375 protein-coding genes, 3 tRNA genes and 4 pseudogenes are annotated in these 396,525 nt (G+C 69.3%); 190 read left to right on the top strand and 192 right to left on the bottom strand.

Going from position 1 to position 396,525, the window contains the following annotated elements:
- Window positions 1-370 (top strand): amidohydrolase family protein (locus tag G5B46_RS12040; RefSeq protein WP_165258934.1); only part of this gene is annotated, 370 nt, incomplete at its 5' end.
- Here G5B46_RS12040 and G5B46_RS12035 read toward each other — a convergent pair.
- Complete coding sequence (locus G5B46_RS12035; RefSeq protein ID WP_165258933.1) at window positions 367-846, bottom strand: Lrp/AsnC family transcriptional regulator; 480 nt, start codon at window positions 844-846, stop codon at window positions 367-369. The genes G5B46_RS12040 and G5B46_RS12035 overlap by 4 nt on opposite strands.
- A gap of 107 nt (window positions 847-953) precedes the next feature.
- On the opposite strand from G5B46_RS12035, the gene G5B46_RS12030 reads away from it, so the two are divergent.
- The 5 genes from G5B46_RS12030 (at window position 954) to G5B46_RS12010 (ending at window position 8,028) form a co-directional block, all read left to right on the top strand.
- Entirely contained in the window at window positions 954-1,202 is a 249-nt protein-coding gene (locus G5B46_RS12030; RefSeq protein WP_165258932.1) for a DUF6356 family protein, read from the top strand.
- Between the two features lie 157 nt (window positions 1,203-1,359).
- Entirely contained in the window at window positions 1,360-2,781 is a 1,422-nt protein-coding gene (locus G5B46_RS12025) for an amino acid permease (RefSeq protein ID WP_165258931.1), read from the top strand.
- Between the two features lie 33 nt (window positions 2,782-2,814).
- Window positions 2,815-5,094: a S8 family peptidase gene (locus G5B46_RS12020; RefSeq protein ID WP_165258929.1), complete on the top strand. Its 2,280-nt coding sequence runs from the start codon at window positions 2,815-2,817 to the stop codon at window positions 5,092-5,094.
- A gap of 84 nt (window positions 5,095-5,178) precedes the next feature.
- Window positions 5,179-6,327, top strand: coding sequence for an acyl-CoA dehydrogenase family protein (locus tag G5B46_RS12015; protein ID WP_165258927.1), 1,149 nt, complete (start codon window positions 5,179-5,181; stop codon window positions 6,325-6,327).
- Window positions 6,328-6,447: 120 nt separating this feature from the next.
- Window positions 6,448-8,028 carry a globin-coupled sensor protein gene (locus G5B46_RS12010; RefSeq protein ID WP_165258925.1) on the top strand — a complete coding sequence of 527 codons (1,581 nt, stop codon included), beginning with the start codon at window positions 6,448-6,450 and terminating at the stop codon, window positions 8,026-8,028.
- A 256-nt stretch (window positions 8,029-8,284) separates the two neighbouring features.
- On the opposite strand, the gene G5B46_RS12005 is transcribed toward G5B46_RS12010, so the two are convergent.
- Window positions 8,285-8,596, bottom strand: coding sequence for a hypothetical protein (locus G5B46_RS12005; RefSeq protein WP_058347358.1), 312 nt, complete (start codon window positions 8,594-8,596; stop codon window positions 8,285-8,287).
- Window positions 8,597-8,886: 290 nt separating this feature from the next.
- Between G5B46_RS12005 and G5B46_RS12000 the strand changes: the two are divergent.
- The 13 genes and pseudogenes from G5B46_RS12000 (at window position 8,887) to G5B46_RS11940 (ending at window position 21,838) form a co-directional block, all read left to right on the top strand.
- A pseudogene (locus G5B46_RS12000) lies at window positions 8,887-10,900 on the top strand (methyl-accepting chemotaxis protein).
- Window positions 10,897-11,184 carry an STAS domain-containing protein gene (locus G5B46_RS11995; protein ID WP_101720634.1) on the top strand — a complete coding sequence of 96 codons (288 nt, stop codon included), beginning with the start codon at window positions 10,897-10,899 and terminating at the stop codon, window positions 11,182-11,184. The pseudogene G5B46_RS12000 and the gene G5B46_RS11995 overlap by 4 nt, the downstream one beginning before the upstream one ends.
- Window positions 11,181-11,546 carry a response regulator gene (locus G5B46_RS11990; RefSeq protein ID WP_058347355.1) on the top strand — a complete coding sequence of 122 codons (366 nt, stop codon included), beginning with the start codon at window positions 11,181-11,183 and terminating at the stop codon, window positions 11,544-11,546. The genes G5B46_RS11995 and G5B46_RS11990 overlap by 4 nt, the downstream gene beginning before the upstream one ends.
- Before the next feature lie 56 nt (window positions 11,547-11,602).
- A complete protein-coding gene (locus tag G5B46_RS11985) occupies window positions 11,603-13,915 on the top strand; it encodes a chemotaxis protein CheA (protein WP_165258921.1) in 2,313 nt (770 codons plus the stop codon).
- Between the two features lie 4 nt (window positions 13,916-13,919).
- Window positions 13,920-14,387 (top strand): chemotaxis protein CheW, encoded by a 468-nt coding sequence (locus G5B46_RS11980; RefSeq protein ID WP_165258920.1) that lies wholly within the window; start codon window positions 13,920-13,922, stop codon window positions 14,385-14,387.
- On the top strand, window positions 14,387-15,265 hold the full coding sequence (locus G5B46_RS11975; protein ID WP_165258918.1) for a protein-glutamate O-methyltransferase CheR: 879 nt from the start codon (window positions 14,387-14,389) through the stop codon (window positions 15,263-15,265). The genes G5B46_RS11980 and G5B46_RS11975 overlap by 1 nt, the downstream gene beginning before the upstream one ends.
- A 2-nt stretch (window positions 15,266-15,267) precedes the next feature.
- Window positions 15,268-16,296 carry a chemotaxis response regulator protein-glutamate methylesterase gene (locus G5B46_RS11970; RefSeq protein ID WP_116569535.1) on the top strand — a complete coding sequence of 343 codons (1,029 nt, stop codon included), beginning with the start codon at window positions 15,268-15,270 and terminating at the stop codon, window positions 16,294-16,296.
- A gap of 4 nt (window positions 16,297-16,300) precedes the next feature.
- Window positions 16,301-16,690: a response regulator gene (locus tag G5B46_RS11965; protein WP_058347350.1), complete on the top strand. Its 390-nt coding sequence runs from the start codon at window positions 16,301-16,303 to the stop codon at window positions 16,688-16,690.
- Entirely contained in the window at window positions 16,687-17,262 is a 576-nt protein-coding gene (locus G5B46_RS11960) for a chemotaxis protein CheD (protein WP_058347349.1), read from the top strand. Before G5B46_RS11965 ends, G5B46_RS11960 begins: the two co-directional genes overlap by 4 nt.
- A 5-nt stretch (window positions 17,263-17,267) precedes the next feature.
- On the top strand, window positions 17,268-17,657 hold the full coding sequence (locus G5B46_RS11955; RefSeq protein ID WP_165258916.1) for a chemotaxis protein CheU: 390 nt from the start codon (window positions 17,268-17,270) through the stop codon (window positions 17,655-17,657).
- Window positions 17,658-17,664: 7 nt separating this feature from the next.
- On the top strand, window positions 17,665-18,267 hold the full coding sequence (locus G5B46_RS11950) for a response regulator (RefSeq protein ID WP_165258914.1): 603 nt from the start codon (window positions 17,665-17,667) through the stop codon (window positions 18,265-18,267).
- Window positions 18,264-18,719 (top strand): chemotaxis protein CheE, encoded by a 456-nt coding sequence (locus tag G5B46_RS11945; protein WP_165258913.1) that lies wholly within the window; start codon window positions 18,264-18,266, stop codon window positions 18,717-18,719. The genes G5B46_RS11950 and G5B46_RS11945 overlap by 4 nt, the downstream gene beginning before the upstream one ends.
- A gap of 257 nt (window positions 18,720-18,976) precedes the next feature.
- Complete coding sequence (locus G5B46_RS11940) at window positions 18,977-21,838, top strand: TonB-dependent receptor (RefSeq protein ID WP_165258911.1); 2,862 nt, start codon at window positions 18,977-18,979, stop codon at window positions 21,836-21,838.
- Between the two features lie 131 nt (window positions 21,839-21,969).
- Here the strand turns inward: G5B46_RS11940 and G5B46_RS11935 are convergent, their stop codons facing one another.
- Complete coding sequence (locus G5B46_RS11935; protein ID WP_101720668.1) at window positions 21,970-22,599, bottom strand: TetR/AcrR family transcriptional regulator; 630 nt, start codon at window positions 22,597-22,599, stop codon at window positions 21,970-21,972.
- 319 nt (window positions 22,600-22,918) lie between these two features.
- Here G5B46_RS11935 and G5B46_RS11930 point away from each other — a divergent pair, with 319 nt between their 5' ends.
- Together G5B46_RS11930 and G5B46_RS11925 are read left to right on the top strand one after the other, a co-directional pair.
- Window positions 22,919-23,743 carry a UDP-2,3-diacylglucosamine diphosphatase gene (locus tag G5B46_RS11930; protein WP_101720624.1) on the top strand — a complete coding sequence of 275 codons (825 nt, stop codon included), beginning with the start codon at window positions 22,919-22,921 and terminating at the stop codon, window positions 23,741-23,743.
- A complete protein-coding gene (locus G5B46_RS11925; protein ID WP_165258909.1) occupies window positions 23,743-24,834 on the top strand; it encodes a glycosyltransferase family 1 protein in 1,092 nt (363 codons plus the stop codon). Before G5B46_RS11930 ends, G5B46_RS11925 begins: the two co-directional genes overlap by 1 nt.
- Window positions 24,835-24,837: 3 nt before the next feature.
- Here G5B46_RS11925 and G5B46_RS24420 read toward each other — a convergent pair.
- The 9 genes and pseudogenes from G5B46_RS24420 to phnC all read right to left on the bottom strand — a co-directional run.
- Window positions 24,838-24,974, bottom strand: a pseudogene (locus G5B46_RS24420) (hypothetical protein); the annotation flags it as partial.
- Window positions 24,975-24,985: 11 nt separating this feature from the next.
- Window positions 24,986-25,753 carry a TIGR02281 family clan AA aspartic protease gene (locus G5B46_RS11920; RefSeq protein ID WP_165258908.1) on the bottom strand — a complete coding sequence of 256 codons (768 nt, stop codon included), beginning with the start codon at window positions 25,751-25,753 and terminating at the stop codon, window positions 24,986-24,988.
- Between the two features lie 21 nt (window positions 25,754-25,774).
- Window positions 25,775-27,082 (bottom strand): hemolysin family protein, encoded by a 1,308-nt coding sequence (locus tag G5B46_RS11915; protein WP_165258906.1) that lies wholly within the window; start codon window positions 27,080-27,082, stop codon window positions 25,775-25,777.
- Between the two features lie 169 nt (window positions 27,083-27,251).
- Window positions 27,252-28,295 (bottom strand): substrate-binding domain-containing protein, encoded by a 1,044-nt coding sequence (locus G5B46_RS11910; protein WP_116569529.1) that lies wholly within the window; start codon window positions 28,293-28,295, stop codon window positions 27,252-27,254.
- 69 nt (window positions 28,296-28,364) lie between these two features.
- Window positions 28,365-29,621: a porin gene (locus G5B46_RS11905; RefSeq protein WP_165258904.1), complete on the bottom strand. Its 1,257-nt coding sequence runs from the start codon at window positions 29,619-29,621 to the stop codon at window positions 28,365-28,367.
- A 340-nt stretch (window positions 29,622-29,961) separates the two neighbouring features.
- Window positions 29,962-32,382, bottom strand: a complete 2,421-nt coding sequence (locus G5B46_RS11900; protein WP_165258902.1) for a TonB-dependent receptor — start codon at window positions 32,380-32,382, stop codon at window positions 29,962-29,964.
- A 414-nt stretch (window positions 32,383-32,796) separates the two neighbouring features.
- On the bottom strand, window positions 32,797-33,615 hold the full coding sequence (gene phnE, locus G5B46_RS11895; RefSeq protein WP_165258900.1) for a phosphonate ABC transporter, permease protein PhnE: 819 nt from the start codon (window positions 33,613-33,615) through the stop codon (window positions 32,797-32,799).
- Between the two features lie 2 nt (window positions 33,616-33,617).
- Window positions 33,618-34,625 (bottom strand): phosphate/phosphite/phosphonate ABC transporter substrate-binding protein, encoded by a 1,008-nt coding sequence (gene phnD / locus G5B46_RS11890; RefSeq protein WP_165258899.1) that lies wholly within the window; start codon window positions 34,623-34,625, stop codon window positions 33,618-33,620.
- Entirely contained in the window at window positions 34,622-35,434 is an 813-nt protein-coding gene (gene phnC, locus G5B46_RS11885) for a phosphonate ABC transporter ATP-binding protein (RefSeq protein ID WP_165258898.1), read from the bottom strand. The genes phnD and phnC overlap by 4 nt, the downstream gene beginning before the upstream one ends.
- Window positions 35,435-35,672: 238 nt before the next feature.
- On the opposite strand from phnC, the gene G5B46_RS11880 reads away from it, so the two are divergent.
- The 7 genes from G5B46_RS11880 (at window position 35,673) to G5B46_RS11850 (ending at window position 41,977) form a co-directional block, all read left to right on the top strand.
- Window positions 35,673-36,932 (top strand): type III PLP-dependent enzyme, encoded by a 1,260-nt coding sequence (locus G5B46_RS11880; RefSeq protein ID WP_165258897.1) that lies wholly within the window; start codon window positions 35,673-35,675, stop codon window positions 36,930-36,932.
- A 250-nt stretch (window positions 36,933-37,182) separates the two neighbouring features.
- Window positions 37,183-38,277: a deoxyhypusine synthase gene (locus G5B46_RS11875; RefSeq protein WP_165258896.1), complete on the top strand. Its 1,095-nt coding sequence runs from the start codon at window positions 37,183-37,185 to the stop codon at window positions 38,275-38,277.
- A gap of 62 nt (window positions 38,278-38,339) precedes the next feature.
- Entirely contained in the window at window positions 38,340-39,110 is a 771-nt protein-coding gene (locus tag G5B46_RS11870) for a phosphatase PAP2 family protein (RefSeq protein ID WP_165258895.1), read from the top strand.
- Between the two features lie 36 nt (window positions 39,111-39,146).
- Window positions 39,147-39,629, top strand: a complete 483-nt coding sequence (locus G5B46_RS11865) for a Fur family transcriptional regulator (protein ID WP_165258894.1) — start codon at window positions 39,147-39,149, stop codon at window positions 39,627-39,629.
- Between the two features lie 70 nt (window positions 39,630-39,699).
- Complete coding sequence (locus G5B46_RS11860; RefSeq protein ID WP_165258893.1) at window positions 39,700-40,647, top strand: thioesterase family protein; 948 nt, start codon at window positions 39,700-39,702, stop codon at window positions 40,645-40,647.
- A gap of 2 nt (window positions 40,648-40,649) precedes the next feature.
- Complete coding sequence (locus G5B46_RS11855) at window positions 40,650-41,000, top strand: hypothetical protein (protein ID WP_165258892.1); 351 nt, start codon at window positions 40,650-40,652, stop codon at window positions 40,998-41,000.
- Window positions 41,001-41,047: 47 nt separating this feature from the next.
- Entirely contained in the window at window positions 41,048-41,977 is a 930-nt protein-coding gene (locus G5B46_RS11850; RefSeq protein ID WP_165258891.1) for a helix-turn-helix domain-containing GNAT family N-acetyltransferase, read from the top strand.
- A gap of 527 nt (window positions 41,978-42,504) precedes the next feature.
- Here G5B46_RS11850 and hisG read toward each other — a convergent pair.
- From hisG to G5B46_RS11830, 4 genes are all read right to left on the bottom strand, one after another.
- Complete coding sequence (hisG, locus tag G5B46_RS11845; protein ID WP_165258889.1) at window positions 42,505-43,467, bottom strand: ATP phosphoribosyltransferase; 963 nt, start codon at window positions 43,465-43,467, stop codon at window positions 42,505-42,507.
- Entirely contained in the window at window positions 43,464-44,645 is a 1,182-nt protein-coding gene (locus tag G5B46_RS11840; RefSeq protein WP_165258888.1) for an ATP phosphoribosyltransferase regulatory subunit, read from the bottom strand. The genes hisG and G5B46_RS11840 overlap by 4 nt, the downstream gene beginning before the upstream one ends.
- Window positions 44,602-46,089, bottom strand: a complete 1,488-nt coding sequence (gene hisS / locus G5B46_RS11835; protein ID WP_165258887.1) for a histidine--tRNA ligase — start codon at window positions 46,087-46,089, stop codon at window positions 44,602-44,604. The genes G5B46_RS11840 and hisS overlap by 44 nt, the downstream gene beginning before the upstream one ends.
- 91 nt (window positions 46,090-46,180) lie before the next feature.
- The gene (locus G5B46_RS11830; RefSeq protein ID WP_165258885.1) at window positions 46,181-46,330 is read right to left on the bottom strand and encodes a hypothetical protein; all 150 of its coding nucleotides are present in this window, start codon (window positions 46,328-46,330) and stop codon (window positions 46,181-46,183) included.
- A gap of 59 nt (window positions 46,331-46,389) precedes the next feature.
- Between G5B46_RS11830 and G5B46_RS11825 the strand changes: the two genes are divergently transcribed.
- Both G5B46_RS11825 and G5B46_RS11820 read left to right on the top strand, forming a co-directional pair.
- On the top strand, window positions 46,390-49,431 hold the full coding sequence (locus tag G5B46_RS11825) for a DUF4982 domain-containing protein (RefSeq protein WP_165258884.1): 3,042 nt from the start codon (window positions 46,390-46,392) through the stop codon (window positions 49,429-49,431).
- A gap of 259 nt (window positions 49,432-49,690) precedes the next feature.
- Entirely contained in the window at window positions 49,691-51,763 is a 2,073-nt protein-coding gene (locus tag G5B46_RS11820; protein ID WP_165258882.1) for a TonB-dependent receptor, read from the top strand.
- Window positions 51,764-51,889: 126 nt separating this feature from the next.
- On the opposite strand, the gene pgi is transcribed toward G5B46_RS11820, so the two are convergent.
- On the bottom strand, window positions 51,890-53,509 hold the full coding sequence (gene pgi, locus G5B46_RS11815; protein WP_165258881.1) for a glucose-6-phosphate isomerase: 1,620 nt from the start codon (window positions 53,507-53,509) through the stop codon (window positions 51,890-51,892).
- Between the two features lie 159 nt (window positions 53,510-53,668).
- On the opposite strand from pgi, the gene G5B46_RS11810 reads away from it, so the two are divergent.
- Window positions 53,669-54,160: a hypothetical protein gene (locus G5B46_RS11810; RefSeq protein WP_165258880.1), complete on the top strand. Its 492-nt coding sequence runs from the start codon at window positions 53,669-53,671 to the stop codon at window positions 54,158-54,160.
- Between the two features lie 111 nt (window positions 54,161-54,271).
- Here G5B46_RS11810 and G5B46_RS11805 read toward each other — a convergent pair whose 3' ends face one another.
- Window positions 54,272-54,874 carry a redoxin domain-containing protein gene (locus tag G5B46_RS11805; protein WP_165258878.1) on the bottom strand — a complete coding sequence of 201 codons (603 nt, stop codon included), beginning with the start codon at window positions 54,872-54,874 and terminating at the stop codon, window positions 54,272-54,274.
- A 238-nt stretch (window positions 54,875-55,112) separates the two neighbouring features.
- Between G5B46_RS11805 and G5B46_RS11800 the strand changes: the two genes are divergently transcribed.
- Window positions 55,113-55,799 carry a DUF1353 domain-containing protein gene (locus G5B46_RS11800; protein WP_240903453.1) on the top strand — a complete coding sequence of 229 codons (687 nt, stop codon included), beginning with the start codon at window positions 55,113-55,115 and terminating at the stop codon, window positions 55,797-55,799.
- A 3-nt stretch (window positions 55,800-55,802) separates the two neighbouring features.
- Here G5B46_RS11800 and G5B46_RS11795 read toward each other — a convergent pair whose 3' ends face one another.
- Together G5B46_RS11795 and G5B46_RS11790 are read right to left on the bottom strand one after the other, a co-directional pair.
- Window positions 55,803-56,432 (bottom strand): LysE family translocator, encoded by a 630-nt coding sequence (locus G5B46_RS11795; RefSeq protein ID WP_165258875.1) that lies wholly within the window; start codon window positions 56,430-56,432, stop codon window positions 55,803-55,805.
- 73 nt (window positions 56,433-56,505) lie between these two features.
- A complete protein-coding gene (locus tag G5B46_RS11790; protein WP_165258874.1) occupies window positions 56,506-58,695 on the bottom strand; it encodes a thioredoxin family protein in 2,190 nt (729 codons plus the stop codon).
- 110 nt (window positions 58,696-58,805) lie between these two features.
- Here G5B46_RS11790 and G5B46_RS11785 point away from each other — a divergent pair, with 110 nt between their 5' ends.
- Window positions 58,806-59,198 (top strand): acyl dehydratase, encoded by a 393-nt coding sequence (locus G5B46_RS11785; RefSeq protein ID WP_165258872.1) that lies wholly within the window; start codon window positions 58,806-58,808, stop codon window positions 59,196-59,198.
- A gap of 116 nt (window positions 59,199-59,314) precedes the next feature.
- On the opposite strand, the gene ptsN is transcribed toward G5B46_RS11785, so the two are convergent.
- The 9 genes from ptsN to G5B46_RS11740 form a co-directional block, all read right to left on the bottom strand.
- Window positions 59,315-59,782, bottom strand: coding sequence for a PTS IIA-like nitrogen regulatory protein PtsN (ptsN, locus tag G5B46_RS11780; RefSeq protein WP_165258971.1), 468 nt, complete (start codon window positions 59,780-59,782; stop codon window positions 59,315-59,317).
- 85 nt (window positions 59,783-59,867) lie between these two features.
- Window positions 59,868-60,497, bottom strand: a complete 630-nt coding sequence (gene raiA / locus G5B46_RS11775; RefSeq protein ID WP_165258871.1) for a ribosome-associated translation inhibitor RaiA — start codon at window positions 60,495-60,497, stop codon at window positions 59,868-59,870.
- Between the two features lie 52 nt (window positions 60,498-60,549).
- Entirely contained in the window at window positions 60,550-61,161 is a 612-nt protein-coding gene (locus G5B46_RS11770) for an exopolysaccharide biosynthesis protein (RefSeq protein WP_165258870.1), read from the bottom strand.
- Between the two features lie 90 nt (window positions 61,162-61,251).
- Window positions 61,252-62,751 carry an RNA polymerase factor sigma-54 gene (gene rpoN, locus G5B46_RS11765; protein ID WP_165258868.1) on the bottom strand — a complete coding sequence of 500 codons (1,500 nt, stop codon included), beginning with the start codon at window positions 62,749-62,751 and terminating at the stop codon, window positions 61,252-61,254.
- Window positions 62,752-62,945: 194 nt separating this feature from the next.
- Entirely contained in the window at window positions 62,946-63,707 is a 762-nt protein-coding gene (lptB, locus tag G5B46_RS11760; protein ID WP_165258867.1) for an LPS export ABC transporter ATP-binding protein, read from the bottom strand.
- Between the two features lie 8 nt (window positions 63,708-63,715).
- The gene (locus G5B46_RS11755) at window positions 63,716-64,246 is read right to left on the bottom strand and encodes an LptA/OstA family protein (protein WP_240903439.1); all 531 of its coding nucleotides are present in this window, start codon (window positions 64,244-64,246) and stop codon (window positions 63,716-63,718) included.
- A gap of 42 nt (window positions 64,247-64,288) precedes the next feature.
- A complete protein-coding gene (gene lptC, locus G5B46_RS11750; protein WP_346764907.1) occupies window positions 64,289-64,918 on the bottom strand; it encodes an LPS export ABC transporter periplasmic protein LptC in 630 nt (209 codons plus the stop codon).
- A gap of 12 nt (window positions 64,919-64,930) precedes the next feature.
- Complete coding sequence (locus tag G5B46_RS11745) at window positions 64,931-65,548, bottom strand: ribonuclease D (protein ID WP_101720588.1); 618 nt, start codon at window positions 65,546-65,548, stop codon at window positions 64,931-64,933.
- Between the two features lie 150 nt (window positions 65,549-65,698).
- Window positions 65,699-65,785 (bottom strand) — tRNA-Leu (locus G5B46_RS11740).
- 142 nt (window positions 65,786-65,927) lie between these two features.
- Here G5B46_RS11740 and G5B46_RS11735 point away from each other — a divergent pair.
- Window positions 65,928-66,899, top strand: coding sequence for a complex I NDUFA9 subunit family protein (locus G5B46_RS11735; RefSeq protein ID WP_165258863.1), 972 nt, complete (start codon window positions 65,928-65,930; stop codon window positions 66,897-66,899).
- A gap of 87 nt (window positions 66,900-66,986) precedes the next feature.
- Here G5B46_RS11735 and G5B46_RS11730 read toward each other — a convergent pair whose 3' ends face one another.
- Window positions 66,987-67,325, bottom strand: a complete 339-nt coding sequence (locus G5B46_RS11730) for a hypothetical protein (protein ID WP_165258861.1) — start codon at window positions 67,323-67,325, stop codon at window positions 66,987-66,989.
- Window positions 67,325-68,125 carry an undecaprenyl-diphosphate phosphatase gene (locus G5B46_RS11725; RefSeq protein WP_165258860.1) on the bottom strand — a complete coding sequence of 267 codons (801 nt, stop codon included), beginning with the start codon at window positions 68,123-68,125 and terminating at the stop codon, window positions 67,325-67,327. Before G5B46_RS11725 ends, G5B46_RS11730 begins: the two co-directional genes overlap by 1 nt.
- 245 nt (window positions 68,126-68,370) lie before the next feature.
- Between G5B46_RS11725 and G5B46_RS11720 the strand changes: the two genes are divergently transcribed.
- The 3 genes from G5B46_RS11720 to G5B46_RS11710 all read left to right on the top strand — a co-directional run bounded on the left by G5B46_RS11720 (window position 68,371) and on the right by G5B46_RS11710 (window position 75,584).
- Complete coding sequence (locus tag G5B46_RS11720) at window positions 68,371-69,819, top strand: NAD(P)-dependent oxidoreductase (RefSeq protein WP_165258858.1); 1,449 nt, start codon at window positions 68,371-68,373, stop codon at window positions 69,817-69,819.
- Between the two features lie 18 nt (window positions 69,820-69,837).
- The gene (gltB, locus tag G5B46_RS11715) at window positions 69,838-74,361 is read left to right on the top strand and encodes a glutamate synthase large subunit (protein ID WP_165258856.1); all 4,524 of its coding nucleotides are present in this window, start codon (window positions 69,838-69,840) and stop codon (window positions 74,359-74,361) included.
- Between the two features lie 191 nt (window positions 74,362-74,552).
- Window positions 74,553-75,584, top strand: coding sequence for a nucleoside hydrolase (locus tag G5B46_RS11710; protein WP_205691619.1), 1,032 nt, complete (start codon window positions 74,553-74,555; stop codon window positions 75,582-75,584).
- 94 nt (window positions 75,585-75,678) lie between these two features.
- Here G5B46_RS11710 and G5B46_RS11705 read toward each other — a convergent pair whose 3' ends face one another.
- Window positions 75,679-76,866 (bottom strand): citrate synthase family protein, encoded by a 1,188-nt coding sequence (locus tag G5B46_RS11705; protein ID WP_165258853.1) that lies wholly within the window; start codon window positions 76,864-76,866, stop codon window positions 75,679-75,681.
- A 77-nt stretch (window positions 76,867-76,943) separates the two neighbouring features.
- Between G5B46_RS11705 and G5B46_RS11700 the strand changes: the two genes are divergently transcribed.
- The gene (locus G5B46_RS11700; RefSeq protein ID WP_165258851.1) at window positions 76,944-78,038 is read left to right on the top strand and encodes a citrate synthase/methylcitrate synthase; all 1,095 of its coding nucleotides are present in this window, start codon (window positions 76,944-76,946) and stop codon (window positions 78,036-78,038) included.
- A 171-nt stretch (window positions 78,039-78,209) separates the two neighbouring features.
- Window positions 78,210-81,071, top strand: coding sequence for a TonB-dependent receptor (locus tag G5B46_RS11695; protein WP_165258849.1), 2,862 nt, complete (start codon window positions 78,210-78,212; stop codon window positions 81,069-81,071).
- Between the two features lie 45 nt (window positions 81,072-81,116).
- Here the strand turns inward: G5B46_RS11695 and G5B46_RS11690 are convergent, their stop codons facing one another.
- The gene (locus G5B46_RS11690) at window positions 81,117-81,932 is read right to left on the bottom strand and encodes a hypothetical protein (RefSeq protein ID WP_165258847.1); all 816 of its coding nucleotides are present in this window, start codon (window positions 81,930-81,932) and stop codon (window positions 81,117-81,119) included.
- Between the two features lie 106 nt (window positions 81,933-82,038).
- Between G5B46_RS11690 and G5B46_RS11685 the strand changes: the two genes are divergently transcribed.
- The 4 genes from G5B46_RS11685 to queG all read left to right on the top strand — a co-directional run bounded on the left by G5B46_RS11685 (window position 82,039) and on the right by queG (window position 86,440).
- Complete coding sequence (locus G5B46_RS11685; RefSeq protein WP_165258845.1) at window positions 82,039-82,947, top strand: cation diffusion facilitator family transporter; 909 nt, start codon at window positions 82,039-82,041, stop codon at window positions 82,945-82,947.
- 74 nt (window positions 82,948-83,021) lie between these two features.
- A complete protein-coding gene (gene rfaE1 / locus G5B46_RS11680; protein WP_165258844.1) occupies window positions 83,022-84,473 on the top strand; it encodes a D-glycero-beta-D-manno-heptose-7-phosphate kinase in 1,452 nt (483 codons plus the stop codon).
- Between the two features lie 238 nt (window positions 84,474-84,711).
- On the top strand, window positions 84,712-85,398 hold the full coding sequence (locus G5B46_RS11670) for a glutathione S-transferase family protein (RefSeq protein ID WP_165258842.1): 687 nt from the start codon (window positions 84,712-84,714) through the stop codon (window positions 85,396-85,398).
- On the top strand, window positions 85,379-86,440 hold the full coding sequence (gene queG / locus G5B46_RS11665) for a tRNA epoxyqueuosine(34) reductase QueG (protein ID WP_165258840.1): 1,062 nt from the start codon (window positions 85,379-85,381) through the stop codon (window positions 86,438-86,440). The genes G5B46_RS11670 and queG overlap by 20 nt, the downstream gene beginning before the upstream one ends.
- Here the strand turns inward: queG and rfbC are convergent.
- Window positions 86,437-87,003: a dTDP-4-dehydrorhamnose 3,5-epimerase gene (rfbC, locus tag G5B46_RS11660; RefSeq protein ID WP_165258839.1), complete on the bottom strand. Its 567-nt coding sequence runs from the start codon at window positions 87,001-87,003 to the stop codon at window positions 86,437-86,439. The two genes, queG and rfbC, sit on opposite strands and share 4 nt — an antisense overlap.
- The gene (locus G5B46_RS24845) at window positions 87,000-88,232 is read right to left on the bottom strand and encodes a glycosyltransferase (protein WP_165258837.1); all 1,233 of its coding nucleotides are present in this window, start codon (window positions 88,230-88,232) and stop codon (window positions 87,000-87,002) included. The genes rfbC and G5B46_RS24845 overlap by 4 nt, the downstream gene beginning before the upstream one ends.
- 69 nt (window positions 88,233-88,301) lie before the next feature.
- Between G5B46_RS24845 and G5B46_RS11650 the strand changes: the two genes are divergently transcribed.
- The gene (locus G5B46_RS11650; RefSeq protein WP_165258835.1) at window positions 88,302-89,324 is read left to right on the top strand and encodes a glycosyltransferase family 2 protein; all 1,023 of its coding nucleotides are present in this window, start codon (window positions 88,302-88,304) and stop codon (window positions 89,322-89,324) included.
- On the opposite strand, the gene argE is transcribed toward G5B46_RS11650, so the two are convergent.
- On the bottom strand, window positions 89,287-90,465 hold the full coding sequence (argE, locus tag G5B46_RS11645) for an acetylornithine deacetylase (protein ID WP_165258834.1): 1,179 nt from the start codon (window positions 90,463-90,465) through the stop codon (window positions 89,287-89,289). The two genes, G5B46_RS11650 and argE, sit on opposite strands and share 38 nt — an antisense overlap.
- A gap of 158 nt (window positions 90,466-90,623) precedes the next feature.
- On the opposite strand from argE, the gene purU reads away from it, so the two are divergent.
- Complete coding sequence (purU, locus tag G5B46_RS11640) at window positions 90,624-91,466, top strand: formyltetrahydrofolate deformylase (RefSeq protein WP_165258832.1); 843 nt, start codon at window positions 90,624-90,626, stop codon at window positions 91,464-91,466.
- A 76-nt stretch (window positions 91,467-91,542) separates the two neighbouring features.
- Here the strand turns inward: purU and G5B46_RS11635 are convergent, their stop codons facing one another.
- Together G5B46_RS11635 and G5B46_RS11630 are read right to left on the bottom strand one after the other, a co-directional pair.
- The gene (locus G5B46_RS11635; protein WP_165258830.1) at window positions 91,543-93,678 is read right to left on the bottom strand and encodes a TonB-dependent receptor; all 2,136 of its coding nucleotides are present in this window, start codon (window positions 93,676-93,678) and stop codon (window positions 91,543-91,545) included.
- 156 nt (window positions 93,679-93,834) lie between these two features.
- Window positions 93,835-94,356 carry an FKBP-type peptidyl-prolyl cis-trans isomerase gene (locus G5B46_RS11630; RefSeq protein ID WP_205691618.1) on the bottom strand — a complete coding sequence of 174 codons (522 nt, stop codon included), beginning with the start codon at window positions 94,354-94,356 and terminating at the stop codon, window positions 93,835-93,837.
- Window positions 94,357-94,527: 171 nt separating this feature from the next.
- Here G5B46_RS11630 and galU point away from each other — a divergent pair, with 171 nt between their 5' ends.
- Window positions 94,528-95,397 carry a UTP--glucose-1-phosphate uridylyltransferase GalU gene (galU, locus tag G5B46_RS11625; protein ID WP_165258826.1) on the top strand — a complete coding sequence of 290 codons (870 nt, stop codon included), beginning with the start codon at window positions 94,528-94,530 and terminating at the stop codon, window positions 95,395-95,397.
- A 237-nt stretch (window positions 95,398-95,634) separates the two neighbouring features.
- On the opposite strand, the gene G5B46_RS11620 is transcribed toward galU, so the two are convergent.
- The 17 genes from G5B46_RS11620 to tkt all read right to left on the bottom strand — a co-directional run bounded on the left by G5B46_RS11620 (window position 95,635) and on the right by tkt (window position 114,749).
- The gene (locus G5B46_RS11620; RefSeq protein WP_165258825.1) at window positions 95,635-96,837 is read right to left on the bottom strand and encodes a threonine ammonia-lyase; all 1,203 of its coding nucleotides are present in this window, start codon (window positions 96,835-96,837) and stop codon (window positions 95,635-95,637) included.
- A gap of 136 nt (window positions 96,838-96,973) precedes the next feature.
- Window positions 96,974-98,467 (bottom strand): sulfotransferase, encoded by a 1,494-nt coding sequence (locus tag G5B46_RS11615; RefSeq protein WP_240903438.1) that lies wholly within the window; start codon window positions 98,465-98,467, stop codon window positions 96,974-96,976.
- A 183-nt stretch (window positions 98,468-98,650) separates the two neighbouring features.
- A complete protein-coding gene (locus tag G5B46_RS11610; RefSeq protein ID WP_165258822.1) occupies window positions 98,651-99,151 on the bottom strand; it encodes a hypothetical protein in 501 nt (166 codons plus the stop codon).
- A 4-nt stretch (window positions 99,152-99,155) separates the two neighbouring features.
- On the bottom strand, window positions 99,156-100,145 hold the full coding sequence (locus G5B46_RS11605; RefSeq protein ID WP_165258820.1) for a hypothetical protein: 990 nt from the start codon (window positions 100,143-100,145) through the stop codon (window positions 99,156-99,158).
- Between the two features lie 13 nt (window positions 100,146-100,158).
- Complete coding sequence (locus tag G5B46_RS11600) at window positions 100,159-101,532, bottom strand: hypothetical protein (RefSeq protein ID WP_165258819.1); 1,374 nt, start codon at window positions 101,530-101,532, stop codon at window positions 100,159-100,161.
- A gap of 2 nt (window positions 101,533-101,534) precedes the next feature.
- Window positions 101,535-102,032 (bottom strand): DUF4214 domain-containing protein, encoded by a 498-nt coding sequence (locus G5B46_RS24840; protein ID WP_165258817.1) that lies wholly within the window; start codon window positions 102,030-102,032, stop codon window positions 101,535-101,537.
- Window positions 102,029-104,395, bottom strand: coding sequence for a glycosyltransferase (locus tag G5B46_RS11590; protein ID WP_165258816.1), 2,367 nt, complete (start codon window positions 104,393-104,395; stop codon window positions 102,029-102,031). Before G5B46_RS11590 ends, G5B46_RS24840 begins: the two co-directional genes overlap by 4 nt.
- Before the next feature lies 1 nt (window position 104,396).
- Window positions 104,397-105,530, bottom strand: coding sequence for a glycosyltransferase family 4 protein (locus G5B46_RS24835; RefSeq protein WP_165258814.1), 1,134 nt, complete (start codon window positions 105,528-105,530; stop codon window positions 104,397-104,399).
- A 59-nt stretch (window positions 105,531-105,589) separates the two neighbouring features.
- Window positions 105,590-106,231 carry a hypothetical protein gene (locus G5B46_RS11580; protein WP_165258813.1) on the bottom strand — a complete coding sequence of 214 codons (642 nt, stop codon included), beginning with the start codon at window positions 106,229-106,231 and terminating at the stop codon, window positions 105,590-105,592.
- 15 nt (window positions 106,232-106,246) lie between these two features.
- Window positions 106,247-106,936 carry a hypothetical protein gene (locus G5B46_RS11575; RefSeq protein ID WP_165258811.1) on the bottom strand — a complete coding sequence of 230 codons (690 nt, stop codon included), beginning with the start codon at window positions 106,934-106,936 and terminating at the stop codon, window positions 106,247-106,249.
- Window positions 106,933-108,414, bottom strand: a complete 1,482-nt coding sequence (locus G5B46_RS11570; RefSeq protein ID WP_165258809.1) for a glycosyltransferase family 2 protein — start codon at window positions 108,412-108,414, stop codon at window positions 106,933-106,935. The genes G5B46_RS11575 and G5B46_RS11570 overlap by 4 nt, the downstream gene beginning before the upstream one ends.
- Window positions 108,411-109,043 carry an HAD family phosphatase gene (locus G5B46_RS11565; RefSeq protein ID WP_165258807.1) on the bottom strand — a complete coding sequence of 211 codons (633 nt, stop codon included), beginning with the start codon at window positions 109,041-109,043 and terminating at the stop codon, window positions 108,411-108,413. Before G5B46_RS11565 ends, G5B46_RS11570 begins: the two co-directional genes overlap by 4 nt.
- Before the next feature lie 31 nt (window positions 109,044-109,074).
- Window positions 109,075-109,854, bottom strand: a complete 780-nt coding sequence (locus G5B46_RS11560; RefSeq protein ID WP_165258805.1) for an ATP-binding cassette domain-containing protein — start codon at window positions 109,852-109,854, stop codon at window positions 109,075-109,077.
- A gap of 2 nt (window positions 109,855-109,856) precedes the next feature.
- Window positions 109,857-110,582 (bottom strand): ABC transporter permease, encoded by a 726-nt coding sequence (locus tag G5B46_RS11555; protein ID WP_165258803.1) that lies wholly within the window; start codon window positions 110,580-110,582, stop codon window positions 109,857-109,859.
- Between the two features lie 129 nt (window positions 110,583-110,711).
- Window positions 110,712-111,626, bottom strand: coding sequence for an NAD-dependent epimerase/dehydratase family protein (locus G5B46_RS11550; RefSeq protein ID WP_165258801.1), 915 nt, complete (start codon window positions 111,624-111,626; stop codon window positions 110,712-110,714).
- Window positions 111,610-112,644 carry a GDP-mannose 4,6-dehydratase gene (gene gmd / locus G5B46_RS11545; protein ID WP_165258799.1) on the bottom strand — a complete coding sequence of 345 codons (1,035 nt, stop codon included), beginning with the start codon at window positions 112,642-112,644 and terminating at the stop codon, window positions 111,610-111,612. The genes G5B46_RS11550 and gmd overlap by 17 nt, the downstream gene beginning before the upstream one ends.
- A gap of 137 nt (window positions 112,645-112,781) precedes the next feature.
- Entirely contained in the window at window positions 112,782-114,749 is a 1,968-nt protein-coding gene (gene tkt / locus G5B46_RS11540; protein ID WP_165258797.1) for a transketolase, read from the bottom strand.
- Window positions 114,750-114,949: 200 nt separating this feature from the next.
- Between tkt and G5B46_RS11535 the strand changes: the two genes are divergently transcribed.
- Window positions 114,950-116,977 carry an NAD(+) synthase gene (locus tag G5B46_RS11535; RefSeq protein WP_165258795.1) on the top strand — a complete coding sequence of 676 codons (2,028 nt, stop codon included), beginning with the start codon at window positions 114,950-114,952 and terminating at the stop codon, window positions 116,975-116,977.
- A 112-nt stretch (window positions 116,978-117,089) separates the two neighbouring features.
- Window positions 117,090-118,406 carry a mannose-1-phosphate guanylyltransferase/mannose-6-phosphate isomerase gene (locus G5B46_RS11530; protein ID WP_165258793.1) on the top strand — a complete coding sequence of 439 codons (1,317 nt, stop codon included), beginning with the start codon at window positions 117,090-117,092 and terminating at the stop codon, window positions 118,404-118,406.
- Here the strand turns inward: G5B46_RS11530 and G5B46_RS11525 are convergent.
- Complete coding sequence (locus G5B46_RS11525; RefSeq protein ID WP_165258791.1) at window positions 118,390-119,544, bottom strand: AGE family epimerase/isomerase; 1,155 nt, start codon at window positions 119,542-119,544, stop codon at window positions 118,390-118,392. The two genes, G5B46_RS11530 and G5B46_RS11525, sit on opposite strands and share 17 nt — an antisense overlap.
- Window positions 119,545-119,639: 95 nt before the next feature.
- On the opposite strand from G5B46_RS11525, the gene G5B46_RS11520 reads away from it, so the two are divergent.
- From G5B46_RS11520 to G5B46_RS11475, 10 genes are all read left to right on the top strand, one after another.
- Window positions 119,640-120,188: an HAD family hydrolase gene (locus tag G5B46_RS11520; protein WP_165258789.1), complete on the top strand. Its 549-nt coding sequence runs from the start codon at window positions 119,640-119,642 to the stop codon at window positions 120,186-120,188.
- Window positions 120,185-121,234 (top strand): dTDP-glucose 4,6-dehydratase, encoded by a 1,050-nt coding sequence (gene rfbB, locus G5B46_RS11515; protein WP_165258787.1) that lies wholly within the window; start codon window positions 120,185-120,187, stop codon window positions 121,232-121,234. The genes G5B46_RS11520 and rfbB overlap by 4 nt, the downstream gene beginning before the upstream one ends.
- On the top strand, window positions 121,231-122,115 hold the full coding sequence (rfbD, locus tag G5B46_RS11510; protein ID WP_346764906.1) for a dTDP-4-dehydrorhamnose reductase: 885 nt from the start codon (window positions 121,231-121,233) through the stop codon (window positions 122,113-122,115). The genes rfbB and rfbD overlap by 4 nt, the downstream gene beginning before the upstream one ends.
- Window positions 122,112-122,987, top strand: a complete 876-nt coding sequence (gene rfbA, locus G5B46_RS11505) for a glucose-1-phosphate thymidylyltransferase RfbA (RefSeq protein ID WP_165258783.1) — start codon at window positions 122,112-122,114, stop codon at window positions 122,985-122,987. The genes rfbD and rfbA overlap by 4 nt, the downstream gene beginning before the upstream one ends.
- Window positions 122,988-123,060: 73 nt before the next feature.
- Window positions 123,061-123,714, top strand: a complete 654-nt coding sequence (fsa, locus tag G5B46_RS11500; protein ID WP_165258781.1) for a fructose-6-phosphate aldolase — start codon at window positions 123,061-123,063, stop codon at window positions 123,712-123,714.
- A gap of 157 nt (window positions 123,715-123,871) precedes the next feature.
- Window positions 123,872-124,105, top strand: a complete 234-nt coding sequence (locus tag G5B46_RS11495; RefSeq protein ID WP_165258779.1) for a hypothetical protein — start codon at window positions 123,872-123,874, stop codon at window positions 124,103-124,105.
- 86 nt (window positions 124,106-124,191) lie between these two features.
- Window positions 124,192-125,592 carry a cystathionine beta-synthase gene (locus G5B46_RS11490; RefSeq protein WP_165258777.1) on the top strand — a complete coding sequence of 467 codons (1,401 nt, stop codon included), beginning with the start codon at window positions 124,192-124,194 and terminating at the stop codon, window positions 125,590-125,592.
- Window positions 125,593-125,650: 58 nt separating this feature from the next.
- A complete protein-coding gene (locus tag G5B46_RS11485; RefSeq protein ID WP_165258775.1) occupies window positions 125,651-125,926 on the top strand; it encodes a type II toxin-antitoxin system ParD family antitoxin in 276 nt (91 codons plus the stop codon).
- Window positions 125,923-126,255 carry a type II toxin-antitoxin system RelE/ParE family toxin gene (locus G5B46_RS11480; RefSeq protein ID WP_346764905.1) on the top strand — a complete coding sequence of 111 codons (333 nt, stop codon included), beginning with the start codon at window positions 125,923-125,925 and terminating at the stop codon, window positions 126,253-126,255. Before G5B46_RS11485 ends, G5B46_RS11480 begins: the two co-directional genes overlap by 4 nt.
- Window positions 126,252-127,427, top strand: coding sequence for a PLP-dependent aspartate aminotransferase family protein (locus tag G5B46_RS11475; protein ID WP_165258771.1), 1,176 nt, complete (start codon window positions 126,252-126,254; stop codon window positions 127,425-127,427). The genes G5B46_RS11480 and G5B46_RS11475 overlap by 4 nt, the downstream gene beginning before the upstream one ends.
- On the opposite strand, the gene G5B46_RS11470 is transcribed toward G5B46_RS11475, so the two are convergent.
- Window positions 127,354-128,337 (bottom strand): mechanosensitive ion channel family protein, encoded by a 984-nt coding sequence (locus G5B46_RS11470; RefSeq protein WP_165258769.1) that lies wholly within the window; start codon window positions 128,335-128,337, stop codon window positions 127,354-127,356. The two genes, G5B46_RS11475 and G5B46_RS11470, sit on opposite strands and share 74 nt — an antisense overlap.
- A gap of 347 nt (window positions 128,338-128,684) precedes the next feature.
- On the opposite strand from G5B46_RS11470, the gene G5B46_RS11465 reads away from it, so the two are divergent.
- From G5B46_RS11465 to G5B46_RS11450, 4 genes are all read left to right on the top strand, one after another.
- Entirely contained in the window at window positions 128,685-129,845 is a 1,161-nt protein-coding gene (locus G5B46_RS11465; protein WP_165258768.1) for a DegT/DnrJ/EryC1/StrS aminotransferase family protein, read from the top strand.
- Between the two features lie 67 nt (window positions 129,846-129,912).
- Window positions 129,913-130,680, top strand: coding sequence for a hypothetical protein (locus G5B46_RS11460; protein WP_165258767.1), 768 nt, complete (start codon window positions 129,913-129,915; stop codon window positions 130,678-130,680).
- The gene (locus G5B46_RS11455) at window positions 130,680-131,561 is read left to right on the top strand and encodes a hypothetical protein (protein ID WP_165258766.1); all 882 of its coding nucleotides are present in this window, start codon (window positions 130,680-130,682) and stop codon (window positions 131,559-131,561) included. Before G5B46_RS11460 ends, G5B46_RS11455 begins: the two co-directional genes overlap by 1 nt.
- 160 nt (window positions 131,562-131,721) lie before the next feature.
- Window positions 131,722-132,939, top strand: coding sequence for a multidrug effflux MFS transporter (locus tag G5B46_RS11450; RefSeq protein WP_165258968.1), 1,218 nt, complete (start codon window positions 131,722-131,724; stop codon window positions 132,937-132,939).
- Window positions 132,940-132,951: 12 nt separating this feature from the next.
- Here the strand turns inward: G5B46_RS11450 and G5B46_RS11445 are convergent, their stop codons facing one another.
- Window positions 132,952-134,556: a cisplatin damage response ATP-dependent DNA ligase gene (locus tag G5B46_RS11445; RefSeq protein ID WP_165258765.1), complete on the bottom strand. Its 1,605-nt coding sequence runs from the start codon at window positions 134,554-134,556 to the stop codon at window positions 132,952-132,954.
- 94 nt (window positions 134,557-134,650) lie between these two features.
- Here G5B46_RS11445 and G5B46_RS11440 point away from each other — a divergent pair, with 94 nt between their 5' ends.
- A complete protein-coding gene (locus G5B46_RS11440) occupies window positions 134,651-135,067 on the top strand; it encodes a PaaI family thioesterase (protein WP_165258764.1) in 417 nt (138 codons plus the stop codon).
- Between the two features lie 4 nt (window positions 135,068-135,071).
- Here G5B46_RS11440 and G5B46_RS11435 read toward each other — a convergent pair whose 3' ends face one another.
- Complete coding sequence (locus G5B46_RS11435; protein ID WP_165258763.1) at window positions 135,072-136,106, bottom strand: ligase-associated DNA damage response exonuclease; 1,035 nt, start codon at window positions 136,104-136,106, stop codon at window positions 135,072-135,074.
- Window positions 136,107-136,132: 26 nt separating this feature from the next.
- Between G5B46_RS11435 and G5B46_RS11430 the strand changes: the two genes are divergently transcribed.
- The 4 genes from G5B46_RS11430 to G5B46_RS11420 all read left to right on the top strand — a co-directional run bounded on the left by G5B46_RS11430 (window position 136,133) and on the right by G5B46_RS11420 (window position 140,125).
- Window positions 136,133-136,648, top strand: coding sequence for a PaaI family thioesterase (locus tag G5B46_RS11430; RefSeq protein WP_165258762.1), 516 nt, complete (start codon window positions 136,133-136,135; stop codon window positions 136,646-136,648).
- Complete coding sequence (locus G5B46_RS11425) at window positions 136,645-137,064, top strand: PaaI family thioesterase (RefSeq protein WP_058347561.1); 420 nt, start codon at window positions 136,645-136,647, stop codon at window positions 137,062-137,064. Before G5B46_RS11430 ends, G5B46_RS11425 begins: the two co-directional genes overlap by 4 nt.
- A gap of 248 nt (window positions 137,065-137,312) precedes the next feature.
- The gene (locus G5B46_RS24400; protein WP_240903437.1) at window positions 137,313-137,411 is read left to right on the top strand and encodes a hypothetical protein; all 99 of its coding nucleotides are present in this window, start codon (window positions 137,313-137,315) and stop codon (window positions 137,409-137,411) included.
- A 284-nt stretch (window positions 137,412-137,695) separates the two neighbouring features.
- The gene (locus G5B46_RS11420; RefSeq protein ID WP_165258761.1) at window positions 137,696-140,125 is read left to right on the top strand and encodes a TonB-dependent receptor; all 2,430 of its coding nucleotides are present in this window, start codon (window positions 137,696-137,698) and stop codon (window positions 140,123-140,125) included.
- Window positions 140,126-140,134: 9 nt separating this feature from the next.
- Here G5B46_RS11420 and G5B46_RS11415 read toward each other — a convergent pair whose 3' ends face one another.
- The gene (locus G5B46_RS11415; RefSeq protein ID WP_165258760.1) at window positions 140,135-141,085 is read right to left on the bottom strand and encodes a histone deacetylase; all 951 of its coding nucleotides are present in this window, start codon (window positions 141,083-141,085) and stop codon (window positions 140,135-140,137) included.
- Between the two features lie 92 nt (window positions 141,086-141,177).
- On the opposite strand from G5B46_RS11415, the gene G5B46_RS11410 reads away from it, so the two are divergent.
- Complete coding sequence (locus G5B46_RS11410) at window positions 141,178-142,032, top strand: acyl-CoA thioesterase II (protein WP_165258759.1); 855 nt, start codon at window positions 141,178-141,180, stop codon at window positions 142,030-142,032.
- Between the two features lie 166 nt (window positions 142,033-142,198).
- On the opposite strand, the gene G5B46_RS11405 is transcribed toward G5B46_RS11410, so the two are convergent.
- The gene (locus G5B46_RS11405; RefSeq protein WP_346764904.1) at window positions 142,199-144,034 is read right to left on the bottom strand and encodes an HWE histidine kinase domain-containing protein; all 1,836 of its coding nucleotides are present in this window, start codon (window positions 144,032-144,034) and stop codon (window positions 142,199-142,201) included.
- Between the two features lie 231 nt (window positions 144,035-144,265).
- Between G5B46_RS11405 and G5B46_RS11400 the strand changes: the two genes are divergently transcribed.
- From G5B46_RS11400 to G5B46_RS11390, 3 genes are all read left to right on the top strand, one after another.
- Window positions 144,266-144,616: a hypothetical protein gene (locus G5B46_RS11400; RefSeq protein WP_165258757.1), complete on the top strand. Its 351-nt coding sequence runs from the start codon at window positions 144,266-144,268 to the stop codon at window positions 144,614-144,616.
- Window positions 144,617-144,633: 17 nt separating this feature from the next.
- Window positions 144,634-145,011 (top strand): hypothetical protein, encoded by a 378-nt coding sequence (locus G5B46_RS11395; protein ID WP_205691617.1) that lies wholly within the window; start codon window positions 144,634-144,636, stop codon window positions 145,009-145,011.
- 76 nt (window positions 145,012-145,087) lie between these two features.
- Window positions 145,088-145,699, top strand: coding sequence for a superoxide dismutase (locus G5B46_RS11390; protein ID WP_116569421.1), 612 nt, complete (start codon window positions 145,088-145,090; stop codon window positions 145,697-145,699).
- A 258-nt stretch (window positions 145,700-145,957) separates the two neighbouring features.
- On the opposite strand, the gene G5B46_RS11385 is transcribed toward G5B46_RS11390, so the two are convergent.
- Window positions 145,958-146,779, bottom strand: coding sequence for a metallophosphoesterase (locus G5B46_RS11385; protein WP_346764903.1), 822 nt, complete (start codon window positions 146,777-146,779; stop codon window positions 145,958-145,960).
- Entirely contained in the window at window positions 146,776-147,633 is an 858-nt protein-coding gene (locus tag G5B46_RS11380) for a diacylglycerol kinase family protein (RefSeq protein WP_165258755.1), read from the bottom strand. The genes G5B46_RS11385 and G5B46_RS11380 overlap by 4 nt, the downstream gene beginning before the upstream one ends.
- A gap of 145 nt (window positions 147,634-147,778) precedes the next feature.
- Here G5B46_RS11380 and G5B46_RS11375 point away from each other — a divergent pair, with 145 nt between their 5' ends.
- The 4 genes from G5B46_RS11375 (at window position 147,779) to G5B46_RS11360 (ending at window position 149,483) form a co-directional block, all read left to right on the top strand.
- Complete coding sequence (locus G5B46_RS11375) at window positions 147,779-148,120, top strand: YMGG-like glycine zipper-containing protein (RefSeq protein WP_058348995.1); 342 nt, start codon at window positions 147,779-147,781, stop codon at window positions 148,118-148,120.
- A 102-nt stretch (window positions 148,121-148,222) separates the two neighbouring features.
- Window positions 148,223-148,693 carry an OmpA family protein gene (locus tag G5B46_RS11370; protein WP_165258754.1) on the top strand — a complete coding sequence of 157 codons (471 nt, stop codon included), beginning with the start codon at window positions 148,223-148,225 and terminating at the stop codon, window positions 148,691-148,693.
- A gap of 307 nt (window positions 148,694-149,000) precedes the next feature.
- Entirely contained in the window at window positions 149,001-149,201 is a 201-nt protein-coding gene (locus tag G5B46_RS11365) for a hypothetical protein (RefSeq protein WP_165258753.1), read from the top strand.
- Between the two features lie 9 nt (window positions 149,202-149,210).
- Window positions 149,211-149,483 carry a hypothetical protein gene (locus G5B46_RS11360; RefSeq protein ID WP_165258752.1) on the top strand — a complete coding sequence of 91 codons (273 nt, stop codon included), beginning with the start codon at window positions 149,211-149,213 and terminating at the stop codon, window positions 149,481-149,483.
- A gap of 114 nt (window positions 149,484-149,597) precedes the next feature.
- On the opposite strand, the gene G5B46_RS11355 is transcribed toward G5B46_RS11360, so the two are convergent.
- A complete protein-coding gene (locus G5B46_RS11355) occupies window positions 149,598-150,389 on the bottom strand; it encodes a response regulator (RefSeq protein WP_109101193.1) in 792 nt (263 codons plus the stop codon).
- A gap of 231 nt (window positions 150,390-150,620) precedes the next feature.
- On the opposite strand from G5B46_RS11355, the gene G5B46_RS11350 reads away from it, so the two are divergent.
- The 5 genes from G5B46_RS11350 (at window position 150,621) to G5B46_RS11330 (ending at window position 154,642) form a co-directional block, all read left to right on the top strand.
- Entirely contained in the window at window positions 150,621-150,806 is a 186-nt protein-coding gene (locus tag G5B46_RS11350) for a NepR family anti-sigma factor (RefSeq protein ID WP_101720661.1), read from the top strand.
- A gap of 2 nt (window positions 150,807-150,808) precedes the next feature.
- Window positions 150,809-151,414: a sigma-70 family RNA polymerase sigma factor gene (locus G5B46_RS11345; protein ID WP_165258750.1), complete on the top strand. Its 606-nt coding sequence runs from the start codon at window positions 150,809-150,811 to the stop codon at window positions 151,412-151,414.
- Window positions 151,411-153,126: a sensor histidine kinase gene (locus G5B46_RS11340; RefSeq protein WP_346764902.1), complete on the top strand. Its 1,716-nt coding sequence runs from the start codon at window positions 151,411-151,413 to the stop codon at window positions 153,124-153,126. The genes G5B46_RS11345 and G5B46_RS11340 overlap by 4 nt, the downstream gene beginning before the upstream one ends.
- A gap of 66 nt (window positions 153,127-153,192) precedes the next feature.
- Window positions 153,193-153,330: an entericidin A/B family lipoprotein gene (locus G5B46_RS11335; RefSeq protein WP_116489159.1), complete on the top strand. Its 138-nt coding sequence runs from the start codon at window positions 153,193-153,195 to the stop codon at window positions 153,328-153,330.
- A gap of 208 nt (window positions 153,331-153,538) precedes the next feature.
- Entirely contained in the window at window positions 153,539-154,642 is a 1,104-nt protein-coding gene (locus G5B46_RS11330; protein WP_205691616.1) for a hypothetical protein, read from the top strand.
- Here the strand turns inward: G5B46_RS11330 and G5B46_RS11325 are convergent.
- From G5B46_RS11325 to chpT, 3 genes are all read right to left on the bottom strand, one after another.
- A complete protein-coding gene (locus G5B46_RS11325; protein ID WP_165258749.1) occupies window positions 154,639-155,469 on the bottom strand; it encodes a protein-glutamate O-methyltransferase CheR in 831 nt (276 codons plus the stop codon). The genes G5B46_RS11330 and G5B46_RS11325 overlap by 4 nt on opposite strands.
- On the bottom strand, window positions 155,466-155,843 hold the full coding sequence (locus G5B46_RS11320) for a response regulator (RefSeq protein WP_165258748.1): 378 nt from the start codon (window positions 155,841-155,843) through the stop codon (window positions 155,466-155,468). The genes G5B46_RS11325 and G5B46_RS11320 overlap by 4 nt, the downstream gene beginning before the upstream one ends.
- Window positions 155,844-155,909: 66 nt before the next feature.
- A complete protein-coding gene (gene chpT / locus G5B46_RS11315; protein WP_165258746.1) occupies window positions 155,910-156,593 on the bottom strand; it encodes a histidine phosphotransferase ChpT in 684 nt (227 codons plus the stop codon).
- Window positions 156,594-156,731: 138 nt separating this feature from the next.
- On the opposite strand from chpT, the gene G5B46_RS11310 reads away from it, so the two are divergent.
- The 3 genes from G5B46_RS11310 (at window position 156,732) to G5B46_RS11300 (ending at window position 160,265) form a co-directional block, all read left to right on the top strand.
- Window positions 156,732-156,923: a DUF3553 domain-containing protein gene (locus G5B46_RS11310; RefSeq protein WP_101711171.1), complete on the top strand. Its 192-nt coding sequence runs from the start codon at window positions 156,732-156,734 to the stop codon at window positions 156,921-156,923.
- Window positions 156,920-157,699 (top strand): 3'(2'),5'-bisphosphate nucleotidase CysQ, encoded by a 780-nt coding sequence (gene cysQ, locus G5B46_RS11305; protein WP_165258745.1) that lies wholly within the window; start codon window positions 156,920-156,922, stop codon window positions 157,697-157,699. Before G5B46_RS11310 ends, cysQ begins: the two co-directional genes overlap by 4 nt.
- A 175-nt stretch (window positions 157,700-157,874) precedes the next feature.
- Window positions 157,875-160,265, top strand: a complete 2,391-nt coding sequence (locus G5B46_RS11300; protein ID WP_165258744.1) for a TonB-dependent siderophore receptor — start codon at window positions 157,875-157,877, stop codon at window positions 160,263-160,265.
- 21 nt (window positions 160,266-160,286) lie between these two features.
- Here the strand turns inward: G5B46_RS11300 and G5B46_RS11295 are convergent, their stop codons facing one another.
- A complete protein-coding gene (locus tag G5B46_RS11295; protein ID WP_165258742.1) occupies window positions 160,287-160,823 on the bottom strand; it encodes a hypothetical protein in 537 nt (178 codons plus the stop codon).
- 116 nt (window positions 160,824-160,939) lie between these two features.
- On the opposite strand from G5B46_RS11295, the gene G5B46_RS11290 reads away from it, so the two are divergent.
- Entirely contained in the window at window positions 160,940-163,609 is a 2,670-nt protein-coding gene (locus G5B46_RS11290; protein ID WP_165258740.1) for a PAS domain S-box protein, read from the top strand.
- A 75-nt stretch (window positions 163,610-163,684) separates the two neighbouring features.
- Window positions 163,685-165,352, top strand: coding sequence for an MFS transporter (locus G5B46_RS11285; RefSeq protein ID WP_165258738.1), 1,668 nt, complete (start codon window positions 163,685-163,687; stop codon window positions 165,350-165,352).
- Between the two features lie 35 nt (window positions 165,353-165,387).
- Here G5B46_RS11285 and G5B46_RS11280 read toward each other — a convergent pair whose 3' ends face one another.
- Genes G5B46_RS11280 through G5B46_RS11270 form a run of 3 tightly spaced genes read right to left on the bottom strand, consistent with a single transcriptional unit; the run spans window position 165,388 to window position 169,136 of the window.
- The gene (locus G5B46_RS11280) at window positions 165,388-167,124 is read right to left on the bottom strand and encodes a heparinase II/III family protein (protein ID WP_165258736.1); all 1,737 of its coding nucleotides are present in this window, start codon (window positions 167,122-167,124) and stop codon (window positions 165,388-165,390) included.
- 9 nt (window positions 167,125-167,133) lie between these two features.
- Entirely contained in the window at window positions 167,134-167,793 is a 660-nt protein-coding gene (rpe, locus tag G5B46_RS11275; protein ID WP_165258734.1) for a ribulose-phosphate 3-epimerase, read from the bottom strand.
- Between the two features lie 59 nt (window positions 167,794-167,852).
- Complete coding sequence (locus G5B46_RS11270) at window positions 167,853-169,136, bottom strand: RsmB/NOP family class I SAM-dependent RNA methyltransferase (RefSeq protein WP_165258732.1); 1,284 nt, start codon at window positions 169,134-169,136, stop codon at window positions 167,853-167,855.
- Window positions 169,137-169,214: 78 nt separating this feature from the next.
- On the opposite strand from G5B46_RS11270, the gene G5B46_RS11265 reads away from it, so the two are divergent.
- On the top strand, window positions 169,215-169,451 hold the full coding sequence (locus G5B46_RS11265; protein ID WP_165258730.1) for a DUF1674 domain-containing protein: 237 nt from the start codon (window positions 169,215-169,217) through the stop codon (window positions 169,449-169,451).
- 254 nt (window positions 169,452-169,705) lie between these two features.
- On the opposite strand, the pseudogene mscL reads toward G5B46_RS11265, so the two are convergent.
- The 6 genes and pseudogenes from mscL to aroA form a co-directional block, all read right to left on the bottom strand.
- Window positions 169,706-170,116: pseudogene (gene mscL / locus G5B46_RS11260) on the bottom strand (large-conductance mechanosensitive channel protein MscL); the annotation flags it as partial.
- Window positions 170,117-170,197: 81 nt separating this feature from the next.
- On the bottom strand, window positions 170,198-170,479 hold the full coding sequence (locus tag G5B46_RS11255; RefSeq protein WP_058348974.1) for an integration host factor subunit beta: 282 nt from the start codon (window positions 170,477-170,479) through the stop codon (window positions 170,198-170,200).
- 87 nt (window positions 170,480-170,566) lie between these two features.
- A complete protein-coding gene (locus G5B46_RS11250; RefSeq protein WP_165258727.1) occupies window positions 170,567-172,531 on the bottom strand; it encodes a DUF3857 domain-containing protein in 1,965 nt (654 codons plus the stop codon).
- A 141-nt stretch (window positions 172,532-172,672) separates the two neighbouring features.
- Window positions 172,673-174,382 (bottom strand): 30S ribosomal protein S1, encoded by a 1,710-nt coding sequence (gene rpsA / locus G5B46_RS11245; RefSeq protein WP_116489146.1) that lies wholly within the window; start codon window positions 174,380-174,382, stop codon window positions 172,673-172,675.
- A 150-nt stretch (window positions 174,383-174,532) separates the two neighbouring features.
- Entirely contained in the window at window positions 174,533-175,165 is a 633-nt protein-coding gene (gene cmk / locus G5B46_RS11240; RefSeq protein WP_165258725.1) for a (d)CMP kinase, read from the bottom strand.
- 3 nt (window positions 175,166-175,168) lie between these two features.
- Window positions 175,169-176,497 (bottom strand): 3-phosphoshikimate 1-carboxyvinyltransferase, encoded by a 1,329-nt coding sequence (aroA, locus tag G5B46_RS11235; protein ID WP_165258723.1) that lies wholly within the window; start codon window positions 176,495-176,497, stop codon window positions 175,169-175,171.
- Window positions 176,498-176,614: 117 nt separating this feature from the next.
- On the opposite strand from aroA, the gene G5B46_RS11230 reads away from it, so the two are divergent.
- The 3 genes from G5B46_RS11230 to G5B46_RS11220 all read left to right on the top strand — a co-directional run bounded on the left by G5B46_RS11230 (window position 176,615) and on the right by G5B46_RS11220 (window position 177,617).
- Window positions 176,615-177,085: a TIGR02300 family protein gene (locus tag G5B46_RS11230; protein ID WP_165258721.1), complete on the top strand. Its 471-nt coding sequence runs from the start codon at window positions 176,615-176,617 to the stop codon at window positions 177,083-177,085.
- 211 nt (window positions 177,086-177,296) lie between these two features.
- Window positions 177,297-177,372 (top strand) — tRNA-Ala (locus G5B46_RS11225).
- Between the two features lie 169 nt (window positions 177,373-177,541).
- Window positions 177,542-177,617: transfer RNA gene (locus G5B46_RS11220), tRNA-Ala, on the top strand.
- A 61-nt stretch (window positions 177,618-177,678) separates the two neighbouring features.
- Here G5B46_RS11220 and G5B46_RS11215 read toward each other — a convergent pair.
- The 11 genes from G5B46_RS11215 to rimP form a co-directional block, all read right to left on the bottom strand.
- Window positions 177,679-178,464, bottom strand: coding sequence for a hypothetical protein (locus tag G5B46_RS11215; RefSeq protein ID WP_165258719.1), 786 nt, complete (start codon window positions 178,462-178,464; stop codon window positions 177,679-177,681).
- A 134-nt stretch (window positions 178,465-178,598) separates the two neighbouring features.
- A complete protein-coding gene (locus G5B46_RS11210) occupies window positions 178,599-181,586 on the bottom strand; it encodes a TonB-dependent receptor (RefSeq protein ID WP_240903436.1) in 2,988 nt (995 codons plus the stop codon).
- Window positions 181,587-181,841: 255 nt separating this feature from the next.
- Window positions 181,842-182,252, bottom strand: a complete 411-nt coding sequence (locus tag G5B46_RS11205; protein WP_165258716.1) for a hypothetical protein — start codon at window positions 182,250-182,252, stop codon at window positions 181,842-181,844.
- A 17-nt stretch (window positions 182,253-182,269) separates the two neighbouring features.
- Entirely contained in the window at window positions 182,270-183,517 is a 1,248-nt protein-coding gene (locus G5B46_RS11200; protein ID WP_165258714.1) for a PLP-dependent aminotransferase family protein, read from the bottom strand.
- 272 nt (window positions 183,518-183,789) lie between these two features.
- The gene (locus G5B46_RS11195) at window positions 183,790-184,350 is read right to left on the bottom strand and encodes a hypothetical protein (protein WP_165258713.1); all 561 of its coding nucleotides are present in this window, start codon (window positions 184,348-184,350) and stop codon (window positions 183,790-183,792) included.
- Window positions 184,347-184,859 (bottom strand): DUF2939 domain-containing protein, encoded by a 513-nt coding sequence (locus tag G5B46_RS11190; RefSeq protein WP_165258711.1) that lies wholly within the window; start codon window positions 184,857-184,859, stop codon window positions 184,347-184,349. The genes G5B46_RS11195 and G5B46_RS11190 overlap by 4 nt, the downstream gene beginning before the upstream one ends.
- A 52-nt stretch (window positions 184,860-184,911) precedes the next feature.
- Window positions 184,912-185,463: a YcxB family protein gene (locus G5B46_RS11185; protein WP_165258709.1), complete on the bottom strand. Its 552-nt coding sequence runs from the start codon at window positions 185,461-185,463 to the stop codon at window positions 184,912-184,914.
- Window positions 185,464-185,540: 77 nt separating this feature from the next.
- A complete protein-coding gene (gene infB / locus G5B46_RS11180) occupies window positions 185,541-188,618 on the bottom strand; it encodes a translation initiation factor IF-2 (RefSeq protein ID WP_165258707.1) in 3,078 nt (1,025 codons plus the stop codon).
- A gap of 206 nt (window positions 188,619-188,824) precedes the next feature.
- Entirely contained in the window at window positions 188,825-189,475 is a 651-nt protein-coding gene (locus G5B46_RS11175) for an RNA-binding protein (RefSeq protein ID WP_165258705.1), read from the bottom strand.
- A gap of 51 nt (window positions 189,476-189,526) precedes the next feature.
- Window positions 189,527-191,194 carry a transcription termination factor NusA gene (gene nusA, locus G5B46_RS11170; RefSeq protein WP_165258704.1) on the bottom strand — a complete coding sequence of 556 codons (1,668 nt, stop codon included), beginning with the start codon at window positions 191,192-191,194 and terminating at the stop codon, window positions 189,527-189,529.
- A 2-nt stretch (window positions 191,195-191,196) separates the two neighbouring features.
- Window positions 191,197-191,826 carry a ribosome maturation factor RimP gene (rimP, locus tag G5B46_RS11165; RefSeq protein ID WP_165258962.1) on the bottom strand — a complete coding sequence of 210 codons (630 nt, stop codon included), beginning with the start codon at window positions 191,824-191,826 and terminating at the stop codon, window positions 191,197-191,199.
- Window positions 191,827-192,181: 355 nt separating this feature from the next.
- Between rimP and ppa the strand changes: the two genes are divergently transcribed.
- The 10 genes from ppa to trmB all read left to right on the top strand — a co-directional run bounded on the left by ppa (window position 192,182) and on the right by trmB (window position 201,225).
- On the top strand, window positions 192,182-192,715 hold the full coding sequence (ppa, locus tag G5B46_RS11160; protein ID WP_058347149.1) for an inorganic diphosphatase: 534 nt from the start codon (window positions 192,182-192,184) through the stop codon (window positions 192,713-192,715).
- A gap of 126 nt (window positions 192,716-192,841) precedes the next feature.
- Window positions 192,842-194,194, top strand: coding sequence for a tRNA (N6-isopentenyl adenosine(37)-C2)-methylthiotransferase MiaB (gene miaB, locus G5B46_RS11155; protein WP_165258703.1), 1,353 nt, complete (start codon window positions 192,842-192,844; stop codon window positions 194,192-194,194).
- On the top strand, window positions 194,191-195,138 hold the full coding sequence (locus G5B46_RS11150; RefSeq protein ID WP_101720481.1) for a PhoH family protein: 948 nt from the start codon (window positions 194,191-194,193) through the stop codon (window positions 195,136-195,138). Before miaB ends, G5B46_RS11150 begins: the two co-directional genes overlap by 4 nt.
- Window positions 195,139-195,149: 11 nt before the next feature.
- Window positions 195,150-195,608, top strand: a complete 459-nt coding sequence (gene ybeY, locus G5B46_RS11145; protein ID WP_165258961.1) for an rRNA maturation RNase YbeY — start codon at window positions 195,150-195,152, stop codon at window positions 195,606-195,608.
- Between the two features lie 12 nt (window positions 195,609-195,620).
- A complete protein-coding gene (locus G5B46_RS11140; protein WP_165258701.1) occupies window positions 195,621-196,523 on the top strand; it encodes a hemolysin family protein in 903 nt (300 codons plus the stop codon).
- The gene (gene lnt / locus G5B46_RS11135) at window positions 196,520-198,118 is read left to right on the top strand and encodes an apolipoprotein N-acyltransferase (protein WP_165258700.1); all 1,599 of its coding nucleotides are present in this window, start codon (window positions 196,520-196,522) and stop codon (window positions 198,116-198,118) included. Before G5B46_RS11140 ends, lnt begins: the two co-directional genes overlap by 4 nt.
- A gap of 33 nt (window positions 198,119-198,151) precedes the next feature.
- Window positions 198,152-198,577 carry a helix-turn-helix transcriptional regulator gene (locus G5B46_RS11130; RefSeq protein ID WP_165258699.1) on the top strand — a complete coding sequence of 142 codons (426 nt, stop codon included), beginning with the start codon at window positions 198,152-198,154 and terminating at the stop codon, window positions 198,575-198,577.
- A 164-nt stretch (window positions 198,578-198,741) separates the two neighbouring features.
- Window positions 198,742-199,965, top strand: coding sequence for a methionine adenosyltransferase (gene metK, locus G5B46_RS11125; protein WP_165258697.1), 1,224 nt, complete (start codon window positions 198,742-198,744; stop codon window positions 199,963-199,965).
- A gap of 2 nt (window positions 199,966-199,967) precedes the next feature.
- Window positions 199,968-200,510, top strand: a complete 543-nt coding sequence (locus tag G5B46_RS11120; protein ID WP_165258695.1) for an SMI1/KNR4 family protein — start codon at window positions 199,968-199,970, stop codon at window positions 200,508-200,510.
- 34 nt (window positions 200,511-200,544) lie between these two features.
- A complete protein-coding gene (trmB, locus tag G5B46_RS11115) occupies window positions 200,545-201,225 on the top strand; it encodes a tRNA (guanosine(46)-N7)-methyltransferase TrmB (protein WP_165258693.1) in 681 nt (226 codons plus the stop codon).
- A 73-nt stretch (window positions 201,226-201,298) separates the two neighbouring features.
- On the opposite strand, the gene G5B46_RS11110 is transcribed toward trmB, so the two are convergent.
- From G5B46_RS11110 to G5B46_RS11055, 12 genes are all read right to left on the bottom strand, one after another.
- Window positions 201,299-201,706 (bottom strand): Fur family transcriptional regulator, encoded by a 408-nt coding sequence (locus tag G5B46_RS11110; RefSeq protein WP_101720476.1) that lies wholly within the window; start codon window positions 201,704-201,706, stop codon window positions 201,299-201,301.
- A 47-nt stretch (window positions 201,707-201,753) separates the two neighbouring features.
- The gene (locus G5B46_RS11105) at window positions 201,754-202,206 is read right to left on the bottom strand and encodes a GNAT family N-acetyltransferase (RefSeq protein ID WP_165258691.1); all 453 of its coding nucleotides are present in this window, start codon (window positions 202,204-202,206) and stop codon (window positions 201,754-201,756) included.
- The gene (tsaB, locus tag G5B46_RS11100; RefSeq protein WP_165258689.1) at window positions 202,203-202,847 is read right to left on the bottom strand and encodes a tRNA (adenosine(37)-N6)-threonylcarbamoyltransferase complex dimerization subunit type 1 TsaB; all 645 of its coding nucleotides are present in this window, start codon (window positions 202,845-202,847) and stop codon (window positions 202,203-202,205) included. The genes G5B46_RS11105 and tsaB overlap by 4 nt, the downstream gene beginning before the upstream one ends.
- A gap of 2 nt (window positions 202,848-202,849) precedes the next feature.
- Window positions 202,850-203,512: a DUF1131 family protein gene (locus tag G5B46_RS11095; protein WP_165258687.1), complete on the bottom strand. Its 663-nt coding sequence runs from the start codon at window positions 203,510-203,512 to the stop codon at window positions 202,850-202,852.
- A 72-nt stretch (window positions 203,513-203,584) separates the two neighbouring features.
- Entirely contained in the window at window positions 203,585-204,172 is a 588-nt protein-coding gene (locus tag G5B46_RS11090; protein ID WP_165258685.1) for a malonic semialdehyde reductase, read from the bottom strand.
- A 111-nt stretch (window positions 204,173-204,283) separates the two neighbouring features.
- Complete coding sequence (locus G5B46_RS11085) at window positions 204,284-204,856, bottom strand: NifU family protein (protein WP_165258959.1); 573 nt, start codon at window positions 204,854-204,856, stop codon at window positions 204,284-204,286.
- A 214-nt stretch (window positions 204,857-205,070) separates the two neighbouring features.
- Window positions 205,071-206,114: a tryptophan--tRNA ligase gene (gene trpS, locus G5B46_RS11080; protein WP_165258683.1), complete on the bottom strand. Its 1,044-nt coding sequence runs from the start codon at window positions 206,112-206,114 to the stop codon at window positions 205,071-205,073.
- A 173-nt stretch (window positions 206,115-206,287) separates the two neighbouring features.
- Window positions 206,288-207,925: a murein biosynthesis integral membrane protein MurJ gene (gene murJ / locus G5B46_RS11075; RefSeq protein WP_346764900.1), complete on the bottom strand. Its 1,638-nt coding sequence runs from the start codon at window positions 207,923-207,925 to the stop codon at window positions 206,288-206,290.
- Between the two features lie 199 nt (window positions 207,926-208,124).
- The gene (holA, locus tag G5B46_RS11070; RefSeq protein ID WP_165258956.1) at window positions 208,125-209,174 is read right to left on the bottom strand and encodes a DNA polymerase III subunit delta; all 1,050 of its coding nucleotides are present in this window, start codon (window positions 209,172-209,174) and stop codon (window positions 208,125-208,127) included.
- Window positions 209,175-209,184: 10 nt separating this feature from the next.
- Window positions 209,185-209,679, bottom strand: coding sequence for an LPS assembly lipoprotein LptE (lptE, locus tag G5B46_RS11065; RefSeq protein WP_165258682.1), 495 nt, complete (start codon window positions 209,677-209,679; stop codon window positions 209,185-209,187).
- 3 nt (window positions 209,680-209,682) lie between these two features.
- Complete coding sequence (leuS, locus tag G5B46_RS11060; protein ID WP_165258681.1) at window positions 209,683-212,274, bottom strand: leucine--tRNA ligase; 2,592 nt, start codon at window positions 212,272-212,274, stop codon at window positions 209,683-209,685.
- Between the two features lie 218 nt (window positions 212,275-212,492).
- Window positions 212,493-213,020 (bottom strand): DUF3576 domain-containing protein, encoded by a 528-nt coding sequence (locus G5B46_RS11055; RefSeq protein ID WP_165258680.1) that lies wholly within the window; start codon window positions 213,018-213,020, stop codon window positions 212,493-212,495.
- A gap of 252 nt (window positions 213,021-213,272) precedes the next feature.
- Between G5B46_RS11055 and G5B46_RS11050 the strand changes: the two genes are divergently transcribed.
- Window positions 213,273-213,695, top strand: a complete 423-nt coding sequence (locus tag G5B46_RS11050; RefSeq protein ID WP_346764899.1) for an NtrZ family periplasmic regulatory protein — start codon at window positions 213,273-213,275, stop codon at window positions 213,693-213,695.
- A 10-nt stretch (window positions 213,696-213,705) separates the two neighbouring features.
- Here G5B46_RS11050 and G5B46_RS11045 read toward each other — a convergent pair whose 3' ends face one another.
- A complete protein-coding gene (locus tag G5B46_RS11045) occupies window positions 213,706-214,332 on the bottom strand; it encodes a thiamine phosphate synthase (protein ID WP_165258678.1) in 627 nt (208 codons plus the stop codon).
- Here G5B46_RS11045 and G5B46_RS11040 point away from each other — a divergent pair.
- Window positions 214,331-214,975, top strand: coding sequence for a YggS family pyridoxal phosphate-dependent enzyme (locus G5B46_RS11040; protein ID WP_165258677.1), 645 nt, complete (start codon window positions 214,331-214,333; stop codon window positions 214,973-214,975). The two genes, G5B46_RS11045 and G5B46_RS11040, sit on opposite strands and share 2 nt — an antisense overlap.
- A gap of 107 nt (window positions 214,976-215,082) precedes the next feature.
- Here the strand turns inward: G5B46_RS11040 and G5B46_RS11035 are convergent, their stop codons facing one another.
- A complete protein-coding gene (locus tag G5B46_RS11035; RefSeq protein ID WP_165258955.1) occupies window positions 215,083-215,604 on the bottom strand; it encodes a L,D-transpeptidase family protein in 522 nt (173 codons plus the stop codon).
- A 67-nt stretch (window positions 215,605-215,671) separates the two neighbouring features.
- On the opposite strand from G5B46_RS11035, the gene G5B46_RS11030 reads away from it, so the two are divergent.
- Window positions 215,672-216,358 (top strand): response regulator transcription factor, encoded by a 687-nt coding sequence (locus G5B46_RS11030; RefSeq protein ID WP_058347127.1) that lies wholly within the window; start codon window positions 215,672-215,674, stop codon window positions 216,356-216,358.
- Between the two features lie 80 nt (window positions 216,359-216,438).
- Here G5B46_RS11030 and secB read toward each other — a convergent pair whose 3' ends face one another.
- Window positions 216,439-216,933, bottom strand: a complete 495-nt coding sequence (secB, locus tag G5B46_RS11025; RefSeq protein ID WP_165258676.1) for a protein-export chaperone SecB — start codon at window positions 216,931-216,933, stop codon at window positions 216,439-216,441.
- A gap of 165 nt (window positions 216,934-217,098) precedes the next feature.
- Between secB and timA the strand changes: the two genes are divergently transcribed.
- Genes timA through G5B46_RS11010 form a run of 3 tightly spaced genes read left to right on the top strand, consistent with a single transcriptional unit; the run spans window position 217,099 to window position 219,438 of the window.
- Window positions 217,099-217,701, top strand: coding sequence for a TIM44-related membrane protein TimA (gene timA / locus G5B46_RS11020; protein WP_165258675.1), 603 nt, complete (start codon window positions 217,099-217,101; stop codon window positions 217,699-217,701).
- Window positions 217,701-218,858: an MltA domain-containing protein gene (locus G5B46_RS11015; RefSeq protein WP_165258673.1), complete on the top strand. Its 1,158-nt coding sequence runs from the start codon at window positions 217,701-217,703 to the stop codon at window positions 218,856-218,858. The genes timA and G5B46_RS11015 overlap by 1 nt, the downstream gene beginning before the upstream one ends.
- Before the next feature lie 4 nt (window positions 218,859-218,862).
- Entirely contained in the window at window positions 218,863-219,438 is a 576-nt protein-coding gene (locus G5B46_RS11010) for a Smr/MutS family protein (RefSeq protein ID WP_165258671.1), read from the top strand.
- A 22-nt stretch (window positions 219,439-219,460) separates the two neighbouring features.
- Here the strand turns inward: G5B46_RS11010 and G5B46_RS24395 are convergent.
- The 7 genes and pseudogenes from G5B46_RS24395 to G5B46_RS10980 all read right to left on the bottom strand — a co-directional run.
- Window positions 219,461-219,590 (bottom strand): annotated as a pseudogene (locus G5B46_RS24395) (hypothetical protein); the annotation flags it as partial.
- Window positions 219,591-219,643: 53 nt separating this feature from the next.
- On the bottom strand, window positions 219,644-219,967 hold the full coding sequence (locus G5B46_RS11005) for a phosphoribosyl-ATP diphosphatase (protein WP_165258669.1): 324 nt from the start codon (window positions 219,965-219,967) through the stop codon (window positions 219,644-219,646).
- The gene (hisF, locus tag G5B46_RS11000) at window positions 219,964-220,746 is read right to left on the bottom strand and encodes an imidazole glycerol phosphate synthase subunit HisF (RefSeq protein WP_165258667.1); all 783 of its coding nucleotides are present in this window, start codon (window positions 220,744-220,746) and stop codon (window positions 219,964-219,966) included. Before hisF ends, G5B46_RS11005 begins: the two co-directional genes overlap by 4 nt.
- On the bottom strand, window positions 220,746-221,480 hold the full coding sequence (hisA, locus tag G5B46_RS10995) for a 1-(5-phosphoribosyl)-5-[(5-phosphoribosylamino)methylideneamino]imidazole-4-carboxamide isomerase (protein WP_165258665.1): 735 nt from the start codon (window positions 221,478-221,480) through the stop codon (window positions 220,746-220,748). The genes hisF and hisA overlap by 1 nt, the downstream gene beginning before the upstream one ends.
- Complete coding sequence (hisH, locus tag G5B46_RS10990; protein ID WP_165258663.1) at window positions 221,468-222,109, bottom strand: imidazole glycerol phosphate synthase subunit HisH; 642 nt, start codon at window positions 222,107-222,109, stop codon at window positions 221,468-221,470. The genes hisA and hisH overlap by 13 nt, the downstream gene beginning before the upstream one ends.
- Window positions 222,110-222,114: 5 nt before the next feature.
- The gene (gene hisB, locus G5B46_RS10985) at window positions 222,115-222,705 is read right to left on the bottom strand and encodes an imidazoleglycerol-phosphate dehydratase HisB (RefSeq protein WP_101713144.1); all 591 of its coding nucleotides are present in this window, start codon (window positions 222,703-222,705) and stop codon (window positions 222,115-222,117) included.
- A 36-nt stretch (window positions 222,706-222,741) separates the two neighbouring features.
- Entirely contained in the window at window positions 222,742-223,731 is a 990-nt protein-coding gene (locus G5B46_RS10980; RefSeq protein WP_165258661.1) for an adenosine kinase, read from the bottom strand.
- 105 nt (window positions 223,732-223,836) lie between these two features.
- Between G5B46_RS10980 and G5B46_RS10975 the strand changes: the two genes are divergently transcribed.
- The 5 genes from G5B46_RS10975 to G5B46_RS10955 all read left to right on the top strand — a co-directional run bounded on the left by G5B46_RS10975 (window position 223,837) and on the right by G5B46_RS10955 (window position 227,381).
- A complete protein-coding gene (locus tag G5B46_RS10975) occupies window positions 223,837-224,703 on the top strand; it encodes a transporter (protein WP_205691613.1) in 867 nt (288 codons plus the stop codon).
- A gap of 144 nt (window positions 224,704-224,847) precedes the next feature.
- Window positions 224,848-225,744: a hydrogen peroxide-inducible genes activator gene (locus G5B46_RS10970; RefSeq protein ID WP_165258659.1), complete on the top strand. Its 897-nt coding sequence runs from the start codon at window positions 224,848-224,850 to the stop codon at window positions 225,742-225,744.
- 93 nt (window positions 225,745-225,837) lie between these two features.
- Window positions 225,838-226,338 (top strand): hypothetical protein, encoded by a 501-nt coding sequence (locus G5B46_RS10965; RefSeq protein WP_165258657.1) that lies wholly within the window; start codon window positions 225,838-225,840, stop codon window positions 226,336-226,338.
- Window positions 226,339-226,427: 89 nt separating this feature from the next.
- Window positions 226,428-227,012: a PadR family transcriptional regulator gene (locus G5B46_RS10960; protein ID WP_165258655.1), complete on the top strand. Its 585-nt coding sequence runs from the start codon at window positions 226,428-226,430 to the stop codon at window positions 227,010-227,012.
- 27 nt (window positions 227,013-227,039) lie between these two features.
- Window positions 227,040-227,381 (top strand): DUF2218 domain-containing protein, encoded by a 342-nt coding sequence (locus G5B46_RS10955; RefSeq protein WP_165258653.1) that lies wholly within the window; start codon window positions 227,040-227,042, stop codon window positions 227,379-227,381.
- Window positions 227,382-227,506: 125 nt separating this feature from the next.
- On the opposite strand, the gene G5B46_RS10950 is transcribed toward G5B46_RS10955, so the two are convergent.
- Window positions 227,507-228,019, bottom strand: a complete 513-nt coding sequence (locus tag G5B46_RS10950; protein WP_240903435.1) for a MarR family transcriptional regulator — start codon at window positions 228,017-228,019, stop codon at window positions 227,507-227,509.
- Between the two features lie 43 nt (window positions 228,020-228,062).
- Between G5B46_RS10950 and G5B46_RS10945 the strand changes: the two genes are divergently transcribed.
- Window positions 228,063-229,283 (top strand): MFS transporter, encoded by a 1,221-nt coding sequence (locus tag G5B46_RS10945; RefSeq protein WP_346764898.1) that lies wholly within the window; start codon window positions 228,063-228,065, stop codon window positions 229,281-229,283.
- Between the two features lie 4 nt (window positions 229,284-229,287).
- Here the strand turns inward: G5B46_RS10945 and nth are convergent, their stop codons facing one another.
- Window positions 229,288-229,974 (bottom strand): endonuclease III, encoded by a 687-nt coding sequence (gene nth, locus G5B46_RS10940; RefSeq protein ID WP_165258651.1) that lies wholly within the window; start codon window positions 229,972-229,974, stop codon window positions 229,288-229,290.
- A 65-nt stretch (window positions 229,975-230,039) separates the two neighbouring features.
- On the opposite strand from nth, the gene G5B46_RS10935 reads away from it, so the two are divergent.
- Complete coding sequence (locus tag G5B46_RS10935; protein WP_165258649.1) at window positions 230,040-230,516, top strand: DUF2244 domain-containing protein; 477 nt, start codon at window positions 230,040-230,042, stop codon at window positions 230,514-230,516.
- 46 nt (window positions 230,517-230,562) lie between these two features.
- Window positions 230,563-231,453 carry a bifunctional helix-turn-helix domain-containing protein/methylated-DNA--[protein]-cysteine S-methyltransferase gene (locus G5B46_RS10930; protein ID WP_165258648.1) on the top strand — a complete coding sequence of 297 codons (891 nt, stop codon included), beginning with the start codon at window positions 230,563-230,565 and terminating at the stop codon, window positions 231,451-231,453.
- Here the strand turns inward: G5B46_RS10930 and G5B46_RS10925 are convergent.
- The 3 genes from G5B46_RS10925 to G5B46_RS10915 form a co-directional block, all read right to left on the bottom strand.
- Window positions 231,384-232,175: a hypothetical protein gene (locus G5B46_RS10925; RefSeq protein WP_165258646.1), complete on the bottom strand. Its 792-nt coding sequence runs from the start codon at window positions 232,173-232,175 to the stop codon at window positions 231,384-231,386. The genes G5B46_RS10930 and G5B46_RS10925 overlap by 70 nt on opposite strands.
- A gap of 361 nt (window positions 232,176-232,536) precedes the next feature.
- The gene (locus G5B46_RS10920) at window positions 232,537-233,043 is read right to left on the bottom strand and encodes a DUF1993 family protein (RefSeq protein ID WP_165258644.1); all 507 of its coding nucleotides are present in this window, start codon (window positions 233,041-233,043) and stop codon (window positions 232,537-232,539) included.
- Window positions 233,044-233,222: 179 nt separating this feature from the next.
- Window positions 233,223-233,654: a helix-turn-helix domain-containing protein gene (locus G5B46_RS10915; protein WP_240903434.1), complete on the bottom strand. Its 432-nt coding sequence runs from the start codon at window positions 233,652-233,654 to the stop codon at window positions 233,223-233,225.
- Between the two features lie 114 nt (window positions 233,655-233,768).
- On the opposite strand from G5B46_RS10915, the gene G5B46_RS10910 reads away from it, so the two are divergent.
- Together G5B46_RS10910 and G5B46_RS10905 are read left to right on the top strand one after the other, a co-directional pair.
- Window positions 233,769-234,659 (top strand): NAD(P)H-binding protein, encoded by an 891-nt coding sequence (locus G5B46_RS10910; RefSeq protein WP_165258643.1) that lies wholly within the window; start codon window positions 233,769-233,771, stop codon window positions 234,657-234,659.
- 191 nt (window positions 234,660-234,850) lie between these two features.
- Window positions 234,851-235,279, top strand: coding sequence for a CBS domain-containing protein (locus tag G5B46_RS10905; protein WP_165258641.1), 429 nt, complete (start codon window positions 234,851-234,853; stop codon window positions 235,277-235,279).
- Between the two features lie 215 nt (window positions 235,280-235,494).
- Here G5B46_RS10905 and mdh read toward each other — a convergent pair whose 3' ends face one another.
- Window positions 235,495-236,457 carry a malate dehydrogenase gene (gene mdh / locus G5B46_RS10900; RefSeq protein ID WP_165258640.1) on the bottom strand — a complete coding sequence of 321 codons (963 nt, stop codon included), beginning with the start codon at window positions 236,455-236,457 and terminating at the stop codon, window positions 235,495-235,497.
- A gap of 132 nt (window positions 236,458-236,589) precedes the next feature.
- Here mdh and G5B46_RS10895 point away from each other — a divergent pair, with 132 nt between their 5' ends.
- Both G5B46_RS10895 and G5B46_RS10890 read left to right on the top strand, forming a co-directional pair.
- Window positions 236,590-237,636 carry a MaoC family dehydratase gene (locus tag G5B46_RS10895; protein ID WP_165258638.1) on the top strand — a complete coding sequence of 349 codons (1,047 nt, stop codon included), beginning with the start codon at window positions 236,590-236,592 and terminating at the stop codon, window positions 237,634-237,636.
- The gene (locus G5B46_RS10890) at window positions 237,629-238,054 is read left to right on the top strand and encodes an HIT domain-containing protein (RefSeq protein ID WP_165258636.1); all 426 of its coding nucleotides are present in this window, start codon (window positions 237,629-237,631) and stop codon (window positions 238,052-238,054) included. Before G5B46_RS10895 ends, G5B46_RS10890 begins: the two co-directional genes overlap by 8 nt.
- On the opposite strand, the gene ubiB is transcribed toward G5B46_RS10890, so the two are convergent.
- Window positions 238,051-239,565: a 2-polyprenylphenol 6-hydroxylase gene (gene ubiB / locus G5B46_RS10885; protein WP_165258635.1), complete on the bottom strand. Its 1,515-nt coding sequence runs from the start codon at window positions 239,563-239,565 to the stop codon at window positions 238,051-238,053. The two genes, G5B46_RS10890 and ubiB, sit on opposite strands and share 4 nt — an antisense overlap.
- A 182-nt stretch (window positions 239,566-239,747) precedes the next feature.
- Between ubiB and G5B46_RS10880 the strand changes: the two genes are divergently transcribed.
- On the top strand, window positions 239,748-240,476 hold the full coding sequence (locus G5B46_RS10880) for a DUF695 domain-containing protein (RefSeq protein ID WP_165258633.1): 729 nt from the start codon (window positions 239,748-239,750) through the stop codon (window positions 240,474-240,476).
- A 9-nt stretch (window positions 240,477-240,485) separates the two neighbouring features.
- On the opposite strand, the gene G5B46_RS10875 is transcribed toward G5B46_RS10880, so the two are convergent.
- Complete coding sequence (locus G5B46_RS10875) at window positions 240,486-241,244, bottom strand: class I SAM-dependent methyltransferase (RefSeq protein ID WP_110118383.1); 759 nt, start codon at window positions 241,242-241,244, stop codon at window positions 240,486-240,488.
- Window positions 241,245-241,327: 83 nt separating this feature from the next.
- Here G5B46_RS10875 and mutM point away from each other — a divergent pair, with 83 nt between their 5' ends.
- From mutM to dnaA, 5 genes are all read left to right on the top strand, one after another.
- On the top strand, window positions 241,328-242,191 hold the full coding sequence (gene mutM / locus G5B46_RS10870) for a bifunctional DNA-formamidopyrimidine glycosylase/DNA-(apurinic or apyrimidinic site) lyase (RefSeq protein WP_165258631.1): 864 nt from the start codon (window positions 241,328-241,330) through the stop codon (window positions 242,189-242,191).
- A 49-nt stretch (window positions 242,192-242,240) separates the two neighbouring features.
- Window positions 242,241-243,116, top strand: coding sequence for a TraB/GumN family protein (locus G5B46_RS10865; RefSeq protein ID WP_165258629.1), 876 nt, complete (start codon window positions 242,241-242,243; stop codon window positions 243,114-243,116).
- A gap of 32 nt (window positions 243,117-243,148) precedes the next feature.
- Complete coding sequence (locus tag G5B46_RS10860; protein ID WP_165258627.1) at window positions 243,149-243,934, top strand: enoyl-CoA hydratase; 786 nt, start codon at window positions 243,149-243,151, stop codon at window positions 243,932-243,934.
- A 137-nt stretch (window positions 243,935-244,071) separates the two neighbouring features.
- Window positions 244,072-244,347, top strand: coding sequence for a 30S ribosomal protein S20 (rpsT, locus tag G5B46_RS10855; protein ID WP_165258625.1), 276 nt, complete (start codon window positions 244,072-244,074; stop codon window positions 244,345-244,347).
- Between the two features lie 428 nt (window positions 244,348-244,775).
- The gene (gene dnaA, locus G5B46_RS10850; protein WP_165258623.1) at window positions 244,776-246,263 is read left to right on the top strand and encodes a chromosomal replication initiator protein DnaA; all 1,488 of its coding nucleotides are present in this window, start codon (window positions 244,776-244,778) and stop codon (window positions 246,261-246,263) included.
- Window positions 246,264-246,348: 85 nt separating this feature from the next.
- Here dnaA and G5B46_RS10845 read toward each other — a convergent pair whose 3' ends face one another.
- A complete protein-coding gene (locus G5B46_RS10845) occupies window positions 246,349-246,966 on the bottom strand; it encodes an alpha-ketoglutarate-dependent dioxygenase AlkB (protein ID WP_165258621.1) in 618 nt (205 codons plus the stop codon).
- 93 nt (window positions 246,967-247,059) lie between these two features.
- Between G5B46_RS10845 and G5B46_RS10840 the strand changes: the two genes are divergently transcribed.
- The 6 genes from G5B46_RS10840 to G5B46_RS10815 all read left to right on the top strand — a co-directional run bounded on the left by G5B46_RS10840 (window position 247,060) and on the right by G5B46_RS10815 (window position 260,175).
- The gene (locus G5B46_RS10840; protein ID WP_165258619.1) at window positions 247,060-249,699 is read left to right on the top strand and encodes a M1 family metallopeptidase; all 2,640 of its coding nucleotides are present in this window, start codon (window positions 247,060-247,062) and stop codon (window positions 249,697-249,699) included.
- Window positions 249,700-250,013: 314 nt separating this feature from the next.
- The gene (gene dnaK / locus G5B46_RS10835; RefSeq protein WP_165258617.1) at window positions 250,014-251,921 is read left to right on the top strand and encodes a molecular chaperone DnaK; all 1,908 of its coding nucleotides are present in this window, start codon (window positions 250,014-250,016) and stop codon (window positions 251,919-251,921) included.
- Between the two features lie 158 nt (window positions 251,922-252,079).
- On the top strand, window positions 252,080-253,234 hold the full coding sequence (dnaJ, locus tag G5B46_RS10830) for a molecular chaperone DnaJ (protein ID WP_165258615.1): 1,155 nt from the start codon (window positions 252,080-252,082) through the stop codon (window positions 253,232-253,234).
- Window positions 253,235-253,380: 146 nt separating this feature from the next.
- Window positions 253,381-254,292 carry a cobalamin biosynthesis protein CobT gene (locus tag G5B46_RS10825; RefSeq protein ID WP_165258613.1) on the top strand — a complete coding sequence of 304 codons (912 nt, stop codon included), beginning with the start codon at window positions 253,381-253,383 and terminating at the stop codon, window positions 254,290-254,292.
- A 279-nt stretch (window positions 254,293-254,571) separates the two neighbouring features.
- Window positions 254,572-257,274, top strand: coding sequence for a DNA mismatch repair protein MutS (mutS, locus tag G5B46_RS10820; protein WP_165258611.1), 2,703 nt, complete (start codon window positions 254,572-254,574; stop codon window positions 257,272-257,274).
- A gap of 78 nt (window positions 257,275-257,352) precedes the next feature.
- A complete protein-coding gene (locus tag G5B46_RS10815; protein ID WP_165258609.1) occupies window positions 257,353-260,175 on the top strand; it encodes a [protein-PII] uridylyltransferase in 2,823 nt (940 codons plus the stop codon).
- Between the two features lie 360 nt (window positions 260,176-260,535).
- Here G5B46_RS10815 and G5B46_RS10810 read toward each other — a convergent pair whose 3' ends face one another.
- The 6 genes from G5B46_RS10810 to G5B46_RS10785 all read right to left on the bottom strand — a co-directional run bounded on the left by G5B46_RS10810 (window position 260,536) and on the right by G5B46_RS10785 (window position 266,616).
- Window positions 260,536-261,438 carry a ParB/RepB/Spo0J family partition protein gene (locus G5B46_RS10810; RefSeq protein ID WP_165258947.1) on the bottom strand — a complete coding sequence of 301 codons (903 nt, stop codon included), beginning with the start codon at window positions 261,436-261,438 and terminating at the stop codon, window positions 260,536-260,538.
- Window positions 261,439-261,538: 100 nt separating this feature from the next.
- Window positions 261,539-262,345, bottom strand: a complete 807-nt coding sequence (locus tag G5B46_RS10805; RefSeq protein ID WP_165258607.1) for a ParA family protein — start codon at window positions 262,343-262,345, stop codon at window positions 261,539-261,541.
- The gene (rsmG, locus tag G5B46_RS10800) at window positions 262,329-262,988 is read right to left on the bottom strand and encodes a 16S rRNA (guanine(527)-N(7))-methyltransferase RsmG (protein WP_165258605.1); all 660 of its coding nucleotides are present in this window, start codon (window positions 262,986-262,988) and stop codon (window positions 262,329-262,331) included. The genes G5B46_RS10805 and rsmG overlap by 17 nt, the downstream gene beginning before the upstream one ends.
- Window positions 262,988-264,856 (bottom strand): tRNA uridine-5-carboxymethylaminomethyl(34) synthesis enzyme MnmG, encoded by a 1,869-nt coding sequence (gene mnmG, locus G5B46_RS10795; protein WP_165258603.1) that lies wholly within the window; start codon window positions 264,854-264,856, stop codon window positions 262,988-262,990. Before mnmG ends, rsmG begins: the two co-directional genes overlap by 1 nt.
- A 172-nt stretch (window positions 264,857-265,028) precedes the next feature.
- Entirely contained in the window at window positions 265,029-266,366 is a 1,338-nt protein-coding gene (gene mnmE / locus G5B46_RS10790) for a tRNA uridine-5-carboxymethylaminomethyl(34) synthesis GTPase MnmE (RefSeq protein ID WP_165258601.1), read from the bottom strand.
- Between the two features lie 4 nt (window positions 266,367-266,370).
- Window positions 266,371-266,616, bottom strand: coding sequence for a DUF6489 family protein (locus G5B46_RS10785; RefSeq protein ID WP_058347082.1), 246 nt, complete (start codon window positions 266,614-266,616; stop codon window positions 266,371-266,373).
- A 115-nt stretch (window positions 266,617-266,731) separates the two neighbouring features.
- Between G5B46_RS10785 and G5B46_RS10780 the strand changes: the two genes are divergently transcribed.
- On the top strand, window positions 266,732-267,424 hold the full coding sequence (locus G5B46_RS10780; RefSeq protein ID WP_165258599.1) for a dienelactone hydrolase family protein: 693 nt from the start codon (window positions 266,732-266,734) through the stop codon (window positions 267,422-267,424).
- Window positions 267,424-268,389 (top strand): quinone oxidoreductase, encoded by a 966-nt coding sequence (locus G5B46_RS10775; RefSeq protein WP_165258597.1) that lies wholly within the window; start codon window positions 267,424-267,426, stop codon window positions 268,387-268,389. The genes G5B46_RS10780 and G5B46_RS10775 overlap by 1 nt, the downstream gene beginning before the upstream one ends.
- Before the next feature lie 183 nt (window positions 268,390-268,572).
- Here the strand turns inward: G5B46_RS10775 and rho are convergent, their stop codons facing one another.
- The 4 genes from rho to hemE form a co-directional block, all read right to left on the bottom strand.
- Entirely contained in the window at window positions 268,573-270,021 is a 1,449-nt protein-coding gene (gene rho, locus G5B46_RS10770; protein WP_165258595.1) for a transcription termination factor Rho, read from the bottom strand.
- 306 nt (window positions 270,022-270,327) lie between these two features.
- A complete protein-coding gene (locus tag G5B46_RS10765; RefSeq protein ID WP_205691636.1) occupies window positions 270,328-270,840 on the bottom strand; it encodes a CopD family protein in 513 nt (170 codons plus the stop codon).
- On the bottom strand, window positions 270,789-271,844 hold the full coding sequence (hemH, locus tag G5B46_RS10760; RefSeq protein ID WP_165258946.1) for a ferrochelatase: 1,056 nt from the start codon (window positions 271,842-271,844) through the stop codon (window positions 270,789-270,791). Before hemH ends, G5B46_RS10765 begins: the two co-directional genes overlap by 52 nt.
- Window positions 271,845-271,849: 5 nt before the next feature.
- Window positions 271,850-272,878 carry a uroporphyrinogen decarboxylase gene (gene hemE / locus G5B46_RS10755; protein WP_165258591.1) on the bottom strand — a complete coding sequence of 343 codons (1,029 nt, stop codon included), beginning with the start codon at window positions 272,876-272,878 and terminating at the stop codon, window positions 271,850-271,852.
- A gap of 447 nt (window positions 272,879-273,325) precedes the next feature.
- Between hemE and G5B46_RS10750 the strand changes: the two genes are divergently transcribed.
- From G5B46_RS10750 to dnaQ, 5 genes are read left to right on the top strand one after another with little or no spacing between them, the layout of a single operon-like run.
- Entirely contained in the window at window positions 273,326-274,228 is a 903-nt protein-coding gene (locus tag G5B46_RS10750; protein WP_165258589.1) for a pyruvate, water dikinase regulatory protein, read from the top strand.
- Window positions 274,225-274,833 (top strand): Maf family protein, encoded by a 609-nt coding sequence (locus G5B46_RS10745; protein WP_165258587.1) that lies wholly within the window; start codon window positions 274,225-274,227, stop codon window positions 274,831-274,833. Before G5B46_RS10750 ends, G5B46_RS10745 begins: the two co-directional genes overlap by 4 nt.
- Window positions 274,830-275,693, top strand: a complete 864-nt coding sequence (gene aroE / locus G5B46_RS10740; RefSeq protein WP_165258585.1) for a shikimate dehydrogenase — start codon at window positions 274,830-274,832, stop codon at window positions 275,691-275,693. The genes G5B46_RS10745 and aroE overlap by 4 nt, the downstream gene beginning before the upstream one ends.
- A complete protein-coding gene (coaE, locus tag G5B46_RS10735; protein ID WP_165258583.1) occupies window positions 275,690-276,289 on the top strand; it encodes a dephospho-CoA kinase in 600 nt (199 codons plus the stop codon). The genes aroE and coaE overlap by 4 nt, the downstream gene beginning before the upstream one ends.
- Before the next feature lie 31 nt (window positions 276,290-276,320).
- Window positions 276,321-277,043: a DNA polymerase III subunit epsilon gene (dnaQ, locus tag G5B46_RS10730; protein ID WP_165258581.1), complete on the top strand. Its 723-nt coding sequence runs from the start codon at window positions 276,321-276,323 to the stop codon at window positions 277,041-277,043.
- Between the two features lie 191 nt (window positions 277,044-277,234).
- Here the strand turns inward: dnaQ and G5B46_RS10725 are convergent, their stop codons facing one another.
- The 5 genes from G5B46_RS10725 to ftsY all read right to left on the bottom strand — a co-directional run bounded on the left by G5B46_RS10725 (window position 277,235) and on the right by ftsY (window position 281,382).
- The gene (locus tag G5B46_RS10725) at window positions 277,235-278,041 is read right to left on the bottom strand and encodes an exodeoxyribonuclease III (RefSeq protein ID WP_165258579.1); all 807 of its coding nucleotides are present in this window, start codon (window positions 278,039-278,041) and stop codon (window positions 277,235-277,237) included.
- Between the two features lie 250 nt (window positions 278,042-278,291).
- Window positions 278,292-278,885 carry an outer-membrane lipoprotein carrier protein LolA gene (locus G5B46_RS10720; RefSeq protein WP_240903444.1) on the bottom strand — a complete coding sequence of 198 codons (594 nt, stop codon included), beginning with the start codon at window positions 278,883-278,885 and terminating at the stop codon, window positions 278,292-278,294.
- Between the two features lie 205 nt (window positions 278,886-279,090).
- A complete protein-coding gene (locus G5B46_RS10715; protein WP_165258575.1) occupies window positions 279,091-279,660 on the bottom strand; it encodes a MarR family transcriptional regulator in 570 nt (189 codons plus the stop codon).
- 176 nt (window positions 279,661-279,836) lie between these two features.
- Entirely contained in the window at window positions 279,837-280,436 is a 600-nt protein-coding gene (locus G5B46_RS10710) for an inner membrane-spanning protein YciB (RefSeq protein WP_165258573.1), read from the bottom strand.
- A gap of 4 nt (window positions 280,437-280,440) precedes the next feature.
- On the bottom strand, window positions 280,441-281,382 hold the full coding sequence (gene ftsY, locus G5B46_RS10705) for a signal recognition particle-docking protein FtsY (protein ID WP_165258571.1): 942 nt from the start codon (window positions 281,380-281,382) through the stop codon (window positions 280,441-280,443).
- Between the two features lie 115 nt (window positions 281,383-281,497).
- Between ftsY and G5B46_RS10700 the strand changes: the two genes are divergently transcribed.
- A complete protein-coding gene (locus G5B46_RS10700) occupies window positions 281,498-282,130 on the top strand; it encodes a trimeric intracellular cation channel family protein (RefSeq protein WP_165258569.1) in 633 nt (210 codons plus the stop codon).
- Between the two features lie 76 nt (window positions 282,131-282,206).
- Here the strand turns inward: G5B46_RS10700 and G5B46_RS10695 are convergent, their stop codons facing one another.
- A complete protein-coding gene (locus tag G5B46_RS10695; protein ID WP_165258567.1) occupies window positions 282,207-282,641 on the bottom strand; it encodes a GFA family protein in 435 nt (144 codons plus the stop codon).
- Between the two features lie 167 nt (window positions 282,642-282,808).
- On the opposite strand from G5B46_RS10695, the gene G5B46_RS10690 reads away from it, so the two are divergent.
- Window positions 282,809-283,219, top strand: coding sequence for a nuclease (locus G5B46_RS10690; protein WP_165258565.1), 411 nt, complete (start codon window positions 282,809-282,811; stop codon window positions 283,217-283,219).
- Between the two features lie 3 nt (window positions 283,220-283,222).
- Here the strand turns inward: G5B46_RS10690 and G5B46_RS10685 are convergent, their stop codons facing one another.
- From G5B46_RS10685 to dapF, 4 genes are read right to left on the bottom strand one after another with little or no spacing between them, the layout of a single operon-like run.
- Window positions 283,223-284,209, bottom strand: a complete 987-nt coding sequence (locus G5B46_RS10685) for an endonuclease/exonuclease/phosphatase family protein (RefSeq protein ID WP_165258563.1) — start codon at window positions 284,207-284,209, stop codon at window positions 283,223-283,225.
- Window positions 284,206-285,537 carry a tRNA (N(6)-L-threonylcarbamoyladenosine(37)-C(2))-methylthiotransferase MtaB gene (gene mtaB / locus G5B46_RS10680; protein WP_165258561.1) on the bottom strand — a complete coding sequence of 444 codons (1,332 nt, stop codon included), beginning with the start codon at window positions 285,535-285,537 and terminating at the stop codon, window positions 284,206-284,208. Before mtaB ends, G5B46_RS10685 begins: the two co-directional genes overlap by 4 nt.
- Window positions 285,534-286,445, bottom strand: a complete 912-nt coding sequence (locus G5B46_RS10675) for an SDR family NAD(P)-dependent oxidoreductase (RefSeq protein WP_165258559.1) — start codon at window positions 286,443-286,445, stop codon at window positions 285,534-285,536. Before G5B46_RS10675 ends, mtaB begins: the two co-directional genes overlap by 4 nt.
- Window positions 286,358-287,212, bottom strand: coding sequence for a diaminopimelate epimerase (gene dapF / locus G5B46_RS10670; RefSeq protein WP_165258557.1), 855 nt, complete (start codon window positions 287,210-287,212; stop codon window positions 286,358-286,360). Before dapF ends, G5B46_RS10675 begins: the two co-directional genes overlap by 88 nt.
- Window positions 287,213-287,279: 67 nt before the next feature.
- Here dapF and G5B46_RS10665 point away from each other — a divergent pair, with 67 nt between their 5' ends.
- The gene (locus tag G5B46_RS10665; protein WP_165258555.1) at window positions 287,280-287,732 is read left to right on the top strand and encodes a hypothetical protein; all 453 of its coding nucleotides are present in this window, start codon (window positions 287,280-287,282) and stop codon (window positions 287,730-287,732) included.
- Window positions 287,729-288,505 carry a potassium channel family protein gene (locus G5B46_RS10660; RefSeq protein ID WP_205691611.1) on the top strand — a complete coding sequence of 259 codons (777 nt, stop codon included), beginning with the start codon at window positions 287,729-287,731 and terminating at the stop codon, window positions 288,503-288,505. The genes G5B46_RS10665 and G5B46_RS10660 overlap by 4 nt, the downstream gene beginning before the upstream one ends.
- 3 nt (window positions 288,506-288,508) lie before the next feature.
- Here G5B46_RS10660 and G5B46_RS10655 read toward each other — a convergent pair whose 3' ends face one another.
- Window positions 288,509-288,886, bottom strand: coding sequence for a hypothetical protein (locus G5B46_RS10655; protein WP_165258551.1), 378 nt, complete (start codon window positions 288,884-288,886; stop codon window positions 288,509-288,511).
- A gap of 112 nt (window positions 288,887-288,998) precedes the next feature.
- Between G5B46_RS10655 and G5B46_RS10650 the strand changes: the two genes are divergently transcribed.
- The 4 genes from G5B46_RS10650 to G5B46_RS10635 all read left to right on the top strand — a co-directional run bounded on the left by G5B46_RS10650 (window position 288,999) and on the right by G5B46_RS10635 (window position 294,910).
- A complete protein-coding gene (locus G5B46_RS10650) occupies window positions 288,999-291,155 on the top strand; it encodes a prolyl oligopeptidase family serine peptidase (RefSeq protein ID WP_165258549.1) in 2,157 nt (718 codons plus the stop codon).
- Complete coding sequence (locus G5B46_RS10645; RefSeq protein ID WP_165258547.1) at window positions 291,156-293,306, top strand: prolyl oligopeptidase family serine peptidase; 2,151 nt, start codon at window positions 291,156-291,158, stop codon at window positions 293,304-293,306.
- 94 nt (window positions 293,307-293,400) lie between these two features.
- Entirely contained in the window at window positions 293,401-294,486 is a 1,086-nt protein-coding gene (locus G5B46_RS10640; protein ID WP_165258545.1) for a GNAT family N-acetyltransferase, read from the top strand.
- Between the two features lie 55 nt (window positions 294,487-294,541).
- Window positions 294,542-294,910, top strand: coding sequence for a hypothetical protein (locus tag G5B46_RS10635; protein ID WP_165258543.1), 369 nt, complete (start codon window positions 294,542-294,544; stop codon window positions 294,908-294,910).
- Between the two features lie 4 nt (window positions 294,911-294,914).
- Here the strand turns inward: G5B46_RS10635 and G5B46_RS10630 are convergent, their stop codons facing one another.
- The 3 genes from G5B46_RS10630 to G5B46_RS10620 all read right to left on the bottom strand — a co-directional run bounded on the left by G5B46_RS10630 (window position 294,915) and on the right by G5B46_RS10620 (window position 297,000).
- Window positions 294,915-295,448 (bottom strand): SRPBCC family protein, encoded by a 534-nt coding sequence (locus G5B46_RS10630; RefSeq protein WP_165258541.1) that lies wholly within the window; start codon window positions 295,446-295,448, stop codon window positions 294,915-294,917.
- Window positions 295,449-295,644: 196 nt separating this feature from the next.
- On the bottom strand, window positions 295,645-296,031 hold the full coding sequence (locus G5B46_RS10625) for a type II toxin-antitoxin system PemK/MazF family toxin (protein WP_205691631.1): 387 nt from the start codon (window positions 296,029-296,031) through the stop codon (window positions 295,645-295,647).
- A 117-nt stretch (window positions 296,032-296,148) separates the two neighbouring features.
- Entirely contained in the window at window positions 296,149-297,000 is an 852-nt protein-coding gene (locus G5B46_RS10620; protein ID WP_165258537.1) for an aspartate/glutamate racemase family protein, read from the bottom strand.
- 133 nt (window positions 297,001-297,133) lie between these two features.
- Between G5B46_RS10620 and G5B46_RS10615 the strand changes: the two genes are divergently transcribed.
- Window positions 297,134-299,260 carry a M3 family metallopeptidase gene (locus G5B46_RS10615; protein ID WP_165258535.1) on the top strand — a complete coding sequence of 709 codons (2,127 nt, stop codon included), beginning with the start codon at window positions 297,134-297,136 and terminating at the stop codon, window positions 299,258-299,260.
- Window positions 299,261-299,478: 218 nt separating this feature from the next.
- On the opposite strand, the gene G5B46_RS10610 is transcribed toward G5B46_RS10615, so the two are convergent.
- Window positions 299,479-301,275, bottom strand: coding sequence for a methyl-accepting chemotaxis protein (locus G5B46_RS10610; protein WP_165258533.1), 1,797 nt, complete (start codon window positions 301,273-301,275; stop codon window positions 299,479-299,481).
- 381 nt (window positions 301,276-301,656) lie between these two features.
- Here G5B46_RS10610 and G5B46_RS24390 point away from each other — a divergent pair, with 381 nt between their 5' ends.
- Complete coding sequence (locus tag G5B46_RS24390; protein ID WP_240903433.1) at window positions 301,657-301,767, top strand: hypothetical protein; 111 nt, start codon at window positions 301,657-301,659, stop codon at window positions 301,765-301,767.
- Window positions 301,768-301,777: 10 nt separating this feature from the next.
- Here the strand turns inward: G5B46_RS24390 and G5B46_RS10605 are convergent, their stop codons facing one another.
- From G5B46_RS10605 to coaBC, 3 genes are read right to left on the bottom strand one after another with little or no spacing between them, the layout of a single operon-like run.
- Window positions 301,778-302,227 (bottom strand): hypothetical protein, encoded by a 450-nt coding sequence (locus tag G5B46_RS10605; protein ID WP_165258531.1) that lies wholly within the window; start codon window positions 302,225-302,227, stop codon window positions 301,778-301,780.
- A gap of 44 nt (window positions 302,228-302,271) precedes the next feature.
- Complete coding sequence (gene dut / locus G5B46_RS10600) at window positions 302,272-302,733, bottom strand: dUTP diphosphatase (protein WP_165258529.1); 462 nt, start codon at window positions 302,731-302,733, stop codon at window positions 302,272-302,274.
- Window positions 302,734-303,933, bottom strand: a complete 1,200-nt coding sequence (gene coaBC, locus G5B46_RS10595; RefSeq protein ID WP_165258944.1) for a bifunctional phosphopantothenoylcysteine decarboxylase/phosphopantothenate--cysteine ligase CoaBC — start codon at window positions 303,931-303,933, stop codon at window positions 302,734-302,736.
- A gap of 187 nt (window positions 303,934-304,120) precedes the next feature.
- Between coaBC and G5B46_RS10590 the strand changes: the two genes are divergently transcribed.
- The 4 genes from G5B46_RS10590 to G5B46_RS10575 all read left to right on the top strand — a co-directional run bounded on the left by G5B46_RS10590 (window position 304,121) and on the right by G5B46_RS10575 (window position 306,686).
- On the top strand, window positions 304,121-304,696 hold the full coding sequence (locus tag G5B46_RS10590; RefSeq protein ID WP_165258527.1) for a hypothetical protein: 576 nt from the start codon (window positions 304,121-304,123) through the stop codon (window positions 304,694-304,696).
- Between the two features lie 27 nt (window positions 304,697-304,723).
- Window positions 304,724-305,068 (top strand): DUF5076 domain-containing protein, encoded by a 345-nt coding sequence (locus G5B46_RS10585; protein ID WP_165258525.1) that lies wholly within the window; start codon window positions 304,724-304,726, stop codon window positions 305,066-305,068.
- 193 nt (window positions 305,069-305,261) lie between these two features.
- Window positions 305,262-306,308: a proline iminopeptidase-family hydrolase gene (locus G5B46_RS10580; RefSeq protein ID WP_205691610.1), complete on the top strand. Its 1,047-nt coding sequence runs from the start codon at window positions 305,262-305,264 to the stop codon at window positions 306,306-306,308.
- Window positions 306,309-306,338: 30 nt separating this feature from the next.
- Window positions 306,339-306,686: a hypothetical protein gene (locus tag G5B46_RS10575; RefSeq protein ID WP_165258523.1), complete on the top strand. Its 348-nt coding sequence runs from the start codon at window positions 306,339-306,341 to the stop codon at window positions 306,684-306,686.
- A 402-nt stretch (window positions 306,687-307,088) separates the two neighbouring features.
- On the opposite strand, the gene G5B46_RS10570 is transcribed toward G5B46_RS10575, so the two are convergent.
- On the bottom strand, window positions 307,089-308,150 hold the full coding sequence (locus tag G5B46_RS10570) for a hypothetical protein (RefSeq protein ID WP_165258521.1): 1,062 nt from the start codon (window positions 308,148-308,150) through the stop codon (window positions 307,089-307,091).
- An 11-nt stretch (window positions 308,151-308,161) separates the two neighbouring features.
- Window positions 308,162-309,040 carry a CoA ester lyase gene (locus tag G5B46_RS10565; RefSeq protein ID WP_165258519.1) on the bottom strand — a complete coding sequence of 293 codons (879 nt, stop codon included), beginning with the start codon at window positions 309,038-309,040 and terminating at the stop codon, window positions 308,162-308,164.
- A gap of 123 nt (window positions 309,041-309,163) precedes the next feature.
- Here G5B46_RS10565 and G5B46_RS10560 point away from each other — a divergent pair, with 123 nt between their 5' ends.
- Together G5B46_RS10560 and G5B46_RS10555 are read left to right on the top strand one after the other, a co-directional pair.
- Window positions 309,164-309,559 (top strand): DUF2237 domain-containing protein, encoded by a 396-nt coding sequence (locus G5B46_RS10560; protein WP_165258517.1) that lies wholly within the window; start codon window positions 309,164-309,166, stop codon window positions 309,557-309,559.
- A gap of 26 nt (window positions 309,560-309,585) precedes the next feature.
- Window positions 309,586-310,947 (top strand): HAMP domain-containing sensor histidine kinase, encoded by a 1,362-nt coding sequence (locus G5B46_RS10555; protein ID WP_165258515.1) that lies wholly within the window; start codon window positions 309,586-309,588, stop codon window positions 310,945-310,947.
- Here G5B46_RS10555 and G5B46_RS10550 read toward each other — a convergent pair.
- Window positions 310,919-311,839 (bottom strand): LysR family transcriptional regulator, encoded by a 921-nt coding sequence (locus G5B46_RS10550; RefSeq protein WP_346764897.1) that lies wholly within the window; start codon window positions 311,837-311,839, stop codon window positions 310,919-310,921. The two genes, G5B46_RS10555 and G5B46_RS10550, sit on opposite strands and share 29 nt — an antisense overlap.
- Window positions 311,840-311,918: 79 nt before the next feature.
- Between G5B46_RS10550 and bla the strand changes: the two genes are divergently transcribed.
- Window positions 311,919-312,827, top strand: a complete 909-nt coding sequence (bla, locus tag G5B46_RS10545; protein ID WP_165258513.1) for a subclass B3 metallo-beta-lactamase — start codon at window positions 311,919-311,921, stop codon at window positions 312,825-312,827.
- 40 nt (window positions 312,828-312,867) lie between these two features.
- Here the strand turns inward: bla and G5B46_RS10540 are convergent, their stop codons facing one another.
- The 3 genes from G5B46_RS10540 to thpR all read right to left on the bottom strand — a co-directional run bounded on the left by G5B46_RS10540 (window position 312,868) and on the right by thpR (window position 315,360).
- Window positions 312,868-314,256, bottom strand: a complete 1,389-nt coding sequence (locus tag G5B46_RS10540) for an FAD-containing oxidoreductase (protein WP_165258940.1) — start codon at window positions 314,254-314,256, stop codon at window positions 312,868-312,870.
- A gap of 2 nt (window positions 314,257-314,258) precedes the next feature.
- The gene (locus G5B46_RS10535) at window positions 314,259-314,723 is read right to left on the bottom strand and encodes a DUF4126 family protein (protein ID WP_165258511.1); all 465 of its coding nucleotides are present in this window, start codon (window positions 314,721-314,723) and stop codon (window positions 314,259-314,261) included.
- Window positions 314,724-314,820: 97 nt separating this feature from the next.
- Window positions 314,821-315,360: an RNA 2',3'-cyclic phosphodiesterase gene (thpR, locus tag G5B46_RS10530; RefSeq protein WP_165258509.1), complete on the bottom strand. Its 540-nt coding sequence runs from the start codon at window positions 315,358-315,360 to the stop codon at window positions 314,821-314,823.
- 133 nt (window positions 315,361-315,493) lie between these two features.
- Between thpR and G5B46_RS10525 the strand changes: the two genes are divergently transcribed.
- Together G5B46_RS10525 and G5B46_RS10520 are read left to right on the top strand one after the other, a co-directional pair.
- The gene (locus tag G5B46_RS10525) at window positions 315,494-316,846 is read left to right on the top strand and encodes a glycoside hydrolase family 27 protein (RefSeq protein ID WP_165258507.1); all 1,353 of its coding nucleotides are present in this window, start codon (window positions 315,494-315,496) and stop codon (window positions 316,844-316,846) included.
- 50 nt (window positions 316,847-316,896) lie between these two features.
- Complete coding sequence (locus G5B46_RS10520) at window positions 316,897-317,736, top strand: energy transducer TonB (protein WP_165258505.1); 840 nt, start codon at window positions 316,897-316,899, stop codon at window positions 317,734-317,736.
- On the opposite strand, the gene rimM is transcribed toward G5B46_RS10520, so the two are convergent.
- The 3 genes from rimM to ffh form a co-directional block, all read right to left on the bottom strand.
- Entirely contained in the window at window positions 317,733-318,284 is a 552-nt protein-coding gene (rimM, locus tag G5B46_RS10515) for a ribosome maturation factor RimM (RefSeq protein ID WP_165258503.1), read from the bottom strand. The genes G5B46_RS10520 and rimM overlap by 4 nt on opposite strands.
- Before the next feature lie 86 nt (window positions 318,285-318,370).
- Window positions 318,371-318,850, bottom strand: coding sequence for a 30S ribosomal protein S16 (gene rpsP, locus G5B46_RS10510; protein ID WP_165258501.1), 480 nt, complete (start codon window positions 318,848-318,850; stop codon window positions 318,371-318,373).
- A 25-nt stretch (window positions 318,851-318,875) separates the two neighbouring features.
- Complete coding sequence (gene ffh, locus G5B46_RS10505) at window positions 318,876-320,399, bottom strand: signal recognition particle protein (RefSeq protein ID WP_165258499.1); 1,524 nt, start codon at window positions 320,397-320,399, stop codon at window positions 318,876-318,878.
- A 360-nt stretch (window positions 320,400-320,759) separates the two neighbouring features.
- On the opposite strand from ffh, the gene G5B46_RS10500 reads away from it, so the two are divergent.
- Both G5B46_RS10500 and G5B46_RS10495 read left to right on the top strand, forming a co-directional pair.
- Complete coding sequence (locus G5B46_RS10500; protein ID WP_165258489.1) at window positions 320,760-321,560, top strand: MipA/OmpV family protein; 801 nt, start codon at window positions 320,760-320,762, stop codon at window positions 321,558-321,560.
- Window positions 321,561-321,696: 136 nt separating this feature from the next.
- Entirely contained in the window at window positions 321,697-322,470 is a 774-nt protein-coding gene (locus G5B46_RS10495; protein ID WP_165258487.1) for a hypothetical protein, read from the top strand.
- 87 nt (window positions 322,471-322,557) lie between these two features.
- Here G5B46_RS10495 and G5B46_RS10490 read toward each other — a convergent pair whose 3' ends face one another.
- Window positions 322,558-323,538 (bottom strand): TraB/GumN family protein, encoded by a 981-nt coding sequence (locus G5B46_RS10490; protein WP_165258485.1) that lies wholly within the window; start codon window positions 323,536-323,538, stop codon window positions 322,558-322,560.
- Window positions 323,539-323,667: 129 nt separating this feature from the next.
- On the opposite strand from G5B46_RS10490, the gene G5B46_RS10485 reads away from it, so the two are divergent.
- The 5 genes from G5B46_RS10485 (at window position 323,668) to G5B46_RS10465 (ending at window position 329,529) form a co-directional block, all read left to right on the top strand.
- Window positions 323,668-325,467 (top strand): DUF885 domain-containing protein, encoded by a 1,800-nt coding sequence (locus G5B46_RS10485; protein WP_240903432.1) that lies wholly within the window; start codon window positions 323,668-323,670, stop codon window positions 325,465-325,467.
- Window positions 325,467-326,024 (top strand): hypothetical protein, encoded by a 558-nt coding sequence (locus G5B46_RS10480; RefSeq protein WP_165258483.1) that lies wholly within the window; start codon window positions 325,467-325,469, stop codon window positions 326,022-326,024. The genes G5B46_RS10485 and G5B46_RS10480 overlap by 1 nt, the downstream gene beginning before the upstream one ends.
- 158 nt (window positions 326,025-326,182) lie before the next feature.
- Entirely contained in the window at window positions 326,183-327,295 is a 1,113-nt protein-coding gene (locus G5B46_RS10475) for an HlyD family secretion protein (RefSeq protein WP_165258481.1), read from the top strand.
- Window positions 327,296-327,307: 12 nt separating this feature from the next.
- Window positions 327,308-328,921 carry a DHA2 family efflux MFS transporter permease subunit gene (locus tag G5B46_RS10470; RefSeq protein WP_165258479.1) on the top strand — a complete coding sequence of 538 codons (1,614 nt, stop codon included), beginning with the start codon at window positions 327,308-327,310 and terminating at the stop codon, window positions 328,919-328,921.
- Window positions 328,921-329,529: a TetR/AcrR family transcriptional regulator gene (locus tag G5B46_RS10465; RefSeq protein ID WP_165258477.1), complete on the top strand. Its 609-nt coding sequence runs from the start codon at window positions 328,921-328,923 to the stop codon at window positions 329,527-329,529. Before G5B46_RS10470 ends, G5B46_RS10465 begins: the two co-directional genes overlap by 1 nt.
- A 20-nt stretch (window positions 329,530-329,549) precedes the next feature.
- Here G5B46_RS10465 and G5B46_RS10460 read toward each other — a convergent pair whose 3' ends face one another.
- From G5B46_RS10460 to G5B46_RS10440, 5 genes are all read right to left on the bottom strand, one after another.
- The gene (locus G5B46_RS10460) at window positions 329,550-329,783 is read right to left on the bottom strand and encodes a type II toxin-antitoxin system ParD family antitoxin (RefSeq protein WP_165258475.1); all 234 of its coding nucleotides are present in this window, start codon (window positions 329,781-329,783) and stop codon (window positions 329,550-329,552) included.
- A gap of 89 nt (window positions 329,784-329,872) precedes the next feature.
- On the bottom strand, window positions 329,873-330,688 hold the full coding sequence (locus tag G5B46_RS10455) for an enoyl-ACP reductase (RefSeq protein ID WP_165258473.1): 816 nt from the start codon (window positions 330,686-330,688) through the stop codon (window positions 329,873-329,875).
- A gap of 86 nt (window positions 330,689-330,774) precedes the next feature.
- Window positions 330,775-331,989, bottom strand: coding sequence for a beta-ketoacyl-ACP synthase I (gene fabB / locus G5B46_RS10450; protein WP_165258471.1), 1,215 nt, complete (start codon window positions 331,987-331,989; stop codon window positions 330,775-330,777).
- Window positions 331,990-332,058: 69 nt separating this feature from the next.
- Window positions 332,059-332,574: a 3-hydroxyacyl-[acyl-carrier-protein] dehydratase FabA gene (gene fabA, locus G5B46_RS10445; RefSeq protein WP_165258469.1), complete on the bottom strand. Its 516-nt coding sequence runs from the start codon at window positions 332,572-332,574 to the stop codon at window positions 332,059-332,061.
- A gap of 86 nt (window positions 332,575-332,660) precedes the next feature.
- On the bottom strand, window positions 332,661-333,200 hold the full coding sequence (locus G5B46_RS10440) for an SH3 domain-containing protein (protein ID WP_165258467.1): 540 nt from the start codon (window positions 333,198-333,200) through the stop codon (window positions 332,661-332,663).
- Between the two features lie 73 nt (window positions 333,201-333,273).
- On the opposite strand from G5B46_RS10440, the gene G5B46_RS10435 reads away from it, so the two are divergent.
- Both G5B46_RS10435 and G5B46_RS10430 read left to right on the top strand, forming a co-directional pair.
- Window positions 333,274-334,260, top strand: coding sequence for a D-glycerate dehydrogenase (locus G5B46_RS10435; protein WP_165258465.1), 987 nt, complete (start codon window positions 333,274-333,276; stop codon window positions 334,258-334,260).
- A 96-nt stretch (window positions 334,261-334,356) separates the two neighbouring features.
- The gene (locus G5B46_RS10430; protein ID WP_165258463.1) at window positions 334,357-336,372 is read left to right on the top strand and encodes a S9 family peptidase; all 2,016 of its coding nucleotides are present in this window, start codon (window positions 334,357-334,359) and stop codon (window positions 336,370-336,372) included.
- 18 nt (window positions 336,373-336,390) lie between these two features.
- Here the strand turns inward: G5B46_RS10430 and G5B46_RS10425 are convergent, their stop codons facing one another.
- Together G5B46_RS10425 and moeB are read right to left on the bottom strand one after the other, a co-directional pair.
- On the bottom strand, window positions 336,391-337,905 hold the full coding sequence (locus G5B46_RS10425; RefSeq protein ID WP_165258461.1) for an acetyl-CoA hydrolase/transferase family protein: 1,515 nt from the start codon (window positions 337,903-337,905) through the stop codon (window positions 336,391-336,393).
- 131 nt (window positions 337,906-338,036) lie between these two features.
- Complete coding sequence (gene moeB, locus G5B46_RS10420; RefSeq protein ID WP_165258459.1) at window positions 338,037-338,774, bottom strand: molybdopterin-synthase adenylyltransferase MoeB; 738 nt, start codon at window positions 338,772-338,774, stop codon at window positions 338,037-338,039.
- 5 nt (window positions 338,775-338,779) lie between these two features.
- On the opposite strand from moeB, the gene hslV reads away from it, so the two are divergent.
- The 4 genes from hslV to G5B46_RS10400 all read left to right on the top strand — a co-directional run bounded on the left by hslV (window position 338,780) and on the right by G5B46_RS10400 (window position 345,076).
- A complete protein-coding gene (hslV, locus tag G5B46_RS10415; RefSeq protein WP_165258457.1) occupies window positions 338,780-339,379 on the top strand; it encodes an ATP-dependent protease subunit HslV in 600 nt (199 codons plus the stop codon).
- A 99-nt stretch (window positions 339,380-339,478) separates the two neighbouring features.
- The gene (locus G5B46_RS10410) at window positions 339,479-340,318 is read left to right on the top strand and encodes a DUF4440 domain-containing protein (protein WP_165258455.1); all 840 of its coding nucleotides are present in this window, start codon (window positions 339,479-339,481) and stop codon (window positions 340,316-340,318) included.
- Entirely contained in the window at window positions 340,315-341,610 is a 1,296-nt protein-coding gene (hslU, locus tag G5B46_RS10405) for an ATP-dependent protease ATPase subunit HslU (RefSeq protein WP_165258453.1), read from the top strand. The genes G5B46_RS10410 and hslU overlap by 4 nt, the downstream gene beginning before the upstream one ends.
- A gap of 952 nt (window positions 341,611-342,562) precedes the next feature.
- The gene (locus G5B46_RS10400) at window positions 342,563-345,076 is read left to right on the top strand and encodes a DNA translocase FtsK 4TM domain-containing protein (RefSeq protein WP_165258451.1); all 2,514 of its coding nucleotides are present in this window, start codon (window positions 342,563-342,565) and stop codon (window positions 345,074-345,076) included.
- Window positions 345,077-345,341: 265 nt separating this feature from the next.
- Here the strand turns inward: G5B46_RS10400 and G5B46_RS10395 are convergent, their stop codons facing one another.
- The 4 genes from G5B46_RS10395 to ccmC all read right to left on the bottom strand — a co-directional run bounded on the left by G5B46_RS10395 (window position 345,342) and on the right by ccmC (window position 347,141).
- Window positions 345,342-345,620 carry a hypothetical protein gene (locus tag G5B46_RS10395; RefSeq protein ID WP_165258449.1) on the bottom strand — a complete coding sequence of 93 codons (279 nt, stop codon included), beginning with the start codon at window positions 345,618-345,620 and terminating at the stop codon, window positions 345,342-345,344.
- 78 nt (window positions 345,621-345,698) lie between these two features.
- Entirely contained in the window at window positions 345,699-346,211 is a 513-nt protein-coding gene (locus G5B46_RS10390) for a DsbE family thiol:disulfide interchange protein (protein WP_165258447.1), read from the bottom strand.
- The gene (gene ccmD, locus G5B46_RS10385) at window positions 346,208-346,390 is read right to left on the bottom strand and encodes a heme exporter protein CcmD (RefSeq protein WP_165258445.1); all 183 of its coding nucleotides are present in this window, start codon (window positions 346,388-346,390) and stop codon (window positions 346,208-346,210) included. The genes G5B46_RS10390 and ccmD overlap by 4 nt, the downstream gene beginning before the upstream one ends.
- Before the next feature lie 4 nt (window positions 346,391-346,394).
- Window positions 346,395-347,141 (bottom strand): heme ABC transporter permease CcmC, encoded by a 747-nt coding sequence (gene ccmC / locus G5B46_RS10380; protein WP_165258443.1) that lies wholly within the window; start codon window positions 347,139-347,141, stop codon window positions 346,395-346,397.
- Between the two features lie 85 nt (window positions 347,142-347,226).
- On the opposite strand from ccmC, the gene G5B46_RS10375 reads away from it, so the two are divergent.
- Window positions 347,227-348,351 (top strand): aspartyl protease family protein, encoded by a 1,125-nt coding sequence (locus tag G5B46_RS10375; protein ID WP_165258441.1) that lies wholly within the window; start codon window positions 347,227-347,229, stop codon window positions 348,349-348,351.
- 43 nt (window positions 348,352-348,394) lie between these two features.
- On the opposite strand, the gene G5B46_RS10370 is transcribed toward G5B46_RS10375, so the two are convergent.
- A complete protein-coding gene (locus G5B46_RS10370; RefSeq protein ID WP_165258439.1) occupies window positions 348,395-349,021 on the bottom strand; it encodes a Spy/CpxP family protein refolding chaperone in 627 nt (208 codons plus the stop codon).
- A gap of 297 nt (window positions 349,022-349,318) precedes the next feature.
- Between G5B46_RS10370 and G5B46_RS10365 the strand changes: the two genes are divergently transcribed.
- Window positions 349,319-350,212, top strand: coding sequence for a DMT family transporter (locus G5B46_RS10365; RefSeq protein WP_165258437.1), 894 nt, complete (start codon window positions 349,319-349,321; stop codon window positions 350,210-350,212).
- Here G5B46_RS10365 and G5B46_RS10360 read toward each other — a convergent pair.
- Together G5B46_RS10360 and G5B46_RS10355 are read right to left on the bottom strand one after the other, a co-directional pair.
- On the bottom strand, window positions 350,209-350,637 hold the full coding sequence (locus G5B46_RS10360; protein ID WP_165258435.1) for a DUF2007 domain-containing protein: 429 nt from the start codon (window positions 350,635-350,637) through the stop codon (window positions 350,209-350,211). The two genes, G5B46_RS10365 and G5B46_RS10360, sit on opposite strands and share 4 nt — an antisense overlap.
- A gap of 17 nt (window positions 350,638-350,654) precedes the next feature.
- Entirely contained in the window at window positions 350,655-351,110 is a 456-nt protein-coding gene (locus G5B46_RS10355; protein WP_165258433.1) for a hypothetical protein, read from the bottom strand.
- Between the two features lie 97 nt (window positions 351,111-351,207).
- On the opposite strand from G5B46_RS10355, the gene G5B46_RS10350 reads away from it, so the two are divergent.
- On the top strand, window positions 351,208-351,705 hold the full coding sequence (locus G5B46_RS10350) for a surface-adhesin E family protein (RefSeq protein WP_165258431.1): 498 nt from the start codon (window positions 351,208-351,210) through the stop codon (window positions 351,703-351,705).
- On the opposite strand, the gene ccmB is transcribed toward G5B46_RS10350, so the two are convergent.
- Window positions 351,702-352,367 (bottom strand): heme exporter protein CcmB, encoded by a 666-nt coding sequence (ccmB, locus tag G5B46_RS10345; RefSeq protein ID WP_165258429.1) that lies wholly within the window; start codon window positions 352,365-352,367, stop codon window positions 351,702-351,704. The two genes, G5B46_RS10350 and ccmB, sit on opposite strands and share 4 nt — an antisense overlap.
- Window positions 352,364-352,981, bottom strand: coding sequence for a heme ABC exporter ATP-binding protein CcmA (gene ccmA, locus G5B46_RS10340; RefSeq protein ID WP_165258427.1), 618 nt, complete (start codon window positions 352,979-352,981; stop codon window positions 352,364-352,366). Before ccmA ends, ccmB begins: the two co-directional genes overlap by 4 nt.
- A 181-nt stretch (window positions 352,982-353,162) precedes the next feature.
- On the opposite strand from ccmA, the gene acnA reads away from it, so the two are divergent.
- Both acnA and G5B46_RS10330 read left to right on the top strand, forming a co-directional pair.
- Window positions 353,163-355,850, top strand: coding sequence for an aconitate hydratase AcnA (acnA, locus tag G5B46_RS10335; protein ID WP_165258425.1), 2,688 nt, complete (start codon window positions 353,163-353,165; stop codon window positions 355,848-355,850).
- A gap of 185 nt (window positions 355,851-356,035) precedes the next feature.
- Complete coding sequence (locus G5B46_RS10330; RefSeq protein WP_165258423.1) at window positions 356,036-356,746, top strand: DUF1223 domain-containing protein; 711 nt, start codon at window positions 356,036-356,038, stop codon at window positions 356,744-356,746.
- 12 nt (window positions 356,747-356,758) lie between these two features.
- Here the strand turns inward: G5B46_RS10330 and G5B46_RS10325 are convergent, their stop codons facing one another.
- Window positions 356,759-357,415: a hypothetical protein gene (locus G5B46_RS10325; RefSeq protein WP_165258421.1), complete on the bottom strand. Its 657-nt coding sequence runs from the start codon at window positions 357,413-357,415 to the stop codon at window positions 356,759-356,761.
- A gap of 654 nt (window positions 357,416-358,069) precedes the next feature.
- Here G5B46_RS10325 and G5B46_RS10320 point away from each other — a divergent pair.
- Window positions 358,070-358,399, top strand: a complete 330-nt coding sequence (locus tag G5B46_RS10320; protein ID WP_165258419.1) for a DUF2794 domain-containing protein — start codon at window positions 358,070-358,072, stop codon at window positions 358,397-358,399.
- A gap of 75 nt (window positions 358,400-358,474) precedes the next feature.
- Here G5B46_RS10320 and G5B46_RS10315 read toward each other — a convergent pair whose 3' ends face one another.
- The gene (locus G5B46_RS10315) at window positions 358,475-359,221 is read right to left on the bottom strand and encodes a Bax inhibitor-1/YccA family protein (RefSeq protein ID WP_165258417.1); all 747 of its coding nucleotides are present in this window, start codon (window positions 359,219-359,221) and stop codon (window positions 358,475-358,477) included.
- 196 nt (window positions 359,222-359,417) lie between these two features.
- Here G5B46_RS10315 and G5B46_RS10310 point away from each other — a divergent pair, with 196 nt between their 5' ends.
- Window positions 359,418-360,470: an aldo/keto reductase gene (locus G5B46_RS10310; protein ID WP_165258415.1), complete on the top strand. Its 1,053-nt coding sequence runs from the start codon at window positions 359,418-359,420 to the stop codon at window positions 360,468-360,470.
- Window positions 360,471-360,612: 142 nt separating this feature from the next.
- Here G5B46_RS10310 and G5B46_RS10305 read toward each other — a convergent pair whose 3' ends face one another.
- Window positions 360,613-361,809 (bottom strand): CaiB/BaiF CoA-transferase family protein, encoded by a 1,197-nt coding sequence (locus tag G5B46_RS10305; protein WP_165258413.1) that lies wholly within the window; start codon window positions 361,807-361,809, stop codon window positions 360,613-360,615.
- Window positions 361,810-361,927: 118 nt separating this feature from the next.
- Here G5B46_RS10305 and G5B46_RS10300 point away from each other — a divergent pair, with 118 nt between their 5' ends.
- The gene (locus G5B46_RS10300) at window positions 361,928-362,524 is read left to right on the top strand and encodes a DUF4142 domain-containing protein (protein WP_165258412.1); all 597 of its coding nucleotides are present in this window, start codon (window positions 361,928-361,930) and stop codon (window positions 362,522-362,524) included.
- A 103-nt stretch (window positions 362,525-362,627) separates the two neighbouring features.
- Here G5B46_RS10300 and G5B46_RS10295 read toward each other — a convergent pair whose 3' ends face one another.
- Complete coding sequence (locus G5B46_RS10295; protein ID WP_165258411.1) at window positions 362,628-366,230, bottom strand: M1 family aminopeptidase; 3,603 nt, start codon at window positions 366,228-366,230, stop codon at window positions 362,628-362,630.
- A 12-nt stretch (window positions 366,231-366,242) separates the two neighbouring features.
- Window positions 366,243-367,121 (bottom strand): ABC transporter ATP-binding protein, encoded by an 879-nt coding sequence (locus G5B46_RS10290; RefSeq protein WP_165258410.1) that lies wholly within the window; start codon window positions 367,119-367,121, stop codon window positions 366,243-366,245.
- A gap of 169 nt (window positions 367,122-367,290) precedes the next feature.
- Here G5B46_RS10290 and G5B46_RS10285 point away from each other — a divergent pair, with 169 nt between their 5' ends.
- The 5 genes from G5B46_RS10285 (at window position 367,291) to G5B46_RS10265 (ending at window position 370,413) form a co-directional block, all read left to right on the top strand.
- On the top strand, window positions 367,291-367,971 hold the full coding sequence (locus G5B46_RS10285) for a fumarylacetoacetate hydrolase family protein (protein WP_165258409.1): 681 nt from the start codon (window positions 367,291-367,293) through the stop codon (window positions 367,969-367,971).
- Between the two features lie 15 nt (window positions 367,972-367,986).
- On the top strand, window positions 367,987-368,631 hold the full coding sequence (gene maiA, locus G5B46_RS10280; RefSeq protein WP_346764896.1) for a maleylacetoacetate isomerase: 645 nt from the start codon (window positions 367,987-367,989) through the stop codon (window positions 368,629-368,631).
- A complete protein-coding gene (locus G5B46_RS10275; RefSeq protein ID WP_165258408.1) occupies window positions 368,624-369,250 on the top strand; it encodes a carbonic anhydrase in 627 nt (208 codons plus the stop codon). Before maiA ends, G5B46_RS10275 begins: the two co-directional genes overlap by 8 nt.
- A 5-nt stretch (window positions 369,251-369,255) precedes the next feature.
- The gene (locus G5B46_RS10270; RefSeq protein WP_165258407.1) at window positions 369,256-369,711 is read left to right on the top strand and encodes a hypothetical protein; all 456 of its coding nucleotides are present in this window, start codon (window positions 369,256-369,258) and stop codon (window positions 369,709-369,711) included.
- Window positions 369,712-369,795: 84 nt separating this feature from the next.
- Window positions 369,796-370,413 carry a DedA family protein gene (locus G5B46_RS10265; protein ID WP_165258405.1) on the top strand — a complete coding sequence of 206 codons (618 nt, stop codon included), beginning with the start codon at window positions 369,796-369,798 and terminating at the stop codon, window positions 370,411-370,413.
- On the opposite strand, the gene pbpC is transcribed toward G5B46_RS10265, so the two are convergent.
- From pbpC to G5B46_RS10245, 4 genes are all read right to left on the bottom strand, one after another.
- On the bottom strand, window positions 370,410-372,494 hold the full coding sequence (gene pbpC, locus G5B46_RS10260) for a penicillin-binding protein 1C (RefSeq protein ID WP_165258403.1): 2,085 nt from the start codon (window positions 372,492-372,494) through the stop codon (window positions 370,410-370,412). The genes G5B46_RS10265 and pbpC overlap by 4 nt on opposite strands.
- Window positions 372,491-377,524: an alpha-2-macroglobulin gene (locus tag G5B46_RS10255; RefSeq protein ID WP_165258401.1), complete on the bottom strand. Its 5,034-nt coding sequence runs from the start codon at window positions 377,522-377,524 to the stop codon at window positions 372,491-372,493. The genes pbpC and G5B46_RS10255 overlap by 4 nt, the downstream gene beginning before the upstream one ends.
- A gap of 122 nt (window positions 377,525-377,646) precedes the next feature.
- Window positions 377,647-378,507 carry a carbonic anhydrase gene (locus G5B46_RS10250; RefSeq protein ID WP_165258399.1) on the bottom strand — a complete coding sequence of 287 codons (861 nt, stop codon included), beginning with the start codon at window positions 378,505-378,507 and terminating at the stop codon, window positions 377,647-377,649.
- A gap of 69 nt (window positions 378,508-378,576) precedes the next feature.
- The gene (locus G5B46_RS10245; RefSeq protein ID WP_165258397.1) at window positions 378,577-379,050 is read right to left on the bottom strand and encodes an Lrp/AsnC family transcriptional regulator; all 474 of its coding nucleotides are present in this window, start codon (window positions 379,048-379,050) and stop codon (window positions 378,577-378,579) included.
- Window positions 379,051-379,170: 120 nt separating this feature from the next.
- On the opposite strand from G5B46_RS10245, the gene ald reads away from it, so the two are divergent.
- Window positions 379,171-380,295, top strand: coding sequence for an alanine dehydrogenase (gene ald / locus G5B46_RS10240; RefSeq protein ID WP_165258395.1), 1,125 nt, complete (start codon window positions 379,171-379,173; stop codon window positions 380,293-380,295).
- Window positions 380,296-380,359: 64 nt separating this feature from the next.
- Here ald and pyrF read toward each other — a convergent pair whose 3' ends face one another.
- On the bottom strand, window positions 380,360-381,049 hold the full coding sequence (gene pyrF / locus G5B46_RS10235; protein ID WP_165258393.1) for an orotidine-5'-phosphate decarboxylase: 690 nt from the start codon (window positions 381,047-381,049) through the stop codon (window positions 380,360-380,362).
- A gap of 88 nt (window positions 381,050-381,137) precedes the next feature.
- On the opposite strand from pyrF, the gene G5B46_RS10230 reads away from it, so the two are divergent.
- Window positions 381,138-381,836 (top strand): MarC family protein, encoded by a 699-nt coding sequence (locus G5B46_RS10230; protein WP_165258391.1) that lies wholly within the window; start codon window positions 381,138-381,140, stop codon window positions 381,834-381,836.
- A gap of 21 nt (window positions 381,837-381,857) precedes the next feature.
- The gene (locus G5B46_RS10225; protein ID WP_165258389.1) at window positions 381,858-382,190 is read left to right on the top strand and encodes a hypothetical protein; all 333 of its coding nucleotides are present in this window, start codon (window positions 381,858-381,860) and stop codon (window positions 382,188-382,190) included.
- On the opposite strand, the gene G5B46_RS10220 is transcribed toward G5B46_RS10225, so the two are convergent.
- From G5B46_RS10220 to G5B46_RS10210, 3 genes are all read right to left on the bottom strand, one after another.
- Window positions 382,187-382,987 carry an SDR family oxidoreductase gene (locus G5B46_RS10220; RefSeq protein ID WP_165258387.1) on the bottom strand — a complete coding sequence of 267 codons (801 nt, stop codon included), beginning with the start codon at window positions 382,985-382,987 and terminating at the stop codon, window positions 382,187-382,189. The two genes, G5B46_RS10225 and G5B46_RS10220, sit on opposite strands and share 4 nt — an antisense overlap.
- 161 nt (window positions 382,988-383,148) lie before the next feature.
- Window positions 383,149-383,757 (bottom strand): flavodoxin family protein, encoded by a 609-nt coding sequence (locus G5B46_RS10215; protein WP_165258385.1) that lies wholly within the window; start codon window positions 383,755-383,757, stop codon window positions 383,149-383,151.
- A gap of 243 nt (window positions 383,758-384,000) precedes the next feature.
- Window positions 384,001-384,450 (bottom strand): Rrf2 family transcriptional regulator, encoded by a 450-nt coding sequence (locus G5B46_RS10210; protein WP_101720319.1) that lies wholly within the window; start codon window positions 384,448-384,450, stop codon window positions 384,001-384,003.
- Between the two features lie 175 nt (window positions 384,451-384,625).
- On the opposite strand from G5B46_RS10210, the gene G5B46_RS10205 reads away from it, so the two are divergent.
- The 4 genes from G5B46_RS10205 to G5B46_RS10190 all read left to right on the top strand — a co-directional run bounded on the left by G5B46_RS10205 (window position 384,626) and on the right by G5B46_RS10190 (window position 389,913).
- A complete protein-coding gene (locus G5B46_RS10205; protein ID WP_165258383.1) occupies window positions 384,626-386,617 on the top strand; it encodes a potassium transporter Kup in 1,992 nt (663 codons plus the stop codon).
- A 14-nt stretch (window positions 386,618-386,631) separates the two neighbouring features.
- Window positions 386,632-386,994: a hypothetical protein gene (locus G5B46_RS10200; RefSeq protein ID WP_165258381.1), complete on the top strand. Its 363-nt coding sequence runs from the start codon at window positions 386,632-386,634 to the stop codon at window positions 386,992-386,994.
- Window positions 386,995-387,083: 89 nt separating this feature from the next.
- Entirely contained in the window at window positions 387,084-388,511 is a 1,428-nt protein-coding gene (locus G5B46_RS10195) for a serine hydrolase domain-containing protein (protein ID WP_165258379.1), read from the top strand.
- 175 nt (window positions 388,512-388,686) lie between these two features.
- A complete protein-coding gene (locus tag G5B46_RS10190; protein WP_165258377.1) occupies window positions 388,687-389,913 on the top strand; it encodes an argininosuccinate synthase in 1,227 nt (408 codons plus the stop codon).
- Window positions 389,914-389,977: 64 nt separating this feature from the next.
- On the opposite strand, the gene G5B46_RS10185 is transcribed toward G5B46_RS10190, so the two are convergent.
- From G5B46_RS10185 to G5B46_RS10170, 4 genes are all read right to left on the bottom strand, one after another.
- The gene (locus G5B46_RS10185; protein ID WP_165258375.1) at window positions 389,978-390,427 is read right to left on the bottom strand and encodes a hypothetical protein; all 450 of its coding nucleotides are present in this window, start codon (window positions 390,425-390,427) and stop codon (window positions 389,978-389,980) included.
- 10 nt (window positions 390,428-390,437) lie between these two features.
- On the bottom strand, window positions 390,438-390,830 hold the full coding sequence (locus G5B46_RS10180) for a hypothetical protein (RefSeq protein WP_165258373.1): 393 nt from the start codon (window positions 390,828-390,830) through the stop codon (window positions 390,438-390,440).
- Window positions 390,831-390,843: 13 nt separating this feature from the next.
- On the bottom strand, window positions 390,844-391,287 hold the full coding sequence (locus G5B46_RS10175) for a hypothetical protein (protein ID WP_165258371.1): 444 nt from the start codon (window positions 391,285-391,287) through the stop codon (window positions 390,844-390,846).
- A gap of 92 nt (window positions 391,288-391,379) precedes the next feature.
- Window positions 391,380-392,192 (bottom strand): phosphatase PAP2 family protein, encoded by an 813-nt coding sequence (locus G5B46_RS10170; RefSeq protein ID WP_240903431.1) that lies wholly within the window; start codon window positions 392,190-392,192, stop codon window positions 391,380-391,382.
- A gap of 149 nt (window positions 392,193-392,341) precedes the next feature.
- On the opposite strand from G5B46_RS10170, the gene G5B46_RS10165 reads away from it, so the two are divergent.
- Both G5B46_RS10165 and G5B46_RS10160 read left to right on the top strand, forming a co-directional pair.
- Window positions 392,342-394,384: a TonB-dependent receptor gene (locus G5B46_RS10165; RefSeq protein ID WP_165258935.1), complete on the top strand. Its 2,043-nt coding sequence runs from the start codon at window positions 392,342-392,344 to the stop codon at window positions 394,382-394,384.
- A gap of 170 nt (window positions 394,385-394,554) precedes the next feature.
- Window positions 394,555-395,346, top strand: coding sequence for a SapC family protein (locus G5B46_RS10160; RefSeq protein WP_165258369.1), 792 nt, complete (start codon window positions 394,555-394,557; stop codon window positions 395,344-395,346).
- Window positions 395,347-395,446: 100 nt separating this feature from the next.
- Here the strand turns inward: G5B46_RS10160 and G5B46_RS10155 are convergent, their stop codons facing one another.
- The gene (locus G5B46_RS10155) at window positions 395,447-395,713 is read right to left on the bottom strand and encodes a DUF1150 family protein (protein ID WP_110122192.1); all 267 of its coding nucleotides are present in this window, start codon (window positions 395,711-395,713) and stop codon (window positions 395,447-395,449) included.
- A gap of 78 nt (window positions 395,714-395,791) precedes the next feature.
- Window positions 395,792-396,214 (bottom strand): Hsp20 family protein, encoded by a 423-nt coding sequence (locus tag G5B46_RS10150; protein ID WP_165258368.1) that lies wholly within the window; start codon window positions 396,212-396,214, stop codon window positions 395,792-395,794.
- Window positions 396,215-396,525 lie beyond the last annotated feature (311 nt).

Below are 396,525 nucleotides of genomic sequence, written 5' to 3'. Positions count from 1 at the left end.
GAGGATCGCCCTGCGCACCCGACCGCTCGACCGCTTCATGCTGGTCACCGACGCCATGCCCACCGTCGGCATGGCCGACAAGCGCTTCACCCTGCAGGGCCAGGCCATCACCGTGCAGGACGGCGTGTGCGTGGGCCCCGGCGGCACCTTGGCCGGCTCGGACCTCGACATGATCGGCGCCGTCCGCAACGCCGTCGACATGCTGGGCCTGTCGCTGGACGAGGCCGTCATGACCGCCTCCAGCGCCCCCGCCGCCTTCCTCGGCCTTGCCGCCCAGCGCGGAACCATCGCCCCCGGCATGGCCGCCGACCTCGTCCTCCTCGACGACCAACGCAACGTCGTCCGCACCTGGATCGACGGGCGGAGCTAGGTCGGGATCGGCAGGGCCGTCGTGAACTTGATCTGCTCCATCGCGAAGCTGGACGACACGTCGGTCAGCGGCGCGGTGGCGATCAGGCGCTTGTAGAAGCGGTCGTAGGCGGCGATGTCCTTGACCACCACCTTCAGCAGGTAGTCGACCTCGCCGGCCATCCGGTAGAACTCGACCACCTCGGGAAGGGCGCCCGCGCCCTTGGCGAAGGTCGCGAGCCAGTCCTCGTCGTGACGGCCGGTCTTGACGGCGACGAACACGGTCAGCGGCAGGTCCAGGGCCTCGCGGTCGAGCAGGGCGACGCGGGCGGTGATGACGCCGGTGTCCTGCAGGCGCTTGAGCCGCTTCCAGCACGGGGTCTGCGACAGCCCCACCCGCTCGGCCAGTTCGGCGATCGAGGCGGTGGCGTCCTCCTGGAGGATGGCGAGCAGGCGGCGGTCGATGGAATCGAGATCGATCATCTCGCTTCTTCGCATATCGGAGATGGGAATTCTCCCAACCTGCCGCGCGCCGCCAAGATCGACAATGTCTTTCTCGCCGACGCGGCGCATCCTCGCAGGTCTCGATCGAGGAGGGACCCGCGATGCTCGAGCTCTTCACCCGTCACCCCCGGCAGGTGGGCGAAACCTATGGCGAGCACTTCGCCATGGCCTGGAGCTTCGGCCTGCCGATGCTGGCCGCGGGCCTGGCCTGCCTGGTCCACGGAATCCTGCCCTTCCTGTTCGAGCGCACCGGCAGCAATTGCGTCAAGGCGCTGCACGCCCGCATGAAGGGCCGCGGCGCCCCGGCGCCCGCGCCGATCAGCTTCCAGGCCTTCGACGCGGCGATCTGAACCGACGATCCTTCGGCCCAAGGCCGCCCAAACCGGCGTTTCGTCCGTGGAGGGCCCATTTTCGGGCCCGCGCCGAATATCCGTCGTCTTTGCGCCCTGCCCCCTTGGCGGTGCGCCGATCCCCGGCCATGGTCCCCCGGCAGTCGGGAGGACAAGCATGAGTTTCTGGATGCGCCGCAAGGCGATCGACGGGGCGAGCGGCGGCCATGAGGGCCACCAGCTCAAGAAGACCCTGAGCTGGCCCCACCTGGTGGCCCTGGGCGTCGGGGCCATCGTCGGCACCGGCATCTACACCCTGACCGGCGTCGGCGCAGGCCTGGCCGGCCCCGGCGTGATCCTGTCCTTCCTGATCGCCGGCGCGGTCTGCGCCTGCGCGGCCCTGTGCTACGCCGAACTGTCGACGATGATCCCGGCCTCGGGCAGCGCCTACACCTACAGCTACGTCGCCATGGGCGAGCCGGTGGCCTGGGTGATCGGCTGGAGCCTGATCCTCGAGTACACCCTGGTCTGCGCGGCCGTGGCGGTGGGCTGGTCGGCCCACGCCCAGGGGCTGTTCAAGATGATCGGCACGCCCGACTTCCTGCTGGCCGGCCCGCACGCCGGCGGCATCATCAACCTGCCGGCCGTGATCATCTCGATGGCCGTGGCCGGCCTGCTGGCCCTGGGCACCCGCGAGAGCGCCACGGTCAACATGGTGCTGGTGGTGATCAAGATCGCGGCCCTGGCCGTGTTCGTCGCCCTCTGCCTGCCGGCCTTCGACGCCAGCCACTTCACGCCGTTCATGCCCAAGGGCTTCGCCGCCAACCCGGGCCCCGACGGCCTGAAGGTCGGCGTCATGGCCGCCGCCAGCCTGATCTTCTTCGCCTTCTACGGCTTCGACGCGGTGTCGACCGCCGCCGAGGAGACCAAGAACCCCAAGCGCGACCTGACCATCGGCATCGTCGGCTCGATGGCCGCCTGCACGGCCATCTACATGATCGTCGCCGCCGTCTCGATCGGCGCCTCGCGCACCGAGGTGTTCTCGGCCAGCGAAGCGCCGCTGGTGTTCATCCTGGAAACCCTCAAGCACCCGAAGGTCGCCGCCGGCGTGGCCCTGGCCGCCGTCATCGCCCTGCCGACCGTGATCCTGGCCTTCATGTACGGCCAGAGCCGGATCTTCTTCGTCATGGCCCGCGACGGCCTGCTGCCCCGCGCCCTGTCGCGGGTGAACGCCAAGACCGGCACGCCGGTGCTGATGACCGTGCTGACCGGCGTGCTGGCGGCCTTCCTGTCGGGGCTGCTGCCGCTGAAGGAGATCGCCGAGCTGGCCAACGCCGGCACCCTGGCCGCCTTCATCGCCGTCGGCGCCTCGGTGATCGTGCTGCGCCTGCGCGAACCGGAACGTCCCCGCGTGTTCTCGACCCCCGCCTGGCCGGTCGTGGCCGCCGGCGCGATCCTGGGCTGCCTGTACCTGTTCATCAGCCTACCGGCCAAGACGCAACACTACTTCTTCTACGCCCAGTTGATCGGCCTCGCGATATACTTCCTTTACGGCGTGCGACGCAGTGTCCTCGCGAAAGGCTCGTCTCCCGCGAAGTAAGGTGAGCGCAGGGGCGGGCCGGAGGGGTTTTCGATGACCAATCTCGACCGCGCCCTGCGCATCTGGCCCGCCGCGCTCGTCGTCGGCGCGGCCCTGCTGGTGACCGGCTGCGGAGGCGGCGGAGGCGGGGGCGGCCCCTCGACGGGCGTGACCACGCCGCCGCCACCGCCGCCTCCTCCCCCTCCACCACCGCCTCCTCCGCCCCCTCCGCCGCCGCCCCCTCCAAGCGTGACGAGCACGGAGTACCAGCGCAGCTGGGGCCTGGCGGCCATCCACGCCAATGTCGCCTATGACGCCGGCTACACCGGCGCCGGGGTGACCGTCGCCGTCGTCGACACCGGCGTCGACCCGGCCCAGCCCGACCTGGCCGGCCGCCTGTCGGCCGCCTCGACCGACATCGTCGCCGGCCGCAACACCCCGTTCGACACCGACCGCCACGGCACCCGCTCGGCCGGGATCATCGCCTCCAACTTCAACGGCACGGGCACGATCGGCGTGGCCTACGGCTCGACCATCCTGTCGATCCGCGCCGATACGGCCTCGACCAATCCCAGCTGCGAAGACTGCATCTTCGGCTCGACCAACCTGGCGCGCGCCATCGACTACGCCGTGGCCAACGGGGCCAAGGTGATCAACTTGTCGCTGGGCGGCGAGGACCCGCTGGGCGCGACCTTCGAGGCGGCCCTGTCGCGCGCCGCGGCGGCCGGGGTGGTGGTCGCCGCCTCGGCGGGCAACGAGGGCCTGGCCGATCCGGGCTGGCCGGCCCGCTACGCCGTCGATCCGCGCTACGCCGGCGCCGTGCTGGCCGTCGGCTCAATCTCGCGCACCGGGACCCTCTCCAGCTTCTCCAATCGCGCCGGCGTCGCCGCCGAGGGCTATATCGTCGCGCCCGGCGAGGACGTGATCACCGATTGCGACGGCACGAGCTGCTGGCGGATCTCGGGCACGTCGTTCGCCGCGCCGCACGTCTCGGGCGCGCTGGCCCTGCTGCTGCAGGCCTTCCCCAACATCTCCGGCCGCGACGCGGTCTCGATCCTGCTGCGCACGGCCGCGGACGTGGGCGCGACCGGCACGGACTCGACCTACGGCCGGGGATCGCTGGACCTGACGCGGGCCTTCCAGCCGGTCGGGACCAGCAGCCTGGCCACCGGCGCCGGCGTCGCCGTCACGCTCGACGGCGGCGCGGCCCCGGGCACCAACATGGCCGGCGCCTTCGGCAACGCCCTGGCGCGCACCACCGCCCTGACCACCGTCCTGACCGACGACTACCACCGCCGCTTCGTGGTCGACCTGGCCGGCAGCGTGCCCTCGGCCTCGCGCCGGGGCGTCGGCGACCTGCCCCCCGCGGCGGCGTCCAGCGCCGTCGTCCTGGGCGGCCCGGCGCTGGCCGGCGCCCAGCTGGCCTTCAGCGCCGAAGCCCCGCTGTTCGAGGACATGCCCAACGCCAGCACGCCCGACCTGCTGCTGGCGCCCCAGCCCATGCGCTCGGCGCGCATGCAGGCGGCCTTCGGACGCTTCAGCTTCTCGACCTGGACGGGCGAGGGCGGCGCGCCCGCCCCGGCCGGGCCCGAGGGGCGCGACGCCTTCCGCATGGTCGCCCGCCCCGACCAGACCGTTCAGGCCGCCGTACGCCTGGGCCGCTTCGCCTTCAGCGCCGAGCAGGGCGAGGCCGAGCGCCGCCTGCCGCTGCGGACCAGCCAGATCAAGGCCTCGCGCTATGTCTCGGCCACCGGCCAGACGGCCATCGCCGGCGGCGTGCTCAGCCTGACGGCCGGAACCCTGGAGGAGCCGCTGGGTCCGCTGGGCTCGTTCCTGGCGCCCGGCTCGACCTTCGCCCTGCCCTCCACCACCCGCTTCACGGCGGCGGCCTTCGACCTGTCGCCCCGGCCGGGCGTCAGCCTGCGGGCCGAGGCCTCGATGGGGCGGATGGACGCCCAGGGCGGCCTGCTGGCCCTCGACGGCGCGGTCAGCGGCGCCTGGCGCCTGGCGGCGGCGGCCGACTGCGGCCTCATCGGCTGGTCCTGCGCCCAGCTGACCTTCGAGGTCAGCCAGCCCCTGCGCATCGAGGCCGGCCGCTTCACCACCACCCTGGCCGACGCCCCGCTGTCCTACGAGGACCCGCTGACCTACTCCACCCGGCGGTTCAGCGCCTCGCCCGACGGGCGCGAGATCGACCTGCGCCTGGGGCTGGAGAAGGCGCTGAGCGGCGAGCGGCGTCTGACCTTCCGCGGCGGCGTGGCCCTGCAGCCCGGCCACGACGCCTCGGCCGATCCGGAGCTCAACCTGTCGGCCACCTACCGCGCCCGCTTCTGACGGGCCTTCCATTCCGCCGCGCGCCGGCTAAAGTCGGCGAATAAAACGATCGTTTGACGCGACGGAAAACAGGAAGGAACCGCCATGGCCCTCGACCGCGAGACCCGCGACCAGCTGCTCGACATGGTCGCCCGCTTCGTGGCCGAACGCCTGCGGCCGATCGAGGCGGAGGTGGCCGAGAACGACGCCGTGCCCGAAACCGTGATCGCCGAGATGCGCGACCTTGGCCTCTTTGGCCTGTCGATCCCCGAGGAGCACGGGGGCCTGGGCCTTTCGATGGAGGACGAGACGCTGGTCGCCATCGAGCTGGGCCGCGCCTCGCCGGCCTTCCGCTCGGTGTTCGGCACCAATGTCGGCATCGGCAGCCAGGGCCTCGTCATGTTCGGCACCGACGCCCAGAAGGCCAAGTGGCTGCCCGGTATCGCCTCGGGCGAGACCGTCACCTCCTTCGCCCTGACCGAGCCGGAGGCCGGATCCGACAGCGCCTCGGTGCAGACCAGGGCCGTGCGCGACGGCGACGACTACGTGCTGACCGGCTCCAAGCGGTTCATCACCAACGCCGGCAAGGCTTCGCTGTTCACGGTGATGGCCCGTACCGACCCTGACGCCAAGGGCGGCGCGGGCGTCTCGGCCTTCCTGGTGCCCGCCGGCCTGCCAGGCCTGCACGTGGGCAAGGCCGAGAAGAAGATGGGCCAGCAGGGCGCCCACATCCACGACGTCACCTTCGACGGCGTGCGGGTGCCGGCCGAAAACCGCCTGGGGGCCGAGGGCGAGGGCTTCAAGGTGGCCATGCAGGTGCTCGACCGCGGCCGCCTGCACATCGCCGCCGTCTGCGTGGGCGTGGCCGAACGGCTGATCGCCGACTGCGTGGCCTATGCCAGCGAGCGCAAGCAGTTCGGCCAGCCGATCGCCAGCTTCCAGCTGATCCAGGCGATGCTGGCCGACAGCAAGACCGAGGCCCTGGCCGCACGCGCCCTGGTGCTGGAGACCGCCCGCAAGCGCGACGCCGACCAGAGCGTCACCCTGGAGGCGGCGGCCGCCAAGCTGTTCGCCTCGGAGATGGTCGGCCGCGTCGCCGACCGGGCCGTGCAGATCTTCGGCGGGGCCGGCTACGTGGCCGACTACGGCATCGAGCGCCTGTATCGCGATGTCCGTATTTTCCGGATTTACGAAGGCACCAGCCAGATCCAACAACTGGTCATCGCCCGAGAAACACTTCGTCGCGGCGGATAGCCGCAAGCATATCTCGGTAGAGTGCGACGTCCTGACGCGCTCAAAACGGGAAAAGTTGTTGGCGCATTAACCATCGACCGCGAGAGTGACCACCGATATCTCAATCGGGGAAGCGGCCAGATGAGCCAGGACTATGCACTGAGTGACCGCGTTGCGTTCATGGGTCTCGACACTCGAGCCCGTGCGGCCCTGCGGGCTCTGCGTCCGCTCATCGAGCGGGAAATCGGTCCCGCGCTGAAGGGCTTCTACGACCGCGTCAAGGCCACGCCCGAGACCCGCAAGTTCTTCGGCGACGAGCGCCACATGGACGCGGCCGGCAATCGCCAGAAGTCGCACTGGTCGGTGATCGCCGAGGCCGATTTCAGCGACACCTACGTCAAGGCCGTGCGCGCCATCGGCGAGACCCACGCCCGCATCGGCCTGGAGCCGCGCTGGTACATCGGCGGCTACGCCCTGGTCAGCGAGCACCTGATGCGCTCGGCGATCCGCGAGGTCTGGCCCAAGGGTTTCATGGCCAAGGCCGACGGCGCCGAAAAGGCCGGCGACGCGGTCTCGGCCCTGATGAAGGCGGTCATGCTCGACATGGACTTCGCCATCTCCATCTACCTGGAGACCATCGAGGCCGAACGCCAGCGCCTGGAAGAAGTGCGCCTGGCCAACGAACGCAGCCAGACCGCCGTGGTCCAGGCGCTCGGCGAGGCCCTGTCGCGGCTGGCCAGCGGCGACCTCGCCTCGCGCCTCGACATCGAGGTCACGCCCGACTTCCAGAAGCTGAAGGGCGACTTCAACGCCGCCGTGGCGACGCTGGAAGAGGCCATGGCCGCCGTGACCCAGGCCACCGACGGCATCCGCATGGGCGCCGACGAGATCGGCGTCGCCGCCGACGACCTGTCGCGCCGCACCGAACAGCAGGCCGCCAGCCTGGAAGAGACCGCCGCGGCCCTCGACGAGATCACCGCCACGGTCAAGCGCGCCGCCACCGGCGCCCGCCAGGCCTCCGACGTGGTGGCCGGGGCCAAGACCGACGCCGAGCGCTCGGGCGTGGTCGTCACCGACGCCGTCGCCGCCATGGGCGAGATCGAGACCAGCTCGCGCGAGATCAGCAACATCATCGGGGTGATCGACGAGATCGCCTTCCAGACCAACCTCCTGGCCCTCAACGCCGGGGTCGAGGCCGCCCGCGCCGGCGACGCCGGCAAGGGTTTCGCGGTCGTCGCCTCGGAAGTGCGGGCTCTCGCCCAGCGCTCGGCCGAGGCGGCCAAGGAGATCAAGAGCCTGATCGGCGCCTCGTCCAAGCAGGTCGAGGCCGGCGTGGCCCTGGTCGGCCAGACCGGCGAGGCCCTGCGCAGCATCGTCGTCAAGGTGGCCGAGATCGACGCCCTGGTCGGCGAGATCTCGTCCTCGGCCCAGGAACAGTCGAGCGGCCTCGCCCAGGTCAACATCGCCGTCAATCAGATGGACCAGGTCACCCAGCAGAACGCCGCCATGGTCGAGCAGACCACCGCCGCGACCCATTCGCTGAAGGGCCAGTCCAGCGAACTGACCCGCCTCGTCGGCGGTTTCAAGACCTCTCGCCAGGCGGTGACGGCCCCCGTCGCCCGCCCTGCGCCCCGTCCTGCCGCGCCTCGCGTGGCCTCGCGTCCCGGCGCCGCCCGCGGCTCGGCCGCCGTCGCCATCGACCAGGACTGGGAAGAGTACTGAATTTCGTGAGGCCGGGGCGCGGCGTAGCGTAACGCGTCCCGGTCGGTTTCTTCGCGCGTCTCCTCAACTGGCCCGCCGCAAGGCGGGCTTTTTCTTGGAGAACGCATTGCTTGAAAAGTATTCGGCGTTACTTGGCCACGCCGCTGTCCAGACAGCAAAACGCCCCCGCCGATCCGGCCTTGGCGCGTCCCCTGCGGGATGCGCCGGCCTGGACCAGCGGAGGCGCTTGGACCCCCTCTGGGAAGGCGCGTAAGTCTTACGCGCCGCCCGGGAAGCGGAACGGAACCTTCACGGTGCCGGTCTTCGAGCCCATCGGCAGCTTCTCGGCGATGCACATGGCCGCCTTGTCGAAGCCCTTGCCGGCCGCGCTGTTGTCCACGACCTTGCAGGCCGAGAGCTTGCCGGCGTCGGCGGTGCACTCAAGCATCACCTGGGCGGCGTCCTTGGTGTTGGCGAACTGCTGAAGGCAGCGGCCCATTTGGTCTTCGAAACCGCCGGCGGCCGAAGCGGCCTGAGCGACGAAAAAGCTGCCGGCGATTCCCGCGGCAATAGCGATCGGATATTTCATCCCGCTGCTCCTAGTATTTTTTCTTCGTCCGTTGGACGTTGCGCCAACCGGACGCCTGCACCTTTTCGCAGCCGCAAGTTAAGATAGTCTGAGTCACCGAAGAATAATCGATATTTACTTATCGATAACCATAATGACTTGTGAAGGGCGCCAGGTCGCCACAATCGCCCCTCTCTAGACTCAAATACGCGTGCGTATGCGCATATCGATACGGGGTGCGACAGGGTGCGGCCATCATCCTTAACCAAAGTCAGGAACTATTAGGAATCTATCGTGATGATCGCCCCACATTGCGGACGGTCCGTGGGCACGGCCGTCTCTTGGAGGGGATTTGTCATGAAGCGCTTTCGACTCGTCGATCTGCCGTTGATCATAAAAATCGGCTTCGCGCCGGCCTTCGCACTGCTGATGCTGGCGGCCATGGCCGTGGGGTCCATCGTGGTGCAGAAGAGCCAGTCGGCGGCGCTGCAGCAGGTCGTCGAGACCGACATGCGCACCAACAGCGAAATCCAGTCGCTGTCGCGCCGCATCACCGACGCTCACGGCAAGCTCTACCAGATCCTGGCCTCCAAGGCCGACCCGATGGCCGCTCCCGCCGGTCCGCGCATCACCGAGCTGCTCGCCGAGTTCGACACCCTGGGCAAGGAAATGAAGGGCCTCTCCGCCCGCCTGCCGGTCTCGGAACGTCCGAAGATCGACGCCCTGGTCAAGGCGCTGGCCGAGTGCCGCAGCGCCGTCGACACCGTCAGCGGCATGGTCGACGTCGACGCGGGCATGGCGATGAGCTTCGCCGGCAGCTTCGAAGACCAGTACGTCAAGATGGCCGCGCAGCTGCAGAAGGTGGTCGACGACGCCGCCAACCGCGCCAAGACGCAGGCCGCCAAGCGCCAGGCCGAGGCCGCCGCCTCGATCAGCATCACCATCGTTCTCTCGCTCATCACCCTGGCCGCCGTCGGCGCCCTGGCGTTCATGACCGTGATGACGACCCGCAAGTCGATCGGCGACATCGCCGGCGCGACCGAGAAGCTCTCCAAGGGCGACAACGGCATCGATCTGGAACGCCTGACTCGTGGGGACGAGCTGGGCGCCATCGTGCGTTCGCTGAAGGTGTTCCGCGACAACCAGCTGCACCTTGAGCAGCTGCGCGCCGAGCAGGAGAAGTCGGCCGCCCTGACCGCCGACGAGCGTCGCGCCAAGGAAGCCGCCGCCGCCGCCGCCGCCCGCGAGAGCGCCCTGGTGGTCAGCTCGCTGGCCGAGGGCCTGGAGCGCCTGGCCCAGGGCGACCTGACCTTCCGCGTCACCGCCGCCTTCCCGGGCGAGTACGCCAAGCTGAAGGACGACTTCAACGGCGCCATCGCCCAGCTGCAGGACACCGTGAAGGTGATCGCCGCCTCCACCGACGGCCTGCGCACCGGCGCCGACGAAATCGCCCACGCTTCGGACGACCTGTCGCGCCGCACCGAGCAGCAGGCCGCCAGCCTGGAAGAAACCGCCGCCGCCCTGGACGAGCTGACCGCCACCGTGCGCCGCACGGCCTCGGGCGCCCGCCAGGCCTCGGACGTGGTCTCGACCACCCGTGGCGAAGCGACGCATTCCGGCCAAGTCGTCCATCAGGCAGTGTCCGCGATGGGCGAAATCGAAAATTCCTCCAAGCAGATCAGCCAGATCATCGGCGTGATCGACGAGATCGCCTTCCAGACCAACCTCCTGGCCCTCAACGCCGGGGTGGAGGCCGCCCGGGCGGGCGAAGCGGGACGTGGTTTCGCGGTCGTCGCCCAGGAAGTCCGCGCGCTCGCCCAGCGCTCGGCCGAGGCCGCCAAGGAGATCAAGACCCTGATCTCGTCGTCGACCCAGCAGGTCTCGGCGGGGGTGAGCCTGGTCGGCCAGACCGGCGAGGCCCTGCAGCGGATCGTGGCGAAGGTCGGCGAGATCGACGCCCTGGTCACCGAAATCGCCGCCTCGGCGGCCGAGCAGGCGACCGGCCTCAACGAAGTCAACACCGCCGTCAACCAGATGGATCAGGTGACCCAACAGAACGCCGCCATGGTCGAGCAATCGACCGCCGCGACCCACTCGCTGAAGGGCGAGACCGGCGAGCTGGTGCGCCTGATCGGTCGCTTCCGCGTGGGTGAAGGCGCGGCCCAACGTTTTGAACGCCCGCGCGAAGCCGACGCCCATGTCGACTCGCCGGCCCGCAACCCCGTCGCCGAGCAACGCGCCCGGCTCGGCGCCTTCGCCCGGCCTGGCCGTGGCGGCGCCGCCGCAGCGGCCGCCCCGGCCAGCGACGGCTGGGAGGAGTTTTGATGACTGTGCTTTCGCTGCCCGAAACGCTTGATCTGAAGGCGTCGGGTCCCCTCAAGGCGGCGTTCCTGGAACGCCGCGGCGATGCGGTCGAGGTCGACGCCGGCAACGTCCGTCGCCTCGGCGGCCTGTGCCTGCAAGTGCTCCTGGCGGCCAAGACCGCCTGGGCGGCGGACGGCAAGTCCTTCTCTATCCGGGCCCCTTCGGAGGCCTTTGTCGAAACCACCCGTCTGTTCGGCGCCGAAGGGGCGCTTCTTTCGGCGGATATCCATGGAGTTCAATCGTGACGCGGACGGTCCTCACGGTCGATGATTCCCGAACGATGCGGGACATGCTGCGCATGGCCCTCGCCGGCGCCGGGTTCAACGTCGTCGAAGCGGTCGACGGCGAGCACGGGCTGGAAGTTCTTTCGGCCCATCGCCCCGACGTGATCATCACCGACATCAACATGCCCAAGCTGGACGGCTTCGGCTTCATCGAGGCGGTGCGGGTCGACGACGACTATCGCGCCATCCCGATCCTGGTGCTGACCACGGAAAGCGACCCGGCCAAGAAGGACCGCGCGCGCCGCGCCGGCGCCACGGGCTGGATCGTCAAGCCGTTCAACCCGGAAAAGCTGGTCGACGCCATCCGCCGCGTCGCGGCCTGACGTCGTTTCCCCCTGCCCGGGGGCACTGAAGACTCTCTCGTTTTAGGAACGTTGGAATGGACGAGTTAGAGGCCATCAAGGTCACCTTCTTCCAGGAGTGCGAGGAACTGCTCGCCGACCTCGAAGGCGGGCTCCTGGCCATGCAGGACGGCAACGACGACGGCGACACCGTCAACGCCGTGTTCCGCGCCGTCCACTCGATCAAGGGCGGCGCCGGCGCCTTCGGCCTCGAGCCGCTGGTGCGCTTCGCCCACGTGTTCGAGACCCTGCTCGACGCCGTTCGTTCCAACGAAGTGCCTGCGACCCCGGACCTGGTGGTGACCCTGCTGCGCGCCTCGGACGTGCTGGCCGACCACGTCAGCTCGGCCCGCGGGCTGGGCGTCGTGGACGAAGCCGTCTCGGCCGCCATGGCCGCCGAACTGAAGGCCTGCACCGACCCGAACGCCGCGCCGGCTCCCGCCGCCGTGGTCGAGGCGCCGGTGTTCGAAGCCGCGCCCGTCGCCGCGCCGGCCGAAGCGCTGATCGGGGCCGACGACGCCCTGGACGACGACGACCTCGGTTTCGACTTCCAGCCGATGACGATCACCATCGACGAGCAGGCGGCTGACGTCGCCGCCGCCGCGGGCAACGTCTGGACGGTGTCGATCCGTCCCAAGTCGGACCTCTACCGCAAGGCCAACGAGACCGCCCTGCTGCTGCGTGAACTGGCGCGCCTGGGCCCGATCGAAGCCACCCTGGACGCCAGCGCCATCCCGCCGCTGGACATGCTGGACGCCGAAGCCGCCTACGCCACCTGGACGGTGCGCCTGGAGACCGAGGAAGACGAGACCGCCATCCGCGAGGTCTTCGAATTCGTCGACGGCGACTGCGACCTGGAAATCACCCGCGGCGAGGGCCTGACCCCCGACGCCGCCCTGGCCGCCCTGCTGGCAGGCGATGCGCCCGCCGCCGTCGAAGCCGCTCCGGCGGTCGTCGCCGAGGCGCCGGCTCCGGTGGTGGTGGTGGAAGCCGCCCCCGAACCCGTCGCCGTCGCGCCGGTCGTCGAGGCCGCCCCGGCGCCCGTCGCCGCGCCGATCGCTCCGGCCGCTCCTGTCGCCGCCTCGGCCCCGGCCGCCGCGCCCGCCGCCAAGGCCCAGCAGATCGACGTCCCGGGTCCGGGCCAGTCGGTGATCCGCGTCGATCCCGAGCGCATCGATCGCCTGATCGACCTGGTCGGCGAGCTGGTCATCAACCAGGCCATGCTGGCGCAGCGCGTCGGCGAATACGGCATCGCCCCCTCCTCCAACCTGGCCATGGGCCTCGACGAGCTGGAACAGCTGACGCGCGAGATCCAGGACAGCGTCATGGCCATCCGCGCCCAGCCGGTGAAGTCGGTGTTCCAGCGCATGCCGCGCCTGGTCCGCGAAGTCGCCAGCATGACGGGCAAGCAGGCCCGCCTGGTGATGGACGGCGAGAACACCGAGGTCGACAAGACGGTCATCGAGCGTCTGTCCGACCCGATCACCCACATGCTGCGCAACGCCATCGACCACGGGCTGGAAAGCCCCGAGGAGCGCAAGGCGGCCGGCAAGAATCCGGAAGGCGTCGTGAAGCTGGCCGCCCTGCACCGCAGCGGCCGGATCGTCATCGAGGTCTCCGACGACGGCAAGGGCATCAACCGCGAGCGCGTCCACTCGATCGCGATCAAGAAGGGCCTGATCTCGCCGGAACTGCAGCTGACAGACGAGGAGATCGACAACCTGATCTTCCTCCCGGGCTTCTCGACCGCCGACAAGATCTCGGACGTCTCGGGCCGCGGCGTCGGCATGGACGTGGTCAAGCGCTCGGTGCAGGCGCTGGGCGGCCGCATCTCGATCACCTCGCGTCCGGGCCAGGGCTCGACCTTCACGCTGAGCCTGCCGCTGACCCTGGCCGTCCTCGACGGCATGGTGGTCGACGTCGCCGGCGAGACCCTGGTCGTGCCGCTGGCCGCCATCGTCGAGAGCCTGCGTCCGAAGCCGGAAGAGGTTCGCCCGCTGGGCCCGGTCGGTTCGGTGCTGGCCGTCCGCGACAGCTTCGTGCCGCTGATCGACGTCGGCCTGACCCTGGGCTACCGCGAGGCCTCGCCGCCGCCGACCGAAGGCGTCGTGCTGCTGGTCGAGGGCGAGGACGGTTCGCGCGCCGCCCTGGTGGCCGACGCCATCCACGGCCAGCGCCAGGTGGTCATCAAGTCGCTGGAGCAGAACTACCAGCAGGTCGACGGCGTCGCCGCCGCGACGATCCTGGGCGACGGCCGCGTGGCCCTGATCCTCGACGTCGATGCGGTGATCAGCCTGCGTCGCCGCGAGCCGCCCCGTCCCGTCGAACCCACCCTGATCGCCGCGGAATAAGCCGATGTCAGAAGAAATCATCACCACCGGCGCCGAACGCCGCGAGCTGATCTCCTTCCGCGTCGGCGACCAGGAATACTGCGTGGACATCATGGCCGTCCGCGAGATCCGCGGCTGGAGCCCGGCCACGACGCTTCCGCAGTCGCCCGGCTACATGCGCGGCGTCATCAACCTGCGCGGCGCAGTTCTGCCGATCATGGACCTGGCCTGCCGTCTGGGCATGCCGATGGTCGAGCCGACCGTCCGCAGCGTGTTCATCGTGGTCAAGGCGGGCGACCGCATGATCGGCATGCTGGTCGACGCCGTGTCGGACATCCTGTCGATCACCGACGACCTGGTTCAGCCGACCCCGGACGTGGCCTGCGACGCCGTTCGCAGCTTCATCCGCGGCATCATTTCCATCGACGGCCGGATGATCAGCGAGATCTCGCTCGATCGCCTGCTGCCCGAACGCGAGGCCCTGGCCGCCTGATGACCTTCGCTTCCGCCCCAACGGATCGCCGCGAAGCCATCGTCGATGGCGAGTTCGCGTTCACGACCCAGGACTTCAAGCGCATCGCCGAAATCCTGTACGGCATGGCCGGCATCAGCCTGCCCGACACCAAGGCCACGCTGGTCTATTCGCGCCTGGCCAAGCGCCTGCGCGCGCTGGGCATGCGCTCGTTCAAGGAATACTGCGCCTTCGTGACCAGCGACCCGGGTCGCGACGAGAGCCAGGAAATGCTGCGGGCCCTGACGACCAACGTCACCCGCTTCTTCCGCGAGCCGCACCACTTCGACGACCTGCGCGCCAACATCCTGGAGCCGATCGCCGACCAGGTGCGCGCCGGCCGCCGCCTGCGTCTGTGGTCGGCCGCCAGCTCGTCGGGCCAGGAGCCCTATTCGATGGCCTTCACGGTGCTGTCGGTTTGGCCCAATGCGGCCGAACTGGACATCCGCATCCTGGGCACCGACATCGACACCAACGTCCTGGCCACCGGCCGGGCCGCCGTCTATGACGAGCACCTGCTGGAAGGCGTGTCGCAATCGATGCGCGGCCAGTATTTCGAGCGTGATCCGAGCGACCGCCGCGCCTGGCGTGTCTGCGAGGCCGCGCGCAGCCTCGTCGCCTTCCGCGAGCTGAACCTCAACGGTCCGTCGTGGCCGATGAAGGGTCCGTTCGACGCCATTTTCTGCCGGAATGTCGTGATCTATTTCGATGAACCGACCCAGGAGCGGGTCTGGAGCCGTTTCGCGCCGCTGCTGGCGCCGGGCGGCAAGCTCTATGTCGGCCACTCCGAACGCGTCGGCGCCAACGTGCGCGGCTTCGAGAGCTGCGGCCTGACCGCCTATCGCAAGACGGGGGTCTGACCATGGCCAAGATTCGCACCCTCGTCGTCGACGACTCGGCGACCATGCGCGGCCTGATCACGGCCGCCCTCAACCGCGATCCCGAGATCGAGGTGGTCGGCGCCGCCGGCGACCCGTTCGAGGCCCGCGGCATGATCAAGGCCCTGAACCCCGACGTCGTGACCCTCGACATCGAGATGCCGAACATGAACGGCATCGAGTTCCTCGAGAAGATCATGCGCCTGCGGCCGATGCCGGTGGTCATGGTCTCGAGCCTGACCCAGGCCGGGGCCGAGATGACCCTGCGCGCGCTGGAACTGGGCGCGGTCGACTGCGTGGGCAAGCCCACCACCGCCACCGGCACCGCCGAAGCCCTGGCCGAAGTCGCCGAAAAGGTGAAGACCGCGGCCCGCGCCTCGGTCCGCACCAAGGCCGACGCGCCCGCCGCTCCGGCCCGCCGCGGCGCCTATCTGCCCTCGGGCGACGTGGTGGCGATCGGCTCGTCGACCGGCGGGGTCGAAGCCCTGCTGACGATCCTGTCGCAGTTCCCCGAGACCTGCCCGCCGACCGTCATCACCCAGCACATGCCGGCCACCTTCACCGCCAGCTTCGCCGCGCGCCTCGACCGCGCCAGCGGGGCCAAGGTGCAGGAAGCCACCGACGGCGCGCTGCTGGAAGTCGGCAAGGTCTATGTGGCCCCCGGCGGCGCCACGCACCTGGAAGTCGTCCGCTCGGCCGGCCTGCGCTGCCGCCTGGTCGCCGGCGACCCGGTCAGCGGCCACCGCCCCTCGGTCGACGTGCTGTTCCGCTCGGTGGCCCAGGCCGTCGGCGACAAGGCCGTCGGCGCGATCCTGACCGGCATGGGCCGCGACGGCGCGCAGGGCCTGCTGCAGATGCGCCAGGCCGGCGCCCGCACGGTGGGCCAGGACGAAGCCAGCTGCGTCGTCTACGGCATGCCGCGCGCCGCCCAAGAAATCGGGGCCGTGGAGAAGCAGGTTTCCCTGTCCTCCATCGGCCAATCCATCCTCGATCTGGCCTCCGCGAGGCGATAGTCCCATGCCCCAAGCAAGCTCCATTTCCGTTCTCGTCGTCGACGATCAGCTGACCATGCGCGCGCTGATCCGCAACGCGCTGCAGCAGATCGGCTTCAAGGACATCCGCGAGGCGCCCGACGGCGAGGAGGCCCTCAAGAACCTCCTGGCCAAGCCGGCCAACCTGGTGATCTCGGACTTCAACATGCCGAAGATGGACGGCCTGGCCCTGCTGCGCGCCGTGCGCTCGCACCCGCCGATCCGCCAGACCGCCTTCGTCATGCTGACCGGCCGCGCCGACCGCGAGCTGGTGCAGCGCGCCGTGCAGTTCGGCGTGAACAACTACTGCGTCAAGCCGTTCACCGTGCAGGGCCTGCGCGACAAGATCGAGCAAGTGTTCGGACAGCTGACATGATCGGCAGGGATTATTCTCACGACGACGAGCTGCGCGCGACCAAGGTCCACGTGACCCAGGGCGAGAGCCATGTCTCGACCGACCCCAACGTGGTGATGACCACGGTGCTGGGCTCGTGCATCGCCGCCTGCATCCGCGACCCCCAGGCGGGCGTCGGCGGCATGAACCACTTCCTGCTGCCCGACGCCGGCGACGGCCGGGGCGGCAGCGGCGGCGACGCGGTGCGCTACGGCGCCTACGCCATGGAACTGCTGATCAACGGCCTCTTGAAGAAGGGCGCCCGCCGCGAGCGGCTGGAAGCCAAGATCTTCGGCGGCGGCAAGCTGTTCGACAGCCTGTCGGACGTCGGCGCCAGCAACGCGGCCTTCGCCGAGCGCTTCCTGCGCGACGAAGGCATCCCGATCGTCTCGTCCAGCGTCGGCGGCGTCTCGGCCCGCCGGGTCGAGTTCTGGCCGGTCACCGGCCGGGTGCGCCAGCGCCTCGTGGCCGTCGACAACGCGCCGCAGGAAGTGCGTCGTCCCGCCCCCATTCCCCAGCCCGCGTCCAACGCCGGCGACCTGGAGCTGTTCTAGTCCTCATGACCGCCCCGTCGACCGCCGCCGCCGATATCCTCGTCTCGCCGGATCACCAGCTTCCGGTGGGCGAGCTGTCGCGCCGGTTGGCGGCCGAACTGGCGGCCGCGGCGACGATCTGCCGCGAGTGCGAGCACGTGGCGGGCGAGCTGGCCACGGGCGGCGCGGCGCTGGAGAACATCACCCGCCTGCAGGCCCTGGACGAGCTGAGCCAACGGCTGCACGGCCTGTCGGACGTGCTGGCCCGCATCAGCCAGCACGCTTCCGGCGAATGGAGCCTGTCGGTCGACCCGCTGCTCGAAGGCCTGGGCCTGGCCGACCTCGTCGTGCGCCTGCGTTCGGACCAGGAGCATTCCGGCTGGGGCGCCGAGGCCGGCGAACTCGACTTCTTCTGAGGCTTCGATGCCCGAGCCGCTCAATCCATCGACGCGGATAAATCTCGAGCGCGCCACCGTGCTGGTGCTCGACGACAACGGCGCGTCCCTCGACATCCTGTCGGGCGTCGTCTCCGGCTTCGGCGTACGCACCCTGCACCGCGCGGAGTCCGTCAGGGACGCCCAGGCGCTGGTGAAGATCCACACCTTCGACCTGATCATCAGCGACGTGCAGATGCCCGAGGTCGACGGCTACGAGTTCATCCAGTGGCTGCGGCGCGAGGCGCCCGAGCAGAACCGCTACGTCCCGGTGATCCTGGTCACCGGCCACACCCGCATCTCGCAGGTGTTCAAGAACCGGGACGCGGGATCCAACTTCACCGTCGCCAAGCCGATCACGCCCAAGATTCTGTTGGAGCGGATCTTCTGGGTGGCGCGCGAGGAGCGAGCCTTCATCGAGTGCGATACGTACATCGGGCCCGATCGACGGTTCAAACACGAGGGGCCGCCGCCGGGGACGGACGGCCGACGCAAGGACGACCTTCAGGGGGAGGTTGGGGATGCCCAGGAGCCCAACATGTCCCAAGAGGAAATCAACAATCTGATGAAGGTCGCGAAGGTGCAGATATGACCGTTCGCAAGTTCCGTCCCCCCAACCGCCTGGCCTCGATGATCAAGGACCGCGGCGGCATCCTGGCCAAGGACGCCCTGGCGGCCGCCGAGGCCAATGTCGAAACCCTGCGCGAAAGCTCGCTGGCGGCCCTGGACGCTGCGCTGGAAGCCATCGAGGCCCGCTTCGGCCCCGGCGCGCCCGACCGTGCGAGCGAGGAGTTCGAGACCCTCTACACCATGACCCTGAAGGTCGTGGACGTGTCCGGCTTCGCGGCCGACGCCGGGGTCGACGAGGCGGCCGTCTCGCTGTGCGCCCTGGTCGACGCCTGCGCAGAAGCGCAGGCTTGGCGCTGGGACGCGGTCGACGTCCACCTGTCGGCCCTGCGCCTGCTGCGCAACGTCGGCGCCAGCCTGCCGGCGGAGCATCGCCGGGGCATGCTCGACGGCCTGCACAAGGTCGTTCAGCGCTGAAATCCACGCTTTCGTAGCGCCGGCGCCACGCTCGCGCCGGTCGTTACAACTGTTACCGGTCCCATCACTTGATGCGTCCTCCGGTGTTTGTTACGCGTTCGTTGCTACCGGTGTCAGAGAACTCCACCAAGGAGTGACACCGGTTTCCAGAATGACGGCCGAGAACGGTCGCGTGGGAAGGACGCGGGACTGTTTCGAAGGCCACGGCGAGGTTTCTCCAAGACCGCGCCGCAACGAAACGAACGGGAGGAGGACAAATGTCTTACGGACATCAAGCGCGCCTGCGCGCTCTGAAGATCAGCGTCTCGGCCGGCGCCGTCGCCATGGCCCTGGCGGCCGCGGGCTCGGCCATGGCCCAGGAAGCCCAGGCCACCACCGAAAGCGACGCCGTCGAGGCCGTTGTGGTCACCGGCTTCCGCAACAGCCTGGCCAAGGCCCTCAACGTCAAGCGCGAGGAAGCCGGGGCCGTCGACTCGATCCTGGCCGAGGACATCGGCAAGTTCCCCGACCTCAACCTGTCGGAATCCATCCAGCGCATCCCGGGCGTCGCCCTGGCCCGCGACGGCGGCGAAGGCCGCCAAATCTCGGTGCGCGGCCTTGGTCCCCAGTTCACCCGCGTGCGCATCAACGGCATGGAAGCCCTGACCACGGCGGGCAGCGCCGACTCGTCGGGCGGCACCAACCGCGGCCGCGCGTTCGACTTCAACATCTTCGCCTCGGACCTGTTCAACTCGATCACGGTCCGCAAGACCGCCGAGGCCACGACGGAAGAAGGCTCGCTGGGCGCCACGGTCGACCTGCGCACCGCCCGCCCGTTCGACTACAACGGCTTTGCGATGTCGGCCTCGGCCCAGGCCGGCTTCAACGACCTGTCGGAGAAGACGACGCCCCGCGGTGCCTTCATGATCTCCAACACCTGGGCCGACGGTAAGCTCGGGGCGCTGTTCTCGATCGCCTACACCAAGCGCAAGACCGTCGAGGAAGGCCACAGCACCGTGCGCTGGGCCACCGGCAACGCCTTCTCGCCGGGCTTCGACGCCCTGCCCCAGACCAGCGGCGCCAATGCCGGCACGCCGGGCCTGGTCAACACCTCGGCCTCGGCCGTGGCCAACAACGCCGCCCTGCACCCGCGCTTTCCGCGCGTCGACCGCTTCCAGAACGACCAGGAACGCCTGGGCGCCACCCTCGCCCTGCAGTTCCAGCCGTTCGAGGGCACGACGATCTCGTTCGACGCCCTCTACGCCGACCTGAAGGGCACGCGCGAGGAATCCTACCTGGAGGCCCCGTCCTTCAGCACCGGCGGCGCCTGCACGGCCGCCAACGCCGCCACCAGCTGCGGCATCGCCGACACCAACGTGGTCTCCTCGACCATCCAGGACGGCGTGATGGTCAAGGGCGTGTTCGACGACGTCGACCTGGCCGTCGAGAACCGCTTCGACAAGCTGCGCACCAAGTTCACGCAGTTCTCGCTGACCGGCGAACACCAGATCAGCGACAACTTCACGATCAACGGCTTCGTGGGCCACTCGGAGTCGGACCACACCAACCCGATCCAGACGACGCTGCGCTTCGACTACTTCAACGTCGACGGCTACGGCTACGACTACACCGACAGCCGCAATCCGAAGTTCAACTACGGCAACGCCACGCTGACCGACCCGACCAAGTGGCGCCTGACCCAGATCCGCCTGCGCCCGCAGACGGCCCTGAACACCTATGACGCCGCCCAGGCCTGGGGCGTCTACAAGCTGAACGACACCTGGACGATCAACGCCGGCCTGAACTTCAAGCAGTACGACTTCGAGACCACCGAGATGCGCCGGACGGTGGGCACGACCACCAACCAGGAAACGGTGATCCCGGCGGCCATCGCGGCCATGTCGCTGGCCAACTTCTCGACCCTGGCCACCCTGGGCGGCACCCAGACCATCATCCCGAGCATCGCCAAGGCGGTCTCGGCGCTCAGCCTCTACGACCAGACCGCCTACGGCGGCGCCTTCCGCCTGGGCTCGGAGCCCTCGCTGGGCAACAACCGCAGCGTCGCCGAAGAGAACCGCGGCGGCTACGCCCAGGCCGACTTCCGCACGGAAGTGGGCGACTGGGGCCTGCGCGGCAATTTCGGCGTCCGCTACGTGAAGACCAAGCAGTACGCCACCGGCTACACCTATGTCGGCGGCGCGCCCGTCGCCATCTCGTCGGGCCGCGAGTACGACGACACCCTGCCGTCGATGAACCTGGTGCTGGAGCCCAGCGAGAACTTCCTGATCCGCTTCGGCGCGGCCAAGGTCATGTCGCGTCCGGACCTCGGCAGCCTGACCCCGGGCTCGACGGTCAGCGTCTCGGGCACCGCCCGCAGCGTCACCGCCGGCAACCCGAACCTGGATCCGTTCCGCGCCAAGACCTTCGACCTGGCGTTCGAATGGTACTTCCAGAGCCAGGCCCTGCTGTCGGTCGCCCTGTTCCAGAAGAACATCGACAGCCTGGTGCAGACGGTCACCACCTCGACCACCTTCACCGGCAACCCGTTCGGCATTCCCGACAGCGTCGCCATCGCCGCCTGCGGCACGACGGTGGGCTGCAGCCCCTCGGCGCAATGGAACTTCTCGACCCCGGTCAACACCGACGGCGGCAAGGTCAAGGGCTTCGAGGTCAACTACCAGCAGCCGTTCAAGTTCCTGCCCAGCTTCCTGGCCAACACCGGCGTGCTGCTGAACTACACCTACGTGAAGTCGGACGTGAAGTACGTGAACTCGGCCGGCGCCGTCGTGGCCTCGACCGACCTGACCGGCCTGTCGCGCAACGGCTACAACGCCACGCTCTACTACGAGGACGCCAAGTGGAGCGCCCGCGTCTCGGCCTCGTACCGCGACCGCTACCTGACCCGCGTGCTGGGCCAGGAGAACACCACGGCCGCGCCGATCCCCTATGACGGCACCAACGAGACCTTCAACGTCGACGCCTCGGTGCAGTACACCCTGAACGACCAGTTCAAGATCACCCTGGAAGGGGTGAACCTGACCGACGAATACCAGGACCAGTTCACCGGCACCCAGAACATGCCGGTGGTCTACCACCACACGGGTCGCGAGATCCTGCTGGGCCTGCGCTACAAGTTCTGATCCGGACTTAGGAAGCGCCCCGCCTTCGGGGGGAGGCGGCGGGAAGGGGCGTCGGCGCAAGCCGGCGCCCTTTTTCGTTGGTCCCATGCGCTCCCCCTGAAGGGGGAGCTGTCGCGGAGCGACTGAGGGGGTCAGTCCGGCCAGAGATCCTGGATGTCGCCCTTGCGGTTGAGCATGTGGGTGGCGCGCTTGATCAGCATCAGCAGGCGCTCGCGCCGGCCTTCGCCGTCATAGGTGAGCGTCGTGCGGGCCAGGCCCTCGAGCATGAAGCGGGCGAGGTCGCGGCTGGCCTGGAAGCGCGGGCCGGCGCCGGCGTGCAGGATCTTCAGGAAGTGGTCGCCGGCCTGGGCGCGGTCGAATTCGGCCTGGGCCGGCGCCAGCAGGGCCTGGATGGCCGGGTCGGTGCGACCGGCGGCCTCCAGCTCGGCGAAGGCCAGGAAGGGCTCGCTCTGCAGGAGGTCCCAGTAGCTGTCGATGGCGTGCTCGGTGACGTCGGCCCCGGCCGGGATGCTGTCGGCGGCGGCGCGGAACAGGGCCGAGCGGGCGGCCTGGACGTGGGCCACCCCGGCCTCGACCAGGGCTTCGCGGGTCGGAAAATGATAGAGCATCGCCCCGCGCGTCAGGCCCGCGGCGTCGGCGATCACCGGGTTGGTGGCCGCGTGGTAGCCGATCTCGGCGAACAGCCGCATGGCGCAGTCGAGGATGCGCGCGCGCGTCTTCAGCGACTTGGGTGTGTCCTTGGCGAGGCGGGCGGCGTCCATCGGGGTCATCTAGTGCGGACGATGCTGCGCTGCAACAGTCGTTTTCCCAATCAATGCAAGGGATCGCGGCGGTTTCAAGTCGTCGCCTGAGCGCCCGCCGCAACGGCGCCGAGTGATCGAAAGTCGAGCTTACCCAACGGCGCCCCGCCCACCAACCCGCCGACCGACCCGCCACTGGCCGCGGCGCCCTGCCGCTCCCGGCGCCGAACCCGGACGGTTTCATCAAAGCGACATGCAATCAGCTTATCCGGCTGGCTGTTCTCGCTTGGGGAAAGACGGTCGTCGCGGGGGCGGCCCGTCACAGCGCTGGGGAGCCGTCATGGCCGCCGACACCGAGATCCGCCGCTATCGCAGCATCTTCATCAGCGACATCCACCTGGGCACGCGCGGCTGCCAGGCCGAGCTGCTGCTGGACTTCATCCGCCACGTGGAATGCGACAAGCTCTACCTCGTCGGCGACATCGTCGACGGCTGGAAGCTGCGCAGCGGCTGGTACTGGCCCCAGAGCCACAACGACGTGGTGCAGAAGATCCTGCGCCTGGCCCGCAAGGGCGTCGAGGTGATCTACGTCCCCGGCAACCACGACGACCGCGTGCGCGACTTCTGCGGCACCCACTTCGGCGGCGTGGTGGTGGCCCGCGACGTGATCCACGAGGCCGCCGACGGCAAGCGCTACCTGGTGGTCCACGGCGACGAGTTCGACGGCGTCGTGCAGCACGCCAAGTGGCTCGCCTTCCTCGGGGATTGGTCCTATAGAACCATCCTCATGCTGAACACCTTGCTCAACCGCGCGCGGCGGAGGATGGGGTTCGGCTACTGGAGCCTCTCGGCCTACCTGAAGGTCAAGGTGAAGAACGCGTTGCAGTTCATCGAGAACTTCGAAGCCGCCGTCGCCGACGAAGCCCGTCGCCGCGGCGTCGACGGCGTCATCTGCGGCCATATCCACAAGGCCGAGATGCGAGAGATCGACGGTATTCTTTACGTCAACGACGGTGACTGGGTTGAAAGCTGCACCGCTCTGGTGGAGCATATGGACGGCCAGCTCGAAATCCTCGAATGGTCCAAGATGAGGTCCTGGTCGGTGATCGACCGGGCCCGGGCGCTCGCCGTCGAGCCCCCGTTGCCGGAGCCTGCCGCCGCCTGATGCGGATACTTCTCGCCACCGACGCATGGGAACCGCAGGTCAACGGCGTGGTTCGGACCCTCACCAAGGTGATGGCCGAGCTTCGCGCCATGGGCCATGAGGTGGACGTGGTCAGCCCTGACCAGTTCCCCACCTTCCCGCTGCCCACCTATCCCGAGATCAAGCTCGCGATCGGCGCCTACGAGCCGGTGCAGGAGCGCTTCAAGTCGTTCGAGCCCGAGGCGATCCACATCGCCACCGAGGGTCCGATCGGCCTGGCCGCGCGCCGCATCTGCCTGGAATGGAAGCTGCCGTTCACGACCAGCTACCACACGCGCTTTCCCGAGTACGTCTCGGCCCGCCTGCCGCTGCCGCTGGCGGCCGGCTACACCTACATGCGCTGGTTCCACAAGCCGTCGGGCCGCCTGATGGTGGCCACGCCCACCATGCGCGACGAGCTGGTGCGCCACGGCTTCCGCAACATCTCGCCCTGGTCGCGCGGCGTCGACACAGACGTCTTCAAGCCGCGCGCCGAAGGCGAACCGGACCTGTTCGAGGGCCTGGCCCGGCCGATCTTCCTCAATGTCGGCCGCGTGGCCGTGGAGAAGAACATCGAGGCCTTCGCCAGCCTCGACCTGCCGGGCACCAAGGTCGTCATCGGCGATGGTCCCCAGCGCGAGGAACTGGCCGAGAAGTATCCCGAGGTGAAGTTCCTGGGCGCCAAGTTCGGCGACGAGCTGGCCCGCCACTTCGCCTGCGCCGACGTCTTCTGCTTCCCGTCCCTGACCGACACCTTCGGCCTGGTGATCCTGGAGGCCATGGCCGCCGGCGTGCCGGTGGCGGCGTTCTCGGCTCCCGGCCCGATCGACATCATCCCCGGCTCCGGCGCCGGCGTGCTGGCTCCCGGCCAGACCGACGGCCTGCGCGAGGCGTGCCTGGCATGCCTGGACATCGACCACGCCGCGGTGCGCAAGTTCGCCGAGGGCTTCTCGTGGCGCGCCTGCGCCGAGGAGTTCTTCAAGAACCTGCAGCCCTACCCCGAACCGGAAAAGACCCGCTTCTGGCGGCGCCTGCGCCGCCTGGCGCGGATCCGGCGCAAGACGGCGGCCTGAACCCCCAATCCTCCCCCTGAAGGGGGAGGTGTCGGCGAAGCCGACGGAGGGGGAAGCAGCCTGTGAGCCAGCGCCCCCTCGTCGTCAGCAGGAACTTCCCCCTCCGGCCCTTCGGGCCACCTCCCCCTTCGGGGAGAGGGTCCAGAGTCCCCTACTCCTTCCACCGCAGGATCAGCTGCCCGCCGCGGACCTCGTAGGAGTCCAGGGTGTTGAGGAAGCTCATGCCCAGCAGCGAGGCGCTCATCGGGGCCTGGTTGACGTCCATGGGGAAGCGGTCGCGGCGGATCGGGCCGATCTCCAGCCGGTCGGCGGTCCACGACGCGCCGTAGCCCAGGCCGTTGGCGGTCTCGCTGGTCTGGTCGTAGCGCAGTCCGGCCATGTCGATCCCCACCCGCTGGGCGTCGGCGGGGCTGAGCACGGTGTTGGTGGCGCCGGTGTCGACCAGGAACAGCACCCGCTGGCCGTTGACCAGGCCGACCACGACGAAGGCGCCGCTGGCGTCCTGAGCCACGCGCAGCTCGCGCTCGCCCGTGGCCACGGCCGAACCGGGGGCCAAAGCCAGGCGCAGGCGCTGGGGCGCCTGGGCCAGTTCGGCGCGATAGAGATAACCAGTGGCCAGCACGACGACGATCGCCGCCCACAGCGCCGCATAGCCCAGGCCGTGCAGCGCCTGGCGGCGGGTGGCCCGCATCAGGCCGGTGGACAGCGCCAGCGCCAGGACGACGCCCCACACCAGATAGAAGCGGTCGTCGCCCCGGCTGACCGACCAGGGCGAGGCGCGCAGCAGGACCAGCAGCAGGGCCAGCCCCGCTCCGACCACGACCAGCCAGACCAGCCAGCGACGCCATGAGGCGCGCGCGGACGGCGGCGACTGCGGTTCGGGCGGCGGCTCGCCGCCCCAGGGCCCCGGATGGCTCAACGCCCTACCCTCGCGACGCCGTCAGTCGTCGTCGCCCTCGCGGCCCTTGCCAGCCTTGAGGATGACCTTGTCGATGCGCGAGCCGTCCATGTCGACGATCTCGACGTCGAAGGCGCCCAGGTGCAGGATCTCGCCCTCGGCCGGGATGCGGCCCAGGCGGTCGAGGATCAGGCCGGCCACGGTGTGATAGCCGCCCTCGGCCTCGAAGTTCTCGCCCAGGGCGTCGTTGAGCTCCTGGATGTCGAGGCGGGCGTCGACCAGCCAGCTGCCGTCCTCGCGGCGCAGGATCCGGCGCTCGCCCTCGTCGTGATCCTCGGGGAAGTCGCCGGCGATCATCTCCAGGAGGTCGATCGGGGTGATGACGCCCTGCACCGAGCCGAACTCGTCGACCACCAGAGCCACGTGCAGCGAGGTCTGCTTGAAGACGGCCATGGCGCGCAGCAGCGACATGGTCTCGGGGATGGCGATCGGCTGCTGGATGTGGGCGCGCAGGTCCAGCGGCTCGCCGCCGAGGCAGGCGTCCAGCAGGTCCTTCTTCAGCACCACGCCGATCTCGCCGTCGAGGTCGCCTTCCAGGGCCACGACGATGCGCGAATAGGGGCACTCGCGCACCTCGGCCAGGACGGCCTCGGGCTCGTCGGACAGCGAGATCCAGTAGAGGTCGCGGCGCGGGGTCATGGCCACGCGCACCGGCCGGTCGCCCAGGCGCAGCACTTCCTGGATCATCGAGCGCTCTTCCGGCTCGATCAGGCCCGCGTCGGCGCCTTCGGCCAGCACGGTCTCGACCTCCTCGGAGGTGATGCCGCTGTTGCGCTCGTCGCGCACGCCCATCAGCTTGAGGATGGCGGCGGTCGACACCGTCAGCAGGGTCACGAACGGGCGCAGCACAGTGGCCACCAGGGCCAGGAACGGGGCCATGGCGCGGGCGATGGTGTCGGGGAAGATCAGGGCCAGGCGCTTGGGCACCAGCTCGCCCAGGATCACCGAGACGTAGGTCAGGCCCACGACGACGATGGTGGTGGCGATGATCTCCGAATGCGGGCCGATCACCGGCTGCGGCTCCAGCCACTTGTCCAGAGCGCCGGCGATGGTGGCCTGGCCGTAGGCGCCGGCCAGGATGCCGATCAGGGTGATGCCCACCTGCACGGCCGAGAGGAAGCGGGTCGGGTGCTCGGCCAGGGACAGGGCGATCTTGGCCCCGCGGTCCCCTCTGTCGGCCTGGCTCTGTAGTCTGGCCCGGCGCGCGGAGACCACCGCGAGTTCGGACATGGCGAAAACCCCGTTCAGCAGAACGAGGAACAGAACGACGGCGAGCGCGAGGAGTATCATTGTCCCTAGGGGCAAGTGACGCGGCGCCGGACGGCGGCCACGGCCCAGACTTTCATTACGCGGCGCGGGCGGACCAGGGCGCACTATACAAAAGAAAACGCCACGGCCCATAGGACCGCGACGCAATCTTCGGTCGCGGAGCGAAAACCGCTCCGAAAAGCGCCCCTTTCTACGAGGCCGGACGAGCCATCGCGGTCTTCTTGGCCACCACGTCCTTCTGGGCCTGGTGCTGGCCGGGCGGCAGCGGGATCAGGCCGCGGCCCTGCAGGTAGCCGCCGCGACCGGTGGCGGCGTCGGAGGTGAACTCCTTGAGGAAGTCCTCAAGGCCCGGCGTGACGCCGATGTTGGACTTCTTGACGTAGATGAACAGCGAGCGCGACAGCGGGTAGGAACCGTCGGCGATGGTCTGGGCCGAGGGACGCACGCCGTTGATCGAGGCGCCCTTGATCTTGTCCATGTTCTCTTCGAGGTAGGACCAGCCGAAGACGCCCAGCGCGCCGGGGGTCTTGGTCAGGGTGCCGACCAGGGCGTTGTCGTTCTCGCCGGCGTCGATCCAGCCGTCGTTGCGCAGCGGGTCGACCTTGGCCTTGAACAGCTTCTCGTTGTCCGAGCGGATGGCGTCGATCGACGGGAACTTGCGGGCGCCGGCCTCGATGGCCAGCTCGACGAAGGCGTCGCGGGTGCCCGAGGTCGGGGGCGGGCCGTAGACCAGGATCTTGTTGCCCGGCAGACCGCCGCCGACGTCGTCCCAGCTGTTGGTGGTGTTCTTCACCCACTGGCCGCCCTTGTAGACGTTGGCCGCCAGGCCCAGGAACAGCTGCTCGGTCTTGAAGTTGTAGTCGGCGCCGTCCTTGTCGGTGGCGACCACGATGCCGTCGAAGCCGATCTTGATCTGGATGATGTCCTTGACGCCCTTGGCGGCGCAGGCGTCGAACTCGCTCTTCTTCATCGGACGCGAGGCGTTGGCGATATCGGGGAAGCCCTCGCCCGCGCCGCCGCAGAACAGCTTGATGCCGCCGCCGGTGCCCAGGCTCTCGACCTTGGGGGCCTTCTTGCCGGACTTCTTGGCGAAGTTCTCGGCGGTGCGGGTGGCGAACGGAAACACGGTCGAGGAGCCGGCGGCCCAGACATAGTCGCGGGCGGCGTGGGCGGGAACGGCGGCCAGGCCCGACAGGGCGACGGCGGCGGCCGCGCAGGACAGGAGCTTCTTCATCTTGGATTTCCTGACAGGGAAAGGATGGAGCCGGGCGCGCGCGTCTGGCTCGCCCGGCGAGACGCGGTCCTAGAAGTCCAGCTGAGCGCGCAGCTGGAACTGCTTGATGCTGTAGTCCTGGTTGGCGCCGAAGTTGTCGACGTCGCCGTCGGTGTAGTTGGCCTGGAAGCGCACGTACGAGGTCGGATAGTAGTTCAGGCCGAAGGTGACGCCCTTGTACTCGCCGGCCTGCGAGGTGGCAGGCTTGGTCTTCAGGGTCTCGTAGGCCTCGGTGGTGTCGGCGATGTCGTAGCGCAGGGCCAGTTCGACGCCGCCCCAGCCGCCGGCGGTGACCGGGTTGAGGATCTTGGGGCGTTTGAACTCGCCGGCCATGGCGTCGTAGTTGCGCATCTCGCCCGTCGGCCAGAAGGTCACGTAGGCGTAGCCGACCTTGATCTTCGGATCGCCGCCGACGGCCGCGCCGCCCAGGCGGGTGACGTCGATCGAGGCGTACTCGCCCTGCACCGAGAACGGCCCGTGCACATAGGCGCCCTCGAAGGCCAGGGTGTTGTCGCGATTGCCGATGCCGCCCGAGGTGTAGAAGGTGGCGTTGCTGTAGGCGGTGTTGGTGCGGCCGCTGTAGACAAAGGCCCCTTCGTCGCCGCGATTGCGGTAGCGGTAGGACAGCGCCAGGTGCAGCTTGTCGAGGTCGCCATTGACCGGCGCCCAGTGGGCGCGGGTGGTCAGGGTCAGGCGTTCCTTGGAGTCGGCGTTGGCGTTGGCCAGGTCGACGGTGTTGATCGGCGCGCCCTGCACCGCGCCCGTCAGGCTGTAGTTCAGGCCCTGATACTTGGCCACCACGCCCAGCAGGTAGGAATCGACGCCGAAGTCGCCGTAGGGACCACGGTCCATGAAGGTTATGAAGCGGGTCGAGGTCAGGTTCTCGAGGCCGGCGGCCTTGATGTTGCCGAACAGCAGCGAGACCGGCTCGCTTGGCTTGTACTCGATGACGACGTCGTCCCAGGCCCAGGCGCCGCCGTTCACGGCGCCGCCCTCGGCCTTGTAGGCGAAGTAGTTGTTCAGCTTGCCCTCGACGCCGAGGAAGACCTGGCGGCCGCGCACGTTGCGGGTGTCGAAGTCGCCGCCCGGGCCGTCGCGCTCGACGTCCTGGAACACGGCGTCCAGCAGGATCCGACCACGGACCTTGAAGGCCACATCGTCATTGGAGAATTGCGGAGATCCGCTCCACTTGACGCCCAGGTCCTGGGCTTGGGCGGCGGCGGCGAGGCCCAGGGCGAGCGAAAAGCCCAGCGCCGAGCGGGAAAGCAAAGAGGCACTGACACTCATTACGAGACACCCCCCTCTAGGTTTTGCGCCTGTTTTCCCGAGCCCCTCGCGGGCGGGATAACGACGTTCTGGGGCTTTAACGGGGGCTCGTGACGGTTCGGACACCGATTTAAGACAAGTCGGCGACAACTGATTTTTGTTCGATGAACTGTGATATCGCCAACGCGAACGGGGCGCCGGCGGCGCGGCGAAACCTCCGCTCACAGACGGACCGGTCCCTCCTGGAGGCTCTGGCCGGGCGCCGGAAAAGCAGAAGGGCGGCCCGTCGCCGGGCCGCCCTCGCCTTGTCTCGAAACCTTGCGTTCCGCCCCCGGAAGACCCGGGGGCGGACCATCCGGTCCTAGTACTTCACGCGCAGTTCCAGCCCGTAGGTGCGGGGCGGGTTGAAGTTGGCGTAGTCGCCGATCGTACCGCGGTTGGCGGCCGAGATGCGGTAGATGTGCTCTTCGTTGAGCAGGTTGCGCGACCACAGCGACAGGCTGGCCGAGGCGGCGCCGTCAGCCATGCTGATGTCGGCCAGGGTCAGGTTGCCGTTGACGATGAAGCTGCTGTCGGTCTTCACCGCCACGTATTCGGTCCGCGAAGCGGTCGCCGAGGTGTCGGCGAACTCGGTCTGGAACGAGTACTGGGCGTCGGCGTAGTTGGCGTCCAGGTGGGCGCGGAAGGTCATCGAACCGACCGGCTTCTTGTAGTCGATATAGGCCGAGGCGGCGTTCGGCGGCGTGTAGACCACGTTGACCGGGAACGGCGTGCCCTGCGGAACCACCGAGTTGCCGGTGAAGGGGAACGGCGCGTCCGGCACCTTCACGTCGGTGTAGGCGTACGAGAAGCCGACCAGGATGTCGTCGGTCAGCTTGGCCGTGATGTCGGCCTCGAAGCCGCGGATCTTCGAGGTGCCCGGCGCATTGCGGGTTTCCTCGGTGTGCGCGCCCTGGGTCGGGCTGCCGGGGGTGGTGTCGACGTTGTCGAAGTCGATCTGGGTGTCCTTGCGGTCCATGGCGTAGGCGGCCAGGTTCACGCGCAGACGGTTGTCCAGCAGGTCCATCTTGGCGCCGACTTCATACGACTTCACCGTTTCCGGATCGAAGGCCTGGAAGTTCGACGAACGGGCGTTGGCGCCGCCGGCGCGGTAGCCGGTCGAGAACTTGGCGTAGAGGTTGATGTTCTCGGCGGCGTCGTAGGCGACGTTGATCATCGGGTCGAAGCGACCCTTGTCGTAGTCGAACTTGAAGTTCGTGGCCTTGCCGTTGACGATGTAGAGCGTGCCGTCGCGGGTGTCCTTGGTGTAGCGGCCGCCGAGCGTCAGGTGCAGGGCGTCCATCGACGGCGGGGTGTAGGTGCCCTGGCCGTAGACCGCGTAGCTCTCGGCGTCGGCTTCCGAAGCGCGGGTGATGAAGCGCGTGCCGCGCTGCCAGCCGGCGGTGCCCGCCGCGGCCTTCGAGGTGCCGTAGGCCGAGCGGATCGTGTAGGCGGTGCCGTCGGCGTTCCACTGGTTGGTGAACGGCGTGGCGGCCGATTCCTTCACGTGTTCCTTGAAGTAGTAGAGACCGCCGACATAGGTGAAGTTGTCACCGAAGTCGCCGACCAGCTGGAACTCCTGGCTGAACTGGCGCTGATAAAGGTCCGACAGGCTGTAGCGGCCGAAGTTGGCGTTCGGCGCGAAGACGTTGCGCGACTCGATGCCCGAGTTGTCCCACTGGTTGGTGGCGACGGCGCGGGCGGCGGTGATCGAGCGCAGTTCGAGGTTCGGCGCGAAGCGGTACTTCAGGTTGGCCATCAGGCCGCCCGTCTCGTCTACGCTGGGCTGCTGGATCGTGCCGATGTCCGAGACCGACTGGCGGTCGGTGCGGACCTTCACCAGCGGCGACAGCGGGTTGATCGTGCCGGCCGGAGCGCTGGCGGCGGCCAGCATCTCGGCCTGGGTGCGGACGCGCTTGCCGTAGGGGTTGTAGCTGACCAGCTGGCTGAAGAACGGCGTGTTCTCGTCCTTGGCGTAGTCGAAGGCGACCAGGGCGCTGAACTTGTCGTTCGGGCGGTACAGACCGCTGATGCGGCCGCCCTTGCGGTCGTACTGGTTCCAGCCGGCCTGGCCTTCCAGCGGGTTCTTGGTGGTCGGGTCTTGGTGCTGGAGCAGCGCGTCGACCTTCACCGACAGGTTGGCGAACTCCTGGAAGTCCTGGTGCAGTTCACCGGTGTAGGAGCCGTAGTTGCCGAAGCCGGCGACGACGCGGCCGCCGAACTCGCCCGTCGGGGCCTTGGTGACGATGCTGAGCGCGCCGCCCTCGGTGTTGCGGCCGAACAGCGTGCCTTGCGGGCCGCGCAGCACCTCGATGCGCTCCAGGTCAAGCAGGGCGGCGTTCAGGCCCTGCTGGCGGCCCAGATAGACGCCGTCGATATAGACGCCGACGCCCTGGTCGCGGGCGGTCTGGTTGGCGTCGAACGGCACGATGCCGCGGATGCCGATGGTCAGGGCCGACTGGCGGGCCTCGAAGGTGGCGACGCGCAGCGACGGGATGGCGCCGTCCTGCAGGCTGATCAGGCTTTCGGCGTGGCGGTCGGCCATGGCCGTGGCGCTCAGCACCGAGATGGCGATCGGCGTGTTCTGGAGGTTGGTTTCGCGCTTGGTGGCGGTGACGACGACGTTGTCCAGCGCGGTGGCGTCATCGGCAGGCGCGGCGGGCGCGACATCGGCGGCGTACGCAACTTGCGCCGTGGCGAGCATGAGGACGGCGATGGCCGCGCCTTCGAAATACTTACGCATGAATGTGTACCCCTTCTTGGTGGGGCGGGGGATAAAACGCCAGCGATGACGCTTCGGCGACACCAATATGTATGTTTCAAGACGTGATAAATTTGCGCCACAGCCGATACAGGCCGCCGCACTCATGCATAAATTGTAGATAACAACGTTCGTTTTTGACGGACGATACTAGATCTGAAACCGCCGGTTCGCCCTAGAGACCTTCGCCCGCCGCCCATGGCGGATTCGCCGACTTAAAAGCCCCGGATGGCGCGGCGATATACTTGAGGACACGGGCAGTCATGCTCGCGAAATCTTCGCCGCGAGATGGGCGCGAGCGCTCCGTCCCCGCCAAAGCCGCCGGACGGCGCGCGGGCTTGGCGGGTGACACAAAACCGTCGCTGGAAATTTCAAAGGCGAAGCGGCGCGCGACGCCTACAGCAGGCGCGAACGGATCGCCTGCGACAGCAGGTCGATCATCGACACCGCCACCACGATGACCAGGACGATGCAGCCGGTCTGGTCGAACTGGAAGGCGTTGATCGAGTCGATGAGGATCTGGCCGATGCCGCCGGCCCCGATCAGGCCCAGCACGGTGGCCGAGCGGGCGCTGCTTTCGAAGCGATAGAGAGCGTAGCTGGTCCACAGCGGGGCCACCTGCGGGATCACGCCCCAGACGATCTCCTGCAGCTTGACCGCGCCGGTGGCGCGCACGCCCTCGACCGGCCCCTTGTCGATCGACTCCACGGCCTCGGCGAACAGCTTGGCCAGCACGCCGCCGGTGTTGAACATGATCGCCATGACGCCGGCGAACGGCCCCAGGCCCACGGCGGTGATGAAGATCAGCGCCACCACCAGGTCGGGGATCGAGCGGATCAGGTCGAGCAGGCGGCGCACCGGCTGCTGGATCCACCAGGGCGTGATGTTGCGGGCGCCGAGAATGCCCAGCGGCACGGCGACGAGCACGGCCAGCGCCGTGCCCCACAACGCCATCTGGATCGTCTCCCACATCTTGGCGACGAACAGCGACCAGTCCATCGCCAGGAAGGCGTCCAGATCGGTGAAGGCCGAGAAGAAGCCGCGCGCGAACTCGCGCATGCGCTCCGAACCGGCGAACAGCTCGGGGAACTTGTCGATCTCGGCCGGCTTGAAGCTGATGATCAGCAGCAGCGCCACGCCGCCCCACAACAGGACGTCGAAGGCGAGCGCCGAGGTCGAACGCTTCGGCGGGGCCGGGATCGGAGCGTCGCTCATCGTCAGTTGGCGGGCAGGCCGGCCTTGGCCTCGGCGGCCAGGCGTTCGGCGCGGATGCCGTCCAGCTTCTTCTGGGCGTCGGCGATCTTGGCCGCGTCGCCGCCTTCCTTGGCCAGGCCGAAGTTCTCCAGCGCCTCCATCTCGCGCACGGTCAGCAGATGGGAATCGTCGGCCGGCTTGAAGCCCCCGATCGACAGGCGCTTGAGGTTCTCGCGCTGCTTGGCGGCCTCGGGCGTGTCGCCCTGGGCGTAGGTCAGGAAGAACTGGCGCAGCTTTTCCTTCACGACCGGGTCGAGGTCCTTGCGCCAGATGATCGGGTCTTCCGGCAGGGTCGGCGACTCCCAGATCACCTTGACCTTCTCGGACTGGCCGTCCTTGCGCTCGGCGTTCAGGCGCAGGCTGGTGGAATTGTTGGTGGCCGCGTCCAGCTTGCCGTTGGCCACGGCGAACAGGTTGCTCTGGTGGTTGCCGGTCAGCACCTGCTTGAAGCAGGTCTCGGGCTTCTTGCCGGCCGGGATGAACACATAGGTCATCGGCGCCAGGGTGCCCGAGGTCGATTTCTTGTCGCCGATGCCGAAGTTCAGCGACTTGTCGCACTTCAGAAGCTGCTCGAGGGTCAGCTTGCTGTCCTTGGGGACGATGATCACCGACTTGTAGCCATCAACGCCCGAGGGGTCGAAGGTGCGGGCGAAGACCTCGCCGTTCGAGCGGCGCACGGCCTCCAGGCCCGACTGGTTGGAGAACCAGCCCAGGTCGGTCTGCTTGGCGCCCATGGCCACGATCAGCGAGGAATAGTTGGTCGAGAAGAACGGCTTCACCTTGAGGCCGGTCTGCTTTTCCATGTCCTCCAGGATGGGCTTCCAGTAGCTCTCCATGTTCTGGGCGGACTCGGTCGACAGGATCGAGAAGCTGACCGTGTCCTTGGCTGCGGGCGCCTCGGACGGGCCCGAGCAGGCGGCGAGGGCCAGGCCGGACAGCATCAGGCCGGCGATCAGGCTGCGGCGGATCATTGCGGGGCTCCTTCCCAGAACACGTCCTCGAATTCCGGGCCGTAGATTTCGATGAGCTTGTCACGGTCCAGCGCGTCGGCCGGGCCGTCATAGACCTTCTGCCCCGCCTTCAGGGCCACGACCCGGTCGCAGTAGCGCAGGGCGTAGTCCACCTGGTGCAGGGTGACGATGACGGTCAGGCCGTCGCTGGCGTTCAGGTCGCGGAGGATCTCCATGACCTTGCGCGCCGACACGGGGTCGAGCGAGGCGACCGGTTCGTCGGCGAGGATGATCTTGGCCCTCTGGACGAGGGCGCGGGCGATGGCGCCGCGCTGCTGCTGGCCGCCCGAAAGTGTGTTGGCGCGCTGGCCCGCATAGTCAGAGATGCCCACGCGGTGCAGGGCCGCCATGGCCGCCTCGCGGGTCTCTCTGGGCCAGGCGCCGAACAGGCCGCGCACCAGCGGGATGCGGCCCAGCGATCCCAGCGCCACGTTGCTGAACAACGACAGCCGGCCGACGAGGTTGAACTGCTGGGCGATGAAGCCGATGCGGATGCGCGCCTTGCGCACCTGGTCCGAAACGCGGCCCTTGGCCTGGACGGGACCGCCGAAGGCGGTGATCACGCCCTCGCCCCCATTTTCTTCACTTGGAGGGTCGATGGTCTGCAGGCCGTCGATCGAGCGCAGCAGGGTCGACTTGCCCGAGCCCGAAGGACCGATGAGCGCAATCATCTCGCCCCGCGCCACGTCGAGCGAAACGGCGTTGAGGGCCTTCCGCGACCCGAAGGTCTTGGATACGGCGCGGATCGAGAGAACAGGGTCCGACGTCATGGTCGGGACGAATCCTTAACGTGGTTTCCAGCGCGGGCAAATCCGTTCCCTGCTTTGCTGCGTGCACGCAACGGATTTGTGACGCCCGGTGGATCAATTCGTCTCGGCGGTCTCGTTCAAAAGGGACTTTACATCCCCGGAAATCGCCCCTATTTCGCACGGCTCCGGCGGACCCGAAGTCCTCTAAAGCGCTGCTAACGCCGGCCTGGGTTTAACTTCCAACAGGGGGTTACGTGCATTGTCCACGTACCACACGCCCCTGGACCTGGTCCGTGAGCGGTCACCGGAACGTCCTGTCGCACTCGTGCGACCGGACGCGGTGTCGGTAGCGGCGCGCTGGTTCCAGTCTGAATTCAAAGGCGACGTTTTCTACGCGGTGAAGGCCAATCCTTCCCCGTGGGTGATCCGCGAGCTGGCCAGCGCCGGCGTGCGGTCGTTCGACGTCGCGTCCGTGGCCGAGATCGAGCTCGTGGCCGAGCACGCTCCCGGCTCGCGCATGGCCTTCATGCACCCGGTCAAGAGCCGGCGCGCCATTTCGGCCGCCTATTTCGACCACGGCGTGCGCACCTTCTCGTTCGACACGCACGAGGAGCTGGCCAAGATCATCGACAGCACCGGCCAGGCCAAGGACCTGAACCTGATCGTCCGCATGGGCGTGCAGGCCGAAGGCGCGGCCTATTCGCTGTCGGGCAAGTTCGGCGTCGATCTGCACAACGCCCCGGCCCTGCTGCTGGCGGCGCGCCGCTCGACGCAGGACCTGATGGGCGTGAGCTTCCACGTCGGCAGCCAGTGCATGCGCCCCACCGCCTACCAGGCGGCGATGGCCCAGGCCTCGCGGGCGCTGGTTCGCGCCGGCGTGCTGGCCGACGTCGTCGACGTGGGCGGCGGTTTCCCGTCGATCTATCCGGGCATGGTCCCGCCGGATCTGTCGGAATACCTGGCGGCCATCGACCGCGGCTTCGCCGAGATGATGGTCCACGAGACCACCGAGCTGTGGTGCGAGCCGGGCCGCGCCCTGTGCGCCGAGGCCTCGTCGCTGCTGGTCAAGGTCGAGCTTAAGAAGGGCGACGCGCTCTATCTGAACGACGGGTCGTACGGCTCGCTGTTCGACGCCGCGCACATGAAGTGGCCCTTCCCGGTGAAGCTGTACCGCAAGAACGGCGAAGTGGTGGAAGAGGGCCTCAAGCCCTTCCGCTTCTACGGCCCCACCTGCGACAGCGTCGACCACATGCCCGGCCCGTTCTGGCTGCCGGAAAGCGTGGACGAAGGCGACTACATCGAGATCGGCATGCTGGGCGCCTATGGCGTTGCGATGTCGACCCGCTTCAACGGCTTTGGCGAGACCGACACCGTCGAGGTGCAGGACGCGCCGATGGCCTCGATGTACGGCCTGGCCAAGCGTTCGATCCCGGTGGTCCGCACCGAGGCCGAGGAACGCAAGGTCGTGCGCTTCTCGCGTCCCAAGGGCGCGGCCGGCAAGCGCAAGCGCCGTCGCTGATTTGAGTGTCGACCACCGTGCGTCCTTCGAGGCTCGCCGGTGGCTCGCACCTCAGGATGAGGACCTCCTTGCACTGACTTCCTCATCCTGAGGCGCCCGCGCAGCGGGCCTCGAAGGACGCACGACGCGAAATCGTCACTAAGCACTTTGAAGTTTCTGAGTTAAACCGCGCGCCGCGCTCGACGTTATGACGACGTCGAGTGCGGTTCGCATTTTCCACCTGCCGGTCGCTCCGTCCCGGCAGATGGCCTTGTTCCAACGACGGGCGTCCAAAGTCAGGGAAACCGAAGCGATGAACGCTCCCGTTCCGAACAACCAGAAGGCCGAGCTGCTCCAGAACGTCGTCGAGCACGTCGACATCACGAGCTACGACGCCCGTCCGATCATCGACTCCATGCGCAAGATGTCGTTCAGCTCGCGCGACACCGCCCGCGCCGCCGATATCTTCAACATGGCCCTGGCCGACAAGGGCTGCTCGACCTGGCTGATCCTGGCCGGTTCGACCTCGGCCGGCGGCTGCATGCACGTGTACCGCGACATGGTGAAGAACGGCATGATCGACGCCGTGGTCGCCACCGGCGCCAGCATCGTCGACATGGACTTCTTCGAAGCCCTCGGCTTCAAGCACTATCAGGCCGCCGGCCCGGTGGACGACAACGTCCTGCGCGACAACTACATCGACCGCATCTACGACACCTACATCGACGAAGAAGAGCTGCAGGCCTGCGACCACACGATCCTCGAGATCTGCAACCGCCTGGAGCCGCGCGGCTATTCCTCGCGCGAGTTCATCTGGGAGATGGGCAAGTGGCTGTCGGAAGGCAACGCCAAGAAGGAAGGCAGCCTGATCCAGACCGCCTACGAAGAAGGCGTGCCGATCTTCTGCCCGGCCTTCGTCGACAGCTCGGCCGGCTTCGGCCTGGTCAAGCACCAGAAGGAAAAGATCGCCGAGAAGGCGCCCTACCTGATGATCGACGCCGTGGCCGACTTCCGTGAACTGACGGACGTCAAGATCGCCGCCGGCACCACCGGCCTGTTCATGGTCGGCGGCGGCGTTCCGAAGAACTTCGCCCAGGACACCGTCGTCTGCGCCGAGATCCTCGGCGTCGAAGCCGACATGCACAAGTACGCCATCCAGATCACGGTGGCCGACGTGCGCGACGGCGCCTGCTCGTCCTCGACCCTCAAGGAAGCCGCCTCGTGGGGCAAGGTCTCGACCACCTACGAACAGATGGTCTTCGCCGAAGCCACCACCGTGGTTCCGCTGATCGCCAGCGACGCCTACCACCGCGAAGCCTGGAAGGGCCGCGAGAAGCCGCGCTGGAACAAGCTGTTCGGCAAGTAAGCTTGATCGGCCAAGGCTGAGATTGCAGGGTCCCGGAAAGCCGTTTCCGGGACCCTTTTTCTATGCGCCTGCCCACCGTCGCCGTCGCCGCGCTCGCCCTCGCCAGCTGCGCCGCCCTGCCCGGCGACGACGACGACCGCTATCTGCACCCGCGCGCCTTCGACGCCCGCGACCACCTGCCCCCGCCGCCGAAGGAGGGCACGCCGGCCGAGCGCCGCGACCGCGAGATCTTCCGCGCCACCCGCCCGCTGAAGGACGGACCCCGCTGGTCGCTGGCCCAGGCCGACGCCGACAAGAGCCGCATCCTCGACGGCTACGCCTGCGCGCTCGGAGCCAGCATCACGCCACAGACCAACCCGAAGCTGGCGGCGATGATGGAGCGCATGCGCGGCGACGTGCGCGCCGCCGTGGCCGGCCCCAAGTGGAAGCACCTGCGCCCCCGCCCCTACCTGTTCGAGGACGCCCCGATCTGCCTGCCCAAGACGGTGGGCCTGGCCGTGTCGCCCGACTATCCGTCCGGCCACTCGACCTGGGGCTGGAGCGTCGGGCTGCTGCTGGCCGAGGCCGCCCCCGACCGCGCCCCGGCGATCCTGGCCAGGGCCCAGGGGTTCGGCGAGAGCCGGGTGGTCTGCGGGGTGCACAACATGAGCTCGGTCGAGGCCGGTCGCCGTAACGCCCGCAACCTGCACAAGGCGCTGAAGACCTCGCGCGCCTTCAAGGCCGACCTGGCGGCCGTGCGCGCCGAAATGACCGCCGTGCGCCGCACCGCAGCGGCGCCGGACAAGCTGCGGTGCGACGCCGAGAGCGCCCTGGTGGCCCGGCCGCTGCTGTAGCTTGCGCAGGGCCCTCCCGACCTCTACCTGTGGCCCATGGCCCACATTGCGTGCGATCACGACCATCACCACCACGGCGTCGCCGGGGACGCGCTCGCCGCCGAACTGGCGGCGGCCGAGGCTCGCTGCTCGGCGGCCGACCAGCGCCTGACCGCCCCGCGTCGCCGGGTGCTGGAACTGCTGCTGGAAGCCGGCCAGCCGGTGAAGGCCTACGACCTGATCTCGACCTTCGCCGTCGACGGTCCGCCGGCCAAGCCGCCGACCGTCTATCGCGCGCTGGAGTTCCTGGAGAAGCAGGGCTTCGCCCACCGCATCGAAAGCCTCAACGCCTACGTCGCCTGCCGGCGCGAGGCCGACGGCCACGCCGCCGCGTTCCTGATCTGCGACTGCTGCGGCGCGACCCGCGAGTTCGAGCCCGAAGCCACCGCCGACATCATCGCCGCGGGCCAGGCGGCCGGCTACGCCCTGACCGGCGTGACCATCGAGGCCCACGGCCGCTGCGCCGACTGCAAGGAATAGGCGCCGGCGCCCCGCGATTGCGGCGGCGCGGAAAAGCCGTCTAGGCTGACCTCGAAACGAGGAAGCCCACATGACCCCCATACCGGAACTGCCCGGCGTCGAGATCTGGCGCGGCGGGGTCAACACCTGGGACTGCGACGAGATGGGGCACATGAACGTGCGCTTCTACGTCGTCCGGGCGATGGAGGGGCTGGTCGGGCTGGCCGCCGAGATGGGCCTGCCCCACGCCTTCACCCCGCACGCCAACGCCACCCTGGTGGTCCGCGAACACCACATCCGGTTCCTGAAGGAAGCCCACGCCGGCGCGCCGCTGCACATGCTGGGCGGGGTGATCGAGATCGGCGAGACCGAGGCCAGGCTGCTGCAGCTGCTGGTCCATTCGGCCACCGGCGAACTGGCGGCGACCTTCCAGACCACCGTGGCCCACGTGACCCCGCGCGAGGGCGAGGCCTTCCCCTGGCCCACGATCGTCCGTGAACGCGCCGAGACGCTGAAGGTCGAGGTTCCCGAGCGCGCCCAGGCCCGCAGCGTCGACCTTTCGCCCGCCGTCCCCCAGGCCTCGCTGGCCCGGGCCGACGATCTTGGCCTGACCCGCATCAGCCTGGGCGCGCTGTCGACCGGCGAGTGCGACGCCTTCGGACGGATGCGGGCCGAACAGTTCATCGGCCGGGTGTCCGACGGCATCGGCGCCTTCATCGCCCCCTTGCGCGACATCGTCGCCGAGACGGCCGAGCCGCCGCCCGGTCGGGTGGGCGGGGCCGTGCTGGAGTACCGGATCGTCTATCTGGCCTGGCCGCGCCTGGGCGACCGGCTGGAAGTGCGCTCGGGCCTGATCGGCAGCGAAGGCCGGGTCATGCGCTGCGCCCACTGGCTGCTGAACCCCGACACCGGCCAGCCCTTCGGAACCTCCACCGTCAGCGCCATCACCTTCGACCTCGACGCCCGCAAGGCCGTGGCCATCAGCCCGGCCGCGGCCGCGAAGCTGGCGGAACGATCGGTCGAGGGTCTGGGGCTTTAGCCATGCGGCCGCAAGGTGAAGACGCCCGCCTACGCCTCTGGGCGTTCACACTCGGCGCCCCGCTGCTGTCGGCCGCGATCATCTTCGCCCTGTGGCGCTGGCGGCCGATCTTCGAGCCGGCCACCCGTCTGCTGGAAGAGATCGTCCTCCACCGGAAAAGCCACGGCCACACCCACAATCCGGCGCTCTACTGGATCTATCCGGCCTTGGCGGGCCTCGTCGGCCTGGTCCTGTCGCTCTGCGGCGTCCTGGCGCTGCGCGACAGGGAAGGTTCAGCAAGGCGGCTCGACGCCTATCTGGACCGCAGGCAAGCGCTTGGCGACACGAAGCCCGCCGCGCCACCGGATTATTGACTCAGTCAACACTAAGGAATATTGACTCCATCAACATTGGAGTCGCCATGACCAGCCAGCACGACCAGGACGTCGCCGCCCTGCGGGCCTTCAACCGCACCTACACCCGCCGGCTGGGCCTGCTGGACACCAGCTACGACGGCAGCCCCTTCACGCTGAGCGAGGCCCGCGTGCTGTACGAGCTGGCCACCCGCACCGACCCCGTCGCCGCGGAGATCGTCCGGGCCCTGGGCCTGGATCCCGCCCAGGTCAGCCGCACCCTCAAGCGCTTCGCCGAGCGCGGCCTAGTCACCACGCGCGAGAACCCCGCCCACGGCCGCCACCAGCTGCTGTCGCTGACCGACGAGGGCGCCTCGGCCTTCGCGACCCTGGAGGCCAACACCAAGGCCAGCGTCGGCGGCCTGATCGACGGCCTGCATCCGCTGCGCCGCGCCCGCCTGCTGGCGGCGGCGCGCGACATCACCGCGGTGTTCGAGGACGACGCCCCGCCGGTGGCGAGGCTGCGCGGCCTGGAGCCCGGCGACCTGGGCATGGTCGTCGCCCGCCAGGGGCTGCTCTATGCCAAAGAGTACGGCTGGGGCCGCGACCACGAGGCCCTGATCGCCGAGATCGTCGCCAGGTTCCACCAAGGCTTCGATCCGGCCAAGGACGACGCCTGGATCGCCCAGGCCGACGGCGCGATGGTCGGCTCGATCTTCCTCGTGCGCGGCGAGACGCCCGGCGCCGCCAAGCTGCGGCTGCTCTATGTGGAGCCCGACGCCCGCGGCATGGGCGTGGGCCGGATGCTGGTCGAGGCCTGCGTCGCTCGCGCCCGGGCGCTGGGCTACCAGCGGCTGGACCTGTGGACCGTCAAGACCCTGAGCGCCGCCCGCAGGCTCTATCAGCAGGCCGGCTTCCAGGTGATCGAGGAGGCGCCCTGCCGGCGGTTCGGCCAGGACCTGGTCGACCAGATCTGGTCGCTGGACCTGGGCGCGTAGTCGCCCTCCGCGTCATCCCGGCCGTAGCGCAGCGAAGAGCCGAGACGCAGGGGCGTCGGCCACGGCTTGGAAGGATGGTTCAAGCGTCGCGCCCAGTCCCCTGGGTCCCGGGTCTACGCTACGCGGCCCTCCGCCCGGGATGACGAACGAGATGCAGACACGGCGAACCAACAACGGTCGCGCTTAAACGCGCGTTCGTCATTTTTGACTCTTTTGTCGAAAAGAGAAACCAGGGCCCAGATACACCAAGACCCGCTGCGGGGGATAAACGCAGCGGGTCTGGCTATTTCTCGATCATTCGATCTAGGCGGGCGTTTCCTCCCCGAAACGCCGAAGAGAGGGGGTTCTCTGTGGACCCGTTTCTCTCTTGCCCAGTCAGAAAACGGCAAAACCGAGATCGTGTCAACGGCAACGATCTAGATTCCATAAGGGGTTCGACGTTTTTTTGACATCAAGCCCGTAGTTTGGACGCCTAAGTCAAACTAATCACCGTTTGGTTCGGTAATTTTTGACATACTTGTCAAATATCAGCCCTTCAGACGGCCCTTGAGCGCCTCCAGCACCGCCGAGCGGGATTCGAACACGTAGTCGGGACGCGAGACCGTGACCGGCTCGACTCCCGCTTGCGCCAGGGCCGCGGCGGCGGCGAACAGGTCGCCGGTCGCCAGCAGGGCGCCGTTGGCCCGGCGCGAACCCCCGGCCTCGACGAACGGCGCGACCGCGGCCTGGCCGGCGGCATCCTGTTCGGCCGGCCAGACCAGGGTGGCCAGGGTGCGCGCCCGGCCCTTGGCCTCGACCACCGACAGCAGGCGAGCCAGGCAATCCAGCTGCCCCTCCGTCCACGGCGTGACCAGCGAAGCGGTCAGCTGGGCCTGGCTCTTGAGGATGACGCCGTCGGACAGCACCTTCAGGCCGTTGGCGGCCAGGGTGGCGCCGGTGGTGGTGATGTCGACCACCAGTTCGGCCGCGCCCGCGGCCGGCGCCCCCTCGGTGGCCCCGCTGCTCTCGACGATGCGATAGTCGGCGACGCCGTGCTTGGCGAAGAAGGCGCGGGTCTGGGTGACGTACTTGGTGGCCACCCGCAGGCGGCGGCCGGTCTTGGCCAAGTGCAGGTGCCCGACCTCGTCGATGTCGGCCATGGTGTCGACGTCGAGCCAGCTCTTGGGCGCGGTCACCACCAGGTCGGCGCGGCCAAAGCCCAGGGCGCGCAGCAGCATCACCCGGCTATCCATGTCGTCGCCGCGCTCGCGCAGCAGATCCTCGCCGGTGACGCCCAGGTGCAGGTCGCCGCTGTCGAGACCCGCGGCGATGTCGCCCGCCGACAGCAGACGCACCGACACGCCGGGCAGGCCCGACAGCTCGGCCGAATAGCCGCGCGCGCCGCCGGTCATCTCGACGCGGAAACCGCATTCGGCCAGCCAGGCCTCGACCTGTTCCTTCAGGCGACCCTTGGAGGGGATGGCGAAGATCATGGGGGTCTGCGCGGTCATTCGCCGCCTCCGGCATAGGCGCGGGCCGGGCGCACCATGCAGCCCACGGCCCCGGTCTTGGTCTCGCTGCCCAGGCGGGCGGGCAGACCGTCGTAGCGGCCGCCGGCGGCGACCGGGCGTTCCTCGCCGAGGGCGGCGCTTCGCACCTCGAAGAGATAGCCGTCGTAATAGCCGAAGGCGCGCCCGAAGGCGGCGTTCAGTCTCATTCGGTCGGCGGGCGCCCCGCGCGCCACCATGCCGGCCAGGCGCTTGCGCCAGCCCTCGATGGCCGCGTCGAGCGGGGCGCGATTGGGACCGGCCAGGGCCGCGATGGCGTCGAGCGCGGCGCCCGGCGCATCGCCGACGGCCAGGAAGGCGCGAACCTTGTCGGCCTGATCCGCCGACAGACGGCCGGCCTTCACCACCTCGGCCTTCTCGACCAGGCGATGGGCGATCTCGGCCGGACGGCGGCCGCCGACCGGCTCGATGCCGGCCAGGGACCACAGCTCCTGCAGCACGGCTGCGGCCTCGGCTTCGGGCAGGCCGGCCAGCAGGGCGGCGATGCGGCTGCGCTCGCTGGAGACCACCGGAGCGGCCTCGCCCTCGAGCTCGGCCTTCAGCTGGCGCGGACGCGAGAAGGTGCGCTTCAGCCGCGCGCCCAGCGGCGGGGTCAGGTCCAGGCTGTCGACGAAAGCGGCGAACAAGCCGACGTCGCCCAGCAGCAGGGTCAGGTCGTCGCGGCCGCCGGCCGCGGCGCCGGCCCAGGCCAGGGCGGCGATCTCGGCGTCGGCGGCCACCGGATCGGCGGCCTCGAAGGCCTCGACGCCGATCTGCAGGAACTCCTCGGCCCGGTCGCTGCCGCGGGGGGCCACGCGGAAGGCCTTGCCTTCATAGAGATAGCGGCCGGCCGCAGCGCCCGAGGACAGGTGCTGGCGGGCCACGGCGACGGTGAAGTCGGGACGCAGGCAGGCCTCATCGCCGCCGTCGCCGGAGACGACGAACAGCCGCGAGCGCATGGCCTCGCCGGCGAGATCCAGCAGCAGGCCCAGCGGCTGCAGCACCGGGGCGTCAGTCGGGACGGCCCCGGCGAGAAGGAACGGAGCGCGGATGGCGTCGAGCGCCTCCGCCGGGATGGAACGCTCTAGCCTCAACGGATCAGCCCCCGATGATCTTCTTGACGGCGGCGACGAGGTCGCCACGCGGAATGGTCTGCTGGCCGGGACGCTCGGCCTTCCAGGCGGCGTTGTCGGCGACGCCCGAGGCCAGCTCGCGACCCAGGTCCAGGTCCTTGATCGTCACCGTGCCAGCGGCGATCTCGTCGCCGCCCAGCATGATGGCGGCCGGCGACAGGCGGCGGTCGGCGTACTTCATCTGCGGGCGCATGCCCGAGGTTCCCAGATAGACCTCGGCCGGGATGCCCGCCGCGCGCAGCTGGCCGGCGACGGCGAAGTACTCGCCCATGTGGGCCTGGTCGAAATTGATGATCACGACGGGACCACGCGCGGCCGAAGCCGGCTCGCGGCCGGCCGCACGCAGGGCCGCCGCCAGGCGCGAGACGCCGAACGAGAAGCCCGTGGCCGGCACCGGCTGGCCGGTGAAGCGGGCCACCAGATCGTCGTAGCGGCCGCCGCCGCCGATCGAGCCGAAAGTGACCTTGTTACCCTTCTCGTCGGTGGTGCTGAGCAGGAGTTCGGCCTCGAACACCGCGCCGGTGTAGTATTCCAGGCCGCGCACGATCGACGGATCGATAATCGCCTGGTCGTCGGCGACGCCCAGGCTGGTCAGGGCCGCGTCGATCTTGGCCAGCTCTTCCAGGCCCTCGTCGCCCTCGGCCGAACCGGCCACGACCTTGGCGATGTTGTTCAGGGTGGCCGAACGGCCGCCGACGCCCGCCTGGACGAAGTCGAGCACCGAGTCGATGGCCTTGCCGGCCAGGCCCGCGCCCTTGGTGAAGTCGCCGCTGTCGTCCAGGCGGCCCTCGCCCAGCAGCAGGCGCACGCCGTCGACGCCCAGGCGGTCCAGCTTGTCGACCGCGCGCAGCACGGCCAGCTTCTGGCCTTCGCTGGTGGCGCCGGCCTGGGTGAGCAGGCCGTTGAGGAGCTTGCGGTTGTTGATCTTCAGCACCGCCGCGCCGCGCGGCAGGCCGGCGGCCTCCAGGCCCTCGACGGCCATGGCGATGATCTCGGCGTCGGCTTCCGGGCGGGCCGAGCCGACGGTGTCGGCGTCGCACTGGATGAACTGGCGGAAGCGGCCCGGGCCGGGCTTCTCGTTGCGCCACACCGGACCGAAGGCGTAGCGGCGGAAGGGCTTGGGCAGGGTTTCCCAGTTCTGGGCGGCGAAGCGGGCCAGCGGCGCGGTCAGGTCGTAGCGCAGGGCCATCCACTGGTCGTCGTCGTCCTGCAAAGCAAAGACGCCTTCGTTCGGGCGATCGCTGTCGGGCAGGAACTTGCCCAGCGCGTCGGCATATTCGAAGGCCCCGGTGTCGAGCGCCTCGAAGCCGTAGCGCTCATAGACGGCCGAGACGGCCTCGAGGATCGACTTCTCGGCGCGCAGGTCGCGGGCGCGCTTGTCGGCGAAGCCGCGCGGGGCGCGGGCCTCGGGGCGGAAGTCCTGGTTCTTGGTGTCGTCGGAAGCGTCGGTCATCGTCGGTCCTTAGAGATCTCTAGGCTTCGACGGATGGCGCTTGCACTTAAGCCCCATCCGCTAGGCGGGGCTCTGGCTGGGTCGCTCGGCTTTAGAGCGTGCGGACCCGGCCGATCCCGCGAGGCGAGGTCGGATGGTGGTGGTGGCCGTGGTGGTGCGGCGTGCGGGTCATCGCGGCGGCGTATAGCGCAGGCGCGGCGGTGACGCCACCCACAACGCGCATCGACTTGACAGCACGCATCGGTCAAGCCACATCTCCGCCCAACGATAAATTGGCCTGACCAATATAGGGAGAGGTCCATGCGACGCCCGCTGACCCGTTCGCTGACGCTTTTGGGGGCCGCCAGCCTGCTGGCCCTGGCCGCCGGCCCGTCCCTGGCGGGCGAGACCCCGTTCAACGACGGCTGGCGCATGGCCACCGGCGAACTATTGGGCGCCGAAGCCGCCGCCTTCGACGACGCCGCCTGGAAGCCGGTCACCCTGCCCCGCGCCTTCAACGAGGACGAGGCGTTCTCGCGCGACATCCACGAGCACTCGACCGGGATCACCTGGTACCGCAAGCGCTTCGTGCTGCCGGCGGATCAAGGCCCGGCGGTGGGCGGCCGCGCCATTCTCGACTTCGAGGGCGTGCGCCAGGCCGGCGACGTCTATGTCAACGGCGTGCGGGCCGGCGGCCACGAGAACGGCGCCACGGCCTTCGGGGTGGATGCGACCAAGCTTTTGAAGCCCGCCCCGTTCGTCAACGTCATCGCCGTGCGGGTCGACAACGACTGGAAGTACAAGGAGCGCGCCACCGGCAGCGGCTTCCAGTGGAACAACAACAACTTCAATGTGAACTACGGCGGGATCCACCGCGCGGTGCGGCTGCACCTGACCGGCGACCTGCACCAGACCCTGCCGCTCTACACCAGCCTGGGCACCACCGGCGTCTATGTCTGGGCCGACCAGTTCGACATCAAGGGCCGCAAGGCCACGATCCACGCCGAGAGCCAGGTGAGGAACGATGGGGCGAGGCCCCGCACCTTCGCCTACCGGGTCACGCTGAAGGACGTCGACGGCAAGCCGGCCGGCCAATTCACCGCCCCGGCCGTGACCATCGCGCCGGGCGAAACCAAGACGGTGTCGGCCAGCCAGCGGCTGTCTGACCTGCACTTCTGGAGCTGGGGCTACGGCTATCTCTATGCGGTGACCACCGAGCTGGTGGAGGATGGCAAGGTCGTCGACAGCGCCCTGACCCGCACCGGCTTCCGCAAGACCGAGTTCAAGAACGGGACCATCTTCCTGAACGACCGCGCCATCCAGGTGCACGGCTACGCCCAGCGCACCAGCAACGAATGGCCGGCGCTCGGGACCAACATCCCGCCGTGGATCAGCGACTTCTCCAACGGCCTGATGGTCGAGAGCGGCGGCAACCTGGTGCGCTGGATGCACATCGCTCCGGCCCGCCAGGACGTGGAGAGTTCCGATCGCGTGGGCCTGATGCAGGCCATGCCAGCCGGCGACGCCGAAAGCGACGTTTCCGGGCGCCGCTGGGACCAGCGGGTCGAGGCCATGGCCGACGCCATCGTCGCCTTCCGCAACAATCCGTCGATCATCTTCTACGAGGGCGGCAACGAGAACATCAGCGAGGACCACATGGCCCAGCTGAAGGCGGTGCGCGACCAGCTGGACCCGCACGGCGGCCGCGCCATCGGCTCGCGCGAGATGCTCGACAGCAAGGTCGCCGAGTACGGCGGCGAGATGCTCTACATCAACAAGAGCGCCGGCAAGCCGATGTGGGCCATGGAGTATTCGCGCGACGAGTCCGCGCGGAAGTTCCAGGACGCCTTCACCCCGCCGTTCCACGCCGACAGCCCCGACTACAACCGCAACCAGGACAGCATGGTCGCCGAGACCGTGCGCCGCTGGTTCGACTATTGGCGCGAGCGCCCTGGCGGCGGCGATCGGGTCAGCGCCGGCGGGGTCAACATCATCTTCTCCGACAGCAACACCCACTTCCGCGGCGACAACAACTATCGCCGCAGCGGCGAGGTGGACGCCATGCGCATCAGGAAGGAGGGCTTCTTCGCCCACCAGGTGATGTGGGACGGCTGGGTCGACGTCGAAAAGCCGCGCGCCCACATCGTCGGCCACTGGAACTATGCGCCGGGCGTGGTGAAGGACGTACAGGTGGTCTCCAGCGCCGACAGCGTCGAGCTGGTGCTGAACGGCAGGTCGCTGGGCAAGGGCGCGAAGTCGGACGGCTTCCTGTTCACCTTCAAGGGCGTGGCCTACGCCCCCGGGACGCTGGTCGCCATCGCCCGCGACGCCAAGGGCAAGGAAACGGCCCGCGACGAGCGGGTCACCACCGGTCCGGCGGTCGCCCTTCGCCTGACCCCGCGCACCGGTCCGGGCGGCTGGAAGGCCGACGCGGCCGACATCGCCCTCGTGGACGTCGAAGCCGTCGACGCACAGGGCCGGCGCGTGCCGACGGCGCTGGACACGGTCAGCTTCGACGTGGCCGGGCCGGCCGAATGGCGCGGCGGCATCGCCCAGGGCGACTCCAGGAGCAGCGCCAAGCCGACCGACACGCCGGTCTCGGCCTCGGGCGAGCCGGTGACCAAGGGCCCGGCCGGCGTCGACGCGGTGACCCAGTACGCCGGCTCCAACCGCAAGGACGACAACTACATCCTGGCCAAGGCCCTGCCGGTGGAGGGCGGGATCAACCGCGTTGCCCTGCGCTCGACCCTGGCGGCCGGTCAGGTGATCGTCACCGCCAAGGCCGAGGGCCTGAAGCCCGCCACGCTGACCCTGGACGCCGTGGCCGCTCCCGGCGAGGCGCCGCTCCTGCCCGTCAGCCTGGCGCGCGGCCCCACGCCCTCGACCCCGGCCTTCAAGGTCCGTCGCGACACGCTCAAGGCCGTGGAGATCACCGCGGGCTCGAACGCCGACAAGGCCGGCGCCACCGTCGACGACGACGAGGCCACCCACTGGGCCAGCGACGGCAAGCTGGAGAACGCCTGGATCGAGTACCGCCTGGCCAAGGCCCAGACGGTCGACGAGGTCACGCTGAAACTGATCGGCTGGCGTCTGCGCTCCTATCCGCTGCGCATCACCCTGGACGGCAAGGTGGTCTACGAGGGCGAGGCCCCCAAGAGCCTGGGCTACGTGACCCTGCCGCTGAAGGCCGCCAAGGGCTCGCGCCTGCGCATCGCCCTGACCGGCGCCACCGCCGACCGCGACGGCTTCGGCAAGATCGTCGAGATCACCGGCGCCAAGGCCGGCTTCGACACCGGCGCCGAGAAGGTCAAGGCCGGCGGCGCGCTGGGGATCATCGAGGCGGAGCTCTATCGCAAGCGGTAGGGCTAGCATCTCGGCGGAAAGATGCTCCCCCTCTGGGGGAGCTGTCGCGAAGCGACTGAGGGGGTAGATCCGCCTACGCCGCGCTATCCCCCTCCGGCCCTCTGCCCCCCCAGAGGGGGAGGATCTATCGGCGAGAACGAAGAAGCTCAATCTGAACTTCCAGTAATGATTTCGGATATTTAATCCACATTTCCTGCGTTTAATTTGAGGTCGCGGGCGACCACCGGCAAGACCTTCCCCGGGATTGAGGGGAAAGTTCATGTCCAAGTCCGTGTTGTTCGCCACCGCCGCCTTCGTGTTGCTCGCCGCCGGCGCGGCCCAGGCCGCCGACAGCGCGCAAGCCGCCCAGACGCCGGTTCCGACCGGCCCGACCAGCGAAGCGCCGCTGGACGACGCGACCCAGAAGGGCGTGCTGATCTTCGTGCCGGACTTCTTCGCCAGCCTGCGCCCCAACACCGCGCTGGACATGGTCAACCGCCTGCCCGGCTTCGTGCTCAACGACGGCGCCGGCACGCGCGGCTTCGAGGGCGCGGTCGGCAACGTGCTGGTCAACAACAACCGCCCCGCCTCCAAGGCCGAGACCGGCTCCAACGTCCTGCAGCGCACGCCGGCCAGCCAGGTCGAGCGCATCGAGCTTATCCGCGGCGGCGCGCCCGGCATCGATATGCAGGGCTATGGCGTGGTGGCCAACGTGATACTCAAGAAGGGCGCGACCCGCCAGTCGATCCTGACCCTCAACAGCCAGATCTTCGACGGCGGCCACGACGTGTGGGGCGGCTCCTACCAGTTCACCGCCCGCGACGGCGACAAGAGCTGGGGCGTCACCCTGTCGGACGGCACCAGCAGCAGCGACTCCAACGGCGCGGGCCGCTCGGTGCGCCGCGACGGCAGCGGCGCAGTGCTGCGCGACGAGGCCTTCCTGAACGACGGCTACGGCGGCGGTCGCTCGATCCGCGGCAACTACGCCGGCCCGCTGGCCGGCGGCAAGATCGACGCCACCGCCCGCTACGGCGTCAACGACTGGCAGGACTGGCAGGAACTGACCTCGCCGACCTCCAAGCGCCGCACCGCCTATGAGGAAGACACCCGCTCGGGGGAGCTCGGCCTGACCTACAGCCGCCCCCTGGCCCCGCGCTGGAACCTCGAAACCCGGGTGATGCACGAGTTCGAGAAGTTCGACAGCGAGGCCACCAGCGACGCCACGCTCAGCGGCGCGGTCAGCCCGCAGGAACTGTTCGGCGCCGAGGGCGACTCCTCGGAGTCCATCCTGCGCGCCACCGTCCGCCACGAGCGCCGGCCCGGCCTGACCTTCGAGTTCGGCGGCGAGGTCGCCTACAACATGCTCGACGTGAAGCAGGCCTATTCGGTGGGCGGCGCGGCGGTCCCCCTGCCCTCGGCCTCGGTCAAGGTCGAGGAGACGCGCGGCGAGGCGTTCCTGAAGACCACCTGGCGGGTGAACCCCAAGCTGACCCTGGAGGGCGGCCTGCGGCTGGAGACCTCGACGATCAGCCAGGCCGGCGACGCCGACCAGGAGAAGAGCTTCTTCTACGCCAAGCCCCGCTTCCAGGCGACCTGGACGCCCAAGGCCGACCACCAGCTGCGCTTCCGCTTCGAGCGCGAACTGGGCCAGCTGGACTTCGGCGACTTCGCCGCCTCGGCCGAGTTCGGCGACGGCACGGTCTATGGCGGCAATGTCGACCTGGAGCCCGAGCAGCGCTGGATCTCGGAACTGACCTACGAGCGCCGCTTCTGGGGCGAGGGCGTGGTGTCGATCGGCTGGCGCCACGACGAGATCATCGGCGTCATCGACCGCCTGCCCCTGCCTGGCGGCCTGTCGGCGACCGGCAACATCGGCGACGGCACGCTCGACAAGCTGTCTCTCAACATCGTCGTGCCCACCGACAAGCTGGGCGTGAAGGGCGGCCGCCTGACCTTCAAGAACGACTGGAACGAGACCCACGTCACCGACCCGACCGACCACAAGGACCGTCCGATCTCGCAGGTGCGCCCGACCCAGGCCAACATCGGCTTCCAGCAGGACCTGATGCGCGGCCAGGTGCAGTGGGGGATCAACTGGCTGCCGCTGCTGGGCCAGGGCACCTACGACCCCGACCAGACCAACAAGTGGCGCGGCGCGGCCTATTACGAGGCCTTCGCCGAGTACAAGCCGACCAACACCCTGGCCATCCGCGCCCAGCTGAACGTCTGGGACGACTTCGTCGTCACCCGCACAGTCTATGCCGACCGCGTCACCCGTCCGGTACGCTACCAGGAAGTCCGCGACATCGATCCCAGGACCTTCGTCAGCCTGAGGGTGCGCAAGACGTTCTAAGGCCGCTGCGCGGCCCCCTCCGGCCCTTCGGGCCACCTCCCCCAGAGGGGGAGGATCTACCGCCGCAGATGCTCCCCCTCTGGGGGAGCTGTCGCGGAGCGACTGAGGGGGGCCGCCGGCAGGCGGCTACTTCTTCAACCGCTCGATCAGCGCGGCCGTCGACGGATCATGCTGGCCGACCGCGCCGGCTTCCAGTTCCGGCAGGATGCGGTTCGCCATCACCTTGCCCAGCTCCACGCCCCACTGGTCGAAGCTGTTGATCCCCCAGATCACGCCTTCGACGAAGGTCTTGTGCTCGTAGAGGGCGATTAGGGCCCCGAAGGTCTGGGGCGTCAGGCGGTCGAGCAGCACCAGCGTCGAGGGGCGGTTGCCGGCGAAGGTGCGCTGCGGGGCAAGCGTGGCGATCTCGGCTTCCGACACGCCCTTGGCCTGCAGCTCGGCGACCACATCCTCGGTGGTGCGGCCCACCATGAAGGCTTCGGCCTGGGCCAGGAGGTTCGACAGCAGCTTCTCGTGCATGCCGGCGGGGCCTTCATCCGACTTGGCCAGGCCGATCAGCTCCATCGGCGTGATGTCGCTGCCCTGGTGCATGCACTGGAAGTAGGCGTGCTGGACGTTGGTGCCCTCGTCGCCGAACACGACGGTGGCGGTGCCGCGCTGGGCGGGCTTGCCGTCCGGACCGACCGACTTGCCGTTGCTCTCCATCTCCAGCTGCTGGAGGAACGAGGCCAGGCGGCGCAGGCGGTGCGAGTACGGAACGACCGAGCGGGCGCGGCGGTCCAGGCCGTTGCGGTTGAAGATCTGGGCCAGGGCCACCAGCACCGGAGCGTTCTTCTCCAGCGGCGCGCTGGCGAAGTGGGCGTCCATCTCGGCCGCGCCGTCGAGGAAGCCCTGGAACACGTCCCAGCCGGCGGCGACGGCCACCGACAGGCTGACCGCCGACCACAGCGAGTAACGGCCGCCGACCCAGTCCCAGAAGCCGAACACCCGCTCGTCGGCCACCCCGAAGGCCGAGGTCTTGTCGAGCGCGGTCGACACGGCGGCCAGGTGGGCGTTGGCCCCCTCTTCACCGAGCGCCGCGACCAGCCAGGCGCGGGCGGCGGCGGCGTTGGACATGGTCTCCTGGGTGGTGAAGGTCTTGGAGACCACCACCACCAGGGTCTCTTCCGGATCGAGATCGGCCGTGGTCAGCAGGAACTCGGCGCCGTCGACATTGGCCACGAAGCGCAGGTCGATTTCGGGCTTCACCGGACGCAGGGCGTCCCACAGCAGGCGGGGACCAAGATCGCTGCCGCCGATGCCGATGTGCAGGATCGCCTTGAAGGGCTTGCCCGTGGCGCCCTTGATCTCGCCCGAGCGGACGGCGTCGGCGAAGGCCTTCATCCGGCTGCGGACGGCCTCCACATCGGCCATCACCGGAACGCCTTGGGCCTTGATGTCGGCGTTGCTTTTGGCGCGCAGCGCCACGTGCAGCACGGCGCGGCCTTCGGAGCTGTTGATCGCCTCGCCGCCCAGCATGCGGGCGCGGGCGGCCTCGACGCCGGCGGCGTGGGCCAGATCGAGCGCGGCCTCCAGGCCGGCCTCGTCCCAGGCCTGCTTGGAAAGGTCCAGATGCAGGCCGGCGACGTCGAGCGTCAGGGTTTCCAGGCGCTGGGGCTCGGTGTCGAAGAACTCGACGATGCGCTTCTCCCCGGCGGCCTTGGCGGCGGTTTCCAGGCGGGTCCAGGCGGCGTCGAGATCGGACACTAGCGTCTCCATGTCTTGTTTGGCGCGTGGCGGCCGCCGAAACCGGCGTCCACTTTCGACTGCCACGCTTGTAGTAAAACGGCGTTTACGGCCCCGGGATTACCAAAGGTCAGTCTCGGCGTCATGAATACCAATGACGTTTTTCGCGAGGAGTTTGCGATGTCCTGCGACGCGGTCGCCTTTTCCGCCATGCTGTGGCTGGCCTCGACCGGTTCGGCGGCGCCGGTGAACCAGGCCCCCGCGGTCGTGCAGCCCGGCCATGCCCCGCCGTCGGTGGCCGGCGAGCCGCTGTTCATCGACATCGTCAAGCGCGCCGGCGCCCTGAAGACCCGCGTCGAGGGCTATCGCGAGGCCCTGCCCAAGGATCCCGCCGCCCCGGCCGTGGCCCTGCCGGGCTTTACCGCCTTCAAGGCCGAGATCGAGGCGCTGTCGGCGCTGGACATGAAGGGCCACGTCACCCTCAAGGAGCGCGGCGCGGTCGACGACCTGAAATGCATCCTGCGCGGCATCAGCCAGGACCTGCCCGAGAAGCTGACGGCCATGGCCGACGCCAAGACCGTCAAGACCCAGGACCAGGCCCTGCGCGACATGGTCTATCTGCTGAACGACAACGTCGAGGTGATCACGGCCCCGCCGCAGCCGGCGGCGTAGTGCGTCCTTCGAGGCTCGCCGGCGGCTCGCACCTCAGGATGAGGGTCTCACTGCACTGAATTCTTCATCCTGAGGCGCCCGCGCAGCGGGCCTCGAAGGACGCAAGGCGCCTCAAGCGTCCTTATACTTCACCGCGCAGCCGTAGGGCTGGCTGGCCGGCACGGCGACCTTGCGGCCGGCCTTGAGATCCGACAGCGCGGCGGCGACGTAGTTCTTGGCCGTGGCGATGTCCTCGGGCTTGCTGGACGGCTTGTCGTCGATGGCGCCCTGGTAGACCAGCTGGCCGGCTGGATCGATGACGTACATGTGCGGGGTGGTCTTGGCCTTGTAGGCGGTGGCCACCACGCCCTCGGGGTCGAGCAGCAGGGTGGTCGGCTTGGCGCCCTTGGCGGTCATCCAGGTCTTGGCCTGGGCGCCGTCGGCGAAGTAGCCCTGCTTGCCGGGGGCCGACGAGGCGACGCTGAGCCAGACCACGCCGTCGGCCGTGGCGGCCTGCTGCAGGCCCTGCATGTTGCCCGAGTAGTGCTTCTTCACATAGGGGCAGCCCTCGTTGACCCATTCGAGCACGACGGTCTTGCCCTTGAACTCGGCCAGCGAGCGGGTCTTGCCGTCGATGTCCCTGGCGGTGAAGGCGGGCGCGGGCGCGGCGAGCGCCAGGCTGGGAGCAAGCACGACCAGCGGGGCGCTGGCGACGATCAGGCGACGGGTGATCATGGGAACCTCCGGAAGCGGGATGGCCGGTGTTGCGAGATGCTCTCACGGATCGCCCTGCGGTGGAACAGCGCAGCGGACGCGCAATCCTTTGTCTTACGACCGCAAGCTTGGCCTTGAAGGCTTGATCCGCCGCATTTCGGCCGCCAGAAGACGGCATCGCTTCGCCGCTTTCCTCCCGCCCCGCACGATCATGACGCTCGCCTCCAAGCTTTCGCTCGCCGCCGCCCTCGCCCTGGGCATGTTCCTGGCCGCGTGCACGACGACCAAGGAGACGACCGTCTTCGTGCCGGTGGTCGCCCCGACCCCGCCCAGCTCGCTGACGCCGCAGCCGGTGATGCTGTTCAACCAGTCCAAGGAGGGCCGCAAGCTCTTCACCCTGGAGGCGGAGTTCCCCTACTGCGACGTCGAGACGGGCAAGGTGATCGTCGTGCCGCGCTGGTACGTCACCGACTTCGCCAGCGTGCCGTGGTACGGCCAGGGCTTCATCGACCCGCAGGGCCCGACGGCGCGCGCCGCCATCGTCCACGACTGGCTCTATGCGGTGGGCGAGCCGGGCAAGCGGGCCGAGGCCGACGCCATCTTCCTGCGCGCCATGCTGCGCTACGGGGTCAAGCCGTTCCAGGCCAACCTGGCCTACCAGGCGGTGAAGACCGGCGGCGAGAAGGGCTACGGCCTGCCGGGCGACTGGCGGTTCATCGATCCGCGCCGCCAGGCCGTCAACCAGCCCCCGCCCTTCGCCAAGCCCAGGACCGGCGCGATCAAGGTCATGCCGCGCTGCCAGGGCTTCGAGGCCCTGATCCAGACCGGCTGGCGGGCCTATCCCCTGCCCAAGCCGGTCGTCGCCGCCCCGCCGCCGGTAACCACCACCCGCACGCCGATGGACGGCGTGAAGGAACGCCTGCCCTGGGGCGGCAAGAAGAAGTAGGGCTCAGGCCTTCTCGGCCGCCAGCCGCAGGCCCAGGCCGACGAACAGCACGCCCATGGCCCGCTGCAGCCACAGCGCCACCCCGGCGTTGCGGCGCAGGCCCGCCGTCAGCCGCGCGGCCAGCACGACCAGGACGAGGTTGATGAGGATCGCCAGCACGTTGCTGGTCACGCCCAGCAGGATCAGCTGCGCGGTCGGATGGCCGGCGGCCGGCTCGATGAACTGCGGCAGCAGGGCGACGTAGAACACCGCCACCTTGGGATTGAGCACGTCGCTCCAGAACCCTTGCCAGAAAACGGCCCGCAGGCTGCGCCCGCGCAGCTCGCCGCCGGCCAGCTCGCTCGTCGCCGTCCGGCTGAACAGGGCGCGCACGCCGAGATAGACGAGATAGGCGGCGCCGGCCCATTTGACGACCAGGAACGCCGTGGCCGACGCCAACAGCAGCGCCGACAGTCCCGCCACCGCCGCGGCCAGGTGCACATAGGCGCCGGCGTTGATCCCCAGCGCGGCCATGACGCCCGCGCGCCGCCCCTGGGCAAGGGTGCGGGTCAGCATGTAGGCCATGTCGGGTCCGGGCACGAGCACCAGGACGATGCTGGCGGCCACGAACAGCAGGTAGGCGTGCGGGCTCATGCCCTCACGATCGCCTACCCGTCTCGCATTGCAATCGAAGATCGCACGGCGCCGCCGGGCGAGCGTCGACTGCTCAGCCCTTGGCCGCCTTTTCCACCGCCTCGATCACCAGGCCCTCGGTCAGAAGCTGGGGCAGGATCACCGGCGCGCCGGCGCCCTTGGGATAGACGAGATACAGCGGCACGCCCGCGCGGCCGTGCTCGGCCAGAGCCGCGGCGATGGTCGCGTCGCGCTTGGTCCAGTCGGCCTTCAGCAGCACGGCGTTCTGGGCCTTGAAGGCGTCGGCCAGGCGCGGGCCGGCCAGGGCGGTCTTCTCGTTGACCTTGCAGGTCACGCACCAGTCGGCGGTGAAGTCGACCATCACCACCTTGCCTTCGGCCTGCAGCGCGGCGACGCGCTCGGGGCTCCAGGGCTCGGCGGCGAGGCCAGGTCCCGCGACCTCGGCCGCCTGCGGACCGGCGGCCGGAACGGGCGCCTTCAAGGCGCCGACCGTCAGGGCGACGCCGCCGGCGAGACCCGCAAGCGCGAAGCCGAAGGCGACCAGCGGGGCCTTGCCGGCGAACCTGCGGGCCTCGCCCAGGCCATAGGCCCAGGCGGCGAAGGCGACCAGCACGGCGGCCGCCAGCAGCAGGGCCAGGGCGACGCCGCCGGCCTGCTGGCTGAACACCCAGACCAGCCACGCGGCCGCGCCGTACATCGGAAAGGCCAGGGCGTGCTTGAGCACGTCCATCCAGGCGCCAGGCCTGGGCAGCTTCTTCAGCAGGCCCGGCGCGAAGGCCAGGATCACGAAGGGCGCGGCGAAGCCGATCGCCAGGGCCAGGAACACCAGGAGGGCGAAGGCCGGCGGCTGGGTCAGGGCGAAGCCGAGGGCGCCGGCCATGAACGGCGCCGTGCAGGGGGCGGCGACGATCACCGCCAGGGCGCCGGTCAGGAAGGCCCCAGCCAGGCCCGAGCCGGCTGAGACGCCGCCGGCCGCGCCCTGGACGGCCGCGCCGACCTCGAACACGCCCGACAGGTTCAGCGCCACCAGCAGCATCAGCAGCGACAGCACGGCGACCACCGCCGGCGACTGCAGCTGAAAGCCCCAGCCCACGGCCTCGCCGCCGGCGCGCACCGCGATCAGCAGGCCGGCCAGGGCCAGGAACGTGGCCACGACGCCGAAGAGGAACGCCAGGCCCTGGGCGCGGGTCTTGCCGGCGTCATGGGCGTGGGCGGCGAGGCTGGCGGCCTTCATCGACAGCACCGGGAAGACGCACGGCATCAGGTTGAGGATCAGACCGCCGAGAAAGGCGAACAGCAGGGCGACCGGCAGGCCGCCGACGCCCGAAGCATCGGCCGCCGCGCCGCCGGAGGCCTGCGAGCCGCCGGTCGAACCGGCGCCGGCCGCGGGAAGCGAGCCTAGCCCTACAGAGCCTGCTGGCCTCTCGCCCGGCGTGGCGGTGATCTCGTAGGAGCCGCCCTTGAGGGCCAGCACGCCCGACAGCTCGGTCGGCGCCTCCGTCGCCTCGGGGCCGAAATCGAAGCCGGCGGTCAGCGACAGGGTCAGGCCTTCGGGTCCGCGCTCGATCGCCTGGGGCGCGGCGTGGTCGATGGCCTTGCCCGAATAGGGGAAGAAATAGGCCTCGGCGAAATCGGCGTCCTTGAGGGCCGCGCCGGTCACCGACAGCTTCAGGGTCTCGCCGTCCTTCTTCCAGGTGGCCTTCAGGCCGGCGGGCTTGGGGGCGGCGGCCAGCACCTTGCCGACCGTCTCGCCCCACTTGGGGTCGGGCTTGGCCGGGCCGGCGACGACCGGCAGCGACAGGGTCACCACCGCGTCCTCGGGCACGCAGATCTCTTCGCAGACCAGGAACGCGGCGGCCGCCTGCAGGGTCACGGTCTGGCCCGGCTTGGCCGAGGCCGGCACGGTGATCGGCACGGGCAGCAGCACCTCGCCGCTGTAGGCGTAGTCCTGCAGCGGCCCCACCCGCACGCGCTCGGGCGTCGGCCAGACGATGTCGCCGGCGGTCCAGCCCGCGGGCAGGGTCCAGACGATCTTGGTGGCGTCGCCGGCGTCGCCGGGATTGCGCCAGTAGGTGTGCCAGTGGGGCTGGATCTTCTGGCGCAGGGCCACGAACACCGTCGAGCCGGGCACGGCGGCGGCTTCCTGCGAAACCAGCTCGACCTCGATGTGGCCGGTCTTGACCACCTCGGCGCCCGCGGGGAGCGCGGCGGCGAGAAGGGCCAGCGGGGCCAGGACGGCGGCGAACAACCTGCGCAACAGCATCGGCGACCTTGCAAAGAAACTTCGCGATGACACATGGCCCGTGCGCGCGCTCTCGACAACCTTCAAGGCGCCGTGGTCAGGTCGTCACCTGCTTCGACAGGAGAGCACGCGTGCCCGCATCGTTCGACGAGATCCAGATCGGCCAGGTGGTGACGCTGGGTGCGACGGTGGTGGACGAGAAGGCGCTGGACGTCTTCATCGCCGCCTTCCAGCCCGGCTGGGACCCGTCGCTGGGCGCGCCGGACGCCATGGTCTTCGCGATCTGGACCCGCCTGGACGCCGAGGCCAGCGCCGACTGGCCGCAGACCAAGCGGGTGGGCGTCGACGCCCTGCGCTGGCTGCGTAACCCGCCGGCCGGCGAACTGCTGCGCGGGCGCATGACGGTGATGGGCAAGGATCCGGTCGGCGAGGGCAAGGGCATCGTCATCGCCCAGCAGGACCTGCTCGACGAAGCCGGGCGCCTGGTCTTCTCGTGCCTGACGCGGAGCATCTTCGCGAGATAGCGCGGGGCCTCCTCGCCACCCCTGATCTTGTCATCCCGGCCGCAGCGAAGCGGAGCGCCGGGATGACACGCGTTTTGAAGCGCTTTTGATTTTCGACCGAAGGGCCGGAGGGGGCCTTAAGCCGCCGTCGGGGTCGCGGTCTCGCGGGCCAGCAGCACGTGCACGGCGTCGGCCGAGCGGGCCTGGCGCAGCTGCTCGCGCAGTTCGGGCTGGCGCAGCATGCGCGAGACGCGGGCCAGCGCCCGCAGGTGCTGGGTATTGGCCTCGGGCGGGGCGAACAGGGCCAGGAACAGGTCGACCGGCTTGTCGTCCAGCGCGTCAAAGGCCACGGGGGTCTCCAGGCGCACGAAGACGGCGCGCACCCGATCCAGGCCCGGCACGCGGGCGTGCGGCAGGGCCACGCCCTGGCCGACGCCGGTCGAACCGGCCGCCTCACGCTCGATCAGCCCATCGAGGGCGATGTCGGAATCGATGCCGAGCACGCGGCCGGCGAAGTCGGCGATGACGCCGAGAACCTGGCGCTTGTCCTTGGCGCTGACGCGCAGCGTCACCGCCCCGTGGTCCAGAAGATCGCCGATAGTCATGGACTTCAACTAGCTCGCTCTATACCGGCCGCCGAAAGCTCGGCCGCCGCGGTCCCGAAACGCGCCGGGACCGCTTAGGCTCCAGCTAGCTCAAGGTCGAGCCGTTTCCGTTCAGCGACTTGGTGCGCTCGGGGTCGATCCAGCCGATATTTCCGTCCGGCCGGCGGTAGACCACCGACAATCCGCCGTGGGCGGCGTTCCTAAACACGATTGCCTGGGACTCGGTCAAGTCCAGTTCCATGACAGCCATGGAAACGGTCATCGTCTTCAGCGAGGCCTGGGTTTCGGCGATCACCATGGCCGACGGGGCGCCGGCGGGGTGGTTCTCCTCGATCGACCAGTCCTCGTCCTCGTGGTCGTCCTCGGGCGCGCGCAGCACGTAGAAGGCGGCGTTCTCGGCCTGCTTAGCGGTCGCCGCCTCGGTATGGCTCTTCAGGCGTCGCTTGTAGCGCCTTATGCGCGTCTCGATCTTGGCCAGGGCCTGGTCGAACGCCATGTGGGCGTCGCCGCCGGAGCCGTGGCTCAGAAGCTGCTGGCCCGAAGCCAGCTTTACCGAACAATCGACACGGAAGGCGTAGCCCTCCTTGCTGATCACGACGTCGGCGTCACCGCCTCGGTCGAAATACTTGCCGATGCTCAGGGCGATTTCGTCGGCGACTCGCGCTCGCAGAGCCTCACCAACGTCGACATGCTTGCCGGAGATTTGGACTTGCATGCCCTATCAACGCGCCGGTCTGGGGGCGGTGTCAAGCGGGAGCAAAAGGGCCTCAGAAGAGTCCCGAAAAGACCCCGATCAGCCTCTTGACGGCGGCGGTCACGACACCGGCGCTGAGGAACAGCAGCGCGGCGCTGGCGGTCGCCATCAGGTAGCCGAGCAGGGCCAGCAGGCCGTCGCGCTGCAGCAGGGCCAGGGCCAGAACCGCCACGGTCGCGCCAGGGGCCAGATTCCCAAGGGGAATCGGCAGCACCAGCACCAGCGCCAGCAGGGTGCAGACCACGCCGATGAAGCGCTCGCCGCCGGCCGCGAACAGAAAGCCCAGCCTTGGCCGCGTCACCACTTCCAGGCGGCGCAGAACCGGCGTGATGCGCCGGAAAAGCCCCCTTAGGTCGTCGCGCTTAAGGGGTTTTTCCAGCACGCCGCGCGGCAGCCACGGCGCATTGGCGCCCCAGGCGATCTGCGGCGCCAGCAGCAGAATCGGCAGCGACAGGAGCGTCGACGAGCCCGGCGGCAGCGGCAGGCAGTTGAGCAGGCCGAACACCAGGAGCGTGGCGCCGAAGGCGCGGCTATCGAAGGCGTCCAGCATCTGGCGGACGGTCAGCACCGGGCGCGGGTCCTCGCCGAACCCCTCGATCACGTCTGACAGCTTCTCGTCGCTCATTCCCGGCCCTGTTTCGACAGGGAGGTATAACGCAGGACGAGACGAATCCGCTTGCGCGAAAACGTCGCTGTTCGACGGTGCGCGCGCCGCCTAGGCGGTTTCCTTGATCAGGCGGCGGCGCTCGACCGACGAGGGGATGCGCATGGCCTCGCGGTACTTGGCGACCGTGCGACGGGCGATGTCGACGCCCGCGGCCTTGAGGATCTCGACGATGCGGTCGTCGGAATGGACGTCGCCTTCGGTCTTCTCGGCGTCGACCAGGCCCTTGATCTTGTGGCGCACGCTGGCGGCCGAGTGGGCCTCGCCGCCCTCCGACGACTGGATGGCCGAGGTGAAGAAGAACTTCAGCTCGAACACCCCGCGCGGGGTGGACACGTACTTGTTGGAGGTGACCCGGCTGACCGTGCTCTCGTGCATGCCGATCGCGTCGGCGACGGTCTTCAGGTTCAGCGGCCGCAGGTGCTCGACGCCATAGGCCAGGAAGCCGTCCTGCTGGCGCACGATCTCGCTGGCCACCTTGAGGATGGTCTTGGCGCGCTGGTCGAGGCTTTTGACCAGCCAGTTGGCGCTGGCGAAGCTGTCGGAGACGAAGGTCTTTTCCTGGTCGCTGCGCGCGCCCTTGGAGACGCGGGCGTGATAGCGCTGATCGACCAGCACGCGCGGCAGGGTGTCGGTGTTCAGCTCGACATGCCACATGCCTCCCAGGCCCTCGCGGACATGGACGTCCGGCACCAGGGTCTGGGGCGGATCGCTGTGGAAGGCCGCGCCCGGACGGGGCGTCAGGCCGCGGACCTCGGCGATCATCTCGCGCAGGTCCTCGTCGTCGACGCCGCAGATCTTGCGCAGGGCGGCAAGGTCGCGGCGCGCCAGCAGGTCGAGATTGTCGAGCAGGGCGGCGATGGCCGGATCGTAGCGGTTGGCGTCGCGCAGCTGCAGTTCCAGGCACTCGCGCACGTCGCGGGCGGCCACGCCGCAGGGCTCGAAGCCCTGGACGACCTTGAGCACGGCCTCGACGCGGTCGAACCCGCAGCCCAGGCGCTCGGCGATCTCCCAGAGATCGGCGCGCAGATAGCCGGCGGCGTCGACGGCGTCGATCAGGATGGCGGCGATGGCCTCGTCGGCGGACGACAGGCCGGCCAGCAGCAGTTGGCCGTTCAGGTGCTCGGCCAGGGTCTCGGGACGGTTCAGGGCCCCTTCGAAATTGTCGTCGCCCTCGAAGCTGCCGCCGCCGCCGGCGCGCGACCAGTCGATCTGGCCGCCAGCGTGCTCGGCGCTAAAGCCTTCGCCGTCGCCGGTGGCGCGCTCGCCGGGCGAGACGTCGTCGCCGGGCGCATCCATCTCGCGATTGGCCGAGGCGTCCGAGACGCTCTCCATGCCCAGGTTCTCGACGGCGCGGTCGGGCTCGCCGTCGCGCTCGACCTCGCGGTCGCTGTCGTCGCGCTGCAGCAGCGGATTACGTTCAAGCTCGGCCTCGACGAAGGCTTCCAGCTCGATGTTCGACAGCTGCAGAAGCTTGATCGCCTGCTGCAGTTGCGGAGTGATGACAAGGCCCTGGCCCTGCCGGATATCGAGTCTGGGGCTGAGCGCCAACGCGCCCTCCTGGCAAATCGAACGGAAGTTACGATCGCCATTGAAAGGCCGGTCTGGTTAACGGGGCGCGAACGCCTGCAAATATCGGGCCGGTGCGACCATCCGTCCGCGAAAAAAGAAAAAGGCCTTGCTGGGCAAGGCCTTTCTCGAGGTCGGCGTGCGCCTGGACGGCGCCGCAATCCTGTCCGAACCGTTTAAGACCGGTCGGCGAAGCTGTCGCCCAGGTAAACCCGGCGCACTTCGGGGTTGTCGACGATCTCCTTGGGAGAGCCTTCGAACAGCACCTCGCCGGCGGCGATGATCGAGGCCCGGTCCACCATGTCCAGCGTCTCGCGGACGTTGTGGTCGGTGATCAGGATGCCGATGCCGCGGTTCTTGAGGTAGTTCACGACCTCGCGGATGTCGGAGATCGCCAGCGGGTCGATGCCGGCGAACGGCTCGTCCAGCAGCATGAACGACGGCTCGCTGGCCAGGGCGCGGGCGATTTCGACGCGGCGACGCTCGCCGCCCGACAGGGCCACGGCCGGCGACTTGCGGATGTGGGTGATCCGCAGCTCCTCGAGGATGTTGGTCACCGTCTCGCGGGCCACGCGCTGGTTCTTCTGGCGCATCTCGACCACGGCCATGACGTTCTGCTCGACCGTCATGCCGCGGAAGATCGAGGCTTCCTGCGGCAGGTAGCCGACGCCGAGGCGGGCGCGCTGGAACATCGGCTGGGCCGTGATGTCCTCGCCGTCGAGATAGATCGCGCCGTAGTCGGCGGCGATCAGGCCGGTGACCATGTAGAAGGTCGTGGTCTTGCCCGCGCCGTTGGGGCCCAGCAGGCCGACCACCTCGCCGCGCTTGAGGCGCAGCGAGACGTTCTTGACCACCGGCCGGTCGCCGAAGGTCTTGCCGACGCCGTCGACATAGAGACCGTCCTCGGTCGCGCCGCCGCCCAGAGTGTTGAACTGCATCAGGGCTCTCAGGGCTTGGGCTTGTTGGCGTCGTCCGAGGTGCTCGGATAGACCACGGCGCGCACGCGGTTCTTCTTGCCCGCGCCCTTGGTGGTGGATTCCATCCGCACGTCGTTGGTCTTGGTGTTGACCACCATGCGATCGCCGCGGGCCACGTCCTGGCCCTGGATGGCGATGACGTTGCCGGTCACCACGATGGTGTTGGAGGCGTAGTCGTAGGTCGCCCGGTCGCCGCGCACGGTCTGCTTGGGCGTGACGTAGAACACCTCGCCCTCGGCCTCGACCCGGTCGACGTTGCCGCAGCCGCTGCCGTCGCCGGTCTTGGCCTTCTTCTGATTGTAGAGGGTCATCTTGGCGGCGCGCAGGCGCGAGGTCTCCTGCAGCACCTCGACGGCGCCGCGGAAGATCGTCTTGCACTGGCTGGAGATGGTCTCCTGCTCGTCGGCCGAGATGTCGACCGGGGCGCTGGAGCTGTTCTGCGCCAGGGCCGGAGCGGCCGTCAGGCCGCCCAGGAGGCTCGCGGCGATAGCGACCGCCATTGCTCGTTTCATCGACCTCGCCCTCATCTGTCGCATCGTCCTCTAGTTCCCGTCGCCGTCGACGCGGTCCAGGCGCGTTTTCACGCCGCCCCGGAAAACGATGCGGTCGCCCTTGTCATATACGGAATAAGCGTTGGATTTCACCTGTCCTGTGGGGCCTTCGCCCTGCAGCAGGGTTTCACCGGTGATCACGCCGGTCTTGGTGTCGACGAAAGCCTCGTCCGACGCGAAGCGATAGCCGCCGCCGTCGTCCATGCGCACGTCGCCGCGCAGCACGAGCTTGAGGTTGTCCTCGCGATAGACGCCGTTCTTGGCGGTGACCCGCGTGGGCTTGGGCTCGTCGGTGCCCAGGGTCAGGGTCGGATCGTCCAGCAGCACGCGCTTGAGGTCGGCGTCGTCGCGGACCGCCGAACGGGCGGTGATCAGGAAGGCGCGGCCTTCGCTCGACTGGCCGTAGAAGCGCGGATTGAGCATGCGGATCTGGGCCTGGGGCCGTTCGGGACCACGCTCGGCGGCGGTCACGGTGCGCCAGATCACCTGGCCGGTCGCGGCGCCCAGCAGGCCGACGATGGCCACCGGCAGCAGCAGGCGCGCGCTGCGGACCACGCGCGAACGACGGCGCCAGCGCCGCAGATCGCGCTTGAAGCCGCCCCTCATCGCCACGTCCGCCACCGATCTTCTCCCTTAAGCGTGCGCGAAGATGTCGACGTCTTCCCAGCCGGCCAGGTCGAGCGCGGCGCGGTGGGGCAGATAGTCGAAGGCGGCCTGGGCCAGGGCCATGCGGCCCTCGCGCACCAGCATGGCGTTCAAACGCTCGCGCAGGCCATGCAGATGCAGCACGTCCGAGGCGGCGTAGGCCACCTGCTCGGGGCTCAGCGAATCAGCGCCCCAGTCCGAGCTCTGCTGGGCCTTGGACAGCTCCACGCCCATCAGTTCGCGCGTCACGTCCTTGAGGCCGTGGCGGTCGGTATAGGTGCGGGCGAGCTTGGAGGCGATCTTCGTGCAGTACACGGGGGCCGTCATGACGCCCAGATGCAGCAGGAACATGGCGATGTCGAAGCGGCCGAAGTGGAAAAGCTTCAGCACGGCCGGATCGGCCAGCAGCTTCTTCAGGTTCGGCGCGTGATAGGTCGAGCGGTCCAGGCGAACCACGTGGGCGTCGCCGTCGCCGGACGACAGCTGCACGACGCACAGCGGATCGCGCCCGAGGCGCAGGCCCATGGTTTCCGAATCGATGGCGATCGCGGTCGCCCCGGCGAACACGCCGTCGGGCAGATCGCCTTCATGAACAAAGCTGGCCAAGTGTCTCTCGTCTCCACGCGTCGGCGTCGTCGCGACCGGCGCCGCTCCGACGTCTTATAGTGGAGCGTCGGCGATGCACGCCAGATGAACGGAGTATCTATTGTAAGGAAAGCTTGGCGCCACCCGCTCTTCGCATGCTTGCGAGAGGGGTGGTGCCCAGGAGAGGACTCGAACCTCCACGACCTTTCGGTCACTGGCACCTGAAGCCAGCGCGTCTACCAATTCCGCCACCTGGGCCCGCGGCGCAACCCGTTGGGCCGCTGCGAGGGCCGGACGTTTATGCAATGGTTCCGGCGGCGTCAATCGCATTTCTCACTTTTCTTGCGAACATCCCCAGGCTCGTCTAATCCCCCCTTCATCGCAGCGACGAGGAATGAAGATGCAGGGTCTGGTCACGGTGTTCGGCGGCTCGGGCTTCGTAGGAAGCCAGGTGGTGCGCGCCCTCGCCAAGTCGGGCTATCGCGTGCGCGTGGCCGTGCGTCAGCCCAATCTCGCCTATCGCATGCGCATGCTGGGCGATGTCGGCCAGATCGAAGTGATCCAGGCCAACGTCCGCAACGCCGCCTCGGTGGCCCGCGCGCTCGAAGGCGCCGAAGCGGCCGTCAACCTGGTGGGCGTGCTGTGGGAAAGCGGCCGCCAGCAATTCCAGAGCCTGCACGCCATGGGCGCCAAGACCGTGGCCGAACAGGCGACCGCCGCCGGCGTGAAGCGCCTGGTGCAGGTCTCGGCCATCGGCGCCGACGCCGATTCGGCCGCCAAGTACGCCCGCACCAAGGCCGAGGGCGAAGCGGCCGTCCGCGCCGCCTTCCCGACCGCCACCATCGTGCGCCCGTCGGTCGTGTTCGGCCAGGAAGACAAGTTCTTCAACAAGTTCGGCCAGCTGGCCGCCAGCGCCCCGGCCCTGCCGCTGGTCGGCGGCGGCGCCACCAAGTTCCAGCCGGTGTTCGTCGGCGACGTCGCCGCGGCGATCGCCAAGATCATCGCGACCCCGGGCGCTGAGGGCCAGACCTTCGAACTGGGCGGCCCGGCCGTCTACACGTTCAAGGAACTGCTCGAGCTCGTCCTGACCGAGACCGGCCGCGCCCGCGTCCTGGCGCCCCTGCCCTGGCCGATCGCCGGCCTGGTGGGCAAGCTGGGCGACATCCAGGCCTCGATCCTGCCGCTGGCCCCGCCGCTGACCACCGACCAGGTCGCCCTGCTGAAGGCCGGCGACAACGTCGTCGCGCCGGGCGCCAAGGGCCTGGCCGACCTCGGCATCGTCCCGACCGCCGTCGAGGCCGTCGTGCCGTCCTACCTCTACCGCTACCGCAAGGGCGGCCAGTACGCCCCGACCCCGGCCGGCGCCTTCTAGGCGTCCAGCCAGGACCGAAACGACAAACCCCGCGCCGGTCGCCCGGCGCGGGGTTTTTCTTTCTCGGGCCGGCTTCTGGCCGGGCCGTCAGGCCATCGACGGCCGGGTCACGGTCAGCAGCGCCACGAAGTCGGGATCGACGACCACCGCCTCCTCGTCGGCCAGCTGGTACTCGCCAGGCTCGCCCACCTCGACGGCCTCCAGCATCGGGGCCATGACGAAGGCCTCATCCAGGCCCGGCGCGTCGATGACGATGCCGTCCTCGGGATCGCACGACACCACCCGGCCGAACACCTGGCGACGCCCCAGCAGCCTCTGCTCGCCGTCGAGATAGGTCAGCCCGACCAGCAGGGTCGAGCCGACCAGGTCGCCGGCCAGCTCCTCATCCCAGTCGCCGCCGCCGGAGCTTTCGAAAAGGCCGGCCATCAGCGCGGGATGTACAGCAGCGCCAGGCCGACGACGCCGACGGCGATCCGCCAGTAGGCGAAGGGCGCAAAGCCGTGGCGGGTGATGAAGTTCAGCACCGTCTTGACCACGAACACGCCCGAGATCAGCGCGGCGACGAAGCCCAGGCCGATCATGCCCATGTCCTTGGTGCTGAGCTGGTCGATGTTCTTGTAGAGGTCGTAGGCGAAGGCGCCGGCCATGGTCGGCATCGCCAGGAAGAAGCTGAACTCGGCGGCCGAGCGCTTGTCGCACTTCAGCAGCAGGGCGCCGGCGATGGTCGCCCCAGAGCGCGAGACGCCGGGCACCAGGGCCAGGCACTGGAAGAGGCCGATGATGAAGGCGGTCTTCAGCGGATAGTCGGCCACGTCGGTGTGCTTGGGCTCGAACTTCATGCGGTCCAGGCCCAGCAGGATGAAGCCGCCGATGATCAGTGTCGTGCACACCAGGGCCGGGCTCTCGTAGAGCACGGTCTTGATGAAGTCGTGGGCCAGGACGCCGACGAACACCGCCGGCAGGAAGGCCAGCAGGATGCCGATGACGAACCGGCGCGAGCCCGGATTGGTCGGCAGGGTGGTCAGAAGCCCCCACAGCCGCCCGAAATAGACGCTGGTGATCGCCAGGATGGCGCCCAGCTGGATCAGCACCTGGAAGGTGTTGCCCGGGCTGTGGAAGCCCAGGAAATGGCCGACCAGCAAGAGGTGCCCGGTCGACGAGACGGGAATGAACTCGGTCAGGCCCTCGATCAGGCCCAACACGATCGCGATCAGCCAATCCGGCATGTCATCCCCTTGTGAAACAAGCGCTTGAGGGTGGAAGCGGGCGTGCGCCCGACACGGTAAAGAAAGGGTTTATCCAAAAAGTGGACCAATTTAGGGCATAACTGCGAGTCGCTCGCAATGACCCTGGCGTCATCGCGGATATATTCGTCCAATATTTTTACCACCGCATTCTTATTGCCCTGAAGAGTCCGTATGAGACCCTCGCAAGCAAATTTTTCCCCGGCAATGGGGGCGAGGGAAGGCGCATGGCCGAGCGCATGTTGAAATTCACGACCGTCGCGCGTCGCACGCCTGAAAAGCGGGCGGCCGAAGAGCGTAACGGCGACTTTCACGAGATCTACGCCGACTTCATCGACGCCAAGGCCAACGAGCAGGCCTCGCGCTGCTCGCAGTGCGGCGTGCCCTACTGCCAAACCCACTGCCCGCTGCACAACAACATCCCCGACTGGCTGCGGATGACCGCCGAAGGCCGGCTGGAGGAAGCCTACGCCCTGTCGCAGGCCACCAACTCGATGCCGGAAGTCTGCGGCCGCATCTGCCCGCAGGACCGTCTCTGCGAAGGCAACTGCGTCATAGAGCAGTCGGGTCACGGCACCGTGACGATCGGCTCGGTCGAACGCTACCTGACCGACAAGGCCTGGGAGATGGGCTGGGTGAAGCCCCTCGTCGCCGCCGCCGATCGCGGCCAGTCGATCGGCGTCGTCGGCGCGGGTCCCGCGGGCCTGGCCGCCGCCGAGAAGCTGCGCGAGCAGGGCTACGCCGTCACCGTCTATGACCGCCACGACCGCGCCGGCGGCCTGCTGATCTACGGCATCCCCGGCTTCAAGCTGGAGAAGGACGTCGTCGAGCGCCGCACCCAGCGCCTGGCCGACGGCGGCGTCGAGTTCAAGCTCGGCTTCGAGGTCGGCAAGGACGCCACCCTGGAAGACCTGCGCGCCAAGCACGACGCGGTGCTGATCGCCGTCGGCGTCTACGCCGCCCGCGACCTGGCCGTGCCCGGCGGCGGCGACAAAGGCGTGGTGCCCGCGCTCGACTACCTGATCGCCTCCAACAAGAAGACCCTCGGCGACGACGTCCCGGCCTATGACAGCGGCGAACTCAATGCCGAGGGCAAGGACGTGGTCGTGGTCGGCGGCGGCGACACCGCCATGGACTGCGTGCGCACGGCCATCCGCCAGGGCGCGACCTCGGTCACCTGCCTCTATCGCCGCGACAAGGCCAACATGCCGGGCTCCCTGCGCGAAGTGGCCAACGCCGAGGAAGAAGGCGTCACCTTCGAATGGCTGGCCGCCCCGCGCGCCCTGTCGGGCGACGCCGAGGCCGTCACCGGCGTGAAGGCCATCCGCATGCGCCTGGGCGCTCCGGACGCCTCGGGCCGCCGCAGCCCCGAAGAGATCCCCGGCGGCGACTTCGACCGTCCGGCCCAGCTGGTGGTCAAGGCGCTGGGCTTCGAGCCCGAGAACCTGCCGCAGGCCTGGTCGGCGCCCGACCTGAAGACCACCCGCTGGGGCACGGTGAAGGCCGACGTCCGCAACCAGATGACCAATCTCGACGGCGTCTTCGCCGCCGGCGACATCGTCCGCGGCGCCTCGCTGGTGGTGTGGGCGATCAAGGACGGCCGCGACGCCGCCGACGCCATCCATCGCTACCTGAAGGCCAAGGCCGGCGCTCCCGCGCTGATCGCGGCGGAATAAGGAAAGAGAGATCAGACCATGAGCCAGATCGACCTCTATCTGAAGAACCGCCAGGCCCTCATCGACGGCCACGCCTACGACCCGACCACCGAGCGCGACGCCTGCGGCGTGGGCCTGGTCTGCGCCATCGACGGCCAGCCGCGCCGCGAAGTCGTCGAACTGGCGATCAAGGCGCTGAAGGCCCTGTGGCACCGCGGCGCGGTGGACGCCGACGGCAAGACCGGCGACGGCGCCGGCGTGCTGGTCTCGGTCCCGCAGGACTTCTTCATCGACCAGGTGCGCCGCACGGGCCACGCCCTGCGTCCCGGCCCCATCGCCGTCGGCCAGGTGTTCCTGCCGCGCACCGACCTGGGCGCCCAGGAAGCCTGCCGCACGATCGTCGAGGCCGAGGCCCTGCGCTTTGGCTTCTACATCTACGGCTGGCGCCAGGTGCCCGTCGACACCTCGGTGATCGGCGAGAAGGCCAACGCCACGCGTCCGGAAATCGAGCAGATCATGCTGGCCCCGCCGGCCGGCCTGGAGGGCGAGGCGCTGGAACGCGCCCTGTTCCTGTGCCGCAAGCGCATCGAAAAGCGCGTGCACGCCCAGAACATCAGCGACTTCTACATCTGCTCGTTCTCGGCCCGCTCGCTGATCTACAAGGGCATGTTCCTGGCCGAGTCGATCGACGAGTTCTATCCGGACCTGAAGGACGAGCGCTTCGCCGCCGCCGTGGCGATCTTCCACCAGCGCTACTCGACCAACACCTTCCCGCAGTGGCGCCTGGCCCAGCCCTTCCGGATGCTCGCCCACAACGGCGAGATCAACACGATCAAGGGCAACATCAACTGGATGAAGTCCCACGAGATCAAGATGGCGGCCGACGCCTTCGGTGAGTTCGGGGACGACGTGAAGCCGGTGATCCAGCCGGGCGGCTCTGACTCGGCCAGCCTGGACAACACCTTCGAGGTGCTGGTCCGCGCCGGCCGCGACGCGCCGATGGCCAAGGCCCTGCTGGTGCCCGAGGCCTCCAACCCCAACATGAGCGACGAGCACAAGGCGCTCTATTCCTACTGCAACGCCGTGATGGAGCCGTGGGACGGTCCGGCCGCCCTGTGCGCCACCGACGGCCGCTGGGTCGTGGCCGGCAAGGACCGCTCGGGCCTGCGTCCGCTGCGCGTGGCCTATACCGACGACGGCCTGGTCATCATGGGCTCGGAAGCCGGCATGTGCGGCGTCGAGGAAAGCCGCATCACCCGCAAGCTGGCCATCGCGCCGGGCCGGATGATCGCCATCGACCTGGGCGAGGGCAAGCTCTACGGCGAGGACGAGATCGTCGACGAACTGGCCGGCCGCCACCCCTACACCGAGTGGCTGGGCAACATGGTCGATCTCGAAAAGGAGATCGCGCCGGGTCCGGAACCGCGCAGCTACGGCCGCGAGGAGCTGACCCGCCGCCAGGCCGCCGCCGGCTACAGCCTCGAAGACCTGGAAATGATCCTCGCCCCGATGGTCGAGGACGGCAAGGAAGCCGTCGGCTCGATGGGCGACGACACGCCGCTGGCGGTGCTGTCGGAGAAGTACCGGCCGCTGAGCCACTACTTCCGCCAGAACTTCAGCCAGGTGACCAACCCGCCGATCGACCCCCTGCGGGAGACCGGCGTCATGAGCCTGAAGACCCGCTTCAAGAACCTGGGCAACATCCTGGCCCAGGACGCCGCTCAGGCCGACGTGTACGTGCTGGAAAGCCCCGTGCTGACCACCGGCATGTACATCCGCATTCGCGAGCTGCTGGGCGAGAAGAACGTCGCGGTCATCGACTGCACCATGCCGCTGCCGGCGGCCGAGGCCCGCGCCGGCGACGCCCTGCGCGCCAACCTCGACCGCATCCGCGCCGAGGCCGAGGACGCCGTCCTGCGCGGCTGCGGCGCCATCGTCCTGACCGACGAGGCCACCGACGCCAGCCGCGTGGCCCTGCCGATGATCCTGGCCACCGGCGGCGTGCACGCCCACCTCGTGGCCAAGGGCCTGCGCTCCTACGTCTCGCTGGTCGTGCGTTCGGCCGAGTGCCTCGACACGCACTATTTCGCGGTGCTGGTCGGCGTCGGCGCCACGGCGGTCAACGCCTACCTGGCGCAGGAAAGCTTCCAGGACCGCCTGGAGCGGGGCCTGGTGGGCGACAAGTCGCTGCGCGACGTGTGCCTGAACTTCAAGGGCGCCATCGAGGGCGGCCTGCTGAAGATCATCTCCAAGATGGGCATCAGCGTCATCTCCTCGTACCGCGGCGGCTACAACTTCGAAGCCGTCGGCCTGTCGCGCGCCCTGGCCGCCGAGTTCTTCCCCGGCATGCCCTCGCGCATCTCGGGCATCGGCCTGGCCGGCATCGAGACCAAGACGGTCGAGCTGCACCGCAAGGCCTGGGAGCTGTCGGCGGTGACCCTGCCGGTCGGCGGCCTCTACAAGTCGCGCCGCTCGGGCGAGGCCCACGCCTTCGAAGCCCGGCTCATGCACACCCTGCAGAGCGCCTGCGACACCGGCGACTATGAGCTTTATCGCCGCTGGTCCTCGGGCCTGCGCACGCAAAAGCCGATCCAGCTGCGCGACCTGCTCGACTGGCGCTCGGACCGCAACCCGATCTCGACCGACGACGTCGAGAGCGTCAACGAGATCCGCAAGCGCTTCGTCACGCCGGGCATGAGCCTGGGCGCCCTGTCGCCTGAGGCCCACGGCGCGCTGAACATCGCCATGAACCGCATCGGCGCCCGCTCGGTGTCGGGCGAAGGCGGCGAGGACTCGGCCCGCTACAAGCCGCTGCCGAACGGCGACAACCCCAACAGCGCCATCAAGCAGGTGGCCTCGGGCCGCTTCGGCGTCACCGCCGAGTACCTGAACCAGTGCGTCGAGCTGGAGATCAAGGTCGCCCAGGGCGCCAAGCCGGGTGAAGGCGGGCAACTTCCTGGCTTCAAAGTCACGGAGATGATCGCCCGCCTCCGTCACTCGACGCCGGGCGTGATGCTGATCAGCCCGCCGCCGCACCACGACATCTACTCGATCGAGGACCTGGCCCAGCTCATCTACGACCTGAAGCAGATCAACCCGATCGCCCGGGTCACGGTGAAGCTGGTCGCGGCCACTGGCATCGGCGCCATCGCCGCCGGCGTTGCGAAAGCTAAGGCCGACGTGATCCTGGTCGCCGGCGGCGTCGGCGGCACGGGCGCCTCGCCCCAGACCTCGGTGAAGTACGCCGGCGGTCCGTGGGAGATGGGCCTGTCGGAAGCCAACCAGGTGCTGACGCTGAACAACCTGCGCCACTCCGTCGTCCTGCGGGCCGACGGCGGCATGCGCACGGGCCGCGACGTGGTCATCGCCGCGATGATGGGCGCCGAGGAGTTCGGCATCGGCACCGCCTCGCTGGTGGCGATGGGCTGCATCATGGTGCGCCAGTGCCACTCCAACACCTGCCCGGTCGGCGTCTGCACCCAGGACGAGGCGCTGCGCGCCAAGTTCACCGGCACGCCGGACAAGGTCGTGAACCTCTTCACCTTCGTGGCCGAGGAAGTGCGCGAGATCCTGGCGGGCCTGGGCTTCAAGAGCCTGCAGGAGATCGTCGGCCGCACCGACCTGCTGGCGCAGGTTTCGCGCGGCGGCGAGCACCTCGACGACCTCGACCTGAACCCGCTGCTGGTTCGCGCCGACCCCGGCCAGAACAAGCCGTACAACACGGTCGAGGGCCGCAACGCGGTGCCGGACACGCTGGACGCCCAGATCGTCCGCGACGCCGCGCCGCTGCTGGAGCGCGGCGAGAAGATGCAGCTGACCTACACGGTCCGCAGCACGGCGCGCACCATCGGCACCCGCACCTCGAGCCACATCGTCCGCAAGTTCGGCATGAAGGGCCTGCCCGCCGGCCACCTGACGGTCCAGCTGAAGGGCTCGGCCGGCCAGAGCCTGGGCGCCTTCGCCGTGCAGGGCCTGCGCATCGAGCTGACCGGCGAGGCCAACGACTATGTCGGCAAGGGCCTGTCGGGCGCGACGATCACCATCAAGCCGCCGCGCGGCCTGGCGGCGCCGGAGACCAACACCCTGATCGGCAACACCGTGCTGTTCGGGGCCACCTCGGGCCGCCTGTTCGCGGCCGGCCAGGCCGGCGAGCGCTTCGCCGTCCGCAACTCGGGCGCCACCACGGTGGTCGAGGGCTGCGGAACCAACGGCTGCGAGTACATGACCGGCGGCCAGGTGGTGATCCTGGGCCCGACGGGCGGCAACTTCGGCGCGGGCATGACCGGCGGCATGGCCTTCGTGCTCGACCAGCACGACCGGTTCTCGACCAACTACAATCCCGAGAGCATCGTCGTGCAGCGCCTGGCCTCGCCCTACTGGGAAGGCGTGCTGCGCTCGCTGATCGCCGAACACGCCCGCGAGACGGACTCGGCCTTCGCCGAGAGCCTGCTGCGTGACTGGGACCGCGCCCGCGATCTCTTCTGGCAGGTCTGCCCGAAGGAAATGATCAGCCGCCTGCCCCAGCCGCTAGCGGCCGAGGAAGCGGTTCACGAGCGGGCCTGACGGCCCGCCCGCAACGAGATCCGTCGCCTTCTTCCGGGGCGACGGCCGCGCGGCGCGCCTCCCAGCCCGCCGCACGACGAGGGGAGCGCTCCGGCCCGAGCGCTCCCCTTTGTTGTGTCAGGACGCTTGCCCGGCGCGACGCGGAAATGCTGATCTGCCGCCGTCGATTTCCTGCGTCGGGGGATGTTCCAGTGAGCTTCGAGACCAAGACCACCACCCCCTCGCGGCGCGGACTGATCGCTGGCGGCGCAGCACTGCTCGGCCTGGCGGCGACCTCCGGCGAGGCTCTTGCCCTGACCGCCCGCCCCCGCCTGCGGGTGATCCTCGACAACGACTTCTCGGGCGATCCGGACGGCCTGTTCCAGCTGGCCCACCACCTGGCCTCGCCATCGGTGGAGATCCCGCTGGTCGTCGGCTCGCATATCCACGTGAACGACTTCCTCGACGGCTCGACCACCCAGGCCGACAACGCGGTCGCCCAGGTCAAGGCGATCTGTGCACGGATGAAGCTGGTCCGGCAGCCGCCGGTGATCGCCGGCCGCAACGCCGCTCCGGCGCCGGGCGCGCCGCCCGAAGCCACCCCGGCCGCCAAGGCGATCATCGCCGAGGCCCTGCGCGACGACACCAGGCTGCCGCTGTTCTACTGCGCCGGCGCGGGCCTGACGGATCTGGCCGAAGCCCTGCGGCTGGAGCCGAAGATCGCCGGCCGCATGAAGCTGGTCTGGATCGGCGGGCACGAGCACGACGACCTGCTGCCCGGCGTCCCCCGTCGCCAGGACGCCGAGTACAACGCCACCATCGACCTGGCCGCCGTGCAGACGGTGTTCAACGACTCCGCCATCGAGATCTGGCAGATCCCGCGCAACGCCTATCGCCAGCTGATGATCAGCCACGCCGAGCTCGAAGCCGGCCTCAAGCCGGCGGGAAGCCTGGGGACCTACCTGCTGGAACAGCTGGAGCGCGTGGTCTCCACGCCCAAGATCAGCCTGGGCGAGACCTATATCCTCGGCGACAGCCCGCTGGTGACGCTGACGGCCCTGCAGTCGTCGTTCGAGCCCGACAGCGCGTCCAGCGCCTATGTCGTGCGGCCGACGCCCCGCGTCGTCGCGCGGGCCCAGTACGAGGCCAATCCGAACGGCCGGCCGATGCGGGTCTACACCGGCATCGACACCCGCCTGACCTTCGCCGACATGTTCGCCAAGTTCGCCGCGGCGGGGTGGTAGGCGGCCACCCCCACCCATTCTCCGAGCATCCCCGCGCAGGCGGGGATCCAAGCCGAGCCCGCAGGCGATCCACGGCCCCAGCTCATACCGAACGTCAGCTTGGGTCCCCGCCTGCGCGGGGAAGGCCGGGTGTGGGGTTGGAAGACCCCTCCGGCCCCACATAACGCGCCCGGGGACGGATCAGCCTTCCCGTCTTTCCCTGCTCCAGCGCATGGGCCAGCCAGCCCGCCGTGCGCCCCACGGCGAACAGGGCGAAGGGGGCGTCGTCGGGCAGCTTCAGGGTCTGGGCCAGGGCGACCAGGGCGAAGTCGATATTGGCCGCCTGGCCGGTGGCGGCGACCACCGCCTCGTGCAGCGCGGCCATCTCCGCCGACGGCGCGAAGGCCGCCAGCAGCGCCGCCGCGCGCGGGTCGCCGTCGGGATAGAGCGGATGGCCAAAGCCCGGCAGCGGCGCGCCCTGGTCGAGGCGCACGGCGACGGCCCGCCCCGGATCTTCCCGCCTGGCCTCGCGGGCCAAGGCCTCGACCCGGGCGGCCATGCCGCCGTGCAGCGGTCCCGACAGCGCCGACAGGCCGGCCAGGGCCGAAGCCGCCAGCGACGCGCCGGTCGAGGCCGCCACCCGGGCGGCGAAGGTCGAGGCGTTGAGTTCGTGGTCGGCCAGCAGCACCAGCGCCCGCCGCACCAGGTCGCCGCCGGTCGCGTCCAGGCCCCAGGCGGCCGCCAGCCGCTGGTGGATCAGCCCCTCGCCCGCCCGTCCCGCGACGGCGTCGGCGACCAGGTCCAGCAGGCCCGCCGCCTCCTGGGCCAGCATCAGCGGCGCGCGGCCCCGGGCCGGCCGATCCTCGCCCGCGCGGGCGGCCAGGTCGGCGAACAGCCGGGCGCGGATGGTCGGGGCGGCGCTGGGCGCGCCGGCGGCCAGGGCGGCCTGCGCCGTGTCGTCGCGCAGCAGCCGGCCGACCGCCTCGAAGCTTTCGGTCCTGGCCAGGTCGACGGCGTCGCGACCGCGGTACCAGAGGCGACCGGCCCGCACGGTGGTGATGGCCGAGGCCAACACCGGCTCGCCCCAGGCGATGGCCTCGGCGGCGACGTCGGCGGCCTTTCGCCCCCTGGCCTTGCGCTTGGCCAGCGCCGCCACGTCGGAGGCCCGATAGAGGCTGCGGCGCGGATCCTCAGGATGAGCGTGGGCCTCGATCCGGCCCCGGCTGACATAGGCGTACAGCGTCTGGGCCCGCACGCCGAGCCGCGCCATCGCCTGGTCCGCATCGAGCCAATCGTCCGCCATATATACATTGATTACATTGATCAAGATTGACGATCAACCGGCGGGAGCCAAGATCAGGGGCGAAAGGAGACCTCCCCATGGTCCAAGTTTCCGCCGGCCTCGAAGGCGTGATCGCCGCCGCCACCGTGCTGTCCGACGTCGACGGCCAGGCCGGCCGCCTGACCATCCGCGGCTGGGCGGTCGAGGACCTGGCCGGCCGCGCCCGCTTCGAGGACGCCGTCCACCTGCTGCTGGACGGCTTCTTCGACGACCTGCCGGCCGACCTGGCCCCGGCCCTGGGCCAGGCGCGCGTGCGGGCCTTCGCCGAGGTCGCCGCCCTGGACGCGGCGCTGGTCGCCCGCGAGCCCTACGACGCCATGCGCGCCCTGCTGGCCCGGCTGCCCGACGGCGATGGCGTGCACGACGCCCTGGCGCTGGCCGCCGCCCCGGCGGTGTTCACCGCCGCGGTCCTGCGCCGCCAAAACGGGCTGGAGGCGGTCGCGCCCGACCCCGCCCTGCCCCACGCCGCCGATTTCCTGCGGATGGTCAGGGGCGCCAACGCGACGCAAGGCGAAGCCCGCGCGCTGGACGCCTATCTGGTCACGGTCTGCGACCACGGCCTCAACGCCTCGACCTTCGCCGCCAGGGTGGCGGCCTCGACGCGGGCGGGGCTGGGCTCGGCCGTGCTGGCGGGGCTGTCGACGCTGAAGGGTCCGCTGCACGGCGGCGCGCCGGGGCCGGTGATCGACATGCTCGACGCCATCGGAACGGCCGACAACGCCGTCCCCTGGCTGGAAGCCGCGCTCGACGCCGGCGAGCGGCTGATGGGTTTCGGCCATCGCATCTATCGCGTTCGCGACCCCCGCGCCGACGCCCTGAAGGCCGCTCTTTCGCGACTGTCGAAAGGCGCCGGCGCCCTGCCCGGCCGCCTGGCCCTGGCCGAGGCCGTGGAGCGCGCGGCCCTCGACATCCTGCGCCGGCGCAAGCCCGACCGGCCGCTGGAGACCAATGTCGAGTTCTACACCGCGCTGTTGCTGGAAGCGCTGGACCTGCCGCCGGAGGCCTTCACCTGCGTGTTCGCCGCCGGGCGCACGGCCGGCTGGATCGCCCACGCCCGCGAGCAGCAGGCCAGCGGCAAGCTCATTCGTCCGCAGTCGGTCTATGTCGGGCCCCGGCCCAGGGCGGCGGCCTGACGGCCGCTGCTTTCCTGCTGCGCAAATTTGTTGCGAAAGACACACATGAGGGCGAAAGCACATATCGAAGTTCGCTGAACTTGACACATTTTTGACCGCCGATTCACCTTCAGCGCGAGCGAATCCGTAGTTCAACCTTGACCATACGGATGTCGCAGCAAGAGGGACGGCATGAACCGCATCGGCCAAGGACTCCTTTCGCTCTTTCTGACCACCGTCGCGGCCGCGCCGCTGGCGGCCCACGCCCAGACACCCGCCGAAACCGACGTCGAGGGCGTCGTGGTCACCGGCTCGCGCATCCGCGTCAGCCCGCTCGACAAGACCCAGACCGTCTTCCAGATCGACCAGGAGGCGATCGCCAAGACCGGCCTGACCTCGATCGTCGACGTGCTGCAGCGCGTGCCGGCCGCCGGCGGCGGCCTCAATTCCAAGTTCAACAACTCGGGCAACTTCGGCAATCCGCCCGACGGCGGCGGCGTGGGCGCCGGCTCGGCCGAGATCGACCTGCGCTACCTGGGCTCGCGCCGGGCGCTGGTGCTGGTCGACGGCCAGCGCTGGGTCAGCGGGGCCTCGGCCTCGGGCGTGCCGGGGGCCGTGGACCTCAACACCATTCCCAGCGCCATGATCCGCAACGTCGAGATCCTGCAGGAGGGCGCCTCGCCCATCTACGGCTCGGACGCCATCGCCGGGGTCATCAACATCATCACCCGCGAGCGCCAGCAGGGCCTGGAACTGTCGGCCCAGGTGGGCGGCTACGGCGAGGGCGACGGCTTCTCGCAGGACTACAACGTCTCGTGGGGCGCCTCGGAGGACAAGACCAGCATCGTCGTCGGCGGCGGCTACTTCAAGCAGAAGAGCGTCATGTCGGCCGACCGCGACATCTCGCTCTATCCCAGCCCCTATGGAACCTCGTGCCTTTCCGGCGGCTGCTCGTCGGGCACGCCGCTGGGCCGGTTCATCGTCAGCGACCCCAACACCGGCAACGACATGGACCTGACCCTGAAGGCGGCCCTGGCCGCCGGGGTGCGGCCGACCTACACGCCCCTGGATCCCACCGGCGCAGGCAGCAGCTTCCGCAACTTCGCCGGCGACGCCGACCGCTTCAACTTCCAGCCCTACAACTACATCGTCACCCCGTCCGAGCGGGTCAGCCTGTTCGGCGCGGTCACCCACGACTTCACCGACAGCATCAAGCTGAAGGTGCGCGCCAGCTACGTGCAGCGCAAATCGGCCAACCAGGCCGCGCCCATCCCGCTGTTCGTCGGCCCCGACGCCGGCAACGGCAACCTGCTCGACACCATCTCGATCGACGCCACCAACCCCTACAACCCGTTCGGCTTCACCCTGACCAGCGGCACCTACGCCTTCGTCGGCCGGCGGATGATCGAGGCCGGACCGCGCCACTACGCCCAGAGCGTCGACACCTGGAACGTCAACGCCACCCTGTCGGGCGACTGGGCCGTGGGGTCGCGCCGCTGGTACTGGGACGTCGGCTACACCGCCTCGCGCAACCACGCCGAACAGAGCTTCACCGGCAACATCAACGCCCAGCGCGTGCAGCAGGCCCTGGGCCCGGTCTCGGGCTGCACCGGCTCGTGCGTGCCGCTGAACATCTTCGGCGGCGTCGGCTCGATCACCCCGGAGATGCTGAGCTTCATCGGCTTCACCCAGCAGGACGTCTCGCAGCAGGAACTGCACGACTTCACCGCCAACCTGACCGGCGACCTCTTCGAGCTGCCCGCCGGCCCGCTGGCCTTCGCCGCCGGCTACGAGCACCGCGAAACCAAGGGCTACTTCCAGCCCGACGCCATCGTCGCGGCGGGCCTGTCGTCGGACATTCCCGCCCAGCCGGCCAAGGGCGAGATCAAGGTCGACGAGGCCTATCTGGAACTGCGCGCGCCGCTGCTGGCCGACCTGCCGCTGATCCACCGGCTGGAGATCTCGGGCGCCGGCCGCTGGTTCGACTATTCCACCTCGGGTTCGGACTCGATCTACAAGGCCGGCCTCAACTGGCGGCCGACGGAAGACGTTCTGGTGCGCGCCTCCTGGGGCCAGGGCTTCCGCGCCCCGTCGATCGGCGAGCTCTACGGCGCGGCCTCGCGCTTCGACCAGGAGATCACCGATCCCTGCTCGGACATGCTGGGCCTGTCGGGCGGAACGCCCGCGACGGCCACCGTCCGCACCAACTGCATCGCCGCCGGCGTGCCGGCCAGCGGCTCTTACGTGCAGCTCAATCCGCAGCTGTCGGTGATCACCAGCGGCAACGACACGCTCAAGCCCGAGACCAGCGAGAGCAAGAACTTCAGCATCGTCTGGGAGCCCAAGGCGCTAAAGGAGGCCAGCTGGGCCAGCGGCGGCTCGATCGAACTGGCCTATTCCGACATCGAGCTCGACTCGGCCATCCAGGCGCTGTCGGGGGAAAGCCTGCTGTCGCGCTGCGCCGAGCTGGCCGACGCCCTGGCCTGCTCGACCATCACCCGCACGGCCTCGGGCCAGGTGGCGGCGATCACCAACCCGCTGATCAACATCGGCGGCATCCAGACCCGGGCCATCGACCTGAACCTGCTGTGGTCCTCGCCGGACTACAGCTTCGGCCGCCTGGCGGTGCGGTCGTATTCGACCTTCCTGCTGGAGTTCACCGAGATCGTGCCGACGGCCACCGGCTTCACCGAGATCCCGCGCGAAGGCACCGAGCGCGGCAGTCCCGACCAGGCCTATCCCAAGACCAAGTCGACCTTCACCGTCGACTGGGACTGGAAGAACTGGGGCGCCAGCGCCTCAGCCCGCTACCTGTCGTCGGTCAAGGAGACGCAGGCGGCCGACGCCAAGCTGGCTTCGCGCACCTATTTCGACGCCCAGCTGCGCTGGAAGCCCGATTTCCTGGGCGAGACCACCGCGGTGGCCTTCGGGGTCAACAACCTGTTCGACAAGGACCCGCCGGGCTGCATCAGCTGCGGCCTCAACAACTTCGACCCCAACGCCTATGACGCGCCGGGGCGCTACTTCTACTTCCGCCTGACCTACCGGCAGTAGGGATAGGGCCGGGAGGGGCTCAGCCCTTCCCGGCCGCCAACGCCGTCATTCGACCGGGCGCGGCGGACGATGGATCTCCAGCTCGCGGAGCCGCCAGCGGAAGGGATCGGCGTCGAATGCGGCCGTCACGGTAACGTGGACGTCGAGGCTGCCGCGCGTTTGCGTGCCGCGAATGGAAAAGGTGGTGCAGGTCTCGTCGGCCGCCCTTGTGTGTCCGTTCAGATCGGAACAGGACGACGCCCAGGCGACGGAACGGGCCGTCAGGCTTCGCACCAGAGCCTCGCAGCCCTCCTCCAGCAGGCAGTTGACCTTGTCGGCGGGCAGGCTGGCGAAATCGCGCCTGACCGTCTGGGCCAGGGACGCCGCCTGCCAGGCCATGTTCTGGTCGCTCGCCTCAAGCAGTTCGTCTGGCGTTTCGATCTCCGCGCAGCGCGCCTCGGTGATCGGATCCACCGCCGCCCCCTCGCCGATGCGCAAGCCGACCTCATCGACCACGCGATACGCGCGCTCCACGGTCAAATCCCGAAAGGCCGTCCGGGGCGGACGCTCCCCGCCTTCCTCTTCGAACAGGACGTCCCAGAAGGGAACCACGCACAGCCCCGGCATGCTCGCGGCCGCGCGCGGCCGCAGCATGAACCTGATCCGCCGCCGTACCGGCTCGGACGGGAAGATGAACACCACGCGCGGCTCTTTCCGGTCCACATGCACGATGTCGGCGCCGATCTGGGCCATGGTCCGGGCCACGATCTCGGCGTCGGGCAGGGTCGCCAGGTCGTCGAGCGACACCGCAGAAGGCTGCGCCATCGCCTCGCCCGCCGTCGCCGCGATCACCAGAGCCAGTCCGGCCGCCCAACGCGTCATGCACGCCCCCCCTTTTTCTACAGCCGTAATCAGACGACGATTTCAAAGGCGCCGCTAGACCCTCGCGTGGATTTTCTCAGGCCTCGCCCGCTGGTAGACAGAGCCCATGACCGCGCCCGCCGCCTCCGCCGCCGAGCACCAGGCCCTCACCCGCCGGATCACCACCCTGTCGGTGGGGACGGCCGCCGTCCTGATCGTCATCAAGGGCGCGGCGTGGATCGCCAGCGGCTCGCTGGCCATGCTGGCCTCGCTGGCGGACTCGGGCCTCGATCTCGTCGCCTCGCTGATCACCTTCTTCGCTGTGCGCTACGCGGCCGAGCCGCCCGACGCCGAGCACCGTTTCGGCCACGGCAAGGCCGAGGCCTTCTCCAGCCTGATCCAGGCGGGCCTGGTTTTCGCCTCGGCGGCCCTGATCGGGCGCGAGGCGATCGGCGGCCTGCTGCATCCCAAGCCGGTGGAGAACAGCGTCTGGGGCGTCGGGGTGATGATCGTCTCGATCGTCCTGACCCTGGCCCTGATCCGGGCCCAGGCCGCGGTGATGGCCAAGACCCGTTCGGTGGCCGTGGCCGGCGACCACGCCCACTACGCCGCCGACCTGGCGTCCAACGCCGTGACCTTGCTTGGCCTGGCCGCCGTCGCCCTGCTGGGCTGGACCTGGGTGGACGCCGCCGCCGGCCTGGTGGTCGCCGCCTGGTTGCTGTGGGGCGCGGTCGGGGTGCTGCGCCAAGCCGCCGACCAACTGATGGACCACGAGCTGCCGGTCGAGGAGCGCGAGCAGATCCTGGCCCTGCTGACCGCCGACGCCCGCGTCGGCGGCGTGCACCAGCTGCGCACCCGCGCGGCCGGCCCGCACATCCACGTCCAGGGCCACATGGACCTGGCCGCCGGCCAGAGCCTGGCCGAAGCCCACGCGATCATGAACGCGGCCGAGGCCCGGGTGAAAGCGGCCTTCCCGACGGCCGACGTGCTGCTGCACCCCGATCCGAGGGGCCATTCGGAAAGACCCTCCCCCTGAAGGGGGAGGGTCTTGCTCTCCGGCCGCTATGCGCCCAATTAGCGGCCTTCCCTGATCGACGAGCGCTATCCCCGATGGACGACACCCTGGCCCGCCTGCCCGACGCCTTTTCCGGCAAGACCGTGCTGGTGCTGGGCGACGTCATGCTCGACCGGTTCGTCTACGGCGCGGTCGACCGCATCTCGCCCGAGGCTCCGGTGGCGGTGATCGCCATCGAGCGCGAGACCACCATGCTGGGCGGGGCGGGCAACGTGGCCCGCAACGTCGCAGCCCTGGGCGGCAAGGCCGTGCTGGCCGGGCTGGTCGGCGACGACGACGCGGGCAAGGCCGTCCGGGCGCTGGTCGAGCGCGAGCCGGGCCTGGAAAGCGCCCTGGCCGTCGATCCCTCGCGCCGCACCACCGAAAAGACCCGCTACGTCGCCGCCTCGCACCAGATGCTGCGCGCCGACCGCGAGGACCGCCATCCGGCCGACCAGGCCCTGGTGCTGGCCGCCTTCGAAAAGGCCCTGCCCGCCGCCGACGTCGTGGTGCTGTCGGACTACGCCAAGGGCGTTCTCACCCCCGAAGTCCTGGCCGCCGCCATCGCCGCCGCCCGCGCCGCCGGCAAGCCGGTGATCGTCGATCCCAAGAGCCGCGACCTTTCCCGCTACGACGGCGCGACGGTGATCAAGCCCAACCGTCGCGAGGCCGCCGAGGCCACCGGCGTGACGGGCGCCGGCGACGAGGCCGCCGAGGCCGCTGGCGAGGCGATCCTTTCCGCCGCTCCCAACCTTTCGGCCGCCCTGGTCACCCGCGGCGCGGCCGGCATGACCCTGTCGCAGCGCGGCGCGGCTCACGTGCACCTGCCGGCCAGCGCGCTGGAGGTGTTCGACGTCTCGGGCGCGGGCGACACCGTCGCGGCCACCCTGGCCCTGTCGCTGGCGGCCGGGGCGGACCTGCCCGCCGCCGCGCGCCTGGCCAACGCCGCCGCCGGTCTGGTCGTGGCCAAGCTGGGCACCGACGTCGTCACCGCCGCCGAGCTCAAGGCCGTGCTGGCCGGCGCCCACGGCGATCCGGGCCAGGAGAAGATCGCCGGCCGCGAGCGGATGCTGGAGATCGTCGCCGGCTGGCGCGCGCGCGGCCTGAAGGTTGGCTTCACCAACGGCTGCTTTGATTTGCTGCACCCCGGCCACGTCTCGCTGCTCGCCCAGGCCAAGGCCGCCTGCGACCGCCTGGTGCTGGGCCTCAACACCGACGCCTCGGTCCAGCGCCTGAAGGGTCCGACCCGTCCGGTGCAGAAGGAGGACGCCCGCGCCGCGGTGCTGGCCTCGCTGTCGGCCGTCGACCTCGTCACCCTGTTCGACGAGGACACCCCGCTGGAGCTGATCACCGCCATCAAGCCCGAGGTGCTGGTCAAGGGCGCCGACTACACGGTCGAGACTGTCGTGGGCTCTGACGTCGTGCTGGCCAACGGCGGCCGCGTCGTTCTGGCCGACCTGAAGGCCGGCCAGAGCACCACGGCGCTGATCGCGCGGGCCAATAGCTGATCCCTTCTCCCCTTGCGGGAGAAGGTGTCGACGAAGTCGACGGATGAGGGGTCGCACGGCCCAGTTCTGAGAGACCCCTCACCCGACCTGCTTCGCAGGCCACCCTCTCCCGCAAGGGGAGAGGGATTGCGGTCCCCGCCCCAAAAACGCTCATTCCTCGGAATAGCCCTGCCCCGGCAACATCTTGTTAAGCAAAGCGGCGCATCGATCAGACGATGCAGCCTGAACGCATGTGGGCATGAGCGTCGAACGCACTCTTCACCATTTCCCGTTGGACCCGGCCTCGCGCCAGGTGCGCCTCGCCTTGGGCGAAAAGCGGGTCGCGTTCTCCGAGGTACAGGTGCGCTACTGGGAGTCGCCGCCGGAGTTCACGGCGCTGAACCCCTCGGGCCTGACGCCGGTGCTGGTCGAGACCCGCCACCAGCGCACCGCCGTGATCTGCGAAAGCCGCGCCATCCTCGAGCACATCGAGGAACAGGAGCCCGAACCCGCCCTGCTGGGCCGCGAAGCCGGCGAGCGCGCCGAGGCGCGCCGCCTGATGCAGTGGTTCGACCGCAAGTTCGACAACGAGGTCAACGGCTTCCTGCTGCACGAGAAGATGGAAAAGCGCCTGCTGCGCATGGGCGCGCCCGACCTGGGCGCCCTGCGGCAGGGCCGCGACGCCCTGCGCAATCACATGGGCTACATGGAAAGCCTGCTGCAGCAGCGTGATTGGCTGGCCGGCCGCCGCATGAGTCTCGGCGACTTCGCCGGCGCGGCGCACCTTTCGGTCATCGACTATTTCGGCGACGTGCCGTGGAAGGACTTCCCCGCGGTCCGCACCTGGTACATGAAGCTGAAATCGAGACCGTGCTTCCGGCCCATCCTGGCCGACCGCTGGCCCGGCCTCGCGCCGGCCGCGCACTATGACGACCTCGACTTCTGAACCGACGCCTCAAGCTATCCGGGACGAGATCCGCCGCGAAGCCCTCGCGCTGGGCTTCGACGCCTGCGGTTTCGCCTCGGCGGCCGACGCCTGGCCCAACGGCGAATGGCTGCGCCAGTTCGTGGCCGAAGGCCTGCACGGCGCCATGGGCTGGATGGAAGAGACGCTGGAGCGCCGCAGCCACCCCACCGCCATGTGGACGGACGCCAGGAGCGCGGTGGTGTTGGGCGTCAACTACGGCCCCGACATCGACCCGCTGACCCAGCTGGAGCATCGGGACCGCGCCGCCATCAGCGTCTACGCCCAGGGCGACGACTATCACGACGTGGTCAAGAAGCGCCTCAAGCAGCTGGCCGGCTGGATGCACCGCCGCTGGGGCAATGAGGTCAAGGTGTTCGTCGACACCGCGCCGCTGATGGAAAAGCCGCTGGCCCAGCGCGCGGGCCTGGGCTGGCAGGGCAAGCACACCAACCTCGTCTCGCGCCAGTTCGGCTCGTGGCTGTTCCTGGGCAGCGTGCTCACCACGCTGGACCTGCCGCCGGACCCGGCCGAGTACGACCGCTGCGGCTCGTGCCGGGCGTGCCTGGACATCTGCCCGACGGGCGCCTTTCCCGCGCCGCACCGGCTGGATGCGCGGCGCTGCATCTCGTACCTGACCATCGAGCTGGCCGGTCCGATCCCGGACGAGTTTCGCCCCATGCTCGGCAACCGCATCTACGGCTGCGACGACTGCCTGGCCGCCTGCCCGTGGAACAAGTTCGCCAGCCTGTCGGCCGAGGCCAAGTTCCACGCCCGCGAGACCCTGAAGACCCCGCCGTTGGCGGAGCTGGCCGTGCTGGACGACCCGTCGTTCCGGGCGCTGTTCAGCAAAAGCCCGATCAAGCGCATCGGCCGCGACCGCTTCGTGCGCAACGTGCTCTACGCCATCGGCAACAGCGGCGACGCGGGCCTGATGGCCGTGGTCGAGCCACTGCGCGACGATCCCGACGAGACCGTGCGCGACGCCGCCGACTGGGCGGCGGCGCGGCTGGCTAGGGCTTAGGCCTCGTAGACGTAGGGGCTGGCGAGGTCGGCCAGCAGCGGCGCGGCGGCGTCGCGGGCGTTGGCCGACAGCTCGGTCCCGGGGATCGTCCAGTCGATGGCGAGCGCCGGGTCGTTGAAGCGCAGCGTCCCCTCGGCCTGCGGCGCATAGTAGCCCGTGACCTTGTAGAGCACCTCGCACTCGTCGGTCAGGGTGCAGTAGCCGTGGGCGAAGCCCTCGGGAACCAGCAGCTGCAGGGCGTTGTCGGCCGACAGCTCGGCGCCGACCCACTGGCCGTAGGTGGGCGAGCCGACGCGGATGTCCACCGCCACGTCGAAGATCGCGCCCCGCGCACAGCGCAGCAGCTTGGCCTGGCCCAGCGGCGGCCTTTGGAAGTGCAGGCCACGGACGATCCCGCGCGTGGTCGAGCGCACGTGGTTGTCCTGCACGAAGACGCCGCCCTTGAAGCCGGCCTCGTCCAGCGCCGACTGCCGGAAGGTCTCGGAGAACCAGCCGCGCTCGTCGCCGTGGCGCACCGGCGCGATCAGCAGGACGTCGGGGATGGCCAGGGGGGTGATCTTCATTGGACGTGTCCGGAAAGGGCGGCGACGGCGCTCTCGCCGACAGTGGATTGCGACAGCAGGCCGGCGACCGCGGCCCGGCCCCGCGCGCCGAGCGCGGCGCGGGCGGCGGGATCGCCGATCAGGTCGGCCAGCAGTTGGGCGGCGACGTCGAGGTCGGGCTCGGCCCAGACATCGTCCGCATACATCCCCTGGGCGTCGTCGACCGGAACCAGCCGTGCGGGCGCGAGCGCGGCGGCGCCGTCGCCCATGAAATCCAGGTTGCCCGACCAGCCCGTGGCCACCACCGGCTTGCCGGCGGCCATGGCCTCTGCGGGCAGCAGGCCGAAACCCTCGGCGCGGTGCAGCGACAGCAGGATGTCGCAGGAGGCCAGCAGGGCGTCGCGGTCCTGCGCGCTCATCGACGCGGTCAGCAGCCGCACGTCGTCGGCCGCGCCGATCGCCGCCCGCACGGTCGCCGCCGCCTCGGGCGCGTCGTCGGCGCCGACGGTCTTGAGCACCAGCAGGGTCCGCACGTCGCAGCGCGCGGCGGCCCCGCGATAGGCCTCCAGCGCGCCCAGCGGGTTCTTGCGGGCGATCGAGGAGCGGAAATCGAAGGCGCAGAGCACGATCACAGCGTCCTGCGGCAGGTCGAAGAGGGTCCGGTCGGCGCGTGCGTCCGACAGCGGAACCGGATGGGGCATGACCCGCACGACCAGGCCGCGCGGCGCGGCCGCGCGCACGGCGTCGGCGGTGAAGCGCGACGGCGTCCAGACCTCGTCGACATAGCGGAAGGCCGCCCGCCAGGCCCGGGGGATGCGAGGCAGCTCCCAGGCCCAGTAGCCGATCGTCCGGCGGCCCCGGAAGGGCGCGCCGCGCGTCTGGGCGACCAGATGTATCAGCTCGGTCGGGTTCATGTGGGCGATCAGCACGGCGGGGCCGGCCGTCGGCTCTGCCGGATCGCCGTCAGGCAGCCGGCGGGCATGGCCAAGGCGCTCGGATACGTCCCAGTCGACGACCTGCCGCCCCTGCGCCCGCAGGGCCTTCGCCAGGCCGCGGGCCGCCTCGCCAAGGCCCAGGACCGCGCCGTGGAAGCCCGCGACGATCACCGGCGCATCGGCCGGCGCCGAAGCCGGGCGGCGGCGGTTCCAGCCGTAGTCGAGCCAGGCGCGGACGGTGGGCAGGCGAACCGAGACGGCGTGCGCCGCCCCCGGCAGGGCGCGCCAGACCAGACGCTTGAGCTGCTTGATCACCTTCGCCGTACCTTTGCCCGGGCCCCTGTGTTAGCGAGTGTCGCGCCGCGTTCAACCAAGCATTTGGGCATGCCGACCGTTTCTCCCGCCTTCAGCGTCATCGTCGTCGCCTACCAGAGCGGCCCCACCCTGGGCCGGTGCCTGGCCGGGCTCGCCGCCCAGACCTTCCGTGATTTCGAGGTGCTGCTGGTCGACAACGCCTCCAGCGACGGCGCGCCGCAGGCCGCCGCGGCGGCCGATCCGTCGATCCGCCTGATCGAACCGGGCGCCAACACCGGCTTCGCGGCCGGCAACAACATCGCCGCCCGCCAGGCCAGGGGCCGCTGGCTGGTGCTGCTGAACCCCGACGCCTATCCCCACCCCGACTGGCTGGCCAGGCTGGCCGCCGCCGCCGGGCGCCATCCGGACGTGATGAGCTTCGCTTCGCTGCAGCTGGTCGCCGACGAGCCGGGCCTGATGGACGGCGCGGGCGACGTCATGACCTCGGCCGGCATCCCGTTCCGCGGCGGCTATCGCCGCAGGGAGTCGGCCAAGGTGTTCGAGGGCGAGGTGTTCTCGGCCTGCGGCGCGGCGATGATGCTGGACCGCGAGCTGTTCCTGCGCCTGGGCGGCTTCGACGAGCGGTTCTTCTGCTACTGCGAGGACGTCGACCTGGGCTACCGGCTGCGGCTGGAAGGCGAGCCGACCCTGCTGGTTCCCGACGCCAAGGTTGAGCACGTCGGCTCGGCGACGCTGGGCGTGCGCTCCGACTTCGCCCTGTTCCACGGCACCCGCAACCGGGTCTGGACCTTCCTGAAGAACACGCCCGCGCCGATGCTGTGGTGGAGCGCGCCGCTGCACTTCGCGGTCACCGCCGGCCTCTTCCTGCTGCATGTGCGCCGGCGCGACGCCGGGCCGGTGTGGAAAGGCTTCAAGGCCGCCTTCGTGAAGGCCGACCTCGATCCGATCCTGGCCTCGCGCCGGCAGATCCAGGCCGCCCGCAAGGCGCCGGCGATCGACATCCTGCGGGCCATGGCCCTGGACCCGGTGGCCTTCTTCGGCCGCCGGATCGTCATCAGGCAGTGGCGAGGTCGTCGATCAGACGCCGCATGAACTGGGCGCCGCGCTCCATCTGGGCGATCTCGACATACTCGTCGGGCTGGTGGGCCTGGTCGATCGAGCCCGGACCGCAGATGACGGTGGAGAAGCCCGCGCCCTGGAACTGCCCGGCCTCGGCCGCATAGGGCGCGACGCGGGCCGGACCGTTGTCGCCGGCCATGCGGCGGGCGAAGGCCTCGGCCGCGCCGTTCGGCTCCGGCGCGAACGACGGCGTCAGCGAGCGCACCTCGACCTTGACCCCGCCCTCGGGCGCCCTGGCCCTGACCTCGGCGTCCAGCGACGCGGCCAGGGCGAAGAAGTCGGCCAGGATGGCGGCAGGATCCAGCCCCGGCGGCGTGCGCAGGTCGAACACGAACACGCACTGGCGCGCCAGGATGTTCACCGCCGTGCCGCCGTTGACCTGGCCGATGGTCAGGGTCGCGCCCTTGGGCATGAACGGCGAGGCGGGATCGGCCTCGCGCTCCAGCCGCTCGGACAGCGCCACCAGATGGCTCATCAGCTTGACGGCGACCATGTTGGCCGAGACGCCCAGGTGGGTGAGGCTGGAATGGGCCTCGCGCCCCGTCACCGTCACCCAGTAGCTGGCGATGCCCTTGTGGGCCTGGACGGCGACCATGTCGGTGGGCTCACCCACCACCACCAGGGCGGGTCGGGGCAGGTCGCGGGCGATGACCGCGATCATGTCGGGCGCGCCCAGGCAGCCGACCTCCTCGTCATAGGAGAAGGCCAGGTGCACGGGACGCTTGAGATCGCTGGCGACCAGGTCGGGCGCGGCCGCCAGGGCCAGGGCCAGAAACCCCTTCATGTCGCAGGTTCCGCGCCCATAGAGGCGGCCGTCGCGCTCGGTCAGGGTCCAGGGGTCGCTCGACCAGGGCTGGCCGTCGACGGGGACCACGTCGGTGTGGCCCGACAGCACGACCCCGCCCGGGGTCGCAGGCCCGATGCTGGCCATCAGGTTGGACTTGGTCCCGTCGACGTTGGGCACGCGCCGCGAGGCCACGCCCAGGTCGGACAGATAGGCCTCGACCCATTCGATCAGGGCCAGGTTGGAGCCGCGCGAGGTGGTGTCGAAGGCGACCAGCTTGGCCAGGATGTCGACGGCGCGGGCGGAAAGCGCTTCGGGAGAGGAAACCATCCGCCAAGCCTAGGCCGCGCCGCCCCGGGCCGCCAAGCCCGCCCGGCGCACCCCGGGCAGGTTCGTGCGAACACCTGAGAAAAGCTCACGGCGCGCGCAAGAAACGTGCTCGCTCACGGCTTTTCTTCATCCGAGCCAAGCTTTAGAGGAAACGGACCATGATCCTGACCCTCTCCTGCCCCGACCAGCCCGGCATCGTCGCCAAGGTCTCGACCTTCCTGTTCGAGCGCGGCTGCAACATTCTCGACGCCCAGCAATTCGACGACCAGGAGACGGGCGACTTCTTCATGCGCGTCGTCTTCGATCCCGACGGCGCCGACCGCCAGGCCCTGCGCGCCGAGTTCGAGGCCCTGGCCAAGGGCTTTTCCATGCGCTGGAGCCTGCGCGACCCGGCCGAGCGCTATCGCGTCATGATCCTGGCCAGCAAGTTCGACCACTGCCTGGCCGACCTCGTTTATCGCTGGCGCATCGGCGAGCTGCCGATGGACGTCACCGCGATCGTCGCCAATCACCCCGCCGAGACCTACACCCACGTCGACCTGTCGGGCCTGCCCTTCCATCACCTGCCGGTGACCAAGGAGACCAAGTTCGAGCAGGAGGCCGCGCTCTGGAAGCTGATCCAGGAGACGCAGACCGACATCGTCGTGCTCGCCCGCTACATGCAGGTGCTGTCGGACGGCCTGGCGGCTAAGCTCTCGGGCCGCTGCATCAACATCCACCACTCGTTCCTGCCGGGCTTCAAGGGCGCCAAGCCCTATCACCAGGCCCACGCCCGCGGCGTGAAGGTGATCGGCGCTTCCGCCCACTACGTGACTGGCGACCTCGACGAGGGTCCGATCATCGAGCAGGACGTCGAGCGCATCAGCCACCGCGACACCCCCGAGGACCTGGTCCGCAAGGGCCGCGACATCGAGCGCCGCGTCCTGGCCCGCGCCCTGCGCTGGCGCCTGGAGGACCGCGTGCTGCTGAACGGCCGCAAGACGGTGGTGTTCACCGACTGACGGCCTTGAAGCCTTCAAACGAAAGGGGGCGGCCCGACGGGCCGCCCCTTCTGCGTTCTGCGCGCGATCGCGACGCCTAGAAGTCCACCTGCACCGAGACCCACAGACGGCGGGGCTCCTGGTTGTTGGTGTACTCGGGCGCGTAGGCCACGGGCGCGCCATAGGGCAGCTGGCGCACGAAGTCCTTGTTGAACAGGTTGTAGATCGTGGCGTTCAGCGTGACGGCTTCGGTCGCCTTGAACGAGCCGCCCAGGTGGAACAGGCTGTAGGCCTTGTAGTCGCCCAGGGCGACGCGGGCCGGGCCTTCGCCGCGATAGCGCTCGCTGCGGTACTCGCCGCGCACCCAGGCGTTCACCCGGTCGGTCACCCGCCAGCGCAGGTTGCCGTTGACCATGTGCTCGGGCGTGTCGGTCAGCTTGCGGCCGGCCTCGGCCCCGCTCTTCTGCTCGCTGTCGGTGAAGGTGTAGTTCAGGCCCAGCGTCCAGTCGTCGGCGAAATGCCAGCGCGCGGCGGCCTCGACCCCTTGCGTCACCGCCTCGTCGATATTGATGCTCTGACCGAAGGTGGCGGCGTTGGGGAAGAAGCCCACATCGACGCAGCCGGCGGGGCGGCCCGTGCCGGCGTTGTACTGCGCCTGGGTCAGGCCGAAGGCGCAGTTGGTCACCGGCGGGCCCGAGGCGATCTTGTCCTCGAACTTGTTGTGGAAGACCGTGACGTTGGCCGTGAAGCCGTTCTGATTGTCGTAGTAGGCGCCGGCCTCGGTGCTGGTGCTGGTTTCCGGCTGCAGGCCCGGCGAGCCCAGCAGCGGCAGGCGGCCCTGCTGGCCAAAGCCGTTGATGCCGGGGGCCAGCTGCTCCAGGCGCGGGGTCTTGAAGCCCTGGCTGACGCCGCCCTTGAAGGTCCAGTTGTCGTTGGCGTTCCAGACCAGATAGGCGCGCGGGCTGAAGTGGCCGCCGAACACGCTGTGGTCGTCGTGGCGGGCGCCCAGCGTCAGGGCCAGCCCCTCGGTGAAGCGCCACTCGTCCTCGGCGAACACCGCCCACTGCTCGTGCACGAACGGCTGCGGCGCGACGCCGTCCTTCATCTCGGCGTCCCAGTACTGGCCGCCGATCGTGAAGGTGTGGTTCTTCCAGCGCGAATAGAGCTTGGTGTCGAAGATGGTGTTGGTCGATTCCAGGTCGCGGGCGCCGCCGGCCCCGGCCACGCCGTTGGGGATGATCCGGCCGATGGTCTCGGTCTTGGCCTGCGAGAGGTTGCTCTCGATCTGGCCGAACGGCAGGCGCCAGTTGTGGGCCAGGGCGATCTGGCGGCGGTTGAACTCCAGGGCGTTGGCGTAGCCGCCGGCCGTGGTGTTGGTGCCCATCTGACCCTGCGAGTTGTCGTACCACTGGGTGGACTCGTCGATGTCCAGCCACAGGTCGTGGTCGGCGTGCGGCGTCAGGGTCAGGCGCGCGCCGATCGTGCGCAGCTCGCTCTTGGTGGCGCTGCGGCCAAAGCCGGTGATCGGGGTGTCGACGCCGCCGACGTTCTCGTAGGTCAGCTTGGAGGCTTCGCGGTTCAGGAAGCTGCCGCGCACGGCCAGGCCCAGCAGGTCACGGACGATCGGCCCGTTGGCGTAGAGGTTGCCGCCGTAGAGATTGCCGAACTCGTCGTCGCCCTGCAGCGTGCCGTCGAGGCTGGCCGTGCCGCTCCACTTGGTCCCGACCTTGCGGGTGATGATGTTGACGACGCCGCCCATGGCGTCCGACCCGTAGAGGGTCGAAACCGGACCGCGCACCACCTCGATGCGCTCGATGGCGGCCACCGGCGGCAGGAAGCTGGTCGAGGTTTCGCCAAAGCCGTTGGGCGTGACGCTGCCGGCGGTGTTCTGGCGGCGGCCGTCGATCAGGATCAGCGTGTAGTCGCTGCCCATGCCGCGGATGTTGATGTTGAGGCCGCCGGTCTTGCCCACGGCCGAGCCGACGTCGACGCCTTCGACATTGGTCAGCACTTCGGCCAGGCTGGCCGCGCGCATCTCCTGCAGCTCTTCGCGCGGCACGACGGTGACGCTGGCCGGGGCGTTGACCAGCTTCTGCTCGAAGCCGGCGGCGGTGACGACGACGCCGTCCAGGTCGGCCGCGTCCGGCGCGGGTTCGGCGGCCATGGCCGCGCCCGACAGGGCCAGGGCCGCGGCGGACCCCATCAGAACGGAAGCAAACGTGACGCGCGACATCCCCAACTCCAGCCAAGCTTCTTGCGAGTGAGTGTCGCTATCAGCCCGACAAGCCGGAGAACCAAGTGCTTTGACCGCGCCGCAACGATTTGAAACCGGCCAGAAACGTGGGCGCAAGGAACGCGCCCACGCTCGGCCCATCCGTCAGGCCACGGATCAGCTCTTGGGAGCCTGCAGCTTGCTGCGCAGCACGTCGATCAGCTCGATCTTGAAGACCAGGGTGCTGCCCGGCGGGATGTCGGCCCCGGCCTGGTTGTCGCCATAGGCCAGGTCGGCGGGCACGTAGAGCATCCACTCGTCGCCCGGGCGCATCAGCTGCATGGCCTCGACCCAGCCGGGGATCAGGCCGCGCAGCGGGAACGAGGCGGGCACGCCGCGCTCGTAGGAGCTGTCGAACACGAACCCGTCGAGGCGCTTGCCCTCGTAGTGGACCTTGACCTCGTCGATCGGGCGCGGGTGCAGGCCGGTTTCCGGACCCGAGCGGATCACCTTGTACTGCAGGCCGCTGGGCAGGGTGACGACGCCCGGCTCCTTGGCGTTCTTGGCCAGGAAGTCGGACCCGGCGGTCTTGGCCGCCGACATCGCCGCCTGCCGCGCGGCCAGATCCTCCTTGGAAGGACCACATCCCGCCAGCGACAGGCCGGCCAGGGCGGCGAGAAGAAGGAACCGAGCGCGCATGAAGGTGTTTCCGATGGCCATATCCGCATCCTGAGCTAGCAGGCTTGGCGCGAACATCAATCATTCCGTGCTTGGAACGCATTGCAGACATCGTTGTCACGCAACGGTGGTGGCGTGGTCGGCGGCCACACTCTAGAACCCTGTCATCCGAGACACAGATACGAGGTGCTCATGAAACCCGTCCGCAAGGCCGTCCTTCCCGTCGCCGGCCTGGGCACCCGCGTGCTGCCCGGGACGAAGTCGACGCCGAAGGAACTTCTCAACGTCGTGGACCGGCCGATCCTGTCCTACATCGTCGAGGAAGGCCGCGCCGCCGGCATCGAGCACTTCATCTTCGTCACCGGCCGCGGCAAGGGCGCGATCGAGGACTATTTCGACCACCAGGTCGAGCTGGAGATGCAGCTCGAGGCCAAGGGCAAGCTCGACATCCTCAAGCAGCTGCGCGACGAGCTGCCCAAGCCGGGCGAAATGAGCTTCGTGCGCCAGATGGCCCCGCTTGGCCTGGGCCACGCGGTGTGGTGCGCCCGCGACATCATCGGCGACGAGCCGTTCGCCGTGCTGCTGCCCGACGTCATCGTCGACGCGCCCAAGTCGGCGCTGGCTCAGCTGATCGAGGTCTATGACCAGGTCGGCGGCGGCAACGTCATCGGCGTCGAGGAAGTGCCCGAAAGCGAGACCCACAAGTACGGCGTCGTCGCGCCCAGCAAGGTCGAGGGCCGCCTGGCCACCATGAGCGGCATGGTCGAGAAGCCCCCCAAGGGCACGGCCCCCTCGAACTGGGCCATCGCCGGCCGCTACATCCTGCAGCCCGAGATCTTCGACCTGCTGGCCAGCCAGGAAAAGGGCGCCGGCAACGAGATCCAGCTGACCGACTCGATGGCCAAGCTGATGCAGGACCAGGCCTTCCACGCCTATGTCTACGAAGGCGACACCCACGACTGCGGCGACAAGATCGGCCTGCTGAAGGCCAACGTCGCCCTGGCGCTGAAGCGTCCGGACCTGGGCGAAGCGGCCCGCGCGGCGATCTCGGCGCTGCTCTAGGCGGCGCTATCATAGCGAAAAAGAAAGGCCCCTCATCGCGCGATGAGGGGCCTTTTTCTTGTCCGCTCCCCATTCGTCATCCCGGCCGGAGCGAAGCGGAGAGCCGGGCCCCAGGGGACTAGGCTCGGTGCAACGACTTAGCGCCGCAGTGGTGGCGACCGCTGTGCGGCTGCCCCTGGGTCCCGGATAAGCCCTACGGGCTTTCCGGGATGACGAACTTTGGGGATCCTAAGCCGACTACACCGTCCGCGGCGGGTAGCCGTGCTCGCGCAGGGCGTCGATGACTTCCTGGGTGTGCTGGGCGTCGCGGGTCTCGATGGTGATGTCGAACTCCGCGCCCTTGGCCGGCACGTCCAGCGCCAGACGGTTGTGGTTCACCTCGATGATGTTGGCGCCCATGGCGCCGATCACGTGCGAGACGGTCGACAGCAGGCCCGGGCGGTCGTCGCCGACGATGCGCAGGGACACCAGCCGCTGGGCGCGCACCAGTTCGCGGGTGAGCACCGAGGCCAGGAGGCGGGTGTCGATGTTGCCGCCGCACAGGATCAGGCCGCACTTCTTGCCGCGGAAGCGTTCCGGATAAGCCAGCAGCGCCGCCAACGAGGCCGCGCCCGCGCCCTCGGCAATGGTCTTCTCGACGTTGCAGTACAGCGAGACGGCCTGCTCAAGGTGCGGCTCTTCCAGCAGCAGCACGTCGTCGATCAGCGGGCGGGCGACGCCGTAGGTCAGCTCGCCGACCTGCTTGACCGCGACGCCTTCGGCGATGGTCTGGCCGCCGCAATGGGCCTGCACGCCGCGCATCTTGGCGGTGAAGGACGGATACATGGCCGGCTCGCAGCCGACGATGCGGATGTCGGGATTGACCGCCTTGGCCGCCGTGGCCACGCCGCTGATCAGGCCGCCGCCGCCGATCGGCACGGGCAGGATCTCCAGGTCCGGCGCATCCTCCAGCATCTCCAGGGCGATGGTGCCCTGGCCGGCCATGATGTCGTAGTCGTCAAACGGGTGGACGAAGGTCAGGCCCTGCTCGTCGCGCAGCTTGCGGGCGTGGGCGTTGGCGTCGTCATAGGTCTCGCCCTCGATGACCACGGTCGCGCCGAAGTCGCGGGTGTGCTGCACCTTCACGAAGGGCGTGGTCTTGGGCATGACGATGGTGGCCGGCACGCCGAGGCGGGCGGCGTGATAGGCCAGGCCCTGGGCGTGGTTGCCGGCGCTGGCGGCGATGACCCCGCGCTGCTTCTCGACGTCCGACAGCAGGAGCAGCTTGTTCAGCGCCCCGCGCTCCTTGTAGGCGGCCGTGAACTGCAGGTTCTCGAACTTCACCCACACCTCGGCGCCGGTAATCTTCGAGAGCGTGCGCGAATAGCGGCACGGGGTGCGCTCGATATGACCGGAAAGACGCTCAGCGGCGGCGCGGATGGCGGTGATGTCGAGGGTCATGAAGTTCGGTTTCTTCGTCCTGGAGCGATAGGCCGCGCGCACGGGGCGGCGGCCCGCCGTCCTTACCCCAAGGCGGGCGTCCGTGGGGCTAAAATCTGGCCCTCGGAACGCCGGCCGGACGGGCAGCGGGGGCCGTCTACAGCAGCTTCACCTGGATCGAGCGCATGGCCAGGCCCAGCTCGCGCGTGTCCTCGACGGGCTCGTCCTGCGGGCGCTTTCGCACCGGCAGCAGCAGCTCCAGGTCGACCACGCCGTTCTCCAGCCGCGTGGTGAAGGCGTAGCGGGCGGGCATGGGTTCATCGGCCCGCACCCTGTGGTGCATTTCCTTGCCGTCGGGCGTGCGGATGATGAACGGCACGTGCGCCTGGGCGGCGAAGCTTGGAATGAACTCCAGGTCGATCCAGGCCTCGGCCGACGGCGGCGCATCCTGGATCCGGAACTGAACCCGCGCCCGGTCGGCGACCGTCCAGCACCATTCGGGCTCGGGATCGCCGAAGCCCGCCGAACCGATCGCGCGCTCGTCGGCCCGGCCGAAAAGAACCTTGCTGCCGTCGGCCACGACGCGATGCACGCGGCCCAGGTCGAACAGCTCCGACAGGCTCTTGCCGTCCCAGGCGTCGACCACCGGATGGAAGGCACCGCGCAGGCTCGCCAGCTCTTCCGACGCCAGGCCGTAGAACCGGGCGTGCTCGGGCAGCGGCGCCATCAGGTTCTCGAAGCGGTTCTCGACGCCGAGGAACGCGGCGATGCGGCCGGCCTCTTCCTCGAAGTTGTTGGCCAGGCTCTCGTACTTGACGAACAGGTGGTCGGGATCGTCGCGATGCGCCAGGGCGTAGTCCCAGTTGCGCAGCCATTCCTCGATCGCCTGGCCGATGTCCTCGACATGCCAGATGTCAGCCTTCAGCTTGGCCATCTTGGCCCGGTGCATCGACGAGCTGACCACGTCGAGCGGATTGCGGATGACCACCACGACCTTGGTCGACAGGCCGTACTGGGTCTTCAGCGCCTCGCGTTCCTTGAGGTCGAGGTTCGGCATCTTGTCGCCGAAGGCCTGCAGGTCGCCCTTGCCGGACGTCGCGCGATAGACGGCCTCCAGGATGTCGAAGAACGATTCACGACGCGGCACCGGCAAGAGGTCGACGATGTCGTTCGACGGACGCTTGTTGTCGCGCGCGGTGTGGTGGGCCAGGGCCGCGCCGAGCGGATCTTCCTTCTTCTTCTTGGCGACGGCCTTGCGGGGCTTTTCCGCCACCGGGTCGGCGACGACCTCCTGGGCGACGATCTCCTGCGCGGCGGGCGGGGGCGTATCGATGGACGAGGCCACCGCCTCGACCGGAGCCTCGACCTTGGGCGGCGCGGCCGAGGCGGCCGCCAGCTGCAGGGCGACCTTCGGCTTCACCACGGAGGAGAATTCGCGCTGGCTGCGATCGGCGTCGAACAGGCGGTCGGCGATGTCGAACAGGCTCTTGAGGCCGTACTCGTGCATGCACCCGACATGCGGATGGGTGTTCAGGATCTGCTGGAGCACCGTTGTGCCGCTACGCGTGCCACCCGTGAGGAAAAACCACACTTTGTCCGTAGTCACCAAGTTAGACGCGGCATTACCCACAACGCAGACCCATCGATACATTTCAGCGATATCGAGACAGGGCCATCGCGGGTAAACGTTCGCAAACGCTACCTTAGAGGGAAAACAACGCCTCCCCTTGACCAACCCCACCTCAGATAGTGGCCGACACTATGTGATCACGCACGCTTGCTCAACACCCTAAGCCGGGTAGCCGACGAAGGGCGCGCGGCGGGGCCGGCGATCCTAGATCTGGATCCGCCCCAGCGAGCAGGCGGCGTCGGCCTGGTCGACCAGGCCGTAGGCCGTGACCTCGCCGGAAACCGTGGTCGCATAGCCGCGCCAGCCCACCGTCTCGGACGTCACCGCGGGCATGGCCTTGGGCACGTCGGGGCGCGGACGGCCGCCGTCGGCGGCGCCGGTGATCACGCCCTTGTCGTCGACCAGCAGAACCTTGAGCGTCCCGCGCTTGCCGGTCGCGTCCCAGCCCCAGCCCTCGACGGCCACGCCGGACTTTCCGTCCCCGTAGCGGGCGGTGACGATGTCGACATAGCCCTCGCAGTCGGCCTTGGCGGGGAACTTGGCCAGCATCTTCTGGCCCAGGTACGGCTTGGCCCAGTCGGCGATGGCCGGCAGCTGATCGGCGACCAGCGGCGCGTTGGACCGGGCGCTGGAGCCGCCGGACAGGTCGCACGCGGCCAGGCCCAGCGTGGCGGCGATGATCAGGGAAGCGCGGAAAGCTTGCATGGCGTCACCTTCGGGAAAGATCGTCAAAACGCGACGAGGCGCGGGCGTAGATCGCGGCGTCGTGCTGGGTCAGTCGCTCCAGGAGATCGTCCGCGCGCGGATCGACGCCCTCGAACGGCTCCCAGTCGTACCGGCCCTGATAGACCACGTCGTCGTGGCGCTCCCGCAAGGGATCGCCGACGTCGCAGCCCAGGGCCTGGGCGAAAACGCGCCGCGCGCCGGGCAGGTCCTCGAACACCCCCACGACGGCCTCGTCGACCAGGGCGCCGGCGGCCTCGACCGCGGTCGCCGGATCCAGCGGCGCGACCTCGCCGCGGGCGGCTTCCCAGCGGCCCTTGGGCAACGGACCGGCCAGGGCCCGGGCATAGCCGTTGTCGAGCACGGTGGGCGCGACCTGCGCCCCCTCGGCCAGGAAATCGGCCAGGTCCAGGCGCTTGGCCAGCCGGCACAGCTCGAAATCCATCCGCTCGACCAGCGCCTCGTCATAGGCGCGCAGGTGGCGATAGACCCGCACCAGCCGCGCCTTGGGCTCGGCCAGCATCAGCAGCACCTGGCGCCGGCCCGGGATCAGGCGCAGGCTTGGACGATCGAAGAAGCCCGCGAACGCCCCGTAGGCCGCCAGGTCGACGGCCGACCGGAACAGCAGGCCGTTGTGCTCCTCAGGGCAGCGCACCTCCTGCGCGGTCCCGTCGGAAAACAGCCGCATCACCTGATCCGAACCGACCTGAGGCAGCCGCAGGAAGATCCGCCTCGCATGGTCCTCGGGCAAAGCGTCTTCCACGCCGTGGCGATAGCCCTCGACGCGGTCGAACAGCCCCGCCCGCTCGGCCATGAACAGGAATTCGGGCCCGTCGAGCAGCCGCTGCCGGAAGCCCTCCAGGCTGAGCCCCGCCGAAAGGTGGGACTGCACGGCCTGGTCGCTTTCGGCCTCCCGCCCGAGAAGCCATCGATATCCTTCACGGACGTGCGCCTCGGTCAGCGGGGTGCTGCTCATGACGGCGCCCTCCTCAGCGCACGACGTTGATCGGGATCGCGACCTCCTGCGCGGCCCAACCGACGGTCTCGATCACAATGCGGGCCCGCAGCTCGTAGGATCCTGGCTTGGCCGGGACCGGCACCAGAAGATCGACCTCGCCGGCCGGCCGGTCGACGGCGCCGATGTCCATCCAGTCGCTGGAGAGTTCCGAGGAGCCCTTGCGCAGCCAGGTGAAGGCCACGCGCGGGAAGGCTTCCTTGCTGGCCATCAGGGCGTTGCGGTTGCGCCAGCCGACGCTGACCCAGACGCCGCCGCGGGCCATCGCCGTGGACGCGTGCGAGGCGATGCCGAAGTCCAAGCCCTCAAGATAGGCGCGTTCGGTCGGCGGCGCGGGCCGTTCGGTCGGCGCGGCGTGCGTCACCCGGGGCTCAGGCCACAACACGCTGCCCACCGTCAGCAGGTCGCGTTCCAGCTGCTCCTGATCGACCAGGCCGTCCTGCAGGTGGCTGGGATCGCGCTCCAGCTCGGCCAGACGCTCGGCATAGGCCGGCCGATGCCGGTGGTTGTCGATGATCCACGGCAGGACCTTGTCGTCGGCCGGCCGCGGCTCGGGCGAATTGGCGTAGTCGTCCGGCTTCAGCACGTCCGGCGGCACCCCGATCAGGCAGGAGCGGCCGAGGATGTAGTGATAGGTCGCCAGCATCCGCTGCAGGTCGGCGTTGCGCTCGAAGAGCTGGCCGAAGATCTCGCCCCGCGAGCCCGGGCCCTGACCCTGCCGGGCCGCCCAGTTGACGCGCAGCATGTCGCGCGCCGAACGGTAGCGGTCGACGAACGGGCGGGCGTACCAGCGCACCTCGGCGATCGCCGCGCCGCGGTGGGCGAAGTGATCGTAGTCGATCGAGGTCGTCGCCAGCATCAGCAGGTCGGAGACCTTGCCGCCCATGTAGCGGTCTTCCAGCCAGAACGGGTGGATCGAGTTGAAGGCGCCCGTGAAGATCCGGCCGCTCAGGCCGCCCAGCGGATCGGCCGGCGCCGGGACGGCCTCGGCCAGATAGGTCAGCAGGCCGTCGAGATTGACCCGGTGCGGAAACACGATGTCGGGGCGGATGCGCAGCACCACCTGATCGGGGTGCAGCCGCTCCAGCGCCCGCCGGAAGGTGGCGGTCTGCAGGTAGACGTGGCCGGGCCCGGCATAGCCGGTCGGCTGCGGCGCCTCGATGAGGATCGCGCCGATATCGGCCAGGTCCCGGCGCAGACCTTCATAGAGGTCGATCTCGCCGATCCAGGTCGAATAGTAGATGTCGTTGACCAGCCCCTGCCGGCGGTACTCGCCCAGGGACTTCAGGATCGGCCGAAAGAGATCCGGCCGGCGCACGAGTCCGCAGATTACGACAGTGACGGACATGGCTACTTGAGCATCCGGATGAGCGCGCGCCGATACTCGACGGGGCGCATGAACTTCAGCACCAGTCGCCAGAACAGCAGGTTCTCGATCTGGACGTTGCGGGCGCGACCCTCGTCGGAGAAGCGCACCGCGATGATGACGCCCAGACGGTGATAGCGGCTGGCGAGCGCCCCGCTGCTGTAATAGGCCGCGCCGCCCGGATCGGGCTCGCGCCGCAGCAGACCGGCATAGATCGCCGCGACGAACTTGTGCTGCTCGACGCCCAGGAAGTCCTGCACGCGGAAGCGCCGGTTGGCCATGAAGTAGTAGAGCTCGGGATCCACCGGCGCGGCCACGTGCACTGGGGCCGGAGCCGCCGCCGGGGGCGGCGGGGGTGCCTGGTCGGCGACCTGGGCTTCGTTGAACCGACGTCCCGCCGGAACGCGAGCGGCCCGCTTCAGCTGCGCCATGAGGGCCGAAAGATCGACGTCGCGGTGATGCTGCTCGGAAGGAATGCTCACTTCACGTTCTCCATCACGGCGGTGAACAGACGCTCGGCGTACTGGGGGAAGCTGCAGAAGTTGCGGGCGTAGGCCAGGCCGTTGCGGCTCAGCTGCTCGCGGGCGCCCGGGTTCTTGAACAGGTGGGTCAGCATCTGGACGAGCTCCTCGGCCTCGTGCTCGCCCACGTCGGCCTTCCAGGTCAGATCGTCGGCGTGTTCAGCGAACTGGCCAACATCGCTGACGAGGCAGGCCTTGCCGAACGCGAACGCCCGGTGAAGGCTCCCGGAGGATTCACCCAGGGTCGGATAGCGCAGGTTCAGCACGACGTCGCAGCGCTCGAGGCAGGCGTCGAACGTCATGTCCGAACACGACCCCGTCGCGATGATGTGGTCGGCCAGCCCCTGCTCCTCGATCATCGCCTTGCGGTCGATGCTGGGATCGTTGACCTCGCCCACCACCAGCAGGACGGCGTCGAAGCCCATCTCGCGCACGCGGGCCAGGGCGTTCAGGACGCTGGGCAGGCGCTTGAGGCGGTTGATGTGGCCGAAGGCGCCGATGACGAACCGGCCCTCCAGCTTGGCCAGCAGCCCAACGATGTCGGCGTCGAGCTCGTCGGAGCGATAGACCGGACGGCGGGTCGCCAGGGCGTAGGTGTCGATCGGCACGTTGGGAACCACGCCCCGCAGCGCCTCGGCCGCCGCACGGCTGTGCAGCACCACGCGGTGCGAGCGCTCGGCCACCAGGGCGTTGAGCGGATGCTCGAAGACGTCGACGCCCGTGAAGTCGGTGCTGTCGGCGTGGCTCAGCACCTCCGGCGTCACGTACTTGCCAAGGGCCTCCAGGTAGACGGCCCGCTCGCCCGGCTTGCTCGAACGGCCGAAGGCGTCCAGCACGAACGGGTGGATGTTCGGGTCGTGGATGATGATCGTCGACGGGTGCTCGATCGCGTACTGATAGAACTGCTTGTGGAACGGCGTGTTGTTGCCGATCTGCACGACCGCGCCGTCGAACGACTTCTTGCGGCGCAGGAACTTGGCCATCGGAATGATCTCGACGCCTTCCAGGGGCGTCGGGTCGAGCACGTCGTCGGTGTGGACCACCGTCAGCACGCAGCGCTCGCGCAGTTCCATGGCCAGGTGATAGGCGTCGTTGGCCACGCTGCTCGCCTGGGGCGGCCACGGGGTCAGAAGAGCGATCTTGCGGGCCTTGTTGGCCTCGATCGCCGGCGGCTGCGGGTGGAAGCCGCGCGAATAGAGCGCCGCGGAGTTCATCCACTCGAAACCGCGGGCGTGGCGCACCGCGCCCTGGTGGTCGAAGCGACCAGCCTCGGTCTCGGCCACCATGGTCTTCAGCGCCTGGGCCACGCCCTTGGCGTCGTTCGGCTTGAAGTAGACGGCGTAGTCGCCGCACACCTCGCGCGAGGTCGGGATGTCGGCGGCCGCGACGGGCGCGCCGCAGGCCAGGGCCTCGAGCAGCGGCAGGCCGAAGCCTTCCAGCAGCGAGTCGAACACCACGCCGTAGGCGGTGCGGGTCAGGTGCGCGACCTGGGCGTCGGTGACGAAGCCCAGGATCTCGACCCGATCCGACAGGCCATGCTCGGCGGCGATGGCCGTCAGCCGGGCCCGCGTCTGCTCGCTGACGCCGCAGACCACCTTGAACGTCAGGTCGCCCAGATCACCGGCCGCCGCGGCCAGGCAGAAGCCCTCGACCACCTGCGGCAGGCCCTTGCGCGGGTCGTCGCCGGAAACGGTCAGGATGTGTCCCGGACGGTCCTTGCGCGTGATCCGGCCGGCGATCGGCCAGAACCGGCGGAAGTCGACGGCGTTGGAGGCCGCGTCGAGGCGGCCGCGCGGCTCGCCGCAATAGTCCCGCACCTGGGCGACGGCGCCCGCCGACACGCAAGGCAGGTAGTCGGGCCAGGTCTTCAGGCTTTCGACGCGGCGCAGGTACTCTTCGCGGTCCGCGGCCGTCCAGTTGTCGAGATAGATGTGCGGCAGCAGGGCCGGGATCAGGTCGTGAACCGTCAGCGCCACCTTGAGGCCGGGCAGCTCCGCCGGGAGCGCCACGTTCATCATCAGGGGGTTGGGGTTCCAGTACCAGTCGGCGCCGACCCGGCGGGCCAGGTCGCTCACGCGCTCGCCGTAGAGACGGGTGCGCTCGCCCCAGTCGCCGGCGGGCGGCAGCTGGATGGTCTCCAGCTTCAGGACGCGCAGGACGTCGTCGGCGAAGACGTCGAGATCGGCTCCGGCCGGCATGGCCAGCACCCATTCGTGACTGATGTCGTAGCGCGCCAGCGCCGACACCAGTTCGATGAACACCCGACCGATGCCGCGGCCGACTTCAGGCGTGGCCAGGGTCTGGCCGTCGATGAGAATCCGCATGTCAGCCCAGCAGAGTGATCAGATTGTCGAGGAAGGCGTCCTCGCCGCAGGTGCTTTCGACGTACTCGAACCCCTTCCGGCCCTTGCGGGTGCGGACCGACGGCTCGGAGAGCTCCAGGCAGGCGCGCTCGAAATCGTCGTAGGACCAGACCGCAGCGCCGCCATTGGAGCGCTCGATGTGGCCCTTCAGCACCTCGCAGGCGCCGTTGACGATCACCGGGCAGCCCTGGGCCCAGGCTTCCATCACCACGTACGAGAAGCTTTCGTTGCCGCTGAGGTTCACCAGGGCGGACGACTGACGCAGGATGTCGGCCTTCTCGGCCTCGCTGACGAACCCGCGATAATCGACATCGTAGCCTTCGAGAAGCGAACGCTCTCCGTCGCCCGTGATCGTCAAGCGGAAAGGCTCCTGCCCAGCGGAAAGCAACCTGTGATTTAGAAGCCTATGCCAATCCAGGAGCACCGGCAAACCCTTGCCGCGATCCAGGCGGCCCACGTAGAGCAGCTGCCGCTGACGGCCCTCGTAGGCCGGCGGCTGGTCGGGCGTGCCGACCGGCAGGCTGGTCACCGGCGCCTCGACGTCGCGACGGCTCATGGCGTCGCCGTGGGCGCTCAGGGTGAGGTCCTTTTCCTCTTCGGTGAGGAACATCATCGCGCGCGCGCCGGTGATCAGGCGCTTGACCGGCTCCCAGTAGAACGGCGCTTCGTCGTGGAACGCCGACATGACGACGGCCCGTCCGGGCGCTGCGGCCACCACGCCATGGGCCAGGGCCTGGTAGTACGGACCGCAGATCACCAGCACGTCTTCGTCGAGCGCCTTGACGGCGGCGTACAGCGCGTCGCTGGCCAGGCCCAAGCGGAAGAAGGCGTCCTTGTCGGCTTCCGAAAGCACGCCGCCCGAATAGAGGCGGTGATTGATGGCGTGGTACTCGTCCATGCCCTCGGCGTTCACCGCGAAGCGACGCACGGGCAGCCCGTCCAGGCTGTCGACGTCAGGCAGGTCCTGATGCTTGGCCCAGTCCTTGAAGGGACTTTCCGACTTGGTGGTGAAGATCGTGACGTCCCACCCGCAGGCGCTCAGCAGCCGCGCGGTGTCGAGCAGCGCGCGCGCAGCCCCCCCGGCGAACGTCCCCACCCAAGGCACGCACACGACGGCGCGCGGCGAAGCCTTGTCTTTTCGAGCCCCGTTCAAGTTCAGTCTCCACTCAGCCCAAAAACCCGCGCCGCCTTGTCGGGGAAGTCGGTGCACAACATCAGACGATCGCTGGCCAGCGACGCCGTCTCGCGCCATTGCGCCCAGACGTCGTCTTCGGGGCGCTTGTGCAGTTCGGGAGAGACCAGCGCGACCTCCTTGCCCTTGGCCAGCCAGCCCTCGATGTCGGACGGCGCGATCCAGTCCGATACGAACGCGTCCATCCAGATGCCGACCGCCTGGGCTTCGAAGCTCGGCTCCGGCTCGTATTCGGAAACGCGCGAGTAGCAGTCGAGGTCGTGGCGCATGTAGCCGACGGCGTCGGCCACCGACATGTCGAACACGAAGTAGCGGTCGACGCCATGGCGGGCCAGGGCCTCGGCCAGCGGCTTCTGCAGGCCGTCGGCCTTGATGTTCAGCGCCAGGCGTCCGGGCTGGCCGGCGGCGGCGTACCAGGCCAGCAGGTCGTCCAGGCCAATGTGGTCCTGCCCGGTCGGCGGGTCGTGGCTGACCACCACCCGGCCCTCGTGGTCTCGCAGGTCGGTCTCGACGCCATAGCCGGCGTCGAAAGCCCGCCGGATGGCGAGTTCGCTATTCTTCTCTTCGGGAGACCGCCACCAACCGCGGTGCGCCAACAGCAACAAGACAGCCTCGCTCGTTCAGTGGAAAAGTTTGCCGACAGGCTGGACCTGGGAGACGGCGGCGGCGTGCACGCGACGCCCCTCGGCGATCACCCCGTTCATCATCGGGCAGACGAACAGCGCGCCCTTGAAGGCCAGGCGATCGGCATGGGCCATCGAGTGGGCCGCGGCCCGCAGGAACAGACCGGAATTCTCGAAGAAGTAGGTGCCGGCCGAGGCTTCGCGCGAGATCACGCGCTTCTCGGCGGCCTCGACCACCTGGCCGTTCTCGCGGCGCAGATAGCTGTAGGCGGGATCCTCGGAGTCGAAGACCGGCACCAGGCCGCCCTCGGCGATCAGCGGCCGGGCCGCGGCCCAGTCGTCCCACTGATAGAGGATGTCGACCAGATCCACGCACAGCGGCTGGTGCGGATCGGCCAGCGCCGCGCCGGCCAGGACGCTGTACATCGCCCCGGCCGTCAGCTGCGACAGGGTCACCTGCCGCGCGCCCGCATAGCGGCCGTTCAGGAACCCGGCCAGTTCGTCCCGTCCCCCGCCCTCGCGCAGGATGAAGATGATGTCCTGCGCCGTGGTCTCGCCGGAGCGGAACCACGGGCGCCCCTCGAGCGCGGCCGCCACCAGGGGCTGGCCGCCCACGTCGTAGAGCGCCCGCACGCCATGGCGCGGATGGACCACGTCGGGCCCGGCCAGCGGGACGATGATCTTCACGAGGTCTTCAGCGCCAGGTAGGCGTCGAGATCGGCCGGCGTGCCGATCCCGTGCATGGCCGCGGCCGGAACCTCGTAGACGCCGATACGGGCGCCGTTGCGGATCGCGTAGTTGTAGACCGGGCAGACGTAGAACTCGTTGTTCACCCGGTCGTTGCGGGCGATCATGTCGACCGCCGCCTTCACGAAGTCGCGCCCGCGCGCGAAGTAGTAGAGGCCCACGGTCGCCAGGTCGGAGATCGCGACCTTCTCCTTGACCTCGGTCACCAGGCCGTTGTCGTCGACCTTGGCGAACGACCACTTCGGATCACGGTCGGCGTCGCGGAAGCACAGGATCGAGCCGTCGAGGCCGCGCGTCTTGCAGTCGTCGATGAAGGCGGCGCAGTCGAAGTCGATGATCTGGTCGCAGTTGGCGATCAGGATCGGCCGATCAAGGTCGATCTGCTCGCGCGCCAGCAGCACCGTGCAGGCGGCGCCTTCGGTCAGGCGGTCGACGACGGCGAACTGGGTGTCGCCGCGGGCTTCCAGCAACTGCACGGTCGAGGGCTCGGCCTCCAGGTGCTCGCCGCGCGCCAGTAGCAGGTAGTCGGCGTGCGGCGTCGACAGGTTCTCCATGACCTGCTCGATCATCGGACGGCCCAGGACGTCGATGAACGGCTTGGGCTTGGTGTAGCCGGCCTGGGCGAAACGGCTGCCCTGCCCCGCCATCGGGATCACGACCAGCGGGCCTTGAGCGCTGCGCTCAGTGCGGTTCATCGCCATCCGGGCCTCGTAGTGTTCGATGCGTTGCGGAGAGTAGAAGCTGACGTAGCGGTCGTCTTCCATCGTGATCGCGCCGACCTGGGCCCCGTCGAGGATCGCCTCGTTGAGCGTCGGCGCGACGTAGAAGGCGCCATTCACCGAGCGGCCGGCCTCGATCGAGCGCATGGCGTAGCGCACGAAGTCGCCGCCATCGCGGAAATAGTAGAAGCCGGCGACCGCGTTGCGGCTGATCGGACGCTTCTCGGCCGCCTCGATGACGCGCGAGCCTTCGGTGCGGACGTAGGACCAGCGCGGGTGCACGGAATCGAACGTCAGGACGCCGGCGTCGTCGCCGCGGGCCTCGAAGGTGCGGACGGCGCCGCGCAGGTCGAAGTCGAGGATCTGGTCGCCGTTGGCGATCACCAGCGGGCCTTCGTCGATATAGTCGACCGCCATCAGCGCCGAACAGGCCGCGCCGTCGGTCGGGCGGTCCAGGATGACGATGTCGGCGTTGCCGTCGGTGGCCAGCAGCGCGACCTGGTCGAGGTTGAACGCACGGCAGTCCTCGGCCCGCAGGACGAAGACGAAGCGGGCGTCGGGGCTCAGACCGCGCAGGTTCTCGACCACGCGCTCGATCATCGGCCGGCCGGCGACCTCGACCAACGGCTTGGGGAAGTGGAAGTTGGCCGGGTCGAAGAACGCGTCGTTGGGCGCGGCCAGGGGAACGAGGATTTTCATCGAGCCGACTCGGCCTCCCTGATCGCCTTGGCGATACGCTCGTAATTGACGTCGTACACGGTGCCGACGACCAGCACGTGGGCGCCGGAGGCCCGCGCGGCGGCGATGCCGTGGTCGTTGTCCTCGACGATCAGGCACTCATGCGGCTCGAGACCGAGCCGCTTGATGGCCGCGTCGTAGATGTCCGGCGCCGGCTTGGGCTTGGGCACATCCTCGTTCGAGAGGGTGAAGTCGAGATACTCCGACAGCTTCGACAGTTCCATCATCAACTCCACCGTGCGGCGGATGGAGTTGGAACAGACCGCCAGCTTGTAGCCGTCGCGCTTGAGTTGCGAGAGCGCCATCTGGTGATGGAACATCGGCCGGCAGCGCTCGGTCGTCAGGGCGACCGTGTACTGCTGCTTCAGGTCGTTCAGGAAGCCATGCAGCTTCTGGGGCAACCGGCGCGCACGCGTGAGGATCTCCAGCTTCTTCCGGGTGGGAAGACCGTCGTAGATGCTCAGATGTTCGTCGCGGCTGATCTCCATGCCGAAATGGCGAAGAGCCGAATTGAGCGCCTCGTAATGCCAATCCTTGGCATCGATGAGCACGCCGTCCATGTCGAACAGGACTGCTTTAATCTCGGACATTGAAACTCACCATTGAGTCGCGGACAGCCGACTATCGAGCGGCGGATATACCCTCAGGGAAGCGCGGCGCCAGATCGGCGTAGCGCGCCCAGACCTCGCGCGGCTCGCCGTAGTCGACGATCCGCCCGCGATCCATCCAGATCGCCTGGTTGCAGTATTCGGCCAGCGCCTCGCCCGAGTGGGTGGCCATGGCGAACACCTTGGCCGTCGAGAAGGCGGCCCGCGTATGCTCCACGGCCTTCCGCTGGAAGACCGCGTCGCCCGCGCCGATCACTTCGTCGACGATCAGGATTTCCCCCGGCAGGGCCAGCGCCAGGCCGTAGCTGAGGCGCAGCAGCATGCCCGACGAGTAGGTCCGGGTCGGCAGGTTGATGTACTCGCCCAGTTCGGCGAACTCGATCACCCGCTCGCGCAGGGCCGGAACGTCGCGGGCCGGGATGTCGAACAGCCGGCACAGGAAGTTGATGTTCTGCACGCCGGTCTTTTCGCCGTCGAGGCCGGCGCCCAGCGCGATGATCGACGAGATCCGGCCTTGAACGACGCGACGGCCTTCCTGCGGCCAGTTGATGCCGGCCAGCGTCTTCAGCAGCGTCGACTTGCCCGAGCCGTTGCGGCCGATGATGCCCAGGCGGTCGCCGTCGCGCAGGCTCAGGCTGACGCCGCGCAGGGCGTGGACATAGGTCGCCGCGCCGCCGCGGGTGAGGACGCCGAAGGTGGCGCGACGCGCCACGGCCGTGAACAGCGATTGCTGACTGCCCGCCGAGAAGACCGGGTAGCGCACGTGGACGGAGTTGAGTTCCAGCAGGGCCACGGTCAGATCCAATAGCTGAGGTTTTTGCGGCTGACGACGAACGACACGCAGCCGATCACGATGGAGGCCAGCGCCGAGGCGATCGAGCCCACCCAGGTGGTCATGGTCGGGATCTGACCGAGCATGGGAGCGCGGATGACTTCGACCAGGTGGTAGAAGGGGTTCAGGTTGAAGAACCACACGGCCGAGCCCAGGGCCGACTTTTCCCAGAAGATCGGGGTCAGCATGAACAGCACGCCCACGAAGGCCGTCACGGCCGGCGAGACGTCGCGGAACCGCGTGCCCAGTACGCCCAGCGTGAAGGTCCAGCCCAGGGCCGCCGTCAGCACGATCACCAGGCCCGGAATGAGGTACAGCGTGTTGGCGTTGGCGACGTTCTTCACCAGGATCAGCGCCGCGACGTAGACGATCATGTTGTGCAGGAAGGTCAGGAACTGGCCTGCGACCGCGCGGAACACGTGGCTCGACGCCGGCAGGTCGTAGGACAGCAGCAGACCCTGGGCCCGCATGAACGCGACCGGCCCCTCGCCCAGCGAGTTGGCGATCAGGTTCCAGCAGGTCATGCCGGCGGCGAGATAGACGAAGAACTCGTCCAGAGGCCGCTTGAAGATCTTGGCGAACATGAAGGCCAGGCCGCAGATCGTCGCGGCATGGCTGATGGTGATCCAGAAGGGACCGATCGTCGTACGGCGATACCGGCTGACAAGGTCATCCCAGGCGAAAACCATCCAGATATGGACCGACGTCAGCCCGGCGCGGAGATCTTGGATAGATCTGCTCGAATTGTCTGTAGACATAAGGCTCCAGGAGCATTCAGTGTGTTATCGCGCCCTGCGACCGAAGGCGTGAAAAGCTGTTTACGTAAGGGCGGCGTTGCTCACGGCTGAGCGGTACATTCTTTCCAGAAGGGATTCTATCGTTTGAAGATCCCAGCCCCCGATCGAGGCCTCGAGCCGTCGGCGATCACCAGTGATACTCTTGGGCTCTCCCGACCGAATTAAGGCCTGGTCGCGGACCACGGCCATGTCGCGCCCTGAGATCTTCTTGAGGATCTCGACCAGGCTGGCCAGGTGCACGCGCCGTCCCGAGCAGATGTTGAGCGGCTCGGAAGGTTCGGCCTTCATGATCAGGCGGACATAGGCCTCGCACGTGTCGTCGACCGACGAGATGTCGCGATAGAGGTCCAGTTCGCCCAGCGTGATGCTGGTCGCGCCGCGCGCGAAGGCGCCCACGATCTTCGGCGTCAGGAAACGCTCGTCCTGGCCCGGACCGGTGTAGTTGAACGGCCGGACCACCTGGATCGGCAGCGTCCGGCCCGCCACGCGGCACATGTGCTCGACGCCCGCCTTGCTGGCGGCGTAGTGGTTGCCCGGAGCGACCGGGTGGTCTTCGCCCACCACGGCGCCGTCCTGGGCCGGGGCGTAGATCGAGGCGCTGCTGGGAATGATCGTCAACCGGGGCGGACGATCCTCCAGCGCCTGCAGGAGGTTGGCCACCCCCACGACGTTCGCGGCGTAGACGGCGGGGTAGTCGCGCCCGCCGGCGAAGCTGTAGCCCGCCAGGTTCACGACCACGTCCGGACGCGCGATCTCGACGGCCCGGGCCAGCGACGCGGGATCGAGCAGATCCGCGGCGATGGCGCCGTCCTCCCCGCTACGCGAGGAGACAAAGGTTTCGACGCCTAGGGCGCGGAGACGCCCCACCAGCACGCGGCCGGTGAAACTCTCTCCGCCGACGACGAGAACCGAGCCCGGATCAGAACGAGAAGCCACGCTCGTTCCTCTGCAGGTCGGCGGTCACCATCATCTTGCAGAGCTGTTCCACAGTGGTTTCCGGACGCCAGCCGAGTTCGTCGTGGGCCTTCTGGTACGAGCCCAGCAGCAGGTCCACTTCCGCCGGGCGGAAGAAGCGTTCGTCGATCTCGACCAGCACCTTGCCGGTCTTGTCGTCCACGCCCTTTTCGTCGACGCCGGCGCCGGTCCAGCCGATGGTCACGCCGACGGCCTCGAAGGCGATCTCGACGAAGCGACGCACGGTCGTCGTCTTGTTGGTCGACAGGACGAAGGTGTCCGGGGTGTGGTGGTCGAGGATGCGGCACATGCCGTCGACGAACTCGTCGGCGTAGCCCCAGTCGCGCTGGGCGTCGAGGTTGCCCAGACGCAGCACGCTTTCCTTGCCCTGCGAGATGCGGGCGACGGTGTTGGTGATCTTGCGGGTCACGAACTCCTGCCCGCGCAGGGGGGACTCGTGATTGAACAGGATGCCGCTGGTGGCGAACATGCCGTAGGATTCACGGTAGTTCACGGTCAGCCAGTGGGCGAACAGCTTGGCGGCGGCGTACGGGCTGCGCGGATAGAACGGCGTGTTCTCGTCCTGCGGCACCGCCTGGACCAGGCCGAACATCTCCGAGCTCGAGGCCTGGTAGAAGCGGATGGTCTTGTCGACGCCCCGGATGGCCTCGAGCAGGTTCAGCGGGCCCACGCCGGTCATCTGGGCCGTGGCCACCGGCTGGTCGAACGACACGCCCACGAAGCTCTGGGCCGCCAGGTTGAAGACGTGCGTCGGCTCGGACCGCTCGATCAGGCGATAGGCGGCGCCGATATCAAGAAGATCATACTCCGCCAGCGAGAGTTTAGGGTGCTGAAGCAGACCGAGATCATCGAGTCGCCAAAAGTTCACCGAGCTCCCACGACGGTAGGTGCCAATGACTTCAAATCCATCCTGGATCAAGCGGCGGCAAAGATAAGCGCCATCCTGACCGGTAACGCCGGTAACAACTGCTCGCTTCATAGATTGGCTACTCTTCCCCAGCGCCCAGGGGCGCGCTTATTCGATACAGGCTCCCGGCGAACCCGCCAACCCAAAAGGGTGAACGGCGAACCGTTCACCCTCGTGGGTTATGGGTGCGGCGTGTAGCAACCCACGCTTTATCGTTCAACAGCATCAACCACCGCCTCAGCGGTGATGCCGAACTCTTTATAAAGACGCTCGAACGGGGCCGAAGCGCCGAAGCCCGTCATGCCGACGAACTTGCCGTCCTCGCCGATGAAGCGCTCCCAGCCCTGGCGGATGCCGGCCTCGACGGCCACGCGCACCGGGGCCGAACCGATCGTCGCCTTGCGGTAGGCGGCCGGCTGCTGGTCGAACAGCTCCCAGCACGGAACCGAGACCACGCGGGTCGGCTTGCCCTTCGACTGCAGCACTTCGCGGGCGGCGACGGCCAGGCCGACCTCGGTGCCGGTGGCGAAGATCGTCACGGCCGCTTCACCGCCTTCGGCGGCCAGCAGCTCGTAGGCGCCCTTGGCCACCTGGTTCTCGCCGGCCGAGGTGCGGACGTGCGGGGTCTTCTGGCGCGACAGGCACATCACCGACGGGGTGGTGTTCTGCTGCAGGGCCACCTGCCAGGCCTCGGCGGCCTCGACGGCGTCGGCCGGACGGAAGACCAGCAGGTTGGGGATGGCGCGCAAGGACGCCACGTGCTCGACCGGCTGGTGGGTCGGGCCGTCCTCGCCCAGGCCGATGGAGTCGTGGGTCATCACGTGGATGACCTTGGCCTGCATCAGCGCACCCAGGCGGATGGCCGCGCGGCTATAGTCGGCGAAGGCCAGGAAGGTGCCCGAGTACGGGATGACGCCGCCGTGCAGCGCCATGCCGTTCATGGCCGCGGCCATGCCGAACTCGCGCACGCCGTAGTGGACGTAGCGGCCGGCGTAGTCGGGCGTGTCATAGGCGCCCATGCCCTTGACCAGGGTGTTGTTCGAGCCGGTCAGGTCGGCCGAGCCGCCGATCATTTCCGGGATGACCGGGATCAGCTGGTCCAGCGCCGAGCCCGAGTGCACGCGGGTGGCGTTGACGGGCTTGTTCTCGACGGCGGCGGCGATGTGGGCCTCGAGCTTGTCGAAGGCGCCGGCCGGCAGCTGGCCCTTGACCACCGCGCGGGTGAACTCGGCGCCCTTGTCCGAGGCGGCGACGGCGGCTTCCCAGCCCTTGCGGACGCGGGCGCCGCGGCGGCCGACGCTCTTCCAGGCCTTGGCGATGTCGTCCGGCACGGTGAACGGCGCGGCGTCCCAGCCCATGGCGGCGCGGGCGGCGACGATCTCGCTGTCGAACAGGGTATAGCCGTGGCTGTGGGGGTCGCCTTCTTTCGGACCCGCGCCCTTCGAGATCAGCGTCTTGCACGCGATCATGGTCGGGCGGTCCTGCTTGGTCGCCCAGCGCAGGGCGGCGGCGATCTTGCCGTGGTCGTGGCCGTCGACGACCTTCACGGCCCAGCCGGCGGCCTTGAAGCGGGCGACCTGATCACCCGTCTCGGCGATCGTGGCCACGCCGTCGATGGTGGTGTTGTTGTCGTCGAACAGCACGGTCAGCTTCGACAGCTTCAGGCGGCCGGCCAGGCTGATGGCTTCATGGCTGACGCCTTCCATCAGGCAGCCGTCGCCGGCGATCACCCAGGTGCGGTGATCGACGAGGTCCTTGCCGTAGACGGCGGCGAGGTGAGCCTCGGCCATCGCCATGCCGACCGAGGTGGCCAGGCCCTGGCCCAGCGGACCGGTGGTGGTCTCCACGCCCGGGGTGTGGTGCACTTCGGGGTGGCCGGGGGTCAGCGAACCCCACTGACGGAAGTTCTCGATCTCCTTCATCGTCACGGCCTTGTAGCCGGTCAGGTGAAGCAGCGAATAAAGCAGCATCGAGCCGTGGCCGGCCGACAGCACGAAGCGGTCGCGGTCGGCCCAGTCGGGCTTGGAGGCGTCGAACTTCAGGAACTTGCTGAACAGCACGGTGGCCACGTCGGCCATGCCCATCGGCATGCCCTGGTGACCCGACTTGGCCTTGTGCACGGCCTCCATCGAAAGGACGCGGATGGCGTCGGCCATCTTGATCGGCGAGACGGGCATGGGCTCTGGCTCTTCGGCTTTTATGTCTGTGGACGGCGGGGGCGCCTGCGCGGCCCGCACGTGACATGCGCGGCCTCCAGGGTCAAGCAACCGGGGCACAAGCCCCGCAGGCTGAGGCCGCTATGCAACGGCGCGCGGACCGGATATAGCTGGACCCCGACTTATGCTCAATTTCAGCATAACCTCGAAAGGTCGACCGCGTGGGCAGCCCGTCGTTCTTCTCTCCCTACCGTCACGGCTTCGTCCGGGTCGCTGCGGCCGTTCCGAAGGTCAAGCTGGCCGATCCGGCCCACAACGCCGACCGCGTGCTCGACCTCGTCCGCCAGGGCCACGACCAGGGCGTGGCGGTGATGGTGTTCCCGGAGCTGGGTCTCACAGGCTACTCGATCGACGACCTGCTGCAGCAGGACGTGCTGCTGGACGCCGTCGAGGCGGCGATCGCGACCCTGGCGCGGGAAAGCGCGCGCCTCTCGCCGATGTTCGTGGTCGGCGCGCCGCTGCGCGACGGCGGGCGGCTCTATAACACCGCCGTGGCCATCCACGCCGGCCGGGTGCTGGGCGTCACGCCCAAGAGCTTCCTGCCCAACTATCGCGAGTTCTACGAGCGCCGCTGGTTCACGCCCGGCGCCGGGGTGACGGGCAAAGCCCTGCGCCTGGCCGGCCAGGACGTTCCGTTCGGGACCGACATCCTGTTCCGCGCCGACGGCTTCACCGTCGGCGTCGAGATCTGCGAGGACGTCTGGACGCCGAACCCGCCCAGCACCGCCCAGGCGCTGGCCGGGGCCGAGATCCTGCTGAACCTGTCGGCCAGCAACATCACCATCGGCAAGTCCGAGACCCGCCGCCTGCTGTGCGCCAGCCAGTCGTCGCGCGCCGTGGCGGCCTATGTCTATTCGGCGGCCGGCGCGGGAGAGAGCTCGACCGACGTCGCCTGGGACGGCCACCTCGACATCCACGAGATGGGCGCCCTGCTGGCCGAGACCGAGCGCTTCTCGACCGGCCCGACCTGGACCTATGCCGACGTCGACGTCGAGCGGCTGCGCCAGGAGCGCATGCGCGTGGGCAGCTTCGGCGACGCCATGGCCCTGGCGCCGCCGGCGGTTCCGTTCCGCATCGCTTCGTTCGACTTCGTCCCGCCGGCCGGCGACCTGCCCCTGGCCCGGGCGGTCGAGCGCTTTCCGTTCACGCCGTCGGATCCGGCCAAGCTGCGCGAGAACTGCTACGAGGCCTACAACATCCAGGTCCAGGGCCTGGCCCGGCGCCTGGAGGCCTCGGGCCTTACGAAGCTGGTCATCGGCATCTCCGGCGGCCTCGACTCCACCCAGGCCCTGCTGGTGGCGGCCAAGGCCATGGACCAGCTTGGCCTGCCGCGCGCGAACATCCTGGCCTACACCCTGCCCGGCTTCGCCACCTCGGACCGCACCAAGGACAACGCCTGGGGCCTGATGCGCGCCGTCGGCACGACCCCCGCCGAGCTCGACATTCGCCCGGCCGCGACCCAGATGCTGAAGGACCTCGGCCACCCGTTCGGGCGCGGCGAGCCGGTCTACGACGTCACCTTCGAGAACGTGCAGGCGGGCCTGCGCACCGACTACCTGTTCCGCCTGGCCAACCACAACGCCGCGCTGGTGGTCGGCACCGGCGACCTGTCTGAGCTGGCGCTGGGCTGGTGCACCTACGGCGTCGGCGACCACATGAGCCACTACAACCCCAATTGCGGGGCGGCCAAGACGCTGATCCAGCACCTGATCCGGTTCGTGGCCCATTCGGGCGACGTCGACGCGGCGACCACCGCCCTGCTGGAAGACATCCTGGCCACCGAGATCTCGCCCGAGCTGGTTCCGGGCGAGCAGGTGCAGGCCACCGAGAGCTTCGTGGGCCCCTACGCCCTGCAGGACTTCAATCTCTTCTATATGACGCGCTACGGCATGGCGCCGTCGAAGATCGCCTTCCTGGCCTGGAGCGCTTGGCACGACGCGGCCAAGGGCGGCTGGCCCGCGGGCCTGCCGGAGACGGCGCGCCGCGCCTACGACCTGGCCGAAATCCGCAAATGGCTGGAGCTCTTCCTCAAGCGCTTCTTCGCCAACCAGTTCAAGCGCTCGGCCGTGCCCAACGGCCCGAAGATCTCGTCGGGCGGCGCCCTTTCGCCCCGCGGCGACTGGCGAATGCCCTCGGATGCCGCGGCTGATGCATGGCTGGCCGAGCTTTCCGGGAACACGCCCAGATAGAGCGCTTGGCGGTCGACACCAATGAATATGACCGTCCGGCGGGTGGACCCGGCCGGATTTGTCCTATAGTCCGCACCCCCATAGGCATCTTGGAAAGCTGGGGGTTTTTTCGGTGGACGCCATCTATCCGGTCATCCTGTGCGGCGGGTCAGGCACGCGCCTCTGGCCGTCGTCGCGGGCCGACCGCCCGAAGCAATTCCTCAAGCTGATCGGTGACCGCTCGAGCTTCCAGGAAACCATCCTGCGCGTGATGGACCTGCCCGGCGCCCGAGAAATCGTCGTCGTGACCGGCCGCCAGATGGCCGAGCTGGTCGAGCGCCAGGCCCGCGAGATCGGCGCCAATCTGGTGGTGATCATCGAGCCCGAGGCCCGCGATTCCGCGCCCGCCATCGCCGCCGCGGCCGCCTATGTCCGCGCCAAGACGCCCGACGGCGTGGTGCTGATGCTCGCCGCCGACCATCACATCGCCGAGGTCGACGTCTTCCGCGACGCCGCCCTGACGGCCGTGTCCGCCGCCCGCAACGGCCTGATCGTCACCTTCGGCGTCCAGCCGACCGGCCCGGCCACGGGCTTCGGCTACATCAAGCCCGGCCAGCCGCTGCCCAGCGGGGTCAAGGCCATCGAGGCCTTCGTCGAGAAGCCCGACCTGGAGACCGCCAAGCGCTACCTGGCCGAAGGCTACTACTGGAACAGCGGCAACTTCGCCTTCTCCGCCAAGACGCTGCTGGAAGAGCTGGACGCCTACGAGCCGGCGATCAGCACCGGCGCGGTCCAGGCCGTCGACAAGGCCGCCCGCAACGGCATCACCCTGCACCTCGACCCGGAATCCTTCTCGACCACCACCAAGAAGTCGCTCGACTACGCGGTGATGGAGCGCACCTCGAAGGCCGCGGTGGCCCCGGCCGCCTTCACCTGGTCGGACCTGGGCGCGTGGGACGCGATCTGGGAAGCCTCGATCCGCGACCCCTCGGGCAACACCGCCAACGGCGACGTGCACCTGATCAACACCAAGGGCGTCCTGGCCCGCTCCAACGGTCCGTTCGTCGGCGCCATCGGCGTCGAGGACCTGCTGATCGTGGCCGAGAACGACGCGGTGCTGGTCTGTCGCCGCGACGACGCCCAGGCGGTCAAGACGCTGGTCGACGTGCTGAAGGCCAGCGGTCGCGACATCGCCCACCGCCACGCCATCGCCTTCTCCGGCGGCATCGAGCGCCAGCCGGTGACCCGCTCGGCCGCCGCCGAGGTCTCGCTCTGGCGCTTCGAGGCGGGGGCCATGACCAGCCTGCCCGCCAGCTCCATCCAGGTCCTGGACGGCGCCCTGGAAGCCGAGGTCGAGACCTACGCCCAGGGCGCGCGCGCCGACCTGCACTCGCCGGTCATGGTGCGCGCCGCCGAGGCCAGCACCGCCCTGATCACGATCTGGCGCTGACGACCCGGTCCAGCTCCAGGATGGCGCAGACGATGTGATAGAAGGAGCTGGCCGGCGCCGGCTCCTCCACGAACGTCCCGTCGGCCTGGAGCTTGTCGCGCCACAGGCCCGGCACGGCCACGTCGAGATACTTCAGCAGCGCCTCGGCGCCGTCGGCCGCCACGTCCATCCACGCCGCGTCGCCGGTGACCTGGGCCGCCAGCACGCCGGCCTTCACCCACTCGGTCTGGGCCCACAGGCGGGCGACGCCGTCGTGCACGCTCATGTCGTCGAGCAGGGCGAAGATCGCCACGCCGCGCGCGGGATCCACGCCCGGCCCCTTGCCGATCTCGATCATGCGCAGGGCCGCGGCCTTGGCGTCGTCGCGTCCGGACAGCTGGCTCCAGCGCAGCAGCAGCCAGGCCCACTCGAACTGGTGGCCCGGCTCGACGATGCGCCCGGCCACGCCGGGGGCGGGGTTCCAGTCGCCGTCATAGTATTCGCGCAGGCCGCCGCTCTTGGGATCGATGAACTTGGCCAGCGCCAGTTCGGCGATCTCGTCGGCCATTTCGCGCCAGCGCGCGTCGCCCCCTGCCTCGATCCAGGCCAGGCTGGCCTCGAAAAGATGCATATGCGGGTTCGACAGCAGCGGCAGGATGCGCGGGACGCTTTCCTCGAAACCGGCGACCGGGTGCTTCAGCGAGCCGTAGAGGGCGTCGCGCAGCTCGACGGCGATCTGCGGCAGGTCCTCGCGCTCGGGCAGGGCCTGGCTGGCCATGGCCAGGCCGAACAGGCCGAAAGCTTGGTCGTAGAGGTCCACCTTGTCGTCCAGCGGCGCGCCGTCCGAGCCCACCAGGGTGCGGAAGAAGCCGTCCGGGCGGCGGTAGCGCGCCAGGTAGAACGCCAGGCCGTGGGCCAGCGCCTCGCGCCAGGGGCCTTCCCAGCCCAGCATGCCCGCCACGGCGTAGGAATAGATCTGGCGCGGCTGCACCCGCGCCCGGCGCGGCGCCTCGACCGGGCTGCCGTCGAGGTCGATCTTCTCGAAGAAGCCGCCGTTCACGCGGTCGGCCCCCACCGTCCACCAGAGCGGGAAGGCGTCGTTCAGGGCCCATGTCTTGAGCTGATCCCGCAAGCGGACGATACGGGCGGCGTCGGTCATGGAAGTCTCCTCAAGGAGAGCCGTTTCTAGCCCGCTCCGTTCGAGGCGCAACCCTCTGCTTGTGGCGGTGCAGGGGCTCGCGTAATGGCTAGCGGATGTCCAGCGAAGCGCCGCTCAAGGCCGTTTTCTTCGATCGCGACGGCGTGTTGAACGCGGACCACGGCTATGTCCACGACCCCGCGCGCCTGGAATGGATCCCCGGCGCCAGGGAAGCCGTCGCGGCCCTGACCCGGGCGGGCGTCCGCTGCATCGTGGTCACCAACCAGTCTGGCGTCGCGCGCGGCTACTTCCCCGAGACGGCCGTGCACGCCCTGCATGCCTTCATGCGCGAGGAACTGGCGCGTACCGGCGGCGAGATCGCCGCGTTCTATCACGCCCCCTTCCACAAGGACGCCGTGATTGAGGCCTATCGCCACGACGACCACCCCGACCGCAAACCCAACCCCGGCATGATCCTGCGCGGCCTGGCCGAGCACGGCCTCTCGCCCGAGACCTGCGTGCTGGTCGGCGACAACGACAGCGACGTCGAAGCCGCCCGCCGGGCGGGCGTCGAGGGCTTCCTGTTCGAGGGCGGCGACCTGCTGAACTTCCTCGAGCGCAAACTGGGGCGGCGTTTTCCGGCCGCGCCTGGAGATCCGGCTTGAAACTCCTCATCACCGGCGGCGCCGGCTTCATCGGCTCGACCCTGGTCCGCAGCGCCCTGGCCGCCGGCCACGCCGTCGTCAATGTCGACGCCCTGACCTATGCCGGCGATCTGGCCAACCTGACCGAGGTCGAGGCCCATCCGGCCTATGCCTTCGAGCAGGCCGACATCGCCGACGCCGAGGCCATGGCGGCCCTCTTCGCGCGCCACGACCCCGACGCCGTGCTGCACCTGGCGGCGGAGTCGCACGTCGACCGCTCGATCGACGGCCCGCTGGCCTTCGTGCGGACCAACGTCATGGGCACGGCCGTGCTGCTCGAGGCCGCCCGAGCCCATCATGGCCGACTGCCCTCCGAACGCGCCGCGCGCTTCCGCTTCGTCCACGTCTCGACCGACGAGGTCTATGGCGCGCTGGGCCCCGACGACGCGCCGTTCGACGAGCGCTCGCCGATCGACCCGACCTCGCCCTACTCGTCCAGCAAGGCCGCCTCTGACCTGCTGGCCCGCGCCTGGGGCCGCACCTACGGCCTGCCGGTGATCGTCACCTCGTGCTCGAACAACTACGGGCCGCGCCAGCATCCGGAAAAGCTGATCCCGACGGTGATCTTCAACGCCCTGGCCGGCCGCCCCATCCCGGTCTACGGCGACGGGCGGCAGGTCCGCGACTGGCTGCACGTCGAGGACCACGCCGCCGCGCTGCTGCGGGTGCTGGAGGCCGGCGTCCCGGGCGAGACCTACCTGATCGGCGGCGACGCCGAGCGCGCCAACATCGACCTGGTTCGCACCATCTGCGCGGCCCTCGACCGCATCCGCCCGGGCAACACCCCGCGCGAGGACCTGATCACCCACGTCACCGACCGTCCGGCCCACGACCGCCGCTACGCCATCGACGCGGGCAAGCTGCAGCGCGACCTCGGCTGGTCGCCGGCCATGACGGTCGAAGAGGGCCTGGAGCGGACCGTGCGCTGGTATCTCGACAACGACGGCTGGTGGGACGCGCTGCGCGCCAAGGGCTTCGCCGGCCAGCGACTGGGCGTCAGCGCGTGATCCGGATCCTCCAGTTCGGGGCCACCGGCCAGGTGTCACGGGCGATGATCGCCGCCGCCCCGGGACGGGCCGCCCTTGCGCCCCTGTCGCGCGCCCAGGTCGACCTGGCCGACACCGCCGCGATCGAGGCGGCGATCGCCGGGGCCGACTGCGACCTGGTGATCAACTGCGCCGCCTTCACCCTGGTCGACAAGGCCGAGGCCGAGCCCGAGGCGACCCGCGCCGCCAACGCCCTGGCCCCGGCGGCCATGGCCCAGGCCTGCGCCGCCCGCGGCCTGCCGCTGGTGCATCTGTCGACCGACTGCGTGTTCGACGGAACCCTCGACCGCGCCTATCGCGAAGATGACGCGCCCAACCCGCTGTCGGTCTACGGCGCCACCAAGCTGGAGGGCGAGACCGCCGTCCTGGCCTGGGAGAAGGGCGTCGTGCTGCGGGTCTCCTGGGTGTTCTCGCGCTTTGGCCGCAACTTCATCCGCACGATGCTGGAGCTCGGGCGGACGCGGGACGAACTGCGCGTGGTGGCCGACCAGTACGGCTGCCCGACCGACGCCGTCGCCCTGGCCGACTTCCTGCTGGGCGCCGCCCCGCGCTGGGCCAGCGCCGCGCCCGGCGATCCGGCCTTCGGCCTGTTCCACTTCACCAACGCCGGCGCGACCTCGCGCCACGACCTGGCCGCCGCGGCCCTGCGGCGCGACCCCCTGACGCGGGCGCGGCTTTCGCCGATCGCCAAGCGCGACTTTCCCGAACCCGCTGCGCGGCCGCTCAACGGCGCGCTCGATAGCAGCCGGGTTTCCGCCGTGTTCGGCTGGCAGGCCGAGCCATGGGCGAGCGCCGTCGCGCGCGCCGCCGACCAGATCATCGCCGAAGGATTGGACACATGAGGCGCGGGATCATCCTCGCCGGCGGCTCGGGCAGCCGGCTGGCCCCCCTGACCCTGGCCGTCAGCAAGCAACTGCTGCCGGTCTACGACAAGCCGATGATCTACTACTCGCTGACCACCCTGATGCTGGCCGGGGTGCGCGAGGTGCTGATCGTCACCAACCCGCATGACGAGACCGCCTTCCGGCGCCTGTTGGGCGACGGCTCGCAGCTGGGCCTGCGCATCGAGTACATGCCCCAGGCCTCGCCCGACGGCATCGCCCAGGCGCTGATCCTGGGCGAGGCGTTCCTCGACGGGGCCGACAGCGTCGTCGTGCTAGGCGACAACATCTTCTTCGGCGCCGGCTTCGCCGACGTGCTGCAGAGAGCCGCCGCCCGCCCCGCCGGCGCCACCGTGTTCGGCTATGCCGTGGTCGATCCCCAGCGCTACGGCGTCGTCGAGATCGGACCCGACGGCGGCGCCCTCAGCATCGAGGAAAAGCCCGCCAAGCCGCGTTCGCGCCACGCCGTGACCGGCCTCTACTTCTATGACGGCAAGGCGCCGGCCATCGCCCGCGGCCTCAAGCCCTCGGCCCGCGGCGAGCTGGAGATCACCGACGTCAACCGCGCCTATCTCGACGCCGGCGACCTGACCGTCGAGCGCCTGGGCCGCGGCTACGCCTGGTTCGACACCGGCACCCACGACTCCCTGATGGAGGCCTCCGAGTACGTCCGCGCCATCGAGCTGCGGCAGGGCTTCCGCATCGGCTGCGTCGAGGAAGTCGCCTTCCAGATGGGCTTCATCGACGCCGATCAGCTGCGCGCCCTGGCCGGCCCGGCCCCCAAGACCGGCTATCACCGCTATCTGCGCCAACTGGCCGACGGCGAGATCTGAAATCCTGGCGCGGCCGGCCCCGAGGGGCTAAACCCGCTGTAAATTCTCCACAACAAGGCCCCCGCGCAGAGCCATGCAGATCTTCCTCGACAGCACCGACACCAAGGTCATCGCCGACTTCGCCGCGACCGGCCTGATCGACGGCGTCACCACCAACCCGACCCTGATCGCCAAGTCGGGCCGCCCGATGCTGGAAGTGATCGCCGAGATCTGCGACCTCGTCCCCGGCCCGATCAGCGCCGAAGTCGCCGCCACCACCGCCGACGCCATGATCGCCGAAGGCGCCAAGCTGGCGCAGATCGCCCCCAACGTCGTGATCAAGCTGCCGCTGACCCGCGACGGCCTGATCGCCTGCGGCCACTTCGCCAACGAAGGCGTCAAGACCAACGTCACCCTGTGCTTCTCGCCGAGCCAGGCCCTGCTGGCCGCCAAGGCCGGCGCCACCTACGTCTCGCCGTTCATCGGCCGCCTGGACGACTACGGCTTCGACGGCATGGACCTGATCCGCGACATCCGCGCGATCTACGACAACTACGGCTACGAGACCGAAATCCTGGCCGCCTCGGTGCGCAACACCGCCCACGTCAAGGAAGCCGCCATCGTCGGCGCCGACGTGGTCACCATCCCGCCGGCGGTGTTCGGCGACATGTTCAAGCATCCGCTGACCGACAAGGGCCTGGAGCAGTTCCTGAAGGACTGGGCCGGCACCGGCCAGTCCATCCTGTAGTCGGCCGGGCGATTTTCCAGTCGCCGCAAACCGTTGCACCACAAGGCGCGGCCCCGGATTCGTCCGGGGCCGTTTCTTTTTGCGACTGCGAAGGTGGTTCGCAAATGCGAATTCGCGCGTTAGGGTCGGGAAACCTCAAGTTCTGAGGAGCGCGCCCATGAAAGCCGCCGACATCGCCATCGACATCTGCCTGGCCTCCGCCGAGGAAGCCGTGCGGTTCTCGCGCTTCGTGCAGAGCTTCCTGGCCAGCAACGGCTTTCCGTTCGTGATGATCCACAACACGCCCGAACTGGGCGCCGAGCGCCGCAAGGTGGTGTTCGAGGACGTCGGCGTCGGCCACAAGTTCGCCCGCGAATGGCGGATGGACCGGCTGGCCGCCGCTGGGGCCTGACGGCCAAGCTTGAATAACGGCGTTTCCCGTTTCCGGTTTTGGGCGTTACACAGGGTGATCGTTTCGCCCTGACCCGGAGTCGCGCCATGAACGACCCCAGATCCGCCCTTCCGCCGGTCGCCGGTTCCGCGCTCGACCTGATCGGCCGCACGCCGATGCTGGAGGTCCGCAACCTCGACACCGGCCCGTGCCGCCTGTTCCTGAAGCTGGAAAGCCAGAACCCCGGCGGCTCGATCAAGGACCGCGTGGCCCGCTCGATGATCGAGGCGGCCGAGGCCGACGGCAGCCTGAAGCCGGGCGAGACCATCATCGAGGCCACCGCCGGCAACACCGGCCTTGGCCTGGCGCAGGTGGCCAGCCTGAAGGGCTACAAGCTGATCCTGATCGTCCCCGACAAGATGGCGCGCGAGAAGATCCTGCACCTGCGGGCCATGGGCGTCGACGTGCGCCTGACCCGCAGCGACGTCGGCAAGGGCCACCCCGAATACTACCAGGACATGGCCCAGGCCCTGGCCCAGTCGATCCCCGGCGCGATCTACGTCAACCAGTTCGCCAACCCGGCCAATCCGCTGGCCCACGAGACCGGCACCGGCCCTGAGATCCTCGAGCAGATGGGCGGCGACGTCGACGCCGTCGTGGTGGGCGTCGGCTCGGGCGGCACCCTGACGGGCGTCGGCCGCTACATGGCCAAGCATTCCCCCAAGACGAAGATGGTGCTGGCCGACCCGGTCGGCTCGATCCTCTGCGACTACGTGGCCACCGGAACCTACGGCGAGGCCGGCTCGTGGATCGTCGAGGGCATCGGCGAGGACTTCATCCCCGACAACGCCCAGATGGACCTGGTCTCCAAGGCCTATTCGATCAGCGACCGCGAGAGCGTCGACACCGCCCGCGAGCTGCTGCGCAAGGAGGGCGTGCTGGCCGGCTCGTCCTCGGGCTGCCTGCTGGCCGCCGCCCTGAAGTACTGCCGCGAGCAGACGCAGGCCAAGCGGGTCGTCACGCTGGTCTGCGACACCGGCGCCAAGTACCTGACCAAGATGTTCAACGACATGTGGCTGGCCGCCCACGGCTTCGACCAGCGCGAGCTGCACGGCGACCTGCGCGACCTGATCGCCAAGCGCTACGCCGACGGCGGCGTCATCGCCATCGGGCCGGGCGACACCCTGCTGACGGCCTACAACCGCATGCGCTCGTCCGACATCAGCCAGCTGCCGGTGGTCGATCACGGCAAGCTGGTGGGCATCCTCGACGAGAGCGACATCCTGGCCGCCGTAGAGGGCGGCGACGAACATCGTGGGGCGCGCTTCAAGACCGCCGTCGCACAGGCCATGACGCGCGAGATCAACACCCTGCAGGCCCACCAGGGCGTCGAGGCCCTGCCCGAAGTGTTCGATCGCGACGAGGTGGCCCTGGTGGTCGACGGCGACGAGTTCGTCGGCGTCATCACCCGCGTCGACCTGCTCAACCACCTGCGGCTGGAGGCGTGATGGTTGCGGTTTTGTTCCCGCGGAGTCATGCTGCGATCGAAATCGACACGAGGGTCGCATGACCATCCAGGTGAAACTGACGCCCGCCTTGGAGAAGTTCGCCGAGGACCTCGTGGCCGAGGGGCGCTACGCCGACATCGACGCCGTCGTGCGATCCAGCCTGACCCTGCTGCAAAGCCGTGAGGCCGAACGCCTGGCGCTTCGGCGCTCGATCGACGAGGCCATCGCGGAGTCCGAGCGCGACGGCTATGTCACGCTCGATGAACTGATGGTCGAGCTGGACGCCATCATCGAGGCCGCCGAAGCCGAACAAGCCGCCGCAGCGCACGGGTGAAACCCGCGCAACTCACACGGCGCGCCCAGCGAGACGTCGCGGCGGCGATGTTGAGGATCGCCGCCGACAGTCCGCGGGCGGCAAGGCGGTTTCAGGCTCTGGTGCGCGAACTCGCCGTGCGGCTGGGCGAGTATCCTGAAAGCGGTTTCGAGCGCCCGCAGATCATCGGCCCGCCCTTCCGACTGGCCGCGGTTCGCGATCATCCCTATCTCGCGATCTATGACGCCAGCGCCCAGCCGGTGTTGATCGCTCGCGTTCTGCATGGCGCACAAGATCTTCCGAACTTGTTGCGCGACCTTCCATCGCCACAACGCCCAGAGACTTCATGACCGACATCCCCGGCAAGAACCGCCTGGCCTTCGCCACCCGCGCGATCCACGGCGGCCAGTTTCCCGATCCGACCACCGGCGCGGTGATGGTGCCGATCTACGCCACCTCGACCTACGTCCAGTCGAGCCCGGGCGAGCACAAGGGCTTCGAGTACAGCCGCAGCCAGAACCCCACCCGCTTCGCCTTCGAGCGCGCTATCGCCGACCTGGAGAGCGGGACCGCCGGCTTCGCCTTCGCCTCGGGCCTGGCGGCGGCCTCGACGATCCTGGAGATCCTCGACAGCGGCGCCCACGTGATCGCCAGCGACGACCTCTACGGCGGCTCGTTCCGGCTGTTCGACAAGGTGCGCAAGCGCTCGGCCGGCCTGACCTTCAGCTTCGTCGACATGGGCGACGTCTCGGCGATCGAGGCGGCCATCCGCCCCGAGACCAAGATGATCTGGGTCGAGACCCCGACCAACCCGATGCTGCGCCTGGCCGACCTTGAGGCCATCGCGGCCCTGGCCAGGCGGCGCGGCCTGATCACCGTCGCCGACAACACCTTCGCCAGCCCCTTCGTCCAGCGGCCGCTGGAGCTGGGCTTCGACATCGTCATGCACTCGGCCACCAAGTACCTGAACGGCCACTCCGACGTGGTCGCGGGCGTGGCCGTGGTCGGCGACAATCCCGAGCTGATCGACAAGCTGAAGTTCCTGCAGAACGCCGTCGGCGCGGTGCTGGGGCCGTTCGACAGCTTCCTCGCCCTGCGCGGGGTCAAGACCCTGGCGCTGCGCATGCAGCGGGCCTGCGACAGCGCGCTGGAGATCGCCCGGTGGCTGGCCACCCGCAAGGACGTCGAACGGGTGATCTATCCGGGCCTGGAGACCCATCCCCAACACGACCTGGCCCGTCGCCAGATGCACGGCGGCTTCGGCGGGATCATCTCGGTCGAGCTGAAGGGCGACGAGGCGACCGCGCGGCGGATGCTGGAGCGCACGCGCCTGTTCACGCTGGCCGAAAGCCTGGGCGGGGTCGAGAGCCTGATCGAGCATCCGGCGATCATGACCCACGCCTCGATCCCCGCCGATCAGCGCAAGGCGCTGGGGATCAGCGACACCCTCATCCGGCTTTCGGTGGGGATTGAGGACTGCTCGGACCTGATTTCCGACCTTTCCTCGGCGCTCGCAACTTGAACAGGTGATGGTCCTTGTCGCCGGGCATGGCCGGCGACGGGTCCGGGGCCTTCGAGGCCCGGGGCGGCGGCAGTTCGCGGTTCGGGTCCTCGGCCCACAGGTGGGCGGCCAGCATCAGGTCGGTCCTGACCGGGCCGTGGTCCTCCTTGGCGGTCCAGACGCGGATGGCGGCCTGGGCGAACACCTCCGACAGGTCGGTGACCTCGATCATCGGGGCCGGGTCCTTGCGCACCCGCGGATCGTTCTCGGCCCGCTCGCGCATCTTCTGCAGCACCAGGACGAGGTCGGTCTTCAGCGGCACCTTGAACAGCACGTCGGCGCGGCGGGTGCGGTGGGTCGAGTAGTTGAGGATGACGTCGCCGAACACCTTGCTGTTGGGGATCATCACCTTGACGTTGTCGGGCGTGGCGATCTCGGTGAACAGCAGGTCAAGCGACTTCACCGTGCCCTGGCGGGTGGCCGTCTCGATGACGTCGCCGACGCGGTAGGGGCGAAACAGCAGGATCATCACCCCGGCCGCCACGTTCGACAGCGCCCCCTGCAGGGCCAGGCCGATGGCCAGCGAGGCCGCGCCCAGCACGGCGATGATCGAGGTGGCCTGCACGCCCAGCTGCTGCAGCACCGCCACCAGGCCGATGGCGACGATGGCGTAGCGCACCAGCGAGGAGACGAAGCTTTCCAACGTCGGGTCGGGATTGGTGCGATGCACGCGGCCCAGCGCTCGCCTGGCCACCCCCGCCAGCCAGCCGGCCGCCCAGAAGGTGACGATCAGGATGATCGCGGCGACCACCAGGTTGACGGCGATCTTGCCCAGCCAATCCAGGAAATGCCCGAACATGGTCTCGTCGGCCTTGATGTTGGCGATGGACGGCAGGGAAAGGTCTTGCGGTACGACGGTCGGCTTGCTCATGAAACTCTCGATGGCGCCCCCGCGCCGGCCGGTCAACGACGCCCGGCCAAGGTTCGTTCCGTCCCGGTGGATCCATCCTCCTCCACAGGGGGAGGTCCGCCGCCAAAGACCCTCCCCCTAAAGGGGGAGGTGGCCCGGAGGGCCGGAGGGGGAAGTTCCTGATGAGCCTAAGCCGTACGCCGACGTGGGAAGTTCCTTCCCCCTCAGTCGGCTTCGCCGACAGCTCCCCCTTCAGGGGGAGCATCTTGGACGGAGGGTCGGAGGGGGCTTCCGACAGACAGCGGAGAAACAGTCGGTTACATCAATTGGCTCGAAACCGCCGCCTTTGAACTCTAAGAGCCGCGCCCATGAGCATGCCCTTCATCGACCTCGCCGCGCAGCAGCGCCGGATCCGCGACAAGATCGACGCGGCGATCGCCGCCGTGCTGGACAGCGGCGCCTATGTCATGGGTCCGCAGGTCCGCACGTTCGAGAGCCAGCTGGCCGCCTTCGGCCAGGCCAAGCTCGCCCTGTCCTGCGCCAACGGCACCGACGCCATCGCCCTGCCGCTGATGGCCTGGGGGATCGGCGCGGGCGACGCGGTGTTCTGCCCCTCCTTCACCTTCGCCGCGACGCCTGAGGTCGTGCCGTGGACGGGCGCCACGCCGGTGTTCGTCGACGTGCTGGAGGGCACCTACAATCTCGACCCGGCCAAGCTGGAAGCCGCCATCGCCGGCGTGAAGGCCAAGGGCGAACTGACCCCCAAGGTCGTCATCGCCGTCGACCTGTTCGGCCAGCCCGCCGACTATCCGGCCATCAAGGCCATCTGCGACCGCGAAGGCCTCAAGCTGATCGCCGACAGCGCCCAGGGCTTCGGCTGCACCCTGGACGGCAAGCATCCGCTGCACTGGGCCGACGTCGCCACCACCAGCTTCTTCCCGGCCAAGCCACTGGGCTGCTACGGCGACGGCGGCGCGGTGCTGACCAACGACGCCGTGCTCTGGGACCTGATGGACAGCTACCGCGTCCACGGCAAGGCCGTCGGCCCCGACCTAGCCGGCAAGACCTTCGACCACGACCCCAAGTACCTCAACACCCGCATCGGCATGAACTCGCGCCTCGACACCATCCAGGCGGCGATCCTGATCGAGAAGCTGGCGATCTTCGCCGAGGAGATCGAGCTGCGCCAGGCGGTCGCCGACCGCTATGCGCAAGGCCTGGCCGGCGCCGTGCTGGCCACGCCCAAGGTGATCGACGGCGGCGTCTCGGTCTGGGCCCAGTACGTCATCGAGCACGAGAACCGCGACGGCCTGGCCGCCCACCTCAAGGCCAAGGGCGTGCCGACCGCCGTCTACTATCCGGTGCCCATGCACGTGCAGGCGCCGTACGCGGCCTTCCCCCGCGGCGAAGGCGGCCTGCCGGTCACCGAGGCCAAGGCCGAGACGGTGCTGGCCCTGCCGATGCACCCCTACCTGGCGGCCGACGACCAGGCGGTGATCATCGACGCCATCCGGGGCTTCAACGGCTGAGCTTCGCCTCATTGAAGCCTCAACTTCTGGCATTGTGCGCCGCGCCAGTCCCTGCCAGAAGGCCCGCATGCACGATCCGGTCACCAGCTTCGTCGTTTCGGTCTTCAGCGCGCCCAGCGCGGCTCTGATCATGGCGGGCGCCATCCTGGCGCTGGCCATTGGACTGATCTTCCACTCGGGCCACTTCGAGTTCGGGCCGCTGAAGGACGACCTTCAGCGGCGCGCCGACCTGCTGGCCGAACTGCGCGGCTCCGACCCGCAGCAGGCCTTCGCCGAGGCCTTCCCGACTCTCGACAAGCGCCTGGGCGGCGCGGCCTATCCCACCCTGGAGCTGGGCTGGGCCACCTATCGCGGCCAGCTGGCCGAGACCGCCGACGGACGGCTGGCCTCGTCGATCCACGCCGCCGACGCCTTCGAGCATGCCGACGGACCGGCCCGCACCCTGGAATGGTGGGCCAACCTGCTGGTCGCCATCGGCCTGGTCATCACCTTCATGGGCATCGTCGCGGCCCTGACCGAGGCGGTCGACGCCATGCAGCGCCAGGGCGGCGCGGGCATGCAGACCGCGCTGATGGGCCTGCTGGCCGTGGCCGCCACCAAGTTCTGGACCTCGATCGCCGGCGTGCTGGGCTCGATCGTCCTGCGCCTCGTGGCGCGCCGCCGCCGCAAGGCGATCGAGGCCTACGAGGCCCATTTCTTCGCCCTGCTCGACGGCTGCGTGCGTTTCGCCCCGCCTGAAAAGGTGATGCTGGAGCAGCTGGCGGTGCTGGCGCGCATCGAAGCGGCCCTGGCGAGCGCCCCCAAGGTCCAGCCCGCCGCGCCGGGCCTGGCCTGATGGCCCTGGCCCGCGCCCGCCGGCGCCGCACGCCCGACCTCGAGGAAGGCGAAAGCTACTACGTCTCGATGACCGACATGATGGTGGGGGTGATCTTCATCTTCATCATCATGCTGAGCTACTTCGCGCTGCAGTTCCGGCAGTCGACCAAGGCGCTGACCGAGGCCAAGCACCCCGCGACCGCCGCGCTGCTGCAGACCGCCACGGCCCTGACCCCGCGCGACGCCACCGTCGAGGTCGACGAGAAGGCCCGGGTGCTGTGCGTGCCCGAAACCGTGATCGGCGGGACCGGAAGCGATCGCCGCTGCTTCTCCTATGCGCCGCCGACCAAGGCCTCGGGCCTGGCGATCGCCGCCAGCGACGCCCATAAGACCCTGATGGGCTTCCTGGACGCCGACCTGCGCGACGCCGGCGCCCCGCTGGCGGGCGACACCTCGGGCGGCGCCCTGTCGTTCTCGGCCGACGTCCTGTTCGAGCCGGGCACGTCGACCCTGTCGGCCGGCGGCCGCAAGATCGCCGGCGACGTCGCCGCCTCGCTGGCCAAGCGCCTGCCCTGCCTGTCGTACGGCGGCTCGACCTCGACCACCTGCCCGGAAGGCGAGGCCAGGCTGGCCCTGGTCAACGTGGTCAGCCAGACCAATCTCGACGCCTTCACCGCCGAGGGCCAGAAGGCCGCCGCCCTGGCCCTGGCCCGCTCGGCCGCCTTCCACCAGGCCCTGACCGGGGCCCAGCCGGTGCTCGGCGCCCTGCGCAACGCCCCGGCCAACCAGCCCGGCTCGCAGCCCCTGCTGCGCGTGGCCAGCGTCGGCCAGTCGCAGGAAGGCGCCTCGCAGGTCGGCGAGGGGCAGACGGTGAGCATCCAGTTCCAGATGGCCCAGTAAGCGGCCCCGCGCGGTTGGCGCGCGGGTCCCATCGGCCTATATGCCGCGCGTAGCGTTTCGCGCCGGCCGGCGCCTCGCGCGTCCACGGCCGGAGAAGGAACGCGTCATGCCCCGGGACACCCAGCAGACCACGTCGCCGCAGACCTCGCCCCATCCGGGCATGGGCTTTGCTCAGTTCGTGGCCCTGATCGCGGCGATGATGGCCACCAACGCCCTGGCCATCGACTCCATGCTGCCGGCTCTGCCGCAGATCAGCGCCAGCCTCGGCCTCACCGCCGACAACCAGCGCCAATGGGTGATCACCGCCTATCTGCTGGGCTTCGGCGCGGCCCAGATCGCCTACGGCTCGCTGGCCGACCGCTATGGCCGCAAGCCGGTGCTGCTGGCGGGCCTGGCCCTCTACGTGCTGTTCAGCCTGGCCTGCGCCCTGACCACCTCGTTCGAGATGCTGCTGGTCGCCCGCGCCCTGACCGGAGTCGGCGCCGCCGCCACCCGGGTGCTGTCGGTCTCGATCGTCCGCGACTGCTATTCGGGCCGGCGCATGGCCCAGGTGATGTCGCTGTCGTTCATCGTCTTCCTGGCCGTGCCCATCGTCGCCCCGTCGATCGGCCAGGCCATCGTGCTGGTCGCCCCGTGGCGCTGGATCTTCGGCGTCATGGCCGTGTTCGGCGCGGCCGTGATCGCCTGGACGGCGCTGAAGCTGCCCGAGACCCTGCATCCGGAAGACCGCACGCCGATCTCGCCCGGGGCCATCCTGGGCGCCTTCCGCACCGCCCTCACCGACCGCGTCGCCATGGGCTACACCATCGCCGCCACCCTGGTGCTGGCGGGCCTGTTCGGCTTCATCAACTCGGCCCAGCAGGTCTTCGTCGACGCCCTGGGCGCGGGCGAGTGGTTCACGATCATCTTCGCCGGGATCGCCGGCGGCATCGCCCTGGCCTCGCTGGTCAACGCCCGCATCGTCGAACGCCTGGGCATGCGCAAGGTCTCGCACGCGGCGCTGCTGGGCTTCATCGCCTTCGCCGGGGTGCATGCGATCGTCGCCCACACCCAGCACGAGACGGTGTGGACCTTCGCCCTGCTGCAGGGCGGCATGATGTTCTGCTTTGGCCTGGTCATGTCGAACTTCGGAGCCATCGCCATGGAGCCGCTGGGTCACATCGCCGGCGCGGCGGCCTCGCTGCAAGGCTTCATCACCACGATCGGCGGCGCCCTGGGCGGCTTCCTGATCGGGCAGCTGTTCGACGGCACCGTCGGCCCGCTGACCCTGGGCTTCTTCGGCTTCGGTCTGGCCGGCCTGATCGCCGTGCTGGTCACCGAGAAGGGCAGGCTGTTCCAGACCGGCCACGGCGGCGGCGCGCCGGACATGGCCCACTGACCTTCTGAGCCGCTAGTCCAGCATCCGCTCCAGGGTCGACAGCTCGTCGGCCTCGCGGGCGGGCTTGTCCCAGCGGATGCGGTTGATGCGGGGAAAGCGCATGGCCACGCCCGACTTGTGCCGGGTGGAGCGCTGCAGGCCCTCGAAGGCCACCTCGAAGACGAGGCCGAACTCCAGGTCCGCCCGCACCGACCGCACCGGCCCGAACCGCTCGACGGTGTTGTCGCGGACGAACTTGTCGATCTGCTTCAATTCCTCGTCGGTGAAGCCGAAATAGGCCTTGCCGACGGGGGTCAGCCTGCGCTCGCCGGCCTCGTCCTCGCGCCAGACGCCGAACGTGTAGTCCGAATAGAAGCTCGACCGCTTGCCGTGCCCGCGCTGGGCGTACATCAGGACCGCGTCGACCAGATGCGGATCGCGCTTCCACTTGAACCACGGCCCCTTGGGACGGCCGGGCTCGTAGGCGCTGTCCCAGCGCTTGAGCATCAGGCCCTCGGCGACGGCCGGATCGCCCGCCGGCGGCGCGGCGCGCAGGGCGGCCAGCGCTTCCCAAGAGGCGAACGGCTGCAGGGGCGACAGGTCGATGCGCGCCGTCGACAGCCGCCCGACGAAGGCCTCCAGCCGCTCGCGACGCGCGGCGAAGGGCAGGCTCCGAAGATCCTCCAATCCGTCGAGCAGCAGGTCATAGGCCCGGATCCCCGCCGGATGAGCGGCCATCAGCTTGCCATCCACCGTCTTGCGGTTCAGCCGCTGCTGCAGGTCGCCGAAGCTGGCGATCGCCCCGTCCCGCATCACCAGCAGTTCGCCGTCCAGAGCGCCCTCGAAGTCCAGCGCTTCGAGCACGTCGGGAAAGGTCGCCGAGATGTCGTCGCCGGTGCGGGTGTAGAGCCGCCGCTCGCCGCGCTCGCTGACGGCCTGGACGCGGATGCCGTCCCACTTCCATTCGGCGGCGTAGTCGGCGGGATCGAGCTTTTCGAAGTCCACGGTCTCGTCGATGGCCTGGGCCAGCATCACCGGCCGGAAGCGGCCCGGAGCGTCGGGCGAGGGTCGGGCCGACCGCCCCTCCAGCCAGGCGAAGAGATCGCCGTAGGGCGGCTCGATCGCATGCCAGACCTCCTCGATCTCGCCGATCGGCACGCCGCCCAGGTTGGCGCAGGCCTGCTTGGTCAGGCGCGAGGAGACGCCGACCCGCAAGCCCCCGGTCATCAGCTTGAGCAGCGCCCATCGGCCGTCGGCGTCCAGCGCGTCGAGCCAGCCCTCGATCAGCGCCTGCGCCTGGGCGCGAGAGGTCGCCTTCAGCGCCTCGACCACCTCCGAAAGCTCCGGCTCGCGATTGGCGCCGGGCCGCGCGGGCCAGACCAGGGCGACGGTTTCGGCCAGGTCGCCGACATAGTCGTAGGACCAGGCGAAAAGCTGCGCGTCCATCCGCGCCTCGACCGCCTTCCTGATGAAGGCCGGCTTGGCCGCGTCGAACGACAGGGCGCCGGTCAGGGCCGCCAGGGCGTAGCCACGGTCGGGGTCCGGGGTTCTGCGCAGGAAATCCTCGATCAGGGTCAGCTTGGCGTTGCGCGAAGCCGTCAGCGACAGGCGATCGAGAAGAAGGGCGAAGGCGCGCATGGCTAGAGAATGTCGCGCGGAGGCGCAGGTTCAAGCGGCGAGGCTTGCCCACACTTCAAACAATTGTTTAAATCATGCCCGAAGGAGACGACCGATGACCTTCCAGCCGCCCGAGCCCTTCGCGCCCCACACCCGCACGAGCCCGCTGACCGCGCCCTGGGAGCCGATCTACGCCGACGTGCGCGAGGACCGCTGGGTGCTGGGGCTGGAGGCGCGCGAGGCGCACGCCAACTCGCGCGGCGGACCGCACGGCGGCCTGATCGCCGCCCTGGCCGACAACGCCATGGGCCTTTCCTGCGGGGTGCGGATGCGGCGCGAGGGCCTGGCCTTCAACGGCTTCGTCACCGTTTCACTGGGCGTCGACTACCTGGCCGCCCCAGCTCTCGGCCAATGGCTGGAGTTCGACACCGACTTCATCAAGCCGGGCAAGAGCCTGTGCTACGCCGAGGCCACCGTCCGCGCCGACGGCAAGCCGGTGGCGAGGGCCAGGGGAACGTACAAGGTCGTCTGAGCGGCTACTCGCCGTCATCCTCGTCGTAGCCGACCAGGCGCAGGGCGCGGGCGGGGATGCCCTCCAGTTCGCACCACCGCTCCAGCGCCTCCTCGCGGCCATGGGTGATCCACACCTCGCCCGGGCGCAGTTCCGACAGCGTGTCGGTCAGTTCGTCCCAGTCGGCGTGATCGGAGATGATCAGCGGCAGCTCGACGCCGCGCTGGCGGGCTCTGGCCCGCACCCGCATCCAGCCGCTGGCGAAGCAGTCGACAGGATCGGGAAAGCGGCGGCTCCAGCGGTCGGCCAGGGCCGAGGGCGGAGCCACGATGATCGACCCGGCGAAATCGCCGGCCTTGCCGCGCTCGATCGTCGCCGGCGCCAGCGGGCCAAGGTCGACGCCGTGGGCCTCATAGAGCCGGTTCAGCCGCTCCATGGCGCCGTGCACGTGGATCGTCCTGTCCCAGCCGGCTTCGCGCAGCAGCTTGATCACCCGCTGGGCCTTGCCCAGGGCGTAGGCCCCGACGATGTGGGCGCGCTCGGGAAACTGCTCGACCGACTTCAGCAAGGCGGCGATCTCGCCCGCGTCGTCGGGATGGCGGAACACCGGCAGGCCGAAGGTCGCCTCGGTGACGAAGACGTCGCACGGCACGGGCTCGAAGCGCGCGCAGGTGGGGTCGCGACGGCGCTTGTAGTCGCCGGAGACGACGATGGTCATCCCCTTCCAGCGCACCACCGCCTGGGCCGACCCCAGCACGTGGCCGGCCGGGACCAGCGAGACCTCGACATCATTGATCGTGACGCTCTCGCCATAGGCCAGCGGCTGGCGGCCGACGACGGCGAAGTCCTCGCCGTAGCGCTCGGCCATGATCGCCAGCGTCTCGGGCGTGGCCAGCACGGTGCTGTGCCCCGCGCGGGCGTGGTCGGAATGGCCGTGGGTGATCACCGCCCGGTCCACGGGACCGACCGGGTCGATGTAGAAGTCGCCGGGCGGGCAATAAAGACCGCCGGGCTTCGGACAGAGAAGATCCTGGGGCTTGATCACGGCTGGATAAGACAACGCGCGATCCTGTAAGCCTATCCCTCATGAGCGAAACGGACATCGGCGAGCAGCACCGCCTCATCGCCAAGGCGATGAACGAGGGCAGCCCACAGGCCAAGGCCCTGGGCTTTTCCACCCTGGAGATCGGCGACGGCGTCGCCATCCTGAAAGCGCCCTACCGCACCGAACTGGTCGGCGATCCGGAGACGGGGGTGATCGCAGGCGGCGTCGTCACCACCCTGCTCGACCACGCCAGCGGCCAGGCGGTGCACGCGGCCATGAGCCACTGGACCTCGATCGCCACGCTCGACCTGCGCATCGACTACATGCGACCGGCCGAGCCGGGTAAGGACATCCTGGCCCGCGCCCATTGCTACAAGCTGACCCGCTCGGTCGCCTTCGTGCGGGCCGTGGCCTACGAGACCGACCCGGAAAACCCGATCGCCGCCGCCCAGGCCGCCTTCATGCTGGATTCCAGCGCCGGCAAGAAGGCCGGCGCCAACCTCAGGCCGCCAGGCTCCAGCAAGCCGGATACGACCAACAAGGAGGGCGGCCAATGAGCGAAGCTCAAGATCGACTGGTCGCCGTGCTCGGCGCCATCCCCTACGCCCGCTTCATCGGCATGAAGGCCGAGCTGGCCGGCGACGAGATGACCGCCATCCTGCCGTTCTCGCCCGAGATCGTCGGCAACCCGATGCTGCCGGCCATCCATGGCGGCGTGCTGGGCGCCTTCATGGAGATGACGGCCCTGGCCCAGCTGTCGATCGCCGAGACGCTGAAGCGCCAGCCGCGCACCATCGACGTCTCGATCGAGTACCTGCGCTCGGGTCGGCCGCTGACCACCTATGCCCGCGCCCAGATCAAGAAGGTCGGCCGGCGCATCGCCAACGTCCACGTCGAGGCCTGGCAGGAACAGCGCGCGGCGCCGATCGCGGCCCTGCGCGGCCACTTCCTGCTGACCGGGGCCGAGGACTGATCCTCCCCCGGTTGCGGCGGCGGGGCGCAAGACGGCGCCGCGCCGCCGAAGCCCAAGATGGAATAATTTCTCGAGAAACTTTCCATCAGCGCTCACATTAATCCACTGTAATGCACATTACAGGCGAGATAGTTTCTTAAAACGGCGTCATGACGCAAAGGTAACGGGTGTTCGTCCCTCGCCCGACCTATACCTCTTTTCACCGGACGCGGACGTCGCGCCGGGCAAACAACTCAGGGACTAGACCAATGACCTTCTCGAACAACGCTTTCGCTTCGCTCGCCAGCCTGGTGCTCGCCGTCCTTCCTCTCGTCGTCGTCGCCGGTTTCATCTCGCCGAGCCTGTAAGTGATCGCCGCGTAGCTCCGCCGACCCGATCTCGGCGGAGCATGGCGCCTGACGAAATCATTCACCCAAGAATAGATCGGAAAGAATTCGAAACTTACTTGTTTCCATAAATATCAGAACGTTGCCTTTGCAGCGAACTTGCAGCGATATCGTCGATTTCCAACCCCATAATCGCTCCAATATCGTCATCAAACATAGAATTACGATCTCTAGAAATCCAACTTCCGCAGCATTTTACTTCGCATATCGGCGGAGTTGTTGCGAGCAAGGGGATAATCTTAGAGATGAACAGAACCAAGCTGGCCTGCCTGGCCACGACGGCGCTGTTCGGCGGCCTGCTTTCGGCCACCGGCGCCTTCGCCCAATCGACCGCCACCACCGAACTCGACACCGTCGTCGTCACCGCCGCCTCGGGCCCCAAGACGATGGACGGGACCATGGTCGCCGAGACGGCGCCGAAGGGTAAGTACACCGTCACCAACGAGTTCCTGAACCGTCAGGCCGACGGCCAGACCGTGCTGCAGTCGCTGAACCTGGTGCCGGGCCTGGTGTTCACCAACAGCGATCCCTACGGCTCTTCGGGCGGCAGCATCCGCCTCCACGGCCAGGACGGCGCCCACATCGGCTTCCTGGTCGACGGCGTGCCGCTGAACGACGGCGGCAACTACGCGATCTATTCCAACCAGCAGGTCGACGCCGAGCTGATCCAGCAGGCCAACGTCAACACCGGTTCGACCGACGCCGACTCCGTCACCGCCTCGTCGACCGCCGGCGTGATCAACTACACCACCCTGCGCGCCACCAAGGACTTCGGCGTCGTCACCAAGGCCGGCGTCGGCACCGACAACTTCCGCCGCGCCTTCGCCCTGCTGCAGACCGGCGAGTTCGGCCCGCTGGGCACGCGCGCCTGGATCGCCGGCAGCTGGCAGAAGTACGACAAGTTCAAGGGCCCGGGCACGCTTGAAAAGAAGCAGGTCAACGCCCGCATCGAGCAGGACCTGGCCAAGCCCGGCGACTTCCTGGCGCTGAACTTCAACTACAACGAAAACCGCAACAACAGCTACTACGCGCCCTACCTGACCAATGCCGACGCCTCGGTGGCCGGCGACGTGGAGACCTACGGCGAGGATTACGACTTCAGCACCACGCCGGGGACCTCGAACTACTACGGCCTGCGCCTGAACCCGTCGAACACCGGCACGGTCCGCGGCCAGTCGCGCTTCACCCTGCTGCCGAACCTTAAGCTGACGGTCGATCCGTCGTTCAACTACACCATGGCCAACGGCGGCGGCTCGACCAGCCTGTCGGAAACCTCGATCCAGCTGAAGAACAGCGCCGGCGTGGGCGTCGACCTCAACGGCGACGGCGACACCGGCGACACGGTGCTGGTCTACTCGCCCAGCAACACCAACAGCCGCCGCTGGGGCCTGAACACCTCGCTGATCTGGGACGTGGCCGACCACCACCGCGTGCGCTTCGCCTATGCCTGGGACGAGGCCCACACCCGCCAGACCGGCGAGTACAGCGTGCTGAACAGCAACGGCGACCCGACCGACGTGTTCAGCGGCAAGGACGGCTACGGCGTGGCCGTCAAGACCGCCGCGGGCGACATCGCCCAGAAGCGCAACCGCAGCTCGGTGGCCACCTTCAACCAGTTCAGCGTCGAGTATCGCGGCGAATTCCTGGACGAGAAGCTGATCGCCAACATCGGCGTGCGCCTGCCCACGCTCGACCGCGAACTGAACCAGTACTGCTACTCGCGCGCCGGTTCGACCACCTACTACTGCTCGTCGATGACCCCGACGGCGACGGCCGCCAAGGCCGACGGCGCGGTGGCCTCGGTGGTCACCGTCAACGGCGCGACCTACTTCTCGCCGTTCTCGGCCAAGAAGAGCTATGACGACGTGCTGCCGAACGTGGGCCTGTCGTACCGCTTCGGCGAGAACCACTCGGTCTACGGCAGCTATTCGGAGCAGATGTCGGCGCCCAAGGTCGACAACCTCTACACCCTGACCAGCACCGGGGCCCTGGGCAATGTCGAGCCCGAAACCGGCCAGACGGTGGAAGTCGGCTACCGTTTCCGCACGCCGACGGTCATGGCCTCGGCCAGCGTCTACCACACCAACATCCAGAACCGGATCGTCACGACGGTCGACCAGAACGACGGCACCTACATCGACCGCAACGTCGGCGACGTCGAGATCCAGGGCTTCGACGCCCAGGCCCAATGGCGCCTGGACGACAGCCTGACGATCTACGGCTCGATGGCCTACACCGACGCCAAGCTGCAGGACGACCTGGCCGTCAGCTACAGCTCGACCACGGGCCTGGCCACCTATGCCGACACCGCCGGCAAGCAGGTGGCGGAGACCCCGAAGTGGACCTTCGCCGGCCGCCTGACCTACGACATCGGCAAGTTCCAGATCGGCGTGCAGGGCAAGTTCATCGGCGAGCGGTACATGACCGACGTCAACGACCAGAAGCTGCCGCACTACACCGTGTGGGACGCCGACGTCCGCTACGACCTGGGCGGCGACGGCTGGAAGAAGTCGTACCTCCAGCTCAACGTCACCAACATCTTCGACAAGTTCTACTACGGCAACCTGTCGGGAACCCAGACCAGCGCCACCCCGGGCTCGCCCGGCTATGGCCGCACCTACGCCTATGTGGGCGCCCCGCGCGCGGCGGTGCTCAGCCTGCGGACGGCCTTCTAAGGCCGCGTCTCAGATCGCGTGAGGAAGGGGCGGCTCGGCGACGGGCCGCCCCTTTTTCGTGGGCGCGAGGGCGGCCGCGGTGCGGTGCAGGATGGCGTGCCGGTCGGCCAGGCGGTCGATGTCGGGGTCATAGCCGCCGCCGATCACGCCGACGACGGGGATCTCGCGTTGCAGACAGGCGCCCAGCACCCGCGCCTCGCGGGCGGCGATGCCGGCGTTGGTCAGGGCAAGCCGCCCCAGCTTGTCGTCCGCATGCGGATCGACGCCGGCGTTGAAGAACACGATGTCGGGATCCACCCGCGCGACCAGGTCCGGCAGGATCGCGTCGAGGCGGGCCAGATAGGCGCCGTCGTCGGTTCCGTCCTCCAGTTCGACATCGAGGTCGGAGGCGGCCTTGCGGTGCGGGAAGTTCTTCGCCGCGTGCATCGAGAAGGTGAAGACGCTGCGATCGCCCTCGAAGATCCGCGCCGTGCCGTCGCCCTGGTGGACGTCGAGATCGACGACCAGCACCTGCGAGACACGCCCCTCGGCCAGCAGCAGCCGGGCGGCGACCGCCACGTCGTTGAACACGCAGAAGCCCGCGCCCGAACCGGCCTCGGCGTGATGGCTGCCGCCGGCGGTGTTGCAGGCCATGCCGTGCTCCAGCGCCAGACGGGCGGCCAGGATCGTGCCGCCGGTGGCCGCGCGGGCCCGGGTCGCGACGCTGTCGCTGTTGGGCATGCCGATGCGGCGCACCACGTCGGGCGGCAGCGAAAGCTCCACGACGCCGCGCACGTAATCGTCGGTATGGGCTAGGCGCAGCACCTCCAGCGGCGCGAACTCCGGCCTGTGGAACCCCTCCGGCCCCGGCAGTCCCTCGGCCTCCAGCAGGCTGGCCAGGCGCGAGAACTTGTCCATCGGGAAGCGGTGCCCGGCCGGCATCTCGGCTCGGAAGGCAGGGTGATGGACGATCGGCGGCATGGCCAAAGCATGGGCGCCGCGACCATGCGGCGCAAGGCTGACGTTATGGTCAGCCTTGCTCTGGTCGTCCGTGAAGCTTATCGCAGCGCACCATGCAGACGCCCGAGAACCTCGCCGAGATCCTGACCCTCGAACCGATCGAGGTGAACCTGTTCCGGGGCATCAGCCCCAACGACGGCTTTCCGCGCATCTTCGGCGGACTGGTCATCGCCCAGGCCCTGACCGCGGCCTACCAGACCGTGCCCGACCGGATCTGCCACTCGCTGCACGCCTATTTCATCCGCCCCGGCGACGTGAACGCCCCGGTGCTCTACGAGGTCGAGCGCGCCCGCGACGGCGGCACCTTCACCACCCGCCGGGTGGCCGCCATCCAGCACGGCGAGCAGATCTTCAACCTGGCCGCCTCGTTCCAGACGCCGGAAGTGGGTTTGGAGCACCAGTTCGAGGCGCCGAACGTCCCCGCGCCCGAAACCCTGCCGACCGAGGCCGAGTACCTGCGCAGCCTGGGCGACCAGATCCATCCCAAGATGCTGGCCTTCATGGAGCGCCCCCGCCCCGTCGACCTGCGCTGGATCGATCCGCAGAACCCGGTCGCCCCGGAAAAGAAGTCGGGCGAGAAGCAGGTGTGGATGCGCGCCGTCGCCCCGCTGGGCGAGGACATTCGCATGCAGCAGGCCGCCCTGGCCTACGCGTCCGACATGGCCTTCATGGAAAGCGCCCTGCGTCCGCACGGCCTGATCTGGACGACGCCGGGCCTGCAGGCCGCCAGCCTCGACCACGCCATGTGGTTCCACCACCCCTTCGACTTCAACGACTGGACCCTGTTCGCGCAGGACAGCCCCAGCGCCTCGCAGGGCCGGGGCCTCGTGCGCGGCCAGATGTTCAGCCGCGACGGCAAGCTGGTGGCCTCGGTCGCGCAGGAATGCCTGATGCGGATCCGGAAGTAGCTCAAGATCCCTCTCCCCTTGTGGGAGAGGGTGGCCCGCGAAGCGGGTCGGGTGAGGGGTGGAAAGCCCTGTCCGCCGCGACAATAGCGCGGCGTTCAGCTTTTGAGAGACCCCTCATCCGTCGACTACGTCGACACCTTCTCCCGCAAGGGGAGAAGGATTCCCCTCACCCCCGCCCCGTCACCGAGGCCAGGGCCTTGGCGATCTGGTGGACGTTGTAGGGCTTGCGCACGATCGGGGCGTCGAAGCCCATGGGCGCGGCCTTGTCGGCATAGCCGGTGGCGAACACGAACGGCCGGCCTTCCTTGCGCAGCACCTCGGCGACCGGCGCCACCGACTGGCCGTTGAGGTCGGCGTCGAGCACGGCCGCGTCGAAGGTCTGCTCCAGCATCGACAGGGCCTCGCCCAACTCGGCCGCGCAGCCGACCACCTCGACGCCGCTGTCCTCCAGGCCCGCCTCCAGCTCCATGGCCAGCAGCAGCGAGTCCTCGACGATCAGCACCTTGAGGCCGGCGATGGCCCCGGCGCGGAAGTTGTCGTCGCCGCCGCCGATGGTCTCGACGATGCGCTCGGGCTCGGCCGGCGCCGGTTCGGGCTCGGGAGCGTCGGCCAGGGCCGAGGCGGCCGCATGGATCATCGCCGTGACGCCGCTGCGCCGATAATCGATCTTGGCCTCGCCGCCGAGCTCGCGCCCGACCACGTCCTCGACCAGCGTCGCGCCGAAGCCGCGCGTGGTCGGCTCGCTGGTCAGCGGGCCGCCGGTCTCCAGCCATTCCAGGCTGAAGCCGCCGTCGGGCGAACGGCGCCAGACGATCTCGACCCGGCCGGTCTCGGTCGACAGCGAGCCGTACTTCACCGCATTGACCGCCAGTTCGTGCAGGGCCAGCGACAGGGCGGCCGCCGCGCGCGGGGTCAGGAACAGCTCCGGCCCGTCCCAGCGGGTCTGGTTGGGGGCCAGACCGCCCAGTTCGGCCGCGGCGATCCGGCCCAGGGTCGCCCCGCGCCAGCGCGCCGCGCTGATCAGGTCGTGGGCCGAGCTCATCGACTTCAGCCGCGCGGCGAAGGTCTTGAGAAAGGCGTCCAGCGACGAGCTCTTGCGCGCCGACTGGGCGGCGACCGACTGCACCACCGCCAGGATGTTCTTGATGCGGTGGTCCAGCTCGGCCACCAGGTTGTCGCGCCGCTCGTCGGCCTCGCGCTGGTCGGTGATGTCCTGCACCACGCCCATCAGCAGGTCGGGCTGGCCCTCGTCATCCAGCACCATGACCCCGCAGCCTCGGCTCCACTGCTCGTGGCCGTCGACGCCCTGGGCGCGGCGATACTCGACCTCGTAGCGGCCGGTGTCGCGCAGCTGGGCCCGCAGGTCCTCGCGGGTGATCTCGCGGTCTTCGGGATGGATATAGGGCCAGACGGCCTTGCCCTCTTCGGCCGGAACCTCGCCAGCGGGAATGCCGCTGATCCGGGCCATGCGCTCGCTGATCCGCAGGCGGTCGGTCTTGACGTTCCACTCGAACTCGCCAAGCCGCGCCGCGCTCAGGGCCAGGGCCAGGCGTTCGGCGTCCAGCAGCCGCTCGGCCGCCGCGCGGGCCTGGTCGGCGCCGCGGATCAGCTCCTCGATGGCGAGGTCCGCCAGTTCGCCCAAGGTTTCCAGCTGGCCGGGCGTGATCCCGTCACGAGGCCGGTCGTCCTCGACCGCCAGCACGCCGACCACCAGGCCGCGCGGATCGCGCAGGGGCGCGCAGGCGAAGAAGGCCGTCCCGGAGACGTCGGCGTGCAGCGCCGAGCGGCTGCAGCGCAGGACGAGATCAGCCAGCGGTGCCTCGCGGGAAAGAGATTCGGCGGCGTAGCCGACCCGGCCGACCAGGCGAACACGGTCGGGCTCGATCAGCATGAGGGCGGCGCGGGGCGCCTCGAACAGGCGCGCGGCCAGCCGCGTCAGGCGGGACAGGCGCGGGTCGTCGGCGTCCTTCCACGCTCCGGCCAGAGCCGTCGCCGCCCGCAATCTGCGGGCCTCCTGGTCCGATGCCCGTTCTGCATCCGCGTCCGCCATGATTCGAACATAGACCGGCTTCTCGCGTGGCGCGAGCGGGGATCGGATGCTCCAGCGCGATCTCCTGTGGTGAAGCTTTTCCGGTCGCGCTAAGGTGGGAACTGGCCGTGCGGGCTCCGCGTTGACGGGGCGCAGCTTCAGCTGCACTTCCCGTAAAGCCCCGCTGCGAACCGGAGACGAGACATGCCCGCGAACGCCTTGAACACCGCTCAGAAGGAAGCCGACAAGGCGACGGCCGCCGCTGGCGCGGCCGCCGAGCATGCCGAGCGCTCCTTCGCCGAGGCCGCCAGCGCCGCCAAGGCCAGCTTCGCCGACGCCGCCAAGCGCCTGGAAAAGAACCTGGTCGACAGCTTCGACACCCTGCGCGCCCAGAGCCGCACCTACACCGACACCGCCGGCCAGCAGCTGGAAGACGCCCAGAAGTACGTCTCCGAGCGCGTCCGCGAGCGTCCGATCACCGCCACCCTGGCCGGCCTCGGCGTCGGCGTCCTTCTGGGCCTCCTGCTCGCCGGCAGCCGCAGCCACAACAAGTGATCTTCGAAAAGACCCTGATGACGCTGGCAGCGGCCGCGGCGATCGCCGCGGCCGCTGCCGTGAGCGTGTTCGCCGCCGCCTTCGCGCTGTACGCGGTGCTGGCCCCGGTCCTGACCTCGGCCGGAGCGGCCGCGGTGGTGGCCGCCGTGGCCGCCTTCGTCGTCGCGGTGGCCGGGCTGATCGCCGCCAACCGGGCCGAGGCCGGCCGCGCGCGCCACGCGCCGCCGCCCGAGGTGAACGGCTTCGCCGAGCGCATCGTCGACATCGTCAAGGATCGCCCGATCCTGTCGATCGGCGCGGCCCTGGCCGCCGGCGTCTTCGCGCTCAAGAACCCGACCTTTACGGCGGCCGTCGCCCAGGCCTTCATGGCTTCGAGGACTCCGCCCAAGCGCTGAAATTTTTTCAGCGCGAATGTCTAGCTTTCAACCGCCCCCGGCCCATCTTCCGGGGGCGTTTCGCCATGGAGTGACCATGTTCAAGCTGCCCGACCTGCCCTACGCCTACGAGGCGCTCCAGCCGACCATCTCGGCCAACACCCTCCACTTCCACCACGACAAGCACCACGCGGCGTACGTCAACGCGCTGAACGGCCTGCTGCCGGAAGACGACAGCCGCTCGCTGGAAGCCGTCATCGCCGACGCCGGCCCGGGCAAGGTGTTCAACAACGCCGCCCAGGCGTGGAACCACGCCTTCTTCTGGGAATGCATGGCTCCGGCCAGCGCCGGCCCGGGCGAAGCCCTGGCCAAGGCCATCGACGAAACCTTCGGCGGCCTGGCCGGCCTGAAGGAAAAGTTCGTCGCCGAGGGCGTCGGCCACTTCGGTTCGGGCTGGGCCTGGCTGGTCGCCGAAGGCGCCAAGCTGTCGCTCATCTCGACCCACGACGCCGACGGCGCCATGACCAAGCCGGGCGTGACCCCGCTGCTGGTCTGCGACGTGTGGGAGCACGCCTACTACCTCGACCACCAGAACAACCGTAAGGGCTTCCTGGAAGCCTGGTTCGACGCGCTGCCCAACTGGGCGTTCGCCGACGCCCAGTACGCCGCGGCTCAGGGCCAGGGCGAAGCCTGGACCTACCCGGTCTAAGCGACCAACCGAGGGCCGACCTCGAGAAGGGCGGGATCGCAAGGTCCCGCCCTTCTTGCGTTCAGGGGTTCGTCCCTGGACAGATCGACACTCACCCGAGAACCTCCCCACGAAACCGTCTTCCCCGCGAATGCGGGGATCCAAGCTGGCTTTCAGGAGGTCGCGCGGCCGTGGATCATCTTCGGGTTCGGCTTGGTTCCCCGCCTTCGCGGGGATGTTCGGATGAAAAATGGCGTGGATGCCGAGAGTAGATCGCTCCTAGGAGACGACCTTGCAGTTGGGCCGGCGGTTCACCGCCCAGGTGCGCCAGACGACGAAGCCGGTGCGCTCGAAGGCCATGGCGGTGATGCGCATCTCGCTCTCGTCGGCCTCGATGATGTTGAAGCTGGGCGGCACGCCGCGTTCGCGCACCGACAGGGTGCCCGACCCCACCGCCTGGGTGCAGCCGCCGGCATAGGGATAGGCGTGCACGAACGGCGCGTGGATGTGGCCGGTCAGCACGAGATCGGCGCCGGCGTTGGCGAAGGCCAGGGCCGCGGCCTGTCCGCCCCGCACCTTGGCGGTCATCGGCCCGCCCATCATCTCGATCAATGGGTGGTGGCAGACCACCACCTTCAGCCGCCCGGGCGGCTCTGCGGCCAGGCGCTTGGCCACGGCCTTGGTCTGCGAACGCGACACCGCCCCCTTCGACCAGTTCCAGCGGATCTGCGCGCCACGGGCGGAGTTGAGGGTGAACACCGCCGCCCGCTCATCGCGGTACGACAGGCCGTCCGGCTCGCCGAACCGCGCCTCGTAGCGCCGCCAGGGAACCGCCAGCCGCTCAAGGATCTCCACCGGCCCCTTGAACGGCGTGTCGTGATTGCCCGGCGCCAGCAGCTGCGGCGACGGCAGGCGCGCGAACCAGGCGCGCGCGGCATCGAACTCGACCTGGGCGCCGTCCTTGGTCAGGTCGCCGGCCCCGATGACCAGGTCCGGGCGCGCGGCGTGGATGCACTCCACCGCCGCTTCCACCGCCTCTGGATGCTCGCCCCCGAAATGGATGTCGGAGACCTGAACCATCTTGAAGACGGCTCCGGTCACGGCGCGTCGTCCCTGAGGGCCAGGGCGCGGAAGGCCTTGGGCCGGAAGCGGATCGAGACGTGGTCGTCCAGCCGCACCGGCTCGCCGTCCAGGATGGCCGGGATGCGCCCGCCGGCCCAGGCCCGCCCCACCCGGCAGCGGCCGACGCTGACCGACGGGTCGTCGCGCCAGGCGCCGGTGACGGTCTTCACCCCCAGGCGGAAGATGTCGAGGGCGTTGGAGGGATCCAGGGCCGCGGCCTCCAGGGCCCGCTCGTCGGCGTCCAGGGCCGTGGAGACCAGCGGGCACATCAGGGTCAGGGCCTCGGTCTTCTCCTTGGGCCGACCGTCCAGCACGTAGCGCAGGCGGCTGGAGAAGGCCCGGCGCAGGGCGCGCTGGGCGCGCATGATGGCCAGGTCCGCGCGGCCCTGCCGGGCGGCCTCGCGCGCCTCGGCCCACAGGGCCGGGCTGCCGAGGATCGCGGCGACGAAGAACAGTCGGCCGGCCACCTCGCCGCCCGAGATCATCCGCTCCTCGCCGTGGGTCAGGCAGGCCTTCAGCGCCTCGGGCCAGGCCCGCTCGCCATAGAGCGCGCGAGGCAGCATGTTCATGGTGCCGCCTGGCAGCGGCGCGACCAGCGGGCCGTCGGGACCGGCCATCTCGGCCGCGGCCCGGGCGGTGCCGTCGCCGGCCAGCACGAACAGCGCGTCGGGCTTTCGCGACAGCGCCTGCGAGAGACAGGCCTCCAGCTCGCCGCCGGCCGGTGCATGGACGGTCGCCTCGACGCCATGCTCGGCCAGGATCGCCTCGGCCCTCTCGGGACCATCCCGTCCCACCGATCCCGAAGCGACGTTGGCGACCAGTTCGACGCGCATGCAAACTCCCCTCGGCGCGGCCCAAAGCGGCCCCCGTCCGGAGCAAACGGCGGCGCTTGGCGGGGGTTCCCAGGCGCGCGGGCCGGAACTTCCCTCGGCCATGTTCCGTTTGAGTGACCGGGACACGCTCGAACGGAGAGCCAAGATGAAGACCACCGTGATCGCCGTGGCGGCCGCCGGCCTGCTGGCCACCGCCTGTACCGCCACCGGCAACACCGAACGCAACGCCGCCGGCGGCGCGGCCCTCGGCGCCCTCGCCGGCGCCGTGATCGGCAACAATGTCGGCGCGGGCGACGCAGGGACCGGGGCGGCCATCGGCGCGGCCATCGGCGGCACCGCGGGCGCCATCAAGGGCTGCCGCGAAGACGGCGGCTGCGGCGCCACCAACGTGAATCGTCGCCAGTACTATGACGAGCGCGCTGGACGGTATTACTACTACGACTCGCGCAGCGGTCGTTATTTCTGGGAGGACGGCAGCCCCCGCTAAGGCGGCCTCGTCCGAACAGGATCTCGAAGGCGGTCGGCGCGCGTCGGCCGCCTTTGGCATGTCCGGAGGGGCGATTTGGTGGGTGCAACAAGAGGGCGACGAATGAGCAAGGCGGGCGTTTGGATCGCTATGGCGGCGATCGGTGTTGCGGCGGCCGGTTGCGCGAGCAGCCCATGGCCGAAATCGCGGTCGCAGATCGAGGCCCTTCCGGCGGCCTGCGAAGACTTCTCCGTCTCCATCTATTTCGAGCGGGATTCGGCGGCGGTGACCCGCGAGGCCCGCCAGGTGCTGCGCGGCGCGGCCGACATGGCCAAGGGCTGCACGGCCAAGAACGTGCACGTGGTGGGCCTGGCCGACGCCGTGGGCGCGCCCGACGCCAACCTGGCCCTTTCGGAAAAGCGGGCCGCCGCCGTGACCGGCGCCCTGGCCCGGGTCGGCTTCCGGCAGGTCTCGTTCGAGGTTACGGCGGCCGGCGACGCCGGCGCCGTCACCCGCGACGGCGAGGCCCGCCCGCTGCGCCGTCGCGCCGACGTGCGCATCGACCTGGAAGGTCCCCCCAAGCCCAAGTCCTGAGCCTTACCCCCCGCGAGAGCGGACACAGAAAAGGCGGGTCGGGGTTCCGATCCGCCTGAAGGCTCTACAGAAAGGGGGTTGCGGAGACGGCAGGCTGACTATCGCCAGCCTCAAGTCGGGGGGGCGTCGCCGCCTCCGCAGACATAGAACGACCTCCCCCGGTCGGCGTTCCCGGAACTTCGAAAAATATTTCGCGCCATTGGCGAAAGACCGGGCCGCGCTTGTGCGGCGACGGCGGAACGGCGCCGTGCGCGAAACGTTGTTCTCCTGATCCCGCGACATCGCGGGGCGAATGGGGAGCGACGTGATGATCCGCGCCTATCAAGCCGCGCATGGCGGACTGGTCTTCGAAACCCAGCGTCGCCGCAGGCAAGCCCGGAGTTCACGCCTGCTCGCCGCGGCGACCGTGCTGGGCATGGCGCTGGCGGTCGGCACCGTCCAGCATTTCGCCGCCGCCCAGCTCGACGCCGGCCGCACGGCTCCGGCCGCGTGGAGCGACACGAAATAGGAGGCGCCCATGGCGACCGACATCAACACCGACCACTCGCCCACTCTGAAGGCCACCCCCGCGCGCCAAGGCCGCTGGGGCCGGCACATCTTCTGGGTGCTGGTGATCTCGATCGTGCTGGCCGCCGTCGCGCTGTTCGGCAGCTGGGGCATGCGCTCGGGCGAACTGGCCTCGGTCGAGAGCAACAAGGGCGCCAATACGCCGGCCGAAGCCCAGCAGGGCACCACCGAACTCACCGCGCCCAAGCAGACGCCGCAGGAACAGACCGCGCCGGCCCACTAGCCGCGCGGGACTGAGGAAGGGCCCGGCAGAGGCCCGAGATGGAAACGCACCAAAGAGAAGGCCCCGGCGATCGCTCGCCGGGGCCTTCGTCGTTCTGGATATCCGATCCGGCCGTCAGGCGGCCTGGCGGGTCCGGCGCGGATGGAAGAACAGCGCCTGGCCGATCGCCGCCTTCACCGTTTCCGGCTGGAAGGGCTTGGTGATCAGGAAGGTCGGTTCCGGGCGCTCGCCGGTCAGCAGGCGCTCGGGGAAGGCGGTGATGAAGATCACCGGCACGTCGAGGCGCGCCAGGATGTCCTTCACCGCGTCGATGCCCGACGAGCCGTCGGCCAGCTGGATGTCGGCCAGGACCAGGCCCGGCGTCTTGCGGGCGACGGCGTCGACCGCCTCGCCGCGGGTGGCGGCGATGTCGATCACGTCGTGGCCCAGCTCACGCACCAGCGCCTCGATGTCGGCGGCAATGACCGGCTCGTCCTCGATGATCAGCACCTCGGTGGCCAGTTCCGCGTCGATCTCGGCCTGGGCGTCGGCGATCAGTCGCTCGACCTCGCCGAAGTCGCAGTCCAGGATCTGGGCGGCCTCGGTCGGCGTGAAGCCTTCCAGGGCGGTCAGCAGGAACGCCTGACGCGAACGCGGGGCGATGCGCAGGAGCCGCTGCGAGGCGTCGTCGGAGACGTCGTCGCGACGGGCTTCCAGCTGGGCGCCCGATGTCAGCCAGATGGCGTGGAAAACGCGATAGAGCGCCACGCGCGGCGACAGCGCCGCGTCGAGCGAACGCTCGCCGGCGGCCAGCGCCTCCAGCGCCACCCGCACATAATGATCGCCGGTCGTCTGGTCGCCGGTCAGGGCGCGGGCGTAACGGCGAACGTAGGGCAGGTGCGGCGCCAGTCGGGCAAGAAGACTCATGACCCCTCCCGTAGAGTGTCTTCGAAACAAAAAAGGCCTTCTGTCACGGCAAAGCTATGCCGTTCAGTCGAGTGCATAACGTGCCCTGCGCGAGGGCGGTTCCGCACCGAACCGAATTTTGGCAGTCTATGCTCAAGCTTATGGAACCCGATGCGGAATGTGGCGTTGACCTCCAGCATTTACACATTCGGCCGCAGGGGGCGGACGCTGCGCACAACCGGCGTCGAGGACATGATCGAACACGTACCCATGGAAGATCAACGCAAGGGAGCCGCCTCGCTCGACGAGGCGCGGCTTCGGCAGCAGGCCATCGGCGTCAAGCTTCGGCAGATGTTCGATGAGGTGGTCAACGAGCCGGTCCCGGACGAATTCCTCGACATCCTGCGCAAGGCTGACAAGCCTTCGGGAGAGCGTTGAGCATGAGCGAAGCGCAAGTCGGCCGATCGCCCATCGATCCGGCCCGTGACGGGGTCTTCAAGAAAGAACTCGTCACCCTCATCCCGCACCTGCGGGCCTTCGCGCGCACCCTCACCGGTGACCCGACGGCCGCTGACGATCTGGCGCAGGACGCCATGATGAAGGCCTGGGACGCCCGGGCCAGCTTCCAGCTGGGCACCAACATGAAGGCCTGGACCTTCATGATCCTGCGTAACCAGTTCTACTCGGAGAAGCGTCGCTCCTGGCGCCAGAGCCAGCTCGACCAGGAGGCCGCCGAGCGGACCCTGGTGGCGGTGGACGATCCGGAAGCTCCGGTCGCCCTGGACGAACTGCGCATGAGCCTGGCCATGCTGCCGCCCGAACAGCGCGAAGCCCTGATCCTTGTCGGAGCCGGCGGCTTCGCCTACGAGGAAGCGGCCGACATCTGCGGCTGCGCGGTGGGCACGGTGAAAAGCCGGGTCAGCCGGGCGCGCCGCGCCCTCCAGGCCATCCTCGAGTCGGGCGGCTATGATCGCGACGGCGGCGCCGCCGGCGACGCGATGCACGCCATCCTGGCCGATGCGGAGCGCCTGAGCACCCAGCGGTGAAGCGCGTGTACGGCCGTGCGGCCGAGGTTGTCGGCACGATCCGGGTCAGGCTCGGCCTGGCCCTGACGGTCGCGCTGCTGCCCGTCCTGATGGCCGGCGTCCTGCAGTCGTACCTCGCCTTCCGCACCGAGGGCGACGCACGGCGGCAGAGCCTCGAGCTCGCCGCCGGCCACAGCGCCGCCACCGCCCGGGCCCGCATCGAGGCGGCCGGCGTGCTGCTCCAGACCCTGGGCCCCGGCTCGGTGGGTCTGGAGTGCGCCCGGCGGCTGGACGCGGTGAAGTCGCGCCTGCCCGGCTACGCCAACCTGATCCGCTTCGACGCCTACGGCCGCGTGGCCTGCGCGGCCGGCACGACGCCGCGCGACCCCGAGCGCGCCCAGCGCCCCTGGTTCCTCGACCTGGCGGCCGGCGCGCACCTGGCCGTCGCGCCGGCTCCGGGAGCGGTCTACGCCGGCGAGCCGTCGGTGCTGACCGCCGTCCGCGCCGAAGACAGCGCCGGCGTGTTCGACGGGGCCATGGCGGCCGTGCTCACCCTGTCGAGCCTCAAGCCCCAGACCGCCAACCGCTTCCTGCCCGACGGAGCCGAGATCGGCCTGGCAGACGCGCGGGGCAACGTGTTCTCGGCCACCGATCCAAAGGCCTTCGGCCCCGCCAACACCCAACTGCGCGAGGAAACCGAGGCCGGCCGGAAGACCATCCTGTGGTCGGGCAAGGACGCGCAGGGCCGCCGCCGGCTGTTCTCCGCCGCCCCGCTGGTCGAGGACGACGTGTTCGTCATGCTGTCGGCCCCCGCCCCGGGCATCATGTCCTGGGCGACCCTGACGCCGATCTCGCGCCTGCTGCTGCCGCTGCTGGCCTTCGCCCTGGCGCTGGCCGCGGTGTTCTGGGCCACCGAGCGGGAAGTGATCCGCTGGATCGTCTATCTGCGCCGGGTCGCGGCGATCTACGCCAAGGGCCGCTTCACGGTCCGCCCGCTGCAGGCCGAGCGCGCGCCGCCGGAAATCCGCGAGCTGGCCGAGACCCTCGACCAGATGGCGGCCGGCATCGTCACCCGCGACGCCTCGCTACGCGACAGCCTGGCCGAGAAGGACTCGCTGATGCGCGAGATCCATCACCGGGTGAAGAACAACCTGCAGATCATCACCTCGCTGCTGAACATGCAGCAGCGCGCCCTGACCGATCCGGCGGCGCGCACGGCGATGAACGACACCCGCCAGCGGATCACCGCCCTGGCCCAGATCTATCGCGCCCTCTACCAGGGGCCGGACCTCAAGCGGGTCGACCTGCGGCCCTTCCTTGAGGAGCTGACCGCCCTGCTGCTGGCCGGCGACGTCAACGGCCAGGGCTCGGTGCGCACCGAGGTGCACGCCGACCCGCTGGTCATCGACCCCGACCGGCTGGCGCCGCTGGCGCTGTTCGCCGTCGAGGCCATCACCAACGCCCAGAAGCACGCGCTGGCCGAGCGCGGCGGCGTGCTGACCGTCGACTTCTTCGTGCGCGGGGAAGAGGCCGAGCTGGCGATCGGCGACGATGGTCCCGGCGCCCCGGCCGGCCCGGGCGAAGGGGTGGGCCGCACCTTGATGACGGCCTTCGCCCGCCAGCTGCGCGGCACGGTCAAGTTCGACGCCAGCCCCATGGGCGGCCTCCTTGTGCGCCTTGTGTTTCCGACGCCCCAGGCGCTGCCGCCGGCCCAGCATCAGGCCGGAACCTAGGCCTGTCGGCCACGTTTGCTCTGGGCAATCTCAAGCGCCCGTCAGGGCCAGCACCGGAGAACTCTCATGCGCAAGTTCGTCATCCTGGCCGCCCTCGCCGCCAGCCTCAGCGTCGCCGCCTGCAACACCGTCGAAGGCGCCGGCAAGGACGTGTCGTCGGCCGGCAAGGCCGTCACCGACACCGCTCGCGACGCCAAGAACTAAGACGGGCCTCCCAGCCCGACCGCAGGGCCCGCCCCCGACCAGGGGCGGGCCTTTTGCCGTTCGGAAGCATCGTGTTGCGGCGACGGCGCCGATCGGGCGCCGCCGCGTCTCGCTTGCGCATCAACCATTGCGGCGTCGACAAGAACGCCCCGGTTTTCCTGTCGCCCGGGAGATAAGCCGGACAAGCTGACCCCCGATCCTGGGGGTCATGACGGTCCCGGTCGCCCTCCCCGATCCCGCCCTGTCGCCGGTCTTCGTGCACAGCGGCTGGCGTTGCTCGAGCACCTACGTGTGGAGCCGCTTTCGCGCCCTGCCCGGCGTGCGGGCCTATTACGAGCCCTGGCACGAGCAGCTGGCCGGCCTGACCCCCGAGCGCATCGCCCGCGAGACCCCTCGCGCCAGCGGCCTGCGGCATCCGGGCGACGATGTTCCCTACCTGGCCGAGTTCGCCGACCTGCTGGCGCCGGGCGGCGGCGTCGCCGGCTACCAGCAGCGCTTCGCCCTCGACGACTACTTCATGCCCGAGGGCCGCCAGGACGCCGCCCAGACGGCCTATGTGGCGGGACTGGTCAGCCACGCCCAGGCCGCGGGCCAGACCCCGGTGCTCGCCTGCTGCCGCACCCTGGGACGGATCGGCTGGCTGCGCCGGCGGTTCGGGGGCTTCCACGTGGTGCTGATCCGCGATCCGCTGCAGCAGTGGTTGTCGTTCCACTCGCTGCGCAAGCGGCCGCGCCCGACCTATTTCGAGCTTTGCCAGTACGTGCTGCTGTCCGAGGCGTCCGGCGCCGAGCCCCTGGCCCGGCGTCTGGGCCTGCCCGCGCCCAAGGGCGGCGCCCTCGCCCAGCGCATCGCCGCCGCCCGCCGGCGGCTGAAGCGCGCTCCGGCGAAGACCTCGTTCACGGCCTTCCTGGCGATCTACCTGCTGTCGTACCTGAAGGCCCTGCCGCAGGCCGACCTGGTCATCGACGTCGACCGCCTGGGCCAAGATCCCGACTACGCCGCCCGGATCGGCCAGGCCCTGCGCGTCGGATGCGGCCTTGCGCCGGACTTTTCCGATTGCCGCACGCCCGCGGCCCATGCCGAGGTTCCGGCGGCCGCCTATCGGCGGATCTCGCGGCAGGTGATCGACGCCCTGGAGGCGCGCCCGGCCCTGGCCGCGCCGGGCCCTGCGGCCCTGCTGTTCGCCAAGCTGTCGAAGGCCATGGCCGACGCGCCCGAACCGCCGACGTCGCTGCGGCGCCGGCTGGCCGACCGGATCTGGGAAACGCTCGAAGCCCTGGCCCCGCGCCGTCGGCGCCGGGCCCGGATCTAGGCCGCCGCGGCCCGGAAGGCCGGATCGCGCGCGAACAGGCCAGGACGACCCGGCAGCGGCCGCAAGGCCTCGGTCACGCCCGCCAAGCTCTCGTTCTCGCCCAGCACCAGAAGGCCGTCCTCGGTCAGACGGGCGGCCATGTGCTCGACCAGCCGCGCGCGCACCGACGGGTCCAGGCCCGGCAGCACGTTGCGCAGCATGACGAGGTCGAAGACCCCCATGCCCGACAGGTCGGACATCAGGTTGATCCGCCGCCAGCGCACCGCCTGGCGGATGCGCGGCGAAATCGCCCAGGTCTCGTCCTGGTTCTCGAAATGTTTGATCAGCAGCCGGATCGGCAGGCCGCGCTGAACCTCGAACTGGGTGTAGAGCCCGCTCTGGGCCTTCTCCAGGCAGCGCTCGGAGAGGTCGGAAGCGAAGAACTCGAACCGCACGCCCGGCTCCAGGCCGCGCGCCTCGTCGGCGGCGATGGCCAGAGAATAGATCTCCTGGCCGGTCGAGCACGCCGCGCTCCAGATCCGCACCGAACCGTCCTTGCGACGGCGCGACAGCTCCGGCATCGCCACGTCACGCAGGAAGGCGAAGGTGTCGCGGTCGCGGAAGAAGGCCGTCTCGTTGACAGTCAGGGCCTCGACCACCGCCCAGATCAGCCGCTCCTCGCGCTTGGCGCGCAGGGCCGCCACCAGGGCCTCGATCGACGGATAGCCTTCGCGGCGGGCCAGCGGCGCAAGGCGGCTCTCGACCACGTAGTGCTTGTCGGTCTCGACCTTCAGGCCGGCGCGGGCGCGGCCCAGGGCCGCCAGCAGATCCATGTCCTCGGGGGTCATAGCAGGCCCGCCTCGGCGAACTTGGCGGCGATGATCTCGCCGTCGAAGGGTTTCATGATGTACTCGTCGGCGCCGTGGTCGAGCGCCAGACGGATGTTGTCGACCTTGTTCTCGACCGTGCAGAACACCACCACCGGCGCGTCGCCGCCCGGCTCCTGGCGCAGGCGCTGCAGGAACTCCAGGCCGTTCATCACCGGCATGTTCCAGTCGAGCAGGACGGCATCGGGCATGGCCGCGCGACACCAGGCCAGCGCCTCCATGCCGTCGGCGGCCTCGGCGATCTCGAAGCCGATGTCCTCCAACGCACGGCGGGCCACCTTGCGGATCACCCGGCTGTCGTCGACGACGAGGCAGGTCTTCACGGCGCGCTCCAAATCCTAGAAAGGCAGGATGGCGCGATCCGGGTTAAGGAGCGGTGACGGCGCGGAAAAACGTACGCTTCAGTCGGCGGGCGTCCAGGCGGCGATGCTGACGCGCTCCTCAGCGATCTCGACGCCGATCTGGCCGCCGGCCGCGCGGACCACCGAATACAGATAGGCCGCCTGCACCCACGGACCGCCCAGGCCCTCGCCCAGAGGCTCGCCCTTCAGGCCGGCCAGCACTTCGGGACGCAGGCGGGCGCGGGGACCGACCGCGTCGGCGGTGATCGCGGTGCGCCCGTCGGCGACCACCGCGCGCAGGGTGGCCGCGCCACCGGCCGGCAGGGCGCTGGCGGCGATCTGGGCGATGTTGAGCAGGGCGCGCGAGGCGGCCTTGTTCAGCGGCTGCGGCGCGATGTCCCAGGTCAGGTTCGGCCGCACGTGGGCGAAGACGCCCTGCTGGGCCAGCTTTTCCAGCTCACGGGAGTCGAAGGTCTCGGCCGACGCCGAGGCGCCGAAGGCCACGCGGGTGAACTGCAGGAGGTCGGCCAGCTTGCGGGCCGAGCTGCTGATCAGGCTCATGGCGTCGTCGCGCATGTCCTGGGCGCTGGGATCCTCCAGCAGGTCCAGCCCCGAGACGATGGCGCTGGCCGGGCTGATGAAGTCGTGACACAGGCGCGCGGCCACCAGGGCGGCGAAATCCGGGCCGTTGACGTCCAGCGAAGGGGCGGGCGCAGGCGAGGCGGGGGCGGCGGTGTCGGTCATGGCCGCGATCTTTGGCGTGATTTGGAGCTTTGGCAAACGTCGCCGCGAAATCGGTTTCAACCAGGCCGCGCACAAATCGGCGCCGGCCGACACCTAAAAGCGCTCACACTTTGGCGCGCCACGCACTATCAGGGAGCCGTGATGGATCCGTTTCTCGAACCCGGCGTGCTGGTGCGCCATCCGGGCCAGCCCGACTGGGGCCTTGGCCAGGTGCAGTCCGTGACCGGCCATCGCGTCACCGTGAATTTCGAAGAGGCCGGCAAGCAGACGATCGACGCCCGCGTCGTGAGACTGGTCTTCGTCGGCGACGACCCCCGAGGACAAGCATGAGCTCCGCCCCCCTCCCGGCCGACATCGGTCGCGACCTGGCCAGGATCGTCGAGGCCGCCGCCGAGGTGATCCTGCCGTTCTGGCGGACCGAGCTCGACGTCGTGCGCAAGGCCGACGAAAGCCCGGTGACCGAGGCCGACAAGGCCGGCGAGAAGGTGATCCTGGCGCTGCTGGCCGAACGCTATCCCGACATCCCCGCGATCTCGGAAGAGCACGCCTGCGAATACGGCACGCCCGACCAGATCGGCCCGCGCTTCTTCCTCGTCGACCCGGTGGACGGCACCAAGGCCTTCGTCCGCGGCGACCCCAACTTCACCGTCAACATCGGCCTGATCGACAACGGCGCCCCCGTGGCCGGCGCGGTCTGCGCACCCGCCACCGGCGAGGTGTGGTTCACGGCCGACGGCGGCGTGGTCAAGCGCGAGGGGCCGGACGGCGCCGAGACGCCGGTGCGGGCGCGCGCCTGGCCCGAAGGCCAGGCCCTGGCCCTGGTCAGCCACACCATGAAGGAAGACAAGGCCACCGCCCTGGCCGACCAGTACGGCTTCAGCCTGCGGGCGCCGATGGACTCGTCGATCAAGCTGGCCCGCATCGCCGAGGGCGCTGCCGACATCTATCCGCGCCACGGGCCGACCATGGAGTGGGACACCGCGGCCGGTCACGCCCTGATCGTCGCCGCCGGCGGCCGCTTCACCACGCCGGAGGGCGAGCCGTTCCTGTACGGCAAGGCCGACCAGGGCTTCCGCAACGGCTGGTTCGTCGCCCGCGGCGCCTGATACGAAGCCGATACGTTGCATAATGGTCACGGTTGTCGCGCGCAGCGGCGACCGTGCTCCTCCTGCGACTGATTATTATTGCACCCCGGCAATTGCGTAAATAAGAACGCCTCGCAATTTCAGGACAGGGGCCGCGGATCCTCCCCCGCGACCCGAGCTGGGGTCTCTCGACAAGATGCATAAGCCTTCCTCGCCCGCCGCTGGCGTTCGCAGCCAAGCTCGCCGCGCCCTGGGCGCCGCCGCCGTCGCCGGCGTCGCCGGTCTCGCCCTGGCGCCCGCCGCCTTCGCCGCCAACGCCGACGCCGACGCGCCGGTCGCCACCGCGCCGGGCTCGGCCGACGTGCAGGAAGTCTCCGGCATCGCCGTCGACGCCCGCAAGGCCACCGACATGCAGTCGGGCAAGTACACCGCCCCGCTGGTCGACACCCCGCGCTCGATCACGGTGATCTCCAGCCAGATCATCGAGCAGACCGCCGCCACCTCGCTGCAGGACATCCTGCGCACCTCGCCGGGCATCACCTTCGGCGCCGGCGAAGGCGGCCAGCCGCTGGCCGACCGTCCGTTCATCCGCGGCCAGTCCTCGGGCAACAACATCTTCGTCGACGGCATCCGCGACACCGGCGGCCAGACCCGCGAAGTCTTCAACCTGGAACAGGTCGAGGTCATCAAGGGTCCGGACTCGGTCTACAGCGGCCGCGGCTCGGGCGGCGGCAGCATCAACCTGTCGAGCAAGTCGCCCAAGGCCCGCAACTTCGCCAGCGGCTCGGCCGCGGTCGGCACCGACAACTACTACCGCGTCACGGCTGACGGTAACTACAGCTTCGCCGAAAACGCCGCCTTCCGCCTGAACCTGATGACGACCAAGGGCGACACGCCCGGTCGCGACAGCGTCGACTTCAAGCGCTGGGGCCTCGCGCCGTCGCTGGCCTTCGGCATCGACACCGCCACCCAGCTGACCTTCAGCTACTATCACCTGGATACCGACCAGGATCCCGACTACGGCATCCCGCTGGCCAGCAAGCGCACCTGGGGCGTGGCCGGCACCGACAGCCGCACCCGTCCGGCCAGCGGCATCCTCGACGTCTCGCGCGACGCCTATTACGGCCTCGACCGCGACTGGATGAAGACCAAGGCCGACATCGGCACCATCGCCGTGCGCCACGAGATCAACGACAACTTCTCGGTCCGCCAGGCCTTCCGCTATGGCAAGACGCTCAACGACTACTTCGTCACCAACCCCGGCGACGGCGGCGCGGCCCAGTTCGTGGCCGGCGAGTGGTGGATGAAGCGCGGCACCAAGTCGCGCTGGAACGAGACCAAGACCATCGCCTTCGTCAGCGACGTCAGCGGCAAGTTCAACCTCGGCTCGATCGAAAACAGCTTCAACGCCGGCTTCGAGCTCGGCCGCGAGCAGAACGACAACGCCACCTACACCTTCTACACCGCCAGCGGCTCGTCCTGCCCGGTCGGCTTCACCGGCGCCGGCACCGGCGACTGCACGCGCCTCTACGCGCCGAACCCGAGCGACGCCTGGAGCGGCACGATCAACCGCGGCCCGGCTTCGCAATCGAAGACCAAGACCGCCGCGCTCTACGCCTTCGACACCGTGAAGCTGACCGACAAGCTGCTGCTGAACGTCGGCGTCCGCTACGACGACTACTCGACGCAGGGCTACAACGCCGCCTCGACCAACACCAACGGCGTCATCACCTCGGTCACCTACACCAACGTGCCCAAGACCAGCTGGGACTTCGTCAACTACCAGATCGGCCTGAACTACAAGCCGACCCCGTCGAGCAGCATCTACGGCTCGTTCGCCACGTCCTCGACGCCGCCGACCATCGCGGCCGGCGACCAGAACGGTTCGGGCGGCATGGGCTCGGGCGACCTGGCGACCAAGGTCCTCGATCCGGAAGACACCACCAGCTACGAGCTGGGCGCGAAGTGGAACCTGTTCGGCGACCAGCTGGCCCTGTCGGGCGCGCTGTTCCGCACCGAGCGCCAGAACGCCCAGATCCTGGTCGGCCCGGAACCGACCAACTACGAGCAGGTCGGTGAAACCCGCGTCCAAGGCATCGAACTGGGCGTTTCCGGCAAGATCACGCCCAAGTGGCAGGTCTTCGGCGGCTACACCTACATGGACAGCAAGCTGGTCCGCGGCGCCGTCACCGTCACCAACACCGGGACCACCGCCAATCCCGTCTACACCGTGACGCCGCACCTCAACACCGGTGACCCGCTGGCCAACACGCCGAAGAACACCTTCAGCCTGTTCACGACCTACCGCGTGCTGCGTCCGCTGACGATCGGCGGCGGCGCCTACTACGTGTCGAAGACCTTCGGCGGCAACCAGGGCGGCGCCGGCGGCGGCACCAACGGCATCTACATCCCGTCCTACACCCGCTACGACGCCTTCGCCTCGTACCGGGTCAACGACAAGGTCGACCTGCAGCTGAACGTCCAGAACCTGACGGACGAACGCTACATCCTGCGCACCAACGGCGTGCACCACGCCGACCCGGCGCCGGCCCGCCAGACCATGCTGACGCTGAACGTCCGCTACTGATCCCTTCGCTCCGGCGAACGATCACCTCGAAGGCCCCGCCCGGAGCGATCCGGGCGGGGTTTTTCGTTCGTCGGCGAGCCTGGCCCGCGCCTGCAGGATCGACAGGCTGCGGCGCGCCGCCGGCCCGACCTCGCTCCAGAGACGCGACTGCCCGCAGCCGTAGTTCACGTCGAGCGCGCCCTTGGCCTGGGACGGCAGCGCCACGGTCGGCTCGAACCGTTTCAGGAACAGCAGATACTCCCCGCCCAGGTCCGGACCCGCGTCGCCGTCGAGATAGAAGCCGCCGCTGTCTCGGAAGCTGAACAGGCTGAACGCCCTTGGCGGCGCGCCCTTGAAGACGTCCTGCGCCGACAGGCGGTAGAGCACCCAGCTGTCGCCCTCGTCGCTGGAGACGTTGACGGCCGACAGCACCTTGGCCCGAACCACATAGCGGGCGTCGGCGAACTCCTGCTCCAGCGTGGTCTTGGCGTAGAGTTCACCCTTGTACATGCAGAAGGCGGCGGCGGGGCTCGCCCCCGCCAGGGCGGCGATTGCAACCAGGATCGACGCGAGCTTCATGGCTTCTCCCCGCCCCACGCGGCCGGGTGGAATCTTTCTCCCCAACTCGCCGCCACGCCAACCTTAAGTTTACCCTTGGGCGTGACAATCCGCCTCACCTTCCGCCGGGAGCTGGGATGTCCTCGCCGTCCTCGCCAGATACGCCGCCCGCGCCTCTGAGCCAGGCCGAGAGCGCGCAGTGGTTCTTCGAGAACGCCCACGACCTGTTCGCAGTCGTGGCCGAGGGCCGTTTCGCCACCGTCAATCCGGCCTGGACCCGCCTGACCGGCTGGACCGCCGCCGACCTGATCGGCCAGTCGCCCCTGCAGTTCGTCGATCCCGCCGATCACCAGGAACTGCTGGAGTCCGGCAAGGTGATCCGCGGCATGGGCGGAGCGGTGATGCGGGTGCGCATGGTCTGCAAGGACGGCCGCCGCGTCTGGCTCGAGGCCCACGCGCGCCTGGGCCCCGCCGGCGAGATCGTCGGCACCCTGCGCGACGTCTCCGCCGAAGTGGCCCGCAAGGCCGAGCAGGCCGTTTCACGCCGCACGCGCGAGATGCTGGCCTCGGCCGCCGGGGTCGGCGTCTGGAGCTTCGACCCCGTCGCCGACCGCATCGAGTGGTCCAGCGACATCCTCAGCCTCACCGGCCTGCGCCCCGAGGAGGTGTCGACGCCCGAGGCTTTCTACGCCCGGCTGGACGAACCCGAGCGCGGCCGCGTGCGGGCGACCTTCGCCCGCGCCGTGCGCACGGGCCAGGGCGGGACGATCGAACACCACATGCGCGGCGCCACCGGCCAGAAGTTCGCCTTCCGCGCCACCTTCCAGACCGAGCCGCGCCCCGGCGGCGTGTTCGCCCTGCGCGGCATTTCGCAGAACATCACCGACGTCGCCCGCGATCGCGACCTGGCCCGCTGGGGCGAGGAGAAGGCCCGCAAGCTGGTCGAGGGCGCGCCCTTCGCCGTGGCCCTCTACGACCGCGAACTGCGCCTGACCGTGGTCAGCCCGCGCTTCCTGGAGATCTTCCAGGCCACCGAGGCCGAGGTCATCGGCAAGTCGCTGCACGACCTGACCTACGGGGCGCGCAAGCGCTTCGTCGCCGCTGTCGAGCGGGCGCTGACCGGCCAGACCGTCGTGCGCCGCGAGGACAGCCTGACCGACGGCCATGGCCGCGAGCACCGCTTGCGCTGGGAGGCCCGGCCCTGGCGCGACGCCAGCGGCGCCATCGCCGGCGTGATCACCTACATGGACGACGTCACCGCCCTGGCCGACGCCCGCCGCGAGGCGCGGGCCAACGCCCGGCGACTGAAGACCGCCCTCGGCGCGGCCCAGGCCGGCGTCTACGAGATCGACCACGCCGAGAAGAGTTTCTGGGGTTCGCCGGAATTCCACCGGATCCTGGGCCAGCGCATCACCTTCGACGACGTGCGCCAGGCGATCTGGCCGATGATCCGCTCCGAGGACGTGGCAGCGGTCTACGCCGCCGGCGCCGTCGGTCGCTGGGGCGAGCGGGCCTTCGACGCCCGCGTGGTCCGCCCCAACGGCGAGGAGCGCTGGATCCGCCTGTTCCACGAAATCCGCCGCGACGCCTCGGGCCGGGTCAGCAAGGCCTATGGCCTGGTGCTCGACATCGACGAGCAGAAGCGCGCCGAACTGGCCCTGGTGGAGGCCGAACGCGCCGCCCAGGCGGCCAACGAGGCCAAGGCCCAGTTCCTGGCCAACATGAGCCACGAGATCCGCACGCCGATGAACGGGGTGCTGGGGGTCATCCACCTGCTCAAGCGCCAGGGGCTGTCGGCGGAAGCCGACCACCTGCTGGGCGAGGCCCTGGCCTGCGGTCGCATGCTGTCGACCCTGCTGGACGACATCATCGACTTCTCGCGCATCGAGGCCGGACGCCTGGACGTCGCGCCCGAGCCGATCGACCCGGCCGACCTCGTCCACAGCGTCGCGCGCCTGCTGCGCGCCCAGGCCGAGCACAAGGGCCTGGCCCTGGTGGTCGACGCGCCCGACCAGGGCATCGTGCTGGCCGACCCCACCCGCCTGCGCCAGGCCCTGTTCAACCTGGTCGGCAACGCGGTGAAGTTCACCCTGTCGGGCTCGGTGTCGCTGCGCCTGCGTCGGGCCGGCGCCGACAGGCTGGTGTTCGAGGTTTCCGACACCGGCGTAGGCATCCCGCAGGAGGCGCAGCAGCGCCTGTTCCAGCGCTTCCAGCAGGCCGACGCCAGCACCACCCGGCGGTTCGGGGGTTCGGGCCTGGGCCTGGCCATCACCCGGCGCCTGGCCCAGATGATGGGCGGCGAGGTCGAGTTCAGCTCGGTCGAGGGCGAGGGCTCGACCTTCAGCCTGTCGATCAGCGCGCCGCCGGTGCAGACCGCGCCCCGCGACGAGGCCGACGGCGAGAAGATGCTGGAGGGCCTGAAGATCCTCGTGGTCGAGGACAACGCCACCAACCGCATGGTCGCCCGCCGGATCCTGGAGATGCTCGGCGCCGACGTCGAGACGGCCGAGGACGGCCTGTCGGGCGTGGAGGCGGCGATGCGCGGCTTCGACCTGATCCTGATGGACGTGCAGATGCCCGGCGTCGACGGCCTGGAGGCGGCCCGCCGCATCCGCGCCCTGCCCGGCCCGGTCGGCGCCACCCCGATCGTGGCCCTGACCGCCAACGTCCTGGCCCACCAGCGGGCCACCTATCTGGCCGCCGGCATGAACGGCGTGGCGGCCAAGCCGATCTCACCCACCGCCCTTCTGGCCGAGATCGTCAGGGTGGCCGAGGCCGCCGGCGCGGCCGAGACGGCCGCCGCCTGACGACGTCACGCGATCGGCGCCCTTTTCAGCGACCGGCGTTACGGTCTAATCCTCCTGCCAATTAGGGGGATCCGCATGACGGACACGACAGCCGGCGCCGCGAAGGAAAAGGGCGCGTCGATGCGCACGGTGGTGGCGGCCTCGTCGGCCGGCACGGCCTTCGAGTGGTACGACTTCTTCATCTTCGGCAGCCTGGCCCAGGTCATTTCCAAGACCTTCTTCACGGGCCTGTCGGACACCGCCGGCTACGTGGCGGCCCTGGCCCTGTTCGGGGTGGGCTTCGCCTTCCGGCCACTCGGCGCCCTCGTCTTCGGCAAGATCGGCGACCAGGCCGGCCGCAAGGGCGCGTTCCTGGCCACCGTGCTCCTGATGGGCGGCGCGACCTTCGCCATCGCCCTTCTGCCCACCTTCCAGCAGGCGGGGATCATCGCCCCGATCCTGCTGATCATCCTGCGCTGCGTGCAGGGCTTCGCGCTGGGCGGCGAGTACGGCGGGGCCGCCATCTACGTGGCCGAACACTCCCCGCCCGGACAGCGCGGCCGGGCGACCTCGTGGGTGCAGAGCTCGGCCTCGCTGGGCCTGTTCGCGGCGCTGCTCGTCATCCTGGCGACCCGCTGGGCGCTGGGCGCGCTCGTCGGACCCGAGGCCTTCGACGCCTGGGGCTGGCGCATCCCGTTCGCCGTCTCGATCGGCCTGCTGGCAGTCTCGGTGTGGATGCGGCTGAAGCTCAGCGAAAGCCCGACCTTCGCCCGCATGAAGGAGGAGGGCGCGGCGTCCAAGGCCCCCTATGCCGAGGCCTTCGGCCAGTGGAAGAACCTCAAGCTCGTTTTGCTGGCCTTCTTCGCCGTCATGTCGGCCCAGGGGGCGGTCTGGTACACCACCTTCTTCTACATCCAGACCTTCATGGAGAAGTTCCTCAAGGTCGCGCCCGGCACGATCAACGCCCTGATGATGGCCGCCGCGGCGGTCAGCGCGGTGCTCTACGTCGTGTTCGGCGCCCTGTCGGACAGGATCGGCCGCAAGCCGGTGATGCTGGCCGGCATGACCCTGGCCCTGGCCTTCTACTTCCCCGGCTTCCACCTGCTGGAAAAGGCCGCCAACCCGGCCCTGGCCGAGGCCTCGGCCAAGGCGCCGGTCAGCGTCACCGCCGATCCCGCCGACTGCGCCCTGCAGTTCGACCCCATCGGCAAGGCCGCCTTCGTCTCGTCCTGCGACATCGCCAAGGGCGCCCTGGCCAATGCGGGCGTCTCCTACGCCAACCACGCCGGTCCGGCCGGTTCGCAGGCTATCGTCCAGGTGGGCGAGACGCGCATCGTCTCCAAGAGCGCCAAGGGCCTGCCGGCCGCCGAGGCCAAGGCGGTGAAGACCGCCGGCGAGGCCGCGATCAAGGCCGCCCTGGCCAAGGCCGGCTATCCGACCACCGCCGATCCCGAGCGGATGAACCTGCTAGGCGTGTTCGGCGTGCTGCTGGTGTTCGTGGTCGGCGCCACGGCCCTCTACGGCCCCCTGGCGGCGGCCCTGGTCGAGCTCTTCCCGACCAAGGTGCGCTACACGGCCCTGTCGCTGCCCTATCATATCGGCACCGGCTGGATCGGCGGCTTCGTGCCCTTCAGCGCCTTCGCCATCGTCGCGGCGGTGGGGGATATCTACGCCGGGCTCTGGTACCCGGTGCTCTTCACCCTGATCAGCGTGCTGGTGACGGCGTTCCTGCTGCCGGAGACGAAGGACAGGTCGCTGGATTGATCATGAAAACCTCTCCCGTGGGGAGAGGGAGATTTCTAGTGATCCGTCGCCCGGGCCAGTTTCCAGCGAATCTTGGCGCCCTTCTCGGCGCGGACCTGGCTTTTCAGCACGATCACCCCGGCCTGGCGGGCATGGCCGTGGTCGAAGTGGGGTGCGGCCAGGACGGCGACATCGGGCGCGTCGTTGCGCAGCCACCAGCCGACGTTGGACGGGCCCTTGATCAGCACGCTCTTGCCGTCGCGCGCCAGCGAGGCGCGGGCGTTGGGGTGCAGGTGGAAGCTGATCTTGAACGGGTGATAGCGGCGCGGACCGTCGGCCTTGGCCTCGGCCATCGGGATCAGGCTGTCCTCGCCGCGCAACTCGTCGGCCGCCAGGTCGAGAAACAGGCGACGGGCGTGCTTGAGGCCCAGCCGGCGCCAACCGTCGTGGACGATGTCGAGCCAGACGCCCTGCTCGCCGTCGTGGCGGCGGGATTCGACACTGGTGGCGCCGTCGACCAGCCAGGGACCCAGCGCCGCGGCGCGGAAGCCCGACAGCGGCCGTCCGGCGGATCCCTCGCCCACCGACACCGTCGAGGCCGCGTCGGATAGGCGGAAAGCCTGGGCGTTGGCGGCCTCGGGGCTCCAGCCGCTGGAGGTGATCAGCCGGTCCTTGCCGCAGACGATCTCCAGCGCCGCCGGCTGGGCGCAGGCCGAACGGCTGAGCGCGCCGACCGGGGGCGCGCCGGCGTCGGCCAGCACTTGGATCGCACCGCCCTGCATCTTCTGGAAGCCGGCGTGCGGCATGTCCATCGGCGGGCGCGGTCCATGGTCGTCATGGGCCAGGGCGGCGGCGATGCGGGCCGGTTCGACCGTCTCGCCGCCATGGAAGGCCGCCAGCTTGCCGTCGGCCAGGGTGAAGAAGCGCGCGCCCGACGACAGGCGGTCGATGGCCCGGCTGATCGCCTCGGGCGTCGGCCGGCCGCGCTGGCCCAGGGCGTCGTCGAGGGTGAGCAGGTCGAACAAAAGCTCCAGCCCGGCCTCGGGCGAGCGCGAGGCGTGGCCGCCGTCGGCCAGGACGATGGCGTCGATGTCGCGGGCGATGCGGCGCAGGCCTTCGGCCATCAGCCGGTCGGCCGCCTTGCCCACCAGGGCCGTACCGGCCACGGCCACCACCACCGCCCGCTCAAGCGCGCGGTCGGGGGCGTCGGAGGCCTTCATCAGCTGGCGCGCGCCGCGGGCCACGTCCAGCGCCAGGGCGGCGGTCTCGGCGTCGGAGGCGCCCGGCGACAGGGTCTTGGCGGCGCAGGCCAGATGGAACGTGCGGCGCTCCAGGCACTCGCCCGACCACGAGAAGGCGTTCCAGGTCCCGAACACTCGGCGCCAGTCCTGGATCAGGCGCAGCGCCCGGCGCGCCCCCTCGGGCCCCTGGGCCAGAAGGCCCGGCAGCCAGTCGAAGCGATGCAGGGCCACGGCGAAGGCGCGCGAGGGACTGGGGGTGTCGAAGGGGTCGCCCTCGGCCCCGACCTTCAGGCTCTCGTCATGCAGGGTCAGCACGCCGTCCAGCAGCTGGCGGCCGCGCTGGATGTCGACGGGACGAGGGTCGTGCGGGCGCGCCGACAGGCCGACAGGACGTGGGGCGGTGATCAGGGCCCGATGCGGCGGCGAGCCGAACCATTCGCGCTCGACGGCCGAGCGGGCCGAGGCCGAGACCGATCGCGCCAACACGACTCCGCGCCGCAGGGGACGCCCGGCGGGCTTGGATGCGGAGGGCGTGGCGGGCGCGCCGGTCATGCCGTGGCGTCAGCCCCCTTTGAGCGCGCTGATGTTGGCGGCGTAGGCGTCCGGACCGCCCTTGAACACCGCCGAACCGGCCACCAGGGCCGTGGCGCCGGCAGAGACGCACTGGGGCGCGGTGACCGGGGTCACGCCGCCGTCGACTTCCAGGATGATGTCCAGGCCCTGGGCGTCGATCATCTTGCGCAGGGCCTCGACCTTGCGCAGCTGGCCCGGGATGAAGCTCTGGCCGCCGAAGCCGGGGTTCACCGACATCACGAGCACCAGGTCGACGTCCTCGAGGATCCATTCGACGTGGTCGAGGCTGGTCGAGGGATTGAACACCACGCCCGCCTTGGCGCCCAGCTGGCGGATGCGCTTGAGCGAGCGGTGCAGGTGCGGGCCGGCTTCCGGGTGGATGCTGATGATGTCGGCGCCGGCCTCGCGGAAGGCCTCCAGGTACGGGTCGGCCGGGCTGATCATCAGGTGCACGTCGAACGGGATCTTGGCGTGCGGCCGGATCGCTTTGACGATGTCGGGACCGAGCGTGATGTTCGGCACGAAATGGCCGTCCATGACGTCGACATGCACCCAGTCGGCGCCGGCCGCCTCGATGGCGGCCACTTCGGCGCCCAACTTGGCGAAGTCGGAGGCGAGGATCGACGGAGCGATGATCGGCGCGGTCATGGTGTTCTTGGCTTACCGGGCAAAGGCTCGCGCTACAAGCGAGCGGTTGAGTTCCAGCCTTACGCGGCCTTGACGAAACGGGCCGCGAAGAAGCCGTCCTGGCCCCCTTCGCGATGGTGGGGCAGCAGGCGCAGCGTCCCGCGGGCGGTCAGGCTGCCCTCGGGGGCGCCGCCCTCGCCGGCGCCGATCGGCGACAGCGAGAACTCCGGATGCCGGGCCAGGAAGGCCTCGACCTGGGCCTCGCCCTCCTCCGGCTCCAGCGAGCAGACGCAATAGACCAGCCGGCCGCCCGGCGCGGTGCGCCTGGCGGCGCTGTCCAGCAGGGCCGACTGCACGGTCGCCAGGCTGGCCACGTCGCCGGGGCGCGCGGCCCACAGCACGTCGGGGTGGCGGCGGAAGGTGCCGGTGGCCGAGCACGGGGCGTCCAGCAGCACGGCGTCGAAGGTGCGCGCGTCGTCCCAGGTCGAGGCGTCGGCGGCCACGACCTCGGCTTCCAGGCCGATGCGGGCGAGGTTTTCGGTCACGCGCTTCAGACGGGCCGCCGAACGGTCGACGGCCACGACCTTGGCCCCCGTAGCGGCCAGCTGCAGGGTCTTGCCGCCCGGCGCGGCGCAGAGGTCGACGGCGGTCTCGCCCGGCTTCACGTCCAGCAGGCGGGCCGGAATAGCGGCGGCGGCGTCCTGCACCCACCAGGTCCCGGCCTCGAAGTCGGGCCAGCCGGCGACGTCGCCGCGGCGGCGCGTGCGCAGGGTGTCGCCGGGCAGGACCTCGGCCTCGATGGCCTCGGCCAGGGCGGCCACGTCGGTCCCGGGCTTGAGGGAAAGGTCGGTGGCCGGCTCCTCGGCCACCACGGCCGCCAGGGCGCGGGCGTCGTCCTGGCCCCAAGCGCCGGCCCAGCGGGCGAACAGCCACGGCGGCACCAGGGTCGAGGGGTCGTCGGGCGGAGCGCCGTCGCGCAGCAAGCCGCGCAGCACGGCGTTGACCAGGCCCTTGAACGGACGGCTGGCTTTGTTGGCCCCGGCCAGTTCGACGCTGGTGGCCACCGCCGCGAAGGCGGGCACGTCGAGGAAGAAAGCCTGGGTCGCGCCGAGCCGCAGCAGGTTGCGCACGCGCGGCGGCGGCTCCTTGCTGAGCTTGGCGGCGAGAGCCCGATCGACGGGCCCCAGACGGCGCAGGGCGGCCATGGCGAGCGCGCGCGCGAAGGCGCGCTCACGCGGCTCCAGGGCGCGGAAAGCGTTGGTCGTCGCGGCCTCGTCGAGGCCGCCGCGGCGCGAAAGGGCCGCGTCGAGTAGGGCGAGGGCCGCTTCCCGGGCGGGAAGGCCGTCGTTCAGTTCCTGAGTCACCGCCCCGCCGTGCCCCGCAATGCGCCAAAGCGCAAGCCCCTTGGATGCTCCATCGACGCTTGCGTGCTATGAAACACCATGTCCGACGATCTTTCTCCCCCGTTTTCCGAGGTTCAGGACCCTGAACTGGCCCGCCTGGGCGCCGCGCCCGGCAAGGATCTGAGCCCCGCCGCCCGCCGCGCGCTGGAAGAGGCCGCCGCTCGCCGCGAGGCCGAAGCGGCCAGCGCCCTGCCCGCCGAGAAGGGCGGCCGCGACGGCCCCGAACCCACGCGGTTCGGCGACTGGGAGCGCAAGGGCGTGGCGGTGGATTTCTGAGATCCGATGCTCCCCCTGAGGGGGGAGCTGTCGCAGAGCGACTGAGGGGGAAATTGCAGCGGCTTGTCAGCAGCCGCTTCCCCCCTTCGGCCCTTCGGGCCACCTCCCCCTTCAGGAGGAGGATCTACAGATCACCCCTTCGGCTTGCGCGGAGCGGCCGGCTTCTTGGCGGGCGCTGCTTTCGGCGCGGCGGCGGCCTTCGCGGCCGGCGCGGGCTTTTCAGCGGCGGCCGGGACGACGGCGGCGACGGCCGGCTTGGCCAGCAGGTCGCGGATCTCGGTCAGCAGCTTTTCTTCCGGGGTCGGCGCGGCCGGCGCCTCGGGAGCCGGTTCGACGGCGTCGGCGCGACGGATCTGGTTGACCAGCTTGACCAGCAGGAACACCACCGCCGCGACGATGAAGAACTGGATCAGGGTGTTGATGAAGGCGCCGTATTGGATGGCGACCTTCTCGATCGCCTCGGTGGCGGGATCCTCGGCCCGCAGCACCCATTCCAGCTTGGAGAAGTCCAGCCCGCCGGTCAGCAGGCCGATCGGCGGCATGATCACCTGGTCGACCAGGCTCTTGACGATGCCGTTGAAGGCCGCGCCGATGATCACGCCGACGGCCAGGTCGATGACGTTGCCGCGGGCGATGAACTCGCGGAATTCCTTGACGATGCTCATGCGCAAATCCCCTCGTGGCTAACCGGAACGCCGAAAGGCTGAGCCGGTTCGCCGCCAGGGGCAAGAGAGTCGGCCGGTCGACTACTCGGCGTTCAGGCGGGCGCGCAGTTCCTTGCCGCTCTTGAAGAACGGCACGTGCTTGGCGCGGACGTCGACGGTTTCCCCCGTGCGCGGGTTGCGACCGGCGCGGGCCGGGCGCGAGCGCACCGACAGGGCCCCGAAGCCGCGCAGCTCGACACGACCGCCGGCCTCCAGGGCGTTGATCATCCGCTCCAGGATGACGCCCACCACACGCTCGACATCCTTCTGCGTCAGGTGCGGATTTTCGTTCGCGAGCCTGGCGATGAGTTCAGACTTGATCATCGATATCCCCTGCGCCGAGGGAGCGGCGCGCCGCGACCTTTGCCCAAGCAGGCCGGAATCTTCAAGGAAAAGGTTGCGAGCCGTTATCTAAAGGCCCTTCGGCGCCCGGACGATGCGAACGTCGTAGGCGGCCTTGCGGATGGCGGCGTTGGCTGCGTCGACCTGGGCGAACGGCAGTTCCCTGGCCTCGCCGCGGGTCTCGGTCTCGAAGCGGGCGACGCCGTCGACCACCTTGGCCGACTTGGCCACGCGGTAGCCGGTGGCGGCGTCCTCGCCGTTGACGCCCTTGACGCTGAAGCCCTCGCCCTTGCCCGGCAGCACCACCTCGATCGAGCTGCGGGTGAAGATGGGATAGCGCAGGGCGAAGGGCGCGGTGTCGTTGGGGCCCGGCTGGCGGCGCGGGAAGGCCGCGCCGGAACCCTCGCCCTCGTCGAGCTTGAGTTCGCGCACGCCCAGGTCGTCGTTCAGACGCCATTCCGGCGCGCCCGTCCCGGTCATCGTGATGGAGAGGTCGCCGCTTTCGGCCTGCTTCCACTCAACCGTCTCCAGCGTGATCCAGCTCATCGACTTGGACAGGGTCTGCTTGAGCCCGCGCTCGACGTCGGCCTTGGGCGCGGTTTCCAGCGATCGCGAGAAGCCCCGCGCCATGTCGCCGCGCATCAGGATGTCGACCCGCACCTGCGCCGGCTTGTCGAGGCCCGCGGAGGCGTCGATGTGCAGCCGGTTGTCGTTCTGGGCCTCGGTCAGCGGCGGCTGCTCGACCGGCTCCAGGCTCGCCCCCTTGGCGCGCACCGGCAGGGCCCAGCGGAAGCCTGGCGGACGCAGGCGGTCGAGGCCGCCCTTGTCGCCCGCGCGCGTGCCGTCCAGCCAGTAGCTCTTCCCGTCGATGCGGGCGCGCACGATGATGTGGTTGAACTGACCGGCGGCGGCCACGCGCTCGTCCATGCCATCGCCGCCGCTGGTCGAGACGATGGCCGGCTCGGCGCCGACGCCCAGGCCGCGCAGCAGGGCCAGCAGCAGCACCGTCTTGCCCTTGCAGTCGCCGAAGCGGCGGGCCCAGGTCTCGTCGGCCGGGGCCGGCCGGTAGCCGCCGTCGCCCATGCTGAGCGCCAGGTAGCGGGTCTTGTCCTCGACCAGCTGCAGGGCCGCGAAGGCGCGCTCCTTGGGGTCCTTGGTCTGGGCGGCGATGCGGGCGATCTCGGCCCGCACGGGCGAGTCCGGCGCCAACTGCGCGGCCTTGTCGTAGAGGGGGTACATGCGCCGCGAGATCTCGGCCCAGTCGGCATAGGTCGAGGCCTGCAGCTCGCCCACCCGCAGGAAGCGCAGCGGCGCGCCGGCCGGGGCCTTGGGCGCCTCGGCGTCGGTCAGATCCACGTTCAGGCGGGTGAAGCCGTCGACCTTGGCGACGGCCGGCTGCGGGAAGCCGGTCGAGGCCTTCCAGATCACCGGATTGTCCTGCGGCCACTCGATGCGCACCCGGTAGCGGCCGATCTTGCCGGCCCAGCCCATGCGCTCGAAGGTCTGGCCGCGATTGTCGAGCAGCGGCTCGGTGCGATGGACGGTGTAGGCCCAGTCGACCACGTCGCCGACCTGAAGGTCCTTGATCTGGATGCTGGCGGTCAGGCGGCCGTCGAGCATGGCGCGTTCGAGATTGGTCTCGCGGCGGATGACCAGCACGTCCTTGCCGCCTTGCAGCAGGTCGATGACCTGGTCGCCGCGGCGGATGGCCAGGGTGTGCAGGGTGACCGTCTCGGCGGTCGGGTTCCACGACACCGAGCGTGAGCCGGAGCCCGACAGCCCCTCGGTCTTCACGATGCGGACGACGCGGCGGCTGTAGAAGGTCCCTCCCGAGCGCTCGAGCCTGGTCTGGCTGTCGTCGAGCAGCACTTGGGTGGCGGGGGTCTCGGGTCCGGCCTGGACGGCGGGGATCGGCGCGACGTCCACCCAGGCCACGGGCGCGGCGTAGACGGGCTTGTCGGCGGCGGCGGCGTGACCAGTCCACATCGCGGCGACGGCGGCGGCCGGAAGGGCCAGCGCGGAAGATTTGAACATGGAGGGTCCCTGCCAACTACTCAGACAAGCGGGACCATACAATTCCAGGCAGCACGGCCAAGAGTTCGCGCAAAAGAAAAACGGCGGTCGGATTGCTCCGACCGCCGCCTGTCTTCAGCTTAAACCCGTGAGGGCGAAAGCTTAGTCCTTCGTGGCGCGCTCACGCAGAGCGGCGCCCAGGATGTCGCCCAGCGAAGCGCCGGAGTCCGACGAGCCGAACTGCTCGATGGCTTCCTTCTCTTCGGCCATTTCCAGCGACTTGATCGACAGCGAGACGCGGCGAGCGGCCTTGTCCACGTTGGTGATCTGAGCGTCGACGCGGTCACCCACGGCGAAGCGCTCGGGGCGCTGTTCCTGACGATCGCGCGACAGGTCCGACTTGCGGATGAAGGCGGTCATCGGGGCGTCGTCTTCACCGAAGCGGACTTCGATGCCGCCCGAGGTGACTTCCGTCACGGTGACGGTGACGGTCTGGTTCTTGCGGAAGGTGTCGCCCGACATCGGGTCGCCGGCCAGCTGCTTGATGCCCAGCGAGATGCGTTCCTTCTCGATGTCGACATCGAGAACCTTCGCCTTGACCACGTCGCCCTTCTTGTAGCGAGCCATGGCTTCTTCGCCGGCGACGCTCCAGTCGATGTCCGACAGGTGCACCATGCCGTCGATGTCGTTGTCGAGGCCGATGAACAGACCGAATTCGGTCGCGTTCTTGACTTCGCCTTCGACGGTCGAACCGATCGGGTGAGCCTCGACGAAGGCTTCCCACGGGTTGGCCAGGGCTTGCTTCAGGCCCAGCGAGACGCGGCGCTTGGACGGATCGACGTCCAGGACCACGACGTCGACTTCCTGCGAGGTCGACACGATCTTGCCGGGGTGGACGTTCTTCTTGGTCCACGACATTTCCGACACGTGCACCAGGCCTTCAACGCCGGCTTCCAGCTCCACGAAGGCGCCGTAGTCGGTGATGTTGGTGATGCGGCCGGTGAACTTGGCGCCGACCGGGTACTTGGCTTCAACGCCGTCCCACGGATCCGACTGCAGCTGCTTCATGCCGAGCGAGATGCGCTGGGTGTCCGGGTTGATCTTGACGATCTGGACCTTCACGGTGTCGCCCACGGCGAGCACTTGGCTCGGGTGGTTGACGCGCTTCCAGCTCATGTCGGTGACGTGCAGCAGGCCGTCGATGCCGCCCAGGTCGACGAACGCACCGTAGTCGGTGATGTTCTTGACGACGCCTTCGCGGATTTCACCCTCTTGCAGCTGCGACACCAGTTCGGTGCGCTGCTCGGCGCGGGCTTCTTCCAGGATGGCGCGACGCGAGACGACGATGTTGCCGCGCGGACGGTCCATCTTCAGGATGGCGAAGGGCTGTTCCTTGCCCATCAGCGGGCCGACGTCGCGGACCGGACGGATGTCGACTTGCGAGCCCGGCAGGAAGGCCGAGGCGCCGCCGAGGTCGACGGTGAAGCCGCCCTTCACGCGGCCGACGATGGCGCCCATCACCGGCTCGTTCTTGGCGTAGACGCCTTCCAGACGGGTCCAGGCTTCTTCGCGCTTGGCCTTTTCGCGGCTGATCACCGCTTCGCCCATGGCGTTCTCGAGGCGCTCGAGGAAGACTTCGACGGTGTCGCCGACCTTGATGGTCGCCTTGCCGGCTTCGTCGACGCCGAATTCCTTCAGCTGGACGCGGCCTTCGGTCTTCAGACCGACGTCGATGATCGCGAAGTCCTTCTCGATCCCAACGACCTTGCCCTTGACCACGGAGCCTTCCGCGAAGTCGCGGCCGCCCATGGAATCGTTGAGGAGCGCTTCGAAATCGTCGCGCGTGGGGTTGAAGCTCATATCGTCAGCCATGCTGATCTAAGATCTCTGGGTTGTGGGAAGCCCTGGGATGAGCGCCGTCGGATGACGGTTCTCGGGATTCCGGGTGAAGTGATTTTTGATGCGATCCGGCGCTTCCAAAGCGGCGGCGAGGCGGGCGTTAGATTGGCCCTTGGAGTTTCCTCACCGGGCGCGCGCCGTCTCGACGATGCGGAGAGCCGCATCGAAGGCCTGGGATATAGTCATTTCCGACGTATCAAGCAAGATAGCGTCCACAGCCTGGGTCATGGGCGCGTCCTTGCGGCCGCCGTCGCGCTCGTCGCGCTTTCTGATGTCGGCCAGGATCTCGTCGAAGGTGACGCTCTCGCCCTGCCCGGTCAGCTGCTTCCAGCGGCGGTCGGCGCGGACCTCGGCGCTGGCGGTGACATAGAGCTTGGCCGGCGCCTCCGGGGCGATGACCGTGCCGATGTCGCGGCCGTCGAGCACCGCGCCCGGCTCCTGGGCGGCGAACGCGCGCTGCAGGTCGAACAGCGCCGAGCGCACGCCGGGGTGCACGGCCACGCGGCTGGCGGCCTCGCCGGCGGCGCGGGTGCGCACTTCGGGACGCTCCAGTTCGGCCAGGTCCAGACCCCGGGCCGCGGCCTCGGCCGCAGCGGCGTCGTCGAGGTCGCCGCCGACGTCCAGCAGACGGACGCCGACCGCGCGATACAGCAGGCCGGTGTCGAGCATCGGCAGGCCGTAGTGGGCCGCCAGGCGCGAGGCGATGGTGCCCTTGCCTGAGGCGGCGGGGCCGTCGACGGCGATCACGAAGCCCATGGATCAGGCCTCGACGATCGAGCCGCCCAGGCCCGTCATCAGCGACACGAAGCCGGGGAAGCTGGTGGCGATCATGCCCGGCTCGTCGATCTCGACGGGCTCCTGGGCGGCCAGGCCCAGGATCAGGTGGCTCATGGCGATGCGGTGATCGCCATGGGTGATCACCCGGCCGCCGCCGCGCACCGGGTGGTTGCCGCCCTTCGTGCCGACCACGGTCATGCCTTCGGGCTCTTCCTCGACCGTGACGCCGCAGGCCTGCAGGCCCGCCGCCGTCAGGGCGATGCGATCGCTTTCCTTGACCCGCATCTCGCCGATGCCGCGCATGACGGTCGGCCCGTCGGCGAAGGCGGCGGCGACGGCCAGGATCGGATATTCGTCAATCATCGCCGGAGCGCGCTCGGGCGGCACGACGACGCCCTTGAGCTGCGAATGGCGGGCGGTGATGTCGCCGACGTCCTCGCCGCTCTCGACGCGGACGTTCGAGATGGTCAGGTCCGCGCCCATCTCCTGCAGGGTGGTGAAGAGGCCGGTGCGCAGCACGTTGAGCATCACGCCCTCGACCGTCACTTCCGAGCCGGGGACGATCAGGGCCGCGACCAGCGGGAAGGCGGCCGACGACGGATCGCCCGGCACCTGCACGTGCGTGCCCTTCAGCTTCTGGCCTTCGGGCAGGCGCACGTGGCGCACGCCGTTCTTGTCTTCGACCAGCACCTCGGCGCCGAAGGCGCGCAACATGCGCTCGGTGTGGTCGCGGGTGGCTTCCGGCTCGATCACCTCGACGCCGCCCTCGGCGTGCAGGCCGGCCAGCAGCACGGCCGACTTCACCTGGGCCGAGGCCATCGGCAGGGTGTAGACGAGGCCGCGCAGGGAGCCGCCCTTCAGGGTCAGCGGCAGGCGGCCCTTGTCGCGGCCGAACCAGGTGGCGCCCATGCGGGCCAGCGGATCGAGCACGCGGCCCATCGGACGCCCGCGCAGGCTGGCGTCGCCGGTGAAGGTGGCGCACATGGCAAAGCCGGCGGCCGCGCCCATGATCAGGCGAACGCCGGTGCCGGCGTTGCCGCAATCGATGACGTCGGAGGGCTCTTCGAAGCCGCCCTTGCCCTCGACCCGCCAGCGGCCGACGCCTTCCTTCTCGACCCGCGCGCCGAAGGCCTGCATGGCCCGCGCGGTCGCCAGGACGTCGTCGCCTTCCAGCAGCCCCTCGATGGTGGTGGTGCCGCTCGCAAGCGCGCCGAGGATCATCGAACGGTGCGAAATGGACTTGTCGCCAGGCGCCCGAACCGTACCGCGAAGGCTCCCGCCCGGGGCGCTCTTCAATCCAGCCGTGGTCATGCCGAAACCGGCTCCTTGCAACATAGGTGTTTCGCGAAGGGGTTTGCTTTTGACAGCGGCCTCCCGTCATGGCAAGTCAGCCGCCGCTTTTCCCATCAGGATCAAAGGGTCGCCGCCTTGGCTAATCCCGACTTGGGCGCAAAACAAATCTGCCCCAACTGCCAATCGAAGTTCTACGACCTCAACCGTCGTCCGGCCGTTTGCCCCAAGTGCGGCGAGCAGTTCGACCCGGAAGAGGCCCTGAAGTCGCGCCGCGTCCGCGCTCGCGCCGTCACGCCGGACTACGACGCCGACGACGAGAAGGAAGCCCCGGCTCCCAAGGAGCAGGACGGCTACGAGGACGAAGTCGACGAGACTCCGGAAATCGACGAGGCCGCCGAGGCTGACGTCGCCGAAACCGACGACGAGGACGGTGATCCGACCTCCGAACCGGCCCCGGGCGGCGACGACCTGGGCGTCGACTTCGCCGAGGACGAGGATCTCGGCGACGAGGACAGCGACGACGTCCCGTTCCTCGAGGACGAGGACGAAGACGACCTCGGCGACGAGATCGAAGGCCTGCCGGACGGCGAGGACGACGACCGCTAAGTGACGAATTCCGGGGTCGGAGCCATCCGACCCCGGATTTTCGGGTTCTCCACAAGGCTTTGGCCGGACCCCGAAAAAAAGTTCGCCGAGGGGGTTGATCCCGGAAAAACCTCGGCATAGGTTCCGCGCCTCTTCGGGGGACAGCCACTCGGAACCGCCGGAGAGACTAAGGAATTCGAAAGGAAGTCTTCACGATTTCCAGACGGTCCTTGGGGCTATAGCTCAGCTGGTAGAGCGCTTGAATGGCATTCAAGAGGTCAGCGGTTCGACTCCGCTTAGCTCCACCAAGACGGCCGCTTCCCTAAAGGGAGCGGCCGTTTCCATTTTCGGATCCTGCCGAAGACTTGCCGGAAAACTTGGGCCTCACCTGATGGAGGGGCTTGATCCCGGAAAGGCCTCGACATAGTTTCCGCGCCTTCCCGGCCACCATCCGGGAGACCAAGGCTTTCGAGCCTCGGGGCTATAGCTCAGCTGGTAGAGCGCTTGAATGGCATTCAAGAGGTCAGCGGTTCGACTCCGCTTAGCTCCACCAAAACGGCCGCTTCCCTAAAGGGAGCGGCCGTTTCCATTTCCAGATCAGGCCCAATCCCGGATCAGGCGTAGCCCAGCAGGGCCCGCAGGCCGGGCACGTGGTAGTCGACGACGCGCTTGTGGACGTCCGACAGCACCTTGGGCACCTCGGCCGTCACCTTCAGGTTCTCGCTGGCCGTACGGCTCTCCCGGCGGTCGGCGCCGGCCTCGACGCGCTCGCGCCAGTCGGCGGGCAGCTCGAGGCCGCAATCGGCAAGCAGGCGGCCGAAGAAGGCCTCGGCGCGCCGCGAGCCGAGATCCTTGAGGTTCTCGACGATGTCCTCGTAGCGGACGATCACGGCCCGCGAGCCCATCCAGGCGACCGCGTTCATGCTGAACACGTCGCGCAGGTCGGGCACCGCGCCATGCGCGCCCAGGATCATCATCATGATGACGTCCTCGATCGCCGCCCCGCCGTCCTTGATGTGGTTCAGGCGACCCTGGAACTCGTCGGACAGGTAGAAGCGCGTCCGAGCCAGGACCCAGTCATAGGGATCGCGCACCAGCACGATGTGGCGCACGTCGCGCAGGGCCACGGCCGACTCGTCGGAGAACAGCATGTGGCCCCAGCTGATCATCGGCTTGTCAGGGCGGAAGGCCTCGCGGCTGCGGGCCAGCAGGGCGTGCTGGATGTACTCGCCCGGCCAGTGCTGATCGCGGGCGACGAACATCCGCATGATGTTGCGGATCAGGTGGGTGCCGGCCTTGGGCACGCTGTTGAGGAAGACCGGCTGGGCCAGCCGCGCCCGGTCGAAGCGCTCGCCGATGGCGTCGAGATTGTCGGGCTTGCCGCGGATGATGGCGTTCACGAAGGACCCCGATGCGGCCGTGTGGGGCCGCTGCTTACAAAAGAACGGGCGGCGGATCGCTCCGCCGCCCGACGATAGACGAAAAGGCCCGGGACGGGGAAACGCCTCGCAGCGCCCCCGCCCCTCGCCGATCCCTAGAACTTGGCCTGCATGCTCAGGAACACGCGGCGGCCGATGTAGTCGTATTGCGACGACAGCACCGAACGACCGACCATGTTGTAGTCGCCCTGGGCCATGGTGACCTGCGGCGGCAGTTCGTTGAACAGGTTGGCCACGCCGCCGACCACCGACCAGTCCTCGAAGCGCTTCTGCAGCGAGAGGCTGTGGTAGGCGGTGAACTCGGTGTGGATCTTGTAGAACGTGGTGCCGGCCGCGTTGCGGTCGTCGAAGAACTCGGCGTCCGAAGCCTTGCCGACCATGTCGACGCCCCAGAAGCCGGTCCAGTCGCCGCGCGAGAAGCGGAAGTTCAGCTGGCCGGTCCAGTCGGGATCGCCGACACGACCGTTGTTGTCTTCCACGAAGTCGGCGAACAGCGCCTTCTTGTCTTCCAGCTGCCAGGTCGACTGCAGGTCGATGGTCATCCGGATGTCGGCCGGCAGGTCGTGGCTGTAGTTGACCGTCAGGTCGATGCCGCGGTTCTTCTGCGTCGAGATGTTCAGGTAGTTGTCGGTGACCGTCGTGATCAGGTTCGACGGGCCGCGATCGAACAGCGAGCACAGCGGATCGGTCGGGAAGTTCAGCGAGCGATAGCAGCCGCTGATGATGTTGGCCGCGCCCAGCTGGTCGATCTCGTTCTTCACCTCGATGTCGAAGTAGTCGAGCGCGACCTGCAGGTCGGCGAACTTCGGCGTCCAGATCACGCCGTAGGTCGTGGCCTTGGAGGTTTCGGCCTCCAGTTCGCCCGCGCCGCCGCCCGAGGTGATGGTCGCCGAGGCGCCGGCGCCGGTGTAGGTCCCCGGAATGCCGTCGGCCGCGCAGTTGTTGGCGACGTACTGCGGCAGGGTGCCGGCCGTCAGCGCCGCCTGCCAGCGGATGCAGGGGTCGAGGCTGCGCTGGCTGAGGAACGAGGTCTCGGCGTTCTTGTACAGCTCGAACAGCGCCGGGGCGCGGAACGAGGTGCCGTGGGTGGCGCGCAGGCGCACCGACGGGATGATCCGCCAGTTGACGCCGACCTTGTAGGTGGTGTCGCTGCCGTACGAATTGACGTCGGTGTAGCGGCCCGACAGGGACAGATCCAGCGACTGGGCCAGCATCATGTCCTTGAGGATCGGAATGCTCAGTTCGCCGTAGACATCCTTGGTGTTGTCCTTGCCGGCGGTGATGCCCGAGACCGAGGAGCCCCAGATGTTGCCGGCGCGGGTGATCTCGCCGGGGGTGTCGTTGATCTCGTCACGACGATACGAGGCGCCCAGCGCCACGCCCACCGGACCGGCCGGCAGCGTGAATAGGTTGCCCGACACCGAGCCTTCGATCGCGAACTGCTTGTAGATCGTGCGACCGGTCTCGGTGTCGAACAGGAAGGCTTCTTCCTCCGGCGTGTACTTGCCGGCCAGGAAGTCGGCCGACATCCAGTTCACGTCCACGCAGCTGCGGTTCGAGATCGGGGTTTTGTAGCCGACGCACGAGGCGGTCGGACGCGGGATCGAGTTGGCCTGGCCAAGACCGCCGGTGCCGAAGTCGCTGCGGCCGTCGGCGCTGTTGACGGCGTCGGCCAGGATCACGTCCTGCGAGTACTGGCCCTTGTTGTGGCTGTACTGGGCGAAGATGTCCCAGTCCCAGCCCTTCAGGAAGTCGATGCCGGTGAAGTCGCCGCGCAGGCCGCCGACATAGCGCTGGTAGTCGACCTTCTGGCCCGAGCGGTTGCGCGGGGTGACCGGGGTCGGGCTAAGCACGAAGTCGCCGGTGAAGCCGGCGCTGAAGGGGTCGCCGTAGTCCTCGGTGTAGAGGTAGGTCCAGAACTGGCGGTAGCCGTTGGTCTTGGTGGCGCGACGGTTCAGCAGCACCTCGGCATAGGCCTCGATGTTGTCGGTGACGTCGAAGGTCGCCTGGGCGTAGACCGTGTTGCGCTCGGTGCGCGGGGTCAGCGAGCTGGCCAGGTTGTAGGGGCTGTTGTAGTCGAGCACGCCCATGTCCGGGTTGGCCGGATCCAGGCTGTCGCCGACGATGAAGAAGCCCGGCGGCAGGCCCGGATAGGCGCCGCCGGCGTTCGAACCGCCCGGATACTGCGGGATGAACTGGCCCAGGTTGCCGCTGTAGTCGTACTGGATTTTGCCGTTCGTGCCCGAGAAATCGGGGATCGTGTAGAGCCAGACCTGATCGTACAGCAGGTCGCGGCACTGGGTCTTGCCCGTGCGCGGGTCGATCGTGTCCTTACGCTTGCCGTTGGCGTCGAAGATGTATTGCTGGCCGCAGTTGGTGTAGCTGCGCTGGCCGTTGGTCTGCTCGGCCTTCTTGGCGTAGTCGTAGGTGATGTTGAAGGTGCCGCGGTCGAAGGTCTTGCCCCAGCCGATGCTGCCGCGGAACTCTTCGCCGCCCTTCTTCTGCGGCTGAGTGGCGAAGGCGTCGATCGAGAAGCCGTCGGCGCCGCGCTTGGTGATGATGTTGACCACGCCGGCGACGGCGTCCGAGCCGTAGATCGACGAAGCGCCGTCCTTGAGGATCTCGACGCGGTCGATGGCGGCCATCGGCAGCACGTTGAGGTCGAAGGCGGACACGCCGCCGCGCACGCCGGCCGGGCCGGCGCGACGGCCGTTCAGCAGCACCAGGGTGCGGTTGGCCCCCAGGCCCCGCAGCGAGATGGTTTCCGAACCCGGGCCGCCGTCGGTGACGAAGGCGCTGGAGATGGCCGAGGTGATCTGCGGCGAGCCAGACGCGATCGTCGACGACTGCAGCAGCTGGGCCGTGCTGCCCACGCCCTTGAGCAGGCCCTGCTCGGCGGTGACCACCTGGACGGGGTCGGAGCTGTTGAATTCGTTGCGCTTGATGCGCGAGCCAGTGACGACGACGGCTTCGACTTCCGAAGCCGAAGCGCTGTCACTGGTGGCCTGAGCCATGGCGGGCAGAGCCGCGCCAGCCGCCAGCCCCGCGATGATCGTCGAGGCTAGAAGGTGTCTACGATGCATGAACATTGAGGATTTTCGCCCTTGATTGCGGACACGACGGCACGTCCCCCCACCAAGTCCCCCTTGGCGCGCGACGAACCTCCCGCGGGCGCTAGTCAATCGCCTCAACTGCGTCGCTGCAATCTAGGCGACGCTAAAACGTCGCATTTTGGACAAACTGTGACCTGGAGCGCGCACTTGGTAATCAGGTTGGGCGCTTTGGGGCAGGCCGTCAGGAAGCGCTTCCAGCGCCCGCCACCCGGCCTGCGGGGTCCGTTATGAAGCGCGCCAGGTCCCTTCCGCGATCGTGGCGACGGCCTCCCAGCCCTTTTCGGTCAACTTCAGGTACTTCTTGCGCCGGTCATCGGGATCCAGCTCCTGGGTGACCCAACCCAGCCCGTCCGGGTTCTGCCTGGTCGGCTCCATGAACAGGCCGAACGTCCGCTCGATGGAGCGCCCGAGAATGGCCTTGCCGTCGCCGTCGTCGCCGCCCGCCGTCATGAGATCGGCCAGGTTGATGGACTCGTTGCGGATGTTGGCCATGGCGACGATGCAGAAGGCCAGCATCTGCCGGGCCGAGGCGCGGGGCGGCGTGATCGAGGTCATCGCCAGAAGGAAACCCGCGAAGCTTTCGAGCGTCGTGGCGGCCCCCGGCGACGACCACGACCGCATTGTTGATCCCGTCATGGTGAACTCCCTCCCCGTCAACCTGCGATCAGCCCGGCCAGGCGGCGGACGCCTTCCTCGATCTGCTCGGGCGGCAGCAGGGAGTAGCTGAGACGCAGGGTGTTGGCGGCCGGAGCCTCGGCGAAGAAGGGGGCGCCGGGCACGAAGGCCACGCGGATGTCGGTCAGGGCGCGGGCCAGCAGGTCCTTGCCGTCGACGCCCGGCGGCAGGGTCAGCCAGACGAACATGCCGCCCTCGGGCGAGATCCACGAGACGCTTTTGGGCATGTGCCGCTCCAGCGCCGCCAGCATGGCGCGGGCCTGGCCGCCATAGGCGCCCCGCAGCCGGCCCAGGTGCTGGTCGTAGCCTTCGGACACCACGCGATGGGCGACCATCTGGTTGATGGTCGAGACGTGCAGGTCGCCGCCCTGCTTGAGCAGGACCAGCTTCTCGATCGCCGCCCGCGGACCGCAGATCCAGCCGATGCGCAGGGCCGGCGACAGGGTCTTGGACAAGGTGCCGCAGAACAGGGTGCGAGCGGCCTCGATCGACCCGTTGCGGGCGATGTCGAGGGACAGCAGCGAGGGGATGGCCTCGCCGCCGAAGCGCAGCTCGCGATAGGCGCCGTCCTCGACCAGAGGGAAGTCGAGGTCCTCGGCCAGGTCGAGCAGCGCCTCGCGTTCGGCCAGGGTCAGGCTGACGCCGGTGGGATTGGCGAAGTCGGGGACGAAGTAGCCCAGGCGGGGTTTGCGGGCCTCCACGGCCTTCCGCGCGGCCGGGTCGCCGGCCAGCGCCCCCTCGGGCAGGTCGAGATAGGCCGGCTGATAGGCGTTGAACGCCTGCAGCGCGCCCAGATAGGTGGGCCGGGCGACCATGACGCCGGCGCCCGGATCGAGGAACAGCTTGCCCAGCAGGTCGAGCGCCTGCTGCGAGCCGGCGGTCAGCAGCACGTTCTCCGGCTCGCACGGCATGCCGTCGCGGGTCATCCGCTCGGCGATCCAGCGGCGCAGCGGGCCGTGGCCCTCGCTGACGGTGTACTGCAGGGCCTGGGCGGCCTGGGCGCCGTCGGCCAGGATCTCGGCATAGGCCTCGCGGATCATCTGGGCCGGGAACAGGGCGGGATCGGGGATGCCGCCGGCGAACGACAGGATGTCGGGCTGCTCGAGCAGCTTCAGCAGTTCGCGGATCTCGCTGGCGCGGATGCCGGCCATGCGCGCGGAATAGCGCGCGGCCCAGTCGTGCTTGGCCCCGTCTTGATCGGCCAAGGCTTGGGTGTCGATGGTCATGAGGTCTTCTTCGTCGGGACAATCGTGCGGCCGCCTGCGGGCCGCTCGTCTTTTCGTCATTCGGCGGCTCGAGGCCGCCTATCGTCTGGGCGCACCAAGGCGCCGCGCCTGATCCCTAGCGGTCAGGCGCTGCGTACGAGTCCGTTGGTGCCCAGGGAGCGACGGCGCTGAAAGCGCCGGTTCCCGCGTTCGCTCGCGATCATGGGCGCGACCCTAGCGTCGCGGATCGAGGAAGGAAACCCGGCTTTTCCTAGAAGGGCCGACCGACACCCTCAGCGCGGGCCGGTGAGGTTGTCGGTCCAGTCCTCGTTGGGATCGGGCGGACCGCCGGTCGGCAGGCGCCATTCGCCGCGATAGGAGAAGTCCAGCGTGCCGCACAGTCGGGCCTGGCCGGCCGCCTTGGGATCGTCGCCGAAGGCCTGGATGCGCAGGTCGTGGCGCAGAGCGATGCGGCTGAAGCTGAGCCACAGGCGCTTGGAGCCGGGGCAGAAGGCTCGGACATAGACCTTGCCCTGCTCGGCCGTTCCGTCGACCTCATAGAGGGCCGCGTCGGCGTCGACGCCCGACATCGCCGAAAGACCGCCCTTGCCGAGGTCCTTCTGGCTGCCCTTGCGCAACAGGGCCTGGGCGGGCACGCCGGTGGCCAGCACCTTGATCGGCCGGGCGCCGAGCAGGCCCTGCTCGAACAGCACCGTCACTCCCGCCCCGGTCAGGCGCCGCGCGTCGGGCGAGATCGGGTCGTAGGAGAACATCCGCCGCTCGGCCGCCGCGGGTCCGGCCAGAGCGCTCAACACGGCCGTGGCGGCCAGGAACAGGGGCAGGCTGGGCTTCATCGCTTGAGCTGCAGGTTCACGGCCTGGGCGTCGAAGCCCGACAGCCGCCAGCTGCCGCCCTCGCGGGTGAAGGTCAGCATGCAGGGGCCGTCCTTCTTGGCGGCGCAGACGCGGCCGTCGCCGACCGGACGCAGGGCCGAGGCGATGGCGATGCGGCCGGGGATCGGCTTGTCGGGCGTGTAGCCGTAGTAGTTGGCGGCGGCGCGGAACACCTCGGGGCGGATCAGAGCCGCGCCGGCGACGTCGGCGGCCGGACCGGCCAGGGCGATCATCGCCGCCTGCCATCCGCCCTTGAGACCCGAACGGCGGGCCTCGTCGACCAGGCGGGCCTCGACCGCGCCGGTCAGGGCCCGGTGATCGACCAGGCTGTCGAACGTGGCCCGGTCGTTGTTCCGGATCGCCGTCAGCAGGGCGTGGACGTCGCCGGCGGCGTCGTAGCGGTCGGCCGTGGCGCAGGCGCTCAGCGAGGCGGCGACGGCGGTCAGGGCGAGAAGAGCTTTGATGCGCATGGACAAGGGCTAACGCTCAATTCCGGCGAATTCCAGTCGCTCGCGCCAGGCCTCAGGCCTGGCTCGTGGCGAGACGTGCGGCGAGATCCTTGCTCCGCGCCTGGGCGACCGGATCGAGGTGGTCGTAGCAGGCCTTGAGGAAGGCGGTCTCGGCCGCGGCGTCGGCGAAGAAGCGCACCGGCAGGAAGAAGGCCTGACCCGGCCCGATGAACAGCCACGACTTGTGGCCAGGCGCGATCTGGGAAACGCCGGCCCAGGCCAGGCGGGTCTCATAGTGGGGCCAGACGATCGTCAGTCCCGCCTCGTCGGCGCGATAGGTGGTGGCCACCTGCATCGGCACGCCGCGCGCCATCCAGGCCTTGGGCGCCATCCGGCCGCAGATCCGCCGCCACAGCAGCACGGCCGGGATCGCAACGGCCAGCAGCCCCAGCAGGCCGGTCCCGGGAGCCAGCCAGTCGGCGAGCGACGACGCCGCCAGCAGCGCCGCCATGTAGACCAGCAGCATCAGCCAGGGCAGGAAGCGTTTGGCGCCGAACAGATGCCTGCGCAGCGGCCCGCAGGCCTTCTGGCTCTCGAAGATCCCGATATCCCCGACGACTTCCATCGACGCACACCCCCGAACGCAAGAAAGGCGCGAACCGAAGTCCGCGCCTTCCTCTAAGCTGAGTTCAGGTCAAACGCCTAGTCGAGCTGGCGCTTGATCTCCTCGACGGTGAAGCACTCGATGGTGTCGCCGACCTTGATGTCCTGGAAGCCCGCGAACATCATGCCGCACTCCTGACCGACGGGGACTTCGTTGACCTCGTCCTTGAAGCGCTTGAGCGTCTGCAGGGTGCCCAGTTCGAGCACGACGATGTCCTGACGGATGATCCGGACCTTCGCGCCCTTGCGGACCACGCCTTCGGTGACCTTACAGCCAGCGACCTTGCCGATCTTCGTGATGTCGAAGGCCTGCAGGACCTCGGCGTTGCCGAGGAAGGTTTCGCGCTGGATCGGGGCCAGCATGCCCGAGAGCACGCCTTTGATGTCGTCCAGCAGGTCGTAGATGATCGCGTAGTAGCGGATCTCGACGCCTTCGCGTTCGGCCAGGGCTCGCGCCTGGGCCGAGGCCCGGACGTTGAAGCCGATGACCGGCGCGCCAGCGCCCTTGGCCAGCATGACGTCGCTTTCGCTGATCGCGCCGGCGCCCGACAGGATGATCCGCGCGCGGACCTCGTCGGTGGCCATCTTGTCCAGCGAACCGATGATCGCCTCGGCCGAACCTTGCACGTCGGCCTTGATGATCAGCGGAAGCTCTTTCAGCTTCTTGTCCTGCAGCTTGGCCATCATGTCGGCCATCGAAGCGCCGGCGCCCACCGGGGCCAGCGTCTTCTCGCGCTTCTGGCGGATGCGGTACTCGGTCAGCTCGCGAGCGCGGGCTTCGTTCTCCACGACGGCGAAGGCTTCGCCGGGCGAGGGAACGCCGTCCAGGCCCAGGATCTCGACAGGCGTGGCCGGACCAGCCTCGGTCAGCTGCTCGTTGCGCTCGTTCAGCAGCGCGCGAACGCGGCCGAACTGGCTGCCGGCGACGACGATGTCGCCGCGCTTGAGCGTGCCGCGGTTGACCAGCACGGTGGAGACCGCGCCACGACCCTTGTCCAGCTTGGCCTCGATCACGACGCCGTCGGCGGTGCGGTCGGGGTTGGCCTTCAGGTCGAGCACTTCGGCCTGCAGCAGGATGGCGTCGAGCAGGTCGTCCAGACCCGTGCGAGCCTTGGCCGAGACCTCGATAATCTGGGTGTCGCCACCCAGGCTTTCGACGACGATCTCGTGCTGCAGCAGCTCGTTGACCACGCGGGTCGGATCCGAGCCCGGCTTGTCCATCTTGTTGACGGCGACGATGATCGGCACGCCAGCGGCCTTGGCGTGTTTGATCGCCTCGACCGTCTGCGGCATCACGCCGTCGTCGCCGGCCACCACCAGCACGACGATGTCGGTGATGTTGGCGCCGCGGGCGCGCATGGCCGAGAAGGCGGCGTGGCCGGGCGTGTCGAGGAACGTCACGCGCTGGCCGTCCTTCAGGCGAACCTGATAGGCGCCGATGTGCTGGGTGATCCCGCCGTGTTCGCCGGCGGCCACGTCGGTGGCGCGCAGGGCGTCGAGCAGCGAGGTCTTGCCGTGGTCGACGTGGCCCATGATGGTCACGACCGGAGGACGGGCCTCCAGGTGATCGTCGTGGTCCTCGGCGCCGATGAAGCCTTCTTCGACGTCGGCTTCCGACACGCGCTTGACGGTGTGGCCGAACTCGGTAGCCACCAGCTCGGCGGTGTCGTTGTCGATGACGTCGTTGATCTTCAGCATCACGCCCTGACGCATCAGGAACTTGATGATCTCGACGCCGCGCACGGCCATCCGGTTGGACAGCTCCTGAACGGTGATGACGTCGGGGATCACGACCTCGCGGGCGACACGCGCCTGCTCGACCGCGCCGCCACGGCGCTTTTCCTTTTCGCGTTCACGGGCCCGGCGAACCGAGGCCAGCGAGCGCATGCGGTCGGCGGACTCCCCATCACCGGCCACGGCCTGGATGGTCAGACGGCCTTCACGGCGCTGCGGAGCGCCCTTGGCGCGCGAAACGGCCTTGTTCGGCGCGTTGTTGGCCTTGCGGCGATCGTCATCCTCGTCCGGACGGCGATCGGTCAGGCCGCCGCCGGGCCGCGGGGCCGAGCGGGTGGCGCGCTGGATTTCCGGCGTGGCCGGAGCCGAGGCCGGAACGCCCGGACGCGGACCGCGCGGACCACCGGGGCCGCCAGGACCACGGCCGGCGCCCGGCGCCGGGCGCGGGGCCAGGGCAGAATAGCGGACGGTCTGCTGCGGACGGTCGCCTTGCGGACGATCACCCTGCGGGCGGTCGCCGCCCGAGCGGTAGCCGCCGCCGGCGCCTTCCGGACGCGGGCCGCGCGGACGGTCGCCGTCCGGACGCGGAGCGCGCTGGTTGTAGGGGCCGTCCTGACGGGGCGCACGCTGGTTGTACGGCCCGTCCTGGCGCGGAGCGCGCTGGTTGAACGGACGGTCGCCCTGCGGGCGGTCGCCTTGGGGACGATCGCCTTGCGGGCGCTCGCCGCCCGGCGTCGGCCGGTAGGTCGTGGTCGTCGGACGATCGTCGCGGCGCTCACGGCTGGGTTCGTAGGTGCGGGTCTGGCCCGGAGCGCTGTGGCGCGGAGCCTCGGCGCGGGGCGCTTCGACGCGCGGCGCGGCCGGAGCCGGAGCGGGCGTCGGCGCGGGCGCGACCGGAGCAGCGGCGGCCGGGGTCGGCGCGGCCGGAGCCGGCTTGGCGGCGGCGGCTTCAGCGGCGGCCTTCGCGGCAGCGGCCTTGGCGGCGGCTTCGCGAGCCGCGGCGGCCTCGGCGGCGGCGCGGGCGTCGGCGGCGCGACGTTCGGCGGCCTGGCGTTCCTGGGCTTCGCGAGCGGCCTCGATGGCGCGCTGGCGAGCGCGCATCTCGTCCTGCGACAAGCCGCCGGCCGACGAACCGCCGCCTTGCCCTTGCGGACGCGGCGCGTCGTGGCGACGCTCGGCCTGGGACGGCGCGGCGAGGTTGCCGGAAGCCGGCGCATGCGGACGCGTGCGCTTCGTCTCGACAACCACCGTCTTGGTCCTGCCGTGGCTGAAGCTCTGCTTCACAACGCCGGCGCTCACCGAGCCCTGGCGGGGCTTCAGGGTGATGGGCGCGCGCCCACCGGGGTTGGAACCAGGCCGACCGTTATCGTTCTCGTCGCTCATGCGCTCGCTTGTACTTCCGCCGGGCGGGTTCCCGGCCCAAAAAACCGATCAATCCATACGAGAAAGGGGCCTGGACGTACCTCCAATAGGAAGCGCGTTTCCCGGCCCTTCGCTCAAGAGCGCGACGCCTGCGGCGGCTTGCTCCAACATTCAGGTTCTAGGCTCTTTTCGTCGCCGGATGAAGCCATCCAAGGACGTATAGAAGCCTAGGGCTCCTCGTTCTGACGCACCACCCAGTCCGGCGGCGTGAAAGGACGGAAGCCTGATAACCGCTCGACGTCCAAAGTCCAGCGATCCGTGCCTCGCCCCGCGAGGAGCGCCGTGTGTATCACATTCTCCCCGCCCAAGGCCAAACCCAATTCGTCGGATGTGAACATCCCGAGGATTCTTGGGGCGTTCGGCGCTTTGCGAGCGGCTGAAAAGACCTTGCGGCGGCCATCTTCGGCGCCGTCGGCGGCTTCGATCAGCCAGGCGGTCTTGCCCGAGGCCAGGGCCGCCAGAACCTTTTCGAAGCCGGAGATAATGCTCCCCGAGCGCCGCGCAAGGCCCAGGCCGTCGAGAACCCGCTTGGCCAGAAGCCGTTCCACCTGGTCGGCCAGGTCGGCCGGGGCGAACAGCTTGGCCTTGGCCGAGCGCGAGAAGGCGTTCTTCTTGACGGCCGCGGCGATCGACTCGCGGTCGGCCGCCACCCACATGCCGCGCCCGGGCAGCTTGCGGGCCACGTCGGGGATCACGACGCCGTCGGGACCGGCCACGAACCGCACCAGGCGCGCCTCGTCGACCGCCTCGCCCAGGACGATGTCCTTGCGGGCGCGGCTGGCTTCGGCGTGGGTTTTCGGTGCGGCCTGGTCGATCATGCGTCTTCAAAGGAAGCGGCCCTTCCGAGGATCGGAAGGGCCGGCTGTCTCTTACTGCTCCTCGGCGGCTTCTTCGGCGGCGGGGGCTTCCTCGCCTTCGACTTCAGCGGCCTCGGCCTCTTCGATCTCTTCGACTTCCTCGTATTCCGGCTCCGGCGGGGCCTCGACCCAGCCCATGGCGATACGGGCGCGCATGATCAGGGCTTCGGCGTCGTCAGGCGACAGGTTGAAGCTTTCGAGGATGCCCGGCTCGCGCACGCGCTCGCCGTTCTTGCTCTCGAACCAGCCGCGCATGTCGTCGGGGACGAGGCCGGCCAGGTCTTCGATGGTCTTCACGTCGCCTTCGCCCAGGGCCACGGCCATGGCCAGGGTCACGCCCTCCACGCCCAGCAGTTCGTCCTGGACGCCCAGCTCGACGCGCTTGGCGTCCAGGGCGGCGGCTTCCTTCTCGAGGAATTCGCGGGCGCGGGCCTGCAGTTCCTCGGCGGTCTCGTCGTCGAAGCCTTCGATCGAACCGATCTCGTGGGTGTCGACATAGGCGACGTCTTCCACGGCGGCGAAGCCTTCGGTGACCAGCAGCTGGGCGATGACCTCGTCGACGTCCAGGGCTTCCTGGAACAGGGCCGTGCGCTCGGTGAACTCGCGCTGACGGCGCTCGCTCTCCTGGCTTTCGGTCATGATGTCGATCTGCCAGCCGGTCAGCTGCGAGGCGAGGCGGACGTTCTGGCCGCGGCGGCCGATGGCCAGCGACAGCTGCTCGTCGGGCACCACCACTTCGACGCGCTCGTCTTCCTCGTCCATGACGACCTTGGAGACTTCGGCGGGGGCCAGGGCGTTGACGATGAAGGTGGCTTCGTCTTCCGACCACTGGATGATGTCGATCTTCTCGCCCTGCAGCTCGGCGACCACCGCCTGCACGCGCGAACCACGCATGCCGACGCAGGCGCCGACCGGGTCGATCGAGCTGTCGTTGGAGATCACGGCCATCTTGGCGCGCGAGCCCGGGTCGCGGGCCACGGCGCGGATCTCGATGACGCCGTCGTAGACTTCCGGCACTTCCTGCGCGAACAGCTTGGCCATGAAGCCGCCGTGGGCGCGCGACAGCATGATCTGCGGGCCCTTGGTCTCGCGACGGACGTCGTAGATGTAGGCGCGGATGCGGTCGCCGACGTTGAAGTTCTCGCGCGGGATCGACTGGTCGCGGCGCATGATGCCTTCGCCGCGGCCCAGGTCGACGATGACGTTGCCGTATTCGACGCGCTTGACGCTGCCGTTGACGATCTCGCCCGAGCGGTCCTTGTACTCTTCGTACTGGCGCTCGCGCTCGGCTTCGCGAACCTTGTGCATGACGACCTGGCGAGCCATCTGGGTCTGCACGCGGCCGATCTCGAACGGCGGCAGGGCTTCTTCGTAGATCTTGCCGATCTCGGCGTCGCGCCAGGTGCGCTTGGCCGAGGTCAGGTGGACCTTGCCGATCTCGCCTTCCAGGTCGGCGTCGTCGGCGACGATCTCGATCACGCGCTTCTGCGTCGTCTCGCCCGTGCGCGGGTCGATCTTGACGCGGATGTCGTGCTCGGCGCCGTAGCGGGCGCGGGCGGCCTTCTGCAGGGCGTCCTCGATGGCCTCGATGACGACTTCCTTCTCGATGCCCTTCTCGCGGGCGACCGCGTCGGCGATCTGGAGCAGTTCAAGCCGGTTGGCGGCGATGCCGATGGCCATGGTCAGTCCTCTTCACTTTCGGACAAATCGTTGTCGTTCTCGGCGTCCACGCGGGCGGCGCGCGCATCGGCGCCCCGCTTCATCAGCTCGTCGGTGAGAACGAGCTTGGCGTCGACGATCCAGGCGAACGGGAAATAGACGGTGACGTCGTCCTCGCCCTCGATATTGAGGCCGATCTGGTCGTCCTCGACACCGGCGAGCTCGCCCTTGAAGCGCTTGCGGCCCTCGGCCACGCGATCGAGCTCGATGCGCACCTCGAGACCGGCGTAGGTCTCGAAGTCCTTCAGGCGGGTCAGCGGGCGGTCGACGCCCGGGCTGGAGACTTCCAGGGTGTATTCGCCGGCGATCGGGTCGGCGGCGTCCATCACCTCGGAGATGGCGCGCGACAGCTTGGCGCAGTCCTCGACGTTCATGTCGCCGCCGCTGCCGTCTTCCAGAAGCGGACGCTCGGCCATGATCTGCAGGCGGCGCTGCTCGGCCCCGCCCATCAGGCGCAGGCGGACGATCTCGTAGCCGGTCGCCTCGGCGACGGGGTCGAGCATCTCGATCAGGTCCAGGTCTTCTCGCGTCTTGCCGCGCACGGTTCTCTTCTCAACTTCGCGGGCCGTCCGCCGGGAGCCTCGAAGGCCCAGCTGGCGAGCGACCAAAGAAAAAGCGGCAGCCTTTCGGGCCGCCGCTCGAAAGCGCCAATCAGCGCTAACGGACGATGTGGGAGCTATATAGCGCGATAGGCGAGCGGGTGGAAGCCCCCTCCTGGCCAGCCCTCGCGCGACACGCGAGGCCGGCTTCGCAGGCCCCGCAAGCCAAGCGCCGAAAGCTGTTCTGGCGGTCACTCGACAAGCTGGACCACAGATCGAAGATGCTTTTGCAGGCCCAAGTCGAGGGCCGGACACGCCCCCTCTTTCGCATCGCAACACTTGTGGCCTATACAGGCGGCCGCTTGAGGCCCGCCTCCCCGCGGGAGCCTTCCCACAACGAAGAGTCACTATGGACCTCTCCAAGATCGCCGTGGGCGTGAACCCGCCCTACGACCTGAACGCCGTCATCGAAATTCCGCAGGGCGGCGAGCCGGTGAAGTACGAGATCGACAAGGAAAGCGGCGCCCTGATGGTGGACCGTTTCCTGCACACGGCGATGTTCTACCCGGCCAACTACGGCTTCATCCCGCACACCCTGGCCGACGACGGCGACCCCGCCGACATCATGGTCGTGGGCCCGACCCCGGTGGTGCCCGGCGCGATCATCCGCTGCCGCCCGATCGGCGCCCTGATGATGGTCGACGAGGCCGGGTCGGACGAAAAGATCCTGGCCGTGCCGGTCGACAAGCTGCACCCCTTCTACACGGGCGTGAACAGCTGGCGCGACCTGCCGACCATCCTGACCGAGCAGATCGCCCACTTCTTCCAGCACTACAAGGACCTGGAAAAGGGCAAGTCGACCAAGATCACCGGCTGGGCCGATCCGGACGAGACCGCCGAGCTGATCCGCGCGGCGATCAAGCGTCACGACGAGAACTACTGATCCTTCCAAGGATCGAGATGCGGCGCCGGGGACCTCTCCGGCGCCGTTTTCTTTTGCGGTTTCAAGCCCCGGGTGTGACCTTCGCGACCTTGCGCGCGGGGCCGCTCGACCCCATAACCTCGCCGGATGAGCGAGACCCCGCAAAAGCGCCTCTACATCAAGACCTACGGCTGTCAGATGAACGTCTACGACAGCGAGCGCATGACCGACGTCCTGCGCCCGCTGGGCTATGGCGTGGTCGATGATCCCGAGGGCGCGGATCTCGTGGTGCTCAACACCTGCCACATCCGCGAGAAGGCCACCGAGAAGGTCTATTCCGAGCTTGGCCTGATCAAGCAGATGAAGGACCGCAAGGCACAGACCGGCGGCAAGATGACCATCGCCGTGGCCGGTTGCGTGGCCCAGGCCGAGGGCCAGGAGATCATGAACCGCCAGCGGGCGGTTGACCTGGTCGTGGGCCCGCAGGCCTATCACCAGCTGCCCGAGCTGATCGCCCGCGCCCACCGGGCCAGCGGCGAGCGGCTGGCCGCCGACTTCGCCGCCGACGAGAAGTTCGACGCCCTGCCGGCCGAGCGTCACGTCACCGGCGTCACCGCCTTCCTGACCGTGCAGGAGGGCTGCGACAAGTTCTGCACCTTCTGCGTGGTGCCCTATACGCGCGGCGGCGAGTGGTCGCGCCCGGTGAACGACATCGTCGAGGAAGCCAAGCGCCTGGCCGGCGCGGGCGTGCGCGAGGTCACCCTGCTGGGCCAGAACGTCAACGCCTATGACGGCGACGGCTCGACCCTGGCCAAGCTGGTGCGCAAGCTGGCCACGATCGATGGCCTGGACCGCATCCGCTACACAACCAGCCACCCCCGCGACATGGGCGAGGACCTGATCGAGGCCCACGGCGAGCTGCCGCAGCTGATGCCGTACCTGCACCTGCCGGTGCAGGCGGGCAGCGACAAGATCCTCAAGGCCATGAACCGCGACCACACGGCCGAAAGCTATGTGAAGCTGATCGAGCGCATCCGCGCGGCCCGGCCCGACATCGCCATGAGCGGCGACTTCATCGTCGGCTTCCCCGGCGAGCGCGACGGCGATTTCGAAAAGACGCTGGAGCTGGTGCGCGAGGTCGGCTTCGCCAGCGCCTTCTCGTTCAAGTATTCGCGCCGCCCCGGCACGCCGGCCTCGGCCATGCCCGGCCAGGTCGACGAGGCCGTTAAATCCGAGCGCCTGGATCGCCTGAACCAGCTGCTCGACGAGCAGCAGCGGGCCTTCAACGCCAGCCAGGCGGGCAAGACCCTGCCGGTGCTGTTCGAGAAGGCCGGCCGCCACCCCGGCCAGATCGTCGGCCGCAGCCCCTATCTGCAAGCCGTCCACGTTTCGGGCGGCGAGCACCTGATCGGGACGATCGTTCCCGTCCGCATCGAGAGCGCCGCCAAGATGAGCCTGGCCGGCGTGCTCGCCAACGAACCCGCTTTGGAGACCGCGTGAGCCGCACGCCCGAGTTCCTGCCGCTTTCCGACGACGCCGTCGTCGCCGTCACCGGCCCGTCCGGCCGCCATGCCGCCCTGATCGAGGACGCCTTCAAGGTCCTGCTCGAGACGCCCGGCGGCGGCGTCAAGATCACTGGCGACGTCAAGGGCCGCTCGGCGGCCAAGCGCGCGCTGCTGGCCCTGGCCGAGCGCGCCGACGCCGGCCATGAGGTGGTCGAGGCCGATATCCGCGTGGCCGTGGGCGAAGCTCACAGCGCCGGCGGCCAGGCCTCTCCGCGCGCCGTGCGCCGCGGCGCCGTCTCGCCCAAGACCAAGAACCAGGCCGCCTACATGGAGCAGATGGCCCGCCATCCGCTGGTGTTCGGCCTGGGCCCCGCCGGCACCGGCAAGACCTTCCTGGCCGTGGCCCAGGGCGCTGGCATGCTGCTGCGCGGCGAGGTCGACCGCCTGATCGTCACCCGCCCCGCCGTCGAGGCCGGCGAGAAGCTCGGCTTCCTTCCGGGCGACCTGAACGAGAAGGTCGACCCCTACATGGCCCCGGTCTGGGAGGCCCTGACCGACATCATGGGCGCCGAGCAGCTGCGCCGCCGCCGCGACAAGGGCGAGATCGAGGTCGCCCCGATCGCCTTCATGCGCGGCCGCACCCTGGCCCACGCCTTCGTCATCGTCGACGAGGCCCAGAACTGCTCGCGCCTGCAGATGAAGATGGTGCTGACGCGCCTGGGCGAAGGCGCGCGCATGGTGGTCACCGGCGACCCGACCCAGATCGACCTGCTGAACCCCCGCGACTCCGGCCTGGCCCACGCCGTCTCGATCCTCGACGGCGTCGAGGGCGTGGCCGTGGCCCGCTTCACCTCGACCGACGTCGTGCGCCACCCGCTGGTGGAGCGCATCGTCAAGGCCTACGACGCCGACGCGGCCCTGGTGGCGACTCCCCGATGATCACCGTAGATATCGAAATCGAAGACGAGGCCTGGACCAAGGCCGAGCCCGAAGCCGAGGCCCTGGTCTGGCGCGCCGCCCAGGCCGTGCTGGACGCCCACGAGGACGTCGAGGGCCAGGGCATCGTCATCCTGCTGGCCGACGACGACAGCGTCCAGGCGCTGAACCGCGACTTCCGGCAGAAGAACTACGCCACCAACGTCCTGTCCTTCCCGTCGCCGCAAGACCCAGCGGCCAACCCGGAAGGCCAGATCGGCGACATCGCCCTGGCCTACGGCGTCTGCGCCCGCGAGGCCGAGCAGCAGGGCAAGCCCCTGGCCCACCACCTGCAACATCTTGTGGCGCATGGGGTGCTGCATCTCTTAGGATACGACCACGAGGGCGACGACGAGGCCGAGGCCATGGAAGCGCTCGAACGCGAGATCCTGGCGGGACTGGACGTTCCCGATCCCTACGCCGACGAGAGGTGAAAGCCCAAAGGCATGCCTGACGACGACCAGAGTTCCACGCCCGCCGGTCCGGCTCGCTTCAGCCGGGGCCTGCGGGCGTTCTTTCGTGAGCTGCGGCGGGCCGCGCCGGTCAAGCGTTCGCGCCCGGCCGATCCCGACCACGTCGCCGCCCCCGACCTCGTCGACCAGGCCGAGGCGTTTAAGACGCTGAAGGTCGGCGACGTGATGACCCCCCGCCCCGACGTCGTCGCCGTCGAGGTCGAAACCCCCTTCGCCGTGGTCGTGGCCCAGTTCGTCGAGGCCGGCCATTCGCGCATGCCGATCTATCGCGAGGCCCTGGACCAGCCGATCGGCGTGATCCACGTCAAGGACGTCTTCCGCCTGCTGGCCGACGACGCCCTGCGCCCCGAGCCCGAGGCCCGCGTCCTCGAGCAACTGCGCCGCGACATGCTGCTGGTGCCCGCCTCGATGCGCGCCGCCGACCTCCTGCTGCGCATGCGCACCAAGCGCATCCACATGGCCATGGTCATCGACGAGTTCGGCGGGGTCGATGGCCTGGTGACCATGGAAGACCTGATCGAGAGCGTGGTCGGCGACATCGACGACGAGCACGACGACGCCCAGGTCGCCACCGTCACGGCCCGGCCGGACGGCGCCTTCGAGACCGACGGCCGCACGCCCCTGGAAGACCTGGAGGCCGCGGTCGGCGAGACCCTGGCCCCGCCCGAGCACGAGGAGGAGGTCGACACCGTCGGCGGCCTCGTCGCGGCCCTGGCCGGCCAGGTACCCGAACAGGGCCAGGTCGTTCGCCACCCGGCCGGCTTCGAGCTGGAGGTTCTGGAGGCCGACTCCCGCCGCGTGCTGCGGGTGCGGGTGCGCCGGGCGCCGGAACCGGCGCAGGTCGAGACCTCGTTCGATCCCGTGGACGCCCCTTGAACCTGCGCGCCCTGACCGCCGCTTCCCCCTGGCGAGACCGCGGGCTGGCGCTCGCCTCGGGCCTCGCCGCCGCCCTGGCCCATCCGCCGTTCGGGATCCTGCCGGGCCTGCTGGGCTACGCCCTGCTGCTATGGCTGCTGGACGCCATCGACGGACCCCGGCCCCTGCGGAGCGCCTTCCTGCGGGGCTGGCTGGCGGGTCTGGCCTATTTCGGCCTGGGCACCTGGTGGATCGGCGAGGCCTTCATGGTCGACGCCGCCAACCAGGGCTGGATGGCCCCGTTCGCGGTGACCGCCATGGCCGCCGGCCTGGCGCTGTTCTGGGGCCTGGCCGCCGTTCTCTACCGCCGCCTGCGGCCCGCGGGCGCCGTTCGAGTGCTGGCCTTCGCCGCCGCCCTTTCGGCGCTGGAGTGGGTGCGCGGCCACGTGCTGACCGGCTTTCCGTGGAACCTGCCGGGCGAGACCTGGAAGGCCGGCTCGGCGCCGTCCCAGGCCGCCGCCCTCGTCGGCGCCTACGGCCTGACCTTCATCACCCTCGCCATCGCCGCCGCCCCGGCCGTGTGGCGGCAAGGCCGTTCGGGCCGGATCGCCGTCGGCGCGGCAGGCCTCGCCCTGGCCGGCCTCTATGCCGGCGGCGCCCTGGCGCTGAAGGCCGCGCCGCACCCGACGGCGCCGGACGCGCCCCTGGTGCGCATTGTCCAGGCCAACGTCCAGCAGTCGGCCAAGTGGGACGCCGCCAGCTTCCAGGCGATCGTCAACGACTATGTCTCGCTGACCGCCCAGCCCTACGCCGGCGACAAGCCGGCCGACATCGTGGTCTGGCCGGAAGGCGCCCTGCCCGCCGCGATCAACGACTATCTGGCCCCCGGAACCTGGGTGCGCCAGGCGATCATGGACGCCCTGCGGCCGGGCCAGTTGCTGCTGATCGGCGGCTATCGCTACGAAGGCTCGGCGCAGGCGCCGGTCTACTACAACAGCCTGGTGGCCCTGCGCCGCGAGCCGGGCGACCTGGTCATGGTCGGGGTCTACGACAAGCACCGGCTGGTGCCGTTCGGCGAGTACCTGCCGGCCGACGGCCTGCTGACCGCCATCGGCTTCAAGAGCATGGCCCACCTGGGCGACGGCTTCGCCACGGGGCCGCGCCCCGGTCCGCTGACCGTCGCGCCCGGCCTGAAGGTGCAGCCGCTGATCTGCTACGAGAGCCTGTTCCCGGGCCTGGCCCGGAGCGATCCCGACGCGCGGGCGCTGGTCAACGTCTCCAACGACGCCTGGTTCGGGGTCACCTCGGGACCGCTGCAGCACCTGAACCTGGCCAGCTATCGCGCCATCGAGGCGGGCCGGCCGATGATCCGCGCCACCCCCACCGGCGTCTCGGCCATGGTCGACGCCCAGGGCCGCGTGGTGGCCGGCCAGCGCCTGGACCTGGGCGCCCGGGGGGTCATCGACGCCCCCCTCCCCGCCGTCGGCAGGGCGACGCCGGCCTCGGGCCTGGGCGACTGGCCGCTGGTGATCCTGCTTCTCGCATCGGTAGCGGCCTGTATCGCCACTTCGCGTATCGCGGGTCACAAGTTTGCCGCCATGAAAGATATGGGCTGAACTAAAACCGTAATCTCAGGTCTATGCGTAAGCATGACCGTCTCTATCGAATCCCCCGCCGACATCGAGCGTTCGCCCAACCCCGTCGACCTGCACGTCGGCGCCCGTATCCGCATGCGCCGCAAGATCCTGGGCGTCAGCCAGGAGAAGCTGGCCGAGAGCCTGGGCCTGACCTTCCAGCAGGTGCAGAAGTACGAGCGCGGCGCCAACCGCGTCAGCGCCAGCAAGCTCTACGAGATCGCCCGCAGCCTGCAGGCGCCCGTCGCCTACTTCTTCGAAGGCCTGGCCGATCCGTCCGAGCCGGCCGACGGCCAGCCGCGCAACGACCACCAGGTGCACGAGTTCCTGATGACGCCCGAGGGCCTGGAGCTGGCCTCGCTGTTCCCGCGCCTGAACCGCGCCCCGGTGCGCCGCCGGATCCTCGACCTGGTGCGCTCGATGGCCGAAGAAGAGGTCTAGCGACCTTTCCGACCCCGGCCCTCGGGCCGGGGCTCGCCGCCCGCGCGGTCGCCCGAAAGGCGAACGGCCGCCTTGCGGACATAAACTTATCTTTATATGGTTCTCGCTATGCTCGCGGGGCCGGTCGCCGCGTGGGCGCTGGACTCTAAGCCGGAGCCGTCCACTTGAGCCGTTCGTCCTACATCTTCACCAGCGAAAGCGTCTCCGAGGGCCACCCCGACAAGGTCGCCGACCGCATCAGCGACACCGTCGTCGACGCCTTCCTGACCGCCGACCCCGAAGCGCGGGTGGCGTGCGAGACGCTGGTCACGACCAACCGCATCGTGCTGGCGGGCGAAGTGCGGGCCGGCAAGCCGGGCGGCGACAAGAAGGCCAACAAGGAGCTGACCAAGGACATCATCAAGTCCCTGGAGCCCAAGGTCCGCGCGGCCATCAAGGACATCGGCTACGCCCAGAAGGGCTTCCACTGGGAAAAGGCCAAGTACGCCTGCTACCTGCACGGCCAGTCGGCCCACATCGCCCAGGGCGTCGATGCGACCGACAAGAAGGACGAAGGCGCCGGCGACCAGGGCATCATGTTCGGCTACGCCAGCACCGAGACCCCGGAGCTGATGCCGGCCACGCTGCAGTACAGCCACAACATCCTCAAGCGCCTGGCCGAACTGCGCCACTCTGGCGAGCTCTCCGAGTTGGAGCCCGACGCCAAGAGCCAGGTGACCCTGGAGTACGACGGCAACGGCGTGCCCCAGCGCGTGGTCTCGATCGTGGTCTCGCACCAGCACAAGAAGAAGATCGACGGCAAGACCCCGACCTCCAAGCGCGTGCTGGACCTGATCAAGCCGCACATCCTGCCGATCTTCCCCGAAGGCCTGATCACCAAGAAGACCCAGTGGCTGATCAACCCGACCGGCCGCTTCGAGATCGGCGGCCCTGACGGCGACGCCGGCATCACCGGCCGCAAGATCATCGTCGACACCTACGGCGGCGCGGCCCCGCACGGCGGCGGCGCCTTCTCGGGCAAGGATCCGACCAAGGTCGACCGCTCGGCCGCCTATGCCTGCCGCTACCTGGCCAAGAACGTGGTGGCCGCGGGCCTGGCCGACCGCTGCACGATCCAGATCGCCTACGCCATCGGCGTGGCCAAGCCGGTCTCGTTCCACGTCGACCTGCACGGCACGGGCAAGGTCGATCCGGCCGCCCTGGAAAAGCTCCTGCCCGAACTGATCGGCGGCGCCACGCCGCGCGGCATCCGCGAGCACCTGCAGCTGAACCGCCCGATCTACGCCCGCACCGCCGCCTACGGCCACTTCGGCCGCACGCCGGACAACGAAGGCGGCTTCTCGTGGGAGAAGACCGACCTGGTGTCGGAGCTGAAGGGCCTGGCCTGAACATGCGCGCCGCCCCGGAGACGATCTGGGGCGCGCCCTATACGGAAGCCGAACTCGACGCCGCACAGGCGCGGTTCGGCTTTTTGTTTCCGCCCGACCTGCGGGCGCTTCTGCTCGAACACCGCCTGGCCGGGGCCCTGGACTGGACCCGCGATCACGAGGCGATCGCCGAGGCCTTCGCCTGGCCCTATGAAGGCCTGCTGTTCGACGTCGGGAACAACGGCCTGTGGTGGCCGGAATGGGGACCGCGTCCCGATCGGGCGGACGAACGCGCCGCCGCGCTCCGCCGGGCAGTCGACGCCGCGCCGAGACTGATCCCGGTTCTTGGCCATCGCTACATGCCCGAAACGCCGGGCGAGGCCGGAAATCCACTCTTCTCGGTCCATCAGGCCGACGTCATCGTCTACGGGATCGACCTGTCGCACTATCTACAGGTCGAGTTCGGCGGCGATGCGGCCCCCTTCGACGTGAACCGCGGCCGATTGAAGACGATTCCGTTCTGGTCGGAGCTGGTCGAACGGGAAGGCGGCTCGACGCGTCCCTAGCCCGGACGGCGCGCAGGCGCTAAAGACCCGCCCCATGACCAATCCTCAACAGCCCCACGGCCCGCTGCGCTCGTTCGGCCGCCTGAAGTCGCGGCCCGTGAAGCCGCGCCAGCAGGCCCTGCTCGACACCCTGCTGCCGACCATCGCCGTGCCGCACGAGGCCTTCCAGCCGCTCGACCTGATGCCGCAGGCCAAGGAGACCTGGCTGGAGATCGGCTTCGGCGGCGGCGAGCACATGGCCGCCCAGGCCGGCCGCCGGCCCGACGTGCTGGTGATCGGGGCCGAGCCCTTCGTCAACGGCGTGGCCAGCGCCGTGCGTCACGTCGAGGAACAGGCCCTGTCGAACGTCCGCATCCACGAGGGCGACGCCCGCGACGTGGTCGGCTGGCTGCCCGACGCCTCGATCGACCGTCTCTTCGTGATGTTCCCCGACCCCTGGCACAAGGCCCGGCACAACAAGCGCCGGATCATCCAGCCGGAGTTCGTGGCCGACCTGGCCCGCGTGCTGAAGCCCGGCGCGGCCTTCCGCTTCGCCACCGACTGGGCCGACTACGCCGAGTGGACGATCGAGCGGGTGCTGGCCAGCCCCGACTTCCGCTTCGCCGAGGAGGGGATCGACCGCCAGGCCATCCCGGCCGACCACGTGACCACCCGCTACGAGGAAAAGAAGCTGGGCGACTGCGCCCCGGTGTTCCTCGACTTCGTGCGGGCCTGAGCTCCCCGGGAGTTCGGACCAAAGAAAAAAGGGCGCGGGATGATCCCGCGCCCTTTGTCTTGATCCAGGTCAATCACTCTTCGATCGGCACGCCGTAGAGTTCGAGGCGGTGATCGATCAGCTTGTAGCCGAGCTTCTTGGCGATCGCGTGCTGCAGAGCCTCGATCTCCTCGTCCACGAACTCGACGACCTTGCCGGTCTTCATGTCGATCAGGTGGTCGTGGTGATGGGTCGGCGTCTCTTCGTAGCGCGAACGGCCGTCACGGAAGTCGTGACGCTCGATGATGCCGCTCTCCTCGAACAGGCGAACGGTGCGGTAGACCGTGGCGATCGAGATGTGCGGGTCGATGGCGTGGGCCCGACGGTGCAGCTCCTCGACGTCCGGGTGGTCGTCGGCCGACGACAGTACGCGCGCGATGACCCGACGCTGGTCGGTCATGCGCATGCCTTTTTCGATGCAGAGCTTTTCGAGGCGGTCCAAGGCGGCGTCTCCGTCGGGGATTCGCGGGCACAATAGGCAATCGGTTCCTAAGTGTTAAGCGCCCGCCGCATGACGACGGCGTCCTTCGCGCCGTCGGGGTGGGGATAATAGCCCTTCCTGAGACCCACTTGCGAAAAGCCCGTGGCGCCGTAGAGGCCGATGGCCGCGGCGTTGTCGGCCGCGACCTCCAGGAAGAGGTCGAAGGCCCCCGTCTCGGTCGCGATCCCGGCCGCCATCTCGACCAGGGCCGCGCCCCAGCCGCGCCGGCGAGCGGCCGGGTCTACGGCGATGGTCAGGATCTCGGCCTCGCCGGCGATGGCGCGGCACAGGATGAAGCCGCGCGGCGCCTCCGGCTCGCCCGAAGAGCCGAGCACGGCGAACACGCCGGGCGAGTTCAGCAGGGCCTCGAACTCGGTCGGGGCCCAGGGCCGGTCGAAGGCCTTCTCGTGCAGGTCGGCCAGGTCCCAGCACGCTTCCAATCCGACGGGACGCAGGTTCATGCGGCCGGCATCGTGGCGTAGGGCGCGCGCAGATAAAGCGGCCGGGGCGAATGGGTCGGAGCCGGACGCGCGGCCGCCAGGCGGGCGATGGCCGCAGGGTCGGCGACGGCCAGGTCGAGGCGCGCGGCGTCGGGCAGCACGCCGTCCAGCAGGGTCGCGCCGGTACCCACAAGGGTGGCCGGCCCGCCGGAATAAAGCTCGGCCAGGCGGGCGGTCGCCGAGCCGATGTCGAGGGCGTCGGGGGCCATCAGGGCGGTCCCGCCGTCGAAGACCTGCAGGTAGACCTGGCCCATCTTGGCGTCGAGGGCGGCGGCGACGAAGCCGGACGCCCCCGAGGAGGCCGCCAGGGCCTCCAGGCTGTTGATCCCGACGCAGGGGATGCCAAGGGCCTGCGCCAGGCCCTTGGCGAAGGACAGGCCCACGCGCAGGCCGGTGAACGAGCCGGGGCCGACGGTGACGGCGATGCGGTCGAGATCGGCGAAGGCGATCCCGGCCTCGGCGGCGATCTCCTTGGCCAGGGGCGCGATGCGCTCCTGGTGGCCGCGGGTCATGGGTTCGCTGCGGGCGGCCAGGACGCGGCCGTCCTCGATCACGGCGACCGACGAGGCCGCCAGGCAGGTGTCGACGGAAAGAACGCGCAAGATCAGGCGGCCCCGACCTGGGCGGTCTCGGCCGGACGCCAGACGAATTCGTTGAGCTGGGCCTTGGCCTTCAGCGTCGCCTCGTCGGGCACGCCGCCCTTGGTCCAGCCGGGCACGCCGAAGACGTAGGAGACCGTCGGGGCCTCGGGGCGCACGCAAACGGTTTGGTTGACGGTGCGGCCCTCGCCGGCCCGGCACTGGCCCGTGGTGAAGCCCAGGGCGGCCCACTTGGCCAGCAGGCTCTCGCCCTTGGGACCGCGCACGTCGCCAGCGGCCAGGCGGATCTCGGCGATGCCGCCGTCGGCGCCCTTGCCGATCTCCAGCAGCGGGACGTTGTCCTGCTCGACGGTGATGATCGGCCCGGGCGGGCCGTCGCCGACGTGGATGAAGGCGCTCTTGACCACGGCCTTGGGGAACAGGGCCTGGATCGTCGCCTGGTCGAAGGCGGTGGCGGCGGTGATGGGGCCCACGCCCGCGGCGCCCACCTGCAGCGGGCCGCCCGTATAGGGGGTGATCCTGATCACGGCCTGGCCGTCGGCCGGCTTGGCCGCTTGCGGCGCGGCCGCGTCGGGCTTGCCCGAGGACTGGGCGGGGGTCTTTTCGGCGGGGCCGCAGGCGGCCAGCAGGGCCAGCGGCGCGGCGATGAGCGCGAGACGGAGGGTCATGCCGTGGTTCTAGCGCGCCCTCCCCTCGCCGTCATCGCCCGGCTTCACGGGCGATGACCAGAAGGCCCCGGATCAGAGGATCTGGGCGGCTTCCTCGAAGTCCAGGCGCGGGTTGCGCGGGAACAGGCCCTCGTCGGTGCCGTAGCCGATCGAGGCGATGAAGTTGCTCTTGATGTTGGTGCCCTCGAAGAAGGCCGCGTCGACGCCGGCGTTGTCGAAGCCCGACATCGGACCGACGTCCAGGCCAAGCGCCCGAGCCGCCAGGATGAAGTAGCCGCCCTGCAGCGAGCTGTTGCGCAGCGCGCCCCATTCCTTGGCGACCGGATCGCTGAACCAGTTCTTGGCGCCCGGGGCGTGCGGGAACAGCTTGTCGAGGGTCTCGGGGAAATCGAGGTCGTAGCCGACGATGACGGTGACCGGCGCGGCCAGGATCTTCGGGGCGTTGGAGCCCGACGACAGGGCGGCCAGCTTTTCCTTGGCTTCCGGGCTGGTCACGAAGATGAAACGGGCCGGGGTGGCGTTGGCGGCGGTCGGGCCGAACTTCACCAGGTGGTACAGTTCGCGCAGCACCGCTTCCGGCACGGGGTCGGACTTCCAGCCGTTGCGCGTGCGCGCCTCGGTGAACAGCTGGGCGAGAGCGGCGGTGTCGAGCTTGGACATCAGCGATCCTTATAGGAAACCATAATCGCAACTTATGTAGTTACAGTATGGGGATCCCGACGGATCGCGCAAGGCGCCCGGGGCCGAAAAGCAGCCCCGGGACCGGGAAGATCAGAGCGTCTGCTCGACCCGGGTCACTTCCGGCACGTAGTGCTTGAGCATGTTCTCGACCCCCGACTTCAGCGTCGCCGACGACGAGGGGCAGCCCGAGCAGGCGCCGCGCATGTGCAGCCAGACGACGCCGGTGGCCGGCTCGAAGCGGCTGAAGACGATGTCGCCGCCGTCCTGGGCCACGGCCGGACGGATGCGGGTGTCGAGCAGTTCCTTGATCTCGGAGACGATCTGGGCGGCTTCGTCGTCGTAGACGCCGTCCTCGTCGTGGCCGCCGGCGGCCTCCTCGCTCACCAGCAGCGGGCGGCCGCTGGTGAAGTGATCCATGATCGCCGCCAGGATCGGGGCCTTCAGGTGCGGCCACTGGGCGTCCTCGCCCTTGGTCACCGTCAGGAAGTCCGGACCGAAGAACACCCGCGTCACGTCGCCGAGGCGGAACAGGGCGTCGGCCAGCGGCGAGGCCTCGCCCTCCTCGGGGGTGCGGAATTCCCGCGCGCCGTCCACCAGGACCTCGCGGCCGGGGAGGAACTTCAGCACGTCGGGATTGGGCGTGGTTTCGGTCTGGATGAACATGCCGGACATGTGGCCCTTGCGAGGGCGGAGAGCAAGACCCGCCTTGTTTCACCTTCTCCCAGAGGGAGAAGGAGGGGCCCGCCGCGCAGCGGTGGGAGGATGAGGGGTTACGAAGCTGACCGGCGTGCCGGCACGACGTCAGACGCCGTCACCCCTCACCCTCCCAGGCTATCGCCTGGGCCCCGCCCTCTCCCCTCCGGGAGAGGGATATTCCTTACGCGCCCCAGAAGCCGACCAGCTTCTTGGTCTCGGCCACGACCGGATCGGCCACGGCGCGGGCGCGCTCGGCGCCGTCCTTGAGGATGGCGTCGATCTGGGCCGGGTCGCCGGTCAGCTCGCGCATGCGCGCGCCGATCGGGCTCATGACCTCGACCGCCAGCTCGGCCAGGGCCGGCTTGAACGTGCCGAAGCCCTTGCCGCCGAACTCCTCGATGACCTTGGCGCGGGTGGTGCTCGACAGGGCCGCGTAGATGTCCACGAGGTTGCGGGCTTCCGGACGCTCGGCCAGGCCTTCGACGGTTTCCGGCAGCGGCTCGGGATCGGTCTTGGCCTTGCGGATCTTGGCGGCGATGGCGTCGGCGTCGTCCATCAGGTTGATGCGCGAGGCGTCCGACGGGTCGGACTTGCTCATCTTGGCCGTGCCGTCGCGCAGGCTCATGACGCGGGTGGCGGGACCCTCGATCACCGGCTCGGTGACCGGGAAGAAGGCCGGCTGGCCGCCCGGGGCGCCGAAGTCGTTGTTGAACTTCTGGGCGATGTCGCGGGTCAGTTCCAGGTGCTGCTTCTGGTCCTCGCCCACCGGCACGTGGGTGGCCTTGTAGAGCAGGATGTCGGCGGCCTGCAGCACCGGGTAGGTGTAGAGGCCTACCGAGCTGCGCTCCTTGTGCTTGCCGCTCTTTTCCTTGAACTGGGTCATGCGGTCGAGCCAGCCCAGGCGCGCCACGCAGTTGAAGATCCAGGCGAGTTCCGCGTGGGCCGGCACGGCCGACTGCGGGAAGATCGTCGCCTTCTTGGGGTCCAGGCCCGCGGCGATGTAGGCGCAGGCGATCTCGCGGGTCTGCTGGGCCAACACCGCCGGGTCCTGCCAGACGGTGATGGCGTGCATGTCGGCGACGAAGATGAAGGGCTCTTCGTCCTGGATGTCGACGAAGCGCTTGAGGGCGCCGAGATAGTTGCCCAGGTGCAGGGCCCCGGAGGCCTGGATCCCGGACAGGATGCGCTTGGGACCCGCGTAGGCGACGGGAGCTTGGTCGGTCATGGCTTCAGCCTTGGATGTCGGAAACGGTCGGAATGGCGGCGCGCACGAGGGCGCGGGCCGCGTCCGCAGACGCGGCGATCGGGTTCAGCGGAAGCTGCGCCATCGCGGCGCGAGGGAACCGATCAAAGCCATGGGCATGCTCGTTACCGTCCCCGCGCCCTTGCGACAAGGCTCTAGGTCGCCTTGCCGCGCCGCAGGGCGGCCTTCAGCTCGCTCGGCTTGACCCCGCCGAACAGGAACAGCAGCGGGAAATAGAGGCCGCCGCCGACAAGGACGGTCAGGACGAGGGCGACTTCCTTGGCGCCGATCACATGGCCGCGCAGGCCCAGCGCCTCCAGTGGCGCCTCGATCAGCGGCCGCCAGTGCGAGGCCGCCGCCAGGACGAGGCCCATGCCGACGCTGGCCAGCAGGATGCGGGTCACCCGCGACCAGGTCTGGCCCGACGGGCCGTAGTGGCCCTTGCGCCAGAGGGTGAAGGCCATCTGACCGACATTGAGCCACGAGGCAATGGCGGTCGCTGCGGCGATGCCCTTCACGCCCACCAGATTGAACAGCACGATGCCGAAGGCGATGTTCACCGCCACCGAGATCAGGGCGAACCGCATCGGCGTCTTGGTGTCGCCGCGCGCGAAGAAGGCCCGCGAATAGAGCTGCTGCAGCACGAAGGCCGGGGTGCCCAGGCCGTAGAAGAATAGCGCCGACGCCGTCTGGCTGGCGTCGAAGGCGGTGAACTCGCCGCGGGTGTAGAGACCGTCCGACAGGAAGCCGGGCATGGCCACCAGTGCCGCGGCGGCCGGCAGGGTGAAGGCCAGTGCGAGCGCGATGGCCTGATCCATGGCGCTCTGGGCGTCATCGCCGTCGCCGGTGTTCACGGCGCGCGCCAGGCGCGGCAGCAGGGCCACGCCGATGGCCACGCCCACCAGGCCCAGCGGCAGCTGATAGAGCCGGTCGGCCGTCGCCAGCCAGGTGCGGCCGCCGGGGACGTGGCTGGCCAGGTTGCCGGAGATGAAGATGTTGACCTGGGTCGCGCTGGCCGCCAGGGCGCCGGGAATGGCCTTGCCGATCAGGGCCTTCACCTCGGGCGTCAGGCGCGGCAGCCGCCAGTGGACCTTGGCGCCGGACTTGTTGACGCCCCAGACCAGCAGGGCCGCCTGGGCGACGCCGGCGACGATCACGCCCACCGAGCCCCAGGTGGCGGCCGAGACGGCGTTGGTCTGCGGCAGGATGAAGATCAGGGTGGCGATGTTCAGCAGCACCGGCGCGCCGGCCGACAGGATGAACTTGTCGCGGGCGTTCAGCACGCCCGACAGGTGCGCCACGATGGCCATGCACGGCAGGTAGGGCATGGTGATCTGGGTCAGCACCACGGCCAGCTTGTACTTGGCCGGGTCGGCGGCGAAGCCGGGGCTGATCAGCATCATCAGCCAGGGCATGGCCAGCTGACAGATCACGGTGATGATGATGGTGGCGGCCGCCAGGGTGGCCATGGCGTCGGCGGCCAGGATGTCGGCCTTCTCCTCGCCGTCCTCCTGCAGCGACTTGGCGTAGGCCGGCACGAAGGCGGCCGCGAAGGCGCCCTCGGCGAAGAAGCGGCGGAAGAGGTTGGGGAAGGCCAGCGCCGTGTTGAACGCGTCGGCGGCCGGCGTGGCGCTGGCCCCCATGCGGTAGGAAATCGCGAGATCGCGCACGAAGCCCATCAGCCGGCTGACCAGGGTCAGGCCGGAATAGATCATCGACGACTTGAGCAGGCCTCCACCCTTCTTGGCGGGCGGGGCGGACGTCGGTTCGGGCGCGGCGGAGGTGTCGGTCACGTCCGGCTTCTGGGCGCTGCGCGTGAGGGCGTCAAGCAGGCGCGCGCGCCTGCATCGAGGTTTGACGGAAAGTGCATGCCTCGCCTACGGCGAGCCCCCTCCGGTCCTCCGAGCCACCTCCCCGGAGGGAGAGGATCTGAGGCGCAGGATGCTCCCCCTCTGGGGGAGCTGTCGCGTAGCGACTGAGGGGGGCCTTCGCCTACAGCCCCAGCCGTCGCGCCCGTCCGGCGATCTGCAGGGCCAGGCGTTCGGCGATCAGCTGGTCAGGAGACCCCGAGGTCTTGCAGGCCTTGTCGGCGACCAGGATGTCCTGCTGCACGGTCAGAAGATGTTCGAGCGTCCAGGCCCGGGCCTGGCGCAGGAACTCGCGTTCGGTCTTCCAGAACACGCCCGAGGCCTTGGCGGCCGCGCCCAGGTCGACGCCGTTCTTGTGCAGGGTCAGGGTGCGGCGCAGGCGGCCCAGATAGTAGCCCATGGCCCGCACGGCGGCCGGACCGCCCTCGCCTTCCTGGGCGGCGCGACGCAGGCCCGCCTGGGCCGCGCCGATCTTGCCGCCGAAGGCGTCAGCGGCGGCGTCGCTGAGCGAGGCCTCGGGCTCGACGCCGAGGAAGTCGGTCAGGTCGGCGGGCGTGGCGACCACGCCGCTGTTGGGACCCAGATAGAGGGCCAGCCGCTCGATCTCGGCGCGGGCGACGCCGCGCTCCTTGGGCAGGCGGTTGACGAACAGGTCCAGCGCCTCGCCGTTCAGGCTGACGCCGTCGCGCGAAAGCGCGTCGCGGGTCAGGCGCGCCATGTCGCCGACCTCGTCCTCGTAACAGGGAATGACGTAGCAGCCGTTGGCCTTCTCGCCCGTCTTGCGCAGGGCGGAGTCGCGGCCCAGGGCCCCGGCCTCGACCAGGAAGAAGGCCTCGGGGTTCAGCCGGCCTTCGACATGGGCGGTAAGCGCCTCGGCGGCCTGCTTGTCGGGACCGGCCTTCTCGCCCATCAGCCGCAGGCGCACGAGCCGCTTGCCGCCCATCATCGACAGGGCGGCGAGCTCGTCTTCAAGACGGCCGGGCTGGCTGTCGAGGTCGCCCTCGGTCAGCAAGGCGGTGTCGAAGGGGTCGTCGGGCCGCTCGACCACCTTGTGGGCGAGCTGGGTGGCGCGGTCGCGCACCACGCCGCGGTCCTTGCCGTAGATGACGACGGCGCGGACGTCGGGGGTCGGGTCCTTCAGGAACCGCTCGACGTCCTGCCGCTTGGAAAGGATGGCCACGTGATCAGGCGGGCGCCTTGCCGGCCAGCCAGGCGGCCAGGTCCAGCTGGATCTTGCGGGCGACCTCGGCGGCGGCGCGCTCCTGGCCGTCCTGCTGGGCGGCGATGGCGGCGTAGGGCTGGTCGGCGGAGTCGTAGGTGACCACCGCCGTCGCGACGCCCTTGCGCACTTCCGAGCCCGTCGTCGTGTCGGTGAGCTTCCACTCGACCTTCATGTTGAGCTCGTAGCGGTTGGCCACGTTGTCGACGCGCACGCCGCGGGCGAAGCGCTTCTCCTCGACCTTGTAGGTCAGGCGGTGCGAGGCCAGCACGTTGGGATCACGCGCCAGGGCGTCGTCCAGCTGCTCGCGCAGCAGGTAGCCGGCGCGGCCGTCGGCCGCCACCACCTCGATCGCGCCCAGGCCGCCGGTGACGCCGTGCTGGCCATAGAGCGGGGTGAAGCCGCAGGCCGACAGGGCGAGGGTCGAAAGCAGGGCGGCGGCCGCCAGGAGACGCTTCATGGATCAGTTCGCCACGATGTTGACGATGCGGTCTTTGACCACGATCACCTTGCGGACCGTGACGCCCTCAAGGTGGGCCATGACGGCAGGATCCGCCAGAGCGATTTTCTGCACCTCGTCATCCGGGGCGCCGGCCTTGACCTTGATCTCGCCGCGGCGCTTGCCGTTGATCTGGATCGGCAGCACGCGCTCGTCGTCGGCGGCCAGGGCCGGATCGGCCTTGGGCCACGGGGCGTCGACCACCATGCCGTCACGACCCAGGCGCACCCAGGCCTCCTCGGCCAGGTGGGGGGTGAACGGCGCGACCAGGCGGGCCAGGATGTCCAGCGCCTCGGCGCGGGCGGCCAGCACGGCGTTCGAACCGCCTTCGGCCGGGGCGACCTTCAGGGCGTTCAGGAACTCGTACAGGCGCGCCACGCCGCTGTTGAAGCGGAAGCCCTCGATGCTGTCGGTGACGAAGCCGATCAGCTTATGGGCCGCCTTGCGCAGGGCCAGGGCCGTCTCGTCGGCGTCGTCGTGGGCGAAGTCGCCGGCCGGCTGGCTGTCGAACTCGTTCCACAGGCGGTGGGTGAAGCGCCACGAGCCCTCGACGCCCGAATTGCTCCACTGAACGTCGCGCTCGGGCGGGCTGTCGCTCATCACGAACAGGCGCGCGGCGTCGACGCCGTAGGCCTCGAAGATGTCTTCCGGCGCGACGACGTTCTTCTTGGACTTCGACATCTTCTCGATGTCGCCGATGACGATCGGCGCGCCGGTCTTGGCGTGCTTGGCCGTGCGGACATTGCCCTCGGCGGTGATCACCACGTCCGACGGCTCGACCCAGTCGCCGGCCTCGTCCTTGTAGGCCTCGTGGGTGACCATGCCCTGCGTGAACAGGCCGGCGAACGGCTCGTCCACCGACAGCAGGCCCTCGTCCTTCAGCGCCTTGGTGATGAAGCGGGCGTACAGCAGGTGCAGCACGGCGTGCTCGACGCCGCCGATGTACTGGTCGACCGGCATCCAGTGGTCGGCGCAGGTCTTGTCGATCGGCTCGGCGGCGGTCGGGTCGGTGAAGCGGGCGAAGTACCAGCTGCTGTCGACGAAGGTGTCCAGCGTGTCGGTCTCGCGCTCGGCCGGGGCGCCGCACGACGGACAGTTGACGTGCTTCCAGGTCGGGTGCCGCACCAGCGGGTTGCCCGGCTTGTTGGGATCGAAGGTGACGTCCTCGGGCAACACGACCGGCAGCTGGTCTTCCGGCACGGCGACGGGGCCGCAGGCCTGGCAGTGGATCACCGGGATCGGGCAGCCCCAGTAGCGCTGGCGCGAGACGCCCCAGTCGCGCAGGCGATAGACGGTCGCGCCCTGGCCCTGGCCGGCGGCCTCGATGCGGGCGACGGCCTCGGTCTTGGCGGCCTCGACCTCCATCCCGTCCAGGAACTCGGAGTTGAAGATCTTGCCGGGGCCGACATAGGCCTCCTTGCCGACCGTGAACTCGGCCGGATCCGCGCCCGGCGGCAGCACCACCGGCAGCACCGGCAGGTCGTACTTGCGGGCGAAGTCCAGGTCGCGCTGGTCGTGGGCCGGGCAGGCGAAGATCGCGCCGGTGCCGTAGTCCATCAGGATGAAGTTGGCGATCCACACCGGCAGGGTGATCGACGGGTCCAGCGGGTGCTTCACCCGCAGGCCGGTGTCGCGGCCCAGCTTCTCGGCGCCCTCGATGTCGGCCTCCGAGGTGCCGCCCTTGCGGCACTCGGCGATGAAGGCCTGCAGGTCGGGGTTCTCGACCGCCAGCTGCTCGGCCAGCGGGTGCTCTGGGGCGATGCCCACGAAGCTGGCGCCGAACAGGGTGTCGGGACGGGTGGTGTAGACTTCCAGGCCCTCGGCCAGGCCGTCGGGCGCTTCGCCCTCAAACTGGAACTTGAAGCGCAGGCCCGTGGACCGGCCGATCCAGTTCTCCTGCATGATGCGGACCTTCTCGGGCCAGCGATCCAGGGTCTTCAGGCCGTCGATCAGGGCGTCGGCGTAGTCGGTGATGCGCAGGAACCACTGGGTCAGCTTGCGCTTCTCGACGGTCGCGCCCGAACGCCAGCCCTTGCCGTCGATCACCTGCTCGTTGGCCAGCACGGTCATGTCGACCGGGTCCCAGTTGACCGAGGCTTCCTTGCGGTAGACCAGGCCGCGCTTCAGCAGGCGCAGGAACCAGGCCTGCTGCTTGCCGTAATATTCCGGGTCGCAGGTGGCGAACTCGCGCGACCAGTCGACCGACAGGCCCAGAGCCTTCAGCTGTTCGCGCATCGAGGCGATGTTGTCGTAGGTCCAGCCCTTGGGGTGGACGCCGCGCTCCATGGCCGCGTTCTCGGCGGGCATGCCGAAGGCGTCCCAGCCCATCGGGTGCAGCACGTTGAAGCCCTGGGCGCGCTTGTAGCGGGCCACGACGTCGCCCATGGCGTAGTTGCGCACATGGCCCATGTGGATGCGCCCCGACGGATAGGGGAACATCTCGAGCACGTAGTACTTCGGACGCGCGTCGGGAGCGATCGGCGTCAGGAAGGTGTTGGCGTTCGCCCAGGCGGCGCGCCACTTCGGCTCGGTGTCTTTGGGATTGTAGCGGGCCATGGAAACCAGAAGAGCTAGCGGACAGGGCGCGTAGGGCGCGCCAGGGTTAAGTGTGAGCGGTTAACCCGCTCGGGCGCGCTCCAACGCTTAACAAGAGACGCGTTCCGCAATGCTCATAAGCGGTTTCGCGGCCGGGGCGCGCCTAAATATGCGAACGGGAGCCCCTTGTCGCCAGACGAGGGGCTCCCGCGCGGATCCTTCGGGACTTTAAAGGGCCCCTAGTTCCGGATGTTCGAGAGGCGAAGCTGACGCGCGCGGGTCAGGATGGCGTTCTCGATGTCGGTCGCCGTCTGGTCGGAGGCGGCCGTGTCGACCCAGGCGCCCGAGGCGTCCTTGGCCTGCTTGAAGATCGTGACGTTCAGGCCGTCGGCGCGCAGGCGCGTGTCCAGGATGTAGACGGTGGCCTTGAAGCGCTCGTCCGGCTTTTCCGGATTGATGTACCAGTCGGTGACGATCACGCCGCCGTACGGGTCGGCCGAGGCCAGCGGCATGAAGGCCAGGGTGTCCAGCGACGCGCGCCACAGGAAACCGTTGACGCCGATCGAGCCTTCGCTCGTGGCGGCCTTCGGGCTCTTCTTGAACAGGCCGAAGGGCTGGAAACCGGGCTCTTCGCTCTGGCTGGTGAAGGTCTTGGGCGGCTTGTTGCTGCTGCACGCGCCCACGCCGAGAACCGACAGAGCCAGCACGCCGGCGGCGACGCCGCGCAACATGGACCCACGCTCAAACGCCATAGTACCTCGCTCCAAAAATCTGCCGGCGCGTGCGCGCAGCCCAGGCGCGCCCCCGCAGCCGGAACGGCTCTATAGCATGGCCGCGCTGCGTCAAAACAGGAATCGCGTGACATGGCCGCCACAGGCGCCGCTTGAATCGTAACCTGCGACGATCAGCGTGATCCAAGCCCTGTTGACCGCGTTGTACCAAGGCCTTTATTCGGCTTTCAGGGTGTCCGTACCTATATAGGGTTCGGGCAGGGGTTATTTTTGGGGAATGGGTGTCGAGTGACGAAGGTCGCGACGCAATTCGTATTGGCGGGCGCCGCCGCGCTGATCCTGACCGGATCGGCTTCGCTGGCTCATGCCCAGACCAAGACCCGCACGGCTCCGGCCACCGCCGACTTCACGGTGAAGAACGACTTCACCGGGGCGCAAGGCGCGCCGTTCAGCCCGCAGAACCCCAAGAAGACCCTCGAATTCGACGCCCGCAAGGGCAAGTGGGGCCTCAAGCTCGACCTCGACCAGCCGGTCGGCCGCGAGATGGAGCTCAAGGACGTCCAGGCCGGGGCCTACTACAAGGTCACCCCGTCGATCCGCGTCGGCGGCGCCGTGGCCCTGGGCGAGAACAACCCCGTGGCCGCCGCTCGCAAGAACGAAACCCGCGAGCCCACGCCGCGCGTGAAGCTGGAAACGGCGTTCAAGTTCTGATCCTCGGCGCTCAGGCGCCGAACCCTTCGATCCCCGCCAGGCCATAGACGCCCGCGCCGACCAGCGCGTCGGCGGTTTTCGCGTTGACGCCGCCCAGGGCGTAGACCGGCAGGGCCGCGTCCGCCGCGATGGCCGCCAGCCCCGCCGCGCCCAGCGGCTTTCCGGCCGACGGACTGTTGCTGGGGAATACCGGCGAGACCACCACCGCCTCGACCCCGCCGCGCCGCGCCGCGCCCACGGCCGCGGCATCATGCGCCGCCGCCGTGATCCGCCAGGCGGGATGCGCCAGACGGATCTCCGGCGCGCTCTGCGCCAGGCGCTGTGGCAGGTGGACGCCGTGCGCCCCGATCGCCTCGGCCAGGGCCGGATCGGCGCCGGCCAGCAGCAGCAGGCCCCGCGCCCGGGCGATTGCGGCCAGGCGGAGGCCGCACTCGATCGCGTCGGGCGTCTCGAAGGGCCGGTAGACGATCCCGGCGCCCGCCGGCAGACGCTCGGCGACGGCCTCCGGGTCTGGAACCCGCAAGGGATCGGTGAAAAACAGCAGACGCGGCAGGGGATCGCCCGGCCAGACCCATGGGCGAAGCCGCGCGGCCGTTCTAGAGAGGGTCTCCAGACTGCCTGTTTCCTGGTCCGACATGTCGCAAGCCCTGAACGCCATCCGATCCCGCATCGCCGCCGCCGCCCTCGCGGCCGGCCGCGCCGCCGACGCCGTCCAGCTGGTGGCGGTGTCGAAGCTGCAGCCCTGGGAGCATATCGCCCCTGTGTTCGACGCAGGCCAGCGGGTTTTCGGCGAGAACCGCGTGCAGGAGGCCAAGGAACGCTGGACGCCGCTGCGCGACCAGATCGAGCTGCGCCTGATCGGTCCGCTACAGACCAACAAGGCCCGCGACGCCGTGGCCTTCTTCGACGTGATCGAGACCCTGGACCGGGAAAAGCTGGCCCGGGTGCTGGCCGACGAGGTCCAGGCGCAGGGGAGGGCCCCGCGCCTCCATGTCCAGGTCAACACCGGGCAGGAACCGCAGAAGGCCGGCGTGACGCCCGCCGAAGCCGACGCCTTCATCGCCGCCTGTCGGGGCCCCTACGGCCTGACGATCGAGGGCCTGATGTGCATCCCGCCCGCCGACGAGGACCCGGCGCCGCATTTCCGGATGCTGGCCGACATCGCCGCGCGCAACGGGCTGGACAAGCTGTCGATGGGCATGAGCGACGACTTCGAGACCGCCGTCGCCTACGGCGCGACCTCGGTGCGGGTGGGCTCGGCGCTGTTCGGGACGCGGTAAGCGCCCCCCCTCAGTCGGCTTCGCCGACAGCTCCCCCAGAGGGGGAGCATCTGCGTGGATAGATCCTCCCCCTCTGGGGGAGGTGGCCCGGAGGGCCGGAGGGGGTCCTACCCCTCCGAAATCCCGATCGCATCGCCCGGCTGGGCCTTTTCCAGCAGCGCCTCGATATCCGTCCGCGCCAGGGCCACGCAGCCTTCGGTGCCGGGATAGCCCTCGCGCGCCAGGTGCAGGAAGATCGCCGAGCCCATCCCTGGAACCGGCGGGTCGTCGTTGTGGGCCAGGATCCCCACCAGGTCGTAGACGCCGTCGTCGCGCCACATGCGCTCGGCGCTTGCGGGATAGGGCAGCTTGACCGGGCGGTTGTAGTTCGGGTCGCCGGGCGCGTCGCACCAGCCGTCGTCGGGGGCGATCGGCGCGACGGGCAGGGCCGTCCTGGGGCCGTCGGGATAGACGTCGGGACGGTAGAGCACCTGGCGGATGGCCCAGGCTCCCAGCGGGCTCCTGTTGTCGCCCTCGCGCTTTTCGGCGGCGGCGATGACGCCGGCCTTGCCCAGCGCGCAGCGCACGATGCGGCCGTCGCCGAGGTCGATGACAGCCCCGTTTTGGGCCGAACGCGCCTGGAAGATCATCGCAAACCCTGCTCCCGCAAGCCCGCGCCCCTTGGCGCCGGGCCTCGTAGCGGTCATGTTCCGCCTCATGGCGCAACGCAAGACCCTGCTTCTCATCGACGACGACGACGACCTGCGCGGCGCTTTGGCCGAGCAGCTGGCCCTGCACGAGGAGTTCGCCGTGGCCGAGTGCCCGACCGCCGGCGAAGGCGTGCGGCAGGCCCGCGAGATCAAGCCGGACCTGATCCTGCTCGACGTCGACCTGCCCGACATGGACGGCCGCGAGGCCTGCCGGCTGATGCGCAAGAACGGCGTCACCGCGCCGGTGATCATGCTCACCGCCGCCGCCAGCGACAGCGACACCATCCTGGGCCTGGAATCGGGCGCCAACGACTACGTCACCAAGCCCTTCCGCTTCGGCGTGCTGCTGGCCCGCATCCGCGCCCAGCTGCGCAGCTACGAGGCCTCGGAAGACGCGCTGTTCCGCATCGGTCCCTACGAGTTCCGCCCCTCGGCCAAGCTGCTCGTCGACGACAAGCAGAAGAAGGTGCGGCTGACCGAGAAGGAAACCAACATCCTGAAGTACCTCTACCGCGCCGGCTCCAAGCCGGTGTCGCGCGAGGAGTTGCTGACCGAGGTCTGGGGCTACAACGCCGGCGTCACCACCCACACGCTGGAAACCCACGTCTATCGCCTGCGCCAGAAGATCGAGCCCGATCCGGCCACGGCGCGGATCCTGATCACCGAGGCGGGCGGCTACCGGCTGCAGCCGTAGCCCCCGAGGGGATCCAAAAAGAAAGGCCCGGAGCATCGCTGCTCCGGGCCTTCTTCGTTTTCGGGCGGATCAGCCTGAAATCAGGCGTTGCCGACCTGGCCGGCGTCGGCCTGGGCCTTGCGCGCGGCGTAGACGCCGGCGAAGTCGATCGGGTCGATCAGGAAGGGCGGGAAGCCGCCTTCGCTGGTGACGTCGGCGATCAGGCGACGGGCGAACGGGAACAGGAAGCGCGGGCACTCGATCAGCAGGACCTGCTCGAGGGCTTCTTCCGGCACGCCGGCGATCTGGAACAGGCCGCCGTAGACGACTTCGACGTGGAACACCGCCTGGCCGTCGCGCTCGGCGCGGGCCGACAGCTTCAGGTCGACTTCGAACAGGCCGTCGGCGCGACCGCGCGCGTTCATCTCGACGCCCATGTCGATGGCCGGCTGGCTGGCCGAGGCGCGGAGCGAGTCCGGCGCGAGCGGGTTTTCGAACGAGAGGTCGCGAACAAACTGGGCGACGATGCGGATGCCGGCGGCGGCCGCTTCGTTGTCGTCCTGGGCGGCGGGCGGAGCGCCGTTGGTATCGGTCATGAAGGGTTTTTCCATACTCGGCGCGGCATATCGGCCGTTAGGCGTGAGCGGCGCTGCTAACATGCGGGAGAACGCCGTGCAACGTCAGGCGCCTGACGCGGGCGGTCGCTTGGCCTATATAGGAAGGCTGTCGTCTCAATCGACGGCCCCGATGCGGAACTTGTCGTGCTTGAACTGATCGTCTTCGCGGTGCTCGCCGCCGTCGTCCTCTACCAGCTCTACGCCACTCTCGGTCGCCGGGTGGGGCGTCAGCCCGAGGACACGCCCGCCCCCGTGGCCGCCCCGGCCGCCACCCGCCCGGCCGACAGCGCCGAGGCGGCGCTGCCCGTCAACGCCACGGGCCTGGCCGCCCTGCGCGCGCGCCAGCCGGACTTCGATCCCGCCCGCTTCCTGTCGGGCGCCCGCTACGCCTACGAGATGATCCTCAAGGCCTTCGCCGCCGGCGACCGCGAGGCGCTGAAGCCGCTGCTGGCGGCCGACGTGATGGCCAATTTCGAAGGCGCCATGGCCGCTCGCGAGGCGGAAGGGCGCACCGAGAGCGTCGAGCTGCTGGCCCAGCCACGCATGGACCTCGACAGCGCCGAGGTGCAGGGCGACACCGCCCGCGCCGTGGTGCGGATCCTGGCCGAGGTGCGCACGCGCTCGACCAGCGCCGCCGGCGAGGCGGTCGACGACCGCCGCACCGCCGACCTGTGGACCTTCGAGCGCGACCTCAAGAGCCGCGACCCCAACTGGACCCTGGTGCGCGTCGCGGTCGCCGAAGCCTGATGCTGCGTTCCGTCCTGACGCTCGCGGCGGCCGCCCTGGTGCTGGCCGCCTGTACGACGACCGCGCCCCCGCCTCCGGCCACGCCGACGCCTCCGGTCCAGACCCCGACCACCCCGCCGCCGCAACCGACCCAGCCGACGACGCCGTCGCCGGCGAGCTTTTCGACGCTGCAGGGCTGGAACGAGGAAGACCACGCCGCCGCCCTGCAAGCCTTCCGCGAGACCTGCGGCGTCGCCAAGGATCCGGCCACGGCCGAGGTCTGCCGCCGGGCCAAGGCCGCCGGTCCCGTCGACGACGCCCGCGCCCGCCAGTTCCTGGAAGCCAATTTCCGCCCCGAGGCCGTGTCGGGCCAGGGCCTGCTGACCGCCTATTTCGCCCCCGAGTACGAAGCCCGCATGTCGCGTTCGGCCGAGTTCAGCGCCCCGATGCGCGGCCGTCCGGCCGACCTGGCCATGCTGGACCTGGGCGCCTTCGACCCCAGCCTGAAGGGCAAGACCGTGGTCGGCCGCGCCGCCGGCGGGACCTTCGTGCCCTATGACGACCGCGCCGCCATCGAGGCCTCGCCGCTGGACCGGCCGCTGGCCTGGATGCGGCCCGAGGACCTCTTCTTCCTGCAGATCCAGGGTTCGGGCGTCCTGACCCTGCCCGACGGCCGCCGCGTGCGCGCCGCCTTCGCCGCCCACAACGGCAAGACCTTCGTCGGCATCGCCACGCCCATGCGCGACCAGGGCCTGCTCTCCGACGGCAACACCTCGGGCGAGGCGATCCGCGGCTGGCTGGCGGCCAATCGCGGCCCCAAGGCCGATGCGATCATGCAGCTGAACCCGCGCTACGTGTTCTTCCAGACCCTGCCCGACGACGGCCGCCAGGCCACGGGCGCGGCCAACGTGCCGCTGCCGGCCGGCCGCGCCATCGCCGTCGACCCCAGCCAGCACGCCATGGGCGGCCTCTACTGGATCGACGCCAGCGCCCCGAAGCTGGCCGGCGCCTTCCCGACCTATCGCCGCGCCGTGGTGGCGCTGGACACCGGCGGGGCGATCAAGGGCCAGGTGCGGGCCGACCTCTACATGGGCACCGGCCAGGCGGCCGGGACCGAGGCCGGCCGCGTGCGCCACGACCTGCGCCTGTGGCGGCTGGTCCCCCAGATCCAGCCCTAGCGCCATGAGCAAGCGGCGGCCGCCGGAAGACGATGGCCAGCGCCTCTGGCGGCTGGTGGCCTCGACCGTGACCGGTCGCGCGCCCGAGAAGGCGCTGAAGATGCGCGACAAGGCCCGGATCCGCCCCGGCAAGGCCGAGCTGCTGGCCCATGCCGCGGACGTCGAGCCGCCCACGCACCTGGCCTCGGTCGCGCCGCTGCGCATCGATCCGTCCGAGATCAAGGCGTTGAAGCCGAAGCCTGCGCCCAAACCGCCGCCCGAGGGCATCGAGCCCAACCGCCGCCGCCGCATCGTCAAGGCCCACGACCCGATCGGCGCGCGGCTCGACATGCACGGCCTCGACCAGGACCAGGCCCGCGCCACGCTGGAACGGTTCATCCGCCGCGCCTGGGACGAGGGTCACCGGGCGGTGCTGGTGATCACCGGCAAGGGCAAGGTGGGTCACGGCGTCCTTCGCCAGCGCACACCCGAATGGCTGGCCGATCCGGCCCTGCGCGAGATGATCGCCGGGGTGTCGACGGCCGACCAGCGTCACGGCGGCGAGGGGGCGCTGTACGTGGCGCTGAAGCGTAAGGGGTAGGAGACCTACCGATAAGCTCCCGTCATTCCCGCCCTTGTGGCGGGAAACCCTTGTTCAGCTGACACCTGAGACGCCAGCGGACTGCCCGGCAGTCCGCCACTCTCGCCCTTGCGACGGACAGAGGGGTTCCCGCCACAAGGGCGGGAATGACGGATGTTTATTGATAGGCCCTCAGGGGATCGTAAGCCGACCTTCCAGAGATAGATCAGCCGCCTCGCGAAGCCTTTTCGGCATGCCCCGAGGTGCCTTCGCGGGCCTCCAGCTTCTCGGCCACGGCGTCGAGCGACACGCCCGAGGCGGCCATCAGGGCCAGCCAGTGATAGAGCAGGTCGGCGCTTTCCGAGGCCAAGGCCTCGGGCCCCTGGGCCACGGCGGCGATCACCGTCTCGACGGCTTCCTCGCCAAGCTTCTTGGCGGCCAGGGCCGGATCGTTGAGCAGCTTGGCGGTGTAGGACGCGGTCGGGTCGCCGCCCTTACGGCTCTCGACCGTGGCGGCCAGGCGCTGCAGGACCTCGAACAGCCGGCTCATGCGACCGCTCGCGTCGGGTCCAGGCGCACCGGCACGCCGGCGGCGGCCATGGCCTGCTTGGCCTCGCCGATCGAGATCTCGCCGAAGTGGAAGATCGAGGCGGCCAGCACGGCGGCGGCGTGGCCGTCGCGGGCGGCTTCGACCAGATGCTCGGTCCTGCCCGCGCCGCCCGAGGCGATCACCGGCACGTTGACCGCGCCCGTCACGGCCTGGAGGAGGGGGATGTCGTAGCCGATCTTGGCGCCGTCGCGGTCCATCGAGGTCAGCAGGATCTCGCCCGCGCCGCGCTCGACCACCTTGGCGGCCCAGTCGACCACGTCGAGGCCGGTGTCCTTGCGGCCGCCATAGGTCCAGACGTTCCAGCCCGAGCCGTCGGGGCGGGCCTTGGCGTCGATGGCCACCACGACGCACTGAGCTCCAAAAGCATCGGCGCCGGCGGCGATCAGGTCGGGGTTCTCGACGGCCGCGGTGTTGGTCGAGACCTTGTCGGCCCCGGCCAGCAGCAGGCGGCGCATGTCGGACACCTGGCGCACGCCGCCGCCCACCGAGACGGGCATGAAGCAGACCTCGGCGGTGCGCGAGATCACGTCCAGGATCAGGCCGCGGCCCTCGCTGGAGGCGGTGATGTCGAGGAACATCAGCTCGTCGGCGCCGGCCGCATCATAGGCCGCGGCCTGTTCGACCGGATCACCGGCGTCGCGCAGGTCGACGAAGTTGACGCCCTTGACGACCCGGCCGTCCTTGACGTCGAGACAAGGGATGATCCGGGTCTTCAGCATCAGGCGGCCGCCGCGACCAGCGCTTCGGCCGGCTTGATCGTGCCGGCGTAGAGCGAGCGGCCCAGGATGGCGCCGGCCACCTCGACGCCCTTGCGGGCCTTCAGGCGCTCGATGTCAGCCACCGAGGCCACGCCGCCCGAGGCGATGACGGGAATGGAGACCGCGTCGGCCAGTTCGCCCACGCCCTCGACGTTGACGCCCGTGAGGGCGCCGTCGCGGCTGATGTCGGTGACGATCAGGGCGGCCACGCCCACGTCCTCGAAGCGCTTGCCCAGGGTGATGGCGTCGATGTCCGACAGGCCGGTCCAGCCGTCGATGGCGACCTTGCCGTCACGCACGTCGACGGCGACGGCGATCTGCTCGGGCCACAGGCGGGCGGCCTTGCGCACCAGGTCCGGATCGTGGACGGCCACGGTGCCCAGGATGACGCGCGACACGCCGGCCTCGATCCAGGCCTCGATGCCTTCGAGCGTGCGGATGCCGCCGCCCAGTTGCACCGGGATCGAGATCGACTCCAGGATCGACTGCACGGCGGCCGTGTTGACCGACTTGCCCTCGATGGCGCCGTTCAGGTCGACGACGTGCAGCCACGAGAAGCCGTCCTTGACGAAGCGCTGGGCCTGGTCGGCCGGGCTGTTGTTGAAGACCGTGGCCTTGTCCATGTCGCCGTGCAGCAGGCGCACGCACTGGCCGTCCTTCAGGTCGATGGCGGGATAGAGGATCATGGGCGCCATTCCAGGAAGTTGGCGAGCAGGGTGAGCCCCGCGGCTTGTGATTTTTCAGGGTGGAATTGTACGCCCGCGACATTCCCCTTGGCCACCGCCGCGACGAACGGGCCGCCGTGGTCGCTGGTCGCCACGACGTCGGCCGGGTCGGCCGCGTCGAGCGCGAAGGAATTGGCGTAGTACATGTGGGCGCCGTCCTCGATGCCCTTAAACAGGGCGTGAGCGCGCGAGAAGGCGATCGCGTTCCAGCCCATGTGCGGGATGGTCAGCGACGGATCGGACGGGGCGAGCTTCTTCACCTGGCCGCCGATCCAGTCGAGGCCCGGCGTGACGCCGAACTCGAGACCTTCGGTGGCCAGCAGCTGGTGTCCCACGCAGATGCCCATGAACGGCGCGCCGCGCTGGTGCACGGCCTCGTTCATGGCGTCGAAGACGCCCGAGGCGTCCAGGCCCGCGCGGCAAGAGGCGAAGGCGCCGACGCCGGGCAGGAACACCCGGTCGGCCTTGGCCACGATGTCGGGGTCGGCGGTGACGACGATGGAGGCGGCGACGCCGCGCCGGCGGGCGGCCTCGTTCAGGGCCTTCTCCGCCGATCGCAGGTTGCCCGACCCGTAGTCGATCAGGGCGAGAGTTTGCATGGAGCCTACAGCACGCCCTTGGTCGACGGCGCCTGGCCGCCGGTCTTCGGATCGAACTCCACCGCCTGACGCAGGGCTCGGGCAAGCGCCTTGAAGCCGCTCTCCGCCACGTGGTGGGTGTTGTCGCCGTACAGCGTCTCCAGATGGATGCACGCGCCGCAGTTCATGGCGAAGGCGTGGTGGAACTCCTTGAAGAGTTCGGTGTCCATCTCGCCGACCTTGGGGCGCTTGAACTCGACCTTCCAGATCAGATAGGCGCGGTTGGACAGGTCGATGGCGCAGCGCGTCAGGGTCTCGTCCATCGGGATATAGGCGTGGCCGAAGCGCCGGATGCCCTTGAAGCCATCCAGCGCCTTGTTGATCGCCTGACCCAGCACGATCCCGGTGTCTTCCACCGTGTGGTGCATGTCGATGTGCAGGTCGCCCTTGGTCTCGATCTTCAGGTCGAAGCCGCCGTGGCGCGCGAAGCTCTCCAGCATATGGTCGTAGAAACCAATGCCGGTGGAGATCGTCGAGGCGCCGGTCCCGTCGAGATCGATCCAGACCCGGATCTGGGTCTCTTTCGTCTCGCGGACCACTTCAGCGGTGCGGGCCATGCTTCGTCCTTGAAGGTCCGGTCAGGACCAGGGGTGTTAGAGTCCGTTCTGGGCGGCCAGGTCGCGCAGCTTGACCTGCGGACGCGGACCGTAGTGGGCGATGACCTCGGCGGCGGCCAGCGAGCCCAGCTTGCCGCAGTCGGCCAGCGAGCGCCCCTGGGAGAGGCCGTAGAGGAAACCTGCGGCGTATTGGTCGCCCGCGCCCGTCGTGTCCACGACTTTTTCCACGGGGAAGGCCGAGATTTCGTGGAAGTGCTCGCCGGAGGCGACCACCGAACCCTTTTCGCTTCGGGTGACGGCGGCGATCTCGACGCGCTTGGACAATTCCTTCACGGCCGCGTCGAAGTCGTCGGTCTGGAACAGGGCGCAGACTTCCGAGGCGTTGGCGAAGACGATGTCGCACTGGGTCTCGACGAAGCCGAGCAGGGCCTCGCGGTGACGCTCGACGACGAAGCTGTCGGACAGGGTGATGGCGATCTTGCGACCGGCGCCGTGCGACAGGGCGGCGGCCTTGGCGAAGGCGCGGCGGGCTTCCAGCGGGTCGAACAGATAGCCTTCGAGATAGGCGTACTGCGCGCCCTCGATGATGGCCTGGTCGACGTCGGCGGCGGTCAGCTCGACGCAGGCGCCCAGATAGGTCGACATGGTGCGCTGGGCGTCGGGGGTGACGTTGATCAGGCACTGGGCGGTGGCCGGGCCCTCCGCCAGCGGCGGGGTGGTGAAGATGCCGCCGATGGCGCGCATGTCGTGGGTGAACACCCGGCCCAGCTGGTCGTCGGCGACCTTGCCGATGAAGGCGGCCTTGCCGCCGAAGCTGGCCACGCCCGCCAGGGTGTTGGCCGCGCTGCCGCCCGAGGCCTCGATGCCGGCCGCCATGGCGTCGTACAGGCTGCTGGCGCGCGCCGTGTCGATCAGCGCCATCGAACCCTTCACCAGCCCTTGGGCGTCGAGGAAGGCGTCGTCGCACTGGGCGATCACGTCGACGATGGCGTTGCCGATGGCGGCGACGTCGTAGAGGGCGGTCATGTCTGCTCTGTTCCGGGAAGATTGACCGACCGCAAGTAAAGGAAGGGGAGGGCGCTGGCAACGCAGGCCTTGCCCCGCGCCCTGCGGCTTTCTAACCCTTGGCGCATGAGCATCACGCAGCCCGACGTCCTGATCCTGGTCCCCGCCGCCGACGAACCGCGCTTCGCCCAGAGCTGGCCGCCGCTGTTCGAGCGCCTGGCCGCGCCGCTGCGGACGCTGGGCCTGAGCGTGGCCTCGCGGCCATGGACCGATCCGGTCGAGGCCGGCGCGCAGGGGATCGTCCTGCCGCTGCTGTCGTGGGGCTATCACCACCGCGAGCCGGAATGGTACGCGCGGCTGGACGCCCTGGAGGCGGCCGGCGTGCGCGCCGCCAACCCGCCGGGCCTGCTGCGCTGGAACACCGCCAAGACCTACCTTTCCGAACTGGCCGCCAAGGGCGCGCCGGTGGTGCCGACCATCACCCTGGACAAGGTCACGCCCGAGGCCGTGGCCCAGGCGCGCGACCGCTTCCAGGTCGACCTGGTCGTGGCCAAGCCGCAGGTCTCGGGCGGCTCGCACCGCACCGTGAAACTGGGCCGCGACCCCGACCTTTCCGACGCCCCGACCGGCCCGGCGCTGATCCAGCCGTTCCTGCCGGCGGTGGGCGAGGAGGGCGAACTGTCGCTGTTCTTCTTCGACGGCGCCTTCAGCCACGCGGTGACCAAGGTGGCCGTGCCTGGCGACTTCAGGGTGCAGCCGCAGTACGGCGGCAAGGTCAGCGAGATCGCGCCGGAGCCCGAGGCCCTGCACGCCGCGCACATGGTGCTGGACGCGCTGGGCCAGCCGCTGACCTACGCCCGCATCGACCTGATCCGGGGTCTGGACCACACGCCGCAGCTGATGGAGCTGGAGATCATCGAACCGGACCTCTTCCTCGAACACGCCCACGACCATGGGGCGGCGTTCGCGGCGGCGGTGAGGGCGGCGCTGTAGAGGCCTTCGGCTCCCAGCACCCGCCCTGCGGCGTGGACCACCGCGGGGATGCCCGGGAGATAGGCATGGGCCGAGCCCCTGCGCGAGTCCGAAATCGGCTCGATTGATTTTTGCCTTTCGATAGATCCCGCCTATATTGCCGCCATGCTCCCGACCCTTCGCCAGATGCAGTACCTCAAGCTCCTGTCCGAGCACGGCTCGTTCAGTCGGGCGGCCGATGCCTGCTACGTCACCCAGCCCACGCTGTCGGCCGGGATCCAGGAACTGGAGAAGATCCTCGGCGCGCCGGTGGTCGACCGCGCCCGCTCGGGCGTGATCCTAACCGCCGCCGGCCAGGAGGCCGTGCGCCGGGCGACCTCGATCCTGGCCCAGACCGAAGACCTGGTGCAGGCCGCGCGCGGGGCGGGCCAGCCGCTGGCCGGGCGCTTTCGCCTGGGGGTGATCCCAACCGTGGCGCCGTACCTGCTGCCGCGCGCCCTGCCGATGCTGCGCGACCAGTTCCCCAAGCTGCGTCTGTTCCTGCGCGAGGATCTGACCCAGCGGCTGATCGCCTCGCTGAAGGCCGGCTCGCTGGACGCGGCCCTGATCGCCTTGCCCTACGACATGACGGGCCTGGACTGGGCCCACGTGGAGCATGACGAACTGCTGGCCGCAGCCCCCGCCAACCACCCGATGGCCATGCAGGACAAGGTCGATCCGGCCAGCCTGGACGGCCAGGACGTCATCCTGCTGGAGGACGGCCACTGCCTGCGCGACCACGCCCTGGCCGCCTGCGGGCTGGAGCCGCCCAAGGGCCTGGGCGACGAAGAGAGCTTCGCGGCCACGTCCCTGCCCACCCTGGTGCAGATGATCGGCTCGGGCCTGGGGGTGTCGTTCCTGCCGGCCATGGCCGTGCAGGCGGGCCTGGCCGAGAACGCACCGGTGACGGTGCGGCCGCTGGCCACCGCCCAGTCCAGCCGCGAGATCGTCGTGGCCTGGCGCGCCGGCTCCAGCCGCGCCGCCGAGGGCCGCCTGCTGGCCGAGACCCTGCGCGCGGCCTAGGCGCCGCGCGATCATTCAATACCGACGTTCTTTCGATCTGCGACCATTCCGCCCGTCGGCGCGTTCAGGGCCGGGGATTGGGAGATCGACGAGATGAACGCGGCGAAGATGGCGGCCCTGCTGGGCTTGGCGACGATGGCGACGGGTTGCGTGAGCCTGTCGCGCAGCGTCGCGGTCGAAGACCTGCCGAAGGACTGGAAGGCCCAGAGCCGCGTCGCCGACGTGCGGCTGACGCGCGGCGAGCTGAAGGTCACCGACGGCTTCGACGCCCTGTTCAAGCAACGGGTGCAGGCCAAGCTCGACGGCTGCGCCAAGGGCGAGCGGCCGCTGCGGCTGGAGGTGAAGCTCGATCGCTTCGACAAGGCCAATCCGGCCATGACCGCCCTGGTCGGCGGGGCCAACGTGCTGCGCAGCCAGGCCCGGCTGGTCGATGTGCGCACCGGCAAGGTCGTTGGCGACTACGCCATCGGCAAGACGATCGTCGGCTCGCGCCTGGCCGTGATCAAGATGGGCGAGGCCGAGGAACAGCTCAGCGACGCCTTCGGCGAGGAGCTGTGCGCGCAGGCCTTCCCCGCTGCCGTCGCATCCCGATAGCATCAGATATATCTAAATAGCTCTTGACGCCGATCAGTTTCGATATATCTATCATTTCGATATAACGAAACTGCATCGAAAGAGCACACATGTTTGGACGTCATCATCACCCTCACCACGGCCGCCACGGCGGTCATCACAGCCGCCATCCCTTCGGTTTCGACGGCCGCGAGCACGGCGGCATGGGCGGACGGGGCTTCGGCCGCGGCGGCCCGCGCGGCCGCTTCTTCGACCACGGCGACCTGCGCCTGGTCGTGCTGAAGCTGATCGCCGACAAGCCCAGCCACGGCTATGAACTGATCAAGGCGGTCGAGACCGCGGCCGGCGGCGCCTACAGCCCCAGCCCGGGCGTGATCTACCCGACCCTGACCCTGCTGGAAGAGCTGGGCTATGTGGCCGCGACCGACGCCGGCGGCGGCAAGAAGCTGTACACGATCACCGACGAGGGCCAGGCCTTCCTGGAAACCAACGCCCAGCCGGTGAACGGCCTGTTCGCCCGCATGGCCGAGGCCGCCTCGCGCAGCGCCGCCTTCGCGCCGCAGATCCTGCGGGCCCGCGAGAACCTGAAGACGGCCCTGCGGTTGAAACTGCACGCCGGAAGCCTAAGCTCCGAGCAGATCGCCGCCATCGCCAAGGCTTTGGACGACGCCGCAACGCAGATCGAAGCTGTCTGAACCGGGCCGGAACAGAGGAGCACCATCATGCAGAGCCACGCCCGTCTCGTCACCGACAAGGCCGCCCGCTACATGACCCAGCTGGCCAAGCACTGGGGCCACAAGTTCGAGGTCGAACTGACCGAGACCACGGCCTTCTTCCCGCTGCCGCTGGGTCCGTGCCGGATGACCGCCGACGCCGAAGGCCTGGACATGACCGTCGAGGCCGAAGATCTCGAGGCCCTGGCCAAGCTGGAGCAGGTGGTCGCCGACCACATCCTGCGCTTCGCCTTCCGCGAGAACGTCGAGAAGCTGAACTGGACCCGCGCCCGCGAGGCCGGCCACATCAACCCGCCCAAGGCGCGCGGCGGTCTGGGGCTGGGGGTCTAAACCCCTGCCCTTCCCATCGCCCCTACGTAGTCCTCGTCCTTCGACAAGCTCAGGATGAGGACCAAGGCAGGGCTTCGGGCTGAGGCACCTCACCCTGAGCCTGTCGAAGGGCGAGATTTCGCTTCCTAAGCCGGCTGCAATCCCGCCAGCAGCTTGGCCAGCAAACCGCTCAGCGCCTGCTGCTCGCCGGCATCCAACGAAGCCAGGAGCGTTCGCTCGTTGTCGATGTGCAGGGGCAGGATCGTGTCCAGCAGCCCCCTGCCCTCCTCCGTCAGCGCCACCAGCGTGCCGCGTCGGTCGCTGGGGTGGGGGCGGCGCTGGACCAGGCCCATCTTCTCCAGCCGGTCGATCCGCGCGGTCATGCCGCCCGACGAGACCATGGCCGTCTCGTAGAGGTCGGTCGGGGTCAGGGCGTAAGGCTCCCCCGCACGGCGCAGCGTGGCCAGCACGTCGAACTCCCCGCGCTGCAGGCCGTGGGCTGAAAACAGCGGCGCCAGGCGCTCCTTGAGCACGATCTCGGCCACCTCGCAGAGGCGCCCGACCAGCTCCATCGGGAACGGATCCAGGTCCGGCCGCTCGCGCCGCCACTGGATCGAGGCCGCGCCTGCGCGGTCATGACGCTTGGCTTTCGCCGCCATCGGATATATCTCGCCATCAAGATACTTTCCGACGAGATATATCGTGGTCCTCGCCTACGAAGAAGACGCCAAGGCGCGTAAAAGCGCGCCGCTCTCCACCCGTGCCGCCAAAAGCGGCGCCCTGCTCACCATCGCGGCGATCGTCGTGGCGGCCCTGAACCTGCGCCCCGCCCTGGCCGCGCTGGGCCCCGTGCTCGACCAGGTGAAGGCCGCCACCGGCGCCTCCTCGGCCGCCGCCGGCCTGCTGACCACCCTGCCGATCCTGCTGATGGGCCTGGGCGCCCTGTTGGCCGCGCCGCTGCGCCGGGCGCTGGGCGAACGCCTGGGCGTGGCCATCGGCCTGCTGGCCATCGCGCTCGCCTGCGGCCTGCGGGCGATCTGGCCGACGACTGCGGGCCTGTTCGCCAGCGCCGCCATGGTCGGCGTCGGCGTCGCCGCCGTTCAGGCTCTGATGCCCGGCTTCATCAAGCGGACCACCGGCGAGGGCGCGCCGCGGATGATGGGCCTCTACACCACCGGCATCATGGCCGGCGCAGCCGTGGCCGCGGCCATGGCCACGGGCGTCACCCGCCTGGCCGGCTGGCAGGCGATGTTCGGCCTGTGGGCCGCGCCCGCCGTGCTGGCTCTGGCGTTGTGGATGCGCGCGGCCAAGTCGGAGACGGCCGCCCCGGCCGGCGGCCCGGCGACCTTGCGCCGCCCTTCGATCTGGAAAAGCCCGCGCGCCTGGCTGCTGCTGACCTTCTTCGGCATCGGCACCGGCGCCTACACCCTGGTGCTGGCCTGGTTCCCGCCCTTCTACGCCAGCCGCGGCCTGACCACCGACCAGGCCGGCTACGCCCTGTCGGCGCTGACGGTGTGCGAAGTGCTGGCCGGCCTGGCCGTCTCGGCCGCCATCGCCCGCCGCCCCGACCGTCGGCCGCTGCTGGCCACGGCGCTGGCCTCGCTGCTGGCCGGCATCGCCTGCCTGCTGCTGGCGCCATGGCTGGTGCTGCCGACCGTCTGCCTGCTGGGCGCGGGCATCGGCGCGATCTTTCCGCTGTCGCTGATCGTCACGCTGGACCACGCCAGCGATCCCGAAGGCGCCGGCGACCTGATGGCCTTCGTCCAGGGCGGCGGCTACGTCATGGCCAGCGTCATGCCGTTCTTCGCCGGCTGGGTGCGCGACGCCTCGTCGGACCTGTCGGCCGCCTGGCTGCTGATGGCCGCGGGCGTGGTCGCGATGATGGCGATGACCGCGCGCTTCAAGCCGGGCGCGCGGGTCTGAGCCGCTAGAACAGCCCCAGCGACGGGCAGAGGTCAGCGATCTTGCAGATCTCGCACTTGGGCTTGCGGGCCACGCAGATGTAGCGGCCGTGCAGGATCAGCCAGTGGTGGGCCCGGGTCTGGTAGGGACCGGGCACCACCCGCATCAGATCGTCCTCGACCGCGTCGGGCGTCTTGCCGGCCGACAGCTTCAGGCGATGCGAGACGCGGAACACGTGGGTGTCGACGGCGATGGCCGGCTCGACGTCCAGCTCGTTCAGCACCACGCTGGCGGTCTTGCGGCCCACGCCCGGCAGGCTTTCCAACGCCTCGCGGTTCAGCGGCACCTGGCCGCCGTAGCGGTCCATCAGGATATGGGCCGAGGCGATGACGTTCTTGGCCTTGGTGCGGAAGAGGCCGATCGAGGCAATGTAGGAGATCAGGCCGTCCTCGCCCAGCTCCAGCATCTTCTCGGCGCTGTCGGCCACCTGGAACAGCGGGCCGGTGGCCTTGTTGACCTGCACGTCGGTGGCCTGGGCCGACAGGGCCACGGCGGTGACCAGCTCGTAGGGGTTGGAATAGTTGAGCTCGGTCTTGGGCCGCAGTTCGAGACTCTCGAAGCGCTCGAACAGGATGCGCACGCGCTCGCGCTCGGCGGCGGTGATCCGCTTGCCGGCGGGGCGTTTCTTGACGAGGGTTTTGCTGGCGGCCATCGGCGGCGACCATGCCGTGATGCGGCCCGCTCGCCAAGGCGGCGCGAGGGGCGTAGACCTTTGGCATGGCCGCCGCGCTCTACATGGACGCCGTGATCCGCCCCAACCGGTCGCTGAGCCGCACCGGCATGGCCGTGGTGCTGGGCGTGGCCGTCGCCTTCAACCTGATGGTCGCCGTATTCCTGCTGGTGGTCGGCGCGCCGCCGGTGCTGCCGTTCCTGGGGCTGGACGTCCTGGCCCTGTGGCTGGCCTTGCGGGCCAGCAACCGCGCCCTGTCGCGGTCGGAGCGGGTGAAGGTCACCGCCGAGGTCATTACAGTCAGCCGGGAAAACGACAAGGGCGCCCAGGTGGTCTGGACCTCGCCGACCGCCTTCACCCGCGTCGACCTGGACCAGCCGGGCGAGCACGAGTCGCGCGTGCGTCTCTTCATGTCGCGCCGTCGCCTGACCCTGGCCAGGGCGCTGAGCCCCGAGGAACGGGTGGCGTTCGCCCGCGCCCTGGAGCGGGCGATCAAGGCGGCCCGGGCCGAACGGCACGGTTAGCAAGAACCGGGCGGACGCCCCGCCCCGGCCGGCGTAGAGTGCGGCGATGGCCCTCGATCTCGTCCCGTCCGAACCTTCCGCCCCCGAAATCCTGGCGCGCCTGGCCGAACGCTCGGCCGACTATCACCGCATGGCCACGGCGCTGGACTGGCTGGCCCAGCGCTGGATGGACCGGCCGTCGCTGGACGAGGCCGCCGACGCCGTCGGCCTGTCGCCGTTCCATTTCCAGCGGATCTTCACCCGTTGGGCCGGGGTCAGCCCCAAGACCTTCGTGGCCGCCATCGCCCATGCCGAGGCCCGCCGCTCGCTCGAGGCCGGCGCCAGCGTGCTCGACGCGGCCTATGACGCGGGCCTGTCGGGGCCTTCGCGCCTGCACGACCTGTTCATCGCCCAGGAAGCCGCCACGCCGGGCGACGTGCGCCGCCGCGGCGCGGGCATGACCCTGCGCTGGGGCTGGGCCCCCACGCCGTTCGGCCGCGGCCTGTTCGTGCTGGCTGAGCGAGGCCTGGCGGGCCTGGCCTTCTCCGACGGCGACGACGACTTCAGCTTCGCCGACATGCACCGCCGCTGGCCCGGCGCGGACTGGGTGCGCGACGACGCGGCTGCTCAGGACACCGCCCTGAAGGCCTTCGGCGCCGGCGAAGGCCCCCTGCCCGTGGTGCTGATCGGCTCGCCCTACCAGGTGCAGGTGTGGAAGGCGCTGCTGCGCATCCCGGCCGGCGGGACGGCGACCTATGGCCAGGTGGCCGCCTGGGCCGGCAAGCCCAAGGCCTTCCAGGCCACCGGCGGCGCCATCGGCGCGAACCCCATCTCGCTGCTGATCCCCTGCCACCGGGCCATCGCCAAGGACGGCCGGCTCACCGGCTATCACTGGGGCCTGGCGCGCAAGGCCGCGATCCTGGGCATGGAGGCGGTGGCGACGCGGGAGGTGGCTTGAAGACGCCTTTCCGAGCACTCGCAACGCCGAGTCGCGAGTCGTTGAAGAGTCAAGATTTTTCTTGATTTCTCGCCCAATATGGCGCATCTTGAGGGCGTCGTTGATGGCGAGTGAAAAACAGCGACCCCGCCCGAAAGGGTTCCGCGGCGCGCGGAGGAAAGGGGTTCTCGCACAGAAATAGCTCCTCCTCGTGAGGAGCTATTTTTTGCCCGCGGCGGCGGACGCGTGATCTGCTCTCCCCGTACGGTCTTACCGATCAAGGTGGGCATGGTGATGGCCTCCAATCGCTTGCGCGGCGGCAAATTCGGCTTCGGATAGGCGCTGACGACGAAGAGGTTGACGTCGAAGTCGATTCCTCTCGCCTTGGCCAGATTGAAGAAGACCGCATAAGGCCCGGCCAGGCCGGGCATGTCTTCGATCAGCAAGTAGTTTCGCCCCTGACTGAAATAGGCGCGTGCGTTGGCCGAAGCGTTGATGATCCTGGGCAGGTGCATGGAGTGGCCATGCCGCTCGGGACAGAAACAGCGAAAATCGCTGCCTGCCTCGTACCGCAGAGAGGGATCGTCGCTTGGCCGGAGCTCCCGAGTGAACGTGTGGTGTCCGAACGTCACCAGCGCGCGATAATCGACGCTCCCACCTTTCGGCGTGACCACCAACAGGAATGGATCGAGGTGGGAGAGATCGTAGTGAACCCCCGCCGCTGCGAACGCTCCCCAGCCCACATTTCCTTCCCCGTATCGCGCGGCTTTCTCGCTTCCCGGCGCTCCAAGCTAGAGCACAATCAAAGCGAGCGTCAAATTGGCCCGACCATCACGGGAACAAAGATGGAACATACGTCCGAACTCGACGTCGGAGCGAGTCACTCTCGCCCGTAACCGCGATGCGGGGTCGAGTAACGGGTGGAGCAATGGAACCGGAGGTCTTGAAGGAACTGGCAGTGGTGTTGTCGGCGGTGGCGGGTGTGGTCACCGCCCTGGCCGGCCTGGTGTGGGCGTTTCGGCGGCGACCCTGATGGACGCCATATTCTTCTCGTCATCCCGGCTCTCCGCTACGCCACGGCCGGGATGACGAGAGTGACAAGCCTCAGGCCGTGCCGAGGAAGTCGCGCTTGCCGAGCACGACGCCGTTCTCGCGCAGGATCGCGTAGGCGGTGGAGAGGTGGAAATAGAAGTTCGGCAGGGCCTGGCCGGTCAGGTAGTCGAGGGCGTTGTGCTCGGTGGTCTCGCCGCGACGGGTCAGGGCCACGGTGCGGTCCTCGGCGCCGTCGAAGGCGGCGGGGTCCAGACCCTCGACATAGGCGATGGCGCGGGCCACGCGGGCCGACAGGTCCTCGAAGCTGGTCTCGACGTCGTCCCAGGCCGGAACCTCCAGGCCGGCCAGGCGGGCGCTGGCCCCCTTGGCGAAGTCGGTGGCGATCTGCACCTGACGGATCAGCGGGAACATGTCGGGATAGAGCCGGGCCTTCAGCAGGGCCTCGGGATCGAGCTTGAGCGCCTCGACATGGGCGGCGGCCTTGGCCAGCACGCCCGACAGGCCCTTCAGCCCCTGGACGAAGACGGGAACGCTGACGCGGTGGGCGGTGATGGTCATGGAGGCTCCGGTTAGGCTTCGGCGCTGGATGTAGGGTGGTTCGGCGCAAGGCGCAGCCCTGTGGTGGAGGCGATCGGACCAACGCCGAGGGCGTCGGAGATGACTTTCCGGCGTCTCGACAGCTGAAACCGCCCCCCCCCACCGGCCTTCGGCCGCCTCCCCCACGGGGGGAGGTTCTTTCAGGCGGCCTCGGCGCCGTCGTAGCGCGCCCTCGCCTCGCGGATCGCGCCGTGGTGCTCCACGGCCCAGGCGATCAGGGCGTTCAGCGGCGTCTGCAGCGACATCCCCAGCGGCGAAAGGCTGTATTCGACGCTGGGCGGCTTGGTGGGGAACACCTCGCGCTCGATCAGGCCGTCGCGCTGCAGGTCGCGCAGGGTCTGGGTCAGCATGCGCTGGGAGATGTCGGGCACGGCGCGCCGCAGGGTTCCGAACCGCTTGGGGCCGATGAACAGCAGCGACAGGATCAACGTGCTCCACTTGTCGCCCAGATGGTCGACGACGTCGCGCACCGGACAGTCGGCGCTGGTGAAGCCCTGGCCGCGCCAGCCCTCCATCGCTTCGCACATGGCCTCGGGAGAGAGGGCCTCGGGCGAAAGCGCGTCCGACGACAAGACGGGTGGTTCCTTCAAGGTGCCTATCTCCCGGAAAACTGCCGTCTTTACGGCGCACCATTGGTCTCACATCTACACCTGGTCTCGAAAAGAGACCAGCAAAGGACGCCCTCGATGACCGCCCAGCCCTTTCTCAATGATCGCCTTCTGGTGACCGGCGCCGGAGGCCAGTTGGGCCGCCGCGTGGTCGAACTGCTGCTGGAGGCCGGCGCCCCGCACGTGATCGCCACGACCCGCGACCCGGCCAAGCTGGCCGACCTGGCCGCAAAGGGCGTGGAGGTGCGCGCCGCCGACTTCGACGACCCGGCCTCGCTGGACACCGCCTTCGCCGGCGTCGATCGCCTGCTGCTGGTCAGCACCGACGCGCTGGACAAGCCCGGCCGCCGCATCGCCCAGCACCGCGCCGCCGTCGCCGCGGCCGTCAAGGCCGGGGTGAAGCATCTGGCCTACACCTCCGGTCCCGGCGTGCGCCCGCAGGTCGCGGGGATGGACGACCACTTCTGGACCGAGGCGGCGATCTTCGCCGAGGCCTCGCTCGACTGGACCATCCTGCGCCACCACCTCTATGCCGAGACGATCCTGATGGGCGCGGGCCAGGCCCTGGCCAGCGGGACCCTCTACACCGCCACCGCCGGCAAGGGCCGCGCCTATGTCGCCCGCGAGGATTGCGCCCGCGCCGACGTCGCCGCCCTGCTGGGCGCGCAGGGTCGCCAGGTCCTGGAAGTGACCGGCCCCGAGGCGGTCACCCAGGACGAGCTGGCCGCCCTGCTGGCGCAGGTCTCGGGCAAGCCTGTGGTCCACCAGGACATCCCGCTGGACGCCCTGCGCGCGGGCCTCGCCAGCGCCGGCCTGCCGCCGGCCTATGTGGAGCTGCTGGCCGTCTTCGACCACGACACCGCCGAAGGCCGCCATGCAGTGCTCACCGACACGGTCGAAAGCCTGACCGGCAAGGCGCCGACCTCGGTCGCGACCTTCCTGGCGGGGCAGAAGGCGGCGCTGGCTTAAGCGGCCTTGCGTCCTTCGAGGCCCGCTACGCAGGCGCCTCAGGATGAGGAATTCAGTGCGATGAGATCCCCATCCTGAGGAGCGAGCCGCAGGCGAGCCTCGAAGGACGCACCGACCTTCAGCGGAACGACTGCCCGCCTTGGCGGGTTTTGACCGGGTCCAATTCCACTCCCCCAGAAGGAGGAAGACCCATGAAAGTCAGCGACGCCATGACCAGCCAGGTCTCTGTCGCCCGTCCCGGCGACAGCATCCGCAAGGTCGCCGAGGTGATGGCCAAGGTCGACAGCGGCGTGGTGCCGGTGGTCGACAACGGCAAGGTGCTGGGCCTGGTCACCGACCGCGACATCGTCCTGCGCGTGGTCGCCGAGGGCCGCAGCTTCGACGCGCCCGTGTCGGAAGTGATGAGCGACGGCGAGGTGCTGTCGGTCAAGGAAGACGACGTCCTGGCCGACGCCACCGCCAAAATGGCCAATAACCAGGTCCGCCGCCTGGTGGTGCTGAACGAGAGCGGCAACCTGACCGGCATCCTGTCGCTGGGCGACGTGGCCAAGGACTACGGCGCCAAGCAGGTCGGCAAGACGCTGGAAGAGATCTCGCAGGACGGCGAGGCGGCGCACTAGGGCTTTTCCTTCTCCCACAGGGAGAAGGTGGCGCGAAGCGCCGGATGAGGGGTTACGAGGCCTGACGGCGTGCCGGCACGCCGGTTGACGCCGTCACCCCTCACCCTCCCAGGCTATCGCCTGGGCCCCTCCCTCTCCCCTCCGGGAGAGGGAAAAAACTAAAGGGCGGCTCCTTTCGGGGCCGCCCTTCGTCGTTCTGGTGATCGCGGAAGCGATTAGACCAGGGTCGGGTCGATCGCCTTGCAGGCTTCCATCAGGCCCTTCACCGAGTCCACCGACTTGGCGAACATCGCCTTTTCGGCGTCGTTGGTTTCGAACTCGATGATCTTCTCGGCGCCGGCGGCGCCGATGACCACCGGCACGCCGACGTACAGGCCCGACAGGCCGTACTCGCCGTTAAGGAAGGTGGCGCACGGCAGGACGCGCTTCTTGTCCTTCAGGTAGCTGGTGGCCATGGCGATGGCCGATTCAGCCGGGGCGTAGAAGGCCGAGCCGGTCTTCAGCAGGGCGACGATCTCGCCGCCGCCCTTGCGGGTGCGCTCGACGATGGCGTCCAGTTCTTCCTGGGTCAGGAAGCCGGCCTTCACGGCGTCCGGCAGCGGCAGGCCGCCGACGGTCGAGTGACGGACCATCGGGACCATGTCGTCGCCGTGGCCGCCCAGGGTCCAGGCGTGGATGTCTTCGACCGACACGCCGGTCTTTTCGGCCAGGAAGTAGGCGAAGCGGGCCGAGTCCAGGACGCCGGCCATGCCGATGACCTTTTCCTTCGGCAGGCCCGAGAACTGCTGCAGGGCCCAGACCATCGCGTCGAGCGGGTTGGTGATGCAGATGACGAAGGCGTTCGGGGCGTGGGCCTTGATGCCTTCGCCGACGGCCTTCATGACCTTCAGGTTGATGCCCAGCAGGTCGTCGCGGCTCATGCCCGGCTTGCGCGGCACGCCGGCGGTCACGATGCAGACGTCGGCGCCGGCGATGTCGGCGTAGTCGTTGGCGCCCTTCAGGGCCACGTCCTTGCCGAACACGGCCGAGGCTTCGGCGATGTCGAGCGCCTTGCCCTGCGGGGTGCCTTCGGCGATGTCGAACAGGATCACGTCGCCCAGCTCTTCGCGAGCGGCGATGTGGGCCAGGGTGCCGCCGATCATGCCGGCGCCGATAAGGGCGATCTTCGCGCGAGCCATGGGGTCTCCATCAGGCTGTGGACAGGAAATGTCGGGGCGCGGTCTACGCCCCTCGCGGCTCAGTCTCAAGCCCCCTTTCCCGTTTCGCTGCGCTGCGGCAAAACGATCACAACAAACACAAGGAGAGGCGCCGTGAGCAAGACCGATCCTGGACGCTTTTTCGAGGACTTCAGGCTCGGCCAGGTGCTGGTCCACGCCACGCCGCGCACGGTGACGGCCGGCGACGTCGCGCTGTACACGGCGCTTTACGGGCCGCGCTTCTCCCTCTTCTCGTCGGACGAATTCGCGCGGGCCTGCGACCTGGCCACCGCCCCGGTCGACCCGCTGATCGCCTTCCACGTGGTGTTCGGCAAGACGGTGCCCGACATCAGCCTGAACGCCGTGGCCAACCTCGGCTATGCCGAGGGCCGGTTCCTGGCCCCGGTGCTGCCCAGCGACACCCTGGCGGCGACGTCGGAGGTGATCGGGCTGAAGGAGAACTCCAACGGCAAGACCGGCGTGGTCTATGTGCGCACCACCGGGACCAACCAGCGCGGCGATGCGGTGCTGAGTTACGTGCGCTGGGTGATGGTACGAAAGCGCGACCCGGCCGCCGTGGTCGAGGGCCAGGCGGTTCCGGACCTGGCCAAGGCGGTGGACCCCAAGGACCTGGTCGTCCCGCCGGGCCTGGACTTCTCGACCTACGACTGGGCGCTGGCCGGCGCGCCGCACGCCTTCGAGGACTATGCGGTCGGCGAGAAGATCGACCATGTCGACGGCATGGCGGTCGAGGAAGCCGAGCACCAGATGGCCACGCGCCTGTGGCAGAACACCGCCAAGGTGCACTTCAACCAGTTCGAGCGGAGCAAGGACCCGTCGGGCCGGCGGCTCGTCTATGGCGGGGTGGTGATCTCGACGGCCAAGGCCCTGTCGTTCAACGGGCTGCAGAACGCCGGGCTGATCCTGGGGATCAACGGCGGCCGCCACGTGGCGCCGTTCTTCGCCGGCTCGACCGTCTTCGCCTGGAGCCAGGTGCTCGACAAGGCGGATCTGGGAGCGCTCGGCGCCCTGCGGTTGCGGCTGGTTGCCACCAGGGACAGGCCGTGTACGGATTTCCCCGACAAGGACGCCGAAGGGACCTACGACCCTGCGGTGATCCTGGATTTCGACTACTGGGCGGGGGTCCCCAAGCGTGGCTGATTTCTCTCTGCACCCGGCCTTCCCGGCCAGCTCCCACGCGGTCGGCGAGCTGGAACTGTGCCACGTGCGCCTGCACGACGACGCCCGCTATCCGTGGCTGGTGCTGATCCCCCGCGCCGACGGCCTGGTCGAGATCGAGGACCTGTCGGTCGAGGGTCGCGCGGCCCTGACCGAGGAAGTGGTCGCCGTCGGCGCGGCCGTCCGGGCCGTGGCCAGGGTGCTGGGCGTTGCGATCGACAAGCTGAACGTCGGCGCCCTGGGCAACGTCACCCCGCAGCTGCACGTCCATGTGCTGGGCCGCCGCGCCGGCGATCCGGCCTGGCCGGGTCCGGTATGGGGCCACAGCGCCGGCGTTCCCTATCCCGAGGACGTGCGCGCCACGGCGATCGCGGCGGCGCGGGCGGCGCTGGGGCTCTAGGCCAGGATCAGCGCGACGGCGATGCGGACGGCCAGAATGGCCAGGACCATCGCCCCCGCGCCGGCCAGGAACCACGGCCACGCAGGGCGCTTTTCCACGATCACCGTCGGCGGCGCCGGCGGCTGTTCGGCGTAGCGGGCCATGGCTTTCAGGGCGCGCAGGGCCTCGTCGGCCAGCTCCTTCATCCGGGCGACCGGCGACAGCTCGCGGGCGATCCAGCGGCGGACGACGGGATCGGAGGCGGCCCACAGGTCGTGGGCCGGATCGATGCGGCGGGCCACGCCCTCGACCGTGACCATGGTCTTCTGCAGCAGGACGAGCTCGGGCCGCAGGGCCATCTCGAACAGGGCGGTGATCTCGAAGAGCTGCGCCAGGAGCTTGCCCATCGACACCTGGCGGGCGTCGCGGCCGAACACCGGCTCGCCCACGGCGCGCAGGGCCTGGGCGAAGGCGTCCATGTCCTGGTGGGCGGGCACGTAACCGGCGTCGAAGTGGATCTTGGCCACCCGCACGTAGTCGCGGCTCAGGAACCCGTAGAGGATCTCGGCCAGGTACTTGCGCTCGGCCGGGCCCAGGCGCCCCACGATGCCGTAGTCGACGGCGGTGATGGCGGCCGGGGCGCTGACGAACAGGTTGCCCTCGTGCAGGTCGGCGTGGAACAGGCCGTGGTCCAGGGCCTGGGCCAGGAAGCCGCGGGTGACGTTGTCGGCCAGGGCCTTGCGATCGAGGCCCTCCTGCTCCAGCGCCTTGGGATCCGACAGCGGCACGCCCGGCGCCCAGGCCAGGGTCAGCACCCGCTTGCCGACGCCGTCCCAGACCACCGCCGGGGCGCGCATGTGGGTGTCGAGCGCCATGGCCTCGCCCAGCTCGGCGCAGCCGGCGGCCTCGAAGCGCAGGTCCATCTCCAGGTCGAGTGCGCGGATCACCACCTCGACGAACTCGCGCGGGCGCAGGCGGCGGGCGGCGGGGACCAGGCGGTGGGCCAGGTCGGCGGCCAGGCGCAGGGTGGCGCTGTCCTCGGCCACGCGGCGCTCGATGCCGGGACGCAGCACCTTCACGGCCACCTTGGCGCCGTCCAGCAGCGTCGCCTCGTGGGCCTGGGCCAGAGAGGCCGCGCCCACGGGCTCGCCGAAGCTGGCGTAGAGGCTGTCGATCGGCCGGGCGAGGCTGCGTTCGACCTCGGCCCGAGCGATGGCGGTCGGGAACGGCGCCAGGCGGTCCTTCAGGTGCGACAGGTCCTCGGCGAAGGTCGCGCCGAAGATGTCGGCCCGGGTCGACAGGAACTGGCCCATCTTGATGGCGACGGGCCCCAGGCCCTCGAGCGCGCGCGCCAGGCGTTCGCCCGGGCGGCCCTTGCGGGTCTTGCCGCCGGCGAACAGCCGCAGAAACCGGCCGGCCAGCCGCGCCGACGGGGGCAGCAGCGGCTCGACCTCTTTTGGAACCAGGGCGTCGGCGCGCACCAGGCGCCAGCCGGCGCCGATCAGGCGCAAGAAGGCGGCGGCGCGGCTCATGCGGCGAAGGCCTTCGGGGCGAACGAGCGGACGGCGGGCGAAAAGGTCATGCTCAGGCCTGAAAGCCTGCTCCGCGCCCGCCGGTCAAGGGCGGTGTGTCTTGGGGCGCGTCGGGAGGGGCCGAAGGCTCGACATTCGCCCGCGGTTCTGGCCCTGTCCGCCGGCGTCAATTCGGGGGCGGCATGTCGGACGATTGGGATTTCTATCAAACGCAGATCGACAGCAAGCCGGGCTCGATCTTCGTCGACCTGGGGATCGCGCAGGAGGCTCCGCTGAGGGATCGGCCGCGCGCCGCCTATCTGCGGGTCTTCATGCGGGCGCCGCGTCCGGACGGCCTGTCGAGCCAGGAGGAATTCGACGCCCTGATCGCCGTCGAGGACGCCGTCGTCGCGGCCGCCGAGGCCGTCGGCTGGCTCTATGTCGGCCGCAGCACCTCGGACGGGAATCGGGATTTCTTCTTCTACGGCCAGGACGGAGAGGCCATCCAAGCCGCCATGATCGAGGTCATGGGCGGGTTCGACGGCTATCATGCCGACATGGGCCAGCGGGACGATCCCGACTGGAGCAGCTACTTCGAGTTCCTCCATCCGTCCGAGAGGTCGCGGCAGACGATCAGCAATCGGCGCGTGCGCGAGTTGCTGGCCAACGAGGGCGATCAGGACGCGATCCCTCGGGTGATCGACCATCTCGCGCTTTTTCCCGACATGGCCGGGGCCGCGGCCTTCATCGCGGCGATCGCCGGCCAGGGCTTTGCGATCCTGCAGCCCGAGGCGCAGGACGAGGTGGGCGTCAGCTTCAGCCGGTCGGGTCGGCCGAGCGAGATGGACGAGGTCTGCCTGGACCTCGTCGACGCAGCGCGAGCCGCCGGCGGCCGCTATGACGGCTGGGGCTGCGAAGTCCAGACGGGATAGCGCCAGATCCTAGAGCGCCCAGCCCTGGTGCAGGGCCGCCACGCCGCCGGTGAAGTTGGTGTAGGTGGCACGCTTGAAGCCGGCCGCCTCGATCATCGACAGGAAGGTCTTCTGGTCGGGGAAGCGGCGGATGCTCTCGACCAGGTACTGGTAGGCGTCACGATCCTTGGCGACCCATTCGCCGACCTGCGGGATAACCTTGAAGCTGTAGGCGTCATAGGCCTTGGCGAGGGCTTCGGTGGCCGGGCGCGAGAACTCCAGGCACAGGAAGCGGCCGCCCGGCTTGAGAACGCGGCGGGCTTCGCGCAGGGCCGCGTCGATGTCGGTGACGTTGCGGATGCCGAACGAGATCACATAGGCGTCGGCATAGGCGTCGGGCAGCGGCAGACGTTGGGCGTCGCCCACGGTCCAGGTGATCTCGGGCTCGCCGCCCTTTTCGATCCCGGCCATGATCATCTCGGCGTTGTAGTCGACGATGTTGATGGTGGCGTCCGGGCCGCCGCGGCGCTGCTGGGCGTTGCGGGCCATTTTGGCGAAGCGGCGGGCCATGTCGCCGGTGCCGCCGGCGCAGTCGATGATGATCTCGCCCGGCTGCGGGTTGAGGCGGGCGGCGACCGCGTCTTTCCAGAGCCGGTGCACGCCGCCGCTCATCAGGTCGTTCATCAGGTCGTAGTTCTTGGCCACGCGGTCGAAGACCCCGCGCACCAGGCCCGCCTTCAGGGCGGGGTCCACGTCCTTGAATCCGAAAGTGGCGGAGGGCTTGCTCATGACGTCTACGGGTCGGGCTCTCTATATGATCTTCGCCTATTAGACCGCGTCTCGCGCCGCGTCATCGTTTTAAGGGGTCTTCCTTGCCCGAACTGCCCGAAGTCGAGACCGTCCGCCGCGGACTCGAGCCCGTCCTGTCCGGCGCGCGCCTCTCGCGCGTGCGCGCCAACCGTCCCGACCTGCGCTTTCCCCTGCCCGAGGGCTTCGTCCAGCGGCTGACCGGCGCGAAGATCCTGCGGCTGGAGCGGCGGGCGAAATATCTGCTGGCGCCGCTGGATCGCGGCGACACCCTGGTGATGCACCTGGGCATGACCGGAAGGTTCGAGATCGCGGCGCCCGAAGGATCGGTGAGGCCCGGCGACTTCGCCCGCGAGGTCAAGCCGGACGACAAGCACGCCCACGTCGTCTTCGAGACCCAAGAGGGCGCGACCGTCACCTATTACGACCCGCGCCGGTTCGGGTTCATGGACCTGATCGCCACCGACCGGGTCGACCGCCACCCGTGGTTCGCGACCATGGGGCCAGAGCCGCTGTCCGACGCCTTCGACGCCAAGACCCTGGTCAAGGCCTTCGGGGGCCGCAAGCAGGGGCCCAAGACCCTGCTGCTCGACCAGAAGACCGTGGCGGGCCTGGGCAACATCTATGTTTGCGAGGCCCTGCACCGCTCGGGCATCTCGCCGTTCAAGCCGTCGGGCCAGATCGCCGGCAAGCGCCTGGGGCCGCTGACCGCCGCCATCAAGGACGTGCTGGCCGAGGCTGTCGAGGTCGGCGGCTCGTCGCTGAAGGACTTCGCCGCCGCCGACGGGGCGCTGGGCTATTTCCAGCACCGCTTCCGGGTCTACGACCGCGAGGGCGAGCCCTGCCCCACCCCGGGCTGCAAGGGCGTGATCGCCCGCGAAGTCCAGGCCGGCCGCTCAACCTTTTTCTGCCCCGTTTGTCAGAAATGACCCTGGCCGCGCCTGCTCCGCTTCGGGCGCGGCTGACCGGTTTGGCGTGATGTTCCGTTCCTTCCTCGTCGCCCTGGCGGCCCTGCTGGCCACGCCCGCCCTCACCGCGCCCGCCCTGGCCGCGCCGCCGGTGTGGACCGTGCGCGACGCGGATTCCGAGGTCGTGCTGTTCGGCGCGATGCACGTCCTGCCCAAGGACCTGGACTGGAAGCCGCCGGCCCTGGACGCCGCCCTCGCGCGGGCCGACGACCTGTGGTTCGAGGTTCCGATGGACGCGGCCGCCGACCGGCGAATGCAGGACCTGGCCGGGGCCTACGGCCTCTTGCCGCCCGGCCAGACCCTGACCTCGCGCCTGAAGCCCCGCGCCGCCGCCCGCCTGCGCGACCTCGCCCAGCGCCTCGACGTGCCGATGAGCGAGCTGGAGCGCCTCAGGCCGTGGATGGCCGAGGTGCGGCTGACCACGGCCGCCTTCGCCAGGGACCAGGGCCTGGCCGAGGGCGGGGTCGAGCGGCGCCTGCAGGCCCAGGCGTCGCCCACGATCGCCCGCAAGGCCTTCGAGACCCCCGACGAGCAGATGGCCCTGTTCGCCGGTGCCTCCGAGGCCGACCAGGTGCGGACCCTGAACGCGACCGTCAGGCAGCTGCGCAAGGATCCCGGCGCCTATCGCCGACTGGTGGCCGCATGGTCGAAGGGCGATCAGAAGGCGCTGGAGCGCGCCGTCGTCGGCGGAATGCGGAAATCTTCGCCGGCCCTCTATCGCCGCTTCATCGTCGAGCGTAACGCACGATGGATGGACGCCCTGCAAGCGCGCCTGGCCGGATCTGGCCGGACGGTGGTGGTGGTCGGCGCCGGGCACCTTCTGGGTCCCGACGGCCTTCCGGCCCGCCTGCGCGCGCTGGGCTACGATGTCGAAGGGCCGCGCTAGACGGCCGAAGTGAGCATGAGGAACGAGCGCAGATGGCCTTTGAGACCCTGATCGTCGAACGCCCCGAAACCGCGCCCGGCGTGGCCCTGATCCGCCTGAACCGGCCCGAGGCGCTGAACGCCCTCAACAGCGTTCTGCTGACCGAGCTGGGCCAGGCCCTGGCCCAGGCGCAAGGCGACGACACGGTCGGCTGCATCGTGCTGACCGGCTCGCCCAAGGCCTTCGCGGCCGGCGCCGACATCAAGGAGATGTCGGACAAGTCCTATGCCGACATGTTCAAGACCGACTTCTTCACGGCCCAGGCCCGGGCGATCGAGACGGTGCGCAAGCCGATCATCGCCGCGGTGGCCGGCTACGCCCTGGGCGGCGGCTGCGAGCTGGCGATGATGTGCGACTTCATCCTGGCCGCCGACACCGCCAAGTTCGGCCAGCCGGAGATCAATCTGGGCGTCGCGCCCGGCATCGGCGGCACCCAGCGGCTGACCCGCCTGGTGGGCAAGTCCAAGGCCATGGACATGATCCTGACCGGCCGGATGATGGACGCCCAGGAAGCCGAGCGCGCGGGCCTGGTGTCGCGGATCTTCCCCGCCGACCAGCTGGTCGACGAGGCCGTCAAGGTCGCCGCCAAGATCGCCGCCCAGTCGCCCCTGGCCACGGCGATGAACAAGGAACTGGTCAACGCCGCCTACGAGACCACCCTGACCACGGGCGTGGCGCTGGAGCGGCGGCTGTTCCACTCGCTGTTCGCCTTCGACGACCAGAAGGAGGGGATGGCCGCCTTCGTCGAAAAGCGCAAACCCGCGTTCAAGGGTTCGTGACGCGTCGGTCGCTCGCCGGGCGAAGATTCCCATTGTGGATGGATTGACCGGTCGGCGGCCTTCCCGTATATCCGCGCGCTCTTGATTTCACCTGCTTCGCGGCCGCCCGCGCGGCCGTCCGTTTGAAGGTCCTATCCATGGCCAATAATCCCGGCGCCAAGAAAGCGATCCGCAAGATCGCCCGTCGCACCGAAGTGAACACCGCTCGTCGTTCGCGCGTCCGCACCTTCCTGCGCAAGTTCGACGACGCCATCGCCAAGGGCGACGTCGCCGTCGCCAAGGCCGCCTTCATCGAGGCTCAATCGGAGCTGATGCGCGCCGTTTCGAAGGGCGTCGTTCACCCGAACACGGGCTCGCGCAAGGTGTCGCGCCTGGCCGCCCGTCTGAAGAAGCTGGATAAGGCCGCCGCCTAAGTCCAGTTCGCGAACGAACGCCGTTCGTTCAGCGAAATCAAAGACTTGTAGAAGCCGATCGAGGCAACTCGGTCGGCTTTTGCTTTGTCTATGTACTCCTTTACCTGCCCCCCGGCTCGTCGAACGAAAGTCTTCAAAACGGCTTTCCCTTGACGGGCGAGGCGGTGTCGCGAGTCAACAGAAATATCCGCGATCGGACGCAAGTTTTCCGTTTGACCGGCCCGGGCCGGTGGCTAGTTTAAAGGTCTCAGCGCTCTCCCAGTCTTGTGACGACAGCGGCGGCGGCGGACACCATGCGTTCGCCGGTTAAGCCCCTGTGTGTCCTCAATAAATGCGGGGGGAGAGTTTCTGAGCTCGGTCGTGCGCCATGGGGGGCTTGCGACCGGCAATCTGTAATTGTGTGTATGCAGGCGCGAGGCGGTGAACTGATGTCGATCAAGGTCGGGGCGGCCAGTCAGGAATTGTCGGCGGCGTATGCCGCCGTCACGCGCGAGCCTGCCGGCATCGTGTGGAACAAGGTCTGCGTCTCCCTGAAACGCGAGCTGGGCGACGCCGCCTTCGGTTCGTGGATCGCGCCCGCGGTCCTGCGTGAAACCCAGGCCGGCGACGTCGTCCTCGTCACCCCCACCGGCATCGCGCGCGACTGGATCCGTCGCAGCGCCTGGCGCCGCATCGGCGAGCTGTGGGCCGCCGGCGACGCCGTGGGCCGCCGCCTGGACCTGAAGTCGCGCCTCGAGTTCGAAGCCTCGGCCGACGCCGCCTCGGCCACGACCGGCGCCGTCTATGTCGAGGCCAAGCCGCAGCCGATCGAGATCGTGCTGCCCGTCTCCAGCGACATCCCCGCCGCCGCGCCGACCCCCACCGGCAAGACCTCGCCGGTGCAGGGCCTGCAGGAACGCTTCACCTTCGACAGCTTCGTCCCGGGTCCGGCCAACGAGTTCGCCCACGCCGTGGCGCGCCGCGTCGCCAGCTGGGCCGACGGCCACTTCAACCCGGTGCTGTTCCACGGCCCCTACGGCTTCGGCAAGACGCACCTTCTGAACGCCCTGGCCTGGGAGGCCATGCGCGCCGCCCCGAACAAGCGCGTCGTGTACCTGACCGCCGAACGCTTCCTGTCGACCTTCGTCCGCGCGGTCATGGATCGCCAGACCACGGCCTTCAAGGACGAGCTGCGCGGCGCCGACCTCCTGATCATCGACGACGTGCACTTCATCGCCGGCAAGCAGTCGAGCCAGGAAGAGCTGTTCCACACCCTGACCGCCCTCGTCGAGGACGGCCGCCGGGTGGTGTTCTCGGCCGACCGTCCGCCCTCGGCCATGACCGAGATGGACGCCCGCCTGCGCTCGCACCTGTCCGCCGGCCTGGTCTGCGGCATGGAGCCGGCCGACCGTTCGCTGCGCCTGGGCATCCTGGAGCGCAAGATCGAGGCGCTGGGCCGCGCCCAGGGCTTCACCGGCACGGTGCGCCCCGAGGTGCTGCAGTTCCTGGCCGACCGCTTCACCGACAGCGTCCGCGAGCTGGAAGGGGCGCTCAACACCCTGACCGCCCGCGCCGGCGAGCGCCTGTCGCGCCTGTCGCTGGATGAAGTCCAGGCGATCCTGCGCCCGCACCTGCGCGGCGGCGAGAAGCGGATCACCATCGACGACATCCAGAAGGCGACGTCCGAGCACTACGGCATGAAGCAGGCCGACCTGCTCAGCGAGCGCCGCAACCGCGCCATCGCCCGTCCGCGCCAGGCCGCCATGTGGCTGGCCAAGCAGCTGACCACCCGCTCGCTGCCGGACATCGGCCGTCGCTTCGGCGGTCGCGACCACACCACGGTGCTGCACGCCGTGCGCCGCATCGAGGCCCTGCGCCAGGACGACGCCGTGCTGAGCCAGGACCTGGAGACCATCACCCGCAAGCTGCGCGGCTGATCAGGGCTTTCCAGTTCGACCGAAGGGGCCGCTCCGCAAGGGGCGGCCCTTTTCGTTTGATCCTCCCCCTCTGGGGGAGCATCGATCAGCCAGCCCGCGCCCGCCTGAGCGTCAAATTGATCCGCCCTCCCCCCGGCACGAGCCGCGAGGAGCCGGGCAGGATGCGATCCACGCCGTGGAAGGCCAGGCGCGCGGGACCCGACAACCGACACACGTCGCCGGAGGCCAGGCGCACCGAGCGGGTCGGGTCCTTGCGGCTGGTTCCGCCGATGCGGAACACCGCCGTGTCGCCCAGCGAGATCGACAGCACCGGAAAGCGCGGGTCGGCCTCGTCGCGGTCCTGGTGCAGGCCCATGCGGGCCTCAGGGCCGTAGAAATTGACCAGGCAGGCGTCGGGCGGAACCTCCGCATCGCCCAGCGCCGCCCAAAGATCGAGCAGCGCCCGGGGCATCGCCGGCCAGGCCGCGCCGGTCCTGGGATGACGGTCGGCATAGCGGTAGCCGGCCGCGTCGCTGGTCCAGCCCAGCGGCCCCAGGCTGGTCATCGCCACGCTCATCGCCTTGCCGTAGGGCGTTGCGTAGTTGGCCGGCGGGGCGGTCTCGGCCGCCGCCAGCACCGCCTCGACCAGCGCCCGCTGGGCGTCCGGCGACAGCAGGCCGGGCCAGAGATCGAAGCCGGGGACGAGGCTGACAGGGGTCATCATTACGCGGAATTAATGCCTGTGGACGGGCGGATGGGTGTTGGTTCGCCCCCTCGCGGGGTTTCTCCGCACGATCATTCCATACCAGGGCCGTTCATGCGTCGTCTTCTGTCCACCGCCGCCGCGGTCACGCTGCTTCTCGCCTCCGGAACCGCCCTCGCCGCCCCGGCCGCCTCCGGCTCCAAGGGGGCCACGCCGGCCACGGTGACCACCCAGCTGCCGCGCAACGCCCACCCCACCCACTACGACCTGTCGTTCACGCCCGACGCCAAGGCGATGAGCTTCACCGCCTCGGTGAAGATCGCCGTGGAGGTGACCGAGCCGACCGCGACCATCACCCTGCAGGCGGCCGACCTGACGTTCGCGAAGGCCACGATCGACGGCCAGCCGGCGATCATCAAGGTCGACGAGGACGCCCAGACCGCCGCCTTCACGCTGAAGGCGCCGCTGGCCAAGGGCAAGCACGTGCTGGCCATCGACTACGCCGGCAAGATCTACACCCAGGCCGCGGGCCTGTTCGCCCTCGACTACGACACCGAGGAAGGCCAGAGGCGCGCCCTCTACACCCAATTCGAGAACTCCGACGCCCGCCGGTTCATCCCCTCGTGGGACGAGCCGTTCCACAAGGCGACGTTCAGCGTCGAGGCGACGATCCCGACCGGCCAGATGGCCCTTTCCAACATGCCGATCGCCAAGAGCGTCGATCTGGGCGGCGGCAAGACCCGCGTGACCTTCGCCACCTCGCCGAAGATGTCGACCTACCTGCTGTTCTTCGGCCTGGGCGAGTTCGAGCGCGCCAGCGTCAAGACCGCCGGCGTCGACATCGGCGTCGTCACCAAGAAGGGCGACCTGGCCAAGGCGAAGTTCGCCCTGGAATCCGCCGGCCCGCTGACGGCCTGGTACAACGACTACTTCGGCGTCTCCTACCCGCTGCCGGCGCTGGACCACATCGCCGCCCCGGGCCGCAGCCAGTTCTTCAGCGCCATGGAGAACTGGGGCGCGATCTTCTACTTCGAATACGCTCTGCTGATGGATCCGAAGATCTCGACCCAGCGCGACGCCCAGAACATCTACACCACCGTCGCCCACGAGACCGCCCACCAGTGGTTCGGCAACCTGGTGACCATGGCCTGGTGGGACGACCTGTGGCTGAACGAGGGCTTCGCCTCGTGGATGGAGGGCCGGGCGACCGAGAAGTTCCATCCCGAGTGGAACGCCGCCCTGGCGGCCGTGGGCGGGCGCGAATACGCCATGAACCTGGACGGCTTGGTCACCACCCACCCCGTCGTGCAGCACGTCGAGACCGTCGAGCAGGCCAGCCAGGCCTTCGACGCCATCACCTACCAGAAGGGCGAGGCGGTCATCCGCATGCTCGAGGGCTATGTCGGCGAGGACGCCTGGCGCACCGGCGTGCGCGCCTACATCAAGGCCCACGCCTACGGCAACACGGTCAGCGACGACCTGTGGAAGGCGGTCGAGACCGCCGCCGGCAAGCCGATCACCGCCATCGCCCACGACTTCACCCTGCAGCCGGGCGTGCCGCTGATCCGCGTCGAGGCCGGCGCCTGCCAGGCCGGCAAGCAGGTGCTGACCCTGACCCAGGGCGAGTTCAGCAAGGACTTCCCCGACAAGACGCCGCTGTCCTGGCGCGTGCCGGTCAACGCCAAGGCCCTGGACGGGACGAGCATCGCCAAGACCGTGGTCGAGGGCGGCAAGGCCAGCCTGACGGTCGAGGGCTGCGGCCCCGTGGTCGTCAACGCCGGCCAGAGCGGCTACTACCGCACCCTCTACGCTCCGGCCCAATTCCAGGCCCTGGCGGCCAACTTCGGCAAGCTGCCGGCCATCGACCAGCTGGGCCTGCTGTCGGACGCCTGGTCGATGGGCACGGCGGGCCAGCAGTCGTCGACCGACGCCCTGGCCCTGATCGCCGCCACGCCGGGCGACGCCGACCCGCAAGTGCTGTCCAAGGCCGCCGGCGTGCTGTCGGCCATCGACGGCTACTACGAAGGCCAGCCCGAGCGCGCGGCCTTCCGCAAGCTGGCCGTCGCCCGGCTGTCGCCGATGCTGGCCCGCGTGGGCTGGGAGGCCAAGGCCGGCGAGCCCGACCCCGTGGCCATCCTGCGCGGCGACCTGATCGCCACCCTGGGCGAGTTGGGCGATCCCACCGTGGTCGCCGAGGCCCGCAAGCGCTACGCCGCCGACAAGACCGATCCCGCCGCCATCCCCGGCCCGCTGCGCAAGGCGATCCTCGGCGTCGTGGCCGTCAACGCCGACGCGGCGACCTGGGACGCCATCCACGCCCAGGCCCAGGCCGAGAAGACCCCGCTGGTCCGCGCTCAGCTGTACAGCCTGCTGGCCTCGGCCGACGACGAGGCCCTGGCCCGCAAGGCCCTGGAGCTGGCGCTGACCGCCGAGCCGGGCGAGACCAACTCGGCCGGCATGATCTCGGGCGTCGCCTCGCGCCATCCGGACATGGCCTTCGACTTCGCCGCGGCCCATCGCGACGCGGTCGACGCCAAGGTCGACAACAGCGCCCGCACCCGCTTCATCCCCAGCCTGGCCAGGGCTTCGGGCAAGCCGGAAACGGCCGAGAAGCTGAAGGCCTGGGCGGCCGCCAACCTGACTGAGAGCTCGCGCAAGGAAGCCGACAAGGCGATCTCGGCCATCGAATACCGGGCCAAGGTGCGTCGCGAGCGTCTGCCGGCGATCACCGCCTGGGTCGCCAAGGCCGGCTGAACCGGACTTTTCGCAGCGTCGGCCAAGGGTCGACGAGCCGACGCTGCGACGTTCCGTCTTGCAGATTCCCCTTCTTTCCCTGCGGGAATGGGGTTGCGGCGGCACGCGTATCCCCCATATCGGGCATCGAAGCGGGGTTGACGGGCTCGTCAACTTCGATTGAAGCCTCTCCTTTCGCCTGGTTCGTCCAGGCGGCAGGATTTTGGATCAACCCTAGACGCGACCAGACGGGGACGGACCGAGAAAAACCGGGGCGCTTCTGATAAGGCCCTTGTCACCGCCGTCCGCCATTCGAGGAGCTGCAGGCACACCACATGAGCAAGATTATCGGTATCGACCTTGGCACCACGAACTCGTGCGTGGCCATCATGGACGGCAAGAACCCGAAGGTGATCGAGAACGCCGAAGGCGCTCGCACCACCCCGTCGGTCGTCGCCTTCCTCGAGGACGGCGAGCGCCTGATCGGCCAGCCCGCCAAGCGCCAGGCCGTGACCAACCCGACCAACACCCTGTTCGCCATCAAGCGCCTGATCGGCCGCAACGCGAACGACCCGGTGGTCGAGAAGGACAAGGGCATGGTGCCCTACGAGATCGTCAAGGGCCCGACCGGCGACGCCTGGGTCAAGGCCCATGGCAAGGACTACTCGCCCCAGGAAGTCTCGGCGTTCATCCTGCAGAAGATGAAGGAAGCCGCCGAAGCCCACCTCGGCGAGCCGGTGACCAAGGCGGTCATCACCGTTCCGGCCTATTTCAACGACGCCCAGCGTCAGGCCACCAAGGACGCCGGCAAGATCGCCGGCCTGGAAGTCCTGCGCATCATCAACGAGCCGACCGCGGCGGCCCTGGCCTACGGCCTGGACAAGAACGACGGCAAGAAGATCGCGGTCTACGACCTGGGCGGCGGCACCTTCGACGTCTCGATCCTGGAGATCGGCGACGGCGTGTTCGAGGTGAAGTCGACCAACGGCGACACCTTCCTGGGCGGTGAAGACTTCGACCTTCGGATCGTCGACTACCTGGCCGACGAGTTCAAGAAGGAGCAGGGCGTCGACCTGCGCAAGGACAAGCTGGCCCTCCAGCGCCTGCGCGAGGAAGCCGAGAAGGCCAAGAAGGAGCTGTCGTCGACGGCTCAGTACGAGGTCAACCTGCCGTTCATCAGCATGAACGCCTCGGGCCCGCTGCACCTGAACATCAAGCTGTCGCGCTCCAAGCTGGAAGCCCTGGTTGACGACCTGATCGCCCGCACCATCGGTCCGTGCGAACAGGCCCTCAAGGACGCCGGCCTGAAGAAGAGCGACATCGACGAAGTGATCCTGGTCGGCGGCATGAGCCGCATGCCCAAGGTCCAGCAGGCGGTGCAGGACTTCTTCGGTCGCGAACCCCACAAGGGCGTGAACCCCGATGAAGTCGTGGCGCTGGGCGCGGCCGTTCAGGCCGGCGTGCTGCAAGGCGACGTCAAGGACGTGCTGCTGCTCGACGTGACCCCGTTGACCCTGGGCATCGAGACCCTCGGCGGCGTGTTCACCCCGCTGATCGAACGCAACACCACGATCCCGACCAAGCGCTCGCAGACCTTCTCGACCGCTGACGACAACCAGTCGGCCGTGACCATCCGCGTGTTCCAGGGCGAACGCCCGATGGCCGTGGACAACAAGATCCTCGGCCAGTTCGACCTGGTGGGCATCCCGCCGGCGCCGCGCGGCGTGCCGCAGATCGAGGTCACCTTCGACATCGACGCCAACGGCATCGTCCAGGTCCACGCCAAGGACAAGGCGACCAACAAGGAGCACTCGATCCGCATCCAGGCCAACGGCGGCCTCTCGGACGCCGACATCGAGCGCATGGTCAAGGAAGCCGAGGCCAACAAGGCCGCGGACGAGGAAAAGAAGAAGCTGGTCGAGGCCAAGAACCAAGGCGAGGCGATCCTGCACTCGACCGAGAAGGCCCTGACCGAGCATGGCGACAAGGTCGGCGCGGCCGAGAAGACCGCGATCGAAACCGGCGTCGCCGAGCTGAAGACCGCCCTGGAAGGCGAGGACGTCGAGGCCATCCAGGCCAAGACCCAGGCCCTGATCCAGGCGTCGATGAAGCTGGGCGAGGCCATGTACGCCTCGCAGCAGGGCGGTGAAGGCGCCGAAGGCGGCGCTGAAGCCCCCGCGGACGACGGCGTCGTCGACGCCGAGTTCGAGGAAGTGGACGGCGCCGACAAGCCGGCTTCCTAAGCCATGGACGCGCCGGCGAACGATCCTTCGAGATCCGTTCGCCGGCGCGCTCGTTTTGCGGTGCGCCCGATTGACGCCTTGCGGCGGGGCGCCCCCTCCCCCACCTCTTTCTCGACACCCCCTGTCTTGTTGAGCCTTACGGGCGCCGAACGCTGACGATGCGCGACTATTACGAAATTCTCGGCGTGAACCGGACCTGCGACGACGCGGGCCTGAAATCCGCCTTCCGCAAGCTGGCGATGCAGCACCACCCCGACCGCAACGGCGGTTGCGAGGACGCGAGCGGCCGGTTCAAGGAAATCAACGAGGCCTACAGCGTCCTCTCCGACCCGCAGAAGCGCGCGGCCTACGACCGCTTCGGCCACGCCGGCGTCAACGGCCCGCAAGGCGGACCGGGCGGCATGGGCGGCGGGTTCGACGCCAGCGACATCTTCGGCGACGTGTTCGGCGATGTCTTCGGCGAGATGTTCGGCGGCGGCCGTCGCCAGTCCAACGGCCCCCAGCGCGGCCAGGACCTGCGCTATGACCTGGAGATCTCCCTGGAGCAGGCCTATGCCGGCGCCGAGGTCGAGATCACGGTTCCCGCGGCCATGACCTGCGAGGTCTGCGACGGCTCGGGCGCCAAGCCCGGCACCAGCCCCACCGTCTGCGGCTCGTGCGGCGGCGCCGGCCGCGTGCGCGCCACCCAAGGCTTCTTCTCGGTCGAGCGCGCCTGTCCGCGCTGCGGCGGCTCGGGCCGCCTGGTGCTGGATCCCTGCGCCGGCTGCCATGGCCACGGCCAGGTCCGCAAGGAACGCATCCTGTCGGTCCGCATCCCGGCCGGCGTCGACGACGGCGCCCGGATCCGCCTGGCGGGCGAAGGCGACGCCGGCGTGCGCGGCGGCCCGCGCGGCGACCTCTACCTCTTCCTGTCGGTGACCCCGCACGAACTGTTCGAGCGCGACGGCCTGGATCTTCTGTGCACCGTGCCGGTGCCGATGACCGTGGCCGCCCTGGGCGGCGAGATCGAGGCCCCGTGCCTGAAGGGCGGCGAGACCTGCGACGGCACCTGCCGCGTCAGCGTCAAGGTTCCCGAAGGCGCCCAGACCGGCAAGACCGTCCGCCTGAAGGGCAAGGGCATGCCGTCGCTGCGCAACCGCCAGCGGGGCGATCTGGTGGTCGAACTGTTCGTCGAAACCCCGACCCACCTGTCGGCGCGCCAGAAGGAGCTCCTCAAGGAGCTCGCCGGCCTGTGCGACGACAAGCAGAACCCCAAGTCGGCCAACTTCGTCGGCAAGGCCAAGCGCTTCTGGGAAGAAGTGACGGGGAACTGAGGCTCCGGCGCATCGCGCATCATCCGATCAAGGCTCGCCCCACGGCGGGCCTTTTTCATATCTCCGCCGCCGAACGGCGTTGCGCCCGCCAATATTTGCCCGCATGAGACGAGCCCGAGAATGGGCGCATCTGGGGGCGATCGACGATGGAGGAAGACCCGCGGGGCCTTTTTCAAGACCTTTTCCGTCGCGTCACCAAACGGGCGGCTCAGCGCCCCTATCATGCCTTTACCATGGCCTTCGACCAAGAGATCGAGGCCGACCGGATCGGTGAGATTCTCGGAACCCTGAAGACCGAGGATGCGGCGACCTTGGAGAACGGATGGCTCCGCTTGCTGGCCGATCGGACGCCGTCCCAGGCCGCATTCGAGAGCGTCGACAGAATCCGAGAGGCGTCAACCGTCGAAAGCCGCTCCGACACGGCCGTTTGCCTGCTGCTCGACCAGTCCGGTTCGATGCGCGGCGACAAGATCTTCCACGTCGTCGCGACGGCGGATCGCCTCCAGCGGCTGTTGACGGGTCTGGGCGTGAAGGTCGAGATCCTGGGTTTCACCACCTCGACGTGGCAGGGCGGCAAGTCGCGGTTCGAATGGATTCACCGGGGCCGCCCCGCCGACCCCGGCCGGCTGAGCGATCTCCTGCATATCGTCCATCGTGCAGGCGACGACGCCCGGGTTCTGGGCGAGGATGAGCTGAAGCGCATGCTGCGGCCCGATTTGCTCAAGGAGAACATCGACGGCGAAGCGCTGATGTGGGCCGCGCGTCGATTGCGGCGGCGGCCGGAGGGGCGCAAGATTCTCGTCGTGGTGTCGGACGGCGCGCCCGCCGACGACGCGACCCTGAGCGCCAACGTCCCCGATTACCTCGTCAAGCATCTGGAGCAGGTCATCGCCGACATCGCCGCCGCTGGTGATGTCGTCCTCACCGCCATCGGGGTTGGCGACGACATCTGGCCCAACTATCCCTACGGCGCGAAGGCCGAGGATCCGGCGCGGCTGTCCGACGAGGCGCTGGCCCTGCTGGAACGGCTGCTCACCGCCCGGCCCGCCGACGCCTAGTGATCGGTCCGACCGGCGGCCTTCAGGACCCGAAACAGGCCGAAGAGCCCGCCGATCAGGATGGCGATCCCAGGAGCAGCGCCTTGCCGCGCCCACGTTTGTTCGAACCTATGGCTCAGTTGTCGACGGGGTAATCACCCGGCGCAGGAGCCGTAGGGGCTCGCGTCACGCGGTCGAATAACTTGCAAATTCTGCAAATAATAACTGCGCCCGCCCCCCCCGAAAAACCCCGGTCGCACCCCTTAACGAAAACCGCGACGCTCTGTACTTTCCGGTCGGATGAACGCCCCCGTTTCTCCGCCCGTCCAGACGTTCGACGCCACCGGCGCCACGCCGGTGATGCAGCAGTTCTTCGAGATGAAGACCCGCCAGCCGGACGCGCTGCTGTTCTTCCGGATGGGCGATTTCTACGAGCTCTTTTTCGACGACGCGATCCGCGCGGCCGCCGCCCTGGGCATCTCCCAGACCTTCCGCGGCACCCATGCCGGCCAGCCGATCCCGATGGCCGGCGTGCCGCATCACGCGGCCGAGGCCTATCTGTCGAAGCTGATCCGCATGGGCTTCAAGGTCGCCGTCTGCGAGCAGATGGAAGACCCGGCCGAGGCCAAGAAGCGCGGCTCCAAGTCGGTGGTCCGGCGCGACATCGTCCGCGTCGTGACGCCCGGCACGCTGACCGAGGACGGCCTGCTGGACGCCCGGGGCGCCAACCGCCTCGCGGCGGTGGCCATCCGCGCCGGCCAGGCGGCCGTGGCGGCCGTGGAACTGTCCACCGGCGAGGTCGAGTGCTTCTCGACCGGCAAGGAGGGCGTCGGCCCCCTGCTGGCGGCCCTGTCGCCGTCCGAGACCCTGGTCGCCGACCGCCTGCTGGCCGACGACCACCTGGCCCAGACCCTGAAGATCTGCGGCGGGCTGATTCAACCGATGCCATCCGCCCTGTCGGAGCCGCAGGCTTCGGAGACCCGGGTCAAGCGCCTCTACGGCGTCGACACCCTGGACGGTTTCGGCGGCCTGGCGCCGGCCGAGGTCGGCGCGCTTGGCCTGATCGCCGCCCACCTGGAGATGACCCAGGCCGGCAAGCTGCCGGCCCTGCGCGCGCCCCGCCGCGCGGCCGAGGCCGACGTCATGTCGATCGACCCGGCCACCCGCTCCAGCCTGGAGATCGACCGCACCCAGAACGGCGACCGCAACGGCTCGCTGCTGGCGGCCATCGACCGCACCGTCACGCCCGGCGGCGCGCGCCTGCTGGCCTCGCGCCTGGCCCGCCCCCTGCTCGACCCGGCCGCCATCGACCAGCGCCTGGACGCCGTCGAGTGGTTCGTCGAGCACCGCTCGTTGCGTGAACGCCTGCGCGAGCAGCTGAAGGGCTCGGGCGACATGGCGCGCGCGCTGGCCCGCCTGGCCCTGGGGCGCGGCGGTCCGCGGGATCTCGCGTGCCTGCGCGACGGCCTCAAGACCGGCGAGAAACTGGCCGGCATGGTCGGCGGCTCGGGCGACCCGCTGTCGCCGCCGCCGGTCGAGCTGGAGGGCGCGCTGGCGGCCCTGACGCCGTCGCTGCACCAGGGCGTCTCGCAGCTGCTGAACACCCTGGAAGCAGGCCTTGGCCCCGACCTGCCGGCCCTGGCCCGCGACGGCGGCTTCGTGGCCCCCGGGATCCGTCCCGAGCTCGACCAGGCCCGCGCCCTGCGCGACGACAGCCGCCGGGTCGTGGCCGCCCTGGAACAGCGCCTGATCCAGGAAGCGGGCATCCCGCTGAAGATCCGCCACAACGGCGTGCTCGGCTATTTCGTCGAGGCCACCGCCGGCAAGGCCGATCCGCTGTTCCAGCCGCCGCTGAACGCCACCTTCATCCACCGCCAGACCCTGGCCAACCAGGTGCGCTTCACCACCGTGGAGCTGGCCGACCTGGACGCCCGCATCGCCCAGGCCGCCGAGCGGGCCCTGGCCATGGAAGTGGCCGCCTACGAGGACTGGCGCGCCGAGGCCTGCGCCCTGGCCGAGCCGATCCAGGCCGCCGCCGAGGCCCTGGCCCGCCTGGACGTAGCCTCCAGCCTGGCCGAATGGGCCGAGGACGCCGGCGCCGTGCGTCCGACCGTCGACAAGTCGCTGGCCTTCGAGGCCAAGGCCGCCCGCCACCCAGTGGTCGAGGCCGCGGTGCGCCGCGCCGGCGACCCCTACACCCCCAACGACTGCCGGCTGGACGCCGCCGGGGAGGTCGCCGCGCGCCTTTCCATCGTCACCGGTCCGAACATGGCCGGTAAGTCGACCTTCCTGCGCCAGAACGCCTTGCTGGCCATCCTGGCCCAGGCCGGCTGCTACGTGCCCGCCAAGACCTTCCGGCTGGGCGTCGTCGACCGCCTGTTCAGCCGCGTCGGGGCCGGCGACGACCTGGCGCGCGGTCGCTCGACCTTCATGATGGAGATGGTCGAGACCGCCGCCATCCTGACCCAGGCCACGCCGCGCAGCCTCGTGATCCTCGACGAGATCGGCCGCGGCACCGCCACCTATGACGGCCTGGCCATCGCCTGGGCCTGCGCGGAGTCGCTGCACGACACCAACCGCTGCCGCGCCCTCTTCGCCACGCACTATCACGAGCTGGCGACGCTGGAGGAGCGCATGGCGCACGTCTCCAACCTGTCGCTCCGCGCCAAGGAATGGAACGGCGACCTCGTCTTCCTGCACGAAGCCGCCGACGGTCCGGCCGACCGCTCCTACGGCGTGCAGGTGGCCAAGCTGGCCGGCGTGCCGCCGCAGGTGGTGGCCCGCGCCAAGGAGGTGCTCGACCGCCTGGAGAGCAAGACCGAATCACCGGCCAAGCTCGACGACCTGCCGCTGTTCGCCGCCTCGGCCCCCATCGCCGCGGCGCCTGTCGTTTCGGCGCCCAGCGCCGTGGATGGCGCGCTGAAGGAGCTGGACGTGGACGGCATGAGCCCGCGCGAGGCCCTGGAGGCGCTTTATCGCCTTAAGGGTCTGCTCAAGACCTAGGATCAATCATAGGAGCATGGCGGCGGCCGGTTCCGGTGGTCGCTTTGGCCGCCCGTCTCGGACACCCATATAACCGCCATGCCTCGCCGCCTCCGCCCCACGCCCCTGGAACACGTCGTCGACGGTCACGCCCTGCGCGCGCGCCTGTCGGCCGCCGCCCTGGACGCCATCGGCGACGAGGCCGCCCAGCGCGCACGGGCGATCGACATCCTCAAGCAAGCCCTGTTCCGCGGCCGGATGATCGCCAAGGAGCGGCTGGAGAACGGCGCCGGCGGCCTGGAGACGGCGCGCCTGCTCAGCGGCGTCACCGACGAGGTGATCACCGCCCTCTACGACTTCACGACCGTGCACGTGTTCCGGGCCCGCAACCCCACCGAGGGCGAGCGCCTGGCGCTGCTGGCCGTGGGCGGCTACGGCCGCGCCACCCTGGCCCCGTTCAGCGACATCGATCTGCTGTTCCTGCGGCCCTACAAGCAGACGCCGCACGTCGAGAGCGTGATCGAGTACATGCTCTATGCGCTGTGGGATCTGGGCTTCAAGGTCGGCCACGCCTCGCGCACCATCGAGGAGTGCGTGCGCCTCTCGAAGGAAGACTTCACGATCCGCACCTCGATCCTCGAGGCGCGGCGGCTGACCGGCGACGAGCGCCTGGCCGCCGACCTCAAGAAGCGGTTCCGCGACGAGGTGATGAAGGGCACCGGCCAGCAGTTCGTGGCCGCCAAGCTGAAGGAACGCGACGACCGTCAGGCCCGCGCCGGCGCCAGCCGCTACATGGTCGAGCCCAACGTCAAGGAGGGCAAGGGCGGCCTGCGCGACCTGCACACCCTGATGTGGATCGCCGAGTACCTGCATCCGGTCGACGCGCCGGAGGACGTCTTCAAGATGGAGGTGTTCTCGGGCCGCGAGACCAAGGCCTTCATCCGCGCCTTCGACTTCCTGCACGCCGTGCGCGCCCACCTGCACTTCACCACCGGCCGGCCCGAAGAGCGACTGACCTTCGACCTTCAGCCCGAGATCGCCCGCCGCATGGGCTATGGCGACCGGGGCGACGCCCCGGCGGTCGAGCGCTTCATGCGCCGCTACTTCCTGATCGCCAAAGAGGTGGGGGCCCTCACCCGCGCCTTCTCGGCCAAGCTGGAAGCCGAGCACTTCAAGAACGAGCCCAAGGGCATCTCGCGCTTCCTTCCGGGCGGCAAGCCCAAGCGCAAGGCCCTGGACGCCCCGGGCTTCTATGAGGACGGCGGACGCCTGAACATCGACGGGCCGGAGATCTTCGAGACCGATCCAGTCAACCTGATCCGGCTGTTCAAGATCGCCGACGAGCGCGACCTTGATCTGCATCCCGACGCCTTCACCGCCGTGACCCGCAACCTCGCCCTGATCACCTCGAAGGTGCGGCGCGATCCGGAGGCCACGCGGGCCTTCCTTGACCTCTTGGCGCGCGGCAAGCGCAGCTACCGCACCCTGACCCTGATGAACGACGCCGGCGTGCTGGGCCGCTTCATCCCAGAGTTCGGCCGCGTCGTCGCCCAGATGCAGTTCAACATGTACCACTCGTACACGGTGGACGAGCACACCCTGCGGGCCGTCGGCCTGATCGGCGACATGGCGGCCGGACGTCTGCAGGACGACCACCCGCTGGCCGTGTCGATCATGCCGCTGATTGAGGACCGCGAGGCCCTGTTCCTGGCCATGTTGCTGCACGACACCGGCAAGGGCGGCGTGGGCGGCCAGGAGAAGGCCGGGGCCCGATCGGCCCGCAGCGCCTGCGAGCGCCTAGGGGTCGAGCGCAGCAAGGTCGAGCTGGTCGCCTGGCTGGTCGAGAACCACCTCGTGATGAGCGACTTCGCCCAGAAGCGCGACGTGTCGGATCCCGGCACCGTGGCGGCCTTCGCCCGCATCGTCGAGAACCCCGAGCGCCTGCGCCTGCTGCTGGTCATCACCGTGGCCGATATCCGGGCCGTGGGGCCCGGCGTGTGGAACGGCTGGAAGGGCCAGCTGCTGCGCGAGCTCTACAACGCCACGGAGGCGGTTTTCCGGGGCGGCCGGGGCAGTGACGCCACCGCCAACGTTCAACGCCACCAGGAGGCCGCCGCAGCGGCCGCACGCGAGACCCTGATCGCCGCAGACCCCGCCGCCAAGGGCTGGGCCGCGGCCATGGAGGACGCCTATTTCGGCGCCTTCAGCCCGCAGGACCTGCTCGACCATGCCGCCCTGGCCCGCCGGGCCGCCATCCAGGGCGGCGCGGCCGCCGAGGGCAAGGTCAATCCCGGCGCCAACGCCGCCGAGATCGTCGTCGCCGCCAAGGACCGTCGCGGCCTGTTCGCCGACCTGGCCCTGGCCATCTCCTCGCTGGGCGGCAACGTCGTGGGGGCTCGGGTCTTCACCTCACGCCAGGGCCAGGCCCTCGACGTGTTCTACGTGCAGGACGTCACTGGCGCGCCGCTCGGCTGCGAGAACCCGCGCGCCCTGCGCCGCCTGGCCGACGCGCTGGAAGCGGCCGGCCGAGGCGAGGGCGTCAATGTCGAGGCCCGGCGCGGCGGCGAGCTGGCCCGCACGGCCGCCTTCGCCATCGCCCCGACCGTGGTCATCGACAACGAGGCCTCGCACGAGGCCACGGTGGTGGAGGCCTCCGGTCGCGACCGTCCGGGCCTGCTGCAGGCCCTGGCCCGCACCCTGGCCGACAACGGCCTGTCCATCCAATCGGCCCACATCGACGGCTATGGCGAGCGGGCGGTCGACGCCTTCTACGTGCAGACGGCCGAGGGCGGGAAGCTGGCCGACGGCCGCAAGGTCTCGGCGCTGAAGAGCGACCTGCTGTCGGCGCTGGAACAGAACGAGGCGGGCGCGCCCAGCACCCGTCCGGGCCTCAAGCGCGCGCGGGCCAGCGTCGCGCGCTGACGCGCGTCGATCACACGCTCTCGACCCGGTCTCCACCGAATCTCTCCGCGAAAGCGGGGAATGACGGCTCGGGTCTGGCGGAGGGGCGATCGCCTGTCCGCCCCCGGGGGAACGCGGCGCCCCGGACAGCGATTCGAGATTCGGGTCAAACTATTCGGCGGCGGCGACGTCGCCTGCTTGTGGAAAAATTCCGCCGCCGGAGCTTTCGATCAAGCGCGACTGGAAGCGGTTTTTCCTTACCTGACAAGGGATTAGGCGAAAACTCCGCCCTCCCCGCCCTCGCCTGTGGCGAACGGCGCGCCCCAGGATACGGCCGCGCCTTTCTTCATGCGCCACAGAAGACCCCGAAAACAGGGTCGATCAGACGCCCCGCGTCAGGCGGTTGCACAGATCGTCCAGCTGCTCGAGCGTCGCGTAGCGGACGATCAGCGAGCCGGCGCCGCCGCGATGGTCGATCTCGACATCGAGGCCCAGCACCGACGACAGGTCGGCTTCGAGGGCCTGGGTGTCGGTGTCCTTGGCGCGCGGCGCACGCGGCGGCGCCGAGCCGCCGTTCTTGGCGCGCGGGGTCGCATCGCCGGTCTGGGCGACGCGGGCCAGGGTCTCGGTCTCGCGCACCGAGAGGCCGCCGTCGATGACCTGCTGGGCCAGCGCGCCCGGATCAGCGGCCGTGGCGATGGCGCGGGCGTGGCCGGCCGTCAGGGCGCCGGTGACCAGGTGCTGCTGCACCGCCTCGGGCAGCGCCAGCAGGCGTAGGGTGTTGGCCACGTGGCTGCGGCTCTTGCCGATCGTCTGGGCGATGGCGTCCTGGGTGCGGCCGAACTTGTCCATCAGCACGCGGTAACTCAGCGCCTCTTCGAGGATGTTGAGGTCCGAGCGCTGGACGTTCTCGATGATGCCGATCTCGAGCACGGCCAGGTCGTCGAGCTCGCGCACGATGATCGGCACGCTCTTGAGGCCGGCGCGCTGGGCGGCGCGCCAGCGACGCTCGCCGGCGACGATCTGGTACTCGCCCGGAGCGCCCGGCGCCGGCCGCACGAGGATCGGCTGCAGCACGCCCTTCTCGGCGATCGAGTTGGAAAGTTCTACCAGGTCTTCCTCGCGGAAGGTCCGGCGGGGCTGGTCGGGATTACGCTTCAGCAGCTCGATCGGCGCCTCGCGCGAGCCGGCGGTATTGTCGCCCGGCGCCTGGGCCGGAGCGGCTTCGACCTCGCCCAGCAGCGCCGACAGACCGCGACCCAGACCCCGACGGCCTTCCGACATCCCCGCTTCACCGACCACGACCATCTCCTCGAAACTTCAACTTCAATAACGACTTGGGCCTGTATCCTCAGGCCGGCGCTCAAATGGTAGGCCCTGTGGATCAGGCGGCCTGGGCCTGGCGGTCCTTCTCGCGGCTGATCACCTCGCGGGCCAGTCGCAGGTAGGCCTGCGAACCGGCGCACTTGAGGTCGTAGAGCAGCACCGGCTTGCCGAAGGACGGCGCCTCCGACACCCGGACGTTCCGCGGTATGACCGCGTCGTACACCTTGTCGCCGAAATGCTCGCGCACGTCGCGGGCCACCTGCTCGGAGAGGCTGTTGCGGCGATCGTACATGGTCAGCACCACGCCCTGGATCTCCAGGCGCGGGTTCAGGCTGCCGCGCACGCGCTCGATGGTGCGGATCAGCTGGGTCAGGCCTTCCAGGGCGAAGAACTCGCACTGCAGCGGCACGAACACGGCGTCGGCGGCGGTCATGGCGTTGACCGTCAGCACGTTCAGCGACGGCGGGCAGTCGATCAGCACATAGGTGTAGGGGCCGTTGGCGCGCAGCGGCTCCAGGGCGTCGCGCAGACGGTACGAGCGCCGCGCCACCTGGCCCAGTTCGAGCTCGACGCCCGACAGGTCGGCGTCGGCCGGGATCACGTCCAGGCCCGGCAGCGAGGTCTGCACGGCGGCTTCGATCACCGGCGCTTCGCCCATCAACACGTCGTACAGCGTCTTCTTGCGCTGCAGGCGGCCGATCCCCAGGCCCGTGGAGCAGTTGCCCTGCGGGTCGGCGTCGATCAGCAGGACGCGCTCGCCGCAGGCGGCCAGCGCCGTGCCCAGGTTGATGGCCGTGGTGGTCTTGCCCACCCCGCCCTTCTGGTTGGCGACCGCCAGGACTCTCAGCTCAGACTTTGCGGACACGGCTCAGCCCCTTGATTTGCACGACATGGCCGCGCGGGTCGCTCTTGGAGCCCCGCACGTCCGACTCGAACTTCCAGGTCTTCTCGGCTTCAGCGATCTCGGCGGCGACCTCCTGGCCCTTCAGGAACCAGGCGACCGCGCCGCGCTTGAAATAGGGTTGCGAGTATTCCAGCAGGCGCGGCATCGGCGCGCAGGCCCGGGCCGTGACCACCTGCACCTTGAGGTCCAGGCTTTCGGCGCGGGCGTTGTGGATCTCGACCGGCAGGTCGAGCTCGCGGCAGACGGCGTCGAGGAAGCGGCAGCGCTTGGCCATGCTCTCGACGAGGTGGACCTTGGCCCCCGGAACGGCCTTCAGCAGGATCGCCAGCACCACGCCGGGCAGGCCGGCGCCGGCGCCCAGGTCGGCCCAGGTCTTGGCCTCCGGCGCGAAGGTCAGAAGCTGGGCGCTGTCCCAGGCGTGGCGGTTCCAGTAGGCGGCCATAGAGGCCGGGCCGACGAGGTTCATCACCTCGTTCCACTCGGCCAGCAGCTCGCGATAGCGCGCCAGGTCGGCGACCTGGGCGTCGGACGACCCCGTCAGCCTCTGGAAGGCCGCGGCGTCGACCGGGTCGAGCGTTTCGATGACGAGATTTGCAACAGCCATCAGGCGGCCCGGCCCCGTCGCACGTGGGCCAGCAGGGCCGTCAGGGCGCCGGGGGTGACCCCCTCGATGCGGGCCGCCTGGCCCAGCGTCAGGGGCTTCACCCGGATCAGCTTCTCGCGCACCTCGTTGGAGAGGCTGCCGATGTCGCGATAGTCGAGGTCGGTCGGCAGGCGCAGGTCCTCGTCCTTGCGCAGGGACTCCGCATCGGCGCGCTGGCGGTCGAGATAGCCGGCATAGGCAGCCTCGATCTCGATCTGCTCGCGGGCCATCGGGCTCCAGTCGGCGATCTCGGGCCACACCCGGACCAGGTCGTCGAGACCCACGTCCGGATAGGCCAGCATGGCCAGGACATCGCGGCGCTGGCCGTCGGCATTGACCTTGAAGCCGGCCTTCACGGCCTCGGCCGGGGTCATGTTCAGGGTGCGGGCGCGGCCGCGCACGGTCTCCAGTTCGGCCTTCTTGGCGGCCCAGGCGCCGGCGCGAACCTCGCCCACGACGCCCAGTCCGACGCCGCGCTCGGTCAGGCGCTGGTCGGCGTTGTCGGCGCGCAGGGTCAGGCGGAACTCGGCCCGGCTGGTGAACATGCGGTAGGGCTCGGTGACGCCACGGGTGACGAGGTCGTCGATCATGACGCCGATATAGGCCTCGTCGCGCGCGAAGACGGCCGGCTCCTTGCCCAAGGCGGAAAGGGCCGCGTTCATGCCGGCGACCAGGCCCTGCGCCCCGGCCTCTTCATAGCCCGTCGTGCCGTTGATCTGGCCGGCCAGATAGAGGCCCGGCAGGCGCTTGGTCTCCAGCGTGACGTAAAGCTCGCGCGGATCGACATAGTCGTATTCGATCGCATAGCCGTAGCGGATCACCTCCACGGCCTCGAGGCCGGGGATGGTGCGCAGGAACAGAAGCTGGGTTTCGGCCGAGACCGAGGTCGAGACGCCGTTGGGATAGACGGTGTCGTCGTCCAGGCCTTCCGGCTCCAGGAACACCTGGTGGCTGGTCTTGTCGGCGAAGCGGACGACCTTGTCCTCGATCGACGGGCAATAGCGCGGGCCGATCCCCGTGGCGCGGCCGCCATAGACGGCGGACTCGTCCAGGCGATCGGCGATGATCTTGTGGGTTTCCTCGGTCGTGAAGGTGATGCCGCAGCGGATCTGCGGCACGTCGATCTTCTCGTTGAGGAACGAGAACGGCACGGGCTCTTCGTCGGCCGCCTGCATGTCGAGGCGGTCCCAGGCGATGGTCTTGCCGTCGAGACGGGCGGGCGTGCCGGTCTTCAGGCGGCCCATGTCGAAGCCCAGGCCGTAGAGTCGGTCCGACAGGCCGATCGACGGCTGGTCGCCGACGCGGCCGGCGGGAATGCGAGTCTCGCCCTGGTGGATGACGCCCTTGAGGAAGGTGCCGGTCGTCAGCACCACCTTGGGGGCGCGGTAGACGACCCCCTCCCCGTCGACGGCGCCGGCCACGTGGCCGTCCTCGACGATCAGGTCTTCGGCCGCGGCCGCGATGACGTCGAGGTTGGGATAGGCGAACAGCTCGGCCTGCATGGCCTCGCGATAGAGCTTGCGGTCGATCTGCGAGCGCGGGCCGCGAACGGCCGGGCCCTTCGACCGATTGAGCATGCGGAACTGGATGCCGGCCTTGTCGGCCATGCGGCCCATCAGGCCGTCCAGGGCGTCGATCTCGCGCACCAGATGGCCCTTGCCCAGGCCGCCGATGGCCGGGTTGCACGACATCTCGCCGACGGTTTCACGTTTGTGGGTCAGAAGCAGGGTGCGCGCGCCGGTGCGCGCGGACGCCGCCGCGGCTTCACAACCGGCATGACCGCCGCCGATGACGATGACGTCCCAGGACTGGGGCGAAGAGTTGGACAAGGGAGAAACGCGCCTCAATGCGGAACGCCCCCGACCCAGCGGGAGCGTGCGTGACTTATAGCTTCAAGCCGCCCTGTGGGCGAGTCGAGTCCGGGGCGTTTCACGTGAAACGCGGTGCGCGTATCTGTGGTCAGGCTGTGGACGGTTCAAGCCCCTGTTCCACGTGAAACATTCACTTTCCAATGCAGAAGCTTGAAAAGACACGGTCAAGCACGTCTTCCGGATCGATGCGGCCTGTGATCCTGGAAAGTGCACGGGAAGCCAGGCGAACGTCCTCCGCTGCCAGTTCCACGTCGTGCTTTTCGGCCAGGGCGCGGTCCAGATAGACCCTCGCCTCTCCCAGGCGTTCGGCGTGGCGGATGCGGGTCGCGGCCGGAAACTCGGCGCCCGACAGGGCTTCGACCACGTGAGCGGTCAGGGCGGCGCGGATCGGATCGGCCCCCTCCTCCCGCGCCGACAGCGCCACCACGTGCAATCCCAGCTGCGCCGTCTGGGCCCGTATGGCCGCCACGGCGGCCGGCTCTACCAGATCGATCTTGTTGATCACCAGCCAGTCGCCGGCGCGGACAATTGCGTGGTGTTCAGAATGTTTCACGTGAAACTCGCCGGCGTCGACGACCCACAGACGCAGGTCCGCCTCCTCGGCCCAGACCCGCGCCCGGCGCACGCCCTCGGCCTCGATGTCGTCGGCCGTCTCGCGGATACCGGCCGTATCGGCCAGCAGCGCCTTGTAGCCGCCCAGCACCAGGGGAACCTCGATGACGTCCCGCGTGGTGCCCGGGGTGGCGGTGACGATCGCGGCGTCGCGCTCGGCTAGCGCATTCAATAGCGTGCTCTTGCCGGCGTTCGGGGCGCCGACCAAGGCGATGCGGAAACCGTCCCGCACCCGGCGACCACGTGCGACATCGGCCAGGGCCGTATCGATCTCGCCGGCCAGGGTCTGCAGTCCGGGCCGAGCGCGCGCCGCCACGTCTTCGGGCAGCTCCTCGTCTGGGAAGTCGACGGCGGCTTCCAGCATGGCCAGGGCCTGGACCAGCAGATCGCGCCAGGCGTCATAGCGGCGGCCCAAGGCGCCGCCCAGCTGGCCCAGCGCCTGCTTGCGCTGGCCCTCAGTCTCGGCGTCGATCAGATCACCCACGGCCTCGGCCTGGGCCAGGTCGAGCTTGCCGTGCTGGAAAGCCCGCCGTGTGAACTCTCCCGGCTCGGCCAGCCGCAGGCCAAGGGCCGACAGCGCTCCAAGCAGCGCCTCGACGACCGCCCTGCCCCCGTGCACGTGAAACTCGGCGGCGTCCTCGCCGGTGTAGCTGGCCGGTCCCTGGAACCACAGCACCAGGGCGTCGTCGAGCGCGACGCCGTCGTGGCGCAGGGTCCGCAAGGCCGCCTGGCGCGGCTTGGGCAGGTTTCCCGTGAGGGCGCGAACGGCGTGCGCGCTGGCGGGACCCGAGACGCGGATCACCGCCACGGCGGCGCGGCCGGCCGCCGTGGCCGGCGCGTAGATCGTATCGACCATCAGATCAGTCGCGCTTGCCGACCGCCGCTCCGGCCGCGGCCGTCATCAGCTTGCGGAAGCTGTCCTGGGCCCCGGCCCCGAACGCCATCCAGTTCTTCAGCAGCTCCTCAGGCGCCAGCATCGCCATGTTGGCGTCCATGCGGGCCTGCATCTCCTTGACGAGATGGTCGTTCAATCCGCTCACGTCGGGCAGGCCCAGGAAGGCCCGCGCTTCGACCGGGGTGCAGTCGATCTCGATCGTCATCTTCATCGAAAAAGTTCCCTGGCGGCAGGCCACGAGATTGTGACGCCGCGCACTGCTCGGGGCAGGTTAGAGCGCTTCGGTCGAAAGTCCCATCGACGGCTTATTGTATGTGGAGAGCCCCATGAGCGAGACCCTCACGATCAACACGCCCGATGGCGACTTCTCGGCCTATGTGGCGCGCCCCGCCACGGGAGACGCTCCGCCGGCCATCGTCGTCATCCAGGAGATCTTCGGCGTCAACCAGGTGATGCGCGACGTCTGCGACAAGCTGGCCGGCGAAGGCTTCCTGGCCGTGTGCCCCGATCTCTTCTGGCGGATCGAGCCCGGCATCGACATCACCGACAAGTCGGAAGCCGAGTGGAAGAAGGCCTTCGAACTGTTCAACGCGTTCGACGTGGACGCCGGCGTCGCCGACATCGACGCCACCATCGACGCCATCCGCCCGCAGTCCTCGGGCAAGGTCGGCGCGGTCGGCTACTGCCTGGGCGGTCTGCTGGCCTTTCTGACGGCGACCCGCACCGACGCCGACGCCTCGGTTTCCTATTACGGCGTCGGCCTCGAGAAGCATGTCGGCGAGGCCGAGAAGCTGGAGAAGCCGCTGCTGCTGCACGTGGCCGAGGAAGACCAGTTCGTGCCCAAGGAAGCCCAGCAGGTGATCTTCGCCGCGCTGAAGGATCACCCGCAGATCACGCTTCATACCTATGCCGGCCGCGACCACGCTTTCGCGCGTGAAGGCGGCGACCACTATGACGCCGCCGACGCCTCGCTCGCCAATGGCCGCAGCCTGGCCTTCTTCAAGAAGACCCTCGCCTGATGCTGGCCGTCGAAGCCAAGGCCGCCGGCGGGCCCGAGGTTCTGGAGGTCGTCGAGCGCGACCTCCCCTCGCCCGGCCCCGGCCAGATCCTCGTCCGCCATGCGGCCGTCGGTCTGAACTTCATCGACACCTATCACCGCTCGGGACTCTATCCGGTGAAGTACCCGCAGGTGCTGGGCCTGGAGGCCGCCGGCCACGTGGAGGCGATAGGTGAAGGCGTCACCCGCTTCGCCGTCGGTGACCGCGTCGCCTATAACGGCACGATGGGCGCCTATGCGCAGGCCTCGGTGGTTCCCGCCGACCGGGCCGTCAAGGTTCCCGACGGCGTCGACCTGGAGGTCGCCGCCGCCGTCCTGCTCAAGGGCATGACGGCCGAGTTCCTGATCCGCCGCTGCTTCCCCGTGAAGGCCGGCCAGACGGTGCTTGTCCACGCGGCCGCCGGCGGCGTCGGCCAGATCCTGGTGCAGTGGGCCAAGGCCCTGGGCGCCAGCGTCATCGCCACCGTCGGCTCGGAGGCCAAGGCCCAGATCGTGCGCGACCTCGGCGCCGACCACGTGATCCTCTACGACCACGAAGACGTCGCCGCCCGCGTCGCCGAGATCACCGGCGGGGCCGGCGTGCCGGTCGTGTATGACGGCGTCGGCAAGGACACCTTCCAGGGCAGCCTCAAGAGCCTGGGCCGTCGCGGTGTTCTGGTCACCTATGGCAACGCCTCGGGTCCCGTCCCGCCGTTCGCGCCTCTGGAGCTCGGCGCCAAGTCGGCCTTCATCACCCGCCCTCGCCTGTTCGACTACATCGTCACGACCGACGAGCTCGACGAGAGCGCCGCGGCCCTGTTCGAGGTCCTGGCCTCGGGCGCGGTGAAGATCGACATCGGCCAGCGCTTCCCGCTGGCGGAGGCCCGCGCGGCGCACGAGGCGCTGGAAGGGCGGAAGACGACCGGCGCGACGGTGCTGGTACCGTAAGCCGGATGCTCCCCTCCTGGGGGAGCTTTCGCGGAGCGACTGAGGGGGCGGCGCCGACGGTGGAAGTCCCCCTCCGGCCCTTCGGGCCACCTCCCCCCAAGGGGAGGATCTAGAACCACCGACCAACAAAAAGGCCCCGGATCGCTCCGGGGCCTTTCTCGTGTTTCACGTGAAACACCAAGCTTAAGTATTCATGCTCTGGAAGAAATCGCCGTTCGTCTTCGACTGGCGCAGCTTGTCGAGCAGGAACTCGATGGCGTCCGAAGCGCCCATCGGATTGAGGATCCGGCGCAGCACGTAGGTCTTTTGCAGCTGGTCGCGCGGGGTGATGAGCTCTTCCTTGCGGGTGCCCGACTTGAGCACGTCGATGGCCGGGAAGATGCGCTTGTCGGCCACCTTGCGGTCCAGGACGATTTCCGAGTTACCGGTGCCCTTGAACTCTTCGAAGATGACTTCGTCCATGCGGCTGCCGGTGTCGATCAGGGCCGTGGCGATGATCGACAGCGAGCCGCCCTCTTCCACGTTGCGCGCGGCGCCGAAGAAGCGCTTGGGGCGCTGCAGGGCGTTGGCGTCGACACCGCCGGTCAGCACCTTGCCCGACGACGGGACCGTGGTGTTGTAGGCGCGGCCCAGGCGGGTCACCGAGTCCAGCAGGATGACGACGTCGCGCTTGTGCTCGACCAGGCGCTTGGCCTTCTCGATCACCATCTCGGCGACTTGCACGTGGCGCGTGGCCGGCTCGTCGAAGGTCGAGGCGATGACCTCGCCCTTCACCGTACGCTGCATGTCGGTGACTTCTTCCGGGCGCTCGTCGATCAGCAAGACGATCAGATAGCACTCGGGGTGGTTGGTCTCGATCGACTTGGCGATGTTCTGCAGCATCACCGTCTTACCCACGCGCGGCGGGGCGACGATCAGGCAGCGCTGGCCCTTGCCGAGCGGAGCGACGATGTCGATGACGCGGCCCGAGCGATCCTTGATGGTCGGATCGGGCAGTTCCATGTTCAGGCGCTCTTCGGGATAGAGCGGCGTCAGGTTGTCGAAGTGCACCTTGTGGCGCACGTTTTCCGGGCTTTCGAAGTTGATCTTCGAAACGCTGGTCAGAGCGAAGTAACGCTCGCCTTCACGGGGCGAACGGATCGCGCCCTCGACGCTGTCGCCGGTGCGCAGGCCGAACTTGCGGATCTGCGAGGGCGAAACGTAGATGTCGTCCGGGCCCGGCAGGTAGTTGGCTTCCGGCGAGCGCAGGAAGCCGAAGCCGTCCTGCAGCACTTCCATGGTGCCCGAACCGAAGATCTCCACGCCTTCTTCGGCGAGGGTCTTCAGGATGGCGAACATCATGTCCTGCTTGCGCATCGAGTTGGCGTTCTCGACCTCGAAGGTCTCGGCGAACGCCAGCAGGTCGGCCGGGGACTTCTCCTTCAGTTCCTGCAGCGACATGCGCGTCAGGCCCATGGCGGCGATGGCCGCCGTGATCTCGGAGTTGTCGTCCTCGTCGCCGGCGTCGCCCTCGATGGCGATTTCAGCCGCTTCGGCGACGATCTCGACGGCGGCTTCGTCCGTGGTTTCCCCAAGGGCTTCCACGGGGGCGTCCAGTTCGAGCGGGACTTGCGGATCGGTTTCTTCAGTCATGCATAGACTCGCGGTCGCCCGGATACGATCCGGGCTTGGATAGAAATTCAGCCGGCTTCAGGCGAAGGCGGCGATGTGGTCGCGCCATGACGACGGCGCGGATCGATCAGGGGAACGGATCATGAGGCGCACCAGGACGGGCGCGATCCGTGAAAGGCGGGAACGCAGCGGTATGGCCGCAACGTCTGACCAAGACGGGAACCACAAGGCGGGTTCCTGGTCAAGCGCTACCGATGGAGTCCTGTGGGGGCTCCATCCCCTGGCGGGGGATAAGGATGGGAGAACGCCGGGTCGGGCGCTCTCCGGCTAGTTCAGGTACTTGGTCGTCACCGACAGCACGATGACGATCGCCGCCACGAAGGGCAGCTCGTTGGTCGCCCGCCAGAACTTCTCAGAGCGGGTGTTCTGGCCGGCCTCGAACGCCTTTCGGGCCTTCGACAGGAAGCCGTGCCAGCCGAACAGGAAGAACACGCCCGCCAGCTTGGCCAGCATCCAGGGCTTCAGCAGAAAGTCCCACCCGCGGATCGCGCCGTCGGCCATGATCAGCCCCAGGCCGAAGACCAGGGCGGCGATCATCGCCGGATTGATGATCCCGCGCAGCAGCCGCCGCTCCATGACCTTGAAGGTCGCGTCCATCTCCGAGCCCAGCGTGGCGCCCGTGTGATAGACGTAGAGGCGCGGCAGGTAGAGCATCCCCGCCATCCACGCGATCACGGCCAGGATGTGCAGGCCGCGGATCAGGTTGAAATGCTCGACCAGGAAGTCGGTCACGCGCGGGCTCCAGAGGCGGCTTTGGGGCAGGGTTGGTCGCTTCCGCAGACCTGCGGCGCTTCCGAAGAAAGCGCCTCGGTGACGAGAGTCCCCAAACAATCGATGAACACGGGCGATACGCCAAGCGCCGGCACGCGGGCATAGATCGAGCCGCCGTGCTCGTAGGCCAGCTCCCGATATTCCACGTCCAGCTCGACCAGCGTCTCGATGTGCTCGGAAACGAAGGCGATCGGCGTGACCACCAGGGCAAGGCCGGCCTTGGCCGCGGCCTTGACCTCGTCGTCGGTGGACGGGCCGATCCACTTCAGCGGGCCGACCCTGCTCTGATAGCTGATCTTCCAGTCGACCCCCTCGCCCAGGATGTCGCCGAGCCTTTCGACGACCGCCGCGGCGGTGGCCTCGACCTGGCGCTGATAGGGATCGCCGGCGGTGATCACCTTTTCGGGCAGGCCGTGGGCCGAGAACAGGATCCGCGCCGGCTTGGGCGATCCGGCCTTGGCGTACTCGGCCCGGATCAGATCAGCGTGCGCCTGCACGAAGTTTTCCGCCGTCGGATAGCAGCACACCGTCGTCGTCCGGCCCGGCCCCTTGCGGTAGGCCTTCTTCCACGCCTTCAGCGACGAAGCCGTCGTCGTCGTCGAGTATTGCGGATAGAGCGGCAGCAGCACCACCTCGTCCGGCTTCCAGGCCTTCACCGCCCTGGCGGTCTCGCCGCTCAGCGGGTTCCAGTAGCGCATGGCCACGAAGGCCTTGACCGTGTCGCCCGGCAGGCGCTCGGCCAGAACCGCCTCCAGCGCCCTCGCCTGCTTGTCGGTTTCCGGCAGCAGGGGCGAGCCGCCGCCCATCAGGGCGTAGTTGGCGCGCGCCGACTTGGCCCGGGTGGTCGAGATCAGCGCCGCCACCGGATAGCGAACGAAGAACGGCGCCTGGATGATCGCGGGATCACGAAACAGGTTGAACAGGAACGGCCGCACCGCGGCCTGGCCGTCGGGCCCGCCGAGGTTGAACAGGACGACGGCGATCTTCCGTCCAGCCTGGGCGCTGCTCTTCAACTCGCTCACAGGCCGGTCACCCGCTTCAGCACCTGCTCGACATGAGCGATCGGCGTGTCGGGCAGGATGCCGTGACCCAGGTTGAAGATATAGGGGCCCTGTCCCCACTGTGCGAGCATCTGCTCGACGCGTTCGTCCAGAGCCGCGCCGCCGGCCCGCAGCAGCAGCGGATCGAGAGCCCCCTGGATGGTCTTGGTCTTCTGGATCGTTTGGCCCAGCTTCGCCGAGGCCGAGGTGTCGAGCGCCACGCCCTCCACCGGCACGGCCTGCGCGTAGGCCTCGACGAGCGTTCCGGCCCCGCGGGGGAAGCCGATCAGCGGCACGGTCACGCCGCGCGCGCGAAGGCCCTCGGCGATGGCGATGTGCGGCCTGGTCACCAGACGCTCGAAAAGCGGCTCGGAGAGGCCTTCGGCCCAGCTTTCGAACAGCTTCAGCGCCTGGGCGCCGGAAGCGGCCTGCATGGCCAGATAATCGACCGTGGCGTCGACCAGGATCTGGATCAGTCGGTCCAGCTTGTCGGCGTTCTGGTAGGCAAAGGTCCGCGCGCCCGAGCGATCGCTCGATCCGCCCTCGATCATGTAGGTCGCCACCGTCCACGGCGCGCCGGCGAAGCCGATCAGGGCCTTGGAGGGATCGATGTCGGCGCGGACGCGCGAGAGCGTCTCGCCGACGGCCTTCAGGGCCTCGCCCGCCTGCTGGGTCTTGTCGGCCATGGCGTCCAGATCAGGCAGTTCGCCGAGCTTGGGGCCTTCGCCGGCCTCGAACCACACCTTCTGGCCCAGCGCGCCCGGGATCAGCAGGATGTCGGCGAACACGATCGCCGCGTCATACGGAAAGCGGCGCAGCGGCTGCAGGGTGACCTCGGCCGCCTTCTCCGGGTTCAGGCAGAAGCTGATGAAGTCCGGAGCCGTCGCCCGCACGGCGCGATACTCGGGCAAATACCGGCCCGCCTGGCGCATGAACCAGACCGGGGGACGCTCGGCGGTTTCACCGGCCAGCACGGAGAGAAACTTCGGGATCGGAGAGCTCGTCATACCGGCGGTTAAATCCCGGCGAGCCGTTCCACTCAAGTCCGTGCGACCCCGTACCCTCTTATTCTTCTTAAAAATAAGAATCTTAGAAAGAGAGGAGGAAGGAGGAGGGCAAGTGCAACACGGGGATAAGTCCGCCCCGGTGGACAACTCCAACAGGCCCTACTCGGTATGCCCCAGCTTGGTACACATGGGAGTCATACCTTGTGAACTTCGTGGACAAGCTTCCAAGCCACGAGATTCCTTACGAAACCCAGACGATGGTGAACGGGAGATTAACCATCCGTTAGGACTTTCCACAAGCGCGGGAGAACGCGCGGGCACAGGTCCCGGAGGTCAGGTTCAAGCTGGGGATTGTCCGGCGTCAATGAGGCCGTTTATCACAGGGGCGCGGCGCAGCGTCGCGCTGGGGCGCATTTGGCGCCCGCTTGTCCCCAGAAGGCTCCCAGAGTGGTAAAGCAACCCTTAACGGATGATCCACAGGATGGGGCCTCGGCTGAGACCGATCGCCACACCGCGCGGTTCGCCACCTACTTCCATATCCACCTGGTTTCGGACTCCACGGGCGAGACCTTGAACGCCATGGCGCGGGCGGTCTGTGCACGCTTCACCGATATCCTGCCAATCGAACACATCTACGCGCTGGTTCGTTCCATCCGGCAGCTGGACCGGGCTCTGGAGGAGATCGCCGGGGCGCCGGGGGTGGTTATGCACACCATCATCGATCCTGGCCTGCGTGCGGCGCTCGAGGAGGGCTGCCGCAAGCTCGACATGCCGTGCATCGCCGCGCTGGATCCCGTGGTCAGCGCCATGTCGCGCTATCTGGGGGCCAAGATCTCCACGCGCGTGGGCGCGCAGCACGCGCTGAACAACGACTATTTCGACCGCATTGAGGCTCTGGACTACGCCATCGCCCATGACGACGGCCAGGGCGGCCAGGATCTGACCCAGGCCGACGTGATCCTGGTGGGCGTCTCGCGGACCTCCAAGACGCCGACCTGCATCTATCTGGCCCACCGCGGCGTGCGCGCGGCCAACGTGCCGCTGGTGCCGGGCCGTCCGCCGCCCGAGCAGCTGTTCGAACTGAAGAACACCCTGATCGTGGGCCTGATGACCACGCCCGAGCGGCTGATCCAGATCCGTCGCAACCGCCTTCTGTCGCTCAAGGAGAATAGAGAGAGCGACTATATCGACACCGACAGCGTGCGCGCCGAGATCATCGCGGCTCGCCGCCTGTTCGAGAAGAACGGCTGGCCGATCATCGACGTCACCCGCCGCTCTGTGGAGGAAACCGCCGCGGCGATCATCAACCTGCTGTCGGGCGGCCGTGGCCAGGTCGAGGTGCTGGGATGAGCGCCCCCTCCCCCACCCCGATCGTGCTGGCCTCCACCAGCTGGACCCGCCAGACCATTCTCAAGAACGCCGGCGTGCCGTTCGAGGCCGTGGCCTCGGGTGTGGATGAAGAGGCCGCAAAGGCCGGGCTGCTGGCCGAGGAGGTCACGCCGCGCGACGTCGCCGACGCCCTGGCCGAGATGAAGGCGGTCAAGGTTTCCCACAAGCGGCCCGGCCTGGTCATCGGCTCGGACCAGACCCTGGAGCTTAAAGGCCGCCTGTTCGACAAGGTCGACACCATCGAGGCCGCCCGCGCCCGCCTGCTGGAGCTGCGCGGAGAAGTCCACAAGCTGCATTCCGGCGTCGTCGTCGCCCGTGACGGCCGCCCGATCTGGCGCATCGTCGAGACCGCGAAGCTGTCGGTCCGGCCGTTCAGCGAGGCCTGGCTCGACGGCTATCTGGAGCGCAACGGCGAGCAGATCCTGTCGTCTGTCGGCTGCTACATGCTCGAAGGCGAAGGCCTGCAGATGTTCGACCGTATAGACGGCGATTACTTCACCATCCTCGGGCTGCCGATGACCGGCCTGCTCGACTTCCTGCGCCTGCACGGAGCCCTCCAGGCATGATTTTCAAGATTACCGGCCAGGCCCTGGTGGCCGGCGTCTGCGGCCAGCCGATCGTCCATTCGATGAGCCCGCTGCTGCACAACGCCTGGCTGGCCGGCGCGGGGATCGACGGGGCCTATGTGCCGATGGGTCCGGCCGAGGACCGGTTCGAGGCCTTCGTGAACGGCTTCCGGGGCGGGGTGATCCAGGGCCTGAACGTCACCATCCCCTTCAAGGAGCGGGCCTTGGCCTGCGCCGACGAGGCCAGCGACCTGGCCCGCCTGGCCGGCGCGGCCAACCTGCTGAGGTTCCGGGAAGACGGCACGATCTTCGCCGACAACACCGACGGCCCGGGCCTTCTGGGCGCGATCGCCGCCCAGGCGCCGGATTTCGACGTCACCGCCGCGCCGGTGGTGATCCTGGGGGCCGGCGGCGCGGCGCGTGGCGCGGCCGCGGCCCTGCTGCTGGCCGGCGCGCCCAGGGTGGGGATCGTCAACCGCACGGTTTCCAAGGCCCAGGCGATCGCCGACGCCCTTGGCGACAGGGTCACCGCAGCCGGCGAGGCCGACCTGCCCGCGCTGCTGGCCGAGGCGGGCCTGGTCATCAACGCCACCTCGCTGGGCCTGGGCGGCGGCGACGGCCCGCCAGCCAACCTGACCCTGACGCCGCAAGGCTGCGTGGTGATGGACATGGTCTACAAGCCGCTGCGCACCGAGTTCCTGCAGCGGGCGGAAGCGGCCGGCCGGTCCACCGTGGATGGCCTGGAGATGTTGCTGCTGCAGGCCGTGCCGTCGTTCGAGGCCTTCTTCGGCCAGGCCCCGCCGGCCGATGTCGACGTGCGCGCCGTCGCCTTGGCCCACCTGGGAGAAGCCGCCAAGTGATCATCCTCGGCCTCACCGGCTCGATCGGCATGGGCAAGTCGACCACGGCCAAGATGTTCGAGGCCCAGGGCGCGCCGGTCTACGACTCCGACGCCGCCGTGCACGCGCTCTATTCGGCGGGCGGCGCGGCCGTGGCCCCGGTCGAGGCGGCCTTTCCGGGCGTCGTCGTTGACGGTGCAATCGATCGCGCCCGGCTCAGCGCCCAGGTGGTCGGCGATCCCGAAGCCCTGGAAAAACTGGAGGCCATCGTCCACCCGCTGGTCGGCGCCCACCGCATCGGCTTCTTCGAGAAGGCGCAAGCCGCGGGCCACGACATCGTCGTGCTGGACGTGCCGCTGCTCTACGAGACCGGCGGCCAGAAGAACGTCCACAAGGTGGTGGTGGTCAGCGCCCCCGCGCAGGTCCAGCGCGAGCGGGTGCTGGCCCGCCCAGGCATGACGCCCGAAAAGTTCGAGGCGATCCTGGCGCGCCAGCTGCCCGACGCCGAAAAGCGCGCCCGCGCCGATTTCGTGATCGATACGGGCAAGGGCCTGGATGTGGCCAGCGACCAGGTGCGCGACATCCTGACCCTGTTGAGAACCACGCCCCAAGCTTGATGCCGGAGTCGAACCGGCCCATTGAAAGGCCATGGCCCGGGAAATCATCCTCGACACCGAAACCACCGGCTTCGATCCGAAGACCGGCGACCGCCTGGTCGAAATCGGCTGCATCGAGGTGGTGGACTACATGCCCACCGGCCGCTCGTTCCACGAATATTGCGATCCGCTGCGCGACATGCCGGCCGAGGCCGAGAAGGTGCACGGCCTGTCGGCCGCCTTCCTGACCGGCAAACCGAAGTTCCACGAGATCGCCGACAAGTTCCTGGAATTCGTCGGCGACAGCGTGGTCGTGGCCCACAACGCCTCGTTCGACCGCAGCTTCGTCAATTTCGAACTGGAGAAGTGCGGGCGTCCGTCGCTGCCGGAAGAGCGCTGGGTCGACACCCTGGCCATGGCCAAGAAGCGCTTTCCGGGCATGTACAACTCGCTCGACGCGCTGTGCAAACGCTTCAAGATCAGCCTCGACAGCCGCGACAAGCACGGGGCGCTGATCGACTCCCACCTGCTGGCCGAGGTCTATCTCGAACTGCAGGGCGGCAAGGAGCGCGCGCTGGAGCTGACCCACGCGGTGTCGGCCAACGCCATCAGCGCCGCCCGCGCCGGCGGCTACGGCGCCCGTCCGCGTCCCCTGCCCTTCCGCTCGACTGACGACGAACGCGCCGTCCACGCCGACTGGATCAAGAAGAACCTCAAGGACAAGGCCGTCTGGCTGAAGTTCGACCTGCCGGAACTGGCGCCGGCGGCGGAATAGTTCAACCTCTCCCATAGGGAGAGGGAGGGGCCCGTCGCGAAGCGATGGGAGGGTGAGGGGGTTACACCCTCGCCGATTTTCCAAAGGCAGTGCCGGCACACCGGCTGATGTCGTAACCCCTCATCCTCTCATGCTGCGCATGGGCCCCTCCTTCTCCCAGAGGGAGAAGGTGAAAAGGGGCGGCCTCGCCTTTAGACCTTCAGATCCGCCGTCACAGGCGCATGGTCGCTGGGGCGTTCCCATTCGCGCACGGTGTCGTGCACCTTGGCCGAGACCTTGCCGTCGACGATCGCCGCCTCGCGCAGGCCGGGGCTGGCCAGAATGTGGTCCAGGCGCAGGCCGCGGTTGGACTTGCGGAAGTCGGCGGCGCGATAGCTCCACCACGAGAACAGCTTTTCAGGCTCGGGCACAGCCAGGCGCGGCAGGTCCAGCAGGTCCATCGACTTGATCAGGGCGTCGAAGGCCTCGAGCTCGGGCGGGGTGTGGCTCACCACTTTCAGCATCTGGCGGTGGCTCCAGACGTCGTTTTCGCCCGGCGCGATATTCAGGTCGCCGGTGACGATCAGTGGCGCCTTGGGATCGCGCTTCTTCAGGGCGGCCGTCAGGGTCTCGTAGAAATCGAGCTTGTGGTCGAACTTCGGATTGGCGACGCGGTCGGGCAGATCGCCGCCGGCCGGGATGTAGAAGTTCTGGATCTCGACCCCGGCCACCTTCACCGCCACGCAGCGGGCATGGCCCTCGCGGCAGTTCATCAAGGTGGGGGCCTCCTCGATCGGCAGGCGCGAGGCGATGGCCACGCCGTGCCAGCCCTTCTGGCCCATGATCTTCAGATGCGGCAGGCCCATGGCCTCGAAGGCCTCGCGCGGGAACTCGCTCTCCTGGCACTTGATCTCCTGCATGCACAGGACATCGGGAGCGGTTTCGTCGACGAAACGCGCGGCCTGTTCGGCGCGCAGGCGGACGGAATTGACGTTCCAGGTGGCGATACGGAGGCGCATGCCGCTCCCCTACCCCGGTTTAGCGTCGCCACAAAGAAAAACGCCCGGACACGCGAGGCGTCCGGGCGAAAGTCAGGTCTCTCATGCCGCCGCCGGGAGGGGATAGATCCGGCACGGTTTGCGAAGAGCGGGTCGGGCGCTCATCGCCATGCGTGATAAAAGTGCCACGCCGAAACTTTTAGTCAAGCGAAAAACAGCTTCTCTATTGCATGTTGTGAGAATGTCACAAACCGGCTGGCTTGCACGGATGTCAGCCGGTGGCCGGCTTGCCCGTACGGCGGCGCGGATCGGTCAGCACGAACAGCTTCGGATCGATGGCGCCGACCTTGTCCAGGCCCGACAGGCGCACCCGGGTCTGGCCGCCCTTCACGTCGCTGATGGTCCAGCCGATCAGTTCGGGCTCGTTGCTGAAGTTCATCTCCAGCCGGCCCAGGGTCTGACGCTTGGCGTCCTGGGCCACGATCGTGAAGCCGTCGGCCAGCTTGCGCACGCTGGTGATCTTCACGCCGCGATCCAGGCGCACCTCGCGCGCCAGCAGCAGGGCCAGCGGCGTGCGGCTGAGCGGATAGCTCTCGAAGGTCTTCAGGCGGCTGTCGAAGATGTTGACGTTATTGCCGTTGCTGACGACCAGCAGGCCGTTGGGACCGTCATACTCGAAACGCGCCTTGCCCGGCCGCTGCAGCCACAGGGTGCCTTGCGTGGTCACCCCACGCGGATCGGTCTGCACGAAGCGGCCCTTGGCGTTGGACAGGCCCTGGATATAGGCCGTCGCCTTGGCGATCAGCGCCTTGTCCTCGTCGGACAGCTCCTGGGCCAGGGCTGGCGCGCCGAAAGCGGTCGCCATCAGGCCCGCGCCGCCGGCGGCGATCAGGGTGCGACGGTTCATGGTGGTCTGCGTCATGCGAACTCCTTCACCTCCACCTTTGCCCTGTGCGCGCGTCGCGGGAAAGGCCATGGGGCGGCCGTTTTCCGGCGCTGCGATGAAGGGCCGTTCAGGTTGGGGCTGGAGGAACGCGGCCGAACGGCCGAGGTTTCGCGCGAGGGCGCCGTCAGGCGGCCTTCTTGGCGTCCTTGTCCTTCTTGGCCTTCTTGTCCTTCTTCGGCTTGTCGGCCTTTTCCGCCTTGGGCTTCTTGGCCTTCGGCTCGGGACGCGGCGCGTGAAGGTCGACGGCGGCCATCTCGGCCAGCAGGTCGAGGAAGCCGTCGCGCTTGCCGGCCTTCAGCAGCGACAGGATCCGGGCGTCGGCGGCGGCCACGCGCGGCAGGCTCTCCTCCAGGATCAGCCGGCCGGCCTCGGTCAGGCGCACGGAGTTGGCGCGGGCGTCCTGTTCCGAACGCTGACGTTCCAGGTGACCCTTGGCGATCATCCGCGCGACCATGTCGGCCAGGGTCGAGCGGTCGATGCCGGTGGCCTTCACCAGGCCCGTCTGGGTGACGCCCTCGTGCTGGGCCACGGCGGCCAGAACCGCGAACTGGCGTTGGGTGATCCCGCCGGCGCCGGTTTCTTCCACATAGATGTCGAGGGCGGTCTGCAGCACCCGGTGCAGCAGGTGGCTGGGCGAGCGGTCCAGCACCCCGACCTCGCGCGCCGCGGTCTTGTCGCTCTTGTGCTTGGCCATGTCGTCCGCCCCGTTTCCGCTGACGGACGTCCAGCTAGCACGCTAACGCGTCGGTTTGACGACAGATGGTCCGTGGGCGGTAGATGCTTCCCATTTGGGGCAGCTGTCGCCCCCGGGTCCAGCCGGAGGCTGGCCCGAGGATAAACTCCGCGACCGAGGGGGGCGCCGCAGGCGGACTAGAACCCGGCGTCGGGCGGCTCGGGGGTCTTCTGGTCGTCCGGCTTGGCCATGTGCTTCATGATGAAGGGCGTCTGGGTCAGCGAGAAGACGATGGCCAGCGGCAGCAGGGCGATGCGGAACTTCACCCAGGTCGGGGTGTCCTGGGTCAGGCGCACCACCTCGTTGGCGATGGCCGCCACCGCGAAATAGCCGCCGTAGCGCAGGGTCAGGGTCCGCCAGGCGGCGTCAGACATGTGCAGCGCCTCGCCCATCAGCGCCTTCAGCGGCGCGCGATTGAGGAAGACCCCGCCGATCATGAAGGCCGCCAGGGCGCCGTTGACGACGGTGACCTTGATCTTCACGAACACGTCGCTGTGGAAAGCCAGTCCAAGGACGCCGAAGATCAGGGCCATCAAGCCCGAGAACAGTGGCAGCAGGGCCACGCGGCGCTCGACGGCGTAGCCGACGACCAGGGCCAGGGCCGAGGCGGCGACCAGCACCCAGGTGGCGGTCTGGAAGTTCTTGGTGGCGAAGTAGGTGACGGCGAAGGCGATCGGCGCGCCGTAATCGACGGCGGTGCGCACCCAGGCGGTCTTCTTCTTGCTCTCGGCGGTCACGTGTTCAGTCCTCCAGGCCGACCAGCGAGCGCGAGAAGGCGCGGGCGTCGAACGGCTGCAGGTCGTCGATGCCCTCGCCGACGCCGATCAGCTTGATCGGGCTGTCCGAGGCGCGGGCGACGGGGATCAGCACGCCGCCGCGGGCGGTGCCGTCCAGCTTGGTCATGACGATGCCCGAAACGCCGACGCTGTTGCCGAACACCTTTTCCTGGGCCAGCGCGTTGCGGCCGACAGTGGCGTCGAGCACCAGCAGGGTCTCGTGCGGGTAGTCGGGATCCACCTTCTTGACCACGCGGATGACCTTCAGGAGCTCGTCCATCAGGCCCTGCTTGTTCTGCAGGCGGCCGGCGGTGTCGATCAGCACCACGTCGTAGCCTTCGGCCTTGGCGCGCTCGACGGCCTCGAAGGCCAGGGCGGCGGCGTCGCTGCCGGTGGGCTTGGACATGAAGTCGGCGCCGGCCCGGTCGGCCCACACCTTCAGCTGCTCGACGGCGGCGGCGCGGAAGGTGTCGCCGGCGGCGATCAGCACGCGGGCGCCTTTCTCGGTCAGGTCGGCGGCGATCTTGCCCAGCGTCGTGGTCTTGCCCGAGCCGTTGACGCCGATGAACAGCACGACATAGGGGCGCGGACCGTCCAGCGGGTCGAAACGGCCTTCGCGGTCGGCCAGCTCGGCGGTGATCAGTTCGGCCAGGGCTTCCTTGACCTCGCGGTCGCTTGAGGCCTTGCCGAAGCGCGCCTTGCCGAAGGCGTCGGTGATGCGGGCGGCGATCTGCGGGCCGAGGTCGGCCTCGATCAGCATTTCCTCCAGCGCGTCGAGCTGTTCCTGGTCCAGCGGCTTCTTGGTGAAGGCGCCGGTGACCTGGTCGGTCATCTGCTGGGAGGACTTGGCCAGACCGGCGGTGAGCCGCTGGAACCAGCCTTGTTTCTGCGAGGGCTTTTCGCTCATCCGCGCTCCTGTAGCGAGGTGGGTGGAAAAGTGAAGACGCGATTTACGATTCAGGGTTAGCGCCACGGAAGCGTGAACGGTTGCGCTTGAGCCCGGAGCATGGCGTCTAGAGCCGATGGATCCCCTGGCCGCCGCCCTTTTCTGGCTCGACTACGCCGCCGCCGCCGTGTTCGGCGCGACCGGGGCGCTGGCCGCCGCGCGGCGCAAGCACGACATCGTCACCTTCGGCTTCTTCGCCGCGATCACCGGCGTGGGCGGTGGCACGTTGCGCGACCTGCTGATCGGAGCGCCGGTGTTCTGGATCCAACGGCCGGGCTACATCCTGGCCTGCCTGGCGGCGGCGCTGGTGATCTGGCTCTTGGGCCAGCGCGGCTGGCGGTTCCGCGCCCTGCTGTGGCTCGACGCCCTGGGCATGGCCGCCTACGCCGTGGTCGGCACGGCGAAGGCCCTGAGCCTGGGCGTGCATCCCTTCACCTCGGTGATCATGGGCGTGCTCACCACGGCCTTCGGCGGGGTGGTGCGCGACGTGCTGGCCGAGGAGCCCAACCTGCTGCTACGTCGCGAGATCTACATCACCGCCGCCCTGCTGGGCGCTGCGGTGTTCGCGATCCTGCAATGGCTGAATGTCGGCTTCTGGCCGGCGGGCGTGGCCGGCTTCACGGCCGCCTTCTGCCTGCGCGCCGGCGCCATCAAGCTGGGCTGGAGCCTGCCCGGGTTCATGGGCGGGGAAGAAAAGGTCAGGGACTGACCCCCCCCCTCCGGCCCTGTTGAGCGCCTAGATGCTCCCCCTTTGGGGGTGCTGTCGCGGAGCGACTGAGGGGTCTTCACGTATCCCGATCAGGATGCTGCCTCGACACGACCGGGCTCGCCGAGCCGCCCATTGGCGCGCGCACCGGCATGTCGGCCAGATGCTCCATCCAGGCGGGCCGGCTGTCGATCGCCAGCTGGACCACCGGCTCGACCGCTGACGGATCGTCGAAGGCGAACACGGCCAGGTCGATCTTGTCGTGGCTCCACTCATAGGTCAGGGGCGTGCCGCAGGCGGCGCAGAAGCCGCGGCGGATCGCGTCCGAGCTCTGGAAGGTCGCCCGCTCGCCCCGGGTCCAGGTCAGGTCGGCCTGGTTCACCGTCACCAGCGCGCCGAACGGACCGCCGAACGCCTTCTGGCACATCCGGCAATGGCAGATCGAGGCGCGGCCGGGCTGGCCCGCCACCCGGAACCGCACCGCGCCGCACTGGCAGCCGCCGCTCAAGCCCATGATCCCCTCCACCGCCGAGGCGGCACCAGAGGTCAGATCCCGCGTGACAGCAAGGCCCGACGCGGTGTTCAACGCATGCAGTAATGCGTTCGAGTTAGTAAATCGTGAGAAAATACAACCGCTTCGATAGGGCGTACCGATTCCTCTCGCGCAAGACGGAGGTCTCGATGACGGGGTGGCGACTGGTTCTGGCGGCGGCGTTGCTGGCGGCTCCGGCCGTGGCGCTGGCCGATCCCTGCGAAGGCGCCCTGCCGGCGCCCGGCGCGCGTTTCGACGGCCCGGTCCGCTATGTCGGCGACGGCGACAGCCTGTGCGTGGGCAAGAGCAGCGATCCCTCGACCTGGATCGAGGTGCGGGTGTCGGACTTCTACGCCCCGGAACTGAACTCGCCGGGCGGCCGGGCGGCCAAGACCCTGCTCGAGGACGTGGTCTGGCGGCAGTACCTGCAATGCCGGGCGATCAAGCACTCGTACGACCGGGTGGTGGCCCGCTGCACGATCGACGGCGCCTCGGTGGGCGATCTGCTGCGGGCGCGCGGCGGCGTCGAGGGCGGCAACGGCCGCGGCGGCCGGCGCTAGGTCCTAGGTCTTCGGGGTCAGCTGGAAGGTCACGCGATAGCCGTCGTGATCCGACAGCACCGGCTCGTTGGCGCCGTCGAAGGTGGCCTCAACCCGGGTCGGCGTGACGTCGACCTTGTCGCCGTCGAGGAAGCCGATCAGGTCCTGGGTGTCGAGCCACGGCGCGTCGCCGTCGTAGGAGATCTGGGTGTCGCAGGCGCCCGGCAGGTTGTGGCACCAGCGGCTGACCACCTCGAACGGATAGTCGGCCATCACGTAGTCGAAGCGGTCGGGCGCGTGCATGACGTTGAAGTCGCCGCCGACGATCAGCGGCGCGCCGGGCGTGCGGTCGGCGGCCATGAAGCGCTTGAACTCGTCGGCCTGCAGGTGGTGGGCCATGCGGTTGCGCGACCGGGGCACGCGCGAGGCGCCCTTGGAATTGAGGTGGGTGTCGGCCACCTCGACCGGGGTCGGCAGGCCCGGCACGTTCAGGCTGACCAGCATCACCCCCTTGTTGGCCAGGCAGTCCAGGCCCGCGCAGTAGTGATAGGCGTGCGACTTCACGTCCTCGATCGGGTGGTTGCTCAGCACCCACAGGCCGCTGGAGCCCCACTTGCCCAGCCCCTCGCCCTTCCAGCGATAGGCCACGCGGCGATAGTCGGGCTTTTCGCCCTTGGCCCAAAGGCTGGCGTCGCGCTGCTTCCGCTTGGGGCCGCGCGCCACGTAGGGATAGCCCGAGCGGTCGACCAGCTCGCCGATCTCCTTGCGGAAGCCTTCCTGGATCAGCACGACGTCGGGCTCGGTCCCGGCCGCGCGCATCTTGGCCAGCTCGTCGCCGATCTTCTTCAGGGCCTCGCCGCGACCCTTCTTCACCGGCCAGGGCAGGCCGGCGACGTTGTAGGTCATGACGCTGAAGCTGACCGGCGCCCCGTCCGCCCGCGCGTCATCGGCCCGCGCCGCGACGGGCGCGGCGAGCAGACCGGCGAGGAGCGCGGCGAGCAGGCGCTTCAAGCGGCCCGCTCGGCGATCACGCGGGCGCCGTCGTGGCCGGTGACGCGGAAGGCCACGATCTGGCCGGCCGGCGCCTCGCCGGTGAAGGCGATCTCGGTGAAGTCCTCCGCGCGCGCCAGGCCGTCGCGTTCGACCAGGCCCGGCAGCACGCGGCCGACCTGGGCGGCCAGGTGGCGTTCCAGGCCCCGCTGGCCCGCTTCGCGCAGGCGCCGGGCGCGGTCCTTGATGACGGGGCCCTTGACCGGCGGCATCCGCGCGGCCGGCGTGCCGGGGCGGGCGCTGTAGGGGAAGACGTGCAGGAAGGCCAGGCCCGCCTCCTCGACGAGGCGGACGGTGTTTTCGAACGCCTCTTCGCTCTCGGTGGGGAAGCCGGCGATCAAATCAGCGCCGAAGGCCACGTCCGGGCGCACGGCGCGCACGCTGGCCACCAGGTTCAGCGCGTCGGTGCGATTGTGCCGGCGCTTCATGCGCTTGAGGATCAGATCATCACCCGCCTGAAGGGACAGGTGCAGATACGGCATCAGCCGCGGCTCTTCGGCGAACAGCTTCAAGAGGTCCGGATCGATCTCGGCGGCGTCGATCGACGACAGGCGCAGGCGCGGCAGGTCGGGAACCATGCGCAGGATGCGGCCCACCAACTGGCCCAGGGTCGGCTGGCCCGGCAGGTCGGAGCCCCACGAGGTGACGTCGACGCCGGTCAGCACGACCTCGCGATAGCCTTCCGCCGCCAGCTTGCGCACCTGTTCGACGACCTCGCCGGCCGGGGCCGAGCGCGAGTTTCCGCGGCCATAGGGGATGATGCAGAAGGTGCAGCGGTGATCGCAGCCGTTCTGCACCTCGACATAGGCGCGGGCGCGATCCTTCAGGCCGTCGATCAGGTGACCGGCGGTCTCCTTGACCGACATGATGTCGTTGACCCGCACGCGGGCCGTGGTCTCGACCAGGGCGCCGGGGGCGGCCTTCTCGGCGTTGCCGAGCACGAGATCCACTTCCGGCATGGCGGCGAAGGCGGCCGGATCGATCTGGGCGGCGCAGCCGGTGACGATGATCCGCGCGCCCGGACGCTCGCGGCGGGCCTTGCGGATCGCCTGGCGGGCCTGGCGCACGGCCTCGTTGGTCACCGCGCAGGTGTTGAACACCACGGCGTCCGACAGGCCATCCGCCGCGGCGCGGGCCCGCATGGCCTCGCTCTCATAGGCGTTCAGGCGGCAGCCGAAGGTGACGACGTCGACGCCGTCGGGACCCGACATCGTCGTGGCCGGACCGCCCTCCTCGCCGACTTCCGGCTTGGGCTTCGGCTGGGCCTTGATGACCGTGTAGACGCTCATGACTTGATGAACGCCGCGAAGGCGTCCTTCCAGTCGTCGTGCCAGCGCGACAGGGCCGGGCGGTTCTCGATGACGTCGCCCATCGCCCAGGCCATGCGCTTTTCATCCAGCGCGCGCGGCACATCGTTGTCGGGGCACAGGATGTAGAAGTCGCCGGCGGCGATGCGGGCCAGCATGAAGTGGACAACCTGCTCGCCCGTCCAGGCCGCGTCGGGCTTGCCGCCCGGGCCGCGCTTGGTCATGCCGGTGAAGGTGTAGCCGGGGATCAGCAGGTGGGCGCTGACCTGGCAATCGACGATCTCGCGCAGGGTGTGGGCCAGGCCTTCCGTCAGCGCCTTCACCGCCGACTTCGAGACGTTGTAGGCCGTGTCGCCCGGCGGCTGGGTGATCCCCTGCTTGGAGCCGGTGTTGATGATCAGGCCCGGACGGCCGCTTTCGGCCATCTCCTCGCCGAACACCTGGACGCCGTTGATCACGCCCCACAGGTTGACGTCGAGGATGCGCTTCCAGGCGTCGTCGCCCGAGAAGGCGTCGCCGCCGCCGCCCACGCCGGCGTTGTTCATCAGCACGTCGACGGCGCCGAAGCGCTCGATCGCCACGTTTCGCAGGGCCTCGACGGCGGCGCGGTCGGCCACGTCGGTCGGCACGGCCAGGGCGCCGATGGCTTCGGCCTCTGCTTTGAGCTTGCGGCCCGTGACGTCGGCCATGACCACGTTGAGGCCCAGCTCGACGAAGGCCTTGGCGGCGGCCAGGCCGATGCCGTCGGCCGCGCCGGTGACGACGGCGGTCTTGCCGGGGGCGAGGGCGGGATGCAGTTCGCTCATGCGGCCACGGTCTCCGGCAGCTTGCCGGTGAACTCCAGGGCCACCGGGCCGGTCATGATCACGTGGCCGTCGGCCTCGCGCCATTCGATGACCAGCGGGCCGCTCTCGAACTCGACGGTGGCGACCCGGTCGGTCAGGCCCCGGCGCACGGCGGCGACCTGGGCGGCGCAGGCGCCGGTGCCGCAGGCGGCGGTGAGGCCCGCGCCGCGTTCCCAGACCTTCAGCTTGATGTGGTCGCGCGAGACGACGTGGGCGAAGCCGACATTGACGCCTTCCGGAAACAGCGGGTGGTGCTCCACCAGGCTGCCGGTCTTCTCGGCGAACTCGTCCGAAACGGGCGCGTCGACGAAGAACACCACGTGCGGATTGCCCATCGAGACGCAGACCGGGGTGTGCACCCACGGCGCGTCGATCGGGCCGACCTGCAGCTCGACGCGGGCGGTGTCCATCTCTTCGGCCAGTGGGATCTGGTCCCACGACAGACGCGGCTCGCCCATGTCGACGGTGACGCGCTTGTCGCCGGCCATCACGCCCGACAGGCGCCCGGCGCTGGTGTCGAAGGCCACGGCGTCCTTGCCGCCCGACTGCATCAGCAGCCAGGCCACGCAGCGGGTGGCGTTGCCGCAGGCGCCGGCGACCTCGCCGTCGGCGTTCCAGAAGCGCACATAGGCCGATGCCCCTTCCGCCTTCGGCGGATCGATGGCCACCACCTGGTCGCAGCCGATCCCGCCCTGGCCGCGTTTGGCGATCTGGCGGATCTCCTCGGCGGAGGGTTCGAACGGCTGGGTGAGGGTCTCGATGACGACGAAGTCGTTGCCGAGCCCGTTCATCTTCAGGAAGGTGCGGCTCATGGGCGGCTATATAGTCGAAAACTCCGTCCAGCGGCAGGGGATGCGGCGATCGGCCGGAGGGACGGGCTTGAGGTGTAATTTCGAGATCACGCAAGGGGTGGAGTTCACCGGCGCGTTCGGCTGCCTGGACGTCCACAACGCCTACGCGCTGACGGCCGCCGAAGCCGAAGGCCAGCGGCTCGTCCTGCGCTTCGCCGCCAACCAGTACCGCATTTCTGGTCGGCCGATGGCCTTCGACGTCGTCTTCGAGGGAGCGAGCCTGTTCGAGACCGACCTGCCGGCCGACCTTTCGAACCTCTGTATCGAGGAGATCGGCTTTCTGGCCCCGGATGATCGGGACTATGGCCCGATCCTGGATCGTGGCCGGGCGGGCGACGGCGATCACCTGGCGTTCAAGTGGCAGATCGAGGCGCTGGAAGGCGTGGTGCGGATCGCGGCCGAAGCGGCCGAGGTTCGCGTGACGATCGGCCCTCCGGCGGAAGACGTTCGCCCCGCCCATCGCAAGAGGTGGTTTGCTTGACCGAAGACCTGCGCCTGCGCGCCCGGCTTAGGGCGCTCTATCACGGCGCCTCGCCCGCGGCCGTGCGGTTCCGCTATGCGGTTATCCTGATCGATCTGCTGATCATCGGCTTCTTCATCGCCGCGCCGTTGATGCAGCACCACGGGGTGACCTTCTACCTGCTCGACTATGGGGTCGCGACCTTCCTGGCCGCCGACCTGATCGCCCGCGCCATCGCCCACGGCGACATCAGGAGCTGGCTGAGGAAGCCGATCGTCTGGGTCGACCTCTTCGTGCTGGCCACCATGCTGTTTCCCGCCTGGCTGTTCAATTTCGGCTTCCTGCGGGTGCTGCGGCTATGGACCCTGGTGCGCAGCGAGTTCTTCTGGCGCACCGTGGCGCGGCGCTATGACGACACCCGGATCGAGGACATCACCAAGGCCGCCTCGTCGCTGCTGACCTTCGTCTTCGTGGTGACGGGCTTCGTCTATTCCAGCTTCGCGGGCCGCCACGACGGCATCGCGGGCTATGTGGACGCCCTCTATTTCACCGTCACCAGCCTGACGACGACGGGCTATGGCGACGTCACCTTGCCGGGGATGTGGGGCAAGCTTCTGTCGATGGCGGTGATGATCGGCGGGGTGTCGCTGTTCATCGGCCTGATCCAGTCGATCCTGCGGCCGCACAAGGTGACCTATCCCTGTCCCGACTGCGGCCTGCGCAAGCACGATCCCGACGCGGTGCACTGCAAGGCCTGCGGCAAGATGCTGTGCATTCCGGATGACGGAGCTTAGGCGTCAGCGCCGTCGAGGTTCGACGAACAACAGGGTTTTCTGCAGGCTCCCGTCGGCCTTGCGCTCGAACTGGCTGGTGGCGACGCGGGTGTACGCCACTCCGTCGTCGAACCGTCCGGCGATCTCGAAATCGCAGTACCAGACCGCATAGTAGGGTCGGCAGTACAGCTTGGAGACCGAGACCAGCACGTTCTTGGCCTTCTCTTGTTTCATCGATTTTGGAACCCAGGCGTCGTAGTCGCCCTCCCAATGGGCGGCGACGTAGTCTCGCACCTCGGCCTCGGTTGGTTGGGCGGGCAGGGGCGTGACCCGCGCCGTCTCCGAAGACGCACAGGCCGCAACCAGCAGCGCCAATCCCGCGGCGATCGTCAGCTTTCGCATGTGTGGTTTCCCCCGCTCATACGGCCACAGGCCGGAAGTGCGTGCAAGGCGGACTCCGCCGAGGTCAAAAATGGCCTAGCCAGCGGCGGGAATGGCATTAACGTCCCCCGCCATGCTGACGCTCCGTTCCGTTTCGCCCGCCGCCCTAGCGCTCGCCCTCCTCGCCGCCGGCCCCGTCCGCGCCCAGGAGGCCGCCGATCCCCACCTGGCGCTGGAAGGCGTCGAGACGCCCTCGTCGCTGGACTGGGTCAAGGCCGAGAACGCCAAGACCCTGCCCGTCCTCACGGGCGACAAGCGCTACCAGGGCCTGCACGACGCGGCGCTCAAGGTGCTGGCCGCCAAGGACCGCATCGCCGCCCCGACCTTCGTCGGGACCAGCGTGTTCAACTTCTGGCAGGACGCCGAGCACGTGCGCGGCGTCTGGCGGCGCACCAGCCTGGAGAGCTACCGCTCGGCCGACCCGAAGTGGGAGACGGTCATCGACCTGGACGCCCTGGCCAAGGCGGAAGGCAAGAACTGGATCTGGAAGGGCGCCGACTGCCGGCCCAAGACCCATGACCGGTGCCTGGTGAACCTGTCGAACGGCGGCAAGGACGCCGTCGAGGTGCGCGAGTTCGACCTGACGACCAAGAGCTTCGTCAAGGACGGCTTCTTCCTGCCCGAGAGCAAGCAGACCATCGACTGGCTGGACGCCGACACGCTGATCCTGACCCGCGACTGGGGCGCGGGCACCACCACCGACAGCGGCTACGGCATGGTCATCAAGACCCTCAAGCGCGGCCAGTCGCTGGAACAGGCCGTCGAGGTGTTCCGCGGCGAGAAGGCCGACGTCAGCGCCCGTCCGCACGTTCTGCGCGACGCCAAGGGCAATCGCGTGGTGCTGATCGAGCGCGCCACCGACTTCTTCCACACCAAGACCTTCCTGCTCGACGACGCCGGCAAGGCCACCCTGCTGCCGATCCCCGAGCGCTCGTCGATCCGCGGCATGGTCGACGGCGACCTGATCCTGACGGTCGAGGAAGCCTGGAACTACGAGAAGCTGCCGTCGCTGGGCCGCAACTTCCCGGCCGGAGCCCTGGTCTCGGTCAGCCCCAAGGCCCTGCTGCCCAAGCCCGCCTCGCCCACCGGCGACATCGTGGTCAGCAACGACTGCGACCCCTGCACGATCTTCGCGCCGGGCGCGCGCCAGTCGATCGACCAGGTGGCGGTGACCGACAACCGCGTGGTCGCGGTGATCTACGACAACGTCAAAGGCGGCATCCGCAGCTTCAGCGACCACGGCGAGTTCGGCTGGCGCAGCCAGGGCCTGCCGGGCCTGGACAACGCCGCCGTCTCGATCGTCGCCACGGCCGACAGCGGCGACGAGGTCTTCTACACGGTCGAGGGCTTCATCACCCCGACGCAGCTGAAGCTGGCCGACGCCACCAAGGCCGGCGCGGTGACGGTCAAGACCCTGCCGGCCCGCTTCGACGCCTCCAAGCTGGTGGTCGAGCAGAAGGAAGCCGTCAGCAAAGACGGCACGAAGATCCCCTACTTCCTGGTCAGCCAGAAGGGCGCGAAGCTCGACGGCTCGGCCCCCACCCTGCTGCACGCCTACGGCGGCTTCCAGATCTCCAAGCTGCCGGTCTATGACCCGCTGATCGGCAAGCTGTGGCTGGAGCGCGGCGGCAGCTACGCGGTGGCCAACATCCGCGGCGGCGGCGAGTTCGGCCCGGCCTGGCACGAGGCGGCGCTGAAGGCCAATCGCCAGCGGGCCTATGACGACTATTTCGCCGTCGCCGAGAACCTGATCTCGACCAAGGTCTCCAGCCCGCGTCACCTGGGCGCCTACGGCCGCTCGAACGGCGGCCTGCTGATGGGCGTGGCCTTGACCCAGCGGCCCGACCTCTGGAACGCCGTGGTGGTGGAAAGCCCGCTGCTGGACATGATCCGCTACACCCAGCTGCCGGCCGGGGCCTCGTGGATCGGCGAGTACGGCGATCCGGCCATACCGGCCGAACGAGCCTGGATCGCGGCGTACAGCCCCTACCAGAACCTCAAGGTCGGGGTGAAATACCCGCTGGCCTACATCACCACCTCGACCAAGGACGACCGGGTGCACCCGGGCCACGCCCGCAAGTTCTCGGCTCGCCTGGCCGATCTGGGCCAGCCCTACATGTACTACGAGAACACCGACGGGGGTCACGCCAACGGCGCCGACCCGGCGGCCAACGCCAAGCGCTGGGCGCTGCACTACACCTACCTGTCGCGCCAGCTGATGGATCACTAGATGCGTAAGCTCACCCTGGCCCTTTTCGCCGCCACGAGCCTCATGACCGTTTCAGCCCACGCCGCTCCCGACACCGCGCCCGCCGCCGCCGCGGCCCGCACCCCGCTGGCCGAGCTCGGCAAGGACGATCCCTACATCTGGATGGAGGAGATCGAGGGCCAGCGCGCGCTCGACTGGGCCAAGGCTCAGAACGACCGCACCCTGCCCGTCCTGCAGGGCGACGCGCGCTACGCCGGCCTGCACGACGCGGCCCTGACCATCGTCAACGCCAAGGACCGCATTCCCGGCGTCTCGTTCGTCGCCGAGGACGACCTGCGGAACTACTGGCAGGACGCCGACCACGTGCGCGGTGTCTGGCGCACCACCACCCTCGCCAGCTACCGCACCGCCGAGCCGGCCTGGTCGACGATCCTCGACCTGGACGCCCTGGCCAAGGCCGAGGGCAAGAACTGGGTCTGGAAGGGCGCCGACTGCCTAGCCCCGGAAAGCCGGTATTGCCTGGTCTCGCTGTCGAACGGCGGCAAGGACGCCGTGGTCGTGCGCGAGTACGACACCAAGACCAAGACCTTCGTCGCCGGCGGCTTCGAGCTGCCCGAGGGCAAGCACCGGTTCGACTGGATCGACAAGGACACCCTGATCGTCGCCACCGACTGGACGCCGGGCGAGGTGACGACGTCCGGCTATCCCTACGTGGTCAAGCTGGTCAAACGCGGTCAGCCCCTGTCGACCGCCAAGGAAGTCTATCGCGGCGCCAAGGACGACGGCGGCTACGGCGTCTCGCCCTACGCCCTGCGCGACCATGACGGCGTGGTGCGCGCGGTGTTCGTGCTGCGCCCGCTCGACACCTTCAACGCCGAGACCCACCTGGTGGTCGGCGAGACGACGGTGAAGCTGCCCTTCCCGCTGAAGTCGTCGATCCAGGCCCTGGTCAAGGGCCAGCTGGTGTTCAGCGTCGAGCAGGACTGGGACCAGCAGGGCCTGAAGACCGGCGACCTGGCCGCCTTCGACCTGGCCGCGCTGAAGGCCGACGCTACGAAGGCCAAGGCGACCCTGATCCTGCGGCCGACGGCCCGGGAGTCGGTGCAGGGCGTCACCGCAACCCGCGACCGCCTGGTCGTGGCGCTGTTCGAGAACGTCAAGGGCGCGGCCTATGCGTATGACGTCAAGGGCGGGGCCTGGTCGCGCACCAAGCTCGACCTGCCGGCCAACTCGACGGTCGGCCTGGGCTCGGCCTCGGACAAGGATGACCGCCTGTTCGTCAGCGTGACCGGCTATCTGACCCCCACGACCTATTGGCTGGCCGACGCGGCCACCGGCAAGCTCGACCAGGTCAAGGCCGCGCCCGCCAAGTTCGACGCCTCGACCCACGTGGTCGAGCAGTTCGAGGCCACGTCGAAGGACGGGACCAAGATCCCGTACTTCCTGGTCCGCCCGAAGAACACCAAGTACGACGGCTCGACCCCGACCCTGCTTTACGCCTACGGCGGCTTCCAGGCGTCGATGACGCCGGGCTATTCGCCGACCATGGGCAAGCTGTGGCTGGAGCGCGGCGGCGCCTATGTGGTGGCCAACATCCGCGGCGGCGGCGAGTTTGGTCCCAGCTGGCACGAGCAGGGCCTGAAGGCCAACCGCCAGCGGGTCTATGACGACTTCTTCGCGGTGTCCGAAGACCTGATCGCCCGGAAGATCACCTCGCCGCGCCGGCTGGGGATCATGGGCGGGTCGAACGGCGGCCTGCTGATGGGCGTGGCCCTGACCCAGCGTCCGGAGCTCTACAACGCCATCGTCATCCAGGTGCCGCTGTTCGACATGGTCCGCTACAGCCAGATCGGCGCGGGCTCGTCGTGGATGGGCGAGTACGGCGATCCGCAGATCCCGTCCGACCTGGCGGTGATCGAGAAGTACTCGCCCTACCAGAACCTCAAGGCCGGCCAGAAGTATCCCGAGGTGTTCATCGAGACCTCGACCAAGGACGACCGCGTCCACCCGGCCCACGCCCGCAAGGCGGCCGCCAGGCTGGAAGCGCTGGGCTACCCGGTGCTGTACTACGAGAACGTCGACGGCGGTCATGCCGCCAGCGCCAACCTCGCCGAGACCGCCCGCCGGGTGTCGCTCGAGTACACGTATCTGACCCGCAAACTGATGGACTGATTACGCAAGGTCCGTAAACCGGACTGCAATCTCTGGGCGCCATGATCACGCTCGGCCTTTCTGGAGGTCCGTGATCAGCGCTCGGGGGGCGCCCGTGAAGATCGACGTTGTCGAGGCCCTGCAGCTAACGCCGGAGGACAGCGCCCGCTGGACCTCGCTGCAGACGCTGCAGCCGCGCCTGGATTCGCCTTTCCTGTCGCCGGAATGGGCCAAGGCGGTCGCCGTCGCCCAGGGCGACAAGGGCGAACGCGTGAAGGTCGCCGTCATCCGCGACGAGGGCGGCCAGGCCCTGGCCTTCCTGCCCGCGCGCATCAAGGCGGGCGTGGCCATGCCGGCCGGCGCGCCGATGTGCGACTACCAGGCCCTGGTCTCCGCGCCCGATGTGGCCGTCGATCCGCGCCATCTGCTGGCGGCCCTCAAGGCCCAGCGGCTGGACTTCTGCCACATGCTGGCCGACGACGAGACCCTGGCCCGCCACGGCCGCGGCCAGGCGGACTCCTGGATCGTCGACGTCTCGGCCGGTTACGAGGCCTACGCCGCCGACCGCAAGACGGCCGGGGTGGGCGTCCTCAAGGACATCGACAAGAAGCGCCGCAAGGCCGAGCGCGAGGTCGGGCCCTGCCGCTACACCCCGATGTCGGACAGCCGCGCCGACTTCGACCAGCTGATCGCCTGGAAGCGCGAGCAGCTGCTGGCCACCGGCCAGACCGACCTGTTCAAGACTGACTGGGTGACCAGGCTGGTCACCGACCTGTTCGAGCGCCGCGACGGCGATTTCGGGGGCGGCCTCTACACCCTGCACCTGGGCGACGAACTGGCGGCGGTGCACCTGCACCTGCGCGGCAAGCACACGATCCACGGCTGGCTGATCGCCCACAACGCCAAGTTCGAGCGCTATTCGCCCGGTCTGCTGCTGTTCCAGGACATCCTGAAGGGCATGAACGCCGGGTCCTACCACCGGCTGGATCTGGGCACCGGGGACTACCGCTTCAAGCGCGAGCTTTCCAACGCCCGCCAGACCGTGGTGTTCGGCTTCTACGGCGCGCCCTCGCCGGCCACCTTCGTGCGCTCGGCCGCCTGGGGCGTGCGCCAGGTCGCCGAGGCCCTGCCGCTGGGCCGGATGTCGGCCCTGCCGGGCAAGGCCATGCGCCGCATCGACCTGCTGCGCGGGCTGCACTGAGGCTGACCTGGCCTTCCCCACCGGCTAGGCTGCCGGCGGGAACGGGAGGAAAGCCATGCGGCGGCTGCTTCTGCTGACGGTGCTGTGCGCAGGCGGCTGCGCTTCCGGCGTCTCCTCGGGCGACGCCCCGCCCAGCGCCTGGGCGGTCGCCCGCATCGAGACCGGCATCACCGCGATCGAGGACATCCAGGCCGTCGGGGTCGGCGACAGCGCGGGCATGGCCCGCGCGGCCCGCACCCGTGTTCGCGACCTTCGCTGCAGCCCCGCCGAGGCGGGCCGCTTCCGATGCACCTACCAGACGGCACGGAGGATCGCGCCAGACGAATGGACGCCGAGGACTCGGACCTTCGAGCGGGCGGCGCATGTTTCGCCGAGCCAGCCCCAGGCCGAAGGCTGGGTCGTGGTCGAGCCGGCGGCGCGCTGAGGCCCTACCCGGCCTTGCCGGTCTCCAGATAGGCCTTCAGCCGGTCCTGCTGCTGGCCCAGCACCTGGTCGACGATCGGGGCGATCTTGTCGAGGCCGCCGCGCATGTAGCCGCCGGCGTCGTAGCTCCAGGTCACCGTGGTCTGGCCGTCCTTCTCGGCCAGGGCCCAGATCATGTGGCCGGTCGCGCCCGACAGCTGCAGGGGGCCAAGGCCCCCGAACAGGGTCAGCTGCTTGCCGGGCTGGGCGTTGACGGTGGTCATGTGCAGCACCGAGCCGCCGTTCGGCATCTTCTCGCAGAAGCACGCCCCCGATGCCGCGCCCAGCGACAGGTTGGCGGCCGAGCCCGACCAGGTGTGCTCGCTGCTCCACCACTTGGCCGGCTGCACCAGCGCCGCCCACACCTCGGCGGCGGGCTTGGCGACGACAACCGAGCGCTTGGTCGCAAAGCCGTTCGGCTGGGCGTCGAGCACCTCGGCGTTCGCGGCGCCGGCGGCCAGCAGCGCGGCGAGGGCCAGGACAGGGGCGGCGAGCTTCATGGCGCGTCTCCAGGAACGATGTTCCGCGATGAAGCGCCGCTGTTGGATCGGAGACAAGAAAAAACCCCGCACGAGGCGGGGCTGAATCTACGCCGTGAAATGGCTTGATATCGCCACGCTCCACGACGGCCCTCCGAAAAGGGTCTTAGACGCGGATGGTCAGACCAGGGCCGCTAACGAGAACATATGTAGAATTCTAGAGGTGCTTTGTCAAGTGAGACAGGCCTAGGCCAGCCAGAACACAGCCCCTAATTCCTGAAATCGTCTGTCTGGAAAGTTTGTGAAAATAGTACTTTCTGCGCCCGTCTTCGTGTTTTCCAGTTCGAATGAAGTCCAGGCGGTCCAGCGATACAGAGCAGATCATGTCCGCTTTGACCCATAGACCCAGGCTTACCCACCTGTCGGGCAGGGGTGGGTCGAGGTCGATCCGACAGTGATAGTCCATGGCGGGCGTTGGAGCTGTGGTGCTCAGCGGGACGATCGTGCAGAGGCCGGGTCGACCCCGGATCCTAGGACTGATGACTATGACAGGCCGCCGCTTGACCATCTCCGGTACGCGAAAGCCGCCACCGAAGTCGCACATCAGCACGGTTCCGGTATCGGGGTGCTCCCTTATCGCCACGCCAACTCCCTTGCGGTCGTCCGTCGGCGGATTTGACGGCAACCCAAGGGTGTAATCAAGTGGCGACCGCCGTCAGCCCTACGCCTTCTCGAACACCAGCGGGCCGCCCCAGAAGCTCTGGACGAGGCCGTTCTGCGGGCCGGGCTGGCCGGTGGTCAGGAACACGCGGCCGCCGCCGGTTCCCGGGTCGTACTCGGGATGGCGCTCCAGGTAGCGCTCCAGGGAGTCGGCGGTGGACTGGGGCTGGTGGATCACCGGCGTGCCGGCCGGCAGGGCGGCGCGGAAGATGTCGGCGATGATCTCGTAGTGGGTGCAGCCCAGCACGGCGCGGTCGGGATAGCGGCCGATGCGGGTCTTCAGCGCCTGGACGTAGCCCTCGACGGCCTTGGCCAGTTCGACCACGCCGGCGTCGGCCTCGATCATCGGCACCAGGTCCGGACACGCTTGCGAGAACACCGCCAGGTCCTGCTTTCGCTTGTCGATCTCGATCTCGTAGACGCGCGAATTGGTCGTGCCTTGCGTGGAGAACACGCCCAGCACGTCCAGCTGCTCGACCTTGTCGCCGCGGCGCTCGGCCTCGTGCTCCCAGGGCAGGCCGGTGGCCGCCTCGATGGTCGGCACGATGATGCCCAGGATGTTGATCGGCCGGCCCAGCTGCTTGCGATAGCCCGGCAGCCAGGTCTGCTGCAGCCGGCGAAGGGCGATGGCCGAGGCGGTGTTGCAGGCCAGGACGACCAGGCTGGCGCCGGCCTCGAACAGGCGCTCGCAGCCGGCCCGCGTAAGGTCGACGATCTCCTCGCCGGGACGCCCGCCATAGGGGGCGTTGGCCTGGTCGGCCAGATAGACGAAGTCCGCCTGGGGCAGACGCTGCACGAGGGCGCGGTGGACGCTCAGCCCCCCCACGCCGGAGTCGAAGACGCCGATGGTCATGCAGCGAGCATTAGACCCGGTCGCGCGCGTCGTCCATGCGCCGGGGCGGCTTCGGCGAAAGGTTACGGTCCTGTCATGTGACGGGGGCGCGACCTTGGCCTAGGGTCCGGCCACACTCAACGGAGAGCCTTCCGTGCAACGTCGCACCTTCCTTCTCACGACCGCCGCGGCCGCCGCCGCGAGCGCCGCCGCGCCCGGCCTTTCCTTCGCCGCGGAGACCAACCCCTTGCTCGCCACGTGGACCGGTCCGTACGGCGGCGTTCCCGCCTTCGACAAGATGAAGATCGCCGACCTGAAGCCGGCCGTCGAAGCGGCCATGGCCAAGAACCAGGCCGAGATCGACGCGATCACCGCCAACAAGGCCGCGCCGACCTTCGAGAACACCATCGCCGCCCTGGAAGACAGCGGCCGCACGTTGAACGACGTGGTCTGCTATTACGGCATCTGGGGCTCGAACCTGAGCTCGCCGGAATTCCAGGCCATCGAGCCCGAGCTGGACGCCAAGTTCGCCGAGTTCGGCGACAAGATCACCCAGAACGCCGCGCTCTTCGCCCGCATCGAGGCCGTCTACAACAGCCCCGAAAAGGCCAAGCTGACGCCCGAGCAGCAGCGCGTCACCTGGATCTACTACACCAACTTCGTGCGCGCCGGCGCCAAGCTGGACCCGAAGGCCAAGGCCCGGGTCGCGGCCATCAACACCGAGCTGGCCGGCTACTTCACCAAGTTCAGCCAGAACCTGCTGGCCGACGAGGAGACCTATATCGAGCTGACCGACGCCGACCTGGTCGGCCTGCCGGACTCGATCAAGGGCGCGGCCGCCTCCAGCGCCGAGCAGCGCAAGCTCCCGGGCAAGCACATCATCGTCAACACGCGTTCCAGCGTTGACCCCTACCTCACCAACTCGCCGGTGCGCGCCACCCGCGAGAAGGTCTGGAAGGCCTTCGTCAACCGCGGCGACAACGGCGGCGCGACCGACAACAACGCCATCATCTCGAAGATCCTGAAGCTGCGCGTCGAGCGCGCCAAGCTGCTGGGCTACCAGACCCACGCCCACTGGCGTCTCGAGAACGCCATGGCCAAGACGCCCGACAAGGCCATGGCCCTGATGGAAGCGGTCTGGACCCCGGCCATCGAGCAGGTGGCCAAGGACGTGGCCGAGATGCAGGCCATCGTCGACGCCGAGAACGGCGGCTTCAAGATCGAGCCGTGGGACTACCGCTTCTACGCCGAGAAGGTCCGCAAGGCGAAATACGACCTCGATATGAACGAGGTGAAGCCGTACATGCAGCTGGAGAAGCTGCGCGAGGGCATGTTCTGGGCCGCCGGCCAAGTCTACGGCTTCGAGTTCAAGAAGGTCGAGGGCGTCCCGGTCTACCACCCGACCATGACCGTCTACGAGGTGCTGCGCGGCGGCAAGCACGTGGGCCTGTGGTACTTCGACCCCTATGCCCGCCAGGGCAAGCGCTCGGGCGCCTGGATGAACGCCTACCGCAACCAGGAGCGCTTCAAGAAGCCGATCGCCACGATCGTCTCCAACAACTCCAACTTCATCCAGGGCAAGCCCGGCGAGCCGGTGCTGATCTCGTGGGATGACGCCAACACCCTGTTCCACGAGTTCGGCCACGCCATCCACGGCCTGAACGCAGACACCACCTATCCGACCGTCTCGGGCACCAACGTCGCCCGCGACTATGTCGAGTTCCCCAGCCAGCTGAACGAGCACTGGCTGTCGACGCCGGAGGTGCTGAACAAGTTCTGCGTCCACTACCAGACCGGCAAGCCGATCCCGCAGGCCCTGGTGGACAAGATCAAGAAGGCCTCGACCTTCAACCAGGGCTTCGACACCACCGAGTACCTGGCCAGCGCCCTGATCGACATGAAGCTGCACCTGGCCGGCGACGTGGACATCGATCCGGACGCCTTCGAGCGCGACGAACTGGCCAAGCTGAAGATGCCCAAGGAGATCGTCATGCGGCACCGCACGCCGCAGTTCGGTCACGTGTTCTCGGGCGACGGCTACTCGGCCGGCTACTACAGCTACCTGTGGGCCGACACCCTGACCGCCGACGTTGCCGAGGCCTTCCAGGAGGCTCCGGGCGGCTTCTACGACAAGCCCACCGGCCAGCGCCTGATCAAGACCATCATGTCGCGCGGCAACTCGGTCGACCCGGCCGAGCAGTTTCGCGCCTTCCGCGGCCGCGACGTGAAGATCGGCGCCCTGATGCGCGACCGCGGCTTCCCGGTGCCCCCGGGCGCCTGATCGCCGTCCTGAGCGTCTGAATGAAGAACGCCCCGCCCGGTGAAAGCCAGGCGGGGCGTTTTTCTGCTTCCTTCTCCCTGGAGGGAGAAGGTGGCGCGAAGCGCCGGATGAGGGGTTAGGGACTGAAGACGGCGAGCCGGCACGCCGGTTGGCGGCGTAACCCCTTACCCTCCCAGGCTTCGCCTGGGCCCCTCCCTCTCCCCTCCGGGAGAGGGACTTTAGGCCGCCCGCCGCGCCGCGCTGGCGCCCGAGCCGATCTTGAACCGGCTGACCAGGCGCGCCAGTTCGGCCGCCTCGTTGGACAGCGAGTGGCTGGCGGCGGTCGACTGCTCGACCATGGCCGCGTTCTGCTGGGTGGCCTGGTCCATCTGGTTCACCGCGACATTGACCTGGGCCAGGCCGGTGGCCTGTTCCTGGGCGCCGGCGGCGATCTCGGCGACGGTGTGGTTGATGTCCTGCACGCCGGCGGTGATGCGGCGCAGGGCCTCGCCGGTCTGGCCGACCAGGGCCACGCCTGCGTCGACCTGCTGGCCGGAGGCGCCGATCAGGCTCTTGATCTCCTTGGCCGCCTCGGCCGAGCGCTGAGCCAGGGCCCGCACCTCCGAAGCGACCACGGCGAAGCCCTTGCCCGCATCCCCGGCGCGGGCGGCCTCGACCCCGGCGTTGAGGGCCAGGAGGTTGGTCTGGAAGGCGATCTCGTCGATCACCCCGATGATGTTGCCGATCTCGCGCGAGGAAGCCTCGATCTGCGTCATCGCCGCGACGGCGCGCTCGACCACCTCGCCGCCGGCCTCGGCGTCCTTGCGGGCGGCGTCGACGGACTTGCGGGCGTGGCCCGCGCCCTCGGCGGCGCGCCGGACCGTGGCGGTGATCTCGTCCAGCGCCGCGGCGGTCTCTTCCAGGCTGGCGGCTTGCTGCTCGGTGCGGCGCGACAGGTCGTCGGCCGCGTGGCTGATCTCGCCCGAGCCGGCGCGGATGCCGCCGACCGCGCCGGTGATCGTCGTCATGGTCTCCTGCAGCTGGCCCATGGCGGCGTTGAAGTCGCTCTGCAGCTTGCGATAGGCGGGCGGGAAGGCCTGGTCGAGCCGGGCGGTCAGGTCGCCGGCCGCCAGGCGCTCCAGGGCCTGCCCGACCTGGGCGACGACGGCCGCCTGCTCCTGGGTCGCGGCGGCGCGTTCGGCCTCGTTGGCGCCGCGCTCGGCCTCGGCCTGGCGGCGATGGGCGGCCGCCTCGCCCTCGACGCGCAGCTTCTCGATGGCGGCGTCCTTGAAGGTCGAAACGGCCTGCGCCATCGCGCCGATCTCGTCGCGGCGGCCCAGGGCGGGCACGGCCACGGCGTTGTCGCCGCCGGCCAGGCGACGCATGGCGGTGGTCATGGCGTCGACCGGCGTGGCGATGCTGCGCGCCAGCAGCCAGCCCATCAGCACGGCGATGGCCACGGCGGCCGCGCCGCCGAGCGCCAGCGCCAGGGTCGCGGCGGTGAACGCCTTGTCCTGGGCCTTGATGCGGGCGGCCAGTTCGGCGCTCTCGGCTTCGTCGATGGTCTTCAGCGCCTTGCGCACATTGGTCAGGCGGCCGCTCTTGCCGATGTCGAGGCGGGCGGCGTCCAGCTGGGTCGGATCCTGGGCGGCGGCGATCTGGGCGCGGGTCTCGGTGCGGAACACGCCCACGGCCTGGTCCAGCTGGGCAAGGCGCGCCTTCTGGTCTTCGTGCTCGGCGCCGTCGGTCAGGATCGCGTGCGCCTCGTCGTATTTGGCCTGGAAGTCCTCGTACTTCTTGACGAACGACGGATCGAGGCTGGCCACGAAGCCGCGCGCGGCGTTCTGCTGCTCAACCAGCTCGGCCGAGGCCTTCTCGACGGTGGCGCGATAGGCGTAGCTCTCGGCGTTCAGGGCGGTGACGCGCTGGATCGACGACAGCCCGTTCCAGGCCAGGGCGCCGGCGCCGGCCACGGCGGCGACCAGGACGGCGAAGGCGACCACCAGCTTGTGCGCCACCTTGAGGTTGCTGAGCATCTAGAGAGCTTCCCAGGATAGAATTGGGAAGAGTTTCGACGAATTCGATTAATGGATATTATTCATGAGCATCGAAGGTCCCGATCGGGAGACATTTGTCGATGCTTGGCGTGGTCGAAATCATTGCATTGCAAGGAGAGTCAGGCCGACTGCGTCATCTCGACGCATGGATCGACTCGACATCGAAGGTTTCGGATAATCATCCGTGTACTGAGTACTTCGAACTACAGATTGGACGAAATCGCCGTTTCAGGGAGATTTCGTCCTATACCCGTATTGCGGGAATCGTGAGACAAATAACGACGCACGGCCGCAACCGGGGGGCGGGGCCGCGCGTACTGCAAGCATGGCCGAGCTTTCGGCCGAGCAAGGACGCCCCCGATGGAAGCCCCCCGTCCCCTGCCCTTGATCCGCCCCATGCTGTGGCTGGCCGCCGCCGCCTTCACGGCCGGCTTCGGCGGCTATCTGCTGATGGGCCTGGGCGCGCGCTAGGGCGAACCGGTCAGCGTCGAACGTGAGGGATGACCTCGGAGGTCATCAGCACCACGGCCATCGCCGCGCCCCTGATATCCATGCCCGCATTGAGGGCCTTGTCGGCGGCGGCGACCTCGGACGTCGCCTCGACGACAGATTTGTAGTGCGTTCGGTCCAGGCAGCCCGTCTTCATGTGGGCGCGCCCGAGCGACAGCGCCTGCACATACTCCGGCTGCTTTCTGAGCCTGGCCTTGGCCGTGACGCCCTCCACCGTCCTGACGGATGCGAAGTCGGCGAACGTCTTCACGCCCAGGGTTTCGAGCAGGGCCTGGGCCAGACCGACAGGCGCGAAGACGGCGAACCGCCAGGCCTCGCCCTCGGTGAAGCCCAGCTCGAGCAGTCCCGGGACCTGGAGGGGCGCGTCGTCGACGTTCGCGGCCAGCACGGCGAGCGCCGCGTCGAAGCGGGCCCGGTCCATGGCTGACGGCTTTGCGAACAGCATGGGCCGGGTCCGTCTCGGCCTCAGCGGCCGCCGGTCGAGCCGAAGCCGCCCGCGCCGCGGTCGGTCTCGTCGAGGCTGGCCACCAGGCTCCAGGCCGCCTGCACGACCGGCGCGATCACCAGTTGGGCGATGCGGTCGCCGCGACGGATGACGAAGTCCTCGGCGCCGAGGTTGGCCAGGATCACCTTCACCTCGCCGCGATAGTCGCTGTCGATGGTGCCGGGCGAGTTCAGGCAGGTGATGCCCGCCTTGGCCGCCAGGCCCGAGCGCGGCCGCACCTGGGCCTCGAAGCCCTGCGGCACGGCGAAGGCGAGACCCGTCGGCACCATGAACCTGGCGCCCGGCTTCAGGGTCAGGGGCGCGTCCTCCTCGACGGCGGCGCGCAGGTCCATGCCGGCGGCGCCGACCGTCTCGTAGGCGGGCAGCGGCAGGCCGTGGGCGTGGGCGAGCTGGACGACGGGGATGTGGGGCGTGGTGGTCATTTAGGTCAGAGCTTCCGCGATGCGTTGGGCGATGGCCTGGGCGACGGCGTCCTTGGACGCGCGCTCCCAGCGTTCGGTGTGGTCCTTGGCGATCAGCAGGACCGCGTTCTCGGTTCCGCCCATGACGCCCGGCTCGGTGACGTCGTTGGCGATGATCCAGTCGCAGCCCTTGCGCGCCAGCTTGGCGCGGGCGTGGGCCTCGACGTCGTCAGTCTCGGCCGCGAAGCCGACCACCAGCTTGGGCCGATCGGGGCCGGAGGCGGCCAGGGTGGCCAGGATGTCGGGGTTCTCGACGAAGGTCAGGGCCGGCGGGCCGCCCTTGTCCTTCTTCAGCTTCGAGCCGAACACCTCGTCGACCCGCCAGTCGGCGACGGCGGCCACGAACACGCCGACCTCGGCCGGCAGGGCGGCCTCGCAGGCGGCCAGCATCTGGCGGGCGCTCTCGACGTCGACGCGGGTCACGCCTGGCGGGGTGGGCAGGGCGACGGGGCCGCTGACCAGGGTGACGCGCGCGCCGAGCCGGGCCAGCGCCTCGGCGATCGCATAGCCCTGGCGGCCGCTGGAGCGGTTGGTGATCCCGCGCACCGGGTCGATCGCCTCGAACGTCGGGCCGGCCGTGACCAGGGCGTGCTTGCCGACCAGGGGGCGCGCCGCGGGGCCGGCGAGCATGGCGAGGATGGCGGCGAAGATCTCCGGCGGCTCGGCCAGGCGGCCGGGGCCGAACTCGCCGCAGGCCATGGCCCCCTCGTCGGGGCCGACGAACGACACGCCGTCGGCCTTCAGGGTCGCCACGTTGCGCCGGGTGGCCGGGTGCAGCCACATGCGCACGTTCATGGCCGGCGCCATCAGCACGGGCTTGTCGGTGGCCAGCAGTGTGGTCGAGGCCAGGTCACCGGCCAGGCCGCTGGCGGCCTTGGCGATCAGGTCGGCGGTGGCCGGCGCCACCACCACCAGGTCGGCCGAGCGCGACAGCTGGATGTGCCCCATCTCGGCCTCGTCGGTGAGCGAGAACAGGTCGTCATAGACCTTGTCCTCCGACAGCGCCGCCAGCGACAGGGGGGTGACGAACTGCGCGCCGGCCTTGGTCAGGATCGGCCGCACGCCGATCCCGGCCTTGCGCAGCAGGCGGGTCAGCTCCAGGGCCTTGTAGGCCGCCACGCCGCCGCCGACGATCAGGAGCACGCGCTTGCCGCCCGGGATGTCGTTCACCTTGAAGGCCTCTCGTCCGTCGGTTCCCCTCCGCGCATAGAGCGCCTCGCGCCCGCAGGCAATCCGGCGCGCGCGGCGGGCGGGCGAACGGGGCGCGAAAGCTTAACAGCGGGACTCGACTCGCGTTCTTTTTTCGTTCACTAATCGTTAAGGTAGTAAATAACGGGGTGAGGCGATCATGACGGGAGCGTGGCGTTTCGGACTTCTGGCTGTGCCGGCCTTGCTGCTGGCGGGCTGTGACGGCGGGGCTTCGGCGGTGAAGGCGCCCAGGGGCGGCGACGTCGTGTCGAGCCAGGGCGCAAACAGCGGCGGCGGCGCGCCGGTTTCGACCGAGGTCGCCGAGGCCTCGGCGGCGGCGCGGCAGGCGGCCGATCCGCGCGACGCGCCGGTGCGGCTGATCGCCGGCCGGCCGATGTGGGCCGCCAACCGCACCCGCGGCGCCGAGGAGAACGCCCGGCGCGGCTTCGAACGGTTCGGCGAGGCCTTCGGCGCCCGCGACGTCGACGACTATGTGCGCAAGACGCACGCCTTCGTGGCCAAGCCCCCGGCCGGCGCCCAGACCCTGACGCGGTCGAACGGCGACACCCTGATCTATGATCCGGCCGGCAACGTCTTCGCCGTGGTCACCCGGGCCGGGGCGCCGCGCACCATGTTCAAGCCCGACGACGGCGCCGACTACTGGCGTCGCCAGAAAGAGGGCGCGGCCCGCCGCACGGCCGCGTCCGAACGGCGCGGGCAGGACGGCGCCGGCTGACCGGACTGGCGAGAGGGGGGCGAAGGCATGAAGGAACAGCCGATCCCGGACGCGGCCGTGCGTGATCCGACGGCGACGGAACTGGCGCGGATCTGGGTGGCCGAACATGGCCTGCACTGCGCTTTGCGCATCGGGGCCTATGACGAGACGCCGATCGACGAGGCCCGGGCCTGGGGCATGATGCTGGCCGACCTGCTGCGTCATCTGGGACGCGGGCTGTCGGACTATTATCACCGCGATCCGGTCGAGGTCGTCGATGTGCTGCTGGAGGCGATGCGCGACGAGCTGGCCAGTCCCAGCTCGCCGCTCGAGGGCGGCCTGGCGCGATCGCGCGAGGACGAGCCCGACGCCGGCCAGGCCAAGGCGCACTGACGCAGCAAGGGGCGTCGCGGGCTCGCGTGCGCCGTGTCACAGTCGCGGGCGTGATCCGCGGCTAAGGGCGAAGGTTCGGCCGTGCCGGTGGCCGGATGGCCGGGTGCGGGCGGGACGAGGTCCCGCCGTGTCCGGACGCCTGACACGGCGCCCGCGCGCGCCCGGGGTGATGTGAACGAGGGGGGCGATGGGCGTGATCGATCGACGCAAGCTGCTGGGTCTGTGCGCGGCGGCCGGAACAACGGCGCTGGCGGCCGGCATGGCGCGCGGAGCCCTGGCGGGGGCGGCGCCGGCCAGGCTCGCCGCCTTTCCCAGGCCCGACCGCGAACTGCGGCTGCCGGTTCCGGGCGGGCGGGTCTATGCGCGGATCAACGGCGACCTCGACGCCGCGCTAGCCGGGGCCGCGCCGCCGCCGATCGTCATGGTCCACGGCGGGCCGGGCGGCACCCATTCGGGGTTCCTCGACGCCCTGGCCCTGTCCGACGAGCGGGCGGTGATCCTCTACGACCAGCTCGACAGCGGGCTGTCGGACCATCCGATGGATCCGGCCAACTGGACGGTGGGCCGCTTCGTCGACGAGCTGGAGGCCGTCCGCGAGGGGTTGAAGATCCCGCGCTGGCACGTGCTGGGCCACAGCTGGGGCGGGACGGTGGCGCTGGAGTACGGCGCGCGGCGCTCGCCGGCCCTGGCCAGCCTGATGCTGGCCAGTCCGCTGGTCTCGACCCGCAGCTGGATCGCCGACGCCAACCTGCTGCGCGACGACCTGCCGCCGTCGGTGCGGGATCAGCTGACCCGATGCGAGGGGCCGGCGCCCTCGCCGACCGACAAGGCCTTCCTGGCCGCCTGCGACGCGGCGACCGACGCCTTCTACGCCGCCTTCCTGACCCGCGAGCCGCCCTCGCCGGCCCACCGCGCCTATCGGCCGCCCGGCGACCGGGGCTTCAACCCGGTTCTCTACAAGACGATGTGGGGCGCGACCGAGTTCTCGGCCACCGGCACGCTGAAGGCCTATGACGGCGAGCCCCTGCTCGACCGCCTGGACGGGCCGCGCACCCTGTTCCTGGTCGGCCAGTACGACGAGGCCCGTCCGGCCACGACCCTGGCCTTCTCGCGCCGGGCCAGGGGATCGGAACTGGCGGTGGTTCCCGGCGCCGGCCACGCCACCTTCACCGACCGTCCCGAGGAAACGACGGCCGTGCTACGCCAGTGGCTGCGCCGACGCGACGCCTTGCCGTCCTGATCGGAGCGCCAGGTCTTGGGAGATCCCGTGATGCAACAAGCGAGCGACTCGCGCCTGCCGGTCTGGTTGGGCGTGCTGCTGGCGGCGGCCGCGGCGCCGGTGGTCCTGCTCACGCGGCTGTGGCCGGGCAAGCAGACGGCCGATCGCACGCCCGACGAGGTGGCCGGCGTGCTGCGGGCGTTCATCGACGGAACGGGCGGCGTCTGGGACTGGGACGACTTCGAAAGCACCCCCATCACCGATCCGCGCCTGGACGCGCTTCGACATCGCGCCGTCCAGGCCGGTCCGCCGGACACCGATGTCGAGGCGCTGGCGGCGGTGCTGGCCGAAGTCGAAGCCATGGCCCGGAACGATGCGGGCTCTCCAGGCGCCGGTTAGGCCGGGTGTTCAACGACCCAAGGCTTGGCCACGACGGCGCCCCAAGGCCCGTCACCCCGGCCTTAGCGAAGCCGAGCGCCGGAACCGAACCTGTTGGCATGTGAGGTCCGCGGCCGTGCGGACCGCTGACGCGTCCCTTCAGCCGGGACGGCAGGCCTAGTCCCGGGCGCTCGACCGAGCCTGGGCTCCCCGGGGCGTATCGATGATCACCCTGCTGGCGCCTCCAAACCTAGTGTTCCCGCGAAGGCGGGTACCCAGGCGGGGTCTGCGGGTCATCCTCAGCCCCGCCCGTCCTCGAAAGACAGCCTGGGCCCCCGCCTTCGCGGGGGCGGTCGGTGGAAAAGGGCCAGGTTGGCTGAACGCCGATCCGAAGCGGGTCGGCGCTCGACCGACCGCTCTGGCCTAGCGCCGCTTCTTGCGCGCGCCGGCGGCGGCGGTCTTCTTGCGGCTGCCCGGCTTGACCGCCTTGCCCTTGCCGGCCTTGCCCGAGCGGGCGGCGGCCTTGCCTTTTGCGCCGCTCTTCTTGGCGGCGGCGGCGCACTTGGCCTTGGCGGCCTTCAGGGCCTTGCCCTTCTTGCCCCGGGTCGAGCAGGGCGCGGCGCGGGCCGGCGCCGCCGAAGTGGTGCGGGTCGCGGTCGGCGCGGCGCGCGGCGGCCAGATCACCGGGCCGCGCGCGGCGACGGCGTAGCCGGCCGGCAGGATCGGCGCGCCGGTGCGCTCGATGTCGACCGTGGCCGGCGCTGCGCCGTCCTCGGTCAGGCGGCCGCTCCAGGCGCCGTCGGGGCCGACGCTGAGCGCCAGGGTCGAGCCGACGCCGGGCCGGGCCATGAACCGCACGGCCGCGCCGCCGTCATAGGTGCGCTCGATGCTGTCGATCAGGCCGGTGGAGCCCACCGCGCCGGGCCGGCGCAGGTCGCGCCAGGCGCCTTCGACCGGGCCGTAGCCGCCGGCCGGATCAGCGATCTGCAGCGAATAGAGCGCCACGCCGCCCGCGCCGCGCAGCACCCAGCCGCCGTCGAGCGGACCCTGCAGGCCCTGGGCGGCGGCGATCGAGCCCTTCACCCGCAGCTCGTAGGCCTGCTCGACGCTCATCGGCGCGCCGGGCGCCGCCGGGGTCGAGGTCTCGGGCGCGGGGATTGGCAGGATGGTCGGCTTGTGGCGGGGCGCCGGCGCCGCGGCCGGGGCCTCGTCTTCCTCGTCGGTGGTCTGCGGGCCGCTGGCGGCGATCAGGTCGGCCAGGGGATCGGCCGGGGCCGGCGGCGCGGCGACCTGCGCAGCTTCGGCGGCAGGCGCAGGCTGGCCGCCCGCCGGCGGGGCGGCCACCAGCGGGATCGCCGCCTCGGGCGCGGACTGGGCGGGCGCGGACGGGTTGGTCGTCACCACCTCGGACGCCGGCGCCTGGGCCAGGGCGGCGGCCGGAAACGACAGCAGGGCGGACAGGGAGACGGCGAGAAGGCGACGCATGGGGGTCCTTATCAGCCCGCCGTCCGGGCGGCGATGGCCTCGGACACCGCCACCAGCCGCTGCGCCTGCGCCAGATGCAGCCGTTCGGCCATCTTGCCCTCGACGCGCAGCGCGCCCTTGCCGGCGTTCTCGGGCGCGGCGAAGGCGGCGATCACCGCCTGGCTCCAGGCGATCTCGTCGTCCGACGGCGAGAACACCCGGTTGCAGATCGGCAGGTGCTTGGGATGGATCAGGGTCTTGCCGTCGAAGCCGAAGTCGACGGCCTGGCCGCAGACGGCCTCCAGCGCGGCCAGATCCTCGATGTCGTTGTGCACCCCGTCGAGGATCGACAGGCCATGGCCGCGCGCGGCGGCGACCGCCAGCGACAGGATCGGCAGGAAGGCCTCGCGGCCCGGCGTCTGGCGCGCCCGCATCTCCTTGGCCAGGTCGTTGACCCCCATCACCCAGGCCGACAGGCGCGTGGTCTTCGCCGCCTCGCCGATCTCCCACAGGTGGAAGGCGGCCTTGGCGGTCTCGATCATGGTCCACAGGCGCGTGTGGATCGGGGCCGCGTGCAGGGCCGCGTCATAGGCGTGGACGTCGGCGGCGTCATTGACCTTGGGCACGAGCACGGCGTCGGGGCCGGCCTCGGCGGCGGCCTTCAGGTCGTCGGCGCCCCAGGGGGTGTCCAGGCCGTTGGTGCGGATGACGATCTCGCGCGGGCCAAAACCCCCGGCCTTCACCGCCGCCACGGCGGCCTCGCGGGCGGCGGGCTTCATCTCCGGGGCCACGGCGTCCTCGAGGTCGAGGATGATCACGTCGGCGTCGAGCGTGCGCGCCTTCTCCACGGCCTTGGCGTTGGAGGCGGGCATGTAGAGGGCGCTGCGGCGCGGCCGGGCGAGATCGGTCATGGCGGGGTCATCCTGGCAGGGACGACGCGAGTGTAAAGCACCCGCCGCGCGCGACGGGAAGCGGCGATCTCGCGGCGGGCGAAGCCATGGCGGGAAAGCCGCAAACGGGGTTAAGCTGGCGCCATGACCACGCAACCGGCCCCCACGCGCTACGACGAGACGGCCCGCAACGTGCTGGGCGGGGAACTGGTCCCCTGCTCGCTCGATCCGGTGACCGGCTTCTACCGCAACGGCTGCTGCGAGACCGGACCGCACGACCTTGGCCTGCACACGGTCTGCGCGGTGATGACCGAGGAGTTCCTGGCCTTTTCCAAGGCCACCGGCAACGACCTGTCGACCCCGCGTCCGGAGTTCGCCTTCCGGGGGCTCAAGCCCGGCGACCGCTGGTGCCTTTGCGCCGGCCGCTGGCGCGAGGCGCTGGACGCGGGCATGGCTCCGCAGGTCATTCTCGAGGCCACCCACGAGGAGACCCTGGCCATCGTGACGCTGGGGGTGCTGAAGGACCACGCGGCGGTCTGATCCCGCGCAAGGCCGAAGGGTCCTAGATGGTCGGTTACGAACGCAGGCTGCTGGTGCTGGTGGGGCTGATCGCCCTGGCCTTCCTGCCGCTGCTGGCCGCGTCGCTGTTCTTCCTGGCCCGCTTCTCGGCCGCCCAGGACCGGCTGGACGCCGTCTACACCCGCACCGTGATCCTGGCCCACGACCTGCGCAGCGAGAAGATGCGGCAGAACGCCCTGGTGCCGGTCATCGTCATCAATGGTGAGAAGGGCCTGCTGGTCGAGCTGGAGCGCTCCAACCGGCGCTTCGACGCCATCGTCGGCGACCTGAAGGCGCTGGCCCGCGACGACGAGACCCGCGCGGCGCTCGACCAGGTGGCCGCCCTGCAGCGTCGGCTGCTGGTGCTGCAGCGGGCCGGCGTGGCCCAGCGCCTGGACGGCGGCACGATGAGCCGCGCCAACGCCTATTTCCAGAAGAACGCCGGACCGCTGACCGCCAGCATAGACGCGGCCATCGACCGCTTCACCGACCGGTCGGCGGCGCGCTACCAGGCCGAACGGGCCCGCAACCAGCGCGTGGTGCGCGTGGTGTTCGGGGTGCTGGCCCTGGCCTCGATCTGCGCCTTCGTGTTCTGCGCCTTCCTTGGCCGCCTGCTGCTGCGGCTGGTCGAGCAGAAGCGCAGCTACGACCAGGTCGCCGCACGCCTGGCCGAGCGGGAAAAGGCCATCTCGCTGGCGCGCAAGGAGGCGGTCGAGGTGGTGGCCCACGACCTCAACAACCCCATCACCACCATCCTGTTCGCCAGCGAGAACCTGCTGGCCCAGCCGGGCGTCGAAGCCCAGCCCAAGGTGCGCTCGGGCGTCGAGGCCATCCTGCTGGCCACCGAGACCATGCGCCGGCTGATCCGCAACATCCTCGACCATTCCAAGATCGAGGCCGGCGGCCTGGTGCTGGCCCGCGAGACGGTCGATCTGCGCCGCCTGCTGGCCGACATCGCCGAGCAGTTCTCGCTGTCGGCCGCCCGCAAGGGGCTGACCTTCGCCTACACGCCCGACGCGGCCGAGCCGTGGCTCGACGCCGACGCCGCCCGCGTCGGCCAGGTGGTGGCCAACCTGCTGTCCAACGCCATCAAGTTCACCGAGCCGGGCGGGACGGTGTCGCTGTCCAGCCGGGTCGAGGGCCCGGCTGTTGTGATCGAGGTGCGCGACACCGGCTGGGGCATGAGCCCCGAACAGGCCGCCCGGGTGTTCGAGCGCCATTGGCAGGGCGAGGCGGCCGCGGCCCACGGCAACGGCCTTGGCCTGGCGATCAGCAAGGCGATCGTCGAGGCCCACGGCGGGCGCCTGTCCGTCTCCAGCCGGCCGGGCGAGGGCTCGGCCTTCAGCGTGGTGCTGCCGCTGGCGGCTTAGGCGGCGCCATCTCGCCGTGCAGCCAGCTGCGAAACAGCGCCATGGCCGGGGTGTCGGCCCGCGAATGCAGCCGGGTCAGCCAGTAACGGCCGGTGATCACCTCGGCGGCGAACGGACGGACCAGGCGCTCGGCCGCCAGCTCTGACCCGAACAGGGCGACGGGCGCCAACGCCACGCCCTGGCCGGCGACGGCGGCGGCGACCATCAGCACCGAATTGTCGAACATCGGCCCGCGCAGCGGCGGCGCCTCGGCCCCGGCGGCGGCGAACCAGCGCGGCCACTCGTCGGCGCGATAGGACCGCAGCAGGATCTCGCGACTGAGGTCGGCCGGGGAGGAAAGGCGCGCCGCGATCGCCGGCGCGCACAGGGCGCTGAGCGGCGCGGCCAGGATCGGCTCGGCATGAACGCCGTGCCAGGCCCCGTCGCCGAAGCGGATGGCCAGGTCCAGTCCCTCGCCGGCCAGGTCGACGCGGTTGTTGTTGGTCATCACCCGCAGGTCGACCTGCGGGCAGGCGCGGCGGAAGGCCTCCAGGCGCGGCAGCAGCCAGCCGGCCGCGAACGAGCCGACCACGCCCAGGGTCAGCACCTCGCGCAGACGTCCGTCGCTATAGCGCTCCAGCGTCGCGCCGATGCGGTCGAAGGCGTCGACCAGCACCGGCGCCAGGGCCTGGCCCTCGTCGGTCAGGGCCAGGCCGCGCGGCAGGCGGCGAAACAGCGCCACGCCCAGGCGGGCTTCCAGCTGGGCGACCTGATGGCTGACCGCGCCCTGGCTGACGCACAGTTCGACGGCGGCGCGGGTGAAGTTCAGATGCCGGGCGGCGGCCTCGAAGGCGCGCAGGGCGTTCAGCGGCAGTTGGGCGCGATCCATGGTCAAGCCATGAACCAGGCTCATGGCTGCGTCCAGATATGATGCTTTGTCGCCGCCGCCCCCGCCCGGCAGGTTCGCCGCGCCAACCGAAGGGGATAGCGGCATGAAGAAGACGTGGATCGCGGGCCTCAGCCTTGTCGCCGGAGTTTCCGCCCTAGCCGGGCCGGCCCTGGCGCACGACCCGCTGCTGGCCCCGATCGCGCCGGACTATGCGGCCCGCTGGCTGAAGCCCGAGGCGCCGATCAAGGTCTACGGCAATAGCTACATTGTGGGCTTCGGCGGACTCAGCGTTGGCCTGATCAAGACCAGCCAGGGCCTGATCCTGGTCGACGCCGCCCTGCCCCAGGCCGCGCCGGCCATCGAGGCCAACATCAGGGCGCTGGGCTTCAAGGTCACCGACATCAAGTTGATCCTCAGCACCGAGCCGCACTACGACCACGCCGGAGGCCTCGCCGCCCTGGCCCGTGACAGCGGCGCGACGGTGGTGGCCAGTGCTCCGGCGGCGCAGGTGCTGCGACACGGCCGTGCGGGCGCCGACGATCAGCAGGCGGCTGATCTGGCCGCCTTCCCGCCCGTGACCAGGCTGCGTGCGGTCAAGGACGGCGAGGTGATCCGGCTGGGCGACGTTGCGGTCACCGCCCGCGCCACGCCGGGCCACACGGCCGGCAGCATGAGCTGGACCTGGACCGCGTGCGAGCGGCGGGCCTGCAAGGCGGTGGTGTTCGGCTCCAGCCTCAATCCGGTGTCGTCCGACGGCTACCGGTTCTCGGATCCGGCCAATGCCGGGGTCGTGGCGAGCTTCCGCCGCAGCTTCGACGTGATGCGGAGCCTCAACTGCGACGTGCTGATCAGCGCCCACCCCGACCAGTCGGGCGGCGACGAGCGGCTGGCGCGCGCCCGGCGCAGCAGAACGCCCAACCCCTTCGTCGATCCCGGCGCCTGCCGCGCCTATGCCGATCGCCATGCGGCCCGGCTGGACGCGCGCCTGACCAAGGAGCGGGCGGGCAAGTAGCGGGCCGGATGCCCTGCTCGACCCTGGCGGAGGCCCTCGCCTACTCCAGCGGCTTCAGCTCGCCCAGCACGGTGGGGATCAGTTCCGACACCGTCGGGTGGATCGGCACGGTGCGCTGCAGGACGGTGTAGGGGGCCTTGGCGTACATGACGTCGAGAATGCCGTGGATGGCCTCGTCGCCCGAGGTTCCCAGGATCGCCGCGCCGAGGATCTCCTTGCTCTCGGCGTCGACCAGCACCTTCATGAAGCCCCTGGTCTCGCCCTTCTCGATCGCCCGGCCGACGCGGGTCATCGGGCGCGTTCCGACCAGGGCCGGACGGCCCCGGGCGCGCACCTCGGCCTCGGTCATCCCCACCCGGCCCAGCGGCGGGTCGGTATAGAGGGCGTAGGCGGTCAGGCGGTCGGTCACCTTCCTGGGGTCGTCGTCGAGCAGGTTGGCCGCGATGATCTCGAAGTCGTTGTAGGCGGTGTGGGTGAAGGCGCCGCGCCCGTTGCAGTCACCCATGGCCCAGATCGACGGGACGTTAGTGCGCAGGGCCTCGTCGACCGTGACGTAGCCGCGCTTGTCGACCGCGACGCCGGCCGCCTCCAGGCCCAGGTCGTCGGTGTTGGGCCTGCGGCCGACGGCCAGCAGGGTGTGCGAGCCCTTCACGGCCGGCTCGCCCTCGGTGCACGAGACGTGGACGCAGACCCCGTCTTCGCCCCCTTCCGTCTTGCAGGGCGAGAAGCTGATGCATTCGGCGTTCAGCCGCACGGCGATCCCTTCGGCCTCGAGGGTCTCGCGCACGGCGTCGGAAACCTCGGGGTCCTCGCGGCCGATCAGGCGCGGACCCATCTCGACCACGGTCACCTGGGCGCCGAAGCGCCGGTACATCTGGGCGAACTCCAGCCCGATATAGCTGCCGCCGACGATCACCAGGTGCTCGGGCAGCACATCCAGCTGCATCATGCCGACATTGGTGAGATACGAGACATCCTCGATCCCCGGCATGTCGGGGACGTTGGCGCGGCCGCCGACATTGAGAAAGATCTTCGGGGCCTCCAGCACCTGGCCGTCGACCTCGACGCTGGTGGGCGAGGTCAGGCGGGCGTGGCCTTCGAACACGGAGAGGCCCTTCATCCCCTTCAGCCAGATCTCGACATTGCCGCGGGCGTTACGCACCACGGTCTGCTGGCGTTCCTTGACCGCCTTCATGTCGACGCCGACGGGCCCCTGCAGCACGACGCCGTAATCGGCGGCCCGGCGGGCCAGATGCGCGGCGTAGGCGCTGGCCACCAGGGTCTTGGTCGGCATGCAGCCGGTGTTGACGCAGGTGCCGCCGAACAGCTTGCGCTCGACCAGGGCCACCTTCCAGCCGGCGGCGGTCAGGCGGCCGGCGAGCGAGGGTCCGGCCTGGCCGGCTCCGATGATGATGGCGTCGAACGTCATGCTCACGAAACCGCCGAGACGATCAGATAGGCGCCGCCCAGCGCGATCACGTCTTCGACAAGAGCCGCCGGCGTGTCGCGCTTGAAGGCCTTGGCCAGGCGGCCGCGCAGCTCGGCGCCGCCCAGGGTGCCGATCACCGCGCCGACCACGCCCAGCACGGCGCCGGCGATCCACGCGCCGCCGGCCATGCCGATGGCCGCGCCCGAGAAGCCGCCGGCGACGATGCGCGCGCCGAACTGCGGCGGAACCTTGCGGCTGGGGGTCATGGGCAGCTGGTCGGTGATCAGTTCGACCGCCGCCAGGGCGGTGAAGATCCAGGTGGCGATGTTGCCGCCCAGCCAGGCCAGCGGCGTGCCGGCCAGCGGGATCCAGCCCAGGTGCGCGCCCCAGGCGACGGCGGCGGGGGCGGTCATGGCCCGCAGGCCGGCGATCACGCCGATGAGCAGGGCGAGGACGTAGAGGGTCATGCGAAAACTCCCGAGCGTCGCCGCGATCAGGCGCGCGTCGGAAGCAAAGCGCAAGCATCGGGCGCCGGCTTGGATGTTCCGGCTGCGGTTCGCCCGATCAGCGCTTCAGCGGATACTCCCGCTCCAGCCGGTAGACCGAGCCCTCCTTGGTCTGCCAGCTGGAATAGAGGCCGAAGCGATCGACGTGGAAGGGCGGCGAATGCAGCAGGTTGTTGCGCTGGATCCAGGCGCCGACCTCGGGAACGGTCGCGCGCTTGAGATAGGCCAGGGTGACGTGCGGCAGGTAGGTGCGGGTCTCAGGCTTCAGCTCGGCCTGGCGGGCGGCGCTTTCGTTGGCCTTCTGCAGGCGTCGCAGCAGCGGCTCGTCCTCGACCCCGGCCCAGACGGCGTGCATGTCGGCGCCCTCGCCGAAATGGCCGGCGCCCTTCAGTTCCAGGTCGAAGGCCGGGGCCTCGATCTGCGCCAGCGCCTCGTCCAGGTCGGCGGCGACGGGTTCCTGCACGTCGCCGATGAAGCGCAGGGTGATGTGAAAGGCCTCCAGCGGTCGCCAGCGGGCGCCTTCGATGCCGGATTGTCGGGCTTGCAGCGGCGCGCCGATCTCGGAAGGGATGGCGATCGCGGTGAACAGACGGATCATGCCGCCAACCTAGACGCCTTGGCGGCCAGGCTCCAAGCCCCTGCCGTCGGCGCCTTGCCGATCGGGCAAATTGTCTGACAAATAGCGTCGCCCAGGAGGACGGCGCGAAGGCCGTCGGGGCGGGAGGCGGGCGATGACGGGACCCTCGATGGATCGGCGCGGCGTTCTGCTGGCGGGCGTGGGCGCCGGCCTGGCGGCCGGTTCGAGCGCCGGGGCCGCGCCGGCCCGGGCCCCGCTGCTGGCCCCGCGCCCGCCGATGGGCTGGAACAGCTGGAACAGCTTCGCCACCACGATCAACGAGGCCCAGGCGCTGGAGACGGCCAGGATCATGGCCGCGAAACTGCTGCCGTTCGGCTACGACGTCTTCACGGTCGACATCCAGTGGTACGAGCCGGCGGCCGCCAGCTACGAGTACAATCGCGATCCCCAGCCGGCGATGGACGGCCATGGCCGCCTGCTGCCCGCCCCCAACCGTTTCGCCTCCAGCGCCGGCGGCCTGGGCTTCAAGCCGCTGGCCGACCAGGTCCATGCGCTGGGCCTGAAGTTCGGCGTGCACCTGATGCGGGGCGTCCCGCGCGCGGCGGTGAAGGCCAACCTGCCGGTGCTGGGGACGAGCGTCCGCGCCGCCGACATCGCCGACACCTCCAGCATCTGCTCGTGGAACCCCGACATGTACGGCGTGGACATGCGCAAGCCCGGCGCTCAGGCCTATTACGACAGCGTCTTTGGCCTGTTCGCCCAGTGGGGCGTCGACTTCGTGAAGATGGACGACATGAGCCGGCCCTACGACGCCCACGCCGCCGAGATCGAGGCGGCGCACAAGGCGATCAGGGCCTGCGGCCGGCCGATGATCCTCAGCCTGTCGCCGGGCGAGACCCCGGTGCCGCGCGCCGAGCATGTGCGCAGGTTCGCCCAGATGTGGCGCATCTCAGACGACTTCTGGGACGAGTGGTCGATGCTGGACGCCCAGTTCACAAGGCTGGAGAACTGGAACGCCTTCCGCGCGCCGGGCGCCTGGCCCGACGCCGACATGCTGCCACTGGGCCGGCTGGCCCTGGGCAAGCGCGACAGCAAGTTCACGCCGGACGAACAGCAGACCCTGATGACCCTGTGGTCGATCGCCCGCTCGCCGCTGATCATGGGCGGCGACCTGCGCCACCTCGACGCGCCGACCCTGGCCCTGCTGAACAATAGTGCGGTGCTGGCGGTCAACCAGGCCAGCACCGGTAACCAGCCCCATTTCGTCGAGGACGGGGCGCGGGTCTGGTCGGCCCGGCCCGAAGGCAAGCCGGCCGAGCGTTACCTGGCGCTGTTCAACACGACGGCCAAGCCGAAGACGGTCGGGATCGGCCTGCGCGACCTTGGCCTGGCCGACGGCGTGTCGGCCATCGACCTGTGGAGCGGGCAGGACCTGGGACGGGTGAGCGGTCGCATGCAGCGCACGCTGGCGCCGCACGGATCGGCGCTTTTGCATCTGGCCGGCTGACGCTCGCCCTTTCGGGTCGACAGGCGGCGCGCTCAAGCTAAGCTTGCGGCATGTCGCTTCGTTTCGTCCTGGCGCTCGGCGCCGTTCTCGCTTCTTCCCTGCCCGCCTGCGCCCAGGAGACGCCCAAGCGTATCGAGCGCGCCGAGTGGCGCAGCCTGCCCGACGCCAACGCGATGGCCCAGCTCTATCCCCCGCGCGCCCAGAAGGAGAATATCGGCGGCAAGGCGACCCTCGACTGCCGCATCACCGCCGAAGGCAAGGCCAGCGACTGCAAGGTCGTGTCTCAGACGCCCGAGGACTACGGCTTCGGCGAGGCGGCCCTGGCCCTGAGCGCCGGCTTCGCCTTCAATCCCGAGATCCGCGACGGCAAGCCGGTGGATGGCGCCCGGCGCCTGATCCCTGTCACCTTCGCCGCGCCCCCGGTCGACCCTTCGGCGCCGCAGCCGTTCAGGGCCACGGCCCTGGGCAAGGCGATCGGCGAGGACGCCTTCATGGTGGTCGCCGTGAAAGACGACACGCCCCGCAACGGCTCGGATCGTTTCGCCTGTCCGGCCGGGGAAGGTCCGGCCGACTGCGAGGGGCGGTTCATACACTGGGCTGCGCGCCCCGACCGCGACCAGGCCAAGGCGATCCTGGCCGGCGCGGGCGACCTGACCGGCTTGACGAGCACCCGATGCGGGATCGCCGCGGATGGCGCGCTGAAGGACTGCGTGACGACCGGCGAGGCCGGCCCGAAGGCGGCGCAGGCGATCAAGGCCGCGGTGGAGCTGCTGCGCGCGCCGGCGCGCACCGACGATGATCTGCCGACCGCGGGCGCGTCGATGCGGATCCGCTGGAACTGGCCGGAACTGGTGAAGGGGATCGACCGAAACCCGGTCGCGAAACCCTAGTCCTCGTCGGACTGGGGCCCCTCGGGCTCGCCCACCAGGTTGGGCGGGTCGGCCAGCACCAGGCGCTCGGCCAGCTTCACTTCCGGCGCGGCGGCGCGGGTGAAGGGCAGGTACCAGGTCTGGCCGCCGAGGGGGGGAATGATCTCGAGCAGGTCGCCGGCCCCGAAGTCCTGGACGCTCTTGATCTTGCCCAGGTCTTCGCCGGTGGCGATGTGGCGCACGGCCATGCCGATCAGGTCGGTGAGGTAGAACTCATCCTCGTCGGGCTCGGGCAGGGCCGAGCGGGGAACGAAGAGCTTGAGGCCGCGCAGGGCGTCGGCGGCTTCCTTGGTCGCGATCTCGGCGCAGCGGCAGATCAGGCCGTCCTTGACGGCTCTCGCCTGCGAGATCGACAGGGCGGTCGAACCGTCCTGGCGCAGGAGCCGCTTGAAGCCCTTCAGGGCCATCGGCTCCTCGGTATAGGTCGAGATGCGCACCTCGCCGCGCACGCCAAAGCCTCCGGCCACGCGGCCGACCAGGATCAACGGGTCATCGGGAGAGATCGGCATCGACGCGAGGCTTTCCGGACGAGGCCGGTCTTTGGGGTAGAGAAGAGAATGGCGCCGCCCCCACGTGGAGGGCGGCGCCGTATCCCTTAGCCTTCCGAGGCTTCTTCAGCCGGGGCTTCGGCCGGAGCTTCTTCAGCGGCCGGAGCAGCAGCGGCTTCGGCGGCGGCCGCGGCGGCGGCTTCAGCGGCGGCCTTGGCGTCTTCCTTGGCTTGGGCTTCAGCGGCCAGACGCTCTTCTTCGCGCTGGGCGCGCTCGGCGGTGCGTTCCTTGGCCTTCTTGCCCGGCTCGGCCTTCTTCGGGTTGTTGCCGGCGGTCCAGGCGCCGACGCCTTGGGCGGCCAGGAAGCGGGCGACGCGGTCGGTCGGTTGGGCGCCCTTCTTGAGCCACTCCTGGATCGACTCCAGCTTCAGGGTGACGCGCGCGGGGTCATCCTTCTTCAGCAGCGGGTTGTAGGTGCCGACCTTCTCGATGAAGCGGCCATCGCGCGGCGAGTGGCTGTCGGCGATGACGATCGAGTAGTACGGACGCTTCTTGGCGCCGCCACGGGCGAGACGGATCTTCAGCATTGGTCTAAGTCCTTGGGTCTAAAGTCTATTTTTTCTTGAACGGATTGAAGCCGGGCGGCAGGCCGCCCAGGCCGGAGAGCGGGTTGGCCCCGCCCCCGAGGCCCGGCAGACCGGGCAGCCCCGAAAGGCCTTGGCCTTCCGTCGCGTTGGGATCGGCGGCGGGCATCTTGCCGCCGCCGAGGGATTTCAGTCGGGCCATGTCGCCGCCGCCGAGCATGCCGGCCATGCGGGCCAGGCCCTTGCCGCCGTCCTTGCTCATCGACTTGAACATGTCGGCCATCTGGCGGTGCTGCTTGAGCAGGCGATTGACCTCGGCGACGTCGACGCCCGAACCGGCGGCGATGCGGCGCTTGCGCGAGGCGGCCAGGATGTCGGGCTTCTTGCGCTCTTCCTTGGTCATCGAGCTGATGATCGCCTGCTGGCGGCGGAAGATGCTGTCGTCGATGCCGCTTTCGGCGATCTGCTTCTTGACCTTCTGGACGCCCGGCAGGAGGCCCATGATGCCTTCCATGCCGCCCATCTTCTGCATCTGCGACAGCTGGGACGACAGGTCGTCGAGGTCGAACTTGCCCTTGGCCAGCTTCTTGGCCATGCGCTCGGCTTCGGCCGCGTCGAGGTCGGCGGCGGCCTTCTCGACCAGCGCGACGACGTCGCCCTGACCGAGGATCCGGCCGGCGACGCGGCGGGCGTCGAAGGCGTCGAGCTGGTCGATCTTCTCGCCGGCGCCGAGGAACTTGATCGGCAGGCCGGTGACGTGGCGCATCGACAAGGCCGCGCCGCCGCGGCCGTCGCCGTCGGCGCGGGTCAGGATCAGGCCGGTCAGCGGCAGGCGTTCGTGGAAGGCTTTCGCCGTGCGCACGGCGTCCTGGCCGGTCAGGCTGTCGGCGACCAGGATCGTTTCCGACGGATTGGCGATGCGGGCGATTTCCGCCGCTTCGCTCATCATCGCCTCGTCCAGCGTGGTGCGGCCGGCGGTGTCGAGGATCAGGACGTCGTAGCCGCTGAGCTTGGCGGCGGTGAGGGCGCGCTTGGCGATATCGGGGGCGCTCTGGCCGGCGACGATCGGCAGGCTCTCGACGCCGACCTGCTTGGCCAGGGTCGCCAGCTGCTCCATGGCGGCCGGGCGACGGGTGTCGAGCGAGGCGACCAGCACCTTCTTGCGCTCGGTCTTCGAAAGGCGAAGGGCCAGCTTGCCGGTGGTGGTGGTCTTGCCCGAGCCCTGCAGGCCGGCCATCAGGATGATGGTCGGCGGGTTCAGCGCCAGGTTCAGGCCGGTGGGGGTTTCGCCGCCCAGCATCTCGACCAGGCCGTCATAGACGATCTTGACCACCTGGTCGGCCGGCTTGACCGAACGGATGACGGACTCGCCGGAGGCCTTTTCCTTGGCCTTGCTGATGAAGTCCTTGACGACCGGCAGGGCGACGTCGGCTTCCAGCAGGGCCACGCGGACTTCGCGCAGCGCCTCGTCGATGTCCTTTTCGGACAGCACGCCGCGACCGCCGAGGCGGTCGAAGACGCCTGAAAGTCGCTCTGTAAGGCCGTCGAACATGCGAAACCCACGTTGAATACAGTGACCAAACGCAATCAGCCCCCGTGGACGATCACGTCGACGGGGGTCCTCGCCGTCCTCGTCCGCATGGTGTCCCGGGCTACCGGGGCGGGGTCGTGACGGTGGAGGCGCTGCTGATAAAGCGCCGGAAGTGCGCGCTTATGCGGGAGCGCTGTGGAAAATGCAAGGATTTCGAGTCGCTTGGGCCCAGTTGGTCGAGGGGCTCGCCGAGGGGCGGGCGCCCGCGCGAAGCCCTTTGCCTTTCCGTCCGCGGAGGATTAAGGGCTTCATCGAACGCGTTCGACGGGATGCGGTCAGGGATTGGGGTCCCGTTTGTTCTGGTCTGATCGCAAGGACTCCATGTCGACCAAGCCTCTCCTCGCCCTGCTGGCGGCGGCCGCCTGCGCCCTGCCCGCCGCGGCTCTCGCCCAGGCCCTGCCCTACAAGGACGTCGAAGCCCCCGCGACCTGGGAGGTCGATGTCGGCGGCGGTCCCGTCTACGGCTTCAGCCCCGGCGGCAAGGACCCGCACAAGACCAACTTCACCTTCTGGGGCAGCGCCCACTGGAAGGGCAAGGTCTACGCCAACGGCCTCGACGGCCTGGGCTACAACGTCATCAACGACGAGACCTTCCACGCCGGCGCCCAGCTGCGGCCGCGCTGGGGCGGTCCCGACGACACCGACAGCGGCATCCAGAGCCCCGACACCGGCGCCGACTTGGCGCTCTACGCCTACAAGCGCACCTGGAAGGACTTCGTGGTCGGCGGTCGCATCGGCCGCGACGTCACCGGCGTCTCCGACGGCTGGGACTTCTGGGGCTCGGTCTCGCGCCAGGACGTGACGCCGGTGGGCCTGCTGCAGTCGATGGTCTACGCCCGCGGCGGCGACAAGAACACCAACCGAACCTTCTACGGCGTCACCGCCCGCGACGTGGCGGCCGTGCCCAGCCTGAACGAATACGACCCCAAGGGCGGCCTCAACCAGGTGGGCGTGGCCTTCCTGATGATGACCCCGATCGGCGACAAGTACGCCATCGGCACCTTCGCCAACTACGAGCGCATTCTTGGCGAAGCCGCCGACAGCCCGCTCATCGAACGCTACGGCCAGCAGGACGAGTACCGGGGCGGCCTGATCGTCGTGCGCCGGTTCATCGGGCGGTAGGTAAGGAGACCCTTCCGACCGTCATCCCCCGCCCTTGCGGCGGGGGCCCGACCGCGATCAAGATCGACCGGCAGCGTGTTGCAGGCGATCTGGCGGCGCTTGCGGCGCGGCGGGTCAAAAAGGGCGGGCTAGAGCGGTGAGCGATAGGGTTCAAGTCGATCGCGACGATCATCCCAATGGGCGTGCGGCATGGGATCTGCCCTATCTCATCCACCCCTCTTCTCCCCGGCTCGTCAGCGTTACGCTGGATCCCCTGCCTGAACAGAGGATTCTGACGGACGAGGTCGAGGGGGTCGGTACGGTGCGCATGGCGCTGGGCGGACCGCATTGGGACGTCAGCGCCGGCAGGGCCGATTCCGTCGCGCACAGGCTGCCTCCGGAGCTTTCCGGGACGGTCCAGGAGCCGCTTGAGGGGCTGCCGGACCTGATCAACCACAACGGCAACCTGTTGTTCGTCTCCAGTCGCATGCGCGAGGCGATCGAGCCCCTGCTCGTGGATTTCGAGATCATACCGGTGCGAATCCGGCGGGGTAAGAAGACGCTGCGAGACGACGAACTACGAGAGGTCATGTTCTACTGGGTGAACACGTGGCGCCGCATAAATCTCGTTGACCTTGAGGCGTCTCTATTTGATCCGGAAAGCAAGGGGGTTGATCCTGCTGACGGGTTGGTGAAGATTGCGACGTGGAAAAATCTGATATTGAATGGCGATCCGTCCGGGTCTGACAACCTTTTCGATATTAGAGAACTGTACGGTCAAAACAGATATTGCTCTGTGGAATTCTTCAATACTTGTCGCCGAAATGGATTGGACGTCACTTTCAATCCGGTCATTCTGGATAGGCGAGAAGGCTACAATTCGAAAATGCCGAGGTTCCGAAGGATCCTTAAGGGCGACGTCATGATGTAGCCCCGAAGGGGGAGCGGCGCCCAATTTCAACGGGCTTCCTGGCGACCTTGGCGGTCACGGCGCAACGCTTCCACGAAGCGCAAGCGCCTAGCTCGGCGAGGTCACCGTCGCGCCTTGCGCCCGCAGTCGATCGAGCACGCCGTTGCTGGGCAGCAGGAAGGCCAGGTCGACGACGGCGACGGTGACGCCGGGGCGTTCGAGCGCCTCCGAAAGCGCCTTGGCCGACTGGCCGATCTGGTCGTTGAGCAGGCCCGCTCCGCCGGGCGCGCGCAGCAGGCAGCGCTGGGCGGCGCTCGACGAATAGCGGGCCCGCACCGAGGCGATGTCGCCGTTGGCCCAGTCGGTCCCCAGCGTGTTCCAGCGCGGGGCCTCGTAGTCGATCTCGTTGAGGGCGTCGCGCAGGCAGGCGAGGTTGGCCTCGTCCGACAGCTTGCCGGCCGCGCCCAGCACCGGGCCCAGGCGGTACTGGCTCATGGCCTTGACCTTCACGCCCTTGGCCTTGGCCATGCGCTCGATGGTGCTGACCGGCTTGGCTTCCGACAGGCCGGCGGCCTGACGGAAGTCCGACAGCACGATGAAGCCGGCCACCGCGGGCTTCCAGTCCTTGTAGGGCACGGCAGTGCGGCGGGCCTGGGTGCGGGCCTTGACGAAGCGGTCCTTCAGGTCGGGCGGCAGGCGGTCCTCCAGCTTCTTGCCGAAGCCCTGGCGCACCCCGCCGCCGCCGGTGAGGAAGAACTTGGTGACCTGCATGGGCCCGACCGAGGCCTCGGGCGGCACCAGCACCAGGCTGGCCTGGTCCAGAGCGCGGTTGAGGCGGGGGCTGTCCCACTTCAGCTGGTGCGGCAGGGGCGCGGCCGAGCCGAGCACATAGAGCTTGGCGCCGTTCTTCTCGACCAGCCAAAGGGCGGGGCCCGGCGGGCGGGCGACCACCAGCAGCTCCTCGACCACGGCGCTGCCGGGATCGGTCGGCTGCAGCTCGACGCTGGGGGTCTGGGCTATGGCCGGGACGGCGAAGGTCACGGCCAGCGCGGCGAGGGCTCCAACCCGGGCGGATCTCGAAGCGGCCATGCGTCATCCCTTCAGCGTGCGGCCAGACATAGTGCGCGTCGCGCGATGGCGAAACGGGGGCGCGACTTGCGCAGGCTCCCCAACGCATGGCTGTCTGCCGGGGCTGTCGATGATCCTGGAGGGGGAAACATGCTCAAGCGGTGGATGGGAGCGGCCTGTGCGGCCGCCATGCTGGCTGCAACCGCGGCCTCGCCCGCCCTGGCCCAGGCGCCGGCGGCGACCGCCTCGGCCGGCGTGGCCTCCCCGGCGCTGAAGGCCCTGGTCGACGAGCACTGGGCCTGGTGGCTGAAGGGCGCGCCGCTGCAGGCCACCCTGCTGGGCGTGCGGACCTATGACGACCAGCTGGACGATCCGTCCCTGGCCTACGCCGATCGCCGCGCCGCCGAGGCCGAAGCCTTCCGCAAGCGGCTCGACGCCATCCCCGACGCGGGCCTTTCCCAGGACGACAGGGTCAACAAGGCCATCCTGCACCGCATGCTCGCCGAGCAGGTCGAGGGCGCGCGGTTCGGCCAGCGCACCATGCTGTTCTCCAGCATCGGCAGCTGGCACCAGTATTTCGCCGCCCTGCCCGACATGCTGCCGTTCTTCACCAAGGCCGACTACGACAGCTATCTGAGGCGGCTCGACCTCTATCCGGCCTACAACGCAGCCTCGATCGCCACGGTGCGCGAGGGTCTCTCCAAGGGCTACGTCCAGCCTTGCGCGCCGATGAAGGCGTTCGGGGCGACGATCACCGCCACCATCGCCAAGGACCCGGAGGCCTCGGCCTTCTACAAGCCGTTCAAGGGCAAGAAGCCGACGACGATCGCCGACGCCGACTGGACCGCCATGCAGGCCCGCGCCAAGGCGACGATCAGCGGCAAGATCAATCCCGCCTACCAGGCGCTGTCGGACTTCTACGAGAAGGACTACGCGCCCAGGTGCCGCAAGGACGTGGCCGCTTCCGCCCTGCCCCAGGGACCGGCCTGGTACGCCTACCAGGTGCGGGTGATGACCACGACGACCAAGACCCCCGAAGAGATCCACCAGCTGGGGCTGTCGGAAGTGGCCCGCATCCGCGCCGAGATGGACGAGGTCGCCCGCAAGAGCGGGATCGCGCCCGACCGCAAGGCCTTCATCGACAAGCTGCGCACCGATCCGAAGTACTACGCCAAGACACCGGGCGAGCTGATGCGCGAGGCGACGTTCCTGGCCAAGACCATCGACGGCTGGATGCCCAAGCTGTTCGGAACGCTGCCCCGCCTGCCCTACACCGTCCGCGAGATCCCGGCCGAGATCGCGGAAGGCAACACCACGGCCTACTACAACGCCGGCTTCGCCAGCACAGGCTCGCCTGGCGTCTACTTCGTCAACACCACCCACCTCGACCAGCGGCCGCTCTACGAGATGCCGGCCCTGACGGTGCACGAGGCCGTGCCCGGCCACCACCACCAGATCGCGCTGCAGCAGGAGCTGGACCTGCCGGAGTTCCGCAAGAACGCGGCCTTCTTCACCGGCTTCGTCGAGGGCTGGGGCCTCTATTCCGAGCGCCTGGGCATCGAGATGGGCCTCTACGACACGCCCGAGAAGGACATGGGCCGCCTGTCCTACGAGATGTGGCGCGCCTGCCGCCTGGTGGTCGACACCGGCATCCACTCCAAGGGCTGGACCCGCGACCAGGCCATCGCCTTCATGCTCGACAACACCGCCCTGTCGCGCACCAACATCGAGGCCGAGGTCGACCGCTACATCACATGGCCGGGCCAGGCCCTGGCCTACAAGCTGGGCGAGCTGAAGATCCGCGAGCTGCGGGCCCGGGCCGAGACGGCGCTGGGCGACAGGTTCGACCTGCGCGGTTTCCACGACGCGGTGCTGAAGAACGGCGCCGTGCCGCTCGACGTGCTGGAGGTCCAGGTCGACGCCTGGATCGCCGAAAAGAAGGCCGCCTGATGCGTACGGCCCTGCTCGCGCTCGTTCTGCTGCTGGCGACGCCGGCCGCCGCCCAGATCCGGTATCAGTCCTTTCCCTGGGTGGTGCTCGACTACGGCTTCGCCGGTCCTTCGGGATCCGGCAGCACCAGCGTCGCCTTCACCCGTCATGGCCTGTTCGGTCCCGACGGCCGGCCCGCGCCAGGCGAGCCGTCGGTGTGGACGGCGGAAAGGAAGAAAGAGGAGGCCTGGCGCATCGGCGCGCGGGCTGGCCAGGAGGAAACCAGGACCCAGTGGATCGACGGGCGCAAGTGTCCGGCCCTGGTCACGGTGATCGAGGACCTCGACAGCCTGCCGGCCGCCACGCCCTACGCGCTGCGCGACCTGCCTAAGCCGCGCATGCAGACGCCGCCGCTCCACAGTTCGGGGTGGCGGCTGAAGCGGTGGGGTCAAGCCGGTTCGTCGGACGTGGCCCTGACGCTGCTCGATCCCACCGGCGACCTCATAGGGCCATGGTGGAAGAAGGCGAGCGCGGCGCTCGAGGCCTGCTGGACGGACGAGCGACCGCCGTTGGAATGAGCCGGTGCGTCGGCGCGGGCGTTTTCGCGGCGCCGCACAATGCCGCGGAAAGGGCGGATTGATTTTTGGACGAAATCGTCCATTTATCCCCCGTCGCGTCCGCTAGGCGAATAGTCGCCCCCGTTTTCGGACGCCCGCAGTCCTTTCAGGGTTGGGCCATGGCCGAGACGAAGAAGAAGAAGCTGGTTCCGTTGCTGGTGGCCGGCGTCGCCGGCGCGGCCATCCTGGTCGGCGGCGTGTTCTGGTACATCGACAAGCAGCGCTTCGAGAGCACCGACAACGCCTTCGTTCAGGCCGACACCGTCTCGGTCAGCCCGCAGGTCACCGGCTATGTCGCCCAAGTGCTGGTGGCCGACAACCAGCGGGTCGAGGCCGGCCAGGTGCTGGCCATGATCGATCCGTCGACCTTCCAGGCCAAGCTCGACCAGGCGATCGCCAACGCCGCCGCCCTCGACGCGGCCATCAAGAGCGTCGACGACAAGTCCGTCCTCGAACAGGCCCTGATCCAGCAGCGCCAGGCGGGCGTCGCCAGCGCCCAGGCCGACGCCGGCCGGGCCCGCGCGGACCTCGACCGCTACGACGCCCTGGCCAAGCAGGGCTGGGTCTCGCAGCAGAAGGTCCAGACCGAAGCCGCCGGAACCAAGCAGTCGGAAGCCACCGTGGCCAGCGCCCAGGCCGCCCTGGAGGCCGAGCGCCGCACCGCCTCGGCCCTGGGCTCGGCCCGCGCCCAGACGGTCGCCCAGGCCGCCGCCGCCCACGCGGCCGTCGCCCAGGCCCGCCTGGACCTCGAACGCACCGTGATCCGCGCCCCCGCCGCCGGCGTGGTCGGCGCCCGCACCGTGCGCCCCGGCCAGCTGGTGCAGCCGGGCGTGGCCCTGATGTCGGTGGTGCCGCTGGGCCAGAGCTTCGTGGTCGCCAACTTCAAGGAGACCCAGGTCGCCCGCCTGCGGGTCGGCCAGCCGGTCGAGATCCACGCCGACGCCTTCGGCAAGGAGAAGATCGTCGGCAAGGTCGACAGCTTCGCCCCGGCCACCGGCCAGGAGTTCGCCCTGATCCCAGTCGAGAACGCCGTCGGCAACTTCACCAAGATCACCCAGCGCCTGCCGGTCAAGATCGCCGTCGAGCGTTCGGGCAAGGGCGCGGCCCTGCGTCCGGGCCTGTCGGTCGAGGTCAAGGTCGACGTCCGCGACCGTTCGGGCCCGTCCTTCGCGGACGCCGGCCAGGGGGCTGAGCAGGTCGCTCGCGCCTCGACCGCGACCCAGGCCCGCTAAGGCCGCGCCGTCGTGACCGACGCCGCCCTGCCCAACGCCGCGGCCGGCAAGCCCGCCGCGCCGCCCGCCCCGGCCAAGACCGGGGGCGAGGTCGACTGGACCAAGCTATTCCTCGGCTTCGGGGCGATGGTCATCGGCCAGTTCATGGCCATCCTCGACATCCAGATCGTCGCGGCCTCGCTGCCGCAGATCCAGGCGGGCGTCGGGGCCAGCGCCGACCAGGTCAGCTGGATCCAGACCGCCTACCTGATCCCTGAGGTCGTGATGATCCCGCTGTCGGGATATCTCTCGCGGCTGTGGGGCACCCAGCGGCTCTACATGGCCTCGTGCCTGGGCTTCATCCTGATGAGCGTCGCCACCGGCCTCAGCTCGTCGATCGACATGATGATCCTGACCCGGGCGCTGCAGGGGTTCATCGGCGGGGCGATGATCCCGACGGTGTTCGCCGTGGCCTTCACCGCCTTCCCGCCCGAGCGCCGGATCACCGCCAGCGTCATCATGGGCCTGATCGTCACCCTGGCCCCCACCGTCGGCCCGACCCTGGGCGGCCACCTTACCGAGTGGCTATCCTGGCGCTGGCTGTTCTTCATCAACGTCCCGCCCGGCATCCTGGTGCTGTTCGCGGTGGCCAAGTGGGGCGACTTCGACAAGGGCGACCCCAGCCTGGCCAAGGGCTTCGACTGGTCGGGCCTGGCCTTCATGGCCGTCTTCCTGATGAGCATGCAGTACGTGCTGGAGGAAGGCGCCAAGGAGAACTGGTTCGAGGACGACCTGATCCTGGGCCTCACCGTCGTGACCGTGGTCACCGGCGTGGTCTTCATCTGGCGTCAGCTGACCTACAAGAACCCGATCGTCGAGCTGAAGGCCTTCGCCAACCGCAACTTCAGCATCGGCGTGATGATGACCGCGATCTCGGGCGCCAGCCTGTTCGGCGGCACCTTCCTGCTGCCGCAGTTCCTCAGCCGCGTGCGGGGCTATTCGGCCTCGGAAGTGGGCACCACCATGGTGGTCTCGGGCCTGTCGATGTTCGCCACCGGCCCGATCGCCGGCCGCATCGTGCGCAAGGTCGATCCGCGCATCCCGATGTGCGCGGGCTTCCTGCTGGCCGGCTGGGGCATGTACATGGCCCACGGCGTGACCAAAAACTGGGGTTTCTGGGAATTCGCCTGGGTGCAGGCTTGCCGCGGCGTCGGCGTCATGATCGCCATGATCGCGACCCAGCAGATCACGATGAGCACCCTGCCGCCGCACATGGTCAAGAACGCCTCGGGCCTCGTGAATCTCGCGCGCAACACCGGCGGCGCCATCGGCCTGGCGTTGCTGGCCACCAGCATCACCCAGCAGACCGCCCTCTACTTCAGCGACATGTCGTCGAAGGTGATGAACGGCGGCGAGGCCGGAACGATGATGGCGGGCCTGGCCGCGCGCATGCAGCAGCTGGGGGTCAGCGACCCCGACGGCGCGGCCCGCAAGGCGATCGGCAACATGATGAACCAGCAGGCCACGGTGCTGGCCTTCGGCGACAGCTTCACACTGCTGGCCTACGGCTGCTTCGTGGCCGCCGTGGTCAGCCTGCTGGCCGCGCCGCCCAAGGTCCTGCCGCCGCCGCCCTCGGACGCCCACTGATGCCCAGGATCGCCGGACAGATCGACGTCGCCAAGACCGAGGCCATCCTCGACGCCGCCGTCGAGGTGATCGGCCAACGCGGCCTCTCGGCCCCGATGGAGGAGATCGCCCGCCGGGCCGGCGTCTCCAAGCAGACGGTCTACAACCATTACGGCTCCAAGGCCGAGCTGGTGAAGGCGCTGATGGCCCGTCGCGTGGCGCGCATCACCGCCCCGCTGCGCGAGCCGGGCGCCGTCGACAATCCGCGCGAGGCGCTGGAGGCCATCGCCCGCTCGATGCTGGAGACGGTGATCACCACCAACGGCTATTCGGTGCTGCGGGTGATCATCCAGGGCGCGGGCGAGATGCCCGACGTGGCCAGCGAGGTGTTCGAGGCCGGCCCCCGCCAGGCCCGCCGCCAGCTGGCCGCCTTCCTGGAGACCGAAACGAAGCTGGGCCGCCTGGCCGTCGACGACGCCGACCAGGCGGCCGAGTTCTTCGCCGGCATGGTCATGGGCCACAGCCAGCTGCGGGCCCTGCTGCGCCTGCCGTCCGACCGCACCGCCGCCGAGTTCCACGCCCAGGCCGCGGCCGCCGCTGACCGGTTCATGCGGGCCTACGCGCCTTAGTCAGTCTCGCGTCGCCGCGGTCACTGGCCTTTTCTGGCCCTTGCGCGCAGCTCGTCGAAATAAGCGTCGTCGATAGGCGCACCGAAGCCGGATTCCCCGCCTTCGCGCAATTTCGCCCTGAGAGTCTCCCGATCCTGCTCCCGGCGGATCAGGTCGCGCACGTAGTCCGCCTCGCCCTCGTAGCCTTGGGCGACGGCCTGCTCCTCGACGAAGGCCTGGAGCGTATCGGGCAGAGCGATGTTCAGCGTGCTCATGGGCGCAGGCTAACACCGGCGGCGCCCACGAAAAAGCCCGGCGGATCGCTCCGCCGGGCCTCGTTCGTTCAGCCTGGGGCCGAAGGGGATCAGCCTTCGGCTTCGTCGGGCATGCCCATCATGTGGAAGCCGGCGTCGACGTGGACGACTTCGCCCGTGGTCGAACGGCCCAGGTCCGAGACCAGCCACAGGGCGGCGCCGGCGACGCCTTCCATCGAGGTGTCTTCCTTCATGGCGCTGAAGGCGCGGCCCTGGGCGATCATGCCCCGGCCGCCGGCGATACCCGCCAGGGCGAGCGTGCGCATGGCGCCGGCCGAGATGGCGTTGCAGCGGATGCCCTTGGGGCCGAGGTCGCGGGCGATGTAGCGGGTCGCCGCTTCCAGGGCGGCCTTGGCCACGCCCATGGTGTTGTAGTTCGGGATGGTCCGCTCCGACCCGAGATAGGTCATGGTGATCAGCGAGCCGCCGTTCGGCATGATCTTGGCCGCGCGCTTGGCGACGTCGACGAAGCTGAAGGCCGAGATGTTCATGGCCGTGAGGAAGCCCTCACGGGTGGTGTTGTCGACGAACGAGCCCTTCAGCTCGTCCTTGTTGGCGAAGGCCACCGAGTGGACCACGAAGTCGAGCGTGCCGAACTTCTCCTCGACGGCGGCGAAGGCCGCGTCCATCGAGGCGTCGTCGGTGACGTCGGCCGGGATCAGGGTGGTCACGCCGATGCTTTCGGCCAGCGGGCGCACGCGGCGCTCCAGCGCCTCGCCCTGGTAGGTGAAGGCCATCTCGGCGCCCTGGGCGGCCAGCTGGCTGGCGATGCCCCAGGCGATCGAGTTGTGGTTGGCCACGCCCATGACGAGGCCCTTCTTGCCCGCCATCAGCTCGCCCTTGGGGAATGCGTAGTCGTCGGCCATCGGTCGGCTCCTTGGATCTTGGATCGCTGGTTAGCAGGCGGGCTTCCGCTTCGGAACCCGCCTGCCCCGGCGTGTCTGGAAAAGGCTCAGTCGGCCTGGCCGAAGATCAGCGTGCCGTTGGTGCCGCCGAAGCCGAAGCTGTTGGACATCACCGTGTCGAGCGGCTTGTCGGCCCGCTGGCGCAGGATCGGCAGGTCGGCGAACTCGGGGTCGAGGTTCTCGATGTTGGCGCTCTCGGCGGCGAAGCCGTTCTTGAGCATCAGGATCGAGTAGATCGCTTCCTGCGCGCCGGCCGCGCCCAGGCTGTGGCCGGTCAGCGACTTGGTCGACGAGATCAGCGGCGCCTTGTCGCCGAACACCTCGCGCACCGCGCCCATCTCCTTGCTGTCGCCCACCGGCGTCGAGGTGCCGTGCGGGTTCAGGTAGTCGATGGTGCGGCCGCCGGCCTGCGCCATCGCCAGCTTCATGCAGCGAGCCGCGCCCTCGCCCGACGGGGCGACCATGTCGTAGCCGTCGGAGTTGGCGGCGTAGCCGATCAGTTCGCCATAGATCTTGGCCCCGCGCGCCTTGGCGTGCTCGTATTCCTCGAGCACCACGATCCCGGCGCCGCCGGCGATCACGAAGCCGTCGCGGTCCTTGTCGTAGGCGCGGCTGGCCACGGCCGGGCGGTCGTTGAAGTTGGTGCTCATGGCGCCCATGGCGTCGAACAGGTTCGACAGGGTCCAGTCCAACTCCTCGCAGCCGCCGGCGAAGACGATGTCCTGCTTGCCCAGCTGGATCTGCTCGGCGCCCGCGCCGATGCAGTGGGCGCTGGTCGCGCAGGCCGAGCTGATCGAATAGTTGATCCCGCGGATCTTGAACCAGGTCGACAGCACCGCCGACGGACCCGAGCTCATGGCCTTGGGCACCGCGAACGGACCGATCCGCTTGGGACCCTTTTCCTTCGTCGTGGCCGCGGCCTCGACGATGACGCGGGTGGACGGGCCGCCCGAACCGACGATCAGGCCCGTGCGCTCGTTGGAGATGTCGCTCTCATCGAGGCCGGAATCCGTGATCGCCTGTTCCATGGCGATGTGGGCGTAGGCCGTGCCGGGCGCCAGGAAGCGCGCGGCGCGGCGATCGACCAGGCCTTCCCACTCGATCTGGGGCGCGGCGTGCACCTGGCAGCGGAAGCCGAGTTCCGCGTACTCCGGCGCGGCGACCACGCCCGACTTGGCCTCGCGCAGCGAAGCCAGCACCTCGTTGGCGTTGTTGCCGATGGACGAGACGACGCCCAGTCCCGTGACGACGACGCGACGCATATCAGTACCTCTTTCTCCCCGATCGCCGGAGCCGGCTCCTTGAACAGAACGGCCGGCCTGTCGGTTGGATCAACCCGCCATCTGTTCGGCCGTGAACAGGCCGACCTTGAGGTCCTTGGTTTCGTAGATCACCTTGCCGTCGGCTTCCATGACGCCGTCGCCGATGCCCATGACCAGCTTGCGCATGATCACGCGCTTCAGGTCGATCTTGTAGACGACCTTCTTGACGTCGGGGGTCACCTGGCCGGTGAACTTCACTTCGCCCACGCCCAGGGCGCGGCCGCGACCCGGCGCGCCCGACCAGCCCAGGAAGAAGCCGACCAGCTGCCACATGGCGTCCAGGCCCAGGCACCCGGGCATGACGGGGTCGCCGATGAAGTGGCAGCCGAAGAACCAGAGGTCCGGCTTGATGTCGAATTCAGCTTCGACATAGCCCTTGCCGTACTTGCCGCCCTCGGATTCGATCCGGACGATGCGATCGAACATCAGCATCGGCGGCACGGGCAGCTGGGCGTTGCCGGGGCCGAACATTTCGCCCCGGCCGCAGGCCAGGAGCTCTTCGAAGGTGTAGGCGCTCTTTTGCATGCGAACGCCCCTAGCACGGCGCCGGGGCGGGCCTCAATGTTACATTCGGCGACAATTGGTGAGAGCCACCCCGAAATGGGCGCAAATCAGCGCCCTTCGGGACACTGCGGGGTCTCTTTCGCCCCCCAGATCTCGTCTTCCGGGGCCCAGCCCGACGCGCCGTCGGCCTTCAGGCGGCACCAGCCCTTTTCGCACTTGTCGAGATTGGCGATCGAGCGGCCGGCCAGGTATGCGCTGATCCGCGACTCCGGCTTGGGCGAGGCGCGCAGGGGCAGGGGGCTGTCCTGCACCCGCATCGCCGTGCGGCGGCCATCGGTGGTGCGCTTGTGCACCCAGGCCAGGCCGCCTTCGGGATCGCAGATCCGCCGCCACTCGCGGGTTTCGGCCACCACCTGCACAGGCAGGCCCTTGGCCTTGTAGATCCACAGCAGGCGATGCTGCTCGTCGGGGCCCTGGCGCGCATTGACCTCGCCGTACTTCAGCACGACGTAGCGCGGCACTGGCAGGCCCGAGGGCGTCGTGGCCGGGGGCTGGGCGAGGGCGGGCCCCGCCGCCAGCAGGGTCGCCGCCGCAAGTCCGCCCAGCGCCAAACCGCACAGCGAACGATGTTTGCATTTCACCGGCATGTTGCTTGGCCGCTTCCGGCCCCTTTGCTACAGATTTCGAACGCCCGTCAGGGAAAGGCTTTTCGGACCGCCCATGCCTGCCCGCAAGCTCAAAGTCGTCGTCACGCGCAAGCTGCCCGATCCGGTCGAGACGCGCATGTGCGAACTGTTCGACACCGAACTGAACCTGTCAGACAAGCCGATGACCGCCGATGAGCTGGTCGACGCCATGGGACGGGCCGATGTTCTGGTGCCGACCATCACCGACCGCATCGACAGTCGCCTTCTGTCGCGATCCGGCGAGCGGCTCAAGCTGATCGCCAATTTCGGGGCCGGGGTCGACAATATCGACGTCGCCACCGCCAATGCGCGGGGGATCATCGTCACCAACACGCCAGGCGTCCTGACCGAGGACACCGCCGACCTGACCATGACCCTGATCATGGCCGCCTCGCGCCGCGTCGTCGAAGGCGCCGAAGTGGTCAAGGCCGGCGAGTTCCAGGGCTGGTCGCCCACCTGGATGCTGGGCCGCCGCCTGTGGGGCAAGCGCCTGGGCATCGTCGGCATGGGCCGCATCGGCCAGGCCGTGGCCCGCCGCGCCAAGGCCTTCGGCATGCAGGTGCACTATCACAACCGAAAGCCCGTCAGCCCGCGCATCGCCGAGGAGCTGGGCTGCACCTACTGGGAAAGCCTCGACCAGATGCTGGCCCGGATGGACATCATCTCGATCAACTGCCCGCACACCCCGGCCACCTACCACCTGCTGTCGGCCCGGCGGCTGAAGCTGCTGCGGCCGCACGCCATCGTCGTCAATACCGCCCGCGGCGAGGTCATCGACGAGGGGGCTTTGGCCAACATGCTGGCCCGCGGCGAGATCGCCGGCGCGGGCCTGGACGTCTACGAGCACGAGCCGGCCATCAATCCCAAGCTGCTCAAGCTGCCCAACGTCGTGCTACTGCCCCACATGGGCTCGGCCACCGTCGAGGGCCGCATCGACATGGGCGAGAAGGTCATCGTCAACGTGAAGACCTTCATGGACGGCCACCGCCCGCCCGACCGGGTCATCCCGGCGATGCTTTAGGCTGCGGGGGGCGGTCGTCGAACCGCTTTCGCAAGCTTGACCTTATGATCTGGCTGCCGCCATACCCTGACTGTAAGTTGAGTTGGGGTGTGTTGTATGTTGTCGCGTCGCGCCGTGCTTGCGGCGGCCATGGGCCTGCCGCTGTCGTCCATCCTTCTTGAGGTCGAGGAGGCCCAGGCGGCGACGACCACGGCGACGCCGCCGACCATCGACGAGATGCTGAAGACGCCGCTGGTGCGCGGCGCTTCGCTTTCGCCGGACGGCCAGACCATCGCCATGCTGGCCGGCCGCGAGGTCGACGGCAAGACCGTCGCCAGCGTCACCTTCCTCAACGCCGCCGATCCCGCCAACAACCCGCGCACGCTGAAGATCGGCGTCTTCGACATCGACGGCATCGCCTGGGCCAATGACGGGCGCCTGCTGATCTGGTGGCGCAGCAAGTCCCATGGCGAGAACACCGCGACCGGCAGCCTTCTGGAGACGCGGTTCGACACCCCGGACGTGCGACGCATCCTGGCCGTCAACACCGACGGCGGCGACGCCGTGGTGCTGTTCGGCGAGAACGCCCGCAAGGTCAGCGAGAACTACGACCTGAGCTACGTCATCGACATGCTGCGCGATGATCCGCGCAACATCCTCATGGCCGCCTGGGACGTCGACTGGAGCGTCCTGGCGCTCTACTCGGTGGACGTCTACACCGGCGTGGCGACGCTGATCGAGCGCGGCGTGGCCAGCACCTACGGTTGGTTCACCCAGAACGGAACGCCGGTCCTGCGCTACGACGTCAACGGGCGCGGCACGGTGCTGACGATCTACGCTCGCGCACCGGGCGCCAAGGCCTGGACCCAGGTTCGCAAGATCCGCAAGAGCGACTGGAAAAACCTCGACTTCGACGTGCTGGCGGGGACGCCCGAACCGGGGGTGCTGCTCGTCAGCGCCGTGCCCGAGGGCGGCGACATGCGGGTGCTGCGGCGTTTCGACCTGCGGACGCTGCAGTTCGGCGAGACGGTGGCCCAGAGCCCCGGCCGTGACCTCGACGGCGCGTTCCTGGACGACAAGGGGAATTTCCTGGGCGCCCGCTATGTCGATGATCGCGTCAGCTACCAGTTCCTCGACCCCAAGACGACCGCGCACCACAAGGCCATGACCTCGTTCTTCGGCGGCGAGGCCAATGTTGAGCTGATCGAGGCCAGCAAGGACGGCCAGCGCTATCTGGCGCTGGTCAGCGGCCCGCGCATGCCGGGCAGCTATTTCTTCTACGACAAGCAGGCCAAGCGCTTCGAGCCGATCGGCGACCGGTCGCCCTGGCTGACCGAGGATCGCCTGGCGAAGATGGACATCCTCGACGTCGCGGCGCGCGACGGAACCAAGCTGCGGGCCTATCTGACCAAGCCCAACAAGCCGGGTCCCTGGCCGCTGGTGGTGATGCCGCACGGCGGTCCCGAGGCTCGCGACGCCTATGACTTCGACACCTACGGCCAGGTGTTCGCCGCCCGCGGCTGGGCGGTGCTGCAGGTGAACTTCCGCGGCTCGGGCGGCTATGGCGCGGCCTTCGCCGAGGCCGGCCGCAAGCATTGGGGCGACCTGATGCAGGAAGACGTCGAGGACGCGGTCGCCCAGGTGATCGCCGGCGGCTCGGTACGGGCCGACCGCGTCGCCATCTGCGGGGCCAGCTACGGCGGCTACGCGGCGCTGATGGGGGCAGTGCGCAAGCCCGACCTCTACAAGAGCGTCGTCGCGATCGCCGGCGACGCCGACCTGATCGAGAGCATCGCCTTCTCCAAGGCCGAGGACGGCGCCGACAGCCCGGCCTACGCCTACTGGCTGAGAACGATCGGCGATCCGGCCGTCGACCGCCAGATGATGATGCGGGCCTCGCCCGCCCTGCGCGCGGCCGAGATCAAGGCGCCGGTCCTGCTGGTCCACGGCCTCAAGGACACCATCGTGTCGGCCAAGCAGTCGAAGATCATGGCCGCCGCCCTGCGCAAGGCCGGCAAGAGCGTCGAACACGTCGAGCTGCGCGACTCCGGGCACCGGGGCTGGGAGCCCGAGGTCTACAAGAGCGTGCTGACCAAGGCCGTCGAGCACCTTTCCAGGACGCTCGACGCCTGATCGACTCCCGGCCGCGCCCTACGGCAGCATCGACCCCGTCTCCATGAAGCGCTGGTGCCAGGACAGCGCCTCGCCCGGCAGGGTCGGGGTCTGGCGGCCGTAGGCGCCCAGCTGGGCGCGCTGGAAGTAGTCTTCCAGGCCTGGACGGAAGTCGGGGTGGGCGCAGTTGTCGATGATCACCCGGGCCCGCTGCTTGGGCGACAGGCCGCGCAGGTCGGCCAGGCCCTGTTCGGTGACGATCACCTGGACGTCCTGGTTGATGTGGTCGACGTGGCTGACCTGCGGGACGATGGCCGAGATCTTGCCGCCCTTGGCGGTCGACGGGGTCATGAAGATCGACACATAGGCGTTGCGGGCGAAGTCGCCCGAGCCGCCGATGCCGTTCTGGATGCGCGAGCCCATCACGTGGGTCGAGTTCACCGCGCCGTAGATGTCAGCCTCGATCAGGCCGTTCATGGCGATGCAGCCCAGGCGCCGGATCAGCTCGGGGTGGTTGGAGATCTCCTGCGGGCGCAGGATCATCTTGTCGCGGAAGCTCTGCATGTCGGCGTTGAGGCCGGCGGCGGCCTCCGGGCTCAGCGAGAACGCCGTCGCCGAGGCCATGCGCAGCTTGCCGGCGGCCAGCAGGTCGAGCATGCCGTCCTGGATCACCTCGGTATAGGCGGTCATGTTCTCGAACGGCGCGTTCACGAGGCCCGTCAGCACGGCGTTGGCGATGTTGCCCACGCCCGACTGCAGCGGCAGCAGGGACGGGGGCAGGCGACCCATCTTCACCTCGTGGGCGAAGAACTCCAGCAGGTGGCCGGCGATCGCCAGGGCCGAGGCGTCGGGCGCGGCGAAGGGCAGGTTGCGGTCGGGCGCGTCGGTCTCGACCACGGCGACGACCTTGCTGGGGTCGACCCGGAAATAGGCCTCGCCGATGCGGTCGTCGGGCCTCACCAGCGGGATCGGCACGCGGCTGGGGGGCAGGGCGGTGCCGTAGTAGATGTCGTGCATCCCCTCCAGCGCCGGGTTCTGCCAGCGGTTGACCTCGAGGATGATTTTCGAGGCGCGGTCCAGCCAGGTCTTGTTGTTGCCCACCGACGAGGAGGGGATCAGCGAGCCGTCGGCGCGGATCCCGGCGATCTCCACGACCGCGGTGTCGAGCGGGCCCAGGAACCCCTGCCAGGCCATCGGGGCCACTTGGCTGAGGTGCATGTCGAAATACTCCATCTCGCCGCGATTGATCTTCTCGCGGGCGATGGGGTCGGAATTGTAGGGCAGGCGGAACTCGACGCCGTCGGTCTTGGCCAGGGCGCCGTCCAGCTCCGGGCCGGTCGAGGCGCCGGTCCACACCTTGACGCGGAACGGCTCGCCGGCGGCGTGGGCCGTCTCGATGCGCTCGGCCAGGGCCATCGGCACGGCCTTGGGATAGCCCGAGCCGGTGAAGCCGCTCATGCCGACGGTCGAGCCCGGCTCGATCAGCGCGGCGGCGTCCTGCGCGCTCATGACCTTGGCCGCCAGGCCGGGGTGGGCGATGCGAGAGGTGGTCATCGGTTTTCTCCCTTGGCCGACCGGCGGCAAGGGGGAGGTCCGCCGGGACCGGCGGCCGGCAACCTAGACCAAACGATCCACCGACTCGACCCCGTAAAGCCCCGTAGGCAAAAGGTTTTCGCCGAACGGCGCTATGCTCCGCAGGCGGGGCATCCGGGATCCGCGCCGATCCGCACCGTGCGGGTTTCGGCCGCCAGGGCGTCGTAGATCAGCAGGCGCCCCGAAAGCGGCTGGCCCGCGCTGGCGATCACCTTGACGGCCTCCAGGGCCATCATCGAACCGATCACGCCCGCCAGCGCGCCGACCACGCCGACCAGGGCGCAGGTCTCGGCGTCCGGCGGAACCTCCGGCACCAGGCAACGATAGCAGGGCTGGCCGTGGAACACCCCGACCTGGCCGGTCCAGCGGCCCAGGGCCCCGCTGACCAGCACCTTGCCTTCGGCGAGGCACGCGTCGCTGACGGCGAAGCGGGTGGAAAAGTCGTCTGTGCCGTCGAGTACGATGTCGTAGTCGCGCACGATCTCGCGGGCGTTGGCCGCATCCAGCCAGACGGGGTGGGGAACCACCGTCACGTTCGGGTTCAGCGCCGCCAGATGCGCGGCCGCCGCCTCGACCTTAGGCTTGCCGACATCGGTTTCGGCATAGAGCACCTGCCGCTGCAGGTTCGACAGCGACACCGCATCGGCGTCGGCGAGGCCGATCGTCCCCACGCCCGCGGCCGCCAGATAGAGCGCGGCCGGCGCGCCCAGGCCCCCGGCGCCGACGATCAGAACCCTTGCCGCCTTGAGCTTCTGTTGCCCCGGTCCGCCGATCTCGCGCAGCACCAGGTGGCGGGCGTAGCGCTCGACCTCGCGTTCCGAAAAGCTCATGGCGCTTGACCCTCCAGGCCGGCCTCGCCACATGCGAAGCCATGCAAAGCTCGAACTCGTTCCCCGACTGGCACGGCACCACCATTCTCGCGGTGCGCAAGAACGGCCAGACCGTGATCGCCGGCGACGGACAGGTCTCCATGGGCCCAACCGTCGTCAAGGGCAACGCCCGCAAGGTCCGCCGCCTGGCCGGAGGCGCGGTGGTCGCCGGCTTCGCCGGGGCCACGGCCGACGCCTTCACCCTGATCGAGCGGCTGGAAGCCAAGCTCGAGCAGTATCCCAACCAGCTGGCCCGGGCCTGCGTCGATCTGGCCAAGGACTGGCGCACCGACCGCTACCTGCGCCGCCTTGAGGCCATGCTGCTGGTCGCCGACAAGGACGCCATCTACACCGTCACCGGCGTCGGCGACGTGCTGGAGCCGGGCGAGAGCCCCGGCGGCGGCGCGGTGGCGGCCATCGGCTCGGGCGGCAACTATGCCCTGGCCGCGGCCAAGGCTCTGATCGACCAGGACCTGAGCGCCGAAGAGATCGCCCGCCGCGCCATGGCCATCGCCGCCGAGATCTGCGTCTACACGAACGGCAACCTGACGGTCGAAGGGCTGTAGGTCTCTTCAAGTCGTCATCCCGGCTCTCCGCTTCGCTGCGGCCGGGATGACGACTAGAGTGGACCAGACAGAAAAGCTGGCGTTCGAGGACCCGACACCATGCTCAAGATCCTTCCCCCTGCTCTGATCGCCGCCGCCATCGCTGGCCCCACGCTCGCCCAGGGGATCTCGGCCGCGCCCATCGAGGCCGCCGAGCGGGCCTTCGCCGCCGACGGCTTGGCGCTGGGGATCAGGGGTTCGTTCCTCAAGCACATGGCTGACGACGCCATCGTCTTCTCGCCGGGGCCGGTGAGCGCCCGCGAGCTCTACGAAAAACGTCCGGGGACGAACGAACCCAGGCTCTTCTGGTGGCCGCAGAAGGTGGTGATCGCCCGCTCGGGCGACCTTGGCCTGTCCTTCGGGCCCTGGAGCATCGACGACAAGCGCGGCGGCTACTACGCCACGATCTGGCGCAAGGGCGCGGACGGGGTGTGGAAGTGGGTCTATGACGGCGGCGCCGAGGCCGATCCCGGCAAGGCCCCCGGTCCCGACGCCGCCGCCCAGGTCGGACCGCCGGCTCCCGAGGGCGCGGCGTCCCAGGCCCAGGGCTTCGAGGCGGCCCGCGACGCCGAGGCCGCGCTGGCTGCGGCCGCCTCCACCGACGCGCCCGCCGCCTACCGGGCCGTGCTGACCGCCGACGCCTGGCTGCTGGGCCCCAAGGGCTCCAAGACCCTGGCCGGAAACGACCTTTCCGCGCGCCTGGCCCTGCGTGCGGCCTCCATCGCGCTGCGCCCGCAGGGCGGCGGCGCGTCGGGCGCCGGCGACCTCGTCTGGACCCACGGCGAGGCGACTTGGAGCGGATCCGATAACAAACCCGTCGCCGCGCACTATATGCACGTGTGGCAGAAACGCGCCGAAGGCTGGCGCCTGATCTTCGAGACCCTGATCAACGACACATGACCGAGTTCTCCCCCCGCGAAATCGTTTCCGAACTGGATCGCTTCATCGTCGGCCACGCCGAGGCCAAGCGCGCCGTGGCCGTCGCCCTGCGCAACCGCTGGCGCCGCCGCCGCACCCCGGCCGACCTGCAGGACGAGATCACCCCCAAGAACATCCTGCTGATCGGCCCCACGGGCGTGGGCAAGACCGAGATCGCCCGGCGCCTGGCCAAGCTGGCCCAGGCCCCGTTCCTCAAGGTCGAGGCCACCAAGTTCACCGAGGTCGGCTATGTCGGCCGCGACGTCGACCAGATCGTCCGTGACCTGGTTGAAAGCGCCCTGGCCATGGTGCGCGACAAGCGCCGTTCGGGCGTGAAGGCGAAGGCCGAAGCCGCCGCCGAGGACCGCATCCTCGACGCTCTGACCGGCCCCGGCGCCACGGCCGCCCGCGACAGCTTCCGCAAGAAGCTGCGGGCCGGCGAGCTCGACGACAAGGAAATCGAGCTGCAGCTGGCCGACAACGGCGGCGGCGGCATGTTCGAGATCCCCGGCCAGCCGGGCGCCTCGGTGCTGAACCTCGGCGAGATGATGAAGTCGTTCGGCGGCGGCCGCACCAAGACCCACAAGACCACGGTCTCGGGCGCCTGGGCGCCGCTGATCGCCGAGGAGAGCGACAAGCTGCTCGACCAGGAGGCCCTCACTCAAGAGGCGCTGGCCCTGGCCGAGAACCACGGCATCGTCTTCCTCGACGAGATCGACAAGGTGGCCAGCTCCTCGCAGCGCGGCGGCGCCGACGTTTCCCGCGAAGGCGTGCAGCGCGACCTGCTGCCGCTGATCGAGGGCACGACGGTGTCGACCAAGTACGGGCCGGTGAAGACCGACCACATCCTGTTCATCGCCTCGGGCGCCTTCCACGTGGCCAAGCCGTCGGACCTGCTGCCCGAACTGCAGGGCCGCCTGCCGATCCGCGTCGAGCTGAAGGGCCTGTCGCGCGACGACATGCGCCGCATCCTCACCGAGCCGGAAGCCAACCTGCTGCGCCAGCATCAGGCCCTGATGGCCACCGAGAACCTGACCCTGGTGTTCACCGACGAGGCCATCGACGCCCTGGCCGACGCGGCCGTGGCGGTCAACGCCTCGGTCGAGAACATCGGCGCCAGGCGTCTGCAGACCATCATGGAAAAGGTCGTCGAGGAGATCAGCTTCACCGCCACCGACCACGGCGGCGAAACCGTCACCATCGACGCCGACTACGTCAACAAGCGCGTCGGAACCCTGGCGGCCAACGCCGATCTCAGCCGGTACATTCTCTGACCCAAGACCCTGAAGGGGGAGGCGGCTCGGAGGGCCGGAGGGGGCGTTTTCAGCCCTCCGGCTACACCCCACCCGTAAAACCCCCGCGAAAGCGGGGACCCAGGTGTTTTATCGTCGAGCGCCGTGGGTTTCAGAAAAAGCCTAGGTCCCCGCTTTCGCGGGGATTGGACGGATTTGTGGGCCGGACGGGGATAGAAGCCGCTCCACCCACGGTGAGTTCGCGAAATAACCTAGCGAACTCAACCACCTCCAACTTTCTCACCCCCGCCGATCAGACGCGCTCAAACCCGCCGCATAATCAACGGGTCCCGTCGCGGGGAGAGGGCGCAAGGATCCGGCCCGAAGCGGCGACGTGGATGCGATCGAGCGGGTTTAGAGGGCGGGGGACGTAAACCCGCCTATCGGAAGGCTGCCGTCCATGGCCTTCCGCCCGTCCGAGGGTTCGCGCCGCCATGCACGCCTGGCCGCCAAGAAACGGGGCGCACTGCATGGGGAAGGGGCAAAAGGCGGAAGAGGTCTGCGCGCCCCGGCCTGAGGGATAACGATCGCGCGGGGCGTTCAGCTTCGTCGAAACGGTATTCAAATCAAACATCCGGGCGAGGCCCGGACGCCCCGCGCCCTCTCCACAAGCTCTGCGCATTCGCGCGAGAGGCTGCGAGCCCATGCTCCAAGATCCTCCCCCTGAAGGGGAGGTGGCCCGAAGGGCCGGAGGGGGCCACCCCACACGAAAAACAGCCCGGGCGTCGCCGTCCGGGCCGCGAAGTCAGAGGGGATGTTACTAGGGGGATACGGCGTACAAATGCGCCTCCAGCGAGTCTGGTTCCATGAAGCTCTCGTGACGGCATGCGACACTAAGTCTTTGTTTCCAGAGGCCCCGTAAGCCCGATCTCGGTAAACGCCCCTTAACCATCTGCGGCCACAAGGTAGCATTCGAAGTGCTTCGGAGTGGTTCATGGCGCGAGTGGCGCGGCGATCGAATGTGGAGCTGGTCTGGGAGGCGGTGCGCTATGGCTGGGACCAGCCGTGGACGGCCCGGTTCCGGGGCGGCGTCCTGGCGGTTCTGGGCGCGGGTCTGCTGCTGTCCCTGGCCACCTACGACGCCTCCGATCCCAGCTTCAACGCCGTCAGCGGCGCACCGGCCAGCAACGCCCTGGGCGGCGCCGGCGCGGTGATCGCCGACGTGGTCGTCCAGTCACTCGGCCTGGCCGGCTGGGTCGCGGCGATCATGATGCTGGTGTTCGGCCTGGCCCGCACCGCCCAGCCCGACCCCGACGCCCACCGCCGTGAGCTGCGCGTGCGGGCCGGCGTCGGCGTTGCGGGCCTGCTGGCCCTGGCCGGCTTCCTCACCGTGCTGGCCAAGCCCGCCGTCTGGCCGCTGGCCAAGGGCCTGGGCGGGTTCTGGGGCGACGGCCTTCTGAACCTGCTGGCCGGGATCTTCAGCTTCGCCCACATCCCCGGCGCCCGGGTGATCGCCGCCCTGCTGCTGCTGGTCGGGGCGGTGGTCGGCGTCGGCTATGCGCTGGGCGTGCGCCGCATCGATCCCGAAAGCATCATGGCCCTGGTCGCGCGCCTGACCGCGCCGCGTGAACGCGCGTCCCGCCAGGAGCCCGAGCCGCAAGCCGCCCGCGCCCCGCGTCCCAAGGCCGCCCCGCGCCGCCCGGTGCGCGACGCCATCGACGCCATCGACAGCGACGAGCCGCAGGCGCCCGCGCCGCGCCGCGCCGCCCGCGCGCCCGCTCCGGCGGACGACGAGGACGGCATGGTCGTCGCCCCGCAGCCCGCGCCGCGCGCCGCCAAGGCCGCCCGTCCGGCTCCGCCGCCGGTGGAGGACGACGAGGACGATTTCGCGCCCAGCTTCGAGACCCGCCCGCTGTCGATCCGCCAGCCCAAGGCCCCGGCCCCCTCCAGCAACCGCGAACAGCGCGAGCAGCAGAAGACCTTCGACTTCGAGGAAGACGAGGACGGCTTCCAGCTGCCGGAACTGGCCATGCTGGCCAAGGCCAAGCCGCGCTCGGCCGAGTTCGACGAGGGCGCCCTGCGCCAGAACGCCCGCCTGCTGGAAAGCGTGCTGGCCGAGTTCGGGGTCAAGGGCCAGATCGACCAGATCCGCCCCGGCCCGGTCGTGACCATGTACGAGCTGGTGCCGGCCCCGGGCGTGAAGACCGCCCGCGTCGTCGCCCTGGCCGACGACATCGCCCGCTCGATGAGCGTGATCTCCTGCCGCGTCGCCGTGGCCCAGGGCCGCAACGCCATCGGCATCGAAATGCCCAACCAGCGTCGCGAGACCGTCTATCTGCGCGACCTGCTGTCCAGCGCCGACTACGACAAGGCCAGCTCGATCCTGCCCATGGCGCTGGGCGAAACCATCGGCGGCGAGCCCTACATCGCCGACCTGGCCAAGATGCCCCACCTGCTGATCGCCGGCACCACCGGTTCGGGCAAGTCGGTCGGCGTCAACGCCATGATCCTGTCGATCCTCTACAAGCTGCCGCCCGAGAAGTGCCGCTTCATCATGATCGACCCGAAGATGCTGGAACTGTCGGTCTATGACGGCATCCCGCACCTTCTGGCCCCGGTCGTGACCGATCCGAAGAAGGCCGTCGTGGCGCTGAAGTGGACCGTCCGCGAGATGGAGGACCGCTATCGCCGCATGTCCAAGATCGGCGTGCGCAACATCGGCGGCTACAACGAGAAGGCCAACGAGGCCCTGGAAAAGGGCGAGCACTTCGAGCGGACCGTGCAGACCGGCTTCGACGACGCCGGCCGCCCGATCTACGAGACCGAGCAGATCCGCCCCGAGGCCATGCCGTACCTGGTGGTGGTCATCGACGAGGTGGCCGACCTGATGATGGTGGCCGGCAAGGACATCGAAGGCGCCGTCCAGCGCCTGGCCCAGATGGCCCGCGCCGCCGGCATCCACCTGATCATGGCCACCCAGCGTCCGTCGGTCGACGTCATCACCGGCACCATCAAGGCCAACTTCCCCACCCGGATCAGCTTCCAGGTCACCTCCAAGATCGACGCCCGCACCATCCTGGGCGAGCAGGGCGCCGAGCAGCTGCTGGGCCAGGGCGACATGCTCTACATGGCCGGCGGCGGCCGCATCACCCGCCTGCATGGTCCCTTCGTCTCCGACGGCGAAGTCGAGGCCGTGGCCAAGTTCCTGCGCGACCAGGGCATCCCCCAGTACCTGGAGGAAGTCACCGCCGGCGGCGACGAGGAGCAGGAAGAGGCCATCGAGGGCGCCTTCCAGGGCGAGGGCGGGGCCAACGACCTCTACGACCACGCCGTGGCCGTGGTCACCCGCGACCGCAAGGCCTCGACCAGCTACATCCAGCGCCGCCTGCAGATCGGCTACAACCGCGCCGCCTCGCTGATGGAGCGGATGGAGAAGGAAGGCGTCGTCGGCGCCGCCAACCACGCCGGCAAGCGCGAGATCCTCGCCCCGCCCCCGCCGCCGCTGTAGAGCGCAAGACACCGAAAAAGGAAAACGCCGCGACAGTCGATGTCGCGGCGTTTTTCGTTCCAGCGCACCTACCGCTCCCCAACTCGTCATCCCGGCCGTAGCGCAGCGAAGAGCCGGGACCCAGGGGCCGCCGCGATGCGTTAGCGAGCGTTCGGAAGCGAACCCTGCCGAAGAGCCCAGTCTCCTGGGTCCCGGATAAGCGCTCCGCGCTTTCCGGGATGACGACGATGGTTGGAACTTTCAAAGCGCCCCGAAGGGGCCGACCTCAGACCAGGATGTTCAGCAGCGAGCCCGGGCGCAGGATCTTCTGCGGCTGTTCGGTCGGGGCGGTGAAGGCCGTGGGCGGCACGGTGCGGCGCGCCTGGGGCTCGGTCTGGGTCTGCAGCTGCACGGTCATCGGCGAGGCCGTGGGCCGCGCGCTGGTCGCGTCGCTGACCGCCGCCTGGAAGAACGCCGCCGCGCGTGACTGGCCGGCCGGCGTCACGGCGCCGGACGTGGGTCGGGCGGTGACGGCGGGCAGGCCGGTGGGGCGAACGGTGCTCATGACGCGCTTGATAGCATGGTTAATGCAGAGTGCGCGAGCGTGGTTAACGAGCTTCTAAGCCGGAAAGTGCGCGACGCTTCAACGCAGCTTGGAAACGAGCGCGTCCAGATCTTCAGGCGTGATCGGGCCGGTGTGCTTGGCCACCACCACCCCTTGGGCGTCGACCACGAAGGTCTCGGGCACGCCGGTGACGCCGAACTCCACCCCGGCGCGGCCGTCGCGATCGACCAGCCGGGCGGCGAACGGATCGCCGAGGCGTCCCAGGAACGCCTCGGTGTTGGCCGGGGCGTCCTTGTAGGCGACGCCGACCACGCGCACGCCGCGGGCCTTCAGCGCCATCAGCTGCGGGTGCTCCACTTCGCAGGGGGCGCACCAGGAGGCGAAGAAGTTGACCAGCATTGGCCCGTCGCCGGCGGTTCGCACCGGCGCCGGCGTCCCGCTGTCGAGGTCGGGCAGGGAAAGGGCCGGAACCGGCTTGCCGACCAGGGCGTCGGGGCTGACCTGCGGATTGCGCTTGAGGGCGTAGCCGGCGAACAGCACCGCCAGGGCCGCGAGCACGATCAGCGGCGAGAAAGCCAGCCAGCGCTTCACTTGCCGAGCTCGCTCTGGCCAGCATCTTTCGCCTGCGCCTGGCGGCGTTCGGCCTCGGCGCGCCAGCGGCGGGCGGCCAGCAGGCTGTCGGCGATCATCCAGCCGAACACCACCGCCGTCAGGACGAAGGCGGGCCAGACATAGACGGCGTACTTGCCGGCGTCGAAATCGAACTGCACGCGATCAGGCCTCCGCCGCCTTCAGGGCCAGGCTGCGCGCCTTGCGCCGCCAGACCAGCGCCCGGATCCGCACCAGCCACAGCGACCCGAACGCCGAAAGATAGGACAGCTGCATCACCAGCATGGGCCAGGCATAGACCGCCGGCAGCCGGTTCTCGGGCCTGGCCAGCAGGGTCGACGAGCCCTGGTGCAGGCTGTTCCACCAGTCGACCGAGAACTTGACGATCGGCAGGTTGATGACGCCGACCAGGGCCAGGATCGCCGCGGCGCGGGCGGCCTTCTGCTCGTCGTCGATGGCCCCGCGCAGGGCCAGATAGCCGAGATAGAACAGCAAGAGCACCAGCACCGAGGTCAGGCGGGCGTCCCACACCCACCAGGTTCCCCACATCGGCTTGCCCCACAGCGAGCCGGTGGCCAGAGCCAGCACCGTGAAGGCCGCGCCCAGCGGTGCGCAGGCCTGGGCGGCCGCGTCGGCCAGGGCGTGGCGGAACACCAAAGCGAGAAAGCTGGCGATCCCCAGGCACAGATAGACGAACATCGCCAGCACGGCCGCCGGCACGTGGATGAACATCATCCGCACCGTGTCGCCCTGCTGATAATCCTCGGGAACCGTGAAGGTCAGGATCAGGCCGACAACCGCCAGCACGCCGGCGATCGCGCCGAACATGGGCGCGGCCCAGCGCGAGAAGGCCATGAACCGCTCGGGGTTGGCCAGGAAGTCGAACGGGTTCTTGTGGTTCGTGCCGCCCATCGACCTTGCATTAGAGCGGCTTGAAGAACGCTGCAATGGCCGTATGACTTGCATGGAGAATACAACCTTAAGGATCAGGAGGCCAATGCGCCCGCCCGCCGCTCGAACCGCCGCCGCGATCCTCCTTGCAGGCGTTCTGACGGCGGCGCACGCCCTGGCTAGCGAACCAATCAGCTTCCAGGGCGAGATCAACGGCAAGCCTGCCCGCTTCCTCGTCGATACCGGCGCCAGCGCCCTGCTCACCGCGACGGCGAAGGGCGCCGAGCGCCTTGAGCTGAAGATAGCCGAAGAAAGCGCCTACACCGGCGCCCTCGCGGGAAAGTTCCAGGGCGTATCGGCCCCGGCGAGGGTTGTGCTGCCGGGCGGAGCGGGCCGGGACGCCGTCTTCGATGTCCTTCAGCCCGAGCCTGAGTATGTAAAATTCGACTTCGACGCCATCTGGGGCTGGCCGGGCGTGCACCACCGGATCCTCTACTATACGTCCTCGACCGGCCTGCAGCTGGACCCCTCGCAGGCTATCGACTTGTCGAAGGCTCAGATTTTTCCGCTCGTACCGGAAGCCAATGTCGCCATTTTCGATGCGAGCGGCGGCGGCGATCCCCTGCCTGTCCTCGTCGACACCGGATCACTGGCGGGTGTCGATCTCGACAAGCCGCTATGGGATGCCTGGCGCCGGGCTCACCCCGATCATCCCGTCACGCTGCTCAGTTACTACTCGCCGGCCATCGGGCCGATCGTCGCCGAGCAGGCGTTCGTCCGTCGGCTCAAGCTGGGCGCCCTGGTTCTGCACAATGTGTTGGTCACGGAGCGGCCAGCCAGCCAAGTCTCGGGCGTCGTTCAGGCAAGAGCCTCTCTGGGCCTCGACGTCTTCAAGAACCAAGGCCTTTGGCTCGACGGCAAAGGCGGCAAAGTCGCCTTCCTGCCCAAGCCCCCCGCGCCGGTGCTCTACAACCGCGGCGGCGTGACGTTCGTTCCGCCCGCCATGCGCGCAGTCGTCGCGCGGGGAGGACCGGCAAGCCGGGCAGGCGTTGCTGACGGCGACACCCTGCTGGCGGTCGACGGGATGCAGCCAACCGCCTACTCGGCCCGGGTCAACGCGCCGATCATCTGGCTCCAGGCCCCCGGCACGGTGCTGTCCCTAACCCTGCAGCGCGGCCACCAGCGGATCGAACGCCGCGTGGTGCTCGAGGACTTCCTGGGACAGCCGTGAGATCCCGCCCGCGCCTTGCGAAGGCGCGGGCGGGCCGAGGGTCTTAAGAACCCGACTTGCGCTGGATGATCACCCGGCGTTCGCCCGGACCGCCGAACGACATGGACCCCGGACCCTTGGGGCCGCGAGCCTCGATGCGGCGGACGGTGACGTTCGGACCGCCGGTCACTTCGGGGCCCAGCGCATCGAAGGCCTTCTTCTGGCTGGGCGTCAGGGCGTTGTAGAAGCTGCGGGTGGCGTCGGCGCGGGCCTTGAGGTCGGCGGCCACCTTGGCCATGCGGTCGGCCTGCTCGTCGAGGCGTTCCAGCGCCGTCTGCGGGGTCTTGTCCTTGGCGCTGTCGTCGCGGGCGGGCTTGGGCTCGGGGCGCTCCTTGGGACCGGTGGCGGCGATGTAGGCCTTCAGCGCGCCGTCCTGGCGGTCGGTCAGCTGCAGCACGTCGCGCAGGCGCTGGGCGCGGGCTTCCGGATCCTTGTGCATGCGGAAGGCCATGCCGCCGGGATGGCCGCGGAACATCAGGTTGTCGAAGCTGGGCGGCGGGGGCGGCGGCTCGGGCGCTTCCGGCGGCGCGGGCGGCGGCGGGGGAGCGGCGGGCTGGGCGGAGGCGGCGACGACGCCGGCCGCGAGGGCCGCGCCGGCGGCGAGGGTGAGAGACTTCAGGACGAGGCGCATGGCGATCTCCATCGAGAGGGGCGAAAGACGAACTGCGGCCTAGGTTGGAGGCGGTTGTGGCGTGAAAATGTCTGAAGATGTGAACAATGTTACACGAATGAAGCTTTGCCGGGAGGGGTGATACGAAGTGCTTGCAAATCAAGCGCTTGATCCTGTGGCTTCCGCGCCGCCATGCGCCGCCTTTCGAAAATTTCATCTTCGCGCGCGCCCTTGCTGACAGGCCCTGACACGTCCGTGGGCCATATCCGGGTCGCGCCGCCTCTCGCCAGGCGGGCGCGGATGCGCCATGAGGCCCCTATGAAACGCGTCGCCTTCCTCGCCCTGATCCTCGCCGGCACGCTGTGGGGCCTGGGCTTTCCACTCGGCAAGCTGATCCTGCGCGAGACCGACGCGGCCCACATGGTGCTGCTGCGCTTCGTCGTGGCGGCGGTGGTCGCCGCGCCTTTCGCGCTGCGGACCAAGGAAGCCCGAGCCCTCTTCAAGTCGCCGGTGATGCTGGCCTCGGGCGCGCTGTACGGCGTGGCGTTCATGGTGCAGTTCGAGGGTCTGGCGCATGTCAGCGTCACCCTGGCGGCCCTGCTGGTCGGGGCCATGCCGGCCCTGATCGCCGTCTGCGCCAAGGTCATGGGCGAGAAGGTCAGCCGGGCCTCGTGGATGGGCGTCGGCGCGGCCACCCTCGGCGCGGCCCTGATCGCGGGCAAGCCCGACGGCGCCGGCTCGCTGCTGGGCGTGGCGCTGTCGCTGGGCTCGCTGCTGATCTTCCTGGCCTGGCTGGTGGTGCTCAAGCGCGCGCCCAAGCCGCCGACGCCGATGGCCATTCCGGCGGTCACCGTGATCGTCGCGGCCTTCACCGTGCTGCCGATCGCCCTGATCATGCACGGCCCGCCCAAGCTGGACCTGTCGGTCAGCGCCTGGAGCGGCGTGCTGGGCCTGGGCTTGCTGTCGACCCTGCTGGCGACGGCCGCCTGGCAGTACGGCTCGTCCCGCGTGGGCAGCGCCAGCGCCGGGGTGTTCATCAACATCGAGCCGCTGATGGGCGCCTCGATCGGCGTGCTGCTGTTCGGCGACCACCTGAGCCTGGCCCTGGCGGTCGGCGGCCTGATGATCATCGCCGGCAGCTTCGTGGTGGTGCTGGGCGAGAAGCAGGCCGATCCGGCGAGCCTGCAGGCGGAACCGGCCCCGGCGCCCTAGCCCAGGAGGAAGGCGGTCCAGGCCGCCAGCCCGACCGCCAGGCACAGGCCCGCGACGCCGATCGCGACGGCGCGCATCCAGCCGCCGCGTCCCTTGCCGCCCAGAAGCAGTCCGGCCGTCGGCCCGAAGGTCGCCGCCAGCGCCAGGGCCGCGCCCGCCTTGGCCGTCGAGGCCGCCGGGCCCGGCCGGTCGGCGTCGGCGGCGGGCTCGCCGCCGCGCAGGTCGGCGATCAGCCGTCGCGCCTCTTCGGCGTCCGCGTCGGGGGTCCACAGTCGAAAGCCGCCCATGGCGATGGTCATCAGGTAGTCGCTGGCGCCCCAGTGCTCGTTCTGCACCAGCACCTGCATCCCTTCGGCCCGCAGGCGCGAGGCCGCGACCTGGGCCTCGACGAGGTCGGCGAAGCGGGCGATCTCGGTCAGGCTCATCGACCGGCCTCCTGGGCTCAGCGCGGCTCCGATCCCAGCCGCCACAGATAAAGCTGCCGCGCGGGCGTGCCGGCGCGCAAGCCCTCCAGTTCCTGGCGCTCGGCCTTGGTCAGCTTGAACCGGCTGTAGCCGCGGCCGGCCAGGCAGGTCTCGACGGCGTCGGTGGCCTGCCGGCGCACCTCGCGCCAGTTGCGGTTCATGTGCATGCGGTGCTGGTCGGCATAGGCGTACATGGCGTCGAGGCCGCCTTCGGGGTTCACCGCCATGTCCATCTCGAACACCACGTCGACCAGCGGCAGCTTCATCGGCGCGGCGGTCTCGACGTGGTGCAGGCACTCGGCCGCGTCGGTGCGGTATTTCAGGTAGCTGACGCCGGGCTTGCCCCAGCTGTCCTTGCGGGCGGGCGCGGCCTGCGCCCCGCCGGCGAGGGTCGCCAGCAGCAGAAGCGACAGCGCGGCGGCCTTGTTGCTCATCCGGATATCCTCGGCCGGTTGATCGCTCGGATACCCATGTTACCGTGACCAGCAGCGAAGAAAAGGGCGCCCCGCGCGCCGGACGGGAGGACGCGGCGTGGCTGTCGCCAACTTGATGCTCGCGCTCGGCCTGCTGCTGGGGACCCAGGAGCCGCCCGAGGGCCAGACCTCCGTCGACGGCGTGGTCGTCACGCCCGGCGAGAAGGCCAAGGCCATGCCCCGCTGGGCCGCCAAGGTGCGCGCGGACGGCTGGCCGTTCTTCGCCGCCGGCGAGGACGGGGCGGTGCTGATGTTCGCCAAGACCGCCAAGGGCAATGACGGCCTCGCGCCCAGGGGCAGGGTCTGGGTCCGCCACGAGTTCCGCCAGCCGCGCACCGAGGCCGAGGCGCCGACCGCGCCGGCCTTCCGGTCGGAAAAGCTGCTGGTCGAGGTCGACTGCACGGCCAACCGCTTCCGCAACGCCGCCGCCTTCCGCTACCCCGACAACAACCTGCAGGGAGCCGAGGACGCCTATCGCTTCGAGCAGGACTGGCAGGCTCCGGCCGCCGGCACGCTGGACGCCACCGTGGTCGAGGCCGCCTGCATGACCCCCTAGTCGAGGGCGTTGCGGCAGGCCGCGGCCATGGCCAGCGGGCTGAGCGCGATCGCCGCGGCGCTGTAGGCCAGCAGGAACAGCAGGCCTCCCGTCCACGGCAGGCCGCCGGAAAGGGCGTCCAGCGCGCCGGCCCCGAAGATCACCGGCGGGGCGTAGAGCGGCAGCACGATGACGGCCACCAGCAGGCCGCCGCGCTTGCTGCCCAGGGCCAGGGCGGCGCCCAGTCCGCCCAGGAACGAGAAGGCCAGGCCTCCGGCCAGGGCGCAGACGAACAGCAGGGGCGCGATCGACGGCGAGGCGCCGAGGATCACGGCCGCGACAGGGGCGGCCAGGGCCAGCGGCGCGCCGGCCGCCAGCCAGTGGGCCAGGCACTTCGCCGCTGCGACGGCTTCGAGGGGCGCCGGGCCCAGGGCCAGAAGGTCGAGCGCGCCGTCTTCGAAGTCGCGCTCGAACAGGCGCTCCAGCGAGAGCAGGGCGGCCAGGGCCAGGGCCAGCCAGGCGATGCCTGGGGCCAGGCTGGCCAGCCGCTCGGGCGCGCGGCCGGCGGCCAGCGGCAGCAGGGTGACGACGCAGGCGTAGAAGGCCAGGGCCAGCAGCGGGCCGCCACCCCGGCCCCAGGCCAGGGCGAATTCGCGCCGGAAGAGGACGCTAAACCCCCTCATGCGCCGATCTCCACCAGCCGGGCGGGGACGGGCAGGGGGTCGTGCACGGCGGCCAGAACCATGCCGCCGCCGGCGAGGTGCTGCGCCATGATCTCGCCGAAGGCGGCGCGATGGGCGGCGTCCAGCGGCGCCATCGGCTCGTCGAGCAGCCACAGGGGGCGGGGGCTGGCCAGCAGGCGGGCCAGCGACACGCGGCGGCGCTGGCCGGCCGACAGGCGGCGGACCTCCAGGTCCAGCAGCCGCGACAGTTCCAGCCGTTCGACGGCGGCCCGGGCCGAAGCCTCGGTCCCACCGGTCCAGCGGGCCTGGAACAGGAGCTCCTCCCAGGCGGTGCGGGCGGTCTTCAGCCCGTCGTGATGACCGGCCAGATGCAGGTGATCGGCGCGGGCGACTTCGGCCTCGAGTATCCGCCCTTCGGAGCCTTCGAAACCGATGGTTCCGGCCTGGGGTCGCAGCAGGCCGGCGACGGCCCGCAGCAGGCTGGTCTTGCCCGCGCCGTTGCGGCCCACGAGGGCCACGGCGTCGCCGCTTTCGAGCTCCAGATCGAGCCCCGAAAACAGGGTCCGTTCGCCCCGCGAGAGGCTCAAACCCTTTATGCGAACGGCTCTCATCATTGGAAGTCCATGCGCCGCGCATGGACGTTGTGGGTAACCGGCGCTAAGAAGCGCTCGGCCGTCACCCTCCGCATTGGATGGGGCGTACGCGGCGCGAGGATGGACGCTGTGGGTCCGCCTCGATCGCGCGATCCCGGGAGTGGTTTTCCGGCGGCCGTGAACAGAGAAGGGATCCTTCCAAATGGCGTCTGTAGACAGCCTCAAAACCCGCCGCGAACTCGTCGTCGGCGGTAAGACCTACGTCTATTACAGCCTTCGCGCCGCCGAGGAAGCCGGTCTGGCCGGTACGGGCTCGCTGCCCGTCTCGATGAAGGTGCTGCTGGAAAACCTGCTGCGTTACGAAGACGGCGTCTCGGTCAACGAAGCCGACCTGAAGGCCGTCGCCAACTGGCTGGAAAACAAGGGCTCGGTCGAGCACGAGATCAGCTTCCGCCCGGCCCGCGTGCTGATGCAGGACTTCACGGGCGTTCCGGCCGTCGTCGACCTGGCCGCGATGCGCGACGCCATGGTCGCCCTGGGCGCCGACCCGGCCAAGATCAACCCGCTGAACCCCGTCGACCTGGTCATCGACCACTCGGTGATGGTCGACAACTTCGGCGACGCCAAGGCCTACGACGCCAACGTCAAGCGCGAGTACGAGCGCAACATCGAGCGCTACCGCTTCCTGCGCTGGGGCTCGTCGGCCTTCAACAACTTCCGCGTTGTCCCGCCCGGCACCGGCATCTGCCACCAGGTGAACCTGGAATACCTGGCCCAGACCGTCTGGACCGCCATGGTCGACGGCGCCGAAGTGGCTTACCCCGACACCGTCGTCGGCACCGACAGCCACACCACCATGGTCAACGGCCTGTCGGTCCTGGGCTGGGGCGTCGGCGGCATCGAAGCTGAAGCCGCCATGCTCGGCCAGCCGATCCCGATGCTGATCCCGGAAGTCATCGGCTTCAAGCTGACCGGCGCCATGCCGGAAGGTGCGACGGCCACCGACCTGGTGCTCACCGTCACCCAGATGCTGCGCAAGAAGGGCGTGGTCGGCAAGTTCGTCGAATTCTACGGCGACGCCCTGGCCAACCTGACCCTGGAAGACCAGGCGACGATCGCCAACATGGCTCCGGAATACGGCGCCACCTGCGGCTTCTTCCCGATCTCGGCCGCCACCGTCGCCTTCCTGAAGGGCACTGGCCGCGAAGCCGACCGCGTCGCCCTGGTGGAAGCCTACGCCAAGGAACAGGGCCTGTGGTGGGAGCCCGGCGTCGCCGAGCCGACCTTCACCGACAGCCTGGAACTCGACCTGGGCACGGTTCTGCCGTCGCTGGCCGGCCCGAAGCGCCCGCAGGACCGCGTCCTGCTGTCGGACGCCTCGAGCAAGTTCGCCGAGTCGCTGGTCGGTGAGTTCGGCAAGGCCGAAAGCCCCGAGTTCCGTGCTCCGGTCGAAGGCGAGGACTTCGACGTCGGCCACGGCGACGTGGTGATCGCCGCCATCACCTCGTGCACCAACACCTCCAACCCCTCGGTCCTGATCGCCGCCGGCCTGCTGGCCAAGAACGCGGTCGCCAAGGGCCTGAAGGCCAAGCCGTGGGTGAAGACCTCGCTGGCCCCCGGTTCGCAGGTCGTCACCGACTACCTGGCCAAGGCCGGCCTGACCAAGCACCTCGACGCCCTGGGCTTCAACCTGGTTGGCTACGGCTGCACCACCTGCATCGGCAACTCGGGCCCGCTGCCGGAAAACATCAGCAAGACGATCAACGAGAACGATCTGGTCGCCTGCTCGGTGCTGTCGGGCAACCGTAACTTCGAAGGCCGCGTGAACCCGGACGTCCGCGCCAACTACCTGGCCTCGCCGCCGCTGGTGGTGGCCTACGCCCTGGCCGGTTCGCTGAAGATCGACCTGAACACCCAGCCGATCGGCAAGGACAAGAAGGGCAACGACGTCTTCCTGCGCGACATCTGGCCGTCGAACGAAGACATCGCCGCCCTGCAGCGCAAGTCGATCAACGAGAAGATGTTCGCCAGCCGCTACGGCGACGTCTTCAAGGGCGACAAGAACTGGCAAGGCATCAAGGTCACGGGTGGCCAGACCTACGCCTGGGAAGGCGAGTCGACCTACGTCCAGAACCCGCCGTACTTCCCGAACATGTCGATGACCCCCTCGCCGGTCACCGACATCGTGGAAGCCCGCGTCCTGGCCGTGTTCGGCGACTCGATCACCACCGACCACATCAGCCCGGCCGGTTCGATCAAGACCTCCAGCCCGGCTGGTCAGTACCTGGTCAACCACGGCGTCGAGCCGATCGACTTCAACGGCTACGGCGCCCGCCGCGGCAACCACGAAGTCATGATGCGCGGCACCTTCGCCAACATCCGCATCCGCAACAAGATCACTCCGGAGATCGAAGGCGGCGTGACCAAGCACTTCCCCTCGGGCGAAGTGATGCCGATCTACGACGCGGCCATGAAGTACCAGGCCGAAGGCCGTCCGGCCGTCGTGTTCGCCGGCAAGGAATACGGCACCGGCTCGTCGCGTGACTGGGCCGCCAAGGGCACCAAGCTCCTGGGCGTTCGCGCGGTGATCACCGAGAGCTTTGAGCGCATCCACCGCTCGAACCTGGTCGGCATGGGCGTGCTGCCGCTGCAGTTCATCCAGGACGGCTGGCAGAAGCTGGAGCTGACCGGCGAAGAGCTGGTCTCGATCCGTGGCCTGACGGATCTGGCCCCGCGCAAGCAGCTGATCGTCGAGCTCTACCGCCCGACCGACGGCCGCATCGCCCGCTTCCCGGTGCGCTGCCGCATCGATACGCCGACCGAACTCGAGTACTTCAAGAACGGCGGCGTCCTGAACTACGTGCTGCGCAACTTGGCCAAGGCCGACTAAGCGCAAGCGCCTTTTCAGGCTGAATAACGAGACGGCCGGTCCCCCTGGGGCCGGCCGTTTTGCTTTGCCCGATGGTCCGTCGGGGGGCCGACATCGTTGTCGTGTGGATTTCCGGGCCTTGAAGCGGCCATTTCACGGCCTCGTGAGGGGCGACGCAGCGCTTTCTTGGCTTAAGTGCGCCGCACATGCGTACGGCCTTGATCTCTCTTGTCTCCCTCGTCCTGACGAGCCTCGTCGCCGCCCCGGCCGCGGCCAAGTCGCCCGTGCTGGTCGAGCTGTTCACCGCCCAGGGCTGTTCGTCCTGCGGCAAGGCCAACCAGGCGGCCGCCGAGCTCGCCGAGCGCGACGACGTCCTGGCCCTGACCTACTCGGTCGACTACTGGGACTATCTCGGCTGGAAGGACACCTTCGCCAAGCCGGCCTTCGTCGAGCGCCAGCGGGCCTACGCCAAGGCTTTTGCTCTGCGCGACGTGCCCACGCCCCAGGTGGTGGTGGCCGGCAAGGTGCAGGCCTCGGGCGCCAAGGCCGAGACCGTCGAGCGCCTGATCGAGACCGCCCACCTGCCGCCGGCCCCGGACATGGAGTTCGTCGGGACCAATCGGGTCGCCATCGGCTCGGGCGCGTCGCCGCGGGGCGGAGCCGAGGTGTGGCTGGTGCGTTTTGATCCGCGCAAGCAGGAGATCGCCGTCAAGCGCGGCGACAATCGCGGCCAGACCATCGTCCACCGCAACGTGGTGCGCGAGATCGTCAAGATCGGCGCCTGGACGGGCCGTCCGAAGATGTACCGCCTGCCGGCCCTGGCCAAGGACGACGAACTGGCCACCGCCGTCATCGTGCAGGGCGCCAAGGGCGGCCGGGTGCTGGGCGTGCTGCCCCCCGGCGGCAAGAGCCGATAGGGCGGATCCCGCTCAGTACCCCCTTGGCGGTCGCCAGCCGGCCAGGCCGAGCATGAACTCGCCCAGCGCCCGCTCGTCGCCGCGCTCGGGCGACCAGCGGTTCACATAGCGGTAGGTCCCGCCGTCCGCCGACTCCAGGATCCATTCCGACCCGTCGAGGCCCATGGTGCAGGTGACGGGGCGCCGGTTGAGCTTGCCGGCCCTGGCCAGCATGGCCTGGAACTGCCTTGCCTCGTTCGGGGTCAGGGTTCGACGCACGACGCCGGCCTTTTCCAGTTGGCCCGGATCATAGCCGCCGGCGCCGGACAGGCGCTTGGCGATCAGATCGATCTCGCCGCTGGCTCGGCGGTTCAGCCGCACGATCACCGGCTTGTCGAAGCTGGGCAGGATGATCAGACGGTAGGCCCGGACCCCTGATGGATGGCGCTGGCGCGAATAGGCATAGAGCGACGGCTCGGCGGCGGCTGAAAGCGTGCCGGAATACCATTCGTCCTCATGGCTGGTCATGATCGGCCGGCGGGTGAAGATCGGGCAGAGGATCGAGGGCTTGCGGAACTCGAGTGGGAAATAGCCGGAGGTCCGCGCCGGACCCGACGCCGCGCCCATCGGCAGGGCGAAGGCTAGCACGCCCGTGCTGATCGCAATCGCCAGATCGCGGCCGTTGATCATGACATCTCCCCCTCGCACCCATTGTGGGCGATGAAGTTTACGAGCGTCAATCCGACGTGGGCGCGCAAAAGAAACCCCGCCTCGCCTTAGGGGATGATCGGCGAAGCGGGGTCTTTAGGGGGAGGGGATAGAAGATACGCGTCGGTCGAACGGGCCGCCCGCGAGCCGGAGGGCTGGAGGGGCTGTTCAGGATCCCGGACCGCGAGGCGTTCCGATCGACCGACCATGAGACTATCGAGGGCCCGCGCGGCCGGCTGAGGGCGCGATCAGGGTCGTTTCGCGACGGGCTGGGGCGCCTCTGTGGCGATCTTTGCAGTTCCGAAAGCCGCGCCGAAAGGGGCTGGGGTCCAGATGCGAAAAGCCCGCGTGGGAGGGGTTTCCACGCGGGCTCTGCAGTTAAGAGAGGGGTTCTCTTGATTGGTCTGTCGGCTGACCGGCCCGCGATCGAGGGGGGCTGGGGGGGCTGTTCAGGATCCAGGACCGTGGGGTGTCCGATCAGCCGACACTGACTTTTTCGCCCTCGAACCGGGCGGGCGAAGGACCGAAACAAGGTCATTTCGTGGCCTGGTCCAGCTTGGCTTTTCGCTTCGTCGACCGATGTTGCAAATGCGCGACGCTCGCCTGAACCCCTGATTTGGGGTTAGGATTCGCTCCATGGCCCTGGACGTTTCCCCTCCCGTCGGCGGCGTCGTGTTCTTCGAGCGTCGCGAGATCGACCAGCTCCTACGCCTCTACGGCCGGATGGTCGCGGCCGGCGAGTGGCGCGACTACGGCATGGGCGGCGCGAGCGACCACGCGGCCTTCTCGATCTTCCGCCATGCCGCCGAGGCCCCTCTGTACCGCGTCGAGAAGTGGCCGGAGCTGGCCCGCAAGCAGGGTCAGTGGCTGGTGCGCGGCCAGGGCGGCATGGTGCTCAAGCGCGGCCACGACCTGGCCCAGGTGCTGCGGCTGTTCGACAAGGGCAAGTTCAAGGTCGTCGACTGATCTTGGGGGCCGCCCACGAAAAAGCCCCGGCGGAGCGATCCGCCGGGGCTTCGTCGTTTGTGCCTGGAAGGCGCCTTAGCGGCGGTCGCCCAGGAAGAACAGCAGGAAGCGGAACAGGTTGATGAAGTCCAGGTACAGGTTCAGCGCGCCGTAGTTGGTGGCCACCGACTTGGCGGCCGCGTCGCCGCCGACCTGGTAGTAGGTCATCTTCAGGTTCTGCGTGTCGTAGGCGATCAGGCCGGCGAAGATCAGCACGCCGATGGCGTTGATCGCGAAGACCAGCGGGCCCGACGGGAAGAACAGCGACACGATCGAAGCCAGGATCAGACCGACCAAGCCGATGATCAGGAAGCTGCCGAAGCCGGTCAGGTCCTTCTTGGTGGTGTAGCCGAACAGGCTGAGCGCGCCGAAGGCGGTGGCCGTGATCAGGAAGGTCGAGGCCACGCTGCCGCCGGTGTACATCAGCACCACGGTGCCGAGCGACGCGCCGATCAGCGACACGATCGACCAGTAGATCACGCCCGCGGTGCGCGGGTTGATCGACTTCATCACGAAGCTCGAGAACAGCAGGATGCCCAGCGGGGCGAAGGCGATGACCATGCCCAGCAGGGTGTAGCCGACGCGGTTGCCGTTCACCTGGAACAGCAGGTCGCGCACGGGCGGGAACGAGCTGGTCGTCCAGGCGAGGGCGGCCGACAGGAGCAGGCCCAGCGCCACCTTGTTGTAGACGCCGAGCATGAAGCTGCGCAGCCCGGCGTCAACCGACATGTCGACGCGATCCGCCGGGATCGTGCGCGCATAGTCGCGGTTGAAGTCGTTCATCGAAAGAAACCCTTATTCCAACGTCCCCGAGGGGACACGTGTGAAATATCGGATCGAATGGCCTTCTACGCAAGGCTTCAAGCGGGAAGACGAGGCGGGCGCGAATGTATCAAAGTATGTCTGGGCGCCCGAGGTTTAGGTTCGCCTGCGCGCCGTGACGTCCTAAATAGGCGGGCAAAGCCAAGCAGGGGACTTCATGGACTACGTCGAACTCGGCCGCACCGGCATCCAGGTCTCGCGTTGCTGCCTGGGCACCATGACCTGGGGCTCGCAGAACAGCGAGGAAGAGGCCCACGCCCAGATGGACTACGCGCTGGGTCGCGGCGTCACCTTCTGGGATACGGCAGAGATGTACGCCAGCCCGCCGACGGCCGAGACCCAAGGGCGCACTGAGCGCTACATCGGCAGCTGGCTGGCCAAGACGGGGCGGCGCAAGGACATCGTCCTGGCCTCGAAGGTCGCCGGCCGAGGCTCGGCGTTCGGCGGCCTGCCGTGGATGCGCGCCGACGGCGCCAGCACCCGCCAGACCAAGGCCCAGATTAACGAGGCGGTCGAAGGCTCGCTGAAGCGTTTGCAGACCGACTATCTCGACCTCTATCAGCTGCACTGGCCCGACCGCGCCGTGCGGGTGTTCGGCGGCCAGACCTACAAGGACTACGACGACGACTACGAGCGCTTCGGCGACATCCTCGAGGCGCTGGACGTCCACGTGAAGAAGGGCTCGATCCGCGCGCTCGGCGTCTCCAACGAGTTCCCGTGGGGCGTGATGAAGTTCCTGGCCGAAAGCGAAAGCCGCGGCCTGCCGCGCATCGCCTCGATCCAGAACGCCTATCACCTGGCCAACCGGGTGTTCGAGTACGGCCTGGCCGAGATCGCCATGCGCGAGCAGGTGGGCCTCTTGGCCTATTCGCCGCTGGCCCAGGGTCAGCTGACCGGCAAGTACCTGGGCGGAAACCTGCCCGAGGGCTCGCGCAAGGCGCTCTACAACCGCATGCAGCGCTATGAGGGGCCGGGCGCGATCGAGGCGTTCACCGCCTATGTGGACCTCGCCCGCCAGAACGGCCTGGATCCGGCCCAGCTGGCCCTGAAGTTCGTCGACGCCCGTCCGTTCGTCACCGCCACGATCATCGGCGCCACCAGCATGGAGCAGCTGAAGACCGATATCGACGCCTTCGACGTGGAATGGACCGAGGAGCTGGAAAAGGCGGTCAACGCCATCCACGCGGCGCGGCCGAACCCCTGCCCGTGATTTCGGACCCTCCCCCTGAAGGGGGAGCTGTCGCGTAGCGACTGAGGGGGAAGGTACTGCTGGCTTTGCGAGTGAACTGACTTCAACAGCCACTTCCCCCTCCGGCCCTTCGGGCCACCTCCCCCGTCAGGGGGAGGGTCTTCTAAACCACCCCCCGCGCCCTCAGCTCGGCGACCTTCTCCGCGCTCATCCCCGCCACCTGCGTCAGCACGTCTTGCGTATGCTCGCCCAGCGTGGGGCCGGTCCAGCGGACGCCGCCGGGGGTGGCGGTGAGGCGGGGGAAGGCGTTCTGCATCTTCACCTGGCCGAACACCGGGTGGGGCACGGAGACGATCGAGTCGCGGGCCTGGAACTGCGGGTCGGCCAACATTTCCGGCGCCCGGTAGATGCGGCCGCAGGCCAGGCCGGCGGCCTCCAGCCCGGGCAGCAGGTCGTCGATGTCCTGGTCCAGGGTCCAGGCGGCGATGCGGGCGTCGAGCTCGCCCTGGTTGACGCCCCGGGCGGCGTGGTCGCGATAGCGGGGATCCTCGGCGAGGTCCGGCCGGCCCATCAGGTCGCACAGCCGCTTGAACAGGGTGTCCTGGTTGGCGCCGATCAAGACGAGCTCGCCCGACCTGGTGGGATAGACGTTCGACGGGGCGATGCCGGGGAGCACCGCGCCCGAGCGCTCGCGGATGTAGCCGGTCAGGTCGTATTCGGTGACCAGGTTCTCCATCACCGTCAGCACGCTCTCATAGATGGCGGCATCGACCACCTGGCCCTTGCCGGTGGCGTGGCGCGCGTGCAGGGCCATCATCACCCCCAGGGCGGCGTTCAGGCCCGACAGGCTGTCGCCGATCGAGATGCCGGCCCGGGCCGGATTGCGGTCGGGCTCGCCGGTGATGTGGCGAAGACCGCCCATGGCCTCGCCGACCAGGGCGTAGCCGGCGCGCTTGGCGTAGGGGCCGGTCTGGCCGAAGCCCGAGACGCGGGCCATCACCAGGCCCGGATTGATCGCCGACAGCGCCTCATAGCCCAGGCCCCACTTTTCCAGCGTGCCGGGACGGAAGTTCTCGACCACCACGTCGGCGGCGGCGATCAGGTCGCGGGCGATGGCGCGGCCTTCGTCGGTGCGCAGGTCCACCGTCACCGACTTCTTGTTGCGGCCGATCACCGGCCACCAGGGCGACAGGCCCTTGGGCTTGGAGCGTCCCCACTGGCGCATCGGATCGCCCGTTCCGGGGTCTTCCAGCTTGATCACCTCGGCGCCGAAGTCGCCCAGGATCTGGCCGCAGAACGGACCGGCGATCAGCTGGCCCATCTCGATGACGCGGACGCCCGCCAACGGCCCTTGGGTCATTTTGTTCCTCTCCCCGATCACGGAACCATCACGCGGCCGTGAACCTTCTTCCTGCCACACGGCGACGCGCGACGCCGACCTTCTTCCATCAGAAAAACGCGCAGGGAAAGACACAGCCATGACCCGCAAGCTTCTCATCGTCGGCGCCGCCTTCGCCGCTCTCAGCCTCGCCGCCTGCGGCCAGAAGACCGACGAGGCCAAGGGCGCCGCCACCCCGGCCGAACAGGCCGCGACGCCGGACGCCAACCCCGCCGCCACCGTTCCGACCCCGGCTGACGAGGCCAAGGCCCCGGACTTCTCGGCCAAGGCCGCGGCCGGCGACACCTTCGAGATCGAGTCGGCCAAGATCGCGCTGAAGCGCTCGACCAACGCCGACGTGAAGAAGTTCGCCCAGGCGATGATCGACGCCCACACCGCCACCAGCCAGGGCCTGAAGGCCGCCATCGCCGCCTCGGGCGCGACCTTCACCCTGCCGGCCGCTCTGCCCGAGGACCTGCAGGGCAAGCTGGACGACCTGAACAAGGCCGACGCCAAGGACTTCGACAAGAAGTACGCCGACGACCAGGTCGACGCCCACCAGGCCGCGCTGAACCTCTTCCAGCGCTACGCCCAGGACGGCGACAACGCCGCCATCAAGACCTTCGCCGCCGAGACCGCGCCGAAGATCCAGGAGCACCTGAACATGGCCGAGGGCCTGAAGAACGGCATGAAGTAAGGCTCGCAGGAGCCCTCATGCGGAAAACCCCCGGCCGTGAGGCCGGGGTTTTTCTTTGCGGCGGCTAACTCCTCCCTCGCGTCAGCGGGAGAGGAGCTATTCCCTAATCCGCCGCCTTGACGACGTTGTCGTCGCCGTTGCGGTCGATGACGAAGTTGTACGGGTCGACGCCGGCGAAGCGCGGAGCGACTGGCGTGACAAAGGTCAGGGTCTGGGTTCCGCTGCGGATCGGGCGGCGCTCCATGACCACCACGTCCTTCTGCTGGAAGTCCTTCTTGCCCGGCTCGGCGGTGAACAGGCCCACGTCCAGCACTTCGTTCAGCGGGGCGTTCGTCTCCTTGCCGCGGCCGTCGGCGTACATCTTCTTGGCCTCGACCACGAGCTTGACGTCGAACCGGCCGTCGGCGCGCTTCTTGACGGTCGCGCTCTTGGTTTTCAGGTCATAGAGCGTGATCTTCTCGAACAGGTCGGTGACCAGGGCCTGCTTGTCGGCCGGGACCTCGGCGCGCAGGGCGGCCAGGAAGTCGAGCGTGGTGGGGTAGGGCGCGCCCTTGAAGCCGTGGTCGGCGATCAGCTTGCGCAGGACCCGGTTCACGGTCTCCTCGCCGACCTCGTGCTGCAGCCGGTACATGACCAGCGAGCCCTTGCGGTAGTGGATGTAGCCCTGGTTCTCGACCCGGGCCAGCGGCTGTTCCTCGAGCACGTCGCCGCCGCGCGAGCGCAGGTAGCTGTTGAGCTCGAACTTCAGGAACTTGCGGATCTGGGCCTCGCCGTACTTCCGCTTCATGACCATCAGGGCCGAGTACTGGGCGAAGGTCTCCGACAGCATGGTCGAGCCCTGCTGGTCGGCGCCCAGCACCTGGTGGGCCCACCATTGGTGGCCGATCTCGTGCGCGCCGACATAGGTGACCATGTCGATCTTCTCGGGATCGCTGTAGTCGGCGATGAAGAACATGCTCTCCGACCACGGAATGGTGCCGGCGAAGGCTTGGGCGAAGTCCTGGTAGGCCGGGAACTCCTGGAAGCGCAGCTGCTTGAACTGATAGGGGCTGAAATGCTCCTGGTAGTAGTCGAGCGAGGCCTTCATCGCGCCGCGCATGCGGTCGATGTTCCAGGCGTGCTGCGGGTCGTAATAGACCGCCAGATCGACGCCCTTGTAGGTCTCGCGCGAGACCGCGTAGCGGGCCGACTGGATCGACAGGAACGGCAGGATCGGCGCGTCGGCCACGAAGCGCACGGTGCGGCGTTCCTGGTCGCCCGACTTCCACACCCGTTCGGAGGTCTTGCTGCCAGGCGCGATCGGCGTCTGGTCGGCGTCGGTGGTGACGGTGATGTCGGAGGTGACGAAGTCGGCGTCCTTGCGCAGGCCGTTGAATTGGCGGCTCGCCACATCGCCCAGCTTGGCCATGCGCAGTTCCGGCGGCAGGCCGTACTTGCGGCGCTTGGCGCGGTCCTGCAGCAGGCCGTCGCGGCTCATGCCCAGGATCGGCGCGATCTCCATGTTGTTGAGGAACGTGCCGTTGGCGACCACGCGGCTTTCATTGCCGCTGTTCTTGAAGCCCTTCTGGCTGCGCTCGGTGATGAAGCTCATCCGGCGGGTCTCGCCCGGCGCCAGCGGGGTGTCGAAGGCGAAGATCCGGTAGTTGAAGCGCTCGAAGGTCTGCTTGGGCCGCGCGCCTTCGATCGACAGCCCGCGCACGACGAGGTCGCGGTCGAAGCGGACGTGGATCTCCTTGAGCGGAGCGCCGGTCTTGTTCTGGATGACATAGGCGCCGCGGGTCACCGCCCGGGGCTCGCCCGGGTGGAGGTCGACGTCCAGCTTCATGCCGGTGATCTTGGGCTGCGGCGTGTTCTCGTAGCGCAGCAGCGTCTTTTCGAGGTCGGCGGTCCAGCGCTCGTCGTCGAGGCTGGTGCGGTACTCGTTCCAGACGTTGGTGTTCACGTAGATGAAGCCGCCCAGACCGACGAAGGCCAGGAAGACGAGCCCGAACACCACGCCGTTCACCCCGCGCAGGCGGTGGGGCAGGCGGCGCAGGCGCGGCAGCAGCCTGGCCTCGGTCCCGCGCCGCCACAGGGCGTAGCACAGCACCGTCAGCAGCACGGCGAAGGCGCTCCAGTAGGCGCGGAACCACCAGGCCCCGATCCAGAACGACCCCAGGCGGTTCATGTCGGAGAAAGGCGTCCCCGGCGCGCCGCCGTAATTGTAGAGATTGTGCTCGAAGCCGAGGTTCTGGAACGTCACCTGGGTGACGATGTAGACCACCATCAAGCCCCAGCCGATGAACTTGTGCGGGCTCAGCACCTGCAGGAACACGGCCAGCACGGCCAGCAGGATCCAGTCGACGGCCTGGGGCAGCACGTACCACAGGAGGTACTTGTCGAGCTCAAGCCGGAAATAGCCGTGGGCGACCTGGCTGACGACGCCGGCGACCACGCTGACCAGCAGGGTCGACAGCAGCACCAGCGAGATGGCGGCGATCTTCGGAGCCGTGAAGGCCCAGTCGCCGACGGGGGTGGAATCGATGATCTCGTGCGTGCGGCGTTCGCGTTCACGCCAGACCAGCTCGCCGGCGTAGTAGATGGCGATGATCATCGGGATCAGGCTGAACGAGCCCAGCAGCGGCCGCAGCAGGGCGCGGGTCACCGGATAGATCTGGCCGCCGTAGCCGTCCGCGTCGGTGGCGAACCACAGCGAACCGGCGGCGTTGAACAGGCCCAGCGCCAGCAGGACGAAGAAGGCCGGGCTCTTGAACACCTGGCCCATGTCCAGGCGCGTGCGGGCGACGAACTGGACCCAGGCGGTGGCGCGGTCGTGGCGCGGCTTGGCCAGGGGCTTGGGCGGCGGCGGCAGGATCTCGACTGGCGGTGGCAGGCCGGGCTTGGCCTTCTCGCCCTTGCGGCCGGCCAGTTCGGCCGACTGGAAGCGGAAGAGGCCGTAGGCGGCCGCCAGCAGGCCCGCGGCCAGCACTACGACGAAGGTTCGGTTGAACAGCAGCGCGCCGGTCACGGCCGGGGTCAGGGTGTTGCGCTCGTTGGCGGTCCAGTACTTGGTCGCCAGGCCGAAGGCGCCGGTGCCCATCGGTTCCCACAGGGCCGCGGCCTGCTCGAACTCGGGCTTGTCCAGCGCGATGCCGGCCACCACCCACAGCACCAGGAAGCCGATCACGCCGACATAGGTCCACATCATCGAGCGGGTGACGGTGGCCAGGGCGAAGAACAGCGCCGAGGTCAGCAGCAGCGTCGGCAGGGCCAGCACGAAATAGGCGTAGACATAGGCGTTCAGCAGGTTCGGACCCAGCTTCTCAGGGTCGATCCACGGCATGAACGAGCCGATCAGCATCGCCAGCGGCACGGCCAGGAACGAGATCGCGGCGGCCAGGAAGGCGCCGGCGAAGCGGCCGTACAGATAGTCGAACTTGCGGATCCGGGTGGTGCGCAGGATCGGGCCGTATCCGGTCTCGTCGTCGCGCACGATGACGTTGGCCACGAAGGCCGTCGTCACGAACATGTAGAAGATCGACAGGATCAGGTGGGTCTGGGCGATGGCGAACGGGGCGTTCTTGTGGATCGAGCCGCCGCCGCCGATCGAGATCTGCTCGACGACCACCGACCCGAAGGTCAGCAGGAAGAACAGGACGGCGACCACCCAGAACACCGGGGAGCGCAGCTGGTAGCGGAGCTCGAAGCTCGCGATCTTGCCGAACATGGCGTCTGCCCCCTACGCCGCGCAGCGGGTCGTGGCGAGGGTCGAGAAGTAGACGTCCTCGAGGCCGCCGATCACCGGCGCGAAGCCCGCGCCGGGGTCCTGGTCGGCCAGGACGTGGATGATGGTGCGGCCGCCGAGCAGGCGGGTCGAGATCACCTGATAGGCCTTCTTGGCGTCGTTCAGCTCGGCCTTGTCGATGGTCTTCTTCCAGATGCGCCCTTCCAGCTGGGCGATCAGGTCGGCCGGGGCGCCCTCGCGCACGATGCGGCCGTCGCAGATGATGGCCATGGCCGGGCAGAGGTCGGAGACGTCCTCGACGATGTGGGTCGACAGGATCACCACCACGTTCTCGCCGATCTCGGCCAAGAGGTTGAGGAAGCGGTTGCGCTCTTCCGGGTCGAGGCCGGCGGTGGGTTCGTCGACGATGATCAGGCGCGGATCGCCGATCAGGGCCTGGGCGATGCCGAAGCGCTGGCGCATGCCGCCCGAGAAGCCGGCGATGGCCTTGTTGCGGACGTTCCACAGATTGACCTGGGCCAGCAGGCTCTCGACGGTGTCCTTGCGCTCCTTGCGGCCGGCGATGCCCTTCAGCACGGCCATGTGGTCGAGCATGTCGTAGGCGCTGACCCGCGGATAGACGCCGAAGTCCTGCGGCAGGTAGCCGAGCACGCGGCGCAGGGCTTCCGGATCCTTCAGCACGTCGATGTCGCCGAAGCGGATGTGGCCGGAGGTGGGCGCCTGCAGGGTGGCGATGGTCCGCATCAGGGTGGACTTGCCGGCGCCGTTGGGGCCCAGCAGGCCGTACATCCCGCGCGGGATGGTCAGGCTGACCTCGTCCAGGGCGCGCACGCCATTGCCATACACGTGCGTCAGGTTTTCGATGATCAGCATCGCTACTCGCGGCCCCCGGTCTTGTTAACGCCAACAGTCCCCAGGCCGACATGACAAGACGGCGCGAGCCTGGGCAAGTGAAAGAACGTTTAGGCGGTCGGGTTCCCGACGAATGTCGCGCCTTGCGCCGGGGTTCCGGTCGGGCGCGTTTGGGTCTAAGCAGGCGGCCATGACGACCTACGCCTTTCCCCCGCCCGTCCAGCCTTCGGTTCCGGTGGAAGGATCCGAAGCGGTCTTCCCCGTCCGTCGCATCCTGTGCGTGGGTCGAAACTACGCCGCGCACCGGGCCGAGATGGGCGGCGACGAGCGTGATCCGCCGTTCTTCTTCGCCAAGCCGGCCGACGCGATCGCGCCGCTGCTGAACGAAGTGCCCTATCCGCCGCGCACGGCCGACCTGCACCACGAGATCGAACTGGTGGTGGCGCTGAAGTCGGGCGGCGCCGACATCGCCGTCGACGACGCCCTGGACCACGTGTTCGGCTATGCGGTGGGCGTGGACCTCACCCGTCGCGACCTGCAGGGCGCGGCCAAGGCCAAGGGCCACCCGTGGGAAGCGGGCAAGGCCTTCGACCTCTCCGCCCCGATCTCGGCCATCCGCCCCGTCGCCGACGCCACGCTGGACGGCGCCATCTGGCTGACGGTCAACGGCGTGCAGCGCCAGACCGGCCTGGTGTCCGACATGATCTGGAACATCCCCGAGATCATCGCCGAGGCCAGCAAGCTGTGGACCCTGGCGGCCGGCGACCTGATCTTCACCGGCACGCCGGAAGGCGTCGCCGCGGTGGTCCGGGGTGATGCGATCGCCGGCGAGGTCGACGGCGTCGGCGCCCTGGCCTTCACCCTGGTCTAGAGGGAGCGCGCGGCCGTGACCCTGACGCTGTTCGGCTACTGGCGGGCGGCCGCGCCCTATCGCGTCCGCATCGGCCTCAATCTCAAGGGCCTGGCCTACGATCAGGCGCCGGTGAACCTGCTCAAGGGCGAGCAGCGCCAGGGCGCCTATCTCGACCTCAACCCGCAGGGCCTGACCCCGGCCCTCGCCATCGGCGACGGCGTGGTGCTGACCCAGAGCCTGGCCATCCTGGAATGGCTGGACGAGACCCATCCCGAGCCCGCCCTGCTGCCGGCCGATCCGCTGGGCCGCGCCCGGGTGCGGGCCATGGCCCAGGTCGTCGCCTGCGACATCCATCCGCTGAACAACGTGCGCGTCACCGGCGAGCTCGCCGCCCGCGGCCAGGACGAGGCCGCCCGCCGCGCCTGGATGGCTCGCTGGCTGGCCGAAGGCTTCACCGCCCTGGAGGCCGCCGTCGTCGCCCACGGCGGAACCTATGCCTACGGCGATACGCCGACCCTGGCCGACGCCTGCATCGTGCCCCAGGTCTACGGCGCGCGCCGTTTCGACATCGACCTTTCACCCTATCCGACCCTGGTGGCGGCCGCCGACCGCGCCGCCGACCATCCCGCCTTCGCCGCTGCTCACCCCAGCCTCCAGCCGGACGCCGCCGATGCTTGAAGATCTGAAAACCAACAACGCCAACTGGTCCAAGCGCAAGACCGAGGTCGACGCCGAGTTCTTCAAGCGCCTGGAGAACCAGCAGAGCCCCGAGTACCTGTGGATCGGCTGCAGCGACAGCCGCGTGCCGGCCAACGAGATCGTGGGCCTGGATCCAGGCGAGCTGTTCGTGCACCGCAACGTCGCCAACCTGGCCCCGCCGCAGGACGCCAACTACCTGTCCGTGCTGCAGTTCGCGGTCGACGTGCTGAAGGTCAAGCACATCATGGTCGTGGGCCACTACGGCTGCGGCGGCGTGGCGGCGGCCATCGACGGCAAGCGCCGGGGTCTCGTGGACCACTGGCTGCACCCGATCCGCGAGGTCCACGCCGAGCACCGCTGCGAGCTCGACGCCATCCCCGAGGAACGCGATCGCCTCAACCGCCTGTGCGAGCTGAACGTCATCCGCCAGGTGCGCAACGTCGCCTCGGACGTGTTCGTGCAGGACGCCTGGGCCCGCGGCCAGAGCCTGGCCGTGCACGGCTGGGTCTATTCGCTGGCCAACGGCCTGGTCACCGACCTGAACGTCGGCATCGAGAGCCTCGAGGACTATCAGCGGGTGCTGGAAGGCAAGGCCTAGCCGAGATGATGCGCGTCGACGGCATGACCGGAGATTCCGACCTGCTGGGTCTGGATGATCTGCTGTCGGCGCGCGCCTTGCTCGCGCCGGCGGTCTTCGACGCGCCCATCCGGGTGCTGGGCGCGCTGCTGGCCCACGGGTGGGCCAGCTTCCGGTTCGGACTGGCGGCGCACGAGGACCGTCGCGAGGTGCTGACGGCGGAAGGGTGGCTTGTCGGCGAGGACGAAGCGCGGCTGCGGATTCGCGACGAGCACCCGCAGGCCGAGATCCTTCGCCTGGCGCTCGTCGAGGGAGCGGCTGAGATGGCGGCGGCGATCCGGTCGCCGGGGTTCGGCCTGCCCCCGGTCGCCGACCTGCTGACGCTGGCGTTCGAAACGGAGGCCGGTGCGATCCGCTTCGAGGCCAGGCCGGACGCCTACGCCTTGCCCAACCTCTGGAGAGCCCCCGCGCCGCGAGAGTAAATCTAGCCGCGCCGGATCGTCGCAGTTGGCGGATCGGCGTTCGGTGCTTACTTGTTCGTCACCATCCCCTGCCACGGTGGTTGCATGGACGCCTTTCTCCAGAGCCTGCACAGCCTCGTCGTCGAGCACCGCCTGCTGGTGTGCGTGATCCTGGCGGTCGTCACCCTGCTCGAAGCCCTGATGCTGGTCGGGGTGCTGATCCCGATCATGGCGGTGATGCTGACGGCCGGCGCGCTGATCGCCACCGGCTCGCTGCATCCGGTCGAGGTGATCATCTGGTGCAGCGTCGGCGCGGCCTTGGGCGACGCCATCTCCTACCTGATGGGCCGCCACATCGGCGCCCGCGCGGTGCGCCATCCGGTGCTGGCCAAGCACCGCCGCACCGTGGCGCGCGCCCGGCTCTACACCCGCCGCTACGGCGTGCTGGCCCTGGCCGTGGCGCGTTACCTCGGCCCGCTGCGCCCGTTCGTGCCGATGGCCGCCGGCATGACCCGCATGCGCGACTGGACCTTCCACGCCGCCAACACCGTCACCGCGCCGGTGTGGGTGATCACCGTGCTGGCCCCCGGCTATCTCGCCGCCCGCCACCTGGGCTACTGGAAGCCCGATCCGATGCTGCTGACCGCGGTGGTCGTCGGCGGCCTGCTGCTGGTCGCCACCGTGATGGTCCTGCGCCGCAAGCCCGCGGCCTCGAAGGCCTAGCCCGGCGCCCTGATGCGCACCCGGGCGCTGGCCGTCCGGCCCTGGTCGTCGACCACCCGCAGCCGATAGAAGCCCGCCGCCGTCGGTCGCCAGACCGGCTTGCCGCCGACCGGATCGTCGGCCAGGGGCTTGCCGTCCACGTACCACGACAGGTTCTCGCCGCCGGCCGCCAGCACCAGGCCGCGCGAGCTCTTACCCAGCCCCTCGACCTGCACCGTCGCCCCGTCGGGCGGGAAGATCAGGCGCGGGCCTTCGTCGGCGACGGTTCGCAGCTGTTGCAAGGCGCCGGGCGCGGCCTTGGGCGCGATCGGGCGCGGGGCGGTGGGCGGCGCGCCCACCAGGTCGGCGACGTCGAACAGCGTGGGCAGGGCCGCGTCGCGCCCCGTCAGCCCGCCGCGCGCGCCGCCGTCGGCCCGACCGGTCCAGACGACGATGGCGTGGCCGCCGACGATCCCGGCCGCCACCGCATCGCGAAAGCCGTAGGAAGTGCCGGTCTTGAAGGCCATGGCCGGCCCGCCCCGGGTCAGGGCCGAGGGCGCGCGGCCGCGTGGGCCCGGCGCCTCGCGCAGGATATCGAGCACCTGGTTCACCGCTTCCGGCCGGGCGATGCGGGTTCCGCCCTGGTGCTCGCGCGCCTTGGCTTCGTCGAGGGTGTAGGCCAGCGGCTTGACCACCCCGCCGTCGCCCAGGCCCGCATAGAGGGTGACCAGATCGCGCAGGGTGATGCCCGCGCCGCCCAGCGCCAGGGCCAGGCCGGCGGCCTTCACCTCGGCCTTGGGGCGCAGCAGCCGCACCCCGCCGGCCTCGATGCGGGCGGCGAAGGCCTCGGGGCCGATCTTCTCCAGCGTGGCGACGGCCGGCACGTTCAGCGAATAGGCCAGAGCCTCGCGGGCGGTGACCTTGCCGTGGAAGACCCGGTCGAAGTTTTCCGGCTGGTAGTCGGCGAACCGCGTCTGGGCGTCGTCGATCTGGGTGTCGGGCGCCAGCATGCCGTCGTCGAAGGCGAAGGCGTAGACGAAGGGCTTCAGCGCCGAGCCGGGCGAGCGGGCGGCGCCGGTCATGTCCACCCAGCCGCCGGGCCGGTCGCGGCCGGCCGAGCCGACCAGGGCCCGCACCGCCCGGTCGCGGATCCGCACGACGATGATCGCTGCGGTGGCTTCCGGGCCCTGGCTGGCGGCGACGGCGGCGGCCAGGGGCTCCAGCCGCGCCTGCAGGTCCGGGTCGATGGTGGTCAGCACGCTGGACTGGCTGGCCGGCGCGGCGGCGGCCTGCTGGCCGGCCAGGTGCCAGGCCAGGGCCGGGAAGGCGCTGCGGCGGGGGATCGGCTCGCCCTCGGCCTCGACGGCGGCGATGTTGGTCAGGGCGCCGGCGCGGACCATCTTGTCCAGCACCGCGCGGCGGGCCTCGCGAGCCGCTTCGGGTCGCCTATCGGGGCGGCGGGCCTCGGGCGCCTGGGGCAGGGCGATCAGCAGCGCCTGCTCGCCGTCGGTCAGGCTGGAGGGCTCGTGCCCGAAATAGGAGAGGCTGGCCCCGCGCACGCCTTCCAGATTGCCGCCGTAGGGGGCCAGCGTCAGGTACAGCGCCAGGATCTCGTCCTTGGTCAGCCGGCTTTCCAGCTGCACGGCGCGGACCATCTCGACCAGCTTGGAGCCGAGATTGCGCGGCCGGGGCTCCAGCAGGCGGGCGGTCTGCATCGACAGGGTCGAAGCGCCGCTGCTGACCCGGCCATGCACGATCGCCGACCCGGTGGCGCGGACCACGGCGATGGGGTCGACGCCCAGGTGCCAGCGGAAGCGGGCGTCCTCCACCGCGACCAGGCGCTTGAGGAACGTCGGGTCGGTGCGTTCCAGGTCGGCGCGCACCCGCCAGCGGCCGTCCTCCACCGGCAGGGCGCGCAGCCACGCCCCGCGCTCGCCCAGCACCACGGGCGAGGAGCGCTTGGCGCGGCTCATGTCCGGGGGAAAGGCGGCGCTGAGCGCGAACACCCCGACCTGGGCGGCGAGGAAGCCGCTGAGCAGGCGGGTGATCAACGGAACCTTCCCTTCCCCCGGCGAGGGGGAAGGGAGGCGCTCAGGCGTCACTGCCCGGCCGCGATGATCGTGCGGCCGGCGTCCGACCGGGCGGCGATGCTCGGACGGTACATGTCCTTGGCCACCGCGCCGGGCAGGAAGAACTCGCCCGGCGTCACGGCCCGCGCGATGTAGGCCATGGCGAAGGGCTTGTTGCCCTCCAGGTCGAGCGCGGCGATGTAGCGGTCGTCGCGGCTTTCCTGGGCGTCCGGCGTCGACAGCTCGCCCAGGAATCGGAACGGTCCGTTCTGGGCGTCGTCGGCGCCGAGCGGGGCCTCGATCTCGAAGCCGGCGGGCAGGGCGTCGTCGACCACCAGGGCGGTCGAGCGGGCCTGCATCGACCGGCCCTGGATCAGCACGATCACCCGTTCGCCCTGGCGGATGGCCGACGGATCGACCGCCCCGCCGCTCATCGTGAACAGGCGCTTGCTCACCGACAGGCCGTTGCTCTCGGCGGCCGGGGCGACGATCGGCGTGCCGCGCACGCTGACCGTCCGCCACAGCGCGCCCTTGCCCTTGTTGGTGAAGCGGGCGTCGGCCAGCTTGCCCACGGCCCAGCGCGGCGCGCCGCCGGCGGCCGGCAGGGCGACGACGTTCTGGGCGTCGATGTTGATGGGGCCGGCGGCCTTCATCAGCTGGTGGGCGGCGTAGAGCAGCTGGGCCTGTTCCTGGGTGTTCAGGGCGTCGGGATCCTTGACCACGTTCTCCAGGCGGCCCTGCAGGCGGGCGGCGACGTCGGCCTGGCCGGCTTGCACCGCCAGCGCCGTGACGGCGGCCACGTCGCGCAGCGGGCTCTGGTACCAGTCGTACTCGTCGCGCCAGTTCAGCGAGTTCACCGCCTGGCGCATGGCCGAGCGGGCGCGGGCCTGGTCGCCCATCAAAGCGAGGCCCGCGGCGACCTGGGCCTTGGCGATCGGCTGGTCCTCGTCCTTCATCTGCACGTCGTGCCACCAGCGCAGGCGGGCCAGGTCCCCGCGCCCGGCCTTGGCCAGGACGTAGAGGGCGTAGGCGCTGGCCCGGCGGCGCATGCGCTGGGTGGCCTTGCGGCTTTCGTCCTCGTTGCGGCCCCACCAGGACGGATACTCCATCCGGTAGGACACCGAGGCCCAGCCGTCGGGACGGCTGACCTGGCGCATGGCGTTCAGGGCCTTGTCCAGCGCCTCGTCGGGCACCGCCACGCCCTGGGCCTTGGCCTCCAGCAGGAAGTCGGTGGCGTAGGCGCCCAGCCAGGGGTCGGCCTCGCCGTCGCCCACCCGCCACAGGCCGAAGGCGCCGTCGAGGGTCTGGCGATCCAGCAGTCGGCCCACCGCCCCGGCCAGGGCCGCGGGGGTGCGCTTGAGCTTGGGATCGGTCGAGACGCTCTGGGCGTAGAGCAGCGGATAGGCCGCCGACACCACCTGCTCGGTGCAGCCGTACGGATAGCGCTGCAGAGCGACCGCGATCGCCGACGGGTCGAAGCCCTTGAACGGCGAGTAGCTGACCTGCAGCGTCACGTCGCCGGCCGCCAGCCCCGACAGCAGCTGGTAGTTGGGCGTGTAGGTCGCGCCCGGGGCCTGAAGTTCGGTGGTGGTGCGCACCACGTCGCCCCAGCCCAGGCGCGTCTGGATCGGATAGTCCTTGGCCGTCGAGAAGCCTGGACCGCTGACCTTGAAGCCGATCTTGCCGATCCCCGTGACGTCGGGCGCCAGGAAGGGGATCTTCTCGGCGACGCGCTGGCCCAGGATCAGGGTGATCACCTTCTTGAACGCCACCTTCAGCCCGCCGGAGGCGTTGGCCTCGGCGGTGTAGGCGCCGGGCTTGCCCTCGACATTGTGCAGTTCCAGCGTCGCGGTCGGCTTGTCGCCGGGCGACAGGAAGCGCGGCAGGTTGAGGTCGGCGACCACCGGCTGGCGCACGGTCATGGCCTTGGAGCCGGAACCGACGGCGTTGTCGGTCCAGGCCACGGCCATGATCCGCAGCTCGCCGTTGAAGTCGGCGGCCGGCAGCTTGATCGTCGCCTTGCCGTCGAGGCCGGTCTCGATCACGCCCGACCACAGGGCCACGGTCTTGATCGGCGTGACCGTCAGGCCCTCGCCGCCCAGTTCGTCGCCGCCGAAGTTGACGTTGGCCGGCGCGCCCATGTTCGGGTCGAGCAGGCGGCCGTAGTCGTCACGGTAGTCGAGCGTCAGGGCGCGCTTGCCGAAGTACCACTTCATCGGGTCGGGGCTTTCCTGGCGGGTCAGGCGCAGCACGCCTTCATCCACCGCCGCCACCGTCACCCGGGCCTTCTGGCCAAAGCCCAGGCCCTGCACCTTGAGCGGGATTTCCACCGGCGCTTTGGAATCTAGCTTCGGCGGCGTGCCGATATCGACCGTCAGCTTGCGACCCTTGGGCTCCAGCGGCACGTAAACGAGGCCCAGGGCCCGCTTGGGCTTGGGCGAGGCCACCGGATCGCGCGGCTGGATGACGGTGACCATCACATAGGCCCCGCCGCCCCAGGCGGCGCTGGTCTTCAGCTTCACGGTCGCGCCGTTCTCGCCGACCGACAGGGTCTTGAAGTCGATCAGGCGATCGGTGGCCACGGCCACCTGGGCCTGGCCGGCATAGGGCGCCTTCAGCGTGATCTCGACGGTGTCGCCTTGGGCATAGGCGCGGGTTCCGGCCGACACGCGGACGAAGTCGGGGGCCTCGGCGTCCTTGGCCGGCGAGCCCCAGCCCGACGAGAAGCGGGCCACGGTCTTGGTTCCTTCGGGACCCTCGATGACCAGGCGGTAGTCGCCCCAGCCCAGGCGGCGGTTGATCCGCGCGCTGGCCCCGGCCGACATGTTCAGCGCGCCCTTGGCCACGACGGCGTCGCGGCTGGTGCGCCGCCACTGCCAGCGGCCGTCCTGCTGGAACCAGTCGTAGTTCCAGTTCTCGCTGATCAGGGTGTAGCTGGCGGTGGTCGAGATCTTCTTGCCGGCGGCGTCGACGGCGATGACTTCCAGGCTCACCGGCGGGTCATCGCGACCCGAGCCGTCGCCCTGCTCGACCTTGACGCCGTAATAGATCGGCTTGCCGCGGACCTTGAGTTCCAGCCCCTCGCGGACCGGGCGGCCGCCGGGCTCGAACACCGAGGCGGTGACCGCCGCCACCAGGGGCTGGCCGGTGTCGCCGACGTCGCTGGTGCCCAGATTGAGGACGGCGCGGCCCTCGCCGTCGGTGACGGTCGTGCCCAGCTCGATCAGCTTTTCGTCGAAGGGCTCCTTGGCGTCGCCCCACTCGAAGCCCTTGTACTGCGGGAAGGGGTCGGTATCCCGGCGCAGGCGGGCCTCGGCCTGCGTCTGCAGGCCCGAGCCGGGCGCGCCGTAGAGGAAGCGGGCGTTGACCGCGATCTGGCGGGTCTCGCCGATGCGGATCGGCGTGCTTTCCTGGCCGGTGGCGGTGACCGCCAGCCGCTGGGGCGCGAAATCCTCGACGCTGAAGCTCAGCGAACCGGTGGAGGCCTCGATGCCCTCGATGTGCAGCTCGGCGGTCCAGCGGCCGCGCGGGGCGCTGCGGGGCAGGGCGATGTCGATCGGCACCGCGCCTGCGTTGGCCTGGCCGAACCACCAGCGCTTGAACTCCACGCCCGAGGGGCGTTTCACGAGGATGTAGCCCTTGCGGTCGTTGACAGCCTTGGCCATGCGGTCGCGGATCATCGCCGTCAGGTGCACGGTCTCGCCGGGGCGATAGATGCCGCGGTCGGCATAGAGCCAGCCGTCGATGTCGCTGCCGACGGCGCGGCCGCCTTCGCTTTCGGTGCGGCCGCCGACGCCCTGCTTGGACAGGTCGACCGGCGAGCGGTCGAGGTCGAGCACCGACAGGTCTCCCTCGACGCCATAGGCCATGACCATCTTGGCGCGCTCGCCGCCCTCGCCCTTCAGCAGCGGACGGGGGAAGCGCACGCGGCCGTCGGCGTCGCTCTTGACCTCGGCCAGGGGCTCGCCGTCGCGGGCGACCAGCGCCACGCGGACGCCCGAGACGGTCTTGGCGGTCTTCAGCGAGCGGACCACGACGTCCAGCGCTTCGGAACCGTCATAGGCGATCAGCGCCATGTCGGTGAACACGATCCAGCGGCGGGCCTGGGCCGGCGGGGTGTCGCCCTCGCCGTCGGGATCGCGGCCGCCCGAGGCGTCGCGCGCCTTGATCAGGTAGGCGCCGGGCTTCATCTCCTTGAGCACCGCGCCCAGCGGGAAGACCGTGGTGGCCTTGGCGCCGGCCGCGCCGTCCACCGAGACCTCGCCCTTCCAGATGCGTCGGCCCTCGTCGCCGGCGCTGTCCTCGCCATAGTCGCCGGCCCAGTCGCCCTCGCCGGTGGGATCGGGAGCGCTGATCGACTTGCGCACCAGGTTGCGGTCGGACACCCGCCAGACTTCGACGGCCAGCTTCTGGACGTTCATGGTCTCGATGGCCACGCCGTCGGATTCCTCGCGCGGCAGGATCACCCCGTCGCCAGCGAAGCCGACATAGGGGGGCTTCTCGCCGAAGGTGAAGTCGACGTCGGCGTTGGCGGCGAGGGTGTCGCCGCCCTTGGCGGGCAGGCCCTTCAGAAGGGTGATGCGGCGGTCGGTGAAGCCGACGCCGCCGATGCACAGCTCGTCGCCCTTGACCCGCACGGCCGGCGTGCGGCCGAGGTCGGGCGAGACCATGACGAAGTCGGCATAGGCCTTGGACGGGTCGAGGTCGCGGCTCATCTGGATGCAGGCCATGGCCTCGCCGCCGGAGCTGTCGATGCGGGTGCGCCAGACGGCGAAGCCCTCGGGCTTGGGGACGCCGCGCCGGCGCGCATTGGCGTCGCGCGGCTTGCCGAACAGCGACCAGGCCTCGCCCTTGACGACGCCGCCGCTGGCCGAGGCCTTGCCTGCGCCGCCGCCGAACCAGCCGAGGTCGGCGGTCTTGGCGGCCACGAAGCCGCCGCCGAAGCCGACGACCAAGGCGCCCGCCGCGATGGCCACGGCGGGGGTCTTCAGCTGGGACTTGATCCGGGTCCAGACGGAGGTTTTGGCCGCGCCGTCGCCTTGCGGCGTCTCGTCCGTCGACATCCGTCGTCTCTCCCAGATCCGAGGTGATTTGGGGGACTTGAACCTAAGCGCGAGCGGGGGTCAACGGCGTCGCGATAATGGTTCTCAAGCTTTCGCTCGAAGGAACCGGTTACCGCTCCGGATCACGCCTCGAAGGCGACCTGGGCGGTGGTCAGGTCGTAGGTCGCCGGCACGATCTTCAGACGGCCCTGGGCGATGCGCTCGGCCAGGATGCCGTCGGCGACCTTGAGGCGCGAGGCGATGTTGCGGGCGTTGCGACGGGCGGCCGCGTCGTGCAGGTCGGCGGCCTTCTCGCCCTGGGCGTCGAACACCGCCGGCAGGATCGGCGCCAGCATGGCCTCGAACACGCCGGTGGGGCGGGTCTTGCGGGTGGCCGCGTCGACCGCCGCGCCGACCACGCCGCACTTGGTGTGGCCCAGCACCACGACCAGCGAGGCGCCCAGGGTGTCGACGGCGTAGACGATGGCCCCGAGGGCCTCGGGACCGACGGTCGGGCCGGCGGCGCGCAGCACGAAGAGGTCGCCCAGATTGCAGTTGAACAGCAGTTCGGGCGCCACGCGACTGTCGCTGCAGGCGACGACCACGGCGAAGGGCCGCTCGGCCGCGGCCAGCTCGCCGATGCGGGCGGCCGACGGCAGAACGAGACTGGCGCCGCCGCGGGCGAAGATCGCATTGCCCTGCTTGAGCCGGCCCAGGACCTCGTCGGGGCTGATGCTCGGGATGGGCTTGGCCGGCTGCACCTGCACGCCCGAGACGGCGGTCGGGGCTTCCGGTTCGGCGCCCTCCAGCGGCTTGACCGTCTTCAGCGCCTTGTCGAGGGCCGCCTTGTCGCCGGGCTGGGTGGACAGGGCCTTGGCGGTGCGGCGCGCCTTGCGCTTCCACACCGGCGGGGTCTTGGTCTCCTGGTAGCCTTCGGCATGGGCCAGCACGGGGGCTGCGAGGCCGGCGGCCAGGCCGCCCAGCAGGATGCGTCGAGAAACCATGGTCGCCCCCGGAAACGATAAGACGCCGCGACCCTAGGGGCTGGGAGTTAACCGGAGGCCAAGCCCGGTTCAGAGCGGCAATTCGACGCGTTTGACCACGGTGCGCATGGCGATCGACGAGCTGACCCGCACCACGCCGGGGATCCGCGTCAGTTCCTGGCTGTGCACCCGCTCCAGGTCGTCGACGTCGGCCACCACCAGCCGCAGCAGGTAGTCCGAGCCGCCGGTCATCAGATAGCACTCGGCCACCTCGCGCACATTGGCCACCGCCTTCTCGAAGGCGGTCAGCGCGGCCTCGGCCTGGGACGACAGGGTGACGGTGACGAAGACGCTGAGCGGCAGGCCCACGGCGCGCTCGTCGATCACCGCGGCGTAGCGGCCGATGACGCCCGCGTCCTCCAGGGCCCGCACCCGGCGCAGGCACGCCGACTCCGACAGATTGGCCGCCTTGGCCATGTCGACATAGCTGGCCCGCCCCTCGCGTTGGAGCAGGCGGAGGATCTTTCGGTCGAACACATCAAGCGTGACCGGGGATTTCTTCACCGAATGGCTCCGTTTGCGCAGGATTCCTGCATACCACGTTCTTTGAAGGACGAAAGAACCAAGAAACATGCGAACGTAGAGGCGTACACCAGCGTTAAAGCTAAAAAGCGAGGAAACATCATGCGCGTTGGCGTCCCCTCCGAGATCAAACCGGGCGAGCACCGGGTCGGCCTGACCCCTACCGCCGTCCGCGAATATGTCGCCCACGGCCATCAGGTGCTGGTGCAGCAGGGCGCGGGCCTGGGCGCCGGCTATGCCGACGAGGCCTATGTGAAGGCCGGCGCGAGCATCGCTCCGGACGCCGACGCGGTGTTCGCCGGCGCCGAGATGATCGTGAAGGTCAAGGAACCGCAGAAGGTCGAGTGGGAGCGCCTGACCGAGCGCCACATCCTCTTCACCTACCTGCACCTGGCGCCCGATCCGGCCCAGACCGAAGGCCTGCTGAAGAGCGGCTGCGCGGCGATCGCCTATGAGACCGTCACGGACGCCAAGGGCGGCTTGCCGCTGCTGGCCCCGATGTCGGAAGTGGCCGGCCGCATCGCCGTGTTCTCGGCGGCCGAGACCCTGCTCAAGCATAATGGCGGCATGGGCCTGCTGCTCTGCGGCGTGCCCGGCGTGCCGCCGGCCCGCGTGGCGGTGCTGGGCGGCGGCGTGGTCGGCTCCAACGCCGCCCGCATGGCCGCCGGCCTGGGCGCCGAGGTCGTGGTGCTGGAACGCTCGATCCCGCGCATGCGCGAACTGGACGACCTGTACCAGGGCCGCATCCTGACCCGCTATTCGACCCTGGACGCGGTGGAAGAGGAGATCCTCAAGGCCGACGTCGTCATCGGCGCGGTGCTGACGGCCGGCGCCGCCGCCCCGAAGCTGGTGCGCCGCGAGCACCTGTCGCGCATGAAGCCGGGTTCGGTGCTGGTCGACGTGTCGATCGACCAAGGCGGCTGCTTCGAGACCAGCCATCCGACCACCCACGCCGAGCCGACCTACACGGTCGACGGCGTCGTCCACTACTGCGTGGCCAACATGCCGGGCGCGGCCCCGCGCACCTCGTCGGACGCCCTGGGCAACGCCACCCTGCCGTTCGGCCTGGCCCTGGCCGACAAGGGTCTCGACGCCCTGGAGGACAACGTCCACCTGGCGCGCGGCCTCAACGTGCTGGGCGGCAAGTTGACCCACCCGGCCGTGGCCCAGGCCCTGGTCAAGGACTTCGTCGACCCGTTCGGCGTCTGGGGCGGCTCGAAGCTGTAACGACCCAACCTCCGTCATCCCGGAAGCCGCTTGCGCGGCTTTCGGGATGACGACGATCGTGGGGTTACAGCCCCGCCATTTCCTCGATCACCTTCAGCGCCGCTTCGCGCGGATCGTTGGCGGCGGTGATCGGGCGGCCGCAGACCAGGTGGCTGGCGCCGGCCTTCAGGGCGTCGGCCGGGGTCGCGGCGCGAGCCTGGTCGTTCTTGGCCGCCCAGAACGGGCGCACGCCCGGCGTCACCACCAGGAAGTCCGGACCGGCGATCTCGCGGGCCAGCGCCGCCTCGTGCGGCGAGGAGACGATGCCGTCGACGCCGCATTCGATGGCCTGGCGGATGCGCCGCTCGACCAGGGCGCGGGCGCTGAAGGCGTAACCCATCTCGATCAAATCGGCGTCGGTCAGGCTGGTCAGCACGGTGACGGCCAGGATCTTCAGGTCCGAGCCGGCCTTGGCCTTCACCGCCGCCTGCATCACCTGCGGCTCGGCGTGGACGGTCAGCAGGTCGCAGCCGGCCCCGGCCAGCACCCGGGCCGAGCGCTCCACCGTGGCGCCGATGTCGTGCAGCTTCCAATCGAGGAACACCTGCTTGCCGGCCTTCTTCAGGTCGCCGGCGAAGGCCATGCCGTCGGTGGCCAGGAGCTCCAGGCCGATCTTGTAGAACGAGGCGGCGTCGTCGATGCGCTCGACCATTTTCCGGGCGTCGGCGACCGTCGGCAGGTCCAGCGGGATGATCAGGCGCGGATCGGCGGTCATGGGCGGAGCTCCGGTGTTGGCGCGCGAGGCCGCATCGCTCTAGAGAGAGCGACGTTTCCCGCACGGTCATGAAGGTTGAGGACGTCGAATGAGCCAGGCCGAACTCGCCGTCAACTTCTTCGTCGCGCTGTTCGCCCTGATCGACCCGATCGGCAACGTGCCGCTGTTCGCCGCCGCCACCATCGGCGCGGCCTCGGCCGGCCGGCGGATGGTGGCCGTCTATATCGGCCTGTTCGTGCTGGCCTTCCTGGTGTTCTTCTACTTCACCGGGGTTTCCCTGCTGGAGTTCTTCGGCATCTCGATGCCGGCCTTCCGCATCGCCGGGGGCATCATCCTGTTCATCCTCGGCCTGGATATGGTGCGCGACGACTTCACCACCATGTTCGCCGACGCCGCCGAGGGCGAGACCGAGCCGCTGTCGGCGCGGGTCTACGCCAAGAAGCGGTTCGAGCGGCTGATCGTGCCGTTCGCCATGCCGCTGCTGATCGGCCCCGGCGCGATCTCGACCGTGATCATCTACGCCAGCGAGGCCAAGCACCTCGGTTTGGCCGGCATGGCCCTGGGCGTCGGCGTCATCGCGGCGGTGTCGGTGGTGCTGGTCGCCACCTTCTGGGCCGCGCCGGTGATCAGCAAGGTGTTGGGCCGCATCGGCATGAGCATCGTCGTGCGGGTGCTGGGCCTGATCCTCTGCGCCCTCGCGGTGCAGTTCGTCCTGATCGGCGTGGGCGACGCCACGCGCGGCCTGATCCGGGCCGACGCCAAGGCGCCGTACACGGCGGAGAAGTAGGTTTCAGGTACGGGGGCGGACTTGGTTTTCTGGTGGACTGGGCGAGGCTTCTTCTCGCTGCTTTTCCTGATCGGCGTGTTCGGCGTCTTTGGCGCGATCGTCAGCTTCACGGTCGGCGACGCGGCGTTTTCGGACGCGCCATGGCTCTGGGGCGTCGGGTGGATCCTGGCGGCGGTCGCCAACTGGATCGGCGGATCGCGCATCAACCGGCGCGCGCTCAATCCCTTCCGGGGTGATCTGCGCTATCGGCTGCTCTATCGGGCGCGAAACAAGTTCCTGTCCCTTCCCATGGAGGCCTGGTCGATCCCGGCCCTGGTCCTGGGCGTCGCCCTCTTCGTCCTTGGCCTGTTCTAGACCTTCCTGAACTTCCCGCCCTGGCTGGCGATCAGGGCTAGGGCCCATTCGTCGGGGATCAGCTTGGCCAGAACGGCGATGGCCTTGTTGGGCGTGCCGGTGACGCAGACCGGGCGGTTGGCCTCGGCGGCCTCGTAGCCGGCGGCGGCGACCTCGTCGGCGCCCAGCCACATCCAGGCCGGCAGGCTCTGGCTGACCTGGGCGCGGGTGCCGTTGACGTCGTGGAATTCCGACAGGGTGAAGCCGGGGCACAGGGCGCTGGCGTGCACGCCGTTGGCCAGGTTCTCCAGGTGCAGGCTCTGGGAGAACTTCACCAGGAAGCTCTTGGTCGCCGCATAGAGGGTGTGGCCGGCCGAACCGGGCGCTAGGCCGGCCAGCGAGGCGACGTTGACGATGCGCCCGAACCGGCGCTCGACCATGCCCGGCAACACCTTGTGGGTCATCTCGCAGACCGAGGTCAGCATCACCTGCAGGAAGGCCGACTGGTCGGCCCAGCTGGTCTTGTCGAAGGTTCCGGGCAGGCCGTAGCCGGCGTTGTTGACGAGGGCGTCGATGTCGCGGCCCTCGGCGGCGATCGCGGCCAGCACCGTATCCACGCCGCCCGGATCGGCCAGGTCGGCCGAGATGGCGTAGGCCTCGACCCCGAAGCGCATCCGGATCTCGGCCGCCAGGGCCTCGAGCCGGTCGAGCCGGCGGGCGGTCAGGGCCACGTCATAGCCGTGGCTGGCGTAGATGCGGGCGAAGGCGGCCCCGATGCCGGCGGAGGCGCCGGTGATCAGGGCGAGGCGGCGGGCCATGGAGTCGAAGGTCCTGCAAGCAAAGCGTCACAGGAGTCGAGCACGCCCGCCGATCCGGTTCAAGCGGGGCGGAGGAACGACCTGGGGGAGGGCGGGTCGGTCGTTCCTCCGCGAAGGCGCGCCCTTGGGGGAGGGGTAGGGCGCGCCTGATGCCTGAAGTCTTAGGCCGCGTCGCTCAGCGCCGGTTGGGCGCCGCGGGTCCAGCGGACGGCGGCCTCGGCCACGCGCACGCCCAGCAGGCGGGCGGTCTCGCGGTCGCCGGCCGGCGGGGTGATCTCCGGCGAGGCGTTGTCCGACTGGGCGGCGACGCCGACGAACGAGCCCACGCGGTTGATCGTCTCCGGACCGCGCTCAGCGGCGGTGACGGCCGGCGGAGGGACGCCGAGGTTGATCCAGTTCATGCCGTGCTGGGCGGCCAGGATCGTCAGGCTGGCCAGGGCGTGGCCCTTGTCGCCGGCGAAGCTGTGCGAGTTGGTGAAGCCCGCGGCCAGCTTGTCCTTCCAGGCGCCGGTGAAGAAGGCGGCCGAGGAGGCGTCGGCGAAGACTTTGAACACGCCCGAGACGTCGCCCATGTAGGTCGGCGCGCCGAACACGACGGCGTCGGCCTCGGTGATGGCGTCGAGGATCGGCTTGAAGTCCTGGCTGGCGCTTTCGATCGGCAGGACGACCGGGGTCTGGCCGGCGTCGCGGACGCCCTGGGCGACCTTGTCGGCGAGGACGGCGGTGTGGCCGTAGCCCGAGTGATAGACGATGGCGACCTTGGTGGTCATGGCGGTGGTCCCCTCAAGGAGAATGATGTTGTCCGAACAGAAACTGTATCGGTAGCGATTACTTAATAGCGCCCGCGGCCGGCGCCAGGGGATCAGCAACAATTTCGGGTGCAGTTTTTCTGCGGGAGGCTTTCAGGTGCGCTCAGGGGGGGGCGGCGCGTCTAGAAATCCGTCCTTCCCCGCGAAGGGGGTATGCTCGGAGGAAAAATCGGACCGGCGTGGGAGAAGCGTCCCGACGAGTCCTCAGGCGCTCTTCAGGACGGCCTCGCGCTCGGCCGGGTCGGCCAGCAGGTCGGCCACCGAGATGCGCGACAGGCGCTCGGCGGCGGCGGCGTCGGCGGCGATCAGGGCCGCGCGGACGGCGTCGGGAATGCGGGCCCCGACCGGGCAGCCCTTCACGCCGGGAGGCGCGGTGCCGAGGTTGGCGCAGCCGTGGACGGCCCGCAGCACGGTGTCGAGGGTGATGTCCTGGGCCGGCTTCAGCAGCCAGGCGCCGCCGTTGGCGCCGGCGCGCGCGCCGATCAGCCCCGCCTTGCCGAGCATGGCGGTGACGCGCCGCACCACCACCGGATTGGTGGGGACGGAGGCCGCGAGTTCGGCGCTGGCCACGGCGCGGTCGGGGCTGAAAGCCTCCTTGTGCGCCAGATAGGCCAGGGCGTGGGCGGCGACGGGGAACTTCTGACTGTCGGACATGATCTTCTGTTAAGTCCGGAACGTAAGGGGGGAACGCAAGCGTTGAAACAAAAACCGTAAAGGCGCGCGGCCAAGGTCGCGATTGAACCCGGATCGGATTGGGTGTATCGCGCGCCGCTTGATCGATATGGGGCTTCGCGCGAGATTTTCGAGGGCGCGGTCCCGGAGGGATTGAATGGCTTCCGAAGCCTCCGGCGTTTCGAACACTGAGAACGCCTCCGTCGCGGCGTGCGACATTCCCCAGCAAGCGGGTTCAAATGGTCACGGTCCCAAGGGCCATGGCACGTTCGCGCTCGCCCTGGGATCCGTCGGCGTCGTGTTCGGCGACATCGGCACCAGCCCGCTCTACGCCTTCAAGGAGGCGCTGCACACGGCGGCCGCCGACGGGGTGACCCGGGCGGAGATCCTCGGCGTGGTGTCGCTGGCCCTGTGGGCGCTGATCCTGGTCGTGACGATCAAGTACGTGCTGTTCATCATGCGCGCCGACAACAAGGGCGAAGGCGGCGTACTGTCGCTGATGGCCCTGGCCCAGCGCGCCATGGGCCGTCGCACGGCCCTGGTGTTCGGCCTGGGCGTGATCGGGGCGGCGCTGTTCTACGGCGACGCGGTGATCACCCCGGCCATGTCGGTGCTGTCGGCGGTCGAGGGCCTGCGGACCATTCCCGCGCTCGAGCGCGGCATCACCACCGAGGTGGTGCTGCTGATCGCCACGGTGATGCTGCTGGGGCTGTTCTTCATCCAGAGCCGCGGCACGGCCAAGGTCGGCCAGCTGTTCGGACCGGTCTGCGCCCTGTGGTTCACCGTCATGGCGGTGCTGGGCGTCTACAACCTGCTGGCCCATCCCGGCGTGTTCCGCTCGATCAACCCCTACTACGCCGTCCATTTCCTGCAGCATCACGGCATGGCCGGCTTCATCGTGCTGGGCGCGGTGTTCCTGACCGTGACCGGGGCCGAGGCCCTGACCGCCGACATGGGCCACTTCGGCCGCTGGCCGATCCAGGCCGCCTGGCTGTTCTTCGTGCTGCCCTGCCTGGCGTTGAACTATCTGGGCCAGGGCGCCCTGGCGCTGAACACCCTGGTCGCCGCCGAGCAGTCGGGAACGCCGTTCCAGGAGCTCAACTGGTTCTTCGAGATGGCGCCCGACGTGCTGCGCCTGCCGCTGGTGATCCTGGCCGGCGCCGCCACCGTCATCGCCAGCCAGGCGGTGATCACCGGCGCCTTCTCGCTGACCCAGCAGGCCATCCAGCTGGGCCTCCTGCCGCGCATGGACGTGCGCCGCACCTCCGAGACCCAGTCGGGCCAGATCTTCGTGCCGCAGCTCAACACCATGCTGCTGCTGGGCGTGCTGGCGGTGATGTTCACCTTCAAGACCTCGTCGGCCATGGCCCACGCCTACGGCCTGGCGGTGACCGGCACGATGGTCGTCACGACCGCCATGGCCTTCATCGTCATGCGCCAGCTGTGGAAGTGGCAGCTGCCGGCGGCCCTGGCCTTCCTGCTGCCGTTCATGACGCTCGACCTGGTGTTCCTCAGCGCCAACGCCCTGCGCTTCTTCACCGGCGGCTGGCTGCCGGTGCTGATCGGCGCGGCCCTGTTCACCGTCATGGCCACCTGGGTGCGCGGCAGCCAGATCCTCAGCGAGAAGACCCGGCGCGACAGCGTGCCCCTGGCCGACCTGATGGAGATCCTGCGGGCCCGCGCGCCGCACCGCGCTCCCGGCACGGCGATCTTCCTGACCTCCGACCCGGACATGACCCCGGTCGCCCTCATGCACAATCTCAAGCACAACAAGGTGCTGCACGAGCGCAACGTGGTGCTGACCGTGCGCACGGCCGAGACGCCGCGCGTGCCCGAGGAGGATCGGATCAAGACCTTCAAGGTCAACGACGACTTCAAGAAGGTCGAGATCTACTACGGCTTCATGGAAAGCCCGAACGTGCCCAAGGCGCTGGCGCTGCTGCGCAAGCAGCAGGGGCTGAAGTTCGACATCATGGCCACCAGCTTCTTCCTGGGCCGGCGCTCGATCGTGCCGTCGGCCAATTCGGGCATGCCGCTCTGGCAGGACCGGCTGTACATCTTCCTGATGAAGAACGCGGCCAACCCCACCGACTTCTTCAAGATCCCGCCTGGCCGCGTCGTCGAGCTCGGCGCTCAGGTAACCGTGTAAGGCTGACCGCGTAGATGGATATTCTCGGCGTCATCGGCGACGTGCTCTGGATCCTGGCCCTGTCGATCATGGCCGGGGCCTCGCGCATGGCCTGGAGCAAGATCCCCAAGGGCGAGGCCACCCCGGTGGCCTGGTCGCCCAAGGGCGACACCCTGCTGCGCCTGCCGCGGGGACCGGCCCTGGTGCTGCTGCCGGCCGGCGCCTTCGCCATCAGCCTCTACCTGCTGGTCGAGAGCCGCCAGGCCGACGAGCTGACGATGTCGATCATCATGCTGGGTCTGCGCGCCACCCTGGCGGCGATCTTCGCGGTCATCCACCTGACCCAGGTGCGGCGGGCGCTGAACCAGCTGGCCCAGGAGGGCAAGATCCGGCTGTGAGGGTCTTCAGGCGTTAGTCGGACCGTCGGCCCCTCTGGACGCGCCGCGCCGTTGAGGTGAACGTTGAGCAACCTCAAGTGGATCGATCGATGCGCTTCGCCCTCGCCCTTGCCGTGCTCGCTCTGCCTGGTCTTGCTTTTGCTCAGGCCGTCCTGCCCTCGACGCCCGCGGGCGAGGCGGCCAGGGCCTATCTGGAGGCGCTGAACGCTCGCGACCGGGCAACCGCGGCGGCGTTCATCAAGGATCGTTTCCCCACATCACCGATCGACGGCGACGGCTTTGTGGGCTTCGGGCGCCAGGTCGGCGGCTTCGACCTCGTGCGTGTCGAGACAGCGACGCCGACCACCCTGACGGCCCTGGTGCGCGAACGCTACGGCGAGGGCTACGCCCGGCTCGAGATCCAGACCGACCCAGCCGCGCCCGGCCAGATCAAGAGGCTGGACGCGCGGGTCATGCCGCGCCCCGCGGAAATTCCCGCTGATCCGCGTCTCGACGACGCCGCCCTGGCCAAAGCCGTGGCCGACAAGCTGGCCCTCATGGGCGAGGACTATTCGGGCGTGGTGCTGATAGCCCGTAGGGGCAAGCCCTTCGCTGTCTTCGCCCAGGGCTTGGCCGACCGCGAGCGCAAGATCCCGATCACCCAGGCGACAAGGTTCCGGGTCGGCTCGATGAACAAGATGCACACCGCCGTCGCGGTGATGCAGCTGGCTGAGGCGGGCAAGCTGGACCTCCAGGCGCCGCTGGCCGCCTATCTGAAGGACTATCCGAACGTCGATTGGGCGCGGAAGGTCACGCTGCACCAGCTGCTGACCCATACCGGAGGCGCGGGCGACTTCTTCGGCCCCGAGTACGACAAGAACCGCGACACCCTGCGCACGCTGCAGGACTACGTCGTCCTCCATGGCGCGCGGTCCCCGACCTTCGAGCCGGGCGCCAAGTGGGAGTACGCCAACTACGGCTACATCCTGCTGGGCCGGGTGATCGAGGTCGTCTCCGGCCAGAGCTACTACGAGTATGTGGCCGACCATATCTTCAAGCCGGCGGGCATGACTGGCAGTGGTTTCGAGCCTGAGACGACAGCCGTGCCGGATCGCGCCGTGGCCTACGAGCATGTCGGTGACGCCTACAAGCCGGCCGGCGGTCTGCCGTGGCGCGGGACCTCGGCGGGCGGCGGCTATTCGACGGCCGAGGACTTCCTGAAGTTCGCGGCGGCGCTTTATGACGGCCGCCTGCTGGACGCAGCCCATCTCAAGCTGATGACCAGCCCCCAGGCCGAGGACGGGCGCGGGGGCAAGTACGGCTATGGCCTCTTCATCCGAACCGCCGAGCCGCCGATGGTTGCTCACGGCGGCGGCGCGGCGGGGATGAATGGCGACTTGCGGATTCTAGACGGAGGCGAAGGGGTGATCGTTACGCTCAGCAACGTCGCCCCGCCGTTCCTGGCCGGGCGCATCAGTCAGTTCGTGGCGGAGCGGTTCTCGCCCCAGGGCGAGCGAAGGCCCGCAATCCGCCCTTAGCCGGCGCCGATCCGGCTGCTTGGGCGCGGGCCGTCGGTGGCGGTGGATGTTCCTGGCTCCCGGGCGGGAATGATGGGTGTTGATAGTTGATCAGGAGCCTGTTGTTTCCCTCGTCGCAAAAGCGCGCTAAACGCCCCGCGACTTTGTGTTTTCGCCTTCGACAAGGACCCCCGACATGGCCCAGAAGCCCGTCAAGAAGGTCGTGCTCGCCTATTCGGGCGGCCTCGACACCTCGATCATCCTCAAGTGGCTGCAGACCGAGTACGGCGCTGAAGTCGTGACCTTCACCGCCGATCTCGGCCAGGGCGAAGAGATCGAGCCGGCCCGCGCCAAGGCCCTGGCCGCCGGCGTGAAGCCCGAGAACATCTTCATCGAAGACGTGCGCGAGGAGTTCGTGCGTGACTTCGTGTTCCCGATGTTCCGCGCCAACACGGTCTATGAAGGCCAGTACCTGCTCGGCACCTCGATCGCCCGTCCGCTGATCGCCAAGCGCCAGATCGAGATCGCCCGCCAGGTCGGCGCCGACGCCGTCAGCCACGGCGCCACCGGCAAGGGCAACGACCAGGTCCGCTTCGAGCTCGGCTACTACGGCCTCGAGCCCGACATCACCGTGATCGCCCCCTGGCGCGAATGGGACTTCAAGTCCCGCGAGGCCCTGCTGGACTTCGCCGAGAAGCACCAGATCCAGATCACCAAGGACAAGCGCGGCGAAGCCCCGTTCAGCGTCGACGCCAACCTGCTGCACTCCTCGTCGGAAGGTAAGGTCCTGGAAGACCCGGCGGTCGAGGCCCCCGAGTTCGTCCACATGCGCACGATCGCTCCCGAGGATGCGCCGGACCAGCCGACGATCATCACCATCGACTTCGAGAAGGGCGACCCGGTCGCCATCGACGGCGTGGCGATGAGCCCGGCCACCCTGCTGACCAAGCTGAACGAGCTGGGCCGCGACAACGGCATCGGCCGTCTCGACCTGGTCGAGAACCGCTTCGTCGGCATGAAGTCGCGCGGCGTCTACGAGACCCCGGGCGGCACCATCCTGCTGGCCGCCCACCGCGGCATCGAGAGCATCACGCTCGACCGCGGCGCCATGCACCTGAAGGACGAGCTGATGCCGAAGTACGCTTCGCTCGTCTACAACGGCTTCTGGTTCTCGCCCGAGCGCGAGATGCTGCAGGCCGCCATCGACTACAGCCAGACCAAGGTGTCGGGCCAGGTTCGCGTGAAGCTCTACAAGGGCAATGTCACGGTCATCGGCCGCACCAGCCCCTACTCGCTGTACGACCAGGACCTGGTCACCTTCGAAGAGGGCAAGGTCGCCTACGATCACCGCGACGCCGGCGGCTTCATCAAGCTCAACGCCCTGCGCCTGCGCGTGCTGGCCAAGCGCGACCAGCGCGGCTGAGGCGCATCGCCGCTTCGATAGGAACGAGCCCCGCCGGAAACGGCGGGGCTTTTTCTTTGGTCGCCTAGAGGGCGTGGCAGCCGTGAACCGAGACATAGGTGGTGTCGACGCGCCAGCGGCCGCCTTTCTCGCGGTACATGAACCAAAGCCCGCATTGGACTTCGAGCGCGGCGTAGTCGCCGTCGGCGTTGATGGCGACCCGGCTGAACGCGTAGCCCTCGTCGGCCAGCCGAGGGCGCAGGCCCTGGCAGCTCCACAAGGTGGCGCGACGCTGTTTCCGCCTGGCGTCGGCGAGGGTCGCGCGGCGATCGGTGAACATGCCGTCCAGCGGCGCGGGATCGGCGACATCCTGCACGGGACCGGTGATCGACCTGGCCAGGCGCTCTATCACCGCGCATTCGGCGGGGTCAGCGACCGCCAAGGGCTGGCCGCTGGCGGTCCTTGCCGGAGAATGGACGCAGCCGCTGGCCGTCAGGGCGACGGCGAGAAGCGCCAGGTGCGCGGCGCGAACCATGCCGTGGTCGTCAGCTCGCCGCCGTCTCGGTGGTCGGCTGCACCAGGTTGGGCGCGATGTTGACGCCGGTCTTGTTGTAGACCACCCAGCCGATGACCTTGAACACGGTGTTCAGCAGGGTCTGGCCCAGCGCCAGGGTCATGAACTTCGTGAACTGGATGGTCTGGTTGAAGGCCAGTTCCTGGTTGTGAAGGATCATGTCGGCCGCTTCGGGCGTGATCTGGTGATTGGCCAGGGCCGTGCGGGTCTGGATGGTCGCTTCGGCCAGGCTGCGGAGATAGCCCGGCACCACGGCCTTGTTGGCGTTCCACCAGTCGGTGGCGGTGTCGCCCAGCTGCTGTTCCAGCACCGAGACCAGGCTGTCGACGTCGTCGATCTGCAGGGTGGAAAAGTCGGTCGTCATCGGGCGCCGGGCCTCACTTCATGGCGGTGACGGCCTTGGCCGCCTGATCGCAGCTGACCATCATCGCGGTGGTCGCGCCGGTGTTGGGGACGATCCCCTGGAGCTGATGCAGCTGGGCCAGGCCCTGGACCTGGGCGCTGCAGCCCTTGATCAGAGACACCTCGATGTCGATGGCCTTCTGGGCCGGCTTGGCGGCGTAGGGCTGGGAGGCGGCGCGCACGGCCGCCACGGCCAGCGCGGCCTGGATGTCGGCGTAGGACTCGATCTTGCCGGGATAGGTGGACTTGTCGACGTAGAGGCCCATCTCGGCCTCGGCCGCCAGCTTGGCGACGCCCTCGTAGGCGGTGGTGATCTTGCTATCGAGGGTGGGGTCATACGGCGGGGCGAACACCGCGCAGCCGCCGAGCGTCAGAGTGCAGGCCAGGGCGATCGCCGGCCGTCGCATGGTCTCGAACATGGTCCCTCCCGAAGGCCGCCAAGGTGGCGCCGCTTCGGGAGGGTCTCAAGCTCAAAGTTGAGCGATGTCGGCGCGCTTCCTTTGCGCGAGCATCAGCCGTCGCAACCGGTCGGCGGGCCCTCGGCCTGGGAGGCGGCGATCTCGGCCTTGGCCTTCTCGAGGTCGGCGGCGAAGGCCGGGTCGGCATGCAGCCGCGAGACCATCACCCCGCCCAGCAGGCGGCCGGCCTCCAGGTCGCTGGGGAAGTGCACGCCGCAGATCACCCGGCTGTCGCCGAACTCGCGTCCGCGGGCGGTGATCTGGGCGGCGCGGTCGGGCACCAGCTCCGCCAGCACAAGGCCCCACGACCAGCCGATCAGCGCATGGCCGGACGGATAGGAGCCCTCGGTCTCGATCCACTTCTCGCGCGGCACGCAGATCGGCTTGCTGTTGCCCACCGGCGGGCGCGGGCGCGAGAAGGCCTGCTTGGCCGGGCGATAGATGGTGCCGGCGTCGTCGGTCATGCGCAGCAGCAGGTTGGCCAGGGTCGGGGTCTTCTCCGGGCTGATCGTCACCTTGGCGGCGCAGGAGAAGCTCTTGAAGCCGCCCGCCCCCGAAAGGTCGGCGTCGGCGATCGCCTTGTCCCAGGCCGGCGTGCCGGCCAGCTTTCGCGTGTCGTCATAGGCGGCGCGGTCGGCCTTGCCGCGCGGCGAGTTCGGAGCCGGGGGCGGGCCGACGATGTCCGGGGCGTCGAACGGCTCGGCCAGGGTCAGGTAGCCCTTCGGCGGCTTCGTCCAGGTCGTCGACCCGCCGGCCTGGGCGTAGGTCTTGGCCGGCGCCTGGCCCGACAAGGGCGCGCAGGCGGCCAGCAGCAATGCGGCGGAAATGGGGGCGGAGGCGAAGGCGAGCGAGGAAAAACGCATCATGGAAAGCCCGAAGTGAGGTCGTCTGGACACAGAGCGAGACGACTTGGCTGCGTCAAGAGAAAGCGGATTGACGCGAGGATATGTTATTTCATAACGCAATCTTTGCCGCTCCCCCGGCAAGTTGGGAAATTCCGTCCATGACCCGTTCCATGGTCCGTCGCCAGGCGCTCGCCGCCGCCAGCCTCCTGGCCCTCGCCGCCGCCGCGCCCGCCTGGGCCGCCGACACCGCCGCCCCGCCCGCCGCCGACACCGATCCGGCCAACGCGGTCTCGCAGGTGGTGGTGACCGCCGCCCCCTACGCCGTCTCGCTCGACACCGTGACCAGCAGCGTCAACGTCGTCACCCGCGACAAGCTCGACGTCGCCCCGCCGGCCGGCCTCGGCGACGTGCTGAACGGCCTGCCGGGCCTGCGCTCCACCTTCTACGGCCCCGGCGCCTCGCGCCCGGTGATCCGCGGCCTGTCTGGCCCGCGGGTGATGGTGCTGCAGAACGGCGTCGGCCAGGTCGACGCCTCGGCCCTGTCGCCCGACCACGCGGTGGCTTCCGACCCGGCCGAAGCCTCGCGCATCGAGGTGCTGCGCGGTCCCTCGACCCTGGCCTATGGCGGTTCGGGCATCGGCGGCGTGGTCAATATGCTCGACGAGCGCGTGCCGTCCACCCGCGCCAGCGCGCCGGTCGAAGGCCGTGTCGCCGGCTCGATGTCCAGCGTCGACAGCGGCTGGGGCGTCAGCGGCGCGGCCAAGTTCAACGCCGGCCCGCTGGTGTTCGCGGTCGACGCCGTGCACCGCGAAAGCGACGACTACGACGTGCCGGTGGCTCCGGTCTCCTCGCGCCTGGCCGCCCGCGACGGCCTGACCGTCGACCCGGAAAAGACCGTGCGCAACACCGACGTCGAGATGGACGCCTATGGCGCGGGCGTCTCCTACGTGCACGACCGCGGCTTCGTCGGCCTGTCGGTCAAGCGCACCGACACCACCTACGGCGTGCCCTACCAGCAGATCCTGTCGCCCATCGACCCGGACGCCGAGGGCCCCGTCTCGATCCACCTGCAGCAGACCCGCTACGACCTGCGCGGCGAGCAGGAGCTCGACACGCCGTGGTTCGAGAAGGTGCGCGTCTCGATCGGCCACGCCGACTACCAGCACGCCGAGGTCAGCGTCGAGGACGGCGAGGTCGGCACCCGCTTCCTGTCCGACGGCACCGAGGGCCGGGTCGAGCTCGTCCACCGCGAGCACGACGGCCACCAGGGCGCCATCGGCTTCCAGGCCCTGACCCGCAGCTTCGAGGCGATCGGCGACGAGGCCTTCGTGCCCAGCGTCGACATCAAGGAGTACGGCGTCTTCACCCTGCAGCGCTTCGATCGCGGCGACTGGGGCGTGGACGCGGGCCTGCGCTTCGACACCCGCTCGCTGGAGACGGCGACCCAGAAGCGCGACTTCGACAACGTCTCGGCGTCGCTGGGCGTGTTCTACAAGCCCGCCGAGCACCAGTTCTACGCCCTGACCCTGTCGCGCAACGGCCGCGCGCCCACCGAGTTCGAGCTGTTCGCCGACGGCCCGCACCCGGGCACCGGCGGCTACGAGAAGGGCGACGACAGCCTGGATTCCGAGACCGTCACCTCGCTGGAGGCCACCTACCGCTGGACCGGTCCGCGCCTGCGCGTGGAAGGCCACCTGTGGGGCGCCTGGTACGACAACTTCATCGAGGAGGCTCCGACCGGCGAGATCGAGGACAGCCTGCCGGTGTTCCAGTACTTCCAGACCGGCGCCAAGTTCCACGGCGCCGAGCTGGAGGTCGGCTACGACGCCTGGCGCGGCAAGGACCAGTCGATCCGCCTGGAAGGCGTGGCCGACTATGTGCGCGGCGAGACCGATCTTGGCGTGCCCGCGCGCGTGCCGCCGTGGTCGCTGACCGGCCGGGCGATCTGGAGCGCCTCGAACGTCGAGGCCGAACTGGAAGTGCGTCACGTGGCCGAGCAGGACCGGGTGGCGACCTTCGAGCTGCCGACCGACGCCTACACCACCGTGAACCTGCGCGTGACGATCAAGCCCTTCGACGACAAGCCGCTGCGCTGGTTCGTCGACGGCCGCAACCTGACCAACGAGGAGGTGCGCGAGCACGCCTCGTTCCTGAAGGACATCGCGCCCTCGCCGGGCCGGTCGATCCGCACCGGGATCGCCTGGAAGTTCTAGGGCCGAAGGCCCCGCGGCTCTCGCTTCGGACGCGAGAGTCGCGGGGGCGATTCTCCGTCTGGACGTGTCGATTGCCGGGATATCGCAGATCGGCTAGAAGCGCTGACCACCTCAAGGCCGCCTAGAGCGATAGAGCGTCCGTTCTTTCAGCCCTGCTTGTAGAGCTTCTTATGGAAACGACCCAGTCCGCCGGCGGCATCACCGGCAACGTTCTCTTCTACTCGACGCCCGAACCGCTGAACCGCGATCAGCACGGCAAGCTGGCGCTCGTCCACCAGGACAAGCCCTACGCCTTCGCCGCGGCCGGCACGGCCGTGCCGCTGACCGTGACCGAGTTCGGTCCGGCCGGCCTGTCCTACCCGATCATCTTCGCCGGCGACGAGCGCACCCCGCTGGCCGTGATGGGCCTGAACCAGGGCGAGAACCTGTTCATCCACGCCGACGGCTCGACCGAAATCGGCGTCTACATCCCGGCCTATGTCCGCCGCTATCCGTTCGTGCTGGCCAATGACGACGCGCAAGGCCGGATGATCGTCTGCATCGACCGCGCCTCGAGCCTGCTGTCGGAAGCCGGCGAGACCCCGCTGTTCGACGCCAAGGGCGAGCCGACCGAATACACCCAGAACTGCATCAAGTTCTGCGACGACTTCGAAGTCGAACGCCGCCGCACCGACTCGTTCGTGCAGCTGCTGAAGGACAACGACCTCTTCGAACTGAAGACCGCCACCTACACGCCGGCCGGTCCGGACGGTCAGCCAGGCGAGCCGCAGACCGTGGCCGAGTACTACGGCGTCTCGGAAGAGAAGCTGAACGCCCTGCCGGTCGAGAAGCTGAAGGAACTTCAGGCTTCGGGCGCCCTGGCCCAGATCTACGCGCACCTGGTGTCGCTGGTCGGTTGGGATCGCCTGATCGCCATCACCATGTTCCGCCAGTCGCAGGCCCCGGCCGCCAACCTCAACTGAGGTTCGCGCTAGGGACGACCCTGGGAACAAAGAAAGAGGGCGGCGGATCGCAGGATCCGCCGCCCTTTTCATTTGGACGGGCTCTTTGTGTGGTGCGCCTCTAGTGCACCGACACCGGCGCCAGTTCGTGGGCCAGGGCGGCGGCCACGGCCGCGTCGCGGTCGGTCAGCACCGCCAGGCGGGCGCCGTCGGCCCGGCATACCGCATACAGCGTCTGGTCGGGCGCCAGGTCGAAGTCCTCCACGCCCTCGGGGGCGTCGGCGAGAATCTCGGCGGCCTTGATCGGGCGCACATAGACGAGGTCGGGCGCGCCCAGCGCGGCGAAGGCCTCGGTCGAGAAGAACGGCGTGTGCGAATTGGGCGTCATGTGACCACCTCCTTCGATAGGGGAACGCTCCGAAGTCCCTGCGGTTCAGGCAGGAGAGCGTGAGTGTTGTTTCGGGCCTCAGCCCTGCGAGCGGATGGGGATGCGCCTGACCTGGCGCTCGGGCGGCGGGCGGGCGACGTCGACATGCAGCAGGCCGTGTTCGAGCGTGGCGGCCGAAACCTCCATGCCTTCGGCCAGGACGAAGGTGCGCACGAACCCGCGGGCGGCGATTCCCCGGTGCAGATAGGCGCGGTCGGCGTCGGCGCGGGTGTCGCCGTCGCGGCGTCCGGCCACCACCAGCTGGCCGCCCTCGACGGTGACCTGCAGCTGGTCGGGAGAGAAGCCGGCCACGGCCAGGGTGATGCGCACGCCCTCGTCGGTCTGTTCGACATTATAGGGCGGATAGCTTTCACCGGCGGCCTTGGCGGCGCGCTCGATCAGGTCTCGGGTGTGTTCGAAGCCCAGCAGGAAGGGGCTGTCGAACAGGATCGTCCGGGTCATGCGAAGTCCTTACGCATCAAAGCGACTTCGTTCGCGGAGGTCCGGAGCCCTGCAGCGGCGCCCCGGTCCGCGATCGTAGGCTTGAAGTGGCGACGCCGGGGGCGGGGTTCAAGGCATAGATAGGAGAGGGAGGGGCGGCGCGACCGTCCGTCGCGGCGCCAAAACACCAGACCTAACATCAGACCTGTGGATGCGTGCGGGTTGGCGCTTGTCATCATCCGGTCACGGGCCTATATGCGCTCCTCCTCGGAACGGCGCTGACGAAGACGCTCGGAACCGGGGCCGAAAGGCCCTTGCTTCGGTTGGATCTC

It is taken from the genome of Caulobacter sp. 602-2 (genome assembly GCF_011043625.1).
In the GTDB taxonomy this organism is placed as follows: Bacteria; Pseudomonadota; Alphaproteobacteria; order Caulobacterales; family Caulobacteraceae; genus Caulobacter.
This window is presented reverse-complemented; position numbering and strand designations above follow the sequence as displayed.

Bases quoted from the DNA above. Each gene is read 5' to 3' on its own strand.
- G5B46_RS12035 (WP_165258933.1), bottom strand. From the start codon at position 846: ATGCGAAGAAGCGAGATGATCGATCTCGATTCCATCGACCGCCGCCTG.
- G5B46_RS12030 (WP_165258932.1), top strand. From the start codon at position 954: ATGCTCGAGCTCTTCACCCGTCACCCCCGGCAGGTGGGCGAAACCTAT.
- G5B46_RS12025 (WP_165258931.1), top strand. From the start codon at position 1,360: ATGAGTTTCTGGATGCGCCGCAAGGCGATCGACGGGGCGAGCGGCGGC.
- G5B46_RS12020 (WP_165258929.1), top strand. From the start codon at position 2,815: ATGACCAATCTCGACCGCGCCCTGCGCATCTGGCCCGCCGCGCTCGTC.
- G5B46_RS12015 (WP_165258927.1), top strand. From the start codon at position 5,179: ATGGCCCTCGACCGCGAGACCCGCGACCAGCTGCTCGACATGGTCGCC.
- G5B46_RS12010 (WP_165258925.1), top strand. From the start codon at position 6,448: ATGAGCCAGGACTATGCACTGAGTGACCGCGTTGCGTTCATGGGTCTC.
- G5B46_RS12005 (WP_058347358.1), bottom strand. From the start codon at position 8,596: ATGAAATATCCGATCGCTATTGCCGCGGGAATCGCCGGCAGCTTTTTC.
- G5B46_RS11985 (WP_165258921.1), top strand. From the start codon at position 11,603: ATGGACGAGTTAGAGGCCATCAAGGTCACCTTCTTCCAGGAGTGCGAG.
- G5B46_RS11980 (WP_165258920.1), top strand. From the start codon at position 13,920: ATGTCAGAAGAAATCATCACCACCGGCGCCGAACGCCGCGAGCTGATC.
- G5B46_RS11975 (WP_165258918.1), top strand. From the start codon at position 14,387: ATGACCTTCGCTTCCGCCCCAACGGATCGCCGCGAAGCCATCGTCGAT.
- G5B46_RS11970 (WP_116569535.1), top strand. From the start codon at position 15,268: ATGGCCAAGATTCGCACCCTCGTCGTCGACGACTCGGCGACCATGCGC.
- G5B46_RS11965 (WP_058347350.1), top strand. From the start codon at position 16,301: ATGCCCCAAGCAAGCTCCATTTCCGTTCTCGTCGTCGACGATCAGCTG.
- G5B46_RS11960 (WP_058347349.1), top strand. From the start codon at position 16,687: ATGATCGGCAGGGATTATTCTCACGACGACGAGCTGCGCGCGACCAAG.
- G5B46_RS11955 (WP_165258916.1), top strand. From the start codon at position 17,268: ATGACCGCCCCGTCGACCGCCGCCGCCGATATCCTCGTCTCGCCGGAT.
- G5B46_RS11950 (WP_165258914.1), top strand. From the start codon at position 17,665: ATGCCCGAGCCGCTCAATCCATCGACGCGGATAAATCTCGAGCGCGCC.
- G5B46_RS11945 (WP_165258913.1), top strand. From the start codon at position 18,264: ATGACCGTTCGCAAGTTCCGTCCCCCCAACCGCCTGGCCTCGATGATC.
- G5B46_RS11940 (WP_165258911.1), top strand. From the start codon at position 18,977: ATGTCTTACGGACATCAAGCGCGCCTGCGCGCTCTGAAGATCAGCGTC.
- G5B46_RS11935 (WP_101720668.1), bottom strand. From the start codon at position 22,599: ATGGACGCCGCCCGCCTCGCCAAGGACACACCCAAGTCGCTGAAGACG.
- G5B46_RS11930 (WP_101720624.1), top strand. From the start codon at position 22,919: ATGGCCGCCGACACCGAGATCCGCCGCTATCGCAGCATCTTCATCAGC.
- G5B46_RS11925 (WP_165258909.1), top strand. From the start codon at position 23,743: ATGCGGATACTTCTCGCCACCGACGCATGGGAACCGCAGGTCAACGGC.
- G5B46_RS11915 (WP_165258906.1), bottom strand. From the start codon at position 27,082: ATGATACTCCTCGCGCTCGCCGTCGTTCTGTTCCTCGTTCTGCTGAAC.
- G5B46_RS11910 (WP_116569529.1), bottom strand. From the start codon at position 28,295: ATGAAGAAGCTCCTGTCCTGCGCGGCCGCCGCCGTCGCCCTGTCGGGC.
- G5B46_RS11905 (WP_165258904.1), bottom strand. From the start codon at position 29,621: ATGAGTGTCAGTGCCTCTTTGCTTTCCCGCTCGGCGCTGGGCTTTTCG.
- G5B46_RS11900 (WP_165258902.1), bottom strand. From the start codon at position 32,382: ATGCGTAAGTATTTCGAAGGCGCGGCCATCGCCGTCCTCATGCTCGCC.
- phnE (WP_165258900.1), bottom strand. From the start codon at position 33,615: ATGAGCGACGCTCCGATCCCGGCCCCGCCGAAGCGTTCGACCTCGGCG.
- phnD (WP_165258899.1), bottom strand. From the start codon at position 34,625: ATGATCCGCCGCAGCCTGATCGCCGGCCTGATGCTGTCCGGCCTGGCC.
- phnC (WP_165258898.1), bottom strand. From the start codon at position 35,434: ATGACGTCGGACCCTGTTCTCTCGATCCGCGCCGTATCCAAGACCTTC.
- G5B46_RS11870 (WP_165258895.1), top strand. From the start codon at position 38,340: ATGCGCCTGCCCACCGTCGCCGTCGCCGCGCTCGCCCTCGCCAGCTGC.
- G5B46_RS11865 (WP_165258894.1), top strand. From the start codon at position 39,147: ATGGCCCACATTGCGTGCGATCACGACCATCACCACCACGGCGTCGCC.
- G5B46_RS11860 (WP_165258893.1), top strand. From the start codon at position 39,700: ATGACCCCCATACCGGAACTGCCCGGCGTCGAGATCTGGCGCGGCGGG.
- G5B46_RS11855 (WP_165258892.1), top strand. From the start codon at position 40,650: ATGCGGCCGCAAGGTGAAGACGCCCGCCTACGCCTCTGGGCGTTCACA.
- G5B46_RS11850 (WP_165258891.1), top strand. From the start codon at position 41,048: ATGACCAGCCAGCACGACCAGGACGTCGCCGCCCTGCGGGCCTTCAAC.
- hisG (WP_165258889.1), bottom strand. From the start codon at position 43,467: ATGACCGCGCAGACCCCCATGATCTTCGCCATCCCCTCCAAGGGTCGC.
- hisS (WP_165258887.1), bottom strand. From the start codon at position 46,089: ATGACCGACGCTTCCGACGACACCAAGAACCAGGACTTCCGCCCCGAG.
- G5B46_RS11830 (WP_165258885.1), bottom strand. From the start codon at position 46,330: ATGCGTGCTGTCAAGTCGATGCGCGTTGTGGGTGGCGTCACCGCCGCG.
- G5B46_RS11825 (WP_165258884.1), top strand. From the start codon at position 46,390: ATGCGACGCCCGCTGACCCGTTCGCTGACGCTTTTGGGGGCCGCCAGC.
- G5B46_RS11820 (WP_165258882.1), top strand. From the start codon at position 49,691: ATGTCCAAGTCCGTGTTGTTCGCCACCGCCGCCTTCGTGTTGCTCGCC.
- G5B46_RS11810 (WP_165258880.1), top strand. From the start codon at position 53,669: ATGTCCTGCGACGCGGTCGCCTTTTCCGCCATGCTGTGGCTGGCCTCG.
- G5B46_RS11805 (WP_165258878.1), bottom strand. From the start codon at position 54,874: ATGATCACCCGTCGCCTGATCGTCGCCAGCGCCCCGCTGGTCGTGCTT.
- G5B46_RS11800 (WP_240903453.1), top strand. From the start codon at position 55,113: ATGTTCCTGGCCGCGTGCACGACGACCAAGGAGACGACCGTCTTCGTG.
- G5B46_RS11795 (WP_165258875.1), bottom strand. From the start codon at position 56,432: ATGAGCCCGCACGCCTACCTGCTGTTCGTGGCCGCCAGCATCGTCCTG.
- G5B46_RS11790 (WP_165258874.1), bottom strand. From the start codon at position 58,695: ATGCTGTTGCGCAGGTTGTTCGCCGCCGTCCTGGCCCCGCTGGCCCTT.
- ptsN (WP_165258971.1), bottom strand. From the start codon at position 59,782: ATGACTATCGGCGATCTTCTGGACCACGGGGCGGTGACGCTGCGCGTC.
- raiA (WP_165258871.1), bottom strand. From the start codon at position 60,497: ATGCAAGTCCAAATCTCCGGCAAGCATGTCGACGTTGGTGAGGCTCTG.
- G5B46_RS11770 (WP_165258870.1), bottom strand. From the start codon at position 61,161: ATGAGCGACGAGAAGCTGTCAGACGTGATCGAGGGGTTCGGCGAGGAC.
- lptB (WP_165258867.1), bottom strand. From the start codon at position 63,707: ATGCAGTTCAACACTCTGGGCGGCGGCGCGACCGAGGACGGTCTCTAT.
- G5B46_RS11755 (WP_240903439.1), bottom strand. From the start codon at position 64,246: ATGGCGGTCGCTATCGCCGCGAGCCTCCTGGGCGGCCTGACGGCCGCT.
- G5B46_RS11735 (WP_165258863.1), top strand. From the start codon at position 65,928: ATGCAGGGTCTGGTCACGGTGTTCGGCGGCTCGGGCTTCGTAGGAAGC.
- G5B46_RS11730 (WP_165258861.1), bottom strand. From the start codon at position 67,325: ATGGCCGGCCTTTTCGAAAGCTCCGGCGGCGGCGACTGGGATGAGGAG.
- G5B46_RS11725 (WP_165258860.1), bottom strand. From the start codon at position 68,125: ATGCCGGATTGGCTGATCGCGATCGTGTTGGGCCTGATCGAGGGCCTG.
- G5B46_RS11720 (WP_165258858.1), top strand. From the start codon at position 68,371: ATGGCCGAGCGCATGTTGAAATTCACGACCGTCGCGCGTCGCACGCCT.
- gltB (WP_165258856.1), top strand. From the start codon at position 69,838: ATGAGCCAGATCGACCTCTATCTGAAGAACCGCCAGGCCCTCATCGAC.
- G5B46_RS11705 (WP_165258853.1), bottom strand. From the start codon at position 76,866: ATGGCGGACGATTGGCTCGATGCGGACCAGGCGATGGCGCGGCTCGGC.
- G5B46_RS11700 (WP_165258851.1), top strand. From the start codon at position 76,944: ATGGTCCAAGTTTCCGCCGGCCTCGAAGGCGTGATCGCCGCCGCCACC.
- G5B46_RS11695 (WP_165258849.1), top strand. From the start codon at position 78,210: ATGAACCGCATCGGCCAAGGACTCCTTTCGCTCTTTCTGACCACCGTC.
- G5B46_RS11690 (WP_165258847.1), bottom strand. From the start codon at position 81,932: ATGACGCGTTGGGCGGCCGGACTGGCTCTGGTGATCGCGGCGACGGCG.
- G5B46_RS11685 (WP_165258845.1), top strand. From the start codon at position 82,039: ATGACCGCGCCCGCCGCCTCCGCCGCCGAGCACCAGGCCCTCACCCGC.
- rfaE1 (WP_165258844.1), top strand. From the start codon at position 83,022: ATGGACGACACCCTGGCCCGCCTGCCCGACGCCTTTTCCGGCAAGACC.
- G5B46_RS11670 (WP_165258842.1), top strand. From the start codon at position 84,712: ATGAGCGTCGAACGCACTCTTCACCATTTCCCGTTGGACCCGGCCTCG.
- queG (WP_165258840.1), top strand. From the start codon at position 85,379: ATGACGACCTCGACTTCTGAACCGACGCCTCAAGCTATCCGGGACGAG.
- rfbC (WP_165258839.1), bottom strand. From the start codon at position 87,003: ATGAAGATCACCCCCCTGGCCATCCCCGACGTCCTGCTGATCGCGCCG.
- G5B46_RS11650 (WP_165258835.1), top strand. From the start codon at position 88,302: ATGCCGACCGTTTCTCCCGCCTTCAGCGTCATCGTCGTCGCCTACCAG.
- argE (WP_165258834.1), bottom strand. From the start codon at position 90,465: ATGGTTTCCTCTCCCGAAGCGCTTTCCGCCCGCGCCGTCGACATCCTG.
- purU (WP_165258832.1), top strand. From the start codon at position 90,624: ATGATCCTGACCCTCTCCTGCCCCGACCAGCCCGGCATCGTCGCCAAG.
- G5B46_RS11635 (WP_165258830.1), bottom strand. From the start codon at position 93,678: ATGTCGCGCGTCACGTTTGCTTCCGTTCTGATGGGGTCCGCCGCGGCC.
- G5B46_RS11630 (WP_205691618.1), bottom strand. From the start codon at position 94,356: ATGCGCGCTCGGTTCCTTCTTCTCGCCGCCCTGGCCGGCCTGTCGCTG.
- galU (WP_165258826.1), top strand. From the start codon at position 94,528: ATGAAACCCGTCCGCAAGGCCGTCCTTCCCGTCGCCGGCCTGGGCACC.
- G5B46_RS11620 (WP_165258825.1), bottom strand. From the start codon at position 96,837: ATGACCCTCGACATCACCGCCATCCGCGCCGCCGCTGAGCGTCTTTCC.
- G5B46_RS11615 (WP_240903438.1), bottom strand. From the start codon at position 98,467: ATGTATCGATGGGTCTGCGTTGTGGGTAATGCCGCGTCTAACTTGGTG.
- G5B46_RS11610 (WP_165258822.1), bottom strand. From the start codon at position 99,151: ATGCAAGCTTTCCGCGCTTCCCTGATCATCGCCGCCACGCTGGGCCTG.
- G5B46_RS11605 (WP_165258820.1), bottom strand. From the start codon at position 100,145: ATGAGCAGCACCCCGCTGACCGAGGCGCACGTCCGTGAAGGATATCGA.
- G5B46_RS11600 (WP_165258819.1), bottom strand. From the start codon at position 101,532: ATGTCCGTCACTGTCGTAATCTGCGGACTCGTGCGCCGGCCGGATCTC.
- G5B46_RS11590 (WP_165258816.1), bottom strand. From the start codon at position 104,395: ATGCGGATTCTCATCGACGGCCAGACCCTGGCCACGCCTGAAGTCGGC.
- G5B46_RS11570 (WP_165258809.1), bottom strand. From the start codon at position 108,414: ATGAAAATCCTCGTTCCCCTGGCCGCGCCCAACGACGCGTTCTTCGAC.
- G5B46_RS11565 (WP_165258807.1), bottom strand. From the start codon at position 109,043: ATGTCCGAGATTAAAGCAGTCCTGTTCGACATGGACGGCGTGCTCATC.
- G5B46_RS11555 (WP_165258803.1), bottom strand. From the start codon at position 110,582: ATGGTTTTCGCCTGGGATGACCTTGTCAGCCGGTATCGCCGTACGACG.
- gmd (WP_165258799.1), bottom strand. From the start codon at position 112,644: ATGAAGCGAGCAGTTGTTACCGGCGTTACCGGTCAGGATGGCGCTTAT.
- tkt (WP_165258797.1), bottom strand. From the start codon at position 114,749: ATGCCCGTCTCGCCGATCAAGATGGCCGACGCCATCCGCGTCCTTTCG.
- G5B46_RS11525 (WP_165258791.1), bottom strand. From the start codon at position 119,544: ATGACCGACGCCGCCCGTATCGTCCGCTTGCGGGATCAGCTCAAGACA.
- G5B46_RS11520 (WP_165258789.1), top strand. From the start codon at position 119,640: ATGTCCAGCGAAGCGCCGCTCAAGGCCGTTTTCTTCGATCGCGACGGC.
- rfbA (WP_165258783.1), top strand. From the start codon at position 122,112: ATGAGGCGCGGGATCATCCTCGCCGGCGGCTCGGGCAGCCGGCTGGCC.
- fsa (WP_165258781.1), top strand. From the start codon at position 123,061: ATGCAGATCTTCCTCGACAGCACCGACACCAAGGTCATCGCCGACTTC.
- G5B46_RS11495 (WP_165258779.1), top strand. From the start codon at position 123,872: ATGAAAGCCGCCGACATCGCCATCGACATCTGCCTGGCCTCCGCCGAG.
- G5B46_RS11490 (WP_165258777.1), top strand. From the start codon at position 124,192: ATGAACGACCCCAGATCCGCCCTTCCGCCGGTCGCCGGTTCCGCGCTC.
- G5B46_RS11485 (WP_165258775.1), top strand. From the start codon at position 125,651: ATGACCATCCAGGTGAAACTGACGCCCGCCTTGGAGAAGTTCGCCGAG.
- G5B46_RS11475 (WP_165258771.1), top strand. From the start codon at position 126,252: ATGACCGACATCCCCGGCAAGAACCGCCTGGCCTTCGCCACCCGCGCG.
- G5B46_RS11470 (WP_165258769.1), bottom strand. From the start codon at position 128,337: ATGAGCAAGCCGACCGTCGTACCGCAAGACCTTTCCCTGCCGTCCATC.
- G5B46_RS11465 (WP_165258768.1), top strand. From the start codon at position 128,685: ATGAGCATGCCCTTCATCGACCTCGCCGCGCAGCAGCGCCGGATCCGC.
- G5B46_RS11460 (WP_165258767.1), top strand. From the start codon at position 129,913: ATGCACGATCCGGTCACCAGCTTCGTCGTTTCGGTCTTCAGCGCGCCC.
- G5B46_RS11455 (WP_165258766.1), top strand. From the start codon at position 130,680: ATGGCCCTGGCCCGCGCCCGCCGGCGCCGCACGCCCGACCTCGAGGAA.
- G5B46_RS11450 (WP_165258968.1), top strand. From the start codon at position 131,722: ATGGGCTTTGCTCAGTTCGTGGCCCTGATCGCGGCGATGATGGCCACC.
- G5B46_RS11445 (WP_165258765.1), bottom strand. From the start codon at position 134,556: ATGCGCGCCTTCGCCCTTCTTCTCGATCGCCTGTCGCTGACGGCTTCG.
- G5B46_RS11440 (WP_165258764.1), top strand. From the start codon at position 134,651: ATGACCTTCCAGCCGCCCGAGCCCTTCGCGCCCCACACCCGCACGAGC.
- G5B46_RS11430 (WP_165258762.1), top strand. From the start codon at position 136,133: ATGAGCGAAACGGACATCGGCGAGCAGCACCGCCTCATCGCCAAGGCG.
- G5B46_RS11425 (WP_058347561.1), top strand. From the start codon at position 136,645: ATGAGCGAAGCTCAAGATCGACTGGTCGCCGTGCTCGGCGCCATCCCC.
- G5B46_RS24400 (WP_240903437.1), top strand. From the start codon at position 137,313: ATGACCTTCTCGAACAACGCTTTCGCTTCGCTCGCCAGCCTGGTGCTC.
- G5B46_RS11420 (WP_165258761.1), top strand. From the start codon at position 137,696: ATGAACAGAACCAAGCTGGCCTGCCTGGCCACGACGGCGCTGTTCGGC.
- G5B46_RS11415 (WP_165258760.1), bottom strand. From the start codon at position 141,085: ATGCCGCCGATCGTCCATCACCCTGCCTTCCGAGCCGAGATGCCGGCC.
- G5B46_RS11410 (WP_165258759.1), top strand. From the start codon at position 141,178: ATGCAGACGCCCGAGAACCTCGCCGAGATCCTGACCCTCGAACCGATC.
- G5B46_RS11400 (WP_165258757.1), top strand. From the start codon at position 144,266: ATGCCCGCGAACGCCTTGAACACCGCTCAGAAGGAAGCCGACAAGGCG.
- G5B46_RS11395 (WP_205691617.1), top strand. From the start codon at position 144,634: ATGACGCTGGCAGCGGCCGCGGCGATCGCCGCGGCCGCTGCCGTGAGC.
- G5B46_RS11390 (WP_116569421.1), top strand. From the start codon at position 145,088: ATGTTCAAGCTGCCCGACCTGCCCTACGCCTACGAGGCGCTCCAGCCG.
- G5B46_RS11380 (WP_165258755.1), bottom strand. From the start codon at position 147,633: ATGCGCGTCGAACTGGTCGCCAACGTCGCTTCGGGATCGGTGGGACGG.
- G5B46_RS11375 (WP_058348995.1), top strand. From the start codon at position 147,779: ATGAAGACCACCGTGATCGCCGTGGCGGCCGCCGGCCTGCTGGCCACC.
- G5B46_RS11370 (WP_165258754.1), top strand. From the start codon at position 148,223: ATGAGCAAGGCGGGCGTTTGGATCGCTATGGCGGCGATCGGTGTTGCG.
- G5B46_RS11365 (WP_165258753.1), top strand. From the start codon at position 149,001: ATGATCCGCGCCTATCAAGCCGCGCATGGCGGACTGGTCTTCGAAACC.
- G5B46_RS11360 (WP_165258752.1), top strand. From the start codon at position 149,211: ATGGCGACCGACATCAACACCGACCACTCGCCCACTCTGAAGGCCACC.
- G5B46_RS11355 (WP_109101193.1), bottom strand. From the start codon at position 150,389: ATGAGTCTTCTTGCCCGACTGGCGCCGCACCTGCCCTACGTTCGCCGT.
- G5B46_RS11350 (WP_101720661.1), top strand. From the start codon at position 150,621: ATGATCGAACACGTACCCATGGAAGATCAACGCAAGGGAGCCGCCTCG.
- G5B46_RS11345 (WP_165258750.1), top strand. From the start codon at position 150,809: ATGAGCGAAGCGCAAGTCGGCCGATCGCCCATCGATCCGGCCCGTGAC.
- G5B46_RS11335 (WP_116489159.1), top strand. From the start codon at position 153,193: ATGCGCAAGTTCGTCATCCTGGCCGCCCTCGCCGCCAGCCTCAGCGTC.
- G5B46_RS11330 (WP_205691616.1), top strand. From the start codon at position 153,539: ATGACGGTCCCGGTCGCCCTCCCCGATCCCGCCCTGTCGCCGGTCTTC.
- G5B46_RS11325 (WP_165258749.1), bottom strand. From the start codon at position 155,469: ATGACCCCCGAGGACATGGATCTGCTGGCGGCCCTGGGCCGCGCCCGC.
- chpT (WP_165258746.1), bottom strand. From the start codon at position 156,593: ATGACCGACACCGCCGCCCCCGCCTCGCCTGCGCCCGCCCCTTCGCTG.
- cysQ (WP_165258745.1), top strand. From the start codon at position 156,920: ATGAGCTCCGCCCCCCTCCCGGCCGACATCGGTCGCGACCTGGCCAGG.
- G5B46_RS11300 (WP_165258744.1), top strand. From the start codon at position 157,875: ATGCATAAGCCTTCCTCGCCCGCCGCTGGCGTTCGCAGCCAAGCTCGC.
- G5B46_RS11295 (WP_165258742.1), bottom strand. From the start codon at position 160,823: ATGAAGCTCGCGTCGATCCTGGTTGCAATCGCCGCCCTGGCGGGGGCG.
- G5B46_RS11290 (WP_165258740.1), top strand. From the start codon at position 160,940: ATGTCCTCGCCGTCCTCGCCAGATACGCCGCCCGCGCCTCTGAGCCAG.
- G5B46_RS11285 (WP_165258738.1), top strand. From the start codon at position 163,685: ATGACGGACACGACAGCCGGCGCCGCGAAGGAAAAGGGCGCGTCGATG.
- G5B46_RS11280 (WP_165258736.1), bottom strand. From the start codon at position 167,124: ATGACCGGCGCGCCCGCCACGCCCTCCGCATCCAAGCCCGCCGGGCGT.
- rpe (WP_165258734.1), bottom strand. From the start codon at position 167,793: ATGACCGCGCCGATCATCGCTCCGTCGATCCTCGCCTCCGACTTCGCC.
- G5B46_RS11265 (WP_165258730.1), top strand. From the start codon at position 169,215: ATGTCCGACGATCTTTCTCCCCCGTTTTCCGAGGTTCAGGACCCTGAA.
- G5B46_RS11255 (WP_058348974.1), bottom strand. From the start codon at position 170,479: ATGATCAAGTCTGAACTCATCGCCAGGCTCGCGAACGAAAATCCGCAC.
- G5B46_RS11250 (WP_165258727.1), bottom strand. From the start codon at position 172,531: ATGTTCAAATCTTCCGCGCTGGCCCTTCCGGCCGCCGCCGTCGCCGCG.
- rpsA (WP_116489146.1), bottom strand. From the start codon at position 174,382: ATGGCTGACGATATGAGCTTCAACCCCACGCGCGACGATTTCGAAGCG.
- cmk (WP_165258725.1), bottom strand. From the start codon at position 175,165: ATGGGCTTCGTGATCGCCGTCGACGGCCCCGCCGCCTCAGGCAAGGGC.
- aroA (WP_165258723.1), bottom strand. From the start codon at position 176,497: ATGACCACGGCTGGATTGAAGAGCGCCCCGGGCGGGAGCCTTCGCGGT.
- G5B46_RS11210 (WP_240903436.1), bottom strand. From the start codon at position 181,586: ATGCATCGTAGACACCTTCTAGCCTCGACGATCATCGCGGGGCTGGCG.
- G5B46_RS11205 (WP_165258716.1), bottom strand. From the start codon at position 182,252: ATGACGGGATCAACAATGCGGTCGTGGTCGTCGCCGGGGGCCGCCACG.
- G5B46_RS11200 (WP_165258714.1), bottom strand. From the start codon at position 183,517: ATGACCATCGACACCCAAGCCTTGGCCGATCAAGACGGGGCCAAGCAC.
- G5B46_RS11195 (WP_165258713.1), bottom strand. From the start codon at position 184,350: ATGAAGCCCAGCCTGCCCCTGTTCCTGGCCGCCACGGCCGTGTTGAGC.
- G5B46_RS11190 (WP_165258711.1), bottom strand. From the start codon at position 184,859: ATGCGCATCAAAGCTCTTCTCGCCCTGACCGCCGTCGCCGCCTCGCTG.
- G5B46_RS11185 (WP_165258709.1), bottom strand. From the start codon at position 185,463: ATGGAAGTCGTCGGGGATATCGGGATCTTCGAGAGCCAGAAGGCCTGC.
- infB (WP_165258707.1), bottom strand. From the start codon at position 188,618: ATGAGCGACGAGAACGATAACGGTCGGCCTGGTTCCAACCCCGGTGGG.
- G5B46_RS11175 (WP_165258705.1), bottom strand. From the start codon at position 189,475: ATGATCGACCAGGCCGCACCGAAAACCCACGCCGAAGCCAGCCGCGCC.
- nusA (WP_165258704.1), bottom strand. From the start codon at position 191,194: ATGGCCATCGGCATCGCCGCCAACCGGCTTGAACTGCTCCAGATCGCC.
- ppa (WP_058347149.1), top strand. From the start codon at position 192,182: ATGGACCTCTCCAAGATCGCCGTGGGCGTGAACCCGCCCTACGACCTG.
- miaB (WP_165258703.1), top strand. From the start codon at position 192,842: ATGAGCGAGACCCCGCAAAAGCGCCTCTACATCAAGACCTACGGCTGT.
- G5B46_RS11140 (WP_165258701.1), top strand. From the start codon at position 195,621: ATGCCTGACGACGACCAGAGTTCCACGCCCGCCGGTCCGGCTCGCTTC.
- G5B46_RS11130 (WP_165258699.1), top strand. From the start codon at position 198,152: ATGACCGTCTCTATCGAATCCCCCGCCGACATCGAGCGTTCGCCCAAC.
- G5B46_RS11120 (WP_165258695.1), top strand. From the start codon at position 199,968: ATGCGCGCCGCCCCGGAGACGATCTGGGGCGCGCCCTATACGGAAGCC.
- trmB (WP_165258693.1), top strand. From the start codon at position 200,545: ATGACCAATCCTCAACAGCCCCACGGCCCGCTGCGCTCGTTCGGCCGC.
- G5B46_RS11105 (WP_165258691.1), bottom strand. From the start codon at position 202,206: ATGAACCTGCGTCCCGTCGGATTGGAAGCGTGCTGGGACCTGGCCGAC.
- G5B46_RS11095 (WP_165258687.1), bottom strand. From the start codon at position 203,512: ATGACCCTCCGTCTCGCGCTCATCGCCGCGCCGCTGGCCCTGCTGGCC.
- G5B46_RS11090 (WP_165258685.1), bottom strand. From the start codon at position 204,172: ATGTCCAAGCTCGACACCGCCGCTCTCGCCCAGCTGTTCACCGAGGCG.
- G5B46_RS11085 (WP_165258959.1), bottom strand. From the start codon at position 204,856: ATGTTCATCCAGACCGAAACCACGCCCAATCCCGACGTGCTGAAGTTC.
- trpS (WP_165258683.1), bottom strand. From the start codon at position 206,114: ATGACCGACCAAGCTCCCGTCGCCTACGCGGGTCCCAAGCGCATCCTG.
- lptE (WP_165258682.1), bottom strand. From the start codon at position 209,679: ATGAAGCGTCTCCTGGCGGCCGCCGCCCTGCTTTCGACCCTCGCCCTG.
- leuS (WP_165258681.1), bottom strand. From the start codon at position 212,274: ATGGCCCGCTACAATCCCAAAGACACCGAGCCGAAGTGGCGCGCCGCC.
- G5B46_RS11040 (WP_165258677.1), top strand. From the start codon at position 214,331: ATGTCGCAAGCCCTGAACGCCATCCGATCCCGCATCGCCGCCGCCGCC.
- G5B46_RS11045 (WP_165258678.1), bottom strand. From the start codon at position 214,332: ATGTCGGACCAGGAAACAGGCAGTCTGGAGACCCTCTCTAGAACGGCC.
- G5B46_RS11035 (WP_165258955.1), bottom strand. From the start codon at position 215,604: ATGATCTTCCAGGCGCGTTCGGCCCAAAACGGGGCTGTCATCGACCTC.
- G5B46_RS11030 (WP_058347127.1), top strand. From the start codon at position 215,672: ATGGCGCAACGCAAGACCCTGCTTCTCATCGACGACGACGACGACCTG.
- secB (WP_165258676.1), bottom strand. From the start codon at position 216,933: ATGACCGATACCAACGGCGCTCCGCCCGCCGCCCAGGACGACAACGAA.
- G5B46_RS11015 (WP_165258673.1), top strand. From the start codon at position 217,701: ATGCTGCGTTCCGTCCTGACGCTCGCGGCGGCCGCCCTGGTGCTGGCC.
- G5B46_RS11010 (WP_165258671.1), top strand. From the start codon at position 218,863: ATGAGCAAGCGGCGGCCGCCGGAAGACGATGGCCAGCGCCTCTGGCGG.
- G5B46_RS11005 (WP_165258669.1), bottom strand. From the start codon at position 219,967: ATGAGCCGGCTGTTCGAGGTCCTGCAGCGCCTGGCCGCCACGGTCGAG.
- hisF (WP_165258667.1), bottom strand. From the start codon at position 220,746: ATGCTGAAGACCCGGATCATCCCTTGTCTCGACGTCAAGGACGGCCGG.
- hisA (WP_165258665.1), bottom strand. From the start codon at position 221,480: ATGGCGCCCATGATCCTCTATCCCGCCATCGACCTGAAGGACGGCCAG.
- hisH (WP_165258663.1), bottom strand. From the start codon at position 222,109: ATGCAAACTCTCGCCCTGATCGACTACGGGTCGGGCAACCTGCGATCG.
- hisB (WP_101713144.1), bottom strand. From the start codon at position 222,705: ATGGCCCGCACCGCTGAAGTGGTCCGCGAGACGAAAGAGACCCAGATC.
- G5B46_RS10980 (WP_165258661.1), bottom strand. From the start codon at position 223,731: ATGACCGCCCTCTACGACGTCGCCGCCATCGGCAACGCCATCGTCGAC.
- G5B46_RS10975 (WP_205691613.1), top strand. From the start codon at position 223,837: ATGAGCATCACGCAGCCCGACGTCCTGATCCTGGTCCCCGCCGCCGAC.
- G5B46_RS10970 (WP_165258659.1), top strand. From the start codon at position 224,848: ATGCTCCCGACCCTTCGCCAGATGCAGTACCTCAAGCTCCTGTCCGAG.
- G5B46_RS10965 (WP_165258657.1), top strand. From the start codon at position 225,838: ATGAACGCGGCGAAGATGGCGGCCCTGCTGGGCTTGGCGACGATGGCG.
- G5B46_RS10960 (WP_165258655.1), top strand. From the start codon at position 226,428: ATGTTTGGACGTCATCATCACCCTCACCACGGCCGCCACGGCGGTCAT.
- G5B46_RS10955 (WP_165258653.1), top strand. From the start codon at position 227,040: ATGCAGAGCCACGCCCGTCTCGTCACCGACAAGGCCGCCCGCTACATG.
- G5B46_RS10950 (WP_240903435.1), bottom strand. From the start codon at position 228,019: ATGGCGGCGAAAGCCAAGCGTCATGACCGCGCAGGCGCGGCCTCGATC.
- nth (WP_165258651.1), bottom strand. From the start codon at position 229,974: ATGGCCGCCAGCAAAACCCTCGTCAAGAAACGCCCCGCCGGCAAGCGG.
- G5B46_RS10935 (WP_165258649.1), top strand. From the start codon at position 230,040: ATGGCCGCCGCGCTCTACATGGACGCCGTGATCCGCCCCAACCGGTCG.
- G5B46_RS10930 (WP_165258648.1), top strand. From the start codon at position 230,563: ATGGCCCTCGATCTCGTCCCGTCCGAACCTTCCGCCCCCGAAATCCTG.
- G5B46_RS10920 (WP_165258644.1), bottom strand. From the start codon at position 233,043: ATGACCATCACCGCCCACCGCGTCAGCGTTCCCGTCTTCGTCCAGGGG.
- G5B46_RS10910 (WP_165258643.1), top strand. From the start codon at position 233,769: ATGACCGCCCAGCCCTTTCTCAATGATCGCCTTCTGGTGACCGGCGCC.
- G5B46_RS10905 (WP_165258641.1), top strand. From the start codon at position 234,851: ATGAAAGTCAGCGACGCCATGACCAGCCAGGTCTCTGTCGCCCGTCCC.
- mdh (WP_165258640.1), bottom strand. From the start codon at position 236,457: ATGGCTCGCGCGAAGATCGCCCTTATCGGCGCCGGCATGATCGGCGGC.
- ubiB (WP_165258635.1), bottom strand. From the start codon at position 239,565: ATGAGCCGCGCCGCCGCCTTCTTGCGCCTGATCGGCGCCGGCTGGCGC.
- G5B46_RS10880 (WP_165258633.1), top strand. From the start codon at position 239,748: ATGTCGGACGATTGGGATTTCTATCAAACGCAGATCGACAGCAAGCCG.
- G5B46_RS10875 (WP_110118383.1), bottom strand. From the start codon at position 241,244: ATGAGCAAGCCCTCCGCCACTTTCGGATTCAAGGACGTGGACCCCGCC.
- G5B46_RS10865 (WP_165258629.1), top strand. From the start codon at position 242,241: ATGTTCCGTTCCTTCCTCGTCGCCCTGGCGGCCCTGCTGGCCACGCCC.
- G5B46_RS10860 (WP_165258627.1), top strand. From the start codon at position 243,149: ATGGCCTTTGAGACCCTGATCGTCGAACGCCCCGAAACCGCGCCCGGC.
- rpsT (WP_165258625.1), top strand. From the start codon at position 244,072: ATGGCCAATAATCCCGGCGCCAAGAAAGCGATCCGCAAGATCGCCCGT.
- dnaA (WP_165258623.1), top strand. From the start codon at position 244,776: ATGTCGATCAAGGTCGGGGCGGCCAGTCAGGAATTGTCGGCGGCGTAT.
- G5B46_RS10845 (WP_165258621.1), bottom strand. From the start codon at position 246,966: ATGATGACCCCTGTCAGCCTCGTCCCCGGCTTCGATCTCTGGCCCGGC.
- G5B46_RS10840 (WP_165258619.1), top strand. From the start codon at position 247,060: ATGCGTCGTCTTCTGTCCACCGCCGCCGCGGTCACGCTGCTTCTCGCC.
- dnaK (WP_165258617.1), top strand. From the start codon at position 250,014: ATGAGCAAGATTATCGGTATCGACCTTGGCACCACGAACTCGTGCGTG.
- dnaJ (WP_165258615.1), top strand. From the start codon at position 252,080: ATGCGCGACTATTACGAAATTCTCGGCGTGAACCGGACCTGCGACGAC.
- G5B46_RS10825 (WP_165258613.1), top strand. From the start codon at position 253,381: ATGGAGGAAGACCCGCGGGGCCTTTTTCAAGACCTTTTCCGTCGCGTC.
- mutS (WP_165258611.1), top strand. From the start codon at position 254,572: ATGAACGCCCCCGTTTCTCCGCCCGTCCAGACGTTCGACGCCACCGGC.
- G5B46_RS10815 (WP_165258609.1), top strand. From the start codon at position 257,353: ATGCCTCGCCGCCTCCGCCCCACGCCCCTGGAACACGTCGTCGACGGT.
- G5B46_RS10810 (WP_165258947.1), bottom strand. From the start codon at position 261,438: ATGTCGGAAGGCCGTCGGGGTCTGGGTCGCGGTCTGTCGGCGCTGCTG.
- rsmG (WP_165258605.1), bottom strand. From the start codon at position 262,988: ATGGCTGTTGCAAATCTCGTCATCGAAACGCTCGACCCGGTCGACGCC.
- mnmE (WP_165258601.1), bottom strand. From the start codon at position 266,366: ATGGTCGATACGATCTACGCGCCGGCCACGGCGGCCGGCCGCGCCGCC.
- G5B46_RS10785 (WP_058347082.1), bottom strand. From the start codon at position 266,616: ATGAAGATGACGATCGAGATCGACTGCACCCCGGTCGAAGCGCGGGCC.
- G5B46_RS10780 (WP_165258599.1), top strand. From the start codon at position 266,732: ATGAGCGAGACCCTCACGATCAACACGCCCGATGGCGACTTCTCGGCC.
- G5B46_RS10775 (WP_165258597.1), top strand. From the start codon at position 267,424: ATGCTGGCCGTCGAAGCCAAGGCCGCCGGCGGGCCCGAGGTTCTGGAG.
- rho (WP_165258595.1), bottom strand. From the start codon at position 270,021: ATGACTGAAGAAACCGATCCGCAAGTCCCGCTCGAACTGGACGCCCCC.
- hemE (WP_165258591.1), bottom strand. From the start codon at position 272,878: ATGACGAGCTCTCCGATCCCGAAGTTTCTCTCCGTGCTGGCCGGTGAA.
- G5B46_RS10745 (WP_165258587.1), top strand. From the start codon at position 274,225: ATGAGCGCCCCCTCCCCCACCCCGATCGTGCTGGCCTCCACCAGCTGG.
- aroE (WP_165258585.1), top strand. From the start codon at position 274,830: ATGATTTTCAAGATTACCGGCCAGGCCCTGGTGGCCGGCGTCTGCGGC.
- dnaQ (WP_165258581.1), top strand. From the start codon at position 276,321: ATGGCCCGGGAAATCATCCTCGACACCGAAACCACCGGCTTCGATCCG.
- G5B46_RS10725 (WP_165258579.1), bottom strand. From the start codon at position 278,041: ATGCGCCTCCGTATCGCCACCTGGAACGTCAATTCCGTCCGCCTGCGC.
- G5B46_RS10720 (WP_240903444.1), bottom strand. From the start codon at position 278,885: ATGGCGACCGCTTTCGGCGCGCCAGCCCTGGCCCAGGAGCTGTCCGAC.
- G5B46_RS10715 (WP_165258575.1), bottom strand. From the start codon at position 279,660: ATGGCCAAGCACAAGAGCGACAAGACCGCGGCGCGCGAGGTCGGGGTG.
- ftsY (WP_165258571.1), bottom strand. From the start codon at position 281,382: ATGAGCGAAAAGCCCTCGCAGAAACAAGGCTGGTTCCAGCGGCTCACC.
- G5B46_RS10700 (WP_165258569.1), top strand. From the start codon at position 281,498: ATGGATCCCCTGGCCGCCGCCCTTTTCTGGCTCGACTACGCCGCCGCC.
- G5B46_RS10695 (WP_165258567.1), bottom strand. From the start codon at position 282,641: ATGGGCTTGAGCGGCGGCTGCCAGTGCGGCGCGGTGCGGTTCCGGGTG.
- G5B46_RS10690 (WP_165258565.1), top strand. From the start codon at position 282,809: ATGACGGGGTGGCGACTGGTTCTGGCGGCGGCGTTGCTGGCGGCTCCG.
- mtaB (WP_165258561.1), bottom strand. From the start codon at position 285,537: ATGAGCGTCTACACGGTCATCAAGGCCCAGCCGAAGCCCAAGCCGGAA.
- G5B46_RS10675 (WP_165258559.1), bottom strand. From the start codon at position 286,445: ATGGCGCGAGGCCGACGGCCACGTGATCATGACCGGCCCGGTGGCCCT.
- dapF (WP_165258557.1), bottom strand. From the start codon at position 287,212: ATGAGCCGCACCTTCCTGAAGATGAACGGGCTCGGCAACGACTTCGTC.
- G5B46_RS10655 (WP_165258551.1), bottom strand. From the start codon at position 288,886: ATGCGAAAGCTGACGATCGCCGCGGGATTGGCGCTGCTGGTTGCGGCC.
- G5B46_RS10650 (WP_165258549.1), top strand. From the start codon at position 288,999: ATGCTGACGCTCCGTTCCGTTTCGCCCGCCGCCCTAGCGCTCGCCCTC.
- G5B46_RS10645 (WP_165258547.1), top strand. From the start codon at position 291,156: ATGCGTAAGCTCACCCTGGCCCTTTTCGCCGCCACGAGCCTCATGACC.
- G5B46_RS10635 (WP_165258543.1), top strand. From the start codon at position 294,542: ATGCGGCGGCTGCTTCTGCTGACGGTGCTGTGCGCAGGCGGCTGCGCT.
- G5B46_RS10630 (WP_165258541.1), bottom strand. From the start codon at position 295,448: ATGAAGCTCGCCGCCCCTGTCCTGGCCCTCGCCGCGCTGCTGGCCGCC.
- G5B46_RS10625 (WP_205691631.1), bottom strand. From the start codon at position 296,031: ATGTGCGACTTCGGTGGCGGCTTTCGCGTACCGGAGATGGTCAAGCGG.
- G5B46_RS10620 (WP_165258537.1), bottom strand. From the start codon at position 297,000: ATGACCATCGGCGTCTTCGACTCCGGCGTGGGGGGGCTGAGCGTCCAC.
- G5B46_RS10610 (WP_165258533.1), bottom strand. From the start codon at position 301,275: ATGCTCAGCAACCTCAAGGTGGCGCACAAGCTGGTGGTCGCCTTCGCC.
- G5B46_RS24390 (WP_240903433.1), top strand. From the start codon at position 301,657: ATGGAAGCCCCCCGTCCCCTGCCCTTGATCCGCCCCATGCTGTGGCTG.
- G5B46_RS10605 (WP_165258531.1), bottom strand. From the start codon at position 302,227: ATGGACCGGGCCCGCTTCGACGCGGCGCTCGCCGTGCTGGCCGCGAAC.
- dut (WP_165258529.1), bottom strand. From the start codon at position 302,733: ATGACCACCACGCCCCACATCCCCGTCGTCCAGCTCGCCCACGCCCAC.
- G5B46_RS10590 (WP_165258527.1), top strand. From the start codon at position 304,121: ATGACGGGAGCGTGGCGTTTCGGACTTCTGGCTGTGCCGGCCTTGCTG.
- G5B46_RS10585 (WP_165258525.1), top strand. From the start codon at position 304,724: ATGAAGGAACAGCCGATCCCGGACGCGGCCGTGCGTGATCCGACGGCG.
- G5B46_RS10575 (WP_165258523.1), top strand. From the start codon at position 306,339: ATGCAACAAGCGAGCGACTCGCGCCTGCCGGTCTGGTTGGGCGTGCTG.
- G5B46_RS10570 (WP_165258521.1), bottom strand. From the start codon at position 308,150: ATGCGTCGCCTTCTCGCCGTCTCCCTGTCCGCCCTGCTGTCGTTTCCG.
- G5B46_RS10565 (WP_165258519.1), bottom strand. From the start codon at position 309,040: ATGACCGATCTCGCCCGGCCGCGCCGCAGCGCCCTCTACATGCCCGCC.
- G5B46_RS10560 (WP_165258517.1), top strand. From the start codon at position 309,164: ATGACCACGCAACCGGCCCCCACGCGCTACGACGAGACGGCCCGCAAC.
- G5B46_RS10555 (WP_165258515.1), top strand. From the start codon at position 309,586: ATGGTCGGTTACGAACGCAGGCTGCTGGTGCTGGTGGGGCTGATCGCC.
- G5B46_RS10550 (WP_346764897.1), bottom strand. From the start codon at position 311,839: ATGAGCCTGGTTCATGGCTTGACCATGGATCGCGCCCAACTGCCGCTG.
- bla (WP_165258513.1), top strand. From the start codon at position 311,919: ATGAAGAAGACGTGGATCGCGGGCCTCAGCCTTGTCGCCGGAGTTTCC.
- G5B46_RS10540 (WP_165258940.1), bottom strand. From the start codon at position 314,256: ATGACGTTCGACGCCATCATCATCGGAGCCGGCCAGGCCGGACCCTCG.
- G5B46_RS10535 (WP_165258511.1), bottom strand. From the start codon at position 314,723: ATGACCCTCTACGTCCTCGCCCTGCTCATCGGCGTGATCGCCGGCCTG.
- thpR (WP_165258509.1), bottom strand. From the start codon at position 315,360: ATGATCCGTCTGTTCACCGCGATCGCCATCCCTTCCGAGATCGGCGCG.
- G5B46_RS10525 (WP_165258507.1), top strand. From the start codon at position 315,494: ATGACGGGACCCTCGATGGATCGGCGCGGCGTTCTGCTGGCGGGCGTG.
- G5B46_RS10520 (WP_165258505.1), top strand. From the start codon at position 316,897: ATGTCGCTTCGTTTCGTCCTGGCGCTCGGCGCCGTTCTCGCTTCTTCC.
- rimM (WP_165258503.1), bottom strand. From the start codon at position 318,284: ATGCCGATCTCTCCCGATGACCCGTTGATCCTGGTCGGCCGCGTGGCC.
- rpsP (WP_165258501.1), bottom strand. From the start codon at position 318,850: ATGCTGAAGATCCGTCTCGCCCGTGGCGGCGCCAAGAAGCGTCCGTAC.
- ffh (WP_165258499.1), bottom strand. From the start codon at position 320,399: ATGTTCGACGGCCTTACAGAGCGACTTTCAGGCGTCTTCGACCGCCTC.
- G5B46_RS10500 (WP_165258489.1), top strand. From the start codon at position 320,760: ATGTCGACCAAGCCTCTCCTCGCCCTGCTGGCGGCGGCCGCCTGCGCC.
- G5B46_RS10490 (WP_165258485.1), bottom strand. From the start codon at position 323,538: ATGGCCGCTTCGAGATCCGCCCGGGTTGGAGCCCTCGCCGCGCTGGCC.
- G5B46_RS10485 (WP_240903432.1), top strand. From the start codon at position 323,668: ATGCTCAAGCGGTGGATGGGAGCGGCCTGTGCGGCCGCCATGCTGGCT.
- G5B46_RS10480 (WP_165258483.1), top strand. From the start codon at position 325,467: ATGCGTACGGCCCTGCTCGCGCTCGTTCTGCTGCTGGCGACGCCGGCC.
- G5B46_RS10475 (WP_165258481.1), top strand. From the start codon at position 326,183: ATGGCCGAGACGAAGAAGAAGAAGCTGGTTCCGTTGCTGGTGGCCGGC.
- G5B46_RS10465 (WP_165258477.1), top strand. From the start codon at position 328,921: ATGCCCAGGATCGCCGGACAGATCGACGTCGCCAAGACCGAGGCCATC.
- G5B46_RS10460 (WP_165258475.1), bottom strand. From the start codon at position 329,783: ATGAGCACGCTGAACATCGCTCTGCCCGATACGCTCCAGGCCTTCGTC.
- G5B46_RS10455 (WP_165258473.1), bottom strand. From the start codon at position 330,688: ATGGCCGACGACTACGCATTCCCCAAGGGCGAGCTGATGGCGGGCAAG.
- fabB (WP_165258471.1), bottom strand. From the start codon at position 331,989: ATGCGTCGCGTCGTCGTCACGGGACTGGGCGTCGTCTCGTCCATCGGC.
- fabA (WP_165258469.1), bottom strand. From the start codon at position 332,574: ATGCAAAAGAGCGCCTACACCTTCGAAGAGCTCCTGGCCTGCGGCCGG.
- G5B46_RS10440 (WP_165258467.1), bottom strand. From the start codon at position 333,200: ATGCCGGTGAAATGCAAACATCGTTCGCTGTGCGGTTTGGCGCTGGGC.
- G5B46_RS10435 (WP_165258465.1), top strand. From the start codon at position 333,274: ATGCCTGCCCGCAAGCTCAAAGTCGTCGTCACGCGCAAGCTGCCCGAT.
- G5B46_RS10430 (WP_165258463.1), top strand. From the start codon at position 334,357: ATGTTGTCGCGTCGCGCCGTGCTTGCGGCGGCCATGGGCCTGCCGCTG.
- G5B46_RS10425 (WP_165258461.1), bottom strand. From the start codon at position 337,905: ATGACCACCTCTCGCATCGCCCACCCCGGCCTGGCGGCCAAGGTCATG.
- moeB (WP_165258459.1), bottom strand. From the start codon at position 338,774: ATGAGCTTTTCGGAACGCGAGGTCGAGCGCTACGCCCGCCACCTGGTG.
- G5B46_RS10410 (WP_165258455.1), top strand. From the start codon at position 339,479: ATGCTCAAGATCCTTCCCCCTGCTCTGATCGCCGCCGCCATCGCTGGC.
- hslU (WP_165258453.1), top strand. From the start codon at position 340,315: ATGACCGAGTTCTCCCCCCGCGAAATCGTTTCCGAACTGGATCGCTTC.
- G5B46_RS10400 (WP_165258451.1), top strand. From the start codon at position 342,563: ATGGCGCGAGTGGCGCGGCGATCGAATGTGGAGCTGGTCTGGGAGGCG.
- G5B46_RS10395 (WP_165258449.1), bottom strand. From the start codon at position 345,620: ATGAGCACCGTTCGCCCCACCGGCCTGCCCGCCGTCACCGCCCGACCC.
- ccmC (WP_165258443.1), bottom strand. From the start codon at position 347,141: ATGGGCGGCACGAACCACAAGAACCCGTTCGACTTCCTGGCCAACCCC.
- G5B46_RS10375 (WP_165258441.1), top strand. From the start codon at position 347,227: ATGCGCCCGCCCGCCGCTCGAACCGCCGCCGCGATCCTCCTTGCAGGC.
- G5B46_RS10370 (WP_165258439.1), bottom strand. From the start codon at position 349,021: ATGCGCCTCGTCCTGAAGTCTCTCACCCTCGCCGCCGGCGCGGCCCTC.
- G5B46_RS10365 (WP_165258437.1), top strand. From the start codon at position 349,319: ATGAAACGCGTCGCCTTCCTCGCCCTGATCCTCGCCGGCACGCTGTGG.
- G5B46_RS10360 (WP_165258435.1), bottom strand. From the start codon at position 350,637: ATGAGCCTGACCGAGATCGCCCGCTTCGCCGACCTCGTCGAGGCCCAG.
- G5B46_RS10355 (WP_165258433.1), bottom strand. From the start codon at position 351,110: ATGAGCAACAAGGCCGCCGCGCTGTCGCTTCTGCTGCTGGCGACCCTC.
- ccmB (WP_165258429.1), bottom strand. From the start codon at position 352,367: ATGAGGGGGTTTAGCGTCCTCTTCCGGCGCGAATTCGCCCTGGCCTGG.
- ccmA (WP_165258427.1), bottom strand. From the start codon at position 352,981: ATGATGAGAGCCGTTCGCATAAAGGGTTTGAGCCTCTCGCGGGGCGAA.
- acnA (WP_165258425.1), top strand. From the start codon at position 353,163: ATGGCGTCTGTAGACAGCCTCAAAACCCGCCGCGAACTCGTCGTCGGC.
- G5B46_RS10330 (WP_165258423.1), top strand. From the start codon at position 356,036: ATGCGTACGGCCTTGATCTCTCTTGTCTCCCTCGTCCTGACGAGCCTC.
- G5B46_RS10325 (WP_165258421.1), bottom strand. From the start codon at position 357,415: ATGATCAACGGCCGCGATCTGGCGATTGCGATCAGCACGGGCGTGCTA.
- G5B46_RS10320 (WP_165258419.1), top strand. From the start codon at position 358,070: ATGGCCCTGGACGTTTCCCCTCCCGTCGGCGGCGTCGTGTTCTTCGAG.
- G5B46_RS10315 (WP_165258417.1), bottom strand. From the start codon at position 359,221: ATGAACGACTTCAACCGCGACTATGCGCGCACGATCCCGGCGGATCGC.
- G5B46_RS10310 (WP_165258415.1), top strand. From the start codon at position 359,418: ATGGACTACGTCGAACTCGGCCGCACCGGCATCCAGGTCTCGCGTTGC.
- G5B46_RS10305 (WP_165258413.1), bottom strand. From the start codon at position 361,809: ATGACCCAAGGGCCGTTGGCGGGCGTCCGCGTCATCGAGATGGGCCAG.
- G5B46_RS10300 (WP_165258412.1), top strand. From the start codon at position 361,928: ATGACCCGCAAGCTTCTCATCGTCGGCGCCGCCTTCGCCGCTCTCAGC.
- G5B46_RS10295 (WP_165258411.1), bottom strand. From the start codon at position 366,230: ATGTTCGGCAAGATCGCGAGCTTCGAGCTCCGCTACCAGCTGCGCTCC.
- G5B46_RS10290 (WP_165258410.1), bottom strand. From the start codon at position 367,121: ATGCTGATCATCGAAAACCTGACGCACGTGTATGGCAATGGCGTGCGC.
- G5B46_RS10285 (WP_165258409.1), top strand. From the start codon at position 367,291: ATGACGACCTACGCCTTTCCCCCGCCCGTCCAGCCTTCGGTTCCGGTG.
- G5B46_RS10275 (WP_165258408.1), top strand. From the start codon at position 368,624: ATGCTTGAAGATCTGAAAACCAACAACGCCAACTGGTCCAAGCGCAAG.
- G5B46_RS10270 (WP_165258407.1), top strand. From the start codon at position 369,256: ATGATGCGCGTCGACGGCATGACCGGAGATTCCGACCTGCTGGGTCTG.
- G5B46_RS10265 (WP_165258405.1), top strand. From the start codon at position 369,796: ATGGACGCCTTTCTCCAGAGCCTGCACAGCCTCGTCGTCGAGCACCGC.
- G5B46_RS10255 (WP_165258401.1), bottom strand. From the start codon at position 377,524: ATGTCGACGGACGAGACGCCGCAAGGCGACGGCGCGGCCAAAACCTCC.
- G5B46_RS10250 (WP_165258399.1), bottom strand. From the start codon at position 378,507: ATGGTTTCTCGACGCATCCTGCTGGGCGGCCTGGCCGCCGGCCTCGCA.
- ald (WP_165258395.1), top strand. From the start codon at position 379,171: ATGCGCGTTGGCGTCCCCTCCGAGATCAAACCGGGCGAGCACCGGGTC.
- pyrF (WP_165258393.1), bottom strand. From the start codon at position 381,049: ATGACCGCCGATCCGCGCCTGATCATCCCGCTGGACCTGCCGACGGTC.
- G5B46_RS10230 (WP_165258391.1), top strand. From the start codon at position 381,138: ATGAGCCAGGCCGAACTCGCCGTCAACTTCTTCGTCGCGCTGTTCGCC.
- G5B46_RS10220 (WP_165258387.1), bottom strand. From the start codon at position 382,987: ATGGCCCGCCGCCTCGCCCTGATCACCGGCGCCTCCGCCGGCATCGGG.
- G5B46_RS10215 (WP_165258385.1), bottom strand. From the start codon at position 383,757: ATGACCACCAAGGTCGCCATCGTCTATCACTCGGGCTACGGCCACACC.
- G5B46_RS10210 (WP_101720319.1), bottom strand. From the start codon at position 384,450: ATGTCCGACAGTCAGAAGTTCCCCGTCGCCGCCCACGCCCTGGCCTAT.
- G5B46_RS10205 (WP_165258383.1), top strand. From the start codon at position 384,626: ATGGCTTCCGAAGCCTCCGGCGTTTCGAACACTGAGAACGCCTCCGTC.
- G5B46_RS10200 (WP_165258381.1), top strand. From the start codon at position 386,632: ATGGATATTCTCGGCGTCATCGGCGACGTGCTCTGGATCCTGGCCCTG.
- G5B46_RS10195 (WP_165258379.1), top strand. From the start codon at position 387,084: ATGCGCTTCGCCCTCGCCCTTGCCGTGCTCGCTCTGCCTGGTCTTGCT.
- G5B46_RS10190 (WP_165258377.1), top strand. From the start codon at position 388,687: ATGGCCCAGAAGCCCGTCAAGAAGGTCGTGCTCGCCTATTCGGGCGGC.
- G5B46_RS10185 (WP_165258375.1), bottom strand. From the start codon at position 390,427: ATGGTTCGCGCCGCGCACCTGGCGCTTCTCGCCGTCGCCCTGACGGCC.
- G5B46_RS10180 (WP_165258373.1), bottom strand. From the start codon at position 390,830: ATGACGACCGACTTTTCCACCCTGCAGATCGACGACGTCGACAGCCTG.
- G5B46_RS10175 (WP_165258371.1), bottom strand. From the start codon at position 391,287: ATGTTCGAGACCATGCGACGGCCGGCGATCGCCCTGGCCTGCACTCTG.
- G5B46_RS10170 (WP_240903431.1), bottom strand. From the start codon at position 392,192: ATGATGCGTTTTTCCTCGCTCGCCTTCGCCTCCGCCCCCATTTCCGCC.
- G5B46_RS10165 (WP_165258935.1), top strand. From the start codon at position 392,342: ATGGTCCGTCGCCAGGCGCTCGCCGCCGCCAGCCTCCTGGCCCTCGCC.
- G5B46_RS10160 (WP_165258369.1), top strand. From the start codon at position 394,555: ATGGAAACGACCCAGTCCGCCGGCGGCATCACCGGCAACGTTCTCTTC.
- G5B46_RS10155 (WP_110122192.1), bottom strand. From the start codon at position 395,713: ATGACGCCCAATTCGCACACGCCGTTCTTCTCGACCGAGGCCTTCGCC.
- G5B46_RS10150 (WP_165258368.1), bottom strand. From the start codon at position 396,214: ATGACCCGGACGATCCTGTTCGACAGCCCCTTCCTGCTGGGCTTCGAA.